This window comes from Streptomyces erythrochromogenes, assembly GCF_040684695.1.
GTDB lineage: Bacteria > Actinomycetota > Actinomycetes > Streptomycetales > Streptomycetaceae > Streptomyces > Streptomyces erythrochromogenes_C.
In genome coordinates this window covers 1-461,373 of sequence record NZ_JBFBGM010000001.1, presented here as the reverse complement: position 1 = coordinate 461,373, position 461,373 = coordinate 1, and the positions used below count along the sequence as shown (strand labels likewise).

Genomic DNA, 461,373 nt, shown 5'->3' with positions numbered 1-461,373 from the left:
CGGCGCGCACGTGCTCCTCGCCGTGGCGGACGATGCCCTCGTCGAGGTAGTGCAACAGGGCGAAGATCATCGGATGGTGCAGGTTCTGCGGGTCGACGAGGGCCGGATCCACGCTGGCGGCCGAGCCGTCGCCGAAGCTGCCGAGCTGGACGGGGCAGAGCATCGCTGTGACGCCTTCGGAGTCGATGACCTTGACCAGTTTGGACAGGTTGCGCGCCGTCTTCTCCAGGGCCTCGTGGGTGGGCAGCCCGGAGATCTTCCCCAGCAGGTCGGCCTTGGTCACCAGCACCACGATCGAGGGTGAGGGCTCGCCCCGCTGCCTGCGCCGGTCGCAGAGGTTGGAGATGGCCCGGGAGAAGCGGGCGATCTTCATGGGGTCGGCTGCGGGGTTGAGGTGGGCGGGGGTGTCGTCGGCGACCCAGCGGCCCACGTGCTGCCCGTCCAGGACGAGGAAGATGCTGTCGGAGCGGTCCAGGCGTTCGGCCAGGGCGGCGACATCGGCGGGTGAGCCCTCGCCGCCGCGCTGGGTGGCCGCGCCGCCGCGGAAGTCCTGGCAGTCGAAGTCGACCAGCGAGGTCACGCCGTGCCGCAGGACGAACTCGTAGTCGATCGGAACCTCGCTGGTGGGCACCGGCAGGCTGCCGTCGGCGCACAGGCCCTCCCAGGCCTCGGCGAGGTCGAGGTCGGTGTCGGGGTCGGTGGCGTACATGAAGTAGCCGCGCAGGCCCATCGAGAGGGTGGCGTACATGCCGAGCAGGTAGGTGGTCTTGCCGGAGCCCGTGGCGCCCAGCATGGTCATGGTGATCCGGTGGTCGCTCATGCGTGCTGTTCTCCCGTTTCGGTGGCGCGGTGCGGACACGGATGTGAAGGGGGCGACGGGCCCGGAGGCAGGGGGCTCAGAAGTCGGGGACGTGTTCCAGCAGGCCCGCGAGGCGTTCGGCCGGCTCGAAGAGGGGTTTCAGCCGTTCGTACTCGGCTTGCGCGGCACGCTCGTGGCGGGCGCTGATCTCGGCCCAGGAGCTCTCCTCCTTCCACCAGCTGGAGATCCGGTCCCAGGCGGTGTCGTTGGCCGCGGCGCGCCGGGCGGAGGCGAGGGACTCCTCGATGGAGGCCTCCAGGGCCAGGCCCCGGCCGACGATCCCGTAGTGCAGGCTCCACAGCACCGGGACGGCGACGTTGACCGGATCGGGGCCGCAGGCCACCAGCGCCACGGCGCCGCGCAGGTGCTGGGTGCGGGCCACTCCGGCGATCAGGCCGTCGAAGGGCTCGACGAGCCGGTCCAGCAGTCCCGGGCGGTCCAGGTCGAGCAGGTCGCTCTTGGTGAACGCGAGTACGAGCGGGGTGAGTTGGTCGCCGCGGGCCTCCAGTGCCCGCTGCACCAGGACGGTCATGCGGCGCGTGTAGCGGTCGGACCCGCCGTCGGTCAGGAGCCGGTGGGCGTCGACGAACACCACGATGCCCTGTGCCTCGACGAGGTCCTGCTGGAGCTGCCCGGCCTGCGGGCTGTCGGCCCGGCGTTCGGTCAGGGCGCCGCCGCGGTAGTCGCGCCAGCGGAAGGGCAGCACGTCGCGTCCCTGGTACTGCAGGACGAACTCGAAGACCTGGCGCCTGCTGCTCATGTCGGGGTAGCGGCCGCGCAGCACGGCCTCGGCCGCGGAGGTCAGCGCGCCGTGGACGAGCACGTCGTCGGTGCGCAGGCTGAAGCCCTGGATGCCGTCGCGCATCGCGGCGTACATGAGTGAGACGTAGGTGGTCTTGCCGGCCGCGCTGTGGCCCAGCATCACGATGTCCATCGGGCTCCCTCGGGATCTGGGGAAAGCGGGGTTCGGGGCTGCGGCCGTCAGGGCTGCGGGGTGAAGCGGAAGCCCAGGTCGCCGTCCGGGTTCAGATAGCGCCGGACGTGCCCGCCCGGGGCCGCCTCGCCACCCGGAGCCGCCGCGGCGCCGTCCGGTGCCGCCGCGCCGTCCGCGTAGGCCGGCCGGGCGCCCTGCCCCGCCCCGGACGGCGTCGGCGTCGGCGTCGGCGGCAGCACGGCCAGGGCGCCGAGGACGACGGCGGACTTGGGGTCGGCGGTGAGCAGCGGCAGCCGTCCGGTCCGCTCGGCGATCAGGTCGGACACCCGGGGGGTGCGGCTGGCCCCGCCGGCCAGGACGATCTCGTGCACGTCCGCGGCGGCGAGCCCGGCGTCCGCGACGGTGGCCGCGAGGAGTTCGTAGCTGCGGCTGAGGAGGGGTTCGGCGGCGGCGTGGTACTCGTGGGCGCGGATCAGGAAGGGCTGCGGGTAGCCGGGCACCGCGATGTCCACCGAGCCGGTCTGCGAGAGCGCCTCGCGGGCCGCCGTCAACTCCCGCCCCAGCGCTGCCCGCTGGGCGGCCGCCGGTGGCCCGGGGTCCTCCCAGAGGGCGTACCAGGGGTCGGGGTCGCGGTCGGCGGCCCGCTCGCCGAGGAGGTCGCGCAGGCACTCGTCGAGGTCCTCGCCGCCGAGGTACGGGTCACCGCCGACGGCGACGGTGTCGAAGCCGTCGGCGGTGCGGCGCAGTACCGCGGTGTCGAAGGTGCCGCCGCCGAGGTCGTAGACGGCGACGGCGCCGCCCTCGGGCACCGCGTGGACCCGCCCGTGGTGCAGCGCGGCCGCCACCGGTTCGGGCAGGAAGCCGGGGTCGGTGATGCCCGCGCGGCCGGCGGCGTCGGCGAGCCTGCCGCGTTCGGCGGTTCCCCAGCGGGCCGGGTGGGTGAGGACGGTACGGGTGGGCGGGCGGCCGCCGTGCGCGGCGCGGGCCTCGGCGTACACGCGGCGCAGGACCGCGGCGGCCAGTTCCGCGGCGGGCACGGACCGGCCGCCCAGCAGCACCGCCGACTGGCGGGCGAGGGCCCGCTTGGGGGCGCGTTCGGCCTGGTCGGGGTAGTGCGCTGCGCGCTGCTGCGCGGCCCGGCCGGTGAGGAGGGTTCCGCTGTCGTCCAGGCAGACCAGGGCGGGCAGGCAGCGGCTGTTCTCGATTTCCAGGGAGCGGGGTCCGACGCCACCGCCGGCGGCCTCGTCCCCGAACGTGGCCGCCGTGGTGAAACAGGTGCCGAAGTCGACGGCGAGCGACCACTCCCGCTCCCCTCGCCCCGCACGGGCGGTGCCCCTGCCGTTGGCCACAACTCCCCCTGGGTGACGTCGTCCCGCTCCCTGGCCCGGCACACCCCGCACCGGGAGTGCCATCGTGGTCCGCCGGTGCCGTCGAGAACCGGTCAGGTGAGGTAATGCCGGCTCCTGTCGGCGGCCGCCCGGGCCCGGGTGGGCCGGGGGCCTGCGGCGGCGGCAAAGTGACTGGTGAGTAGGCGAGTTGGGACGGGCTGCGGCCCGTGGTGCGGATGGGGAATGTCCCGCTCCACCCGCCCGGTGCGTTGCCTTATCCGGTCTGTCCATCTCATCCCCGGACAACTTCTGCGTGCGCTAGGTTCCTCGCACTGGCACCGCCCCGTGCACGAGCGGGCGTGAAAGCCGAGGGGGGCTCCCATGCGCATGCACACATCATCCAGTTCCAGGAACCACACGACGGCGGTGAGTCGTTGGCCCCAGGGCACACTCATGGCCAATCTGGCCGCCGACGACCGCGAGAGGCTGATCGGCCTCGGCCGGATCGTCACGTACGGGGTCGGGGAGACCCTCATCAGGGAAGGAGGACCCGAGACGACGGCCCTGCTGATCACCTCGGGCTGCGTGAAGGTCTTCGGCGGCGCCGAGGACGGCGCCACCGTGCTGCTGGCCCTGCGGGTGCACGGCGAGATCGTCGGTGAGATCTCCGCGCTGGACGGGCAGCCGCGGTCCGCCACGGTGGTGGCGGTCCGGTCCACCGCCACCCGGGTCCTGACCGCCGCCGCGTTCCGCTCGTTCTTACGCGAGAGCCCGGCCGCGGCGGAGGTCGTGCAGCGGTCGGTGGCGGGCAAACTCCGCGGCGCCACGCGCCACCGCATCGACTCCAGCAGCGGTACGGCCACGGTCCGTCTCGCCCGCACCCTCGACAACCTCGTACGCAGCTACGCGCGCTCCGTTCCCGAAGGGCTGCGGATCGACGTGCCGCTGAGCCACGCGGACCTCGCCGCCCTCGCCGGGATATCCGACGCCAGCGTGCAGCGCGCCCTGCGCAGCCTGCGCGCCGCCGGAGCCGTGGCCACCAAGTACCGGGGGGTGGTCGTCCGCGAGCCCGGCATCCTGCGGGCCATCGCGGGGCAGAGCGGCTGGCCCGCCACCGACGAGAGCCTGCTCCCGGGGATCCCCACCCCGCGCGGCCCCCGGCCGCCCCGGCCCAAGCGGCCGCCCCTGGAACCGCGCCCGCCGCGCACCGAACCGGCCACCGGCCCCTACGGCGCCGCCCCGGCCGCGCACGGCCCGGCGCCCGCCGCGGCGGCGCCGGATGAGGACGGCGCGCTGCCCGAGACGGGCTGATCCCCAGCCCCCGCGCGCATCGGGCCCGCACCGGTCCGCACCGTGTCCGAAAAGGCGTCACCTGACCAATTCTGTTGGGGCTCCCCCGGCGACAGTGGTCCGCGACGGCCAACGCGTGTGGGGGGTTGGTGTGGTGACACCACGCATATTCGGACTCGGCGCCCGGCGCGCCCGGGAGCGGAAGCCGGTACGACCGTCCGTCGTGCCGGGCCCGACCCACCGCGATCCGCAGGCGCTCGCCGCCGAGCTGCGGGAGCTGGCCGCGCATCCGCGGGCCGGTTCCCACAGCACCGCGCTGCGGGAGCTGTCGGAGGCGGTGGCGCGCGGCTCCGGCCTGGAGGTCTGGGCGGGCGGCGGACTGGTCGCGGCGTACGGCGGACCCGACGCCCTGGCGGCGGGCCCGGACGAGGACGCCGCACGGGGCCGCAGGCTGGGCGCCCTGCCCACGGTCCTGGTGTTCGTACCGCTGCTGATCACCTGGTTCGGGCTGGGCGCCGCGGCCTGGGCGTACCAGCGGATGCGGGACTCGGGCAGTACGGCGCAGGGGTCGTTCCTGACGCTGTGGCAGCAGGGCTTCGACGGGCGGCTGTGGCCGGTGCTGCGCTTCGACATGATGGCGCTGTGGACGGTCCTGGCCCTGTCCGCGCTGGCCACGGCGACCTTGATGCGGCACCGCTGGGAGGAGCGGGACGAGGGCGAACGCCGACTGCTGTCCCAGCGGCTGTCCGGGGCGCTCGCACAGACGCAGGCGCTGGCGGCCGGCGCCGCCGCGGCGTCGCCCGGACGGTTCGCGGCCGAGCTCCAGGGGGCGGCCGAGCAGCTGCGCGCACTGCTGGGTCAGGCCGCGACCGTGCAGCAGTGCGCCCGGGACCTGATCGTCCAGGCGGACGGCGCGGCCGGCCGCAGCGTCGCCGCCACGGCCGCGCTCGACTCCGCGGCGGACGCGCTGCTCTCGGGGACCGCGCAGATGCGCACCTCGGCGCAGGGCGCCTCGGCGGCGGCGGAACAGGTGGCGGCCGGGAGCCGGCTGCTGGCGGAGAGCGTGGACACGGCCGTCGCCTCCCTGCGTACGTCGGTCGCGGAGTCCTTCGTGACCGCCGGTCGGGACGCGGCCGGGCTCATCGGCGCGGCCGGCGAATCCGTCGCGTCCCGCTTCGATACGGTCGCGGCGGCGGCCGAGGCCCGCGGAGCGGACGCCGCGGGACACGCGGCCGCGTCGATGGACCGGGTGGGCCGGGAGGTCCACGACGCGCTGACGGCCGCGCGCGGCTCCTTCGCCGAGTCGACGCAGCTGCTGGGCTCGGCCGTGGACGGCCTGGACCGTTCGCTGGCCGCGCTGCCCTCCGCACTGGAGTCCTCCGCGTCCGAGGGGGCCGAGCGGATCGGCATGGCCTACGAGCTCGCGGTGGCCGCCCTGGCGGCCTCGCTCCGCGGGGAGGTGCGCGCCGTCTCGGCGGAACTGGCGGACCGTATCGAGGAGTTGCGGGACGTCGCGGCGGACCGGCAGGCGGCGGAGCACGACCTGCGGGCGGGGCACCAGCGGTACGAGGCCCGGCTGGGGGCCGCGGTGGCGGAGTTCCACGACAGCCTTCGCACGCTCACCAAGGCACTGCGGGAGGCCGGCCTCGCGGCGGCCCCGGAGGACGGCGTGGGAACCCGCGGCCCGGAGACACACGGCACGGCGACAGCCCACCCGGCGGAAACGGCCCGCAGTACACCCGGCCCGGCCGGACCGGGCCGGGCCACACCTGGCGCGGGCACACCCGGCACAGGAACGCCTCGCACGGCCGGACCGGGCACAGGCACACCCGGCACACCCGACCTGGCCGGACCCGGCACCGGTGCACCTGCCGCGGACGGTCCCGCCCGGGAGCCGGACGGCCGGCCGGGGCGCGGCCGGGAGCACGGCGGTGCGCCGGCCGGGGACGACCGCGAGGAGGTGCGGTGAGCCGGGAATCGCGGCGCCCGGGCGGTACCTACCTCGCCGGGTGGCTGTTCGCGGACCTGCTGCTGGTGATCGTGCTCGTGGTACTCGGCAGCGAGGTGCCGGCGGCCGCCCCGGACCCGCACCCGTCGCCGACGGCCACGGCCACCGCCACGGCAGCCACCCCGGATCCCTCGCACGGCACCTCCGCCTCCCCCACTCCCTCGGACACCGCCCGGCCCGGCGGGCTCGACCCCGTCACCGTCTCGGTCGGCGTCCGCCTCGACCCCGACGCCCTGATCGCGGGCCGCCCCTCCGAGACCGCCGAACTCACCCGGCAGGTCACCGAGGAGATCAAGCGCTACGAGGGCCGTACCGCGGCCTTCGTGATGGTGTTCGGCACCGTCCGCTCCGGCGGCTCCGTCGACACCGGCCGCAGCGACGCCTTCGCCACGGCGGTGGCCCGGCAACTGCCGCAGGCCGCACCGCGGTTCTTCCCCCCGTACTCGGAGAAGATCATCCGCGGCTACCACGACAGCGGCCAGGCCATCCCCTCCGGCACCGCGCGGATCGAGCTCTTCTTCCTGCTGTCCTGACCGGACACCCCTCAGCAGCCCGGCAGCCGGGCGGCCCGACAGTCCCGACGGAGTGTGGATCGCTGTGAACTCCACGACGAACAAGCTCAGCCTCGCCGACCTCCGGCTCTTCGCCCAGCAGACCCTGACCATGCTCAGCGAGCAGGACGTCCCCGACACACCCGAGGCGCACGCGTCACGCGACCGGGTCCAGGCCCTGGCCGGCGAACTCGCCTCCCGCCTCGACGCACCCGTCACCATCGGCGTGGTCGGGGAGTACTCCGTCGGCAAGTCGCTCCTCCTCGGCACCCTGCTGGGCAGGCCCGACCTGCTGCCGGTCGAGGCCGCCCCCAGCACGGGCAACATCACGGTGCTGGAGCTGACGCGCGGCGCCGCGGGCAGCACGACGGCCGTCTCCTCGACCACCGACATCACCTTCCTCGACGAGGAGCGGCTCGCCGCCTGCGTGGGCGCCATCCTCGGCGAGCTCGTCGCCACCGTCGACGCCAAGCACCCGGAGCTCGGCACCCGCGAGATGCTCGGCGGCTACAACCCGGTCACCGACCCGCGCGGCTGGGCCCCCTTCGAGGCCTGGTACCCGCGGCTGTGGCCGTCCGGCACCGGCCAGGTCGCCGCCGAGACGATCTCGGCAGCACACCGCGACACCGTCACCGAGCTCTGCCGGATCCGGGACGCCGCGCTCAGCCAGCAGGACCTGCTGGGCAAACCCATCGGGGTGGCGACGGAGTCGATCCGCGCGGCCCTGGTGCTGGAGGCGGCCCGGCGCACCCCTCCGACGGCTCCCAAGCGCAACGTGCAGCCCTTCGACATGGCGCAGCTGAAGCAGGAGAAGACCGCGCCGGACGCACTGCGCCGGGCGTTCCCGCTGATCGAGCGGGTGACGCAAGCGGTCACGCTGTCCCCGGACCACTGGGACATCGGCGGGCTGACCGCCGAGGAGCACACCGTGCGGCTGCTGGACTTCCCCGGCATCGGGGCGGCGGGCTCCTACGGCCGGGACACCTTCCTCAGCCGTCGCGAACTGGTGAACGTCCACACCATCCTGCTGGTGGTCAACGCCTCGCGGGCGGAGTCCAAGGGCGCCTCCGCGTTCTGGGACATGCTCACCGAGGACGGGCGGCAGCCGCAGGCGCTGGCCAGCGCCGCCCTCGTCGCGGCGAACGCCTTCGACCTGGCGAAGCCGCCGGCCCTCAGCCAGTACCCCGACGGTCCGCTGCCGCTGGAGAAGCTGCTGCCCCACGCCGCCGAGATCAACGGCGTCCACGTCTACGGCAACAAGTTCGTGGCACAGCGCGAGGACGGCATCGTCGTGGTGTCCTCGATCAACGCCATCCGCGCGCACCAGCTGTCCTACACCGGGGCCTCCCCCGAGACCCGGGACCGGATCAGCGCGGCGCTGCGCGCCCTGGATCCGCCGGGCACCCGGCGGTGGGAGCCGATCGCGGGCCGGCTGGCGGCGGCCGACCCGGACAACGCGTGGACGCCGCGGCTGCGCGCATACGACGAGGACGGCGGCATCACGCGGCTGCGCACCCTGGTCGTGCAGCACGTACGGCGCCACGGGGTCGCCCAGAAGCTGGAGCGGGCGCAGCGCTCCCACCAGAAGCTGACGCGCGAACTCGGCGTGCTGCGCGGCCACGTACGGCGCGCGGGCGGCGGCCGGTCGCAGGAGTACCGGGAGCTGGCGCAGCGGCTGACCGAGTTCCGCAGGCTGCTCGACGAGATGCTGCCGGCCCTGCACGCGCTGCGCGACGACGGCCCGCCGGGCGGACCGGACGGCGGGCCCGACGCCCATGAGGCCGGCGGCCGGCCGCCGCGGCGCGGCGAGACCGCCGAGGCGGTCCGCGACGAGGTGTTCGACTGGCGGGAGTGGCAGGAACTGCTGAGCCGGGCCGAACGGGACCGGCACCACCTGGTGCCGCGCAGCGAGCCGCCCTCCAGCGACGGCATCCCCATCAAGGGGCGCCGCCCGGGCCGCGGGGCGGGGGCCGACGGCGGCGCGGCGGGCTCCGGCAGCGGTGGCGGCGGCGCGTCCGCGGACTCCACCGAGGCCTTCCTGGACAAGTTCCGTTCGCTGGTGGACCGCCGTACGGACGACGGCCGCGACCAGCTCAGGGCGTGGTTCGAGAACTGGGCGGCCCACTGGCGCGAGGAGTTCGGGCCGCTGCGCGCCTGGATGGCCGACGGTGGCACCGACGCCGTGCTCACCGAGCTGTTCACACGGCTGCGGGGCAGCGCGCAGAAGGCCGATCAGCAGCTGGACCACCTGTGGACGGCGCTGGATCCGGTCAATGCGACGGAGCGGGTAGCCGAGCTGCTGTCGGCCCCCGGTCCCACGCCCGAGGAGCAGGAGGCCCGGTTCCCGGCCCGTTCCCCGCACGCCCTGCCGTGGCACCACCGGATGCCGCTGCTCGACCAGCAGTCCGAGGAACGCGAGCGGCATCCGCGGTCGGTGGTGCAACTGCGCCAGAACACGGCGGACGCGGCCGCCCGGCTGGTCACGGAGTACTTGGGGCGCACCCTGGCCCGGATCGAGAAGGACCTCGTCGCCCTGTACACGAAGGCGGGCGAGTACCTGCCCACGGAGACGGAGGTGCGGCCGCCGCGGCCGTCCTTCCCGTCCGCCTCCGCCGCCCCCGACGGCGGGGAGGAGCCCGACCAGCCCATCGACGTCCTCATCCGAGCCTGGAGCGCCGACTGACATGAGCGCAGCACTGAACATCTCCTTCCGCACCCCGCACACCGGCGACGCCGCCTCCGGCGTGGTCGCGCTGGGCCGCAAGCACTTCCGTCTCTACGCGGGCCCGGACGGCATCCCGCTGCCCGAGGTGGTCCTGGAGCAGGACCCGGAGGGCGGCGGGCCGGCGGTCGTCACGGTCCACCTGCCCGCCCGGATCGACGTCCGGGCGGAGAGCGGGAGCCTGATCCCCGCCCAGCTGGCCTACGCCCTGCAGGCCTGCTGGGTGCCGCAGGAGTTCGCCCCGATCACCGTGGACGGGCCGCGCACGCTGTCGTGCGAGGCCCTGCTGCCGACGTCGCTGGTGCACGCCGGGACGGGCTCCGCCGCGGCCTCGCCCGACGGCGAGCCACTGCGGCTGGACGTCTACTGGAGCGTCGACTACGCCGGTTCGCAGGGTGCCGAGACGGCGCACGGGGCGGTCATGCTGGAGTTCGCCCCGCCCGGCGAACAGCCCGGTCCGGTCCCGCAGGCGCCGCAGCAGGACGACCTCCTGCGGCTGCGGGACCTGGAGGGCAGCAGCCATCAGAACGAGTTCGTCGTCGTGGACTTCGGTACGACCGCCTCGACGGCGACCCTGCACGACGAGAAGAAGGTCAAGCAGCGGCTGGTCGACCCGGCTCAGGTGGCGTCCCTGTCGGCGATGCTGGCGGACCTGCTCGGGCCGCCCGCCGACGCGCCGCCCGCATGGCGCGAGGAGGTGCGGGCGCTGCTGGCCGACACCGTTGCGCTGCCGCGCGAGGACAGCACCGCGACGACGGGGAGCACGGTCCTGGCGCGGATCGCGGAACCGGGGGCCGCCGACGCTCTGATGCTGCGGGTGGAGAGCATCCGCCAGCAGGCCGAACCGGATCTGCGGCGGTGGCTCAACCGGCGCCTGCACGCCGGCTACGCGGCCGTGATCGGCACGCCGCCGCTGGAGCGGCACGGCGTCCGGCCGGTCGCCTACCCCGACGGCACCGGCCGTCACACCCACACCCCGGCCAGCGCGATGCTGGAGGTGGACTACGCGGGCGGGGCGGTGCCCGAGGACCCGCAGGTGCGGCGTTTCGAGCTGTGCGGGGACAACACCCGTGGTCTGACGGGGATCAAGCGGGCCGCGCTGCAGCTGAAGCCGGAGCCGGTGGCGGGCAGCGACCTGTCCGCGGACCATCTCACGCAGCACATGTACCTGCTGCTGGTGGAGGGCGCCGAGGAGGCCACGCGCACCGACCCGCTGGGCACGGTCAGCCGTGTGCCCACGGTCGTGGTCACGTATCCGACCACGGTCCTTCCGGAGGTCAAGGACCGTCTGAAGGAACTGGTCGGCCGTGCTCTGGGCGACCCGATGACCGTCATGGACTACGACGAGGGCCTCGCCGCCGGGCTGTACTTCCTGATGCGGGACCTGACCGACGACCTCAACGCGGGTCTGGAGGCGCTGCGGGCGCGGTGCCGCCGGGTGGGGGACGATCCGCCGACCTGGCACCGGATCATGCTGGTGCTCGACATCGGGGGCGGCACCACCGACATCGCGCTGCTGCGCCTCACGCTGGTCGACCAGACCCCCGAACTCACCCAGGAGCAGGAGTTCGTCTCCGGGCGCAACTACCGGCTGGAGCCCGAGCTGCTCGGTTCCACCGGCCACGAACGGCTGGGCGGGGACCTGCTGACGCTCCAGGTGCTGTACTGGATCAAGGCCCGGCTGGTGGACGAGCTGCGCTCCCCGAGCCAGGAGCACGACGACGGCCCGCAGGAGGAAGGGGTGGATGCGGCGGCCGGAGCCGGGCCGCGGGTGGAGCGGCGCGCCCTCGCGGAAGCCCTCACCGAGCAGGCCGCGGACCGGCTGGACACCCTCGTGTCCGACGACATCCGGCAGATCCTGTCCGACTGCCTGCCCACGGACTGGGCGGGGGTCGTGGACCCGGCCGAACGCAAGGCCCGCCACCTCCGCTTCCGGCTGCTGTGGCGGCTCGCGGAGCGCAAGAAGCGGGAACTGGGCGCGGCGGGAGCCGTGGACGCCGTGCTCAAGCACGAGGACGTCGACGCGATCCTGCGGGCCGCCCCGCACACCCTGGGCACGGTGCGCGGCCCGATCACCCTCGAAGCGGGCGAGTTCCGCAAGCTGATGCGGCCGGTGCTGCGCCGGGCGGCGAAGCTGGGCGCCGATCTGGTGCGCGGCTCCTTCCGGCGGATCCACGAGGAGAACGAGCGGCGTACGCAGGAGGGACTGGAACCCCTTCCGGAACCGGTGCTCGACCAGGTGGTGCTGTCGGGGCGCACCAGCGCCCTGGAACAGCTCCAGGAGCAGGTCGTCGCCGCGCTGCGCCAGGACGAGGCGGACGGCAGGGCGGGGCTGGGCTGGCACGAGGCCACGGAGCTGTCGGTCGAAAGGGAGTTCGCCAAGCAGGCCACCTCCCTCGGCGCCGCGTGGGCCCACTCGGTCCGCAACCGGGCCGGACAGATCGACCACAACGACACCAGGAGCGGACGCACCGGCGCTTCCGTCCGGATGAGCGACCTGGACATCAGGCTCCAGGGCCTCTTCTCCAGCCTGCCCTGCGACTTCGGGCCGATCGGGCAGATGGGGCGGGTCAATCCGCTGCTGTGGGCGGGCGACCCGTTCGCGGAGCTCGACTCCTCGGGCCGGCTGGGAGTGCGGACGGACTGGAACCCGCTGAGCCGGGTCGTCGAGCTGCACCGCGACCTCGGCTCGGGAGACTCCATCCAGTGGGGCGTGTTCGACCTCGCGCTGACGGCGAAGAAGGAGAACTTCACGCCGCTCGAATCGGTGTGGCGCCCCCCGAACGGCAGCGGCCGCGGGGTCCGGTACCAGGTCGAGATGGACCACCGGCTGGTCGCGTCGATCCTGCTGTGCAACGGACCGGCCCATCTGCTGGTCGGCGGGCTGGGGTTGGAGCTCGACGGGCTCGTGCCGGGCCTGTCCTTCGACCCCGACCTGCCGGAGTGCTCGGTGCCCGGCCGGATCTGCGTCGCGACGGGGGTGGACGAGGAGGGGGTGCGGCAGCTGGCCGAGGTGTTCCCGGCGACGGGTCCGGCCGGGCCGGCCGGAGCCGGGGACCCGCAGGCGGTGGCCGCCGGCTATCTGCCGGAGTCCTTCCACGACACGGCCGACGCCGACGAACTGCCGCTGCCGGGCCGCGTCGCGGCGATCCCGGTCCCGCCGCTGGAGGCCAACCACACCTACACCTACGAGTTCTACCTGGACCGCGGGGACGGCGACCCGGTGTTCCTGGGCCGGCTGAGCGCGGCGCAGCGGGCCCGCCACCACGCCACCCTCGATGCCCGGGGGCGGCTGCGGGTGCACCGGGGCGTGGTGCCGTACGTGCCCGCCGAGACGCTGCGCGAGGTGCAGCGGTATCCGGGGCGGGTGCTCGCGCGGCGGATGGATCCGCCGCTGACGGACTTCAACCACCACTGGGACCCGAACAGCGGGAGGCACTGATGAGCGGCACGACCGCAAGTGACGACGGCGTGCCGGCGGGCGCGCTCACGGCGGCGCTGAACTCCTTCGCGGAGGCGGCGGGTGCGCTGCTCGCCACCCCGTCGCAGTGCCGCGAGGTCCTGCTCGGCGCGTTGGGCCGGTGCTGGGAGGAGCTGCACCCGGTGGGCCGCCACCTCCGGCCGTACGCGCACGACCCGGCGGGGGTCTACGACCGCTTCGAGTCGGCGCGGGCCTCGCTGGAGCGGCTCCTGTGGGCGGCGGACCGGGCGGGCGCGGCCGAGCCAGGTGCCGTCGGTGCCGGTCCGGCGGACCGGGTGGAAGCCCCGTCGGCGGCCCCGGCCGGCACCCTGCGGCCCCACGACGGCGCCGGGACCGGGGCGATGCCCGATCCGGCTCCGGATACGGATACGGATACGGCTGCCGGTGCGGCGGACGGGCCCGAGCGGGAGTCGGGCGGCGCTCCGCCGGGGACTGCGGCCGGTACGGGTCCGCAACACCCGGCCACGGGCGGATACGGCGGTGGGGTCGCGCCGCCTGCGCGGTCGGCGCCCCCCGCGGACCCGTTGGCCGGATTCGAGGCCGCGCTCGCTGCTCTCGAGGGCCGGCTCCGCACGGAACAGAGCGGCTACCTGCCCCGCACCCCGGCGTCCGCGGCGATCCGGCCCCCGGCCGGCAGCGCCGAACGCATCGCGGCCACCTGGCAGCGCCTCCACATGGCACTGCTCCGGCTGCCCGCCCATCTCCGCGAGGAATGGCGCGTGGAGGCCCTGGAGACGGCCGGGGCCGCCGGCCTGGCCGTCACCGCCGAGGACGCCTCGGATCCGGACGTGATCGTGCCCGGGCTGCCGCGGGGCCTGCGCGCGGCCGAGCGGATCCCGCTCGTGGTCGCGGCCCCCAGGTCCGCGGCGACGGGCGTGCGCGAGGAGATCCACCTCAAGCTCGGCACCTCGCCCGGCACCGTCATGGACCTGCCGTCCACCGACCCGCGGCCCATGTGGGCCGTGCGGGCCGAGCAGGCGCTCCGCCTGGTGGACCTGGACCCCGAACTCCACGTCGCCGTGCTGGTCGAGGACCCTCCGTCCAGCCTGGCGACGGAGGAGGCCCGGTTGGGCTACCGCCTGCGCCTGGACAGCCTCCTGGAGAGCGCGGGCTCGTCCCAGGCGGACGACTGGCCCGCCGACAGTCGGCTGGCCGCCGCCCACGAGCTCGACATGGTCCTCGGCGGCCTGGTGCACAAGCGGCCGGCAGCCACGGACAGTTGGTGGTGGCAGTGGCGCACCGGCGTCTCGGAGGTCCTCGCGCCGCTGGCCGAGAGCGCCGGGTACCGGCTCGTGTCCAAGGACGTCTCGCGGTGGACCATGTACGACATCGACGCCTACACGGTGAAGAACTCCGTGCCGGGCCAGAGCGGGGAGCCGTTGGTGCAGTGGGTGCTGTGGACCCCGCTGCAGCGCAAGGGCGGCTCCGCCGGGAACGAACGCAAGGGCCGGATCGTCATGCGTCCGCAGCAGCAGTACGGACCGCAGGCCTCCCCGTGAACGCCGACGGGACGGCGCGTTCCGGCGCCGACCGCCGGGCCCGGCAGGTCGGCGAGCTGCTCGGCGCGTGCGCGGCGGGCCGGTCCAACGGGCTCTCGCCGCAGCTCGTGGCCGACCTCGCGGACGTGTACGACGGCACCGGGCGGACGCCGGTCACGGTGCGGGTGGCCGTGCTGCGCGCGGACACCGGCCCGGCCTCCGGGCACCGGCTGGTACCGCTGCTGACCGGGGTCCGGCCGCCGGGCGAGCCCGGCGCGGGTGACCTCGTACCGCTCACCTACGTCCACGAGCCCGCCGACCTGCCGCTGCTGCGGCTCGGCGACGCACAGGTACGGGGGCTGAACCGGCTGGCGCGGGCGCTGCTGGCGCGGCCGGAGTCGCTGGCCCGCGCGCCGCTGGCCCGGCACGGCACGGCGGCCTGGCTGCGCGTGCGGGCGGCGCAGCGGCAGCGGACCTTCTTCCGGCCGCGGTACGCGGGGCAGGAGGCGGTGGAACGGGCCTGGCGGCGGATCCAGGACGTCACGGCCGCGGGCGCCGGGGCGGCTCCCGGGGCGGCCGGTGCGGTGCTGGACGTGCCGGTGCGCCACCCGTTCCTCTTCCACGGCGATCCGCTGCCGTGGCCGGCCACGGGCTCCGCCGGGTGCTACGGCTCCGGGGGCCCGCGCATCGAGGTGACCGACCTGCCCGTGCCGCCCGGCGGCGGGCCGTCGGCCCATCTGGCCGAGGCGCTGGACGCGGCGCACCTGGTGCTGGCCGCCGCCCCGCACACCGTGCTCGCGGGCAAGGAGCCGTTGCCCGCCCTGTTCCGGAGCCTGCTGGAGCGGGGCCGGCCGGGCGGGGACCGGGCCGAGGTGGTGCTCGTGGCGACGACGAGCGGGCGGCGCGGCCCCGGTGCGACGGCCGCGCTGGGCGGCTGGCTGCGCGGCCGGGTGGCGGCGGCCGCGGGGCCGGCGGCGCGGGACCTGGCCGTGCACGCCGTGGCGGTCGGCGAGGCCGAGCGGGCGCTGCGGATCCTGCGCAGCCCGCGGGGCAGGCCCACGACGGCGGTGGAGCAGGCCCGGGCGGACTGGGCGATGTCCGGGATGCCGGAGCTGTGCGGGTCGGTGCTGGCTCCCGCGCTGGACCGGGTGGCCCGGACCGGGGCGGAGCTGACGCGGCGTCGCTTCCGCGCGGCGCTGCACGGCGTACGGCTCGACTCCCGCCGTCCGGCGGGCGCGCGGCCGGCCAGGGCCCCGGAGGACGACTGCGAGCGGCTGTGGGACGAGGTGGAGGCGTTCGCCGCGGGTCCGCTGGCGGAGCGGGCCGTGCGCCGGTTCGGACCGCCCGGCGCCCCGGCCACCGGCGCCCGTGCCGATGCGGCCACCACCGAACCCGCCACCGCCACCGCCGCCGAAGCCGTCACCGCCGCCGATGCCGATGCCCAGGATCCGTCCGACTCTCGGGGAGCTTCTTCGCCATGACCACCACGACCTGGCTGATCATCCTCCTGGTGCTGTCCGTCCTCGCGAACGTCGCGCTCACGGCGCAGCTGACCGCCCGGCGGCGCACACCGCCGGCCCTGCCCCCGGCCGACCCCGGAACGGGCTCGGCGCAGACCCTGCGCGAACTGGAGAGCGCCCGTCAGGAGCTCGATCGGGCCCGCCGGGCCGCGGAGCACGCAACCGGCCTGCTGCAGGGCCGCGACCTCGAACTCGGCCGGGTCCGCGGGCTGCTCGCACAGGCCCGGGACCACGCCGCCGACGCGGGCGCCGCCGCGGAGGAGACCCGCGCCCTGCGCAAGGAACGCGAGGAGTTCCTCGTGCGGCTGCGGGAGCTGGAGGAGGAGGTGCGCCGGCGTGCGCGGGAACGGGACGACGCCCAGACCCAGGCCCTGGCCCGGATCCACGAGCTGGAGAGCCGGCTGGCGGACGCCGAGGCCCGTGCCGAGGGTCCGCTGGGCCCGGAGCCCGTCTCCCCGGCGATCCCCCGCCAGCTGCCGGTGGGCCGGGACACGACGGCCGACAGCAGCGTGGACGGCGCCGATCTCGGGCCGGTGGTGGTGCGGGCCGCTTCGGCGCGCGGCGACCGCGCGCGGCACGACGGCGAGCACCGGCGCGACGCGGTCCTCCTGCGCTTCGCCGAGGAGATCCCCGCGCCGACGCTGCTCAGCGCGGTGGCGGCGGGCAGTCCGCGCGGCCGCTGGTCGCAGTCGGCGGCCGACCGCGCCTGCCGGAGCCTGGCCACGCAGGTCGGCCGGTACGGAGAGGGCCTGGGCCGCGCGCTGTACGGGCCCGACGGCGACGACGCCGCCCTGGGCGCCCTGCTGCGGACGGCGCTGCAGGGCGTCGCGCACTCGATGCGGCTGGTGACCCGGGGCGAGGGCCCGGGCGGTGAGGCCGACGACGCCGCGATCGAGGTGGCGCTGACCGGGCTGCTGACCCGGCTGGGCGACGGCCGGGAACGCGAGCACCTGGCCTTCGGCGTCGGCGACGGCACGCTGCTGCGGCTGCGGGACGGGCAGTGGAGCGCGGTGTTCACGCCGGGGGATCCGGCTCCCCACCGCAGCCTGCGGTTGCCCGCCGACGCCGCGCGGGTCGGCTGGCAGCGGCTGACGACGCTGCCCGGCGACGTGCTCGCGGTGTGCAGCCCTCCGATGGCCGAGCTGCTGCTGCGCGATGACGCGGGTCCGTGGTTCGCGGCCCGGTGGGCGGGCCGGCAGCCGTACCTGACCTCGTTCCTGTCCGAGGTGAACGTTCCGGTCCGGTCCACCGGCGGCGACCGCTCCGTGGTGTGCCTGTGGGACTTCGGCGACGCCCGGGAGGCCCGGTCGGCGACGCCCTGACGCCCTGACGCCCCGGGGCCCGGCCCCGCCGTACGCCTCTCCCGCCCGCCGGGTTCCGGCGGGCGGACCCGGCGTGTCGGCGGGTGCCGATAGGCTTCACGGATGGCCCTTCCGGACACTTCCCCCGAGACCTCCGACGCTCTGCAAGTACTGCACCGCGTGTTCGGATACAGCTCCTTCCGCGGCGAGCAGCAGGAGATCATCGAGCAGGTGATCAGCGGCGGCGACGCACTCGTGCTGATGCCGACCGGCGGCGGCAAGTCGCTCTGCTACCAGATCCCGGCCCTGGTCAGAGAGGGCACCGGCGTCGTGATCTCGCCGCTGATCGCACTGATGCAGGACCAGGTGAACGCGCTCAACGCGCTCGGGGTCCGGGCCGGATTCCTCAACTCCACGCAGGACCCGTACGAGCGGCAGGCCGTCGAGCAGGCCTTCCTCGCCGACGAGCTGGACCTGCTGTACCTGGCCCCCGAGCGGCTGCGCACCGAGAGCGCCCAGCGGCTCCTCGACCGGGGCAGGGTGTCGGTCTTCGCCATCGACGAGGCGCACTGCGTCGCCCAGTGGGGCCACGACTTCCGGCCCGACTACCTCGCGCTGTCCATGCTGCACGAGCGCTGGCCGAAGGTGCCGCGGATCGCGCTGACGGCGACGGCCACCGAGGCCACCCATGCCGAGATCGTGGCCCGTCTCGGCCTGGAGGACGCACGGCACTTCGTCGCCAGCTTCGACCGGCCGAACATCCAGTACCGCATCGTCGGGAAGAACAATCCGGTCAAGCAGCTGCTGGAGCTGATCCGGACCGAGCACGCGGGGGACGCCGGAGTCGTCTACTGCCTCTCGCGGGCCTCGGTGGAGAAGACCGCGGCCTCCCTGGTGGAGCAGGGCATCGACGCCGTTCCGTACCACGCCGGCATGGACGCCCGGGCGCGCGCGGCCAACCAGGCGCGCTTCCTGCGGGAGGAAGGGGTCGTGGTGGTGGCGACGATCGCCTTCGGCATGGGCATCGACAAGCCGGACGTGCGGTTCGTGGCACACCTCGACCTCCCGAAGTCGGTCGAGGGCTACTACCAGGAGACGGGCCGCGCGGGCCGCGACGGCGAGCCGGCCACGGCGTGGCTGGCGTACGGCCTGCAGGACGTGGTCCAGCAGCGCAAGCTGATCGACGGGTCCGAGGGCGACGAGGCGCACCGCCGCTCGCTGGGCATGCACCTGGACGCCATGCTGGCGCTGTGCGAGACGGTCGAGTGCCGCCGGGTGCGGCTGCTGGCGTACTTCGGGCAGACGGGTACGCCCTGCGGCAACTGCGACACGTGCCTGACGCCGTCGGAGTCCTGGGACGGGACGGTCGCCGCGCAGAAGCTGCTGTCGACCGTGTGGCGGTTGGCGAAGGAACGGCGGCAGAAGTTCGGCGCCGGCCAGATCATCGACATCCTGCAGGGCAAGAAGACGGCCAAGGTCATCCAGTTCGACCACGACGCGCTCTCGGTCTTCGGGGTCGGCGCGGATCTGGGCGCCGCGGAGTGGCGGGGCGTCGTGCGCCAGCTGCTGGCGCAGCGGCTGCTCGCGGTGGAGGGCGACTACGGGACGCTGGTGCTGACGGAGGACAGCGGCGAGGTGCTGGGGGGACGCCGCAGCGTCCCGATGCGGAAGGAGAAGGCGCCGGCCGGTCCGTCCCGCAAGGAGTCCGGCTCGCGCTCGGGCAAGGGCGCCCGCGTGCCGGTCGACCTGCCGGCCGCGGCCGAGCCGGTCTTCCTGGCCCTGCGCGCCTGGCGGGCCGGGACGGCGAAGGAGCAGGGCGTGCCGGCGTACGTCGTCTTCCACGACGCGACGCTGCGGGAGATCGCGACGCGGCTGCCGGCCACGGTGGAGGAGCTGGGCACCATCGGCGGCGTCGGCGAGGCCAAGCTCGCCAAGTACGCCGAGGGCGTCCTGGAGACCCTGGCGGGCTGCGGCGCCGGTGGGCCCGGCCCGGCCGCCGCGCCGGAGGCGGAGCCCGCCGCGGCGGCGGCGCGGTCCGCGGCTCCGGAGGACGACGAGCCGCCCTTCGACCCGGAGGGGATGGAGCCGCCGCCCTGGGACGAGGACTGGCAGTAGTACGCCGCGTCCGAGCACATACGGCGAAGGGCCGGGTCGTCAGCCGACGACCCGGCCCTTCGCCGTATCCGCACCCGGTGTGGTGGCCTCGTCACGCCCCGCGCCCTCCGCAAACCTGCACATCGTGTCCGCGATCTCGCCAGGCAGCCTCCCCCACGCCTCCGTAGGACCGGCAGAACCCCTCCGCTTTGGACCGTTTCGACCCGCTGTGTTCCATGTAAGCAAGGTGCGGCCCGTATCTGTTACTCGATCTCGTGAAGAAGTCGCCACCATTCCGTGAATCAAGCTGCACGTCCGTTGCCACAGGTGCCTTCCGGCCCGTGATGGGCAGTCAACGGGATTGGATGAGCAGCCCGTTCACGTGCTTTCATCGTGCGCATCGCAGCACCGGGAAACCGGCAGCGGCGATGAATTCCTCCCCCCATTGAAAGGTGCGCGCAATGCGTAACGACATCGAGACCCGCGAGATCCACGACACCGAGCTGGACGCCGTCTCCGGTGGCATCATCAGCGTCTCCGGCGGCCTCGCCGGCGCCGTGACCAGCGACGTCAGCGGCCTCGTGGGTGTCGTGGGCTCCCTCGACACCGTCCAGGCGGCGACGGGCCTCGTCTCCCACGTCCCCGGCCTCGCCACGGGCATCACCGGTGTTTCGCTGAACACCGGTCGCGCCGGTCTCTGATCGGGAAAAGCCGATGAACCCCGGAGCATCCCCCACGGCTCCGGGGTTCACGGCTGCCCCTGCGCCCCACCGATACGAATGCAGCGAAGGAATGGTCCGTGCAGTTTCGCCAAAAGGCTCTTTCCAAGCTGCAATCGCCCGAAGAACTCGATCTGCCCGTGCGCTTCGCGCGCCCGCAGGGGCGGCTCGTCCTCATCGTGACGATCGCCGTCATGGCGGCCTCCGCCTACTGGGCCTTCACCGGCACCGTTTCGTCCAAACTCGGCGCACCCGGCATCCTGACCCGGGCGGCGGGCAGCTATGTGTTGCAGACCCCGGTCGCGGGACAGGTGACTGCGGTCCTCGCCGAGGAGGGCCAGTCGTTGGCCGCCGGCGCGCCCCTGCTCAACGTCCGTACGGAGCAGGGGGAACGGCCGGTCCGCGTCGTGGCGGGCGGCCGCCTGACGACCCTGGTGGCCAAGGTGGGCTCGGTCGTCGCCACCGGTGCCGATGTGGCCACCGTGGAACGCGTGAACGATCCGGCGGACCCCCTGGTGGCGGTGTTGTACGTGCCGGGCGGCAGCGGCCCGGCGATCCCCGTCGGCTCCCGCGTCGACCTGAGCGTCCAGTCCGTCCCCAGCCGGCAGTTCGGCATGCTGCGCGGGCGCGTCACGGAGGTCGGCCGCGCACCCCTGACGCAGGCGCAGATCGCCGGCTTCCTCGGCGACGGCGGCCTCGCCGAGCAGTTCTCCCGCCACGGCAGCCCGGTGGCGGTGGTCGTACGGCTCGAACGTTCCTCCTCCACCGCCTCCGGCTACCGGTGGTCCTCCGCGGACGGCCCTCCGTACGCCGTCGATTCCAGGACGCCGGTCAGCGGCGCCGTCCACCTCGCCGCGCAGCGCCCCGTCGACTGGCTCCTGCCGTGAGCGCGCCGCGGACCGGGACACCGCCGCGGCTCCCGCCCTCCGGGGGCCGGCGCCGGCGCCCCGAACCGAAGGGCGGCGCCCGCCGCAGACCTGCGCCCGCACCCACGGGGCGGACGCCGCGGCCCGTACGCACCCCCACCGTGCTGCAGATGGAAGCGGTCGAGTGCGGCGCCGCCGCGCTGGCGATGGTGCTCGGCCACCACGGCCGCTTCGTCCCCCTCGAAGAACTCCGCATCGCCTGCGGCGTCTCCCGCGACGGCTCGCGCGCCAGCAACCTCCTCAAGGCCGCCCGCGGGTACGGGCTGAAGGCCAGGGGCATGCAGATGGACCTGGCCGCGCTGGCCGAGGTACGCGGCCCGGCCGTGCTGTTCTGGGAGTTCAACCACTACGTCGTCTACGAGGGCACGACCCGGCGGTTCGGCCGCAGGGGCGTGTACGTCAACGACCCCGGCAAGGGCCGACGGTTCGTCCCCCTGGAGGAGTTCGACACCAGCTTCACCGGCGTCGTCCTCACCTTCGAACCCGGTGACGGCTTCCGCCGCGGCGGCTGCAGGCCCGGCGTCCTGGGCACCGTGCCGGCCCGGCTGCGGGGCACCTCGGGCACCATGGCCGCCGCCGTGCTCTCCAGCCTGCTCCTGGTCGCCGTCGGCGCGTCAGTGCCGGCGCTGAGCCGCACGTACATCGACATGTTCCTCATCGGGGAGCAGACCTCGCTCCTGGGCGTGCTGTTCGCCTCGATGGCCGTCGCCCTCGTGCTCACCGCCACCCTCACCGCGCTGCAGCAGACCAACCTGCTGCGCGGGCGCGTCATCTCCTCGACCCTGGGCAGCGCCCGCTTCTTCCGCCACCTCCTCAGACTGCCGGTCGCCTTCTACTCGCAGCGCAACCCGGCCGACCTCGTCCAGCGCCTCCAGTCCAACGACACCGTCGCCGAGACCCTCGCCCGCGACCTGTCCGCCGCGGGCGTGGACGCCGTGGTCGTCGTCCTCTACGCGGTGCTGCTGTGGACGTACGATCCGCAGCTCACGCTCGTCGGGGTCGGCGTGGCCCTGCTCAACGTCCTCGCCCTGCGCACCGCGATCAGGCTGAGGGCCACCGGCACACGCAAGCTGCGCGCCGAGAGCGCACGGCTGACCAACACCTCCTACGGCGGGCTCCAGCTCATCGAGACGATGAAGGCCACCGGCGGCGAGAACGGCTTCTTCCGCCGCTGGGCGGGGCAGCACGCGGTCACCCTCGACGTCCAGCAGCGGCTCGGCGTGCCCAGCGCGTGGCTGGCGGTCGTCGCACCCACTCTGGCGGCGCTCAACAGCGCCCTGATCCTGATGATCGGCGGTCTGCGGGCGGTGGACGGCCACCTCACCGTGGGCCTGCTCGTCGCCTTCCAGGCCCTGGTCACCAGCTTCACCGCGCCGATCTCCCGGCTGGGCGGGGTCGCCGGCCGGATCCAGGACTTCGCGGCGGACGTCGCCCGCCTGGGCGACGTCGAGAACTTCCCGGTCGACCCGGTCTACGCCCGGCGCGAGCCCGCCGCCTCCACCCGGCGCCTGAAGGGCCACGTGGAGCTGGACGGCATCACCTTCGGCTACAGCCCGCTGGACCCGCCGCTGCTGGAGGGCTTCTCCCTCGCGGTCGGCCCCGGTCAGCAGGTCGCGCTCGTCGGCGGCTCGGGCAGCGGCAAGTCCACCGTCTCCCGGCTGATCTCGGGCCTGCACACCCCCTGGGCGGGGGCCGTCCGCATCGACGGGATGCGGCTGGAGGACATCCCGCGCGGGGCGCTGGCCGCGTCCGTCTCCTTCGTCGACCAGGACGTCTTCCTCTTCGAGGGCACCGTCCGCGACAACGTCACGCTGTGGGACCCCACCATCGAGGACGAGGCCGTCGTCGCCGCCCTGGAGGACGCCGCCGTATACGAGGCGGTGGCCCGCCGCCCCGGCGGCATCCACAGCCGCGTCGAACAGGACGGCCGCAACTTCTCCGGTGGCCAGCGCCAGCGTCTGGAGATCGCGCGGGCCCTCGTGCGCCGCCCCAGCGTCATGGTCCTCGACGAGGTGACCAGCGCGCTGGACGCCGTGACCGAACAGGTCATCATCGACAACCTGCGCCGCCGCGGCTGTGCCTGCGTGGTCATCGCCCACCGGCTCAGCACGGTGCGCGACAGCGACGAGATCGTCGTGCTCGACCGGGGCACGGTCGTGGAACGCGGCCGGCACGAACACCTGGTCGCCGCACGGGGCGCCTACGCCTCACTGGTCAAGGAGCACTGAGGTGACCCACGCACAGCACACCCGTGCCGCCGTCGACCCGGTCGTGGCGGCCCTGGGCGCCCTGGGCAGGCCCGTCGACTGCGCGGGCCTGCGCAGCCTGTCCCTGGAGGGCCCGCTCGTCCTGTGGCTGGTCGTCGAGGGCGAGCTGGACCTGTTCGCGGTGGACGCCGCGCAGGCCGGGCACTGGCACTTCCTGGGCCGGCTGGAGCCGGGCACGCTGCTGCTCGGTCCGGCCGAGGGCCCCGACCACACCCTGGTCGGGCGGCCGCTGGAGGGCTGCCTGCTGCGCCGCATCGAACTGCGGGAGCTGCAGCACCCGCAGTACCCGCACCCTCCGCAGTACGCGGGCCCGTTCGACGGCGGGGCGTGGCACGCCGACGAAGGGCAGTACGCCACCGCCGGCACCGCGCAGGGGTGGCCGAGCCCGCTGGAGGACGCCTTCGCCCGCGGCATCGGCCGGGGCCTGCGCGTGCTGTACCAGGCGCCGTTGGACGGCGAGGCCACCACCGGGCACGGTGGGGCGGACGAGGACATCCTGTGGATGCGGATCGCCCCGGGCAGCGTCCGGTACGGCGCCGTCCACGAGGCGGAGGCGGTGGGCACCCTCCTCGTCGACCCGGCGATGTGGCAGGGCATGGTGGACCAGCAGTACCGGCTGCTGTACGCCCTGGACGGCTGGATCGAGCAACTGGAACGCGCCCACGAGGACCGTACGGCCGCCGGGATCGAGGCGGGCCGCGCCGCCCGCACCCAGGCGGACCGGACCCTGCTCGCGTCCATCGCCGGTTCCGGCCGGGGTCCCCGGCGGGGCGGCGACGACGTCGACGCGACCTTCGCCGCGTGCCGGGTCGTCGCCGGCGCGGCCGGCATCGCCCTGTCACCGCCGACCCGGGGCACCGGCCCGTCCGAGCAGCTGGATCCCGTCGAGCGCGTCGCACTCGCCTCACGGATCCGCACCCGCCCCGTCCGGCTCGCCGGACGCTGGTGGCGGGAGAACAGCGGGCCGCTGGTGGGCCGCCGCGAGCAGGACGGCACACCGGTCGCCCTGCTGTGGCGGCGCGGCCGCTACGAGGCGGTCGACCCCGCCACCGGCACGCGCGAGCGCATCGGGAAGACCAACGAGGCGGCCTTCGAACCGCGCGCCGTCATGCTGTACCGGCCCCTGCCCGACGGGCCGGTGGGCCTGCCCGCGCTGTTCCGCTTCAGCATGCGCGGCACCCTCCCCGAGCTGCGCAGCCTGCTGCTGGGCGGGCTGGTCTCGGTGGTGCTGGCCGCGCTGGTGCCGATCGGCACCGGCCAGGTCCTCGGCCGGTTCGTCCCGCAGGCGGAGAACGGCCTCATCGTGCAGACCGGGCTGGCCCTGATCACGGCCGGCGTCGTCGCGGCCGTCTTCATGCTGCTGCAGAACACCGCCCTGCTGCGCATGGAGGGCCGTATCGAGGCGACCTTGCAGCCCGCGGTGTGGGACCGGCTGCTGCGGCTGCCGGCGACGTTCTTCGCGGGCCGTTCCACCGGCGAACTGGCCGGCGCCGCCATGGGCATCAGCACCGTACGCCGCGTGCTGTCCGGGATCGGGCCGGTCTGCGTGCAGGCGGGCACGGTCGGCGTGGTCAACCTGGTGCTGCTGCTCCTGCACAGCGTGCCGCTGGCGCTGGCGGCGCTGGGCATGCTGGCCGTCGTCGCGGTCGTCTTCCTGGGCCTGGGGCTGTGGCAGCTGCGCTACGAACGCCGGCTGAACCGGCTCGGCCTCCGGCTGGCCAACCAGGCCTTCCAGACCCTGCGCGGCCTGCCCAAGCTCCGCGTCGCCGCTGCCGAGAGCTTCGCGTACGCGGCCTGGGCGCGGGAGTTCGCCCGTACCCGCGACCTGCAGCAGCGCATCGGCCGGATCCAGAACGTCGTCACGGTCCTGGGGGCCGTCCACCTCCCGCTGTGCACCCTGGTGATGTTCGTGCTGCTGGCCGGACCGGCCCGCGGTGCCATGTCCGCCAGTGAGTTCCTCACCTTCAGCACCGCGCTGACGATGCTGCTCTCGTCGGTCACCCAGCTGACGGGGGCGTTCATCTCGGCCGCGGCGGTGCTGCCGATGTTCGAGCAGATCGAGCCGGTGCTGCGGGCAACCCCCGAGGTGGCCCGCTCCAGCACCCCGCCGGGGGAACTGACCGGCGCCCTGGAAGCCAGGAACCTCTCCTACCGGTACGCCGACGACGGCCCGCTCGTGCTCGACGACGTCAGCCTGAGCGTCGCGCCGGGCGAGTTCGTCGCGATCGTCGGGGCCAGCGGCTGCGGGAAGTCGACGCTGCTGCGGCTGCTCATCGGCTTCGACAAGCCGCTGTCGGGCAGCGTCCTCTACGACGGCCAGGACCTGGCGGCGCTCGACCGGGCGGCCGTGCGCCGCCAGTGCGGTGTCGTCCTGCAGAACGCCCAGCCCCTCACCGGATCGATCCTCGACTGCATCCGCGGAGCCGGCACTTTCTCGCTCGACGAGGCGTGGGAGGCCGCCGCGATGGCGGGCCTGGCACAGGACATCGAGGCCATGCCGATGGGCATGCACACCATCCTGTCGGACGGCGGCGGCACCGTCTCGGGCGGCCAGCGCCAGCGCCTGATGATCGCCCAGGCCCTCGTCCGCAAGCCGCGCGTCCTCTTCCTCGACGAGGCCACGAGCGCGCTGGACAACGAGGCGCAGCGCGTGGTCATCGAATCCACCCGTGCCCTGCGGACCACCCGCCTCGTGATCGCCCACCGCCTGTCCACGGTGATGGACGCCGACCGCGTGATCGCCCTGTCGGACGGCCGCATCGTCCAACAGGGCCCCCCGGCCGAACTCCTCGCCGACCCGGAGGGCCTCTTCCACACCCTGGTCCGCCGCCAACTGCACTGACGGACGCGTTCAACGTGCGGCCGCGGACTCCTTGCCGGCCGGGTCGCGCGGGGCGGCGGGCGCGGCGCCGGGGTCGGGGGCGTTGCGGCGCAGCCAGAGGCTCAGGGCGCCGCAGCCGACGGCCAGCAGGAACAGCAGCAGGGGCACCGTCCTCACCTCCATCGTCTCGATGACGGCACCGAGCAGGGGCGGGAAGGCCACCCCGCCGATCATCGAGGCGGCGATCACGTAGGCACCTGCGGCGGCCACCCCGGGCACGGCCCGGTTCAGCCAGGGCAGACAGGTCGGGAAGATCGGCGCGATCATCAGGCCGACGCCGAGGTACGCGTACGGGGCGAGGGCCGGGACCGTCGCCAGCAGGAGGAAGCCGGCCATTCCGGAGCAGCAGACGAGGAGGATCGTCGGCGCTGGCAGGCGCAGGCTGATCGGTGCGGCGACGAACCGGCCGACGGTCATGGCGGCCCAGTAGGCGGAGGTCGCGGTCGCGGCGGTGGCGGCGCCGTATCCGACGGCTTCGAGGTGGGTGGGCTCCCAGCCGCCGACGCCGGTCTCGATGGCGACGTGCAGGACGTAGATCCCGATGAACCCCGCGATGATCGGGAGCACCCGGGCTCCGCCGGGCGCCGCGGCTTCCGCGGGGGCGGGGTCGGGCTCCCGCGCGGCCACTCCGCCGAGGGTGGCCAGGATGAGCAGGCTGATCACTCCGGCGCTCAGGAAGATCTCCGGGTAGCTGTCCGCCCCGAGCCGGCCGATCAGCGCGGGGCCGGCGATCGCGCCGATGCCGAAGTGGCCGTTGAGGAGGTTCAGCATGGCGGTGCTGCGGTGGCCGAAACCGATGGCGAAGAGCCGGTTGAGGCCGTAGTCGATACCGCCGAAGCCCAGGCCGATGACGAACGTGCCGGTGAGGGCGAGGGCCCAGCCCGGCGCGGAGACGAAGACGGCCGTGCCGATCGCCATGAGCACGTAGGAGCCGCCGAGCAGCACCCGGTTGTTCAGCCGGCCCCGCAGGAGGTGGTGGAGCAGCACGCCGAGGAGGGCGCCGACGAAGTGGGCGCTGAGGCTGAGCCCGGCGACGGCCGGGCTGATGCCGTACTCGGCGCGCAGGGCCGGGATGGCCGGGCCGTAGAGCGCCTGGAGGGCGCCGATCACCACGAACGCCAGACAGGAGGCGCCGATCGCGGCGGTGGTGAGGAGGGGCTTGCCTCCTCCTGACGGATCGGCCCCACGGCTGGCGGCGGTCACGGCACTGCTCCTCATCATCCATGGCCGGATGAACGTCATCACTGTTCACCGCAGCCGGAAGTTCACATCCCTTCGATCAAATTACACACCACGAGTGTTCGTTTCAACATTTTCGATGTGCGAAAAGCTCATCCACGCAGCCCGCCGCTGCCATCTGTGCTAAAAGCAGACACATGAACGTGATGGAGAGGCACAAGTTCGTCGTGGGACTGCTGGTGCAGCAGAACCGCGCGACGGTGGCCGAGTTGGCCGAGGCCACGGGCGCGTCCGAGATGACCATCCGCCGTGACCTCGAGGTACTGGAGTCCCGCGGAGCGCTGCGCCGGGTGCGCGGCGGAGCCGTGAGCAGCCTGCCCGGCGGCGTCGAGCCTCCCTACGCGATCCGCGCCCTGTCCGGGGTGGAGGCCAAGGAACGCCTCGCGCGCACCGTGGTCGCGCTGCTCACCGACGGCGAGACCGTCGCGCTGGACACGGGGACGACCGCCGTCGCCGTGGCGAACGCCATGGCGGACCGCCGGTTCACCGTCGCGCCCCTCTCGCTGCACGCGGCCTTCGCCCTGTCCGCGCAGCCGGGGATCCAACTGGTGATGCCCGGCGGGCAGGTGCGCCCCGAGGAGCTGTCCTTCCGCGGCCACACGCCGCTGCAGACCTTCAAGGACCTGTGCTTCGACACGTTCGTCCTGGCCTGCTGCGGGGTCGACCCCGTCCAGGGGGCCACCGCCTACGACCTCGACGACGTACAGGTGAAGCGGGCCGCGGTGGCCGCGGCGCAGCGGGTGGTCCTCGTCGCGACCGCCGACAAGATCGGCCGTGCGGCGCTTGGCCGGATCTGCTCCCTGGAGGAGGTCGCCCTGTTGGTCACGGACGCTCCCGCGGACTCGCCCGCCGTCGAAGCGCTGCGCGAGCGGGGCGTCGAGGTGGTGCATCCGGCCGCCGACTGAGTACGGAGGCCGACGACCGGGGCCGGCGGCCGGAGAAGAGCGGCCGCAGGACTACCGCGGGGCCACCCGGCAGGCGCTGACCGCGGTCCCGTTCGTGACACCGCTCGCCGTCAGACCGGTCACGCACTGCTCGTGCTCGCCGGTCAGGCCGACGTAGCAGGCCATGCGGATGGAGTCCGGGGCCTCTCCGCCCTGGAGTTCGCGCTCGACCTGGTTGATGCAGGCCGTGACGTCCGCGTGGGCGGCGGGAGCGGCCAGGGCCGCGCCGCCGAGGGCGAGGGCCAGTGAGGCGAGGACACCGGCGATACGGGTCGACGTGCGAGTTGACGTACGCAAGGGGATGCACCTGCTCTCGGAGTGCGGTCACCCGACCGGACGGCGAAGAGCGCAACGGCCACCTGGCCGTGCTCGCCGGTTCCGGTCGCCTTGACCACCGTACGACCGTCGGCACCCGCTCACGAGCCGGCGGCCGGTGGAGGCGCGGGCGGGCATGTATTTTCGACATGTGGGAACAGCTGATCATCATCACGGTGTCGCGCATGCGTGCCAGCAGGGGGCGTCATGAAGTACGACCTGTCCGACCGTCTGGTGATCGGGATCGCCTCCAGCGCCCTGTTCGACCTGGCCGACTGCGACGCGGTCTTCCGGGAGCAGGGCGAGGACGCCTACCGCGCCCACCAGGAGGCCCATGTGGACGACGTCCTGGCCAAGGGCGTGGCCTTTCCCTTCGTCCGCCGCCTGCTGTCGCTGAACGACCTCGCGGCCCCCTCGGACCCCCTGGTCGAGGTCATCATCCTCTCGCGCAACGACCCGGACAGCGGCCTGCGCGTCATGCGCTCGATCGCCGCGCACGGCCTGCCCATCAGCCGGGCCGTCTTCCGACAGGGCCGGTCGGCGCACCGGTTCATGCGCGCCCTGAACATGTCGCTGTTCCTGTCGGCCGACGGCGACGACGTCCGTGCGGCGGTTGCCGAAGGGCTGCCGGCGGGGCACGTCCTGCAGACGGGACGGGTCGACGACGAGGACGACCGCGAACTGCGCATCGCCTTCGACTTCGACGGCGTGCTGGCGGGCGACTCCTCCGAGCGGATCTTCCAGGATTCGGGCATCGACGGCTTCCGCGCGCACGAGGTCCTGAACGCGACCACCCCGCACGACCCTGGCCCCTTGAGCGAGTTCCTCGCGGGCATCAACCGGATCCAGCGCCGCGAGGAGGACGAGCGCCGTAGGGACCCCGCGTACCGGCTGCGGCTGCGGGTGTCCCTGGTCACCGCCCGGGACGCGCCCGCGCACGAACGCGCCGTGCTGAGCCTCAAGCGGTGGGGGCTGCGGGTCAACGACGCGTTCTTCCTCGGCGGCATCGACAAGGCCGCCGTGATGAGCACCCTCGATCCGCACATCTTCTTCGACGACCAGGTCGCCCACCTGAACGGCACTGCGCCGGCCACTCCCAGCGTTCACGTGCCGTTCGGCATCGTCAACGCGCCCCCTCGCGACGGCACTTCCGGCGCCTGACCGGACAGCGGGCGGCGGGCGGCGGGCGGTGGGCGGTGGGGTCAGGCGACCCGCGCCGCCGGCCGGGCGAGCGGGTTCAGCGAGGCGTACTCCAGGGGGGCGGACGGGTCGATCGACACGTCCAGGGGCGCCGGCTCCGTTCCGGCACGGACCAGGAGGTCGCCCACCGCGGCGATCATCGCGCCGTTGTCGGTGCACAGCGTCATCGGCGGCACGCGCAGTTCGATGCCGGCCGAGGCGCACCGCTTCTCCGCCAGGGCCCGGACGCGGGAGTTCGCGGCCACTCCCCCGACCACGATCAGCGTCGTCACGTCGTACGCGCGGCAGGCCGCGAGGGCCTTGCGGGTGAGCACGTCGGCGACGGCCTCCTGGAGGGCGGCCGCGCCGTCGGCCACGGGGACGTCCTCGCCGCGCTGGACGTGCTGTTCGACCCAGCGGGCGGCCGCGGTCTTCAGGCCCGAGAAGGAGAACGCGTACGGGTCGTCTCCCGGCCGGGTCAGCGGGCGCGGGAACGCCACGGCCTTCGGGTCGCCGCTGCGGGCGGCCCTGTCGATGGCGGGGCCGCCCGGGTACGGCAGGCCCAGGATCCGGGCGACCTTGTCGAAGCACTCCCCCGCCGCGTCGTCGAGGGTGTCGCCGAGATGGAGGATCGGCTCGCGTACGAGGTCCCGTACGAGCAGCAGCGAGGTGTGACCGCCGGAGACGATGAGTACCACGCACGGGTCGGGCAGCGGGCCGTGCTCCAGGGTGTCGGCGGCGACGTGCCCGGCCAGGTGGTGGACGCCGTACAGGGGCACCCCGGCCGCGTAGGCCACGGACTTCGCCCCGGCCAGCCCCACCTGCAGGGCACCGGACAGCCCGGGGCCGGTGGTGACCGCGACGGCGTCGATCTGGCCGATCCGCAGCCCGGCCCGGTCCAGGGCCTCCCGCACCACCGGGTTGAAGGAATGCAGGTGGGCGCGGGCGGCGATCTCCGGCACCACCCCGCCGAAGCGGGCGTGCTCGTCCATGCTCGTCGCCACCACGTGGGCGAGCAGTCTGCCGTCCTGCACGATGCCCGCCCCGGTCTCGTCGCACGACGACTCGATCCCCAGTACCACCGGTCCGCCCACGGCGCCCACTCCTTTTGCACGTTTTCGACACCTGCAATATAGGTGCAAGAAGGGCCCCGCTGTGCCCGTCAGGAGATCGCTGAACCCGTCAGGAGATCAGGGAGCGGCCCGTGGGCGCCAGGCGCAGTGTCCGGGGGGCCGACGTCTGCTCCCGCTCGATGCCCGGCAGGACCTCCTCCCGCGCGACGGGGTGCGCGCGCAGGGCGGTCAGGTGCCGGCGGTGGGACTCCTCGTCGGGGTGGGAGGTGAGCACCACGGCCGCGTTCTCCCCCGTGCGGACCGGCAGTCGGGGGAACGTGTTGGGCGCGGCCTCGGTGGCGTACGCGGCGAGCGGCGCGGCTCCCGTGCCGCGGAGCAGCGGGAGGAGACCGTCCCTGACCAGTGCGATCCCGTCGGGTCGTCCGGGCGGGAAGGACCACACGGTGGCGGACACGAAGCGCGCGGGGGCCGGTGCGCCGGGCCGCGGCCGCGTGGACGGGGCGGCGTGGAAGCCGCTGCCGTCCGTCAGCGGGCGCAGGAGGAGGACGTCGTCGGAGTCGGTCATGGTGGCGTTGGCCCGGTCGCGGTGCCGGGCCCAGACGGGGCCGCCGTAGAAGGCCGTGAGCGCGTCGTGCCGGGCCGCCATGTCGGGGAAGGCGCGCAGCCAGACGAAGCGGTCCGGGTCGTCGAGGTCGCGGAACTGCCCGAGGACGGCGATTCCCTGCTCCTCCTGCGTCTCGACGAACTCCCGGTCGAAGAGTTCGATGAGCTCGTCCCTCCGGCCGGGCCGCAGCGTGTACTGGCGGAGCTCGATCACGGCGAGGGGGCGGGCAGGGTCGGTGGGTGGCAAGACGGGCTCCTGTTCTGTTGCCGCGCGTCGCAGCCGACGCGTTCGACCGACGGTAGGCCGGGGGCGTGCCAGGTGCTGTCAGGGTTTCCGCGGAGAATGGGCGCATGTCTGCCGGTCGCCTGCTGTCGGTCCTGCTCCTGCTGCAATCCCGTGGCCGCATGTCCGCGCGGGCGATCGCCGAGGAGCTGGGCGTGTCCGTGCGGACGGCCTACCGCGACGTGGAACGGCTGCAGGGCGCCGGGGTGCCGGTCTGTGCGGAGCCGGGCCGCGGCGGCGGATACCGGCTGCTCGACGGCTATCGCACCCGCCTGACCGGGATGACGCAGGGCGAGGCCCGGGCGCTGCTCTTCGCCGGGCTGCCGGACGCGGCCGCCGACCTGGGGCTGGCGGCGGAGGTGTCGGCGGCGCGCCTGAAGCTCCTGGCCGCACTGCCGGCGGGGGCGCGGGAGGAGGCCGCGAGGACCGCGACGGTGTTCCACGTGGACGCGCCGGGCTGGTACCGGGAGCCCGAGCAGACCCCGTACCTGTCGCTGTTCGCCGACGCGACGCTCACGCGGCGGGTCGTGGAGGCGCGCTACCGGCGCTGGCGCGCGCCGCAGGAGGTGTCCCGCCGCCTCCGGCCCTACGGCCTGGTCCTCAAGTCCGGTGTCTGGTACGTCGTGGCCGCCACGGAGGACGGAACGGGCACGGCAACGGCAACGGCAACGGCGACACCGGCGACCTACCGGGTCGCCCAGGTCCTCGACGCGACGCTGAGCGACGAACGGTTCGACCGGCCAGGGGACTTCGAGCTGGGGGCGTACTGGGCCTCCTACCTCGCGGACTTCGCGGCGCGCCGCTACACGGGCACGGCCACCATCCGCCTGTCCCCGCGAGGACGCCGTCGCCTGCCCGACAACGTCGCACCGGAAGTGGTGCGGGCCGTCGACGCCACCGCGACCGCCGCCGGCGCGGACGGATGGGTCGAAGCGGTCGTGCCGACGGAGAGCGCGGCGCACGCGTGCGGTGAACTGCTGCGGCTCGGCACGGACGTGGAGGTCCTCGCTCCCGCCGCACTGCGCCGGGCCATGGCCGACACGGTGGGTGCGCTCGCCCGGGCGTACGGGGTCACCGACGGCGGCTGACCCGTCTGCCGGGAGGCGAGGGCCGACGGCGCTGCCCTCGAACACGGGTCAAGGGCGGGGGCGCCTTCATCCGGACGGGGATTCGCCGTCGGGCCGGCGGCGGGTGCGGCTAGCGTGGAACGCGGGCAGGGGGTCGTACCAGTCGGAGGCACCCTGCCGTTCGGTGGGGTACGGCCCCGAACCGTACCCCGGTCACGTGGCCCCGGCAGCTGGCCGGGGCTGCGGAGCCACAGCCGCGCCGCCCGGTGCCGCCGGCCGGCCGCGTGGCATCCTGTGGGCATGACGTCCGACGTCACGGCCGCCGTGTGGGCGGAACGGCAGGTCACCCGGGTCCGCGACGATCCCGCCGGGCGGACGGCCCTGATGAAGCGCTGCTACTCCGGTCCGTTCGGCAAGGCGCCCCGGCACCTGCCGTTCCGCCGGGCCGCGATGTCGTTCATGGGCTGGCAGCTGCGGCGGGGCGTCCTGCGGCCGACGTCCGGCGACCGGCCCGGCAGCCCGTGGTGGCGTGCGGTGAACGAGCGCATCCTGCGCGACGGGTGCGAGGCGGTCGGCCTCAGCGGCGGGCTGCCCGGGCCGGCCTCCTCCCCCACGGTCGGACTCTGGACGTCCTTCGCCGACCGCCCCACCGCCCGGGCCTGGTACCGGGCGCACAACGGCAGCGTGGTCGCCGCCTACCTCGAAAGCCGCGGCCTCGCCGAGGCGGAGAACGAGAGCGAGCGCTTCTTCATGAACGTCGTCCTCTGCCGCGTGCTCTACGCCCACGCCCTCGTCGCGGCCCCCCGCATCTCGCTCGGCTCGCTGCGTCCGCTCGCTCCGTTCCTCGGTGATCCCCGGCTCGGCATGACCGGCATCTTCCTGCAGCTGTCGCGCGTGCTCCCGGACGAGTACCCGCTCGGCGGCACGGTGCAGTCCCACCTCGACCGGGAGATCGGGTTCGGCCGCCTGCTCGACTTCGGAATGATCGTTCCGCGCCTGCAGCAGCTCTACGAGTGGTCGGCGCGAGAGCTCTCCCAGCCGGACCTGCTCGGCTGCATCCGCGACGGGGCCCCGGTCTACGCCTGGCCCTACGAGGACCGGCGCGTCTGGCAGCCGCCGCACTCCGTCGCCCTCCGGCTGGTCCGCCGGACGCTCCCCCCGACGGCGGCCCGTCCCACCGGGGCCGGACGGGACGGGGCCGGTCGGGGCCCCCGTCCGACGGGTCGGTGATCCTTGGGGCATGCGCGCCGCCCGCCTGATCCGTATGGCCCTCCTCGTCCAGTCGCACCCCGGCCTGACCGCCGCCGCCCTCGCCCGCGCACTGGACGTCTCCGAGCGGACGGTGATCCGCGACGCCCAGGCCCTGCAGGAGGCCGGTGTCCCCGTCAGGTCGGAGCGCGGCCGGACCGGGGGCTACCACCTGGCCCCCGGCTACCGGACCCGGCTGACCACGCTGCATCCGACCGAGGCGGAGACCCTGTTCCTGTCCGGGCTGCCGTCGGCCCTGCGGGACCTGGGGCTCTCGGACGCGGCGGACACCGCCCGGCTGAAGCTGACGGCCACGCTCCTGCCGTCCGTACGCGCGGCCGCCGAGGCCTCGGTGCGCCGTTTCCACCTCGACGCCCCGGCCTGGTTCCGGGAGCCCTCGGCACCCGAGCTGCTGCCGGAGCTGGCCCGCGCGGTGTGGTCGGACCGGATCGTCGCGCTCTCCTACGCCCGCCCGGGCCGGGACGGCGCCGCGGCCTCCGCGGTGTCCCGGGTGGTGGAGCCGTACGGGCTCGTCCTGAAGGCCGGCACCTGGTACGTCGTGGCCCGCCTGCGCGACGGGGACGTTCAAGGGGACGTTCAAAGGGACGGCACCGGGGGCCTTCGCGGGGACGGACCCGGCGACGGCTGGCGCACGTACCGCGTCGACCGCGTGACGGCTCTGGCGCCACCCGCCCCCGGCGGCCCGGAGGCCTTCGTGCGCGATGCGGACTTCGACCTGGCCGCGCACTGGGAGGCGCACGCGCGCGCGTTCGCCCGCGCCCTGCTGCGCACCACCGTGACCGTACGGCTGACCGCCTGGGGGCTGGGCCGGCTGCCGGACGTGGTGGACGGGGCGGCCGTCGAGGACGCGCTCGCGTCGGCGAGCGCCCCGGACGACGACGGCCTGGTCATCCTGACCCTGCGCGCGGAGTCCGAGGACGTCGCCCACGACCAGCTGGCCCGGCTGGGCGCGGACGTCGAAGTGCTCGCCCCGGCCGCCCTGCGCGCCTGCTTCCGGGAGCGCGCAGCAGCCCTGGCCGCCCTCTACCGGACGGCACCGGAGACGGCGTCGGAGACGGCGTCGGGGGCAGCGTCGGGGGCGGAGGGTCAGCGGTAGTCCTCGGGGGATGCCTCCCCGCCGTCCTGGGCCTCGGCCGCCTCGAAGTACGCCCAGGCGTCCGGGCGGCTGCCGTCCACGTCCCGCACCCCGTACACCCTCGCGAGTTCGCCACTGGAGGTGGACCTGCCGTTCCAGCGGGCGGCCCGGTCGGGATCGGCGGCCAGTGCGGCGACCGCGCGGGCCAGGTACCGCGGGGACTCGGCGACGGCGAAGCCCGGTTCCTGGGCGATCGCGTCGCGCCAGTTCTCCTCGCTCACCCCGAAGTGGGCGAGCATCTGCTCCGAGCGCAGGAAGCCGGGCGTGACGGCGACCGCCGTGCCCCCGTACTCCGCCAGCTCCTCGCCCAGCCCGAAGGCGAGCCGGATCGGCGCGTTCTTGGCCAGGTCGTAGTACATGTTCCCGCGGTAGCGGCGGTTGGAGTGCGCCGTGCCGTCGGTGACCTCCACGTGCAGGGGCGCGTCCGAACGGATCAGCAGGGGCAGGAGCAGCGCCGCGGTGATCACGTGCGAGCGCACGCCGAGTTCGAGGATGCGCAGGCCGTCGGCGAGGGGCGTCTCCCAGCTCTTCTTCCCGAAGACGGAGCCGACGAGGAGGTGCTCGCCGCCCCACAGGTCGTTGACGAGGATGTCGAGCCGTCCCTGTTCCCGGTCGATCCGCCCGGCGAGGGCGCGCACCTGGTCCTCGTCGAGGTGGTCGGTGGGCACCGCGATGCCGGTGCCGCCGGCCTCGGCGACCAACTCGGCGGTCTCCTCGATGGTTTCGCTCGTCCGGCCGACCTCGCTGGCGCGGGAGCGGGTCGTGCGGCCGGTGACGTACACGGTCGCCCCGGACCGGCCCAGCTCGACGGCCTGGGCACGGCCGGCGCCGCGGGTGGCTCCCGCCACGAGGGCGATCCGGCCGGCGAGCGGGCGCAGGGGCTGGTCGGGGGCGGCGTTGCGGAGGGTCGTGTTCTCGTTGCTCATCCATCCATCGTGGGAGCCCGACCCGACAGTTCCTGTCACCTTTTTCCGGACCGGCCGGAGAAGACGTAAGAAGTTCGTCATCAGGCCGGACGTGGCACGACGGGCCCGCGCCGCGTTGAATTGCGGTGAACGGGCCGGTGAGCGGACCGGTGGAGAAGTGGGGATGCGGTGGCGGATACGAAGCGGCGCGGTCGGATGTGGCTGGGAGCGCTGATCGCGGCGGTGGTGGTGCTGGGCATCGGCTCGTACTGGTTCCAGCCGTGGAAGCTCTGGCGGGACGAGACCGTCAGCGAAGCGCTGCCGTCCGCGACCGCCCCGCAGCGGCCCTCCGGAACGTCCGGCGCCCCGGCGGCCCCGGCCACCCCGGCCGCCGGCCCGCAGACCCTCGCCCAGGGCGCCCTGATCAGCCACGAGCACACCACCACGGGCACGGTGAAGCTGATCCGCCTCGCCGACGGGTCCCGCACCCTGCGCCTGGAGAACCTCGACACCAGCAACGGCCCCGACCTGCGCGTCTGGTTGACCGATGCCCCGGTGAAGGAGGGCGTCGCGGGCTGGCGCGTCTTCGACGACGGCAAGTACGTGAGCCTCGGCAAGCTCAAGGGCAACAAGGGCGACCAGAACTACGAGATCCCGGCCGACGTGAACCTGGCCGACTACAGCAGCGTCACCATCTGGTGCGACCGCTTCGACGTCTCCTTCGGCGCGGCAACTCTCGCCTGACCTCGCGACGGTGGGCCGGGCATCGGCCCGGCCCGGCCCGGCCCACGGGAAGGCGCCCTTCCGTCTGTCACGAAACGGTCATCATTCGGTCTCGTTCCGACACTAATGGTCGGGAAGCATTCCGCTGGAGAACGTCAGCCCAGCAAAGGACCGCCGATGCTCCGTTCCCGACGAGCCGCAGCCAGGGCGCCGCTCGCGTGACCCACCGCAAACCGAAGCCGAAGCCGCGACCGATGTCGCGCCGCACCGCGATGGTCTGCACGAGCAGCGGGCTCATCGCCACCGCCTTCGGCGTCGTCGGCTTCGACGACAACCCGGGGACCGGCGCCCGGACGGGGGCCCCGCCCGACGAGGTCGGCGCGGCGGAACCACCACCCGCCCGACCCGCCGAACCGGGCCAGGCATGGATGCCGGACGCCACCCGCAAGCCCCTGTCCGTGAACTTCACCCCGGGCGGGATGCGGGAGATGCGGGGTCTGGTCCTGCACGTGCAGGAGGGCGAGAACTCCCTCCACCACCGCTTCAGCGACCCGTCGGTGCAGTCCTCCGCGCACTTCTGGGTCTCGCAGTCCGGCGAGATCGAGCAGTACGTCTCCGCCTACGACCGGGCCTGGGCGCAGGGCACCGGCAACCCGTCGTGGCTGTCGGTGGAGACCTCGGGATTCGCGAGCCGGCCACTCACCGCCCGGCAGGTGGACTCCGTCGCCCGCATCTACGCCTGGGGCATGGCCCAGCACGGCTGGCCCCTCGAACCCGCCGGCACACCACGGGGCCGCGGCCTGGGCATCCACAGCATGGGCGCCCGGGCCTGGGGCGGCCACGCCTGCCCGGGCCCCCTCCGCTCCGCCCAGACCGGGGAGATCCTCACCACGGCCCGCGCGCAACACTCCCGCTAGGCCGCCTCACTGGATCAGGTCGGAGTGCGGGTGTTCCGGGGACTGCGGGCAGGCGTAGAGCTGCAGGTGATTGCCCCCTGAGATTTGCACCCCCGGCGAATTCTCCACGCCTGAGCCGGCGACCGCGGCGACGTCCCGGTCCTCGTACGGGACCCAGCTGAGCCGGCGGGAATGCCATTCCTTCGAGGCGATGGTGAGCAACGGGGTCATTTCCGCATCGCAGACAGCGCAGTTCTGGACGATCGGGTCGGTCAGGCCCCATGGGGTCCAGCCGCCGGCCTTCCAGCCGGGAGCAAGGGACAGTTCGTGCTTGTAGAAAGGGGCGCCGGACTCCTGCCCGTGGTTCCAGTCCTCCAGCTGCCGCCGCAACTCCTGCCCCAACTGCAGGGGATGCGGGAATTCCGTGACTTCTTCCGGCGCGAGTACGCAGCGCTCCGGCACGTACGCGTCGTACTCGACAGCGGCCGTCACGGGCGGCACCGCGAGCAGGTCGGTGACCTCGGCGGCCGATCGCCAGAACAGCTTGGTCGGCGGCTTGTAATCCGGCTCGTGCTCGAACGGGCACCACAGGAGCTGGAGAAGGTCGGCCTGCCCCGGCGGTCGCAGGAGGGGCACGTCACGCACGTACAACTGGGCCACGGGCAGCATGGCGTTCGGGCCCTCCCGCCACTCGTCGAGCTCACTGTCGTACCACTCGTGCAGCTCGTCGCAGTGCGGCCAGGGCTCGTCGGCGGGCCACAGCAGTGGCCCGCCGACCGAGCTGTCCAGCGGTGTCGGCGAACCGGGGCGGGGATGCAACCGGATCGCCGGGCGTGCCAGCGGGGCCAGTTGAGGAAGGACCGCGGTCACGTCGATGGGTCGCGGCGGAGTGGTACGTCTCATTCTGGCTCCCGTTGGCGCATGCTGGACGGAACTAGTTTCCGAGATTCAGCAGTCCGGTCTTGCCCTGGGTGTTGTCGATGTAGACATCGGGGAACAGCGGCTGCGACTTTCCGTCGGAACGCTCCACCCTGGCGCTCATCAGAACACGGTGGGGAATCGTGCTGGTGCTGTCGTGGTACTCGGGCGTCACCTGGTAGAAGACAGCGTCGTTCGGCCCCAGGATGCCTCCGTCCTTCACCGCCTTCACCGCATTTTGCGCCAAGGCCTCATAGGTCCGCATGCTGGGGGTTCCGGTGTTCATTCCCACCTGCCAGCAGGGGACGAGATTGGCCGGCCCGCCGTCGTTCTTCTCGCCGGTTCCTCCGAGGATGTGGGCGATCAGGTGGCATCGTGCGAGGCCGGCAGTCTGACCGTTGGCCGTGCGGAACTCCGCGGCGTCCCCCCAGCCGGTGATGTCCCCCTCGGCGTGGGTGCCTTCGACCGTGTTCGTGCCCAGACAGGCCTGTGCGGCGGACGCCCGGAGACCGGGCGGACCCTGGGGTGTGGTGTTCTTGTTGGTGTGCGGGACCGGTTCGGTGGTGTTCCTGACCCACCCGTTGCCGGACGTGAACCCTCCGGTCGGAAGGGTCTGCCGGCAGACAGCCTTCGGCTCGACGATCGAACCGGACACCTCCAGCTCGAACCGCTCGCCGTCCACCACGCGCTGGTTGGCGAACTCCTCGGAGAGCCGGCCCTGAGCGGCCTGCCGGTCCGCGAGCGGGACGTGGGCTCGGGCACAGGGTCGGCCCGCACCACCGTCCAGCACGTCCACGACCCACCCGCCACTGGTGCTCTGGCGGGGCAGGAGTTCGGTGCACTGAGCGCCGTCGACTCCGCCTTCGCCGCTCTCCCCGAAGGGGAACTCCCCGCAGCTGTCGCCCGGGACGATGTCCGTCCGGGCCCGGAAGGTCCCACAGGTCCTGGCCGACCGGTCGGCAACGCCGTCCTTCGCCCGCGTCAGCGGCTTGGCAGTCCCCCAGCCGGCGAGGTTGTTCTGGGCCCACAAGTAGCCGGCCGCAGCGGCCCCCGCGCCCGCAGGGCTGGGCTGGTCGCTCATCTTGACGACCGGCATCTTGCCGGGCACGACACAGCCGGGCTCGGGCGTGCCGGCGGCGTGGTCGCAGCGGATCTTCTCCGGGTTGTCCCAGGAGGCGTTCGGGTCCGTGATCTGGGCGCCCGGCATCGTCACGTACATCTGGTACGACGTGGTGAAGTCGACCGCGGTGCCGGCCGCCGGAGTGGACGCGTAGGACACGTCGCCGCTGATGAGCTGGTCCTTGACCACCTTCTTGCCCGTCCACGGGGCAGCCTTGGTGACCGTGCAGCCGGCCGAGCAGGCGGCCCTGAACTTCACGTTCAGGGCAGTGACCGCGCCGGTCGCACCGGTCATGGTCACCGCGACCTTCTCCTTCCACGTGGTGCCCTGGGCGGGCAGGACGGAGCTGCTCGAGACGTTGAGCGTGCCGGTGCCGACCACGCCGCCGTTGGTGTCCTTGAGCGTGTAGAGCACGGTCAGGCTGTGCACGCAGTAGGCGAAGCGGCTGTACCACCAGGTCCCGCCGGCCACGGCGCAGCTGCCCGTGTCGGCTGCCGCAGCGGGCGCGGCGGCCGGCGGCGCGGCGGCGCGGGGCTTGCGCACGGCCGTCGCCAACGGCGTGGCGATCGTGGAGACGCACCCCTGCACGGCGCCCGCCTCGCGCTCGGGGGAGCCGGCGGGCGTGGGCTCGCACTCCGCCTTGGTGCTCACCGTGGCCGGACGGGTGCTGCCGGGAGCGGCCGTGTCCGGGGACGACCCCGGCGTCGCGCCGACGCCGGTGCTCGCGGACACGGTGGTCGGCGCAGGAGCCTGTGCCGCTCGGCCGTCGGCGGCGGCGGTGCCCGTGGTGGTGGCGGTGAGACTCAGTACGAGGAGGAGACCGGGAAGTATCCGTCTCCTGCGTGATGTTGACATGGCTGCTTTCGGTGAGAAGTGGGGCATCGAGCGGAAAGGCGCACGCCGAAACGATTCAGCTGTGGGGCGTGCGTGCCCCGCCCCGTGGCCGTGGGCCGGGGGCGGAGCGGGCTGCGGGACGGGGAGGGCCGGACCTGACGCGCCGCCAGGTCGGTCGGGCGGCTGCTCCGTCAGGCAACGAGGTCGTAGAGCAGCTTGGAAGCCGCACCGGCCGCCTTCTCCACCGTGCGCACGACGGGCTTGGCCACCTTGGTGGCGACCCGTCCGCCGCCGCGGGTGACCAGCCCCAGCGCCGCGCGGCCGGCGGACGAGGCGAATTCGCCGCTGCTGAAGCCGTACTCGATTCCGCTGGCGATGGCGCTGACTCCGGCCGCGACGACGGAGACGCCGAAGCAGACCGCGGCGATGCTGCCGAGAACGGGAGCCGCCGGGAAGAACACGCAGGAGACGGCGAAGCCCGCCGCGAGGAGCCCTGCGGCCACGCTCACCTTGTCAGCGGTGTCGGCCCACCACTTGGCGTCGTTCCACCATTCGTCCTTGCCGGGCTGGCTCCCCTTGGGGTTGACCGTGTCGTTCTGCGACGTGTCGGAGGGGTTGCGCTGGGCGTCCCGGTCCTTCTGCGCCTGCTCGGCGGCCAGGCGCGCGGCTTCCTGCACCTCCGCCGTCCGCTTGTCGGCGGCGATCTGGCGCGCCTGGGCGGCGGCCGCGGCGGCGGTCCTGGCGTCCTGGCCCGCGGTGAGCGCGGACTGGTGGGCATTGGCGGCGGAGGCCTGGGCGCTGTACGACGAGGCCAGTGCGCTGCGGGCCGCATCGACGGCGCGGTTGGCGGAGTGGTTGGCCGCGCGGGAGGCACTCTGAGCGGTGGCGGCGGCGTCCTTGGCCCTGTTCGCCGAATTCTGGGCGTCGGTGGCGGACTTGTCCGCCGCGTCCGCGTGCTGACGGGCCTTGAGGGCGAAGTCGTCTGCCAGTTGCGCCGATGCCACTGCTTTGTCGGCCCATTCCTGCGCCTTCTGGCCCGCGTTCCGGGCGTCCGCCGCGACCCTGGAAGCGAGTGCCGCGTCCTTCTGTGCCTCATGGGCGGTCTTGGATGCCGCGGCGATGGTCGCCTGCATGGCGGCGGCGTGGCTGAGGGAGTCGTGGTCGAGCTGGGCGGCCTTGTGCTGGACGGACTCGATGAAGCGTCGGCGCAGCCATGCCGGTCCCTGCATGGCCACCTCCCCGTACGCCTTGGAGTATTCGCCGCCACTGGTGATGATCTTGATGGTCCGGACGGCGTCGTCCTCTTCGACGGCCTTGGGCAGGTCCTCGTCGAAGAACTTCTGCAGGGCCTCCGGCGTGTTCTTGTTGAGCGCGTCGTTGGCGGCCTTGGTGACGGCTGCGCCGGGCTTCTCGTGCAGGATCTTGAGGATGTTGATCCTGTTGTCCTCGGCGCGCGACCTGATGACACCACTGGTGTTGAAGTCCCCTTGTGCGGGGATGCCGCCGGTGAGGGCCTGCATCGCCGCCTTCGCGACGGCCGGCTCGGAGACCTGGGCGATGAAGAGGATGGTCTCGCGGTCGTCCTGGGACTCGGCGAGCTGCCGGTCGAGGTCGATCCAGGAGTGCACGTCGTAGTCGGAGCCGGCGAGTGCGAAGCGGGCGGCCTGGCGGCTCCAGCTCCCCTTCGAGTCCAGCATCGCGATGGCCGCCTGGCGTCCGAGGGCGGCGGCGGCGGTGAGGTCGTCGTTGCCGAGGGCCTGCTCCGCCTTGGCTATCAGGTCCTTGGTGCCCTGGGCGGTCTGCTGTGCCTGAGTGCGCTTGTTCAGCGCGGCCGCACGTTCGCTCTTGTCCAGGAGGGCGAGCTGCGCGGCTTCCTTCATGCCTTGCAGCTTGTCGGCCGTCAGCATGGCCGCCTCGGCGGCGCGGGCGTTCTTCTCCACCTCGATCGCGTCGGCGACGGCCTGCGTCGCGAGGTTGGCCGCCTTGACCGCCTCGTCGGCGTGGGCGGTGGACTTGTTCGCGAAGTCGATGGCCTGACCGGCGTACTTGACGGCCTCTTCCGCGGCGTCGGCTGCCTTCTCGGCGTGTCGGGCGGCCGACTTGGCCGCCGTGTTCGCCTTGCGTGCGGCCTGCGCGGCGGTCGAGGCCAGAGCCTGGGCCGTGGAGGCGGCGTTGGTCGCCTGGTTGGCGGCGCTGGAAGCGATCTCGGCCTGGCGCTTCGCCTCGGCCGCCTCGCCCTGGGCGACGCCGGAGGCGGCGGCAGCCTGGGCGGAGGCCTTGGCGGCGGCCGCGGCGTTGCGTGCCGCACCCGCGGCGGCCACGCCGGCGTTCGCGGACTGCTCGGACGCGACGGCCGCGTCGTCGGCCGCCTTGGCCGCGGAGTTCGCCTTGGCGGCGGCGTCCCGGGCGGCGACGGCCGCGTTCTTCGCCTCGTTGGTCTTCGACGCGTCCTTCGACGCGGCGATCGCGGCGTGGTAGGCGCGAGTGGCCGCGGAACCGGCGGCGGCAGCGGCCTGCGAGGCGGCCGTGGCCGCCCAGGACGCCCGCTGGGAAGCCTCGACCGCTGCGGAGGAGGCACGGATGGCCGTCCGGGCGGCGGTCGCGGCTCCGCTCGCGGCGGTGGCGGCCTCACGGGCCGCTTCGGCGGACCGCCGGACGTCGTCCCTCGCCTTCTCGGCCTCGGCCGCGGCCGTCTCGGCCTTCTCCTTGGCCTTGCTCGCGGCCGTCGTCGCGCGCTCGGAGGCCTCGACCGCGAGGTCGGTCTGTTCGCGGGCGCGCGCGCTCTCACGCTCGACGATGGCGACCAACTGCCCAATGGTGGCGGCCTCCTGGTCGCGGGCGCGTGCGATGTGCTGGCCGGTGTCGAGGTACCACTGAACGTCGTCCGCGGTCCCGCTGAGGGCCCGGTTCGCGTACTTCTTCAGCTCCGGGCCGGCCGTGGCGAGGCTGCGCAGGATCTCGACCCGCTTGTCCTCCAGCCTGGCGTCGTACTGGCCGGCGAGCAGGAACTGCTCCAGCGCCTGGTCCGTGCCGGCGCTCAGTGCGGTGTTGCCGTCGCGCTTGACGCTCTTTCCCCCGTTGGCCATGACGCTGAGCGTCGAGACCCGCATGTCCTCCGTGACCGAGGCCCGGAAGCCGTCCTTGACGAACGCGGATATCGCCTCGTCCCCGCCCCCGAGCGCGGCGCTCGCGTCCCTGCGGACGCCCTGGCCTCCGAAGCCCAGGTACGTGAACGCCGTGACCCGGTTGTCGATGCGCGTGGCCTTCGGCAACTGCTCGGCGAGGAAGGCCGTGATCTCCTGGTCGGTGCCGCCTAGGGCGTAGGAGGCCGCCTCCTTGACCGAACGACCGCCCAGAATCCACGCCTTGACGACCTTGGCCCGGTCCGTGTCCGGAAGTGCCAGCGCGTCGCCGGGCGCGTCGGCAGCGGCGGCGCCCGCGCCCGCCCGGGGGGCTGCCCGCACCGGTGTGACGGACAGCCAGGGCGTCGAGACAGCGGCCGCACCCGCCGCGACGGCGGTGGTGAAGCGCCGTCGACTCCAGAATGTTTCCTGCACAGAAGAACCTCTCTGACTTTGTTTTCCCCGAAAAAGCCGAGGCGACAGCCCGCCCGAGATTCTTCATCGGGCGGCGATGTCCCGACCATATGCAGCACACCCGCCCGGAACACACCCGGCTCGAACCCGAACGGCACCGGCGATGAAAGATGGCCGGATCTCGACCACGAATTTTCGAGAAATCGTCACAACCATTCCACGGAGTGGCGCAAGTCACGCCACCAGGGGAAGCAATGTCCCGATATGGGGCCTATATCCCATTGGCTGGACGCTGAATGTCTTGGTTTCATTCAGAAGATCGTCAGCCACTGACGCGTCCTCGAATCGCTCCCTTTTCGAGTGCGCCGATCAGTCATGCCCGGGGATAGTCGCCATCGCAAGCACATCCACACTCGGGCTCCGCGATTTCCCTGGCGGCGTACCCGAATACGCTCGCGAACCACGTTGGACCGACATTAAGGACGGCAATGAAGGCACGTAGCACCATCCTGCGGATCGCCGGTGCGGCTCTGGCAACCGGGGCTCTGACCTGGGCCACCGTGGGAGGAGTGACCGGCGGGGCCGGCACGGAGAGCCTCGCGACCCAGTCGATCGCCGATGAGGGTCCGGGTTACGCCGTCGAGGACTTCTCCTATCCGAACGCCGACAAAATCCTTGCCGAGCAGAAGATCAAGCTCAAGAGCGGGAACGGTCACATCCTCCTTGCCGAATGCACCGGCGCACCCGAACTGATGGAGGTATTCCCCCGCCAGAACGAGAAGGTGTGCTTCCGCGTCACCGGGGACGTCGGCTACCTCAGCCTGGAGATCCCGTCCGTCTTCGGAGTCAAGGGGAACGACTACGCGGCGCAGGTCGAGATGTCCACCGGCGCCGAGCAGAAGACGTTCACCATCGACAAGAATGCTTGGACGGCCGTCGGCCATACCGCGGACGAGCAGGGCCGCGATTTCATGCTTCTGGAGATCAGGACTTCCAAGTAACCGCCGACGGGGAAATATCTCTCGCGCGTCGGGCACCACTCCCGACGACATCGGCAATCTTTCCTACTCCGAAAGAAGACCATGCCTGAAACTCGTCCCCTCCCCACGCGGACGACCGGTCTGCTCATGACGGCCACCGCCGTCGCGGCGAGCCTCGTGTCTGCCGCCCCTGCCCAGGCCGTCACGGGTCCCGAAGCACCCGCCGGCCGGTACGCCTTCACCGCAGCCCTCGTCGTCGGCAACGAAACCAACGGCCGCGGCTGCAGTGCGGTCCTGGTCGACCCCCGGTGGGTCCTGACGGCCGCCAGCTGCCTGGCGTCCACCCCCGGCAAGCCTGTCGCCGCCGGGAAGCCCGCGCAGAAGACCACCGCCACCTTCGCCGGGCAGGCCCGCGACGTCGTGGAGGTCTCCGCGAGCGCCGCCGATCGCGACCTGGTCCTGGGCCGGCTGGCCTCTCCCGTCACCGACGTCGTCCCGGTCAGGCAAGCCGCCGCCACTCCCGCGGCCGGTACCGAGCTGACCGCGGCGGGCTTCGGGCGCACGACGACGGAGTGGGTGCCGGGCAAGCTGCACACCGGCACGTTCACCGCGAACTCTTCCGACGCGACCAGCCTCTCGATCACCGGCAAGGGTGCGGACGCCCTCTGCAAGGGCGACACCGGAGGCCCCCTCCTCAACGCCGCCGGTGAGCTCGTGGGCATCAACAGCCGCTCCTGGCAGGGCGGCTGCCTCGGTAGCCCCGCTGCCGAGACCCGTACCGGCGCCACAGCCGCCCGTACCGACGACCTCGCGGCGTGGATCGGATCGGTCACCGCCCCGCGCACCGGCGACCAGGTGTCCCTGCTGGCCGGTGGCGGCGGAGCGATGTGGTCCCAGTTCGGGGACCTCGGCCACGGGGAGTACGGCCGGTCCTGGGCGAAGGTCGACGGCAAGGACGTGTCCCGCGTGGCGACCGTCCGCGACGGCGACACGGTGCGTGCCTACGCGATCGTCGACGGCCGGGTCTACAGCCAGGATCTCGACCTGGCGGCGAACGGACGGTGGTCCGGCTGGGGCGAGGTGCCCGGTGGGGCTGCCGGCGCAAAGGACATCGCCGCCTCCCTGGTGGGCCCCCGAGTCCACGTCCAGATCGTCGGCGCCGACGGCAACCTCCACGCGCAGGTCGCCGACTACCGGGCCGGCCGCTGGAACGACCGGTGGGACGCGGTCGGAGCATCCGGGCTGACCCGTGTCACCAGCGCGCCCGCCGGTCCCTTCGTCCGTGTCCAGGCCGTCGCCGACGGGCGCGTCTACGGTCGCGACTTCGACACCCGCACCAACAGTTGGACGTCCTGGGGTGAAATACCCGGTGGCGCAGCCGGCGTCAAGGACATCGCTTCCAGCATGGTCGGCAACAACGTGCAGGTGCAGATCATCGGCGGTGACGGCGCCCTGTGGACCCAGTTCGGCAACTACGACGCCGGCCGCTGGAACGACGCATGGAGCAGGGTCGGCGGCACCGGCCTGACGAACATCACCAGCGCCCCTTCGGGCAACGCCGTCGAGCTCTACGCGACCGACGCCGCGGGCAGGGTCGACAACGCCCGGCTCGACACGGGCACCGGTACCTGGAGCGCGTTCCGGGAAGTCAGGGGCGGCATCTCCGGCGTCGGCGACGTGTCCGCCGCGATCCTGGCCGCACCCTCCAAGGTGACGCTGGCCGCTACCGCGGACAACGCACTGGCCGTCCAGACCGGCACCCTGGCCACCGGCGCCTTCGGGGCGCGATGGAACAACGTCGACGGTCTCCCGATCACCAAGCTCACCAGCGTCGACACCGGAAGCACAATCCGCTACGTCGGCGTCGCCGGCGGCCGGGTCTACGACCGCGAGTACAACCCGACCACCAACGTCTGGGGCGGCTGGACCGAGGTGCCGGGCGGCGCCGCAGGCGTCAAGGACATCTCCGCCACCATGATCGACAACGTGCTGTACGTGCAGATCGTGGGGGCCAACGGCGACCTCCACACGCAGGTCGGCAACTACAACTCCGGCTGGTGGAACACCAACTGGGCCGCCGTGCCGGGATTCACCGGTCTGACCAACCTCACCTCCGTCAAGGCCGGCCCCTACGTCCGCCTCTACGGCATCGCCGGCGGCAAGGTCTACGGGCGTGACCTCGACACCCGCAACAACACCTGGAACAACTGGGGCGACATCCCCGGCGGGATCACCGGCGCCAAGGACATCACGGTCTCCCGCGTCGGAGCCACGGTGCAGATCCAGGTCATCGGCTCCGACGGCGCCCTCTACAGCCAGGCGGGCGACTACCTCGCCGGCGCCTTCAAGCCGTCCTGGACCAAGGTCGGCGGCACGGGACTGACCCGCCTCTCCAGCGCCTCCGCCGCCGGCAACGTCAACGTCTACGCGATCGGCGCCGCCGGCAAGGTCCAGAGCACGACCCTCGACACCACCCTGGGCACGTGGACCGCCTGGCGCCAGGTCCCCGGCACTGTCGCCACGCCGGCCGACCTCACCGCCACCACCACCCGGTAACACCCCCGTCGCCGACCCGTCCGCGCCGCGGCCTTCTCCCTCCGGCGCGGACGGGACAGCCCCTCATAAGGATCAACATGCCCGCAAACGGTTCACGCGTCGCGTGGGCTGCCACGCTGATCGCCTCCTCGGTGGGAACCGGCCTTCTCGCCGTGAGTCCCGCCCTCGCCCTCAACGGGAGCGACGCCCCCGGCACCGACCACGCCTTCGCGGCGAAGCTCACCATCGGTGACAGAGCGGCCTGTTCAGGCGCCCTGGTCGACGCCCAGTGGGTGATCACCGCAGCGTCCTGCTTCCGCAGCGGCTCCGCACCGGTACCGGCCGGCAGGCCCGCCGTGAAAACGACGGTGACCGTGGGCCGCACCGATCTCACCCGGTCCACGGGCACCGTGGTCGATGCCGTGGAACTGGTACCTCACACGGACCGGGACCTGGTGATGGTCAGACTCGGCTGGCGGGTCGTCGGGGTGGAACCGGTCAAGGTCGCCACCGCAGCCCCGGCGATCGGTGAGACGCTCACCTCACTCGGGTTCGGGCGCACGAAGTCGGAATGGGTCCCGAACAAGGCGCACACGGGCTCCTTCACCGTGGCCTCGGCCGAAGGCGGCGCGCTCGGACTGGACGCGTCGGGCGATGCGGTGGTCTGCAAGGGCGACAGCGGTGGCCCGGCCCTTCGCAAGAAGGACGGCGGCCTGGAGCTGGCCGCGGTCAACTCGCGATCCTGGCAGGGCGGATGCCTGGGAACCGATCCGGCCGAGAAGCGCACCGGGTCGCTCGCCGTCCGTGTCGACGACATCGCGGCCTGGGTGGAGCAGGTACGCAGGACCACACCTGCGGTACGCCTGGCGGCCCTCGTGCCCAACGTCACCGACGTGATCGCCTCGGGTGACTTCAACCACGACGGCCGCAGTGACGTCGCGGCCGTCACCACCGACGGAAACCTCCACACGTTCGCCGGCCGCCCCGACGGCACTTTCGAGTACGGCCGCCCGCTGTGGCGGGCCGACGGCACCTGGGCCCCCGCCAAGAAGATCATCGGGGGTGACTTCAACGGAGACGGGTACACCGACATCGCCTCCGTCTGGAGCGACGGCGCTCTGCGCCTGTACGCGGGACGCCCCGACGGCAGCCTGGCCGCGGGCAGGGTGATGTGGACGGGCGGGACCGCCAACTGGGACGCCATGCGCCAGCTGGAGCGGTACCGGGCAACGGGCTCCGACCGCGACGGGCTGCTCGCCGTCTGGGGTACGGGGGACGCCAAGGGGTCGCTCCACGCCTACTCCACCGGTCCCGACGGCGTACTGACCGGCGAGCGCCGGAAGATGTGGCCGGACAACACCTGGCTGGGCATTCAGAAGATCGCCTCCGGTGACCTCGACAACGACGGTCGGGACGACGTCGTCGCCATCGCCCCCGACGGCGCCCTGCGCCGCTACAGCGGCAACACCGCGGGCGGACTCGACGCCGGCGCCGCGATGTGGCCCGACAAGACGTGGAACAACATGCCCGTCATGCTGGCCGGTGACTTCGACGGCGACGGCAGGACCGACCTCGGCGGCCTGTGGAGCAACCAGCAGCGCTTCAACCTCTACAAGGGCAACGGCCAGGGTGCCGTGGCCCTCGGCACCAACGCCTGGCCCTCGCCCTTCCCCCTGCCCGCCGGCGGTCAGATCCGCAACGCGAACAGCGGCAAGTGCCTGGAGATCATCAACTCCAGCAAGGACAACAGCGCCATCGCCCAGCAGTGGACCTGCGGCGCGCAGCCCGGCGCGAAGTGGGAGTTCCGCCCGACGGCCACCGCCGGCGTCCACCAGATCGTGAACGTCAACAGCGGCAAGTGCCTGGAGATCATCAACTCCAGCAAGGACAACGGGGCCCGCGCGCAGCAGTACACCTGCCGCGACATCCCCACCATGCTCTGGACGATCAAGCAGGCCGGCAACACCGTCAGCCTGAACATCAGCAACGTCAACAGCGGCAAGACCCTGGAGATCAGCGACTCCGGCAAGGACAACGGCGCACCCGCCCAGCAGTGGGCGCACCATGCCGACCCGTCCTTCGCGACCCAGAGCTGGCACCTGTAATCCGCGCCGACCACCCCGGCCGGTCCGTCTCGCCGTGACGGCGGGACGGGCCGGCCCATCGCTCCAAGGAACCCTCATGTCTGCTTCCCGTCCGCGGACCGCGCGGATGACCGGCCTGCTCGCGGCCGCCACAGCCGTCGCAGCCGGTCTCACATCGGCCGGACCGGCCCAGGCCCTTACCGGCCCCGAGGCCCCGAACGGCCGGTTCGCCTCCGCCGTCAGGCTGAACGTCGGAGACGAGGCCACCGGCCGGGCCTGCACCGCAGCGCTCGTCAACGAGTGGTGGATCGCCACCGCCGCCAGCTGCTTCGCCGCCACCGCGGGCCGGCCGGTGCCGGCCGGAGAGCCCGCGGCGAAGTCGACCGTCACCCTCGCGGACGGCCGCGCCCTCGAGGTGTCCGAACTCGTTCCGCGCACTGATCGTGACGTGGTTCTGGCCCGTCTGCGCGTGCCCGCCCGGGGTGCGGCCACGGTCAAGACCGCCGCCGCCGTCCCCACGGCCGGAGGCGACCTCACTGCCGCCGGTTTCGGCCGTACGAAGACCGAGTGGGTGCCCGGCAAGCTCCACACCGGCACGTTCGCGGTCGCCTCGACCGACGCCACCACCCTGACGATCACCGGCAAGGGCGGCGACGCGATCTGCAAGGGCGACACCGGCGGCCCGCTGCTGAATGCGGCCGGCGAGCTCGTTGGAGTCAACAGCCGCTCCTGGCAGGGCGGTTGCCTCGGCACCGCCCCCGCCGAGACCCGCACCGGTGCCGTCTCCGCCCGCACCGACGACCTCGGCCAGTGGATCGCCACCGTGACCGATCCGATGCTGATCCGTCCCGGCCAGATCATCGAGTCGGGCACGACCCTGGTCGGCAAGAACCTCAAGCTCTCCATGCAGGCCGACGGCAACATGGTCATCTACCACAACAGCGGTGGTGAGGGTAAGGGCGCCGCGCTGTGGTCATCCAGCACCTACGGCAACCCGGGCGCCTACGCGATCATGCAGGCCGACGGCAACTTCGTCGTCTACAAGAAGGACGGCGGGGACGGCAGGGGCGGCCACCTCTGGTCCACCGCCACCTTCGGCAACGCGGGCGCCTACCTGCGCTTCCAGAACGACGGCAACCTCGTCGTCCACAGGAAGGACGGAGGCGAGGGCGCCGGCGGCGGGCTGTGGTCGTCGGAGACCGGAATGCGTCCGAACACCCTGCCCGGCGACGGCCGCCTCCCGGCCGGCTTCTGGGCCGACAGCCCCCACAGGATCCTGGTCATGGCGGGCGACGGGCGTCTGTACATCTGGGACAAGGACCAGGCCAAGCAGGTGTGGAGTTCCGACGCCGCCGGCGGCGTCGGCTCCTACCTCTCCATGCAGCGTGACGGCAACCTCGTCGCCTACCGCAAGGGCGGCGGCGAGGCGACCGGCAACTCCTACTGGTCGACGGCCACCTTCGGCAACCCCGGTGCGTACCTGACCTTCCAGAGCGACGGCAACCTCGTCGTGTACAGGAAGGAAGGCGGCGAGGGCAAGGGGGGCGCCCTCTGGGCCAGCGGAACCCTGCCCGCCGACCCGCGTCCCTCCGCGGCGGTGAACGAGGCCGGCGGCAGCGACCGCGTGCGCTGGGCGGACTTCGACGGGGACCGCAAGCCCGACTACATCACCATCGCCGACAACGGGGCCGTGTCCGTGTGGCTGAACCGCGGCGGCGACCCTGCCGGCGCGAACGGCTGGCAGGGCATGGGCCAGGTCGCGGCCGGTACGACCACCGACCGCTCCCGGGTCCGTCTGGCCGACTTCGACGGGGACGGCAAGGCCGACTATCTCGTCGTCAATCCCAACGGCTCCGTGAACGTCTGGCTCAACCGCGGAGGCGACAAGGTCGCGCCCTGGAAGCCCCTCGGCCAGGTCGCCACCGGCCTCACCACGGACCCCGGCAAGGTCCGCTTCGCCGACTGGGACGGCGACGGCCGCACCGACTACCTCGTCTTCAACGACAAGGGAGCCGTCGACGTCTTCCTCAACCGGGGCGGCGACCAGGTCGCCCCCTGGCAGGGCATCGGCCGTGTGACGACGGGCGCCACCACCGACCCCGGCCGGGTGCGGTTCGCCGACGGCGACGGCGACGGCAAGGCCGACTACTACGCCGTCGCCGCCGACGGCAAGGTCGACCTCTACCTCAACCGGGGCGGCGACGTCGTCCCGGACAACGGCTGGAACGTCGTGGGCCGGATCACGGGTGGACGGACCACCGACCACACGAAGGTCCAGTTCGTCGACTTCAACGCCGACACGCACGCCGACTACGTACTCGCCGGCACCGGCAGCAGCGCCTCCGTCCTCGCCTGGAACGGCGGCGACCCCGCCGGCGGCAACGGCTGGATCGACCTCGGCAGGGTCGCCAGCGGCGCCTGATCACCATCCCGGGTCCGGGAGTACGGCCCGCCGCCCGCTGCCCACCCCGGGAGCGGACGGCGGGCTTCTTTGCGGTCGCGCCTCCTTTCGCCGTCGGCGGCACCCGTACGGCGTAACCGGCCGGGCGGCCGGGCCCGGTGGACGCCTGTTGCTACCGGGGCGGGTGTACGCGCCGTGATACGGGATACAAGAGGCAAATCGGTCCATGCTCGTGAAAGGTGCCGCCCGTGTCCCAGGAGGAGCGCAAACGGAGGCAACGGCTGCGGCTGCCCGTGAAGGCGGCCCTGCCCGGTGCCCATCCGCACGAGGACGCCGCACCCGTCACCGACCGGGTCGTCTTCGGCGTGACCGCCGTACTGACCCTCGGCTTCGTCCTCTGGGGCGTCACGGCCACCAGCACGCTGGAGAGCGTCTCCGACACCCTGCTCAACGGCCTGATGCACAACGCCGGCTGGGCCTTCGTCCTGGCCGCCTCGGGGTTCGTCGTCTTCGCCCTGTGGCTCGCCGTCAGCCGGTACGGGCGGATCGAGCTGGGTCAGGAGCACGAGAAACCGGAGTTCAGCACGGTCTCCTGGGTCGCCATGATGTTCAGCGCCGGCATGGGCATCGGCCTGATGTTCTACGGCGTCAGCGAACCCCTCGCGCACTACACCGACCCGCCGCCGGGCACCGCCCCCGCCGACTCGGCGGACGCCATGCAGACGGCGCTGGCCACCACGCTCTTCCACTGGACCCTGCACCCGTGGGCCATCTACGCGGTGGTCGGCCTGGCCATCGCGTACAGCACCTTCCGGCGCCGGCGGCGGCAGACGATCAGCGCCGTCTTCGTCCCGCTCCTGGGGAAGAAACGGGCCGAGGGCGCACCCGGCCGGGTGATCGACATCCTGGCGATCTTCGCCACGCTGTTCGGCTCGGCCACCTCCCTGGGGCTCGGCGCGCTCCAGATCGGCAGCGGCATGCACGAGGTGGGCTGGCTGGACAAGGCCGGCACGGGGCTGCTCGTCGCCATCATCGCGGTGCTGACGGTCTGCTTCGTCTTCTCCGCCGTCTCCGGTGTGGAGAAGGGGATCCAGTGGCTGTCCAACATCAACATGGTGCTGGCCGTGACCCTCGCGGTCTTCGTCTTCGTCGTCGGCCCCACGATCCTGGTCCTCGACCTGATCCCCACCTCCCTCGCCGCGTACTTCGAGGAGCTGCCCCAGCTGGTCGGCCGCACCGAGGCGTCGACGGGCGGCGGTGACGTCGCCGACTGGCTGAGCAGCTGGACGGTCTTCTACTGGGCCTGGTGGATCTCGTGGACGCCGTTCGTCGGCATGTTCATCGCCCGCATCAGCCGGGGCCGTACGATCCGCCAGTTCATCGGCGGTGTCATCCTGGTGCCGAGCGCCGTGAGCCTGGTCTGGTTCGCCATCTTCGGCGGTACGGCCATGCGGCTGCAGGAGCAGGGCGACCTCGGCGACGCGACCACCCCCGAGGCGCAGCTCTTCGGCGTGCTGCAGGAGTTCCCGATCGCCGGCGTGATGAGCCTGCTCGTGATGGTCCTGGTCGGGATCTTCTTCGTCTCCGGCGCCGACGCGGCGTCGATCGTCATGGGCACCCTCTCCCAGAAGGGGTCCTTCGAACCCGCCCGGCTCGTCGTCGTCTTCTGGGGCGTGGTGACCGGCGGTGTGGCGGCCGTGATGCTGCTGGTCGGGGAGGGCAAGGGCGACGCCCTCGCGGGTCTGCAGCACTTGACGATCCTCGTCGCCGCGCCCTTCGTCGTCGTCATGATCGGCATGTGCTGGGCCCTCCTGCGGGACCTCCGCAAGGACCCGCTCATCGTCCGGGGCGAGCTCGCGGAGGAGGCCATGGAGGAAGCCGTGATCGCGGGCCACGAGAAGTACGCGGGCGAGTTCGAGATCCGCATCGGCCCGGCGCAGGACGAACCGCCCGGGCGGACGCAGGACGTGCCGCCCGGGCCGGCGCAGGACGACCGCGACCGCGGGGGCGACGCGGGAGCCCCACCGGCCGGCACCTGACCGGCCGGCACCTGACCGGCTCGACGGCGTGCCAAGAGGCCGGCCGGCGCCCCTGGGGCCCCGGCCGGCCGGTGGCGCGTGCGGTCAGGCCTCCTGGCCGGTGGCGGCCAGGACGATCTCGCGGACCGTGACGTTGCGGGGCCGGCCGTAGGCGTACGCGATGGCCGCGGCCACCTCGTCCGGGTCCAGCGCGCCGCCCGCCGACTCCTTCCACGCCTGGTAGTCGCTCTTGATCCGCTCGTCGCTGGTGTGCGACAGCAGTTCCGTCTCCACGGCCCCCGGCGCCACCGTCACCACCCGGACCCCGGTGGCGGCCACCTCCTCACGGAGGTTCTCCGACATCGAATGGACGGCGAACTTGGTGCCCACGTAGGCCGCGTGGTTCGGGAACGTCTTGCGGCCGGCCACCGAGCCGATGTTCACGATGGTGCCCGCGCCCCTCCCGACCATCGCGGGCAGCACCGCGCGGGTCGCGTAGAGCAGCCCCTTGACGTTGATGTCGAGCATCCGCTCCCACTCGTCCACGGGCTGGTCGGCGATCCTGCCCAGCAGCATCGCGCCCGCGTTGTTGACCAGCAGGTCCGTCGGCCCGTACCGCTCCTCGGCCTCCCGCACGGCGGCCTCCACGGCCGCCCGGTCGGTGACGTCGACCTTCCGGCACAGGGCGTCGGGCAGTCCGAGTGCCTCCAGCCGCTCCAGCCGGCGGGCCAGCAGGAGCAGGGGATGGCCCTGGGCGGAGAACAGCCGGGCGGTGGCCGCACCGATACCGGAACTGGCACCGGTGATCACGATCAAGGGCTTGGGCATACCGGTCGGGGACCTTTCCCTGGGGCTCGGCGACGAAGGGAGCCTGCGGCACGCACCGCCGGCTCCCGTCCCAGGAGACCACCGCGGACCGGACCCCGCCCCCCGGCCACGGGGCGTGGTCCCGCGCGACCGTCCCGGATCCCCCCGCACGGCGCAACGCCGCACACCGGCAGGCTGCATTCCTCCGCGGCGAACATCGCCGAAGGAGAGCGTTTTGGTTGAGAGTCGGCCGGGAGGCCACTTGAATGCCGTCGTGACCACGAGACCGCTGGACAGCTCACAGACCATCGCCGGACGAGCCTCACTCCATGAGGTCATGGAACGTCTGCGACGCCGCAGACCGGTGTTCCACTCCGAGGCCGACCTCCAGCACGGTTTCGCGAGGGTGCTGTGGGAGCTGGTGCCGGAGGTGGAGTCCCGGCTCGAGGTCCCCCAACGGCGATCGGACAGGACCGAGTACCTGGACTTGCTCTGCACGGGCCCGGAGGCCGGTACCTGCGTCGAGTTCAAATACTTCACCCGCCGCTGGGAAGGCGTGGCCGGCGACCCGTCCGAGCCCTACGCCCTGCGCGCGCACGCGGCCACGGACCTCGCCCGCCTGCACTTCGTCCGGGACATAGCCAGGCTGGAGCGCTTCTGCGTTCGGACCGACCGGAACGGCCTCGCCCTGATGCTGACCAACGAACCGGCGTTGTGGACGCCACCGGCTCCCGGTGACCGGACCACTCGTGATCACGAATTCAGGATCCACGCAGGGAACGAACTCACCGGAACGCGGCTGTGGGCGAAGGGCGCGTACGAACCGAACACGTGCGTTCTGGGCGGCACCTACCCCCTGGTGTGGGATGCCTACTCCAAGCAGGACGGACCCGGCGGCGAGTTCCGCTATCTGGCCGTCTTCGTCAGCCCGTCGCCCGGCGCGACCGCATCCGGCCGACAGGCGCCCGTGTGACCCGCCGGGGCGGCGGAGGGTGTGGCGCGCGGGGGCGGCGGGACCGGGTAACGTCTCGTTGTCATGTTCTTCCAAAGGGCGATCATGAATTCGCAGATCACTCCACACCACCACCGGGAGAACCGATGACCGACAGCAAGAACATCAACAACCCCGTCGGCCAGGGTGGCGGCCAGCGCAAGAAGCTGTCTCGGACCGAACGGCAGAACAACGGTCCGCACCGCAACCTCGACCGCCAGGGTGCCGCCGACAAGAAGGCGGAGCTGGTGCGCAAGATGCGCGAGAAGGCCCGCGCCGCCGAAGCCACCGAGGCCGCCGCGCAGGCGGGCGACGACACCGCCCGCAGCTGACGCTCCGCGGCACGCGCGGGGCCGGGCCCGCTGCCGTCAGGCCCGGCCGGCCGGACGCAGTTCGCGTTCGAGGGCGGACAGCGCGAACGCGTGCGCGGAGGTGTTCTGCCAGCGGGACCGCCCGAACATCACGTCCTCGGAGATCCCGCTCAGCATGGCCACGGCCCGGATGGTGAACCCGGGGAGGTCCACCTCGGCGAAGTGTCCGAGGTCCCGCCCCTCCCGGACGATGGCCTCCAGGCGCTCGTCCCAGCCGTCCAGCAGCTGGGTCAGGACGCGCCGCCCCGCTTCGTCGTGGCGCTGGGCCAGTACCTGCGTCCACAGCGCGTACCGCTCGTCGCCCTGGTGGCGGGGCAGGTAGGCCCGCACGAACAGGTCGAGCCGCTCCGCGGGCGACGCGGCCCGGTCCGCGGCCTCCTGGAAGCGGGCCCAGAGGTCGGCCTGGCTCCACGCGAGGACTTCGAGCAGGAGCCGGTCCTTCTTGCCGAAGTGGTACAGGATGTGGCCGGTGCTCATCCCCGCCCGCGCCGCGATGTCGGACATCCGCAGGGCCGCCGTGCCCTTCTCCGCGATCACGCTGATGGCGGCGCGCATCGCCCGCTCCCGCGCCTCGTCCCCGCTGGGCTGACGCTTCCTGTCGACCGGAACCCGGGCCGCGGACCGGGAGGCGGCCGCAGCGCCCCTCGGAAGGCGGTCGGGCAATGCGGGGCCGGGGCCGGTCTCTGACGTCGGCATGGGCTCACTTTCGGTTCCGGAAATCCAGGTCCCAAGTCTAGGTTCCAAAAATCTAGACCATTAGTCTAGACTGAAAATCAAGTCAGATCGATGGAGCGATGGGGAGTGTGACGGCCGCCTGTGCACGGCCGCCCCGACGGCCAGCGGCCCGCCTGTTCCCTCACCACCCTGGAGACACCCACATGACGCGCGGATTCGATGTCGTGGAGACCTGTATCGCCGACCTGCGCGCGGCGCTGGAGAAGGGCGAGACGACCTCGGTCGGCCTGCTCGACGCCTACCTCGCCCGGATCGAGGCCTACGACCGGCCCGGGAGCGCCACCGCCCTGAACGCGATGGTCGTGATGAACCCGGCCGCCCGTGCGGAGGCGGAGGCCTCCGACGCGCGCCGCGCGCGGGGCGAGACGCTCGGACCGCTGGACGGCATCCCCTACACCGCGAAGGACAGCTACCTCGCCGAGGGGCTCACGGCCGCGTCCGGCTCCCCCGCCTTCGAGCACCTCGTCGCCCAGCGCGACGCCTTCGCCATCGAGCGGCTGCGCGCGGGCGGAGCCGTGCTCATCGGCCTGACCAACATGCCGCCCATGGCGAACGGCGGCATGCAGCGCGGCGTGTACGGCCGCGCGGAGAGCCCGTACAGCGCCGACTGGCTCACCAGCGCCTACGGCTCCGGCTCCTCCAACGGCTCCGGCACGGCGACGGCGGCGTCCTTCGGCGCGTTCGGCCTCGGCGAGGAGACCTGGTCCTCGGGCCGGGCGCCCGCCTCGAACAACGCGCTGTGCGCCTACACGCCCAGCCGCGGCGTGATCTCGGTCCGCGGCAACTGGCCGCTCGTGCCGACCATGGACGTCGTCGTCCCGCACACCCGCACCATGGCCGACCTGCTGGAACTGCTCGACGTGATCGTCGCCGACGACCCGCACACGCGCGGGGACCTGTGGCGCGCCCAGCCGTGGGTGGAGCTGCCCCCGGCGTCGCGGGTACGGCCCGCCTCCTACCCGGCGCTCGCACCCGCCGACGGCGAGGCCGCGCACGGCGCGCTCGCCGGCAAGCGCGTCGGCGTCCCCCGGATGTACATCAACGCCGACCCCGGCGCCGGAACCAACCCCGAGGGGGGCATCGGCGGCCAGACCGGGCAGCGGATCGACACCCGTCCCTCGGTGATCACCCTGTGGGAGGCCGCCCGCCGGGACCTGGAGGCCGCCGGCGCCGAGGTGGTCGAGGTCGACTTCCCCGTGGTGACCAACTACGAGTCCGACCGCCCCGGAGCGCCCTCGCTGCTCACCCGCGGGCTGGTCGGCCGCGAGTACCTCACCTTCGAGATCGAGGACCTGTCCGCCTGGGCGTGGGACGACTTCCTGCGCGCCAACGGCGACCCGGCGCTCTCCACCCTGGCCGAGGTCGACGGCGCCCGCATCTGGCCCAAGCAGGAGGGCGAGCTGCCCGACCGCTACGAGGGCTTCGACGACACGATCGGCGACTACCCGCGCTTCGTGCGCGAGCGCCCGTACGCGTCCCTCACCGACATGCCGCACCTGGAGCAGGGGCTGCGCGGTCTGGAGGAGACGCGCCGCGTCGACCTGGAGGAGTGGATGGACGGGCTGGGCCTGGACGCCGTGGTCTTCCCCGCGGTCGCCGACGTCGGTCCCGCCGACATGGACGTCGACGAGGCGTCCGCGGACCTGGGCTGGCGCAACGGCGTCTGGGTCGCCAACGGCAACCTGGTCCCCCGCCACCTCGGCATCCCGACCGTCACCGTGCCGATGGGCACCATGGGCGACACCGGCATGCCCGTCGGGCTGACCTTCGCGGGCCGCGCCTACGACGACAACGCCCTGCTGACGCTGGCCGCCGCCTTCGAGCGCACCGGCAGCCGCCGCACGGTGCCGCCGCGTACGCCGCGCCTCGCGGCGCAGTGACTCGCGGCGCAGTGAGGCGCGGCCCAGCGACCTGACGGAGCCCTCCGTGCCGATCCGACCGCTTCCGCCGACGCCCGCGGCGGAAGCGGTCGGACGGGCCGGGGAGGCGGCGTATATGAAACGTAGATGGCCTGCTGCGAGTCTCCTCGGCAGAACCGCCCGCTAGCCAGCCAGGGGCCGCACACGGCACCTGGACCGATAGACAGGATCCACCGTGCCGCACATCCGCACGTCCGTCACGCGCCGTCCGGCCCTCCTCGTCCCCGCCGCGTTCCTCGCGTTCCTCGCGCTGCTCGCCGTCGGCGCGACCGCCGGGGCCCCCGTCCTCACCGCGGACCGCGGCACGAGCGTCTCGGCCGACGGCGGCGGCACCGTGCCCCGCCCGCGGCTGGACCACAACGAGTTCAACAGCCGAGCCTGACCGGCACGCCCGTGTCCAGCAGGGCGCGGGCCTCCTCGGCTTCCGGGAGGCCCGCCCGCTCGAACACCTCCAGCGCCTCGCCCGCGTGCCCGAGCCCCTCCTCGCGCCGGCCCGCCGCCAGGCAGACCCCGGCGTGGATCAGCAGGGCGTAGCCGCGGTCCCGGCCCCGGCCCGGCGCCGCGCGCAGGTGGGCCAGGGCCCGGGCGGAGGCCTCCAGCGCCTCCCGGGGCCGGCCGAGGTCGCTCAGCGTCCGGGCGCGGCGGTAGTCGGCCTGCGCCCGCTGGCCCGGGATCCGGACCGCGTCGCACAGGGCGAGGCACTCCTCGTACGCGGCGAGCGCCTCCTCCAGCCGGCCCAGCTCGTGCAGGGCCTGCCCGCGCACGCACAGCGCGTGGGCGACTCCGTGGTGGTCGGCCATGTCCCGCAGGGCCTCCAGGGCCTCCGCGCACGCGGGCAGCGCCTCGGCCGCCCGGCCGCCGCGGACCCGGGCCAGGGCGGCGTTGAGGGTGATCGTCAGGGCGCCCGAGCGGTGTCCCTGCTCCCGCGCCAGGACGAGCGCCTCGTCGAAGCACTCGGCGGCCTCGCCGAAGCGGTGCTCGAACTGGGCGATCACCCCGAGGTCGTTGTACGCCTGCTGCAGGATCGCCCGGTCGCCCGCCCGGCGGCAGGCCCGCACGGCCAGCTCGGAGGCGGCGCGGGCCCGGCCCAGATCGGTGGCCTGGAGCGCCGCGTTCCCGGTGAGGAAGTGGGCGCGTCCTGCCGCGCGGTCGTTGCCGCGCAGCGCGGCGGCCCGGGCCAGTTCGGCGGCGGTCGCGGTGATCCGCGCGTAGGGGATGTCCTGCCCGAACGAACTGAGCGCGACCAGCAGGTCGGCGGCCGTCGTCAGCTGCTCCGGGTCCGCGGCGTCCGGCCGCCGCACCACGAACTGGACGGCGTGCAGTGCGCAGTCGAACTCGGCGACGACCCACGCGCGGGCCTCGGTCAGGTCCGCGAGGCGTCCCTCCCCCGGTTCGGCGGCCGCCGCGACGATCGACCGGTGCACCGGGTCCCCGGGGATCATCCACTGGAAGGCCTCGGCCGCCATGCCCAGCAGGTGGTGCAGGAGGCGTTGCTGCACCGGCGGGCCGGGCTCGCCGACCGGGGCGGGCAGGTTGAGCGCGAAGTCCCGGCCCAGCTCGTGGTGGCGGTAGCGGCCCGGCTCCGGTGACTCCAGCAGGGCCGCGTCCACCAGGGCTTCGAGCAGTTCCTCGGCCTCCGGCTCGGCCAGGTCCAGGGCGGCCGCCGCGGCGGCGAGCCCGATGCCCGGCCGGGAGACGGGGGCGAGGCGGCGGAACACGTTCGCCTGCGGCCCGGTCAGCTGGCGGTGGCCCAGCTCGAAGACGGCGGCCACGGCCAGGTCGTCGGCGCGCAGTTCGCTCAGCCGGCGCCGCTCGTCGGCGAGGCGGGCCACCAGGTGCGCGACGGTCCATCCGGGCCGGGCGGCGAGGCGGGCGGCGACGATGCGGACCGCCAGCGGCAGCCGGGCGCAGGCCTCGACCAGCGCGGCCGCGGCCTCCTCCTCGCAGTCCACCCGGTCGGCGCCGACGATCTGGCGCAGCAGCCCGAGCGCCTCCGCCGGGGTGAACTCCTGGAGCTGGACGTGGCGTCCCGACAGCAGCCCGCCCAGGCGGGCCCGGCTGGTGACGATCACGGCGCAGCCCGCGGCGCCCGGGAGCAGCGGCTTGACCTGGGCGATGTCCCGGGCGTCGTCGAGCAGCAGGAGCAGCCGGCGGCCGTCCAGGACGGTGCGGAAGAGGCGGGCGCGGTCCTCCGTCGAGGGCGGCACCTCACGGCGGGGCACGCCGAGGGCGCCGAGCAGGCTGGCCAGGACGGTGCCGGGGTCGGCGGGGTCGCTGCCGGTGCCGCGGAGGTCGGCGTAGAGCTGGCCGTCGGGGTAGGCGTCCTTGACGTGGTGTGCGACCCGCAGGGCCAGGGCGCTCTTGCCGATGCCGCCCATCCCGCTCACGGCCGCGACGGCCAGGGCGGTGCGGGCCGGGTCGCTCAGGACACCGGTGAGGGCGGCGCGTTCGGCGGCGCGGCCGCCGAAGTCGGCGATGTCGGCCGGGAGCTGGGCGGGCCGGACGTACCCGGCCGCGACCGGACCCGGCACCTGCCCCCGCGCGGGGTCGGGCGCTGCGGCAGCCCCGGACACCGGGGTACGGGACCCGTCCTGCCTGCCCGCACGGTCGGCTCGCGGGTCGTCGGCCCGCGCGGCCCCGCGGGCCCCGGGCACGCGGGGGTCCCCGGTGGCCGCCGCTCCCCCGGCCCCGGGCGCCTCCGCCGCACGGGTTCCGGGCTCCCCGGCCGGACCGGTGCCGTACGCCTCCGCCCGCCCTGCGGCGGGCGCCTCCGCGTACCCGGGCGGAGCACCGGCTCCCGGGGCCGGCGCCGGGAACTGCTCCGGCCCCGCGGGCGCGCCGCCGGAAGCCGGCGCTCCGCCCGGGGCGAGGCCGTGGCCTCCCCCGGATGCCGTCGGCGCGGCGCCCGCGGGCGCGGCCGGGAGCCGTGGGGGCGGCCCGTCCCCGCGGCCGGGGGCCGGGGACGGGGTGGCGGGGAGCAGGGCCGGGTCGCCCGACAGGATGCGGGCGTGCAGGGTGCGCAGGTCCGGGCCCGGGTCCAGGCCGAGTTCGTCGGCCAGCACCTCGCGGGCCCGGCCGAAGACGGCGAGGGCGTCGCCCTGCCGGCCCGCCGCGTACAGCGCGCGCATGAGAAGCCCGTACGGGCGCTCCCGCAGCGGCTCCTCGCGGATGAGGGCGGTGAGTTCGGGGACGGCCCGCTCGTGCCGCCCGAGCAGCAGGTCCACCCCGAGGCGCTCCTCCAGCAGGTGCAGCCGCAGCTCCGCCAGGCGCGAGCGCTGGCTCTCGGCGAACGGCCCCGGCACCCCGGCCAGCGGCTCGCCCCACCACAGGGACCCGGCCTCGGCCAGGGCTTCGGCGCAGGCCTCCAGCTCCCCGACCGCGTAGGCGCGGGTGGCCTTCGCTGCCAGCTCCTCCGCGCGTACGGCGTCGACCGAGCCGGGCGGCACCGCGAGCCGGTAGCCGTCGTTCGCGGACTCCAGGATCTGGGCCCCGGTCTTCCCGGACTCCCCGCCCTCCAGCAGCTTGCGCAGTCGCCAGACGTAGGTCCGCAGGATCATCACCGCGGAGCCCGGGGCGGACTCGCCCCAGAGCGCGGCGGTCAGTTCGTGCAGCGGCACGACATGGCCCGCGCGGAGCACCAGCACGGCGAGGGTCGCCTGCTGCTGCGGCGGTCCAGCGGTCAGCACCGGTCCTCCGTGGGACACGCCCACGGATCCGAGCACGAAGAATTTCACGAGTTCCCCCTGTGCGCGCGCACAGCTCCACCCGGCGGTTGGTCCCCAGTTGTCCTGGCCCGCCGATGTACGGAGCGTCATCCTAAGCGGTTCATACGACCATTCCGTCGGAACGGGTCGGGGCGGCCCGGCCGGGCCCGCGCGGTGGAGCGGAGGGGCCGGGTCCGGATCACACCCATCCGAGGCGGGCCGCGCGCAGCCCCGCCTCGAACCGGCTGCGGGCGCCCAGCCGTTCGATCAGCGAGGCCATGATCCGCCGGGCGGTGCGGGCGGAGATGTGCAGCTGTCCGGCGGCGGACTCGTCGGTGTGGCCCTCGGCCAGCAGGCCCAGCAGGGAACGTTCCTGCTCGGTGGGGACGTACACGGCCTCCGACGGATCCGCGCCCAGCGGTACGGCCGCGCCCCACTCCCGCTCGAAGAGCGCGACCAGCGGGGCGATCATGCCGGGTGCGGTGAGGAACAGCGCCCCCTGCCGGCTGTCCGCCGGGTCGATGGGAACGAGGGCCTGGTTCCGGTCGACCACCACCATCCGGGTCGGCAGCGCGGCGACCGTGCGGAAGGCCCCGCCGCCCTCGACCAGCGCCCGGCTGTAACCCAGGGTGCCCGGATCCTCCCGTACGAGGTCCAGCCCGATGGTGCGGATGGCGACGCCGCGGCCCAGCACGAGGGCGTCGTTGCGGGCGGCGGCCTCCAGCGCGGCCGCGGACTGGGGACCGCCCGGCATGAAGGTCAGCACCTCCCTCCCGGCCTCCAGCGCAAGGCGCTCCAACCGCCTTTGCACGGCGTCGAGTCCGGCCAGCCGCTCGACGCCCTCGGCCGGGCGGCCGCCGGAGCCGGCGCCCGCGAGGATCCGGACCAGGGCCTGCTGGTGGCCGGCGGCCCGACGGTGCCGGCGCACCAGTTCCTCGTACTGCTGGTCCAGGAGCCGCTGCATCCCGAGAACCGGGTCGACGACGGTGAAGCCGCCGGGCGTCTCGAAGGACGCCTGGACCAGGCGCAGCTCGAAGAGCCGGTCGAGGCAGTCGCGGACCCGGTCGGGCTCCACGCCGAGCCTGGCGGCGAGTTCGGCCAGGCCCAGTTCGGGCCGGGCCAGCACCTCCTCGTACACCGTCTGGTCGAGCTCCTCCAGGTCGAGCGTCACGGACATCGGTCCCCTTCTTCGCTTGCGGTCGTCCCCGTCGATCTGCGAGCAGCCTGCCCGCCGGAGATCTACGTGCGATAGACGCGCCCTCTACGCGCGTCGACGCGGTTCGGACGGGAGCCCGGCCGGGGCCCGCTGTCCCAAAGCGTCCTGGCCGCTTCCGCCACCCCTGAAAGCGTTCCCCCAGGTCAACACCGTGGCCAGGATGGAGTCGTGCCGCTCGGCACCCCTTCCCCACTCCCGATGAGGGCACCTCCATGACTTCTCGCGTCCGCACCACCGTCCGTCCGGTCCGCACCGCTGTCACGACGGTCGCCACGGCCGTCGCGGCCGTCGCGGCCGTCGCGGGGGCCGTCGCCGCGGCCGTCGCCTGCGCCGCGCTCGCGCTGACCGCCGGCGGGCCGTCCGGTGCGGGCACGGCCGGGGCCGCCACCGCCCTGGCGGCTCCGGCGCCGTCCCCGGCCGCCCCGGGCGCGGTGGCGTACGGCCTCATCTGGGACTGACCCGGGCTCGTGGAGCTGACCCTCGTCTCTCTCGTTCCGCCCGGGCCGGGCCCCGGTCCCGGCCCCGCGGACGAACGCCGCCTGCTCCGCCTGCTGTGGGGCGCGGCCCGCCCAGGGGAGCGGCTGGAGCACATCAGCGTGCGGAGCGGTCCGCGCGGCGTGGACCTCGGACTCTTCACCGTGGCCACGCCCGGGACGACCGCCGCGGAGGCCGCCCTGGCCATCTGCCGCCGCGCCCTCGCGCCCCCCTCCCCCTTCCACGGCTGGCACCTCGCCACCGGATCCACCAGCCTCGCGCGACCCTGCGCGATCCCCACCACCACGACGTGACAGGAGCACCCGTGACCAACCCCTTCGAGGACGACGAAGCCACCTACTTCGTCCTCGTCAACCAGGAGAACCAGCACTCCCTGTGGCCCGCCTCGATCGAGGCGCCCCCCGGCTGGACGGCCACCCACGGCCCGGCCGGTCGCCAGGACTGCCTGGAGCACATCGAGAAGACCTGGACCGACATGCGTCCGGCCGGTCTGGTCGCCGCCCTCGGTGAGGTCTGAGCCGATGACCGTCCAGCGCACCGCCCGTCCCCGGCACTACCTGATGTGCCGCCCCTCCCACTTCACCGTCGACTACCGCATCAACCCCTGGATGGACCCGGCCAAGCCGACCGACACCGGTCTGGCCGTCCTGCAGTGGGAGCGGCTGTACTCCCTCTACCGGGAGCTCGGGCACACCGTCGACCTGATCGACCCGGTTCCGGGGCTGCCCGACATGGTCTACTCGGCCAACGGGGCCACCGTGCTCGGCGACCGCGTCCTGATGGCCCGTTTCCGCCACCCCGAGCGCGCCGCCGAAGCCCCCGCCTACCAGGCCTGGTTCGAGGCCAACGGCTACACCGGGGTGGTCGCCCCGGAGCACGTCAACGAGGGCGAGGGCGACTACCTGGTCGCCGGGTCCCGGATCCTGGCGGGCACCGGCTTCCGCACCGACCCGGCCTCGCACGCCGAGGCCGAACGGGTCCTCGGCGCACCGGTGGTGGGCCTGACCCTGGTCGACCCGCGCTTCTACCACCTGGACACCGCACTCGCCGTGCTCGACGACGACGAGATCATGTACTTCCCCGGTGCCTTCTCGGCCGAGTCGCAGGCGGTGCTGCGCGAGCTGTACCCCGACGCGCTGCTGGCGACGGAGGAGGACGCCGAGGTCTTCGGGCTGAACGCGCTGTCCGACGGGCGCAACGTGCTGCTCGCCGAGGCCGCCCGCGGGCTCGCGGACCGGCTGGCCGAGCGCGGTTTCACGCCGATCGGCGTCGACCTGTCCGAACTGTTCAAGGGCGGCGGCAGCGTCAAGTGCTGCACCCTGGAACTGCGTCACGCCGCCGTACCGGCGCCGGTCGCGGGCGGTGCCGCATGAGCACCCGTCCGGACACCACCCCCACCGCCCCCACCACCGCGTTCGCGGGCGTCCTCGACTGGCTCTTCGAACCCGGCGCCCCGGCCACCGTCCGCGCCTCCGGGCCGGCCGACGCGGCCGCCGCGCGGGACTGGCTCGCCGAGCACGCCGCCGAACTGCGCGCCGGGCTCGACCGGTTCGGCGCCGTATACGTGAGCGGGCTGCCGGTCCGCAGCGTCGACGACTTCGCCGTCGTGCGCGACGAGCTGGTCCGCCGGGCCACCCCCTACCGCGAGAAGGCCACCCCCCGCAGCGACTTCGGCTCCGGCGTCTTCTCCTCCACCGACCTGCCCGCCGCGCAGGCGATCCGCCCGCACAACGAGAACAGCTACACGCTGACCTTCCCCGGCCTGCTGCTCTTCGGCTGCCTGACCGCCCCCGAGGAGGGCGGCGCGACACCCGTCACCGACTGCCGCGAGGTGCTGCGCTCGCTCCCCGCCGCTCTGGTCGAGCGGATGCGCGCCTCCGGCTGGGTCCTGACCCGCACCTACTCGGAGACCCTCTCGGTCGCCTGGCAGTCCGCCTTCGGGGCCACCACCCGCGAGGAGGTCGAGGCGTACTGCGCCGAGAACGCCATCGCCTGCGCCTGGGACGAAGAGGGCACCCTGCGCACCAGCCAGGTACGGCCGGGCATCGTCCGCCACCCGCGGACGGGCGACGAAGTCTGGTTCAACCACATGGCGTTCTGGAACCGCTTCTCGCTGGACGAGGAGCTGCGCGAGGTCCTGCTGGACGAGCTCGGTCCCGGGGGGCTGCCCTTCGACACGGGTCTCGGTGACGGGGTCCCGCTGACGGAGGCGGACCTGGCGGAGGTCAACGCCGCCTACGAGCGGGCCACCGTACGCCGCGCCTGGCAGCCGGGGGACCTGCTGATCGTCGACAACGTCCTGACCGCGCACGGCCGCGACCCCTTCCGCGGCGACCGGCGGATCGTCGTGGCCATGGGCGACCCGGTCGCGGTGGCGGACTGCTCCCCGACCGTCGCCCCGCGCGCCGGGACCGTGGCGGAGGTGTCCCGTGGCTGAGCCGACGAACCCGGTGCACCCGGCGAACCCGGTGAACCCGGTGAACCTGGTGGAGCGGTTCCTGGAGACCGCCCGCACCTTCCCCGGCCGGGCCGCGGTGCACGCCTCGGACGGTGCCCTGACCTTCGGGGAACTGGCCGGGCGCACGGCCCGGCTGGCGGCGGCGCTGCGCGCGCTCGGCGTCCGCCCGGGCGACCGGGTCGGCGTGAGCCTGCCCCGCGGCACGGGCTGGGTCGTGGCTCCGCTGGCGGTGTGGCGGGCCGGTGCGGCCTACGTGCCGCTGGACCCGGCGTACCCCGGGGAGCGGCTCGCGCACATCGCGGCCGACGCCGGGCTGCGTGCGGTGGTCGCGCCGGCGGGGGCCGCGGCCGAGTGGGCCGAGGGCCTGCCGGTCGTGGCCCCGGACACGGCCGCCCCGGACACGGCGGCCGATGACACGGCGCACCCGGACACCGAGCTCTCCGGCCGGGCCGGGCACCCGGCCACCTCGGCGTACGTCATCCACACCTCGGGCTCCAGCGGACCGCCCAAGGGCGTGGAGGTCACGCACGCCGGCGTCGCCGCCCTCGTCGCGGGCCTGGAGGAGCGGGGCGTCTACCCGTCCGGGCACCGCGTGGTCGCCTGGAACGCCAGCCTGTCCTTCGACGCGTCCGTGCAGCAGTGGGTCCGCGTGTGCCGCGGCGACACCCTGGTCGTCCTGGACGACGAGGACCGCACGGACCCGGCCCGGCTGGACGCGCTGCTCGACGCGTACGGCGTGACCGACCTCGACTGCACCCCCTCGCACTGGCGGCTGACCGGTCCCGGGCTGCGGCCCGGGCGTCCGCTGCGGCTGCTGCTGGGCGGCGAGCCGGTGCCGGCGGCGATGTGGCGGGCGCTGGCCGAGGACCCGGCCGTGGAGGCCTGGAACCTGTACGGACCGACCGAGTGCACCGTCGACGCCACCGCGACGCGGATCACCGGGGCCGCCCCGCGCCTGGGCGAGCCGCTGGCCGGGGTCCGCGCCCAGGTCCTCGACGAGGGGCTGCGGCCGGCCACCACGGGCGAGCTGTACCTGTCCGGTCCGGGCGTGGCCGTCGGCTACGTCGGCCGGCCGGGGCTGACCGCCTCGCGGTTCGTCGCGGACCCGTTCGCCACCGACGGCAGCCGGATGTACCGCACGGGCGACCTGGTGCGCTGGCGGGCCGACTCCGGTCTGGAGTTCCTGCGCCGCACCGACCGCCAGCTCAAGGTACGCGGCTTCCGGGTGGAGCCGGGCGAGCTGGAGGACCGGCTGCGCAGCCACGCGGCGGTGGAGGCGGCCGTCGCCGTGACCCGGACCGGGCCGGACGGCGACACCCTCCTCGCGGCGTACTGCGTCCTGGCCCCCGGGGCCGGCGTGACCGACGCGGAACTGACCCGGCACTGCGGGGCGGCGTTGCCCGCGTACTTCGTGCCGTCCGTCTTCGTCACGGTCGACGCGCTCCCGCTGACGCCGAACGGCAAGGTGGACACCGAGGCGCTGCCGCCGCTGCCGACGGCCCCCGCGGCCGGGGCGGAGCCCTCCGGGCGGGCCCCCGAGGGCCCGCTGGAGGAGCTGATCGCGGCCGTGTGGGCCGAGGTCCTGGGCCGCGACGGCGTCGACGCGGAAGCCAACTTCTTCGCGCTCGGCGGCCATTCGCTGCTGGCGCTGCGCGTGGTGTCCCGCCTGAAGAAGAACGCCGGGATCGCGCTGCGGACCAAGGACGTCTACCGCTTCCCCGTCCTCGCGGACCTGGCCCGGCACGCGCAGTCGGTGCACGCCCTGGCCGCCGGGGAGGCATCGTGAGCGTCCTCGACACCACCGCGGTGCGCCTGAAGGAGACCCGGGAGGGCGCACCCACCCTGGTCTGCCTGGCCTTCTGCGGCGGGGGCACCGCCACCTTCCACGACTGGATCCCGGCCCTGCCGGACGGCGCCGGCCTGGTGGCCGTCTGCTATCCGGGGCGCGAGGGCCGCTTCGCCGAGGAGTTCGCCCGTACCTGGGACGAGCTCGCGGCGGACGCCGCCGCCGGGGTCGCGGCGGTGGCCGGGCAGGGCCCGTACGTCCTGTTCGGGCACAGCATGGGCGGCTGGATGGCCTTCGACGTCACCGTACGGCTCGCCGCCGCGGGCGCGCCCGCGCCGCGCGCCCTGGTCGTCTCCGCCTGCAACGCCCCGGACCGCGGGGTCACCGACCGGGACCGGTTCCTGGCGCAGGGACAGCGCGACGACGAGCTCCTCGGCTGGATGAGCACCCACGGCCTGCTGCCCGAGCACGTCCTCGAAGAGCCCGAGCTGACCGATATGGCCGTGGAGCTGATGCGGGCGGACCTGGCCGCCCGGGACACCTTCACCCACACCCCCGGTGCCCGGACCGGTGTCCCGGTCCAGGTGTTCTCGGGGGATGCGGACCCCGTCATCGGCGAGGACGCGGGTCCGCGCTGGGCGGCGCTGACCGACGGCCCGTTCCGCCACGACGTCCTGCCCGGCGGGCACTTCTACACCCCGCAGGTGTGGCGGGGCCTGCCCGCCCGGATCACCTCCCTGACGACGGGGGCGGCCCCGGCCCCCGCCACCTCCGTGTCCGCCACCTCCGAATCCGCCCCCTCCGTGTCCGCCCCCTCCGAATCCGCCGCCCCGCGAGGGACGGCGGCCCCATGACGAACGGCAGCTCCATGACCTTCTCCCCCGCCTTCGGCATCAGCCACGTCGAGTCCTACGTCGCCGACCTCGCGTCGGCGGCGGCCGAGATGACCGGCCGCTTCGGTTTCCGTGCGGTCGCGCGCGCCGCGTCCGCCGACGCGGAGTCCCTGCTCCTGCGCCAGGGCCGGATCTCCCTGGTCCTCACCCAGGCCCGCAGCCCCCACCACCCGGGCGCCGCCTATGTCCTGGCCCACGGCGACGGCGTCGCCGACATCGCGCTGAGCGTGCCCGACGTGGCCGCCGTCTTCGACGAGGCGGTCTCCCGCGGGGCGGTCCCCCTGGCCGTGCCGCGCCGGGACGCCGACGGCCGTACCCGGGCCGTGGTCGCCGGGTTCGGCGACGTCGTGCACACCCTGGTCGAGCCGGGCCCGGCCGGCCTGCCGGCGGGCTTCACCGCGCTGCCCGACGCCGCCGCACCGGACGCGGACGGCGAACTCCTGGAGGAGCTGGACCACTTCGCGGTCTGCCTGCCCGCCGGGGAACTCGCCCGGACCGTGGAGTTCTACACCCGTGTCCTCGGCTTCCGCATGATCTTCCAGGAGCTCATCCGGGTCGGCGCGCAGGCCATGGACTCCAAGGTGGTGCAGAGCGCCTCCGGCGAGGTCACCCTGACCCTGATCGAGCCCGACACCTCCGGGGAGCCGGGGCAGATCGACCGGTTCCTCGCCGAGCACGGCGGCCCGGGCGTCCAGCACATCGCCTTCGCCTCCCGCGACGTCGTCCGGGCGGTCGGGGCGCTGCGCGAGCGCGGCGTGGAGTTCCTGAGCGTCCCCGACGCCTACTACACGATGCTGGAGGAGCGGCTCGACCTGGCCCGGCACTCCACGGCGGAACTCCGGCGCATCAGCGTCCTGGTCGACGAGGACCACGACGGGCAGCTCTTCCAGATCTTCACCCGCTCCACCCACCCGCGCCGCACCCTCTTCCACGAGGTGATCGAGCGGTTCGGCGCCCGTACCTTCGGCAACGGCAACATCAAGGCCCTGTACGAGGCCGTCGAGGCCGAGCGGCTGGGCGCCGGAGAGGTCCTGCGGTGAGCGCCGGTCACGACGTGGCACCCGTCCCGGTCCGGCTGGAGGACTTCGCCGGTCCCGCCCGCAGGTCCCTGCCCCCGGAGGTGTGGGACTTCATCGCGGGCGGCAGCGGCGAGGAGCTGACCCTGGCGGCCAACCGGGCCGCCCTGGACCGGATCCGCCTCGTCCCCCGCGTCCTTTCGGGCCCCGCGGCCCTCGACACCTCGGCCGAACTCCCGGGCGGGCGGGCGGCCCTGCCCGTGGCGGTGGCACCCATGGCCTACCAGCGGCTGATCCACCCCGAGGGCGAGCTGGCCACGGCTCGCGCGGCGGCGGCCGCCGGGGTGCCGTTCACCCTCAGCACGCTGAGCAGCGTGCCGGTGGAGGAGGTCACGGCGCTGGGCGGGGTCACCTGGTTCCAGCTGTACTGCCAGCGGGACCCGGGGGTCACCGACGAGCTGGTGCGGCGGGCCGAGGACGCCGGCTGCGCCGCGGTGATGGTCACGGTCGACGTTCCCTCGATGGGCCGGCGCCTGCGCGACCTGCGCAACGGCTTCGCCCTGCCCGCGGGCGTGGCGGCCGCCCACCTCGACCCGGCCGCGGGCCGCCGGGCGGCCGAGCGCCGGGCCGGGACGTGCGCGGTGGCGGAGCACACCGCCGAGTCCTTCGCCCGCGGGCTGGGCTGGGGCGACCTGGCCCGGCTGCGCGAGCGCACGGAGCTGCCGCTGATCGTCAAGGGGATCCTCGATCCGGGTGACGCCGCGACCGCGGCCGCGGTCGGTGCGGACGCCGTCGTCGTCTCCAACCACGGCGGCCGCCAGCTCGACGGCGCGGTGGCCAGCGCGGACATGCTGCCCGCGGTCCGGGAGGCGGTCCCGCCGTCCTGCCGGCTGCTGCTGGACAGCGGGATCCGCGGCGGGACCGACGTCCTGAAGGCGCTGGCGCTCGGCGCGGACGGGGTGCTGCTGGGCCGGCCCGTCCTGTGGGGCCTGGCCTCGGACGGCGCGGACGGCGTGTCGCGGGTGCTGGAGCTGCTCGCGGCCGAAGTGCGCTCCGCCCTGGAGCTGTCGGGCTGCGGCACTCCCGCCGACGCGCCCTGGCTGACGACGCTGGGGGCGGGCCGGTGACCCGCACGGCCGTGGCCCTGGACCGGGCCGACCTGCACGCGTCCCTCGCGGACCCCGCGCTGCTGTCCATGACCTTCCTCAACGAGATCGCGGGACGCTTCCCCGAGGCGGTCTCCTTCGCCCCCGGGCGGCCCACGGAGGATTTCTTCGACCCGTCCGACCTGCACCGCTACCTCGACGCGTACATCCGCCACCTCATCGCGGAGAAGGGCTACGACGGGGCCGGGGTGCGGCGGGAGCTATTCCAGTACGGCCGCACGAAGGGCGTCGTGCACGAGCTGATCGCCCGTCACCTCGAACACGACGAGGGCATCGTCTGCGACCCGGAGGCCGTCGTGGTCACCGTGGGCGCGCAGGAGGCGCTGTGGCTCGTGCTGCGCGCCCTGAAGGCAGGCCCCCGCGACGTGGTGCTGGCCCTGGACCCGACGTACGTCGGTCTGACGGGCGCCGCCCGGCTGCTGGACCTCCCGGTGCGCTCGGTGCCCGAGGGCCCCCGCGGGGTGCGTCCGGAGCAGGTGCGCGAGCGGATCCGCGCGGTCCGAGCGGCCGGGGAGCGGCCCCGGGCGCTGTACCTGGTGCCGGACTTCTCCAACCCGAGCGGCCACTCCCTGGACACGGGGACCCGCCGGGAGCTGCTGGAGGTCGCGGAGCAGGAGGACGTGCTGCTGCTGGAGGACAACCCGTACGGGTACTTCCGGGCGGCGGACGGCTCCCGGCCGCCGACGCTGAAGGCCCTCGACACCGGGCAGCGGGTCGTCTACCTGGGCTCGCTGTCCAAGACCTGCTTCCCCGGCGCCCGGGTGGGCTTCGCCGTCGCGGACCAGCGGGTCACGGGGGCGGGCGGCCCGGCGCTGCTGGCCGACGAGCTGGCCCGGGCCAAGAGCATGCTGACGGTCAACACCCCGCCGGTGACCCAGGCGCTGGTCGGCGGGATGCTGCTGGAGCACGGCGGCAGCCTGCTGGAGGCCAACCGCCGCCAGATCGAGGTCTACCGGCGCAACCTGCGCGCTCTGCTGCAGGGCCTGCACCGGCGCTTCGCCGGGACCCCCGGGGTCCGGTGGATCTCCCCCGCGGGCGGCTTCTTCGTCGTGCTCGACGTGCCGTTCCCGGTGACCGACGCCCTGGTCGAGGAGGCCGCGGTCCGGCACGGGGTGCTGTTCACGCCGATGCGCCACTTCAGCGGCCAGGAGCGGGCCGGGCGCCAACTGCGGCTCTCGTGCTCCTCCTTGGACCCCGACCGGATCGAGGACGGGCTCGACCGGCTGGCGGCGCTGATCGACGAGCACGGCGCGGCGCCGGATGCCTGAGCCCGTCACCCCGCCCGCACCCCTGCCCCCTCACCCCGTCCCCTCCCCCGAAGGAACGTCCATGCACACCGACGACGCGCCCGGACCGCAGCATTCGCTCGTCCGGCCCCTGATCCGCGCCGTCCGGCGCGACCCCGCGGCCGTCGCCGTCGTCGACGGCGGCGTCGCCCGCACGTACGGCGAACTCGACCGGCTGTCCGCCGAGATCGCGGGCGGCCTCGCCGCCCGCGGCCTGGGACCGGACGACGTGCTCGCCGTCCACGGCGAACGGTCCTGGGAGCGCTGCGCCGCGGTGCTCGGCGCCTGGCGGGCCGGCCTCGGCGTGGTCTGCGTCGACCCGGGCATGCCCGCGCCGCGGGCCGCGCGGATCGCCCGGCCGTGCGCCCTGCTGGTCCGTCCCGACCACGCGTCGCCGACGGGGCTCGGCCCCGCCGAGGTCTCCTACGGCGAGCTGCGCGGCGCCCCGCTGGAGGAGCTGCGCGAGGGGACCGTCGGGTACGTCATCCCCACGTCCGGATCGACCGGTGAGCCCAAGTCGGTGGCCGTCCCCCCGTCGGTGCTGGCCGCGCTCGGCGACTGGCACGTGCGGCACTGGGCCCACGACCGCCCGCCGCACACCCTCCAGGCGGCCTCGATCGGCTTCGACGTGGGCTACGAGGAGATCGTCACCACCTGGCTGGCCGGCGCCGCGCTGGTCGTGGTCTCCGACGCGCAGCGCCAGGACCCCTTCGCCCTGATCGACCTGATCCGCGAACAGCGCGTCGCCCGGCTGTTCCTTCCGGTGGTGGGGCTGCACGCGCTGGCCACGGCCGCCGTGTTCGAACCGGACGCGATGCCCGACCTGCGGGAGATCGCGGTCGCGGGCGAGCGCCTCGTCGTCAACGCCGAGGTGCGGGAGTTCTGCGCGGCGGCCGGGGTCGCCCTGGTCAACGAGTACGGGCCCAGCGAGACCCACGTGGTCACGCAGTACCGGCTGGACCCGCGGGAGGCCGCGTCCTGGCCCGAGCACCCGCCGGTCGGCGGCGCCGTCGCCGGGGCGGAACTCCTGCGCGAGGCGGACGGGGTGCTGCGGCCGTTCGCGGCGGGCGAGGAGGCGGAGCTGGTCGTCGGCGGGGGCAGTGTCGGCCTCGGCTACCTGGGCGACCCGGACCTGACCGCGCGCCGCTTCCGGACCCTGCCCCACCGCGACGGGACCCCGCGCCGTACGTACGCGACGGGGGACGTCGTCCGGTTCGACGGGGCGGACTTCCACTTCGTGGCCCGCGCCGACGACCAGCTCAAGGTGAGCGGGTACCGGGTCGAGCCCGGCGAGGTCGAGGCGGTCCTGGGCGCGGTCCCGGGGGTCCGCAGGGCCGTGGTGGTGGCGGTGGAGGTGGCGGGCTCGCGCCGGCTCGCGGCCGTGTGGACCCCGACGGGGCGGGCGGACGGCCCCGGGCCGCAGGAGCTGGCCGCGGCGTGCGCGGAGCGGCTGCCCGCCTACATGGTGCCCCGGCACTTCCGTCCCGTGGAGGACCTGCCGGTGACCGCCAACGGCAAGGTCGACCGGGCCGCCCTGCGGGCGCTGTTCGCACCGGCCCGCACCGCCGTCTGACCAGCACGCCGGGGCCCGTGGAGGCCCGCGGCGAACGAGAACGAGGAAGACCATGAGGGGAATTGACGTGACCGAGGCGGAGCGGATCCTGTGCGGTGTCCTGGCGGACCTGTTCGCGGTCCCGGAGGTCGGCCCGCAGGACGGCTTCGTCCGGCTCGGCGGTGACAGCATCATCGCCGTGCAGGTGGTCGGCGCGGCCCGCCGCGCCGGGCTGCGCATCACCGTCCGGGACGTGCTGACCCTGCCGGACGTGGCCGCCTTGGCCGCCGCCGCCCTGCCGTCGGCCCGGTCCGTCCGGCCGGGCGCAGACGACGGGGTCGGGCCGGTCCTGCCGACCCCGGTGATGCGGTGGCTCGACGAGCGCGGCGGCCCCGCCGACCGCTACTACCAGTACCTGGTGGTGCGGACCCCGGCCGGACTGACCGGGCAGAGCGCGGCCGAGGTCCTCCAGGCGGTCCTGGACCGGCACGACATGCTGCGCGTGGTCCGGGACGGCTCCGGCTGGCGGACCCGCCCGGCCGGGTCGGTGAGCGCCGGGCAGTGCCTGCGCCGGGTGGCGACGGAGGGCCGTGAGGCCACCGTCGAGGAGGTCGCGCGGGAGGTGCACGCGGCCCGCGACCGGCTCTCGGTGGAGGGCGGGGTGATCGTGCAGGCCGTCTGGTTCGACGCCGGGGCCGGGCTGCCCGGGGCACTGGCCCTGGTCGTCAACCACGTGGTCGTGGACGGGATCTCCTGGCGGGTGCTGACCGGCGACCTCGGCCGGGCCTGGGAGGCGGTGGCCGCCGGACGGGCCCCCGCCGGCGCCCTCGACCCGGTCGGCACCTCGTTCCGCCGCTGGTCCGAGCTGCTCGCCGCGGAGGCCGCCGGCGGGCGGACCGCGGCCGAAGCCCCGTACTGGAGCGGTGTGGTGCGGCCGGGCGCGGGCATCGCGGGCCGCCGCCCGCTGGATGCGGCCCGCGACCACGAGGACCGCGCCGCGCACCTCGCCCTGAGCCTGCCCGCGGCGACGGCCGGGCCGCTGCTGACGTCGGTGGCCGACCGGCTGGGCGCCGACGCCAACGAGGTGCTGCTGACCGGGCTCTCCCTGGCCCTGGCCCGGTGGCGGCCCTGCGGCCCGGAGGTCCTGGTGGAGCTGGAGGGCCACGGCCGGGAGGACATCGGCGCCGAGGCCGACCTCTCCCGTACCGTCGGCTGGTTCACCACCCTCTTCCCCACCCGCTTCGCCCTGGACGGCCTCGGCGCGGCGGACGCCGAGGAGGGCGGCCCCACCGCCGCCGAGGCGCTGCGGCGGGTCCGGGAGCAGCTGCGGGCGGTCCCGCGCAAGGGCATCGGGTACGGCCTGCTGCGCCACCTCGACCCGGCGGCCGGCGAGGGGCTCGCCGCGGCGGAGCCCGCGGGCCTCGGTTTCAACTACCTGGGCCGGCTGGGCGGTCCGGGCGGCGGGGGCGACTGGCAGCTGCTGCCCGCCCACGGGGCCCGGCTCGACGCCCCCGGGCCGGGCATGCCGATGGCGCACGCCGTCGAGGTGAGCGCCTTCGTCCTGGAGTCGGCGGACGGGCCCGTCCTGCACGCCGACTGGGCCTGGGCCGACGGCGTCCACGACGAGGCGGAGGTCCGGGCGCTGGCCGAGGGCTGGTTCCGGATGCTCGGCGCCCTCGTGGCGCTCGCCGACCGCACCGGCCCCGCGGTCCCGTCCACGGTCCCGACCGCCGTCCCGCCCGCCTCCGGCCTGGCGCTCGACGCGATCGGCCAGGACGAACTGGACGACCTCGCGGCCTCCCTCGGCCTCCTCTGACCCCGACCGGCCCGCACCCCACCCCCGCACCCCGCCCCGCCGCCCCGCCCCGCCAAGCCGCTCCTCTCCGACGGCCTCCCAGAAAGCGACACATCAGCCATGAACACCAGCCGGCCGGCCATCGAGGACGTCCTGCCCCTCTCCCCGCTCCAGGAGGGCATGCTCTTCCACTCCGGGTACGACGAGGACTCCAAGCACCTCTACATCGCCCAGTTCACCGTCGACCTGGACGGGACGCTCGACGCGGGACGGCTGCGCCGGGCCGCCGGGGAGCTGCTGCGCCGCCACGCCAACCTGCGGGTGGTCCTCACCCACCGCAAGAACGGCGATCCCGTCCAGGTGGTCCGCCGGGACATGGAGCCGGCCTGGCAGGAGCACGACCTCGGCGCCCTGCCCGCCGGGACGGCCGCGGAACGGGCCGCGGAGCTGACGGAGGAGGACTGGGCGCGGGGCGTCGACAGCCGCCGCCCGCCGCTGCTGCGGTTCACGCTGCTGCGCCTGTCGGACGACCGGCACCGCCTCCTGGTGACGGCTCATCACATCCTGTTGGACGGATGGTCGTTCGGGCTGCTCTTCCGCGAGCTGTTCACCCTGTACGCGGGTGGCGAGCCGGAGCCGGTGCGGCCCTACCGGGAGTACCTGGCGCACCTGGCGGGCTGCGACCGGCCCGCCGCCGAGGAGGCCTGGCGCACCGCCCTGGCCGGTCTCGGCGCACCCGGCCGGATCGCGGACGGCGCCGGCCGGGTGGCCCCCGGGGCCACCCCCGAGGACGTGGTGGTGCGGCTGGACGAGGAGCGGACCGCGGCGCTGACCGCGCGGGCCCGGGACTGCGGGCTGCTGCTGACCAGCGTGGTCCAGGGTGCCTGGGCGGCGCTCATGGCCCGTGCCACCGGGCAGGACGACGTGGTCTTCGGTCTCACGGTCAGCGGCCGGCCCGCCGAACTGCCGGGCTCGGACCGGATGATCGGCATGCTGATCAACACCGTGCCCGTGCGGGCCCGGATCGACGCGACCGCCCCGCTGCGCCGGGTCTGCGCGGAGCTCCAGCGCGAGCGGGCCGAGCTGGTGGACCACGACCACCTGGGGCTGACGGAGATCCAGAAGCTGGCCGGTTCCCCGTCCGCCCTCTTCGACACCAACCTGGTCTTCGAGAACTTCCCGATGAGCGACTACGCGCTCGACCTGCCCGGCTTCGGCCTTGAGGCACGGATCCGGTTCCGGGACACCACGCACTTCCCGCTGACCCTGGTGGTCGAGCCGGGCACGTCCCTCGGGCTGCGGCTGAGCCACCACCCCGGGCTCATCGGCACCGGGCGGGTACGGGAGCTGGGCGAGCGGCTGGTGCGGCTGCTGGAGCGGTGGACGGCCGACCCGGACGCGCCGGTGGAGGTCCTGGACGCGCTGACCGCGACCGAGCAGCACCGGGTGCTGGCCGAGTGGAACGACACCGCCGCCGCCCTCCCGGAGACGACGCTGACCGCGCTGCTCGCGGAGCAGGCGGCCCGGACCCCGGACGCCACCGCCGTCGTCTTCGAGCGGGAGGCGCTGACCTACCGGGAGCTGGACGCGCGGGCGGGCCGCCTCGCGGACGTGCTCGCGGCCCGCGGCATCGGACCGGAGAGCCTGGTCGCGGTCGCGGTGCCGCGCTCCCTCGACCTGATGGTCGCCCTGTGCGGGGTGCTGAAGGCGGGGGCCGCCTACCTGCCCGTGGACCCCGATCAGCCCGCGGAGCGCAACCTCCAGATCATGGCCGACGCCGCCCCGGCGCTGGTGCTGAGCACCGGCTGGCAGGCGCCGGGGACACCGGTGCTGCGGCTGGACGCCCCGCTCCCCGCCGCGGATCCCGCACCGCGGCCGGCGGTGCTGCCCGACCACCCGGCGTACGCGATCTTCACCTCCGGTTCCACCGGCCGCCCCAAGGGGGCCCTGGTCCCGCACCGGGCCATCGTCAACCGGCTGGAGTGGATGCAGCGGGAGTACGGCCTGGGGGCCGGCGACCGGGTGCTGCAGAAGACTCCGAGCGGCTTCGACGTCTCGGTGTGGGAGTTCTTCTGGCCGCTGCTGACCGGGGCGGCCCTGGTGGTCGCGAAGCCCGGCGGCCACCAGGACCCCGCCTACCTGGCCGACCTGATCGCCCGGGAGTCCGTCACCACCGCGCACTTCGTGCCGTCCATGCTGGAGGTGTTCCTGCGCGAGCCCGCCGCGGCGGACGCACGCTCCCTGCGCCGGGTGATCGCCAGTGGCGAGGCGCTGCCCGCGCACACCCAGGACGCCTTCTTCCGGGTCCTGCCCGGCGCGGAACTGCACAACCTGTACGGCCCGACCGAGGCCGCGGTCGACGTCACCCTGTGGCCCTGCCGGGCCGGGGACGCCACCGTGCCGATCGGCCGGCCCGCCGCCAACACCCGTACGTACGTCCTCGACGGCCGGCTCGCCCCGGTGGCGCCCGGTACCGCGGGCGAGCTGTACCTGGCCGGGGTGCAGCTGGCCCGCGGCTACCTCGGCCGGCCCGCTCTGACCGCCGACCGGTTCGTGGCCTGCCCCTTCGAGCCGGGGGCCCGCATGTACCGCACGGGCGACCTGGTGCGCTGGCGGGCCGACGGGGTCCTGGAGTACCTGGGCCGCACCGACGACCAGGTCAAGATCCGCGGCTTCCGCATCGAGCCCGGCGAGGTCCAGAGCGCGGCCGCCGGCTGCGCGGGCGTCTCGCACGCGGCGGTCGTCGTCCGCGAGGACCGCCCGGGCGATCCCCGGCTCGTGGCGTACGTGGTGCCCCGCCCGGGCGCCGCGCCGACCGCCGCCGGGGTGCGCGGCGAGCTGGCCGCCGCGCTGCCGGAGCACATGGTCCCGGCCGTGGTCGTGCTGGACGGGCTGCCGGTGACGGCGAACGGCAAGCTCGACCGGCGGGCCCTGCCCGCCCCCGCCCTGCGCGTCGGCGGCCGCGCCGGCCGCACCGAGCGGGAGCGGATCCTGACGGGCCTGTTCGCGTCGGTACTGGGCCTGCCCGAGGTGGGCGCCGACGACGACTTCTTCGAGCTGGGCGGCCATTCCCTGCTGGCGATGCGTCTGGTGGCGCAGATGCGCGGGGCGTTCGGTGCGGAGCTGGGCATCCGCGAGGTGTTCACCGCCCGCACACCGGCCGCGCTGGCCGCGCTGGTCGACGGCGCGGGCCGGGCCCGCCCCGCGCTGCGGCCGCAGGCCCGCCCGGCGCGTCTGCCGCTCTCCCCGGGGCAGCGCCGGCTCTGGTTCCTGGACCGGATGGAAGGGTCCGACCCGGCCTACCACAGCGTGGTCGCGGTCCGGCTGGACGGTCCGCTCGACGTGGCCGCGCTGCGCGGCGCCCTGGCCGACCTGGCCGAACGCCACGAGGTCCTGCGTACGGTCCACCCGGCCGCCGACGGCGAGCCCCGGCAGGTCGTCCTGCCCCCGGCCGCGCCCGTCCTGGAACTCCTCGACGCGGCCGGCGCGGACATCGACGAGATCGCCGCGCGCCCCTTCGACCTTGCCACCGACACGCCCTTGCGGGCCGCACTGCTGACGGCCGGGCCCGAGCGGCACACCCTCGTGCTGGCCCTGCACCACATCGCCACCGACGGCGAGTCCTGGGGACCGCTGCTGGGCGACCTGTCGTACGCCTACGCGGCCCGCACGGGCGGCGGCGCCGAGCCGCGCCCGCCGCTGGCCGTGCAGTACGCCGACTACACGCTCTGGCAGCGCGCCCTGCTGGACGGCGTGGCCGAGGAGCAGCTGTCGTACTGGCGCACCGCGCTGGCGGGGCTGCCGGAGGAGCCGGTGCTGCCCACCGACCGGCCCCGGCCGGAGGTGGCCGATCCGGCGGGCGCGGCCGTCGCCTTCGGCCTGGACGCCGCCCTGACCGCGCGGGTGGAGGGGCTGGCCCGGGCGCACGGCTGCACCGTCTTCATGGTGCTCCAGGCCGCGCTGGCGGTGGTGCTGTCCCGGCTCGGCGCGGGGACCGACGTGCCCCTCGGCACGGTCGTCGCGGGCCGCTCCGACGAAGCCCTGGACGATCTGGTGGGCTTCTTCGTCAACACCCTGGTCCTGCGCACCGACGTCTCCGGCGACCCGACCTTCGCGGAACTGCTGGAGCGGGTGCGTGAGGGCGACCTCGCGGCCTTCGCCCATCAGGACGTGCCCTTCGAGCAGGTCGTCGAGGCGGTCAACCCGCGGCGCTCGCTCTCCCACCACCCGCTGTTCCAGGTGGCGCTGACGATGCGCCGGGCGGCCGCCGCCGGCCCGGAGCTGCCCGGGCTGACGGCGGTGGCCGAGGAGGTGGACGCAGCGCGGGCCGAGTTCGAGCTGGCCCTGCAGTTCACGGAGGCGGCCCGGGCCGGCGAGGGGCTGAGCGCGGTCGCCAAGTACCGTACGGAGCTCTTCGACGAGGCCACCGTGCGCGCCCTCGTGGAGCGGCTGCGCGAGGTCCTGGCGGCGGCGGTACGGGCGCCGCGCGGCCGGCTCTCGGCCCTGGAGGTCCTGCTGCCGCGGGAGCGGCAGCGGCTGCTGGCCGACTGGCAGCCGCCGGCCGCCCCCCGGGCGGGTACGGCGGTGCACCTGGAATTCGCCCGGCGGGCCGCGCTGCACCCGGCCACCGTGGCCCTGGTCTCCGGCCCCGACGCCATCACCTACGGCGAGCTGGACCGGCGCGCCGACCGGTTGGCGCGGCGGCTGGCCGGCCTCGGCGTCACCGCCGAGACCCCGGTGGGCGTGCTGATGGGGCGCTCCCCCGAGGTGGTCGTGGCGATGCTGGCCGTCCTCAAGGCGGGCGGCGCCTACCTGCCGCTGCACTCCGGGCAGCCCGCCGCGCGCACCCGGCGGATCCTGGACGCCGCGGGCTGCTCCGTGCTGCTGGTCGACGAGGCACACGCCGGGCTCGCCCCGGAGGGCGTGCGGACCGTCCCGGCCGGCGCGGCGCAGGCCCCCGGCGCCCTCGCGGACGCCGGCGGGTTCACCCCCGCGCCGTGCCCGCCCGGGCAGCTGGCCTACCTGATGCACACCTCGGGCTCGACCGGCGAGCCCAAGGGCGTCGCCGTCACCCACGGGGACGTCCTGGACCTGGTGGCCGACCGGGGCTGGCACACCCGCGGCGCGGAGCGCGTCCTCTTCCACGCGCCGCACGCCTTCGACATCGCCGACTACGAGCTGTGGGTGGCGCTGCTGTCGGGCTGGCGGGTCGTCGTCGCCCCCGAGGGCGAGCCGACGGTCGCCGGGCTGGGCGCCCTGGTCCGCGGGGCGGGCATCACCGCCGTGCACCTGACGGCCGGTCTGTTCCGCGTGGTCGCCGAGGAGGACCCCGGCCTGCTGGCCGGCGTCCGCGAGGTGCTGACCGGCGGCGACGTCGTGAGCCCCGCCGCGGTCCGCGCCGTGCTGGCCGCCTGCCCGGACACTGTGGTCCGCCACCTGTACGGGCCCACCGAGGCGACCCTGTGCGCGACGTCCCACCTGATCACCGCCGCCGCGGACGCCGAGGGCCCGGTGCCGATCGGGCGCCCCCTGGACGGCACCCGTGCGTACGTGCTGGACGGGCGGATGCGGCTGGTGCCGCCGGGCACCCCGGGCGAGCTGTACCTCGCCGGTGCCGGTGTGGCGCGCGGCTACCACCGGCGTCCCGCGGCCACCGCGGAGCGGTTCGTCGCCGACCCGTTCGGTGCGCCCGGGACGCGCATGTACCGCACCGGCGACCTCGCCCGGTGGCGGGCCGACGGGCTGCTGGAGTTCCTCGGCCGGGCCGACGAGCAGGTGAAGGTCCGCGGCTTCCGCGTGGAGCCCGGCGAGGTCGAGGCCGCGCTGGCCGCGTGCCCGGGCGTCCGCCAGGCCGTGGTCGCCGTACGGACGGCCGCCGACGGCGAGAAGCGCCTCGCCGGGTACGTCGTCGGGAAGGTGTCCGGGCCGGGGGTGCGACGCCGGCTGGAACGGCTGCTGCCGGACTACATGCTGCCCTCCCGGGTGACGGTCCTGGAGGCGCTGCCGCTCACCCCGAACGGCAAGGTGGACTACCGGGCCCTGCCCGAGCCCGCGCGGGACGTCTCCGGCGGGCGGGCTCCCCGTACACCCCGGGAGGAGATCCTGGCGGGGCTGTTCGCGGAACTGCTGGGGCTGGACGCCGTCGCCGTCGACGCGGGCTTCTTCGAGCTGGGCGGGCACTCGCTGCTGGCGACCCGGCTGGTCAGCCGGATCCGGACGGCGCTCGGGGTGGAGCTGTCGGTGCGGGAGGTGTTCCGCGCGCAGAACGTGGCCGCCCTCGCGGAACTGGCGGGGCGCGCCGAGCGGGCGCGGCCGCCGCTGCGCCGGGCCGAGCCGGGGCAGCCGGTGCCGCTGTCGTCGGCGCAGCACCGCCTGTGGTTCGCACACCAGGCGGAGGGCCCCTCGGCCCACCACAACGTGCCCTTCGCGTACCGGCTGTCGGGCCCGTTGGACCCGGCCGCGCTCGGTGCGGCGCTCGGTGACCTGGTGGCCCGGCACGAGGTGCTGCGGACCGTCTTCGACGAGCACGGGGGCGAGCCGGTGATCCGGGTGCTGGCGGACGCCGCGGCCGAGGTGCCGCTGGAGGTGCGCCGGGCCGCCGACCCCGTCGAACTGGCGGACGCGGTACGGGAGGTGTCGGGGCACCGCTTCGACATCGCCGCCGAACTCCCGCTGCGGGCCCGCCTCGTGGAGGTGGGCGAGCGGGAGTGGGTGCTCGTGCTGGTGGTGCACCACATCGCCACCGACGGCTGGTCCTGGGGCCCGCTCCTGACCGATCTGGGCACCGCCTACGCCGCCCGGTGCGCGGGCACGGCGCCCGCCTTCGAGCCGCTGCCGGTGCAGTACGGGGACCACACCGTCTGGCAGCGCTCCGTGCTCGGGGAGGAGGGCGATCCCGATTCCCTGCTGGGCCGTCAGCTGGACTTCTGGGCCGAGGAACTGGCCGGGTCCCCGGCCGAGCTGGTCCTTCCGTACGACCGCCCGCGCCCGTCCGTCGCGAGCTTCGCCGGGGGCTCCGTCCCCCTGGAGCTGGACGCCGAGCTGCACGGACGGCTGCTGGAGGTGGCCCGCGCGCACGGCTGCACCCTCTTCATGGTCCTCCAGGCCGGCCTGTCGGTGCTCCTGTCCCGCCTCGGCGCCGGCACCGACATCCCCATCGGGACCGTCGTCGCCGGCCGCACGGACGAAGCCCTCGACGACCTCGTCGGCTTCTTCGTCAACACCCTCGTCCTGCGCACGGACGTCTCGGGGGATCCCACCTTCGCCGAACTCCTCGGCCGGGTGAGGGAGACCGACCTCGCGGCCTACGAGCACCAGGACGTGCCCTTCGAGCGGGTGGTGCTGGCCGTCAACCCGGAGCGGTCCCTCGCCCGGCACCCGCTGTTCCAGGTGCTGCTCCAGGTCCAGAGCGAGCCCCCGGCCCTGCCCCGCCTGACGGGCCTCGCGGCCCGGCCGCACCCCGTCGAGTGGGCGGTGTCCAAGTTCGACCTCGGGGTGGACCTCGGGGAGCAGCGGGCCGCCGACGGCGGCCCGCTGGGACTCACCGGTGAAGTCACCTACGCCACCGAGCTGTTCGACCGTGCGAGCGCCGAGCGGCTGGCGGCGGACCTGGCCCTGGTGCTGCGCGGTCTCGCGGCCGCCCCGGAGCGGACGGTCGGCTCGGTCGACGGCCCGGCCCCGCGCGCGGCCGCGGCCGGACCCGCCGTGCCCGGGCCGGCCGCCGTCCCGGGCGGCAGCACCGAGGACCGCGTCCGCGCCCTGTACGCCGAGGTCCTCGACCGGGACGAGGTCGGCCCGGACGACAACTTCTTCGCCCTGGGCGGCCACTCCCTGCTCGTCACCCGGCTCATCAGCCGGATCCGGGCCGAACTCGGCCGGGAGCTGAAGATCCGCCAGCTCTTCCAGCACCCGACCCCGGCCGGTACCGCCGCCCTGCTCCCCGACGCGCCGAAGGCCCGTCCGACGCTCCGCCGCGCCTCCGATGCCTGAGCCGTCCCCCGCTCCCGCCCCCGCCCCCCGTACCGCCCCGCACGTCCCCGGAGGTCCTGTGTTCCCCCTTTCGTTCGCCCAGCGGCGGCTCTGGTTCCTGGGCCGGCTCGGCGAGACCGGCGCCGCGTACAACTGCCCGCTCACCACGCGGCTGCGCGGTCCGCTGGACCCGCGGGCGCTGGCCGCGGCCCTCGGCGATCTGACCGGGCGGCACGAGGTGCTGCGGACGGTCTTCCCCGAGGTGGACGGCGAGCCCGTGCAGCAGGTCACCGACCGGGCGCCGGAGCTGCCCGTGGTCCGCCTCGGCGAAGCGGAGCTCGCCGACGCGCTCGCCGCCGAGGCCGGGCACGTCTTCGACCTCACCGCCGAACTCCCGCTGCGGGCACGGCTCTTCGCCCTGGACGACGAGGAGTGGGTGCTGGCGCTGGTGATCCACCACATCGCCACCGACGGCTGGTCCTGGGGCCCGCTCCTGACCGACCTGGCCACCGCCTACGCCGCCCGGTGCGCGGGCACGGCACCCGCCTTCGAGCCGCTGCCGGTGCAGTACCGCGACTACACGCTGTGGCAACGCGAGCTGCTGGGCGCGCAGGACGACCCGGAGAGCCTGCTCGCCGGACAACTGGCCTTCTGGACACGGGAGCTGGCCGGGCTCCCGGCCGAACTGGCCCTGCCCGCCGACCGGCCGCGCCCCGCGGTGGCGAGCTTCGCGGGCGGCTCCGTCCCCCTGGAGCTGGACGCCGAACTGCACGGACGGCTGCTGGACCTGGCCCGCCGGCACGGCTGCACCCTCTTCATGGTCATCCAGGCCGGCCTGTCGGTGCTCCTGTCCCGCCTCGGCGCCGGCACCGACATCCCCATCGGGACCGTCGTCGCCGGCCGCACGGACGAAGCCCTCGACGACCTCGTCGGCTTCTTCGTCAACACCCTCGTCCTGCGCACCGACCTCTCCGGAGACCCGGCCTTCACCGAGCTGCTGGACCGGGTCCGCGAGAGCGACCTCGCCGCTTTCGAGCACCAGGAGGTGCCCTTCGAGCAGGTCGTCGAGGCGGTCAACCCGGAGCGGTCCCTCGCCCGCCACCCCCTCTTCCAGGTGATGATGACCCTGGACAGCGGTGAGGGCCCCGCCTTCGCGCTGCCCGGCCTGGAGTGCGCGGAGCAGTCGGCCGCCTGGGACGTCGCCAAGTTCGACCTCACCGCCGACTTCCAGGAGCGGTGGGACGGGGCGGGCGCCCCGGCCGGGATCGGCGGAGCCCTGGAGTACGCGACGGACCTGTTCGACCGGGCCACCGCCGAGGACCTCGCGGCCGCCCTCGCCCGGGTGCTGGAGCACCTCGCCGCCGACCCCGCCGCCCCGGTCGGGCAGGCCGACCCGCTCTCCGCCGAGCAGCGCGCGCTGGTCGTGTCCGGCTGGAACGACACGGCCGCGCCGGTGCCCGCGGGGACCCTGCCCGAGCTGTTCGAGGAGCAGGCCGCCCGCACCCCCGGTGCGACCGCCCTGGTCTTCCGGGACACCGTGCTGACCTTCGCCGAACTCGACGCCCGCGCCGACGCGCTGGCACACCGGCTCGCCGGGCACGGGGTCGGCCCGGAGCACCTGGTGGCCCTGGCCCTGCCCCGGTCCGCCGACTCCGTCGTGGCGCTGCTCGCGGTACTCAAGGCGGGCGCCGCCTTCGTGCCCGTCGACACGGACTACCCGGCCGAGCGGATCGCCCGGCTGCTGGGCACCGCGACCACCGTCGTCACCGATTCCGCGACCGCCCCGGCGCTCCCCGACACCGGCGCCGTCCGCGTCCTGACCGACGCGCCGGGCCCGGTCCCGGCAGGCCCCGCCGGCCCCGTCCCGGGCCGCCGGATCCTGCCCGGCAGCGCCGCGTACGTGATCCACACCTCGGGCTCGACCGGCGAGCCGAAGGGCGTCGTCATCGACCACGCGGGACTGCGCAACCTGTACGCCTTCCACCGCGCCGGGGTCATCGCCCGCGCGGAGGAGCTGCACGGCGGGCGCCGGATGCGGATGGCGCTGACGGCCGCGCTGTCCTTCGACACGTCGTGGGAGGGGCTGCTGTGGATGGTGGCCGGCCACGAGCTGCACCTCGTCGACGACGACACCCGCCGCGACGCGGCCGCGCTGGTCCGGCACATCGCCCGGGCCGGCATCGACGCCCTGGACGTCACCCCCACCTACGCCGAACAGCTCGTCGAGGAGGGCCTGCTGGACGATCCCGCGCACCGGCCGAAGGTGCTGCTGCTGGGCGGCGAGGCGGCGGGCGCGGCCCTGTGGACGCGGGTCCGCGCCACCGGGGGAATGCTCTGCCACAACCTGTACGGACCCACCGAGTGCAGCGTCGACACCCTGTGGTGGGACGCCGCCCTCAGCGAGGAGCCGCTCGTGGGCCGCCCGCTCGCCAACACCCGGGCGTACGTCCTGGACGCCGGGCTGCGGCCCGTCGCCCCGGGCGTCCCGGGCGAGCTGTACCTGGCCGGACCGAGCCTGGCCCGGGGCTACCTGAACCGTCCCTCGCTCACCGCGGGCCGATTCGTGGCCTGCCCCTTCGAGGACGGCGCCCGCATGTACCGCACGGGCGACCTCGTCCGATGGGACCGCCAGGGCCGCATCGACTACCTCGGCCGCGCCGACGACCAGGTCAAGATCCGCGGCTTCCGCATCGAACCCGGCGAGATCGAGGCGTCCTTGCGGGCCTGCCCGGAGGTGGCGCAGGCCGCGGTGCTCGCCCGGGACGGCGGGCCCGCCGGGAAGCGCCTCGTGGCGTACGTGGTGGCGGCCGCGGGCCGCACCGCCGAACCGGGCGCGCTGCGCGGGCGGCTCGCCGCGCGGCTGCCGGACCACATGGTGCCCTCGGCCTTCGTGGTCGTGGAGGCCTTCCCGATGAACCGGAACGGCAAGCTGGACCGGGCGGCGCTGCCCGCCCCGGACTTCGGCGCGCTGCCGGCTTCCCGCGCCCCGCGCGGGCCCCGCGAGGAGCTCCTGGCGGAGCTGTTCGCGCAGGTGCTGGGGCTGGAGTCGGTGGGGGCCGAGGACAGCTTCTTCGAGCTGGGCGGTCATTCGCTGCTCGCGACCCGGCTGCTCTCGCGGATCCGGGCCGTCCTGGGCGGCGACCTGGGCATCCGCTCGCTGTTCCAGCACCCGACGGTGGCCGGGCTGGCCGCCTGCCTGGCCCGGGGCTCCGCGGCCGGGGCCGCCTCCCGTCCGGCCCTGGCCGCGGCGGCGGAGCGGCCCGCGGCCCCGCCGCTGTCGGCCGCCCAGCGCCGGCTGTGGTTCCTGAGCCGGGCGGGCCAGTCCGCCGGCTACCACTGCCCGTTCGCGCTGCGCGTGCGCGGCCCGCTGGACACCTCGGCGCTGGCCGCCGCCCTGGGGGACGTCGCCGACCGGCACGAGGCCCTGCGGACGGTGTTCCCGGAGGCGGCCGGCGAGCCGTACCAGCGGGTGCTGCCCTCGGGGGGTGGTGTGCCCCTGGACCTGGTGGAGTGCGGTCCGGAAGGGACCTCCGGAGCCCTCGACGCGCTGCTGGCCCGCCCGTTCGACCTGGCCGCGCGGCCCCCCGTACGGGCGGCGCTGCTCGCCGCCGGGCCCGAGGAGCGGGTGCTGGCCCTGGTGGTGCACCACATCGCGCTCGACGGGTGGTCCTGGGGGCCGCTGTTCCGGGACCTGTCCGAGGCGTACGCCGCGCGGTGCGCGGGCGCCGCGCCCGCCTTCGAACCGCTGCCGGTGCAGTACGCCGACTACACGCTGTGGCAGCGGGAGCTGCTCGGCCGGGAGGACGACCCCGAGAGCCCGCTCTCCCGCCAACTCGCCTTCTGGGAAGGTGCGCTGGCCGGCGCGCCCGCCGAGCTGGCGCTGCCGTACGACCGGCCGCGACCGGCGGTGGCCGGTTTCGCGGGCGGCTCCGTGCCCGTCGGCCTGGACGCCGAGCTGCACGGCCGGCTGCTGGAGGTGGCCCGCGCGCACGGCTGCACCCTCTTCATGGTGGTGCAGGCGGCGCTGGCCGTGACCCTGTCCCGGCTCGGCGCGGGCACCGACGTACCGATCGGGACGCCCGTCGCGGGCCGTACGGACGAGGCCCTCGACGACCTCGTCGGCTTCTTCGTCAACACCCTCGTCCTGCGCACCGACGTCTCCGGCGATCCGACCTTCGCCGAACTCCTGGGCCGGGTCCGGGAGACCGGCCTCGCGGCGTACGAACACCAGGACGTGCCCTTCGAGCGGGTCGTGGAGGCGGTCAACCCGGAGCGCTCCCTCGCCCGCCACCCCCTCTTCCAGGTGCTGCTCCAGGTGCAGGACGGCGGGGACGCGGAGCTCGCGCTGGCCGGCCTCGACGTCCGCCCCGAGCCGTTCCGCTTCGAGGTCGCCCAGTTCGACCTGACGCTGGACGTCCAGGAGCACCGGGACGCCGCGGGCCGGCCCGCCGGGATCTCGGGCTTCCTGGAGTACGCGGCCGAGCTGTTCGACCACGCCACCGCCGAGGACCTCGCCGCGGCACTGGTACGGGTGGTCAGGCTGCTCGCGGCGGCGCCGGAACAGCCCGTCGGAGCCGCCGACCCGCTGGGCCCCGAGGCCCGCCGGCGGGTGCTGGTGGAGTGGAACGACACCGCGCTGCCGGTGCCGGACGCCACCGTGCCCGAGCTGTTCTCGGCGCGTGCCGCCCGCACCCCGGACGCGACCGCGCTGGTGCACGGAGCGGAGCGGATCGGCTTCGGCGCCCTCGACGCGTGGTCCGACCGGCTCGCCCGGCGCCTCGTCCGGGCCGGGGCGGGTCCGGAGCGGGTGGTGGCCATCGCCCTGCCCCGCTCCCCGGCGGCGGTCGCCGCGATCCTGGCCGTCCTCAAGGCGGGTGCGGCGTTCGTCCTGGTGGACACCGGATACCCGGCCGAGCGGATCGCGCACATGCTGGCCGACTCCGCCCCGGCGCTCGTGGTCACGGACGCCGCGACCGCCCCGCTGCTGCCGCTGGCGGGGCCGGGGCCGGTCCCGCTCGTCCTCACCGGCGGGGCGGCCGAGGAGGACACGGCCGACGAGGACACGGCCGCCGCCTCGACCGGCGCCGGCGCGGAGCCGCTGCGACGGCCCCGGCCGGGCGACGCCGCGTACATCGTGTACACCTCGGGGTCCACGGGCCGCCCCAAGGGCGTCGTCGTCGACCACGCCGCACTGCGCAACCTGTACGCCCACCACCGCGCCCACACCATGGCCGAGGCGGAACGCGGCTCTGCCGGGCGGCAGTTGCGGGTGGCGCTGGTGGCCTCGCTGTCCTTCGACGCCTCCTGGGACGCCCTGATGTGGATGGTGGCCGGACACGAACTGCACCTGATCGGCGACGCCGTGCGCCGCGACGCGGCCGCCTTCGCCCGGCACGTCGCCGACGCCGCCCTCGACGTCGTCGACACCACCCCGACGCACGCCGAGCACCTGATCGAGGAGGGCCTGCTCGACGCCCCGCCGAAGCTGCTGCTGATCGGCGGGGAGGCCGCGGGCGAGGGCCTGTGGAACCGGCTGCGCGCCACGGAGGGGATGCTCGCGTACAACCTGTACGGACCCACCGAGTGCACGGTCGACGCCCTGTGGTGGGACACCGCGGCGAGCGGGCGCCCGCTCATCGGCGGCCCCGTCGCCAACACCCGCGCGTACGTGCTCGACGCGGCGCTGCGCCCGGTGGCGCCGGGTGTGCCCGGCGAGCTGTACCTGGCGGGTGCCGGGCTGGCCCGGGGCTACCTGCGTCGCCCGGGGACGACGGCGGAGCGCTTCGTGGCCTGCCCCTTCGAGGACGGCGCCCGCATGTACCGCACGGGCGACCTCGTCCGGTGGGACCGCCAGGGCCGCATCGACTACCTCGGCCGCGCCGACGACCAGGTCAAGATCCGCGGCTTCCGCATCGAACCCGGCGAGATCGAGGCCGCGCTCGCGGCGGCGCCCGGGGTGGACCGGGCCGCGGTGACCGTACGGGAGGACGGCCCCGGCGGCGCGAAGCGGCTGGTCGGGTACGTGGTCCCGGCCCCCGGCGGCGACGGCGGCACGGGCTCGGTGGACGCGGCGGATCTGCGCGCCCGTCTGGCGGCCACGCTCCCGGGCCACATGGTGCCGTCGGCGTTCGTCGTGCTCGACGCCTTCCCGCGGACCCCGAACGACAAGCTCGACCGGGCCGCGCTGCCCGCACCCGAGCCCGGTGGGGACGGCCGGGTGCGCCGCGCGCCGGACGGCCGGCGGGAGGAGGTTCTGGCGGGCCTGTTCGCCGAGGTGCTCGGGCTGCCGGCCGACGCCGTCGGCGCCGACGACGGCTTCTTCGACCTCGGCGGCCACTCCCTGCTCGCGGCCCGGCTGATGGCCCGGGTGCGCGAGGCGCTGGGCGAGGACCTCGGGGTCCAGGACCTGTTCGCCGCGCCCACGGTCGCCGCTCTCGCGGCCCGCTCCGGCGGCCCGCTCCCAGGCGGGGAGGCGGACCCCCGCGCGGACGCGGACCCGCTGGCGCCGCTGGTCACACTGTGTACGGGCGCGCCCGGCGGGCCGGCCCTGTTCTGCGTCCACCCGGGCGCGGGCACGGGCTGGGTGTACCGGGGGCTGGTGGAGCACCTGGACCCGCGGCAGTCCGTGCACGCCCTGCAGTCGCGGGCGCTGAGCGAGCCGGGGGCACGGCCCGGGAGCGTGGCGGAGATGGCCGCAGAGTACGCGGCACGGATCCGCGCCGTGCAGCCGCACGGCCCGTACCACCTGCTGGGCTGGTCCTTCGGGGCGGTGGTCGCGCACGAGCTGGCCGTGGCGCTCCAGGAGGACGGCGAGGACGTGGCCGCGCTCACCCTGCTGGACGGCTATCCGGCGGCCCCCGGCGAGACGGCGGCCCCGGCCGCCGACCCGCTGCGGGACCTGCTGGAATCGCTCGGCCATCCGCCGCGTGAGGAGGACGGCGCGGCCGCAGGAGAGCCGATGACCCTCGCCGAGCTGGTGGCCGTGGCCGCCGAGGAGGGCCCGCTGTCGGTCTTCGACGGGGAGAGCGTCGCCGCCCTGGGCGAGGCCTACGTCCACCACGACCGGCTGGCCGCGGCCCACCGTCCACGGCTGTTCCGGGGCGGGGTGACGCTGGCCGCCGCCGGCCACGAGCCGGACGCGCCCGGGCCGCAGGTGTGGGAGCCGTACGCCACCGGCCCGGTCGCCCATCACGAAATACCCTGTGCGCACGGCGAGATGATGGCGTCCAAGCCCGCCGCCGAGATCGCCGCGCTGCTGGGCGAGGGCACGGTGGGCCGGTGAGCCCCCGTCGCGGCGCGCTGCGCCGCCGGGACTTCCGGCTGCTGTGGGCGGGCGAGTCCGTGAGCCAGTTCGGGAGCGCGGCCACCCGGGTGCTGATGCCGCTCATCGCGGTGGACACGCTGGACGCGGGGCCCTTCACCATGGGGGTGCTGAACGCCGCGGCCTGGGTGCCGTGGCTGCTGTTCGGGCTGCCCGTGGGGGCGTGGACCGACCGGATGCGCCGCCGGCCGGTGATGATCGTGTGCAACGTGGTGTCGGCGCTGCTGATGCTGTCGCTGACCGCGACGGCCTGGCTGGGCCTGCTGACGACCTCCCAGCTGATGGTGGTGGCGGTCCTGTCGGGCACCGCCGACGTGTTCTTCCGGGCCGCCTACAGCGCGTACCTGCCGACGCTGCTCCCCCACGAGGAGCTCGCCGACGGCAACGCCCGGCTCCAGACCAGCGAATCGGTCGCGGAGGTGGTCGCACCGGGTGGGGGCGGGGCGCTGGCCCAGGCCGGCGGCGCGGCGGCCGGCTTCCTCGCCGACGGGCTGAGCTTCCTGGTCTCTGCGGCGCTGCTGCTGCGGATCCGGACCCCGGAGGGCCCGCCGGGCGGCGAGGAACGGGCTCCCGCGGAGCGGTCGTTGGCCAAGGAGATCCGCGCGGGAGTGGCCTTCCTCGCCCGGGACCCGTTCCTGCGGACGATCCTGCTGTGCGACGCCGCGATGAACCTGTTCCTGGCGGGGGCGCAGTCCCTGTCGATCCTGTTCCTGAGCCGGACGGTGGGCGCGCCGGGCGCGCTGATCGGTGTCCTGATCGCCCTGGCCGGGCTGGGCGGGGTCCTGGGCGCGGTGGTCTCGCCTCGGCTGACCCGCCGGTTCGGGACGGCCCGGGCGGTCCTGCTGTGCGCCTTCTGCGGGGGCCCGTTCGGGCTGCTGATCCCGCTCACCACGGACGGGGTGGGGCTGCTGGCCTTCCTGGTCGGGGAGTTCTGCCTGATGACGGGGGTGGTCGCCGGGAACGTCATCATCGTGAGCTTCCGGCAGGCGTACTGCCCGCCGGACATGCTGGGCCGGGTCGGCTCCACGATCCGCTTCGTGATGTACGGGACGATCCCCGTCGGCAGCCTCCTCGGCGGCGCCCTGGGCACCCTCCTCGGCGAACGCGACGCCCTGTGGCTCCTCTACGGCGGCAACGCACTGTGCGCGCTGCTCCTCCTGACGGGCCCGCTCCGCGGCGGGCAGGACCTGCCGACGGCCCCGGAGCCGGCCGGGAAGGAGGACGGAGCCTCCCCCGCCGGGACGACGGCGGCCGATCCGCTCCACGGCTGAATCCGCGGCGGACGCGGCCGGGGCGCGGGCGTGGCGCCGGGATTTGTGCGGGTCGCCGGGTGAGGATGCCGGAGTGCGACTTGATCATGTGTCCTATGCGGTGGCCCGCGACAGCTTCGTCTCGACCGTCCAGTGGATCGGATCGGCCCTCGGCGCCGGGTTCGTCGACGGGGGCGTGCACCCGCGGTTCGGCACCCGTAATTTCATCCTCCCGCTGAGCGGCGGCACCTACGTCGAGGTCGTCACCACGCTCGACCACCCCGCCGCCGACCGCGCGCCCTTCGGCCGGGCGGTCGCGCGCCGCGCCGCCGAGGGCGGCGGCTGGCTCGGCTGGGTGGTCTCCGTCGACGACATCGCCCCGGTGGAGGCCCGCCTCGGCCGCACCTCGGCCGAGGGCCACCGCGTCCGCCCCGACGGGTTCGACCTGCGGTGGAAGCAGATCGGCCTGCTGGAGTTGCTGGAGGACCCGCAGCTGCCCTACTTCCTGCAGTGGCTGGTACCGGACGAGGAGCGCCCCAGCGCCGGTCCGCGCACCTCCACCACCATCCAGGGCGTCTCCATCGCCGGTGACGCGCCCTCGATCGCCGAATTCCTCGGCGAGCCGGCCGACCATCCCCTCGACCAGATCGACGTCACCTGGGTCGAGGACGAGGAACCGGGCCTGGTCTCGGTCGAATTCGCCACCGCCAAGGGCCCGGTCACCATCTGACCGGGGCCCGGCCGACCCGCGGGACGTTGCACATGCCGTAGCGGCATGTGGTGTCGTCGAGGCACCACAGCACGAAAGGCATGTCTGCGATGTACCCCTCCCCCACACCTCCCCGCGAGGTCAGGATCGGCGATGCCGCCGCCTTCGCGGGGACCACCCCGCGCGCCGTCCGCCACTACCACCAGATCGGTCTGCTGCCGGAACCCGCGCGGGGCGGAGACGGACGCCGCCGCTACGGCTACGCCGACATGGTCCGCCTGTTGTGGATCCGCAAGATGTCCGAGACCGGCATCGGCCTGGACGACATGCGGGCCGCCTTCGACGAAGCCCGGGACGTGGAGGACGTCCTGGGCCGGCTGGAGGAGACCCTGGCGGCCCAGGAGGCCGAGATCAAGCGCCGGCGCGCGGCGGTCCGGCGGCTGCGGGCCGTGGGCAGCCCACTGGGCCTGCTCTCCCCCTTGGTCACGGACCGGCTCGGCCACCTGCCTCCCGGCGCACTGCGCCCCTCCGACCTGGACGCCCTGCTGATCACGGAACGGATCTTCGGGCCGCTGGGAGCCGCGATCCAGGCCGGCGTGTTCATCACCCTGGCGACCCATCCCGGGCTGCGGGCCGAGGCGGACCGCCTCGACGCGGCCGACGCCGCCCTCGACGACACCGTCGACCCCCTCGACCCGCGGGTCGAGGAACTCGCCGCACAACACTTCGCCCACCACGAGGCCCTGCTCCTGGCCATGGAAGCGGCCGGACTGGACGAGGCCGAGGAGGAGCTCTTCGAGATCCACGACGCCGGGGCGGGCGGCGAGGAGGACACCGTGATGAGCGCCGGCCAAGCGGTGGCCAAGATGCCCTACGGCTTCTCCGCGGCCCGGACGCGGTGCATGGAACTCACGGCACGGCTCCTCGCCGGGGACCCCTCCGCAGACCCCTCCGCGGACCCCTCCGCGGACAGCTGACCGCTGCTGCGGCCGTCCGCGCGGGCGCCACAAAACCAGTGGAGCCGCCCCGCCGTGCGCCGCTACCGTGCTGGCGAACATGTCGTCTGGGCAAGGACGTTCCGTTGTACACCCTGTGAGAACCCCCGAGTGCTGATTCGTCGCGCGTCGCAACTGTGCGCCGCGCTCCTTTCTGCTGCGGTCTTCTCACTGGAACCGGTGTACACCTGTGCTCAATACCTGGGTGGTCGCTCCCACCTGCCTGCCGCTCGTCCTCCGCCGATGCCACACGTGCGCGTCGGAACGCTTCCGGGCGAACGGCAAATTCCGCGTCAACGCCCACCACAAGCTCCTCGACGCCTGGCTCCTCGTCCTCTGCACCGTGTGCGGGGACACGGCGAAAATCACGGTCCTGGAACGGGTGCACGTGCGCTCCGTACGACCCGAGCTGCTGGACCGGCTGCACGACAACGACCCGGGCCTGGCAGCCGTACTGCTCCAGGATCCGGTCGTGCAGCGCCGCAATCACATCGCCCTCGACTGGGACGGCGCCTGGCGCCTCGACACCGGCGGACCGGGCCACCTGGAACGCGAGGTGATCGACGTCTCGGTGCGCTTCGCGGCGCGGATACCGGTCCGGCCGGTGCGGTTGATCTCCGAGGGGTGCGGTCTTTCACGGGCCGCGGTCGAGAGGCTGATCACGGACGGCAGGCTCGTCTCTGCGGTCCGGCTGACCGGCAGGCTCTCCGGGGACTTCACGTTCACGCTCAAACGCTGAACCTCCCCGGGCCGAGGGCCTGTCCGGCGGGATCCGCCGGACAGGCCCTGCCCCCGCTGCGCGACGGTTGCTCACGGGGACCGCGGTGGCCCGGGCTGCGCGGGCGTGGTCTAGGAGGAGGTCCCCCGGCGGCGGCCGGCCGGGGTGCGGGCCAGGCGGAGCAGCAGCCCTCCCCCGAGGAGGGCGAGTACGGCCGCGGCGCGCAGCACCGTCTCGATGGCCGCGCCGTCGGAGGCGGCGCGCGACGCCGAACCGCTGAGTACTTCCAGGACCGTCGAGGCGACGGCGACCGCCAGCGCACCGAGCAGGACCAGGGACGTCAGGACGAAGCCGGACGCGGCGGCGAGCCGGGCCGGGGGGACGTACGACTGCGTGGCGACGTTGGTCAGCGCCCAGCCGAGGCCCAGCCCGGTGCCGACCACCGCGAAGACCACCACGTACAGGGCGAGCGGCGTCGACCAGGTCAGCACGAGCACCGAGGTGCCGCTGAGGAGCATCGCGCCGGCCATGAGCAGCTCGGGCCGCCATCGGCGGGCGAGGTGGCCCGAGAAGTAGCTGGCGGTGCCCGCACCCACCGAGAGCGCGAGGAAGATCAGCCCGGCGGTGAAGGGGGACAGGCCCCGCGCCTGCTGGAGGTAGAGCGCCGAGAACACGGCGACGAGGCAGTAGACGACGTTGGACAGGGACCCGGCGAGGGTGATGGTGAGGAAGGGGCCGTTGCGCAGCAGCGCCAGATCGAGCAGGGGCTCGGCACTGCGTCGCTCGATCCTGACGAAGAGCGCCAGCAGAGCGGCTCCCGCGACGAGACAGCCCCATGTGGCCGGGGAGGTCCAGCCCCAGCCGGCCCCCTGGTCCACGCCGAGCATGATCAGCGTCAGACCGCCCGCGACCGCGGCGGCGCCGGGCAGGTCGAGCCGCCCCGAGGCATGGCTGTCGCGGGTTTCGGGGACGTGGCGGAGCATCAGGACGACGGCGGCGGCGCAGATCGGCACGTTGAGGAAGAAGACGGCCCGCCAGCTGACGTGTTCGGCGAGCGTTCCGCCCACGAACGGCCCCAGGGCGGTGCCCACGGCGCTGAAGGCCAGCACCGTCCCGACGGCCCGGCCCTGCCGGTCGTCCCGGAAGTAGCCCGTGACGACGGCCACGGCCACGGGGAAGATGAACGCGGCGGTCACGCCCTGCACCACCCTCCCCGCGACGAGCCAGGCCGTGGACGGCGCCAGGCCGCAGAGGACCGAGACGGCTCCGAACCCGATCAGTCCGCAGACGAGCGTGCGCCGTCTGCCGTGGACATCGGCGACCCGTCCCCCGGTGATCATGAAGGCACCCAGGGTGAGCATGTAGCCGCTGACCAGCCACTGGAGGTCGGTGGTCGGTACGCCGAAGTCACGGGCGATCACGGGAAGCGTGAGGTTGAGTGCGAACCAGTCCATCTGCACGAGGAGCATCGACAGCGCCGCAGCCGCGATGACCGCCCGGTCGCGGCCGCTGAACAGGCTCCCGCCGCCACGCCCGGCCCGGTTGTCGGACGGAGACTTCATCGCCACCTCGATCCGCGCCCCCGTTCATCGTTGCACCGCCGGGCCCCGACGGCGACACGGCTGCGGTGCCGCCGGTACGGGACTGCTGCATCCGGTGCTCCCCCGTACCGGGAAGCATCAGTGTCCGGGACGCCGTCGGAGGGCCGGCGGCACGGGAGAGGGAGGCCGTGCGGTGATCAGTGTGGAGCGGATTCTCGTCGTGGGCCTGCCGCTGCCCGAGCTGGTGGCGTACCTGGAGGACTTCGCCCACACCGAGGAATGGGATCCCGGGACGGTGTCGTGCGTACGCCTCGACGACGGCCCGGTGCGCGAGGGTGCCCGCTGGCGCAACACGTCGGTCTTCCGTGGCCGCACGACGGACCTGGAGTACCGGCTCGACGTGCGCGAGCGGGCACGGCTGGTGTTCGTCGGGGAGAACAGGACGGTCACCGCGGTCGACGATCTCCGCTTCGGCGTCGAGGGCACCGGCACGCGGCTGACGTACCGGGCCTCGCTGACGTTCAAGGGCCTGGCGAAGGTGGCGGCGCCGTTCCTGCGGTCGGAGTTCGAGCGGCTGGCCGACGGCGTGTCCACCCGTCTGCCGGCCGCCGCGGCGAGGCGCTCCTGACCGGCGCTCGTCCGCAATCGCGGGGCCGGGCGGTGGCAGCCGGGAGCCCGGCTGCCGAGGCTGCGTCAGCCCGCCCGCCCCCAGGGGGCGATCGGGTCGGCTCTCGGCCAATCCGTGTCCGCCGGTACGCCGCGCGCCGGACGGCGAAGGGGGCAATGTCCCTTTGTCCCCTGCGGCCGGCGGGGAGTTTTCCTCGCTTTCAGGGAGCAACCGAAACGAGACGCGGCCCCGCGCACCGCGGAACGGGGCTGGCATTTGAACCGATATGGTCTGGCCCGCCACATCCGGAAGGAAGGCACGGGCCGCGGCGAGGGTGTTGTCACCCCCCGTAATGCCGGCCTCCGGACCACGGACCGACGACCAAGGAATGAGCGCACGGATGAAGACGACGATCCAGTCGGCACTGGGCACCACACTGCTGCTCCTGGCCGCCATGACGGCCACCACCGGCTCCGCTGCCGCCCAGGGGGCGCAGGCCGGCACCCCGGCCGCGGAGCGGACTCGGGTGGCAGGGCAGTGGACGGAGTCCGTCGACAGGGACCGCCCCGGAATCACCTTCTACACCGAGAAGCTGACCTTCACCGCGGACGGCCGTTTCGAGCAGATCAGCAACGTGATCTGCAACCAGGACGACTGCCCCGCGTTCAAGATCGGCGTCAACACGGGCACCTACCGCACGGCGGGGAGGACCATCCACCTCGACGGCAACCTCTCGGACCTCGACGGAACCGTCCGGAGCAACAACACCCTCGTCCTCGACGGCCACGTTCTCCACCGCACTGCCCCCGACAGCCAGTAGGGGGTTGCCACACCTGTGCCCCTCGAACCGAGCCGGACCGGTCCCGTGTCGCGAGGGCCGGGTCCTGGAGCATGTCGGCCAGGCGCAGACGCGGCGGCACCTACTCCTCCGCCCGGTCGGCACACACCGACCGGATCTCCTCCAGCAGCTTCGGGTAGTGCTCGCCGCACGTGCTCACCGCTTGGAACACCGCCTCCAGTGCCGCCTCCAGCGGATCGGCGGCGGCAGCGGCGAGCACCGCGGGAAGGGCGAAGTGCGGCTGTGAGATCCGCAGGAGGCCGTGTGAAGGTCGTGGAGTGGCTGGAGTGCGTGGAGTGCGTGGAGTGCCGTACGTATGCACCGTCGCCGCGCCGCGCCCCACGCCCTCGGTCGGCGTCGGCCCGTCACCGGCGGGCGCGGGCGGCAGGAGCGCGCCCAGCCCTCGGCCGAGGACGCTCCGCCTCCGCCCGTCGTCTCCCGGTTCCGCGGCCGGGAGCGAGGTCCGCCCGACCGCCGGCGAGGGTGTCAGTGGACGGTAGGGCGGCCGCTCGGGAGGGACCGCCTCGACCACCGACCGACTCGGGACCCGTGGATCGGAGCGCAAGGCGTCCCACATACGGCCCGGGACATCGAACGGTGGCGGCAGCGGACGTGCTTCCGTCAGCGCCGTGAGCGCCTCGGTGACCCACGGGACGCCCATGAGACCTGCCGCCTCGCAGGCCCTACGGGCGGCCAGCGATGCCACCGCGCGCTGGACCTCGGCACCTCGGGTGTCGAGCGCGTGCACCAGGTCGCTGTCGAAGGCGAGCAGACCGTTGACGCAGCCGCCGACACCGCGCAGTCGCCCGCTCGGCAGCCGACCGCCCCACTCCCATCGCTCGCGGTGCAGTCGCTCCTCCTCCGCGGCCCGCTGCTGTGCCTGCCGGTCCAGGCGCTCGCTCTCGGCTCGCTGCTCGGCGGTGGGCGGTGCCGGAAGCTCGCGCGCGTACCGGTGCCAGTAGGCGGCCTTCCGCGAGGTCTGGCGGAGCACTCGGTCCGCACGGGGCGGTTCGGGCCAGAACTGCAGGAGGTACCGGTCCGCCGGCGGCTCCCCGGACAACCGGGTGTCGAGCCTCTGCCCTTCGTCCATCCCTTGAGCGCAGTACCGCACCCGGTGGTCGGTCCGGGTGAGATGCAGGTCGTGGACCTCCACGGTGAAGGCGACATCCCCCGTGTGGAGTCCGGTGACCAGCCAGAGTGCACCCGAGACCGCCGCCCCGCACAGCCCTCCGCTCTGGCCCGCGAACGCCTCCCGAAGGCCCGCCCCCGGAAGGCCGCGACGACCGGCAGGGCAATGGCTGCTGTGCGATGTGCTCCCCTCACGGGGTCAACTCCCGCAGGTCGAGCCGCACCCTCCAGACGTTGCGACGGTGTACGGATTCCAGGTCGGCTTGGAGCGGGGAGGGAGGAACCGCGAGGACAGGGCAGTCGGCGTGGGCGAAGCAGTACCGGGCCACCGAGGGGCGGACGAGACGGCGCAGCGCAGTACGGGATCCAGCGCCGACCACGAGGAGGTCCTCCGCCTCCCGGGCGACGTCGACGAGCGCTGCGCCCGGAGTCCCCCGTACCGTGAGGCCCGTCAGGGCGACACCGGGATGCACGGCCCCGAAGGCCGTGTCGAGGACTTCGCGCAGTCTCTCGACGGCTGCGGCCCGGCATTCCGCAAGGGCCGAGGGTCCGAGGCCGTGACGGCTTCCGAGCCCGCCGCCGGGTGGCTGCCAGGCCAGAACGGCCAGCATCACCGCACCGCGCACGCGGGCTTCCGCGGCGGCCCGGTGCAAGGCGGACAGGTTCCCTGGCGTTCCGGTGGCACCGACCACGACGCGTCGCATGACCTCTTCCCTCTCGTCTCGTCGGACGTCCCACAGCGCTTCGAGGCGCATGCCGCGCCGGCATCAGCCGAGGCCGGGGATGGTGGACACCAGCAGATCGATGAGCTTGATGCCGACGAAGGGCAGGATCAGGCCGCCGAGGCCGTAGACGCCGAGGTTGCGGCGCAGCAGGTCGTGCGCGGAGGCCGGCCTGTAGCGGACGCCGCGCAGGGCGAGTGGGATGAGGGCGACGATGATCAGCGCGTTGAAGATGATCGCCGACGTGATGGCGGAGGTCGGGCTGCTCAGGCCCATGACGTTGAGGGCTTCGAGTCCCGGGTAGGCGGCCGTGAACATGGCGGGGATGATCGCGAAGTACTTCGCGACGTCGTTCGTGATCGAGAAGGTGGTCAGGGCTCCGCGGGTGATGAGGAGTTGCTTCCCGATCTCGACGATCTCGATGAGCTTGGTCGGGTTGGAGTCGAGGTCCACCATGTTCCCGGCCTCCTTGGCGGCCGAGGTGCCGGTGTTCATCGCCACGCCGACGTCCGCCTGGGCCAGCGCCGGGGCGTCGTTCGTACCGTCGCCGGTCATCGCGACCAGCTTGCCGCCCGCCTGCTCCCGCTTGATCAACGCCATCTTGTCCTCCGGCGTCGCCTCCGCGAGGTACTCGTCGACACCCGCTTCGGCGGCGATGGCGCGGGCCGTCAGTTCGTTGTCGCCGGTCACCATGACCGTGCGGATGCCCATGCTGCGCAGTTCCGCGAAGCGCTCCCGGATGCCGTCCTTGACGACGTCCTTGAGATGGACGATGCCGAGGACCCTCGGCCCGTCCCAGTCGTGGACCGCCACCAGCAGCGGCGTGCCACCGGACTCCGAGACGGTGGCCGACCACGCCTCGGCTTCCGGCGGTACGGTTCCGCCGCGCATCGTGACCCAGTCGCACACCTGGGCAGTCGCACCCTTGCGGATGGCGCAGCCGGCCCCGTTGTCCCAGCTCAGGTTCACGCCGCTCATCCGGGTCCGGGCGCTGAACTCGGTGAACCGCGGATTGCTGAGATCCCCTGCGGCCACGGGTCGAAGACCGTACCGCCGGGCGAGAGCGAGGACGGACCGGCCCTCGGGCGTCTCGTCGGCGAGCGAGGACAGCTGGGCGGCCTCCGCGAGCTTGACGTGGTCGACGCCGGGAAGCGGGATGAAGGCGGCGGCCTCGCGGTTGCCGAGGGTGATGGTGCCGGTCTTGTCGAGGAGCAGGGTGTTCACGTCACCGGCCGCCTCGACCGCGCGTCCGCTCATCGCGATGACGTTGCGCTGGACGAGCCGGTCCATGCCGGCGATGCCGATCGCCGACAGGAGCGCGCCGATCGTGGTGGGGATGAGGGTGACGAGGAGAGCCACCAGGACGGTCGTGGACTGTGCGGCGTGCGCGTAGGCGGCCATCGGCTGGATGGCGACGACCACCAGGACGAAGATGACGGTGAGTGCGGCCAGCAGGATGTTCAGCGCGATCTCGTTCGGGGTCTTCCGCCGGGTGGCGCCCTCGACCAGGGCGATCATCCGGTCGATGAAGCTGTTGCCCGGGCGCGAGGTGACCCGTACGACGATCGCGTCGGACAGGACGGTCGTGCCGCCGGTGACGCCGGACCGGTCGCCTCCCGCTTCCCGCAGGACGGGAGCCGACTCGCCGGTGACGGCCGACTCGTCCACCATCGCGGCCCCGTCGACCACGTCGCCGTCGGCCGGGACCGGCTCGCCGGCCTCGACGAGGACGAAGTCGAAGGGCTGGAGCTCGGCGGGCGCCACCACTTCGGTCTCCGCGTACCGCAGATTCGCCCCGTAGGTCCAGTGGTTCAGACGGACCGCGACCGTGTCCGTGCGCGCCTTGCGCAGCGACTCCGCCTGAGCCCTGCCCCGGCCTTCGGCAACGGCCTCGGCCAGATTGGCGAACAGGACCGTCAGCCAGAGCCAGACGCTGATCACCCAGGTGAAGACGGACGGGTGGATGAGTGCCGAGAGCGTGGTCAGCACGGATCCGACGGCAACGACGAACAGCACCGGCTTCTGGACCAGTTCGCGCGGATGGAGCTTGCGGACCGCCTCCCGCGCGGAGGCGGCCAGGAGCTCGGGGTCCACCAGGTTCGCCCGGCCCGGGCGTTTCCGGGCCGGCCGGTCGGTCGGAGTCCGCGGAGGGGTCCCGAGACCCGGAGGAACGTGCTGCGCGGCGGCGGGAGGCATGCATACCTTCTGGGATGTGGTCGAGGCGTGGCGACCCCGGGGGCTCGCGGCCAGGACGCGGAAGAGGGATGTCGCCGCCGGGGACCGCCTCCATGGACCCCCTCGGCCGTCATGTGAGTATGTGAGGTCCCCGGCGACGCAACAGACAGGAAGCTACTGCCCGTTACGGAGAAAGAGCGGCTGTGGGCGCCGGATTTGGCACCCTCTTGACGGCGGCGCACGTGGCACGTCAAGCCGCCGTCAGAGGTGCGTCAACACCCGTCAGCGCGCGTCGGCCGTGATGCGGAAACGCAGCCGGCAGATCACGGCGTCCGTGTCGCGACGGACGGCGTGGGCGACGACGGAGCCGCGCTGGTTCTGGAGCATCCGCTGCCACAGCCGGGCGGGTTCGGTCTCCGGGATCAGCACCGTCACCTGGGCGTCCGGGTGGACCTGCGCGAGTTTGCGTACGTACGCCGACACCGGGCGGCCGAGCGAGCGCGTCTGCGAGGAGAGCTCGACCAACTCGACGCCGGGCTTCCACAACTCCCAGTCCCGCCTGAGGGCTTCGGCCACCTCGCGGTCCTCGGGAGCCGGGTGGGTGACGGTCACGGCGAGCACTTCATCGCCGAGGGAGCGGGCGGCGGTCAGGGCCTGGCACGTCAGCCGGGACAGCCCGGAGACCGGGACGACGACCACGGAGCGGGTGCGCCGCGGGGCCTGCGGGATCCGGCCGAGCTCCAGGCGTGCGCCGATCTCGGTGTACGCGCGGTGGACCTGCTGGAAGCCGAGTACGAGCAGAGGCAGCGCGACGACGATCAGCCAGGCGCCCTCGGTGAACTTGGTGGCGGTGACGACGACCGCCGAGACCCCGGTCAGCAGCGCGCCGAAGCCGTTCAGGCCCGCCTTCGCCCGCCAGCCGCGCGGGCGCTCCCCGTACCAGTGCCGGACCATGCCGACCTGGCAGATGGTGAAGCCGATGAAGACGCCGATGGCGAAGAGCGGGACGAGGGTGTTGGTGTCGCCGCCGGAGAAGACGAGCAGGAGGCCGGAGACGAGCGCCAGCCACACCACTCCGTGGCGGTGGACCTGGCGGTCGGCCTTGAGGGCGAAGACGTGCGGCAGGTGGTTGTCGCGGGCCAGCAGGCTCATCAGGACGGGCAGCCCTCCGAAGGAGGTGTTCGCGGCCAGCGCGAGCAGCACCATCGTGGCGAACTGGACGACGTAGAAGGCGGCGTTGTGCCCGAAGGAGGCGTCCGCGAGCTGAGCGAGGACGGTCACGCCCTCGACCGGCTGGAGGTGGAAACGCCCGATGAGGATCGACAGGCCGATCAGCATCACGCCGAGCAGCGCGCCGAGGGCGACTTCGGTGCGCTGCGCACGGCGGGCGGCCGGGGCCCGGAAGGAGGGCACGGCGTTGGCGACAGCCTCGACGCCGGTCAGGGCGGAACAGCCGGCGGCGAAGGCCTTCAGCAGCAGGAGGGCTCCCACCGTGGTCGCGCCCTCGCCGAGGGCCGAGGCGTGTCCGGCAGCGGACGCGGTACTGACGGGACCGTCGCGGAGGAGACCGACGACGACCATCGCGAGGATCGTCCCGACGAAGACGGCGGTGGGCACGAGGAACGCCTTGGCGGACTCCACGACCCCGCGCAGGTTCACCGCGGTGACCAGGAGCAGGATGCCCAGACAGATCCACACCCGTTCCGCGTACAGCTCGGGGAAGGCCGAGGTCAGGGCGGCCACGCCGGCCGTGACGGAGACGGCCACGTTCAGGACGTAGTCGAGGATGAGTGAGGCGGCGGCGACCAGGCTCGTACGCCGGCCGAGGTGGCGCTTGGCGACGGCGTACGAGCCGCCGCCGTCCGGGAACGCGGCGATGACCTGCCGGTACGAGGCCACCAGCACCGCCAGCAGCGCGGCGATCGCGAGCGTGACGGGGAGGGTGAAGCCCATGCCGTACGCGCCGGCCGCGGCCAGGACGAGCACGATCGCCTCCGGCCCGTACGCCACGGACGCCATCGCGTCCAGCGACAGCGCGGCCAGGCCCTGGAGGGCGGTCAGCCGGTGGCGGTCCCCCGGCGGCGGTGTGCGGACCCCGGTATCAGGAGGTTCCTCCGTGCCCGGAACCCGTCCCGCAGTACCCGTCTTTCCCATGTCTATCGACATCTCGCTGTTCCTCCGTTGGACAAAGTGAGGACAGCGTCCGAATTCGATGGCCGGATCGCCAGGGTCCTTGACGTTGTCCATACGCCCGCCCCTCCGGTCCTCACGCCTCCTTGATGCCGGGACGGAAAGTCTTTCGGCGACGAACGCGGCGCTGATCCTCTCCGCCCCCCCGTTTCTCCGTCTCTTTCGTATGGGTGGCGTTAAGAGATCCGCTGCGCCCGTATGGACACCGTCAAGGCGTCTTAACGCCGGGATGAAGACACGGTTATCTCGTCATCGGCCATATGGCTGATTCATTTCTTTCCACTCACTTCACTCAGGAGCTCGCGATGGCCGATCTGGCCTTCGTCGTCACCACGATCGCGGTGTTCGCGCTGGTGGCTCTCATCGCCAAGGGGGTGACCAAGCTGTGAACGCCGAAAACATCGTCGGCCTCCTCGTGGCCGTCTCCCTGCTCGGTTACCTCGTCCTCGCCCTCGTCAAGCCGGAGAGGTTCTAGCCACCGATGAGTCCCGTTCTCGCTGGTGTGCTCCAGCTCCTCGCACTGATCGCCGCACTCGCGCTGGCCTACCGCCCCCTCGGCGACCACATGGCCCGCGTCTACTCCTCCGAGAAGCACTGCACGCCGGAGAAGTGGATCTACAAGGCCATCGGCGCCAACCCGTCGGCCGAGATGCGCTGGCCCGCCTACCTGCGCGCCGTCCTCGCCTTCTCGGCGGTCAGCGTCCTCTTCCTCTACCTGCTGCAGCGGCTGCAGGGCATCCTGCCCGGCTCGCTCGGCTTCGTCGCGATCGACCCGGACCAGGCCTTCAACACGGCCGCCTCGTTCGTCGCCAACACCAACTGGCAGTCGTACTACGGCGAGCAGGCCATGGGCCACGTCGTGCAGACCGGCGGCCTCGCGGTGCAGAACTTCGTCTCCGCGGCCGTCGGCATGGCCGTCGCCGTGGCCCTCGTACGGGGCTTCGCGCGTTCCCGCACCGGTGAGCTCGGCAACTTCTGGGCGGACCTGGTCCGCGGCACCGTCCGCATCCTGCTCCCGATCGCTGTGATCGGCGCGATCGTCCTCGTCGCGTGCGGCGCGATCCAGAACTTCGCCGGCATCCACGAGGTCGGGCAGTTCACGGGCGGCACCCAGCAGTGGAACGGCGGGGCGGTGGCCTCCCAGGAGGTCATCAAGGAGCTGGGAACCAACGGTGGCGGCTACTTCAACGCCAACTCCGCCCACCCCTTCGAGAACCCCACCCCCTTCTCGAACCTTTTCGAGATCTTCCTGATCCTCCTCATCCCCTTCGCCCTCACGCGCACGTTCGGCCGGATGGTCGGGAACCTGCGGCAGGGCTACGCGATCCTCGCGACGATGGCCACCATCTGGATCGGCTTCACCGCGCTGATGATGTGGACCGAGTTCGCCCACCACGGTCCGGCCCTCGACGTCGCCGGCGGCGCGATGGAGGGCAAGGAGACCCGCTTCGGCGTCGGCGCCTCGGCGATCTTCTCGGTCGCCACCACGCTGACCTCGACCGGCGCGGTCAACTCCTTCCACTCCTCCTACAGCGGTCTCGGCGGCGGCATCCAGCTGCTGGGCATGCAGCTCGGCGAGATCGCGCCCGGCGGTGTCGGTTCCGGCCTCTACGGCATGCTGATCATGGCGATCATCGCGGTGTTCATCGCCGGTCTGATGGTCGGCCGCACCCCCGAGTACCTGGGCAAGAAGATCGGCACCCGCGAGATCAAGTTCGCGGCCTGCTACATCCTCATCACCCCCGCCCTCGTCCTCGGCTTCACCGCGGCCGCCATGGCCCTGCCCACCCCGGGCAACTCGATGCTGAACTCCGGTGCGCACGGCTTCTCCGAGGTCCTGTACGCCTACACCTCGGGCGCCAACAACAACGGCTCCGCCTTCGCGGGCCTGAACGCCGACACGCAGTGGTTCAACAGCACCATCGGCATCGCCATGCTGCTGGGCCGCTTCCTGCCGATGGTCTTCGTACTCGCTCTCGCCGGCTCGCTCGCCGAACAGAAGCCCGTCCCCGAGACCGCGGGCACCCTGCGCACCGACAAGCCCCTCTACACCGGGCTCCTCGTCGGCACGATCCTCATCGTCACCGGTCTGACCTACTTCCCGGCCCTCGCGCTGGGACCGCTCGCCGAAGGGCTCGCAGCATGAGCACCGCCACACCCACCCGTGCTCCGCACGACGACCTGCCCACCGGCCACAAGCCGGCCGCCGGCCGCGTCGGCGGGGGCCTGTTCGACCCCAAGCAGCTGCTGAAGTCCTTCCCGGACGCGGTGCGCAAGCTCGACCCCCGCATCATGATCAAGTCCCCGGTCATGTTCGTGGTCCTGATCGGCTCGGTCGTCACGACCGTGCTGGCGATCAAGGACCCGACGGACTGGTTCGGCTGGGCCATCACCGCATGGCTGTGGCTGACCACGATCTTCGCGAACCTGGCCGAAGCCGTCGCCGAGGGCCGCGGCAAGGCCCAGGCCGACACCCTGCGCAAGGCGAAGACCGACTCCGTCGCCCGCCGACTGACCGCGGGCGGCGGCGAGGAATCCGTTCCGGGCACCGAGCTGAAGATCGGTGACCTCGTCGTCTGCGAGGCCGGCGACGTGATTCCCGGCGACGGTGACGTCGTCGAGGGCGTCGCGTCCGTGGACGAGTCCGCCATCACCGGCGAGTCCGCTCCCGTGATCCGCGAGTCCGGCGGCGACCGGTCGGCCGTGACCGGCGGTACGAAGGTCCTCTCCGACCGGATCGTCATCAAGATCACGACCAAGCCCGGCGAGACCTTCATCGACCGCATGATCGCCCTCGTCGAGGGCGCGGCCCGGCAGAAGACGCCCAACGAGATCGCGCTGAACATCCTCCTCGCGTCCCTCACGATCGTCTTCCTGCTCGCGGTCGTCACCCTCCAGCCGTTCGCGATCTACGCGGGCGCCGAGCAGTCGATGATCGTGCTCACCGCGCTCCTGGTCTGCCTCATCCCCACCACCATCGGCGCGCTCCTGTCGGCCATCGGCATCGCCGGCATGGACCGCCTCGTCCAGCGCAACGTCCTCGCCATGTCGGGACGTGCGGTGGAAGCCGCGGGCGACGTCTCGACCCTGCTGCTCGACAAGACCGGCACCATCACCCTCGGCAACCGTCAGGCCTCCGAGTTCGTCCCGGTCAAGGGCACCACCGAGGCGGAGCTGGCGGACGCCGCCCAGCTTTCGTCCCTCGCGGACGAGACGCCCGAGGGTCGATCCATCGTGGTGCTGGCGAAGGAGAAGTACGGGCTGCGCGAACGCCACCAGGGCGAACTCGCCCAGGCCGAGTGGATCGCCTTCACCGCCCAGACCCGCATGTCCGGCGTCGACGTGGACGGCAAGAAGACCCGCAAGGGCGCGGCCGGCTCCGTCATCACCTGGGTCGAGGAGCGGGGCGGCCGGGTCTCCGACGACGCCGACCTCCTCGCGAACAAGATCTCCGAGGCCGGCGGCACCCCGCTCCTGGTCGCCGTCGAGGACGAGAAGGGTGCCCGCGTCCTCGGTGTCATCCACCTCAAGGACGTGGTGAAGGAGGGCATGCGCGAACGGTTCGACGAGCTGCGCCGCATGGGCATCAAGACCGTCATGATCACGGGCGACAACCCGCTCACCGCGAAGGCCATCGCCGAGGAGGCGGGCGTCGACGACTTCCTCGCCGAGGCCACCCCCGAGGACAAGATGGCCCTCATCAAGCGGGAGCAGGCGGGCGGCAAGCTGGTCGCGATGACCGGCGACGGTACGAACGACGCCCCGGCGCTCGCCCAGGCCGACGTCGGCGTGGCGATGAACACCGGCACCTCGGCCGCCAAGGAGGCCGGGAACATGGTGGACCTCGACTCCAACCCGACCAAGCTCATCGAGATCGTCGAGATCGGCAAGCAACTCCTCATCACCCGCGGAGCCCTGACCACCTTCTCCATCGCCAACGACGTCGCGAAGTACTTCGCGATCATCCCGGCCATGTTCGCCGTGGTCTACCCGGGCCTGGACAAGCTCAACATCATGGGCCTGGCCTCGCCCGAGTCCGCGATCCTCTCGGCCGTCATCTTCAACGCCCTGATCATCATCGCCCTGGTCCCGCTCGCCCTCAAGGGCGTCCAGTACCGGCCGACCAGCGCCGACAAGATGCTCCGCCGCAACATCGGGGTCTACGGACTCGGAGGTCTCATCGCCCCGTTCATCGGCATCAAGATCATCGACATGCTCATCACCCTCATCCCCGGAATCGGCTGATCTGCGATGAACAACTCTGTAAGCAACACGGCACGCCTGATCGGCGCGGGCCTGCGGGCCCTCCTCGTCCTCACCGTGATCTGCGGGGTCATCTACCCGCTCGCCGTCACCGGGATCGCCCAGGCCCTGTTCAACGACAAGGCCAACGGCTCCGAGATCAAGGACGGGAGCGGCACCGTCGTCGGCTCCTCCCTCATCGGGCAGACCTACAACCTGCCCAAGCAGAACCCCGACGACCCCGAGGAGGCCGCGAAGCCGGACCTGAAGTGGTTCCAGCCGCGCCCCTCCAACGGCCTCGGCTCCAACAGCGTCAATACCCAGTACTCGCTGATCCTCTCCGGCGCCACCAACCGCTCCGCCGACAACGGAGCCGTGAACGGCCAGTGCACCAAGGACGCCGAGGAAGGCACCCTCTGCGCCCAGGTCGTCGCCGCCAAGGAAGCCGTCATCGCCGACAACTCCACGGCCGGCTACACGGTCAAGCCCGAGGACGTCCCGGCAGACGCCGTCACCTCCTCCGGCTCCGGCCTCGACCCGAACATCTCCCCCGCCTACGCCGAGCTCCAGGTCCACCGCGTCGCCGAGCAGAACAGGCTCGACGTCCAGCAGGTCGAGAAGCTCGTCGCCGACCACACCATCGGCCGCACCCTCGGGTTCATGGGCGAACCCCGGGTCAACGTCCTCGAACTCAACACCGCCCTCAAGGCCCTGGCCAAGAACTGACGGTCCCCATCGCGTGGACCGGGATCCGGCGGGGCGGGCCTCCCCCGGCCGACGCCGGGAGGATGCCCGAGCGCCCCGCCGGCTCCCGGTCCGTGCCCGTGACGAAGGAAGGCTGCACACCGATGACCCGGGTGCTGGTGGTGGAGGACGATCCCCAGCTCGTCCGCGCACTGAAGATCAACCTCCAGGCGCGCAGGTTCGAGGTCGAGGAGGCCTCCGACGGCGGCTCGGCCCTGCGCATCGCGGCCGCGCACAAGCCGGACGTCATAGTGCTGGACCTGGGGCTGCCCGACATGGACGGCGTCGACGTGATCAGGAACGTCCGCGGCTGGTCCCGCGTGCCCATCCTGGTCCTCTCCGCCCGGCACACCTCGGAGGACAAGATCCGGGCGCTGGACGCCGGCGCGGACGACTACGTGACGAAACCGTTCAGCATGGACGAGCTCCTGGCCCGGCTGCGAGCAGCCGCCCGCAGGAACGAGGCCCCGGCGGCGTCTCAGGCGGACGAGGTCGCCGTGGTGACGACCGACGAGTTCAGCGTCGACCTGGTCGCGCGAAAGGTACGGCGGGGCGACCGCACCGTGCGTCTGACTCCGACGGAGTGGCATCTGCTGGAAATCCTCATCACCCACCCGGGCCGGCTGATCACGCAGGCTCGGCTGCTGCTGGACGTCTGGGGGCCGACGTACTCCGAGAACACCAACTACCTGCGCGTCTACATGGCCCAGCTTCGGCGCAAGCTGGAAGCGGACCCTTCGCATCCGCGATATCTGATCACCGAACCCGGCATGGGATACCGCTTCGAACCCTGATCACCCACCCGAGAGCCCCCAGACGTCGACAGACGTCAACAGAGAAGAAGAGTCTGGAACATGGGACGCGGCAAGCTCCGCATCTACCTCGGTGCGGCACCGGGCGTCGGCAAGACGTACGCGATGCTCTCCGAGGCGCACCGCCGGGTGGAGCGGGGCACCGACTGCGTCGTCGGCTTCGTCGAGCACCACAGCCGGCCGCGGACCGAGGTGATGCTGCACGGTCTGGAACTCGTCGCCCGCCACGAGCTGGAGTACCGCGGTTCCACCTTCACCGAGATGGACGTCGACGCGATCCTGGCCCGCCGGCCGGCCGTGGCACTGGTGGACGAGCTCGCGCACACCAACGTGCCCGGCTCGCGGAACGCCAAGCGCTGGCAGGACGTGGAGGAACTGCTCCAGGCAGGCATCGACGTCATCTCCACCGTCAACATCCAGCACCTCGAATCGCTGGGCGACGTGGTGGAGACGATCACCGGGGTCCGGCAGCGGGAGACCGTCCCCGACGAGGTGGCCCGGCGTGCGGACCAGATCGAGCTGGTCGACATGTCCCCGCAGGCTCTGCGCCGCCGCATGGCGCACGGCAACGTCTACAAGCCGGACAAGGTCGACGCGGCCCTGTCGAACTACTTCCGCCCGGGCAACCTGACCGCGCTGCGCGAACTCGCGCTGCTCTGGGTCGCCGACCGGGTCGACGAGTACCTCCAGGAGTACCGGGGCGAGCACAACATCCGCTCCACCTGGCAGGCCCGCGAACGCATCGTCGTCGGCCTCACCGGCGGTCCGGAGGGACGTACGCTCGTCCGCCGGGCGGCCCGGCTCGCCGAGAAGGGAGCGGGTGGCGAGGTCCTCGCGGTCTACATCGCCCGCAGCGACGGACTCACCTCGGCCTCGCCGAAGGAGCTGGCGGTCCAGCGCACCCTCGTCGAGGATCTCGGCGGCACCTTCCACCACGTCATAGGCGACGACATCCCCGACGCCCTGCTGGAGTTCGCCCGCGGCTGCAACGCCACCCAGATCGTCCTCGGTGTCAGCCGCCGCCGCTCGTGGCAGTCCGTCTTCAGCCCCGGCGTGAGCGCCACCGTCGCCCGCGAATCCGGACCCGACCTCGACGTCCACATCGTCACCCACGACGAGGCCGCCAGAGGCCGCCGAGGTCTGCCCGTCGCGCGCGGCGCGCGTCTCGGACGTTCCCGCCGCATCTGGGGCTGGCTGGCCGGCATCGTCGGCCCCGCCCTGCTCACAGTGCTGCTGAACCAGCTCGTACCCGACCTGGGCCTCGCCAACGACATGCTGCTCTTCCTCACCTGCACGGTGGCGGCGGCACTCCTCGGCGGACTCCTCCCCGCCCTCGCCTCGGCGGCCTTCGGCTCCCTCCTGCTGAACTACTACTTCACGCCCCCACTGCACCAGTTCACGATCTCCGACCCGAAGAACATCGTCGCCATCGCGATCTTCATCGGTGTGGCCGTGTCCGTGGCGTCCGTGGTCGACCTGGCCGCCCGCCGCACCCACCAGGCCGCCAGGCTGCGCGCAGAGTCCGAGATCCTCTCCTTCCTGGCGGGCAGCGTCCTGCGCGGCGAGGACTCCCTCGACGCCCTCCTCGAACGCCTCCGCGAGACCTTCACCATGCAATCGGTCGCCCTCCTCGAACGCGCGAGCGAGGTCGACGCGTGGACCACGGCCGCGGCCGTCGGCGCCGGTCCCGTCAGCCGGCCCGAGGACGCGGACGTCGACCTCCCCATGGGCGACAACATGGCGCTCTCCCTGACCGGCCGGGTCCTGGCCGCCGAGGACCGGCGCGTCCTGGGTGCCTTCGCGGCCCAGGCCGCCGTCGTACTCGACCGCCAGCGCCTGGTCGACGCGGCCGAGAAGTCCCGCGAGCTCGCCGAGGCCAACCGCATCCGCACCGCGCTGCTCGCCGCCGTCAGCCACGACCTGCGCACCCCGCTCGCCGGCATCAAGGCGTCCGTCAGTTCGCTCCGCTCCGACGACGTCGAGTGGTCCGAGGACGACAGGGCCGAGCTGCTCGAAGGCATCGAGGACGGCGCCGACCGCCTCGCGGCGCTCATCGGGAACCTCCTCGACATGTCCCGCCTCAACACCGGTACGGTCGTGCCGCTGATCCGGGTGACCGACCTCGACGAGGTCGTCCCGATGGCCTTGGGCGGCGTACCGGAGGACAGCGTGGTGCTGGACATCCCCGAGACCCTGCCGATGGTCGCCGTCGACCGCGGCCTCCTGGAACGCGCCGTCGCCAACATCGTCGAGAACGCCGTCAAGTACAGCCCGGACGGCCAACCCGTCAACGTCTCCGCCAGTGCCCTCGCCAGCCGCGTCGAACTGCGCATCGTCGACCGCGGCCCCGGCGTCCCCGAGGGAGCCAAGGCGCGCATCTTCGAACCCTTCCAGCGCCACGGCGACGCCCCGCGCGGTGCCGGAGTCGGCCTCGGGCTCGCCGTGGCCCGCGGGTTCACCGAGGCCATCGGCGGGACCCTCACGGCCGAGGACACCCCCGGCGGCGGACTCACCATGGTCATCACCCTCCCGACAGCGGCGGACGGCCTCGCCGTCCCGCCGGAACTCCCTTCGTCCGCGGTCACCTGACATCGGGCGAAGTGCGGGGCCGCTCGGGTGGGCCGCGAGGGCGAACTCGATGCGGCCGTCAACGCACCGTCAAAGTCCCGGCCGACGTGCGTCAGGAAGCCGTCAGGGCCGTTTCGTCCGGTGTCTCGTTGATGTTCGCTGGTCGGGTTGAGGACGTACGGAGGAGTCGGTGTACGCGTGAACACGGAGAATGTCGTAGGCATCGTCGTCGCGGTCAGCTTGGTCGGATATCTGGTCCTGGCGTTGTTCTTCCCCGAGAAGTTCTGAACGTGACGACCCTGCCCGCGGCCGGCCCGGCGGACGGGGTGCCGGGCTTCGGGGAGTGCCACCGGGCAGGCACACGGCGGCCACGCTCACGGGCCTTGAGCTGCTCCCCCGGGCAGCGGCCCGCACCCGAAGCGCCGGCAGGACGCGGGTGCCGCGACCGGCGCACACGTGGGTTCAGCGGCTGCTGCCGTACGGCAGGAGCGCCATCTCGCGGGCGTTCTTGATGGCGGCGGCGAGCTTGCGCTGCTGCTGGGCGGTGACCCTGGTGACCCGGCGGCTGCGGATCTTGCCGCGGTCGGAGATGAACTTCCGCAGCAGGTCGGTGTCCTTGTAGTCGATGTACGTGATCCCCGCCGCGTCGAGCGGGTTGGGTCGGGACTTCACGGGCGTGCGGGCTTCCTGGCGGCGTGCCATGGGGATTCTCCTTGATCTGGGGTGGGCGGGTGGGTGTGTCCCGCCGTCAGACGGGGTCGAGGAGGGAGTCGAAGGCGGCGGGAAGGTGCTTCCAGCCGTCCCGTCCGGACGCGTACTCCGCGTCGGTGAGCAGGCACGACTCCAGGAGGCGTTCGAGGCCGTCGCGGTCGAGGCCGGGTGAGGTGAAGACGAGGTGCTGGCAGCAGTCCCCGTGCTCGGGGTGCCAGTCCAGGGCCGCGGCGGCCCGGCGCATCGGCGGGACCATCTCCCAGGCGGCGTCGGGCAGTGACGCCAGCCAGGGGCCGGCGTTCTCGACGCACAGCGCGCCGCCGGCGGCATCCCACGCGAGGAGGGTGTCGGGGCGGTCGGCGAGCCAGAACCTGCCGCGGCTGCGCGCGGCGGCGCAGCACAGGTCTTCCAGCGCCTGGTAGAGGCGCTCGGGGTGGAAGGGGCGATGGCGGTGCCAGACCAGGGTGGTGACACCGGCGTCGTCGGCTTCCTGCGGCAACAGCGCACACGCGGGGTGCTGCGCCGCCGCGGCGGCTTCGACGTCGAAAGCCGCGACGCCCGCGAGCCCCGCGAGGGCCGCTTCGGCGAGGTCGCCGGAGTCCGCCGCCACGCAGCGGGCGGTGGGGTGGAGCTGCGTCAGGAGCGCGCGGTCCCCGTCGTCGGCCTCCTCGTTGTCGACGAGCGCGAGGACCGGTGCGTACTCCAGCTGGCGGGCCCAGGTGTCCCCGACGGTGCGCCGGTCGGTCGGCGCCGCGGCCAGTCCGGCTTCGGCGAGGTCGTCGCCGTTGGAGAGACAGGGAAGGACGAGTGCGGGGTCCACGGCAGTGATCACGTTGGTGAGGACCATCCCGTCCCCGCCGTGTGCGGCGACGACTTCGGCCATGGCCTTCGGTTCGACCGAGTCCCACAGTTCGACGACGGCGAGCCGGGTCAGCCGGCCGTCGGCGAGCCGCTCCAGTTCCGGGACCAGGTCCTCGCGCAGGGCGCAGCAGGCGCAGTCGTTGACCAGGGGCGCACTGTCTTCGGACAGGAGCCCGGTGGCGTCGCGGATCAGCCTGCGCACCTCACCCCGGGCCGCGCCGGCCAGGTCGTGGTGGAGTGCCACGCTGCCGGGCACGGCCCGCAGGAGCCGGTCCACGACCTCCTTGCGGGCGTCGGCATGGAGCCCGCCGACGATGACGACGGGCAGTCGCGTGTCCCGTTCCATCAGCGGACCCCGTAGCGGCGCTCGACGCGGCCGTCGGTGTCCATGACGCGGGCGGTGCCGCTCGCGCTGTCGCGGAAGACGACGGGGCCGTGGGCGGGTTGGATGCCTGGCTTCACAGGAATGTCCTTCGGGGTCGGTACGGGTGTGGGGTCGGCGTTCGTCGCGGAAGTCGACGCGTCGGCGGGCAGCGGGGTCGTAGGTGCGCAGGACCGTCCGGTCCGGGGCGTGCGGCCATGGCGCTACTATATGGGAATGATTTCCATTACCAATACGTGATGGCCGCAGAGAGAGGCAGGTAACACCCCATGTCCGCCCACTGTCAGCTGACCGGCGCCCAGCCGGGATTCGGCAACAACATCTCCCACTCCCACCGGCGCACCCCGCGCCGCTTCGACCCGAACATCCAGCACAAGCGCTACTGGCTGCCCGGCGAGGGCCGCCACGTCCGCCTCACCCTGAGCGCCAAGGCGATCAAGACCGTGGACGCGATCGGCATCGAGGCCGCCGTGGCCCGGATCCGGGCGCGCGGAGGGAAGGTCTGATGGCGAAGAAGAGCAAGATCGCCCAGAACGAGAAGCGCAGGGCGACGGTCGAGCGCCACGCGGCACGGCGGGCCGAACTGAAGGAGATCGTCCGCCGCCCCTCGTCCACTGCGGAGGACCGCCTGGCCGCCGCGGCGGCACTGCGCCGCCAGCCGCGCGACGCGAGCGCCACCCGCGTCCGCAACCGCGACGCCGTCGACGGCCGCCCCCGCGGATACCTGCGCAGGTTCGGCCTCTCCCGCGTGCGGGTCAGGCAGCAGGCACACGCCGGCTTCCTCCCCGGCGTGACGAAATCCTCCTGGTGACCCCGGCCGGCTGACGCTCACGCGCCCCGGCCGGACGACCTCAGCGCCCCGACATCCGTCCGTTCCCTGTCGGGATGCTGCCCGGGCGACCATGCGGCAGCGGAGGCCGCCTGACACTCCGGGCGTGGCGGGGAGGGACCACCGCCCCCTGGAACCTTCCACACGGAAACGGCCACCGACCGAGTCGGTGGCCGTTTGCGCGTCCGTGTCACTGACAGAGGTCGGACGGCGGCTTTCTCGTGTCAGTCTCACGCGTGGCGGTGGAGGCCAGGTATGTGATGCGCAGGGTGCCGGTGGCGGGCTCGCGGTCCACGAGGACCTTCACGCCGTAGACCGCCTGGACCAGCTCCGGAGTCAGTACGGTCTCCGGTGCGCCGGCGGCGGCCACCTCTCCGTGGTGGAGGAGGACGATGTGGTCGCAGTACCGGGCGGCGAGGTTGAGGTCGTGCAGGGCGACGACGCAGGTGACGTCCAGGGTGGCCAGCAGGTCGAGGAGTTCGAGCTGGTGGCGGATGTCGAGGTGGTTGGTGGGTTCGTCGAGGAGGATCTCCCGGGGTTCCTGGGCGAGGGCGCGGGCGAGTTGGGTGCGCTGCCTCTCTCCTCCGGAGAGGGTGTGCCAGCTGCGGTGCTGTTTGCGGGTGAGGTCGGTCCGCTCCAGTGCCGCGTCCACGGCCTGCCGGTCGTGCCCGGTCAGCGCGTCGAACCGGCCGCGGAAGGGGGTGCGTCCGAGTTCCACGACCTGGCGGACGGTGACGTGGTGGTGGGCGGTGACGTCCTGCTCGACGACGGCGAGCCGGCGCGCGAGCACCCGGCGGCCCAGGTCCGCCGGCGCGGTGTCGTCGTAGTGGACGGTCCCCGTGTCGGGGCGGCGCAGTCCGGCGAGGAGACGCAGCAGGGTCGACTTGCCGGAGCCGTTGGGGCCGAGGAGTCCGACGGTCTTTCCGTCGGGGGCTCGCATGTCGATGGTGTCGAGCAGTTGCCGGCCCTTGACCGACCAGGAGAGCCGGGTGGCGGTGATGCTTCCCATCAGGACTCCAGACGCTTCAGGACCAGCGCGAAAGCGGGTGCGCCGAGAAGGGCGGTGATGACGCCGGCGGGCAGTTCGTGGGGCGCGAACGCCGTACGAGCGAACACGTCGACCCAGATGAGGAAGACGGCACCGGTGATCGCGGACAGCGGAAGCAGGGAGCGGTGCATGGGCCCGGTCAGGATGCGGACCGCGTGCGGGACGAGCAGCCCGATGAAGCCGATCGCGCCGGAGGCGGCGACGGCGGCCGCGGTGATGACCGAGGTGAGCACCATCAGCCAGATGCGGGCCGCGGTGACGTTGATCCCCAGGGCGGCGGCGGAGTCCCACCCGAAGGTGAAGGCGTCGAGGGCGGGAGCGAAGAAGTGCACGGCGACCACCCCGGTCAGGATGATCACGACGGTGAGGGTCACGCCCTCCCAGCGCGCTCCCGCGAGGGTGCCGAGCAGCCAGTAGGTGAAACCGCGGGTGGAGTTGGCGTCGCCGCCGACCATCAGGATGACCGAGGTGACGGCGGCGAAGAACTGGGACACGAGGACTCCGGTGAGCACCACGCGGGACGGGCTGGCGATGCGTCCTCCGCCGAGGAGGAGCAGCAGCACGGCGAAGGAGGCCAGGCCGCCGGCGAAGGCACCGGTCGAGAGGGAGATGCTTCCGCCGATGCCCAGCAGGAGCACGGCGACCGCACCGGTGGAGGCGCCGGAGGAGACCCCCAGCAGGTAGGGGTCGGCGAGGGGGTTCCGGGTGACGGCTTGGAGGACCGTGCCGGAGACCGCGAGGGCCGCGCCGACGGCGGCGGCCAGCAGTACCCGGGGGAAGCGGGATTCCCAGATCAGTGCGTCCAGCAGCCCGGGCAGGGGTTCGGTGGGGGCGATGGCGCCCAGGCCGGTGTGGCGCAGGATCGTGGAGACGACGTCCAGGGGCCGGATGTCCGCGCTGCCGAAGAGCGATGCGGCGATGACCGACACCAGGAGCGCGGACACGGCGAGGCAGATGAGCGCCACTGTCGAGGCGCGCCGCCGGCGCACCGGGATCGTCTCACGGTCGGTGAGCGGATCTCCGGTGCGCGCGGCGGCCTTGTGTGAAGTCGTGGTCATGGCTTTGAGGGGGTCACCCGAGCTTGTTCAGGCCGTCGACGAGCGCGGGAACGGCGGACGCGCTGCCGTAGGAGGGGTCCATGTGGCTGCCGGGGATGGTGATGAACCTGTCGCCCTGCACGGCGGCGAGCTTGCTGGTGAGCGGGTCCTTCTTGAGCAGGTCGGTCTTCTCCTTGGCGGTGTCGTTGGGTTCGCCGCGGTTGAGGTCGGCCAGGATGATGACGTCGGGGTTGCGGGCGGCGACCTCGTCCCAGCTGACTTCGGCCCACTTGGTCTTGGCGTCGGCGAAGATGTTCTCGACGCCGGCGAGCTGGGACATGTGCTGCGGCAGGCCGCCGGGGCCCGCTGCCCACGGGGTGCCCTCGTAGGTGGAGTAGAACCACATGACCTTCAGCGGGGTGTCCCGCTTCTTGACGCCGGCCACGGCCTTGTCGATCACGGCTTTCTGATCGGTCGCCAGCTTCTCTCCGGCTTCGGGCACTCCCATGATCTTGCCGAGTCGGCGGTACTCCTCGAACAGCATCGTGAAGTCAGCGCCCGCCACGCTCTGGTGGTACGCGCAGTCGAATTCGGTCAGGTAGGTCGGCACGCCCAGGTCGTGGAGCTGCTTGCGGTCTCCGGACTGCTCCTTGGTGAACATGCTCGCGAAGGAGCTGTAGACGAAGTCCGGTTGGGCTTCCAGAAGCTTCTCGTGCTTGATCTCCGCCCCGGGCGCGGACAGGACCGGGATCTTCTGGTACTGCTCGGCGATCGCTGCCGGCGGCTTCTCGATCTCGTATCCCGTTCCGGCGATCCGGTCCCCCACCCCCAGGTGGATGAGGATCTCGGCGGCCGTCTGGTTCAGGGTGACGGCCTTCTTCGGCGCGGCCTTGTAGGTCACGTCGGTGCCGCAGTTCTCGAGGGTGAACGGGTAGGAGGTCGCACTCGTCGCCTTCGCCGTCGCCCCGGCCTTCGCGTCGGCGCCGCCGGCCGATCCACTGCCCGCGCACCCGGTGGCCGCGAGCACCGCCAGCGCCACAACGACTTTGGTCATCATTTTCGTTTTCATTGCCTGGAAGGTTTCGCTTTCTTTCGATCGAGAGGACTGAAAGGGGGTCTGACGGGTGGGGGTTACCGCAGCATCGCGGCGAGCCGGCGGGCGACCTGCTCGTCGAAGAGGCCGTGGGCGGCCATCCAGTCGTCGTTGAAAACGGTGTCCAGGTACTTGTCGCCGCCGTCGCAGACGAGCACCACGATGGTGCTGCCCGGCCCCGCGCCCCGCGCCTTCTCCAGGGCCTTGTAGACCACGCCGCCGGCCGAACCGCCGATCAGGATCCCGAAGTTCCTGGCCAGGTAGCGGCAGGTCTCGAAGGCCTCCGCGTCGCTCGCCTTCACCCCCTGGTCGAAGACGCCGTAGTCGACGACGGCGCCGATCTCGGAGCCCGCGGGCGTACCCGTGCCGGACTGGTGGTAGGGCGCGCCCTCGCCGCCGAAGACGACGGAGCCCACCGGCTCGACGCCGATGATCTTCAGGTCCGGGATTCGCTCGCGGAGGAAGCGGCCGGTGCCGCAGAGCGAGCCCCCGGTGCCGACGGCCCCGTACAGGTAGTCGATGCCGTCGCCCAGGTCGTCGTGGAGTTCGCGGGCGAGGGCCCGGTAGCCGTTGGGGTTGCCCTGGTTGCGGTGCTGCGCGGTCCAGTACGCCCCGTGCTCGACGGCCAGGCGCTCGGCCGTGGTGTCGCGTTCGGCGGTGGCCAGTCCGTCGGCCTCACCCGCGACGTTGAGGATCTCGGCCCCGAAGGCGCGCATGCCGCGGAGCTTGTCGGCACTGGAGTGGTTGTCCACCACGGCCGTGAACTTGTAACCGCGTTCGGCAGCGATGAGGGCGAGGCCGAGCCCGGTATTGCCGGAGGTGGACTCGACCAGCCAGCCGCCCGGGGCGAGCAGACCCGCGGCCTCGGCCTCGTCCACCATGTTCCGGGCCATCCGGATCTTGGCGGTTCCGGTGGGGTTGAACTGCTCCATCTTCAGCAGGACGGTGGCCGAACCGTCCGCGACCGACAGTTCCAGCAGGGGCGTTCGCCCGATCAGCTCGGACATCTTGCTCTTGATCACAGCTCGTCCTTCGCACAGGTCTCCGTCAGGCACCGCACGAAGACGTCGTTGTCCTCGGGGGTCGAGAGAGAGGCTCGGATGTAGGTCTCGTATCCCGGTTCGCGCCACGCCTTGACGATGATTCCGGCGCGGTGCAGCTCCCGGGCGATCCGGTCGGAGGGGCGGCCGGTGTCGATGAAGAGGAAGTTCGTCGAGGACGGCGCCGCCCGCAGTCCCGCGGCGCGCAGCCGGCCGGCGACCCTGGCCAGCTCCAGACGGGTACGGCTGACCGTGTCCGCCAGGTGCGCGTGGTCGCCCAGCGCGGCCGTGGCGGCGTCCTGGGCCGGCCGGTTGACGTTGTACGGGGTGCGGACCCGGTCCAGCGCCTTGACCAGGGCGTTGTCGGAGGCGATCCCGTACCCCACCCGCAGGCCGGCCAGGCCGTAGGCCTTGGAGAAGGTGCGGAGCACGATCCAGGGCCGGTCCAGTCCGCGCAGGGCCTCCAGCCCGTCGGGGTAGGACGGGTCGGGGCGGGCGAACTCGCCGTACGCCTCGTCGAGGACCAGCAGGGCCGACTCCGGGGTGTCGGCCACGACGCGGGCCAGTTCGGCGGGGGTGAGGATCGCGCCGGTGGGGTTGCAGGGGTTGGCGAGGAAGACGAGTTTCGGGCCGGCGGCCAGTGCGCAGCGCCAGGCGTCCGCGTCGAAGCCGAACTCGGAGGTGACCGGGACCTTCTCCACCCGGGCGCCCATGACGCGGGGAAAGATCTCGTGCAGGCTGAAACCGGGCGCCTGGGTGACGACCAGGTCGCCGGGGTCGAGCACGGCCTGGCACAGCAGCTCCAGGATGTTCTCCGAGCCGTTGCCGAGCACGACGCGGTCGGCAGGCACGTCCAGATGGTTCCCGATGGCCCCGGTCAGGCGCCTGCCGGCGGGATCGGGGTAGCGGGCGAAGCCGGCGGCCGTCCCGAGGCGTACGGCCTCGGCGACCGCGGGAGAGGGACCGTACGGGATCTCGCTGTTGGAGAGCTTGATGACGCGGCCGGCGCCGCTGAGGGCGGCCACCTGGTCCGTGTCGGCGCCGGGGTCGTAGCCGGGCAGACCCGCCACTTCCCGGCGGATCAAGGAGGCCGAAGCGGCCGGTGCGAGGGTGGGGTTCATCACGGCTCCGGTTCGGGGTCGGGTGCGCCGGACGTCTCGCGGTGGAGCCGGCCGACGCGGCGCAGGAACGCGGCCAGCAGGAGGGCGGCGGTGGCCGCGAGGCCGATGGTCTGGCCGATCCAGACGCCCTCGACTCCCCCGTCGGCGGTCACCCCGAGCAGGTAGCCCGCGGGCAGCCCGATCAGCCAGTAGCCGATGAGGGAGATCCGGAAGGGGCCCGCGGTGTCGCCGACGCCGCGCAGGATGCCGTTGCCGATGTTCTGCGTGGCGTCGAAGACCTGCATGAGGGCGGCGATCATCAGCCCGGTCACGGTGAGCGCGACGATGTCCGCGTTGCCTGCGTGCTCGGCCGAGATGAACAGGGACACGATCGGCTCGGGGATCGCCAGGTACAGGGCGGCGACCCCGAGGGTCGCGATCACGCCCCAGGCCGCGGCGAGGAGCCCCGTCCTGCGGGCCGTCGCGTAGTCGTTGCGGCCGTCGGCTTCGCTGAGGTGGATGGACGCCGCGTGCGACAGGCCGGCGGAGATCATGAAGACGATGTAGACGATCTGGTTCAGCACCGTCTGCGCGGCCAGGGCGTCCGCGCCCAGGGAGCCGATGACCAGGGTCAGCACGCTGAAGAACCCGGCCTCCGAGGCATAGGTGCCCGAGATCGGCAGGCCGAGGCGCCAGACCGACCGGACCGCGTCACCGTCCCAGCGCCGCGCCGCGGGCGAGAGGAGGTACGAGCGCAGGACGACGTCCCGCAGGATCACCACGACGAAGGCCAGGAAGGACAGCAGGAACACCGTGACGGTGGCGATGGCGACGCCGACGAATCCGAAGGCGGGGAGGCCCAACTCGCCATGCATCAGGGCGTGGTTGAGGGCGATGGTGACGCCCACCGAGACGAGGGTGATGGCCAGCAGGGGGCCGGGCCGCTTCAGGCCGGTGGTGAAGTGCCGCAGGGTCTGGAACCACAGGCAGGGCAGCATGCCCGGCGCCAGGACCATCAGGAACTCGCCCGCCTTGCGCACCACGGCCGGGTCCTGGCCCAGCAGGACGAGCAGCGGGCCGATCAGCAGGAGCGCAGCGCAGAACAGCACGCCGCAGACGGTGGCCCAGAAGAAGCCGGCGAACAGCAGCGCGCCGATCCGCTCGCGGTCGCCCCGCACCCGCGCCTCGGCCACCAGGTTGCTCACCCCGGTGACCAGGCCCGTGCCCGTGGTGCGCAGCTGGTTGAACAGGGCGAGGGCGAGGCCGGCGGCGGCGATCTCCAGCGCGCCGAGCCTGCCCAGCATCACGATGTCGACCGTGGTGAGGGCGACGTAGGCGAAGTTGGTCAGGATCAGCGGCAAGGCGAGCTTCAGGAGGGCGCGCGAGTTCTTGACCCACCAGCCGGCGCCGGTCTCGCCGGTCTCGCCGGTCTCCTCCGCACGGTTCGGGGCAGGCGCACCGGTCGTGCCGGTCGTGTCGGTCGTGTCGGTGCTCACCAGAAGTTGACCTTGTCCCCGCGTCCGGCGGTCAGCGCGAGATCGGCCATGTAGCGGCCCAGCGCGGCATCCGTGACCGCCATGCCGCTGTTGTAGGCGAAGACCACGTCGTCCGGACGGCGTCGGGCGGGTGCCCGGCCGAGGAGGATGTCCGGCAACTGAGCGTCCACCAGCGGCAGTTCTCCGTCCGGGCCCCGCAGGTCGTCGCAGGTGGCGTGCATCTGGGCGGTGTCGGTGGCGATCCGGTGGTCCGCGCCGTGGCACACGTCGGCGTGCACGCCGTACCCGAGGAGCACGGCGACCGAGCCCGGCTTCATCCAGTCGCGCCGGACCTCCTGCGTCACGGACAGGCCGGCGGCGCCGATCACGATGTCCGCCCGACCGGCGGCCTCCCTCAGGTCCGTGACGATCTCGACCTCGCGGCCTTCGACGCTGTCCTGGACGGCGCGCAGGCCCTCGGGATAGGTGCCGAACACCTGGAGCCGCTCCAGCTCCGGCATGGCCGCGACCAGCATCGGCAGCGCCATCTGCCCCTGGACGCCGGTTCCGACGACCAGCGCGGTCCGGGCGTCGGGGCGGGCCGCGCGGGCGAAGAGGGCAGTGGTGGCCGAGGACCGCAGGGGCCCGAGCTTCACCACGTCCATCAGGGCTATGGGCGCCCCGGTGGTGTCGTCCACGAGGAAGACGAACGACTGGAACCGGTAGGCGTCCCGGGTGCGGCGCGGATCGAACTCGTAGACGGCCTTGAAGCAGACGGTGTCGCTGCCGGCGTCACGGGCCACCATCGAATAGCTCAGGGAGCGGTGGGCGGGGCCGTCGACGATCGTCTTGACCGGGTTCTGCGAGCCGCCTTCGCGCAGCGCGCGGTAGGCCTGCTCGACCACCTCGATCACCTTCGCGTGGTCGACGTCCAGCCCTTCCTGCTGCGATTGCGGCAGGAGCCACAACTGCCCGGGCGGGGCGTAGGTGGGTGACATGCGGGGGTTCTCCTTCATGCGGGATGCGTGCGGGGATGTGCACGGGGCTGTGTTCGGGGATGTGCGCAGGGGTGTGTCAGATGCCGTCCAGCCGCCAGCGCGGCGGGCCGCTGCCGTCGCCGAGCCGGAGCACGACCTTCCGCGGCAGCGGGGCGTCATGGAAGGGCGACTCGTTGGAGTCCATCTGGTAGCCCGCGGTGTTGAGGTAGGCCAGGTGGTCACCACGGCGTACGGGGCGCGGGAAGCCGACCTTCCGCCAGGTCAGCAGGTCGCTCTCCAGGCAGGTCGAGCCCGCGACGCAGGCCGGGAACGGCGCTTCGGGCGCGGGGGCGCCGGGCCCGGCGGACAGCAGCAGCGGATCGGGCAGATAGTCGCTGTTGAACCACTGCTCGGAGAGGCTGAAGCTGCTCCCGGCAACGGTGACGATCGCGTACCCGTCGGCGTCGCGCCGGTCGTCGACCTGCTGGACGCGGAAGAGGGTGAATCCGGCCTGGTCGAGCAGGGCCCGGCCCGGTTCGACGACGAAGCGAATGCCGGTACGGGCCGCTTTCGCCGACAGGCTCTCGGCGCCGTCGACCCGGTGCTCCATGATCGCGGCCACGGCCTCGTCCGCGGTCCGACCACCGTAGGGGTAGAAGTCCTGGAAGCTCTTGGCCGCGTGGTACTGGACCGGGCGGTTCTGCGCGAGGAACGCGTCCCAGAGCCGCGGCTCGACGTAGCGGACCGGCAACCCGCCGCCGATGTCGACCAGTTCGGCGGAGGGCGAGCCGCGCCGCCGGGCGTCGAGACAGTGCTCGATCATCTCGTTCGCCGCCGTCGCGCGCTCCGATGCGGAGTATCCGCCGAGGTGGAAGGAGAAGCCGCGCAGGCGGATGCCGTCGGCGAGTTCCGCGCAGAGTCCGACGGCGGCCGCCCGCTCGGCGGCCGAGAGACCGAAGCGGCTACCCGGCTGGCCCGCCGCACGGGTCCGCAGGAGTACCTGCGCCTGTCGGCGCGCCGTCCGCGCGGTGGCCGCGAGCCGGCGGAGTTCGCTGACCGAGTCGACGGCGACCAGACAGCCGTGCTGGACGGCGAGGGCGTGCAGCGCGTCGCCCTTCTCCGGACCGGAGATCCCGATCCGGTGCCCGGGCACTCCCCCGGCCAGGGCCCCGACCAGCTCCGGGGCGCTCGCGACGTCGATCCCGATACCGAGAGCGGCGGCGGACCTGACGTAACAGTCGGCCTTGTTCGCCTTCTTGGCGAACAGGATGTCGGCGGTCGCTCCCGCCCCGGCGAACGCGCGGCGGAGCCGGGCGACGTTCTCCTCGAAGACCTCGGGCAGCACGACGTGCAGCGGTGACCCCAGGCCGTCGAGGAGATCGGCCAGCAGTCCGCGGTGGTCCGCCAGGATCGCGGAGACGGAGGGATGTCGGAGTGCGGGGAGCGCGAAGGGCAGCACTGATGCAGCCGGGCGCTCGACCACGTGTGGAGAGATGAGCACCCTGTACTTCTATATGAAGATGGCAGTCATTTTCAATAGTGCTGCTCAGGGAACCCTTTCAATGAGGCATAAACATGGACAAACATTCCACTCGATGGGCGCCCACCGGGGCAGCCCACGCGTTCACCCCGTCAGCGACCGTGAACGTCGCCCGCCGGCCGCGCGCTGCCGCAACGGCTCTCGTGCCGAATCCGTCCGGGCGACCCCGATGCGTCACGTCCGAGTCCGGCGGGCTCCGCGTCAGTCCAGGTGGAACACCTCCGTCAGTGGCGCCATCGCCTGGTCGGCCGGCGTGCCGTCCAGGTGCTGGAAGTAGCGGGACATCTCGGCCTGCCAGCGGGCGTTGACCTCGGTGGCGGACATCGCCGCGCGGGCGCGGTCGAAGTCCTCGGTCTCCAGGTAGCCGACGAGCAGGCCGTCCGGGCGCAGGAACAGGGAGTAGTTGGTCCAGCCTGCGGCCCGGAGGGCATCGAGCATCTCCGGCCACACCTGGGCGTGGCGCTCGCGGTACTCGTCGGCGAGTTCGGCCCTCACCTGGAGAAGGAAGCAGATCCGGTGCTTCGTCATGAGACACCGATCCCCGCCAGCTGCATGTAGTACACGCCGAACTGGTCGGCCGTGAGCGCGGTGCCGTTGACCTTCACGTACCGGGCGGTGGTGGGGGTGAAGGCGAAGGAGAGGCCGCCGGCTCCGGGACGCGGGTACGAGGTCTTCGACACCACGGTGGTCCAGTTCGTGCCGTCGGCCGAGAGCTGGATGGTGAAGGCCGACGGGAAGCCGCGCCCGGTGTTCGGGATGTCGTCGCGGGGGTACAGCGTGACCTGGCTGATCCGTGACGGGCCGCCGAGGTCCACCCGCGCCCACTGCGAGGTGTTCGGGGAGGCGGCCCCGGCGCTGCTCCAGCCCGAGGAGTTCCACAGGGCGGTGTGACGGGTCCCGTTGGTGAGGTTGGCGGTCAGCCAGCCCTCGCTGGGGTACTCGACCGAGCTGGAGGTGGTCGCCGTGCGGCCCAGTGCCAGGTCCCCGCCGACAGCCTCGATCTCCGCGAACTGCATCCGGTAGGCGCCGAACTGATCCGTGCTCAGGTTGGTTCCGGTCACCTTCACGTAGCGCGCGGCGACCGTCGCGAACGGGAAGGTCTGCGCCGTGGCGTCGGGCCTCGCGTACCCGGTCCGGGTGCTGACCGTGGTCCAGTTCGTGCCGTCGGTGGAGGTCTGGACGGTGAAGTCGACGGGGAAGCCCTGACCGGCGTTGGCGCCGTCGCTGCGCGGGTGGAGGTCCACCCGGCTCACCTGCCGGGTCGAGCCCAGGTCCAGCCGCACCCACTCGGTGTGGTTGGTCGCGGTACTGCCGGAGCTGCTCCACCCCGCGGCGTTCGGCGCCGACGGCCGCTGCCCGTCGACCGCCGAGCGGACACCCCAGCCGTCGGCCTCGTACGAGCTGGAGGCGGTGACGGCGGCACTCTCGGCCGGGGCGAGGGAGGTCGGCATGACCCGGGCGTTCCAGAAGTTCGCGCTGGCGCCGCCGGTGACCAGACCCACGTCGCCCGCGGTGAACGCCGCGTCGGTGACGGTCAGCACCGGGGCCTGCCCGGTTCCGGAGTACACCGTCAGTGTGTTCCCGCGCGCCACCACGCGCAGCCGGGTGCGCTGCCCCGGCGCGTAGCCGGGTACGGACGCCGAGCCGACCGTCGTGCCGCTGCGGTAGACGAACACCTGGCCGTTGTTGCGCTGGGCGATCAGGTAGCCGGAGTCCATGTCCGTACCGTTGGCCGAACGCAGCATCAGACCGGCCCAGTTGGTGCTTCCGCCGGACGAGCTCACTCCGGTGATCTGCAGGTCCACGCCGACCGAGACGTCGCTGTAGCCCCGGCCGCGCAGGTAGGAGACGTCCCCCCACCTCGCCGACGCGTCGGACTGCGTGTACCGGGCGCCGCTGGTCGACCAGGTTCCCCGGGTGTGGGTCCAGAAGTGGTCGCCGCCGCTGAAGTCGTCCGTGAACGGCAGCGCCAGGTCACCGCTCGCCGCGGCCAGTTCGTCGAGGAGCTGCTTGTGCCGGCCCTCGACGTTCCACCCGGAGGTGTCGTACGCCGTCGGGTTGGTGATCAGCGTCTCGGCCAGGGTGCGGGCCGCCTGCGGCTTGACCGCGGCCAGCTGCCGCAGCAGTTCGAAGTCCTGCAGCCCCGCGGTCTGAGCCTCGCTGCGGAGGCTGTCGTAGATGCCGTAGGCGGCCTTGTTCGGGTAGACCAGCCAGTGGTCGCCCGTCTGCCACGTGTTGAAGGTGTCGGCGGCCGGGTACGGCTCATTGAAGTTGTCGTGCCAGTAGTTCCAGCCCCAGTGCAGGTAGCCCTCGCCGCCGATCTTCCAGGTCAGCCAGGGAAGGAGCCGGGTCGCGCTGAGGTGGTTGCTGGTGAAGCGGTTCATGTACGAGCCCTGCGGGAGGATGCAGCTGTACAGCCACAGGTCCTTCCCGCTGATCCGGTAGTTCTGGTAGAGCGCGACGTTCGCGTCGTAGTTCGACGTGAGGGGGGTCTGCGTCGACAGGTGTGCGGCGTTCCCGGTGAAGCTGGTCAGCTGCGCCTCGTTGGTCCGCGGGTTCGGGAAGTACTTCTCGTACTGCGTGTAGAGCCAGTTGGCGGCCGTCGCCTGCTGCGTGCTGGTGGGCTCGTCCAGGGCACTCATGTAGAAGTTGTCCGTCCAGCCCTTGGCGTCCAGGTGCGCCTTCAGGGCCGGGAACAACTGGTTCAGCCAGTTGTTGGTGTCCGGGCAGCCGTTGGCCGCGGCGGAGTTGGGTCGGCACAGCACGTGCTTGACCGCGCCGCTGACGCCGTTGACCGGCACCAGGGTGTCGAGCCGCGGATCGGCGGCGGGCGGCTCCAGCAGGGTCGGGGTGTAGAGGTACTGCATGGCCCCGGCGTTGACGAAGAGGTTGACGAACCGGTCGAAGGTGGACCAGCCGAAGGTGAAGCGGCCCGCGGCGTCGACGGTGGTGTCGGGGATCAGCAGGGCCACCGCGTCGGCGTAGATCACGTTGTTCCGGTGCCGCGCCATGTTCGCCGCGATGTCGGCCTCGACCTTCCACCAGTTGTCGTCGTACATCTTCACGCCGTACACGTTCGGGATCGACGCCTCGGTGCCGGCGTAGTCCCAGCCCGCCGAGGAGAACCAGTTGTTCATCTTGAACGTGGACTGCGAGGTCGGCGGGATCGTGGCGCCGTACACGGACACCGAGACCGGCACGGTGACGGTGCCCAGGCTGCTGTTCACCGTGGCGCTGCCGCTGTAGACGCCGGGCGCCTGACCGGCCGGCACGTAGACCTGGTAGTACGAGGCGTACGTGGTGTTGGACGGCACCGACCGCGGACTGTTGTCCATCAGCGCGTCGTAGTAGGCGTTCCCGCCGTCGGGCGGGTTCTGGACGTTGCCGATCTTCTGGATGTTCGGGTGGTTGTACTCGTAGCGCGTGGTGATGTTCGCGGCGGGAATGGTCGCGCCGCCGGGGCCGGTCAGCGCCCCGGGGGTGACGGACACCCCGGTCTGCGCCGAGCCGGACCGCACCAGGATCTGCGCCCCCTCGTAGGCGTTGCGGGCCGCGTACAGCTCGATCCTGGTCGGTGCCCAGCCCTGCGGGGTGGTCGAGGTGAAGGGCCGGTCGGTGGCGTTCAGGATCCAGACGGTCGGCGCGTCGGCGGCGCCGGCCTGGGGCGCGGCGAGGACCGACAGCAGCACTGCGGACAGTGACAGTGCCAGGCTCACCAGGGGGCGCAGGAATCTGCGGCGGCGCGTGGGCATGGAAACCCTCCGAACTCTGAGAAATGGCTTCGCCAGCCGAACAGGCTTTTTCCTCAAACCTGTCGGGGCCGTCCGCAATTGCTTTGCGGCACGGATTTCGATCGACGCGGGGCCTCGCTGTTCGGAGTCCTGGTGACGGCGTGCGGGCAGCTCACAGCGGTGACAGCGAGATCGGGGATGACACGAAGGGCAGCCGCTGGTCGCGCGATCGCATAGGGAAAATGCACACCCGGCCACCTGGCGGCCCAGCACGTTCCCTTCGGTAGTGGGAGTATTTCCAGAAATTACGATCGACAACCATGCGAATTTTAGCGGTATTTGACTGACCATCATGGCTGGGGGGGCGGGCAGCGACACCACGTCCATGCCGTACGGCTCAGGTCAGGCGAGCCCCACGCGGGCGGCGGCGGCGTCCCACGCGCGGATGTCTCCGGCCGGCTCGTAGCGTCGCAGGCGCTGGGTGCGGGCGATCAGACGACGCATGGCGCCGAGGTCCTCGACCAGGCCGTGGGCGCGGGCCTGGACGAGAATGTTGCCGATGGCGGTGGCCTCGGCGGGGCCCGCGATGACGGGCAGGCCGGTGGCATCGGCGGTGAGCCGGCACAGCAGGGCGTTGCGGCTGCCGCCGCCGACGAGATGGACGGCGCGGATCGTGCGTCCGGTCAACTGAGCCGCTTTGAACAGTGTGTGACGGTGGGCCAGTGCCAGGCTCTCCAGGATGCAGCGGACGACGGCGCCCTGGTCCTCGGGCGGTTGCTGGCCGATGCGGGCGCAGTGCTCGGCGAGGCGGGCCGGCAGGTCGCCGGGGGCGAGGAACTCGGGGGCTCCGGGGTCGACGAGGGCTGCGAACGGGCGGGCGGCGGCGGCGCGTTCGAGCAGCTCGGGCAGGTGGTGGCCCTCGCCCCGGGCGCGCCAGGTGCGCAGGCTCTCGCTGAGCAGCCACAGGCCCATGACGTTGCGCAGGTAGCGGACGGTGCCGTCGATACCGAGTTCGTTGGTGAAGTTGGCGGCGCGGGAGGCTTCGGTGAGGACGGGCGCGTCGAGTTCGAGGCCGGCGAGCGACCAGGTGCCGCAGGAGATGTAGGCGAAGTCCTCGGTGGCCGCGGGGACGGCGGCGACCGCGGAGGCCGTGTCGTGGGAGGCGACCGCGACCACGGGGGTGTCGGGGCGCAGGCCGGTGGCGGCGGCGACGTGCGACAGGACGGTGCCGGCGTGGTCTCCGGGGCGGCGCAGTGCGGGCAGGAGGGCCGGGTCCAGGTGGAGTGCGGCGAGGACCGGGGCGGACCAGGCGCCGGTGCGGGCGTCGTACAGGCCCGTGGTGGAGGCGTTGGTCACCTCCGCGCCGACGGTGCCGGTGAGCCAGTGGGTGATCAGGTCGGGTATCAGGAGCAGGGTGCGGGCGCGGTCGAGGTGCTTCTCGGCGGCGAGCTGGAAGATCGTGTTGAACGGCAGGTGCTGAAGGCCGGTGGTCCGGTACAGCTCGCGGGCCGGGAGGCGGCGCCGGACGGCCCGGACGGCGGCGGCGCCGCGCGGGTCCCGGTAGTGGAACGGGTTGCCGAGGAGCGCGCCGTTGGCGTCGAGGAGCCCGTAGTCGACGGCCCAGCTGTCGATGCCGACGGAGGCGAGGTCCCAGCGGCCGGCGGCCTCGCGGAAGCCGTCCAGGACGCCTTGGTACAGGCCGAGGGCGTTCCAGTGCAACCCGTCCGGGAGTTGGACGGGAGTGTTGTCGAAACGGTGGGTCTCGGTGAGGTCGAGGCGGTCGTGGCCGACCCGGCCGACGAGCACCCGTCCGCTGGTGGCGCCGAGGTCCGCCGCGGCGAAGGCGGCCGGGGTGTGTGGGGTACGGGGGGTCATGGCCGCCTCAGCGCAGGAAGGCCGCGGCGACGCCGGCGTCGACGGGAATGAGGAGGCCGGTGGTGTGGGTGAGGTCGCCGCCGGTCAGGGCGAAGACGGCGGCGGCGACGTGCTCGGGCAGCACCTCGCGCTTGAGGAGGGTGCGCTGGGCGTAGAACGCGCCGAGCTGCTCCTCCGCGATCCCGTAGGTGGCCGCGCGCCGGGCGCCCCAGCCGCCGGCGAAGATGCCCGAGCCGCGGACCACGCCGTCCGGGTTGACGCCGTTGACGCGGATTCCGTGTTCGCCCAACTCTGCTGCCAGCAGTCGCACTTGATGGGCCTGGTCGGCCTTGGCGGCGGAGTACGCGACGTTGTCGGGGCCGGCGAAGACCGCGTTCTTCGAGGCGATGTAGACGAGGTCGCCGCCCAGGCCCTGCCGGATCATGGTGCGGGCGGCCTCCCGGGAGACGAGGAAGGAGCCGCGGGCCATGATGGCGTGCTGCCGGTCCCAGTCATCGGCGGTGGTCTCCAGCAGCGGCTTGGAGATGGAGATGCCCGCGTTGTTGACCACCAGGTCGACACCGCCGAAGGCGAGGACCGCGGTGTGGAAGGCCTCGGCGATCTGCTTCTCGGAGGTGACGTCGGCGGTGACGGCCACGGCCCGGTCCGGGCTGCCGAGTTCGTCGGCGACGGCCCGGGCGGTGGCGGTGTTGACGTCGGCGACGACGACGCAGGCGCCCTCGGCGGCCAGGCGGTGCGCGATGGCCCTGCCGATGCCGGAGCCGGCGCCGGTGACCAGGGCGACGCGGGTGGCCAGCGGTTTGGGCGCGGCCATCCGCCGCAGCTTCGCCTCTTCCAGTGCCCAGTACTCGATGGCGAACTTCTCGCGCTCCTCGATCGGGGCGTAGGCGGAGACCGCCTCCGCGCCGCGCATCACGTTGATCGCGTTGAGGTAGAACTCGCCGGCCACGCGGGCGGTCTGCTTGTCCCTGCCGAAGGAGAACATCCCGACGCCCGGGACCAGGACGATCGCCGGGTCGGCGCCGCGCATGGGGGGCGAGTCCGCGGTGGCGTACCGCTCGTAGTAGGCCCGGTAGCCGGCCCGGTAGTCGGTGTGCAGCTCCCGCAGGCGGGCGATCGTCTCGTCCAGGGGGGCGGTGGCCGGCAGGTCGAGGACCAGGGGGGCGACCTTGGTGCGCAGGAAGTGGTCGGGGCAGGAGGTGCCGAGGGCGGCCAGGCGGGGATGCTCGGCGCGGGCGAGGAAGTCCAGCACGGGCGCGGCGTCGGTGAAGTGGCCGATCTGGGGGAAGTCGGTGGAGGCCATGCCGCGGATGAGGGGGGCGAGCGAGGCGGCGCGCCGGCGGCGTTCGGCCTCCGGCAGGGCTTGGTGGCCGTCGAGCTGCGGGCCTAACGGCTCGGCCTTGCCGTGGCGGGCCAGGAAGGCCTCGGCGGTGCGGATGATGTGCAGGGCGTTGGCCTCGCACTCCTCGCTGGTGGCGCCCCAGGCGGTGATGCCGTGACCACCGAGGACGCAGCCGATGGCGTGCGGGTGGGTCCGCTTGGTCTCGGCGATGTCCAGGCCGAGCTGGAAGCCGGGGCGGCGCCAGGGCAGCCACGGCACGGTGTCGCCGAAGCAGGCGGCGGTGAGCCTTTCGCCGTCGGCGGCGGTGGCGAGCGCGATGCCGGAGTCGGGGTGCAGGTGGTCGACGTGCGCGGCGTCGACCAGAGCGTGCATGGCCGTGTCGATGGACGGAGCCGCGCCGCCCTTGCCGTGCAGGCAGTACTCGAACGCGGCGACCATCTCGTCCTCCTGTTCCACGCCCGGGTAGGAGTCGGCGAGGGCGCGCAGGCGGTCCAGCCGCAGCACGGCCAGGCCCGCCTCGGAGAGGGTGCCGAGGTCGCCGCCGGAGCCCTTCACCCACAACAGGTCGACGGGCTGCCCGGTGACGGGGTCGGTGGCTGCGCCCTTGGCAGAGGTGTTGCCGCCGGCGTAGTTGGTGTTGCGCGGATCCGATCCGAGCCGGTGGGAGCGGGCGAGGAGGGCGGCGACGACGGGGTGCTGGGCCATGGCGGGCGCAACTTCCTTGTCTGGTGGCGGTGTCGCTCTCGAAGGGTGCGCGAGGAGGGTCCGGGCCGGTGGGTACGAGGCGGTGTGGGCCGGCCCGTGCGGCGATCGGGTCAGGCCCCCCATCCGGCCTGGGCGCCGCCGACCCGCTCGGCGACGATCTTCTCGGCCCAACCGCCGGCCCGGTAGGCCGCGACCGGGTTCGGGTCCAGCCCGGCCTCGGCGCGGACCTCGGCCAGCAGCGGACGGACGTCGGTGGCGTAGGCGTCCATCAGCACCTCGTTGGCGCCGAGTACGTCGCCCGCGTTCTGAGCGGCCGCCAGGGCCGGTCGGTCGACCAACAGGGCCTTGGCCGTGGCCTCCTGGACGTTCATCACCGAGCGGATGATCGCGGGGATCTTCGCCTCGATGTTGTGGCACTGGTCGAGCATGAACGCGACACCGGCCTCGGGGGCGAAGCCGCCGTTCCCGGCGACCTCGTGCAGGATCCGGAACAGCTGGAACGGATCGGCGGCGCCGACCATCAGGTCGTCGTCCGCGTAGAAGCGGGAGTTGAAGTCGAAGCCGCCGAGCTTCCGCTCGCGCAGCAGGAACGCGACGATGAATTCGATGTTGGTGCCGGGGGCGTGGTGACCGGTGTCGACGACGACCGCGGCCCTGGGCCCGAGCCGCAGGCAGTGCGCGTACGCGGTGCCCCAGTCCGGGACGTCCGTGGTGTAGAAGGCGGGCTCGAACAGCTTGTACTCCAGCAGGAGCCGCTGGTCGTCGCCGAGCCGCCCGTACACCTCCGACAGAGCGTCGGAGAGGCGTTGCTGGCGGGCCGAAATGTCGTCCTGGCCGGGGTAGTTGGTGCCGTCGGAGAACCACAGCTTGAGGTCGCGCGAGCCGGTGGCGTCCATGATGTCGACGCACTCCAGCAGGTGGTCGAGGGCCTTGCGGCGCACCCGTGGGTCCGGATGGGTGACGGAGCCGAGCTTGTAGTCCTCGTCCTGGAAGACGTTGGCGTTGATCGCGCCGATCTCCAGACCGAGTTCACGGGCGTGGGCGGTCAGCGCTCCGTAGTCCTCGACCCGGTCCCAGGGAATGTGCAGCGAGACCTTCTGGGTGACGCCGGTGGCGGCGTGCACCTGGGCCGCGTCGGCGAGCTTCTCGAACGGGTCGCGCGGCACGCCTGGTTGGGCGAAGACCTTGAATCGGGTTCCCGAGTTCCCGTAGCCCCACGAGGGCGTCTCGATGCGCTGGGCCCGAAGGGCGTCCTTCACGGCGGATCGGTCGGCCACCGGAGCACCTCCCACGATATGAATCGTTTCAGCCTGACGGTAGGTGGGGCCGTGGGAGGCGTCAAGGCATGGATGAAGGGGTGTTGGTGGCGTGTCGTAGCCTGATCTCCGGGTCGGCCGTCGGAGCCGGTGAAACCTTTCAGTGGTGGGACATGGGCGGCGCGGCGAGGATCAAGGACGTGGCCCGGGTGGCCGGCGTGTCGGTCGGCACGGTCTCCAACGTGATCAACCGGCCGGAGACGGTCGGCGAGGGGACCAGGGCCAGGGTCCGGGCCGCGATCGAACAGCTCGGCTACGTACGCGACGAGTCCGCGCGCCAGCTCCGCTCCGGCAGCAGCCGGATCATCGGTCTGCTGGTCCTCGACCTGGGCAACCCGTTCTTCGTCTCCGTGGCGCGCGGGGCCGAACAGGCGGCGCGCGCGGCGGGCCTGGGCGTGATGGTCTGCAACAGCGCTCAGCGGCTCGCCGACGAGGCCGACTACCTCGCCCTCTTCGCGGAACAGCGGGTGCGCGGGGTGCTGTTGACCCCGGCCGACCCGGAGGGCTCGGGAGCGGCGGTGCTCCGTCGCGGCGGCGTGCCCTTCGTGCTGGTGGACCGGCTCGGCCCGGGGCTGGAAGCCTGCTCGGTGTCGGTGGACGACGTCGGGGGCGGCGCCCTGGCGGCCGGGCACCTGCTGGAGAGCGGTCACCGGCGGATCGCGTTCGCGGGCGGCCGCCATCGGCTGCAGCAGGTCGCCGACCGTCGCCGCGGCGCGCTGCGGGCGCTGGCCGGCCGTGACGCCGTCCTGCTGGACCTGGAGGTGGACGGGCTGGACGTGGCGGCGGGCCGCGACGCCGGCGCCCGTCTGCTGGGGATGCTGCCGAGACCGACCGCGGTGTTCTGCGCGAACGATCTGCTGGCCCTCGGGATGCTGCAGGCCGTGTTCGCCGCGGGCCTGCGAGTACCCGAGGACCTCGCGATCGTCGGCTACGACGACATCGAGTTCGCAGCGGCGGCCGCGGTACCGCTGACCTCGGTGCGCCGGCCCGCGGAGGCGATGGGGCGGACGGCGGCCGAGATGCTCGCCGAGGAGACCGGGCCCGGCGGCACGGCCCACCGGCACCGGCAGGTCGTCTTCGAGCCGGAGCTGGTGGTACGGCGTTCGACGCTGGTCGTGCCGGTGCCCGGCTGAGCGCGGCTCGTACGCCGCGCAATTCAAGCAGGTCCTCGCCGGAGCGGGTGCCGTTCGTCCAGTCCTCGCGGAACCGGGCTCATCCTGCGGCTGCCGAGGGCCGGTTCGCCGAGTGGATGGGGCACAACACATGATGCGTGTTCACCATCGAAGCCGATCAAACCTGCCCGAAGCCCACTGGGGTGGGCTCCGCCTTGCCCACTACCCCCACCGCGTGCCCGCAGACCCGCACCAGCCGCAAGCAGCCACGTCTGACCTCCAGCCCACCGGATGCCAAATACGCTGCGCGGAGTGACGATCAGAAGGGGCAACCGAACCGGGTATCCCCATGGACGAGAATCGCGATGGTCGCTCGATAGCGAACCGTGTGCGGGAGCACATCGGCTGGTGGCTGGCCGCTGGGGCAGCAATAGCCGGCATAGCGGCCCTACTGATCAGCGTGACCTGGCCAGGCGAATGGCGAGATAGCGCCAACTCAAAATGCGACAAGTGGTACCTCAAATACAGTCTGGCCCTCACCGACGTCGACATCACCCTGACTGAACTTGGAGACAAGATAAAAGCTTGGGAAAAGGACGGCACCCCCTATTCCGACGCCGACTATCAGAAAGTCGGGAGAGCGCAGCTGGTGGCAGCAGACCGGTTAAGTGAAATGCTGGGCGACATCCGCGACCTGGACAGGCCATGGTGGGGCAGCCTCGATGGCCAAGTAGAGACTGCCGTGGACCGCGGAAGCGCACTTTCCCGTGCCTACGCTCAGGCTGGCCAGTCCTACGCGAAGCAAAAAGCAAACGAAGCGTGGTCGCAAGAAACCGAAGACGAAATAGGCGAGCGCCTAGGGAAAGTTGAAGAACGCCTGGAGGCCTGGTTCGAGAGCCTGGACGCACTCAAGCTGGAACAGTGTTCATCCTCGCCGCCTGGCTAGAATCCCGGCCAACGCTTGATGAACCAGCGCACCTGGCTGGCTCACCCCGCGAAAATCCCTGCGCGACGCATCTGCAGTTCGGAGCGGACGAGTTCGAGGAGACGCCCCGACCAGTTGCGGCCCTGGCCGGTGTTGTCGCCCCAGAAGTTCGAGTTCATGTCGTCGTAGATCACGGTGGCGTCGTCCGTCGCCAGCAGGACCGCGGCCAGCTCGGGGTGCTGCTCGTACTTGGCGCGCAGCAGTTGTGTCATGACGGCGGTCCGGACCTGCCCCCAGTCCTCGCGGCGGGGTACCCCGGCCGCGAGCGTGCGTGCCGCGGAGGCGCTCTCCGACTTCGCAATCGTGTGCCGCGTCCCGGGCTCGGCGGCCGACAGGGCCCAGTAGGCGTGGGCGACGGAAGGGTAGGAGGTGCCCGACACCGTGATCGGGGCGGGGTAGTCGTGCCGCAGGCCTGGCTTTCCGGGATCGGATACCGGCTTGGTCGGATACGAGTGGTACAGCTGGACCGCCGGTGCGTGCGGTGTCGCCGGCCCGTCCGCAGGAACATGGGTGGCCCTCTCGGCCTTCCAACGGGCCCGCTCCTCGAAGTACGCGAGCGCGCCGTTGTAGTTCTCCTGTGAGACCGTTCCGTCGAACGAGAGGTAGGTCCGGCCACCGGGGCCTGCCGCCAGGACACGCAGCGGCCAGTCCTTGCGGTCCATGTCACCCAGCGCGAATCGGCGCTGCGACTCCGGGACGGCCAGGAACGCGGCACCGGCTGCGGCCCGGTTCTCCTCGGTCCGGTCGGCGAGGAAGACGTCGACGGCGGCCAGGCAGCGCTCGGTCGAGTCGGGCCGCCCGTTCAGCTGGTCAATCGTGTCGCGGACTTCAGCGACCAGCAGCTCGGGCGTGAGCCAGCTCTCCGGCTCGCTGAACTTCCAGTCCGCCAGCTCATGGGCGGATGCCTCGCCGCCCTCCGGAAAGCTGGTGGCGACCCAGCCGGTGCGCAGCTTCTCCTCGAACTCCGCGAGCGTGACCAGGCCCCAGCAGTCGATGAGCCCGTCCGCGTAGATGAAGAGGTCGGTGAGGAAGTACTGGCCGCCGTTGCGGATGAAGGCGTGCCGCCAGGTTCCGGGTATGCGGATGCCGTCTGCTGTGCGATGAGTGATCCGATTGCCGATCATCCTCGGATTGTGCCGCAGCGATCGCCGCGCAGACCGCGATTTTCCTCCGGGGCGGCTCCCGGCGCCTCAAGGCCCCCGGCGTCGTCCGACACTGAACCTGGGAGATGGCTCCGACTACACCTCTTTCTCCTCGGCTGCCTGGCTTCCTTCGCGGGCCGTGTAGGAGCGGGCTGGCCACGGTATTCAGCCTCAGCACCGGGGCCCGGGGACCACGCCGCTGCCGCAGGAGCGTTCCGCCTGAAGGGGCTGGCTTCCGACGGCTTCGTTCCCTCCGAGTCCGTCCATGACCAGTGCGTGAGCGACTCCGATTCACCGAGTGGAGCCGAGCCAGGGTGTGGGACAAGCTCCACCGCGTGGCCCTGAACGACCTCGGCGTACGCGGGGATCTGGACTGGTCGCGGTGCGCGGTTGACTCGGTGAGCATGCGGGCTTTCAAAGGGGGGACCTGACAGGTCCGAATCCCGTAGCTCGCGGTAAGAAAGGCTCAAAGATCCACTTGATCACCGAGCAGTCCGGTCTGGCGCTCTCGAACGGGATCTCCGGCGCGAACACCCACGACAGCCAGGGCATCGAACCCCTTGTCCGCGGCATCCCGCCGATCCGCTCCCGTCTCGGACCGCCTCGACGACGGCCGGCCAAACTCCCTGGCGACGAGGGCTACGACCACGACCACCTACGCAGGTGGCTGCGCTCCCGCACCATCACCCCGCGCATCGCCCGGTCTGCACCGTCGCTACGAGCGCAAGGCCGAACACTTCCTCGCGTTCGCCGGCATCGCGGCCGCCCTCATCTGCTATCGATGTCTGGACGGGTGAGCCGGTTCATGCGACGCCGAGGAAGCCCGGGTCGGCGCCGTCGAACTGAAGGCACGAGTCGCGGCTCATGCCAAGGAGCTCCGCCATGGGCACCGCGCGACGGCTGGTCGCCGACAGATCCTGACGGGCCTCGGCCGACCACAACGGAGGGAAGAACGACAGTCCCTGTCTGCCGTCCAGCACTGAGACCTCACCGCGCCAGCCGTCCCACCGCAGGCCTTCATAGAATCCCTGGAGTCCTCCGGAGAAGATCCAGGACAACCACGCCGAGTGGCCGGCACCCAAGGCCTCCCAGCCGAGCGCATCAGGGGCGAAGTAGAGGATCTCGCCCGGCTCGCCGGGCCGACCGGCCTCACGGGGGTCACCCCCGTTGAGCGCGAAGACCCCGCCCAGTACATCGTGCGCAACCACAAGACCAGCGCCAGGCCGCCATGAGGGATCGAATGCCGGGGGCATGGCGTTGACCTCGGCCAGGCCAGGCAGCCCGGCGTCACTTGGGCTTCCGAAGATCCGCAACCATCCACCGTCCACGAGCAGACCGCCGCAGTTCAGTACGATGCCGCCCAGATTCGACCCGGCGGAGACCTGTAGCTGCAGCAGGGAGGCTCGGCCTGCCGCGGTATCGCCGGGCAGGACCTCAACCGGTACGTCGGTGCCGGACAGCTCCTGGAGAAGGAGCGGCCATGCAGGGGCCTCGACGTTGATCAGTTCATTGTGGTCGCGCATCTCCGCATCGTCGCACCAACGCCGAGAGCCGTAGTCCTCCGGGGCACCCGCACGGCCATCTACCAATCGAGACGACCTCTTAGACGTCGTTTCCTTTGGTGGCTGTTGAATGGCGCCGCCGAGAGACACCAGGCCGGAGAGGGGTCTCTGTGGCTGATCTGGCATGATCACCCCAAGCCGTGAAGGGGCGACATGACCATTGACGACAGAGCCGACCCGGCGCAGATCATCGCCCGAGTAGGCAACTTCGCACCTCGCGAGCGCGCTCTCGAGGTGTGGATGTATCTCGCCACCAAGGCAGGGTGGACGGTGAGTGCCGTCCCGGACGCAGTACCGGACGCCGATGCGGGTGACTGCGGAGTCGTCGAGGTGGAGGGTCTGCGTTATCGGATCCGTCTCACTCCCCGAGTGAGGACGACGCTGGTCGATGACGCGGACGGCCGGATGTCGCAGCGTCCCGTATTTACACATGCTGCCTGGGCCGACCCCTTGTTGGAGCCGGACAACTCTGTGCCCTACCTCGGTCGCTGAGGCACTGACGCCTTGCTGAGTCGGCGGTGGCAGATCAGGGCTGCGGCTATGCCGACGAAAGCGAGGAAGTGTTCCGCCTTGTGTTCGTATCGGCGGTGCAGCCGGCGGCAGCCGGCGAGCCAGGACACGGTTCTTTCGACGACCCATCGATGACGGCCGAGACGTTGCGAGGACTCGATGCCGCGGCGGGCGATGCGGTGGCGGACGCCGCGTTTGCGGAGCCATCGGCGCAGGTGGTCGTAGTCGGAGCCTTTGTCGGCGTGGAGCTTGTCGGGGCGCCGTCGGCGAGGTCCACGCCGGGACCGGATCGGCGGTGTGCCCCGCACGAGTGGTTCAAGAACGAGACTGTCGTGCATGTTCGCGCCCGAGATGCCGAGCGAGAGCGGGAGTCCGTTCCGGTCGGTGATCAGGTGGATTTTCGATCCGCGCTTGCCACGGTCGGTCGGATTCGGTCCCGTCAGAAGCCCCCCTTTGCGGCCCGCATGCTGACGGAGTCGATCGCACCCCGCGACCAGTCCAGAGCACCACGAGCCCCGAGTTCATCAAGGATGACGCGGTGGAGTCGGGACCAGACCCGAGCCCGGCTCCACTGGGCGAAACGTCGGTAGACCGTCTGCCAGCTTGGGCCGAACACTGCCGGGAGCTGCCGCCAGGTGCAGCCCGAGGTCGCCACGAAGATGATCGCGGCCAAGGCTTCGCGGTCACCCGCTCGACGCCGGCCGCCGCCCTGCGGACGTATGACTTCCGTCGGCGGCACAACCCTCCGGAACAGTAGCCACAACTCGTCCGGCACCAGCCGCTCAACCAGGTCCGCCATGCACGGTTCAACGAACGATCGCACCAAAAGAAACGACGTCTTAAGCCGCGCTCACGCGGCACCGAAAGCTCCCGCCCACGAAGCGATCGCCGGCCAGACTTGGAGTACGCTGCCACGCCGGTCTGCAGTGAGCTGGTCGCCAATGCCGTCACGCACGCCACTCCGGGCCCTTCGACGAGCGACGACTACGGCGGGCCGATGAGCCTGTTGGCCTTGGAGCGGCCGAGTCCGAGGTCCACGCGCCCGGGAGACAGGTGGGCGAGGGTCCCGAACTCCTCCGCGATGACCGCCGGTCGGCGGGGGCCGGTCTGCACCGCGCCCGAGCCCACGCGGATCCGGCGCGTGCCGGCGGCCACCGCACCCATCAGTACGACGGGAGCGGCGGCGACGCTCGGGGGGAGGTGGTGCTCGGCGATCCAGTAGCGGGCGTAGCCCAGCCGTTCGGCATGCCGGACCAGGTCGACCGTGCGGTGCAGCGCCAGCGGGGGGCGAGGTCCAACACCGGCAGCCGGACGGTTCTTCGCGACGGCACTGCGGCCCACACCTCTCACAGTTCGCTGCCGGTCGGTGGCGTGCCCGGGGGCCGGATGCCGGACGGCAGGGCAGGGTGCGGATGCGGGTGTCGGCCCGGGACCGCGGGATCCGGCACCCGGCCCCGGGCGAAAGCCAGTGAACCAACCGTGCGGGGACGGCCACGACTGGTTGCGTCTCCGAAAACCGGCCGAGGGGCGCGACCTCGCCCTATGGGATCGACCTAAAGGGAGGCGACTGCCCCGGCGTCGAGGTAGGCCCACGCCGTCGTACCGGACCGCAGCACCACTTCGGACCGGGCGTAGTCGTCGACCTCATAGTCGTCCGCCGCGGCCAGTTCGGTGTCCGTGATACGGAACAGCGTGCCCTCGACAGCGTCGTCCTTCCGCGCCGAGGGGAGCACGCACGGATGCCGGTCGGTGCCGCTCGCCGCGATGACGTCCGGATCGGTGATCGTGACATAGCTGGTCGCATACCCGGGCAGCGCATCGGGCGTACCCGTGAGGAGCCGTCCGAAGCGGGCCAGTTGGACCTGCTCGGACTGCAGCGTGCCGTAGGAGAACAGCAACTGGTTGGCATCGGCGGTCATGGGGTGATGCTCCTTGCTTCTGCTGCCGGTTGACCCCCACGAACCTAGTAGATGCGACCACGGCGCGTGTGGGCGCCTACGGCGGCCCGCGGCGCCCTCACACCAGGTCCCGCCGCCGAGGCGCGGCCGCAAGAGAGTCGGCTCCTGAGCAGCCGTTCCGAGTGGCCGCACCCACGGCGACACAGGAAAAGCCATCGTCGATACCTCCAAGAAGGTGGCTGCACCCGCCATGCCCTTTGGCAGATGGAACAGGCATTTGCGAGGACATTGCTGGATATGTGCCGCAGATGCACAATGGAGAGAGGAGTCGGGTCGGCACATCACGTGCAGCCCGGTTGCCCGATGCACCGGGGTCGCTCGCGGTTTCGCGAACGTTCCACGACAGGAGGAAGGGAGGGCCGCCATGACCGTGGCACCCGAGCGGACGGACGAGTCCTTGCGGGCATGGGGGCCGGCGGAGGCCGCGCGGACGGCAGATGTCGTTTTCGCCGAGGTCGCTGCGCGGGACCTGATCAGCCCGGGCCGCACCGAATGCGAGGTGGAGGCCCGCATCGCGGAGGTGGCGACGGAGGTCTTCGGGCACGCACCACAGCCTGCGCGGCGGATCGTGCGTTCCGGCCCGCACACCGTTCTCCCGGGCGGCCAGGAGCCTCCGGACAGGGTGATCCGCCAGGACGACATCGTCGTCGTCGATCTCGGCCCGTTCCTCGCCCCGCACGGGATCGACGCCGCCCGGACCTTCGCGTTCGGCCGGGATACGGGCCGGAACCGGCTCGTCGAGGACCTGTGGACGCTGTCCGACGCCGCCCGTGGCGCCTTCCTCGCCGACGAGCGCGTCACGGGCCGACAGCTGCACGCCGCGGTCCGGACCCTCGCGGCCAGGGCGGGCTGGACGCTGGGCACCTGGCACGTCGGCCGCCTGACGGGGGAGGCACCGGGGACGGACGTTCCCGGGCTTCACCTCGCCCCCTTCGTCTGCCCTGCGAACGACGAACCACTGCGACGCAGCGTCCGCGGTGGCGGCGAGGCTCACTGGATCCTGGAGATCCACCTGGTCGACGCCTACCGCGGTTTCGGCGGGTCCCTCAAGCAGCTCCTCGGCACACCCTGACGCCCAGCCCGAGGCGTCGCTTTCCCGGGCACGGGGCGGGCCCCGCACCGGAAGGGGTCGGTGCGGGGCCCGAGGAACCTCGACGGCCGCACGGGCCGGAGGGTGCGTGGATCAGGCGGCGGAGAGGGAGATCTCGGTCGCCTTGATCAGCGCGACGACGGAGCTGCCGGAGACCAGGCCGAGGTCCTTGGCGGCGTCCGCGGTGATCGCAGCGGTCAGGCCTCCGCCGGCCACGTCGACCTTCACCGAGGCCATCGCCGGACCGGAGGCGACGTCGACGACGGTGCCGGGGATCTGGTTGCGGATCGAGACGCCGGAGACCGCGGCGGTGGCGAGGGAGACCTCGGTGGCCTTCACCAGCGCCGTGACCGCGGAGCCCTCGGCGAGACCCAGCTCCTTGGCCGCATCCGCGGTGATCGCGGCGGTGATGTCCTGACCGCCCTCCAAACGCACCTTCACCGAGGCCATGGCCTCACCGGCCGTGACGGAGGTGACGGTGCCGGCGATCTGGTTACGGATGGACAGGGTCATGAAAAACGCCTCACAAATTCAGAAACGAAACAACAGCCACGGGTGTGACCTGCGTCATGGTCGACAGTACCGGACGAGAAAACCCATTCGAGGTGCCCCCGTCGCATTCGCCAACCGAATGGCCGCAACCGCCTGGCGGATTCCAGCCGGGTCCAAGGACCCCACTTCCCCAGGACTAAAACCCACTCCGACCTGGCCTTTCGACCCTGATCATGCCACGCAAGCACCTGCTGGTCCCGGGCGTCTCATGTTGTGCAGATGCGGCACCTCCGATGGTTCAGTGGCAGCAAATCATCAATCGCCGCGCGGTTCCGAACTGCATTTGCGCCGACCGCCGATATCCCGACGGGGAGAAAACTTTTCGCCATGGCCTTCCTTCTCAGCACAACGCCGCGACGCCGCCGGAGCCTCACGGGTCTGATCGGCGTCGCGCTGCTCGCCCCGGTCCTGGCCGCGTGCGGAAACGACGACGGCTCGACGTCCGCGCCCCCGTCGGCATCCGGGTCGGGGGTGCCGCCGGCGAACCTGACCGTGCTCGCCGCCGCCTCCCTCACCGACGTCTTCAAGACCGCGGGCGCCGCCTACGAGAAGGCCAACCCCGGCACCAAGGTCACCTTCTCCTTCGCCGGCTCCCAGGAACTGGCCTCCCAGGTCCGTCAGGGAGCCCCCGCCGACGTCCTGGTCACGGCCGACACCAGGACCATGGACGGCCTGGGGGCGGAGACGAACGATCCGGTGGTGATCGCGAAGAACCGGCTCGTGATCGCCACCACCCCCGGAAACCCCCACAAGATCGGATCCCTGAAGGACCTGGCCGACCCCAAGCTGAAAGTCGTCCTCGCCGCACCCGAAGTACCGGTCGGGCGCTACAGCCAGGAAGCCCTCGACAAGGCCGGCGTCACCGTCAAGCCGGTCTCGCAGGAACCCAACGTCCGAGCCGTGCTGTCCAAGGTCGAACTCGGCGAGGCCGACGCCGGCATCGTCTACCAGACCGACACCACCGCCGCCGGGGACAAGGTGACGGCCGTCGGCATCCCCGACGACCAGAACGCCATCGCCTCCTACCCCGCCGCCCCCCTCAAGGACAGCCAGAACCAGACCGCGGCCAACGCCTTCGTCACCTGGCTCTCCGCCCCCGAGGCCCAGCAGATCCTCCGGCAGGCCGGCTTCCAGCAACCATGAGGGCCCACCGCGGCGCCGGGCCCCGCCCGCCCCTCGCGCTGGCCGCGCCCGCCCTGCTGGCGGTCGCGTTCCTGATGATCCCGCTCGTGGGGATCCTCGCCCGGACGCAGTGGAGCGAGCTCGGCGCGCACCTGACCACCCCCGGCTCCATCGAGGCCCTCAAACTCTCCGTCGTCGTCTCCTTCTGGGCGCTCGGGATCTCGCTGGTGCTGGGAGTGCCGCTGGCGTGGCTGCTGGCCCGGGTCGAGTTCCCCGGCAAGACCCTCGTACGGTCGCTGGTCCTGCTGCCGATGGTGCTGCCGCCCACCGTCGGCGGTGTCGCGCTGCTGCTCGGCTTCGGCCGACGCGGCCTGCTGGGACCCTTCCTGTACTCGGCGTTCGGAGTCACCCTGCCGTTCCACACCTCCGGCGCCGTGGTCGCGGCCACGTTCGTCGCGATGCCGTTCCTCGTCATCAGCCTCGAAGGCGCGCTCGGTGGGCTGCCGCCGGGCTATGAGGAGACCGCCGCCTCGCTCGGAGCGTCCCCGCTGCGGGTGTTCTTCACCGTCACCGTGCCGATGGTGGCACCCGGTCTGATCGCCGGGGCCGCGCTGACGTGGGCACGGGCGCTGGGCGAGTTCGGCGCGACGATCACCTTCGCCGGGAACCTTCCCGGCGTCACCCAGACCCTTCCCCTGCAGGTCTACCTGCTGCTCCAGGACTCCCCCGAGGCGGCGACCTCCCTGTCCCTGCTCCTCCTCGCGATCGCCATGGTCGTCCTCATCGCACTGCGGGGGCGCTGGACGTCCGGGCACGCGGTGCGCGAAGCCCACTACAGCGCGCCGACCGAGGACCCCGTCGCCGACACCCCCGAACCGGCCGCGGGAGTCCTGCCCGCGCCGGACGGCCGCTGGGCCCTGCACGCCAAGGTCACCGGCTTCAACCAGCTGACCCTGGCCGCCGAACCCGGCACCACCATCGCCGTCGTGGGTGAGAACGGCGCCGGGAAGACCACCCTGCTGCGCGCCCTGCTCGGCCTCACCCCGCGCGCCCACGCCGAACTCCGGCTCGGCGGGACGGAGGTGACCACCCTGCCCGTGCACCGACGCCAGGTCGCCTGGGTCCCGCAGAACGGAGCCCTGTTCCCCCACCTGACCGCCCTGGCCAACACCGCCTACGGACTACGCGCCCAGGGCGTCAAACGGGCCGATGCGCAGACCCAGGCGCGGGTGTGGCTGGACCGGCTCGGTGTCGGCCACCTCGCAGAACGCAAACCCGCCCAGCTCTCCGGCGGCCAAGCCCAACGCGTCGCCCTCGCCCGCGCCCTCGCCGCCCGACCGCGGCTGCTCCTCCTCGACGAACCCCTGGCCGCCCTCGACCAGACCACCCGCGCCCGCGTGCGCCACGCCCTGCGCACCCACCTCGCGTCCTTCGGCGGGGTGTGCCTGATCGTCACCCACGACCCCGTCGAAGCCGTCTCCCTCGCCGACCGCGTCCTCGTCCTCGCCCACGGGCACGCCCTCCAGGACGCGCCGCCCACCGAAGTCACCCGCAATCCGCGCTCGCCCTGGGTGGCCCGCATGCTGGGCCGCAACGCCTGGCCCGGCACCACCACCACCGACGGCGTCAAACTCGCCGCCGGCGGCGCCGTGGTCGTCGCCGATCCGGTCGCCGAAGGCACCGAGGCACTCGCCATCGTCGCCCCGGAAGCCGTCGCCCTGCACCGGCAGAAGCCGGCGGGCAGTCCGCGCAACGTGTGGCCCGGCACCGTCCGCGAGATCACAGCCTCCGGCAGCCGGCTGCGGATACTGGTCACCTCCCCCGAGATCGCCGACGTCGTCGCCGAAATCACCCCCCACGCCGCCGCCGAACTCGGCCTCGCCGACGGAACCCACGTGTGGTGCAGCGTGAAGGCCACCGAGATCACCCTGGTCACCCTCTGAACCAACAACCCGACCCCGGGTCCGGCGTCACGACAGCAGCCCTGCCGTGCGTTGACCGGCTCAACGCAACCGGCCGGTGATCGGCCAAGACACTTGCGCAGGCCGCCGACCTGTCCACGAAACGGAAGTTCCCGCGCTGCAGTCGCCGCGACCAGCGACCCGGGGCTCAACGAGAGGGACGGTGCCCGCTCCCAGTGGCAGGCGGAGGCGGTCGTCGCGGCCCAGGGCGCATTCCTCGACGCCTGCCGGGAGGACCTGTCGTACGCCGCGAAGCGGTGGCAGGTGGTGCGCCGCCACAAGGAGCGGCGCTTCCTCCGTGACCAGGCAGTCAGCCGCTGACAGAGGCCCACCTGTGGATCACCCCGTCCGGATGGAAGGCCGTCCGAGCGCCACGCCGGTTCCCCGGCCTCGGTACGGCCGTGGGGTCTCCTGTCATCGATCTTTCAGAGGACTTGCACAGCCTTGGCGCGGGCCGGCCGGGCTGCCGGCCCTGTCCAGGAGAATCTCAAGGCCGGCGGAGAAAGAAGCGGTCCGCCGCAGCCGTCCGTCAGGCGCGGGCCCGTTCGTGGCAGTCGGCTGCCGGGCGTCCTTCTCCGACGTGAACCTGGGTACCCGCATGGAAAGAAGCGGCTCGCCGCTGGGTCCTGTTTGACGGGCCGGAACCTCCGATTCGACGTTGCGAACGGCGTTCGCCTGTACGTACGGTGTGCGCTCCGTGATCACGGGGCAGCGGGCCGGTCCAGGGTTCGCTTCACAGTGGGGGCCTTGGCGGAGCGAGTCTGCAGCTGCCGCCGGGTCGGCACGGTGGATCACACAGCGTGTTTCAGCACGGCGGCAGCGGACGGAGTACGTGGACGGTACTGACCATTCGTTCTCGGCTACAGACCTCTCTCCGCCCGCACCATCACAGCTCCACCGCATAAAAATGGGGGTACACCTTGCACGTCCAGCTCCTGGGGCCGGTTCGGGTCTCGGCGGGGAAGCCGGGAATACTGCGCCTGCTCCCCTCCACCAAGATGCGCCACCTGCTGGCTCTTCTCGCCTGGCAGCCCAACTCCTTCATCCCGGACGAGGACGCGGCCACACAGATCTGGGGTGAGGAGCTCCCGAAGGACCCTCGCGCAGCCCTCTACACGTCGGCGTGCCGCCTGCGCCGCCTGATGGGGACCAGCGTGCGGGAACGGCAGTCCCCGGCCTGTGAGGTTGTGCGCCGAAACGGCGGATACATGCTCGTCACCGAGCCCGGGCACGTGGACCTGCACGGCATGCGGCAGCTTGTACGTGCCGGCCGGTCGGCACAGTACGCGGGTCGGCAGGAGGAGGCCTATCGACTGTTCGAACGGGCGCTCGCATTCGCCGACGGTGTACCGCTGGCCGACCTGAACTCCTCGTGGGCCGACCGTGTCCGCTGGTCCTTGGAGCTGGAACTCCTGGCGACTCGTCTCCAGCACGCGAGGCTGGCCATTGCGTCGGGCAGAGCCGCCGAGGTCCTGCCCGCTCTGCTGGAACTCGCCGACCGGCACCCGCTGGACGAGGCCGTGGCCGATGCCCTGGTCCGGGCGCTCTACCTGTCGGGCAGACAGGGCGACGCGCTCGACCGGTACCGCCTCGTCCGCGCGACGCTCATCGATCAGCTCGGGCAGGAACCCGGAGTCGGCCTGCGCGATCTCCACGATCTGGTGCTGCGCCGCGATCCCGCCCTCAGCGCGGTGATCCACAGCGTCCTGCCTTGACCCGGGTCATAGCTTGCGCAAGACGCTGCCGAGCACTCGTTCGTAGGGGAAGAACCCGCACTGCCGGGAGTCGAAGCTGACTCGAGCGTGGTCACCGAGCAGGTAGAGGGAGTCCTTCGGTACGCGTGACGTCGTGCCGGCGTCGGGTGTCCCGCCGGGTGACGGCACGACGTCACCCGGCACGGCCGCCACTCGTTTGATCAGCCAGGTCCGGCCGTCGGCTCCTTCGGCCGGACTGCCCAACCCGGCGGCCGTGCGGGCCCAGTGCGGCTCGCCGGCGGCCGGGCGTTCCACGACGACGATGCCTCCGCGCCCGGGCACCCGGCCGCGCCGCACCAGTACCCGTTCACCGGGCTGGTAGGCGGGCTGCATGCTCAGCCCGTGGACGGTCACCACGACGAGTGTCCGCCGCAGCCGGCGCAGGCCGGCCACGGCGCCGGCGGCGGCACATGCCGTCACCGCGCATGCGAGGGTGGTGCCGAGGGCCGTCATACGGGCAGTTCCTCCTGACGGTATCCGGATGCCTGAAGGGTGAAGAGGCGTGCGTAGACACCGTCTTTGGCCATGAGATCGAGGTGACGGCCCTGCTCGGCAACGCTTCCGTCGGCCATGACCACGATGTGGTCGGCTTCCCTGACGGACCCCAGGCGGTGTGATATCAGTACGCTGGTCCGGCCGCCGCGCAGCCGGGTGAGAGCGGTGTGGATCTCGTACTCGGCTTCGGCGTCGAGTCCTGCCGACGGCTCGTCCAGTATGAGGAGGTCGCGGTCGGCACGCAGGAAGGCCCGTGCGAGCGCCAGGCGTTGGCTCTGGCCGCCCGAGAGCATGACCCCTGCTTCGGTATCCGCCTCGCCGAGGTCCTGGCCTGCGAAAAAGGTGCGGGAAAGCAGCGTTTCATAGCCGTGGGGGAGTTCACTGAGCGTTCGGTGCACGCCGGCCCTGCGGGCGGCCTCCTCGATTCTTGGAAGGTCGTCCACGGCGGACAGGTCGCCGAGCGCGATCGCTTCACGGGCGGGCAGGTCGTAGTGCATGAAGTCTTGGAAGACTGCTCCCAGTCGGTCCCGTAGGGCCGCGGGGTCCACCTCCCGGATATCGACTCCGTCCCAGAGGATCTGTCCTTCGGTCGGGTCGTAGAACCGGCAGAGCAGCTTCACCAGCGTCGACTTCCCCGCGCCGTTGAGCCCCACGAGGGCCACGGCCTGACCGAAGGGGATGGTGAAGCTGACATGCCGCAGCACCCACGGATGCTCGGGCCCGTACCGGAAGGAGACATCACTGAACTCGATGCCCCGCGAAAGACCGGGCAGCATCCGGGGAGTGGCAGGCGCAGGCAGATCCGGTTCGGCCGCGGTGACTGCCCGGTAGTGCTCGAAGAGCTCCAGTGCCTGGTGAGTCCGGCCCGTTTCGGCCGCCAGGAGCGCGGAGGCACTCTGGACGCCTGCCACAGCCGCTACGAAGATCGCTACGTCTCCGGCGGAGAGCGTTCCGGCGACCGCGGAGCTCACAGCCCACAGCAGGCCGGCAGCTGCGACGCACGCGGCGAGGACGGCAAGAGCGGACTGGGCGAACACCTCCCGCCGGTCCTCCCGCCGGATGACGGTGTCGGCGGCCCTCCGCTCACACTGCATCCGGCCGAGGAAGTGGCCGGCGATGCCCAGGAGGCGGATCTCCTTGGCTGCGGCCACGCTGGTCAGTAGTTGGTCGTAGAACAGTTCCCGCCGTTCGGCCGGGCCGATGGTCCACAGGGCGCGGGCACGGCGGCGTGCAAGCAGTACCTCCGCCACCAATACGGGAACACTGAAGAGGGCAACGAACGCCGTCATGGCGGGGGCGACGACGGTCAGCGAGGCCATGAAGCCCACCAGGGTGACCAGCGCGCCGACCGCACCGAGGAGTCCGTCAGTGGCGGCGCCTGGAGCGTGGCGCCCTGATTGCTTGGCCAGCCGGAGGCGGTCGAGGAAGGCCGGGTTCTCGAAGGGGCCGAGGCCGACGATGGTGCCCACGGCGCGGAACAGGCGGTTCTGGGCGAGCATGCCGATGGACCGGTCGAGCTCGGCGCGGAGGTAGGCGAGGGCGTGCGGGGCAGCCGCCTGTGCGATGCCTGCCACAGCCAGGCACGCGACGGGCACCGCGGCGGCAGCAAAGCCATCGCCCTCCGTGACCGCGTCCAGGGTCAACTTCGTCGCCCAGCCGACAGCCACGGGAAAGGTACTGACCAGGAGCACGAGGACGACGTGCAGGGCAACGAGCACAGGCGCGGCCGCGAAGGCGAGCCCGAACGCCGCCATGAGGGCACGGCCGGATCCCGGGGCGTGGCCGGTCGGCGTGCCGGCGCTGTGCTCCGCTTCGGAGTGCGGACGGAACATGTGGACTCAGCCGCCGACGGGGGCGGGCGCCGTGCGGGAGGCCTGAAGCGAGCCCGCCTGACGCAGGCGGGCGGAGCTGACCTCTGAACGCACCACCGTTCCCTCCGCAGAAACGACCAGATACGTGGGGAAGATGCTCACACCGAGCTCCGCGACGAGGTCGGCGCCGGGCCCAGGCCCGTCTGCCGACACGAGGGTGGCCAGGTCACCCAGTTCCCGGCGGTACAGGTCGGCCTCGGCCATGTCACCGTGGATCACCGCGAGCACCCGGTCCCGCGGCAGGCCCAGGTCCTGCAGGTAGCGGCGGTAGTCGGGCAGCTGTTCCTTGCAGCCGGCACACCCGACCGCCTGGAAACTGACCAGCCAGGAACCGTCAGTGCCGGCCGGCAGTTCCACGCGCTCACCATCCAGGTCGCTCAGCGACCGCCGCATTCCGATCACGGCGCCGACGGGCACCGTGTCCGGCCGCCTCCGGCTCAACAATCCCTCCTGGACCATCGGGTCCAGGAGCTTCTTCACCCTCAGAGCCACCGCCAGGGACAACGCGCAGCTCGCCGAGGCGAGTAGCAGCGCAAGCACGGACAAAGAGGTCAGCACAGGACGCACCTTTCAGGAACGCGGACTCAGAGGAGACCGGAAGAACAGCAGGACTTCAGGGAGGTACAGCAGAACGGCACCCGTGGCCGCGGCGGGGGCGGCGAGCACCACGTACTGGATGACCTGTGGCGCCCCGCTGCCGCCGGCCGCCAGGACGATGAGGAGAACGGCCGCCAGAACGAGCAGGATGGCGTTGCGCAGCAGGTGCCTCCACGAGGCGGCCTGTCCGCCGCTCCCGGCGCAACCACAGGCCGCCGAGCTGCCGCCGGCGATCAGCCGCGCGAGGTACGCGGTGAAAGTGATGAGCATGACGAGGGCCATGGCGGAACCCCACCCGGCGGAACCCGGATACAAGAGGGCCGCCGCCGTGAGCAGTTCGGCTGCCACGGCGCCGATGGCCACCACCCCCGGTTTGCCGGTCAGCACAGGTACGGTGGCACGCACGTGAGACCTGAAGGCGGCGAACCGGCGCACCTTTGGCAGTGCCGAGATGAGGAAGACCGCCGCGAGCGCTGTCTGGCCGAATACGAGTGCACTGGTCATGGTTCCGCCCGGGTCCGGGCTCCGGCTGCCGCACCGCTGTCGGACACGGCAGCCGGAGACTCAATGGTGGGAACGGTCTGAGGGCTTGTCGGCCCCGACCGTTCTAGGCGCAGCGCGCCCGGCAGTCCTCCCAGATGCAGCAGGTGATGCCGTAGACCTGGCCACCGCTCTTCTTGTAGTCCTTCCAGCACTCCTTGGCGCAGCCGGCCGCAGCGGTGGTCTGCGGCAGCACGGCGCCGACGGCCTTGGAGGCGAAACGGCGGACGATGCTCTTCATGTTGTGCTCCTCGTTGATCCGCGGCGAGGGGGTCCCCCGCCTCGACTTCTGAAGGCTTTCAAACGGCCATGTCAGGGATCTGTCGTCCACATGTCACCGGTCCGCCCCCGGCCCGCTCGTACCGGGCGGCGCAGAGCGCGGCGGAGAGCGCGAGGACGCCTCGCAAAGGATCGGCATCCCCTCTGCCGTGCAGGACGGGGGCTTCCGCCCGCCGTTCAGGGGGCGCCGGACGGGGTTCCCGTGCAGTGCGGGGGGACACTGTGCACATCAGGGAGCGCTGTACTCTCTCGGTGAACGTCGTGCGCATCCAGGAGGATTTCGTGACCGAAAAGGCGAACGCAGCCTTCGTGCCGTCCGTGTGGGTGCGCCCCACGCCCGCTCATCGGCTCCGGCCCGCACTCAGCCGGGACGTGATCGTCCGCGAGGCGATCGCGGTGCTGGACGAGGCTGGTTCGGAGGCCCTGACCATGCGCAAGCTCGGCGCCCGGCTGAACGCCGGCGCCACCTCGTTCTACCGGCATGTGACGAACAGGGACGAGCTGCTGGAGCTGGCCGTGGACGAGGTCCTCGGGGAAGTCCTGGTACCGCAGGGCGGCTCCCCCGACGACTGGCGGTCGGACGTCACCGCGTTCGCCGACGCATTCCGCGCCACCGCTCTGCGCCACCCGTGGCTGTGCGCAGAACTGGGGCGTGCGGGCATGGCGTACCTGGGGCCGAACCTGTCGGCCCTCACCGCGCAACTGACCGCCCTGCTTGCCGCTGCCGGATACCCCGACCCGCCCAGCGCGATCAACGCCCTGTACTCGTACGCCATTGGCATGAGTACCACCGAGTCCGCCTGGCTGAGCACGGTGGCGCGTTCCGGTCAGTCCGAGGCGGAGTTCCTTGCGCAAACCCTTCGGCCCGAGCCTGGTGTCGGCAGCGAGGACCTGCGCTTCGTCCAGGACCCTGCGGCCGTCCGCGACGAACACTTCGCCTCCGGGCTCGGTATCGTCCTCGACGGACTCTCCACCCGCCTCAGGCCTCAGGCTTGACGGTCCGAATCGATGCGCACTCCTACGGATTGACCCCGGAGAACGCTGAGGCAAGCTTGATGGGCCGAGGTCGGGTTCCGCGATGCGACCGGGTGTGTGGCCACTGTCCGATCAGGTGACGTGCATCGGCGGCGCGGGCGACGTGTAATCAGTTGCGCACGATGTTCCCCTCTGAGTACAGTGTGCGCGAAATGGGGTTCTGACAGTACCGAGCCGCAAAGACTCAAGCCTGGCCCGGAAGCGGTGAAACGGTACGGCGGCCGTACCGCCGAGAGACGCACCGAGGCGGGACGGGCCGTGGCCGGGCAACCGCAGTCGGCAGGTGACCGACACGATCACGTCCAAGTCCACGTCCACGTCTCCACGTTGACCCCAGTAGAACCCAGTAGACCCACGTCATTCTCTGTTCGAAGGATGCCCTCTGTTGCGCCCCACTCGTGCGACCGTCCTGCTCACCGCAGGTCTCGTCACCCTTCTCGGGACACCGGCCGCCACCGCCGCCGAGACCCCGTCCGCCCTCTACGTGAGCAGCCGGGAAGGGTCGAACTGCGCTGACTCCGGCCCGGGTTCGCAGGCGGTTCCGTACTGCACGATCTCGGCGGCGGCCAAGGTCGCCGGGCCGGGACAGACGGTCAAGATCGGGATGGGTGTCTACCCCGAGGCCCTGAATCTCGACCGCTCCGGCACTCCGGGCAAGCCGATCGTCTTCGACGCCGAGCTCGCCGACCGCATGCCCGCGATCTCCGTCACGTCGCTCACCATCACCGGTGCCTCGCACCTGGTGGTCCGCGGTCTCCAGCCCGCCACCGTCAGGGTCTCCGGGTCCGCCGACATCGAGCTGGACCGGCTGCGAACTACCGACGGCAGCGTGCCCGGCGTCATCATCGGCGGGGCGAGCACGGACGTACGCCTCACCCGCAGCCGCGCGAGCGACGTCCGGATCGAGGGCGGCTCCCAGCGCACGCTGCTCGGCCGCAACGAGCTCGTGGGATATGACGCACCACCGGTCACCGCGCAGGACGCGCCCGGCACCGTCATCACCAACAACAGGCTGGTCAACGACTGCTTCGCAGCCGCCTCGGTCATCGGGACCTCGACCGGATCCGCCCTGTTCAACAATGTGGTCTACGCGTACAGGACCGCAGCCGGGTGCCCGGACGGCGCGCCGGCCGCCGGCATCGAGGTGGCACCGACCGCGGCATCCGGAACCCGCGCCGACTACAACCTGCTGGTCGATGGCGAGACCAGCTGGCTGACGGCCTACAAGTGGGCCGGCGCCGTCTACGAGACCGCCGCCGCGCTCAAGGCGGCGACCGGCCAGGGTGAGCACGACCTTCTGGTCCCGTCCCCGATGCTGGTGGTCGACGGGAACGACGGCTCGCCCATCATCGACTCAGGGGACCCGACGGCTCCGGGTGTCCTGCCCACCGACGAGCGCGGCTTCCCGACCGCCGACGACCCGCGCCAGCCCAACACCGGCAAGGACGGCGGGTACATCGACCGCGGCAACCGCGAGACCCAGGACTGGCTGTCCCGTGCCTCCGTCGAGATCGAGGAGAACTGGGCCCCGGTCGGCACCACGGTCACGGCCAAGGTCGGCACCGACAGCAGATGGGGCGGGCTGACCTACACCTACGACTTCGGTGACGGATCGGACCCGGTCATCACCAAGGACCGCACCGCCACGCACGTCTACGCGAAGCCCTGCGAGTGCACCGTCAAGGTCACCGCGGCCACCGGCGTCGGCGTGACGGCCACCGCGGAGGCCACCACCAAGGTGACGGCGACCGGCCCGCTGACCGCGGGCTTCACCACCCGCGCGGTCCTGCCGGACTCCGACAACCCGATCGGCTACACGCGCCCGCTGACCTACGAGTTCGACCCCCGGCCCGCCACCGCGGCACCCTGGCCCGTACAGCGCGTCGACGTGGACTTCGGCGACGGCACGTACGCCCACGGCGACCACATGGATAGCGCCTACACCCACACCTACGCCCGGCCCGGCGACTACAAGGTGACGTTCACTCTCAGGGACAAGAAGGGCGCCGTGAGCACGGTGACCCGCGACGTCCGCGCCGAGTACGCCCCCTCCGGCTACACGGCGGTCGAGCCGTTCCGCGTGCTCGACACCCGCCAGGGCGGCTCCCTCCAAGCCGGCAACCCGACTTCGGTCATCCTGCCCGTGGGCACCACGGACCCCAAGCACCCGCTGTCGGGCAGCATGGCCGCGGCCGTCCTCAACGTGACCGTCACCGACGCCACCCAGGACGCCCACCTCAGCGTCTGGCCCTCCGGCCAGCCCCGCCCGATCACGTCCAACGTCAACATCAAGGCCGGCGGCACCGCCTCCAACACCATCACCGTGCCCGTCGGCGCCGACGGGAAGCTCCTCGCCCAGCTCAACTCGGGCAAAGCGGCCCTCATCGTCGACTTCGTCGCCTACTACCAGCCCAACATCGGCCTTCGGTTCACGCCGCAGACCCCGGCCCGCGTCCTGGACACCCGTACCGCCGGCGGGAAGCTCGGTGGCGGCCAGACCCGTACGGTGAAGGTCGCGGGCGTGGCCGGCATCCCGGCGGACGCCACAGCCGTCGCGTTCAACCTCACCAGCACCGGCACCACCCAGAACACCCACGTCATCGCCTACCCGGACCCCTCCAAGCGCACCGCGACGTCGAACCTCAACCCCGAGCCCGGCGTCGACAAGTCGAACCAGGCCATCGTCCCCGTCGGCCCGAACGGGACCATCACCCTCTACAACAACGCCGGTGACACCGACCTGATCCTCGACGCCGTCGGCTACTACGCGAAGGACGCCAAGGGCCTCTTCACCCCGGTCGTGCCGACCCGCCTCGCCGACACCCGCACCACCGGCAAGATCGCCCCCGGCGCCGCCACCACCGTCGCCGGCATCCCCGCGAACGCCCTCGGCGCCGCCGTGAACATCACCGCCACCGACACCACCGGCCCCGGCTTCCTCACCGCGTACGCCGACGGCACGGCACGCCCCGGAGCCAGCAGCCTCAGCACCCGGCCGGGCGTCACCATCGCCAACCACGTCACCACGCCCGTCGCGGGCGGCCGCATCGCGATCTGGAACAGCTGGGGCGGCAGCAACCACGTCATCACCGACCTCCTCGGCTACTTCACCCAGAACTGACGGTCCGACAGCACTACCACCCGGAGCCCCGGCCACCGCGCGAAGCGACACAGGCCGGGGCTCCCCCATGGCCGGGACAACCTTCCGCACCCTCGAACTCCTGCCGGCCGACCGCCCACGGTGCGCATCTGGATTCCCGCCCCGACCAGCAGCCGCAGTACTGGCACGGCCCGGCTGTCCTGCCGTCCGGCAATCGAACGACGGGGTGAGGGAGGCGGCCTGCGGAGCCGGTGAAGCCGACGGCATCGGCATCGACGGTCTCAGAGTGCCGGACCTTCTCCCACAGCCGCTGGCCGCCGCGGTATGTGGACCTCCCCCTCTTGGCGACGATCCCCTCGATTCCTTGATCCTGAAGTACCTGGTACCAGGTCATGGCGATCTCAGGGTCGTCCGTCGCGGGCACTGCCTGGATGGGCGGACCAATGTGTTCGAAGAGTTCCAGCATGAGGCTGCGAGCTCCACGTACGGACGCCCCCGGACGTCGCCGATGCCCGGGTCGGGGTGTGCAAGGAGGTCGAAGGCCGCGAAGGTGGCGGGCAGCGCAGCAGCGAGTCATGGCACCCCATCAGAAATGGGAACAGAATCGTCCCGCCTCACCAACAAACGCTTCCAGTGCCTCTCGGGCCACTTCAGCAGTCCGGTTCAACTCGTCCACATCGCCAGCTTCCTCGATAGTGATACTCACATCGAACACAGCCTTCCCCTGCTGCACCAAGCCGTCAGGAAGGCCAGCAAGCTGTAACCGAAGCAGACACGCCCTACTGACCGTACGAGCCTGGAAGCAGGCATCTTTCGACTCACGGTACTCATCACTGTCACGCCCTCGGTCGCGCCTGGTGCTCCACCTCCAGATCTGCCGCCGCCGTAGTTCAGCAATCGACTCCACAAAGCTGCAGACGACATCCAGCTGCCTCTGCTGCCTTTGATGCTCTCTGTCCCTCACCAACGCCCGTTCAGCGTGGAAACGCTGTATCACACCAGTCGCAACAGAACCTGCCAAAGTACCCATAACAGCAATGAGTGCTACCCATACGGCCTGCATACCCCCAGTCCACCATCCACACGAATGGGCCGGTAGAGGGCCTCACCCCCGCCGAACACGCCCGGGCCGTCGACGAGCGTCAGACCTCGCGCCACGACCCTTACCGGCCGCGCCCAAAGCACTTCCGCGGCGGCCCCGCCGAGGCACGCCACACATGTCGATTGGGTCGGCGGCCCGCACCCCGACAGGCACCATCCTCTGGCCGACCGTCCCGAACACCCCTCCGCCCGCTTAGAGCTGATCTCCTTTGGCGGATTGGGTAGGCCGCCGGTCGTGGTGGGGATTGTTGAGCGGCTGGTGCCGGATGAGTTGTGGGAGCCTGTTCCAGCAGGTGCTGCCAGAGGCTCCATCCCGGCCTCAAGGCGGTGGCCAACCTCGGCATGGTGACCGGGAGGTGCTGGCGGCGATTCTGTTCGTCGGTACGTCGGGCTTGTACTTGGCAGCAGCTGCCCACGGCGTCGTTCAGGCCGTCGGGGGCGACAGCCCACCGGCGGTTCTCCGAGTGGACGAAGGCCCGGGTGGCCCGGGTGTGGGCCAAGCTTCACCGCCTGGTCCTCGACGAACTCGGCGCTCGGGGCGAGCTGAACTGGTCCCGCTGCGCGATCGACTCCGTCAACATGCGGGCCCTGAAAGGGGCACCTCGCGGGTCCAAGTCCTGTCGACAGGGGCAAGTTCGGATCAAAGATCCACTTGATCACCGAGCGGACAGGTCTGCCCCTGTCCGTCGGAATCTCCGGGGCGAACCTCCACGATGGCCAGGCCCTCCAGCCTCTGATCCGGGGTATCCCGCCGATCAGGTCTCGCCGCGGACCCCGTCGCCGCCGCCCCGCGCAGTCGCGAAATCCGTCACCGCATCGCTCGCAAAGGAATCAAGCCGTCGAACCGGCTCGGCCGGCACCGATGGGTCGTAGAGCGAACGATGTCGTGGCTTTCGGGCCGCCATCGCTTACACAGACGCTATGAACGCAAGGCCGAACACTTCCTGGCGTTCGCAGGCATCGCTGCAGCCCTCATCTGGTACCGCCGCTTGGAGACGAACACCAAACCGACTCAAGAGCTACGGCAGAATGGCTCAAGTGAGCGAATCGACCGAGCAGGTGCAAACCACAGACCGTCTCTGGCGGGAATTCCACCAAAGACCGTTCCCCGACAGCCTGCGACGTCTCACCTTCGGGGGAACAGACGTATGGCTTATCAAGTTGGACATCGCTGGCTGCGTTCTTCGCTGGATCGACAACAGCGGCCCTCTCGACTCGAAGAACAGCATCCTCCTGCAGAGCCGCATCGAGGACCTGGACCGAGTCATCCCCGAGTTCAACGACCCTGTGGGAACACAGTACTGCCAACAGCTACACCAGCTTGCTGTGCTCACGTCAAGAGACCTATCCAGCACCAAATGAGATGACCTCTAAAGCGCGGCGGCGAGTGCGTCCCGCATCTGTGCCGCACTTTGATACCGGGCATCAGGGTGCGGCGCGAGAGCCGTCTCCAGCACGATTTCGACGGCGAGCGGCACGTCGGGAACGAGATCGCGGGTCTTGACGGCCGGCGGGAGGGTCGCGATCTGGTGCAAGGTTCGGTCTGCAGGGTGGGGTGGCTGCCTAGTGATCATTTCATACAGGACGGCGCCTGCACCGTAGATGTCTCGCGGCACCTCCAGCCGATGGCCCTCACGGAATGCATCAGGCGGCATGTAGGTGGGAGTTCCGACCACGCTTTGATTCTTATGGATCTCAGAATTGAAGCTGGAGACACCGAAGTCCAGAATCTTCACTCGCCCGCTTTTCGATAAGACGAGGTTGCCGGGCTTGATATCACAGTGGATAATTCCAGCGCTATGGGAACAGTCAAGCCCGTCAAGGACATCCAGCATTACAGCTATAGACTCAAAAACGGTGAGGTGTGTCGTAGAAATCACTTCCGCAACATTCCACCCCTGCACATATTCCATGACGATGAAACGCCCCGTCATGTCGTCAATGAAGTCGTAGACAGCCCCAATGGACGGATGATTCAGGGAGGCCCCGGCCCGCGCCTCCACAAAAAGATGGCCGTCGATTTCTCGATCCCCTTCGATTGAGTGGACACTTTTCAGAACAACAGGCCGGCCTAATTTCGAGTCCTCGGCAAGGAAGATCGACCCCATCCCCCCACTGGACAACTTGATCACATTTATATAGCGCCGACTTCCCATCACAGTCGAGCCACCAACCGCCGGTTGAAACTTCCCCCCGAATTCTGCGAGGCCAAACGTCTTGGCGGTATTCCGGGCCATGCTAAACAGCCTGAGGCTCTCGGCCACGGATCCAGACTGCTGAAGGCGCGCGACGAGTTGCCTGAGGTACTCCCGCGGCGCCAGAGGGGCTGTTGGCGGCACGAGATCAGGGGTGTATGCCGGGTTGATCGCTAGGCCCATCCGGCCGGAGGTGTCATTGCCGGTACGGTCCGGTCGGGGTCGGCCCTTCGCGGCGAGGGCGTCTCTGACGCTCTCGTAGACCTGGTCAATCGTGAGAACCGATGGCCCGCCTTCGACCCCACCCCGGAGCACCTCTAGAAGCTCGCCGGTGAATGCGGTGTATAACTCGCCTTCAGGCGCAAGAGCAACACGGTCATCTCTGGCCGAGGTGATGACAACCGCACCTGCCGCCGCTGCCTGAGCTTTGACAGACTCGGACGTCCCACCCATGGCAACGTGCGCCTTGCCGCTGAAGCAGCTGTCGATTATCGTGATCTTACTTTTGGCGCGAGCCCGTCCGGTGAATTTCTTGAACCATGAATACGACACGCCAGTCCACGGCTCATCCAACCTTGAATTCGACAACGACAGGGAGAATTCCGAGTCTTCGTCAAGAATCCCGTGACCAGCATAATATATCAAGAGAGTGTCGCGTGCTGCTGACGCAGCCTCTCGCAGCGGCGCAATGATTTCCGAAGCGGTCTGGGCCGCTTCGATAACTTTGCAGTGTTCTGCGGGAAGATTCCAACCGTTAGGCGATGTGAAGAAGTCTCGCAGGCCGTCGAGGTTATTGGCGACAGCTGGTAGGTGGTCGGCAGCGCTGTACTGGGAGAATCCGATGAGGACAACACGTGACCGGAGTGGATCCGGCAGGTTGGTCAGGCCTGCAGCCGTCACGACGGGTCTTCGAGAGCCTGCGCAATCTGCCGGATCTTGTCCGGATCATCGGTGTCGAGAGTAACGCGTACCCGGCTTCCCTCGATGACGACCTTGGCTTCCGCCGGCTGTGTGCGACGCCATGCAGCGACCGCCACGATCAGGCTCGCCATCTGGAATCCGCTGTCAACGACAATCTGGACCGCCTCGAAAGCCACTCCCATGTCACCCTTGCGCAGTGGGGACCGGCTCAGCTCGACCTCGGCCTGGTCCCCGACGACTTCGTCCCCTCGAAGCCAGTCGGCCAGCCGGTGCAGGCTCGCCTGGCCTGCGGACTCAGGCCCCTCCACCGTCAACTGGTACACCGTCATCAGCTGCCCCCCTGTAATGCGTCTTGTGCCTGAAGGATACGCAAGACACTCCGCGGTCGAAGGTCGCTTACATGGATTGAGGGCGAAGGCCGCCCGTTCACAGAGGCCTCGGTGTTCATAGGTGCGTGGTTCCACAGGAAGATCCGCCGCTCCCATGACGTACCGTCCGAGTGGGAGCCAGTGGGTACCGCCGTCTCCTCACCGGGTCGGACTGCTGGCCCAACAGCTGATCGAGACCAGCAGCGCCGTATCGGCAGGAGCCGCTATCTGCCCACACATACGTGAAAGAAGGAGTGGGTGCCCCAGCCGTAGCCGAGGTGCCGGTTGCCGCGGCGGTCCAGGAGCAGCCCGTTGGGGTCGGGGAAGCGGGCGGAGTCGCGGTTGGCGGCGGCGAAGAGCAGCACCACCGGGAACTCATACGGTGCGCGCCCGCTCCCGGGCGACGGCGTTTCGGGCCTCTTCAAGGTGATCAACCAGCGGTATCTGGAGGCGAGCACGATCCTCACGACCAATGTCGGTATTGCAGATTGGGCAGGCGGCTTCGCCGAGCCGCCGTCGGCATCGACGGACCGTCTTACCGTCTCCGCTCGCCCCAGTCCCACTCCGACAACCTCCGCACAGGGGTGACCGGACGTGCTGGTTGAACTCCGGGCGTGCCCCATCTGCTGGACCCGGTTCCAGGTCAATCCCCAGGCAACCCGCCACACCTACTGCACCCCCGCTGCAAGGCCGAAGCAGCCAGGCGACGACGCCGTGAACGCGATGAAGCCGTCAACACAGCGGAGACCGACGTGGTCACGCGGCAGTCACCGGCACCCACACCCCTGACACCCACAGCTATCCGCAACTGCCCGCACTGCGATCAGCCCGTCACCATCGTGGCGCTTCTCGCCACCCCCGAAGCCGCGCGTCCCACCATCCCAGCAGCAAGTCCCGACGTCATCCCCATGCGTCGCAGTTGAGCAACCGCACGTCACTGATGTTGTCGCCCTCAGGCGGCGACAGGGTCAGCCGGCGTTCTCGAACCAGGCGCCGATGTTGTTCCACATGAAAGCGTCCTTCCAATCCGGGCGCCCCTTGGCCCAGCCGCTCAGGGCGACGATCACCTTTTCCTGGGAGATCGTCCGGGTCTGGTAGTGCTCTGCCGCCGTCCCGTCGCGGAACTCCAGTTGATAGGTGTTGTCATCCCTCAGCCACACCTGCACATACCAATCAGCGGCGGCCGCATCGTCGACTCGCTCGACGATCAAGAAGGCGTTGCCCCGGCCGAGGTTCGCCACCATCCGGCTCAAGGCCGTGGGCCCCGGATTCCTCACCTGACGACCGTGCTCGTCTCTCGCTTGCAGCATGGCCCGATCATCCCCCACAGCTCTGACACCCGAAGAGCAACCACGTCACGCCGGCTCTCGCTCCCCACGTTCCCCAGGGTAAGTTCACGCAATTCCCCGGGTGCCCGTCTGGCCGGGGCTCGTGATTCGTCTCGTCAGAGGTCGAGGCGAAGCTCGGCAGCCAATGGGGCATCGACGGAGCCGTAGCGCAAAACGACGTGTGCCGGGCGGAACGGCAGGTCGTTCAGGATGGGTGCCATGACGGCGAAGAGTGCGTCGGCGTCCGGTCCGTAGGCGTAGAGGACGACCTCGCCGCCACCATACTCGTCTCCGTCGAACTCGCCGACGTCGGCTTGCTCGATCGCCTCGGTCAGGAGGGACTGGGACTGGCGGACAACCTCTCGTTGGTCTGGCTCGCCAAGGCCATCATCAGCCAGTCGATAGTGAGCGATGACGGCGTGCTCGATGTCGGCTTCTGCTTCGTCTGTGTCGGCCATGCGGGAACGATCTCATCCCGGACGGACAGCCTCTCGACGGCGAGCGCACCAGCCGCGAGACCGAACCTCGCCCCCACCGGGGGCCGGGGCGAGGTCGGGCGGGCATCGGTGTCAGTCGAGCAGCGCCACGCACTCCCGAAGCAGGGGCTCCAGGCGCAGCAGGTGGTTCTCCTGCCGGTCAAGGACTTGGAGGGCGTCGAGGCAGGTGACGACCCAGCGGGCCTCGTCCTCGTCCTCGATCCGGAGCGCTATGGCGGCCACCGCGCTCTCCAGGTCGAACAGGGTCTCTTTGAACTCCTCGTCGAGAGCCCGGTAGCCGGTCGCGAGCAAAGGGCCCGCGTACACCCCCGTCGCTTCGACGAAGGACCGGGCGGCGACCCGGTCCCGACGCAGGCCGGCCAGGCGATGCAGGGCCGCGTCCGGGTCGCTGAGTTCGCCGTGGAGGCGGTGCGCCCTGTCGACCAGGACCGGCCAGCCTCCCGTGAGCTCGTGGAGTCGGTCCAAGCGGTCCTCCGTGTGGAACTTCTCCACGCGCTGGGCCCAGCCTCGCAGGCTGCCGCGGTCGTGCCGGCGCAACACGACGGGAGCGGCCGATGTGGGTTCGGTGCCCGTCAGCAGGGGGCGCCACAGTCCGAGCTGGCTGGGGTCGGTCACAACAACCACGGCGCGTGTCACGCCGGGTGTGGTGGGCAGCATCGTCTCGGCCTGGTCGACGGCCTGCCGGGGTGCTTCGGGGCGGGCGTCCGGGTAGCGGGCGAAGTCGCTGATGACGACCCGCCGCTCCCGGGGGCGGCCGCCAGTTAGCTCCTGCTTGTAGACGCTGGGCTTGCCGATGGCCGGCAGGGTCCAGTCTGCGATGCGTCCCGCGATCGCCCGAAGGGTGTCGCCCACGTCCCCGACTCCGGTCGCGGCGGTGCCGAGCACGATTCTCGTCTGATTCGACCGCTCTCCCAGGAGGTCGTCGAGCTGGGTGATGGTGAGCGGCGCCGGTCGGCCGTCGGGCAGCTCGGGGCGACCCTCTTGAACGATGCTCTCCTGGAGCTCGCAATCCTGCTCGGCCCTGAGCAGACGGGCGTCCACCTCGTGGGAGGTGCCGATCATGCGCAGTGCGTTCGGGCCGCGCAGGTGCCAGCCCTGGCCGTCGTGGTTGGGTGCGAGAACGCCGAGGCCCACCATCTCGGATAGGTAGGCGCGGAAGCCCTCGGTGTCGAGTTGCTCGAAGCCCCTGCGCCAGAACGTCTCGCACTCCTCGCGCAGCTCGGCGTCGCTCAGCCGGACCTCCAGGCCTCGGTGACGTGCGTGGTAGGCCAGAACGTTGGCGATCACGTCGTAGCGGTGGTCGAGGCTGAGGGTGTCCTTGAAAGCAGCCGAAATGCTGTCCCGCAGCCCAGTGTCTGACTCCACGCCCTCGATGTCGGCGATCTCCACCGCGTACGGGGGTCCTTCGGTCCCGCGTCGCATCCGCTTGCGGTGCATGAGCTCCACCAGCCGGTGGCCGAACATCTGGAGCAGGAACGGCTGGTAGGAGCAGTAGCCGAGCACGCGGTTGACCAGGTCCATGTCCTGGAACTCGAAGCCCAGCGCACGCATCGGATCAACCAGCAGTTCGGCGGCGGACTGGGGCGCGAGCGGGCCGATCACCTTCGGCGTCTGGGCGAGATGACTGAACGGCCCGTTGCTGGCGAGCTTTGTGAAGCGCTGCACGGAGTGCAGACCGGCGAAAACGACCTTGGCGCGGTCCTTGGTGTCGGTTCCTAGGCCTTTGAGCTTCTTGGTCTGGTCGAAGCGGGGAGCGTCGGCTTCGAAGAACTGGTCGCACTCGTCGAGCAGAATCAGCAGACGGCGGCGGGAGTCCCCGTCGAGCCAGACGCCGATGCCTGCGCGCACCCGTTCGGACATGTCCTTGACGGACTTGCGGCCCTGCTGCCCGACCAGGACCTCGGCCTTCCTGAGCTCCCGGTCAAGGACACTCCACAGCGCTTCAAGCCCCAGGGAGCTGCCCTTGCCGATGTTCTCCTGGTCCAGGTTCACGTACACCGCCAGCTGGTAGCCGGGGCGCTGCCCTTCGAACCGCTCCCCCGCATCGCTGAGGAGGGCGGACTTCCCGAGCCCGCGGCCGCCAAAGATGACCTGCGTGCCAAGCGGGTCCAGAACGCTCTTGCGTTCGGCGTCGCGGCCGTAGAACATCTCGCCGCCGATCCGGCCGCGCTTCTCCCTGATGTAGGGGTTGACGCCGGAGAACGGCAGCAGGGTCTGCGTGGCGGTGCTGACCTGGCGGTTGCCGCGCGCCGCGAGGTAGGCCAGGGCGGCGTCGTCCACGACCAGCATCGGCTGCAGCTGGCTGGAGCCGGCGGCGAGTTCGATGCGCGCCCCGCGGCTCAGCGTGCCGAAGTAGGCGACGAGGAGGCTCGTACCGCTTGTGTCGCTTTCGGCAAGGCTCATGACGACCTTGGCGGGAGGGCGGCCCCAGACCAGCAGCACGCGAAGGGTGCCCCCCTGTTCGCGAATCTGCGAGCCGAACGCGGGCGCCTTAGCCCTGCCGTTGATCTCCACCTCCGTCGCTTCGAACAGGCGGTACTCACGTCGGCGGTGAGACCTCTCGTCCAGCGGCTTGGCGCTCTTGGCGTCGTAGCCGAGGAGCTTCAGGGCAGGGAGCAGCTGCCTCCGGGCGGATACCTCCAGCCGGTCCTTCGGCTCGGTGGCGCCCAGTGCCCGCCACTCCTGAAGGGCATCTGCCGCCAACGCCGCCTCGTCGGTGGAGAGGGCGCTGTAGTCCAGGACGGGAATCTCCGGGTGCGTACCGCCGGACCGGACGAGGTCGACGAGAGCCTGGTCGATGCCCTTGGGTAGACCGTCGGGCACGGTCGGGAAGAAGTCGGTCAGGTGGGACTCGCCGGCATCGATCTCCGGGACTTCCTCGCCGATCTCCAGGAAGTAGACGAGGTCCGCTGCCGTGGCCAGGCCCCCGGTGTCCAGGTGCCTGAGGACCTGTGCGCGCAGCTCCTCGCCGGGGTCCAGGGCGTCGAGGCGGGCGCGGATCCGGTCGGCGGCCTGCTTCCGGAACTCGGGCAGGGCGTCCCGTACGGTGTCGAGGGCGCGCCGTACGTCCACGAGGTCGTACGTGTCGGAGTCGTCGAGCCGCCGGACGGCGTCGGCGAGGAGCTCCTGCAGGCTCAGGTCCTGGTCATCGGTGACGGCGCCGTCGGCCTGGGCGCGGTGTAGTTCAGCCACGAGGTCCCGGTGCTTTTCACGCAGCTCCGCGCGTCGGGAGGCCGCCCGGGCATCGATCTCGGCCACCGCGGTTAGCGTGAGCGCCCCGGGCTGCGGCCCAGGCAGCAGCCCCCGTCCCGCCAGTTCGACGAGCGTCCTCGCCGCGGCGAACGCGTCGAGGGCCAGCCGCTCGGCAAGGGCGTCCTGCCAGCTCCGTTCGACCGCCGTGAGCAGCCGGGCGAGCGGCGGGCGTTCGTCAACGCGGTCGCATACTTTGAGCAGTTCCACATCCAATACGAGTTCCGGGTCCACCGGGTTTTCGGCAAGTGGGGCCGCTGTCTTGCCGGCCAGCAGGTTGAACAGCTCATCCATCGACGCGTGGGCCGCCCAGGCGGTCGCGCCGTTGACGGCACCGGAGCTTTGGGCCAGTTGCAGCAGTTCGCCCAGTGCCGCCTCCCGGCCGTCCAGCAGGGATCGCCGCAGGGAGGAGATTTCCTTGACCGCCCTGTTGCTGTCGGAGCGGTCACCTCGACGGATGGTGTCGACCACCAGGCACCACTCCTTCGCCAGTGCGGCGACCCGCTCTACGAGGTGCACCAGGTCCTTCCGTCCGGAACCCTGGAGGGGCTTGCCGCTGGGCGAGCGGTGTTTGCGGTCCATGCGGTCGATCTCGTTGTTGATGTCTGGCAGCTTCGACAGACGCTCGGCCTGCTCGCGGACCCGGGCCGCTCCGTCGCGGTCGTCGGCGGCGACCGTACGCAACATGGATCCGAGAAGCCCGTCGTCCGCCAGCCACTGCTTGGCGATATCCGTCGCCCTGGCGAAGCGGAGCCGCGGCGGCAGAAGGTGGATACGGCACTGCTCGAGCAGCTCCCGCAGCCGGGCCTCCGCCCCGGAGATGTCGGCGCTGACCGCAAGCGGCGAGGCTGTTAGAAGGGCCCCGCTGAGTGCGCGGTCGGCGACGGCGGTCGCTGCCTCCCCAAGCCTTTCCGGCAGCCGGGGCGCCAGGGCCTTCAGCTGGGCGCCTGCCATGTGGTCCCCGGTGATCAGCGCCGTGCGCAGTAGGGCGGGCAGGAGGATGAGTTCGCTGCCTTCCGCGTCCCGGCCGGCGTGCCCGCCGTACTGCTGGAGCAGATCGGCGGTCAGCCGGGCGCCCTGGCTGTCACCGGGCGTCAGCAGCCCGGCCGCGCCGGCAAGGCGGAGCGCCACGACCTGCGGCTCGGGGTGGCCGGCAGCGAACGCCACTTGGTGGGCCAGTCCGAAACGTCGTTCCACGACCAGGTGCGTCAGAACGCGGTCCGTGGCCGCGGCGTCGGCGTCCACCTCGGTGGCGTTGGCGGTGGCGGTGCCCGTGCCGGTTGCGGCGGGGGCCTGCCGGGCCGGCTCGACCGGCAGGGCCTCCCCGTCGTACAGCGCGGGTGCGGCAGGCAGGGTCGTTGCCTCCGGGGCCGCGGCGAGTGCCGTCGGCTCATGGGCGGCGGCCTGCGCAGTCGGCGTGTCGTCGGTGGTGGCCGGGTCAGCCTCCGGCTTCGCGACGGGCGCTTGGGGTGCGTGGTCGGCGCGGGGCCGGCGTCCTTCGGAGGCGCGGTCTACCGGCGCCTTGACCGGGCGCTCGTCCGTCTGCTCGGCGAGCAGCTGGACTGGGTCGGCCGTCGTGTCGGCAACGGGGGGCTCGTCGGCCGCCCCGGCGGCGCCTTCGGTGGTGTCCGCCGTCGGCTGTCCCTTGGTCTCCGGCGGCTTTGCGGCTGCCTCCGGTCGGGCCAGGACAAGGTGGTCGGCGACGAGCACCGCCATGGCACAGCCGGGCAGAACCTGTACCACGCGGTCTTGCAAGGCCAGGATCTCCGCCGCCTCATACGCTTGTCGCCCCTTGCGGAGCAGGCGTCCCAGGTCGGTGAGGGCGGCGGCTTCCTGCCGTTGCGGCTGCTCCCATGTCGCTGCGTCGAGCAGACGGGCGGTCTCGGCACGCACGGTCTGGGCGGCGAGGGCGGCGGGGGAGCTGTCCGGCAGGGATGCCACGCCGTGCAACTCCCGCAGAGCCTTCCGTGCTTCGCGGTCGCGCTCGCGTGTCGTCCGGTGCTCGCGTGCGGCCCGCGTCATGTCCTCCAGACGACGGGGGACCCTGGTGATCCCCGCTGCCCGGAACACCGCGTCGGCGCTGTCGAAGGCGGCGCCGAGCGTGCCCAGCGCGGTCAGGTCGTCCTCGTGCGGAGGGCACCCGTCCGCCACCGCACTGGTCGCGTTCTCCGCAGCCTGCCGGGCTGCCGCGAGGGCCGACTGCACCTCTCGGCAGGCCGCCTCCGGGTCCAGCCCCTCCGTGCCGCCGGCCTCGTCCCAGGCTTCGTCGCCTGTGGCCGCGGGCAGCTCGCTGGGGACGCCGGACTCCGGCACGGCCAACACAGCGCTTTCGGAGTCACCTGCGGACGACTGCTCAAGGCCCTTCCGGAGGAACTCCAGGTCCGGGTACGCCGCGCGGGCGGACCGCGCCGCGTCGGCCACAGCGGCCAGGCGTACCGCCTGGTCCTCGTCGGCCAGCTCCGTGAACCAGTCCCGGTCGGCCGTCCAGGCGAGGACGTGTGCATGGAAGACGGATGCGTTGCACCAGGCGAATACCGTGGTTCGAATCAGCGTTGCGCCCCATCGCGAGACGGGATCGGAGACGGTCTCGCCGTTGTCGTCCTGTGCGAAGACGGCCTCGCCGATCTGGTTCATCACCGTGGTCGTGAGGTCGCTGATGCCGCAGCGGCATTTGTGCTGCCGGGCGTCGCGACGCAGCCGGGAGAGGACGTCTTGGCACAGCGCCCTGCCCGCGCGCCGTGGGGCCGCTATGCGGATGCCCAGGTTGCCTAGCAGTTTCTGCCGGTGTGTCGGCGGAAGGGAGTTGAAGGCCAGTTCCACCATGTCGGCCGTGAGTTCGTTCACGGCGGCCCCGACCGGATCTTCAAGGGCGTTGAGCGCGGAGGCCAGTCCCTGCAGGGCCTCGGCTGAGACGGTGGGCGGGGACAGCGGCGGCCCCGTTATGACGTGGTAGCGGTCGTGCATATACGCCTGCTCCATTTCTGCGGCTGGTGGTGCGGGTGCGGGATCGGCTCACGCGGGCTCCGAGCCGAAGGAGAGGGGCGGGATGGGTGAGGGCACGGATGCGCGACTCAGCGGCCGCGTGTGTGCTCGGTGACGAAGGTGTAGCCGTAGGGCAGTTCCCAGCCGTCCGCCTTGCCGAGCCTGCGGCAGTGGTCGCGGAAGGCTGCCCGCTGCGCCGCGCTGGGTGAGCAGCCCGGACGCAGGCGTCGCAGGTGGCCAGCGACGAGCTGGAGGGGGAGCTGCCCGGCGCCGTCCGGTTCCGTGTCGCCCCAAGGGCGTTTCTCCCGGTGCCGGAGCGGGCGGTAGGCGACGAGCGGGATGGCGGGCTGCCCCTCGCGGGCCGGGTAGTGCGGCTGGCCCCAGGCGTCCCGGCTACCGAGGGCGGACTCCAGGCGGCGCTCCGACAGGAGCTCGGCGAGCGCCGCCTCCAGCGCGAGTGCCTGCGGCCGTGCCGGCGGGCGCCCGTAGGCTGCGCTCGGCAGCACAGAGCGGTCCAGCAGGGCATGGCCGTCCAGGGTCAGCAGCCCGCACCGGCGCACGGCGCGCAGCACCAGCTGGCGCGGGCCGAGGCCGACCGCGCTGTCGCCGTGGCGGTCGCTGCCCGGGGGGTCCTCTCTGGTGAGGACACGGGGGTCGTAGCGGTGACCGATCACACGATCGTCGACCTCCAGAGTCTCCTTGAGCGGCGTCGTGGTCGCGCGGATCACCCTTCCGCCGCGGGGCCAGCACAGTTCGAGGAACAGGCCGGGGAAGAAGTCGAGGGGCCAGGCGATGCCCGTCAGCCGGCTCGATACGTCACCGAGTTCAGCGGTGACGTCTTGTCCCGCCTCGTGTGCGTTCGCGGTCCGGCCGGAGTGGTCGAGTTCGAGACGTGTCCTGACCCGCGGGCCGTGCGACCGGCGGAGTTCGCGCTGGACATGAGGGTGCAGGGGGAACCAGCCGTCCATCAGGTGGGCAAGCCGCAGGGGCGATCGCCACACGACCCCATCGGCATCGTTCCGCAGGAGTTCGCAGGCGCCGAGGTCGGCGTCGGTGAGGGGTTGATCGACCGGATCGGCGTCCGCTTCCGACTCCGCCTCCTGCTCTGGCGGAGCGGGAGCCGTAGACGCCCAGCCGCGCCCTGACGGGATCAGCGGGTCGCCCGACGGCTCGGTACCGCCAGGGTAGTGCGACCTCCAGACACCCCCGCTCTCGAAGGCGTCGTCAAGCGTAACCAGGCAGCCGCTCTCGAAGAGGCCCTGCTCGCTGTCCCGCCGAACGACATCGGCGAGCGTCAGGTTCGCCCTGCACACCGCCGTGGCGTACCCCACTCCCTTCAGCAGTTCCGCAGCACCGGGCACCTGGCGCAGCCGCGGTCCGACCGCCGTGTACACGTTGACGGGCGCAGTGAGACCGTGGCGCCGCTTCGCCGGCGTGGCCGCGTGTTCCACGGCGGCCGCGAGGGACTTGAGGTCGTTGCCGCCGAGCGGGCCGGCATCGCCCCAGCACTCCGCAAGAGAGGTCCGGGGCACGGCGTAGTGGCCCCATGTGCGCAGCAAGTCGCTGGACAGCAGAGCGGTCTGCACCGTGTCCAGCAAGTCGAGCAGCCCCGCCCGCAGCAGCTCCTCGCCCGCGCCGCCCACGAGTTCGGCGAGGGACACGGGTACGAAGGGGCTGAGCAGCTGCTCGCGCCCCGTGGTCAGGAGGTAGTCCGCGTAGGCGGTCAAGTCATCCCGCCGGGCGGCCTCCGGGGACGGATAGCTGACGTCGACGACGACGTGCCCTTCCCCGCTGAGCCAGCGCCGGCGCGTGCGCAAGCGGTGGAGCTGGGCTTGCGAGAGACGCAGGGCTGGGCCGAAGGCATCGAGATCCGGGACAATGCGCTCCCGGCGGCGAAGAGTGGGGCCGCTCGCCGGCCTTCCCGGGCCCTCTGCGCCGGCGGGTGCCCCCGACACCCAGGCCGGGACATCCCCGAGCGGCCCGATCTCTGGGTGTGCGCCCTCGCGGTAGACGATCTCCGCGTAGAGCGGATCCGATCCTGTGGCCACGCACACCATGGCACCGACCGGAAGTACGGGAGCGCGCTCCCCGAGGGTAATGACCGGGAAGTCATCCAGGCGCAGCGGACTGCCACCGTAGCCGTCGCCGTTGAGGTCGTACCCGAAGTACACGGCATTGAAGGCGACCGCGGTGTGCACTGGTGCACGGCGGCTTGCGACCACGGCTTCGAGGTATCGCACCAGCCGCTGCAGCTCACGGTCTGGTACAGCTGCGCGGCCCTGCGCCATGGAGGTGGTCAGCAGAGGCTCGTCACCGTACGGATCGAGCAAGCTCGTCCGCCCGCTGTCGCTGACCGTTGCCGACACGTAAGGGTCCCCACCCATGACACCTCCACCGCACTGCGCACGACCCGATCCACCTGCGGCAATTCCCGCAGCCTACGCGGAGGCATGATTTCCTGTGGCACTTTCCTCACTTTGCGAACGCTGACGGGCGTACACCTGCCTATGGCCGTGCCCGGAGACGGTGGCCGGATCCTGGGCAGGGCCGCGCGCTTGTCGCACCCGGCCGTGCGCCGGGAGTTGGTCCTGCGGATCACCCCGCCGCACCTGCTGGCCCTCACAGCAGTGCTCGGCGCCGGCGACGTCGGTGCGCTCCTGACCGAGGGCGCTGTCCCCGTGTGGCCGCTCTGGTTCTCGCGCTCGGGACGATGGCGGACGACGGCGCGCTCCGCGCGGTGCTTCGCCGACGGCGGCTGACGGGCGTCCTACCCAACAACACGAGCTGGTACCTCGTCGCGGTCTCCGACACAGCGGACGGCGCACGCCGGCCCGCCGACTGCGAGGGACACTCGATCGTGGCAACCGCCGCCGGTGCGGCGCCCGGAGGGTCCGCACCGGCGCAACGGATGACGTCGTCGGTCAGGGGAGGGCAATGGCGGTGGTGCCGTCAGCTGGCCATGTACGCAACGTCGGCGTAGCGAGCGGGCATGGGACCAGGCCGAGGCTGGCCTGGTGGATGCTGCCGACCGGGGCGGTGCCGGCGACGTGTGACGGCAGCCGGGCCTGCCCGCGGCGACAGCGCCACGGGGCCGGGAGCAACCCGTCCGAAGGCCGTGCAGCACGGTGCGAACGCCCGGGAGGCCTTCTCCCGGCCACCTGTTTCACAAGAGCGCAGGTCAGCACACTCGTCCGCGCGCCTTCAGCGGCCCCGACGGGAGCTGCGGTGCAGGGATCGGGGGGCCGTCGTAGCCCTTGACCTCGCCGTAGCGGGTGCCGTTCGTCCAGTCCTCGCGGAACTGGGCGATCTCCTCGTGGGACCGGCCGATCCAGTTCCAGAACCCTTGGATTGCTCGACGTTTCCGCAGTTCAGAGGCGTACGGGTCCGTCGAAGTCAGCAAAAGTCAGCATCGGGGCGCCTCGCCGGCCGCGCGACCTGAGCGATTCGCTTCGAGCGTCAGTCGTCGATCGCCTGGTAGAAGGTGGTCCAGAAGTCCTGCATGGCACGCGCCGAGTCCGGGTTGGACATCCCGGTCTGGGTGAGCAGGATGCCGACGAGCTGGTTGCGGGGGTCGGCGTAGGTGGTGGTGCCGGCTCCGCTGTCCCAGCCGAACTGGCCGATGGGCGCGCAGTCGCCCCGGTATGTGCGCACCGTCATCCCGAAGCTCCAGCCGCCGGTCTGTCCCTGACCATGAGACAGGTGGACGACACTTCGGGCCCAGGCCTGGAGGGCGGCCTGCTGCTCGGGGGTGAGGCGGTTGGTGGTCATCATCTCGACGGCGGGTCGGAACAGGATCCGCTCGGTGCCGTGCATCCCGTGGTTGAGTAGCATCCGGAAGTAGGCGTGGTAGTCGTCGACGGTCGAGTCGAGCCCGCCGCCGGACTGGAACGCCGGGGGCCTGCTGTGGTGTCCACCCTCGGCAGGGTCCTCCACGGTGAACTGGCCGGTCTGCGGGTCGGGGGCGTACAGGGGCGGCGGCCGGTCGAGCTTGTCGGCGGGCATGTGGAAGCCGGTGTCCGTCATGCCCAGCGGGTCGAAGATGCGCTCGCGCAGGAACGCCTCGAACGACTGGCCGGTAACCCTGGCCACCAGCACGCCGAGCACGTCGTCGCTGACGTTGTACAGCCACCGCTCCCCCGGCTGGTACGTCAGCGGGAGCGCGCCCAGGCGCCGGATCCACTCGTCCGGCTCCACCGCCGGCAGCATCCATCCGTTCTCGCCGTAGACCTTCCGCTCGAAGTACGCGCTCATCATCGGGGAGCCCATCGCGGTCATGTCCAGCCCGAGCCCGCAGGTGGAGGTGAGCAGGTCCCGTACGGTGATCGGGAGGCGTGCCGGGACGGTGTCGTCCAAGAGGCCGTCGGGGCGTTTGAGCACTCGCCGGTCGGCCAGTTCAGGCAGCCAGTGGTCTATCGGGTCGTCGAGCCGCAGCCGGCACTCGTCCAGGAGGACCATGGTCGCGGCGACCGCGACCGGCCTGGTCGTCGAGGCCATCCGGAAGATGGTGTCGCGGCGCATCGGAGGGCCACCGTCATGGCGCATCGTCCCGATCGCCTCGACATGGGTCTCGTCGCCCCGGCCGATCAGGGCGACGAGTCCGGGGATCTCCTTGGACTCGACGTGCGCTTCCAGTACCTCGCGCAGTCGGCGCAGTCCTGCTGCGGATAAGGCCTTGCTGCTGTTTCCCGTCATGGATCTCCTTGCACGCAGTGGTCGGTTGCGACGGCGCCGCGGGCATGCGGCGCGGGGCGGCCACCGGGCATGACCCAGTGGCCGCGTGATGCGGTGAGGCGGTGAGGCCGATGCCCGGGCCCCTGGGGCGATGTGCCGAGGCGCGGTCAGAGCGTCTTGTCTTGCTTTCCGGTCTCGTTGGCGGCGGCACGCTCGATGTCGTCCGTCAGCTGCTTGCGCGTGCGGGCGGGCACGTAACCGCCGTCGGTGTAGTTCTGGACGAACGCCTCGGCGAACTCAACCGGGCCCTCACCGACGATCTCGCGGATCGGTGTACCACTCACCGCCGCCTGCTCGAACAGGTCGGCTAGGTCTTCGAAACATCGACGCGTTGCTCTCGCCGTCGGTCGGCACGAAGTGCATCAGGTACCGCTCGATCGCCTCGACCGCCGCGCGCTGGTGCTCGGGAAGCTCCTTGACGCGCGCCTTGTACGCCCTCCAGCGCTGACCGCACTTCACCGCTCCGGGTGAAACCGGGAGTACGCCCGCAGGGTGCCGGCATCCTCTCAGGAGACCGTCCGCGGGGCTTCACGGAACGTCGGCTGCCCCGTACCGCGACGGCCGGAGCTCGTTGCAGCCCTGTCAGATCCAGCCGTTGCGCGCCGCGTGAAGAGCCATCTGGAAGCGCGTCACCGATCCTGCACGGGCGTTGATCGCCTCCACGTGCCGGGACAGCGTCCGGCGGCTGATGCCGAGGAGCTCGGCGATGGTGTCGTCGGTGACCCCCGTGGCCAGCAGTTCCAGGATGCGCCGGTGGACCGGCTGCAGGCCGCAAGGCGCGCGGTCGTTCAGGTGCATCGGCAGCGCCGCCCGCCACGAGGTCTCGAACAGTCCTGCGAGCGCGGACAGCAGGCTGGAGGGATGGACCACCAGCAGGTAGTCCTTGACCTCGGACTCGACGAACGACATCGACACGATGGCCAGGCGCTGGTCGTAGATGGTGAGTTTCACCGGAACCGTCGGCAGGACCCGGGCCTGTTCCCCCGCCGCGATGCACGGCTGGATGTTGATGCTGTAGTAGTTCGTGTTCTGCACGGCAGATCTGGAGTAGACCACCCGGTACTCCACACCACAGCCCAGCTTCTCGATCTCGACCGGGTTCGCGGTGGCGTGCGTGTGGTACGGCGGGGAGTCGAAGCGCAGGACCTCGGATTCCACGGCCTTCTCGAAGTTCCAGATCCGTTCGGCGACATGCGGCCCTCTGACGACCTCGATGAGGTCGTCCGTTCCCTGCGGGGCCATCGATCGCCGATACCGCCGGTACGCCTGCTGTGCCGCGAGGTGCGCTTGGTGGACCTCGGCCGTCCGGGTGTGGGACAGGCTCTCCAGGGCGATCGTCGGCTCGACCGGCACGTGTTCGCCCGCGTCCGATTCCGAGTCGCCGCCCGTGACGGTGATCAGGCCCAGCCTGCGCAGATGCGCCAGGTGCCGGTCCAGCACGTGCTTCTCGAACGGCATGCCGTTCCTGTGGCCACGGCGGTGGCTGCCGATCCTCGCCGCCAAGCGTTCCGTGGTGCAGGACCCGGTACCGAGCAGGGTCACGTAGATGTCTGCCTGCAGCCGGCTCAGGCCGAGACGGCACAAGTGCGCGCGTACGTCTTCTTCGGGCATCGGACCACCCCCGTGAGAACGGCACGACCACGTTCCGCCAGAAGGCGGCGCCGCCCATCGAGGCGGCCCAGCCATGGCCGTACGTGCGAACTGGCCTGACATCGTTGCACGTTGGGCTAAGCGGAGCAAAGAATTCTCCTGGTCGCCCGGCCTGACGACGTGGGGTCCGCGCCCCCGTCGCCGGTCATCCATGCGCCATCCTCACCGCTTGCCCTCCGCGCGGCACACCGGTTCCGCAGAGCGGCCCCGTCTCGCTCCCCGCGCCCCCACGACAGCGCCGGCGTCCCCGGTCACACCCGCATGCCCATCGGCGCCACCGGCCACCACCGGCCACCACACCGGGGCGAGGGGGAGTACACCGGTGGTGCCCCGGGACCACCGGGGCCGATCCGCTTCCCCCGGAGGCCCCTTTGCCGCTCCGCCATCCCCGCCCGTCCTACCGGTCGTTCAGCATCGCCGTGGCCATGGCGACGGCCGTCATCGCCGTCACCATCACCGTCGATCCCGCCGAGGCGGGCCCCGCCCACGGCCGTGTGCGCAGCGCCGCCGATCCCATACCCGGCCGCTACCTCGTGGTCTTCAAGGAGGCACCCGCCACCCCCGACCCCGCCCCCGCCACGGTTTCCGGCGGGCCGGCCCCCGACAGCGACCATCAGGCCGCCGCCTCTGCGGCCGAGCGCACCGCACGCGCCCACGGTGGCACCGTCCGCACCGTCTTCAGCACGGCCCTGCGCGGCTACGCCGCCGACATGACCGAGGCCCAGGCAGCCCGCGTGGCCGCCGACCCCGCCGTCTCCTACGTCCAGCAGGACGGTCTGCACGCCGTGTCGGCGACGGGCCAGAGCGACCCGCCGTGGGGCCTGGACCGCGTAGACCAGCGCGACCTCCCGCTGGACCGCACATACACGGCTGCCCGGCCCGCCGCCGACGTCACCGTCTACCTCGTCGACAGCGGTCTGCGCACCACCCACGCCCAGTTCCAGGGACGCGCCTCGATCGGCGTGGACGAGGTCGGCGACGGCCGCAACGGGGCCGACTGCACCGGCCACGGCACCCACGTCGCCGGCACCGTCGGTGGCAAGGACTTCGGCGTGGCCAAGGGCGTCAAGCTGGTGGCCGTCCGCGTCACCGACTGCCGCGACCGGGCCGCCACCTCGGCGATCATCGCCGCGGCCGACTGGATCACCGCCCACGCCGTCAAGCCCGCCGTGGTGAACATGAGCATCAACGGCGGCGGAAACTCCGCCGAGGACCAGGCCATCAAGAGGTCCATAGCATCAGGCGTCACCTGGGTGGTCTCCTCCGGCAACGGCAACACCGATGCCTGCGACAACTCACCCGCCCGCATCGGAGCCGCCCTGGTCGTCAACAACTCCACGGCCGACGACGTCCGCCGCTCGGACTCCAACTTCGGCCCCTGCACGGACCTGTTCGCCCCCGGCACCTCGATCACCTCCGCCGGCCACCAGAGCGACACCGCCGACCGTAGGCTGTCCGGCACCTCGATGGCCGCCCCTCACGTCACGGGCGCCGCTGCCCTGTACCTGTCGGCGCACCCCACTGCCACGCCGGCCGAAGTCCACAGCGCACTGGTCGGCGCCGCTACCACGGGCAGGGTGCGCAGCGCGGGCAAGGGCACCCCCAACCGGCTGCTCTTCACCGGCGGCCTCTAGAAGCCCTACATCCCGGGCCCTCCGCTCCGCGCCCAAGCCCCACCCACCCACCCACCCACCAGGCTCCTGCCCCGCACGTGCATCGTCCTCCGCCCCGCCCGGCCGCCGCAGCACCAGCCGCGGCCGCCGCGCACGGGGCCCGGACCGGCAGGCCCCCCAGAGCAGTCTCGGCAGCCTCGCCCACCTGCGCCAGTGGCAACCACGAGCCACCGCCGTCCACCACCTGAAGGTAGAACCGACTGCGGACAGCGGGACCACCACCCGTCCGCACGATCCCTGTCACCCACCTCCCGGCCGGTCCGCCCCGCCCCCCACCGGCGCCGCCGGCGGCCCGTACGGATCCCCGCGACGGGCACCACGCCCCTCCGGCGGACCCGCACCCCCACGGCGGCCCAACCCGGCCCAGCCCCTCAACCCCTCATGGAGAGAACATGCACGAACGAGAACCGGCGCAGCACCACCACGGCAGGAACCTGCTGATCGCGACCTCCATCGCCGCCCTCATAGCCGGCGGCTTCATGGTCAACGCATCCGCCGGCCAGCCCCCTGCCGAGGACCCCGCACCAGGCACCGCCGTGGCCCAGCTCGCCGAGCCCGGCGCCACCATCACCACCGCCAGGATCAGCGGCGACACCTCGAAAGCCGCCACGACCGCCGAACGCAAGGTGTGCTCCGAAGGCGCGAGCTGGCTACGACTGCGCTTCACCGACCTGACACTCCGCGGCAACGACACCATCACCCTCACCGGCTCCTCCGGCGGCACCTACACCCTCACCTCCAGCAACGGAACGGCCAAAGACTTCTTCACCCGCGCCTTCGACGGCAACTGCGTCACCATCACCCCCAAGCTGACCCAGGCCGGCAGCAGCTACGCCATCGACGCCCACCAGTCCGGCCGACAGGCCCTGGCAGCCGCCTCCGTCCGCGTGGCCGCAGCAGGCGACATCTGCGGCGAAGCCTGCAACCAGACCGCCCCCGTGGTGACCGCCATGGCACCCGCAGCCGTGATCACCGCCGGCGACAACGCCTACGAATCCGGAAAGCTCTCCGAGTTCAACGGCGCCTACGACAAGAACTGGGGCAAATTCAACTCCATCGTCCACCCCTCGCCCGGCAACCACGAGTACAAGACCACCGGTGCGGCCGGCTACTTCGACTACTACCAGGGCAAGGGAGTCAAGACCGGCGACCGGGACAAGGGCTACTACAGCGTCGACGTAGGCGACTGGCACATGGTCGCCCTCAACTCCAACATCAGCACCAGCGCCGGCAGCGCCCAGGAGAAGTGGCTGCGCGCCGACCTGGCGGCCAGCACCAAACCGTGCACGCTGGCCTACTGGCACCACGCCCGCTTCTCCTCCGGCGACCACGGCGACAGCAGCGGCACGGCCCCCCTGATGAAGGCACTCACCGACTACAAAGCCGATGTCGCCGTATGGGGCCACGACCACCACTACGAGCGGTTCGCCCCCGCCCTGTCCAACGGCACCAAGGACACCGCCAACGGCATACGGTCCTTCGTGATCGGCACCGGCGGCCGCGCCCTCTACAGCGCCCGCAACACCTCCTCCGGACCCTCCGAGGTGTTCAACAACAACACCTACGGCGTAGGACAGTTCGACCTCACCTCCACCGGATACTCCTTCGCCTTCAAGCCGGTCGCCGGCCGCACCTTCACCGACTCCGTCAGCGGCACCTGCCACACCAAGGGCAACGGCCCCGGCCCCGGCCCCACCCCGACACCCACCCCGACACCCACGCCGACACCCACGCCGACACCCACGCCGACCCCGACGTCCACCGGCCCCACCCCCACCCCTGGCCCGGGCGGACCCACATCGGGAACGACGTACCAGCTGGTCAACGCGAACTCCGGCAAGGCACTCGACAGCCCCGCCGGCAACGGTGACGGCGGCCACCTGGTGCAGTGGACCGGCGGCAACTTCAACAACCAGAAGTTCACCGCCACCAAGAACTCCGACGGCACCTACCAGCTCAAGGTCAAGAGCAGCGGCCTCTGCGTCGCCGGCGCCCCCGGCTCCACCAGCGACGGAACAGCCGTTCAGCAACGCACCTGCAGTACGGCAGCGGACCAGAAGTGGAAGATGACCGCCTCCGGCAGCGGATTCACGGCGACCGCGCAGCACAGCGGCAAGTGCATGGACGTCACGGGCAGCTCCAAGTCCGACGGAGCCCGCATCGTCCAGAACTCCTGCGACGGGCGCGCCAGCCAGCAGTGGAAGTTCAACACCGCCACCTGACGCCCTGACACCACCCGCAGGCCCACCCCGCCCCGACCACCTCCTCCGCCGGAGCGTCACGATGTATCTGTCACAGGCCAGAGCCACCGACCCCAGCCGCGACACCATCCCCGGGCCGCACGCAACCCCCGCGACCCGCGGCGACACCACGAAATCGAAGGTGCCCGCCACCGTCGTGACCCTGGGCCTGGTCAGTCTCCTCACCGACGCTTCGGCGGAGATGGTCACCGCGATCCTGCCCATGTACCTGATGTACGGACTGGGCATCGGCTACCTGCAACTCGGCGCACTGGACAGCCTCCACACCGGTGCCACCGCCCTGTTCCGGATCGGCGGCGGATACGCCGCCGACCGGTTCGGGCACTCCAAAGCCGTCGCCACCTGCGGATACGCCCTCTCCGCACTGACCAAACTCGCCTTCCCCGCCGTCGGATCGGCACCCGCCGTCGGCGCCCTGGTGGCAGCCGACCGCATCGGCAAAGGCATCCGCACCGCACCCCGCGACGCGCTCATCACCTCCGCCGTCCCCGCGGCCGACCTCGGCCGTGCCTTCGGAGTCCACCGAGCCCTGGACACCTGCGGCGCCCTCCTGGGCCCTCTGATCGCCTTCGCCGTGCTCCTCGCCGTCCCGGGCGACTACGACACCGCCTTCCAGGTCAGTTTCTGCCTCGCCGCCGCAGGCGTCGTCGCCATCGTGGCCTTCGTCCGCCGCGGCCCGCTCCTCACCCCCCGCGAACGCGGCCTCGGCCTGCGCGAACGCCTCGCCTCCCTGCGCACCCCCGCCATCCGGCGCTGCACCCTGGCAGCCGCACTGCTGGGACTGCTCACCGTGGGCGACATGTCCTTCTACATCGGCCTGCAACGCCGCCTGGACCTGCCGGCCGAAACCCTCCCGCTCCTGCCCATCGGCACCGCACTCGTCTTCATGACGGCGGCCGTACCGGTCGGCGTCCTCGCCGACCGCATCGGCCGCTGGCCCCTGTTCCTCTGCGGCCACCTCGCCGCCCTGGCCGCCTACCTCTTCCTCTGGCTGGCCCCCTTCACCGGATGGCCCGCCACCGCCCTCACCCTCCTGCTGTACGGCCTCTTCTACGCCGCCACCGACGGCGTCCTCATGGCACACATCGCGCCCCTCCTCCCCCAGGAGACACGCACCACCGGCCTGGCCGTCGTCCAGACCGCGCAGTCCCTCGCCCGGGCTGCCGGAGCGCTCGCCTTCGGCACCGCCGCTGCCCTAGGCGGACTCACCACCGCCTTCGCCGTCTTCGGCTGCGCCTTCATGGCCGCTGTCGCCGCCGCCCGCCTGATCCACCGACCCGGGAAGGACACATGAACCTCACCCGCACCGTGAGCGCCACCGCCCTCATCGTCGCCCTGCTCGGCACGGCCGCGGCCACCGTCGCCTGGCGGGGAGCCACAGCCGCACCGGACACCGCCACCCTGCAGCTGACCCGGCCGGGGACCCTCGTCGTCGTCGACGCCCACGGCACCCGGGTCCACCAGAAGACCCGCGAAGGCACGGACATCGGCACCGGACCGGCCTGCCGCCGCGCCGCCGTCGCCGCCGGAACCCTGGTCTGCCTGCAGGGCCTGCCCGGCCCGTTCTCCTCAGAAGTGCGCATCTACCGGCCCGGCCGGACCGCACCCGCGGTCACCCTGCCCGTCTGGGGCAACCCCAGCAGGGCCCGCGTCTCCCCGACCGGGCACCTGGTCGCCTGGACCGTCTTCCGCTCCGGCGACTCCTACGCCGCCTCCGGCCAGTTCTCCACCACCGCCGGGATCTACGACCTCCGCAACGGTGACCACTACGGCTCCCTGGAAGACTTCACCGTCCTCCTCGACGGCAAGCCCACCCCACCCGAGGACCGCAACTTCTGGGGCATCACCTTCGCCGCCGACGACCGGACCTTCTACGCCACCATGTCCGCGAACGGCTCCACCCACCTCATGCGCGGAGACCTCACCACGCGCGAACTCACCGCCTTGCGCACGAACGTGGAGTGCCCCTCCCTGTCACCCGACGAAACCCGCATCGCCTACAAGAAGCGCGTCGGGGCCGACTGGCAACTCCACGTCCTGCACCTGGGCACGGGTCAAGACACGCCGCTTGCCGCACCCGCCGGCATCGACGACCAGGCCGCCTGGCTCGACGACACCACCGTCGCCTACGGCAGGACGGAACAGGGCAAGTCCTTCGTCTACGCGGTCCCCGCCGACGGTTCCGGAAAGCCGGTGCAACTGGCAGAGGGCAGTTCCCCGTCCATGACGACAAGCGCACGTTGACGGCGGGCCCCGCGACGACCCCAGCGGCCCCGCCGAACCGCCCGTGAGGAACAGACCGAGCATGCACCAGCACTCCCTCCCGCACTCCGACCAGGCCCAGGCCGTCCACCACCCGCACCTCCCCGACCCCCGACGCCGGGAGCTTCTTCTGGCCTCGCCGCTCACCAGTCCGCCCCGTTCACGGCCACGGAAACAGCGGGGCGCGGTCCTGCGGATCACGCACACCTACGAGTACCGCGTCACCGACGAGGACGCGCTCCTGCACGCCGCGGCCGAACGCGGATGGCGGCCGCTGCCGGCATCCGAACGCGACCAGGACGACCCACGCGACCTGATCGGGGCCATGACCGCCCTCACCGCGCACCCCGACGTCGCCGGTACCCGGCCCCTGGAACACCGGAGCACCGCAGAACTCCACACCCTCAATCCCGTTCCCGCCCCGCTGCTCCTACCTGTACGCGCACCCGGTCCCGGTTCCGGTTCCGGCCCCGGCGGTGCGGGCGGACCGGCTCACCGCGGTGCCGCGCGTCCGCCGGACGAGCGGACCGGATCCGTCCCCGCCGGCCGGACACCGGACTTCGCGTCCCTCTTCGCCCCCCGCAACCGCCCGTGCACGGTCGCGGACCGGCAAGCAGGGAAACACCGGTGGCAGCTCACTCCCCGTACCGCCGACCTCCTCCACACAGCGCTGGCCGTTCTCGCCGACCAGGCCTATGACGACGCGCAGTACCTCGCGGACCGTCTCCTGTCCGACGCCGGCCCCGCGTCACCCGAGGTCTTCGACCGGCTGCCCCCGGTCACTTGGAGCGCCGACCACCGCTGGCGGCGGCGGATGGCGCGCGCCTTCGACGACTTGGCCGGCGACCTCGTGGACGGGCATGTGCCCGAGCCCACCTGCACCGCCGAGGAGGTGGCCCTCCACCTTGCCGTCCAGGACGTTCCCGCCCACCTGGAGGATCTCTGCGAGGACGACGAGCACAACAGGCTCCCGCAGCACCGGGACGACTACGACCTCTCCCATCCGCCCTTCCGCAACGAAGACGTCCTCATGCTCTTCCACACCGGCAGCACGGGCCCGGCCGGCCTCGGCCGGACCGCCTGGTTCACCCCCTTCGACCCCCGTTCAACCAGGAACCCCCGCAGGGGCTTCCGCCGCTAGCGCTGTGGCCGGGCGAGCCGTTCGAGACAGCCGCAGAGGTGGGAGAGCATAGGAGCCCATAAGCGGAATGCCCTTTCCCGGTCCTTCTGGTCGGGGACTGCGCCGTCATCCTTGCCCCGGAGCGGTCGCCGGTGCTGGGACGGCGCCCTCCGGTGCAGGTGCCGGGCCTTGGACATGCTCCTGCCGATCATTTTGCGAATGCATCACTGAGCATGACAAAATGATCATGGCTTTATTTCTCACACGGGGCGGTTCGATGGGGGACGAAGACATACGGGGTCAGCTGTGCCGTCTGGGGCTGACCCGCATGCAGGCGGAGATCTACGCCTGCCTCCTCGCAGAGGGGCCCGGTGGGACGGAGGACCTGACAGTGCGGATGGGCCGCCACCGGGGCGGCCGCGAGACCGGGCACCTCCTCTTCGCGGCTCGGGTGCTGGACCGCGACGTGGCGCACCTGCGCAGGCTGGGGCTGATCACCACCACGGGAACGGACGGGGGCGAGCACACACCCGTAGAGCCGTCGATTGCGCTGGAAGCCATGGCCCACACCCGCGCGGCCGAGGTGCAGCAGGCGCACCTGGCGGCCAAGCAGGCCTATCGCGACTACCGGCGCTCCGTGACCCCGCAGGGAACGGAGGACCTGATCGAAGTGATCAGAGGCCCGCACGTCGCCGAACGCATCTGGAACATCGAGGAGGCCGCCGAGTCACAGGTCCTCCGCTTCGACTCCCCGCCGTACCACACACACTGCACGGCCAACCCAGTAGAGATCGAGAAACTCGGCAACGGCGTGGAATACCGCGTCGTCTACTCCAGGTCCGCCGTCCAGAACGCGGACTACTACAACATCAACATCAAGCCCTGCATCGCGGCGGGTGAGCAGGCCAGGGTCCTGCCGACGGTCCCGGTGAAACTGACCGTCTACGACCAGCGCCTGGCGATCGTCTCGATGTCGTACGTCGAGTCCGAGGTAAAGGACTACCTGCTGATGGTCCATCCCTCCAGCCTGCTGTCGGCACTGACGGGCCTCTTCGAGACCTCGTGGCGTTCCGCGCTGCCGATGCACCTCAACGAACGCGTCCCGTGCAGCCTGCAACCGGTACACCGACGCATCCTGGAGCTCCTGGCCACCGGCGTCAGCGACGACACCATCGCCGAACTCCTCGGCGTGAGCCGCCGCACGCTGTCCCGCCACCTCGAGGTGATGAACTCCCGCGCCGGCTCGACGACTCGCTTCCAGATGGCCCTCCACGCGGCACGCAACGGCTGGATCTGACCAACCCCGGCTCTGCTGGGGGCACTACACAACTTTGCTTCTGAGAATTCTGTGGTCCGGGTGGGTTCGGCTGCGGCAGCCCCCGCAGGTGAAGTCCGCAGCGTACGGGAGGAGGGCGGGAAGAACTGCCGCTGCCGGCGCCTTCGCACCGCCGGCGCCACGGCAAACGGAATCCTCTCGGAGCGGTGCTGCGATCCCCGACGCCCGGGGTACGAGGCCCACCGGCCGAACCGCATCGGGACCAGTGACACGCACCTACGGGCCGGGCAGGGCGGTGACGGGGACGACGATCCGTTCGACGGCGTCGACGAGCAGTTCGGCCATCCGCGGCTCGACGCCGGTGAACTCGCGGGCGGCCTCGATGTCCTGAGCCTGGACGGCACGGAGGTAGCTGAACGCGCTGATCGCCGTGTTCGGGGTCATCGGGGTGGGTGAGCGGCAGGGCGGTGGGATCGGGCATGGCGGCTCCTCCGGTACGGGCGGCCGTGCGGTTCACGGCGGCCACGAACCGACGCTCGAACGGAGCCCTGTGGACCGAGTCCGGCGCCGAGGGGGGGAAACTCTCCCCCCTCCGGGTTCGTGACTGGACACGCTTGGTGGCGGCTGGCCACGTACTTGGCGGGCCCGGTATCGACGAACACGTGAGTGAGATTGAGCCCATCACCTGACCCGTGAGCAGAGTTGGCGGGGGTGGACTGCCAGATTTGCAAGCCAGGCGCTGAACAGGGCCCGACGGGTGCCCCCGCTCTCCGTGGCGGCCGGTGGGCCGCGATCAAACTGTCAGTGGCTGTCTCTAGGGTCAGCCCATGAGAAATGACCTGGTCCAGGAATCATGGGACCGCATCGATGCTTGGCTGCGTGAGCACGCGCCTCGCACCTTCGCCACGTTGAGGCCGCCCGCCGGGCATGAGGAGATCGCCGCAGCGGAGGAGGTTCTGGGCGTCGCCTTTCCTCCCGACCTGGTCGCGTCGTTGCTTCGGCACAACGGGGCTCTGGACGGGGCGGACGCGTTCTGTTTCAGCACGCACGACCGGCTGCTAGGAGTCGGCGAGATCGTCGAGGACACGCAGTGGATGCGCGACATCGCCGCGGACCTGGACGAGGAGAACGCCGAGTCCTACTGGATCGACGGCTACCTGAAGTTCGGTTCCTACGGGGTGACATCTGACGGTCTGACGGTCGATTGCCGCCGTGGGCAGGGCTCCTACGGTGCCATCGGGCGGTTCTTCGACGAGACCGGCACCGACTTCGGACGGGCCGACTCGCTGGGTATGTATCTGGAAGAGCTGGCCGACCAGCTGGAGAGCGGCCAGGTCGGGGGTGCCGTCACGTTCAACGGCCGACTGTTCTGGGAGTGGGCCGTGCTTCCAGGCCCGGACTGGGGCAGTGCCGACGACCCCCTTCCGGGGCCGGATGAGCAGTTGCCGGAGCTGGACCTGTCCTGCAGCCCCACCGATGTCCTCCACGTCGGAGCCCTGGATGGGCTGGAGGAGCTTGGGGCGCTCCTCGCGGTCCTGCCACGTGAGCAGGTGGCCGAAGCCGCACGCAAGCAGCTGCGTAGAGTGGCCGTCGAAACGGGCCTGGACAAGTACCCGGAGATCAAGACGGTCCTGGACGCGCTGGAACGGGGCGAAGCCCCGCCACCTCCAGAACAAACCGGCCCGCTCGCACTGCGCCTGCGCACGGTGATCGTTCAGGCGGATACTCGCCGGGACTCTCCTCGCCGGTGGGCCGCGGAGAAGATGGTGTACGGGATCTGGGGCTCGCCCTACAGGTCCGTGTGCGAGAGCGCGAGCATCCGCGGCCGCCTCGCTGTCGACTGGCGTATGGATCTGCACGCGGACCTGGGCAACCCGCCACTGCCACCGATACCTGACGATCGCTTCTGGGGGACCCTGCGCAACCCCGCCATCGACTCCAGCTGGCACGCAGCTCAATACGCCCAAGACCAGGGCTGACCCCAGAGAGTTGGGGTTACCCATGAGCGCGTGGCTCTGTCGCTCCACAGCAGGAATACGACTAGTGCGGCAACGGGAAGCCCCAGACATGCATAGAAGACGCTCAAGCCGTCACGCCCCCGAGGTAGATCAACAAGTGTGATGAGTCCGCTGTGGCCCGAGGTACGCGCCAAGGATGCCCCGCTGGGGCGTCCGGATGCTGCCGGGGCCGGTGATGGAAAATCCCGATGGGAAGAGCCACAGGGCACGGCGGTGGACGGCAGCACGGTGTTCAGGAGGCCTCCACGAAGGCTCGGAACCGTCTCCCTGGGCTGGAGTACGGGCGTGTACAGCTGGCTGATCGGCTCAATGCGGGTCGGTCGTGGTGGACTCGATGCGGGCCGTGTCGACGTCGTGTCGCCAGGAGCGACAACCAGCGTCCAGGCGGACCTCAGGGCGGGGTTGGGGGTCCAGACGCGGGATCCGATTGTGCTCCGTCCACGGCGCCGACCTCACCCCCCGCCGCGTCGGCCACCGCTTCCCCCTCCGCGACCGGCTCGACGGCAGCCGCCCCGGCCACCGGATCCACCGACGACATCCCGATGGACACCGGCGCCGACCTGGACACCGACAACGAACCCCTGGCCCAAACCGGCACGCCCGACCGCACCCCGATCATCCTCGCCCTCGGCAGCGCCCTGATCGCCGGCGGCATCGTCCTCGGCCGCAAGAAGGCGACGAAGCGCCGCGCGACCGACCGGAGGGGCTGATCACTCCATGACGGTTTCCGCTGCCGGGCGGTGAGACTGCTCGGCAGCGGGAGACTGCAAATCGTTCGATCGACCGGCCACGGCATCTCCGATCACGAGTTCCAGTGAACCTCCCCTCATCGCGCCGACAAGAGAAAGCCCCTGGTCACTGTCCGCCAGACCATGGCGGTCGGGTGCAGTCGCAGGCTGAGGGTGCCACCGTACCTCCATGCGATGGAGGTACGGCGGCGCGCACATCGCCAACTGCGAAGGCGCAAGAGTTCGTGAATCGAAAGAGGCGGCCGTGCGGCGCCGACCCGCTACTCCCCGCACCCGCGGCGATGGTCCCTCGCCAAGCTGGTCGGGTCTCCACGAGCACCGGCTTCCAGGTCCGCCTCCCGGTCGAGACCTGACCAGCGAGGCTGTTGTCACCTGTCCACAAGGGACTGGAACGCGCCCACGCACGCACCCCAGTGACGGATGGCAGCCCTTGGCTGCTCCGCCGACAAGGTCTCAGGCCCCGACGCCGCAATGACAGATCCCGCCGACCGCTACGGACACTGGGACTGGGTGCGGCCCGCGAGCAAATCTAACTACTCGTCAGTAAAGTCAGCAAAAGGTCAACATTCGTCTGAGCAGAGCTGATTACAGCCTGCTACAGATGAGACTCGACCACCGGTACCAGCGGCTGTCTGACCATGCCCGGACGCTTCTCTTCCATCAGGAGAAGCGGAGGGCTGGGGTGCGATTCCCGCCCCAGCCCCCATCCACATAAAGCAGCAGGTCAACGCACCCTACCCCTGGCCTTCAGGTGCGTCGACGGGAGTTCGGGAGCCGGAATCGGAGGGCCGTCGTAGCCCTTGACCTCGCCGTAGCGGGTGCCGTTCGTCCAGTCCTCGCGGAACTGGGCGATCTCCTCGTGGGACCGGCCGATCCAGTTCCAGAACATCACGATCTCCTCCTCGAACGGTTCGCCGCCCAGGAGCATCAGGCCCGCGTCCGAGGCCGCGCGCAGGGGGAGTTCCGTGCGGCCGCAGCCGAGGTAGAGCATCGAGCCCGGGAGGACCGGGACGCCGTCGACGTGGGCTTCGCCGGACATCGACAGGACCGCGTACTCGAAGTCCGGGTCGAGGGGGAGCCGGGTCTCGGTGCCGGCCGCCAGGGTCAGGTCCGCGCCCACGATCGGGGTGTACGCCGTGCCGGGCGAGGTCGCCGTGTCCAGGGTGCCGAGGATGACCGTCGCCGTCAGCCCCGGGGCCGTGACCGTCGGCAGGTCCGCGTGGTGCTGGAAGTGCGGTTCGACGTTGCGGTGGGCGTCCGGCAGGGCCACCCACAGCTGGGCGCCGTGCAGGAGGCGCGCGTGCGGCCGCGGGCTCTCCTCGGAGTGGCTGATGCCGCGGCCCGAGGTCATCAGGCCCAGCTCGCGCGGGCGGATCGTCTCCAGGCTGCCGACGCTGTCGCGGTGCAGCACCTCTCCCTCGTGGAGCCAGCTGACCGTCTGGAGCCCGGAGTGCGGATGCGGCGCGACCTGCATGCCGGGCTCGTCGGCGATGTCGTCCGGACCGTAGTGGTCGACGAAGCACCAGGCGCCCACCATGCGGCGCCCCAGGTTCGGCAGGAGTCGGCGGACCTCGGTGGACTCCCCGAGCTTGACCGTGCGCGGGCTGAGGAGCTCGCGCACCGGTTCGGCCACGACGAAGCCGCGGCCGCCGCAGGCGGAGAGAGCGGGCTGGCGATCGAGATTGCTCATGGGCACAACCTAGCCCCGAGGGGGCGGCGGTGTTGAGTGGAATGTTCCGGCTGCCAGGCGTGTTGGAGGCAGCGGACGAACCACCTGAACGGCGGAAGGGACGCGATGAACGCGCCGACGGAGTACTACGGGCACGGGACGGCAGCCGAGCGCTGGGCGCGCGCCCAGCTCTTCTTCGAGGCGCGGGAGTACGCGACGGCCGCCCGCATCCTGGAGCCGCTGACCGGCGAGGCCCCCGAGCAGCTCGCTCCGCGGCTGCTGCTAGCCCGCGCCTACTACCACTCCGCCCAGCTCACCCGCGCCGAGCGCGAGCTGCGCGCGGTGCTGGAGCGCTGGCCCGTGGAGGACTACGCCCAGCTCATGCTCGGTCGCACCCTGGAGCGCCTGGGCCGGCCGGCCGAGGCGCGCCCCTACCTGCGGATGGCCGCCGCGATGGCGGGCGAGTTCCCCGAGTAGCGGCCCGTACGAAGGACGGCCCGGCCCGTGCGTGCGGGGCCGGGCGGCCTCCTCGGTTAGCCTGGGGGCACGATGAACCGTCTGACCACGCCTTTCGGCTCCTACGAGCTCACCCGCTTCCCCGAGGACCCGCGCGACCGGCTCCGCGCCTGGGACGCCGCCGACGAGTACCTGCTGCGCCACCTCGACTCCGGTACGGGGGAACGCGGTCCGGTGGACCTGGCCGGCGCCGGGCAGATCACCATCCTCGGTGACCGCTGGGGAGCGCTGACGACGGCACTGGCCGCGTTCCGTCCGACGCAGATCACCGACTCCTACCTCTCCCGGGCCGGTACCGCGGCGAACCTGGACCGGGCCGGCATCGGCACCGCCAAGTCCACGGTGCGGCTCCTGACCACGCAGGACCCGCCGCCCGAGCGGATCGACGTACTCCTCGTACGGGTGCCCAAGAGCCTGGCGCTGCTGGAGGACCAGCTGTACCGGCTGGCGCCGCACGTGCACGCGGGCACCGTCGTCGTGGGCACGGGCATGGTCAAGGAGATCCACACCTCCACGCTGAACCTCTTCGAGAAGATCCTCGGCCCGACCAGGACCTCGCTCGCCGAGAAGAAGGCCCGGCTGATCTTCTGCACGCCCGGTGCGACCGCGACGCGGGGCGACGACCCGTGGCCGGTGACGTACAAGCTGGACCAGGAGGCGGGCTCGGGCGCCGGGCTGACGGCCGTCAACCACGCCGGGATCTTCTGCGCGGACCGGCTCGACATCGGCACGCGCTTCTTCCTGCAGAGCATCCCGACCAACACCGACGGCGCCCGGGTCGTGGACCTGGGCTGCGGCAACGGCATCGTCGGTACCGCCGTCGCCGTCGCGGACCCGCGCGCGGAGGTCGTCTTCACCGACGAGTCGTACCAGGCCGTCGCCTCGGCGAAGGCCACGTTCCGCGCCAACGTGCACCGCGAGCGCGAGCGGGCCGACTTCCTCGTGGGCGACGGCGTCGCCATGCTGGACCCCGGTTCGGTCGACCTGATCCTGTGCAACCCGCCCTTCCACTCCCACCAGGCCACGACGGACGCGACGGCGCTGCGCATGTTCGCCCAGTCGCGCAAGGCGCTGCGGACGCGCGGCGAGCTGTGGGTCGTCGCCAACCGGCACATGGGCTACCACACCCACCTGCGCCGGCTCTTCGGCAACAGCGAAGTCGTCGCGAGCGAGCCGAAGTTCGTGGTCCTGCGAGCGGTCAAGGAGGACCGCCCGCGCAGCACGCGCCCCATGTGACCTGCCGGTACGTCCGGTACGTCCTACACTCTGGCGCGTGAGCAGCCAGGTGGGGGACGGAAGCGGTGACGGGGCGGCCATCGGCGGGCGCTACCGCCGGGAGGACGTGGCCCGGGCGGCCGGGGTCAAGGTGCGCAACCTGCGCTACTACCAGGAGCGCGGGCTGCTCCCGCCGCCGCGCCGGGAGGGCCGGATCGCCTGGTACTCCGACGACCACCTGACCCGGCTGCGCCTGATCAGCGACCTGCTGGGGCGCGGCTACACGGTCAACGGCATCGCGGAGCTGCTGAACGCCTGGGAAGAGGGCGGCGGCCTGTCGCAACTGCTGGGCCTGGAGCGGGAGATGACCCGCGACTGGGTGCAGGAGGAGCCGGTGGTGATGACCCGGGCCGAGCTGCGCGAGCTGTTCGGACCGACGGCCACCGCCGAGGACACCCGGCGGGCCGCGGAGCTCGGCTACGTCACGGTCGACGGGGACCTGGTCACCTACCCGAGCCGGCGGCTGCTGGAGGCGACGCTGGCGCTGGTGCGGCAGGGGGTGCCGCTGGCGGAGATCCTGGACGCCGGGGAGTTCGTCCAGGCACAGGCGGCCGCGCTCGCGGACCGGTTCGTCGGACTGTTCCGGCGGCATGTGATCGGCAAGGAGGGGCTGGAGCTGCTTTCGGCCACCCAGCTCCAGCACATCACGGCGGCGGTGACGGCCCTGCGTCCGGTGGCGGGCGAGGTCGTGGCCACCGAGTTCGCCCGGGCGATGGCCCGCCGGGTGGACGCGGAGGTCGCCGAACTGCTGCGTACGGAGCAGTAGGAGTCGGCTCAAAGGGTGCGCTCGCACAACCTTGCCAACCACCATTGGCACTCTTACATTCAACTCGTCGGTAACAACGGTGCACAGCCGAAATAAGGGACGCTCCCATGACCGGTTCCCCCCATTTATCCGACGATCACAGCGACTCCGGCCGCGTCCGCTGGCGCCGGTTCGCCGTCCTGACCGTCCCCGCCGTCGCGGTGACCGCCGGCCTCGGCATCGCCCTCGCCCAGGGCGCGCTGGCCGCCTCGTTCGCCGTGTCGGGACAGCAGTTCAAGGTGTCGGCGAGCAGCCTGGAGGGCGAGGGCTTCGCCCAGTACGGCGGCGTCGACGTCAACGCCCGCGAGGAGCTCATCCCGGTGGCCGTCACCGCCATCCGGGAGGCCAGGCTCAGCAACCTCTGCCAGTCCGTGGTCACCACGCTCCCGGTGATCGGGGACATCTCGCTCAACCTCACCGCGGGCAAGAAGACCCCGGTGGAGGCGAGCAACCTGTTCGTCGACGCGACCCAGCTCTCCGGCGACGCCGTCTTCAGCAACATCGAGATCGGGCGCGACGCCTCCACCCTCGACAAGGGGCCGGCCGACGCGCAGGGCATGCAGGACCTCTTCGCCCAGCAGGCCGACACCGTCCGCATCACCGGTCTCCAGCAGACGGCGTGGGCGACGAACGCCGGCACCTTCAAGCTCTCCGGCCTCAGTATGAACGTCAGCAAGGGCAAGAAGGAATGCTTCTGAGCCGCCGTCAGCGGTGGCGCCGGTGGCGGCGCAGCAGGCCCTTCTGGGGCGGGCTGTTCGCGATCCTGGCCGGGGCGTGGATCTGCGTCCTCCCGCTGGCGCCGTTGAAGGTGATGCTCCAGCAGGGCGTGGCGGGGATCCCGTCCGTCCTGATGGGCATCGTGATGGTCGCGCTCGGCCTCACCGCCTGGTTCTCACCGTCCCAGCGCGCTCTCGCGGGTGTCCTCACCACCCTGATCGCCACTGCCGCGCTGGTCCTGTCGAACCTGGGCGGGTTCCTGATCGGCACCCTCCTCGGCATCGTCGGCGGCGGCCTGATGTTCGCATGGCAGCCGTACGCCGCCCAGCGCGCCGGGGGCGCGGCGCCGGGCCCGGATCCGGCCCCGCCCCGGGACGCGTCCCCTCCCCCCACCCCGCACTCCGATCCCCAAGGAGCACAGCCATGAGCCGCACGCGCACCGCGCTCGCCCTCGGGACGGCCGCCGCCGGAGCCATAGCGCTCGCCTCGGTCACCGCCTCCGCCGCTCCCGCGCCCGTGGCCGGGTCGACCACCGTCACCCCGGCAGGCCACGACTTCAAGGCCGTCCTCAGCGGGAAGGCCACCCTCAAGGCCGGTTCGGTGACGGTGACCTGCACGGTCTCCGTCTCCACCGGAACGGTGCCGGCCGCCCCCGGCAACAGCAACCCGGCCGGGCCGGTGTCCTCGCCGATCTCGCCGCCGACGTACAGCTCCTGCACCTCCAGCATGCCGGGGGTGACCCCGACGGTCACCACCAGCGGTGCGTGGGCGGTGTCCATGCAGGACGGCGCCCCGATCACCGCCACCATGACCGTCCCGACCGGCGGGCTCGTCCTCAAGACGACCGGGCTCGCCTCCTGTACGGTCACGGCCGCGCCCACGGCCCCGGCGAACGTCGCTGGCACCTGGGCCAACGGCAGTCCGTCCAGCCTGACCTTCACCAACGCCTCCGTACCGGTCAAGGTCACCGGCGGGTTCGGCTGCCCGACGAGCGCGACCGCGTCCATTTTCAACGCGGTCTACAAGGTCTCCGACGTCACCGACCCGGCGCAGAACATCACCGTCGGCCCCTGATCGGCCCCTGATCGGCCGCGGTACGAGGGCGGGCCCGTCCGGCTCCGGTTCCGTCCGGAGGCGGGCGGGCCCGACCGCCGTCCGGCGGGCCGCCCGCCCGGGCCCGCCCGGCGGCCGACCGGACGGGCCTCCCGGGCGGGCCTCCCGGGCGGGAAATTGCGTTGCCGCGCCGTGCGGGCCGCGAGAGGGTCGACGGCATGTCACAGAGCACCCAACCCCCGCAGCAGTCCGCCGCGCGCCCGGCCCACCGGGACGTGTCCGACCTGTTCTCGGGCGGCCGCCTCATCGCGATCCCGCGCAGGGCCGCCCGCCGGGAGCAACTGCTCGTCCACCTGGCCGAGACCCTCTTCTCGGTGGAACGCACCTACACGGAGCCCGAGGTGAACGACGCGCTGCGCACCGTGCACGAGGACTGCTCGGCGCTGCGGCGCTACCTGATCACCGCGGGTCTGCTGACGCGGACCCGCGACGGCCGCAGCTACCGGCGGTCCACGACCACCCTGTAGTGGGTCGTCAGCCGCCCGTCGTCACCCAGTACGTGGAAAGCGACGGCCGGGGGCTCGTCGAGGTGCACGTGCTCGGAGGATCCCGTGCGCCCCTCCCACGGCAGCCGGAGGGTGGACACGACCCCGGGCGCCACCAGGAGCGGCCGGCCGGCGAAGGTGGTGGCGGCCGCGGTGTGGGCGTGCCCGCACAGGAAGGCCGTCAGGTGCGGGTGCCGCCCGGCGAGCGCGGCGAGCCGCTCCTCGCCGAACTGGCGGATCTCGTCGACGTACGGGGTGTGCAGTTCGAGCGGCGGGTGGTGGAAGGCCACCAGGACCGGAGTGTCCCGAGGGGTGTCGGCCAGTACGCCCTCCAGCCAGGCGAGCGTCGACTCCTCCAGGAAGCCGTGGTGCGCGCCGGGGACGGAGGAGTCGCACACGGCGAGCACGAAGCCTTCGCCGCGCAGCACCTGGTCGACGGGCAGCGCGGACCCCGTCTCCTCCCCCAGCAGCCCGCGGCGGAAAGCGCCGCGCTCGTCGTGGTTGCCGGGACAGACGACCAGGGGGTGGCGCGAGCGGAGCAGCTTGGCGGCTTCCTCGTACTCCGCGTCCTCCCCGCGGTCGGCTATGTCCCCGCTCACGAGTACGGCGTCCAGGTCGTGGGGCAGGCCGTCGAGGTACTCCATGACGGCGCGGGTGCGGTCGGCGGCGCGCCGGTCACCGTCGAGGTGGACGTCGCTGAGGTGGGCGATCACGATCACGTGCGGTGTCTCCTGAATCCCTGGTCGGGAGATGCGGTCGACACGTCCAACGGGGCGCACGGGCCGCTCCGTTCCCCGCGCGGCCGACCGCCCCGCCCGGCTCGTCCGCCCCGTCCGCCCTGTCCACCCCGTCGCGCGGCCTCAGCCGGTGGTGCGGCGCGGCCGGGTGCGACGCACCAGCACCCAGCCGGCCGCCGTGAGCACGAGCGCGCCGCCGGCGAGGGAGGCCACGGCCGTCCCGGTGGAGGCGAGGGCGCCGCCGGCGGGGGTGGCACCCGTACCGCCGCCGACCGTGGCGCCGGACGCTCCTCCGGCCGAGCCTCCGGCCGAACCGCCTGACGAAGCGCCTGACGAACCGGTCCCGCCGGCGGTGGCCGCCGTACCGTCCGTGCCGGTCGAGGCCGCCGGGCCGCCGGAGCCGCCCGTCGTGCCGCCGGCCGTACCGCCGGTGGTGGGCGCGGTACCGCCGCCGCCCGTCGTGGTGTCCGCGGCGGTCACGGTGAGCGTGGCCGGGGCCGTCCGGCTCACGCCCGCGTCGTTTGCGAACTCGGCCCGGTAGCGGCGGCCGTTGTCGGCGGCCGCGGCCGTGAAGGAGTACGTGGCGGAGGTGGCGCCCGGCACGGCCCGCCAGGTCCGGCCCGCGTCCGTGCTGACCTGCCAGACGACGGTGGGCGCCGGGGTCCCCTCGGCCTGCGCGGTCAGGGAGACCTCGGCCCCGGCGGCGACGGTCCGGTCCTCGGGGCCGCGGGTGATCCTGGGGGACGTGGATCGCTCCAGCCGGGTGATCCGGCCGGCGGCCGGGTCCGACACGAAGAGGGTGGCGCCGCCGGGCTGGACGGCGACGGCCGCGCTGCCCGACTGGGCGTGGTTGCCCGGGAGTACGACGGGCCCGGCGGCCTCCCCCAGGTCCCGGGTGCGGTGGACCGTGAGCGCGCCGTCGCCGTCGCTGCCCGGCTGGGAGGTGTCCCCCGTGTCCTGCCACACCACGAAGGCCTCGTGGGTGGCGGCGTCGAACCCGGCCGCGCGGGGCATGTCCGTCCCGGCGCCACCCTTGACGGTGCCGCCCTTGACGGTGCCGATCGGCTTGCCGGCCGCGTCGTGGACCACGACGGAGGTGTCCAGTCCGACCCAGACGGCGCCGGTCTCGGGGTCGACCTCGGTGAAGCCCGCCGAGCTTTCTCCCGCCGGGAGTTCGACGGTCGCGGCGACGGTGAAGGAGGCGAGGTCCACGCGGTACATCCGGCGGTTGCCGAAGTCGGTGAACCACACCGTGCCGCGCGCCCGGTCGTGGGCGAACCGCTCGCCGCCCTCCAGGGTGAGGGTGCGCCTGACGGCCGCGGTGGCGATGTCGACCTCCGACAGCACGGAGCCCTGCGCCACCAGCACCGTCGAGGAGGTGGGTCCGGGGGCGGCGTCGGTGACGGTTCCGCCGGCCACCCATGCCCCCGCCGCGGCGGCGTCCCCGTCCTTGGCCGTGCCGATGCCGCGCAGCGGATAGACGAAGACGGCCCCGTCACCGGGCAGGGGCGCGACGAGCTGCCGCACGGCCCGCCGGCCGAGCGTGCCCGTCGGCCCCGGGGCCTGGCCGACCGTACTGCGGACCTTGCCGTCGGCGGGTTCCAGGACGTGCAGACCGCTCTCGTTGGCCTCCGCGGTCTCGGGCAGGTCGTCCGAACCGACGTACAGCTTCTTCGAGTCGGGGTGCAGGAGCAGGTCGCGGGCCCGGCCGGCGGTCGTGAACTGCGCGGTCGCCCGGTACACGACGGTGCCCGGCGGCACGTCGCCCCCCTCACCCCCGGCCGCCGAGACGGGGCTGCCGGCGGCGGCCGAGGCGAGGATCAGCGCGAGCGCCGCGGAGGCGGTGCAGGCGCGGCCGGGGGTGAGGGGGTGTCGGGGTGTCATGGCTTCCTCGTCGACAGGCGGACCGGGTACGGCGGAACGGGGCTCTGAATCCCGTTAGTTGAAGGTCACCGGGACGTGGACGTCGTACTTGCGGTTCGAGGAGTTGAAGTGGTCGGCACGCGTGACGATGGCGCACTCGACCGTCTCGCCGCAGATCTGGCCGCCGCCCAGGTCGGCCTTGACGTGGATGGTGACGCTGAAGGTGCCGCCCGGACCGTACTTGGAGGTGTTGGCGAGGGTGCCGCCGAAAATGTTGTTGATCCAGTGCGAGGCCCCGGTGGTGCCGGACTGGTCCGAACCGCCGAGACAGGGGGTGGGCTTGGCCGCGCCCTGCGCGCCGTTCACGGCGCAGAGGCCCACGTATATGCCCTTGCCGGTGTTGAAACCGCTGCCGGTGACGGTGACGTTCTGCCCGGCCGCGGCGGCCGAAGAGGGCGCCGTGACACTGAGGTTGTAGGTGGCCGAGCCGTCGGTGACCGTACGCGTCGAGGTGGCGGCCGAGGCGGAGCCAGCCGCGCCGACGGCGAGCGCGACGGCGGCGGAGGCGGCGACGGCCGCGCGGGCGGCGATTCGGGGCAGGGAGGCGGCGGAGGCAGCACGCATCACGGGAACACCTTTCGGGTGCGAGAATCAGCGGAATTGAGGTAAGGCTAACCTAATCTCGATCAAGCGTGTACGGCTGATTCACGCCACGTGACGGCCCGTCGGAACGGGTCACGCGCAGCCCGAACGGCCTTTTCCCGAGCGGCCCTTCCCGGAACGGCCCTTTCCTGAGCGGCCCTCTCGGCGGCGGCCCACCCGATGCGGACGGGCGCCCCTCCGGCAGCGCCGGGTCATCCCGAACGGGCCCGCGATCGCCCCACGAGACCGAAAACCGCGCCCCGGAGAACCCGGGGCGCGGTACGGACTTCACCAGGGCGCGGTACACCGACCCGAAAGAGACGACCTAGGTGTGTTGTCCGGGCAGGTTGGTGACGCGGCTGGTGGGTGTTTGGCCTGCGATGCCGGTGTGGGGTCGGTGGTAGTTGTACCAGTGCAGCCAGTCGGTGAAGCCATCGGTGTCGCCCAGGATCTCTCCGCCCACCTGGGATCGTCACTGCCCCAGGGATAGACGAACATGTCGGGCCGGATGCTCCATGCGTTGAGCACGGTGGCCAGCTCAGACTCGTCCAAGGCGTCAGCACACCTGATGACGGCTGCGCCGATGTCGTAGTCAAAGCCCTCAATGCGCTCGCGGTCGCACTCCCCATGCTCAAGCCGGAAGCTACGGCCAAGGAGGAGTTCCTCACCGAAGGGTGGCGGCAAGTCCGTGAGAACGTCGGACCGCACTGGTGGTCCACCATGCGCCTGGCCGGCCGCGTCGCGCTCCACCGCAGCGCGACGCACCGGGCCCGCGGCACCGAACCGGCAGTCCGCGACGTACTGAGGGCCCTGCCGATCCCGCGCACCTGCCTGCTGCCTGCCGCCGACGGGCCACTCGCCGGTGCGGGGGAACTCGTCGAGGCGGGCGTCGAGCTGGTGCCGGTCCCGGACTGCGGGCACAACATCATGCTGGACAACCTGGACGCGTTCGCCGAGGCGACCGCCCATGCCCTGCGCCCGGCCGCGCCGACGGGCGCCGGCCCGAACGGCGCCACCGGCGGTGCGTAACACGACTCAGTACCCTTGCCGGGGCCGGCAGGTGCGGGCACGGTGTTCGTATGGCTTCTGCGCGACGAGCCGGGTTGCCAGCGTCGCGAGCCCCCGGAGGAGCTCGGCCGCGACGGCCAGGACGGTGGTGGCCACATCCGACACCGCGAGCCGTAGCCGCCGTCACAGGGCAAGGGGAAGAGCACGGCAGCGATGAGCACGAGCATCACCCACGCCTAACGCACGCACTATCCACGACCATCCGAACGTTTTCGCCTGCACCGTCGCTCCAGAGACTCGATGCAGCATGGGCGAAAGATCATTCTCCCGGAAAGGGCATCCCGACTCACCGAACTCCGCGCCTGCGGCCGCAGGCAGTCCTTCAGCGTCTGCTCGGTATCAACCCCACAGCTGCCGAACGCTGGGCCGCCAGGGTCGCATACGCAGCCGAGGTGGCCCGCCGGTCAGACGGCTGAGAGCGATTACGCAGGAAGGAGTTGGACGATCCCCACTCACGGAAAGTCGCCCGTCTCGTGAAATGCGCGCACGCTCCAGCGTCCTGTCGGCACGGAAACTTGGGCCTGTTCCGGCAAGCCTCCCTGATCCGGGTACTCCACGGCCAGGTCCGCTCCGGCTACAGCGGAGTCCAGGAGAACCACTGCCCGACCGGTCTCCCAGACACCGCAGTCTTCCCACGGTTGGTCCCCATGACGGCCTTGGCAGCTTCAAGCAGCTCGGCGAACGTGCCGTCGCCCAGCTGTCCGCCCGGCGGTCCTGTCCGTCGACGTGTCAGTGGGCTCTGACAGCATCACGGTCGTGACCGATATTGATGACCTCGTGCAACGCGTTGCCACCCGAGCCGCATCGGACAGCAAGGACCTTCCCGCGCCTGTCGACGATGCCCAGATCGCGAAGGCCGAGGCACAACTGGGCTTCACGCTGCATCCCCTACTTGCGCGCCTGTATCGCGATGTTGCTGACGGCGGCTTCGGCCCTGACTACCGGCTGCTGCCACTGTTTGGTCCGAGCTCCAGCGTCACTGGCGAATACCTGACGAGACGTGAGGCGTCCGTTGGAGTGGAGCATCCAGAGTGGCCCGAAGGCGTCGTACCAATCCTGACCTGGGGCTGTGCCATGTATGCAGGCGTTGATTGTCTTAGTGAAGACGGGCAGGTCCTGCTCTTCGAGCCGAACCCGTATAGCGGCGGATCATGGGATGTGTGTTGGTTCCTCGACTCCGCCAGCCTCGAAGCGTGGCTGGAGACATGGCTCGCGGGCACGGGCTGGTTCGAGGAGGACGCCTTTGACAGGGACGACCTGGTCGAGCCTCAGCCATGGGAGCAGGCCGCGGGCCGGCTGTCGTCTGGCACATAGCGAAACGGCACCGCTGTCTTCCGGGCCGTCGTACTTTTCGGCCTGCGAGTACCGGCCCCGGATGATGGCGTTGTACTCGTGTGCAGCCTCGACCTTGTTGAAGGAAGCGCTACAGAACAGGCACTCGACGTTGTACGTCACTTCGATGTGGTCCCTGTCCGGGACGATCACGTGCTTGTCAGCGGACGCGGAACGCACACCCGTCGGAGTCGTTCCTGAGCGGCTGCCGTAGGTTCCCGGCCATGGACACGAGCACACTGCCCGCCGCGATTGAACTGATCCGGCTGGCCGACCCCAGTCAGAGCGTCACCGTTCGTTTGCGTTCACCCGAGCCCACCCTCGAAAGCCTGGGCGTCCGGTACTACGACGCGGAAGCCGTCGTCACAAGCGGCTTCGTGAACGGAACCGTCTATCTCGGGTTTGACTCCGAGGATCTCTCAGACTGGGGCCGGCTTCTGGACGCCATCGAGGAGAACGAGCAGGAGGCCGACTTCGACGACCCGTTCACGGCGGACTGGCCCCGATCCGGCCGCACGGCCTACCTCCGAATCATTGCCGACGACCCCTACACGGTCGAAGTCCATGACGGGCCCAGCACCCAGATCGTTGTGTCAGTGCCGCTCGATATGAGCGAAGAGTGGATAGCCGAGTCCAGGAAACGTCTGGCTGATGCCCGAGCAGCTCTCGGCGTCGACACAGAGGACCACTACGACACACGTCTCTGAACACGATCTCGCCCTCCCGCACCACACCCCGACTGCTTGACAGCGACGATTGAGAACCAGTCACAGGTGTGCACGTCCTCACCGGCGTCGCCGCGGTTCTGCGCCGCGCGCACGAGGTGTACGACGCCGCGCTCGCCGCACACTCGGCCGGACTCGAGATCCCCGACAGGCAGCCGGAGCAGCGGGGAGTGGCCGGGCTCCTGCCCTGTTGGCAACTGGAGTTGCCCGCCGCGACGACCTGGCCGTGGTCATAGTTGAAGCCGACCACTTCAGGGCCGTGAACGACGACTTCGGGCACCCGCCCGCGGGCGCCTTCCTCGCCGCCATCGTCCAGGTGCCCGCCGGCCTCCTGGAGCAGCGCCTCGCGGAGCTGGTCCGGATGCCGCACTCCCCCGTCGTCCTGGACGACGGCCGCACCGTCGACGTCACCGCCTTTCTCAACGTCGCCGCCTCCGTCGGGGTGGCTATCCCGCACGTGGTCGGCTCCCGCGACCTGGGCCTGTTGCAGCGGGCCGAGGGCGCCGCCCTGTACGACGGCAAGCAGTCGGGCCGCGCCCACTTGGCCACAGCCGCACCCACCACACTGCCCTCCGTCAACGTTCGTCCGGCCGGGCGGTTGGGTACAGCAGTCTGGGGCGAGCGGCTTGAGCATCCACACTGGAACCGTTCCGCCGGAGGCGACAGGATCCTTGGTATCAGCGTCAAGCGACCGTGGGCCACTGTCGTCGTCGCCGGGGCCCAGACGATCGAGAACGCCCGCAGTCGTGGTTCTGGCGCGGCCTGGTGCTGCTGCACGCGGGCCTGCAGAGCGGCCGGCCTGCCCCGCGCCTGCCTCTGTTCGCCCGCACGATCCGCGGCTGCGACCTGCCGACCGGCGCGGTCATCGGCATCGTCCGGCTGACCGCCGTCACCACCTGAGCGAAGTCCTTCGGGACCTGCTCGCGACGGCGATCCCGGCCGCTCGAGGCGAGCGTCGAGCGCAGGTCGATGCGGTCCGCATACGAATGCGGTGCGCGGTCCGCAGTCCGTGCTTGGCGGCGGTTGCCACGAGGCCGCCGAGGGTGGTTCTGGCGAGGTCGTGGGCGGCGAGGCGTTCCAGTGTCGGCAGGGCCCGTTCGTCGGCGGTGGAGCCGAGAGCGCGGCAGGCCAGTGCTCGGAGGTCCGGGTCGGGATCGGTGGTGAGGGTGATCAGGTCGTCCACCACCGGCGGACCGAAGGCAGCGATCGCTGAGGCGAGGTGATTGGCCTTCGGGTTCCGGCGTTCGATCATGGCCTTCCAGAGCACGGCGAGTGCCCGGTCGCCGCCGATTTGGCCGAGCGCCTGGGCGGCTCTGCTGCGTACCCAGTCGGTCTCGTCGTTCAGCCGGGCTGTCAGGGCGGGCACGGCGGCCGGTTCCTCGAAGAGGCCGAGCGCCTCGCAGGCTCCCTCGCGGACCATCGGATCGGGATGCTCCAGCAGGGCGGTGATCAGCGGCACGGCCCGGCGGAAGCCGAGTTCGGCGCAGGCGAGCGCCGACCACCGCACCCCACGGTGCCCGGTGTCGGCGAGCGCGCGCAGGAGACCCGGTTCGACGCTCGCGTCGCCGAAGAGAGCTATCCGGTTGAGTGCCTTGGACCAGACGGTGACATCATGCGCCCGGTGGTCGGAGGCGACCTCGGACAGGGCCGCTTGGGCCTGCGGATGGCCGAGCTCGGCCCACTCCAGCAGGGCGTCGATCGCCCGCAGCCGGATCGTGCGGTTGCTGGTCAGCTCGGCGGCGTGGACGGTGACGAGGGATGTCGGCCCGTCCGGTGGGTGGCCGAGTGCGTCCCCGAGGGGGCCGGCGAGTGGTGGTTCGAGTTCGCCCAACCGCAGGGCCAGTGGGCCGATTCGGGTACCGACGTCTGCGTCGTAGCGGCCGTCGCCCCGTAGGTTCGCGGCCAGCTTGGCAACCGTACGGAACAGCAGCCGTGCGCGGTCCGATGGAGAATCAGGGAAGGCGTCGAGTCGGCCGGACATCGCCGCGGTGACGGCGGTCGGCTGGCGGCCGGTGGCCTTCAGGACCGCCTCCGCCCAGGCGAGTGGCTCATCCTGACGCTCGTAGAGCTGGCGACCCCACAGGCGGAGGACAGCGTCGCGGTGGTCGGTCATCCCAGGATCGTTCCAGCAGAAAACACCGACAGCCAACGGGTTTTCCTCGTGGCCAGTCGGGTGCCAGATCGCCTCGGCGGCACTCCGGCAGTTGTCGCGTGCACCGCCAGAGGCCGGCGGCCCCTGGGGGGAATCGTGATAGTCAGGGTGGCGAGGAGCCTGACGTTGACCACTACTTCGGTCTCGAAATCCTGCCGTTGGGGCGCTGGCGTGACGGTTCGCATCCCTCCGTAGGAGACCGAGTTACGGAGGTCGGCCTGGGAACCGACCGCATCGTCCTCGCGCGGCGCAACGACGTCGACGGGGCGGGCGATGCCGGTTTCGACTCCCTGGTCGGCCCGGGACTCCGGCGCTGATCAGCGGGTGCGGGGCGTGGGGACCCTGCTCCCCCAGTGGTGACCGCAGGCGGACCACTTGCCGCGGCCGCAAGGGCAGGCACGGCTGCCGCGTGTGGGGTGGAAGTCGCGCCAGTACCCACGGCGGGTGAGCGTAGCTGCCGAGGTGGTCAGGCCGAAGTCGTCCACGAGGGCCAGGCCGTCGTCGAGGAGGTCCAGCATGTGCGTGCCGGCGGCGATCAGGGAGTCGGCGACCGCGAACGCGACGGTCGGCTCCAGAGCCCGGACGGACCGTGCGTCGCTGAGCGACATCGGGGATCGGGCGTAGCTGCGTACTGTGACGGCGCGTGAATCGTGTTGGAGCGGAGGAGTGGCGAAGGCAATCCTGGCTCCGAAGGCGGGGTGTGCGGCGTCGGAGAGCAGGTCGTACCACTGCGTGAACCTGTCCTCGCCCGTGGCCTTGGTCAGTTTCTTCACGAGCGTCAGGACGTTGGTGGCCTGAAGCTTCTCGTGGCTGCCCTTCATCCTGGAGCCGAACTCGGCCTTGAGGAGGAGGGGACTGAGTACCTCGCGAACCAGGGCGGGACGTTTCACTGGGTGTGCGGTGGTGGCTTTGCCGGTTCGCCATGCCTCGGTGATGGCGTTCTGTTCCTCAACCAGTGATCCCGCTTCTTCGATGACGGCCCGCGCGGTGACGGCGCCCGAGGTGATGCGCCACCGGGCCAGGTTTTCCAGGGTGTCGGTGAGGAGGTCGGCGCCGCGCCAGGCGTGGACGAGCCACCAGCTGACCAGGCGTGTGTGGAGCTCGGGGTAGATCACGGCTGCCGCCGGGTCGCGGGTACCGGCCTCGGTCACCTCGTCCATGGCGAGGACGGTCGCACCGTCGCCGGTGCGGACGAACGCCCAGTCTCCGGGATGTCGCTGAGCGAGTCGTTCCCACTTTTCCGCGGCGCTGCCGCTCAGGGGGGTCAGGAGCACTTCGGTGGTTCCCGCGTCCTCGCTTGTGCGGTGCAGTTCGGCGACACGGTCGGCGAGTTCCGTTAGGGCGGCGATACGACTTGTGCCGAGCGCGTGGGTGACGGCCGAGGTCAGTCCGGGTTCATGGTTGTTCACCGCACGGGACCTTAGCGTCATGGCCCTAGGGTGGGCGAGGTGTTCCCGCCGTTCCGGTCGGGGCCCGGAATTCGAGGAGATGTTGGTGACGGTGCCCAGGTTGGTGCGGGAGAGGTGACAGCGGAGGAGCGGGCGGAGAGCGCTGTGCAGGGCCCGCCCATGGTGACGGTCGGCATCGACCTGGCTGGATACTCCGGAACGACCGGGGTCTGCCGCGTCACCTGGGCGCACCAGCCGCTTGTCGAGTTCCTCGATGCCGGGAACGACGAGGACCTGTTGGCGGCTGTGCGGACTGCCGACAAGACCGGTCTGGATTCGCCCATCGGCTGGCCGGTGGAGTTTGTCGCGCTGCTCACCGCCCATCAGGCTGGCGCGGAGCTGCCCGGACGGTCGCGATACCTGCCGCACTCCGACGGCCGCGACGGGCTGCGAAGAGTCACTCATCGCCTGACCGACGACTTGGCGTGGAAGCGTACGGGCGCGGGGAAACAGCGTCCCCTCTCGGTTGCCGCCGACAAGCTGGGCGTCGTTGCCATGCGCGCGGTGGACCTCCTGGAACGTCTTGCCGACGAGGGCCGTGCCCTGCCCCGTGACGGCTCCGGTTCGGTCGCCGAGGTCTACCCGGCGTTCGCGCTGATCCAGTGGGGGCTTGCGCGCAGAGAGAGCTACAAGGGCTCCAAGCCGGCCGTGCTCCATGCGAGGGCCGAGATCCTCGCCGGCCTCGCGGATGGCTTGGGCCTCGGGATCGATGCACGCGCGCGCGAGCGGTGCACGCGCAGCGACCACGACCTGGACGCCCTGATATCGGCGGTCGTCGCACGGGCTGTCGCGTGTGGGCTGACCTATCTGCCGACAACGGATGAGGAGCGCGCCATGGCTGCGGTCGAAGGCTGGATACACCTCCCCCGGCACGATCTTCCACTTTCGGCCGTGCGGTATGGAGCAGGTTCCGACTCGGAGCGGACGTGTTCGGGGCAGGAGCCGGTGTCTCGCAAGCCCTTTTGACAGGATTGGGTGGGGTGTCGAGGTGCCAGGCGGATTACGCCCCCTTTAGGGTCCCTGGAGCAGTGAGCTCCTGGGCGGTTTACGGCCGTAAGACTCGCCGGGTGGGTGACCCCACGCAACGGGTCTCGGCAGGCTCCGATGCTGGTTAACGGGCACTGCCTTCGTGGGGGGTTCGTGGAGACGTTCGTGAAGACGCGATGGCCTGCCTCTACTTGAGCCTGGCGAGGCGGTTTGGGTATCCCCGCTACCGCCTTGGGCCCCGAGCGCGGCGGAGGGCAATGGCGGTGGTGATCAGCCAGCACCACGAAATCGATCCGAGGTCTTGTTGCTGGGTGCGAGTCTCGCCTTGTCGGGAGTCGATGCGGTAGCCAATTCCCAGGGCGGGCGAGTTTTACGGCCGTAAAACTCGCCCCGGCGGCAGGTGCCGATGGGACCGGTGCCTCGCTCGCGCTGGTGCTTTGTCGCGTTGGGCCTTGGCGGTCTCACCGCGCCTTGAACCGGCCGCAGCTGGCAGACGTGTCACCGTTCTGTGTCTGCGCCCAGGTCGGCCCGCATCACCGTGTGCGCGAGGGCTAGCGCGTCGAGGTACTCCTGCATGCGCTCCCGACCATGGGAGGTGACGCTCGTACCGTCGATGATGAGGTCTCGAAGGTCACGAGCGCACCGGTCGAAGTCCCGGGCCAGCGTCAGCACTGCTTGCGGTGCCAGGACCGCGAGTTCGTACCGCGGGGCGTAGCAGAGCGCGTATGCGGTGAATGCCTGATGCCCGCGTTCTTCGTCGGTGAGCCCTGGGGCTACAGAGAGGACACGGAGCTTGGTGCGGGTCTCCGCGTGGGCAGCGAGGTAGCGCGCATACACCTCCTGATTCATCTTGCGCCGCTCTCTGAGATCTTCCCTGCGGGCTCGGCGTTGCTCGACAAGGAGTGCCGAGCTGAGCGCGATGACCGCGCCCAGGAGTGTTCCGACGAGGGGTAACCATGTCATCTCACGACCATAGGCAGCACGATGCTTCGCGCGGCCTGCTCGGGCGGTCAATGTTCGATGCGATCGGGCAACCTGCGATGGGACGGGACACTCCCCCGGTGCTGCAGAGTCTCTGAGGTCGCACACCTGGCGTTGCGGACTCGCTTGTTTGACGCGGCCTGAACGAACGAGGCGATACCCCGACTAGGCAAGGCCCTCTGCACCCAGCATGGCTTCCATCCATTCCACCGGCATTCGGGGTGAGGTGCCGGCCTCCTCGGCCACGTTGCGTTGTTCGTCGGCGAGGAGAGACGGAAGGCAGTGCAAGGGCAGGGAAGGGTTGCTGGCCGCCGCAGCACGAACCACGGGGGCATCGTCGACGGCGAGCCTCCCCAGAATGTCCGCCGGCAGGGTGGCGGCCGCGGCCGCCGCTCGCAGCTGTGGGTTCTCCGACGTCGCGAACCTCACGTACGCCTGCGTTGGGAAGTCGGGCCGTCCCAGGATTCCGGGGTGGATTTTGCGATGGTCTCCGTGCTCCCAGACGATCCGCTCGAGGTCTGCCGCCGACGGGGAGTTCGCGTACAGGGCAGCGATCTTCTGTACGTACGGGTCCGGATCGTTGAGCAGACGCTCGGCGGCGTCCTCAGGCAGGCTCCCGGCGCAGGACGCCACGCCGTACCGCAGGAAGGCCAAGGGGGAGTCGACCAGAGTCAGCTTCTCCTCGACAGCTGCCTGCGCCAGCCAGCGGAGCTGATGGCTCATACATGCCGTGGAGAGGAGGCTGTCAGCTATGAACCATTCATCGTCCTCCTCCGCCGCGGCGAGGACTTCCTCGTAAAGACGTGTTCGGGTCTCGGCCGGGGTGTGCGGCGAGACCAGGAGCGAGAACCGGACCAGGGCGCTGTGTTCGGTGGCGAGCTCGTCGCGCAGTGCCTGGGGCAGATGAGGATTGCCTGCCACGGCAGCCCGAACATCCTCGTCCGGATCCCGGGCCAGCTCCACCGCAAGCTCGGCGGTGAGCCTGACGTGGGCAGCCACGAGCGACCGCGTCGCCGGGTCGGCCAGCAATGCCATGTGAAGGTCCGCCGGCGGGACGGGATGCAAGGGGGATGCGGCGGCCTTGCGCACTGAGGACTCCGGGTCCGACAGAAGAGCCCGATGAGCGTCTGCTGTCGGCCTCGTCCACCAGGCCGCCACGGCGCTCCGTACCTCAACGACGGGATCAGAGGCCAACCGTGTGCGCACGTCGTCCGGTGTCTCACCGTGGGCGGCAACCTCAGACCGCACGTGAGGGTCGGGGTCGGCGGCGAGATGGGTGAGCAGCGCGAGGGGTACCTCGCAGCCTGGTGTGGTCGGAGGCCACGCGAACCGTCGGACTGCCGACTTGCGGACCTCGGTTTCGGTGTGGTCGGCGAGTTGCCACCGGGTGGAGGCCGGGAGGTGCCTGTTTCTACCGAGCGCGGCCGCCACTTCGCTGGTGCCTGTTTCCATGAGAGCGGTGGCGAGCTGCACGGTCATCTGTTCACGGCGGCCTGCGATTTCCATCGCTGTCCAAGGGGTTCGCATGAGGCGGTGCAGGAGGTGCTCCGGGGTGGCCTCATTGCGTGCCACTCCCCTGAGGATGTTTCGGCGGGTCCTGGCTGTAACGATCGGTAGCTCCATGTCGCCAGACACTATCGGCGGCCGATGCTGCTGTAGGTGGGGGAGTTTGGTGGTCCACCGTCGGTTTTACGGCCGTGCAACTCTCTGGGCGGAGCCGTCCGACGGGACAGCCAGTTCATCCCTGTCCGACCCTCCCATCAGCGGGGTCTCACCGAAGTTCGATGACGACCCTGTTCGACCTCTTGAGGCTTGGTCACCGCTGCGTGTCTCGCGGATCAGGCCACGTACCCTCGGCTGCGTGCCTCGCCATCCGAAGAAGCCTCGCCGCCTGGTCGCCGACGGACGTGTACATGTGGACGCTGCGCCACAGCCACCGAAGGCATGACGGCGGCCGGTCTGCGGACTGCCGCGAGGTGCTCACTTTGTCCCCACAGCCGGCTGGCACCGGCGGTCCTCTGCGCGTTGTCTTTGCCGACGGCCTCGGCCGATACGTTCCGGGCGGGGCCTACTCCGGTTCCGGAGGCGTGGGCCTAGGCCGTTTCCTTCGGATCACGGAGAATTGGCCTGCGTGTTGTGAGGCGCGAGCAAGTGAGGGGGCAGGGATGGCGCTCGTCATGGAACTTCGTCAAGGGGTCTCTGCATCCCGGACGGGCCGAAAGCCTGGGACCCGGCCACCAGCAGGGCTGCTGGAGCGTTCGGTCGATGACAACGATTGAGTTCTCGATGGCCGTTGAACGGCTCGGCCGACACCGACTTCCGAGTCTGGCCCGCGTTGATCCCTACGGGGACACCACGCTGCGCGGTGAGGCGGTAGATCAGATGGTGCGAGAACTGGAAGGCTCGGATCTCGCTCGTCTGCGGGGTGGGCGGTCGCGTCATCACCGACAGGTGATCGACGCGATCGCGTTCAAGTACCGCACGGTCACGCCCTGGATGGACTTGCCTGAGCACTTCGGGTCGTGGAAGGGCGCCCACAACCGGCTGCGGAAGTGGGCGACCGACGGAACCTGGGAGAAGGTCCTCACCGCGCTGCTCGCCCAGGCCGACGCCGACGGCGACCTCGACTGGGTCGCCGCCGTCGACTCCACGATCGTCCGCGCTCACCAGCACGCCGCCGGGGCCCGTCAAAAGGGGCCCCGGCCGACGAGCCGGCCGATCATGCGCTCGGGCGTTCCCGCGGCGGACTGACCACGAAGGTCCACCTCGCCGCAGACAGTCGCTGCCGCCCGCTGGCGTTCGTGCTCACGCCAGGGCAGGCCGGAGACGCACCCGCCTTCGAGCAGGTCATGGCCCAGATCCGGGTGCCGCGCCCGATCGGCAGGCCCCGGACGACACCCGCGACGGTGCTGGCCGACAAGGCGTACTCGTCCCGGACGATCCGCAGCCATCTGCGGCGACGGGGGATCCGGTCAGTGATCCCGCAGCCCGCGGATCAGGCCGCGAACCGAAAGCGGCTCGGCCGCCCGCCGGCCTTCGACCGAGAGATCTACAGGCAGCGGAACACAGTCGAACGCTGCATCAACAAGCTCAAGCAATGGCGCGGCCAGGCCACCAGATACGACAAAACCGCCACCATCTACCTCGCCGGACTCCACCTCGCCGCCATCTTCATCTGGTCCGCACTGTGATCCGAAGGAGACGGCCTAGCCGCGATAGGTCTCCAGCAGCCGCAGCCAGATCTCGCTGAGGGTCGGGAAGGCCGGTACCGCGTGCCACAGGCGCGCGATCGGGACCTCCCCGGCCACGGCGATGGTCGCCGCGTGCACCAGCTCGGCGGCGCCCGGGCCGACGAAGGTGGCCCCCAGCAGGACCTCCCGGTCGAGGTCGACGACCATCCGGGCCCGGCCGCGGTAGCCGTCTGCGTACAGCCCGGCACCGGAGACCCTGCCCAGGTCGTAGTCGACGGCGCGCACCCGGTGGCCCGCCTGTTCGGCCTCGGCCAGGGTCAGGCCCACCGCGGCGGCCTCCGGGTCGGTGAAGACGGCCTGCGGGAGGGCGCGGGTGTCGGCGGTGGCCGTGTGGGCGCCCCAGGGTGCGGTGTCCAGCGGGCTGCCCGCCGCGCGGGCGACGATGGCGGCTCCCGCGATCCGGGCCTGGTACTTGCCCTGGTGGGTCAGGAGCGCCCGGTGGTTGACGTCTCCGACGGCGTACAGCCAGTCGGAGCCGGGCACCTGACAGCTCTCGTCGACCGCGATCCAGCCGCCGGGGGTCAGCCCGACCGTGTCCAGCCCGATGTCCTCGGTCCGCGGCGCGCGGCCCGTCGCCATGAGCAGTTCGTCGCCCTCCACGACCTCCCCGCCCGCCAGCACCACGCGCACGGGCCCGGTGGAGCCCTCCCGTTCGACGGACTCGACGGCCACGCCCGTACGGACCTCCGCCCCGGCCTCGCGCAGGGCGTCGGCGACGAGCTCCCCCGCGAAGGGCTCCATCCGCGGCAGCAGACCGGAACCGCGGACGAGGACCGTCACCTGCGATCCGAGCCCCTGCCAGGCGGTGGCCATCTCCGACGCCACCACGGAGCCGCCGACGATGACCAGCCGGCCGGGCACCTGGCGCGCGGACGTCGCCTCCCGGCTGGTCCAGGGGCGGGCCGCGGCCATGCCCGGGAGGTCGGGCACCAGCGCCCGGGTCCCGGTCGCGACGACCACCGCGTGCCGGGCCGACAGCACGCGCTGCTCCCCGTCCGGGCCGGTGACGGACACCTGGCGGACCCCGACGAGGCGGCCGTGGCCGCGGTGGAGGACGACGCCGATCGATTCGAGCCAGTCGACCTGGCCCTGGTCCTTCCAGTCGCCGGTCCAGTAGTCGCGGTGCGCGAACACCGCCGCGGTGTCCAGGGGCCCGGCGACGGCCGCCGCCAGGCCCGGTACCCGGCGGGCGTCGGCCCGCGCCAGCACCGGGCGCAGCAGCGCCTTGCTCGGCACGCAGGCCCAGTAGGAGCATTCCCCGCCGACCAGTTCGCTCTCCACCAGGGCCGTGCTCAGCCCGGCGGCGCGGGTCCGGTCGACGATGTTCTCGCCCACCGGACCCGCGCCGATCACCACGACGTCGTACTCCACCGCTTCAGTCATGCGGGCCAGTCTCACCGGTGATCGGTGGCCGCGTCACGCACTCAGGCCTCCGGCGTGCCGGACCCCTGGCCGCCGGAGTCCTGCGCGTCCGGCTGGGAGGCGGCGATCTTGGCGCGCACCTCGTCCATGTCGAGGGCGCGGGCCTGCCCGATGAGGTCGGTCAGCGCCGCCTCGGGCAGGGCGCCGGGCTGCGCGAAGATGGCCACCTGGTCCCGGACGATCATCAGGGTCGGGATCGAGGTGATCTGGAAGGCACCGGCCAGCTCCTGCTGGGCCTCGGTGTCCACCTTGGCGAAGACCAGGTCGGGGTGGGCCTCCGAAGCCCTCTCGTAGACCGGTGCGAACTGCAGGCACGGCCGGCACCAGCCCGCCCAGAAGTCGATCAGCACGAACGGGTTCTCGCTGACCGTCTGGTCGAAGTTTTCCTTGGTGAGCTCGACTGTAGCCACGGTGTCCAGACCTCCTGATAGAGCCGTCTGCACGTGGAACGAACGAGCCGCCCCAGGCATTCCTCGCATCGGACGGGCCGGCGCGTCCGCCACCCGCCGGACCCGCCGAATGGCCCGCCGCCCGCCGGGGGCGTTCCATCGAAGGGTGCCCCGTTTGCGCATCGACGTGCACGCCCACCTGTGGACCGCGGAGTACCTCGACCGCCTCGAACGGCTGGGGAAGAGCGATACGGGAACCCAGCGCGGGATCGGCGCCGAGGCGACCGCGGCCGACCTGGACCGGCGGTTCGCGCTGATGGACCGGGCGGGCGTGGACCTCCAGGTGCTCTCCGTCGCCCCGCAGTCCCCGCACCTGGCCGCGGAACCCGACGCGGTGGCGGTGGCACGGGCGGCGAACGACGCGTACGCGGAGCTGGTGGCCCGTTTCCCCGGTCGGTTCCGGTTCTTCGCCGCGCTGCCCCTCCCCCACGCGGACGCCGCGCTGCGCGAGACGGAGCGTGCCTTCGACGAACTCGGAGCGGTCGGCGTCGGCGTGACCACGACCGTCCTCGGGCACACCCTGGCCGATCCGCTGTTCCGTCCGGTCCTCCAGGAGCTCGACCGGCGCGGCGCCGTCCTGTGCATCCACCCGGCCGGCGAGGGCGCCCGCAGCCCGCTGATCAACGAGCACGGCATGACGTGGATGGTCGGGGCACCGGTCGAGGACACGGTGGCGATCATGCACCTGGTCTTCGCGGGCATCCCGGCACGCCACCCGCGCCTGCGCATCCTGGCCTCGCACCTGGGCGGGGCCCTCCCGCTGCTGCCGCGCCGGCTCGACGACCACGTGGCGTTCGAGGCCCCCGGGACGCCCGAACTCCCCTCCGTGGCCGTCGGCCGGCTCTGGTACGACACGGTCAGCCATGTGCACGGCCCGGCCCTGGTCGCCGCGGCGGCGACGTTCGGCGCGGACCGCCTCGTGCTCGGCACGGACTTCCCCTACGAGGACGGGGAGGTCTTCGTGAAGGCCGTGGAGTACGTCTCCGAGTCGGGGCTGACCCCGCAGGAGGCCACGATGATCCTCGACACGAACGCGGCGGACCTCCTCGGCCTCACCGGGGCGGCGCCCACCCCCGCTGCGGACACGGCCTAGGAGGGGGCCCACGGCCTAGAAGGGGTGGCCCGCGGGGGTGGTGCGGGCCGTGGTCCAGCGCAGTTCCGTGAAGGCGTCCAGGTTCGCCTCGCCGCCGAAGCGGGCGCCGGTGCCGGAGGCGCCGACACCGCCGAACGGTGCGACGGCCTCGTCGTTCACGGTCTGGTCGTTGACGTGGGCGATCCCGGTCGGGATGCGCTCGGCCAGGTCGAGGCCGCGCCCCGCGTCGCGGGTCACGATCCCCAGGGACAGGCCGTACGGTCCGGCCGAGGCCAGTTCCACCGCCTCGTCCTCCGTCGCGAAGGACCGTACGGGCGCGACCGGGCCGAAGACCTCCTCGGCGTAGGCGGGGGTGTCGTCGGCGACGCCCGCCAGGACGGTCGGGCGGTAGAAGAGGTCGCGGTGGGTGCCGCCGGCGACGAGCTTGGCCCCCGCCGCGGTGCTGGCCTCCACCAGCGCGTGCACGCGGTCCAGCTGGGCGCGGTCGATCAGCGGGCCCAGGTGGACCTGCTCGCGGTACGGGTCCCCCACGGCCAGTTCTTCGGCGCGCGCGGCGAGCCGCTCGACGTACTCGTCGTAGAGCGAGGCGTGCACGAGGTGGCGGCCGGCCGTCATGCAGATCTGGCCCTGGTGGAAGAAGGACCCCCAGGAGGCCTGGGCGACAGCCGCTTCGACGTCCGCGTCGCGGAGCACGACGAGGGCGGAGTTCCCGCCCAGCTCCAGGTGGGTGCGCTTGAGGTGACGGCCCGCCAGCTCGCCGACGGTGCGGCCGGCGGCGGTGGATCCGGTGAAGGACACCACCCGCACCCGCGGGTCGGCGACCACCGCGGCGCCCGTCTCCGCGCCGCCGGGCAGGACGTGCAGCAGCCCGTCCGGCAGTCCCGCGGCGGCGAGGACCGCGGCGAGCGCGAGCCCGCCGCAGACGGCCGTGCGCCGGTCGGGCTTGAGCAGCACCGCGTTGCCCAGGGCCAGGGCCGGTGCGACCGACCGGATCGCGAGGATCAGCGGGGCGTTGAAGGGGGCCACGACCCCGACCACACCGGCCGGGACCCGGCGGGTGAAGGACAGCCGGGGGGCCTCGCTGGGCAGTACCTGCCCGGTCGGCCGCGAGGCCAGCGCCGCGGCCTCGTAGCACTCCTGCGCGGCGACGTGCAGCTCGAAGTCGGCCTTGCCGGGTATCGACCCGGACTCGCGCACCAGCCACTGCCGCAGCTCGTCGGCGTGGGCGGTGAAGAGGTCCCCGGCGCGGCGGAGCACGGCCGCCCGCTGCGGGTGGGTGGTGCGCGCCCAGTCGCGCTGCGCCGCCCGGGCGCGTACGGCGGCCTCCGCCACGTCGGCGGGGGCGGCGAGGTCGAGGGTGGCGAGGGTGCGGCCGGTCGCGGGTTCGACGACCGGGGCGGCGCCGCCGGTGAGTGTGGGTCCGTCCTGCCAGAGCGTCGGGTCGAGGAGCGGCATGGCGCGGGGCCTCCGGGTGGGGATGGGCGGGATGCCGGACGAGGGGGGCGGCAGCACGCGCCATCGTGCCAGACCGGAGGCGCCACTTCTGTTCAGTTATTGGGCAGTTGACGATGCGGGCTGACCGGAAACGATCGACGCCGTGGTCGCGGGGGTCAGCGCTCCAGGACGAGCGCGATGCCCTGGCCCACGCCGATGCACAGCGCCGCCATGCCGGTGCCGGAGCCCGCCGCGGCCAGCTGGTGCGCGACCGAGCCGGCCAGCCGGGCGCCCGAGGCACCCAGCGGGTGACCGATCGCGATGGCACCGCCGCGCGGGTTGACCACGGCCGGATCCAGCTCGGGCCAGGCCGCCAGGCAGCCCAGGGCCTGCGCCGCGAAGGCCTCGTTGAGTTCGAGGACGGAGAGGTCGCCGAATCCGCGGCCGGCCTTGCCGAGCGCGCGCTGCACGGCGTCCACCGGACCGAGGCCGAACAGCTGGGGCTCGATCCCGGTGACGGCGGAGGCGCTGATCCGCGCGAGGGGTTCCCGGCCGGTGGCGGCCAGGCCGGCCTCGTCGGTCAGCAGCAGGGCGGCCGCGCCGTCGTTGAGCGGGGAGGCGTTGCCGGCCGTGACCGTGCCCCGGCCGTCGGTCCGGAACGCGGGCTTGAGCTTGGCCAGCGCCTCGGGGGTCGAGCCTTCGCGGATGCACTCGTCCCGCGCGAGGTCCACGCCCTCGTAGGGCACGACCTCGCCGTCGTACAGGCCGGCGGCCCAGGCGGCCGCGGCCTTGCGGTGGCTCTCCAGCGCGAAGGCGTCCTGTGCCTCGCGGGTGACGGCGTACTTGTCGGCGATCAGTTCGGCGCCCTCGCCGAGGGAGCCTGTCCACTCGGCGGGCATCCGCGGGTTCGTCATCCGCCAGCCCAGCGTGGTGGACCACATCTGCTGGTGTCCGGCCGGGAAGGCCCGTTCGGGCTTCTGGACCACCCAGGGGGCGCGGCTCATCGACTCGACGCCGCCCGCGATCGCCACGGAGGCGTCGCCGACCGCGATGGCCCGGGCGGCCTGGATCACGGCCTCCAGACCGGATCCGCAGAGCCGGTTGACGGTGACACCGGGGACGGTGACGGGCAGGCCGGCCAGCAGCACCGCCATGCGGGCCACGTCGCGGTTGTCCTCGCCCGCGCCGTTGGCGTCGCCGAAGACGACGTCGTCGATGCGGGCCGGATCGAGGTCGGGCGTACGGTCCACCAGCGCGCGCACCACGTGCGCGGCCAGGTCGTCCGGGCGGACCCCGGCGAGGGCGCCGCCGAACTTGCCGATCGGGGTGCGGACGGCGTCGACGACGTAGACGTCGCGGACGGTGCGGATGCTCATGGGGGCTCTCCTGGGCGGATCCGTACGGTCGCCGGCGCATCGGTGCCGGTGTGGGCACCGGGGCACGCCGCCGGGCACGCCCGGTGGGGCGCGCCCGCAGTCTCCGTCCGCAGGTCACCGCCTGTCAACGCCCCCTCCGGGACGGGCGGCGGCGGCGCCGTCAGGTCGACTCGCGGTGGACGGCCTCCGCGGCCATGAGGTCGTGGCGCTGCGTGACCTCCGACGGCTCGCGCACCGCGTGGTCCACGAGCGACGCCAGGTGGTCCCCGGTCGGCATCTCGATCCGCACCGTGCTCAGCCGGGGCCGCAGGAGCCGTCCGATGAGCAGGTCGTCGGCGCCGATCACGGCCACGTCCCCGGGGACGCGCAGCCCCTCGTCCTGCAGGGCCCGCATCAGCAGCATCGCGTACTCGTCGTTGTACGCGAACGCCGCGTCCAGCCGCAGCCCGCGCCACCGGGCGGCGAGTTCCGCGGCGGACTCCTCCGAGTACGCCATCGGCAGGGCCTCGACCTCCGCGCCCGCCACGCCGCGGGCTCCCGCCAGCCGGGGCGCCGAGAACAGCTCCAGCCCCTCCTCCCGCGGGACCACCACGCCGATACGCCGGCGGCCCCGCTCGACCAGGTGCGCGGCGGCCCGGGCGCCGACCTCCTGCTGGTCCATGACCAGGGCGTGCGCCCCGGGCACGCCGACCGGGCCCATCGTGATCACCGCGCGGGCACCGGCCCGTTTGAGGGTGGCGACGTTGTGGGCGGAGAGCGTGATCTCGCCGAGGGATATGACCGCCACCGGACGCAGCTCCGCCCACGCCCGGACGGCCTCGTCCCCGCCGAGGCCGAGGCTCCCGTACTGCACGACGGTGTAGTCGAGCCTGCGCAGCGCCCACTGCAGTTCGTTGAGGAAGGTGCTGTAGAGCGGACCGATCGGCACGTGCGGGGTGGGCAGCAGCACGATCCGGGTGCGTCCGGCGCGCAGGCTGCGGGCGGCGGCGTGCGGGACGTAGCCGAGTTCCTCGGCCGCCTCGCGGACCCTGCGCCGGGTGGGCTCGCTGATCCGGACGGCCTCGGCGTTGTTCAGCACGTACGAGACCGTCGCGCGCGACACGCCCGCGCGTCGGGCCACGTCGGCGCTGGTGGGAACGGGGGCCGGCGGCTCCGGCGACTTCGATGACTGAGACATTGCCGTGGCATCTTTCCAGAACGGACGGGCCCCGGGTCTGGCGGATGGCCGGAAACGAGTGCTACACAGTGATTACACGAGTCATTGACACGTGTAACCAACGCATTGCATCCTCGTCGCACCCCTCGCCCCATGCGTCACCGCACGTGGCGCGTGCCCCGTCGTGCCGCCGTCCTGTCGCGCTCCGTCGCACCCCCGCCGTCGCGACAGGGCGGCGCGCACCCCTCACCCCCGCCCGCGCCGGCCCGCCCCGGCGTCGGCGCGCCCCTCCCCTCGGCTCCGGCCTTCTCAATCCCCTTCCTCCCCCTGTCCGTTCGCACCTGCCCAGGAGGGCACCGTGGCCCTTTCCTCCCCCGGCACCGGCTCCGACGCCGCCGCCGGCCGCACCGCCGAAACCCCCGTGACCCGCGCCGGCGCCGATCCCGCCGGTCCCGCCGGTCCCGCCCCGCGGGGCCTGCTCCCCCTGCTGCTCGTCGGAAACAGCGCCATGTACGCGTTGTACGTCGGGGTGGCCGGGGTCCTGCTCGCGCTTCAGGTGGAGGACGTCGACCCGGCGGACAAGGTGGCGAACTTCGGCCTGATAGCGGGCATCTCGGCGGTCTTCGCCACGGTCTTCAACCCCCTCGCCGGCGCCCTGTCCGACCGCAGCGGACGACGCAACCCCTGGATCCTCGGCGGCGGGCTGGCCGCCGTACCGGCGATGCTCCTGCTCGGCTTCGCCGACACGATCCTGCTGATCACCATCGCCTGGTGCCTCGGACAGGCCGTCATGAACGTCTACCAGGCGGCCATCACCTCCGTGGTGCCCGACCGGGTCCCCGTGAACGCCCGCGGCAAGGCCTCCGCGGCGGTCGGCCTCGGCCTGCCCTTCGGCTCGACCCTCGGCGCGCTGATCGGGGCGGCCTTCTCGGAGGACTACCGGACCGGGTACCTCGTCCTCGGCGCGCTCGTGGCGGGCGCCGCCGTCCTGTTCACCGCCTGCGGCCGGGAGGAACGGCTCCCGGCCCGTGCCCCGCTGCCCGTCCGGGAGCAGCTCGCCGCCTTCGCGAGCGCGCTGCGGGACCACGACTTCCGGTGGGCCTTCATCGGCCGGGCCCTGCTGGTCCTCGGCTACTTCGCGGTGAGCGGCTACCAGCTCTACATCCTGCAGGACCACACCGTGCTCCCCGGTGATATGAAGCCCGAGGCGGCAGTGGCGCTGCTGATGCCGCTGACCAGCGTGGCGATGGTGGTCTCCACGGTCCTCGGCGGGTACCTCTCGGACCGTTTCGACCGCCGCAAGCTGTTCGTCGGCGCCTCCGCCCTGCTGTCGGCGGTCGCGCTCGTCATCCCCGCCGTCTCCACGAGCTGGGCCGCGATGCTGGCCTTCGCCGCGGTCAACGGGCTGGCGTTCGGCTGTTACATGGCGGTGGACACCGCGCTCGTGACGATGGTGCTCCCGAGCGCCGAGGACGCCGCCCGCGACATGGGCGTGCTCAACATCGCCAACGCCGGCCCGCAGATCATCGCGCCCTTCGTCGCCTCGGTCGTCGTCTCCGTCAGCGGCGGCTACACCGCGCTGTTCGTCGTCGCGGCCGTCCTCGCCGTGGCCGGGGCCCTGGCCGTCAAGCCGATCCGCGGCGTGCGCTGAGCCCCTCTCCACCCCTCTTCGACCGATACTCACCTGCTCACCGTTCACCGAACGCCGCCGAGAAAGGCACCACCGTGCAGCTGCACACGCAGACCTGGGGCGAGGGCGACCGTTTCGCCCTCCTGATCCACGGCATCATGGCCGACCACCGGACCTGGCGCCGGGTCGGACCGGCCCTCGCCGACCTCGGCTACCACGTCATCGCCGTGGACCTGCGCGGTCACGGGGCCAGCGGCCGCGGCGAGTACAGCCCGCGGCACTACGCCGACGACGTGGTCGAGACCCTGCCGGCCGGCGCCGAACTCGCCATCGGCCACTCCCTCGGCGGCCTGACGCTGTCGCTGGCGGTGGACCGGCTGAAGCCGCGGCGGGCGGTGTTCTCCGACCCGGCCTGGCACCTGGCGGCCCCCGTGGAGGGCTTCGGCCCGGAGCTGCTGGCGCAGTTCAAGACGGCGACCAGGGAGGAGATCCGGGCGATGAACCCGCGCTGGGAGGAGGTGGACGTCGACATCGAGCTGGAGACCCTGGCGTCGTGGGACGAGGGCACGGCGCTGAGCCTCGCCCCGCTGCTCGGCGCCGACCTGATGCCGGCGGCGCCCGTGGTCCCCTCCCTGGTGCAGCTGGCCGACCCCAGCACCCTGATCACGCCGGAGCGGGCGAGGACGCTGAAGTCCCGCGGCTTCGAGGTCCGTTCGGTCGCGGGCGCCGGCCACACCATCCACCGTGACGACTTCGACGGGTTCATGGCCTCCCTGGAGGGATGGGTCCGGCAGGCACCGTCGCGGTAGGAGGCGCCGGCCGGCGGGGACACCGGGGCGCGTGATGTCCGAGGCCCGTGCGACCATCGAGCCTGCCTTCACGGGGCGGCCGACCTCCGCCGCCCCGTCGGCCGCGTCCACCCTCTGAGCAAGGAGCTCCCCGCGCATGTCCATACCTCCGGGTCCCCCGCCGTCCCCCGAGCCGTACCCGCAGCAGGGACCGTACGGGCAGCCGGGCCACCCCGCGCCCGCACCGTACGGCGGCCAGCAGGGCTGGTATGCGCCGCAGGCTCCGCAGAAGACCAACGCGCTGGCCATCGTCGCGTTCGTCATGTCGCTCGTGTGCGCCATCCCGCTGGTCCCCCTGATCCTCGGCATCGTGGCCCTGTCCCAGATCCGGGGGCGCGGCGAGAAGGGCAAGGGCTTCGCCGTGGCGGCCATCGTCATCCACGGGGTGACCATCGCCTTCTACGGGATCCTGCTCGTGCTCGGCCTCTCCGGAGCTCTGGAGAGCGGCGCCTCGCCGAAGCGCGACACCACCGGCCAGGTCACCGGCTCGGGTTCGGTCAAGGTGAGCGACATCCGCAAGGGGGACTGCTTCAACACGAACGGCGATCTGGCGGAGTACCAGGACGAGGACGGCGGCGAGGCCTCCTTCTCGGTGCGCGTGGTCCCCTGCGACCAGCCGCACGAGGGTGAGGCGTACGCCGTCTTCAACCTGGACAACGGCACGTACCCGGGTACGGAGAAGGTCACCGCGCTCGCCAAGGAGAAGTGCGGCGGCACGCTGCTGACCGACTACGTGGGCAAGGATCCGGGGCTCGCGGAGAAGCTGGAGGTCTACTACTACTTCCCGCAGTCCACCACCTGGGCCCTCGGCGACCGCGAGGTCACCTGCTTCCTGGGCGACAGCAGCGGGGCGAGCACCGGCTCGGCCCGCGCCGCCGGCGCCTGACCCGCCGCCACCTCGCGCAACCGCAGGCCGGCGGGGCCGCCACCGATCCCGGTGGCGGCCCCGCGCCCCGTGCGGGCACGGCTCAGCTGCCCACTCGGACGAGACCCGTCTCGTAGGCGAGGATCACCAGTTGGGCGCGGTCCCCCTTCGTCGTTGCCATCCCGTCCTCCTGTGTGTCGTTCCGGTGATCCAGAACCTACGGAGGGATCAGGAGCGCCCACGACCTCCGGATGCGGTCATCCGGTCCTGCACCCGACGGTGCGGTCATCGGGCGGCCTGCACCATTCGGTGTACGCGGGCGAGTTCCGGGGGCTGTTCGGGGGCTGCCGGACCACGAGCCGCCTTCTCCGGGCTGCGGCACGGCAGGCCCGGTGTCAGAGGCGGTTGCGAGACTGGTCCGATGAACGACGACGGTGAGTACGAAGGTCGTGTCGACCCGCGGGACCTCCTCCTGCGGACCGACTGGAACGCGGTGGAGCACTGCTGCCCCGACGTGGCGCCGGCCACGCCGGTGCTGCTGCTGGAGCTCCTGGACGACGATCCCGGTGTCCAGGGCTGGGCCTTCCGGGCCCTCGTCGAGGCCCACACCCGCCAGCAGGTCTTCTACACGGCCACGGCCCCCGCGGCCCGGTTCGTGGCCGCCGTCCTGGGAGATCCCCGGACCCTGCGGCCGGTCACCGACCGCGTCGCGCAGGAGGAGGTGGAACACGGCCCGCGGGCCCCGTTCCTCCTGCGGGCCGGTCTGCTCGACTGGCTGGGGGACTCCGTCGTGGAGGCGATCGCCCAGCGGGAGCGGCCCTGCGGCGACGAGGAGGACCTGGAGGCGTTCCTCGATCTCGCCCCGGAGTTCCACGCGGCCGCGCGGCCCTTCCTCGAAGGCGGCGCCGCCGCGCCGCCGGAGGTCCGCGAGGCGGCCCTGGGACTCCTGCTGGCCGTGCTCCGGCTGCCCTCCCTCGCCGACCGGATACCGGACCACCGCGACCTCGTCCGCGCCACGGCCCTCCGCGACGGGCCGCACCGGCTGCGGGCCGTCGACGCCCTCTCGTCCTGGGGTGAGGAAGTAACGCACCTGCTCTGACGGGTGACGCGGCCGCGCCCCGCCGTTACCGTCTACCTACCGGTCGGTAATGGGGGGAGTGGTTCACGATGTCGGAGTCCTCGGGTGCTGCCACGGCAGCGGCCTCGGAGCGGTCGGCGGCGCCGTCGGCGGCTGCTGCCGCGGCGGACCGCGGGCTGGTCGCGATGGCCGCCGCGCTCGCCGAAGGGAGCGTCTCGGCACGGCAGTTGACCGAGCAGGCCCTGCGCCGGATCGCGGCGGCGCAGCCGGAGCTCAACGCCTTCCGGACCGTGCGCGCCGAAGCCGCCCTCGCCGAGGCGGACGCGGCCGACCGCAGGCTCGCCGCGGGCGAACGGCTGCCGTTGCTGGGCGTGCCGCTCGCGGTGAAGGACGACATGGACGTGGCGGGCGAGGCGACAGCCTTCGGCTGCGCCGGGTCCTTCGCCCCGAAGACCGCCGACAGCGAGGCGGTACGCCGGCTGCGGGCGGCCGGTGCGGTCATCGTCGGCAAGACCCAGACGCCGGAGCTGGGCCAGTGGCCCTTCACCGAGGGCGGGGCCTTCGGCGCGACCCGCAATCCGTGGAACCGGTCCTACACGCCGGGCGGTTCCTCGGGCGGTTCGGCGGCCGCCGTGGCGGCGGGCCTGGTTCCGGCCGCGCTCGGTTCGGACGGGGCCGGGTCGGTGCGCATCCCCGCCGCCTGGACCCACCTGGTCGGCGTGAAACCCCAGCGCGGGCGCATCTCCACCTGGCCGGAGCCGGAGTCCTTCAACGGACTCACGGTCAACGGGGTACTGGCCCGCACGGTCGCGGACGCGGCCCTGCTGCTGGACGCCGCGAGCGGACCGCACCCCGAGGACCTGCACCGCCCGGCGCGCATCCGCGCGGTCGAGGCGGCCCGGCGCACCCCGCGTCGGCTGCGGATCGCCCTGTCCTTCGGGATGGCCTTCACGGCGACGCCCAAGTCGCTGGACCCGGAGGTGCGCTCGGCAGTGGAGCGGCTGGCCGCGCGGCTGGAGTCGCTGGGCCATGAGGTGGTCCCCGAGGACCCCCGCTACGGCCCGATCGGCCTGACCTTCGTACCCCGCGCGACCAGCGGCGTACGGGACTGGGCGGCGCGGATGCCGGATCCGGCGCTGCTGGACCCGCGTACGCACGAGGCCGTACGGACCGGCCGGCTGCTGGGGGGCCTGCCGCTGCGGGTCTCCCGCCGGGCGGAGGCCCTGCTGCGCAGGCGGGTCGGTGAGATCTTCGGGCGCTTCGACGTGGTCCTGACGCCGACGACGGCCACTCCCCCGCTGCGGATCGGGGCGCTGGCCGGGATGGGCGCCATGGCCACGGACCGGGCGATGATCGCCGCCTGCCCGTACGCCTGGACGTGGAACGTCCTGGGCTGGCCCGGGGTGAACATCCCGGCCGGGCTGACGGACGACGGCCTGCCGGTCGGTGCCCAGTTGCTGGGCCCGGCCGATTCGGAACCGCTGCTGCTGGGGCTGGCGGCGCAGGTGGAGGCGGCGGAGGACTGGGCGGCGCGGCGTCCGGGCTGAGAGGCCGGCCGCGACAGGGTGCCGGGCGGTCCGGAATGCCGAGGGGGAGCCCCCGTGACACGCTGAAGGGGGGATCTCGCCGGCCTCGGCCCCGCCCGGTCGGCCCTGCCACCCGAGGAGTTCGACATGGCCACTGACGCCGGCAGGCCGCAGGCGGCCCGCACGCATCCGGACCCGTGGAACGCGGCCACGTCGGGCAGAACCGTCCTGGCGGCCGTCCTGATGATCTTCGGCGGGGCGATGGCGTTCTTCGAGGGGCTCGCCGCCGTCGCCAGCGACGACCTGTTCGTCGTGACCCGCCACTACCTGTTCGAGTTCAGCCTGACCGGCTGGGGCTGGGTGCACCTCATCCTGGGCATCGCCCTCGTCGCGGCCGGCTGCGCCGTCCTGTTCAGCGGGGCCCTGTGGGCGCGCTACTTCGGCATCACGGTCGCCGGCCTGGGGGCGTTCGCCAACTTCCTGTGGCTGCCGTACTACCCGTTGTGGGCGCTGGTGCTCATCGCCGTCAACATCCTCGTCGTCTGGGCGCTGTGCACGGGCGCGCACCACGAGGCGGACCTGACCTGACCCGACCTGACCGGACCTGACCGGACCTGAGCCACGAACGCGCCCCCGGTTGGTGTAAGTTCCCTTTGGGAACCTACATGAGGGGGATGCCGTGAGCCAGCAGACCTGGACGGCGGTCGACGCGTACTTCGACGGATTGCTGGTCGGGGAGGACGAGGCACTGACCGCCGCGGCCGCGGACAGCGAGGCAGCGGGACTTCCCGCCCATCAGGTCGCCCCGAACCAGGGCAAGTTGCTGAACCTCCTGGCCAGGATCCGCGGCGCCCGCACCATCCTGGAGATCGGCACCCTGGGCGGGTACAGCACCATCTGGCTGGCCAGGGCGCTCCCCGAGGGCGGTCGGCTGGTCACGCTGGAGGTGGACGAGCGGTGCGCCGACACCGCCGCCGCCAACATCGCCCGCGCCGGGCTGGCGGACCGGGTCGAGATCCGCCGGGGCCGGGCCGTCGACCTCCTGCCGGGACTCACCGGCCTGGCCCCCTTCGACCTCGTGTTCATCGACGCGGACAAGCCGTCCAATCCCGAGTACCTGGAGTGGGCCCTCCGGCTCACCCGGCCCGGCAGCATCATCATCGGCGACAACGTCGTGCGCGACGGCGCCGTGGTCGACCCGGCCAGCACCGACCCCCGGGTACGGGGCGTGCGCCGCTTCACCGAACTCATCGCCGAGCACCCCCGGCTCAGCGCCACCGCCCTGCAGACCGTCGGCGGCAAGGGGTACGACGGTTTCGTCATGGCCCTGGTCACGGACTGACGCCGCCCCCGATCACCGGGCACCACGCCCGCACGGCGGGCAGGCAGTACTCTCGCCCGGATGACGGCACTTTCACACCACAGCAACGGCCGCGCCGACCAGCCGGGCCGCGACGGCGCCACGGCCACCACGGAGGCCGACCCGCACGCCATCGGGCCGGTGCGGACCGAGTACGCCCCGGATCCCGACGGCGACCCCGATCCCGGTGAGATCGTGTGGACCTGGGTCCCCTTCGAGGAGAACGGCCCTCAACCGATTCGCGAACCTTCGCCTCCACGGCTGCTGACCAGCACATACACGCAGAAGGGGCCTCCCGAAACGATCTCCGGGAGGCCCCTTTTTCACATCCGGGGGACAAACGGGGGACGCAAGGCTAGGCAGCCGTCCTGGCCTTGTCACCATCCCCCGTTCCCTTGATGAGCGTGATCTCCACTTTCACATCGGTTGGGGATGCGGGCACCAGCTCTGGATGTGTCTGCACCTGCGCACGCGGCACCAAGGCCACGGGAGCGTCAGCGGCTTCCTTCTCGAACTGCGGCATCAGACTCGAATAGGTGTCCGCCGTCAGCGTGAAGGTTGCGTGCCCGAGGAGGGCTTGGATCGCCTTCATGGACAAGCCGGCAGCGAGGCTCAGGGATGCCGCGCAGTGACGGAGGTCGTGGAGCCGAATCGGGGGCATGTCCAGGCGCTTCAGGAGCCGGTCGAAGACCTTCGAGACGTTGTCAGGGTGCCATGGCGTCCCGTTGTCCTGGGTGAACACGTAGCCGCTGTCCACGTACGGGCCGTACTTCTCGGGGTTCTCCCTATGCTTCGTCTCCCACTCGACTCGCTTGGCCTCCTGCACCTTGCGCCAAGCTCGCAGCAGCTCGTGGGTTGCAGAGTCCAGGGCGATGGTACGTCGACCGCTTCGGCTCTTAGGGGTCTCCTCGAAGAGCCTGTGTGATGTGTCAGAGACGAGCTGCTGAACGATGTTGACTGCTCCCTTCGCCATGTCGACCTCGGCCCACATAAGGCCCGCCGCCTCGCCTCGGCGAGGGCCTCGGAATACCTGCAGGTGCCACATCACGTACATGCGGTGGCCGGCGGCCGCGTCCAGGAACCGTCCGGTGAGTTCTGGGGTCCACACCATGACGGAGCTGGGCCTTTCTCCGGTCTCGCGCCAGCGCGCTATCCGTTCCTCCGTCCACACAAGGGCTCGCGGCTTTTCGTACTTGGGGATCACGACCTCATCGGCCCAGTTCTCGGCGATGAGCTTTTCCATTACGGCGGCCTTGAGGGCGGATGAGAGTGCGTCGAGGATGCGCTTCTGCGTCCCCGGCCCAGTGTCCTGGCGGGGCTGAGCCCTGGTTTCCTTGAGGGTCGCCTTGGCCTCGTCCCATCGTCGGCGCAGGTCAGGCGGCCTCGGAGCTGGGGCCGCCCGCCATGCCTGACGGGCGGCTTCGCAGGCGTTCCGAGCCTGCTCTGCACGCTTACGGTTGGCCTCCTTGACCTTGTTGTAGGCCCAGATGTCCTCGAACATCGCCTGGATGTGCCGGGTCCTGAGCTCGCGCATCGTCAGCCGCCCCAGAGCTGGGACATAGAGCCGCTCGATGAAGTCGGCGTAGTCGCAGCGAGTCTTTCGCTTGAGATCGACTCGGTTTTTCAGCCAACGCCGCAGGAACTGTTCGACAGTCTCGCGGGATTCGACTTTGATGCCATGGTTGGCCTCGCTCCAGAGCTTTAGGGCTGCTTGCTGAGCTGCCGCCCGAGTGAGGAACCCTCCCTTGCGGGGTCGGCGGCGTTCGCCGCGGGGGCCGTCCGGAAGGTTGACGTAGTAGTACCAGCTTCCGTGCTCGCGCCTTTTCAGTTCGGGGCAGCGGGTCCCCAGCTCACGAGTCTTGGCGATTCCGTTCGGATCCAGGACAGGCTGGCCGACGTCGTCGAGTTTGGGTTCGGTGCACTTGCACCGCTTGTAGATGCTGCCGCTGAACATGGCGGTCCCCCACGAGGCCTTGGTTGTCCTTGTCTTTCCTCATCCTTCTGTAGCGAGCGGGACGCCTCTCCGGGCACCGTAGGCTTCTGGTCAGGTGGCGCGGGGGCGAAGGATTTGATCACCTATGCCCTCTTCTGTCCGTGAGCACGCGGAGCGACCGACGGCTGGGGCGCGTTCGGCCCCGATGACGATGGCGGAGCTAGTGGCGCTGCCGCCGGCGGTGAGCGTGACGACTGCAGCCAGGGCCTTGGGGATCGGCAAGGACAAGGCGTACGAGCTGATCAAGGCAGAGCTGTTTCCGGCTCGGGTCATCACACTCGGGGCGACATGCCGCGTCGCAACGGCTTCCCTGTGGGAGGTCCTCGGAGTCCGATCCTGAGATACACGCTGGCCTATATCTGATGGCTCGGCCCTGCACGGGTCGGGCCATCAGGCATTTCCCCGGACGGCAGACCGGAAGGCGCCACTCCACACTCCGCACGCTTGTGACCTCCGTCACTGTCATGCAACCCTTGTGGCGCGCTCACCTGGCTATATGCCGTAGCGGGAAAGTTGCAGACGTGCTGCGAGTTATGCATCACAAGCGTTGGCCTATTAGATAGAGATCAGGCCCTCATCGACAGTCGATCAGGGCGGCACCGATCGGAGATCAGCGGGACATGGCAAGGCTGTGCGGATACGCCAACGGTGGGGGTGGGCTCGTCCACGCAGAAGCGGCGTTCCTGCGTCGAGCGGCGTCCCGGTTCCTCATCGCCGACCCGCCGGAGTCGCGGAACGGGATCGCGAACTGGCTGAACGATCAAGGGCACCGCACTGCGCTGGGCGGACTCTGGCGCGGCGAAACCCTCGCTCGAACCCTGTCGAACCCGAGGATGGCCGGCCTGGACTCCGACGGTGAGCCGATTGAAGGGTTCGGGGAAACCGTCCTGACGCCGGACGAGTTCCTCAGGTTGCTGCGGATCTTCACCGACGGCGCAACGGCAGCGGCGGCGCCGCGCGTCGCCTACGAGTACCTGGCTACACAGGGGATCGCGGACTGCGGGTCTTGCGGCTACGACATGTCCGGAGCCCGCGTCAACGCCGATGCCGGCCCGGGCTACCGCTGCCTGCCTCCCACCCAGACGCGGAAGTCGTGCGGCAAGGTCCGCATGAATGCAGACCGCCTGGAATCCGCCCTGGCCGAAGAAGTCCTCGCCGACATCCTGCGCCCAGGGGTTCACGAGAAACTGTTGAGGCTTCAGCTCGACGCTGCCAAGGAAGTCGTGAGACTGCGCGCCCATGTCGAAGGCGCCGAGGAGCGGTTCGCCACACTCAAGTCGATGCGGAAGTCCATGCTGCCCCAGGCGTACAAGGCGGCGGAGGCGGCCACAAGGGACGACCTCAAGGCATGCCAGGCACGCATCCGCTTCCTTGAGCAGATTACAAGCGTCCCGATCGCGGACGTGCACGAGATCGTCGCCTGGTGGATGTCTGCACCCCGCGCTTCACAGCGCGCCCTCGTTCACCTCGCGGTGACCAAGGTCCATGTCCTGCCCTCGGGCGGTGGCCGCGGCCATGATCCGCACGGCCGCATCCGGATCGAGTGGCGCACGGGTCTGAGCTGAGGAACGCCGACCCGGTGCTCCGCGGCCTCGCTCCGCGCCCGTGTGCGCACACCCGTCGGTGAACACACAGTCAGCACGACTGCACCCATTGGGAGCAATCCGGCGATGTCTGGATCTTGCCTTGCCCCCGCAACTCCTGTCAACTGGGGATGCTCTCCGGGGAACTGAAGTTGCTTTCCGCAGGTGGGAGTGCCTAGGGTCCGGTCGGCAACGCATTTCAGCCGATCGATTTCGGAAGACCCTTCCAACGGGGGTGAGCCGCAGGTCACCCTGGGGCAGCAGCAGCTTCAGCAGATGATGGCCCGCGAGAAGGATCAGGGTTCCCGAGCTGGCCGCCGCGACCTGGTCGAGAAGCTGGGGTTCACCTCCGCGGCCGAGCTGGAGCAGTGGGTCACGCAGCAGCGTGACGCAGAGCAGGAGCAGCTCACCGACGCGCAGCGCCGTGAGCAGGACCTTTCGGCACGGGAGACGGCCGCAGCACAGCGTGAGGCTGCTGCTGCCGCGAGGGAGCGCAGCGCCGTCCGCCGGTCCGCGCTCGCTGGTCGCGGTGCGGTCGGCGACAACCTGGAGGATGCGGTGGCGCTGCTCCGGCTTGCGGACGACGCGGACGCCACGGCTCTCGAGGAGGCTGTCACCGACCTTCAGAGCCGCCGGCCGGAGCTGTTCCGGGTAGCCGCTCCGGGCGCCGGTCACGTTCCGCCTGCTCCAGGTGGCGCCCCGGCTTCCGCGCCTCCGCCGCGCCCCGGAGGTTCGGCTCCCAAGCCGGGTGAGGGCGGTCTCGCGATGGCTCGGCGCCGTGGCCTGCTGCCGCCGAGCTCCTGACCGACCGCGCGCCTTCGGGGACCACGCCCCGCACTCCTCGTGGACCGCTCCACCATCAGGTGAGAGCAGGCCGCTCCTGCACATAGGAGAAGCGGCTTGATCCAGCCGACCACCACCGTCACCCTCGCCGCTGACCGGGACTGGCTCGCCTCCCGGCACGGCACCGATTCCACCGAGACAATCACCCTCGATCTGACCAAGCTCACCAAGAGCACCCACTACGTCGAACCCACGGCCGCCGGCCCGCACGGCTTCGTGCGTTCCGGTGTGCCCGTAGGCCGCATCACCGCCTCCGGCCTGTACGGGGCGTACGACCCGGCCGCGACCGACGGCCGCCAGGTCCTCGCTGGCCTGGTGTTCGCTGAGGCCGCATTCACCAGTGGCCAGACCAAGATCCCGGCCGCGCTGTTCTGGCACGGCACTGTGAAGACCGCGAAGGTCCCAGGTGGCATCGACGTCACGAAGATCGCCGCAAACCCGACGGCTGCGCAGATTCGCTTCCTGGCGGTGAGCTGATGAGCATCGCCGACCTGCTGAAGAACGTGTCCGTCGCGGACCTCACCGTCTACGCCCGCTCCATCCCGAACCCGAAGGACTTCCTGCTCACGCAGACCGTCTTCGCGGAGACGCAGGTGCAGGACGTGAAGTGGCGCATCCGCAACACCAAGCGGCGCGTGAACACGGCCTCCTACCGTGCCTACGACGCGTCCGTGCCGATCGCCCGCCGGCAGGCGGAGCAGACGACCACGGAGGGCACCCTGCCCGCCCTGGGTCAGAAGCTCCTCGTCGGCGAAATGGAGCAGCTGCTCCTCGACGCGACACGCGGCGCGGATGAGGACCGGCTGATCGAACTGCTCTACGACGATGTCGAGCGACACGTAGAAGCGATCCGCTCCCGCCTGGAGCTCTCCGCGGGCGATGTCCTCGTGGACGGCCGCTTCACTCTGGCCGGGGAGAACGGCCTGACCGTCGAAGTGGACTACGGAGTCCCCGCGGCGAACATGCCGACCGCCCCCAAGCCGTGGAGCGCACCGGACGCGGACCCACTCGCGGACGAGCTTCGTTGGATCGACTACCTCGACTCCATCGGCGCCCCGGCCCCCGAGATGGTCGTCACCTCCCGTAGGGCGGCGTCCCACCTGGCCGGCAACGGCGCCTACCGGGCCGCGTACTACGGCACCCCGGCCGGCGGCCAGACCCCGACGTCCGCGCTCACCCCGGAGCAGGTGAACTCCGTACGCGGCACGTACGGACTGCCGCCGATCACCCTGTACAAGGCTCAGGTCTGGCAGGACGACGTGTCCAAGCGTGTCCTGCCCGAGGACAAGTGGATCCTCCTCCCGCCGGACCGCAAGCGGTGGGGCCAGACCCAGTACGGCACCACAGCCGAGTCCCTGGCCCTGTCGCGGGGCACCGACCCGCAGATCGAGCGGCAGGAGGCCCCGGGCATCGTGATCACACGGGACGCTCAGGATGACCCGGTGCAGATTTGGACAAAGGGGGCCGCCGTCGCCATGCCGGTCCTGGCGTCGCCGGACTGCCACATCACGGCCACTGTCCTGTGAGCGCCGCTGTGAAGGCCGTAGGTGTTCTCGCGGCCACGGTGCACGTCCTTGACCCTGAGGAGCGCGTCCCTGTGGTGCTGACGGCCGGCACGGAGGTGACGGACCCGGCCATCGCCGAGCAGATCACCAACCCTGCCTGCTGGGAGGGCGAGCCGCCGCCGAAGGCCAAGGCGCCCCGCAAGACGACGTAGACCGGCTGGGGAGGAGCACCTGCTCCTCCCCAGCTCCGTGTGTGGAAGGGACCATCATGAACAGCGAGGTGCTGCGGTGGCTGATGGCGCAGCTCGGACCGGATTCCGATCCGGCTGACCTGGGACAGAGGTACGAACGGCTCCGCTCGGCGCGGGCCGTGGCGCAGGAGGTGCTTCAGGAGCGGATCGCCTCCCTGCTGGCTGAACCGCTGCGCGTCAGCATCAACGGCATCGCCACGATCGACCAGACCAGCAACGTTGCGGCGCTCGAACGCCGACTCACGCATGTTGCTGATCAGACTGCGCCCGACGACGCTGAGAAGGTCGCGTTCGTGTCCCTCGCCAGCATTCCCCTGGTGGCTCGCCCGCGCCGGTGAAGGACAGCAGGGTCAGATAGGCAGAGAGCGGGGGCACGATCTGCATACCCAGCCTGATCGGCGGACCGCTGATGGTCGGCGCCAGGATTCGTGCCCTGCGGCGCACCTGATGCGGTGCGGGGTATGGACCCCGAACCAGGACACTTCCAGCAGTGTGGCGCCGGCCGCAGCAAGGCGCTCCCGAAAGGCTGCTTCCGCGGCCTCCCGGGACCGTCGGGCGCAGACCCGGCAGATTCCCTGTCCCTGCTGAAGATTGCCGGGGCGCGGAGCAACAACATGTCCGGCAGCGCAGCGGATCGCGTGCGGAGCGGAGTTACCCAACCAGGTCATCTCAAGGAGCTGCGCTCCGGCTTCCGCAAGACGGTCGCGGAACGCCTTCTCCGCGCATAACGAGTACGCGGGGCGAGGATGGTGCACGTGCTCTCCCAGGTCGTAGAACGCCTCACCGTACGCGCGATATCGCGCACTTAGAACTTCTACCCCAGGTGGCCCGAAACGGGCAGAAGAGAAAACGGTCAACGCCGGGGCGCACCGGAGCAGACGCAGCGGTGCCCCGTCCTCGTTGGGGAGGACGGGGCACTTGGGTCCGATAAGCACAGCAGCCAGCTCTGGTTAGTGGACAAGCCTCACGCTACGGCAGCGAGCGGGACGCCCTCCGGTCCGCGGCTCATCGGCCCGGCTGACGGTTCAGGGCGGGTCAGCCCGGGGGCTTGGATGCCGAGATGGGTGCCGGCGACGCACCGGTGCTCAACGAGGGCGCCTCACACGGTGGGTTGCCGGTGGGCCAGGTGTGGGCCTGTGGGTCCGAGGGCGCTTGCTCCGGTTACGTCGCTCAACCGCGTTGATCGGACAATCTGTGTGGGTCAGACGTCACGCCTCCAGCAGCACTTGACCCAGTCGCCAGTACACAGGCGGAACACGGGTTCGGCGGGCGCCCCGACCGAGTTCCCGGGCGAAGGAGCTCGAATGACCGATCTCCTGTGGAAGCGGAGAATCCACAAGATTCCGGTCTCTTCGTGAAGCCCTGGCAATCCCAGCAACACGCTGAGCCGAAACGTCCCTCTTGACATCTCACACACCGAATTCATCGCACACATGTCCGCATCGTCGGGCTATTGTCGCCCCTTCCGACCCACAGAAGGGACACCGCTGTGCGCCAAACCTCCGCCCGCAAAACTGTGTTACGAGTTGCGACCGCCCTGGCTGCCACGCTCACCGCCGTCGTGGGATCGACGGCCGCAGCCCCTGCCCAGACCACCGCTGCAACCCAGGCAGGCTCGACCATCAGGCCGCTGACACCCGACAGGGACACGGCCCGAAAGCCGGAGCCGAAGCCCGAAAGCGGTCCCGCGTCGCTGGCGGCCACCAACAACGCATGCTCGACACCCACGTCCGACGGCCGCCACAGCTGCGTCGAGGTCACAACCAAGGACACGCCCTCCAACGACGCGTTGAGGCGTTCACCCAGTCTCGCCGCGAGCGTCACACCGCCGCAGTGGTGCGACCAGGCCAACAACCAGGTGTGGGCCACCCGTACCCAGGCCTGCATCTGGCAGACGGTCACCTACACCACGTACCGCGTCACCAACGGGCAGCGGACGACGACCGGTCAGGCCAACCTCATCGTGATGCAGTACAACTACACCGACACCGGTCAGGGCCGCTACGCGCACCAGATCGACACGTCGATGTACGGCGGCTGGGGAGACGCCACCAAGGCGACGATCGACGGGCAGGCAACGCTGTCGGGGCCCTGCACTCGAAACAGCGCCACGTTCCCGGCCAAGCCCCTCTCGCCCGTCAACAGCTGGAACACCGGCGAGTCCTTCTTCGACAGCTCGCTCGTGGGTCCCGCGACGAAGGGCAAGTGCAAGACGCAGTGGTATCTCACCTTCAACAACGCCGGCTATGACCCCGCCGTCGTCGACTACTCGATGAACGAGGTCCGCTGCGACAACGCCACCGCCGGCCGGCCGGGCATCGGATGCGTCATCCCGTGGGCTGCCTCCAACCTCGTCTACACCCGCACCGCGGCTCCCGAGCTCGCCGACCACGTGTCCAAGGCTCAGGCCAGCGGGCTGCCGTCGCGGCTGACCCGGACCGAGGACCAGACCGTCATCGACTCCAACCGCACGAAGGCATGCGGGTCCGCGCCGAGCGTTCCCGGCAAGTCCTGCGACGAGTACCCGATTGCGTCGTCGCAGCAGGGGCTGAACGCCGGAGGGACACGGCGAACCCACCCGGGCTGCGGGTTCAACGGCGTTCCGGCGGGGACAGGCCCTGTCGGCGTCAGCGTGTGCATGATCGCCGTAGCGGACAACAACTCACAGGGAGGCACCAACACACAGTTCTTCCGCCGCGAACGCGTCCTGCAGGACGACCCCTTCAACGTGGTCGTCCAGTAGATGGCTACGCTGTCGCCAGCGCACCCGGGGCCTGGCCGTTGCATGGCGGCCACGCCGGTGATTACCTCGCCTGGCGGCAGCTGCGCCGTACGACATGAGGAGCCGTGATGACATACCACCAGGCCCCAGTCTTCATCAACGAAGGCATCTTCGGGATCTTCGACGACGGACAGGTACCCATCGAGAGCACGGACTGGTCCGGGAGCTTGATCGCCCCCATGTCCGCAGGGGCCATCGTGCGCACCGGTATCAATACCGGCAACGTACAGGTGGAGGTGCGCACAGGTGACTCGTCAGACTCGCCGGGGGAATGGGAGGAGGAGGCGACGGTGCTGGTTTGGTCCCCTACCGGCAACCTGCGGATCGAGTCGGTCGTCAGCGGGCCGCAGCTAGATCTTCCGATTCTGTCGACGTCTGGCCCAGGGTGGTACGAGCTGGGAGTCGAAGCCCGCGGCCGTCGGCAGGACCCAGATGCTTCTGTCCTCGAATCTGCTGAGGCGTACCGGGTGTCCCTTCGGCTTTCTGAGCGGACGGCTCCGGCTTCTGCCAGCACGGCGGCTCTGCCTGACTCCGATGAAGAGGCCAGACGGCGGCGGCTGCTTCAAGGATGACGGGACCGGAAACAGCGGTGTCCCGACCCTCCGCTCGGAGCGAAGCGACACCGCCGTCCCTCATCAAAGCCATTGAGCGTAACTGTGCGGCGGGGCCGGCCGGTCTTGGTTGGGCCACGGCCGGCCCCTCTGCTGTCGGCCAGAGCGTCCGCGAACTCGTCGACCAGATCGTCCGGGCCGTATGCCTAGGCGACGATCCGCGGATCCGGGACCTGCTCGTCGAACTGGCGGCGGTGGCCGACGCCCAAGCTCTCCTGCACCTTCGTCAGCAGCTGTACGAAGCGCATCTGTGTGCTGCTCACACCACTGAGGCGACCCCTTCGCCGCTCCCGTAAGAACTCGGCACCTGCGGGGGCCGTTCGGACCAGCCGTAATGGCACGGCAAGGCCCTCGGGGTGACGGTGGCAGGAGTGTCGGCGGCCTGTCGGCACTCCCGCGCGCGAGGAGTCGTCCCCCATGTCGGAACGCAACACCGTCCTGCGCAGCCTGCACGACGTGGGACTGGCCGCCTGGTTTGGCGGCTCCCTTATGGGCGCGGTCGCCCTGAACGGCGCCGCGAAAGCCCAAGGGAAGACCTGGGAGGAAGGTGCCAGGATCGCGAGTTCGGGTTGGGCTATGTGGGCTCCTGTGGGCGCCGCTGCGATCGGGGTGCACCTCGTTGGCTCAACCGGTCTGCTCGCAGTCAACGCGACCCGCGTGGTCACCCAGCAGGGTGTGGCGGCCTCTGCCCTGGCCAAGACGCTGCTGACCGGCGCCGCCCTGGTCGCCACCGCCTACACCCGCGTGCTGGGCAAGAAGATCGAGCTGGCCTCCTCCGGCGATCCCCAGGACGCTGAGGAGGCGGACCGTCTCGCCGTCGACGCTGGGCAGGCCGAACGCCTGCTGTCCTACGCCCAGTGGTCCGTGCCGGCTCTGACTTGCGGGCTGATCGTTCTCAACGCACTGCAGGGCGAGCAACAGCGCCCGGCTGAGCAACTCTCCAGCATGTGGCGGCGGGCCCGCACCCTGGCACCGTACGTGGTGCGCGCCCAGCACTGGCACCTCCTCCCACACTGAACACCGTCAGGCAGCCAGCCCCAGGCATCCGAGGCGGAGCGATGAGCGGTGCGCCCGGGTCGTCGATTCGAGCGGCCGTCCGAGGGGTTCGCAGGTCCGGCGGTCAGGTAGCCGCGGCCCAGTGGGCAAAGATCCACCCGTCCCAGATGAGCGGGCCACTGTGTGGCCCCCCGCCCGAAGGAACCGCCTGTCGTGTCGGAAGTCAAGGAATCCATCGAGGTCGACGTCCCCGTCCGCACCGCCTACAACCAGTGGACCCAGTTCGAGACGTTCCCACTGTTCATGGACGGGGTGCGCCGCGTCGAGCAGGTCGACGAGACCCTCACGCACTGGGTGACCAAGATCGGCGGGGTGGACCGGGAGTTCGATGCCGAGATCACCGAGCAGGTCCCCAACGAGCGGATCGCCTGGGTCACTGTGGGCGGGGAGGCTGAGCAGTCGGGCGTCGTCACCTTCCACCCTGTCGACCCGAACCGCACCGAGGTGACCTTGCGGCTGGCATTCGACCCCGACGGGCTGGCGGAGACCATCGCGGACAAGTTCGGCTTCATCGACCGCCAGGTCACCGGGGACCTTCAGCGGTTCAAGAAGTTCGTTGAGGAGCGTGGTAGCGAGAGCGGCGCCTGGCGGGGCGAGGTCTGGCCCCGCCCCTCTCCTCGATCCTCAGGCGGCGTGCCATTCGTGCGCCCCGGCTCCACTCCACTGAACCAGCTGCGGATCGTCGAGGACGTTGGCCGGCGAGACCACCCCGGCGGCCTCGAGGAAGACCACCAGGTCGTGATCGGAGAAGGCCGTGCCAAGGACCCTTTCGCGGTCCTGGTGGCGCAGCGTCACCAGGCGCCCGCCGGTCGGAGACGGCTCGTGCACGAGGATGGGCGCGCTCTCCATGTGTCCAGGGTGCCGCTCGCCCCGGTATTCCGGCCAGTCCGGCGGAGGGGGTCGCGACCTTGGCGCGCGGGGACGCCGTTCCTGCCCGTCTGCGGGCTGGCGGAGAAGCTGCCCGTATGGGGCCTGGTGTTGCGCGGGGAGGGGACGACGGTCCTGCGGCCGGGCGGGGTAGCAGGACCGTCACACGGGTCCGGCTCCAGATGGTGGGGCCGCGGGCACGTGTCGCTACCTCCAACGCTTCGCTGGGTCCCCCGGTCACGTGGGTTCGGCCGTTCAGGTAAGCAGGCGATTGTTGATGCCGTCGTGGCCGTCGGCGCTCTCCTCGTTGGCTTTGCCGGGCAGCGCCACGGTCACCGCACGGGTGCTGTCCTTGCGGGCCGTCAGTCTGTGGATGCCGGGCTGCCAGCCTTGAAGTCGCCGACCACGCTCACCGGCCCGGGTGGGATGTCGGCGAGCAGGACGAAGGTGACCTCGGTGCGGTCCTTGCGCGGCTTGCGCTCCAGCCTGGAAGGGCAATATTGACTACCGAAAGGATGCAGAGGATCACGAGGCGTGCCAGCGTGAAGGGAACGGACATCACGCATCGTCCGCGCACCGGAGGAGACACCCGTCACGGGCGGTGTGCAGAACAAGCGCCAGGAACCCGGCAAGGGCCGCGAGGAGCAGATGCGCTCGCAGCGCCCGGGCCAGGCCCCGGTCCACCCCGACACGGCCCAGCCTTCTCGTGGCCGGGGCGGCGAGGAGACGGAGCGCGAGCGCCGCCGCGAGGAGGACCTGCTTCGAGACGAGCGGGACCTGCGCGAAGACGACTTCTGAGCAGCGGTACCCACGCACGCAGAGTCCGGCCGAGCCCGTAGTCACCTCGGTCGGACTCTGTCACGTCCGGCTGCTGTTCTAGCAGGAGAACGGTGTGGGAACCCGGGCTAGGACTTGCCCGGGGCTCACCTTGAGCCGGCCCGCGCCTCGGGAACGCGAGCGTCCCCGGCAAGCCGCTTCAGGGCGCCGCGGGAGCGGTTCGGCGAAGGCGGGCACGGGTGGCGCTGAGCATTCGCCCAGGCAGTGATGCAGCCGATCGACAAACCCGGCGCCAGCGCGGGATGGGCGTGGTCGCCGCGTTCCGTACCGCCTCCCGAAAGGCACGAAGCCGCCGGTCGAGCTCCGCTTGGCTCCTGTGCTGAAGCAGAGCGTCAAGCACGGCGCCGGTGGCGGACTCGACAGCAGAGTCAGCGTGCCGGGCCAGGGGCATGGCGACGCGGAGGGCGTGCTTGAGGGAATCGCTGACGTCCGCCGCTGCCCGGTTGCGCGCCCGGTCCAGGTAGGCCAGGAGAGCCGATGCGCGAGCTGCGGCCTCCCATGTGGCTGATGCGCCGGATCTCCGTGGGTCCAGCATGCCGGCGGCGAACTGCGCTCCGGCCATCATCGCGGCCTTCAGGACGGGCGTCCTGCCGTTCCAGAGGTAGTCGTTCGTGTAGCCGGTGACCCGTACGGCCAGAGCCGCGCTGGCGAACTCGTCCGCCAGCGTTTCCAGTTCCTCGCGGGCCTTCTGGTCATCTCGAAGCCGGGTGGCTCGGGCGTTGAGGCGCGCACCGAGAGCGGTCGCTGCGAGCGTGGTCATGAGGGCTACGGGCCAGCCCCACAGGGCGATGAGGTGTTCCGGTTTCACGCGGCCAGGATGTCGACCGCCGGGGTGGAGTACGGGGAGAAGCCTCGGGTTGGCGTGCGCTTCGCACACCTACTGTCCAGAGCATGAGCAAGTTTGATCAGCCCCGTCGCATTCGGATCACCGCGCCCCACAATGAGCCTCCGGTAATCGAGCTCGACGGCCAGGACGTTTCCGCCGCCGTGGAGGTCTACCGGGTCATGCAGGCCCCGGGCGAAGCCCCGGAGATCACCCTGTACGTCAACACCGAGTGGCAGGGCTTCGGCTTCGACGGGCTCGCGGAGGTGATGGCGGAGCCGGCGGACCTGCGGCACGTGGTGATCGGATTCCTCGACGCGGTGGAGTGGCAGAAACTCGACCAGGCCGTACTGAACCGCGATGACCTGGACGGCCAGCCTGGGGAGCTGACCCGCGGGCTGTTGGCCCAGCTACGGGAGTGGGCGGCCAGTGCTTAACGTTCGCGGCATCGCCCGCTTCGCTGATCGGCACATGATGCCGGACAAGGTCCGTGTGACTCGGGCCGGCGGGGAAGAGGTCTTGGACCCGGAGACGGGGGAGCTGGTCCCTGCCGTCCCGCTCGTTGTGTTCGAGGGGAAGGCCGGGCTGTATCCGCAGCAGGAGAAGATCCGCTCCCGGGGCCGGGACGGGGCGTGGACGGAAGAAGTCCGGGCCGGGTATCGGCTGTTGCTGCCGGTCGATGCGGCCGAGTTGGAGGAACACGACGAGGTGCTGGTGGTCGAGGCCCGCGACGCGCAGGCCGTGGGCCGGACGTACGAGGTGACCACTCTGGGCGAGGTGTCGTCCTTCCCCATGCTGCGGACGGTGTGGCTGGAGCAGCACGACCGGAGCGCATCGTGAGCAGGAAGAAGGGCTCCTTCAATCACCCCGCGGCCTTGGCGGTTGCTCTCGATCAGGGGGCGTTGGTGCTGCGCGGGGAGTCGGAGGCGGCGGTGCGGTTCAGCGCGGCGGCGATCGTCGCTGCGGTCCGGGCCCGCGCGTCCGGGCGCCCGGGCCCGCGGGTGATCACGGGCCAGTACCGGGCATCGTGGCGCTCCGAGGTCCACGGTGGTGGCCCGGTGTGGGTCGCGGAGGTCGGTACCAGCGCCCCGCAGGCCCGGAGACTGGAGTACGGCTTCGTCGGCACGGACTCGCTCGGCCGCCGGTACGCGCAGCCGCCGTTCCCGCACGCCGGGCCCGCATTGGAGGCGACCGCGCCGACGGTCGTGCGCCTCCTCGGTGCAGCTGTGGGGCGTGCATTGTGAGCGAGCTGTCCGCTGACGTCGAGCTGGCGCTGACCGAGGTCTTGGGCGGGCACGAGCGGGGCATCCTGTCCCGTGCCGTGATCGTCGCCGAGCTGCTGGACAGCGACGGCGATCGGGCCCTTTCCATCATCACTACGCCGGGCGTCACCGAATGGGACGCTCTCGGCCTGTGCCGGTACGGCGTCCTCTCGATCGAGGGCCCGGCCGCCTCCCACTTCTCCGGAGGTCCGGAGTGATCGACCGCGGCCCGATCACGACTGCGGTCCGGGCCATGCTGGTCACGGCAACCGGGAGGCCGTGCGGGCTCGGTTCCCTGCCCCTGGTGGACGGGCGGCCTGCGTCGCTGCCGTACACCGTGCTCTACCCGCTGGGCGGGTCTGTGAGCGGGGCGCCCTTCGCAGACACTGCTGAGGACGCACACCTCACCTATCAGGTGACCGTCGTCGCCGCCCGCGTCGACCAAGCCGAGTGGCTGGCCGATCGCGTGCGGCGCGCCTTCCTTCGTCGTACTCCTTCGGGCGCGTGGGAGTGCGAGCTAGCGATCCCGGGGGTCGATGTGTGGAGGAGGTACCTTGCGGCAGACCAGGCTGAGGTTGCTCCGGGTAGCGAAGTCATCACCTTTGCCCAGCAGTACGAGTTCGATGTCTCTGAGCTGGTGACCAAGCCGGGAGTGCCGTCGTGAATACGCCGGTGTCCTGCCAGGACTGTGTTCCTGGCAGGACACTCGAGCTCGGCCGGGCTTTAGCTGACGTGATCGGTCAGCCGATGGTGAGGAAGGTGTTCCATTTGTCTTCGTCGACGCCGGACGCGGGGCCGATTGCTCCTGCCCGGCCTTGGTAGAGCCATTGCTTGCCGGCGGCGTCTACGGCCCAGATGTCGGGGATTCCGTCGCCGGTGGCGTCGGCGGTGCCCAGGATCTTGGGGATGGCGGTGCGTCCCCAGCCGGTGGTGGCGTAGGTGTAGTCCTGGCCTCCGTCGGAGTCGACGGAGGCGGCGATGGACTGGAGGTCGACTCCGCCGTTGGCGCCGGGCTTGCCCTTGCGCAGGAGCAGGCCGCGGCCGGCGTTGGCGTTGTCCCGGAAGAGGAGGTCGGGGACCTTGTCTCCGGTGACGTCGCGGACACCGATGAGGTCACGCGGACCCCAGACGACGCCGGCCAGCTTCTTGTATGAGGTGAAGCTGCCGCCGGTGTAGCCGGAGAAGATCCAGAATCCGCCTTCGGTGTCGATGGCGAACAGGTCTGCGAACTTGTCGCCGTCGACGTCTTCGCTGACGACGATCTGCCGGAAGGTGGCCGGGCTGGGCGCGCTTGCCGGAAGCAGGATCTCGATGCGGCGGTCGACGTCGAACTGGCCGGCGCTGTTGCCGAGGCCGGGGTAGATGTACAGCTTGCCGTCGGGCATGCGGGCGATGAGGTCGGTGAGTCCGTCGCCGGGGAACCAGTCGGTGGAGTGGCCGATGAGTGCGGGCACCCCGTTCTGGGTCTTCCAGTACCCGGTGGCCGGCAGCCCGTTCTGAACGGCGCTCAGCATGTAGTGGTCGGTGTCGCCCATCTGGTCGCCGCCGTAGGTGAGCAGGTTCCCGTCTCCGTCGATGGCGAGGATGTCGGGGTGCCCGTCACCGGTGACGTCACCGGGCTTGTCCTGGCCCGGCTGCGGCTTGACAAGGAATTTGTAGAGGGTCGGGTTGGAGATGTTGCCGAACTTGCTGACGGTGCGGACGTAGAGGACGTTCGGGCCGGCCGTGTCGACCCGGAGGGAGGCTTCGGCCTCACCCGCCGCGTTGGGGGTGGCCTTCTGGTCGAAGAGCGGTCGGTTCAGGCTCCACTGGTACTCGCGGATGTCCTCGGGCTTGGCTCCGTTGCCCTTGAACGTGACCTTCTGTCCGGGCGTGCTGGCCTCATTGACGCTCCACTCGGTGTAGTTGTCACCGTGCGGAGGGAACGCGGCGGAGCTGACGGCGGGGTTCGGGGGGATCGTGTGGCTGACGGTGAGGGTGCACCAGCCGCCGCCTCCGGAGTCGAGCGGGCCGCTGCCGGGCGAGTACTGCTGGTCCTTGTCCCTGGCGCGGGCGAGCCAGTAGTACTTCTGGCCGTCGGTGAAGTCGCCCAGGGGCACGGTCGCGGTGACAACGCCTTCGCTGTTGACAGGCAGCCACTTGTTGTAGACCTGCGCGCCGGTACCGGCGTTCCACACCTCGATCTGGACATCGGCGAGGTTCTGCTGCTGGGGCAGGTCGTCACGGTCGACACCCTTGACCTGGAACGTCACGTCCGTCTTGCCGATGCCGGTGCCGGCACCGCTGGTCAAGCACGGGCCGCCTGGGTAGGTCTGCATGTTCATCGCGAGGGGGACGTCCGGCGGCGTGTGGTAGACGACCTCGATGTACGGGGCGGTCTCGCCGTTGGCGATGAACTTCTTCCAGTAGTACGAGTCCGACTCGTTGGGGGCAGCGAAGCCGAGGGACAGTGCCCCCCAGCCGCTGTTGGCGGCGTGGGCGACCAGGCCCTTGATGTCGGGCGCGATCCAGTTGTCGGGGCAGGAGCTGTTGTAGCCGTACCCCGCCATCTCGGTGGCGACCTTCCAGGTCCACCATCCGGTGGTGTTGTTCCACGTGCTGGAGGAGGTGACGTACGGGGTGGAGTAGATGTCCGTCGGCTTCTGGGTGCAGGACCACGAGTAGGTCTGCAGGGCGCGGACGACGGCCGAGTCGATCCCGACGCCGTGCAACTGGCCGCCGAAGTCGAAGTTGAAGATGGAGCGGGAAGTGCCGCCGGTGGTGGACTCGTAGCCGACGCGGGCCTCGTTGGTGCCGCTCGCGTTGTAGTTCTGCCCGTTGTAGAAGCTCGAGTTGCCCTCGGTCTTGTAGAGCAGGCTCCAGGCGTGCTTGCGCCCCTTGAACGAGGGGTCGACGAACACCGGGTACACCGTCTCCGCGGCATTCAGAAAGGACGCGTCGGGGGTGACGGAGAGGGTGTTGTCGGCGAGGGCCGCTGTGGCGGGCTTCAGCCGTGCGCCTTCGGCGCCGGCGAGGCCGGGCAGCGCGAGGGTCGGGTGCTGCTGCGCGGTGTCGGTCGGCTTCCAGGCCGGCTCGTTGTCGGTGGTGGCGACCTTGCCGCTGGAGTCCCACATCATCGGGGTCGGCGAGCCGACGACCTCCTCACCCTCACCGTCGCGGGCGCTGACCGCACTGGACTGGCCATCCAGGTGGAAGGTGAGGTCGGGCGAGGCGAGACGGTACTTCAGCTGCCCGAGAAGCGGATCGGTCGCCGCCTGCTTGTCCTTGACGACGAGGAGGTGCGAATAGCCGCCGTCCTGTGCGGTCATCAGCAGGTCGATACCCGGGCGGACGTTCTCGTAGAGGGCACGAGGGCCGTCGATGACGGGCTGAGGGAGCAGGCCCGGCCAGCTGACGACCACGTCATGGCCGGCGGTGTTCAGCCGGACCAGCTCGGTCCACACCTCGGTAGGCGTGTCCTGCCGCAAGGAGACCCGGGTCACGGAGCGCGAAGCACGTTCGCCCTTGCCTGCCTGCTGGGAACCCGCACTGAAGACGACGCGACCGTTGACCGCCTTCGCCGCGTACCCGTCCTTCACGCGCTGCAGGCTGGTGTCGACGGGCTTCCACCCGCCGTCGACCTTGGCACGGACGGCCGAGCTGAAAATCTGCTTGCGGAACTTGCCATCAGGCCGGGCGAAGGTCGTGGTGTTCGCACTGCGCTCCGCAGTGGCCTCGACCTCCTTACCCGTCTCCTGCGCCATGCGCCGCGCTTCGTTCGCGGCGATGGGCAGATCCTTGTCCGGCCGGGGATCCGTCCCGCTGCCGGTGACGTGGACGCCGACGGGTATCGCGACCGCTCCGGCCAGGAGGGCGGCGAGGCCGCCCAGGGCTCGACGGCGTCTGAACCACGGACGGCCTGGCGCACCGGCGGCTGGTCCGATGGCCGCTGTTGGCGGTCTTTCGTCCACGGATTCACTGACAGACACAGCTGTACCTCTCCCCCCTCGGGCAGGCTTAAGCGGCCCTCGGTACTCACACTGACTCCGGTCACCGAGCCGGCAGCGAGAGGTTCCTATCGGCCGCTCGACTGCCCTTCAGGCAGATGACTCGCGTGCCGAGCATGAACCATCCGTCCGACATCGTCACCACCCCGCCAAGGTCGCTGGCCAGGGCTTCAGGGCGATTTATATCGATTGCCCCAAGGTATACAGGCGGCAAAGTGATAATCAGCACACCGAATATTGGAACCATGGCTTTTCCGTGCAGTGCAGCTGAGAATCAGCTGGCTAATTGTCAGTTCCCTGCCGGCCGTGTGCCATCGCCGCGGCGGCAGAGCGTGGGGGGTCTACATGTCGCCGTTCTCGGCGCACAATTTCCGCCTGCCCGGAAACAGAAAGGCGCGCGCAGCACGCGCGCGCCTGGCCGGGCGCGCCGGCATCACACTCTCCGTGGTGCTGGTGGCGACACTCTTGCCATCTCAGGCCTGGGCGGCGCCACCGGGCGACCGCAGTGGCGTCAAGTTGCCGACACTTCAGGATGATCGACCCGCCAAGGCCGACCAGATCGCCATGGCGCAGCTCGACGGTTGGACCGGTGATCCTCCGGCTGAGCCCGAGGGATACAAGCCGACCGCGGTGAGCGTGCCGGACGGCAGCCCCGACATTCCAGTGACCCTCCCGCCGCCAACGGGCACCGATTTCCTCCAGGTCGGAGAGCTGCCCGTCAGCCTCGGCAAAGCCGCAGGCACAGGAGCCGCACCTACGGGTACCTGGACGGCAGGCGTACAGGCTCCGGCCACAGTGGAGGCTGCGGGTGTTGACGGTGCCGTCATCAAGATCACCCCGCCTGTCGACGCGGTGAATCCGGTCGATATTGCCCTGGACTACTCGAAGTTCGAAGATCTCTACGGCACCGACTGGTCCGCACGCCTGAAGCTGAGGCAGTATCCCGCTTGCTTCATCGACCATCCCGAAGACCCCGACTGCGCCGTCTCCACCGAGGTACCCACCACCAACGTTGCAGGGGACAAGAAGGTCATCGCGACGGTCGACCCCACGGCCACCCCTGCGTCCGGTATGACGGCGATGACCGGCGGTTCCGCCAGCGCTATGGCAGTGGTGGCCTCGGACAGCGGGGCGGGAGCGGGCGGCACCTACAGAGCAACCTCCTTGTCTCCCTCCGGCTCGTGGACTGCGGGTGCCAGCGGCGGCGGCTTCTCGTGGACCTACCCACTGGCGGTGCCGCCGGCACCCGCCGGACCGACTCCCTCCATCGCGTTCTCGTACTCCTCGCAGGCAGTGGACGGCAAAACGTCCGTAACCAACAGCCAGGCCTCGTGGATCGGTGACGGCTGGGACTACCACCCGGGTTTCATCGAGCGCCGCTACCGCACGTGCTCGGAGGACCGGAAGCCCTCGCCTACCGGTGGCAAGGCCAACAACGACAACACCACGGACAAGAAGAAGGGCGACCTCTGCTGGGCCGGGGACAGTGTGATTCTGTCCCTCGGCGGGTCAACGACCGAACTCGTCCACGACGAGGCGACCGGTAAGTGGGTGCCGGCGACCGATGACGGTTCCGTCGTCGAGCTCAAGACCGGTGGCGACAGCCGGGTGAGGAACGGCGAGTATTGGGTCGTCACCACTCGCGACGGTACCCGCTACCACTACGGCCGCCACAATGTCGGCACTCACGGCGACGGCACTGACCCCAAGAACGTCACGGAGTCCGTCTTCACGGTCCCGGTCTTCGGCAACCATCCCGGCGAGCCGTGCCATGCAACGGCATACAAGGACTCCTCCTGCCGCCAGGCCTGGCGCTGGAACCTCGACTACGTCGAGGACATCCACGGCAACGCCATGATCATTGACTGGGCGAAGGAAGAGAACCGCTACGCGAAGAACGAGAAGGCGAACGAGAAGAACCCTGACGCTGTCGGGTACACCCGGGGTGGCTATCCCGTACGCATCCTCTACGGCCTTCGTGCCGAGAACCTCGCCGGCGCCCCTGCAGCCAAGGTCGAGTTCGAGGTGAAGCAGCGCTGCTTCGCCGAGAGGGATGTCTCGTGTGACGACGCGCTCTTCGGGACCCAGAAGACGGTCGGGTGGTGGGACACCCCCGCCTCCCTGAACTGCAAGATGAACGCCGCGACGTGCGTGAACTTCTCGCCGACCTTCTGGTCCCGGATGCGCCTGGACCGCGTTATCACCTCGGCGCAGCGCACCGAGGGCTCCACACAGCTGACCAAGGTCGACCAGTGGGCGCTCAAGCAGTCCCTGCCGGGTTCGCGTACGGACACCAGCCCGCCCCTGTGGCTGGAGTCGATCACACGTACCGGCTACGGCTCGAAGAACAGCACTATCGGTGTGCCGTTGCCGGCGGTCTCGTTCAAGGCCAACAAGGTGGACATGCCCAATCGTGTCCTCAAAGCCCCCGGCGCCGATGGCAAGCCGGACCGGGCTCCGGACTTCGACAGGCTGCGTCTGCAGACGATCCTCACCGAGACCGGCGGCGAGATCGAAGTCAACTACTCTGGCCCGTGTGCGACCGGCACCACCGTCGCCGATCAGGCGAAGAACACCACCCGTTGCTTCCCGGCCCACTGGTCCGCGGACACAGGACTCGACCCGGACAAGACCCCACCACTGGAGCTGTTCAACAAGTACGTCGTCGAAAGCGTGGTCGAGAGAGACCGCGTCGCCAAGCGGCCCCCCGTCACCACCTCCTACGAGTACAAGGGCGGGGCTGCCTGGGCCAAGGAGGACGACGAGTTCACCAAGCCCGAACGACGCACCTACAGCCAATGGCGTGGCTACGCCGAAGTCGTCACCACCACCGGCGCGACCGAGAACACCGGGACTGCCACCGCGACCGTGCAGTCCCAGACCAGCACCCGGTACTTCCGCGGCCTGTCCACGGGAACATCGCCGATCATCATCAAGGACTCCACCGGCACGACAGAACTCGGCGAGGACAAGCCCCAGTACCAGGGGATGCCCGCCGAGACCATCACGTACACCAAGGCTGGCACCCACGCGCCCGGCGAAGACGTAGAGTCCCGCGAACTCACGCGGCCGCAAAGCACCGAAACCGCTCGGCGTAAGCGACCCGACACCAGCGATCTGATCGCCTACCGCATGGGCCTGGACTTCACCGAGAACATTCAGTCCATCAGCGGCGGAAAGGCCCGCAAGGAGCGCAGCACCCACACCTACGAGGGCCCCTACGGCCTCCTCAAGGCGACCCAGACCGATGCCATGGAAAGCAGCGGCACCGGCTGGACCACCGTCAAGCAGTCCTGCACCGTACCCACCTACGTCCACAATCCCGCCAGCAACCTGATCGGCCTGCCGGCAGAAGTCCGCGAAACCACAGGCGACTGCTCCGGCGGCGGCATCGAGCCAGGCACCACCCTCTCCGCGACTCGCACCTCCTACGACGCCCTGAACGCGTTCGGCGCGGCCCCCACCAAGGGCATGCCGTTCCAGGTAGAGACCCTCGACGGGGCCGGCACGGGTTGGGCGCCCTCCGGCCGTACCGAATACGACAAGCTCGGCCGCGTCATCAAGGTCTACGACGCTGTCGGCAACCCGGCGGCCGTTACGTTCAACCCTCCGACCGGACCTGCGTTCGCCGTCACCACGACCAACGCCCTCGGGCACACGGTGACCACCAAGGTCGACCCGGCACGCGGCAGTGTGCTGGAAGCGACCGATGCCAACGGCCGGACGACCACCACCACCTACGACGAACTCGGACGCACCACAGAGGTCCGGACCCCCTCGCAGAAGCCCACCGATAAGCCCGCCTACAGCTTCGAGTACCAGATCGAGGCGCTCAAAGAGCCGGCTGTCACCACCCGCCGCCTGAAGGACAACGGCACCTACAGCACCTCCATCGCGATCTACGACGGGCTGCTGCGACCGCGCCAGACGAAGACCGAGGGCCCGGGCGGCGCCGTTCTGGTCACCGACACCCTCCACAGCGCGAACGGAACCGTCAGCCGGGCGAACAACGGCTATCTCGCCGAAACCAAGCTCGACACAGAACTCTTCGTTCCGGTGTCGGACACCCTCATCCCCAACGCCACCCAGACCGCCTACGACGGCCTTGGCCGCCCCGTACGGAGCACCACCCTGGACAAGGGCGACCCCAAGCACGCCACCACCACCCAGTACGGCGGCGACTGGACCCTCACCCGCACCGCAATGTCCCCGACGGGAAATGAGGCACTCCCGGGCAGCCGTGCCGTCAAGACCAGCACCGACGCACTCGGCCGCACCAGCCTGATCGAGCACTACACCGCAACGACCGCCACGGCCGTCAACCCGACCCTGGTGGACAACCCCCACACCAACAAGACCAGGTACACCTACGACATACGCGGCAAGCTCGCCAAGGTCACCGACGCTGCCCTCAACAACTGGACCTACACCTACGACGCCCGCGGGCGCATGACCGCCTCCGACGACCCCGACATGGGCAAGTCGACCTTCACCTACAACAATCTCGACCAGCAGATATCAGCAACCAGCGCCCACAACGTCACGCAGTACACCACGTACGACGCACTCGGCCGCAAAACCGCCCTGCGCGACGGAACCGAACCAGATCCCACCGCCACCTGGACCTACGACACCCTGCCCGGTGGCAAGGGCCAGCCCGTTGCCGTCACCCGTAAATGGGCTGACGGGAAGCACTACAAGACCGAAGTAACCGGCTACGACAGCGAGTACCGGCCCACCGGTTCGAGGATCACCATCCCCGACCTGCCCTCCACCACAGGCCTCGCCGGCACCTACGCCTACAGCACCACCTACACCCCCACGGGAAAGGTCCAATCCACGACCCTCCCGGCAACCGTCGGCGGCCTGGCAGCCGAAAAGCTCGTCACCCGCTACAACGCCGACGGCATGGTCCAAACCATGTCCGGCCTGTCCTGGTACACCGCCGACACCATCTACAGCCCCTACGGCGAAGTCCTGCGCACCGCATCCGGCAACGCCCCACACCGCGTGTGGACCAGCAACAACTACGACCCCCACACAGGCCGGCTCGCCAGAGCGGCCAGCCACCGCGAAACGGCTGACACCTACTCCAAGTCCAACCTCCTGTCCGCCCTCGAATACGCCTACGACACGGCCGGCAACCCGACCTCCATCACCGACACCTACCCCGACCCCCGTCCCACCGCCACCGAAGCCTCATCCCCGCTCGTCGACCGGCAATGCTTCACCTACGACGCCATCGGCCAGCTCACACAGGCGTGGACCGGCAGCAGCAGCGGCTGCCCCACCGGTGCCACGGGGCCGTCCCTCAGCGAGGTTGCCTCAAGCACTCCGGACGACGCCTACTGGCAGGAATACTCGTTCGACGCGATCGGCAATCGCACCAAGCTGACCGACCACGACCCGACCGACAGTGCCCTCGACGACGTAACCACCTACCAGTACGGCGTGGAAATCACGGGAGGCGCCCAGCCCGCCCCGAAAAAGCAGCCCCACGCCCTCACTAAGATCAACAAGACGGTCAAGACCGCCGGGTCCACCGTCCAGTCCGCCTCCACCTATACCTACGACGCGGCCGGAAACACCAAAAGCCGCACCATCGACGGTGACACGCAGGACCTGACCTGGGACCACCGCAACAAGCTCCAGAGCGCCACCAGCCCAGGAATCGGCTCCGTGGCCGTGACCGGCCTCTCGGGCAAATGCATCGACGTCGAGAACGGCAAGACCGCCGACGGCACCGCCGTCCAACTGCTGTCCTGCAACGAGACCAAGCCCCAGCAGTGGCGCTTCACCGCAGGAACCGTCCAGGCACTCGGCAAATGCCTCACTGCGCAAGGCGGCGACGCAGTTCTGAAAACCTGCAACGGAGACTCCAACCAGAAGTTCACCTACCGAGCCTCGGACAAGGCCCTGTTCACCGGCACCAACCAGTGCCTCACCGTCCCCAACGACAACGCCGCCGAAGGCAACGACCTCGACCTCTACACCTGCGCCAGCCCCGTCACGCCCGCACAGCAGTGGAGCTTCGGCAACCTCACCAGCTACCTCTATGACGCCTCCGGAAACCGCGTCATCCAGGAAACCGGCAGCTCCCGCACCCTCTACCTCGGCGAAACCGAGATCACCGTCGACAAGGCCGGCAAAGCCATCGACGCCGTCCGCTACTACAACAGCCCCGGAGCCCCCATCACGGTCCGCCGCACCAACGGCAAGACCACAGGCCACACCCTCTCGCAGCTCCTCACCGATCACCACGGCACCGCAACCACCAGCGTCGACCAGAAGGACGGCCAACCGGTCACCCGCCGCCGATCCGACCCCTACGGCAACCCCCGCGGCAGCCAGCCCTCCAACTGGCCCGGCGACCGCACCTTCCTCGGTACCGGAAACGACGACAACACCACCGGCCTGACACACATAGGCGCCCGCGAATACGAACCCAGCACCGGCCGCTTCATCACGGTCGACCCCATCATCGATATCACTGACCCGCTCCAGATGAACGGGTACACCTACGCCAACGGCAACCCCATCACCAACCTGGACCCCGACGGCCTCAAGTACTTTGAAGGCGACAGCGACCCCGGCTTCCAGGCCGAGGCTTCCAAGGTGGTGACCGTCGCCAAAAAGCGCATCACGCAACGCGCGGCACGTGCCTCCTGGCGAAAGTCCTGCTCCTGGGACCCGGACTGCCGACAAGGCGGTCACGACAACCGTTGGAAAAAGCCGTGGACCTTCAGCATGACCAAAGTCTTCACGGGCGTAATCCGGGGTGTGGTCAGCACTGGAGATGCAGTAAACCCCTTCGGTCGCTTGCAAGAAGCGCTTGGGTGGAAACTAACCACCAACCGCGGTCAGGTGAACTGGCTTTTCCAGAAGATGGGAATTAGCAGCGAGGAAGATTCTGCGGAATCTATGGTCGGCGAAGCCTTTGCGCCAGTTCCAGGAGGAAAGGCAGCCGTAGCAGCCAAGGTGGCAGGAAAGTCAGGTTTGGCTGAGAAGGTTGGCGGATTCCTCAAGCGCATATTCGGCAAATGTGACAGCTTTGTGCCGGGAACAAAAGTCCAGCTGGCAGACGGAACCAGCAAACCGATCGAGAAACTTGCCGTCGGCGATGAAGTGCATGCCACCGACCCCGAAACGGGTGAAAGTGGCACCAAGGCGGTCACTGCCACCATCTACACCGAGGATGACAAGGAATACGCCGATGTAACCATTCAGACAGCAGACGGCGTGAAGACCATCACGACGACTGATCATCATCCCTTCTGGTCCAAGACTGAGGAGGCCTGGAAGGAGGCTGGAGACCTCCAGCCGGGTGATGCCCTCCAGACCGACGACGGAGCGGCGGTGGCAGTCGCGGCGGTCCGTGTGTACCAGGCGCTTCATACGACCTACAACCTCACCGTCGCCGACCTGCACACGTACTATGTGCTCGCTGGTCAGACGCCGGTTCTCGTTCACAACAGCAACTGTGATCTTCCTGAGGGGTACACGTCTTCCCCGGCGCTCAAGGGTGATCCGTATCATCCGGACTCGGTAGCCGCGCGAAGTGCGCAGAACCGGGAGTTGTACGCCGGAACCGTAGGGGACAGGGCGGGGGCCCTTGGGTACAGGACGAGAATCCCTGCGCAGAAGGCTCCGTTCAATTCGCACGGACAGGTGGTCTTCTCGAACGGGAAGAACTACATCACGCCAGATGTTGACGGGCATAATGTGTCGGACGGCTGGAAGATGTTCAACCGCAAGGGCCAACGGATCGGTACTTATGACCCAGACCTCAACTATCTCAAGGAATGACCGATTCGCGATCGAAGTGATCGGTGATCCCGCCTCGGAGGGTGGCGTCTCGTCGCCTTCCGAGGCCGCCGGTAGGGTCACGGTCGGGGATTTCTCAGAATCATTCCCGATGGACCTGAGCTTCTGGACGGTGGCTGACTACTCTCGAAGTTGGGAGAGAGCCCTGAGGGAGCTTGAGGCGAGCGACAGTTCGACCTCGTGCCTCATCTCTTCGATCACGGACCCGGAGACCGCTAACTTCATCTTCTGCTGGCCCATTTACCGGGAAGGGGAATCTGTCCACGTGCAAAATTCGATCATCTTCCTGGATGGCCTCGAAGAAGAGTTCAATCCGCAAGAGCCTTGGCGATATGTGGAGGCTCGAAGTTTGGTTGACGAGGACGGGAACCAAATTTCTGAGTGGTCGACGACCATCTCTGAGGTGCGGCGGTTCCGCGAGTCCATCGGGGGCCAGTAGCTCAGGTACACACGCAAATCTGAAGCCCCGCCAGGCAGTGCCTGGTGGGGCTTCAGCGTGCCGTGACGGCAGTAGTTGACGGCAACGTCAGCGGACGAGGGCCGCGCAGAGCGGTGGTTCGTCGCCGTCGTCGGGCTTGCCGGTGATCTCGGCGGGGTTGCGGAGGGCGTGGCCGAGGAGGTCGATGGCGTCGCGTTGGAGGCGGAGTCGGACGTGGGCGTAGACGGTGGCGGTGACGCCGATGTGGGCGTGCCCCAACAGCTCCTTGATCACGATGAGTTCCACTCCTTGCTCCAGGAGGAGGGTGGCCGCCGAGTGTCGGAGGTCGTGGAACCGGATGCGGCGGAGTCTGGCCTGGCGGAGCAGGGTGGTGAAGTGCCGGGTGAGGGTGGATCCTTCGATCGGGGCGCCGTCGGGGCGGGTGAAGACGTAACCGCTGTCCTTCCAGTCCGTCCCCGCCGCCTCGCGTTCCTTGCGCTGTCGGTCGCGGTGCTGTTCGAGGGAGCGCAGGCACGGCGTCGGCAGGGCGATGCGTCGTTCGGAGCTCTTGGTTTTGGTCGGGAGGGGGGTCAGGCCGCCGGAGTTGGTGCGCTGGAGGGTGCGTCGGATGTTGGCAGTTCCGCCGGCCAGGTCGAGGTCTTCCCAGCGCAGGCCGAGGAGTTCGCCCTTGCGGAGCCCGGTGTGCAGGGCGAGTTCGAACAGCGCCTGCAACCGGTGACCGTTGGCGGCGGCCAGAAACTTGCGGGCTTCGTCGGCGGTGAGGGGTTCGAAGCGGCAGGGGCGGGGTGTGCCGGTGCGGACGTTGCGGGCGACGTTACGTGGGATCTCCTCCTCGCGCACGGCGTGCTCCAGGGCGGACTTGAGGACGGAGTGCACGTAGGCCAGGGTCAGGGGCGAGAGCCGCTTGGAGCAGCACTTTCCGGCGGCACAGCAGAGGGTCTGGTCGCGGGCCGCGTCGAGGCCGCGTGTGCAGCACTGGCAGGTGGTGCGGAGCTGGTTGAGCCAGGTGCGTACGTCCTTGGCGGTGAGCTTGGCGAGCTTCTTCCGACCGAGGCCGGGGATGAGGTAGAGCCGGGCGACGGCGGTGTAGCGGGTGTGGGTGTTTTCGCGGAGCTGGTGGACGGCGACAGCGTCGAGCCAGTACGTCAGGTACGCGGCCACGCTGCCCTGCGCAGACGGGACGGGGACGCCACGGTTGCTAGCGGCGATCTTCTCCGTGAGCTTCGCCAGGGCCTCCTTCCTGGTGGTGCCGTAGACGCGGACGCGCTTGCGGGTGTTGCCGGGGGCCAGTACGTATCCGGCGGCTTCCCAGCGGCTGTCCTTGCGCTGGTAGACGGTTCCGTCGCCGTTGGCGCGGACGCGGCGGGAGGAGGCAGGGCGAGGTGTGGTCATCAGGCGGCGTCCTGTTCGAGGCGGGTGCGGATGAAGTCGGTGAGGGCGTGGGCAGGGATACGGCGGGCGCGGCCGAGGGTGATCGAGGCGAGCTGGCCGGTGCGGAGCAGGTCGTAGACGGCGGAGCGGCCGAGCTGGAGGCGGGCCATCACCTGGGGCACCGTCAGCAGATCCAGCACCGGGACCGCTTCTGCGCGGAGGGCGGTCGGCGGGGGCGAGGTCATCAACTGCCGCCTTCCGCGATGAACCGTCGTTCCAGTTCCCTGCGGTGCCAGACGTCGGCGGCGAGGAGGTTCGCGCCGGGGCTGTAGCCCGAGCCGAGGTAGTCCCAGTGGCCGACGACGAGCGTGGTCGTCGGTTCGGACTCGGGCAGGCCGGAGTGGGCGTGGGCCTGTTCGGTGCGCCAGGCGCGGCGGGCGTCGCGCAGCGCGCCGAGCGTGACGGAGTAGGAGCGGGATTTGGTGGAGAAGTGGCCCCGGAAACCGAGCATGTGCGCCCACTTCCAGAGCTTGAGGTCGGCGAACTCCGGCAGGCGGCCGAGCTCCCAGCAGGTGCGGATCATCTGCCGGACGTGGCGGGCGACGGCGAGCCGGGGCAGCGGCCGGGACTGCCCGGTGCCGTCACAGGCGGTGCAGGGGAGCGGGGTCCCGTGAGGTAGGACGGTTGCGCCGCGGCCCTGGCAGGGGCGGCAGAACAGGGAGCGGTCGAGGGTGCCGGAGGCGTCGGCGGACTTGGTGGCGTACTTCGCCACGTAGGCGGCGACGGCCTGGTCGGTGAATTCGGCGTCGGTGCCGAAGGCGGCGATCTCGCGCACGTCGAGCTGCTGGCCCCAGCCGAGTTCGCGTTCCCCTATGGCGTCCGAGGAGATGGAGATGCGGGCGCGTGGTGCGGCGGCGCGGATGGCGTCGGTGAGCACGGCGACCGTGGCGTACGGGAGCGGGGGCTGTGTGCTGCCGTCGGGGCCGTCGAGTCGGATCACGGCGTGGAAGTGGACCAGGCCGCGCTTCTGGTACTCGGCGACCTTGGCGAAGGAGACCCGCAGGACGGCGCGGGCGGCCTTCTGGGTCAGGCCGAGCCGGGTGGCGAGTTCGCGGCGCAGGTAGATGGTGAAGCGGGCCCACAGGGCTCCGGCGTGGGCGTTGAAGAGGACGGTGCCCGCGTAGTCGTACGTCGTCGGGTTGAGCGGAGTGCCGAGTAGTGGGTCTGTGGGGTCGTGGCGGGTGCCGCAGCGGCAGGGCCGGGTGTCGGGGCGGTTGTGGACGGGGCCGAAGGAGGGTGCGGTGAGGGTGGCGAAGACGCGGGGGTGGGTGCAGACGGTGTCGGGGACGGTCTTGCCGCCGGAGAGGCCGGCGCGGATGAGGTGGTAGGTGTCGGTGGCGTAGAGGCGGGAGCAGGCCGGGCAGCGGGAGGCGCGGCGGTTGCCGCAGGTGGTGAGCAGGCTGCCGGTGGGCTCGGTGTCGGTGGAGTAGCGATGCAGGACTTCACCGGTCGTGGCGTCGAGGGTGGTGGTGTGGCCGGTGAGGCGGACGGGTTCGGTGCAGCCGCCGAGGTGTTCGATCTGCTGCTGTGCGCGGTCGAAGTCGGGGTGGTTGACGAGGTGGAGCAGGTCCCGTACGGCGGGGCTTGCCACGTGGCGCAGGTCCAGGGTGACCATTCGGGGCGTGTCCCTTCTGTCGGGTGGGTGGCCCCGAGCAGCAACCAGCCCGTCAGGGAAGCGTGTTGGTGCTGCTCGGGGCATGGGAACCAGGCCCAGGGGCGGGCGTGGGGTTCAGCGAGGGGATGCGGCCGGTGGGGGCCGGGCTCAGAGCTGAGCGAGTGCGGCGGTGGCCACCGGCAGGGCAACGCCCATGCGAGTTCCCAACTGGACCGCTGTGATCGGCGCTTCGTGCTCGGTGCGGTGGGTGTCCGCGATGCGCCGGGCCGCGTCCAGCAGGGCAGCCGGCAGAGCCGGGCCGGAGGCGGGTCGAGCCGTCTTGGCGACGGTGGCGGGAAGAACGGCGGCCGGAGCCGGGGCGGGCTGCGGTTCCTCGGCCGAGGCGGCAACGACGTCCGGGATGAGGGTCGGGGGTGCTGATTCGGGTGCGGGTGCTTCGTCGTGCACCGGCTCAGAGAGAGCAGCGGCGGTTTCCTCCAAGTGCGGAGTGGGGTGGGTGAGGGTGTGGAACTGGGCGAGGAAGGCGGGGCCGACGTGGCCCCAGCCGAGGAGTAGGAGCGGGGCGACGGTGTCCAGGCAGGCCCGGCCGTAGCGTCCGGCCAGCAGGGGTTCGGCGGTGTTCAGAGCGAGGGTGAGCAGCCCGCACAGGTGCAGCAGCCGGGTACCGGACCGCAACTCCGCCTTGGACACGCCGCGCAGGGCCAGGAACCGCAGTGCGACCAGGAGCCCGACGACGGACAGGTCGACCATGGGGGCGATCAGCGGCGCGATCGGGTGGGGGACGCCGAGGCGCAGGGCGAGTGCCCAGACGTTACCGAAGGAGAAGACGAACGCCAGGGCCGCAATGACCGCCATGACCACGGTCACGGTGCGCCGGGTGAACCGTTCCTCCGCCATGATCTCAACCTCCTTGCTGGCATGGTGAGTTCGGGATCACTTGGTGAGCGAGGGTGCGGGTGTTGCCGTCCGGCCGGTCGTACGGAGCAGGGCGTCCAGGCACAGGTCCGGGTCGGCGGTCAGGTGCGAGGTGTCCTCGGCGACGCGGGCGGCGTCGGTGTCGGAGACGTAGGGGGTGCGGATGCGGGTGTAGCCGGGGCGGCCCTGCATCGCCATCACAGCGACGCCGACGTAGGCGGGGTCCTGCAAGGTGACCGGGCTGGCGTCGGGCCAGTTGCGGATGTCCTCACCCAGAGCGGCCACCGCGGCTTCTACGGTCTTCTGCGCGAAGGAGAGCCCGATGGGGCACACGTCACGGATGAAGGTCGGGATGGCGTCGCCGGTGGTCTTCTGGCTGATCAGGATCACCAGGATGCCGACGCTGCGGCCCTTCTTGACCAGGTCCTCCACCAGCCGGGCGTTCTCCGCCGTCAGCGCGGCAAGGCGCTTGGTGGTGGCGTCGCTGCCCTTGTACTCGCGGAAGTACGTGTGCGCCTCATCGATGATCAGGACCGTGAGCGGCCACTCAGGGGAGGGGCCGACGTGCCACATGTTCTTCACGCCCAGCACGTCCCGGATGGTCGCCGAGCGCCGCTTGCGCAGCTCGACAAGGCGTTTGAACAGCGCGTTCGCCTCATCGAGGTCGTCCCCGCAGAACGCGAACATCCGCTTGACCAGGTCGGCGTAGTCGCCTTCCGAGGCCCGTGACACCTTCCCGTCCGCGCCCGCGATCTGCACGGCGGCGGAGGGTGCGAAGTCGCAGACGAACTTGTTGACCCCTGAGGTCTTGCCCGCGCCCGGGAAGCCGGCCACGGTCACCCCGGGCACGTTGGCCAGGGACACCCACACCTTCGCGGCGTACTCGTCCACGCCCAGCTCCCAGCGTGTCAGGTCCGTGAGTGGTCGGCCGGTGGGCCGGTGGGTGGTCGGAGTGGTCAGCGGGTCGGAGCGCACGCCCCGGATGACCACCTTGCCGGGGCCGTCCGGGAGTACGGACACGCGCGTGCACCGCCAGGCGTCGGCCAGGAACCGGGCCGACTTCTGGTATTCCTCCAGTCCGACCTGCGGCAGCGTCCTGGCCTGCACGATGACTCCGAACTGGTCCGGCTTCACCTTGATCTTCGGCGTCAGGATCCGGGGAGCGGGGGTGGCACCGTCCTTCTGCGCGGTGATCTGCGCGAGCAGGCCCGGGGTCTTGTCGGTGACCGTCAGTCCGGCCATCCGGGCGAGCCGTACCCAACCCCAGCGGACCCGGACGGCCTGCCGCATGCTGGCCCGCGTGCCCCGGTCGGCCCGCACGTAGCAAACCACCGTCACCAGCAGCCACACACCGACCAACGCCGTAGCGATCGGCAGCGCGTACGACGCGTATCCCGTGACGGCTTCCATGTCAGGCCCCCTCTTCGCGTATCAGGCGGAACATGTCGCCCAGGTCGAGGCGGGCCGCCTGTTCCGGGCTCAGGCCGAGCAGATCGAGCACGGCAGCCGAGGCGGCGAAGGTGGCCTTGCCTTCCGTGTTCGGCAGGGGGCGGAGCGGGGACAACGCCCGCTCCGACGCGGGGTGTTCGAAGCAGGTCACTGGGCGGCCTCCGCCGTCACCAGCTCCAGGCGGGAAGCCCGGTAGGCGACGCCGTCGGAGAGCTGCCCGTTGAAGATCCGCGCCCACGGGGTGGCGAACAGCTCCACCGGCCGCACCATCGCCCCGGGCTTGAGCCCGGCCGCAAGGCCGGTCTCCGGCACGGTGATCTTCAGGACCTCGGCGCGGCCGTCCTCCATGAGCATCACGGTCACCGTGTACAGCGACGCGCCAGTCTCCCGGTCGGTGGCGACCTCCCCGGTCTGCTGGTCCTTGATCTTCAGCACCGGATCGGTGCCCGCGATGCAGACCGCCGACGGCAGCAGGGCAACACGGATTCGAGTCATGGCCATGCCATCACATCCTCGTTCGATGGAGTCGCTTGATCGACTCACCATGACCATAGCGGCACACTCGCTACACCCGCAACACTCGATTCGTATCGCTACACCGATACGACTGGAACGCCGAGGACGCCCGGGTGTGCCGCGAGTGCCGACGCCGCTACCCTCGTGCCATGAAGCTGCCCCTGGGAGAGGACCCCCGGCCGCCGTACGTCCAGGCCGCCGACGTCCTGCGCACCGCCATCCATGACGGCGAGCTGCGCCCCGGCGAGCGCCTCCCCGCCGCGCGCGAGCTGCAACGACGCTTCGGCATCGCCAGCTCCACGGTCCAAAACGCCCTGCGGGTCCTCAAGGAGGAGGGGCTGATCTACTCCGTCCTCGGCCGGGGCAGCTACGTACGCGCGCCAAAGCCGGTGGTGACCACCGAAGCGGAGGTGGCCGCAGCAGAAGACGAAGTCGATCTCGGCGAGTCCGATCCTGAGTACACCGGTCTCGGTGACCTCCGGCGCGGTTGGCAGACCGCCGACAGCCCCGCTGACGATCCCCGCCCCCCGTACGTGCGGACCGCGGACGAACTCCGCAAGCAGATCCAGGACGGCCAGCTAGCACCCGGGGCCAAGCTCCCCTCCGCCCGCGACCTGCAAGCCCAGTACGGCATCGCCAACTCCACCGCGCAGAACGCCCTGCGCGTCCTCAAGGAGGAGGGGCTGATCTACTCCGTGCAGGGCCGGGGCGTCTTCGTCCGACAGCTCAGCCCGCGCGATCAGTTCCTCAAGCGCTACAACGAGGGGCTGGAGGAAATGGCGGCGCAGCGTCGAGCGGACGAGGAAGCGGCACGGCTCAGCGGAAAGAGCGATGACGAGGTGGCCGCCGAACTCGCCGCCGCCGAGGAGCGGTTCACCAAGGCCAGCACCGAGTTCGAAGCCGCTACCGCCCACCGCGACGCCATGCGCGCCGTCATGGAGCAACGCAAGCGCCTCAGCGGCAACTACACGCCCGAAGAACAGGCCGCCAGCGTCCAGCGCCTGCACGACCGGCTGAACGAAGGCAGACGCCGACGCTGAACCGGCCGCACCAGACGGAGCAGCAGGAGACGCAGCACGGGGTTGTCGGGTCCCAGCTGATGCACGACGTTCTGGTCCCACCTGAGGCTTGACGGTAGGCCTAGGAAACATGAGAAGCCCCGTGGGGCTTGTTCGCTTTCACGTTACGGACGGGGACGTCGGTCGTGCGGCGGATCACGCGGATCTGGCCGTCCAGCTCGACGGTGATCGTCGTGTCCGACACGTGCACGGTCACGGTCTGGCCGGCATAGGGACGGCCGAGCGGGACGGTCTGTCGGCAGACCATGATCGTGCCGACCGTGCTGATCCGCCGCTGCACGCTGACCGGCTCCACGCGGGCCCGTGGCGGCGGGCCGGCCGGACGCAGACCACGCAGCCGGCTGACTTCCTCGCTGGTCAGCGGGTTGGGCCGCACCCGCAGCAGCTCCCGCGAGGCCGGATCGAAGAACGACAGCGTCTCGTCGTCGATCCGGATGCCCACCTGTCGGCCGCCCAGGATCTCTGCCGCCAGCACCTGATGCCCGGCCAGGCCCACCAGGCCGCTGTCGTTCACCGCCCGGTCCACCTCGAACGCGGCCCCGTCCCCGGCAGGCAGCGGCGGCGGCCCGGCCGCACGTCCACCCCGGGCGGCCAGCTGCGCGAGGTCCGCCACCGACAGGTGCGAACGCACGCTCTTGATCCGCGTCCCGGCGACCAGCAGATGGATCACCGAAGTGTCCGCCCAGAGCGTCACCGTCAGGCCTGAGCGGGCCGGACCGAGCCAGAACTGCTTGCCCGCGACCTGCAGATTCCCACTCGCAGGCACCACCCGCTCGAACTCCACCGGCCCACCCTCGTCCACCTGCACCACCTCAGGAAGAGGGACACGAGCAGGTACCGCCCCGACCGGATCCGGCACCGCAACGGGAGCCGCCCGCTGCTGCGGGACCAGGGCGAGCACGGCGGGCAACCGCAGGCCCAGTACGTCCCGCTCCTGCTCGGGAACCGGGGTGAACCGGTCGCCCGGAGACTGCATGTCCAGGGCCTGATGCGGGCGATCGGAGTTGTACTCCTGCACCCAACGATCCAGCGCCGCCTGAGCCTCCCCGATGCTCTCGAACACGCCGCAGTCGTCGAGGAGTTCACGCCGCAGGGTCTGATGGAACCGCTCGACCTTGCCCGTCGTGGTCGGCGACGTCGGCTGCGTGAGCCGGTGCTTGATGCCGTTCTCCCGGCAGATCCGGTCGAACAGCACCTCACCACCACGGCCGAACCGGGCGGTGAACTGCTTGCCGTTGTCGGTGAGCACCTCTTCCGGCACCCCGAACGTCTGCAGGGCCCGGGCGAAGGCCGCGCAGACCGCCCGACCCGTCGCCCGCTCGACCACCGACGCGATCACGCAGTACCGGGAATGGTCATCCACCCCGGTCACGATCTTCGCCTCGGTCAGCTCGCCGGTCACCGGGTCGACCAGCATCACGCCGCCGACGATGTCCATCTGCCACAGCTGCATCGCACGCTCGCGCTGCCAGCGCTTGTAATCCGACCGCTTCCGCCGCCGAACCCCCGGCTCGACCAGCCCATGGCGCACGAGGATCCGATACACGGTCATCCGCGACGGCACCGGGCTCACCGTCCCGGACCGCTCCAGCACATGAGCGATCCGCCGCGGACCCCACCTCGGATGCTTGCGCCGCAGCTCACACACGGCCGCTTCCACCTCGGCAGAAGCCTGATGAGGACACGACGCAGGCCTACGCGACCGGTCCACCAGCCCCGCCAGGCCCGCAGCCGCATACCTCGACTTCCACCCGCTCACCGTCTGCCGCGACACCCCCAGCGACGCGGCGATCTCCGTCACCGTCGCACCCGCCAGCACCGCGAGCACAGCCCGGTATCTCTGCTCGACAACCGACAACTCCACCAGAGCCAATCCCGGCCTCCCGCCACACGCCGCAACGACGTGCACAGAAAAGCCGATCACGGCCACCGTCAACCATCAGCTGGGATCGAAGTGTCAAGCATCTCCCGGGACCGGACAGACGCAGCACGGGGTGAGCTGTTCAGAGTTTCTTTACTTGATCAAGGCGGCCCGCTGGCGCGGCCCGCGCGTGCCCGGCCCCTCGGGGCCGCCGCCCGCTCCTGTCTCCGCCCCGCTCGCCGACGACCCCGCCGGACCGGGCACGCAACAACCCACACAGCAAAGCCTTTCCAGGGGCTCCGCCCCAGACCCCGGCCCTCCCTCCGAGGGGGCGAGTATGGCGGGTGCGGCTTGGTCGTGGTGTGGGGTTCGGGGGTCGCGGGAGGGGGTCCCTCGCCGCCCGGTCACCGGAGGCGTACCAGGAACCCTCGGGGGCCGCCAAGGCCGAGCGCACGCGTCACGAAGTGAGCCTTGGCGGCCCCCGAGGAACCCTGGCACGGCGAAGCTGCCCGACCGACGAGGGACCCCCTCCCGCTCAGGCCCCGATCCTGCCGGAGTTCCGGCCCGTCACGTGGTGGGGCACCCCTGTGGGCGGGTGTCTGCCGGATCGCCCCCGGTTGATGTGGCGGCCGGGCGTACCGTGGAGTGGGAGGTGGTGAGTTGATGACTACGGAGCTGGCCGACAACGTCCGCAAGTACCGGCGCCGCGCGGGGATGAGCCAGGAGGAACTGGCCCACGCCGCAGGCGTATCGCCGGGCACGGTACGCAAGGCCGAGCAGGGCGGCACTCTCCGCATGGAGACCCTGCACATGCTCGCCCGAGCGCTGGGGGTGACCACCGCCGCCTTGATGGCGTCCGATGCCCCGGAGCCCGTCGGGCGGAGCGAGGAGCCGAACCGCGTCAACCTGATTCAGCTCCGCGCCGCCCTCACCCCAGCCGTCGGGCTCGTGGACCAGGACGCCGAAGCCGTGGGCGAGGAACCGAACCTGCGTACCTTCCGGCGGACGCTGCAAGACGCACGGGTGCTGTACTTCTCCGACAGCTACAAGAGTGTCGCGGCTCAACTGCCGGGCCTGCTGCGTGATGCCGCGAGGGCTGTCGCCTACTACGACAGCGGGGACGAGCACCGGCAGGCCCTGCTGGCCCGCGCCGAGGCGCTGCGTCTGGCCGGCACCTACCTCACCCAGGTGCGGCAGTACGACATCGCGTACGCCGCTGTGCGCGGCGCCGTCATGGACGCCCGTCAGGCCAAGGACATGCTTGCGGCGGGCTCCGGGGTCGGCTGCATGTGCTGGCTGCTGGTGCGTCAGGGCCGGTTGGACGAGGCGGAACAGGTCGCCGCCCGGAGCATGGACGCGGTGGAGCCGAAGATCACCGGTGCCGAGCCGGACCACTACGCGGTGTGGGGCGGCCTGGCGATGGAGGCCGCCGCCGCAGCCGCGAGGAACAACCGTCCCGACGAGGCGAAGGAGTACCGTCAAGCCGCCCGGGTCGCGGCAACCGCGGTTGGGACGGCGCATCGCAACGTCTCCCGCCACTGGTCCGTCTTTGGGCCGGTCACCGCCGCGGTCAAGGCACTCGAAGACTCCCTGGTCATCGGCGACGCCCGCGCGGTGGTGCGCAAGGCAGGCGAGCAGGAGGAGTTGTCGCCCAAGGCGTGGAAGCGTCTGGGCAGGCCCAGCACCAACGACGGGAACCGCTTCACCCTCGACGTGGCGCGCGCCCACACCCGAACCGGCGACCTGTCCGCCGCCATGGACGAGTTGACCCGTGCCAGGGAAGCCGCCCCGCAGTGGCTGCGGCACCAGAACGGGGCCGCCGAGACCATGCAGGAGATCCTGGGCAAGCGTAAGCGCACCCTCACAACGGAGATGCGCGAAATGGCCGACTACCTGGGCGTTGTCGGGTAGCTGCCACGCAGCGTGGGAGTTCGTGAACCAAGGGTCGCGAACTGCCATGGCTACAGCCTGGGGTGACGATCAGTCAGTGCCTACGGTCGGTGTGTCCACGATCAGTGACCCAGGCCGGGGGTGCCCAGTGAGCCAGCCCAGGAGCGATGCCGACTGCATGCGCCGCAGAGAGTTGTACGACGCCGCGTCGGGTGGGGGAGGCCCCCGCTTACTGCCGTGGACCAGCCCGGAGGGGAAGGCCTGTTACCTGAGCACCGATGGCCGGGGCTACCTCTCCGCCCTCGCCGACAGCATCGAGACGGTACAGCTCAGCATGGGCGAGGAACTGTTGGAGTACGCCCGAGACGCCACAGCACCCGGCGCGAAAACCCTGTCGGCGACCGAATACCGCTGGCTGGCCCGCCGGTTGACAGAAGCCCTGGCGGACGTGCTCCGGGTCGCGGACTCACGCGGGCAGCGCATCCCGGATCACGAAGAGGCGACCGAGGATGCCTGACTCTCCGAACGCCGGCGCACCAGTGCGCGATGCCTCTCGGGGGCGCTACCGCTTCCGCGAGTACCACGTGACCACCGTCCCCGACCCCATGGCCCTGCCAGCGTTCGAGGCGGTCTGCGTCACCGGCGAAGAGCGCAACTGCGGCGCCACCTCAGGCACGCTGCACACCTCGGACGAGCTGACCCGTTGGATCGCCGGACACTGCGCCCAGAGCGGCCACGAGCTGTACGAGCAGACCGTCCGCGCCCTCGTCCGCGCCGAGCCCGGCGCGTGGCAGTAGAGCCCCGCTGCACCGACACCAGGCAGCGGCAGCGGCAGCGGCAGCGAAATCGTGCGCCCTGAGCTGTTGACGGCAGTAGCGACGGCAACACCCACGGATTTCCCCGCACAACCACGGACACCAGCGGAACGCAAATCACGTGCTGACCTGCGAAGAAGCAGGTAGAGGGGTGCCGCGTAGCACACGTATTATGTGCTGGCAGGCGCCATGCCAGTCCTGGTTCACAACTGCAGCACTGGCGATCCGTTGGTTGAGCACGCCGATCAAATTCGCAATCAAACGGGTGTGAAGTTCGTATCGGAGTACACGTCTCCTTCGGGTCAGATTTACTACGGACGCAACAAGCATGGCCAGCAGGCGAGCGGCCCCCTGCAGACGGCTCTGGACGAGGTTGGCCATCATGGAGGTTGCGCCGAGGTTCATTGCCTCATTCAGGCTCAGGCAGCTGAGGGTCCTGCTGCAATCAGGGGAGGCACAATGCGTACGGTGCAATCGAGAAACAACTCCATGCCGACGTCAAATACAACGGGACACGGTGAACCAGCCAGCCCTTGTGGTCGCTGCGCCCGACTGCTGGATTACCTTGGTATTGGATAGCCGTCATGATCAGATTTGATTCTTTGCGCCCCGATCTACTGCGAGCTCTTCGTGACGCTGGCTGGCACCCTCAAAGGAGGGTTAGCGTCAGCCCTTGGCTCGACACCTTGCAGCAGGAAGGCTATCCGCCCAATCCGCAGGCCGAGGAAATCCTTGCCGCGCTGGGTGGGCTGGCCGTTGAGCCAGTAAATCAGTCTGGCCCAAACTTCAGCAACGATGAACCATTCAATTTCGACCCCATCTCGGCTGGGTCGGGCCAGCGGGGCCTGGCGTCGGAGATTGAGGGAGTCCTGGGCGGGCACTACTTTCCGATCGGCGAATGGCTCAGTTATTCGAGCGTTTTCATAGAAGCCGATGGGAAGGTGGTAGCCGCTGGGCTCGGATGGATCTGGGAGATGGGCTCCACCTTAGAAGATGCTTTGGGGTTGGCGATTTGCGCAGATCGCCCCCTAGTATGTCTGTACTCCGACCCAGGGCTAGAACCATGGCCTCACTGAATTCACGGCAGTAAATCGAAGCCTCGCCAGGCGCGTCCTGGCGGGGCTTCTGCGTGGAGCGAGGCAGCAATTGACGCAACGTCAGCGGATGAAGGAGGGACAGGGGGACGGGTCGTGGAAGCGAAGTGACTGGGGAAGAACGATGCCACTTCTGAGTCATCTCCATACCATCCGAGTAACTACTTCGACGAGTCGAAGGTTGTCGATCAAGCGCGTCGTCTGCCGATGCTAGATAACACCCTCGGCGGGTCAGGCGTTCGATATGCGATATTCAATCCGGCGGGAGTGAATTTCTTCCGGAGGCATTCCGGGAATGGCTCCCCGATCAGATTGGGAGTGGAAAATTGAAGGCGTTCCATGTTCCCGGAGATGGGGGTGCGAATGCGACCGAGTGCATTCCGGGCATTCTTGCTCGCTTCTCCCAAGTTTCTTCTCCTGCGTCACCCGGGACCTGCATTTTGCGGATAGGCTGGAGTCTGACGGGTGGGCGCTGGAGAAGCTGGGGCTGCGTAGAATTTGGGTGAGTGGAGATACTTCTGCGCGTCAGTATGGGTCAAATTCGACGCTAGAGGTTGAGATTAGCGTCTCGTTTCCCAACGATGATGATCTTTCCAGTGAGGAGGTGATGCTGACCGAGTTCTCTCGAAAATTCGAAGAGGTGACTGCGGAAGTTCGGTCGACCCGCGGGGATCCTGCATTCATTGGAAAGTATGACGACGGAGGATTTCCGGTTGATTGTGACGCAGTGATGCTCGCCTCCTGGAGCCTTTCTGATCTCCATGTAATGGTTGCGCTCAAGCATGAAGATCAGGGGCTTCCGTTCCGGATTGTTCTGAAACTTCTGCAGTAGCGGAAGTTTGCAACAAATGGACACGTAAGGCTGATCCCTCCTCGGCGCCATCGAGGAGGGATCTATTGTGTACGGCGTTGCAAGACGTCATCTCGACCCCGCGAGCGGGTGGGATCCAAGGGCTTGGCGGAGTGGCTAGGGGTCGGCCACGACTCATTCCACGCCGCCGCCCTCGGGGCCCAGGAACACCGCTTCGGAGATGACGCGGCTGGTGTGAGTGTCTTCCCAACTCACCGACGAACTGCACGACCGCTTCGCACCCCCTGGCCGGGTCGTAGATTCGGGCTCCCCCCAAAGCCAGGAAGGGCAGCTGCTCACGATGGCCCGCCCCGGTCTGCGCCCCACAGGAATCGCTCCACGCCTCGCTCGGCACGTGCCCGCAGGAAGGGGCTGGGATCAGGGCCGCCGGGGGTGTCGTCCCCCGGCGCGTATTCGGGCTCCTGCTGCAGCGCGCCGCCCCGGTTTGGATGGGGAGGCGGGGCGGGTGCGTCATCAACGGGCATGAGGGTGTCGAGCGTGGCGTTCCAGCCGTCTTCGCCTCCACCCTCGGGGCACAGACGATAGACCGTGGTGCCGGTGTCTGCCGGATGTCTATGACGACAACAGTACGGGAGGTGGCGGTGTCGTAGGCAAGATCGCCGTGCAAAGGCCAGCGCGGGTCAGGATCATCCGCTTCATGTCGTACGCGGTCATGGTCGGTGCGACGCACAGAGGTCATGTAGCGGAACGTATGCAGTCGGCCACCGCCGAATATGAACTCGTGGAGTACCCGCAGATTAGTCCAGCGACAAGCGTCCGGTCATGCCGCGCAGACGCTGGCGGGTCGCGACCCACTCTGGATAGATGATCTTCCGCAAAGTCGCCCGCGCGACAGGGTGGTTGCGGACCAGCTGCGGAGCGATGCGTTCGGCGGTCTCCAGCTCGTCAGGGCCTGGTCGCGGTTCCCGTCCCACAGCCACGCGCGGGCAGGGTCCATGTGGTGGTGCCCGAGGCGGGAATTCGGCAGGACCGCGATGTGCGCGGGGTCCGCCTCCCGGTTGAGGCGGAGCGCCTTCGTCGGTCGCTCAAGGCGGCGCTGACGCTGTGGAGGATGACGTTGCCGAGGCTGAAGGTGACCGAGTGCCGGTCGTGGATCTCGGGCCCGACGTAGGCATTGACCCGCTCGCTGGCCGCACGGGCCAGGGCCGGGCGCTCGTCCGATCCGGCCGCGTTCGCGCCCCGCACGTACGAGATCGCGGCCTGCAGGTGCAGGGCGCCCCACATGCACAGGGCCAGCGGATCCCCGGCCTCGTACTCCGCCTCGATGCCGGCGAGTGCCTTGTCGCCGAGGGCGAGAGCGTCGTTCCAGTCGGCGGAGGCCCACGTGTCCCACATCCGCATCCACAACGCCATCGCGGGCATCACCGGGTCACCGGGTCACCGGGTCACCGGGTCACCGGGTCACCGGGTCACCGGGTCACCGGACAACTGTGCCGACCAGGTGGCCCGTTCGCAGGCCATCGCGACAAGCTCGGGGTGCCCGAGGGCGTGGGCGGCGGTGTGGGCCAACTGCAGGCCACCGCGTAGATCGCGAACGCCTCTTCACGCTCGTGGCCGTCGGACACCTCGGCAAGAGCGCGGGCCTCCCGTAGCATGTCCGGCAGCTCGCTCAGCACGGCCCCGTTCGCCGCCGCGTCACGCAGCCGCAGAAGACGCTTCTTGTCATGCCACACAGCGCGGACGAGCGCGGAGTGCCGTCGAAGACCGGGGCCGGGTCGTAGCGGCGCAGCTCCCGCAGGATGGAGGCCGCGGACACCTGCCATTTGGTCTCGCCGCCGCCCCTTGTGTACGGACGCTCGATCAGGGTGTTCGGGTGGCAGTGGAGGGCGGCGGCCACCGCGTTGATCAGCCCGGCCCGGTCCGGCTCGATCCGGCCCTTCTCCAGCTTCGACACCCAGCCCTGGGTCCGGCCCAGTGCGGCTGCGAGGTCGGCCTGCGTCATCCCGAGAGAGAGCCGCTGCCGTCGGACCCGCTGCCCGAACCGCTCTTGTTCCTCGATGTACCCGCTCACACCCGCCGCCCGATCCGCAACCTCACGTCTGACGCGACGCTACCGCCGCGACGGGGCCAGAGGCGGCCTTTGGCCCACGGATCCCACACGGCGAGAACGAGCGACGCGCGGCGGGGGCCTGACCAGCCGCAGGGCAGGGGGCCCTCGGGGGCGGAAGCACGCACGTGGTGGTCTCCCGCCCCCAAAACTAGGCCGTGTGTCGAAAGTTGCCGAGAGGCAACGTTGTGGCGGGCTGGAGCGTCTATGGGATTGCCGGACTCGGCTTGGCCAGGGTGTGTTGAGGGGGGCTTGTGGAGCGGGGTAAGGGGAAGCAGGACGGTCCGGGGCGAGGGCTGAACGCTTACGAGAGGGTTCTTGCAGAGGACCGTCGCGTCGTGCGCGATATGTTCCGCGTGAGCATCGGCGGTGCCCATGCCGGGCTCGCCATAACGGTCTTCATCGTGGCCTTGTTCGCCATCATTGGCGGCACCGTATGGGCTCTGATCGTCGGCGGAGCGGTTGCATTCTGGTTCGCCGTCGCCCTTATCGCAGTTGCCAGTGGCGGTCGCCGCGGGTGGGCCGCAGTCAAGCGCGCTTACCTCTTGACTTTCGGCTGGGCCGGCTGGCTGTGATCACCGCGAGGGTATGGCGGACGCGAGCAGGCAGTACCGGCAGCTCCGTCCGTCACAGCCATTCCCCGATCGCGGCGACAAGGACGGTGGCTTCAAAGCGGACGGCGAGTTTGTCGAATCGGGTGGCGACCGCCCGGTGTCTCTTGAGCCGGTTGATCCCGCACTCGACCGCATGGCGCTCGCGGTAGTCGGCCGGGTCGAAGCGTGGCGGCCGTCCGCCGCGGGAGCCGAGCTTCTGGCGGTTGCGTGCCTGGTCGGCCTTGTCCGGGATGGTGCAGCGGATCCCCCGGCGGCGCAGGTAGGCGCGGTTCCTACGGGAGGCATACGCTTTGTCCGCCCGCACCCGGTCGGGGCGGACGCGTGGCCGGCCCGGCCCGATGCGGGGCACGCGGACCTTCTCCAGCACGGGCTCGAACTGTGGTGAGTCCCCGCGCTGACCGGCCGTGATCACAATCGACATGGGCTTTTGGCCCTGCTCGACAGCCAGGTGCAGCTTGGTGGTGAACCCGCCGCGTGAACGTCCGAGCCCGTGATCTCCGGGCTCGGTGAACACGCCACCCGGCGGTTCCTTTTGCAGGTCACCCTGCTTGCGGGCCCCGGCCGCATGCTGATGGGCGCGGCACACTGTGGAGTCAACACTCAGGTCCCACACGATCGCACCCTTGGCGTCAGCCTGGGACTGCAGTCGGGTGAGGAACCGGTGCCAGGTGCCGTCCCGCTGCCACCGGCGGAACAGGTCATAGACCCGGCTCCACGGCCCGTACTCGACGGGCATGTCCCGCCATGGCACACCGGTACGGACCCGGAACCGTATGCCGTCGATCAGCTGCCGCCGAGGCCAGACCGGCGGTCGCCCCGCCTTCGTGCCCTTCGGCAGCAGCGGCTCCAGCACCGCCCACTGCTCGTCCGTGAGATCTCCCCGACCCATGAACCTTGATCATTCACAGCCCAAGATCCACTTTCGATACACGGCCTAGTCCACCCAGACCGCCGGGGTGCGGGCGAACCCACCGCCCGCACCCCACCTTGCAGAGGAGCCGAACATGACCGCAACCGCCATCGAGCCCACCACTGTCCACGACGGTGCGGAGGAGACCACCACCTCCTTCGCCGGGCAGTTCATCTGGATCGACCCGCGCGAACTCCTCATCGACCCGTACAACCACCGCCGCAAGCGTGGGGACGACGACAACGGCACCGAACCCGACCCGGCGCTCGTTGAGTCCGTCTTCGAGTTCGGCGTCCACGCACCGCTACTGCTGCGCCCGCAGACCGGCGCGCAGGACGGGCTGCTCGGCGTCGTCTTCGGGCAGCGCCGAATGAAGGCCGCTCTGATCGCAGCACAGAGGTCGCTCGCGGCCGGCGAGCCCGTGCGGATGGTGCCCGCGATCGTCCGCGAGGACCTGCGCGACGCTGACGACGAGGCGCTGGCCTTGTCCGTGATCGAGAACGTTCACCGGCGAGAGGTCACGACCCTCGACGTGCTCGACGCTGCCGAACAGCTGGCCCTGATGCCGGTGGGCAAGCTCAGGCGCGAGCGGGCCGCCCGCGCCCTGGGCATCTCGCCCGAGGAGATCACCGCCGCCCCGCAGGCCGCCAAGCTCAGCGACAAGGCCCTTCGGGAGGCGACCACCGCTGACTTCGACCTGGTGGAGATGGCTGACTTCCAGACCGTCGAAGGGGTCCCCGGCGCGCTGTCCAAGCTCCAGCGCGCCAAGACCCGCGACACCAAGGAGGGCGACGACAAGCGGGGCAGCTGGGCCCACGCCCTGGCCGAGCTGCGGCAGACCCAGCAGGAGCAGCAGGAACGGGAGCGCATCGTCAAGGAGCTGGCCGAGCAGGGTATCCAGATCGTGGTCTGGCGGGCGCACCGGGAGAACGACCAGTCCCGCCTCTTGGCCGACCTGGTGACCGACATCGGCAACCCCATGACGGCGGAGCACCACGCCAAGTGCCGTGGGCACGCCGCAGCCCTGGTCCCCGGCGAGGTCGAGGTGGAATGGGTCTGCACCGACTGGAAGCGGTACGGGCACGAGCTGACCGACGAAGCCGCTGCGGCGAGCAAGAAGAACAAGTCCACCCCCGAAGAGCTGGACGCACGACGCAAGGTCATCCGCTACAACAAGGCATGGCGTACGGCCAGGGGGGTACGCCAGGAGTTCATCGCCAAGATGTGCGCGGCGAACGGTGAGGCGGACGACGCCACCTGGACGCTGATCTTGAGCGTGATCACCGGCACGTCCACCGGCTACGGGCGCCACGCCAGCCATCCGAAGACCGAGCTCATCTCGGCCTTCCTCGGCGTCCCGGATCCCAACAAGGACCGCAGCCAGTGGAACCGGGTGAAGAACCCCTACGCCAACCTCATCGCAACCACGCCGAAGTCCCGACGGTGGCGGCTGCTGCTGGCACAGGTGGCGGCCATGTTCGAGAGCGAGGACATGCACGACGGCGCCTGGCGGAACGTCGATGAGGACTGCGTCACCTGGCTGAGCTTCCTGCAGGGCCAGGGGTACACCCTCAGCGAGGTCGAAGCTGAAATTCTCGCCGCCGGTCTGAAGCGGTACCGACCCGCTCGACAGAAGAAGTAGGACGCCCCAAGGGGTGGGTGCGCACCCAGCACCCACCCCCCATGGATAGCAGAATTGAGATACGGGGTGCCGGTCGCACCGCCACCCCGGCAACCAGAAAGACCACCAGCCATGACCAACAAGGCCACCCGCACCGCCAGCCACGGCGGCGTCACCATCAAGATCAAGACCAGCGACCGCACCACCACAGACCTCAGCGTCACCCCCCACGAGGGCATCACCGTGCACGGCCCGCACACCCTCACCGACGACGACGCCCGCGAGCTCGTCACCCGCCGCAAGTACTGGGTCTACCGGGAGCTGACCAAGCTCTGCGAACAGGCCCCGGCCAACCCCACCAGGACCCTCCGAGACGGTGAGCAGTTCACGATCCTCGGCATACCCGCACAGCCTCCGCCTCACCGACCACCGGCGCCCCACCGAAGCCGCAGCAGCCCACAACGACCCCGAACACGGCCACGTCCTCGACCTCGACCTCGATCCGGCAACGGCAGCAGACTTGGACAAAGCACGCCGAACCCTCATCAACCTGCACGCAGACGCAGCCAACAAATGGCTGAAAGAGAACGGTGATCGAATCACCCGACTCACCACGAACCCCCACATGCGGCTCACTGTCACAACCCGCATCCGCACCCAAGCGCGCTGGATCATCCGCCGCCCCACCGGCGACCTTGCCCTCCACTGGGCCCTCGCCCAGCTCCCCACCCTCCACCTCCGCGAACTCCTCCACCGCACCCTGAACCTCCACTCCATCGCCGACGGCCACGAACTCGACCAGCAGCTCAGGACGCTCTGGCTCGGAGAACTCGCCGCCCCACAGAGCGACCCGGACCCCGCCGGGTGCCCCGTGTGTCACGCCCAGCCCGGCACTCTGCACTCCAACCTCTGCGACGTCGCCCGCTGCGCCCTCACCGGCTTCCAGCGCGGCTACTGCCACCCCGGCACCACCTGCCTCACCATCTGGACCGGCCGCTGGCCCGGCAGCGACGAGTGCGAGGAGTACGGCTTCTTCTACCGAGCCGTGGCCGGCCGCGCCGAACCCTGCAACGCCACCGACGACGGGGCCGAGCACGACTACAACCGCCTGTACGCCGAGTGCGTGTGGCACGTCGGCCAGCAGCGCATGATCCTCCTCGGATAAGACGCCGATCGTCACCCCATCACCCGGGGATCGCGAACCAAGTGCGGCGGCCGGTCGAATGCGGGCCGCGGCCCAAGGGCACCCGAGGCACTCCTCCATCCGACGCTCCCCCGCGTAGAGGCTGGCGGGGGACACCAGGGGGACAGAATCCCGGGGAAGGATCAGTAAGACCAAGGACAGGTGAGCCCGCCCTGTTCAATCTGGCGTCTCGACGGGGCGGATGCGGGAGCAATGCCGATGCCGTCCCAGGCTCCACAGGTGTACGCCTTGCTCTCGGCGCGGAACTGTCTGCCAATGCGGAGCGTGACCCATGATCTATGTACTGGAAGCCGGAACCCAGTAACCTCCCCGGAATGACGGCACTTTCGCACCACAGCAGCGGCTACTCTGAGCAACCCGGCCGCGACGGCGCCACGGCCACCACCGAGGCCGACCCGCACGCCATCGGGCCGGTGCGGACCGAGTACGCCCCGGATCCCGACGGCGACCCCGACCCCGGTGAGATCGTGTGGACCTGGGTCCCCTTCGAGGAGAACGACGGCCGCGGCAAGGACCGGCCCGTGCTGGTCGTGGCCCGCGAGCCGGGCGGCCCGACGCTGCTCGCCGTACAGCTGTCCAGCAAGCGGCACGACCACGACCGCGAGTGGGTGCCGATCGGGACGGGCCCGTGGGACAGCGCCGGGCGGGAGTCGTGGGTGGACGTCGACCGGGTGCTGCGGGTGCACGAGTCGGGGATGCGGCGGGAGGCCTGCGCACTGGACCGGGGACGCTTCGCACTGGTGGTCGACCGGCTCCGCGAGCGCTACGGCTGGCGCTAGCCGGCGGAGGCCGAGCCGCCGGGCCGTACCTCCGGCCCGGCGGCCCGGTGCTTGCGGCTCGGCCACGGCAGATCCGGCTCGGCCGGGCGGGCAGCCCCCGGCTCAGGCCGTGACGTCCGCAAACGCCCGCTCGAAGGCCTCCCGGGTGTCCGGTTTGCGGTCCAGCACCGCGAACACCACCCGTTCGAAGGTCCCCGCGAACCGGCCCGCCAGCAGCCCGCGGAAGGCCTCGGCCACGTCCGCCGGGTCGTTGCGGAACACTCCGCAGCCCCAGGCCCCCAGCACCAGGTGCCGGTACCCGTGCGACGCCGCCACCTCCAGGACGAGCTCCGCCCGCCGGACCAGCGCCCCCGGGATCTCGGCGGCGCGCTCCGGCTCCTGCCGCAGGATCGTGCCCGCGTTGGGCGCGGGTGAGGTCAGGAAGCCGGCCAGGAACGGCGACTCCATCAGCTCGCCCCGGTCGTCACGGAAGACCGGCACCCCCGGCGAGTGAATCACCCGGTCGGTGTAGAAGGTGCTGACTTCCGCGCGGTGCACCGCGTAGTACTCCGGGGCCTCCAGCAGCGTCTCGTAGAGCGCGGACGCACGGCACAGCGCCTCCTCCTGGGCCTTGGCCCCGCGGACGTAGCCGCCCCCGGGATTGCGGGCCGAGGCGAAGTTCAGGACCGCCACCGACGCCCCCGCCGGCCCGGCCCCCGCACCCGCCGCGGCGTCCTGCGCGAGCCTACGGGCAGCGACCGTGCTGCTCTCCCCCGTGACCTCGACGGCTGTCGCCCGGCCCCCACCGACGGGCGACTCGCCTGGAATGACCTGTTCTGGTCCATATATCCTGGTTCCTGCCTTGGCGTCCGCCAGGGCGGCGGCGAGCGGAACCTGCCGCCCCGACCGCGCCCGGTAGCCGCCGGCCGCAAGGATTTCCGCGTTCTCCCGCGCGATCTCGCGCAATCTGCTGCTCACGCCGCCATCCTGTGCACTCCCTTTCCCCGGCGGCAAAGGATTTTGTTCCCGAGGGAGGGGTAGGCACGGGTGATGTCACGGCCGACGACAGGAGAAGAGGACCCGGTCATGCCCCTTGACCCACCCGTTCCCCCACCCGCGCCAGACGCTCCCCCGCCCCCCGCGATCAGCGAGACGGACGCGGAGCACCTGATCCACGGGATCTGTTTCAAGACCGGCCCGCCCCGCCTGATCGGCGCCGAGCTCGAATGGCTGGTCCTGGACGCCGAGCGGCCCGGACTGCGCGTGACCCCCGAGCGGCTCCGGGCGGCGCACGCCGCGGCCCGCGCACTGCCCCTGAACTCCCGGGTGACCGTCGAACCGGGCGGCCAGCTCGAACTCAGCTCGGCCCCCGCCACCTCGCTCACCGGCTGCGTGGACCGGCTCCAGGACGACCTCACCGCCGTCCGCGCCGCCCTGCGGGAGCAGGGACTCGTGCTGCACGGCCTCGGCCGCGATCCCCGCCTCCCGTACCACCGGCTGCTGAACAGCCCGCGCTACGACGCGATGGAGGCCTACTTCGACCGCACCGGCCCGGCCGGCCGCGCCATGATGTGCGCCTCCGCCTCCGTGCAGGTCTGTGTGGACGCCGGGTACGAGGAGCCGGGCGTACTCGGACACGGCCGGCGCTGGCGCCTCGCGCACCTCCTGGGCGCGGTCCTGGTCGCCGCCTTCGCCAACTCCCCCGCGGACGAGGGCCCGTACGCGGGCTGGCGCTGCTCCCGCCAGGGGATCTGGAACGACCTGGACAGCAGGCGCACCCTCGCCCCGCCGCTGGAGGCGGGGCCACGGGACGGCTGGGTGCGCCAGGCGCTGGACACCGAGGTGATGTGCGTGCGGTCGTACGAGGGCGGTGCGTGGGACGTCCCGCGCGGCACGACCTTCCGCGACTGGCTGCGCGCGGGCGACGAGGGGCACGCCCTGCGGGCGCCCACCGCCGAGGACCTGGACTACCACCTCACCACGCTGTTCCCGCCGGTACGGCCGCGCGGCCACATGGAGTTGCGCATGATCGACGCGCAGCCCGGTGACGACGGCTGGCTGGTCCCCGTGGCCGTCGTGCATGCGCTGTTCGACGACCCGGAGGCCGCCGAGACCGCCTACCGGGTGACCAAGGCGCTGGCCGACTCCTACGGCTCGCAGCCCGCGCCGCGCAATCCGCTCTGGCGGTCCGCCGCCCGCCACGGGCTGGCCGATCCCGAACTGCGGGCGGCCGCCAAGACCTGTTTCCGCGCGGCCGCGGAAGCGCTCCCCCGGCTGGGTGCGAACGCCCGCGTCCGGGACACCGTCGGCGCGTTCAACGAGCGCTTCGTCCTGCGGGGCCGATGTCCGGGCGACGAACCGTCACGGCTGCGGCCCGAAGGGAAGGAGGCCCTGCGATGACCACGGAATCCCACCCCGGGCTGCGGGAACGGGCGGCCGCCTCGCTGACGGCCGCACGGGCCCGTACGGCGGCGCTCACCGACGCGGTGACCGACGCCGACCTCACCGCCCAGCATTCCCCCCTGATGTCGCCGCTGGTCTGGGACCTGGCGCACATCGGGAACCAGGAGGAACTCTGGCTGCTGCGCAGGGTCGCCGGACGCGAGTCGATGCGCCCTGAGATCGACCCCCTCTACGACGCCTTCGAGCATCCCCGCGCCGACCGTCCGAAACTGCCGCTGCTGGGGCCCGAGGAGGCCCGCCGGTACGCGGCCGAGATCCGCGGCCGGGTCTTCGACCTGTTGGAGAGCACCCCGCTGGAGGGCAGCGCGCTCCTCGACGACGGCTTCGCCTTCGGGATGATCGCCCAGCACGAGCAGCAGCACGACGAGACCATGCTGATCACCCACCAGCTGCGGCAGGGCGCGCCCGTGCTGACCGCCCCGGACCCGGACGGCCCCTACGACCCTCCGGCCGCCGCCGAGGTCCTCATACCCGCCGGCCCGTTCACGATGGGCACCTCCGCCGAGCCGTGGTCGCTGGACAACGAACGTCCGGCGCACGAGCGGGAGACCGCGGCGTTCTGGATGGACACGCTGCCGGTGACGAACGCCGCGTACCGCGCCTTCATCGCGGACGGCGGATACGACGAACCCCGCTGGTGGGCTGCGGCCGGCTGGGACCAGATCCGCCGGCACTCCATCGGGGCGCCGCTGTTCTGGCACCGGGAGGGCGGGCAGTGGCTGCGCCGCCGCTTCGGGGTGACCGAGCCCGTCCCCGATGAAGAACCGGTTCTGCACGTGAGCTGGTACGAGGCGGACGCCTACGCGCGCTGGGCGGGGCGGCGGCTGCCCACGGAGACGGAGTGGGAGAAGGCGGCCCGCTTCGACCCCGCGACCGGCCGCTCGGCCCGCTACCCGTGGGGCGACGCGGACCCGACCCCCGCCCACGCCAATCTGGGGCAGCGCCACCTTCGCCCGTCCCGCGCGGGCAGCTATCCGGCCGGGGCGTCCCCGCTCGGGGTGCGCCAGCTGATCGGCGACGTGTGGGAGTGGACGGCGTCCGACTTCCTGCCGTACCCGGGCTTCCGGGCCTTCCCCTACCGGGAGTACTCGGAGGTGTTCTTCGGCCCGGAGCACAAGGTGCTGCGGGGCGGCTCCTTCGCCGTGGACCCGGTGGCCTGCCGGGGCACCTTCCGCAACTGGGACCTCCCGGTTCGGCGGCAGATCTTCTCCGGATTCCGCACCGCGAGGGACGTCTGATGTGCCGCCACATCGCTTACGTGGGGCCGGTGATCACGCTCGGGAGGCTGCTGAGCGAGCCCGGGCACTCGCTGGTGCGCCAGTCCTGGGAGCCGCGCCGCCAGAAGAACGGCACGGTCAACGCCGACGGCTTCGGCGTCGGCTGGTACGCGGAGGGCGACCCGGTCCCCGCCCGCTACCGCCGCGCCGGGCCGATCTGGGGCGACCTGGCCTTCACGGACCTGGCCCGGGTGGTGCGCAGCGGGGCCGTGCTGGCCGCCGTACGGGACGCCACCCTGGCCGGGGCGGACGGGGAGGCCGCGGCCGCGCCGTTCACCGACGGGCCGTGGCTGTTCAGCCACAACGGCGCGGTGCGCGACTGGCCCGCGGCGGCGGCCCCGCTCGCGGCGGCGCTGCCGCCCGAGGAACTGCTGCAGCTGGCAGCCCGTACCGATTCGGCACTGGTCTGGGCCCTGGTGCGGCGCCGGCTGCGGGCCGGGGACGACCTGGGCACCGCGCTCGCCGAGCCGGTGCGCGAGCTGTCCTCGGCCGCGCCCGGCTCCCGGCTGAACCTGCTGCTCACGGACGGCGCGGCGATCGCCGCGACGGCCTGGGGCGATTCGCTCTGGTACCTGGCCGATCCGGCGGGCGGGCGCACCGTGGTGGCGTCCGAGCCGTACGACGACGACACCCGGTGGTGCGAAGTGCCCGACCGGACCCTGCTGACCGCCACCCGTTCGCGGGTCCGCCTGACCCCGCTCAAGGAGAACCGCACGTGAACAGCTTCCAGTTGACCCGGACCCTCGACGAGGACGCGGCGGAGACCGCACTGCGTGCGGACGTGCTGCACGGGCTGACGCACACACCGAAGGTGCTGCCGCCCAAGTGGTTCTACGACGCGCGGGGCAGTGAGCTCTTCGAGGAGATCACCCGGCTGCCCGAGTACTACCCGACCCGCGCGGAGCGGGAGATCCTGCTGGAGCGGGCGCGGGAGATCGCCGCGGAGAGCGGCGCCCGCACCCTGGTGGAGCTGGGGTCCGGTTCCTCCGAGAAGACCCGGCACCTGATCGAGGCGATGCCCGCGCTGGACACCTACGTACCGGTGGACGTGAGCGAGAGCGCCCTGCGGGGAGCGGCCACCGCGCTGCTCGCCGACCATCCGGGGCTGCGGGTGCACGCCCTGCTGGCCGATTTCACCAGCGCGCTGCAGCTGCCGGACTCCCCCGGTCCGCGGCTGGTGGTGTTCCTGGGCGGCACCATCGGGAACCTGCTGCCGCCGGAGCGGGCGGTGTTCCTGGCGGCCGTACGGGCGATGCTGTCGCCCGGTGACGCACTGCTGATGGGCACGGACCTGGTGAAGGACGAGGCCGTGCTGGTGACGGCGTACGACGACGCCCGGGGGGTGACGGCCGAGTTCAACAAGAACGTGCTGGCCGTCATCAACCGGGAGCTGGACGCCGACTTCCACACCGCCGACTTCGAGCACGTGGCGGTGTGGAACAGCGAGCAGGAGTGGATCGAGATGCGGCTGCGCGCCCGGTCCGAGCTGACGGTGAAGGTCCGGGCGCTGGACCTGGTGGTGCCGTTCGCGGAGGGTGAGGAGATCCTGACGGAGGTCTCCGCGAAGTTCCGTCAGGAGGGCGTGCGCAAGGAGCTGGCCGCGGCCGGGCTGGAGCTCACCCAGTGGTGGACGGACGCGGCGGGCCGCTTCGCGCTGTCGCTGTCGGTGGCCGAGGACCCGGTGGGCCGGTCCTGATCGGACAGGGCCGGCCGCGGACGCTGCGGCGCGCGGCCGGCCACGGCCCGCTGGGCCGCGGCCGCGAGGTCCCGCCGGTCCGGGTACCGGCCCGGCGGGATCCGCGGCAGCAGCGTGACCTCGGCGCGGATCCCGCGGGCCCGGGCGATCCGCCACAGCGAGGCGGTGAGCGGGTCGTCCCCGACGAAGGCGGGAGCCCCGGCCGGGCTCCCGTCGGCGTGCAGGTACGCGAGGTGCACGGGCTGTACGGGGACGCCCGCGTCCAGGGCGGACTGGAAGGCGGCCCGGCGGAAGGCGCCCTGGGCGCGCCCGCACCAGGTGGAGCCCTCGGGGAAGACGGTGACGCGGTCGCCGGCGAGCAGGGCGCGGGTCATCGTGGTGACGGTGGCGGGCAGGGCGCGGATCCGGTCGCGTTCGATGAACAGGGTCCCGGCCTGCGCGGCGAGGCGGCCGAGGACGGGCCAGGCCCGGATGTCGCTCTTGGCCAGCATCCGGCTGGGCAGGACGGCGGCGACGAGCGGGATGTCGAGCCAGGAGACGTGGTTGGCGACGAGCAGGCGGCCGCCGCGCCGGCCCGGGCTGCCGTGCACGGTGATCCGCAGGCCGAAGGCCCGCACGAGTGCGGCCGACCAGGCCCGTACCAGCGCGTGCCGGGGGCCGGCCGGCAGCAGCCGGACCGGCGGGGCGCCCAGGATCCCCAGCAGGATCAGGGCCACGGCGCCGGTGAGCCGCAGCACCGCGTGCGGGACGCTCGCGGTGCGCCCCTCGTGGCCGGCGCAGGCCTCGGGGGTGCAGGGCGAGGCGGGCAGCCAGACGCTCATGCGCCCGGGATGAGCGAACGGAAGTGCTTGAGGTAGCGCGGGTTGGTCCGGCGCAGGGAGAGCAGCACGTACAGGTCCGCGCAGCCGAACTCGGCGTCGAGGGCGGGCTCGCCGCAGACCCAGGCGCCCAGGCGCAGGTAGCCGCGCAGCAGCGGGGGCAGTTCCATGCGGTCGGGGAAGGCGATGCCCTCCGGGTTCCAGGGGATGTGGGGGGTGACCCGGTACTCCTCGGGTGCGGGGCTGCGGGTCAGGGCGCTCTCGCGGGTGGCGGCGGCCAGGACGCCTCCGTCGGCGAGCGGTATCGAGCAGCAGCCGGCGAGGAAGTTGTGGCCGGTGCGGTCCATATAGTGGGCGAGGCCGGCCCAGATCAGGGCGATGACGGCGCCGTTGCGGTGGTCGGGGTGGACGCAGGAGCGGCCGACCTCGACGAGGTCGGGGCGGATGGGCGCGAGCGCGGAGAGGTCGAACTCGCCCTCGGAGTAGAGGCGGCCCGCGACGGCGGCGCGCTCCGGGGGCAGCAGCCGGTAGGTGCCGACGACCTGCTCGGCCTCCTCGTCGACCACGAGGAGGTGGTCGCAGTAGGCGTCGAAGGCGTCGGCGTCGAGACCCGGCTCGGGCCCGTCGAGGCGGGCGCCGAGCTCGCCGGCGAAGACCTGGTGGCGCAGGCGCTGGGCGGCCCGTACCTCGTCCTCGTCGCGGGCCAGGCGCACCGTGTAGTGGGGGCCGGCGGTGGCGGCCCTGGCCGGGGCGGGCGCGGGGGCGAGCAGGGGGGAGGTGGCGGCGGGGGCGGGGGCCGTGGAGAGGGACGGGGACAGGGGTGCGATGGTCATGGCGGCTCCTGAACCGGACACGGAGGGCCAGGCCGGCAGGTGGTGGCCTGGCTCCTTTACTTCTTCCGTGACCGGCTGGATTCGACATGACCGCTCTGCGGCCCGCGGGTGTGCGGACGGCGAACTCGCCGGTACCGCGTCCCGGCGGCGCCGGGGTCAGCGGTCGGAGCTGAGGATCCTGCCGATCTCCGCGGAGGCCGTCCGGGCGGCCTGCTTGGGGTCCCCGCCCGTGAGCACGGCCGTCATGTAGGGCTTGATCGGGTTCTTCGCCTCGACCTCGGCCCAGCGGGCGGAGGTGGGGGTGGCCCGGCCCTGGGCTGCGCCGGGGGCCATGTTGGTGGCGCCCTCGTTGCCCTCGACCACGTGCGCGAGGGTGGTCTTGTTGGGCACGTAGCTCATCGTGCGGGCGAGTTCGGTCTGCCACTTCTCGCTGACCAGGGCCGTGATCACGTCGACGGCACCCTTCCGGTGCCCGGTCCGCTCGGGGATGATCAGGTCGGAGCCGCCGGTGAAGACGGAGCCCGCCTTGTCGGAGGTCTTGCCGGGGATCGGGAAGAAGCCGAGCTTGCCCTTGAGCGCCGGGTTGGCCGCCTCGATCTCGGCGGCCTGGCCGGGCGGGGCGATGATCTGGGCGACCTGGCCGCGCGCGAAGACCTGCGACTGCGGGGGCGTCTCCTCGTCGGCGGTCTTGGGGCCGTCCCCGAGGGCCTGGAGCTGCTTGTAGAACTCCATGCCGGCCAGGGCCTTCTCGTCGTCGAGGGTGCCGACCCACTTGCCGCCCGTCTCGACGGCCAGCTCGCCGCCCTCGTCCCAGACGAAGCCGGCGAGGACGTACCAGTTCTGGCCCGCGAGGTAGATGCCCTGCTGGTCGCCCTTGTCGAGCTTCTGGGTGGCCTGGATCCACTCCTGGCGGTTCTTGGGCGGGGTCTTGATGCCGGCGTTCGCGAAGAGGTCCTTGTGGTAGACGACCACGCGGTTGGCGGCGTACCAGGGGACGCCGTACTGCGCGCCGTTGATGCTTCCCGGTTCGGCGAGGCCCTTGAGCCAGTCCTTGCTGCCCCACTCGCGCAGCCCCTCAAGGGTGAGTTCGGAGAGTCCCCCGGTCTCGATGTACTGCGCGACCTGGGTGTTGCCGACCTCGATGACGTCGGCGGGCTCCTTGCTCGTGCCGTCCAGGACGGCGTTGACCTTGTCGCCTATGCCCGTCCACTCCTGGATCCTGACGTCCAGGTCGAGGTCGGGGTGCTCCAGCTCGAAGGAGGCGGTGAACTTGTCGATGAAATCCTCGGAGGCGCTGCCCTTCATCAGCCAGAGCGTCACCTTCTGCCGGCCGGAGGCCTGATCGGCCGACTGCCCACAGCCCGTCAGGGCGGTCGCGGCCACGAGGGCCGTACACACGGCGAGGAAGCGCATCTTCAAGAGGGTCACCTTCTGGGGCTCGATCTCAGATGGCTCGAAATTGGCATAGACCAATAGGCCGGTCAAGGGTCTTTCGCTCGGGATTCTTGGCGCAAAGTTCGCGGAGCCGGACTTACTGGGGCACCGTAGAACCAGGCAAAAGCGACCCACTGTCGGGAGACCCCATGTCCAACCACACGTACCGGGTGACCGAGATCGTCGGCACCTCTCAAGAGGGCATCGATCAGGCCATTCGCAACGGGATCGCCCGGGCGGGCCAGACCGTGCGGAACCTGGACTGGTTCGAGGTGGTCCAGGTCCGCGGCCACATCGAGAACGGGGAGATCGCCCACTACCAGGTGGGGCTGAAGGTGGGCTTCCGGCTCGAGGGCGAGGACTGAGGGCCCGCCCCACGCCCGCCCCACCCCTCCCCTGCGGCGCGCCCCGTACCGATCAGGTCCGGCCCTCGACCTCCTGGCCGGAGGTGAGTTCGGGCGCGTCCTGCGCCCAGTCGGCGACGACGACCCGGAATCCGGCCGCCCGCGCGGCCTGGCAGACCAGTTCGTCGTCGTCGACGAGCATGCGCACCTGGCGGCCCCGCGCGATCCTGCCCAGCACCTCCAGCTTGGTCGTCCGGGCCGGCCGCCGGTCCTGGTTGCCGCGCATCCACAGCCGCCCCTCCGGCAGGCCGTGCCGGGTGAGCCACTCCTGCGTGTCGGCGCGGCACCGCTCGGGCCGTCCGGTCAGGTACACCACCTCGCAGTCGGCCGCACTCTCCACCGCCAGCGCGATCCCGCGGGCGAGCGGCGGATCGGCCGGCGCCGCGCCGAAGAAGCCGGCCCAGTCCCTGGGGCGGCGCTCCAGGAAGTGCTGGCGGTGGGCGGTGTCGGCCAGGGTGTTGTCGATGTCGAAGACGGCCAGGGGCGGCCGCGAGGCGCTCTTGTCACTCATCCGGCCAGCCTAGGGCCGGACACCGACAGGGCCACCGGCACGGCCACCGGCACCGGTCCGGGCCCGGTCGGGAATCCTCCCGCCCTCGGGGCGTTGACTCCTGTGTGATCCGAAAACTCTCGATACTCGACCGGTCGCGCACCCGCCGGGACCACCCGGCCCCGCAGGCCCTGCGCGACACCGTGGCGCTCGCCCGGACGGCCGAGGAGCTCGGCTACCACCGCTTCTGGGTGTCGGAGCACCACAGCGTGCCCGGCGTCGCGGGCTCGGCGCCCACCGTGCTGGCGGCGGCCGTCGCCGGGGCGACGGACCGGATCCGGGTCGGCACGGGCGGGGTCATGCTGCCCAACCACCAGCCCCTCGTGGTCGCGGAGCAGTTCGGGGTGCTGGAATCGCTCTTCCCCGGCCGGATCGACATGGGGCTCGGCCGCTCGGTCGGCTTCACCAACGGCATCCGGCGCGCCCTGGGGCGCGACACCGGGGACGCCGACCGCTTCGAGGAGCAGCTCACCGAACTCCTCGGCTGGCTCGACGGCACCCAGCGGGCGCACCCCGAGGTACACGCCCGCCCCGCCGAGGGCCTGCCGATCCCGGCGTACGTGCTGGCCACCGGCGAGGGCGCCGGGATCGCGGCCCGGGCGGGCCTGCCGCTGGTGGTGGGCGACCTGCGCAACCGGGGCCGGGTCGCCGAAATCGTGGAGAGGTACCGGGGGGAGTTCCGGCCCTCCGCACGGGGTGCGCAGCCGTACGTCGTGGTCTCGGGCACGGTGGCCGTCGCGGCGACCGCCGAGGAGGCCCGGCGCATCCTGCTCCCGGAGGCCTGGTCCGTCGCGTACTCGCGCACCCGCGGCAGCTTCCCGCCGCTGCTCCCAGCCGAGGAGGTCGAGGCCCTGGAGATGACCGCCAAGGAGCGCGAACTGTACGAAGGCGCCCTCACCGGGCACATCCACGGCACGCAGGAGCAGGTGGCGGCGCGGCTGTCGGAGGTCGCGGAGGAGACGGGCGCGGACGAACTGCTGGTCACCACCTCGACGCACGACCGCACCGCCCTGCTGGACTCCTACGCGCGGCTGGCCCGGATCGCGGGCCTGCGGCCGTGAGGGGTGCCCGGACGGAACCGTGAACACCGATCCGTAAACTGGGACGAATGCACCAGTCCAGCGAAGCCCCGACCGACCTCGGCCCCGGCCCCGGCCCCGGCCCCGAACACGGTCACGACCGCTACGTACGGGTGCGGGGCGCCCGGGAGCACAACCTGCGCGGCGTCGACGTGGACATCCCGCGCGACGCGCTGACCGTGTTCACCGGGGTGTCCGGTTCCGGGAAGAGCTCGCTCGCCTTCGGCACGCTGTACGCCGAGGCACAGCGCCGGTACTTCGAATCCGTGGCCCCGTACGCCCGGCGCCTCATCCACCAGGTCGGCGCGCCCACGGTGGACTCGGTCACGGGCCTGCCGCCCGCGGTGTCGCTGGAGCAGCGCCGCTCCTCCCCCGGCTCGCGCTCCTCGGTCGGCACGGTGACCCTGCTGTCCAACTCCCTGCGCATGCTCTTCTCTCGGGCGGGCACGTATCCGCCGGGCGCGGGGCGGCTGGACTCCGATGCGTTCTCGCCCAACACCGCCGCCGGAGCCTGCCCTTCCTGTCACGGACTCGGCCGGATCCACCGCACCAGCGAGGAACTCCTGGTCCCCGACCCCGGTCTGTCGATCCGCGAGGGCGCCGTCGCCGCCTGGCCGGGCGCCTGGCAGGGCAAGAACCTGCGGGACATCCTGGAGACCCTCGGCCACGACGTGGACCGGCCGTGGCGGGAGCTGCCCGCGAAGGACCGCGAGTGGATCCTGTTCACCGAGGAGCAGCCGGTGGTGACCGTGCACCCGGTGCGGGACGCGGACCGGATCCAACGGCCCTACCAGGGCACGTACATGAGTGCGCACCGGTACGTCATGCGGACCTTCTCCGACAGCAAGAGCGCCACGCTGCGGGCCCGCGCCGAGAAGTTCCTCGCCGATTCGCCGTGTCCGGTGTGCGAGGGGCGCCGGCTGCGCCCGGAGGCCCTCGCCGTCACCTTCGCCGGACGGACGATCGCGGAGCTCGCGGCGCTGGCGCTGACGGAGCTGGACGCCGTGCTCGCCTCCGCGCCCCTCGACGGTCAGGCGGCGCGGGTCCTCGCCGACGACCTGCGTGCGCGGATCGGGCCCGTCACGGAGCTGGGGCTCGGCTACCTGAGCCTGGACCGGACCGCACCGACGCTGTCCGCGGGCGAGCTGCAGCGGCTTCGGCTGGCGACGCAGCTGCGGTCGGGGCTGTTCGGGGTGGTGTACGTGCTCGACGAGCCGTCGGCGGGGCTGCATCCGGCCGACACCGAGGCGCTGCTCGGCGTACTGGACCGGCTGAAGGAGGCCGGGAACACCGTCTTCGTCGTCGAGCACCATCTGGACGTGGTGCGGCACGCGGACTGGCTGGTGGACGTGGGGCCGCTCGCCGGGGAGCGGGGCGGGCGGGTGCTGCACAGCGGGCCGCCCGCCGACCTGGCCGGTGTGGCGGAGTCGGCGACGGCCCGGCACCTGTTCGCGCCGCGGGAGCCGGCGGGGCCCGTCCGGGAGGTGCGCCGACCGACCGGGGAGGTGCTGCTGAGCGGGGTGGACCGGCACAACCTGAGGGACCTCGAAGCGCGGTTCCCGCTCGGGGTGTTCACCGCCGTGACCGGAGTGTCCGGTTCGGGCAAGTCCACGCTGGTCGGCCAGGCGCTGGCCCGGGAGGTGGGCGAGCGGATCGCCGCCGGGCCCGGCTTCCCCGTACGGCGGCTGGTGGAGGTGGACCAGAAGCCGATCGGCCGGACCCCGCGGTCCAACCTGGCCACGTACACGGGGCTGTTCGACGTGGTGCGCAGGCTGTTCACGCAGTCCCCGCAGGCACGGGCGCGCGGCTGGAAGGCGGGCCGGTTCTCCTTCAACGTGGCGGGCGGCCGGTGCGAGACGTGCCAGGGCGAGGGCTTCGTCTCGGTGGAGCTGCTGTTCCTGCCGAGTACGTACGCACCGTGCCCGGACTGCGGCGGCGCACGGTACAACGCCGAGACGCTGGAGGTCCGGTACGAGGGCCTGGACATCGCGCAGGTGCTGGCGCTGACGGTGGAGTCCGCGGCCCGGTTCTTCGCGGACGTCCCGGCGGCGGCGCGCAGCCTGCGGGCGCTGGAGGAGATCGGGCTGGGCTACCTGCGGCTGGGGCAGCCGGCGACCGAGCTGTCGGGCGGCGAGGCGCAGCGGATCAAGCTGGCCACGGAGCTCCAGCGGCTGCGCCGGGAGCACACGCTGTACCTGCTGGACGAGCCGACGACGGGGCTGCACCCGGCCGATGTGCGGGTGCTGCTGCGGCAGTTGCACGGGCTGGTGGACGCCGGGCACTCGGTGGTGGTCGTGGAGCACGACATGGACGTGGTGGCGGGCGCGGACTGGGTGATCGACCTGGGCCCGGGCGGTGGTGCGCAGGGCGGCCGGGTCGTCGCGGCGGGCACCCCGCGCGAGGTGGCTTCAGCGGGCCGGGGCCGGACGGCGGCCTATCTGGCGCGGGCGCTGGACGGGCGCGCGGTCGCGGAGGGGGCGGGGTCCGCCTAGCGTGGTCGCAGGGGGTGTTCCCGAGCGAAACGGCACGCCGTCATGTCAGAAAAGCCCGCTGTCGTCCTGGTCCACGGCTTCTGGGGCGGAGCCGCCCACTGGTCGAAGGTCGTCGTCGAGCTCCACCGGCGCGGTTTCACCGACCTGCACGCCGTGGAGAACCCGCTGACCTCGCTGGCGGACGACGCCGAGCGCACCCGGAAGATGGTGCGGCAGGTGGACGGCCCGGTCCTGCTGGTCGGTCACTCGTACGGCGGAGCGGTGATCACCGAGGCGGGCGACCTGCCCAACGTCGCGGGTCTGGTGTACATCGCGGCCTTCGCCCCGGACGCGGGCGAGAGCCCGGGACAGATCAGCCAGGAAATGCCGCCGGCGGCGTTCGAGAACATCGCCCCCGACTCCGACGGCTACCTGTGGATCAGGCAGGAGAAGTTCCACGAGAGCTTCTGCCAGGACCTGGACGCCGACGAGGCCCTGGTCATGGCGGTGACCCAGAAGGCGCCGCTGGGCTCGACCTTCGGTGACGCCGTGACCTCGCCGGCGTGGAAGAAGAAGCCGGTCTGGTACCAGGTCTCCGGCCAGGACCGCATGATCCACCCCGACAACGAACGCCGGATGGCCCAGCGGATGAACCCCCGCAAGACCGTCGAACTGGACGCGGGCCACGCCTCCCTGGCCTCCCGCCCCGGCGAGGTCACCGACCTCATCGAGACGGCGGCGAACGAACTCGGCACCGGGTGATCACGATTCGAGATGCCCCTGGGTGACGCGCGCGTCGCTGCAGTCCGTGACGTCGGTGCCGTCGGTGCCGACCGGGCCTCGGGGGAGGATCCCGTCGAGCCACTTCGGCAGCCACCAGTTGGTCCGGCCGAGGAGCGTCATGGTGGCCGGTACCAGCACCATGCGTACGACCGTGGCGTCGATGAAGATCGCGGTGGCCAGGCCGAGCCCGAACATCTTGGTGGAGGGGTCCTCGGCGACGGCGAAGGACAGGAAGACCGCCACCATGATGAGTGCGGCCGAGGTGATGATCCGGGCGGTGCGCGAAACGCCCTCGACGATCGCCGTGCCGTTGTCGCCGGTGCGCAGGTACTCCTCGCGTACCCGGGACAGGAGGAACACCTCGTAGTCCATTGACAGGCCGAACAGGATGGCGAAGAGGAACATCGGGATGAACGACACGATCGGAACCGTCGCCTCCAGCCCGATGAGCGCGCCTCCCCAGCCCCACTGGAAGACCGCGACCATGACGCCGTAGGCCGCGCCGATGCTCAGCAGGTTCAGCAGGACCGCCTTGAGCGGGACGAGTATCGAGCGGAAGACCAGGACCAGCAGCAGGAACGACATCGCCAGCACGGTGGCGACGAGCACGGGCAGGCGCCGGCTGGTGCGTTCGCCCACGTCGGACAGGCTCGCGGCGGCGCCGCCGACGTGGGCCCTGGCCGGGCCGGGCCCGATCGCCGTGGGCAGCACGTCGGTGCGCAGCCGGGCGATGGTGTCGGCCGTGGCCTTGTCCTGGGGGCTGGTGGTCGGGAACACCACGAGGGTCGCGATGCCGGTGGCACGGTCGATGTGGGCCGGCGCGACGGATGCGATGCCCGGATCCGCCGCGACCGCCCCGACGAGTCGGTCCAGGACTCCCGGATCACCGGTGGGGTCCGCGGCGATGACCAGGGGGCCGTTGGTGCCGGGGCCGAACCCCTCGGCGACGAGGTCGTAGGCCCGGCGCTCGGTACGGCTGTCGGGCAGTGATCCGTCGTCGGGCAGGCCCACGCGCAGGCCGAGCACGGGCAGCGTCGCGGTCAGCAGCAGCCCCGCCGCGCCGACCGCGTACGGCACCGGGTGCCGGCTGACGTGTGCGATCCAGCGACGCCACCCGGCGGCGTGGGCGGCGCCCGCCGCCGCCGGGTCCCGCCGCCGTGCGGGTCGGGCCGTCCTCCCGGTCCGCAGGGCCCGGCCGATCCGGCCGGCTCGGCCCAGGCGTGGGCCGGCGGCGCCGAGGAAGGCCGGCAGCAGGGTCACCGACGCGACCACCATGATGAGAACGACGATCGAGACGGCGAGCCCGCCCACCGTCATGAACGGCACGTTCGCGACGGCCAGGCCGAGGATCGACACGACGACGGTGCCGCCCGCGAAGATCACGGGCCTCCCCGCCGTGGCCACCGCACGCCCCGCCGCCTCGTGGGGGGCGAGCCCGCGCGCGAGGTACTCCCGGTGCCTGGCGAGCACGAACAGCGCGTAGTCGATGCCCACTCCGAGCCCGACCATGCTGCCCAGGACGGGGGCGAAGGTCGGGACGTCCGTCACCCCCGCCAGTACGGTCATCGTGGCGACCCCGACGGTCAGCCCGAAGACCGCCATGCCGATCGGCAGCGCGGCGGCGACGAGCGAACCGAAGGCCAGGAACAGGATCGCGGTCGCGGCGAGGAGGCCGATCAGCTCGCTCGCGCCGCCGTCGGCGTCGGAGAAGGCGTAGAAGAGGTTCCCGCCCATCTCGATGCGCAGGGGCAGCTCGGCGCGCAGCCGGTCGCCGAGATCGACGAGGGCGTCGAGGTCTTCGGCCGACAGCCGGCTCTGATCGGGGTACTGCACCCGGACGACCGCGATCCGCCCGTCGGCCGAGACGAGGCCGCCGCGCACGGCGGTGTCCCCGCCCGCGTCGAGTGCCCCCGCCGGGTCGCTCGTGCCGAGCACGTGCGGCAGCCGCGCCACCTCGGTCTGCAGCCGTGTGAGAGCGGTGCGCGCGCTGCCGTGGCCGAGGAACGTCGCACCGTCGTCGAGCGGGGTGACGACCACTTGGGCGGTCATCCCCTCCTGGCCGGTGCCGGCCCGCTCGATCAGTTCCGCGGCCCGCCCGGAATCCAGTCCCGGAGCGGTCATCGAGTCCGCGGTCCGCCCGCCGACGGCGATCGCGGCGAGGACGGCGAGCGTGGCGGCGATCAGCCATGCCGCGATCACCCGCCAGGGATGGCGGGCGGCGCCGCCGCCCAGGCGCAACAGGGCTTTCGAGAGCATCGGGGTCCTCCAACCACCTCGTCGGCCGTCCTTGTACGGCCGCCGATGCCGAGGTTCGTCGCCACGGCGTTCCGCGGCATCGGCCCGCGGGCCGCGGCTGCGTGGGCCCCGGGGTGGAGTGACGACCCGTCCTTTCGGCCGATGCGCGCCGCGGCACGGTCTCTAGGCTGATGACCGTGCTGCGAGACGACCTGCGAACCCTGTGGACCGAACCCCGGCCGCCCGACGCGCCCGCCCGGATGTGGCGGGACTGGGTGCTGCTCGCCGCGGGGCTTGCCGGTGTGGTGCTGGAGGCCGCCCTGCGCGAGAACGTCGCGTGGCGGCCGGTGGCGGTGGTGTTCGCCGTATGGCTGTGTCTGCTGCCCCTGTGGCGCCGCACCCGCCCGCTGGCGACGGTGGCGCTGGCGTTCGGCTCGGTGATCCTGCTTCAGGCGGCCTCGCTCGTGGCCGCTGCCCGCGAGCCCGTCGGCCTGTACACCGGTGCGGTCGTGCTCGTGCTCGTGTACGCGCTGCTCCGATGGGGATCGGGACGCGAGATCGTGCTGGGCGGCGTGGTGGTCCTCGCGACCTGCACGCTGTGTTCGGCCACGGACGAGACCCCGGTCGTCGAGAACCTCGTGGGCCTCGTCTTCCTGCTGCTGCCCGGTGTGGTCGGGGCTGCCGTGCGGTTCCGGGTGACCGCTCGCGAGAGGCTGTTGGAGCAGGTGCGCTCCCGGGAGCGCGAGCAGCTCGCCCGGGAACTGCACGACACGGTGGCCCACCACGTGTCCGCCATGGTGATCATCGCCCAGGCGGGCCGGGTGCTCGCGGACACCGACCCGTCCGCGGCCGTCGAGGCGCTGGAGGGGGTCGAGGAGGAAGGGGCGCGGACGCTGGAGGAGATGCGCGCCATGGTCGCCGCACTCCGCGACCGAGGGGTCGGCGCCGAGCTGGCGCCCCCTGCCGGAGTCGCGGATCTGGAGCGCCTGGTGCGCACCCCGGGCGGGCGCCTCAGGGTCGATCTGGGGCTCGACGGCGAACTGGACGCGCTGCCCCCGGCCGTGGACGCGGCCGTCTACCGGATCGTGCAGGAGTCGGTGACCAACGCGCTGCGTCATGCGGTCGACGCGACCGAGCTCGTCGTCCGGGTCGCCGCGGAGCGGCACTCGGTACGGGTGAGCGTGCGCGACGACGGCCGGCGCACCGGCCGGGGCCGCGACGGATACGGACTTGCCGGACTGCGCGAGCGTGCGACCCTGCTCGGAGGCACACTACGAGCCGGACCGGGTGTCGACCGGGGCTGGAACGTCGAGGCCGAACTGCCGAGAGCGAGGAGCGGGAGTGTCCATTCGCGTCCTCGTCGCTGACGACCAGACGATCGTCCGCACCGGGCTGCGGATCATGCTGGACGCCCAGAGTGGCATCGAGGTGGTCGGCGAGGCGGCCGACGGGCGGGAAGCGGTGCGCCTGGCACGTGAACTGCGCCCCGATGTCTGCCTGTTCGACATCCGCATGCCCGTACTCGACGGGCTCGAGGCCACCCGGCTGGTCGCCGGCCCGGGCGTCGCCGACCCGCTGGCCGTGGTCGTCATCACCACCTTCGACCTCGACGAGTACGTCTACGGCGCGCTGCGTGCCGGCGCCCGCGGATTCCTCCTCAAGGACACGGGGCCGGACCTTCTGGCGCAGGCCGTACGGTCGGCGTCCGGCGGTGAGGCGCTCATCGCGCCCAGCGTCACCGTACGTCTGCTCCAGGCATTCGCGGACCTGCCCGCCGGCCGGCCCGTGGCCCAGCCGGTCTCCCCCGTCACCGCCCGCGAGGAGCAGGTGCTCCTCGCCGTCGCCCGCGGGCTGACCAACACAGAGATCGCCGATGCACTGCACATCAGCCTCAGCACGGTGAAGACGCATCTGGCGAGCCTCATGGGCAAACTCGGTGCCCGCAACCGGGTCGAGATCGCGATGTGGGCCTACGAAACGCGCCGTGTCCTCCCCGGTGCCTGAGGCGGGTGCCTCCTCGGCTCCGGCCGCCAGGACGCCCCGCGCAGGGGGGCGGGCCGGGCGGTCAGGCGTCGCCGGCCAGGAGCTGCTGGGGCAGTTCGCGGAAGCTCCACTGCCCGCTGCGGCGGGTGAACTGCCAGACCAGGTCGTAGCGGTCGGGCCAGGACGCGGGGAGTCCGAGGACCTGGTGGGCGCCGAGGGCGCGCACCAGGCGGGGGATCCCGGTGTGCTCCCAGCAGACGAGTGCGGGCATGGGCCCGGCCAGCACGGCGTGTGCCAGGGCGGGTTCGGCGCCGACCGCGAACTCGGCGCGTACCGGGGTGCGCAGGGCGGTGGCCAGGGCGGTCACGGTCTGCCGGCACCGGGCGGGGGCGCCCTTGCCGCCGGCGGCGAAGACCGCGGCGGGGCGGGGCAGCGGGGCGCCCTTGGCCGGCGGGAAGAGCCGCGGCAGTTCCTCGGCCCGGCGCCAGCCGCGCCCGGCCAGCGAGCCGGTGTCGTCCTCGCCGTCCTCGTCCCAGCCGGAGTCCCCGGCGTACGGCTTCTCCCCGTGCCGGATCACCATGATCACGGCGTCCTTGGGGGCGGGCTGCTGCCCGGACGCCGGGGTGCGGGGGGCTTCCTCACCGGAGCAGCCGGCCGTGGCCAGCGGCACGAGGGCGGCGGCCAGTACGGCTCTGCGGCGTGGTCCGGTCCCGGCGGGGGCTTCTGGCATGGGCCCACTGTCTCCCATGCCCCGTACGCCGCCGGGGCACGGCACGGCGGCCGCCCGCCCGGTCAGCCGATCGGCGCAGGGCCCCGGGACGGCGGGGTCCTGCGCCGGGCTGCGGGGATCAGCGAGGGCCCTTGCGGACCGCCCTCAGCCATTCCTTGTTCATGGCGGCGATCGACGGGAGCGGGATGCCCTTCGGGCAGGCCGTGGCGCACTCGCCGGTCAGGGTGCAGCCGCCGAAGCCCTCCTCGTCCATGCGGGCCACCATGTCCAGCACGCGGGTCTCGCGCTCCGGCGAGCCCTGCGGGAGGACGTTCAGGTGGTTGACCTTGGCGGAGGTGAACAGCATCGCCGAGCCGTTGGGGCAGGCGGCGACGCACGCCCCGCAGCCGATGCACTCGGCGTGCTCGAAGGCGAAGTCGGCGTCGACCTTGGGCACGGCGGTGGCGTGCGCCTCGGGGGCCGCGCCGGTGGGCGCGGTGATGTAGCCGCCGGCCTGGATGATCCGGTCGAAGGCGCCCCGGTCGACGACCAGGTCCTTGACCACGGGGAAGGCGGCGGCCCGCCAGGGTTCGACGTCGATGGTGTCGCCGTCGGTGAAGGACCGCATGTGGAGCTGGCAGGTGGTGGTCCGCTCGGGACCGTGGGCGTCGCCGTTGATGACGAGGCTGCAGGCGCCGCAGATGCCCTCGCGGCAGTCGTGGTCGAAGGCGACCGGGTCCTCGCCGCGCAGGATGAGGTCCTCGTTGAGGGTGTCGAGCATTTCCAGGAAGGACATGTCCTCGGAGATGCCGTCGACCTCGTACGAGGCCATGTGGCCGGGGGCGTCGGCGCCGCGCTGGCGCCAGACGCGCAGGGTGAGCTTCATGCGTAGCTCCGCTGGGTGGGGTGGACGTACTCGAAGACGAGGTCTTCCTTGTGCAGGACGGGGGCGGCGCCGGTGCCCTGGTACTCCCAGGCGGCGGCGTAGGCGAACTCCTCGTCGCGGCGGGCGGCCTCGCCGTCCGGGGTCTGGGACTCCTCGCGGAAGTGGCCGCCGCAGGACTCGGCGCGGTCGAGGGCGTCGAGGCACATCAGCTCGGCGAGTTCGAGGTAGTCGACGATGCGGTTGGCCTTCTCCAGCGACTGGTTGAACTCCTCGCCGCTGCCGGGGACCTTGATGCGCCGCCAGAACTCCTCGCGGATCTCCGGGATCCGCGCCAGGGCCTTGCGCAGCCCCTCCGCGGTGCGGGACATGCCGCAGTACTCCCACATGAGCTCGCCGATCTCGCGGTGGAAGGAGTCCGGGGTGCGGTCGCCGTCGACGGCCAGCAGCTGGGCGAGGCAGTCGCGGACCTCCCGTACGGCGGCTGCGGCCTCGGGGTGGGTGTCGTCGACGGTGTCCTGGTGGGGGTGGCGGGCGAGGTAGTCGTTGATGGTGGAGGGGAGCACGAAGTAGCCGTCGGCGAGGCCCTGCATCAGGGCGGAGGCCCCGAGGCGGTTGGCGCCGTGGTCGGAGAAGTTGGCCTCGCCGATCGCGAACAGGCCGGGGACGGTGGTCTGGAGGTCGTAGTCGACCCACAGGCCGCCCATCGTGTAGTGCACGGCGGGGTAGATCCGCATGGGGACCTCGTACGGGTTCTCGGCGGTGATCCGCTCGTACATCTCGAAGAGGTTGCCGTACTTCTCGGCGACCTTGTCGCGGCCCATGCGGCGGATGGCGTCGGCGAAGTCGAGGTAGACGCCCTGCCCGACGGGGCCCACGCCGCGTCCCTCGTCGCAGACGTTCTTGGCGGCCCGGGAGGCGATGTCGCGGGGCACGAGGTTGCCGAAGGAGGGGTAGATCCGCTCCAGGTAGTAGTCGCGCTCGTCCTCGGGGATGTCGGCGGCGGGGCGGTTGTCGCCCTTGGCCCTGGGGACCCAGATCCGGCCGTCGTTGCGCAGGGACTCGCTCATGAGGGTGAGCTTGGACTGGTGGTCGCCGGTGCGCGGGATGCAGGTGGGGTGGATCTGGGTGAAGCAGGGGTTGGCGAAGTACGCGCCGCGCCGGTGCGCCCGCCAGACGGCGGTCGCGTTGGAGTTCATGGCGTTGGTGGAGAGGTAGAAGACGTTGCCGTAGCCGCCGCTCGCCAGGACCACGGCGTCGGCGTAGTGGGTGGAGATCTCGCCGGTGACCAGGTCGCGGGCGACGATGCCGCGGGCCACGCCGTCGACGACGATCAGGTCGAGCATCTCGGTGCGGGCGTGCATCTCGACGTTGCCGGCGGCGATCTGCCGGGAGAGGGCCTGGTAGGCGCCGAGGAGGAGCTGCTGTCCGGTCTGGCCGCGGGCGTAGAAGGTGCGGGAGACCTGGACGCCGCCGAAGGAGCGGGTGTCGAGGAGGCCGCCGTACTCGCGGGCGAAGGGGACGCCCTGGGCCACGCACTGGTCGATGATCTCCACCGAGATCTGGGCGAGGCGGTGCACGTTCGATTCGCGGGCGCGGAAGTCGCCGCCCTTGACGGTGTCGTAGAAGAGGCGGTGCACCGAGTCGCCGTCGTTGCGGTAGTTCTTGGCGGCGTTGATGCCGCCCTGCGCGGCGATGGAGTGGGCCCGGCGCGGGGAGTCGGAGAAGCAGAACTGGACGACGTGGTAGCCCTGCTCGGCGAGGGTCGCGCCGGCCGATCCGCCCGCCAGGCCGGTGCCGACGACGATGACGGTGTGCTTGCGGCGGTTGGCGGGGTTGACGAGCCTGGCCTCGAAGCGGCGCCGGTCCCAGCGGTCCGCGATGGGGCCTTCGGGGGCCTTGGTGTCGGCGATGGGCTCGCCCGTGGTGTGGTCTGCGTAGCTGCTCACGGTCAGTTCACCATTCCGGTCATGACGGCGACGGGGACGGACACGAAGCCCGCGAAGAGGACGACGGCCAGGCTGTTGGCGAGGGCCTTCAGCGTCCGCTCGCGCCGGGCCCGGCCCGCGCCGAGGGTCTGGGCCGCGCTCCAGAAGCCGTGCCGGACGTGGAGGCCGAGCGCGGCCATCGCCACGATGTAGATCGTGTTCCCGTACCAGGTGGAGAAGGTGGCGAGGACGTTCTCGTACGGGTGGCCCGCCCATGCGCGCTCGTTGACGGTGAGCGTGGTCAGGTCGAGCAGGTGCCAGACGATGAACAGGCCGAGGATGATGCCGCCCCAGCGCATCGTGCGGGTGGCGTAGCTCGCGCGGCGGCGCTTGTGGACGTACTTGACCGGACGGGCTTTGATGTCGAGCCGGCTGAGCTGGTAGGCGGACACGGCGTGCGCGAGGACGGCGGCGAGGAGCACCACGCGGACGATCCACAGGGCCCACTCGTGGTGGAGGAAGGGCGAGCCGAGGGTGCGCAGCCAGTGGGCGTAGCCGTTGAACTCGTCCGCCCCGAAGAAGATCTTGAGGTTGCCGAGCATGTGCACGACGAGGTAGCCGAGCATGATCAGCCCGGAGACCGCCATGACGGTCTTCTTTCCGATGGTGGAGCCCCAGAGCGAGGGGGCGCTCGTCCGGGTCCGCGTTGCCAGAGCCATGCCTTCGACGGTAGGGACGGAGGACCCGAAAGGTCCAAGACATGATGTCGGTCATCTTGATAGACATGTCCTATGCAGTTCCAGCAGCTCCTCTACTTCGTCGCCGTCGCCGAGACCCGGCACTTCACCCGGGCCGCGGAACGGGTGCACGTGGCCCAGCCGTCGCTCTCCCAGCAGATCAAGGCGCTGGAGCGGGAGCTGGGGGCGGAGCTCTTCAGCCGCGCCCGGGGCAACATCACGCTCACGGACGCGGGCGAGGCGCTGCTGCCGCTGGCGCGCCGGATCCTGGCGGACGCGGACACGGCGCGGTTGGAGGTGCAGGAACTGGCGCAGCTGCGGCGCGGGCGCATCCGGCTGGGGGCGACCCCGAGCGTGTGCACGGGCCTGCTGCCGGGTGTGCTGCGCGCCTTCCACACGGCGCATCCGGGGATCGAGCTGCTGATCGAGGAGAGCGGTTCGCTCGACCTCGTACGGGAGCTGGCGCGCGGGGCGCTGGACCTGGCGCTGATCGCCCTGCCGCTGCCGCCGTCGGCGCCGGCCCTGACGACGGTGGAGCTGCTGACGGAGGACCTGGTGGTGGTGTCCTCGACGAAGCTTCCGGCGCCCGGCGGGGGCAGGGAGCTGACCATCGCGGCGTTGCGCGACGAGCCGATGGTGATGTTCCGGCACGGCTACGACCTGCGGGAGCTGACCGTGGCGGCCTGCCGGGCGGAGGGCTTCGAGCCGGTCTTCACCGTGGAGGGCGGCGAGATGGACGCGGTACTGGGCTTCGCGCGGGCGGGGCTGGGCGTGGCGGTGGTCCCGGCGATGGTGGTGGCGGGCGCGGGCACGGGGCTGCGGACGACGCCGCTGGCCGGCTCGCCCCTGCGGCGGACGATCGCGCTGGCCCACCGCACCGACGTGGCTCCCCCGCGGGCGGCTCGCGAGCTGAAGCGCATGCTGATGGCCTGACCCCGGCGGGGAGCCCGTGGCCGGGGCCCTCGGGCGGGGGCGGGCGTGGCCGCGGGCAGGGCCCGGTCCCTCAGGCGGGGGTGGGCGCAGCCGCGGGCAGGACCCGGTCCAGACCGCCGGCGAGCATGCCGAAGGCCAGTTCGGCGTCGGCCACGGCGGCCGGGTGGGCCTCATCGGCACTCTGCCCGGCATCGAGCCGCCGCCAGTTCCCCCGCCCCAGCTCGTGGCGGACCGCCACCAGGTGGACCGCCGCCAGCCGGGCGGCGAGCGGCGGCACCGGCTCCGCCTCCAGGGCTGCGGCGAGCAGTTCGACCTCGCGGTCGGCGTAGTGGGACAGGCGGGATTCCAGGCTGGCGGTGGAGTAGAGCAGCCGCTGGAAGGCGAGGATCTCCGGGTGGTCGCAGAGTCCGGTGATCGGGTCCCGCTCCTGGAGGGCCGTCAGGAAGTGGGCGTGCACGGCCCCCACCGGCGAGCGGCCCGCGGGCCGCTCGCGGACGATGCGCGCCAGCTCGTCCTGGTGGTCGGCGAACCGGTCGAGGAGCAGGTCCTCCTTCGTCGGGAAGTACCGGAAGAGGGTGGGCTTGGAGACCTCGGCTGCCGCGGCGACATCCGCCACCGACACGGCGTCGAAGCCCCGCTCCAGGAAGAGTTCCAGCGCCGTGGCCGCCAGCTGGCGGCGCGTACGCAGCTTTTTGCTCTCGCGCAGACCCGTCGTGTTCTCCATGCGCACAGCGTAGCACGAATGAGAGACCGAGTAATTTTTGTAACCGGGTTGCTTTTTCTGTCGGGAGCCGCTTTCCTTGAGTCATCGACGAGGAGAGGGACTTCCGATGAAGCACACCGATGTACTGATCGCCGGCTCCGGGCCCACCGGGCTGACGCTCGCCTGTGACCTCGCCCTGCGCGGATTCGCCGTCCGCGTCATCGAGCGGCGCACGGGACCGCACCGCGAGTCCCGGGCCAAGGGGCTCCGGGCCAGCAGTCTCGCGATCTTCCAGGAGCTCGGCATGGCCGAACCGCTGATCGCCACCGGGGCCGCGGGGGTGGTCCTGCGCAAGTACTTCGACGGTGAGCACATCAATGACACCCCCACCCCGGCGGACGCCGGCCTGCTGATCGGGCAGTGGCAGACCGAGGAGGCGCTGCGCGACCGGCTCGCAGGACTGGGCGTGCACGTCGAGTACGGGGCGGAGCTCGCCGGCATCACGCAGGACGGGGCCGGGGTGCGCGCCGAGCTGGCGGACGGCAGCGTGATCGCGGCCCGCTATCTCGCCGGGTGCGACGGCGGGCGCAGCACCACCCGCAAGCTGCTCGGCATCCCCTTCGAGGGGAACGGCGAGACGGATCCCGCGATGGTCATCGGCGATGTCAGGGCTCCCGGGCTCGGCCGGGACGCCTGGCACCAGTGGTTCACCTCGGAAGGCGGCGGGATGATGCTCTGCCCGATACCGGGAACGGACTCCTTCCAGCTGCAGGCCTCGCCCGAGCAGGACGAGCACGGCGAACCGCTGCCGCCCTCCCTGGAGAGCTTCCAGCGGATCTTCGACCGGTGCGCCGGGATCCCGGGGATCCGGCTGGAGGATCCCACATGGCTCTCCTCCTGGCGGGTCAATGTCCGCATGGCCACCCGGATCCGGGAGGGCCGGGTCCTGCTCGCCGGGGACGCCGCGCACGTGCACCCGATAGCAGGGGGGCTCGGCATGAACACCGGCATCGCGGACGCGGCGGCGCTCGGCCGGGCGCTGTCCGCCGCTCTCGCCGGGCCGGATCGGGACGCGGCGCTCGACGCGTACGAGACGGAGCGGCTGGCAGTGGCCGCGGGGGTCCTGGCCGACACCGCCGAGCGGTACGAGCGGGTCGTGGAAGCCGTCCGGACCCCCGGCCGCGGGACGGAGGTCGGAATGGACTGACGGGGCGCCGCGCACCGGGCCCACCGGGGCCGCCCGCCCGGGCCGCCACGGGCCCGGGCGGCGGTCAGGAGAGCGTGGGCACCGCGTCCGAGAGGGACAGGGTGTGGATCCGGTCGGGGGCCCCGGGGCGGGCGTAGTACCAGCCCTGGGCGGTGTCGCAGCCGAGCGCGCGCAGCTGGGCGGCCTGGGCACCGGTCTCCACGCCCTCGACGGTGACGGCGAGTTCGAGGCTGTGGGCCAGGGCGACGATCCCCTCCACGATCTTGACGTCGACCGGGTCGGCGGGCTGCTGCTGCATCCCGCGGGTGAAGGAGCGGTCCAGCTTGAGCACGCTGACCGGCAGACGCCGCAGATTGGCCAGGTTGGAGTAGCCCGTGCCGAAGTCGTCGAGGGCGATGTCCACGCCGAGTTCGGCCAGGCGGCGCAGCGGCTCCAGGAGTTCGTCGTCCGCGCCTATCAGGGCCGATTCGGTGACTTCCAGGCACAGCGCGCCCGGAGCGAGCCCGGACTTCTCCAGCACCGCCACGGTGTCGGCGACCAGGCCGGGATGGTGCAGCTGGGTCGGCGAGAGGTTGACGTTGATCCGCAGGGCGGAGCCCCCGTGCTCGCGCTGCCAGACGCGGGCCTGGCGGACGGCCTCCTCCAGGACCCACCGGCCGAGGGGGACGATCAGCCCGGTCCGTTCGGCGAGCGGGATGAAGCGGTCGGGGCCGAGGACCCCGTACTGCGGGTGGGACCAGCGCACCAGCGCCTCGGCACCGTGCACGGTGCCGTCGCGCATGTGGACCAGCGGCTGGTACTCGATGAAGAACTCGCCGCGTTCCAGGGCCGCCGGCAGGGCGTTGGTCAGTCCGTGCCGGGTGATCGCGCGGGCGTCGGCCTCGGCGTCGGCGAACTCGAAGCGGTTGCCGCCGGCCGCCTTGGCCCGGTACATGGTGATGTCGGCGCTGCGCAGCACCTCGGCCGGGGTGCGCTCCTTGGCCCGTCCCTCGACGATGCCGATGCTGCCCCGGACCGTCAGCTCCCGGCCCTCCAGCCGGATCGGCGTCGACAGGGCCGTCAGGATGCGGACGGCGAGCTCGGTCACCTGCTCCTGGGTGTCCGGGCCGGTGGTCAGCGCGACGAACTCGTCGCCGCCGAGCCGGGCGACGACCTCGCCGGGACCCGTCGCGCAGCTCTGCAGCCGGTCGGCGACCTCCACCAGCAGCCGGTCCCCCGCCGAGTGCCCGAGGCTGTCGTTGACCGCCTTGAAGCCGTCGAGGTCCAGGTAGCACAGGCCGTAGCGGTCGCCGCCGGACCCGCTGAGGGCCTTCTCCAGGCGTTCGAAGAACAGCGTCCGGTTGGGCAGACCGGTGAGGGCGTCGTGGGTGGCCTCGTAGCGCAGGCGCAGGTTCAGCAGCCGGCGCTCGGTGGTGTCCTCCATCAGGGCCAGCTGGTACTGCGGCTTACCTTCGGCGTCGCGCAGCAGCGACACCGTCAGGTTGGTCCAGAGCACGGTCCCGTCGTGGCGGTAGTACGGCTTCTCCACGCGGTAGCTCTCGCGCTCGCCGCGCACCAGCTCGCCGTACATCCGCCAGACGTGCGGGGTGTCGTCGGGGTGGCCCCACTCGCTGACGTTGCGGCTGCGGACGTGCCCCTCCAGGCCGCCGAACATCTGCAGCAGCGTGTCGTTGACCTCCAGGACGTTGCCGTCGAGATCGGCGATGCCGATGCCGACGGCCGCGCCCTCGAAGACGGCCCGGAAGCGTTCCTCGCTCGCGTGCAGGGCCTGCTGGGCGTCGGTGCGGGCGGTGAGCGCGGAGCGGGCGATGGCCTCCTGCTCGCTGAGGGTGCGCTCGCGCAGCGCCCGGGCGTACCCGGCCGCGATGGCGTGCTGGAGCCGGGCGCAGCGCGCGTGGTACTCGGCCGTGGCCTCCACGCCGGAGCCTTCGAGTCCGTCCGGTCCGCAGTAGAGGACGAGGTAGGACTCGATCACGCCGAGGGTGCCGGCCAGGGCCTCGGGGTCGGTGCAGTGCACGGCGACGAGGTCCGCCCCCACCCGCTGGGCGACGGTTGCGTCGAAGGGCCTCGCGTGCAGGGCCTCGGTGAGGGTGCGGGTGAGCGGCACGAGGTGCCGTTCGAACTCGGGCCGGGTCAGCGAGGTCGCGGTGACGGGGAAGATGGCCCGCCCCCAGATCGTCGCGAACCGGGAGATCCGGTCCTCGATGCCGCCGTCGGGCGCGGCCGCCGTGCCCGCGCCCGGTGCGGGTGCGGGTGCGGGTGCGGCTGAGGGCCCCGCGACGGTGTTCGGCCCGCCCGCCGTCTGTGCCGGAAGTCTCACGCCTTGCGTCCCACGCCTGCGTAGCCCGAGAAGGCGTAGGGGTCCTCCGGGGTCTCGCCGTCCTCGCCGCCCTCGCCGCGTTCGGCGCGGTCCGGACGCCAGTCGGGCATGGAGACCAGGCCGGGCTGCACCATCTCGAACCCTTCGAAGAAACCGCTGATCTGCTCACCGGTGCGCATGACGAGGGGATTGCGGATGTCCCGGTAGACGCCGACGGCGCCGCCCGCGACCTCCTCCGTGAGCGGGATGCCCTCGTAGGAGGCGTGCGTGAGGATCAGCAGGCTGCCGGGGGCCAGCGCGTCGCGCAGTTCGGCCACGGCCTCGTACGGGCGGTCGGTGTCCTCGAGGAAGTGCAGGACGGCCACGAGGAGCAGGGCGACCGGCCGGTCGAAGTCCAGGAGCCGTCCGACCTCGGGTGCGGCCAGGATCTCCTTGGGCCTGCGCAGGTCCGCGGCGACGACGCCGGTCTGCTCGTCGTCCAGCAGGACGGCATGGCTGTGCGCCACGGCCACCGGGTCGTGGTCGACGTAGACCACGCGGGCCCCGGGGCTGGCGGCCCGGGCGATCTCGTGCACGTTGCCGAAGGTCGGGATACCGGAGCCGATGTCGAGGAACTGCGTGACGCCCTCGGCGACGGCGTGCCGGACGGCGCGGCGCATGAACGCCCGGTTCGCCTGCATGATCTTGGGCAGTCCCGGCATGAATTCCATGGCCCGTCGGGCCGCCTGGCGGTCGACCTCGAAATTGTGGGACCCGCCAAGGTAGTAATCGTAGATGCGGGACACGCTCGGCACCGATATGTCGATGCCTGGCGGGGCCCAGGCGGGTCGCTCCATCGGGATCTCCAAGCGTTGTTCCTGCGGCGGTCCGCGCGGGGTCGGACTCCTGTCCGAGCCGAATGTACTGATCATTGACCAACAGGGCGAGCAAAAGCGGAAATTGGTGATCCGTTCTTCGTCACACACCAAAGGCGCCCGGCGGCGCCCCCGGGGCAAATGACCGGTACCGACAAATCCCTTTTGAGAATTGACCGGAGAGTGATCGGACTCGGTTGCGACCGCTCCGGGGCTGGCTCAAACCTTTCCGGTCCCCACTCCACCCGTTCAGGCGAACCGAGGCCGAGCCTCGCGTGCGCGGGGGCGCGCGGGCCCATGCTCCCCGGGTGAACAGAGCCTGTGCCAGGCGCCTGCTGGCGGTCCCGGTCCTGCTGTGGGCGGCCCTGTCCGTCACGCCGGCCGTGGCTGATAGCAGCGCCTACCCGACGACCGACTCCGGCGACGGCGCGAGCGCCGCCGCGGTGGTCGCGGTGGCCTCCGGCGACGGCCGCGGACGCGGACCGGGTGGTGGACATCACGGTGACGACCACCCCTCCGACCACGCAAGACACCGTGGTGACGGCCGGGGCGGAGGGCATCACGGCCGCCCCCACTGCCCGCCGCCGCCACCCCCGCCGTGTCCTCCGAAGCCGCCGCCGAAACCCACGCCGCCGCCTCCGCCGCCACCTCCGCCACCGCCGAAGCCCACGCCGAGCCCGGTGCCGACCCCACCGCCTCCGCCCGCGCCCCCACCCCCGAAGCCCGCGCCACCCAAGGCGGCGCCCAGGCCCGTACCGAAACCCGTCCTGCCCCCACCGGCGCCGCCGAAGCCGGCCCCCGCACCGCCCCGTGCGGCGAAGGCGCCCCCGCCACCGCCGCCGGCCCCCGTCACGGCCGCGCCCACCCCGAAACCGGTGGCCCGCCCGGCGTACCGCGCGGCGACCCGTAAACCGGACGAGCACCACATCTCGCCGGTGACCTTCACCCTGCTGACCGCGGCTCCCGCGGTGCTCGCGATCGTCGCGCTGCGCCCCCGGTAATCCGCCCGACGTCGAACGATCTGGAGTCATCTTGTCGGAATGGCTCGTCCTGTCCCTCGCGATGGCCGCGGCCTGTGCCGTGGTGCTGTCCATCGCCTTCTTCAATCACCGCAGGATCGGCGAGGACGACGATCCGAACGAGACCCCGGACGTCATCGAGTACATGACGATGATGATCGGGGTGATCTACGCGATCGTGCTGGGCCTGGCGATCGCGGGCGTCTGGGAGGGCCGTGGAGCCGCTCAGGAATACGTGCGCCAGGAAGCACAGGCCCTGCACGAGATCAGCGTCCGCTCGCAGGTCTACCCGGCCGAGGTCCGGGCGAGGATCCGCTCCGACGTGGACGCGTACGTGACCTACGTGGTCGACACCGAGTGGAAGGCCATGGCCGACGAGGGCGAACTCACGGACCGCGGCGGGGAGCTGCTGGAACGTATCCGCCGCGACGTCACCGACTACGAGCCGCAGACCGACCACGAGGGCCAGGCCTACCAGCCCCTCGTCGACCAGGTGGCGGTGGCCGACGACGCCCGCAGCGCACGCGGCGCGAGCGCCGGGGCCACCATGCCGGGCGTGGTCTGGTTCGGGCTGATCACGGGAGCCCTGGTCACGGTCGGCCTGATCTTCACCCTGCAGATCAGGCGTTCGTTCCGGGAGATGCTGCTGGCCGGGCTGTTCAGCGCGCTGATCGCGTTCCTGCTGTTCCTGATCTGGGACTTCGACGCGCCGTTCGGTCGGGGCATCTCGGCAACCGCCGAGCCGTTCCTCACCCAGTTCTCCCATCTCGACCTCGGCGGCTGAGCCCGCCCGGCAAACCGGGGACGGGCCTCCCGTCCCCGGTTCGGCCCACGGCCGTGCCCCATTCGCCCGTTCCTGATCGCGGGCCCCGGCACCCGGACCTAGCGTGGCGGACATCGAGGCGCACGAACCCCACCGTGCGGAAACCGTTCCGCGGATGCTCCTCGGGGATCCGGAGAATCAACCATGGGTGCGATACGTACCTCCGCCACCGCCCTGCTGAGTGCCGGCGCCACGTTCGCCGTACTCGCACTCGCAGCCCTCGGCACCCCCGCCACGGCCGGGACCCGGGCCGAGGCCCAGGCAGGGCCCCCGGCCGGGACACGGGCCGAACCGCGGGCCCCGCACGTCACTTCGTTCGGTTTCACCCTCACCCCCTCGACCGTCGCCGCCGGCGGCCAGGTGGTGCTCGCGGTCAGCGGCTGCAACGCCGCCTACTCCACCGCCTCCTCCGGTGTCTTCGACACCGTGAGCATCGCGCGCGGCCAGAGCGTCCGCGCCACCGTCGACCGGGACGCCCGGCCCGGAGCCGTGTACTCCGTCTCCTTCACGTGCAACGGGGAGACCGGATCGGCCGATCTGACGATCGCCGGCGGCACTGCCAGGCCCACGACGAGTTCCACGTCCACGCGGACCGCCACGGCCACCGCCGCCGCGACGAACCCGGCCACGGCCCCCACCACCACCTCCGCCCGCGGTGTCCGCGGCGGCCTGGGCGGCAGCATCGCCGGGATGGACCCGGTGGAACTCGGTGCGGGCGCCGGTCTCTTCCTCGCCGCCGCCGGCGCCACCGCCTACGCCCTGCGCCGCAGGGCGTCCGGCCGCGGTCATTGAACTCGGCGCGACCGCACCTCCACCGCCGGTCGCCCCGGGTCCTCGGGGAGGACGCGGGGCGACCGGCGGGAGCGGGCGGTACCTGACCGAAGGGGCCGAACGGTCAGCTCCGGCTCCGCAGCGGACGGCGACGACGCATCACGTGGGCACCCGCGCCCAGGGCGGAAGCGCCGACCAGGCCCGCGCCGATGGCGGTCTCGGCGGTGGACGGGCCGAAGGATCCGCCGATGCCGCCCTGAGAGGGGTTGCCCTCGAGGATCCGGAAGCGGGCCGTGGCGATGAGGTTGCTGTCGTTGCACTTGACCGACAGCGTGTGGGTGCCGGGAGAGGCGTGGTTGAAGACCCGCACGGTCGCGAAGCCGATGGATCCGGCGGACAGGTTGGCCGGCGGAAAGTTCCCGTGCGAGGTGACGGTACCGCCGTGACCGCAGCCCGCTGCGCTCACCTGCATCGTCGAGCCCTGGTGCACGGCGTACGGGTTCACCGAGATGTTGCTGGGGCCGTTGCCGCCCCCATTCCCGCCCCGGCCACCGGGGTCCTGGTTCGCGGAGGCGAGCGGGGCACTGAGGCCGAGGGCGGCACAGGCTGCCGCCGTCACGGTAAGAGCGCGCAAGACACGCATGGTGGAACCTCCAGCGGGAAGCGCCCCGGAGCGTCGGCCCCGGATGATCGACGAGAACGCCTCCCACGTCGAACCCTCCGGTCGACCCGCAACCTCCGCATTTCCGGCTTTGGGCCGCCCGGTTGAGCGACACGCCGGAGCGCGGACGCTCGGGCTGACGGATCCGCAGGTCACGACCCGTCAGGCATTTATGTGACGATTACCTGGATGGGCGCATCCCTTCCGGCCCCTTCCGGCCCAGGACGGCCCCCTCCGCGGCCCCGGCCACCCGTTCGCCCCTCCCCTGTCGCCGTCCTGCGGCGCCGCCCTTAGCGTGCGTGAAGTAGGGCGTACAGGGGTGGGACAGGAACGCGGGTCGGGACCCCCGCGTCGGGAAGGGAGAACGATGGGCGAGGACGAGACAGGGCACTCGCGCAGGCGCTCACCGTGGGGCGCGATCGCCCTGGTCATGCTCACCGGGCTCGCCATGGTGCGGAACGGCGTGAACATCGACGACGGACCGCCCCAGCCCACCGCGGCCTCGGCCGTCGCGGTGACGGCCGACCAGTTGCCGGCGAATCCGCCGAAGCCGCCGCCGGACATGGAGTTGCTGGAGCACTCGTCCGTGCAGCGCATCCGGATCCCCACGATCGGCGTGGACGCGCCGGTGATGACGGTCGGGCTGGACGCGGAGGGCTGGATCGACGCCCCGCCGCCGCAGGACCGCAACCTCGCGGGCTGGTACCTCAACGGCATCTCGCCCGGCCAGCGGGGCTCCGCGGTGATCGTGGGCCACGTGGACAACGCGCAGGGCCCCGCGGTCTTCTACGGCCTGGGCTCGGTCAAGCCGGGCAACCAGATCGAGGTGGAGCGCTACGACGGGCGCACGGCGGTGTTCGAGGTGTACGGGGTGGAGGTCTTCTCCAAGGAGGCCTTCCCCGGGGCGCGTGTGTACGGGGACACCGGGCACGCGGAACTCCGGGTGATCACCTGCGGCGGCGGCTACTCCAAGGCGCGCGGGTACGACGGCAACGTGGTCGTCTTCGCACGGATGGTGGAGTCCCGCTGAGCGGGGGCGGGGCCGGGGCCGGGGGAACCCCGGCCCCGCCTCAGCTCGACGCCACCGAGGACAGCGTCGGCAGCGTCATCCGGTAGCCCCGCGCGAGCAGTTGGGGCAGGTAGGAGGCGATGGCCTGGACGCTCTGCGTCCGGTTGCCGCCCGCGTCGTGCGACAGGACGATCGCCCGGGGTCCGGCGCCGCGCAGGACCCGGGAGACGATCGTGGTGGTGCCGGGCTCCTCCCAGTCCAGGCTGTCCACGGTCCAGGCGAGCGGCTCCATCCCCAGCTCGGCCCCGATCTCGAAGGCGGCCCGGTTCCACGCTCCGTAGGGCGCCCGGAACCACTGCGGCGGCTCCCCGACGGCCTTCTGCACGACCTCGCTCGTGCGGCCGATCTCGGCGGCGAGGGCGGGTCGGCTCAGCTTGGGGATGAGCGGGTGGGTCCAGGTGTGGTTGCCGATGACGTGCCCCTCGGCGACCATCCGGCGCAGCAGGTCCCGGTTCTCCACGGCCATTTCACCGCAGACGAAGAACATCGCGCGCACGCCGTGGCGGCCGAGGGTGTCGAGGATGGCCGGGGTGTAGCGGGGGTCCGGACCGTCGTCGAAGGTGAGCACCATGGAGCTGTCCGTGCCCGCGTCGGCCGGGAGTTCCAGGATGGGCCGGGCCCGCACGGCGGGTTTCACGGCGCGCGCCCGGGCTGGGGCCTCCGCCGTCATGGGGCGCAGCCGGTAGGCCTTCTCGGGCAGCGCCCCGGGGAGTCCCCCGGGGCCCGCGGCGAGGTTGGGGCCGGGCCCGGCGGCGGGCCCCGGTGCACCGCCCGCGCCCGGAGCACCGGGCGTCACGGGCGTACCGCCCTCGATGCCGTTGCCCGTGGTGATCATTCCGGCGGCCGCGACTCCGAGGAGGACGGCGGTGCGCAGGAGCACGCGCCGCCCTACTGTCGGCTCGTCATTTTTCATTATTACTACGTATCAACGACATCCCCGCGGATGTCGAGAGGCACGGACGCGCCCCGTTTCGCTCACCCGTGCGGACCAGTCGCACCAGCCGCGGACCGGTCGTGCGGGCCGGTCGTGCGACGCGTCAGCCGCGCCGCACCAGGGGGAAGGGGAGGGTCTCTCGGATCGTCAGGCCCGTGAGGAACATGACGAGCCGGTCCACTCCGATGCCGAGGCCGCCCGTCGGCGGCATCGCGTATTCGAGGGCGTCCAGGAAGTCGTTGTCGAGTTCCATGGCCTCCGGGTCGCCGCCGGCCGCGAGCAGGGACTGGGCGGTCAGCCTGCGCCGCTGTTCCACCGGGTCGGTCAGCTCCGAGTAGGCGGTGCCGAGCTCGGTGCCGAAGGCGACCAGGTCCCAGCGCTCGGCGAGCCGGGGGTCCCTGCGGTGCTGGCGGGTGAGCGGGGAGACGTCGGTGGGGAAGTCCTTGTAGAAGGTGGGCAGTTTCGTCCGCTCCTCCACCAGCCGCTCGTACATCTCCAGGACCACGTCACCGCGGGTGTCCTCCGGTCCGTGCGGCACCTTGGCGCGGTCGCACAGCCTGCGCAGCACGTTCTCCTCGGTGTCGGCGTCGACCTCCTCGCCGAGGGCCTCGCTGATCGCCCCGTACATGGTCTTCACCGGCCAGGTCCCGGAGATGTCGTGGACGACGAGCTTCCCGTCGGCGCCCGCCTTGTGGGCGACGGGCGAGCCGAAGGCGGCGGTCGCGGCCCCCTGGATCAGCTCGCGGGTGAGGTCGAGCATGACGTCGTAGTCGGCGAAGGCCTGGTAGGCCTCCAGCATCGTGAACTCGGGGTTGTGCTTGTAGGAGACCCCCTCGTTGCGGAAGGTGCGGCCCATCTCGAAGACCTTCTCCATGCCGCCGACGCAGAGCCGCTTGAGGTACAGCTCGGGAGCGATGCGCAGGTACAGGTCGAGGTCGTAGGCGTTGATGTGGGTGCGGAAGGGCCGGGCGTTGGCGCCTCCGTGGATCTGCTGGAGCATCGGGGTCTCGACCTCCAGGTATCCGCGGTCGAGCAGCCCCTGGCGCAGGGCCTGGACCGCGCTGGAGCGGGCCCGTACGACGTCGCGCGCCTCGGGGCTGGCGACGAGGTCGAGGTAGCGGCGCCGGACGCGGGCCTCGGGGTCGGCGAGACCCTTGCGCTTGTCGGGGAGGGGGCGCAGGCACTTGCCCGTGAGCTGCCAGGACCGGACCACGAGGGAGAGCTCGCCGGTCCGGCTGGCGCCGGGTTCGCCGGTCACGAGGACGTGGTCGCCGAAGTCGACCTGGGAGGTGAAGGAGTCGAGCACCTCGGCACCGGTCTCGTCGCGGGTGAGCATCAGCTGTATGTCCCCGGACCAGTCGCGCAGCACGGCGAAGACCACTCCGCCGAGGTCGCGTACGACCATCACGCGTCCGGCGAGGGTGGCCTGTTCGGCGGTGCGGGCGCCGGGCGGGTGGCTCGGGTGGGCCGCCCTGAGCTGGGCGGCGGTGTGGGTGCGCAGGCGGATCCCCACCGGGTAGGGGTCGGTGCCGGAGGCCCGGATGCGGTCCAGTTTGGCGTGGCGGACCCGTACTTGTTCGGGCAGCCGCTCCTCGGGCACGCCGGGGAGCTCCTCCCCCACGGCGTCCAGGCCCAGGGAGTCGATCGGGGGCAGGCCCTCGGTGGTGGCGGGCGCGGTGACGCCCTTGGGGTGGGCGTTGCCCCACAGGGTGCGCAGGCTGGGTACGGAGACGAAGCCCTCGGCGATGCCGGAGGCGAGGCTGACCCGGGCGAGCGAGCCGGCGTCCTGGTAGCAGAGGAACCGCGGGTACCACTCGGGGCCGTACTTGACGTTCGAGCGGTACAGCGCCTCCAGCTGCCACCAGCGGGAGAAGAAGAGCAGCAGCCGGCGCCAGACCTTCAGGACGGGACCGGCGCCGATGCGGCCGCCCTCCTCGAAGGCGGAGCGGAAGACGGCGAAGTTGAGGGAGATCCGGCGCACCCCGAGGCCGGGGGCCGCGGCGCACAGTTCGGCGACCATGAACTCCATGACCCCGTTGGGCGCGGTGCGGTCGCGGCGCATCAGGTCGAGGGAGATGCCGTCCCGGCCCCAGGGCACGAAGGAGAGCAGGGCGATCAGCTCGCCGTCGGCGTCGAAGGCCTCGACCAGCAGGCAGTCCCCGTCGGCCGGATCGCCGAGGCGGTCCAGGGCCATGGAGAAGCCGCGTTCGGTCTCGGTGTCCCGCCAGCGGTCCGCCCGGTCGACGATGGTCCGCATCTCGTCCTCGGAGAGGGCCGAGTGGCGGCGGATCACGGTGCTCGCACCGGCGCGCCTGACGCGGTTGACGGCCTGGCGGGTGACGCGCATGTCGCGGCCGTCGAGGTCGAAGTGGGCGACGTGCAGGATGGCCTCGTCGCCCAGCTGGAGGGCGCTCAGTCCGGAGCGGGCGAAGGCGGTGGCGCCGTCCTCGGAGGCGCCCATCACGGCGGGCTGCCAGCCGTGGCGGCCGGCGACGGCCAGCCAGGCGTCGATGGCAGCGGACCAGGCGGCCGGGTCGCCCACCGGGTCGCCGCTGGCGAGGCAGACGCCGGCTTCGACGCGGTAGGTGACGCCGGCCCGGCCGTTGGGGGCGAAGACGACGGCCTTGTCGCGCCGGGTGGCGAAGTAGCCGAGGGAGTCGGCCCGCCCGTACGCGCCCAGCAGGGCCCGGATCCGGGGCTCCTCGTCGCCGTGCAGGGCGGCGGTGAGCCGCTGGGAGCGGAAGAGGGTCGCGGCCGCGTTGAGCAGGGCGACCGCGCCGAAGAGGCCGAGGAGGAAGTACAGCGGCCGGGGCGGGCGGCCGTCGAACTCCCGGGCCGAGAAGAGGCCGCCGAAGACCTGCTTGGCGGCCCAGTCCAGCCACTGGCCGCGGGGCAGGGTGCCGGGGAAGAGGGCGACGAGGGCCCAGCCGAGGAGGACGGCGGCGAGCATGCCGAGGCCGAGCACGATCAGGGCGTGCCACAGCGCCCCGGGACGGGACGCGGCGTAGAACTCCTTGCGGGCGGCGATCAGTACGGCCATGGCGGCGACGGCCAGGGCCATGGACGAGATGCCGATCCAGTAGTCGCCGACGGCGATGTCCAGCAGGTCGTCGACGATCAGCAGGGCCAGATAGGTGATGACCATCCACCAGGCGACCTTCTTGCGGGTGCCGAGGGCGGCCGCGAAGAGGAAGAGGAAGACGGCGTAGGCGAGGTTGGCGCTGACCGGTACGACGATCAGGTCGAGGAAGCGCACGACGTGCCGCAGGAGGCGCCGGAGCGTCGGGGAGAGCGAGAGCAGCGCGCACAGCAGGCCGATCGCCCCGAAGAACGCGCCGAACCCGTCCGGCACCCGGTTCAGGAAGCGGCTGCGGGTGCGTTGCGTCTCCTGCGCGGTGGCACTCATGGTTCGCACTGTAGGGAGGGGTGCGCCGGTGCGCGCGCCGAGCGGGTGGGAGGGTCCCGCACGCCACCGCCTATCCTCGCAGGGTGACGGAGCACGTGAACACGGGATTCGAACGCGGTACCGACGGCCCGAAGGTGATCCTGGCCGGGGTGGACGGTTCGGAGTCCTCCCTGCGGGCGGCGGCCTATGCCGCCGGACTGGCCCGGCGGCAGAACGCGCTGCTGGCGCTGGTGTACGTCCAGCCGGTGGTGGCGGCCGGAGCCGCGCTGGGCGCGCCCGTGGCCGACACCACGGGGGAGATCGCGGAGGGCCTGGTGGCCGAGATCCGCGCGTCGGCGGAGCGGCTGAAGGGCATCTACGCGGTGCGCTGGGAGTTCCACACCTTCCGCGGCGACCCCTACGCCGGCCTGGTGAGCGCGGCGCAGGAGCTGATGGCGGACGCGGTGGTGGTCGGTGCCTCGGAGCAGGCGGGCCACCGCATCGTCGGCTCGGTGGCGGTCCGCCTGGTCAAGGCGGGCCGCTGGCCGGTGACGGTGGTCCCCTGACCGGGCCGGCCGCCCGGGCACGGGCGGCTGCGGCCGCCCCGGGAGCGGACTCGGATCCCCGCGGGGCGGGCTCGGATCCCCGCGGGGCCGGCTCGGACCCCTATGAAGCGGACGTGAGGCCGTCCTTGGCCGCGCCGCGGCTGAGGACCGCCTCGGTGATCTCGTCGCGGGCGGCCTCGTAGTCCTCCCGGCCGGGGTTCTTCGCGAGGGCGTCGGGCAGGTGGACGACCCGGCCGGCGGACAGGTCCATCATCTGCGGCACGAACTCGGCCTTGGTGACCTGCCAGCGCTGTCCGGCCGCGGCCGGCGGGGCGAAGGTGAAGCGGCCGATCGAGCCGTAGTTGCCGCGCATGTCGCGGGCGCCCGAGTGGTTGAACATCTCGCCCGCCACCTGGTCGCCCATGCCGTAGACGATCCAGGTCCCGTTGACCTTCTCGTAGGGCTGCGGGATGTGTGCGTGGGTGCCGAGGATCATGTCGATGTCGGGCCGCCCGGCGGTCTGCGAGGCGGTCAGTGCCCGGCCCAGGGACAGCTGGGTCTCGTCCGGCTCGGTCTGCCACTCCGTTCCCCAGTGGACGCTCACCAGCACCACGTCCGCGCCCGTCTTCCGGGCGGCCCGGGCATCGGCGATGATCTTGTCCTGCTTCATCAGGTTGACCGCCCACGGCCGGCCGTCCGGCATGGGGTAGCCGTTGGTGTCGTAGGTGTACGCGAGGTGCGCCACCTTGGCCGAGCCCGCCGTGTACGTGGTCACCGTGGCCGCCTCGGCCGCCGTGCGGGCCGAGCCTGCGTGTTTCAGGCCGACCTTGTCGAAACGGTCCAGCGTGCGGCGCAGCCCGGCCTCGCCGTCGTCGAGGGTGTGGTTCGAGGCGGTCGAGCAGCCGTCGTAGCCGGCGTCCTTCAGGCCGTCGGCGACTTCCGGCGGGGACTTGAAGGCCGGGTAGCCGGAGAAGGGCCCGCCCTCCTCGCCGTAGATCGTCTCCATGTGGCAGAGGGCCAGGTCGGCCCCCGAGACCAGGGCCTTGACCCCGGCGAACATGGGCCTGAAGTCGTAACCGTCGTCCTGCGCGTCGTCCGCCGCCCGATGGATGACCGAGTTGTGCGGCAGTACGTCGCCGCTCGCGACCAGGGTGAAGCCCTTGGCGGCGGGCGCCCCCGCCGCGCTGGAGGGGGCCGGCGGGCCGGATTCCCCGAGGCGGGCGGGGGCGGTGTCCCCGGCGGCCGAACAGCCCGCCGCCGCCGCGGACAGCAGGAGGGCGGACAGGAGGGCGGCCGCCCTCGGCCGGGTGCGCGTGGTCATCAATCGGCTCCCATTTGTATGACTATCTGACATGTCATCATCTGCAATCCATATAACAACACGCAGTAAGTCAAGGACCGGCTCCGCAGCGGGCCGGCGAGCCCACTCCGACGGCGGACACGGCCGTGCCGTCTGCCGTTCGCCGCGCCGTTCGACCGTTCACCGACCGGCGCGGCCGCCCGTCGGACCACCCGGGTGCTTGGGCGCAACGCCGGGGTCTGACGGTTCCGGGTCGGCCCGTCGCAGGTCAGGGTGGACGGGACAGCGCCCCAAGGACCCCCACGCACCCCGGAAGGAGCCACTCGTGCCGCTCTCCCCCACCCTCCCGCGTACGGATCCCGAGGCGCTGGCCGAACTCCAGCGCGACCACGGGCGGGCCCTGTTCGGATTCCTGGTCGGCCTCACCGCCGGCGACGCCCAGCGCGCGGAGGACCTCGTGCAGGAGACCCTCGTACGGGTCTGGCAGCACCCGGAGGCCCTGGCCAGCGGGCACGACTCCATGCGTCCCTGGCTGTTCACGGTGGCCCGCCGGCTCGCGATCGACGCCCGGCGGGCCCGGCTGTCACGGCCGCTGGAAGTGGACCCCGAGGGGCTGGAGCACGCCCCCGCGCCCGTGGACGCCGTGGCCGGGTCGGTCACCGCGATCGACGTCCGGCGGGCCGTGGGGTCGCTCGGTCCGGAGCACCGCGAGGTGCTGCTGCAGGTCTACTTCCGGGACCGGTCGGTGGCGGAGGCGGCCGCCGAACTCGGCATCCCGGCCGGAACCGTCAAGTCCCGCACCTACTACGCCCTGCGCGCCCTGAAGAAGGGCCTCCAGGGCTACGGCTACGGTCTCGGCGCCTGAGGAACGCGTCCCGGAACGCCGCGAACGGATGCGGACCGGACAAAAACCGCCGCGAATTCGACATAAGACCGTCCAAGTTGAGTAAACATCCCCCGCTCCGACAGCCGCTCGGTGAAGGCTCGGTGCTGACGACGGGACGCTCGACGCGCGGGAGAAGGTGGAACGGTGCAGCCCGAGAGTACGAACGGCACCAGTGACGGTGGGCTCGCGGTGCCCATGGCCTGGCTCTACGCCGAGTACATCGCCGACGAACTGCTGCGCACGGGCAGGCTGATCCCGGTCAGCACCCTGGAGTTCCGCGCCGGACGGGACACGCTGGCCCTGACCATCTACCTCTCCGACGCGGCCGGCGAGCTGTCCGGGATCCGCGTGGTCTCACAGCTCGACGAGTGGCTCTCGCTGACGGCGTACGGGCACCCCTGGCGCGACTGGGTCCACACCCGCTTCCTCGACCTGGGCGAGGCGGCCCGGGAACGCGGCCGCGGCGAGGACCCCGACCTGGAACTGGCCCGGGCGGCGTGGCGCTGGCTGGACGGCACCGAACTGTTCGCGACCAATCTCGACCCCGGGCGGCACGGGCACGAGGACTCCCCGCCGGGACTCGACGAGAACGCGCGCGTGTGGACCCCGGCCTGGCAGCTCGGCCTGCCCCTGGGCCACCTGGCGATGCACCTCTTCTGACCGGCGGGAGACCCGCCGCTAGGAGGACCTGTCGGCCGGATCCATCACCAGGCCCGTGAAAGCGGCCTCGTTGCGCTCCGCCCGGCGGACGTACCACCGGGCGATCAGCCACATCACCGGGTACACGAGCAGGCCGAGCACCAGCCAGACGAGCGGGCCCGACCGGGCCCGCGGCACCACGAACACCAGCGGCAGCGAACCGACCAGGGCCGCCAGAGCCGCCAGCGCCCCGAGGCCCGCGCGCAGCTGACTGCGCATGAGGGCCCGTACGTAGGTGGCCCCGAGGGTGGTCTGCTCGGAGATCTCCGAGCGGGCGGGGGTGTGGGCGGGCGCCCGGCGGCGGGCCCCCCGGGGCACCCCGGTGACGATCTCGCGCCGTGGCGGCGGCGTCGGCTGCTGGGCCATGGTGCCGGAGTCTACGCAGGGCCCCGCTATTTGAGGAGGCGTGAGAGCCGCCGGTCGGCGAGCGGCTTCCCGCCGGTCTGGCAGGTGGGGCAGTACTCCAGTGAGGAGTCCGCGAAGGACACCGAGCGGATGGTGTCCCCGCACACCGGGCACGGCTCGCCCGCCCGGCCGTGCACGCGCAGCCCGCTCTTCTTCTCGGCCTTGAGCTTCCCGGCGGCGACCCCGTGCGCCCGGCCGACCGCCTCGCGCAGGGTGTCCCGGACCGCGGTGTGGAGCTGCGTGATCTGCTCCTCCCCGAAGGAGGAGGCGAGCTTGAACGGCGACACCCGGGCGGCGTGCAGGATCTCGTCGCTGTAGGCGTTGCCGATGCCCGCGATCACGCTCTGGTCGCGCAGGACGCCCTTGATCTGGCGCCGCTCCCCCGCGAGGAGCGCGGCGAAGGCGTCCCGGTCGAAGTCCTCGGCGAGCGGATCGGGGCCGAGGCGGGCGATGCCGGGCACCTCCCGGGGGTCGTGGACCACGTACACGGCGAGCCGCTTCTGGGTGCCGGCCTCGGTCAGGTCGAAGCCGCCCCCGCCCTCGAGTGCGACGCGCAGGGCCAGCGGCCCCTTGCCGGGCCGCGGCGGCTGCTCCGGCAGGGTGTCCTGCCAGCGCAGCCAGCCGGCCCGGGCCAGGTGGGTGACGAGGTGGAGCTCACCGATCCGCAGGTCGAGGAACTTCCCGTGGCGGGCGACGGCGCCGGCGGGCTGCCCTTCGAGGGCGGTGGGCGGCGGGTCGTAGGTCTTGAGCACGCTCACCGCGAGCGGGAGGACGCGCGCGACCACCCGCCCGGCGAGGTGTTCGTCGAGGTACTCGCGCAGGGCCTCGACCTCGGGCAGCTCCGGCATGGTCCCAGCCTGCCGCCGCCTCAGGCGAAGCGCGAGCTGGACACGGGGCCGGGCGAGGCGACGCGGTCCCGGGGTCCGGTGAGCCAGCCGGGGGCGACGCCTGCGGCGAAGGTGCGGAAGGCCCCGTCCGGATCGGGCGGGGTCGCCCCGTCGCCGCCGTCCGGAGCCGGGTCCGCCGCGGCGACGTCCCGGGCGATCTCCTCCTCGGGCCGCTCGTCCTCCCGCCAGGGCGGAACCGCGTACTGGCACAGCAGCGTGCTGAAGTCGGCGCTCACCGCGGGCGGATCGGTCCAGCAGGTGGCGTGCTCGGCCAGGATCTGGCCGGGCGTGCGCGTGTGCAGCGTGCGGACGAGGTCCGGGTCGGCCTGGTTCAGGTCGTAGGCGACGACGAGGGTGTCGGTGCGGTCCGGGTCGTACGGGACGGCGGGCAGCCCGAGCACCGCGGCGGCGGCGAGGCCGAGGATCCGGTCGGACCGGCCGGGCAGCAGCGAGACGGTGGCGGGGCTGGTCCCCGCGGCCTCCAGGGCGAGCCCGAGGCGGGCCAGGCCGTGGCGGCACTGTTCGTGGGTGTCGCCGAGGTAGGCGTACCGGCCGGTCATCCCGGCGTCCCAGCCGTACGGGGACAGGGTGGCGAGCAGTCCGCCCGTGAGGCCGTAGTGCCAGCCGCGCAGGTCGGCGGGGCCGAACGGGTCGGGGTGGCCGGCGCCGCGCTGGACGCGGCGGGACTGCCCGCTGCGCAGGACCTGGCGGGCCTGGCGGTCCCGTGCGGGCGCCCACTGCGGGTCCTCGGGCTCGGGCAGGCCGGTCACCAGCCGCTCGGCGGTGTCCAGGTCCCCGGCGAACAGGGTGTTGTGCACGAGGAGGTAGGTCTCGGGCCAGGCGGGCAGCCGGTCCCCCCGGCCGGCGAGCAGTGCGGCGGCCTCCGCGTGCCGGCGCTCGTCCTCCAGGGCGGACACCAGTTCGGCGAGGAGCGTGCGCGAGTCGGGGAGCAGACCGAGGGCCTCGCGCAGCGGTGCGACGGCGAGGAAGGAGATGCCGCGCTCGACGCAGGCGTACCCGAAGTCGTAGAGGGCCTGGGGTTCGCGGGGCCGCTTGGCGGCCTTGCGGGCGGCGTCGGCCAGGTCCTTGAACCCGGCCTTGTCGGCCAGGGCCCTGACGGCCTTGGCGAGTTCGGCGATCGGTGCCGTCTCGGCGTGCGGCCGCAGGGACCGGACCGCTCCGGGCAGATCGTCCTGCTTCAGCAGACGGCGTACTTCGTCCATGGTGTGGGTCATCGCCGCTGATCCTCGACGACCCCCCGCCGCCCCGCAACGGACTTTCTCCCGGAGCCCGGCCGCGGGACCGCCCTCAGCCCACGACGAACTCGCACCACACGCACTTGCCGCTGCCGCGCGGCTCCACGCCCCATACGTCCGCCAGCCGGTCCACCAGCATCAGCCCTCGGCCGGAGACCCCCGATTCACCGGCCTCCCGTCGCCGCGGGAGCGCGCTGGAGCGGTCGGCGACCTCCACGCGCAGCCGGTGTTCGTGGCCCGCCAGGATGCGCAGGGTGACGATCGCGGGGCCGTCGGTGTGCATGAGGGCGTTCACGATCAGCTCGTCCGCGACCAGTTCGATCTCGTCGGCCCGCTCCCGCGCGCCCCAGGCGCGGACCGCCGCCCCGATCATGTGGCGGGCGGCGACGAGGGCCTCCGGGTCTCCCGGTGCCACGTGCTGCTGGAGCCGGCCGCCGCCGGGCGGGGCGGGGGCGGGCCGGCGGCGCAGCAGCAGGAGGGCCATGTCGTCGTTGCCGCCGCGGTCGGTGACGATCTCGCACAGCCGGTCGGCGAGGAGCTGCAGGTCGGCGGGGCCGCTGCGGATGTGGGAGGTCAGGACGTGGATCCCGTCGTCGAGGTCGGCCCCGGGGTGTTCGACGAGGCCGTCGGTGCACAGCAGGAGCGTTTCTCCCGGGTCGAGTTCCACAGTGGTCACCGGGTACTCCAGCCGGCCGAACTCCGCGGAGAGGCCGAGCGGCATGCCGCCGCCCACCGGGAGCCGGTGGCAGTCGCCGTCGCGGGTGCGCAGCAGCGGGTCGATGTGGCCCGCCCGGACCATCTGGAGCACCCCCGTGGAGAGGTCGGCCTCCACGTACGTGCACGTGGCGAAGCGCTCGGTGTCCAGCTCGTGCAGGAAGACGGACGCCCTGGCCATGACGGTGCCGGGCGAGTGTCCCTCGGCGGCGTACGCGCGCAGGACGATCCGCAGCTGGCCCATGACGGCGGCCGCGTGGGTGTCGTGGCCCTGGACGTCGCCGATGACGGCGCCGACGCGGCCGCCGGGCAGCGGGATGACGTCGTACCAGTCTCCGCCGATGTCCTGGCCCATCCGGGCGGAGCGGTACCGTACGGCGATCTCCCCGCCGGGCACCGCGGGGATCCGCCGGGGCAGCATGGCCTGCTGGAGGCCCTCGGCCAGGTCGTGCTCCTGCTCCAGGAGCATGGCCCGCTGGAGGCTCTGGGCGATGCTGCTGCCGAGGGCGACGAGCAGGTTGCGCTCCTCCTGGGTGAAGCCGTCCTTGTCCTGGTAGAGCAGGCCGATGGCGCCGATCGGGCGGGCCTGGGCGATCAGCGGCAGGTAGGCGGCGGCCGAGATCTGCATGTACGAGATCTTCGTCCAGAGCGCGGGGTAGTCCCGGGCGAACTCCTCCGCGGTGTCGAGGAAGCGGGGCTGGAGGGAGCGGACGACCTCGCTCATCGGGTACTGCTCGTCGATGCGGGTGTAGCGGGTCCCGGGGACGAAGCTGCCCTCCGGGCCTTCGGCGACGAGGTGGATCCGCCCGGCCTCGACGAGGCCCATCACCATGCCCATCGAGCCCAGCCGTTCCAGGCCGTGGGCGTCGCCGAGCGCGTCGATGACGTCCTGCACGGTCCGGGCGTGCGCGAGGGCCGCGGTCGTGCTCTCCACCACCGAGGTCTGCCGGCGCCGCTCCTCGTCGAGTCCGAGCCGTTCGGCCGAGTGGCTCAGCTCCTCGGTCGCGTCCCGGACGATGCCGATGATCCGGTGCGGCCGCCCTTCGGGGCCGCGCATGACGCGGCCCTGGGTGTGCGTCCAGCGCAGGCGCCCGTCGCGGCAGCGGATGCGGAAGTAGGCGCCGTAGCTGTCGACCTCGCTCTTGAGCGCGGCGGAGACCATGGCGTCGAGCCGGGCCGATTCGGCCGGCGGGACGCGCGGGGAGAGCGAATCGGGCCGGCCGTCGTACTCGTCGGAGGTCAGGTCGAAGACGTCGAGGGCGGCTTCGTCCATGTGCATGAGACCGGTGACCAGGTCCCAGTCGAAACTTCCCATGCGGTTGAGCGAGAGCGACCGGTCCGGGTGTGCGGGCCAGTCGTCCGGCAGCGATACGGTGGTCGGCACCGGTCCACCATGACACACGGGCCGGTCAGGCGCTCTCCAGCGACTGGCTCCCGTCGGACGGCGCCGGCTGGAGGTCGGGGTCGGCGTAGGGATCCGTGGAGGGGTTCGCGTACGGGTCGGAGTAGGGGTCCGCGTACGGATCCGTATAGGGGTCCGCGTAGGGGTCGGCGTAGGGATCGGCGTACGGGTCCTGGGGATCGCCGGGCTGCGTGGTCGACCCGTCGGGGTACGGCGGGAGCGCGGGATCGGCGGGGTCCTGCGTGAGCGGGTCGGTCGGGACCTCGGACGGCGGCCGCTTCTGGGGCTGCTGCGGCTGTCGCGGCCGGGTGGAGGGGTTCAGCGGGACGGCGGGGCTCTGCTGGGCGTTCGTGCCCGGTGAGCTCTGCGGGGCCGAGGGGTCCGCCGGGCAGTCCGCCGCCCCGGATCCCGGGGTGCTCGGGCAGGGGGCGGCCGAGGCGGCGCCGGAGGCGGCGGGGCCGCTGGGAATGCCGTCGGCCGGGTCGTAGGGGGGCAGGGCCTGCGGGGTCCGGTCCTGGGCGCCGTCGTCGCCGCGCTTGCGCTCGATCCAGGTGTTGTTCGCGATGTTGACGATCACCAGGTTGTTGATCACGTGGGTGGTGGGTTCGATCACGACGACCTGGTTGGCGTGGTAGCCGTTCCACGGGTCGCCCTTGTGCACCGGGCTGCCCTTGGCCGCGCGCGGGGAGCCGAGCGGGTTTCCGCAGCCGCACCGGACGCGGGGCATGCCGTGCTCGTCGACCAGGACGGCGGTGCCGGCCTGGAGGACGGACTGGTAGCCCTCGGCGCGGCCCCCGCGGAAGCCGTGGTTGGTGACGCGGGTGTCGGCGCGCAGCACGACGGGGGTCAGGCCGCGCAGGAAGTCGGGGATCTTGGCCTCTGCGATTCCGGACGCCTCGGCGAAGGCGCGGGCCTTGTCGCTGTCCTCGGTCAGGTATCCGACCTGTTGCTCCACGTCGCAGCTGCCGAGCCGCTGGGTGCCGCCGTAGAGGCCGGGGGTGGCCGCGTTGACCGTCCGGATGCCCTGCCCGGTGGGGTTGGGCAGCGGGGGCTGGACGGGGGCCGACTCGCCGGTGGCCGAGGAGGCGGTGAAGGGGTCGGGGCCGGCGCTGGCCACCGGCTGGAGGTGGACCTCCTGGCTCTCGGGTCCGGCCGCGCTCGTCGGCTGCTGGTGCCCGCCGCAGGCGGCGGCGAACAGGCCGAGCAGGGCGAAGAGGGCGGCGCCGGCCGGTGCCTGACGACGCGACGCCTGACGAGGTGTCGGAAGTGACGGTCCGTTCACAGATTTCTCCCTTTTCGCCCCGATTACTTCCTCTTGTCTGCCGCATCCGCACGGGAGCCGCAACCGGAGCGCGTCTTGAACATGTTCAAGGAACCTCGTAGGCTCACTCCTGCGCCTTGAACGTGTTCAAGGCGTTGGTCGGCCGGCCCGACACCGACCGGCATCTCCCCGACAGGAGGACCCGCCGTGACCCGCCTCATCAGCGTCGGCCGTGACACCCTCACCTACCCCGACAGGGGCGCGACGGCCCACCGCCCCCTGCCCGCCGGATACCGCCACCTGCGCCACCGCACCCGCCTGGGGTACGGCCGGGCCGTCTTCGAGTCCGCCGGGGCCGCCGTGACCACCTTCCACGCGCACCGGGCCGCCGGCCTGCGAGTGCGGGCCGGCGTCGGCGCGGCCTCGCCGGGCATCCGCGTCGTCGTCGGCATCGGCCGCGGCCCCCTGCGGGTGGACGCGCCCTGCGAGGTGGTCTGGACGGCGTACGAGCCCGCCCGGATCGGTTTCGCCTACGGGACGCTGCCGGGACACCCCGAGTGCGGCGAGGAGTCCTTCGTCGTCGACATGGACCCCGACGGCACGGTGTGGTTCACGGTGACGGCCTTCAGCCGCCCGGACCGCTGGTACACCCGCCTCGCCGGACCGGTGGTCCCCTTCTTCCAGGAGCACTGCGCCCGCCGGATCGGCAGCCGGCTGCGCAGACTGGCCGGGGCCGGGCGGCCGGCCGGATACTGGAGGCGATGGACTGGTTCACGGCGCCCGGGTACTGGCTCGCCCGGCTGGTCTTCCAGCGGGCCCTGGCCGGCGTCTACCTCGTCGCCTTCGTAGGGGCCGCACTGCAGTTCCGCGCCCTGATCGGGGCGCACGGCATGCTGCCCGTGCCGCACTACGTACGGTACGTGCCCTTCCGGCGCGCCCCGAGCCTGTTCCAACTGCACTATTCCGACCGGCTCTTCGCGGGGTGCGCCTGGACCGGTGCCGCGCTGGCCGCGGCCCTGGCCGCCGGGGCCGGGGACGAACTGCCGCTGGCCGCCGCCATGGCCCTGTGGGCCGCGCTGTGGCTGCTCTACCTCTCCATCGTGAACGTCGGCCAGACCTGGTACTCCTTCGGCTGGGAGTCGCTGCTGCTGGAGGTCGGCTTCCTGGCCGTCTTCCTCGGCAACGCCCGGACCGGGCCGCCCGTGCTCGTGCTGTGGCTGCTGCGCTGGGTGCTCTTCCGCGTGGAGTTCGGGGCCGGGCTGATCAAGATGCGCGGGGACCCGTGCTGGCGGCAGCTCACCTGCCTCTACCACCACCACGAGACGCAGCCGATGGCGGGGCCGCTGAGCTGGTTCTTCCACCACCTGCCCAAACCCCTGCACCGGGTGGAGTGCGCCGCCAACCACGTGACGCAATTGGTCGTCCCGGTCCTGCTGTTCACTCCTCAGCCGGTCGCCTCCTACGCCGCGGGGGCGGTCATCGCGACCCAGCTGTGGCTCGTACTGTCCGGCAACTTCGCCTGGCTGAACTGGCTGACGATCACCCTCGCCGTGTCGGCCGTGGACTTCACCGGGCTCGCCGGGCCGCCCCCGGCCGCCGCCTCACGGCCGGCTCCGGTGTGGTTCGCCGTCCTGGTCTGCGCCGTGACCGCGCTGGTCCTGTTCCTCAGCCGCCACCCGGTGCTCAACATGATCTCGCGCCGCCAGGTGATGAACCGCTCCTTCGACGCGCTGCACCTCGTCAACACCTACGGGGCCTTCGGCTCGGTCGGCCGGGTCCGGATGGAGGTGGCGGTGGAGGGGACCGCGGACCGGGTGCCGCGCGAGGACGGTGCGTGGAAGGAGTACGGCTTCAAGGGCAAACCCGGTGAACCGGGCCGGCTGCCGCGCCAGTTCGCCCCCTACCACCTGCGCCTGGACTGGCTGATGTGGTTCGCGGCGATCTCCCCCGGCTACGCGCGCGACTGGTTCGGGCCGTTCACGGAGCGGCTGCTGGCGGGCGACCGGGACACCCTGCGACTGCTGCGCCACAACCCCTTCCCGGACGCCCCACCCGTGTACGTGCGGGCCCTGCTCTACCGCTACCGCTTCACCACCTGGCGGGAGCTGCGCGAGACCGGCCACTGGTGGCACCGCACGCTGGTGCGCGAGTACCTCCCGCCGACCCGGCTCGCGCGGGCCCGGCCGTCAGAGCCCGAGTAGCGCCGCCTCCCGTTCGGCGTCGATGCCGGGGGCCGGCCGGTCGCTCCGCTGCGGGGGCCGGCCGCCGAGGGTGCGCAGCCAGGCCCAGGTGTCGGCCACGGTCTCCTCGACGGGGCGGCACTTCAGGCCCGTCTCCAGCGCCCTGGTCACATCGCCGCCGAACATGTGGTCGTAGGACTCGCCCTCGGGGAGCCAGACCGGGAGCTCGGTCCAGGGCTCGACCCCGGCCGCGACGATCGGCGCCGGGTCGGTCCAGCGCAGTTCGGCGCCGCCGCCCGTCACGGCGGCGCAGGCGTCGAGGAGCGCGCCCATGGTGGCGTGCCCGAGCGGCGAGACCAGGTTGTAGGGGCCGCCGAGCCCCGCCTCGGCGGCGTCCAGGGTCCAGCGCGCGAGGTCGCGGACGTCGATGTACTGGATCGGGAGTCCGCGCGGGCCGGGGGCGAGCACCGGGCCGCCGCGCGCCATGCGGCCGAGCCACCACGGCAGCCGGCCGACGTTCTCGTACGGGCCGAGGATCAGCCCGGCCCGGACCAGCAGGGCCCGGTCCGCGAAGGCGTCCAGCGCGGCGAGCTCGCCGCCCCTCTTGTCCTCGGCGTAGGCGGTCGCCCCGGCGTCCGGCGAGCCCTCGACGAGGAGGCCGTCCTCGCCCTGCCCGGCAGGGGCGGGGTAGGCGTACACCGAGCGGCTGGAGACGTACGCGTACCTCCCGGCCCGGCCGCTCAGCAGGCGGGCGCTGTCGCGCACCGCCGTGGGGGCGCCGCCCCAGGTGTCGACGACGAGGTCCCACCCCCCCTCGGCGAGGGCGGCCAGGCCCCCGGGGGCGGTGCGGTCCCCGTGCAGGGCACGGGTGCCCGGCGGGGGTGCGTGGTGCCCCCGGTGGAAGACGGTCACCTCCCAGCCCCGGGCGAGGGCGTCCTCGGTGATCGCGCGTCCGACGAATTCGGTACCACCCAGCATCAGCAGCTTCATGCGCCCACCCTGGCCCGGCGGGACCGGGCCGCGGAAGCGGTGATCGCTCTCGGCGATGACGCTCAGGGCGTAGAGATCACCGGCCGGACGGGGCAGCGCCCCCGGTGCCGGTGGGCACGAGGGGGCGCTTGCACCGCTCTGCGGGTCGGTGCGGAGGCTACGCGGACACCACCTAGTCGATGCCGGGCAGGATGTGGGCTTCCGCCAGGTCGTCCTCGTACCCGGCCAGCCGGATCGGGGCGGAGCGCGCCCAGACCTCCAGGCTTCCGAGTTCGTCGGAGCGCTTCTTGGCACGCGATCCGGTCCGCTCCAGCAACTTCGGTTCGGGCTTTGTCTTTTCAGTCACCGCGCACTCCTCTGTGTCGCGCAACCCGGCATGCTGACCGCGAGCCGGGCAAGGGATCAAGGGTTCCGGACGCGGTGGCGTCTTGGTGGAGCGCGGCCCGGATGGGGGCCGTCTTGATGCCCCAGGGTACACATATGAGCGGACCTCCGCTCGATAGGAAGGCAAAATCCGCTGCGCCCTCTCAGTTTCGTCCCGAGTTCAGCAAGTCGTCGGCCGGCGGGTGGGTCACGGATGGTGTGCTCGGACCCGAATGCGCGGGGCGCGACGGAGGAGGTCGACGGTGGCGGGTTCCGGAGCGGCGGAGACCGAAGTCCCGTATTTCACAAGCGTGGTTGAGCTGATGGAGCTGCTGCGGGCCGGTCGCGGCGATCACGCCCTGCGGACCGCGGCGCTGCTCCGGCGCTCCCACCCCGCCGACAAGGAACTGCAGCTCGCGGGCTTGCTCCAGGACATCGGCCGGATGCTCCGTCCGGGTGACGGAGCGCGACACGCCGTACTCGCAGCGCAGGCGCTGCGCCCCCTGCTGGGCGAGCGGGTGGCCCGGCTCGTACGGCTCCAGGCGCCGGCCCCGGCGGCCGGCGGGGCCGGCCTGCCGGGCGAGGACGCGGAGGCGGTGGCCGCCCTGCGCCAGGCCCGCGAGGCGGCGGGGGCGTCGGGCCCGGACGCGGGCGTACTGGAGGACTGGCGCGGGCTCCTGGAACTGGTCGCGGCCGGATCCTGCCGGGCGGGGAACGCGACCGGCCCCCTCGGTTCACCGAGGGGGCCGGTCAGCGGCACGCGGTAGGGCGGGGGCCGCCGGTTACCAGTTCGCCGGGGCGTAGTCCTTGAGGAAGACGCCGAACAGGTCCTCGCCGGCCTCGCCGCGCACGATCGGGTCGTAGACCCGGGCGGCGCCGTCGACCAGGTCGAGAGGGGCGTGGAAGCCCTCCTCGGCGAGGCGCAGCTTGTCGAAGTGGGGACGCTCGTCGGTGATCCAGCCGGTGTCCACCGAGGTCATCAGGATCCGGTCGGCCTGGAACATCTCCTGGCCGCTGGTCCGCGTCACCATGTTCATCGCGGCCTTGGCGGCATTGGTGTTCGGGTGTCCCGCACCCTTGTAGCCGCGGCTGAAGACGCCTTCCATCGCCGAGACGTTCACGACGTACGCCCGGCCGACGGCGGACTTCCGGGCGGCATCGGCCATGGCCGGCCGGAGTGCGCTGATCAGGATGAACGGCGACGTGTAGTTGCACAGCTGGGTCTCGAGCAGCTCCACCGGGGAGATCTGGTCGATGGTCTGGACCCAGGTGTTGCTGTCGACGACGTCGGGCAGCAGGCCGCCGGCGTCGATGGCGGTGCCGGCGAGGTGCCGCTCCAGGCTGGCGTTGCCGGCGACCAGCGCGAGGTCGGCGACCTTCTGGGCCTCCAGTCCGCTCACCCCGACGGGCAGCGCCGCCAGGCCGTCGACCGCGCCGGAGTTGAAGGCGCCGATGACGTGGTGGGCGGGGAGCTCACCGGCGGGCAGCGGGGCGGACTCCCCCTCGACCAGCGCCGCGTAGGCGGTGGGCAGGCGGCGCACGGTCTGCGTCGCGTTGTTGATCAGGATGTCGAGCGGGCCGGCCGCCGCCACCTGGTCGGCGAGGGCCACGGCCTGGGCCGGGTCGCGCAGGTCGATGCCGACGACCTCCAGGCGGTGCATCCAGTCCGCCGAGTCCTCCATCGCCTTGAAGCGGCGGATGGCGTCCTTGGGGAAGCGCGTGGTGATCGTGGTGTGGGCGCCGTCGCGCAGCAGCCGCAGGGCGATGTACATGCCGATCTTGGCGCGGCCGCCGGTCAGCAGCGCGCGCTTGCCGGTGAGGTCGGCGCGGGCCTCGCGCTTGGTCCGGTTCACGACGGCGCAGTCCGGGCAGAGCTGGTGGTAGAAGTAGTCGACCTCGACGTACCGCGTCTTGCAGACGTAGCAGGAGCGCGGGCGCTGGAGTATCCCGGCGATCCGGCCGGCCTCCGTGACCGAGGAGGGCAGGATGCCCTCGGTCTCGTCGTCGATGCGTTCGGCGGAGCCGGTCGCGGTCGCCTCGGTGACGGCCTTGTCGTTGGCGGTCTTGGCGGCGCGGCGTTCCTGGCGGCGGCGCTGCTTGACCGTGCGGTAGACGCCCGCGGTGGCGCGGCGCACGGCGATGGCGTCCGGGTGGTCCACGTCGATCGTGTCGAGTTCGGCGAGCACGTCGAGGCAGAGCGCCAGCCGCTCGGGGTCGATGCCCGGTCCGTGGGCCTGTGCCTGGTCGTGGCTGTCTTCGGTCACCGTCATGGCCGCTGCCGTTCCTTGGTCACTCGTCCGCATCCGCCTGCTGCGGAGGTCCTCAAAAGGGGAACTGTACGGATCGGACACGCCCCGAGCCAAACCCGCGGCCCGCGACCTCACGCACCGCGAACACCCCGTCACCGTACGGGATCGCGTGGTCGCCGTGGGGCGCGGTAGGGGTGGCGCTGCGCTGGTGGGAGGGCCACGCTGCGTACTCCCGTACTACGTCGGGAGTATGACTCGTGACCACCTGTGGGCGGAGGAATAGCGCAGATGGGTCGGGCATTGTGGAGCTTATGAGTGCACTGGCGCTGTCGGTCCTGCTCTGCCTCGTGTCCGCCGTGGCGTACGCGGGCGGCGCGATCGTCCAGGAGAGGGTCGCGGCGAGTACGCCGGACCGGCGGTACGCGCCGTTGCGCCGCGGCGGCTGGTGGGTGGCGGTGGGGCTGAACGGCCTCGGCGCCCTGCTGCACGTGGTGGCGCTCGCCTACGGTCCGCTGAGCCTGGTGCAGCCGCTGGGGGCGCTCACCATCGTGTTCGCGCTGCCGATGGCGGCGGTCTTCGTACGGCGCCGCGCGGGTGCGGCGGCCTGGCGCGGGGCGGTACTGGCCACGGTGGGACTGGCGGGCCTGCTGGCGCTGACCGGCGGTGCCGGGCGGGCGGAGCAGTCCCTGGCGGGGGACGAGCGGAGCCTGCTGCTCGTGGTGACCGGGACCGCCGTGGCCGTGCTGTTCCTGGCGGCGCACCGGATGCACCGGGCGGTGCTGCACAGCGTGCTGCTGGCCGCGGCCGCCGGTACGGCCTTCGGCATGGCCTCGGTGTTCACCAAGTCGGTCGCCGAGAACGTCGGACCGGGTGCGCCCGCCGGCCTGTGGCCGGACCTGGTGGCGATCGCGGTGCTGGCCTCGGGCGGGCTGCTGCTGTCCCAGGCGGCCTACCGGGGCGCCGGCCTGACCGCGCCGCTGGCCACGGTGACGGTGGTCAATCCGGTGGTCGCGGCGACGGTCGGGATCATGCTCTTCGACGAGGGCTTCCGCCACGGGGCCGCGGGCACGGCGGCGGCGCTGGCCTGCGCCGTGCTGGCGGCGGCCGGCCTGGTCCTGCTCACGGCCGTGCCGCCGCACACGCGCGGGTCAGATACGGACGCCGTGGCCGCGCAGGTACTTCAGGGGGTCGACGTCGGAGCCGTAGCCGGGGCCGGTGCGGATCTCGAAGTGCAGGTGCGGGCCGGTGCTGTTGCCGGTCGAGCCGGAGCGGCCGATCCGCTGGCCGCCGGAGACCTGCTGGCCGGACTTCACGCCGAGCGCCGAGAGGTGGGCGTACTGGGAGTACCGGCCGTCGGTGTGCCGGATGACGACCTGGTAGCCGTAGGCGCCGGCCCAGCCGGCGGAGACGACCTCGCCGGGCCCGACGGACTTGACGGTGGTGCCGGTGGCCACGGGGAAGTCGACGCCCGTGTGGTAGCCGCTGGACCAGGAGGATCCCGAGACGCGGTACGCGGTGCCGAGGGCGGCGTCGACGGGGGCGGAGAACCCGCCCGTGGCCGGCTTCTGCTGCGCTGAGGCGGGCTGGGGTTCGGCCTTCTCCGCCGGCTTTTCGGCGGGCTTCTCGGCCGGTTTCGGGGCCTGCTTCTCCGCCGGCTTCGGCGCCGGCTGCTCGGCGGGCTTCTCCGCGGCCGGCTCCACGGGCTTGACCGGATCGGCGGTCCGCGGCGGCTTCTCCGGGTTCTGCGCGGGCGGGGCCGGCGGGGCGGTGGTGACCCGCATCGTGAGGCGCTGGCCGGGGAAGATCAGGTTCGGGTTGTCGCCCACGACGGCCCGGTTGGTCTCGTAGAGCGCCTGCCAGCCGCCCTCGACGCGCTGCTCGGTGGCGATCGCGGACAGCGAGTCGCCCGGCGCGACGACGTACGGGTTGGGCAGGACCTGGGTACCGGTCGGGCGCGGCGCGGTGCCCGCGACCGGGGTCGCCTTGACCTCCTGGGTCCGGGGCTGCGAACCGGCCTGGGGCTGCGCGGGGACCTTCGCCGTGACCTGCGCGGCGAGGGCGGGTGACGGGCCACCGCGGGTGAGGCCGGCCCCCTTGCCGCAGTGCGGCCAGGCCTGCGGCCCCTGCCCCTTGAGGACCTTCTCGGCGACCGCGATCTGCTGTTCCTTGGTGGCCAGGTCGGCGCGCGGGGCGTACGTGGTGCCGCCGAAGGCCCGCCAGGTGCTCTGGCTGAACTGGAGTCCGCCGTAGTAGCCGTTGCCCGTGTTGATGCGCCAGTTGTTGGTCGACTCGCAGGCGGCGACCTTGTTCCAGGTGTCCACGGAGGCCGCTTCGGCCACTCCCGCACCCATCAGCGGGAGCGCGATCCCCGCGCCTCCCGCGGTGACGGCCAGCGAGGCCCGGTTGATGCTGCTCGGCTGATACCGGCGGTGCCGGCCCCGTACGCCCATGGGAGCCCCCCATTCGAGACATCAGGAATCGCACAACGTAACGTCGGGATCATTGCATGACAAGGGAGCAACGGGGCACTGTTCAGCGGAACTTGACAATGACACGGCGGGCGTCGGCGCCGTACGGGCCCCGGCGGGGTAGCGTCGGGCACAGCCCGCACACCGAAGCACGCAGGAGCGCACAGATGAGCACCAGCACGGCCCAGATCGGCGTCACCGGCCTCGCAGTCATGGGCAGCAACCTCGCCCGCAACTTCGCCCGCAACGGATTCACCGTGGCCGTCCACAACCGCACCGTCGCCAGGACCACGGCGCTGGTGGAGGAGTTCGGTCACGAGGGCGCGTTCGTGGCCGCCGAGTCGGCCAAGGAGTTCGTCGATGCGCTGGAGCGCCCCCGGCGCATCGTCATCATGGTGAAGGCCGGGGATCCCACCGATGCCGTGATCCGCGAGTTCGCCCCGCTGCTGGAGGAGGGCGACGTCATCATCGACGGCGGCAACGCGCACTTCGAGGACACCCGGCGACGGGAGCGGGAACTGCGCGAGCAGGGGATCCACTTCGTGGGAGTGGGCATCTCCGGCGGTGAGGAGGGCGCGCTGCTCGGCCCGAGCATCATGCCCGGCGGCTCCGCGGAGTCGTACGCGTCGCTGGGCCCGCTGCTGGAGAAGATCGCGGCCAAGGCCGCCGACGGCACGCCGTGCACCTCCCACATCGGCCCCGACGGCGCCGGACACTTCGTCAAGATGGTCCACAACGGCATCGAGTACGCCGACATGCAGCTCATCGCCGAGGCCTACCACCTGCTGCGCGAGGTCGCCGGCTACTCCCCCGCGAAGATCGCGGAGACGTTCCGGGACTGGAACCGGGGCCGCCTGGACTCGTACCTGATCGAGATCACGGCGGAGGTCCTCGCCCACACGGACGCGGCGACGGGGAAGGCGTTCGTGGACGTCGTGGCCGACGCCGCCGAGCAGAAGGGCACCGGGCGCTGGACCGTGCAGATCGCCCTGGACCTGGGGGTTCCGGTGTCCGGGATCGCGGAGGCGGTGTTCGCCCGCGCCGTCTCCGGCCACGCGGACCTGCGGACGGCCGCGCGCGGGCTCGCGGGCCCGGCGCCCGCCGCGCTGTCGCCGGAGGCGGCGGACGCGTTCGCCGCGCAGGTGGAGGAGGCCCTGTACGCGTCGAAGATCGTCTCGTACACGCAGGGGTTCCACCAGATCCGGGCGGGCAGCGAGGAGTACGGCTGGAACGTGGACCTGGGCGCGGTGGCCTCCCTGTGGCGCGGCGGCTGCATCATCCGGGCGGCGTTCCTCGACCGGATCCGCGCGGCCTACGACGCCAGGCCCGACCTGCCGAGCCTGCTGGCGGACGAGCGCTTCGCCGAGGAGATCGGGGCGGCGCAGGAGGGCTGGCGGTCGGTGATCACGGCGGCGGTGGGCGCGGGCATTCCGGTGCCGGCCTTCGCCGCTTCACTGTCGTACTACGACGCGCTGCGCGCGGAGCGGCTCCCGGCGGCCCTCACCCAGGGCCAGCGGGACTTCTTCGGGGCCCACACCTACCGGCGGACCGACCGCGAGGGCTCGTTCCACACCCTCTGGAGCGGCGACCGCTCCGAGGTCCGTACCGACTGACGCCGCCGCTCAGCTCCAGGGCCCGGGCTGCGGGATGGGCGCGGGGCCCGGGGGCGGGGGCACCGGGTCCGGCTCCGGTACGGGCCCGGGGACGGGCGGCACGGGACGCGGGATCGGCTCGGGGTCCGGGAACGGAGTGGGGGCCGGCGTCGGATCGGGCCCGGGGGCCGGCGGCTGCGTGGCTTCCAGTTTTCGCACCATGTACGGCGCTTTCCCGCGTTTGCGTCCCGTACGCCCCTATGGCGCCGCCGAGAGGGCGAGCGCGGCGGCCAGGCCCGGCCGGGGACTGGCCAGGACGGGGGTTCCGGTCGTGGCCAGTCCGGCGGCGCCGGCCATGGATGCCTGGGCCAGGACGATGACGTCCGCACCGGTGACGGTATCGGCGGCCTCGGCCACCCGGGTGAGGTAGCCGGCGGTGTCCCCCGCCTCGAAGCTGTCCCAGGCGCCGGCGACGAGGTGGGTGGCGACCGACACGGGCCGCCCTCCGGCCTCCTCGGCGAGCAGTTCCGCGGTCGGGGCGAGGGTGGACGCGAGGGCGGCGAGGACGGCGATGCACGGGCCCGTGCGCACGGCCGCGGCCGCCATCGGCCGGTCCACCCGCAGCACCGGGGCGCCGAGGGCCGGGGCCTGCGCCTCGGCGGTCGCCCCGATGGTGGAGCAGGTGACCAGCACGGGGCGCGGCCCGGCTCCGGCGAGCAGGTCCCGCAGGGCCGGGGCCACGGACGCCGGCCCGTGCGCGCGGGCTCGGTCCAGCAGCTCCGGCACCACCAGGTGCCGCAGTACGGCCCCCGGGTGGTGCCGGTCGCGCAGCGCGTCGAAGACGGGGACGTGCACCGGCGAGGTGTGCAGCAGGGTCAGGTCGGCGGCCGTCACCACCGGGTGGAGTCGGCCGCCAGTTGTGCCTTGGCGGCCGCGACCACCTCGGCCGGCGCGACGGGAGCCTCGTCGGGGTGTTTGGCGGCCCAGCTCGCCGCATACGGGCAGAGCGGCACCACGGGAACGCCCTCGGCTCCGGCGAGTCCGTAGAAGGTCCGCACGAGGCCTCCGGCGATGCCCCGGCCCTCGTGGCCCGGCTCGACAACCGTGTGCACCGCCACCAGGGCGTGGGGCGGCTCGGCGAGCACGAAGTAGGCGATGTACCCGACCGCCGTCCCGTCCTCGACGGCGAGCAGCCGCCCGGCCTTGCGCTCGTCCTGGAACTCGATCGGCGCGTTCGGGCCGTTCGGGCTGTTCGGGCTGTTCGGGCTCTCGGGCATGGTCCCCGGCTCCTTCTCTGACTTTTCGGAGGCTTATCGGGCGGCGACGGCGTGGGGGCTGCGCTCCTGGTCCGTACCCGGTACCGGTGCGGAGGGGTCGGCGCCCAGTTCGACGATCCGGTTGTCCGCGTCGACGTGCACGACGCGGGGCTTCAGCGTCCGGGCCTCGGCGTCCTCGACCTGGGCGTAGCTGATGAGGATGACGAGGTCTCCGGGGTGCACCAGGTGCGCGGCGGCGCCGTTGATCCCGATCACGCCGGATCCGCGCTCGCCCTCGATGACGTAGGTCTCCAGCCGCGCGCCGTTGGTGATGTCCACGATGTGGACGAGCTCCCCGGGGAGCAGATCGGCAGCGTCCAGCAGGTCGGCGTCCACGGTCACGGACCCGACGTAGTGCAGGTCGGCCTGGGTGACGGTGGCCCGATGGATCTTGGACTTGAACATCGTACGCAGCATGGAGAAACTCCCGGATTGTCGGCTCCCTGCCCGCTTTATGCAGGTCAAGGGCGTTCTCCGCAGCCTACAGCGCTTCGCCCGCCGGGTCAGCAGTCCGCCGGATTCCGGCCGGGTTCATGCGGGGACGCGCAGTCCCGCCAGGAGCCGGTCGAGCGCCCGCTCCGCGTCCTGCGGGTCACCGCCCCGCGCGATCCAGAGCGCGGCCTCGTTCATCGCCCCCGAGAGCAGCCGGGCCAGGGGTTCCACCGGCTGATCGGCGATGACCCCGGCCGCGGCGAGCGCCGCCAGGGCCTCGGTGAGGTGCCGGGCGGAGGACTCCTCGTCCAGGCTCCGCCACTCGTCCCAGCCCAGCACCGTCGGGGCGTCGACCAGCAGGATCTGCCGCACGGCGGGGTCGGTCCCCGCGGCCAGGAAGGCCCGGCAGCCGGCCCCGAGCTGTTCCCAGAGGTCGTCGTGCCGCTCGGCGGCGGCCGCGACCCGGTCGCCCAGATCCTGTTGGACCTGGGCGACGACGGCCCGGAAGAGCCCCGCCTTGCTGTCGAAGTGGTGGTAGGCGGCCCCCTTGGTGACCCCGACGGCCTGCGCCACCTCGGCCAGCACCACGTGGTGGTAGCCGTCGGCGGAGAACCGCCGCCGCCCTTCGGCCAGCAGTGCCCGCCGCGTGGCCGCCCGCTGCTCGGCCCGGTTGACCGCCATCACACGTACCGCCTTCCCATTTCACATACCGGGGGTATGCTAACCCTATGGTTCACATACCCAAGGTATGCGAAATGGACGGAAGGCCCCTGCCATGACGAACGAATCCGCGATCGCGAACCGACTCGGCTCCTTCTACCCGGTGCTCGCCACGGGGGACGTCGCGGCGTCCCGCGACTTCTACACCCGCCACTTCGGCTTCGAGGTGACCTTCGAGGCGGACTGGTACGTCAGCCTGCGCCGCGCGGACGCGCCGCAGTACGAGCTGGCGCTCCTCGACCCCTCCCACCCGACCGTCCCCGAGGGCCACCGGGCCGCTCTTTCGGGCGGCCTGCTGCTGAACTTCGAGGTGGACGACGTGGACGCCGAGTACCGGCGCCTCGTGGTGGCGGGCGGCCTGTCCGCGCTCTCGCCGCTGCGGACCGAGGAGTTCGGCCAGCGCCACTTCATCGTCGGCGCCCCCGACGGCGTGCTGATCGACGTCATCACCGTCGTCCCGCCGAATGAGGAGTACGCAGCCCAGTACACCGCCGCCTGACCCCGCCCCCGCATCAGGCATCGGCACATCCATGGACATGTAGGGCCGGAACATGACGAACTCCTCGCACCGTGCGCGCCGTTACAGTGGGCGACGGCGTCAGTCGGTTCGACCGCAAGGGAGCGGGAACCGCGCGAAGGAGGCTTTGCATGCTCGAATGGAAGCGGGTCCGCTCCGGCATCCGTCCCGTGCCCGATCCGACCGCGACGTCGATGGTCTGGGCCGTCGCGGCCGCCACCGCCTTCGCCCTGGTCGCCGTCTTCAACTTCCTCGACGGAGAGGGCGACCCCACCCTCGACCTGGTCGCGATCTCCATCACCGCTGCCCTGGTCAGCACGGGAGCACGCCTCACCGCCGCACCGGGGACCGCCCTGCTGTGCTGGCTCGTGCTCAACGTCTACGCCACCGCCCCCATCGGCGCCCTCACCTGGGAGGCCCCGTACGACCTCGGCCGGATCGTGTGCCTCCTCGCGGCCGCCGGCACGGGGACCGTCCTGGCCCGGCTCGCTCACGCCCGGTCCGCCTACCACCGACTGACGCCGTAGGCCCCGGACCGGACGAACGGCGAACGGCGAACGGACGCCCCGCCGTCAGAGCAGGCTGCCGAAGAACCCGCGCACGTCGTCCACGAGGGCCTGCGGTTCCTCCATCGCGAGGAAATGGCCCCCGCGCTCGAGTTCGGTCCACCGCACGACGTCGTGGTCGCGTTCGGCCCAGCGGCGGACGGTCACGTCGTGGGTGGAGAGCAGGACGGCAGTCGGGACGGTCCCGCGCCCACCGGCCGCCGCCGCTCCCGGTGCGTCGTCCGCGTTCTCCTCCTCGCCCCACGTGCCGGCGGAGATCTCCTCGTAGTAGATCTGGGCGGCCGAGGCGGCGGTACCGGTCAGCCAGTACAGCGCGACCGCCGTCAGCATGCGGTCCCGGTCGATGCTGTCCTCGGGCAGCCCGTCCGCCGGGGCGGTCAGCTCCTTGAACTTCTCCACCATCCAGGCGAGTTGGCCGACCGGGGAGTCCGTGAGCGCGTAGCCGACCGTCTGCGGCCGCTTGGAGTTGCACTGCAGGTAGCCGTCGTTGAAGTCCTGCATGGCCTGCCGGCGCCGCTCATCGGCCTCGGTGAGGCCGTCCGTCTCGCCCTCCGCCCCGACCGGGAACGTGAGCAGGGCGTTGACGTGGACACCGATCACCCGCTCCGGGGCCTGCGCACCCATCCGGGGGGCGACCCAGGAACCGGTGTCGTAGCCGTGCACGCCGTAGCGCGCGTAGCCGAGGCGGGACATCAGCCGGGTGAGGACCGCGGCCATGCGGGCCGCGCCCATTCCGGGCCCCGCGAGAGGGGTGGAGAAGCCGAATCCCGGCAGTGAGGGAATGACCAGGTGGAAGGCCTCGGCCGGTTCGCCGCCGTGTGCCCGGGGGTCGGACAGCGGGCCGATGACGTCGAGGAAGTCGGCCACCGAGCCCGGCCAGCCGTGCAGCAGCACCAGCGGCGTGGCACCGGGCTCGGGCGACCGTACATGCAGGAAGTGGACGTTTTGCCCCTCGATGTCGGTCAGGTACTGGGGATGGGCGTTCAACTCGGCCTCGTGCGTCCGCCAGTCGTAGGCGGTGAGCCAGTGTTCGGCCAGGCCCTTGAGATAGGCCACCGGAACGCCGCGGCTCCAGCCGACACCGGGCAGTTCGTCCGGCCAGCGGGTGGCGGCGAGGCGGGAGCGGAGGTCGTCGAGCCGGCTCTGGGGGACATCGATGCGGAACGGCGCCATGCCGGGGATCGTGTTCGTCATGGCCGGGACGCTAGGGTGCGCTTAGGACAGTTCCGTTCCCAAGCGTGCGGCACCCTGGCACCATGCTGGAAACCTCCGCGCGGCTGCTGAGACTGCTGTCCCTGCTGCAGACCCCCGGCGCATGGTCCGGGACCGAGCTCGCCGAACGCCTCGACGTCAGCCGCCGCACGCTGCGCCGCGACGTGCAGCGGCTGCGCGACCTCGGCTATCCGGTCCACGCGACCCAGGGCACCGCCGGCTACCGGCTCGGGCCCGGGGGCCGGCTGCCGCCGCTGCTGCTCGACGACGAGGAGGCCGTGGCCGTCGCGATCAGCCTGCGCACCGGGGCCGACGGCTCGGTCCTCGGGGTCGAGCAGGCCGGTCTGCGCGCCCTCACCAAGCTGGAACAGGTCCTGCCCGCGCGGTTGCGGCACCGCGTCACCACCCTGCACGGCGCCACCGTCCGGGCCGGCGCCGTCCCGGCCCCCGCGGTGTCCGCGGACACCCTCATGACCATCGCCGAGGCGTGCCGCCGGCACGAGCGGCTGCGCTTCGAGTACACCGGCCCCCGCCTGGGCACCTGCATCCGCTCGGCCGAGCCGCACAGCCTGGTCAGCTTCGGCCGCCACTGGTACCTGGTCGCCTGGGACACCGACCGGGACGACTGGCGCACCTTCCGCGTCGACCGGCTCGTCCCCCGCACTCCGGCAGGTCCGCGGTTCACGCCCCGTGAACTCCCCGGGAACGACGCGGCCGGCTACGTGGCCCGCCGCCTGTCGGCGCAGGCCTGGCCGGTCCGGGCGACCGTCACCCTGCATGCATCCGCCACCGCGGTCGCCGGCCGCGTCTGGCCGGGGATGGGAGTCGTCGAGCCCGTGGACGAGCACAGCTGTCTGCTGTACCTGGGAGCCGACACCTGCCGTGATCTCGCCTGGATGATCACCTCGGTCGACACCGACTTCACCCTCGTCGACGCCCCACCCGGACTCGCCGAGGCCCTCCACGCCCAGGCCACCCGCTGCCTCGCCGCCATGGATCCGGCCCGGACGCCTCCCCCGGAGGGTGAAAAACACCGCGGGATCACCCCCGCGCACCGGGGGCGGGCGCCGCTCCCCGCTGCCGACGGGCCGGAGAGGTTAGAAGATGGATTATGAGCGTCTTCCTGGGACACCTCCGGCGTGTGCTGCCCGGCTCGGCCAAGCGCGCCTCCGCCGCCTCCGGAGCCCCCCGTTCCGAAGATCGCCAGGAACCCCGGGAACCCCAGGAGCACCCCCAGGCCTGGGCGAGCAGGGTCCGCAAGCCGCAGCGGCTGTCCTCCCTCCTGAGCGCGCGCAGCGTGGCCGGCGAGGTGTTCCTCCTCCAGCTCGTCGTCGTGGTGCTCCTGGTCGCCGCGGCGGTGGTGGCGCTCGTGGTGCAGGCCCGCAGTGACGCCATGCTGGACGCCCGGCACCGTACGCTCGCGGCCGCCGGCACCTTCGCGGAGTCCCCCGGCATCGTCCCCGCCCTGCGCAGTCCCGATCCGAGCGCCGTACTGCAGCCGAGCGCACAGGCGGCGCGGAAGATCGCCGGGGTGGACGGCATCAACGTGTACACGCTCGACGGGGTCACCATCACCCACAGCGACCCGCGGCAGATCGGCAAGCGCGTGGTCGGCCCGTTCTCCAGGGCGGCGGCCGGCAAGTCCTTCACCGAGACGTTCAAGGGCTCCCTGGGGCAGTCGGTGGTCTCGGCGGTCCCCGTCAAGGACCCCCAGGGCCGGGTCATCGCCGTGGTGGCGTCCCCGGTCACCGTCTCGAACGTGCAGAGCATGGTGAACCGGCAGCTGCCGGTGGTCATCGGCACCGCCGCCCTCGTGCTCGCCCTGTCCGCCGGCGGGACGGCCCTGGTGAGCCGTCGGCTGCTGCGCCGGACCCACGGCCTGGGGCCGGCGGAGATGACGAGGATGTACGAGCACCACGACGCGGTGCTGCACGCGGTGCGGGAGGGCGTGCTGATCGTCGGCGTCGGCGGGCGCCTGTTGCTGGCCAACGACGAGGCGCGGCGGCTCCTGGAGCTCCCGGCCGACGCGGAGGGGCGCCCCGTCACGGAGCTGGGCCTGGAGGAGGGGATCGCCACGTCGATCGCCTCGGGCCGCTCGGCCACCGACGAACTGCACACGGCGGCCGACCGGCTGCTGGCCGTCAACATCCGGCCCACCGCACCCTTCGGGCAGGCGGGCACCGTGGTCACCCTCCGGGACACCACCGAGCTGCGGGCGCTCTCCGGCCGGGCCGAGGTGGCCCACGAGCGGCTGAAGCTGCTCTACGACGCGGGGGTGCGCATCGGGACGACCCTGGACGTGGAGCGCACCGCGGGGGAACTGGCCGAGGTGGCGGTCCCGAGGTTCGCCGACATCGCCTCGGTCGACCTGCTGGACCCGGTGCTGCACGGCGACGAGCCGCCCGAGCCGGGTACGGAGATGCGCCGCACCGCCGTGGTCGCGGCGCAGAACCCGCATCCCCTCTATCCCGTCGGCGAGCTGATCCGGTTCGTCCCGACCAGCCCGATGGCGATCGGGGTGGCGGGAGAGCACGCGGTGCGGGTGGCGGACCTGCGGGGCACCCGCGACTGGATGGCCCAGGACCCCGCCCGGTCCCAGCGCATGCTGGACCAGGGCGTCCACTCCGTCATCGCCGTCCCGCTGCGGGCCCGCGGGGTGCTGCTGGGGATGGCCGGCTTCTGGCGGGTGGGGCCCTCCCCGGCGTTCGAGGAGGAGGACGTGTCCTTCGCCGAGGAGCTGACGGCCCGGGCGGCGCTGTCCATCGACAACGCCCGCCGCTTCACGCGCGAGCACACCATGGCCGTCACGCTGCAGCGCAGCCTGCTGCCGCGGGGCGTGCCGGACCAGTCCGCGGTCGAGGTCGCCCACCGCTACCTGCCCGCCCAGGCCGGGGTGGGCGGGGACTGGTTCGACGTCATCCCGCTGCCCGGCGCCCGGGTGGCCCTGGTGGTCGGCGACGTCGTCGGGCACGGTCTGCACGCCGCCGCCACCATGGGCCGGCTGCGCACCGCCATGCACAACTTCTCGACGCTCGACCTGCCGGCGGACGAGCTCCTGAGCCACCTGGACGAACTGGTCGCGCACATCGACACCGACGAGGGGGCCGGCGAGCAGGAATGGCAGGGCCTGACGGGTGCCACCTGCCTGTGCGCCGTCTACGACTCCGTCTCCGGGCAGGTGACCGCCGCGACGGCCGGGCATCCGGGGCTCGCCGTCGTCCACCCCGACGGAACGGTGTCCTTCCCCGAGCTTGCGGTCTCGCCGCCGCTGGGGCTGGGCGCCGGGATGCCCATGGAGACCGCGACGGTGACCGTGCCCGAGGGGGCCCAGCTGGTGCTCTTCACCGACGGGCTGCTGGAGAACAGCGACCGGGACGTCGACGCCGCCCTGGCCGTGCTGGGCGCGGCCCTGGCCGGGCCCGCCCGGACCCCGGAGGAGACCTGCGCCGCGGTGATCGGCGCGATGCTGCCCAGCGGGCAGAGCGACGACATCGCGCTGCTGGTCGCCCGCACCCGCCGGCTGGATCCGGACCGGATCGCCGAGTGGGAGGTGCGGTCCGATCCGGCGGCCGTGTCCCCGGTGCGCAACGCCTGCGCCCGCCGGCTGGCGGAGTGGGGCCTGGAGGACATCGCCTTCACCACCGAACTCATCCTCAGCGAGCTGATCACCAACGCCGTCCGCTACGGATCGCAGCCCATCCGGGTGAGGCTGCTGTACGACCGCAGCCTGGTCTGCGAGGTGTCCGACGGGTCCAGTACCTCCCCGCACCTGCGCCGGGCCGAGGACACCGACGAGGGCGGGCGGGGTCTGTTCCTGGTCGCCCAGTTCGCCGAGCGGTGGGGCACCCGCTACACCGACCGCGGCAAGATCATCTGGAGTGAGCAGGCCCTCCAGGCGGAATCGTCCGCGGACGGGGAGGACCTCGGGGCGGCTCTGCTCGCGGCGTGGGACGACGAGCCCTTCTGACCCCGTCGCGGGCCGTTCCCGGGAGTTCGGCGGGAGTTCCGCGGAGTTCCCGGGGAGTTCCCGGGGGCACTGCGGTACGTCGGGCGCAGGACGGGCTGCGGCGCGACCCGCCGGGACTGCGCTGTCGCGGCTGACGCACGTACGCTGGCCTGGATCAGTACGTGCCGCCCGTTATGGAGCCTTTGTGCCCGCACCTCGTCTCCGGACAGCCGCCGTCGCCGCCGGCCTCGCCCTCGCCGCGGGGCCCCTCGGCGCCTGCGGGGACAGGCCCCCCGAACCGCCCCGGGCGCCCGCGGTGGCCACCTCCGCCGCGGACGCGGGCGGTATGGCGGCGCTGACCGCGGCGGCGAAGAAGGAGGGGGCGCTCAACACCATCGCCCTCCCGCGGGACTGGGCGAACTACGGGGCGCTGATCGACGGCTTCGAGAAGAAGTACGGGATCGAGGTCGCCGTCGAGAACCCGGAGGGCTCCAGCCAGGACGAGATCGACGTCCTCAAGGAGCACAGGCGCGACGGGACCGCTCCCGACACGATCGACGTGGGCGGCACCTTCGCGCCGTCCGCGGCCCGCCAGGGTCTGCTCACCCCGTACGAGGTCGCCCCGTGGGACGACATCCCCGACGAGCAGAAGGACCCGCGGGCCCGCTGGTACAACAACTACGGCGGCTACGTCTCCATCGGCTGCGACGCCAAGCGCGTCACGACCTGCCCCGCGACCTTCGCCGACCTGCGCAAACCCGAGTACAAGGGCCAGGTCTCCCTCAACGGCAACCCGACGAAGTCGGGCTCCGCCTTCGCGGGCGTGTACGCGGCGGCCCTGGCGAACGGGGGCTCCTTCGACAACATCCGGCCGGGCATCGACTTCTTCGCCGAACTCAGCAGGAACGGCAACTTCATCCCGGTCGAATCGACCCCTGCCACCATCGAGAAGGGGCAGACCCCGATCAGCATCGACTGGGACTTCCTCAACCTCGCCTACGCCGACGAGTTCCGCAGGAAGGGCGCGGACGTGGACTGGCGGACCTCCATCCCCTTCGACGGCAGCTTCGCGCAGTACTACGCGCAAGGCATCAACAAGGACGCCCCGCACCCCGCGGCGGCACGGCTGTGGCAGGAGTACCTGTTCAGTCCGGAGGGCCAGAACCTCCGGCTCGGGGCGTACGCGCGCCCCGTCCTGATGGAGTCCATGAGGGAGAACGGCACCCTCGACAAGAGCCTGGCGGACAAGCTGCCCACGGTGGAGGGCACACCGGCGTTCCCGACGGAGGAGCAGCAGGCGAAGGCGGGGCGGACCGTCGACCGGAACTGGGCCGACGCCGTCGCGGGCTGACGGCCGCGTGAGGAGCGCACATCGATGACCGAACAGCGGAGCGTGGACTTCTGGTTCGACCCCGTCTGCCCGTACACGTGGATCACCTCCAGGTGGCTGGTGGAGGTCACCAAGGTGCGGCCGGTGACCGTCCACTGGCGGGTGATGAGCCTGTCGGTGCTCAACGAGCACCGGGACGACAACCCGGAGGGCGAGTGGGAGGACTACATGTGGGCGCCCGTGCGGGTCTGCGCCGCGGTCGAGGAGCGGTTCGGCCGGCGGGCGCTCGGTGACCTCCTCACGGCGATGGGCACCCGCTTCCACCTCCAGGGCGACTGGGGGAACCTGACGGGGGCCCTGGCCGATGCCGGACTGCCGGAGGAGATCGCCGAGGCCGCCGGTTCCACGCAGTACGACGCGGCCGTCCGGTCCTCGCACGCGCAGGCCGTCGCGGTGGCCGGCGGCAGCATCGGAACCCCGGTGGTGTCGGTCGTCCTGCCGGGCGGCGAACGGGTCGGCTTCTTCGGTCCGGTCCTCTCCCCCGCGCCCACGGGGGAGGCGGCCGGCCGGTTGTGGGACGGTCTGCTGCTGATGGCCGGGGTTCCGGGCTTCTACGAGGTCAAGCGCACCCGTACCGGGGAGCCCCGGTTCGAGCCCACCGACTGAGGCGGGCGCCCGGGCTGCGGGGTCGGCGGCACCGCCCTACGCTGATCCGGTGACCGGCCGCACCGGAGGCAGGGCGTCACCCGGCGCCACCCGGTGGCGGTCCGAGGGAGGTGACGCCCGATGTCCGCACCCCGGGCAGCAGCCGCGCTCCGCCGCGGGGCTGCGGGAACCGTCTGTCTGATCGTGTTCGCGGGCGCCGGCACGGGCACCGCACTGGCCGACGACAACGGCATGGCCGACAAGAGCGCGCAGGCCATCGCCGACGCCTCGCGCAAGGCCATGTCGGAGGTCACCTCCATGCGCATGGTGGCCAAGGTGACCGAGGGCTCGGGCACCACCGGGCTGGACATCCGCTTCGACGAGGCGGGCAACTGCGTCGGCAGCGTCACGCCGCCCGGCGGGTCCGGCAGGGCCGACGTGATCAAACGCGGCAACGACGTGTGGATGAAGCTCGACGACGCTCTGCTGCGGGCGCAGGTCCCGCCCGCCGCGGCCGAGGACGCGATCGCGCTGATCGACGGCCGCTACCTGCACGGCACCACGGACAACATCATGCTGCGCGACTTCGCCCAGTTCTGCGATCTCGACTACTTCAAGTCCGAGTTCTCCTCGAAGCCGGCGAGCGAGCAGCTGACGAAGGGCGCGCGCACCAGCGTCGACGGCCGTCCGGCCATCACCGTCACCGGCAAGCGCGGCGGGGACACCGGCACCTACCAGGTGTCCACTCAGGACGAGCCGTACCTCCTGCGCATCCAGGGCGCCAAGGCCTCCGGCGAGCGCGTGGCCGCCACCTTCTCCGCCTTCGACGAGCCGGTCCGGCCCAAGCCGCCCGCGCCCGCCGACACCGTCGACCTGTCCGAGCTCCAGTAGCGCACCGCGCGAAAGGGACCACCATGATCACCACTGACTTCGCCGCGGGCGCCCCCTGCTGGATCGACCTCGGCGTTCCCGACGTGCCCGCCGCGGCCGCGTTCTACGGGGCCGTGCTCGGCTGGGACTACGAGTCCATGGGCGGGGGCGAGGACGGCGAGGACGGCGAGGACATGGAGGGCGGGATGTTCCGGAAGGACGGGAAGGTCGTCGCCGGACTCGGCAGGCTCACCGAGGAAGGGGCCCGCCCGGCCTGGATGATCTACTACAGCGTGCCCGACGCCGACGCCGCCACCGCGGCCGTCGAGCGCGCCGGGGGCACGGTGCGGGTCGCGCCGAGGGACCTCGACGAGTGGGGGCGGATGGCCCAGTACAGCGACCCGCTGGGCGGCCAGTTCGCCGTCTGGCAGCCGGGGATCAGCAAGGGCGTCGAGCTGGTCGACGAGCCGGGCTCGCTGTCGTGGACGGAGTTGTACACGAGCGACGCGGCGGCGGCCAAGGACTTCTACGGCGGGGTCTTCGGCTGGTGGTTCAGCGACATGGAGCTGCCGGGCGGCGGAGGTACGTACGCCCTGGTCACGCCGGCCGGACAGCCCGCGGAACGCATGCACGGCGGGGTGATGGAGCTGCCCGCCGAACACCTGGCCACGGCGGGCGGGCGGCCGTACTGGCACCCCGTCTTCGCCGTCACCGACTGCGACGCGGCGGTCGCCGCGGTCACCGGGAACGGCGGCAGCGTGCAGATGGGGCCGGAGGACGCCGAGGGTGTCGGGCGGCTGGCCGTCTGCCTCGACCCGGCGGGCGCGGACTTCGTGGTGCTGGCCCCGTCGTCGGGCTGACCCGGAGCCCGGAGGCCGTGCGCAGCCGGAGCCGGGAGGGGTCAGACCCGGGAGCGGTACGCCCGCATCGCGAGCGGGGCGAAGACGATCGCGATGCCCGCCGCCCAGATCAGGGACCACATGATCGGCTCGCCGGCGGGGGTGCCGAGGAGCAGTCCGCGGAAGGCGTCCGACAGCTGGGTGACGGGATTGACGTTCACCCAGGCCTGGAGCCAGCCGGGCATGGTGTCGACCATCACGAACGCGCTGCTCGTGAAGGTGATCGGGAAGATCAGCGTGAAGGCGAAGACCTGTACCTTCTCCGCGTCGCCGGCCAGCATCCCGATCAGCACCGCCGTCCACGACATGGCCGCGGCGAAGACCAGCAGGAGCAGCAGTCCGCCGACGAACCCGGCGGCGCCGCCGGTGATCTCGAAGCCCAGGAGGGTGCCGAGAGCGATCATCAGGAGCATCGCCCAGAGCTGTTTGGCCAGGTCGGCCGTGATGCGCCCGAGGAGCGGCGCCGAGCGGGCGATGGGCAGGCTGCGGAGGCGGTCGAAGACGCCCTTGGTGAGGTCGGTGTTCAGCGCCATGGCCGTGTACATGCTCATGAAGAGCGTGTTCTGGACGATGATCCCGGCGAGCGCGTACTGGAGGTACGCCTGCGGGGATCCGGCCATCTGCCCGCCGAAGACGAAGGTGAACAGGAAGACGAACATGATCGGCGAGATGCTGTAGTCGACGAGCTCCAGCGGGTTGTGCTTGACGGAGACCAGGCTGCGCCAGGCGAGCGTCGCGGTCTGCCGCAGGGCCGCCAGGGGGCGCACGCGGCCGCTGCCGCCGAGAGTTCCGGTCGCGGGGGCGGAGGCGGTGGTCATGACAGGCTCCCTGCGGTCGCGTACTGCTCGTCGTCACCGTCTTCGTCGCCGTCGCCCGCGGTGGTCCGCTGCTGCGCCCGGTGGCCGGTCAGGACCATGAACACCTCGTCGAGCGACGAGCGCCGCAGGGTCAGCTCGGCCACCGCGATGCCCGCCCGGTCCAGCCGGCGCACCACGCTCGGCATCAGCTCCGGGTCCTTGACGGGCACGGTGATCGCGTCGCCGTCGATCTCGGCCAGGGGGCCCGCGGTCTCGGCGAGCAGGGCGTGCGCCGGGGCGAGGTCCGCGGCCCGGGCCGGCCGCAGCTGCAGCACCTGGCCGCCGACCTGCGCCTTCAGCTCGTCGGGAGTGCCGTCGGCGATCACCGTGCCCTTGTCGATCACGACGATGCTGTCGGCCAGCCGATCCGCCTCCTCCAGGTACTGCGTGGTCAGCAGCACCGTGACCCCCTCGGCGACGAGGCCGCGCAGCATGTCCCACACCTCGCCGCGGCTGTGCGGGTCGAGCCCGGTGGTCGGCTCGTCGAGGAAGAGGATCCGCGGCCGCCCCACCAGGCTCGCCGCGAGGTCCAGGCGCCGCCGCATGCCGCCCGAGTACGTCTTGGTGGCCCGGCCGGCCGCCTCGACCAGCCGGAAGCGGTCGAGCAGCTCGGCGGCCCGGGACCGGGCCGCACCGCGCGGCATGCCGAGCAGCCGCCCGATCATCAGCAGGTTCTCCGTGCCGGTCAGGTTCTCGTCGACGGCGGCGTACTGGCCGGTGAGCCCGATCGACGAACGCACCCGGCCGGCCTGGCGGACGACGTCGTACCCGGCGACCTCCGCGCGGCCCTCGTCGGGCTGGAGGAGGGTGGCGAAGATGCGGACGGCGGTGGTCTTGCCCGCGCCGTTGGGTCCGAGCAGGCCGAGGACGCTGCCGGCGGGCACCTGGAGGTCCACGCCGGCCAGTGCGCGGGTCTGCTTGAAGCGCTTCGCCAGGCCTTCGGCCCGGATCGCGTACTGCATGGAGATCACCCCGGACGGGAGGTACGTGCTGCTGTCACTTCCCTCAACTGTGACGCACGCCACTGACATTGTCCGGCCGGGCGGACCGCCCGGCCGGCGCGGGCCGGTGCCGCCGGCCGGACAACGGAGAGGCCAGATCCCTCCAACCCCCTTGCCTGGGTGGCGGCCCGGCGGCGGAACGGCGGGCGCGCGGGTCGCGGACGGCCGATTCTTCGGTGTCAGGTACACCTGACCGATCGGGGAAGACCGTGTACGAGCACATGGCCGGGCCGAGCACGCCGGCCGGGATGAGAGGGTCCGCCGAGCGGGCCGAGAGCGCGGCGCGGGTCGTCGCCTGGCTGGCCGCCCGCGACGAGGCCGAGCAGGCGCTGCGGGAGGCCCTGGGGCGGCCCCCGAGCCAGCGCGACGACACCGTGGCACGGATGGCCGAGGCTCTGCGGGCAGCCGCCCAGGGACTGGAGGAGCCGGCGATCGCCGTGGCGGCCGGGGTGCCGGAGCGGATGCTGCGCGGGTGGCTGGAGCAGGACGAGGCGTTCGCGGTGGCACTGCGGGCGGCGCGCGCACTGGCCGCGGGACACGGCCTGACGGCGGACGGCGGTGCCACGCCGGCGATGCTGCGGGTCGTCCTGGACGCCGTGGGGCGGGGCGCGGCCTGGCCGGTGGCCGGCCGGCTGGCCGGCTTCTCCGTCCGCCGCTTCAACCGGCTGCGGCGGACCACTCCCGGAGTGGAGGCGCTGCTGGAGGCGGCCCAGCGGATGCGCTCCCGGACGGCGCGGGAGGCCCGTACGGGCCGCGGCGGGCGCGTCGCGCACCCCGCCGAGGGCAAGGCCCCGGCGGGCGACCGCCGTTACCGCCTCGTGCAACTGGACGATCCGCTGCTCTCCCCCACCGGGAACCGCTCGCATTAGGTTAGGCTTACCTAAGTCAATTGGGGGTGGCGACGACCGGCCGCCCCGTGCGAGGGGGACCCCGGTCATGGACCTGTCCAACGTCACGCCCTATCCGATGCCCGACGAGGCCGCGCTCCCGCCCTCGTCACACGCCTGGACCGTCGAACCCGGCCGGGCGGCCCTGCTGATCCTCGGCATGCAGCCGCAGTTCCTGCGGTCGTTCCCGGCGACCGCGGCGCCCGGCGGCGAGCTGCTCGCCAACGCCGCCGCGCTGCGCCGGGAGGCCCGGGCCCGCCGGGTACCCGTCGTCTTCGGCCACGCGCCGGGGGCGGGCCCCGACCCCGACGACCCGCTGGTCCCCGAACGCGGCGACCACGTGATCACCTACGTCCGCGAGAACGCCTTCCTGCGCAGCCACCTGCGCCGCGTCCTCGCCCTCACCGGCCGCGACCAGTTGCTGCTGTGCGGCCTGTTCGCCGCGGGCGGCGTGCTGCTCACGGCGGCCGACGCGCGGATGCACGGCATCCAGCCCTTCGTGGCGGCGGACGCCGTCGCCGACGTCGGCCCCGAGGACCACGCCCTCGCCATCCGCTGGACCGCCGCCCGGTGGGGCGTGGTCCGCACCACCCGAACCCTCATCCAGGAAATGGCAGGCCCATGACGACCCCTCCCCCCGCACCGGCCCGCCCTCCCTCGGCCACGGCCGCCCACGACCGGCGCGGGCAGGGGCGGGCGCGCACGGTGATCGAGGCGCTGCCGTGGCTGGAGCACTACCGGGACCGCACGGTGGTGGTGAAGTTCGGCGGCAACGCGATGGTCGACGAGGAGCTCAAACGGGCGTTCGCGGCGGACGTGGTGTCGCTGCGGTACGCCGGGCTGCGGCCGGTCGTGGTGCACGGCGGGGGACCCCAGATCAGCTCGCTGCTGCGGCGGCTGGATCTGGAGGTGTCCTTTGCGGCGGGGCTGCGGGTCACCACCCCCGAGGTGATGGAGGTGGTGCGGATGGTGCTGGCCGGCCAGGTCCAGCGGGACCTGGTGGGGCTGGTCAACGAGCACGGCCCGTTCGCCGTCGGCATGACCGGCGAGGACGCCCGCACGCTCACGGCGGTGCGGCGCCCGGCCCTCGTCGACGGGCGCGAGGTGGACATCGGCCTGGTCGGGGAGGTGGTCTCGGTGGACCCGGACACGGTGCGGGCCCTGCTGGACCGGGGCCGCATCCCGGTGATCTCGCCGGTGGCCCGCGGCACGGACGGGCAGGTCTACAACGTCAACGCCGATCTGGCCGCGGCGGCCCTGGCGGCCGCCCTGGGCGCGGAGAAGCTCGTGATGCTGACGGACGTGGCGGGGCTGATCCCCGACTGGCCGCGCGGCACCTCCGTGGTGGACCGGCTGACCGCGGCGGAACTGGCCGCCCTGCTGCCGTCGTTGGACGGCGGCATGGCCCCGAAGATGGAGGGCTGCCTGCGGGCGGTCCGCGGCGGGGTGGCCATGGCGCACGTGCTCGACGGGCGGGTGCCGCACTCGCTGCTGCTGGAGGTCTTCAGCGACACCCCGGTCGGCACCTGCGTGGTGCCCGACCCCTGATCGGGCGCCGAAGGAGGGCCCGGACGGCTACCCGCGGGTAGCCGTCCGGGCTCCAAGTCGTCCGGGCCGGGCACGCGTTGGGCGGGCGGTCGCCGGGCGCCCCCGCGCCGGGAAGCCGTCCAAACGAAAGGCCGACCGCATCCAACGGGACGCCCTGAAAGCGGGATTCCCCAGGGCGCGTACGAGCCACCGCCGGCCGCGGCCCGCACCGCGCCGCGAGACCCGCGACGCCGGCCCCGATGCCCGGATTTCCCGGCCTTCCGGGATCTCCGGCGGCCGATTCGCGCCGCTCGGGACGGCCGGGGCGGCGCCCGCCGGGGCGCGCACCCGGCCCGCGGCCCGATCTTGCCCCTGAACCAACCTCCGGGAAAGCTACGGCGGTTGGCGGTTCGCCATGCCTTCGGCCGGGTGACCTGGGGTGACTTGACACACCCCGAACGATCAGTGACGTTAGGTCAGCCTTACCTAAGTAGCCAGGTAAGTCCGAGGAAGGATGGGCATGTCCGCACCACATACGCACACCGGGTCCGGGGACCGGTTCCCCGTCGTCCGGGACCTGGTGGGCATCGGCTTCGGCCCCGCCAACCTGGCCCTGGCGATCGCCGTGGCCGAGCACAACGCCCGGCGGTCCGCCGACGAGGCGGTCCTGGCGGCGTTCGTCGAGCGCCAGGAGGCCTTCTGCTGGCACCCGGGCATGCTGCTGGACGGCGCCACCATGCAGGTGTCCTTCCTCAAGGACCTGGTGACCCTCCGGAACCCGGCCAGCCCGTACAGCTTCCTGCAGTACCTCCAGGAGCACGGGCGACTGCCGGACTTCATCAACCAGAAGACCTTCTTCCCCACCCGGGTCGAGTTCCACGACTACTTCCGGTGGTGCGCCGAGGACTTCGCCGCGCAGGTCTCCTACGGCACCGACGCCACCCGGGTGGCCGCGGCCCGCGACCTGCCCGGGACGGACCCGGACGCCCTGGAGGTCCTGGAGGTCCACCACCGGCCGGCCGGCACGGACACCGCGGGCACGGACACCGCGGGCCCGGACACCGCGGGCCCGGACACCGCCGGCGGGGCGCCCCTGTACGCGCACAACCTCGTGCTCGGCACCGGACTGCTGCCCCGGGTCCCCGAGGGCGTGAGCCGCGGCGAGCACATCTGGCACACCAGCGAACTGCTGCACCGCACCCGCTCCCTGACCTCGCTCACGCACCGCCGGTTCGTGGTGGTCGGCGCGGGCCAGTCGGCCGCCGAGGCCGCCGAGCACCTGCACCGGACCTTCCCCGAGGCCGAGGTGTGCGCCGTCTTCGCCCGTTACGGCTACAGCCCCGCCGACGACAGCCCCTTCGCCAACCGGATCTTCGACCCGGCCGCCGTGGACGACTTCTACGCCGCGCCGGAGGAGGTCAAGGACAAGCTCCTCGGCTACCACGCCAACACCAACTACTCGGTGGTGGACGGGGACCTGATCACCCAGCTGTACCGGACCGTGTACCAGGAGAAGGTCTCGGGCACCGAACGGCTGCGGATCCTGAACACCAGCGAGGTCGCCGACGTCCGCGAGGAGGCGGGCGGGGTCCGCGCCACCGTCCGCTCGCTGATCGACGGAACCGCCGCCGAACTGCACTGCGACGCCGTGGTGTACGCCACCGGCTACGGCGCCCCGGACCCGCGCGACCTCCTCGGCGACCTGGTCGAGGAGTGCCTGACCGACGGCCGCGGGCGGCTGCGGATAGGCCGCGACCACCGGGTCCTCACGACCCCGCGGCTGCGCGCCGGGATCTACCTCCAGGGCGCGGGCACGGAGCACACCCACGGCCTCACCTCCTCCCTGCTCTCCACCCTGGCCGTCAGGTCCGGCGAGATCTGCGACTCCCTGCTGCTGAGCGGCGCGGAGCGCGCGGTGCGGACCGGCCGCGACCGGCTGGCGGCGGCCGCCGCCGGAGCCGCCCCCCGTCCCTCGGGAATCCGGAGCTGACACGTGTCCGCCACCTCTTCCCCCACCCCGGCCGCACCGGCCGCCCCCTCCGCGCCCGCGGTGCCCGCCGCCGGCGCACCGGACGCCGTACCGCTGACCGCGGCGCAGACCGAGTTCCTGGCGGCGCAGTCCGCCGCTCCCGGGTACGCCGGGCACAACGTCGGCCAGTACGTCGAACTCGCCGGGCCCGTCGACACCGAGGCCCTGCGGGACGCGGTGGCCGCCGCCCTCGACGAGGCCCCCTGGCTGCGGTTCCGGCTGACCCGGGGCGACGACGGCCCCCGGCAGTCCCCCGTGCGCTCCCCGGGACGCCCCCGGCGGCCCGCCCTGCTCGACACCTCCGGCGCCGCCGACCCGGTGGCCGCCGCGCTGGGCCTGGTCCGCGGCCAGCTCGCCTGCCCGCCCCGGCTCGACCTGCTCACCGATCCGCCGGCCCCCGGGGACGTTCCCGACCTGGCCGGGAGCGTGCTCGTCACGGTCGGCCCCGGGCACCACCTGCTGGTGCAGTTCTTCCACCAGCTCGCCGTGGACGGACACGGGCTCGCCCTGCTCAACCACCGCATCGCCGAGCTGTACACGGCGGCCGTGCGCGGACGTCCCGCCGGGCCGTCGCCGTTCGCCCCGGTGACCGCGCTCGTCGAGGCGGAGAGCGCGTACGCCGCCTCCGCCGAACGCCGCTCCGACCTGGCCGCCTGGACCCGCCACCTGGCCGGGGCCGCGCTGCCCGCGCCGCTGCGCGGGCGCAGCGCGCCGCCCGCCGACACGGCACTGCGCCGTACCGTGCTCCTCGACGCGGCCGACACCGCCGCCGTCGAGACCGCCGCCCGGAGCGCGGGCGTCACCTGGGGCGAGGCCGTGCTCGCGGCCACGGCCGCGCACACCACCGCGCGGACGGGGGCGGCGGAGGCGCTGCTCGCCGTGTACGCGGCGGCCCGTACGGCCCCCGGCACGCTCCGGGTCCCGGCCGCGGCCGTGAACATCCTGCCCGTACGGATCGCGGCCGGACCGGCCGACACCTTCCGGGACCTGCTGGCGCGGGCGGCCGCGGAGACCGCGTTCCTGCGGCGGCACCAGCGGGTGCGCGGCACCGAGGTGGCGCGGGCCGTCTGGCCCGCCCACGCCGGTGCCCGGGTGCCCGGGCCGCTGGTCAACCTGCGGCCGTTCGAGACCGAGCTCGACTTCGCCGGGGTGCCCGGCCGGGTCGTCAGCCTGGCCTCGGGGCCGGTGGACGACCTCGCCGTCTCGGCCTCCCGCTCCCCCGAGGGCCTGCTCCGCCTCGATCTGGACGCCAACCCCGCACTGTACGAACCTGCCGAACTGGAGTCCGAGGCGGCCGGGTTCGCCGCACTGCTCGCCGGACTGGCCCGGCGGCCGCGCACGCCCGTCGGGCGGATCACCGCCGTCCGGCCGGGCGGCGACGCCCCCGCGCCGTCCGGTGCGGCGGCGGACGCCGTGCGACCGGTGCCCGTGCCGGCCGGGGACCACGAGGCGGGTCCGCTGACCCTGCTGCCCGCCGCCCACCGGCTGCGGGAGGCACCGGGGCCCGCCGAAGGCGCCCACGAACACGTCCTGCTGGAGGTGCCGGCGGGGCTGCGGACGGCTCCGCTGCGCCGCGCCCTGACCACGCTGGCGCGCCGCCACCCGGCGCTGCGCCTGGCCCTGCACCGGGCGCACGGCGTCTGGAGCCAGGAGGTCCGGACGGCCGCTGAGGCGCCCGCCGTCACCGACGCGACGGCCCTGCGCCGCTACCCGGTGGCGGGCCTGGCGCCCGACGCCCGGGACCTGCTGGTCACCGCGGCGGCGCGGGCGGCCGGGGACGCGCTGGATCCGGCGGCGGCCTCGGTGTTCCGGGCCTCCTGGTTCGACGCCGGTCCGGCGGAGCCGGGCAGGCTGCTGCTGACCGCGCACGCCCTGTGCGTCGACGACGTCTCGTGGCAGCTGCTGCTGGCGGAACTCCCCGTGCTGTACGGCTGGTTCGCCGGCTCCGGCGGCGCACCGGAGGTCCTCGGGCGGCCCGGCGGGCTGACCGCCTGGGCCTCCGGACTGGCCACCGCGGCCCAGTCCCCTGCCCGGGTGCGGGAGTTGCCGTACTGGACCGAGCTGGCGGACGGACCCGCGGCCCGGGCCTGGCCCGCGGCCGAGGGCGGTCACCGGATCGTCACCCGGTTCGAGGTGCCCGCCGGACCGCCGGGGCCGCACCCGGTCGACGTGGTGCTGCTGGCCGCCCTGGCCCGCACCGCCGCCGGACGGCCGCGGCTGCACGACGGTGCGCGGCTGCCCGTCGAGCTGGAGCTTCCCCGTCCGGGGGCGGCCCCCCGCACCGCCGGGCGGCTGTCGACCGTGCACGGGGTGCGGCTGCCGCTGGACCCCGACGGCCCGGAGCCCGTACGGCGGCTGCTGGCGGCTGTCCCCGACGGGGGCCGCGGCCAGGAGCAGTTGCGCCACCTGAACCCCCAGACGTCGGCGCTGCCGGCCGGCACCCCCGGCCGCGGCGTCGCCTACCGCAGGCGCGCGGCCCTGCACGCACCGGACTCCGCCCCCGGCTGGGGCCCGGCCCCGGACGGGGAGTGGGCCGCACTCGGGGCGCTGCGCGGCGATCCGCCGCTGACCGGGCCCGTGGAACTGACGGCGACGGTCGCTCCGGGTCCCGGCGGCGGCCACCGCGTGAGCGTGCACTGGCGCTGGTCCACCGCCCTGTTCGACGCCTCCGAGGCGGCCGGACTCTCCGAGGCGGCGACCACGCTGGCGGCCCGCTTCGCCGCACCCGCCGGCTGAGCGGGCCCCGTCCCGCCGTCCGGCACCGATCCATCCACCCACCGACACACCGCCCCAGCGGCGCAGCGACCCGCTGCCCCCTGCGAACGAGGAGACACCCCCATGGCCACGAACCCCTTCGAGGACGACGACGCCCGCTACTTCGTGCTCGTCAACGACGAGAACCAGCACTCGCTCTGGCCCGCCTTCGCCGCGGTGCCGGACGGGTGGCGCGTCGTGCACGGCGAGGACAGCCGGGAGGGCTGCGCCGCCTACACCGAGGAGCACTGGACCGACATGCGGCCCGCGAGCCTCGTGGCGGCCGAATCCGCCCGCTGAGCCCCTGCTGCCGCTCGGGGGCGGTGCGGGCGGGATCTCCGCCCGCACCGCCCCCGAGCGGGCGTCACAGCGTCCGTACGTAGACCCGTGATCCCCGGGCCGGGTCCAGGGCCGCCGCCCATGCGGCGGGCGCCTGTTCCGGCTCCGCGGGGACGAAGCCGTGCCGCACGAACAGCACGGCGGGTCCCGTCGTCGCCGTGAACACCCGGGTCGCGCGGTGTCCGCGGGCGCGCCCGAGGGCGTCCCGCAGCAGCGCCGACCCGATCCCCCTGCCCTGACTGCCGCGGGCCACACAGAAGTTGTGGAGCACGGCGTCGCCGTACCCCTCGTCCCGTACGCCGACACAGCCGGCCAGAGCGCTGCCGGGGGCGGTTCCCTCCATCAGGAGGAACTCCCCCGTGCGGGCGCGGTAGTGGCCGAGGGGACGGGGCCTCAGCTCCCCGGACGCGACGAAGGTCCGGGAGAGGGCGAAGAGAGCGTGTGCGTCTCCCGGGCGGGCCGGACGGACCGGTGCCGCGGGGAGTTCGACTGCAACTGGAATCACAGAAGTTAGGTTAGCCTTACCTAAGCACTCCGATGGTGAGGCACCCCGATCCGTCCCTCACAGAGGAAGTCACCTGCCATGACCGTCTCCCCGACCGCCGCGCCGAACGACGCCCTGACGCCCGCCCCCGAAGGCCCGTTCGGCCTCGACCGGCTCCTCCAGGACGTCGCGGACGTGCTGTGCGCCGAACCCGAGGAGATCGACCCCGACGAGAACCTGCTCGACCAGGGGCTCGACTCCATCCGGCTGATGTCCCTGGTGTCCCGCTGGCGGACCGAGGGCGCGCAGATCGCCTTCGTCGACCTGGCCGAGCGGCCCACGCTGCGGGAATGGGCCGAACTCCTGGCGCCCGCCGCCTGACCGGAGTCCGCGCCTTCCGGCAACGTCCCGCCCCGCCCCCGCCCCCTCGTCCCCGCCGTTCCCGTATCTCCCCCGGAGTCCCCCGTGTCCCTGCGCGACCTCGTCATCGACATAGAACCGCTGCGCGCCTCACGCGACTTCCGCGCGGTCTTCATCGCCCGCGTGGTGTCGCTGTTCGGCCTGGGCATGGCCACCGTCGCCCTGTCCGCGCAGGTGTGGGGCATGAGCCGGTCCACCTTCCAGGTGGCCGTGGTCAGCATGATCATGAGCATCAGCGTGCTGGTCGGGTCGCTGTGGGGCGGCGTGATGGCGGACCGCACGGACCGGCGCACGCTGATCCTGTGGGCGCGGGGCGCGGCCGCGCTCGCCTTCGCGGGCCTCGCCGTCAACGCCTACCTCCCCGAACCGTCCCTGTGGGCGATCCAGCTGTGCGTCGCCTGGGACGGGCTGGCGACCGGCGTCAGCGTCACCGCGCTGATGGCCGCCGCTCCCGGCCTGGTCCGCGACGACCAGCTGCCGGCCGCCGGCGCGCTCATGTCCCTCACCGGCGAGATCGGCTCCATCAGCGCGCCGTTCCTGGGCGGCGTACTGCTGGCCGCGTGGGGTCCCGCGCCGGTGTTCACCTTCACCGCCGTCACCACCGCCCTCACCACCCTGCTGATCACCCGCGTCCGCCCGCTTCCCCCCGGCGTCGCCGAGGACGAGGAGGACGGCGACGGCAAGCGCTTCCGGTCCCCGCTGGCGGCCTTCCGCTTCGCCCTGCGCGACCGCGTGGTGGGCGGCCTGGTCCTGCTCGGCGGCGTGACCGCGGTCTTCAACGTGCCCGTGGTGCTGTTCCCGGAGATGGTGGACCGCCGGTTCGACGGCGGCGAGGTCATGCTCGGCCTGCTCTACACCGCCCCGGCCGTCGGCGCCGTCCTGGTCTCGGCCACCAGCGGCTGGCTGGGCCGCGCCGCCCGCCCCGGACGGCTGCTGCTGGCCGCCGCGTTCACCGGCGGCCTGGCCACCCTCGGCTTCGGGCTGAGCGGCGACCCCGTGCTCGCCTTCGCCCTGCTGGCCGTCGGCGGCGCCGCCGGAACCGTGTACGAGATCCTCGAATACGCCCTGGTGCAGCACCACACCCCGGACCACATGCGCGGCCGCATCGTCAGCGTGATCACCGCCCAGGGCACCAGCGGCGACATCGTCGGCGACGCCGAAGTCGCCGCCATCGCCCGCTGGTTCAGCCCGGCCGGGGCAGCGATCTTCAACGGCGCGGTCTGCGCCGCGGCCGCCGTCGCGGTCGCGGTCGCCGTACCCGGACTGCGCAAGGCCACGCTCCCCGCCCCCGGCGCCGACGACGACGCGCCGCCCGGCGCCGAGGACACCGCCGCCGCGGCCGCCCCGCGCGTCTGATCCCCTCCGCCGCCCCCTACACCCCCGGACACCCCCGGCCGGCCGCCGTCCCGGTCCCGCCGACGACCACTGGAGCACCACCCATGAGCGACCGCACCCCCCAGCGTCTCCCCCTCACCGGGGCCCAGACCGGCGTCTGGTACGGCCAGCGGCTCGACCCGGAGTCCCCGGTCTTCAACGTCGGCCAGTACGTCGAGATCCAGGGCCCCCTGGATCCCGACCTGTTCACCACCGCGCTGCGCCGCACCGTCTCCGAGTGCGAGGCGCTGACCGTCGTCTTCGCCGAGGACGCCGACGGGGAGCCGTACCAGCTGACCCGCCCCGGTCCGGACTTCGGGCCGGTGGTCGTCCCGGTCCTCGACCACACCGGCCAGGAGGACCCGTACGGCACCGCGCTGTCCCTGATGCGCCGTGACATGGCCACCCCGGCGGACCCGGCGAAGGACCCGCTCCACTGCTTCAGCCTCCACCGGGTCGCCCCGGACCGGACCCTCTGGTACCAGCGGGTCCACCACATCGCCCTCGACGCCTACGGGTTCTCCCTGGTCTCCCGGCGCGCCGCCGAGGTCTACACGGCGCTCGCCGAGGGCCGCGAGCCCGGTCCCTCCCCCTTCCCCGGCCTGTCGGCGATCCTCGACGAGGAGGCCGCCTACCTCGGCTCCGACCGCCACGCGGCGGACCGGGCGTACTGGCGGGAGCGCCTCGCGGAGCTGCCCGAGCCGGCCCCGCTGAGCGGCGCCGCGCACCCGGCGGCGCACTCGTTCCTGCGCGTGCACGCCGAGCTCGGTCCCGGCCCGACCGGCGCACTGCTGGCCGCCGCCCGGTCCGTGCGGGCCAGCTGGGCCGACGCGGTGACCGCCGCGTTCGCCGCCTGGCTGCACCGGGCCGGCGGGGCCCGCGACGTGGTGCTGTCCCTGCCGGCCATGGCCCGCCTGGGCTCCGCGGCGCTGCGCGTCCCGGCCATGGTGGTCAACGTGCTGCCGCTGCGGGTCGCCGTGCGGCCGGGGACCCCGTTCGGCGAACTGGTCGCCGACGTGGCCGCCGGGGTGCGTGCACTGCGCCGCCACCAGCACCACCGCGCCGAGGACATCCGCCGCGACCTGGGCTCCGGCCGCCCCGAGGGCGCCGCCGCGTTCGGCCCCATGCTCAACGTCAAGGCCTTCGACTACGGCCTGGACTTCGCCGGGTCGCCCGCCACCGTGCACAACGTCGCCGCCGGCCCCGTGGACGACCTGACCCTCGGCGTCCACCACGACGAGGCGGAGGGCCGGATCCGGCTGGAGCTGGACGCCAACCCCGACGCCTACGACCAGGAGGCGGCGGCCGCGCTCCTCGCCGAGTTCGCCCACTTCCTGGCGGCCTGCGCCGAGGCCGGCGCCCAGGCCCCGGTCGGCCGGCCCGACCTGCTCGCCCCCGCCGCGCTGGCGGCGGCCGTCACCGCCGCCGGCGACACCACCCGCCCCGTGCCGGCCGGCCCGGTCGTCGCCGCCTTCGAGGAGGCCGCGCGCCGCCACCCCGCCCAGCCCGCCGTGATCGCCGGGGACACCGTCCTCGACCACGCCGAGCTGCACGCGCGGGCCGACCGGCTGGCCCGCCTGCTGATCGCGCGGGGCGTCGGCCCCGAGTCGTTCGTGGGCCTGGCCCTGCCCCGCAGCGCCGACCTCGTGGTGGCGCTCCTCGCCGTCCTCAAGGCGGGCGGCGCGTACCTGCCGCTGGACCTCGAATACCCCGCGGACCGGCTCCGCTTCATGGTGGACGACGCCCGCCCGGTCTGCGTGCTCACCACCCTGGACAGCGCCGCCCTGGCCCCCGACGCCCCCGGCACCGAGCGGATCGTGCTGGACTCCCCGGACACCCTCGCGGCGCTGGCCGCGCTCCCGGCCGCCCCCGTCGGCGACGCCGAGCGGACCGCCCCGCTGACCGGCGCCCACCCGGCGTACGTGATCCACACCTCCGGCTCCACCGGCCGGCCCAAGGGCGTCGTCGTCCCGCACGAGGCCCTCGCCAACTTCCTGCACATGCAGGCCGAGGTGCTCGCCCTCGCCCCCGGGGACCGCCTCGTCGCGGTCACCACCGTCTCCTTCGACATCCACGTCCTGGAGATCCACACCCCGCTGCTGTGCGGGGCGACGATCGTCCTCGCCGACCGCGACACGGTCCGCGAACCGTCCGCGCTGGCCGCGCTGGTGGACGCGCACCGGCCCGCCGTCATGCAGGCCACCCCCTCGCTGTGGCACGCGCTGCTGGAGGACGGCCGGCCCACCGCGCTGTCCGGCACCCGGGTGCTGGTCGGCGGCGAGGCGCTGCCCGCCGCGCTCGCCGAGCGCCTCGCCCGTACGGCCCGCTCGGTCACCAACGTCTACGGGCCCACCGAGGCCACCGTGTGGGCCACCTCCGCCGACCTGGCCGCGGACCACACCGGCGTCCCCGGCATCGGCCTGCCGTTCTGGAACACCCGCGCCCACGTCCTGGACGCCGCGCTCCGCCCGGTCCCGGCCGGCCGCGCCGGCGAGCTGTACCTGGCCGGCACCCAGCTGGCCCGCGGCTACCTGGGGCGTCCGGCCCTGACCTCGGAGCGGTTCGCCGCCGACCCGTTCGGCCCGGCCGGCTCCCGCATGTACCGCACCGGCGACCTGGTGCGGCGCGGCCCCGACGGCCGCCTGGAGTTCCTGGGCCGGGCCGACGACCAGGTCAAGCTGCGCGGGCACCGCATCGAGCCGGGCGAGGTGGAGGCGGCGCTCGCCGCGGCCGCCGGCACCGGCCGGGCCGTGGCCCTGGTACGGGAGGACGAGCCGGGCCGGCAGATGCTGGTCGGCTACGTCACCCGCGCGGCCGACGGCTCCTCCCCCGACCCGGTCGCGGTCCGGCGGGCCGCCGCCGAGGTGCTGCCCGCCTACATGGTGCCGGCCGCGGTCGTCGTGCTGGACGCGTTCCCGCTGACCGCCAACGGCAAGGTGGACCGCAAGGCGCTGCCCGCTCCCGCGGCGGGTGCGGCCGGTACGGCCGGCGGCGCACGCGCGCCGCGCGGGGCCCGCGAGGAGATCGTCACCGGCGTTCTCGCCGACGTCCTGGACACCCCCGGACTCGCCCCGGACGACGACTTCTTCGCGTTCGGCGGCCACTCCCTCCTGGCCTCCCGCGCCGCCGCCCGGCTGCGCACCGTGCTGGGTACCGACTGTGCGATCCGCGACGTGTTCGAGGCCCGTACCGCCCGGGCGCTCGCCGACCGGCTGGGCGGCCGGACCGCGGCCGCGGCCCGCCGCTCCCCCGCCCCGGCCGACCGGCCGGCCGTGCTGCCCCTGTCGTACGCGCAGCAGCGGCTGTGGTTCATCGACCAGCTGGAAGGGCCGTCGACCACCTACAACATCCCCTTCTCCGTACGGTTCGAGGGCCGCCTGGACGCGGACGCCCTGGCCGCGGCCCTCACCGACACCGTGGCCCGGCACGAGGCGCTGCGCACCGTGTTCGAGGAGCGCGACGGCGTCCCCGCGCAGCGGGTGCTGCCGGCGGACGGCGCCGGAGTGCGGCTGCACCTGGTGGAGGCCGACGGCGCCGACGCCACCGAGGCCGCGGTGGCGGCCGCCCTCGGGCACCGCTTCGACCTGGCGGCGGGCGCCCCGGTCCGGGTGGCCCTGGTCCGCCCGCGCTCCGGCGCCGGGGACGTGCTGGTGGTGCTGCTGCACCACATCGCCTCCGACGAGTGGTCGATGGGGCCCTTCCTGGCCGACCTGACCCGCGCCTACGAGGCCCGCCTCGCGGGCCGCGCACCGCAGTTCGCCCCGCTGCCCGTCCAGTACGCCGACTACGCGCTGTGGCAGCGCGAGCTGCTCGGCGACACCGCCGATGCGGGCTCGACCGCCGCCGTGCAGGCCGCGTTCTGGCGCCGGGCCCTCGCCGGCGCGCCGCCGGAGCTCGAACTCCCCGCGGACCGGCCCCGCCCGGCCACCGCCGCCGAGGCGGCCGCGGGCGCCATGGTGCACCGGCCGGTCCCGGACGACGTGGCCGCCGGTATCCGGCACCTGGCCCGGGAGACCGGCACCAGCGTCTTCATGGTGGTCCACGCGGCCCTCGCCGGTCTGCTGCACCGGCTCGGCGCGGGCGAGGACCTCGTCCTCGGCACGCCCGTCGCGGGCCGTTCCGACAGCGCCCTGGACGACCTGGTCGGATTCTTCGTCAACACCCTGGTGCTGCGCACCGACCTGAGCGGCGACCCGACCTTCACGGAGCTGCTGTCCCGGGTACGGGCCGCCGACCTGGCCGCCCTGGACCACGCCGACCTGCCGTTCGACGCGGTGGTGGAGGCGGTGGCCCCCGAGCGGTCGCCGGTGCGCCACCCGCTGTTCCAGACGATGGTCTCGCACAGCACCGTCAGCCAGGACCTGCGCACGCTCTTCGGGCTGCCCGCGCGGGTGGACCGCACCGACCCGGGCGCCGCCAAGTTCGACCTCGACGTCACCTTCTCCGACTCCGCGCACGGCACCGGCCTGGAGCTGGAGGTGTTCTACGCGACGGCCCGCTTCGACGCCGCCACCGCGGAGGCCTTCACCGACCGGCTGCTGCGGATCCTCGCCGAAGCCGTCACGGAGCCCTCCCGTCCGGTCTCCGGCTGGGAGCTGCTGGACCTGCCCGAGCGCACCGCGCTGGAGCGGTGGAACGCCACCGGCAGGCCGGTCGACCCGGAGCCGGTGACGGCCGTGTTCGCCGCGAGCGCGGCCGCCGCCCCGGACGCCACCGCCGTGGTGGCGGGCGCCGAGCGGCTGTCCTTCGCCGAACTGGACGAGCGGGCGGGCCGGCTGGCCTCGCTGCTCGCCGCCGCCGGGGCCGGCCCGGACACCGTGGTCGCCCTCGCCGTGCCCCGGTCCGCGGACACCGTGGTCGCGCTGCTCGCCGCCCTGAAGGCGGGTGCCGCGTACCTGCCGCTGGACCTGGACCACCCGGCCGACCGGCTCGCCTTCATGCTCGGCGACGCCGCGCCGGTGTGCGTGGTGACCACGCGGGCGGCCGCCGGGCGCGTGCCGGGCGTACCGGCGCTGGTGCTCGACGACCCGCAGACCGCGGACCGGCTCGCCGCGGCGGCGCCGCTGCCGCAGGTGCCGGTGCACCCGGAGCACGCCGCGTACGTCATCTACACCTCGGGGTCCACGGGCGTGCCGAAGGGCGTGGTGCTGCGGCACGCGGGCCTGACCCGGCTCTTCCGCGACCACGAGCGCGACCTGTACGGGCCGGTCGCGGCCCGGCTGGGCCGCCGGGTGCGGGCCCTGCACACGGCGTCGTTCTCCTTCGACTCCTCCTGGGAGCAGCTCCTGTGGCTGGTCGCCGGGCACGAGCTGCACGTCCTGGACGAGTTCGGGCGCCGCGACGCCGAGGCCGTCGTCGCGTACGTGCGCGAGCACCGGATCGACGCCCTGGACGTGACGCCCTCGTACGGGCGCCAGCTGCTCGACGCCGGCCTGCTGGCCGGCGCGTGGCGGCCGCCGCTGTTCCTGCTCGGCGGCGAGGCCGTGCCGCCCGCCATGTGGGCGGAGCTGCGCGAGGTCGGGGACGTCGAGACCGTCAACTACTACGGGCCGACCGAGTTCACGGTGGACGCGCTGGTGGCACGGGTGAGCGACGGCCCGTCCCCGGTGGTGGGCCGGCCGCTGGACAACACCCGGGCGTACGTGCTGGACGCGCGGCTGCGTCCGGTGCCGGCGGGCGTGCCCGGCGAGCTGTACCTGGCGGGCGAGCAGAATGCACGCGGCTACCTGGGCCGGTTCGCGCTGACCGCGGAGCGGTTCACCGCCGACCCGCACGGGGCGCCGGGCACCCGCATGTACCGCACGGGCGACCTGGCGCGGTGGCGGGCGGACGGCCTGCTGGAGTTCCTGGGCCGGGCCGACGACCAGGTGAAGATCCGCGGGTTCCGCGTGGAGCCGGGCGAGGTGGAGGCGGCGCTGGCCGCGCTGGAGGGGGTGTCGGCGGCCGCGGTGCTGGTGCGCGAGGACCTCCCGGGCTCCGCCGGACTGCCGGAACTGGTCGGGTACGCGGTGGCCGACCGGGCCGAACCGGAGGAACTGCGGCGGCAGTTGGCGGCGGTCCTGCCGGAGCACCTGGTACCGGCCGCGGTGGTGGTGCTTCCCGTACTGCCCGTGAACGTGAACGGCAAGCTGGACCGGGCGGCGCTGCCGGTGCCGGGCCCTCGGGCGGCCGGGGGGTCCCGGGCGCCGCGCGGCGCCGCCGAGGAGCGGATCGCGGCGGTGTTCGCCGAGGTGCTGGGGCTGGCGTCGGTGGGCGCGGAGGACGACTTCTTCCGGCTGGGCGGGCATTCGCTCCTCGCGACGCGCCTGGTCGCCCGGATCCGGGCCGCCGGTACGGCGTGCTCGGTACGCGACGTGTTCGAGGCGCGCACGGTGGCCGGGCTCGCGGAGCGGCTGGCGGGCCGGGGCGGCGCGAGCCGCCCGGAGCCGGTGGCGGCGGTGCGGCCGGAGCGGCTGCCGATGGCCTTCGCCCAGGCGCGGCTGTGGTTCCTGGACCGCCTCGACGGCGCGTCGGCGACGTACAACGTGCCGCTGGCGCTGCGGCTGGACGGGCCGCTGGACGCGGCCGCCCTGCGGTCGGCGGTCGCCGACGTGGTGGCCCGCCACGAGGCGCTGCGCACGGTGTACGGCGAGGACGCGGCGGGCCCGTTCCAGCGGGTGCTGGAGCCGGGCGGTACGGAGGTGCCGTTCGCGGTGGCGGCCGTGCCGGCCGGCGGGGCCGACGCGGCGCTGGACGAGGCCGCCGGGTACGCCTTCGACCTGGAGCGCGAACTCCCGGTCCGGGTGACCCTGCTGGAGGAGGGGCCCGAGGCGCACACGCTGCTGGTCCTCTTCCACCACATCGCCTCCGACGAGTGGTCGACGGGGCCGTTCCTGGTCGATCTGGCGCACGCGTACGCGGCGCGCTCGGCGGGCCTGGCACCGGAGTTCGCGCCGCTGCCCGTCCAGTACGCCGACTACGCGCTGTGGCAGCGCGAGCTGCTGGGCGAGGCCTCGCAGCCGGGTTCGGTGGCCGCCGAGCAGTCCGCGTACTGGCGCGGGGCGCTGGCCGGGATCCCGGCCGAACTCACTCTGCCCGCGGACCGCGGCCGCCCGGCGGTGCCCTCGCACGAGGGCCGGACCGTGACGGTGGGCCTGCCGGAGCCGCTGGTGGCCGGGCTGGAGGCACTGGCCTCCTCCTCGGGGACCACCATGTTCGCGGTGGTGTCCTCGGCGGTGGCCGCGCTGCTGCACCGGCTGGGCGCGGGCGAGGACCTGCCGCTGGGCTTCCCGGCGTCGGGACGCTCGGCGGAGTCCCTGGACCCGCTGGTCGGGTTCTTCGTCAACACCCTGGTGCTGCGGGCCGACGTGTCCGGGGACCCGGACTTCGCGGAGCTGCTGGCGCGTACCGCCCGGGCGGCGACCGGGGCCCTGGACCACGCCGACCTGCCGTTCGACGCGGTGGTCGAGGCGGTGGCGCCGGAGCGCTCGCTCTCCCGGCACCCGCTGTTCCAGACGATGGTCGCGTACGAGGGCGGGGCGGCCGTACCGGCCGGCCTGTTCGGCGGGGCGGTGACGGCGCGGGAGAAGACGGTCGGCGCGGGCGCCGCCAAGTTCGACCTGGAGGTGCTGTTCCGGCGGACGCCGATCGGGATGACCTGCGGGATCCGTTACGCCGTCGACCTGTTCGACGAGCCGACGGTGATGGTGCTCGCCGGGCGTCTGGTCCGGCTGCTCGACTCCGTGATCGCGGATCCCTCCGTACGGCTGTCGCAGATCACGCTGCTGCACGAGGCCGAGCGGGAGCAGATCCTGTCCGGGTTCAACGACACGGCCGTCGCACTGGACGGCCCGGCGAACCTGGCCGACCTGGTCGCGGCGGGCACGGACCGCGCCCACGGCCCGGCCCTCGTCTTCGAGGGCACGGAGACCTCCCGCCCCGACTTCGAGGCGGCCGTGAACCGGCTCGCCCGCCTGCTCATCGGCCGCGGCGTCGGACCCGAGTCCATCGTCGCCGTCGCCCTGCCCCGCTCCGCCGACCTCCTCGTCGCCCTCCACGCGGTCGTCCGGGCCGGCGGCGCCTACCTCCCGCTGGATCCCTCGCTGCCCGCCGACCGCCTGGCGTACATGACGGCGACCGCGGCTCCGGTGTGCCTGCTGACCGACGCGGCGTCAGCGGCCGCCGTTCCGGAGGCCGACGGTATGGATGTGGTGCTGCTGGACGCCCCGGAAACGGCCGAGGAGCTGGCCGGGCTGCCGGCCGGTCCGGTCGCGGACGCGGAGCGTACGGCTCCGCTGCGGCCGCACCACCCGGCGTACCTGATCTTCACCAGTGGCTCGACGGGCCGGCCGAAGGGCGTGCTCGTCGAGCACGAGGCCATCGTCAACCGCCTGGAGTGGATGCAGCACGCCTACGCGCTGACGGCGCGGGACCGGGTGCTGCAGAAGACCCCGACCGGCTTCGACGTCTCCGTGTGGGAGCTGTTCTGGCCCCTCGCCCAGGGCGTCCCCCTGGTCATCGCACGCCCCGAGGGCCACAAGGAGCCGGCGTACCTGGCCGCTCTGATCGGCGAACAGCGGGTGACGGTCTGCCACTTCGTGCCGTCGATGCTGGGCGCCTACCTGGCCGAGCACACCATCGGGGAGACGCAGTCGCTGCGCCTGGTCGTGTGCAGTGGTGAGGCGCTGACCACGGATCTGACGGACCGGTTCCACGCCGGCAACGCGCACGACGCGGAGCTGGCGAACCTCTACGGTCCCACCGAAGCCGCCGTCGACGTCACCGCCCACACCACCACCCCCCACAACCCCCACCCCACCGCACCCATCGGCACCCCCGTCTGGAACACCCAGACCTACGTCCTCGACCACCACCTCAACCCCGTACCCCCCGGCACCCCAGGCGAGCTCTACCTCGCCGGAACCCAACTCGCCCGCGGATACCTCACCCGACCCGACCTCACCGCCGAACGCTTCACCGCCAACCCCCACAGCACCACCCCCGGCGCACGCATGTACCGCACCGGAGACCTCGTACGCCAAACCCCCGACGGCACCCTCCACTACCTCGGCCGCACCGACCACCAGATCAAACTCCGCGGCCTCCGCATCGAACCCGCAGAAATCGAAACCACCCTCACCACCCACCCCCACCTCACCCACACCACCGTCCAACTCCGCGAAGACACCCCGGGAGTCCAGCACCTGGTGGCCTACGTGGTCCCGGCGGCCGGAACGCCCGGGCCGGACGAGGCGGAGCTGCGGGCGTGGGCGGGCGACCGGCTGCCCGAGTACATGGTGCCGAGCTTCTTCGTGGCGCTGCCCGAGCTGCCGCTCTCGCCGAACGGCAAGCTCGACCGCAAGGCGCTGCCGGCGCCCGAGCTGCCCGAGGCCGGTGCCTCGCGGGCCCCGCGCGACGCCCGTGAGGAGATCGCCGCGGGTGTGCTGGCGGACGTCCTGGGCCGGCCGTCGGTCGGCGCGGACGACGACTTCTTCGCGCTCGGCGGGCACTCCCTGCTGGCGGCCCGGGTGGCCGCCCGGCTGCGGGAGGCCCTCGGCGGGGAGTGCGCCGTGCGCGACGTGTTCGAGCTGCGGACCGCGGCACGGCTGGCCGCGCGCCTCGCCGAGCGGGGCGACGGGTCCGGCGACGGCCGTCGGCTGCCCGTCCTGGCCGGGGCGCCCGCCCGGCGCACCGAGCGCCCCGAACTGTCGTACGCGCAGCACCGGCTGTGGCTGCTGGACGCGCTCCGCGGGACCGGCACCGTCTACAACGTGCCCGTCGCGGTGCGGCTGCGCGGCCCGGTCGACACGGAGGCGCTGCGCGCCGCCGTGCAGGACCTGGCCGCCCGGCACGAGGTGCTGCGCACGGTGATCGCGGAGGAGGACGGCCGGCCGTACCAGCGGGTGCTGCCCGCGGACCGGGCCGTGGTGCCGGTGGAGGTCCGGGAGGTGTCCGCCGACCGGCTGCGCGCCGAGGCGGAGGCCGCCGGATCGTACGCCTTCGACCTGGAGCGGGACCTGCCCCTGCGGGTGACCCTGCTGCGGGCGGCCCCGGACGACGCCGTGCTGCTGGTGCTGCTGCACCACATCGCCACCGACGAGGCCTCGACCGGCCCGCTGCTCGCGGACCTGTCGGCGGCGTACGCGGCGCGCTCGGCGGGCCTGGCACCGGAGTTCGCCCCGCTGCCCGTCCAGTACGCCGACTACGCGCTGTGGCAGCGCGAGCTGCTGGGCGACGCCGCCGACCCCGCATCGGTGGCCGCCGCCCAGGCCGCGTACTGGCGCGGGGCGCTGGCCGGGATCCCGGCCGAGCTGGAGCTGCCGGCCGACCGCGGCCGTCCGGCGGAGCCGACCTTCCGCGGCGACGTGGTGCCGTTCACCGTCCCGGCCGGGGCGGCGGACGGTCTGCTGCGGCTCGCCCGTACGACCGGGGCGACCCCCTTCATGGTGGTGCACGCGGCGGTCGCGGCGCTGCTGCACCGGCTGGGCGCGGGCGAGGACATCCCGCTCGGCAGCCCGGTGTCGGGGCGCGGCGGGCCGGAGCTGGACGGGCTGGTCGGGTTCTTCCTGAACACCCTGGTGCTGCGGACGGACGTGTCCGGCGACCCGCGGTTCACCGAGCTGGTGGCCCGGGTGCGGGACACGGCGCTGGCCGCCTTCGCCCACGCGGACCTGCCGCTGGAGGCGGTCGTGGAGGCGGTCGGGCCGGAGCGGTCCCGCGCCCGCAATCCGCTCTTCCAGACGATGGTGACCTACCACTCGGCGCCGGAGTCCGCGCGGGAGCTGTTCGGGGCTCCCGCGGAGGAGTTCTGGGTGGAGACCGGCGGGGCGAAGGTGGACCTGGAGCTCGCCTTCGGCACCATCCGGCCGGGCAGCGGGTTCGAAGGCGGGATCCGCTACGCCGCGGACCTGTTCGACGCCTCGACGGTCGAGGCCCTCGCCGGGCGGCTGGTGCGGCTGCTGGAGGCGGTGGCGGCGGATCCGTCGGTGCCGCTGTCGGCGATCGCCCTGATGGACGGGGCGGAGCGGGAGCGGATCCTGTCCGGGTTCAACGACACGGCCGTGGCCCTGGACGGCCCGGCGAACCTGGCCGACCTGGTCGCGGCGGGCGCGGACCGCGCCCACGGCCCGGCCCTGGTCTTCGAGGGCGCCGAGACCTCCCGCGCCGACTTCGAGGCGGCCGTGAACCGGCTCGCCCGCCTGCTCATCGGCCGCGGCGTCGGACCCGAGTCCATCGTCGCCGTCGCCCTGCCCCGCTCCGCCGACCTGCTGATCGCCCTGCACGCGGTCGTCCGGGCCGGCGGCGCCTACCTCCCGCTCGACCTGTCGCTGCCCGCCGACCGGCTCACGTACCTGCTGGACAGCGGCGGCCCGGTGCTCGCGCTGGCGGACGCCGCCTCGGCGGCGCTGCTGCCGCCGGGTCCGGACGTGCCGCTGGTCGTGCTCGGTTCGCCGGTGGTGGAGGCGGAGCTCGCCCTGCAGGCCGACGGCCCGCTGGCGGACGCGGAGCGGGTCGCGCCGCTCCTGCCCCGGCACCCCGCCTACGTCATCTTCACCAGTGGCTCGACGGGCCGGCCGAAGGGCGTGCTCGTCGAGCACGAGGCCATCGTCAACCGCCTGGAGTGGATGCAGCACGCCTACGGACTCACCCTGGCCGACCGGGTGCTGCAGAAGACCCCGACGGGCTTCGACGTCTCCGTGTGGGAGCTGTTCTGGCCCCTCGCCCAGGGCGTCCCCCTGGTGATCGCACGCCCCGAGGGCCACAAGGAGCCCGACTACCTCAACACCCTCATCGAGGAACAGCAGGTCACCGTCTGCCACTTCGTTCCGTCGATGCTGGGCGCCTACCTGGCCGAGCACACCATCGACAGCACCCCGTCGCTGCGGCTCGTGGTGTGCAGCGGCGAGGCCCTGACCGCCGACCACACCGGGCAGTTCCACGCCCACAACACCCATCACGCGGAGCTGGCGAACCTCTACGGCCCCACCGAAGCCGCAGTCGACGTCACCGCCCACACCACCACCCCCCACAACCCCCACCCCACAGCCCCCATCGGCACCCCCGTCTGGAACACCCAGACCTACGTCCTCGACCACCACCTCAACCCCGTACCCCCCGGCACCCCAGGCGAGCTCTACCTCGCCGGAACCCAACTCGCCCGCGGATACCTCACCCGACCCGACCTCACCGCCGAACGCTTCACCGCCAACCCCCACGGAGCCCCCGGCTCCCGCATGTACCGCACCGGAGACCTCGTACGCCAAACCCCCGACGGCACCCTCCACTACCTCGGCCGCACCGACCACCAGATCAAACTCCGCGGCCTCCGCATCGAACCCGCAGAAATCGAAACCACCCTCACCACCCACCCCCACCTCACCCACACCACCGTCCAACTCCGCGAAGACACCCCGGGGGTACGCCGGCTGGTCGCCTACGTGGTGCCCGCCGAGGGGCGCACGGTCGAGGTGGAGGAGCTGCGGGCCCTGGCGGCCTCCCGGCTGCCGGAGTACATGGTTCCGTCGGTGTTCGTGACGCTGGAGCGGCTCCCGCTGTCGGCCAACGGCAAGCTGGACCGCAAGGCGCTGCCCGCGCCCGCCCTCCCGGCGGCGGCGGTCGCCGCCGCCGCGGCCGCCGCGAGCGCCGCACCCGCGGTGGCCGCCCCGGCCGGGGAGCCGGTGGACGTGCTGCGGGCCCTGGTCGCCGAGGTGCTGGGCCTGCCCGCCGTCGGCCCGGACGACAACTACTTCGAGCTGGGCGGCGACAGCATCGTCTCCATCCGGCTGGTGGGCCTGGCCCGCAAGGCGGGGCTGACCATCTCGGCCCGGCAGGTCTTCCAGCACCCGACCCCGGCCGCCCTGGCTTCGGTCGCCGTCCGGCGCGCGGACGCCCCGGCCGCGCCGGCCCGGCCCGCGGACGGCGGGCCCGGCCCGCTGCCGCTGCCGCCGGTGGCGCAGTGGCTCGCCGAACGCGGCGGTCCCTTCGCCTCGTTCGCGCAGGCCCGGCTGGTGCGGCTGCCGGCCGGCACGGACCGGGCGGCCCTCGTGGCCGCGCTGCAGGCCGTACTGGACCACCACGACGGGCTGCGGCAGACGCTGACGGTGGCCCGGCCCGGGGTGTGGAGCGCCGAGGTGCGGCCCGTGGGCGCGGTCGCGGCCGGGTCGGTCCTGGACGCGGTGGACGCGGTCGGCTGCGACGACGCCGAACTGCGGGAGCTGCTGGCCCGGGAGTCGGGTCGGGTCTCGCGGCTGCTCGACCCGGAGTCCGGCGTGATGCTGAAGGCGGTGCACTTCGACCGCGGTCCGGACGCCTCCGGGCGGCTGCTGCTGGCCGCCCACCACCTGGTGGTGGACGAGGTGTCCTGGCAGATCCTGCTGCCGGACCTGCGCGCCGCCCACGAGGCGGTGGCGGCGGGCCGGACCCCCGCGCTGGAGCCGGTGCCGACCTCGCTGCGGACCTGGACCGGGCACCTGCTCGCCGAGGCGCAGGCGCCGCGGCGGACCGCCGAGCTGGAGCACTGGCTCGCCGCCTCCGCGGCGGCGGCGCCGCTGCTGGCACACCGCCCGCTGGACCCGCGTACCGACACCGTCGCGACGGCCCGGAAGCTGACCGTGCGGGCGTCGGCGGAGCGCACCGCGCCGCTCCTGCGGGAGGTGCCGACGGCCTTCCACGGCACGGTCGGCGACACGCTGCTGACGGCGCTCGCCCTGGCCGTCGGCGATCTGGCGGCCCGTCGCGGGCTGCCGTTCGGGGACGGGTTCACGGTGGACCTGGAGGGTCACGGCCGGGAGCAGGAGCTGCTGCCGGGTGCGGACCTGACCCGGACGGTGGGCTGGTTCACGGCCATCCACCCGCTGCGGGTGACGGCGCGGTCCTACGACGCGGCCGGCGTGCTGGCCGGGCGGGACGACGCGGGCGCCGCCCTGAAGGAGGTCAAGGAGCTGCTGCGGCAGGTCCCGGACGGCGGTGTCGGCGCGGGCCTGCTGCGGTACGCGAACCCGGCCACGGCGCGGCTGTTCGACGGCTCGGCCCGGCCCGAGGTGCTGTGGAACTACCTGGGCCGGCAGACCGGCGTGGCGGATCCCGACTGGGGTCCGGCGGCGGAGGCCGACGCCCTGGCGGCCCGGCCGGATCCGCTGCTGCCGCTGTCGCACCCGCTGGAGATCACCACCGAGATCGGCGACGGCCCCGAGGGGCCCGAACTGACCGCGACGTTCACGTGGGCGGGCGAGGCCGTCCCGCAGACGGACGTCGGAGAGCTCGCGGACGGCTTCTTGGCCGCCGTCGACTCCCTCGCCGCCTGGGCGGCACACGGCACCACCGGGGGGTACACCCCCTCGGACCTCGACCTGGTCGACCTCGACCAGGACCAGATCACGATGCTCGAAGACATGTGGAGGGCACAGCAGTGACCCAGGCCAAGATCGAGGACATGCTTCCGCTGTCCCCCTTGCAGCAGGGCATGCTGTTCCACTCGCTGTACGACGGCGCCGCGCCGGACGTCTACACCGTGCAGGTGTCGGTGTCGCTGGCCGGGCCGGTGGACGCGGAGCGGCTGGAGCGGGCGGGCGCCGCCCTGCTGCGGCGCCACCCCAACCTGCGGGCCGGGTTCTGGCACGAGGGGGTGCCGCAGCCGGTGCAGTTCGTGCCGTCCGAGGTGCCGTTCGCCCTGGACCGGGTGGACCTCTCCGACGACCCGTCGCCGTCCGCGGTGCGCCGCGTGGAACGCGCCGAGCTGGCGAAGCGGTTCGCTCTCCACCGGCCGCCGCTGCTGCGCCTGGTGCTGGCCCGCCGCGGCCCCGAGGACCACCTGCTGGTGGTGACGGTGCACCACATCCTGGTGGACGGCTGGTCGATGCCGCTGCTGGTCGGGGATCTGCTCGCGCTGTACGAGGCGGACGGCGGGCCCGGCGGGCCGGGCGCGGTCCGCCCGTACAAGGACTACCTGCGGTGGCTGAAGGCGCAGGACGCGCCGGCGGCGGAGGCGGCGTGGCGGCAGTCGCTGGCGTCGCTGGACGGGCCGACGCTGGTCGCGGCGGCCGACGCCGGCCGGCTGCCGGTGCGGCCGGGCGTGCACCGGCTGGAACTGACGGCGGAGGCCACGGCCCGGCTGACCGGGGCGGCCCGCCGCCTGGGTACGACGCCGAGCACGCTGGTGCAGGCGGCCTGGGGGCTGCTGCTGGGCTCGCTGACGGGCCGGGACGACGTGGTCTTCGGGCTGACCGTCTCCGGACGGCCCGAGGAGATAGCCGGCGTCGAGGCGATGGTGGGCCTGTTCATCACCACCGTGCCGGTCCGGCTGGCCGCCCGCCCGTGGGACACCGTGGGCGGGCTCGTACGCCGCTTCCGGGACGAGCAGAACGGCCTGCTGGCCCACCACCACCTGGGGCTGCGGCTGATCCAGAAGCAGGCGGGCGGCGGGGAGCTGTTCGACACGCTGGTCGTGGTGGAGAACTATCCGGTGGACCCGTCCGCCCGTCCGGCCCTGTCCGACGGGGTCCGGGTGGCCGGGGTCGAGGCCCGCGACGGCACGCACTACCCGCTGACGCTGGCGGTGAACCTGGACGAGCGGGCCGAACTGGCCGTCGAGTACCGGCCGGACCTGTTCGACGCGCGGGCCGCGGCCCGGATCGCGGACCGGCTGGCGGGCCTGCTGGAGCAGCTGGCCGGGGACCCGGACACCACGGTCGGCTCGCTGCGGATGCTCGCGGCCGACGAGCCGGGCGCCCTGCGGGCGGGGCTGCGCGGCGAGGTCCGCGCGGTGCCCTCGGGTACGGTCGCGGACCGGTTCGCGGAGCAGGCGGCGGCGACCCCGGACGCGTGCGCGGTGGTGGCGGGCGACGGGCGGCTGACGTTCGCCGCGCTGGACGCCCGGGCGAACGCCCTGGCCGGGCTGCTGGCCGGGCGGGGCGTGGGCCCCGAGGACGTCGTGGCCCTGGCCGTGCCGAGATCCACCGACGCGGTCGCGGCGATCCTCGCGGTGCTCAAGACCGGCGCCGCCTACCTGCCGCTGGACCTGGACCACCCGGCGGACCGGCTGGCGCTGATGCTGGACGACGCCCGGCCGGCCTGTGTGCTGACCACCTCGGCGGCGCTCGCGCTGCTGCCGGCCGACGACGGCACCGGCGCGCGGCGGATCGTGCTGGACGCTGCGGACACCGCGGCCGGACTGGCCACCGCCCCGGCCTCCTTCACCGCGCCCCGCCGGCCGCTGGCCGGGCACCCGGCGTACGTGATCCACACCTCCGGCTCGACGGGCGTGCCCAAGGGCGTCGTGGTGACCCACGGCGGCCTGTCGGCGCTGTACGCCAACCACGTGGCGGCGGTGTTCGGGCCCGCGGTGGCGGCGGCCGGCGGGCGCCGGCTGCGCGCCCTGCACACCGCGTCGTTCTCCTTCGACACCTCCTGGGAGCAGCTGTTCTGGCTGGTCCTGGGGCACGAGCTGCACGTCCTGGACGAGACGGACCGGCGGGACGCCGAGTTCACGGTGGCCTACGTCCGCGAGCAGCGGATCGACGCCCTGGACGTGACGCCCACGCACGCGCAGGCGCTGCTGGAGTGCGGGCTGCTGGACCGGGACGCCCACCGGCCGGGGCTGGTGCTGCTCGGCGGCGAGGGCGTGCCGGACACCCTGTGGAAGCAGGTCCGGGACACCCCGGGGGTGATGTCGGTCAACCTGTACGGGCCGACCGAGTACACGGTGGACGCCCTGGCGGCCGACCTGGCGGCGTCGGGCACCCCGGTCGTGGGCCGGCCGATCGGCAACACGGCGGCGTACGTGCTGGACGGTGCGCTGCGGCCGGTGCCGGAGGGCACTCCGGGTGAGCTGTACCTGGCGGGCGCGGGCGAGGCCCGCGGCTACCTGCGGCGGCCCGCCGCGACGGCGGAACGTTTCATCGCGGACCCGTTCGGGACTCCGGGCGGGCGGATGTACCGCACCGGCGACCTGGTGCGGCTGCGTCCTGACGGGGAGCTGGAGTTCCTCGGCCGGGCCGACGACCAGGTGAAGATCCGCGGGCACCGGGTGGAGCCGGCCGAGGCGGAGGCCGCGCTGGCGGCCCTCGACGGTGTGGCGTCGGCAGCCGTGGTGGTCCGCGAGGACACCCCGGGCGTACGCCGGCTGGTGGGCTACGTGACCGGCACCGCCGACCCCGAGCAGGCCCGCAAGCAGCTCGGGGAGCGCCTGCCGGAGTACCTGGTGCCGTCCGCCGTGGTGGTGCTGCCGGCCCTGCCGATGACGGTGAACGGGAAGCTGGACCGGGCGGCTCTGCCGGCCCCGGTGCTGACCGGCGCGGCGTCCTCGCGGGCCCCGCGCGGCCCCCGCGAGGAGGCCCTGTGCGCGGTGTTCGCCGAGGTGCTGGGCGTGGAACGGGTCGGCGCCGACGACGACTTCTTCGCCCTGGGCGGCGACAGCATCGTCTCGATCCGGCTGGTGGCGCGGGCCCGCAAGGAAGGCCTGCTGCTCTCCCCGCGGGACGTGTTCGAGCACCGTACGCCGGCCCGGATGGCCGAATCGGCCGCCGCCGCGGACTCCTCGGGCGCGACCGGGGCCGACACCGGTTTCCTGTCCCGTACGGGTCCGCTGGTGGAGCTGTCCGAGCCGGAACGGGCCGTGCTGGACGCCGCGTTCCCGACGGCGGGCGAGGTGCTGCCGCTCTCCCCGCTCCAGGAGGGCCTGTACTTCCACGCCCAGTACGACGACCGCGGGCTGGACGTCTACCTGATGCAGAACTTCGTGGAGCTGCTCCACGAGGTCGACGCGTCCGCGCTGCGGGAGGCCTTCGACGGCCTGCTGCGCCGCCACCCGAACCTGCGCTCCGGCTTCCGCCACGAGGGGCTGCCGCAGCCCGTCCAGGTGGTCCCGTCCACGTGGGACCTGCCGTGGCGGGAGATCGACTGGTCCGGCCTGGACCGGGCCGGACAGGACGCCGCACTGCAGGAGTTCTCGCTGGCCGACGCGGGCGAGCGGTTCGACCTCGGCGCTCCCCCGCTGGTGCGGGTGACGCTGATCCGGATGGCGGCCGACCGGTGGGTGCTGTGCGTGACGCAGCACCACATCCTGACCGACGGCTGGTCGGAGTCGCTGTTCTTCGAGGAGCTGTTCGCCCTGTACGGGGCGCGGGGCGACGAGTCGGTGCTGGCGCCGGTGACCCCGTACCGCGACTACCTGCGGTGGCTGGCCGCGGTGGACACCGAGGAGGCGGTGCGCGCCTGGCGCGGCCACCTCGCGGGGCTGGACCAGGGCACGCTGGTGGCGGAGGCCGACCCGGCCCGGCCGCCGGTGACGGCCGAGGTGGTGGACCTGTCGCTGGACGAGGAGTCCAGCGACCGGCTGCGGGAGTTCGCGCGGGGCGCCGGGATCACCCTCAACACCGTGCTGTCCACGGCGTGGGCGATGGCGCTGGCCGGGATGACCGGCCGCGACGACGTGGTCTTCGGCGCGACGGTGTCGGGCCGCCCGGCGGGCCTGCCGGGCGTGGACCGGATGATCGGCATGTTCATGAACACCCTGCCGTTCCGGGTGTCGCTGAGACCGGCGGAGCCGGTGCGGGACCTGCTGGTGCGGGTCCAGGCCGAGCACGCCGACCTGTTGCCGCACCACTACACGGGCCTGGGCCGGATCCAGCGCGAGACCGGCATCGGGGCGCTCTTCGACACGCTGTACGTGTTCCGCAACACCCCGCTCGACGACTCCGCCCGCGAGGACGCGGTCGCCGAGCACCACATCGGGTGGACGCACAGCGTCGACGGCACCCACTACCCGCTGACCCTCGCGGTCACTCCGGGGCGGGCGCTGGAGCTGACGCTCGCCTACCGGCCCGACCTGTACGACGCGGCGACGGCCGAGCGGCTGGCCGGCCGGCTGGCGCTGCTGGTCCGCGCGATCGTCGAGGACGGCGCGGTCCCGGTGGGCCGGCTGCACACCCTGCCGGAGCCGGAGCGGGCCGGGCTGCTGGAGCTGGGCGACGACACCGGGCACGAGTTCCCGGACGTGTCGGTGGCGGACCTGTTCGCCGCGCAGGCCGCCCGCACGCCGCAGGACACCGCCCTGGTCTTCGAGGACGAGCGGCTGACCTACGCCGAGCTGGACGCGCGGGCCAACCGGCTCGCCCGGGCCCTGCGGGCCCGCGGGGCCGGTCCGGAGCAGGTCGTGGCCCTGGGCCTGCCGCGCTCCGCGGACTTCGTGGTCGCGCTGTTCGCCGTACTGAAGACGGGCGCCGCCTATCTGCCGCTGGACCTGGACCACCCGGTGGACCGGCTGGCGGCCATGGTCGAGGACGCGGGCCCGCTGTGCCTGGTGACGGTGGATCCGGTGGCCGCGCGCGTGCCGCGGGTGGCCGGGGTGCCGCTGCTGGAGCTGGACGCGCCGGACACCGTCGGCGAGCTGGCCGCCCTGTCCGACGGGGCGCTGGCCGAGGCGGAGCTGACCGGCCCGCGGGACGGCAGGCACCCGGCGTACGTGATCTACACCTCGGGCTCCACCGGCCGCCCCAAGGGCGTCGTGGTGCCGTACGCGGGCCTGACGAACATGCTGGCCAACCACCGCGAGCGGATCTTCGCCCCGGCGGTGGAGCTGGCCGGCGGGCGCCGGATGAAGGTGGCCCACACCGTCTCCTTCGCCTTCGACATGTCGTGGGAGGAGTTCTTCTGGCTGGTCGACGGGCACGAGGTGCACGTCATCGGCGAGGAGCTGCGGCTGGACCCGGCGGCGCTCACCGCGCACTACGACCGGGTCGGCATCGACGTGGTCAACGTGACCCCGTCCTACGGGCAGCAGCTGGTGGACGCCGGACTGCTGGACGCCGGACGGCACCGGCCGGCGCTGTTCCTGCTCGGCGGCGAGGCCGTCCCGGACTCGCTGTGGACGCTGCTGGCCGAGACGGACGGCACGATGGCCTACAACCTGTACGGGCCGACCGAGTACACCATCAACGCGCTCGGCGCCGACGTGGCCGAGAGCGCGGGATCCTGCGTGGGCCGCCCCATCCACAACACCCGCGCCTACGTGCTGGACGGGGCCCTGCGGCCGGCTCCGCACGGGGTTCCGGGCGAGCTGTACCTGGCGGGCGCGGGTCTGGCCCGCGGCTACCTGGGCCGGCCGGCGCTGACAGCGGAGCGGTTCGTCGCCGATCCGTTCGGGGAGCCGGGCACGCTGATGTACCGCACCGGTGACCTGGTGCGCTGGCGGGCCGACGGCGGCCTGGACTACCTGGGCCGCGCCGACGACCAGGTGAAGATCCGAGGTTTCCGCATCGAGCTGGGCGAGATCGAGTCCGTGCTCGCCGGGCTCCCGGAGGTGGCCGCCGCCGCGGTGGTGGTGCACACCGGCGCGACCGGCGTGAAGCGGCTCGTCGCCTACACCGTCCCGGCCGCCGGGGCGGCGGGCGGGCGGGGCGCCGAACCGGCCGCGCTGCGGGCCCGGCTGGCGGCCGCGCTGCCCGAGTACATGGTGCCGGCGGCGTTCGTGGAACTGGCCGCGCTGCCCCTGACGGTGAACGGCAAGACGGACCGCGCGGCGCTGCCCGCGCCGGACTTCGGCGACGGCTCCGGCCGGCCGCCGAAGGACGCCCGCGAGGAGGTCCTGGCCCGGGTGTTCGCCGAGGTGCTCGGCCTGGAGCGGGTCGGCGTGGAGGACAACTTCTTCGCGCTGGGCGGGCATTCGCTGCTCGCGATGCGGCTGGTCGGCCGGATCCGCGACGAGCTCGGGGTCGGCATCCAGGTGGGTGCGGTGATGTCCGCGCCGACGGTCGCCGACATCGCCGCGCGGATCGCCGGCGACGCCCGCGACGACGCGCTGCGGGTGCTGATGCCGCTGCGCGAACGGGGCACCGCGCAGCCGCTGTTCTGCTTCCACCCGGCGTCCGGCTTCGCCTGGCAGTACACCGGGCTGCTGCGCCACCTGGACCCGGACCGGCCGGTGTACGGGCTCCAGTCGCCGGGCCTCGCCGGACAGCTGCCCGACGTCGCGGACGTCGCCGAGCTGGCGGAGCTGTACCTCGCGCAGATCCGTACCGTCCAGCCGCAGGGCCCGTACCACTTCCTCGGCTACTCCTTCGGCGGGACCGTCGCCCACACCCTGGCGGCCCTTCTCCAGGAGCGCGGCGAGGAGGTGGCCTTCCTCGGCCTGCTCGACGCCTACCCGCCGGAGATCGAGGACTGGTCGTACGCGGACGCGCCCGACTGGCGCGAGCGCCTGGAGCGGGAGGAGTCCGGGTTCCTGCTGTCGGTGGCCGGGCTGGACGCCGAGGCGGGGGCCGGGGCCGACCGGGACGAGCGGATCGCCGCGATCCGTGACAGCCGCGGCCTGCTGGCCGGGTTCGACGAGCACCTGCTCGACGCGATCGTGTCGGTGAACGTGGACTGCGTACGCCTGCTGTCCCGCAGCCGGAGCCGCCGCTACCGCGGTGACGTGCTGTTCTTCACGGCCGCCCGGACCACTCCGGCGGAGGAGACCCCGGCCCTGGTCTGGCCGCCGTACCTGGACGGCCGGCTGGAGGAGCACGTCCTGGACCTCGGCCACGACGAGCTGATGTCCCCCGCCGCACTGGGCGAGATCGGGCCGCTGGTGGCCCGCGCCCTGGCCGCGGCCCGCACCACCGGCGCCTAGGCCGTCCGGTCCGGGCCGCCCGCCGAGGGCGGCCCGGACCGGCCCCACCCGCACCACACCACCTGAAGCACCCCTGTTTGGAGGACGAGATGCCTGAAGCCGCAGCCTCCGGGCCCGCGCGGTTCGCGGGCCGGGTCGCGTTCGTGACCGGCGCCGGCCGGGGCATCGGGGAGGCGGTCGTCCGCACCCTGTACGCCCACGGCGCGTCGGTGTTCGCCACCGACATCGACGGCGGGGCCGTCACGGCACTGGCCGAACGCCTCGCCGAGGAGGCGCGCGCCGCCCGCCCGGACCACACCCCGCCGCCGGGCCGGTTCCTGCCCCGCCGCCTGGACGTGGCCGATCCGGACGCGGTCCGCGCCGCGGTCGCCGACGCGGTCGCCGCACTCGGGCCGGTCGACATCCTGGTGAACGTCGCCGGGGTGCTGCACACCGGCCCGGCCACCGCGGTCGACGACGCGGCCTGGGACCGGCTGTTCGCGGTGAACGCGGGCGGCGTGTTCCACACCGCCCGGGAACTCGCCCCGGCGATGGCCGAACGGGGCCGCGGCAGCATCGTCACCGTCGCCTCCGACGCGGCGGGCGTACCCCGCGTCGGCATGGCCGCCTACGCCGCCTCCAAGGCGGCCGCCACGATGTTCACCAAGTGCCTGGGCCTGGAGTACGCCCGCAGCGGCGTCCGCTGCAACGTGGTCGCGCCGGGCTCCACCGACACCGCGATGCAGCGCTCCCTGTGGGAGGACGACAGCGTCCCGCACCGGGTGCTGGAGGGCGACCCGGGCCGCTACCGCAACGCGATCCCGCTCGGCCGGATCGCCGACCCGGCGGACGTCGCCGACGCCGTCGCCTTCCTCGCCTCCGACGAGGCCCGCCACATCACGATGCAGCAGCTGTACGTCGACGGCGGGGCCTCCCTGCGCTGACGGCCGCGCCCCCGGCCGCGTCACGCGCCCCCGCCCTCGTACCACCGCAGCACCCGCAGCACCCGCATCCGCATCACCCGCACCCACCTGCCAAGACCCGTGCGCACGCCGCGCACAGCAGCCATGAGGAGTCACCGTGCCGACGGTCCGCCCAGTCGCCGCACCCCCCGTGCCCCCCGCGCCCGCCGCGGCGGACGCCACGGCCCACCCTGCCGTGGGCGCCGCCACCGGTCTGCTCGACGCCTACCGGCCGGGCGACCGCTTCCTGGCCACCCCGACCCGCACCCTGCTGGCGCGGGGGCCCGTCACCGACGTCCCCGACGACGGCACCCCGCTGCCCGAGCGGGTCCGCACCGCCCTCCAGGCCGCCCGCCGCGACGGCAACGACCGGCCCGTGGTCCTGGGCGCGGTGCCCTTCGACACCGCCGCGCCCGCCGCGCTGGCGATCCCCCAGCAGGTCCGCACCGGTCCGCCGCTGCAGGCCGACCCGCTGGTGACGCTGCCCGCGAACCCGCCCGAGGCACAGGACTGGAAGGTCATCGAGGTGCCCGCGCCGGAGGAGTACGCCCGGGCCACCGCCGAGGCCGTGGCCCGGATGACCGCCGGCGAGGCCGAGAAGGTCGTCCTGGCCCGCACCCTGGAGGTCTCGGCCCCCGGCCGCGAGCCCGACCTGGCCGCGCTGCTCGGACGACTGGCCCGCTTCGATCCGTCCGGCCACACCTTCGCCCTGCCCGTGGGCCCCGGCCGCACCCTGCTGGGGGCCAGCCCCGAGCTGCTGGTGGCCCGGCGCGGCGGGCGGCTGGTCGCCAACCCCCTGGCCGGATCGGCCGCGCGCAGCGCGGACCTGGCCGAGGACGTGCGGCGCGCCGCAGCCCTGCTGGACTCGGCGAAGGACCTGCACGAGCACGCCGTCGTCGTCGAGCAGGTGCGCCGGGCCATGGCCCCGTACTGCTCGTCCCTGGACGTGCCGGCCCGCCCCGCGCTGGTGCGCACCGCCACCATGTGGCACCTGTCCACCACCGTGACCGGAACCCTCGCCGACCCGGACACCACCGCCCTGGACGTGGCCGTCGCGCTGCACCCGACGCCGGCCGTGTGCGGGACGCCCACGGCGGCCGCGCGCCGCATGATCGCCGACGTCGAGCCCTTCGACCGCGGTTTCTACACGGGGATGCTCGGCTGGCAGGACGCCTCCGGGGACGGCGAGTGGGTGGTCACCCTGCGCTGCGCCGAGGCCGTCGACGGGCTGCTGCGCCTGTACGCCGGCGCCGGTGTGGTGCCCGCCTCCGACCCGCTCGCCGAAACCGCGGAGACCGCCGCGAAGTTCCGTACCTTCCTCAGCGCCGTGGGAGCCTCCCTGTGACCTCGACCGGAACGCACCAGCAGGCCGTCCCGGAGCCCGACGCCCCGCTGTGGCCGGCGGAGTTCGCCGAGCGGTACCGGGCCGCCGGCCACTGGCGCGGCGAGACCTTCGGCGAGGTCCTGCGCGAGCGGGCCGCCGCCCACCCGGACCGGGTGGCCGTGGTGGACCCGGCGGGCGGCCCGGACGGCGGGCGCCGGGAGTGGACGTACGCCGAACTGGACCTGCGCGCCGACCGGATGGCGGCCGGGTTCACCGCCCGCGGGATCTCGGCCGGCGACAAGGTGGTGGTGCAGCTGCCGAACACGGCCGAGTTCTTCGAGGTGGTGTTCGCCCTGTTCCGGGTCGGGGCGCTGCCGGTGTTCGCGCTGCCCGCCCACCGGCAGGCGGAGATCGGCTACTTCTGCTCCTTCACGCAGGCCGTGGCCTACATCGGCCCCGGCCGGCTCGCCGGCTTTGACCACCGTGCGCTCGCGGCCGCGGTCCGCCGGGAAGTGCCCACGCTGGAGCACGTGTTCGTGGCGGACGCGGACCCGGGCGACTTCACGGCGCTGGCCGACGTGCCCGTGGAGCCCGGGGCGGAGCCCGTCCACCGGCCGCGGCCGCAGGACATCGCCTTCCTCCAGCTGTCGGGCGGCAGCACCGGCGTCCCCAAGCTGATCCCCCGCACGCACGACGACTACCTGTACTCGGTGCGCGGCTCCAACGAGATCTGCGACGTGGATGCCGGCTCCGTGTACCTGGTGGCGCTGCCGGCGGCCCACAACTTCCCGGTGTCCTCGCCGGGCTGGCTGGGCGCGCTGTACGCGGGCGGGCGCGTGGTGCTGTGCCCGCAGCCGGCGCCGGAGGCGGCGTTCCCGCTGATCGAGCGGGAAGGGGTGACGATCACCGGGCTGGTGCCGCCGCTCGCCCTGCTGTGGACCGAGGCCGCGGCCGCCACGGAGTGCGACCTGAGCAGTCTGGACGTGCTGCTGGTCGGCGGCGCCAAGTTCCCCGAGGAGGCGGCCCGCCGTACCGGGCCGGCCCTCGGCTGCCGGCTCCAGCAGGTCTTCGGGATGGCCGAGGGGCTGGTGAACTACACCCGGCTGGACGATCCCGAGGAGCTGGTGAACGGCACCCAGGGCCGCCCGATCTCCCCGGACGACGAGATCCGGATCGTGGACGACGAGGACCGCGAGGTGGAGCCGGGGGCCACCGGCCACCTGCTGACCCGCGGCCCATACACCATCCGCGGGTACTGGCGCGCCCCCGAGCACAACGCGCGCTCGTTCACCGCCGACGGCTTCTACCGCACCGGGGACATCGTCCGGGCCCTGCCCAGCGGCCACCTGGTCGTCGAGGGTCGGGCCAAGGACCAGATCAACCGGGGCGGCGAGAAGATCGCCGCCGAGGAGGTCGAGAACCACATCCTCGCCCACCCCTCCGTGCACGACGCGAACGTGGTCGCCGAACCGGACCCGTACCTGGGCGAACGCACATGCGCCTACGTGATCCTGCGGGCCGGCGCCGAACCGCTGCGCCCCGCCGCCGTGAAGTCCTTCCTGCGCGGCCGCGGCCTGGCCGGGTACAAGGTGCCGGACCGGGTCGAGTTCGTGGCCGCCTTCCCCACCACCGGGGTCGGCAAGGTCTCCAAGAAGGACCTGCGCGCCGCGGCGGCCGCCGCGGGCGCGGGCGGCGACCCGGTCTGACGCCCCGGCCCTTCACCCCGACGCATCGCAACGCCTCGCAACGCATCGCAAAGAATCGCAACGGAACGAACGGAACACCATGGCTCTCCCCCGCATCGACGCCTACTCCCTGCCGACCGAGGCCGACCTGCCGGCCAACCGGGTCGAGTGGAAGCCCGACCCCGCACGCTCCGTGCTGCTCGTGCACGACCTGCAGAACCACTTCCTGTCGGCGTACGGCGAGGGTTCGCCCACCGTCGCCGCCCTGCTGCGGCAGGTCGCGCGCCTGATCGCGGAGGCGGAGCGGGCCGGGGTGCCCGTGCTGTGGACCGCCCAGCGCGGCGGCCAGAGCGCCGAGGAGCGCGGCCTCCAGCAGGACTTCTGGGGTCCGGGGCTGCCCGCCGATCCGACCGCCGAGGCGATCCCCGAGGCCGTGGCACCCCCGTCCGCGGACAGCGTGCTGACCAAGTGGAAGTACAGCGCCTTCGTCCGTACCGACCTGGCCGAGCGGATGGCGGCGCTGGGCCGCGACCAGCTGGTCATCACCGGCGTGTACGCGCACATCGGCGTCCTGCTGACGGCCGCCGACGCGTGGATGCGCGACATCCAGGCCTTCCTGGTGGCCGACGCCGTCGCCGACTTCTCCGCCGAGGAGCACCGGATGGCCCTGCGCTACGCGGCCGGCCGGTGCGCCCACGTCACCACCGCCGACCGGGTCGCGACCGCCTGGTGACCACCGGCCGCCGCGCCCGGGCTCCCCCGGGCGCACCGGAGCCGCTCGTCCCCCGAGACCCCTCACCCGCCCCGGTACCGCCACCTCCCGCACCCCACCGATCGCTCGTCTCCACGTCCCCCTTTGAGGAGTTCCCCATGTCCGAGCGTCTCTCGTCCGCCCAGCCCCATGCCCTGGGCCTGTTCCGGATCGTCATCGGTCTGCTGTTCGCCTGCCACGGCGCCGCCTCGCTGTTCGGCGTGCTGGGCGGGGCGCACGGCGGCGGCACCGTGCCCGTCGGGGCCTGGCCCGGCTGGTACGCGGCGGTGATCCAGCTGGTGTGCGGCGGCCTGGTGCTGCTCGGCGCCGGCACCCGGAGCGCCGCGTTCCTCGCCTCCGGGTCGATGGCGTACGCCTACTTCGTCCACCACCAGGCCGACGCGCTGTGGCCCATCCAGAACAACGGGGAGTCCTCCGCGATGTTCTGCTGGGCCTTCCTGCTGCTGGTGTTCACCGGTCCGGGCTCGTTCGCCCTGGACCGGGTGGTGGGCGGACGCCGGGCCGGGGTGGAGGCCACCCCGGCCGCGTCCGCGGGTCGCGCATGACGCAGCGTCAGGTAGTGCCGCCCGTCTGCTGCTGGGCGTAGGAGCCTGGCGTCCGGCCGAAGTACCGGCGGAAGGCGAGGATGAATCCGTTGGTGCTCACGAAGCCGACCTGGGCGGCGACCAGGCCCACCAACTGGCCCTGGTCCAGCAGGTACAGGGCGTGGTTCAGCCGCAGCCGGGTGCGCCATTCGGAGAAGGCCATGCCGGTCTCCGCGCGGAACGCCCGGCGCAGGCTGGTGGAGCTGGTGTAGAGCCCGGCCGCCCACTGGGTGGCCGTCCGGCCGTCGCTCGGATCGCGGGCGAGGCCGCGGGCCACCGCGAGGGCGGCCGGGCTGACCGGCTGCGGCAGCGGCAGGCTGTCCGGGTGTGCGGCGGACAGCGCGGCGAAGGCCTTGGGGTCGTCCGGTTCCGCCGTGCTGCTGCGCATCCGGCCGAGCAGCAGGGCGCGTTGGGCGTCCGTGACGTTGACCGGCGTGGGCTCGGCGTAGGGCAGGTCGAACAGCGCCGCGTCGAAGGACTCCGACACCACCAGGGCGTCCGGGCCGAACCGGGCGCTGTGCACGACGCCCGCGGGGATCCACAGGGCGACCGATGCGGTCAGTTCGTGGTCCTGGCCGAGCGCGGACACGGTGATCGCACCGAGCGGCACGTACAGGAACTGGTGGAAGTCGTGGACGTGCGGCGGGTGTCCGCCCGTGGTGATGAGGCTGTCGTCGGCGAGTACCGCCGGCGTCGCCGCGGCGGGCTCCGGCCGCCGGTTCGCGAGTGCGCGGGGCCGCGGACGCCGGTGCGGCGTGGTCTGGCGCCGCGTGCCGTCCGCCGCGGTGTGCGCGGTCATGGTGGTCATGCAATCCCTCCCGTTCGTGGCGGGGTCCGAATCTGACCCCTCACTGCGATCGGTCTGCCTCCGGCATTGGACCGACTGCCACTGCGGTAAGGCTAACCTAAGTTCCGTCCAGTGGAACCCGGTGAGGAGCACCCGAACCACCATGAACCCATCCGCCCCGCCGGTGGTGGCGCCGCCGGCGCCGACCGTGGCGCGCACCCGTGCCGCACGCGGCGCTCCGGTCGTGCTGCTCGCCTGCCTGATCCTGCTGGCGGTGGTCGTCGCCGGCATAGGCATCGGCGCCCGTGACATCGCGCCGGCGTCCGTCGTCCGGATCCTGTTCGATCCGTTCGGCACCGGCTACGACCACGACGTGCTGTGGACCGAACGGATCCCGCGCACCCTGCTCGGACTTACCGTCGGCGCCGCCCTCGGCGCTTCCGGCCTGGTCATGCAGGCCCTGACGGTCAATCCGCTGTCCGATCCGGGGATCCTCGGGGTGGAACAGGGCGCCGCCCTGTGCGTGGTGCTGGGCATCCTGCTCCTCGACGTGAACGACGCGAGCGGGTTCTTCTGGCTGGCGCTGACCGGTTCGGCGCTCACCGCCGCGGCCGTCTACCTCATCGGCACCCGCACCAGGGCCGGCAGCAGCACGCTCGGCCTGGTCCTGGCCGGGGTGGCGGTGGCCGCGCTCCTCGCCTCGATCGTGACGCTGCTGGTCGTCCGCGACGAAGTGGTGTACTCCAGCCTGCGGTTCTGGTCGGTGGGACAGCTCGCCGGCCGGGCGCAGGTACTGGACGAGATCGCGCCCTTCGCCCTCGCCGGGCTGCTCCTCGCCCTGCCCCTGGGCCGCACCCTGAACGTGCTGGCCCTCGGCGACGACACCGCCCGCGGGCTGGGCGTACGGGTGGAGCGGGCCCAACTGGCGGGCGCCGCGGTGGCGGTGCTGCTCTGCGCCGCCGCCACGGCCGCCGTCGGACCCGTCGCCTTCGTCGGACTGGTCGCCGCGCACGTGGCGCGCATGCTCGTCGGCTCCGACCACCGCTGGTCGCTGCCGCTGTCGATGGTCTGCGGTGCCGTGCTGCTGATCGGCGCCGACACCGTGGGCCGCGTGGTCCTGGACCATGGCGAGGTGCAGGTGTCGGTGATGACCGGCATCGTCGGAACCCCCTTCTTCGTGTGGCTGGCCCGCCGCCGCGACCTGGTGCGGATGTGAGGGACGTGTCGAACAACCCCGTGATCACGGACGGCTCCGCGCCGTCCCCCGCCCCGGTGGAGGAGCGGCCCGGCACCGCGGCGGCCGTGCGCCGCGACGGGCCGGCGGCGACGGCCGCGCTGCTGGCCGCCGCCCGGCGCGCCGCGAACCGCCGGTTCGCCGCCGCCTGGGTCCTGACCGTCGTCCTGCTCCTGGCCCTGCTGGTGGCGTCCGTCCTGCTGGGCGGGCTGCGCAACATCCCCGCCGGGGACGTACTGCCCGCCGCGTTCGGCCTGCGCACCGGGCTCGCCGACTACGTCATCCACCGCATCCGGCTGCCGCGGGCACTGGCGGCCCTGCTGGGCGGCGCGCTCTTCGGCCTGGCCGGCGCGCTCTACCAGCGCCTGGTCCGCAACCCGCTGGCCACCCCGGACGTCGTCGGCATCTCGGCCGGGGCCGGGGCGGGCGCGGTGACCGTGCTGCTGCTGATGCCGGCGATCCCGTACGGTGTCGAAGGCGCCGCCCTGGCAGGGGCGTTCGTCATGGTCGGGGCGGTACTGGCGCTGAGCCGGCAGAGCGGCAAGGTGGACACCTACCGGCTGGTCGTGATCGGCATCGGTCTGGCGGCCGTGGCCACCGCCTACACCAACTACCTCTTCACCATGGCCGGGAAGCAGGGCCTGTCCCAGGTCATGCGCTGGCTGGTGGGCAGCGTCAGCGGCGCCACCTGGGACGGCGTCACCACGCTCACCGTCGCCCTCGCCGTGTGCGGGATCTGCGCGGCCGTGCTCCAGCGGCCCCTCGCCTCGATGTCGCTGGGCGACGAGCTGGCCTCCGGCCTCGGCACCCGGGTGGGTGCGGCACGTACGGCGGCCCTGCTGCTCGGCGCGGGGGCGGCCGCCCTGGCGACCAGCGTCACCGGCCCGATCGGCTTCGTGTCCCTGGTCAGCGGCCCCATCGCGGCGCGGCTCGTCGGCACCGAACGCGCCCTCGCCCTGGCCCCCGCGGTCGGCGCGGCGGTCGTCCTCGGCGCCGACGTCCTGGCCCAGCACGGCCCGCTGATCTCCCCGGTGCCCACCGGGGCCGTCACGGCGCTGATCGGCGCCCCCTACTTCGTCCTGCTGATCCTGCGCCGCGGGCAAGGAGCCCCTTCATGAACCACCCGGTCAAGGACCACCCCGTCACGGACCGTTCCGCCCAGCCGGCCCTCGCGGCCCGCTCGGTGACCGCGGGCTACGACGGACGGACCGTCGTCGACGACCTGTCGCTGGAGATCGAACCGGGCCGGATCACCGCCCTGGTGGGCCCCAACGCATGCGGCAAGTCCACGCTGCTGAAGTCGATGGCCCGGCTGCTGCCGGTGGCCTCCGGCTCGGTGCTGCTCGACGGCCGGGACATCCACGCCCTGCCCACCCGGGAAGTGGCCCGCCGCCTCGGCATCCTGCCGCAGACCCCGATCGCCCCCGAGGGCATCACCGTCGGGGACCTGGTGCGGCGCGGCCGCCACCCGCACCAGCGGTTCGGGCAGCGCAGCACCCCGGCGGAAGACCTGATCGTCGCCGAGGCGCTGGAGGCCACCGGCACCGCCGAACTCATCGGCCGGCCCGTGGACCAGCTCTCCGGAGGACAGCGCCAGCGCGTGTGGATCGCCCTGGCCCTGGCCCAGGAGACCCCCACCCTGCTGCTCGACGAACCCACGACCTACCTCGACATCGCGCACCAGATCGAGGTCATGGACCTGCTCGCCGAACTGAACGAGCAGACCGGCCGGACCATCGTCCTGGTCTCCCACGACCTCAACCAGGCCGCCCTGTACGCCTCGACCATCGTCGCCATGCGCGACGGCCGGATCGTGCGCCGCGGCAGCCCGCACGAGGTCCTCACCGAGCAGACCGTCGCCGAGGTGTTCGGCCTGGACTGCCTCGTCGTCCCCCACCCCCGATCCGACCGGCCGCAGATCTTCCCCCTCGGCCGCCGGCACCGCAACCCCGCATAGGAGAAACCCTCTTGTCCAGCTACGCCAGAACCCGCTCCACCTCCGCCCGTCGTCTGCGACGCGCCGCCACCGCCACGGCCGCCGCGCTGTCCCTGACCCTGCTCGCCGCGTGCGGCGGGGGCTCCGACGACAAGGCCACGGACAAGCCGGCCGCCTCCGCCGGGGCCGAGGGCTCCTTCAAGGCCGTCAGCCAGAAGAACGCCTGGGGCACGGCCGAGGTGAAGAAGAAGCCGGTCAAGGTCGCCACCGTCTCCGACGGCGACACCTCGATCGCCCTCGCGCTGGGCATCGTCCCGGTCATCACCCCGGACGTCGAGGACGGCTCGCCCGTCCCCCAGTTCAAGCAGCGCGCCATCGACGGGCTGAAGGCCGGCAAGCTCAAGACCTACGACGACACCGACGGCACCGCCTACGAGGCCATCGCCGCCGAGGCCCCCGACATCATCCTGGGCATGAACACCTGGGAGATGGACAAGGACTACGAGAAGCTCGCGCCGATCGCCCCCGTCGTGACCTACACCGACAAGGCCCAGGCCGACACCCTCACCTGGCAGGAGCGGCTGCGCCGGGCGGCCCAGGCCCTCGGCCTGGAGGCCAAGGCCGAGGAGGTCATCAAGGCCAGCGAGAAGACCACGGCCGACGCGGCCGCGGCCCACCCGGAGTTCAAGGGCAAGACGTACACCTACGCCGTCGTCCACCCGGAGCAGATCAGCTTCATGTCCTACGGGGCCCAGGACCCGGGCGTCTTCGAGAAGCTGGGCTTCGTCAAGACCGACAAGGCCAAGAACTACGGGCCGGACAAGAACGGCATCAGCCTGGAGAACCTCGACCAGCTCGACGCCGACGTCCTGCTCGTCACCTACCCGTTCGGCGACCGCGGCGTGATCAGCCCGGCGGAGCTGGAGGGCAACAAGCTCTTCCAGTCGCTGAACGCCGTCAAGGGCAAGCACTTCCAGGTGGTGCCCTCGGACAACAACCTGGCCTCCGCGATCGCCTACCCCGACGCGCTCAACGCGTCGTGGGCGACCGAGCAGCTCGTGCCGCTGCTGCAGAAGGCCGTCGCCGGCCAGTAGCCGCCGCCCGCGGCCGCCGAGCCGTGACGGCCGGACCGCACGGCCCGGCCGGTCCCCGCTGCCGCGGGACCGGCCGGGCCGGCGGTGCGCCGGCCGAACCCCATCGAAGTCCCGCCACGTGAGGAGCCCGTCATGTCCACCCGCAACCCCCGTTCCGTCGTCACCTTCCCCATCGTGCTGCGGGAGCTGACGGTGCTGCGCGTCGCCGACGTGACGCCGGGCATGCGGCGGGTCACCCTGGGCGGCCCGCAGCTGGGCGCGTTCCGCAAGGACGGGCTGGACCTGCCGGAGCTCAGCAGCGAGGGCTTCGACGACCACGTCAAGTTCTTCTTCGCCGAGGACGGCGCGGACGCCCCGGTGCTGCCGGGCCAGAACGTGTCCAGCCTGGACTGGCCCGCCGACGCCCGGCCGCTGACCAAGGACTACACCCCGGTGCGGTACGACCCGCAGGCCGGGGAGATCGACTTCGACTTCGTCAACCACGCGGGCGGGGTGGCCTCGGCCTGGGCGCAGACCGCCGCACCCGGCGACGTCACCTGGATCGCCGGGCCGAAGATGTCCCACCGGCACCCCGAGGGCGCCGACTGGCTGCTGGTCATCGGCGACGAGACCGCGCTCCCCGCGATCGGCCGGTGGCTGGCGGAGATGCCGGAGGGCACCCGGGCCCGGGTCTTCGTCGAGGTCGGCGAGGACAGCCACCGCCAGGACCTGCCGACCCGCGCGGACGCGGAGATCACCTGGCTGGTGCGCGACGGCGCCCCGGCCGGCACCACGGACCTGCTGGAGCAGGCCGTGCGCGGCATGGAGTGGCTGCCCGGCACCGTCTTCGCGTGGGCGGCCGGCGAGGCCGTGACCCTCAAGGGCATCCGCCGACACCTCGCCGTGGACCGCAAGGTGCCGCGCGAGCAGACCCACATCACCGGCTACTGGCGGCGCACCGAGCCGCCGGCCGCCGCACCCGCGGCGGTCGCGGCCGCCGGTGCGGAGGCGGCCGAGGGAGCCGAGGAGGTCGACCCGCACGACCGGCTGCACGAACTGACCGACCTGGCACCGGGCCTGGCCATCCGTGCGGCGGTGACCGTCGGCCTGGTCGACCTGGTCTGGCAGGGCGTGCGTACGGCGGCCGAGCTGGCCGACCGCTCCGGCACCGACCCGCGGACGCTGGCCGCGCTCCTGGCCTACCTCGTCGAGCTGGAGGTCTTCTCGGCCGGCCCGGACGGCTACCGGCTGACCCCGGTCGGCGAGGAACTCGTCGAGGACGACCACTCGTTGGAGGAGTACGACCTGCGCGGGGCGCATGCGGCGCTGGACCTCTCGCTGTCCGGCCTGCACGAGACCCTGCGGACCGGCCGGGCCGGCTTCCGTACCGCGTCCGGGGCCCCGCTCGCCGTGGCCCTGGCGGCGGACGAGCGTCTGGGCGCGTCCGCGCGGGAGGCCGTGGAGGACGAGGCCCTGTGGATCGCCCCGGGGGTTCGCACCGGTTACGACTGGGCGGCCGCGGAGTCGGTCACGCTGGCCGGCGCCGGCGCCGGCGCCGTGGCGGGCACCCTCGCCGGGGCCTTCCCCGGCCTGCGGGTCCGGGTGGCCGCGCTGCCGTCGGCCCTGCGCACGGTCGCCGACCGGGTGCTGGACTCCGCGGTGCGCGACCGGGTGGAGCTGCTGCCCACCAGCGGGCCGGTCCCGGCGGGCGACCGCACCGTCCTGCTGGTGCGGCTGCTGGAGCAGCTGGCCGACGAGGACGCGGTGCTCGCGCTGCGCGAGAACGCCGCCGCGGTGCCCGAGGGCGGCGCGCTGCTCCTGGTCGAGCAGGTCGAGGGGGCGGACGGCATCGAGCTGGACACCGAGGCCGCCCTGCACCACCTGCGGCTGAAGGCGGCGTTCGGCTCGGGCGTGCGCGCGGAGCGGGACTTCGAGCGCCTGGCGGCCCTGGCCGGGCTGCGCGTCGCCTCGCGCCGCGACATCGGCTGGGACCACCGCCTGTGGGAGCTGGCCCCCGCCCGCTGACGCCCCCGCCCGCCGGGCCGCACGTCCCGGGGCGTGGCCGCGAAGGTTCCGCGACCGCGCCCCGCGGCCGCTCAGGCCGTGCCCTCGCTGACGGTGAACAGGGCCCCGCTCCGGTCGCGCAGGGTGACCCGGCGGTCCGCCGGGGAGGACCGTACGGGTGACACGGCGGCGCCCCCGTACCGGACCGCACGGTCGATCGTGCCGTCCAGGTCGGCCACGGCGAAGTGGACGTGCCAGCGGGGCCGGACCTGCGGGTCGGGGGCGTTCTCCACGGCTCCGGCGTCGATCCGCGCGACGGTCTGGTTGCCGCGGCGCACCACCACGTGGTCGTGCTCGTAGGCGACGTCGCAGCAGCCGGGCCGTTCGCAGGCCCAGTCCAGGACCTCCCCGTAGAACACCGCGGCGGCGAACGCGTCGCGGGTGCGCAGCTCGACCCAGGCCGCGGCGTCCGCCTCGCCGGCGTGCCACTCCTGGACGACCTCGCCCTCCCAGAAGCCGAAGACCGCTCCGGAGGGGTCGGCGGCCAGCGCGGCCCGCCCGGTGGCGAAGGCGAGCGGTCCGACCGCCATCGTCGCGCCCCGCTCACGGATGCGTGCGGCGGTCACCTCCGCGTCGTCGACGGCGAAGTACGGCGTCCACGCGGACGGCAGGCCGAGCGTCCGGGCGAGTGCGCCGACCGAGGCGACGGGCCGGCCGTCCAGCAGGGCCACGCGGAAGTCCTCACCGAGCCTGGTGGTCCGGAAGGTCCAGCCCAGCACGCCGGCGTAGAACTCCTCGGCCTCGGCGAGGCCGGGAGCCGTGAGGTTGACCCAGCAGGGCACCCCGAACACGTCCCGGCTGTTCGTGGTCATGAAACCGCCTCCGATCACCGCCCGCACCACGTCTAACACAAGCGGACGAAACGGGCCATCCGTGCCGCGCCGGTCCGGCGCAGGCGCTGTGCGCCGGCCCGCGGGTGCGCACACTGGACCCGGTGGGCCGCCGCCACGGCGGTGGCGGACCGAGGAGAGGTGTCCGGCCTTGAGCGCTCCCGTTCCTGCTCTTCCTGCTCCCGTTCCGATCGTCATCGACTGCGATCCGGGGCACGACGACGCCCTCGCGATCCTCCTCGCGGCGGGCGACCCGGGGGTCGACCTGCTGGCCGTCACCACGGTGGCGGGCAACCAGACCGTGGAGAAGACCACCCTGAACGCCCTGCGGGTGTGCACCGTCGCCGGCATCACCGGCGTCCCTGTCGCCGCCGGGTGCGCGGCGCCGCTGGTGGAGCCGCTGCGGGTCGCCGAGGACGTGCACGGGGAGTCGGGACTGGACGGCCCGCGCTTCCCCGAGCCGGCCGTGGCGGCCGAGCCCGAGCACGCGGTGGAGCTGCTGCGGCGGATCCTGGCCGGGCATCCGGAGCCGGTCACCCTGGTGCCGACGGCGCCGCTGACGAACATCGCCCTGCTGCTGACCCGGTACCCCGAGCTGGCGGGCCGGATCCGGGAGATCGTGCTGATGGGCGGCTCCACCGACCGGGGGAACCGGACCCCGGCCGCCGAGTTCAACATCCACACCGACCCGGAGGCCGCGGACATCGTCTTCCGCAGCGGCGTACCGGTGACCATGTGCGGGCTCAACGTCACCCACCAGGCCCTCGCGACGCCCGAGGTCGTCGCCCGCTTCGAGGCCCTGGACACCGACCTCGGCCGGATCTGCGCCGAGCTGCTGGGCTTCTTCGCGGGCACCTACCGGCGGCTGTGGGGCTTCCCCGCGCCCCCGGTGCACGACCCGGTCGCGGTGGCCCGGGTCATCGACCCGGGCATGGTCGCCTGCGTGGACGCGCACGTGGCCGTGGAACTCCACGGCCGGCACACGCGTGGGGCGACCGTGGTGGACCTGCACGGCACCCTGGGGCGGCCGGCGAACGCCCGGGTCGCCGTGGGGCTGCGGGCCGACCTGTTCTGGGACCGGCTGCTGGCGGCCGTGGCCGTGCTGGGCGGCTCCGGCACGGGTCAGCCGGCGCCTCCCGCCGGGGACCGCAGCAGGGCGGGCCCCTCGGACGGCAGGAGCCGGTGAGCGGCCACCAGTTCCTCGGCCGCGAGCAACGCGCTGTGGGCGTTGCGCCGGCCCATCAGGACGCACAGCGTGTACGCGGCGTCCTCCATCGCGGCGCGCAGCGCCGGGTCGTCGGGCGCAGCCAGCGTGCGGCGGCGCACGGCCCGCAGGTGGTTCAGGTGCCGGCGCAGCACGTGCGGGGACGGCAGGAGGTTCCCGGAGACGGGTGGCGCCGGGGGGTGGGGGGTCCGGGCGTGCCCGATCTCCGCGCGCAGCGCCCGTTCGCAGTCCGGGTCGACGTCGCCGGGGGCGGTGCGGGTGGCGATGGCCGTGCGTGCCATGAGCGCGAGCGTGACGCCCGCCACCTGGGCCGCGTTGCCCAGGACGCGCCGGGCACTCTCGGCGGTGCAGGGCACGAGGGCCATCACCATCCCGGTCGCGGCGGCGAGCGCGGCCCGGTCCGTGGGGCCCTCCGCGTCCGCGTCCCCGTCGGTCACGGCGGTGCCGCCTTCCGTACGGCGGTGGGCCGCCGGGCTCTGAATCATCCGTCCGCTCCTCGGGTCTGTCCGGGTGGATGCCGCTGTGTAGCACCTGCGGACGGGCGGCCCGGGCGCACACGCGGGCACCGGGCAGCGGATCGCCCGATGTGGGGACCCGAGGAACCGTGTATTGACGCTTCGCGGCGTTCCGCACGCTTCTCGCAGTTCCGCACGCTTCGCGGCGCTCCGTACGGCCCGCGGCGCGCGAACGCTCCGCAGCGGCGGGTGCCGGTGCGGAGCGTTCGGCCCGGCGGAGCGGGCGGCTCAGCGGATCAGCCGGCGGACGTCACGTGTCCAGACGGCTGTTGGGGCCGTCGTGCCCGTCGGCGCCCGCGTCGTTGAACCAGTAGTCCCCGGCGGCGAGGTAGCGGAAGGCGTGCGTGGACTTGGCGGGCAGCGCGACCGTCACCGCCCGCATGCCGTCGGGACGGGGTTCGAGTACGTGGGCGCCCGGCTGCCAGCCGTTGAACGTCCCCACGACGCTGACGGGGCCGGGCGGGTCGCCCCCGGGCAGCACGAAGGTGACGGCGGTGGTGTTCTTGCGACGCTGTCTTTCCAGCATGAAGTGCTCCTTCTGCGTCATGGACGGCCCCACTGTTTCCGGAGTCATCCTGACGGCCCCCCGCGGCGCCCGTCCGCGACCCGCCGCAGCGCGGTCAGGGTCACCCGTCGGGGCTACAGGCTCAGGGCGTCCTCGGCGTTGTCCACCCACGGGGTCACGGAGTTCTTGGTGGCGGAGACGTACAGGCCGGGGGTCGGTGCCTTGAGCGGTGTCTGCACCAGGTCGGACTCGGTGTTCATGGTCATGGCGATGGAGTCGACGGTCTTGCCGGTGCCGTCGGCGGCGCCGCCCATGAGGCCGGCATAGGCGGACTTGCCCGGGGCGAGCCGGATCGCGTCCTCGATGCCGGGGGCCGTTCCCCGCTCCGTGGCCTGCCCGTCCAGGGCGCCGAAGGTCACGACCGGGTGCCCGAGCACCCTGCACGCCTTCGTCCCCTTGTTGGTGATCTTCAGCAGGTAGCTGCCGGTCGTGGGCTCCGCCAGGCTCGCGGTGAAGGTCACGTCGCTCGTGCTGCACGGGAAGACGTCGAAGTCGGGGTCGGCCGGCGCCTTGGAGCCGGTGGACCCGGCGGACTTCGCCGGCTTCGCCGTCGGCGTCGCGGGCCCCGAGGGCGCGGCGGATCCGGACGGGGACGATCCGGCGGTCGGCGTGCCCGCGGACGGCGTGCCGGTCCCGCCCGCCGTGTCGTCCCCGGTGGGCCCGCAGGCGGTCAGCGCCAGGGCGGACAGGGCGGCGAGGGCGACGGCGGTTCTGCGTACGGTGCTGCTCATGGTGTTCCCCCAGATGAGGCGCGACACGCGCGGGGCAGGGCCGGTCCGGTTCCGGCGGCCTGGCACCAGGATCCCGCCGAAGCTTCACAGCTTGGTGACGGGCCGTTGCCGAGTCCACCACGGTTCCCGGCGCGCCGCCCGCGGCTCCCCTAACCTGACATCACAGCAGACTGCCACGAAGGGAACGTTCCATGCCTTCTCGCCTCAACCCGTACATCAACTTCGACGGCGACGCCCGGCAGGCCATGGAGTTCTACAAGGAGGTCTTCGGCGGCACCCTGGCGCTGAACACGTACGGCGACTTCGGCGGGGAGAAGGCCGGCGACGCCGCCGACCGGATCATGCACGGCATGCTGGAGACCGCGGGCGGCTTCACGCTCATGGGCGCCGACAACCCGCCGGGCACGCGGCACAGCCCCGGCAACAACATCTCGGTGAGCGTCAGCGGGGAGGACGCCGCCGAGCTGCGCGGCTACTGGGACGCGCTCTCCGGCAGCGGCACGGTCGCGGTGCCGCTGGAGAAGCAGATGTGGGGTGACGTCTTCGGCATGTGCACGGACCGCTTCGGGATCACCTGGCTCGTCAACATCAGCACGCCCGAGGGCTGACCCGGCCCGCCGCCGAGCAGGGCGGGGGCTCCCGCGCCACCCTCCACGGCGGCGCTGCGGCCGTCCCCGTTTCGACACCGCGGCACCTGCCTCGCCGGCCGGACTCCAGCATGATCGATTCTCTGCACCGTGCGCGGGCACGGCAGGCCGGCCCGCCGCGCCCTTCGATCCGAGGAGTCCAGCCCCATGTCCGACATCACCGTGCGCGCCGTACGGCCCGGGGACTTCGCGCAGTGGCGCGCCCTGTACCGCGGCTACGCCGACTTCTACAAGGTGGAGCAGACCGAGGAGGCGGCCGCCACGGTGTGGGGGTGGGTGAGCGACCCGGCACACGAGGTCGCCGCCCTGGTGGCCGAGGACGCCTCGGGCCGGCTCCTCGGGCTGGCCCACTACCGGCCCTTCGCCCGGCCCCTGTCCGCGACGGTCGGCTGTTTCCTCGACGACCTGTTCGTGGCGCCGGAGCACCGCGGTTCGGGCGCCGCCGACCTGCTGCTCGGCACACTGCGCGAGCTGGCGGCCGAACGGGGCTGGAGCGTGGTCCGGTGGATCACCGCGGACGACAACCACCGCGCGCGGGCGAAGTACGACCAGGTGGCCGCGCGCACCATGTGGGTCACCTACGACATGCCTCCGGCCCGCCCCTGACCGTCCGCCTCCGGACGGCGAGGCTCCGGGGTCGGCCGGGGCAACGGCCTTGCCCGCCGGGCCACTTGCCCCCGCACCACGCCCGCCAGGAGACCGGGGCGCAGTAGTCTTCGATCATGGCCCTGCGACCTGACGAGTTCTACGACCACGCACGTACCGCCGCGGACGGCGAGCGGCGGCTCCCGCTGGCCCGGATGACGGGGTGGGAGATCAGTCCGTTCGAGCCGGACGGGCTGCGCGTCGCGCCGTTGCGCCCGCCGGTCCTGCCCGAGCCCGCGCGGCACGGCGAGGACCCGTCGGACTGCGACGCGTGCCGCGCCCGGGACGAGGGCATCTGGCTCGACGACCGCTGGCGGCTCACCCGGATCACGGGGGTCGGCGTGCCGCTGGTGCTGATGCTCCTGCCGCGCGACCACTTCGACCTGGAGGACCTGACCGACGAGATGGCGGCCGAACTGGGCGTGCTCAGCACGCACATAGCCCGCCACGTGCAGGCGCTGCCGCACATCGCCCGGGCCCACGTCCAGCGCATCGGGGACGGCGGCGCACACCTGCACATCTGGGTCTTCGCCCGGCCCGAGGGGCAGGCCCAGCTGTACGGCTCGTGGATGGTCGTCTGGGACGACCTGCTGCCGGAGTACCCGGCGGACGTGGCCGAGGCGGACGCGGCGGCCGTGGCGGACGCGCTGGTGGCCTCGTACGGAGGCCGCCGGACGTGAGGGTCGACCTGCTCGTGATCTACACGGCCCGGCTGCAGGCGTGCCGCGGCTTCTACGCCGGCCTCGGGTTCGACCTGACCGTCCCGGAGCCGGGCGGCACCACGACCGGTTGACGACCGGCGCGGCGCAGGCGCCCGCCGCGGGGGCCCTGTCCCGCCACACCGTCGGCCACACGGTCAACCGCAGCGCAGCGCCGCGTACAGGTCCAGTTTGTGGTCGAGGCGGGACAGGTCCCGGCCGGTCAGGGTCTCCACGCGTTCGATCCGGTAGTGCACGGTGTTCACGTGCAGGTGGAGCGCCTCGGCCGTGCGGGCCCAGGAGCAGTTGTTCGCCAGGAAGACCTCCAGGGTCTCGCGCAGCATCCCGTCGCCGAGGGCACCCAGGATCCGTGCCGCGAAGACGGTCCGCACCTCCGGCGGTACGCCCGCCATCAGCTCGGCGAGGGTGTCGAGCTGCTCGACCCCGCGCACCGCGGCCGCCCCGTCCGCCGCCGTCAGCGCGAACCGGGCCTGGTTGAGCGAGGCCCGCAGCCCCTCCGCGCCGGCCGTGCGGGCCCCCACGCCCAGGCGCAGCTCCGCCTGCGGGTCGCCGCACTGCTGCAGCAGCGGCCACACGGCCCGCAGCCGCTCCACCGCGTCGTCCCCGGCGTGCGGGTCGTCGTGCAGCACCGCCACCGAACGCCCCACCGCGTACGCGGCGTTCTCCAGGTGCCGCAGTCCCTCGGCCAGGGCGTCGCCGGAGGTCGCCACCAGGACCCGGTACGGTCCGCCCGCGGGCAGGCCGGCCACCGCCAGCGCCTCTTCGAGGGCTCCGGTGTCGGCGGCGGCCGCGGCCGGGCCGGGCACCGCCGGGATCCCCTCCAGCAGGCCGACCAGCTCCTGGCCGGTCAGCCGGTCCGCGGCGAGCCGGCGGGCCTGCCCCTCGCGGCACCGGGCGAGGACGTCGGCGATCTCGTGGAGTACGCGCGGCGGTGCCGCGTCCGGTTCGGGGACGTGCAGCTGCCAGGCGTCGTACGGGGAGCTCTCCGCCTCGATCCGCAGCCAGACGCCGCCCCGGGCCGCGGCGGCCGAGGCCTGCCGGGCCGGGAGCTCGGGGGCGGACGGCGTACGGGCCACCGTGCGGCCGCTCGCGGTCAGCAGGTAACAGGACACCCGGCCCAGGTGTGCGCACGCGCGGTCGAGCAGTTCGGCCGGGCCGGCCCCGTCCTCCACGAGGCGGCTCAGCTCGGCGCGCACGTTCTCGGGCAGGGCGAAGAGCCGGGTCGGGCGGCGGCTGAGATCGCCCCACTGGCGCAGGTAGACCGCCTCGGTGACCGCGCGGAAGCTGGTGCGGGCGGGGACGGCGACGAGCGGCACCCGGTGGGTGCGGCAGGCCGCGACCAAGGCGTCGGGAACCCGCCCGTGGGTCTCCTCCCCGGCCAGCAGGGCGGTGGCCCCGGCCTCCGCGAGGGCCGAGACGAAACGGTCCGCCTTCGCCGCGTCGCCCTCCGCCCACCACACCAGCCCGCTCAGGACGAGCTCCCCGGGCCCCAGGAAGCGACCCGGCTCCTCCAGGTCGGTGGCGGTGACGCCCACGACCTCCTGGCCGAGAAGGGCCTCCTCGCCCCAGAGCAGGCTGAGACCGAGACTGTCGAGCTGGAGCAGGTCGTGGACGTGCATGGCGGGAACTCCTAGCGGTGGGCTGTGGCCCACATTCGCGAGGCGAACAGAGGCTTGGACATAGTAAATGCTAGGCGAATCGACCCAAGAGGCTCTTGGTTAATCCTCCAGACACTGGCTCGCCCGGCTCGTTCGATTCCGTGTCCGGGACCAGTCGTCCCGCCCCCTCTCCCGTTGCTTCACTGGCTGAAACCCCGTGTGGGGCCGGAAAGGCTGGTGGCGCGAATTGGATCTCAACACGGTGCTCGACGTGCGCGACGCGCGGCATCGCGAACCCTGGCGCCCGGGCGACGCCTGGCTCGGCGGGGGCACGTACCTCTTCTCCGAGCCGCAGCCCCACATCCGCCGTCTGGTCGACCTGTCCCGGATGGGCTGGCCGCCCCTGTCCTGGCAGCCCGACGGATCCCTCGACATCGCCGCCACCTGCACCATCACGGAGCTCTCCCGGTTCGCCCGGACCCTGCCGACCGCCGCGGCCCCGCTCTTCGAGCAGTGCTGCCGGGCCTTCCTCGCCAGCTTCAAGATCTGGAACATGGCCACGGTCGGCGGGAACCTCTGCAACGGCCTGCCGGCCGGCCCGATGATCTCCCTCACCGCCGCCCTCGACGGCTCCGTCCTGCTCCAGGGCCAGGACGGTGCCACGCGCCGGCTGCCTGTCACCGAGTTCATCACCGGCGCCGGCCTCAAGGTGCTGCGGGACGGGGAGCTGCTGCGTTCCGTCCGCCTGCCCGCGCGCGCCCTGGAGTGCCGTACGGCGTTCCGGCAGGCCTCGCTCTACGGGCTCGGGCGCTCCGGCTCGCTCGTCATCGGCGCCGGCGACCCCGCGGACGGCTCCCTCGCCATCACCGTCAGCGCCGCCACCACCCGCCCCTTCCGCTTCTGGTTCTCGCTGCCGCCCACCGCCGCCGAACTGCGCGCGGCGATCGACGGCACCGTCCGGCCCGACGAGTGGTTCGACGACATCCACGGACTGCCCGCATGGCGGCGTCACATGGCACTGCTCCAGGCCGAGGAGATCCGCCGCGAGCTCACCCCCGAGGAACACCGATGACGTACGAGATCGAGATCAACAAGCAGCACTTCGACACCGAGCCGCGCGCCGGCCAGTGTCTGCGCACCTATCTGCGCGAGCGCGGCTGGTTCGGCGTGAAGAAGGGCTGCGACCAGGGCGACTGCGGCGCCTGCACCGTCCACGTGGACGGGCAGCCGGTGCACAGCTGCCTGTACCCGGCCGTCCGCGCCGAGGGCCGCTCCGTCACCACCGTCGAGGGCCTCGCCAAGGAGGGCGGCGAACTCCACCCCGCCCAGCAGCAGTTCCTCGACGCCCAGGGCTTCCAGTGCGGCTTCTGCACCGCCGGCTTCCTGATGACCACCTCCGCCCTCCAGGCCGAGCAGGGCACCGCCCACGACGACGGCAAGCTGGAGGACCTGCCGCGCGCCTTCAAGGGCAACATCTGCCGCTGCACGGGCTACCGCGCCATCGAGGACGCCGTACGCGGGGTCAAGCACACCGAGAGCCCCTGCGCGGGCGAGGCGGTGGGCAGGAGCCTGGGCGCGCCCGCCGGCCCGCAGGTGGTCACCGGCACCGCCCGCTACACCTTCGACGTCGAGGTGCCGGGGCTGCTGCACATGAAGCTGCTGCGCTCCCCGCACCCGCACGCCCGCATCGTCTCCATCGACACCACCGAGGCCCTCCAGGTCCCGGGGGTGCACGCCGTGTTCACCCACCACGACGCACCCGACCACCTGTACTCCTCGGCCCGGCACGAGCACCCCACCGAGGACCCGATGGACACCCGCGTCCTGGACGACGTGGTCCGCTTCGTGGGCCAGCGGGTGGCCGCCGTGGTCGCCGACAGCGAGCAGGCCGCCGAGGAGGGCTGCCGCCGCGTGGTCGTCACCTACGAGGAACTCCCGTACGTGATCGACCCGGAGGAGGCCATGCAGCCGGGCGCCCCCGTCCTCCACCCCAAGGGCCCCGAGTCGGGGATCTTCCGCGCCGAGAACAACGTGTGCGGCGAGGTCCACAACACGATCGGCGACATGGAGCAGGGGTACGCGCAGGCCGACGTCGTCTACGAGGAGACCTTCCACACGCAGCGCGTGCAGCACGCGAGCCTGGAGACCCACGGCAGCGTCGCCTGGTTCGAGCCGAAGGAGGAGGGGGACGGCGAGCGCATCACCGTCCGCTCCTCCACCCAGGCGCCGTTCCTGACCCGGCGGGCGCTGTGCGCCCTCTACGGCCTGGGCGAGGACGAGGTCCGGGTCGTCGCGGGCCGTGTCGGCGGCGGGTTCGGCGGCAAGCAGGAGATGCTCACGGAGGACATCGTGGTCCTCGCCGCGCTGAAGCTGCGTCGCCCGGTGAAGCTGGAGTTCACCCGGGCCGAGCAGTTCTACGGCGCCACCACCCGCCACCCGTTCAAGATCACCATCAAGATCGGCGCCAAGGCCGACGGCACCCTGACCGCGCTGCGCATCCGCGTGCTCGCCAACACCGGCGCCTACGGCAACCACGGCCCGGCGGTCATGTTCCACAGCGTGGGCGAGTCCTTCGCCGTCTACAAGGCGCCGAACAAGGAGGTGGAGGCGTACTCCGTCTACACCAACGGGGTGCCGGCCGGCGCCTTCCGCGGCTACGGGCTGGGCCAGGTGCTCTTCGCGCTGGAGTCGGTGATGGACGAACTGGCCCTCAAGCTCGGCATGGACCCGCTCGAACTGCGCGAGAAGAACGTCATCGGGGCCGGCGACCACATGGTCACCCCCATCGGCCACGAGCCCGACCTCTTCATCGCCTCGTACGGGATGAAGCAGTGCATGGACGTCGTCCGCAGGGCCATCGCCGAGGACACCAGCCACGAGGACGTGCCGGAGGGCTGGCTCACCGGTACGGGCACGGCCGTCGCGATGATCGCGACCGGTCCCCCGGGCGGCCACTTCGCCGACGCGCGCGTCAGCCTGCTGCGCGACGGCACGTACGACATCGCGGTGGGCACGGCGGAGTTCGGCAACGGCACCACCACCGTCCACAAGCAGATCACCGCCGGCGCCCTGAACACCACGGTCGACCGGATCACCGTCCGCCAGTCCGACACCGACGTGGTCCGCCACGACACCGGCGCCTTCGGCTCGGCCGGCACGGTGGTGGCGGGCAAGGCCGTGATGCTGGCGGCCGACTCGCTCGCGGAGCGCCTGAAGACCTTCGCCGCCCGCCACACCGGCGTGGCCCGCCACCTGTGCACGCTGGGCGCCGAGGCCTTCGACTGCGCGGGCCGCGTCGTCACCCTCAAGGAGCTGTACGAGGCCGCGTACGACAAGGGCAAGCTGGACGAGATCGCGGCGGACGGCCACTGGAGCGGCTCCCCGCGCTCGGTCGCCTTCAACGCGCAGTGGTTCCGTCTGGCCGTCGACCCGGACACCGGCGAGATGAAGATCCTGCGCAGCGTGCACGCGGCGGACGCGGGCAAGGTCATGAACCCGATGCAGTGCCGCGGGCAGGTGGAGGGCGGCGTGGCCCAGGCACTGGGCGCGACCCTCTTCGAGACGGTACGGGTGGACGAGCGCGGGGAGGTGACCACGGCGGCGTTCCGCCGCTACCGCCTCCCGCAGTACGCGGACGTCCCGCGCACCGAGGTGCACTTCATGGAGACCTCCGACGCGATCGGCCCGCTCGGCGCCAAGTCGATGAGCGAGAGCCCCTTCAACCCGGTGGCACCGGCCTTCGCCAACGCCCTGCGCAACGCCACCGGGGTGCGGTTCACCCGGATGCCGGTGACCCGGGACGTGGTCTGGCAGAGGATGCAAGCCGAGTCCGAGTAAAGGACACACACATGCCAGCCACATAGTGAGATTCGGGTAGCAGATACGTTTTCGGAGGGAAGGGTTCTGGGCATCGCACTGCCATGGCCAAACTCATGCTGCACGGAGACCTGGACCACCCGGCGACGCTGAGCGTCGCGGATCTGCGGGCATGGGAACAGCACCGCGCGGAGGTGGTGTTCGACTGCGCCACCAACGGCCCCCAGCACCACGTCTTCGAGGGCGCGCTGTTGCGCGACGTGGTCGCGGGGGCGGGCCCGGCCTTCGCCGCGGACCGCCGCAAGGACCGGTCCCGCTTCCTGCTGGCGGTCAGCGGCGGCGACGGCCACCACAGCGTCCTGGCCTGGGCCGAGCTGGACGCGGACTTCGGCGACAGCCCGGTGCTGCTGGCGACCCGCCTCGACGGGGAGGACCTCGACGAGGCGGGGGCGCAGCTGGTGGTCCCCTCGGACCGGTGCGGGGCGCGCTACGTCAGCGCGGTCACCCACGTGTGGTTCGGCGCCCTGGCGGCGCCGGACATCTGAGGGCGGGTCAGCCGGTCGCGAGGGAGATCCCGGTCGACGTGGCCGGGGCCACGACGGGCGAGCCCGCGGCCGGGCCGCCCGCGCGCCGGACGCGCGCCGCCGGGGCCGCCTTCGCGGGATTGTCGGTGCCGTGTTCTAGCCTCGGCCCGGAAGCTCCCGCCCCGTCACCCGGAGGACCGCCCCGATGGCCTCGGCACCGCAGAAGATCACCACGTTCCTGATGTTCGAGGGCCGGGCGGAGGAGGCGCTGACCTTCTACACCTCCCTGTTCGACGACTCCGAGGTCGTCGACATCACCCGCTACGGCGCCGACGGCCCCGGCGAGGAGGGCACGGTGCTCCGCGCCACGTTCTCTCTCGCCGGACAGCGGTTCATGTGCATCGACAGCTACGTGCGGCACGAGTTCGGCTTCACCCCGGCGGTCTCCCTCTTCGTGGAGTGCGAGAGCGCCGCCGAGCTGGACCGCCTCCACGCGGCCCTCGCCGAGGGGGGCAAGGAGCTGATGCCCGTGGGCTCGTACGGCTTCAGCGCCCGCTTCGGCTGGGTGAACGACCGCTTCGGGGTGTCCTGGCAGCTGAACCTCCAGGACCTGCCGGACTGAAGAGCGCAGGGACGGCGCGTGCGAGGCCGGGGTCAGCTCACGCTCATCCCGCGCTCCGGCCACACCCCGCGCTCCGCGTGCAGGGCGTTGAGCCTGCGCGAGGCCCTCAGGAACGTGTGGTCGACCCGCGCGTCCCGGACCGTCGAGGTGCAGGACTCCTTGTCCATGGTCAGGCGTCGGACGAAGTCGTCGGGATCGGCTCCGAAGGCGTACTCCACGCGCTCCTCGGTCTCCGAGATCTTCCGGAAGTACACGATCGCGGCCATGCACCGTTCCCCTTCGCAGTCCTCGCTCCGGTCCCGCCCCGTGGCGGTGCCGCCCGGGCCGGCCATTGTCCCGCGGGTGCGGTGCCGAGCGGGCGGGCGGGTCGGGTCGCGGCGGGCAGCGTCACGGCGGCTCGGCCCGCCCGCCCGGAGCGTCAGGTGTAGCTGAGGCTGATCCGCCCGATCTCGACCGGAGGGTCCTCCTCGGCCCCGCCCGGCGCCCCCTGCGCCGCGGCCACCGCTCCGAGCGGACGGAACGTGACGCTCAGCCGGTCCTCGTCCCAGGCGCCCTCCGCCCGGAGCCTGCGCACGAGCGGGGTGATCTCGACGCTCGTCCGCAGGCCGTGCGGGTGCTCGTCGCCCCGCGGGTCCTGGGCCCGCTCGATGCCGAAGAACGACAGGTTGCCGACCCGGTGGCCCTCCGCCCGTTCGCCGGAGGCCCCTTCGGGCAGGTTCACGTAGATGCCGTAGACCCGGTCGGGGTGGGTGTCGCCCTCGATGTCCTCGACGTTGAGGTAGACGTGGCGGTCCGCCCCCTGCCCGTCGACGCCGAACGCCTCGCCCAGCGGCCCGGTGGTGCGCCGGTCGATCGGCACGGCGGCGCTCTCGGCGCGGCCGACGAGGAGCAGCGGGTGCTGCGAGGAGCCGGCCATCTCGCGGCGCCGGGGCGGGGCCGGCGGCTCCGCCGCGTTCCGGCCGCCCGCCGTCGCGGAGGGCGGCAGCGGAACCGGAGGGGAGATCGGCACGGGCGACTCGTAGGTGTAGCCCAGCCGGCCGGCCGTGTCGAGGACGTCGGAGACCGCCAGGCTCCGCCGGCTCCCGTCCGCGTCGAAGAACTCGTACTCCTGGGTGATCCAGCGCGGGTCGTCGGGGTTGCCGTGCCCGGCACGGCCCGACCACAGGAACCAGAGGCGGTCGATGTTGGCGAGGTGGAGCCAGAAGACCGGATCCAGCGCGGCCGTGGCGGTCCTGCCCATCCAGCGGCCGATGTGGCTGTGCACGGCGTTGTGCGGGGTGTCCTCCAGAGCGCCCTTGCGGTTCCAGAAGGTGCTTCCGTCCGGGGTGATGCCCCCGCCGAACTCGGCTTCGCCGACGAAGCGGGTGCGCCCCATCGCGTAGGCCGGGGAGGTGATCTCGAAGGGCAGGGGTTCACCCTCGTTGACCAGGTTGGCCCGCTCGGCGAACAGCGGGTTGGCGCCGCCCTCCGCGTCGCGGAAGGCCTGCGGGATCCGGGCCTGCCCGCGGTCGGCGCCGTAGTCCCAGAACGGCAGCGCCCAGTCGGCCGGGCCGCCCAGCCGTACGACGGTCGCGCGGACGATCCGCTCGAAGTACCAGAGGTACATGCGGTGCCAGGCGAGAAAGTACCAGGAGCCGTGCTCGCAGGCGTTCCACAGGGGCCTCGGGGGCGTGGTGTCCGTCCCGTGGACGGCCGCCTGGTAGCTCCAGCCGGTGGGGTCGTCGGGGTCACGCGCCTTCATCTCGGCCACGGCCGCCGCGTAGTGGGCGAGTGTCGGGTCGCCGGCCGGGAGGGTCCACACGTTCCTGCGCACGTGCGCCACCTGCTGAGGGCTGCCCATCACGTCCGCCTTCCATCAGGAACCGGGTGGAAACTACCGAAAAGGCATGTACCGATCGAACCGGCGCGCGGACACCGGCGCAATCCGTCGCGGTGCGCCGGGAACTGCGGACGCCCCGCGTCCGACTCCTGGCACGTGGGAGGCGGAACCGCGCCGTCCCGCACGGCCGAGGACGATCGAGAGGCGTGTGATGGGCGGACTGGACGTGCGCATGCGGGGGGTCGTCTGCCGGCACGGCCGGGTGGAGGCCGTCGCCGACGTGGACCTGGAGATCGCCGCCGGTGAGCGCGTGGCGCTGACCGGCACCAACGGCTCGGGCAAATCCACCCTCCTGCGCGCCGTCCTCGGTCTGCACCGCCAGACGGCGGGCTCGATCCTGGTCGGCGGCCGGGAGGGCCGCTCCCCAGCCGAGTGGGCGTGGCGGCGCCGGGCCTGCGCCTGGATCCCGCAGAAGCCGGCCGCCGGGCGCTTCCCGCTGCTCGGCACCGAGCTGCTGGCCGGCAGCAACGCCCCTGCGGAAGCGGCCGAGGCCGCGGACCGGCTCGGGGTGGGGTCGCTGACCGGGCGGCCCCTGCACACCCTGTCCGGGGGCCAGTTGCAGCGCATGTACCTGGCCCGGGCGATCGGATGCGTGGCCGCGGGCGCCGAACTGCTCCTGGCGGACGAGCCGACGGCCGCCCTCGACTTCGACGGGCAGGCGGAGGCCGCCGACGTCCTCACCTCGCTGCCGGTGACCCTGATCGTGGTGACGCACGACCGGACCCTGGCGGAGCGCTGCGACCGGGTACTGGAGATGGCCGCGGGCCGGCTGCGGGAGGTCCGGTGACCGCGGCCGCGCACCTGGCCACCGCCGACCTCGGCGAACTCCTGCGGCTCCTGCCCGTGCAACGGGCGGGCGTGGCACTGCTGCTGGCGGCGGTCGGGCTGCCGGTCATCGGCGTCGTCATCGTCGGGCTCGACATCATGCCGGTCCGGTTCGCGATGATGCACGTGGCCCTGCTGGGCATCGCCGTGGGCCTGCTCACCGGGCTCGACCCCATGCTGTGCGCGCTGGTGGCGTGTGCGCTCGCCGGCGCGGGCGTGGCACCGCTCGCCCGTACCCCCGACGGCCTGTCGGGGGCGATGGGGCTGCTGATGAGCCTGGCCATCGCGGCGGCGCTGCTGCTGCTGGCCGTGTCGGGGGTCAACGCCTCCGGCGCCTTCGCCCTGCTGTGGGGGTCGATCCTGTCCGTCGGCACGCCCGACCTCGTCGTCCTCGGGGTCCTCGCCGTCGCCGTCCCCGGCCTGTTCTGGTGGCGGCGGCGCGAGATCGGCCTGCTGCTGTACGACCGCGAGCTCGCCCTGTGCTCCGGCGTCCCGGTGCGGGCGCTGACGGCCGTACTCCTGGTCCTGGTCGCCGTCGCGGTCGCCGGGGCCATCAAGCTCACCGGCGCGCTGCTCGTCGACGCGCTGACGCTGCTGCCCGCGCTCGCCGCACGCCGCCTGGGCAGCTCGCTGAAGTCGATCACCCTGTGGGCGGTCGGCATCGGCGTCGCGGTGAACCTGACGGGGTTCCTGCTGGCCCTGTGGCTGGACTGGCCGCCCGGCCCGGTCCTCGTCCTGACCGCGGGGGCAGTGGTCCTCGCGGTGCATTTCATACCCGAACGGAGAATCAGCTCATGGCGCGCACCCGCGTCCGTATCCCTGCCGTCCTCGCACTGAGCGCGGCCCTCTTCCTGACCGCCGGCTGCGGGAACGACACCTCGTCCACCTCCGGCGAGGGCCAGGAGCAGCCGCGCGCCGGCAAGCCGTCCGTCGTGGTCACGACCACCTGGGAGGGTGCCTTCGCCAAGGCGGCCGGCGCCGAGGACATCAAGGTCATCGTGCCGCAGTCCGTCCACCACGCGCCCGACTACGACCCCAAGCCCTCGGACCTCGCAGCCGTGTCCAAGGCCGACTTCGTGCTGTACGCGCCCTTCGAGCCGTACGCCGCGAAGATCAAGGAGGCCGCGGGGTCCAAGGCGAAGCTCGTCGAGGTGGAGCTCGACAACGACCCCGCCAAGGTGTCCGCCGAAGTCGGCCGTCTGGCGGGGCTGTTCGGCACGGCGGAGTCCGCCGCGCAGTGGAAGACCGGCTTCGACGCCGAGTACGCGAAGCTGAACCAGGACCTGCAGGCCGCCTGGCCCGGCGGCCGCAGCCCGTCCGTCGTGACCCAGGTCTTCACCGCGTGGTCGGCGAAGCTCGCGGGCGCCACCACGGTGGGCACCTACGGTCCGGAGGCCGTGACCCCGGCGCAGCTCGCCGAACTCTCCGCGAAGAAGCCCGCGCTGGTGCTGGACAACGCGCACATGTCGACGGGAACGGTCCTGCCGGACTCCGGCGCCAAGCAGGTGAAGATCGTCAACTACCCGGGGGACGACCTCGATCTGCTGCCGGTCTACCGCAACGCGGCGGCGGAGCTGAAGAAGGCCATGGCCACCCCCTGACGCCCGGGGGTACGGGAGGGGCCCGGCGGGACGTCCGCCGGGCCCCTCCCCCGTACCGGGGCGCGGCGCGGCGGTCCGCGACAATGACCTCCGGTCCCGTGCGCCCCCTGGAGAAGTCCGTGACACCCCACCGCCCCGTGCCCGCCGCGCCGTACGCCGTGCCCGTGACGGGCGCCGACCCGTTCGGGACGCGGGTGGCGCTCGTCGACGCGGCGGGCTCGCTCGTGCGCGCGCCCGACCTCACCGCCGTCGGCCCGTTCCACCCGGACGGCGGGGGCGGCCTGGTCGCGCCCGCGGCGGACCGGGCCGGGCTGTGGGGCTACCTGGACGGCCGGGGCCGCTGGATCACAGCGCCCGGGCTGGAGTGGGCCGGGGCGTTCGACGCGGCCGGGCTCTCCCGGTTCCGCCGGGCGGGCCTGTTCGGCTACGCGGACCCGTCCGGCGCTGCGGTCGTGGCGGCCCGTTTCCTGGGGGCGGAGGAGTTCCACCACGGGCTGGCCGTGGTCCGTACCGAGGACGGCGCCGGCTACGCGGATCCCACGGGCCGGGTGGTGGCCGGCGGCTTCGACGCGGCCGGACGCTTCGGGCCGGCCGGTCTGGCACCCGTACGGCCGGTGGCCGGCGGGCCCTGCGGGTACGTGGACCGCGAAGGGCGCTCCGTGATCGCGCCCCGGTTCGACGGGGCGCGCCCGTTCGGCGCGGGCGGGGCGGCGCCGGTGCGCATCGGCGAGCTGTGGGGGCTGGTGGACACCGCGGGGGAATGGATCACCGAGCCGTGCTTCCGGCTGCTGGAGTCCTTCGACGAGAACGGGCTGGCGTACGCCGTCGGCGGCGGGCCGGGGGACTCCTTCGCCGGGTTCGTCGACCGCCGGGGCGAGCGGGTGCTCCGGCGCGAGAGCGAGATGGACGACGCGCTGTGGTGCGGCCTGCTGAAGGTCGGCAACGGCTTCGCCCGGGGGTTCGTCGATCCGGCCGGACGGCAGGTGATCGAGCCGCACTACGCCTGGGTGGAACGTTTCTCCCCTTGCGGGGCGGCCGTCGCCTGTGTGGACGACGGGACACCCCGGTGGGGGGTGCTGCGCACGGACGGCTCGTTCGCCCCGTCCGCGCACCGCGAGCCGCTGACCGACCGCGAGGGGTGGGTCGTCGGCTTCGACGACGTCACCGGGCTCGCGGCGTTCGTCTCCGGTGACGGCGCGGTCGTCCACGTCGACGCCGGCGGCCGGGACGTGTGCCGCGTCGAGGCCTCCGGCGACGGGGCGTCCGTCACCCTGCGGGACGCGGCCGGCCGGATCCTGTGGGAGGGGACGGAGCGGCCGGGGACCTTCGAGCGGGCGTGGCCGGAGCTGCTCTGCGACCCCGGCCGGTACACGGCCGGCTCCCCCGTGTGGGACGGGGACGCGGCGGCCGTCGCCGCCGGGCTCCTGGAGCGCGCGCCGCGGCCCTTCCACCCCGGCTCCACGGACCCCTACGACCTCGACGGGCTGGACGAGGACGACGAGGAGGACCTGTGCCACGGCGCGGTGCACGTGGTCGCGAGCGTCTTCCTGGAGGCGGAGGCGCTGGCCGAGTACCCCTTCCTCCAGGACTGGACGGACGCGCGCTTCGCGGAGATCCACGACACCGTCGCCGAGCGCCTGCGCGCCGCGTACGGCCCGCCGCTGCCGGCCGAGCGGTCCGTGTTCCTGCGTCTGGGCGACGGCGAACGGTCCGTCACCTGGCAGGTGGGCGGCCGCCTGCTGGTCCTCCAGGAGTGGGCGGTCCTCGGCGACGGCGACCTGGAGATCGAGATCTGGCTGGCCGCCGTCGACGCCTGACCCGCCCCGGCAGGCGCCCGGGTCACCACCGGGGCACGAGCACGGCGGCGCCGAAGTCGCCCCGGGCCAGGTCCTCCTCGCGGATCAGCCACACGAGGGCCCCGCGGCGGCGGCCGGCCGGGGCGCCGTCGCCGGGGCGGCCCGGCATGCCCGCGGCGCTCTCCTGGTGGAACTGCGCCAGCAGGACCCACTCCCGTGCCCGGAGGATGTCGCGCGCGGTCGCCGCCGACGGGTCCGTCACCGCCGCGTCCGCCCCCAGGACCTGGTACTCGGCCGTGCCCGGGGCCACCGCGTAGCCGCCCACGCGGTGCTCGAAGCGGTGCCCGTACTCGGCGAGTTCGTCGAGGAAGGACTGGTCGTTGACCGGGTGGTCGTAGAAGTCCTGCGGCGTGTGGAGGCCGAACGCCTCGCGCACCCGGGGGTGGTCGGGGAACGGGGCGGTGAACTCGGGCCGTGCGACCAGCCGCACGGCAGGGAACACCTCCGCTCCGGGCGGCGCCGGGCGCACGCCGCAGGCGGCCCCCGCGGGCACCCGCAGGACCCGGCCCCGGGCCCGGTGGACGGACGCGAAGAACGCGAGCGAGTCCTCGGCGGGAAGGCCGAGGTCGAGCGCGTCGGCCGGGAGCGCCGCACAGTCCACCGCCGCCACGAAGGAGAGCGGGGCGCCGTCGGGGCCGCTCGGCCAGTCGGTCCCCTCCGGGAGCCGGGGCAGCCCGCCCAGGCGGGCCGCCGTCGGCAGCTCGGCGGCGTCCCACTCCTCGTCCGCGACGGCGAGCCGTACGCCGGGCCGCAGCAGCGCGGCCCAGCGTTCGGCGTCCCCGGCGCCGAGGTGGCGGCGGCCGATGTCGCGCAGTGCCCGCTCCTGCGCCCGTACGTGTGCCCGGTCCTCGTGGTCCATGCGGCGATCATGCCGTCCGGGTCGGACAGCGGACCCCCTACACCAGGGCGCTGCTCTCGGTCAGGCGCCGGCGCAGGGCCGCGCGGTCCGGTTTCCCGGCCGCGGTCAGCGGCAGTTCCGCGACGACGAGGAGCTGCTCGGGGTGCTTGCGCCGCTCCAGGCCGCGCCCCGTCAGGTGTTCGCCCAGGGAGGCGAGGGTGGGGGCCTGTGCCCCCCGGGCCACGACGCAGGCGGCGAGCCGCTCCCCCATCAGCGGGTCGGGGACTCCGACGCAGGCCACGTCGCGGACCTGGGGGTGGGCGGTGAGTTCCCGCTCCACCTCGGCCGGGCTGATGTTGGCTCCGCCGCGGATGACGATGTCCTTGAGGCGTCCGACGACGTGCAGGACGCTCTCGGCGTCGAGGTAGCCGAGGTCGCCCGTGCGGACCCAGCCGTCGGGCGTGCGGTAGCGGGCGTCCAGCTCGGGGGCGCCGACGTAGCACAGCGGGGTCATCGGGCCGCGCGAGATGATCTCGCCGACGGCGCCGTCGGGGAGCGGCTGGTGCGTGTCGGGGTCGGCGATGCGGATCTCGGCGACCCGCGGGTCGGGGTGGCCCACGACGACTCCGGAGCCGTCGGTGGGCGGCACCGTACTGCCCAGGCCCGTATGGCAGTTGACCCCGTCGGCGGAGCCGTAGAGGTTGACGACGGAGCAGCCGAAGGCCTGCGCCGCAGCGGCCGCCGTGGTCTCGTCGAGCGGCGCCCCGCCGAGGACGACGGCGGTGGGCGACGGCAGCTCCTCGCCCGTCTCGTCGAGGCGTTCGAGCATCATGCGGACCATGGTGGGCACGCCGAGGACGTGCGTCGGCCGGTGTTCGCGCACCGCCGCCAGCGCGGCGTCCGCGGTGAAGTGGTCGAGCAGTACGAGGGTGCCGCCGTGCCGGGCGAGGGTGACCGCGGTGCCGTTGGACCCGAAGGCGGAGGCCAGCGGGACGAGGAAGAGGCAGCGCGGCGGGGTTCCGTCGGGGATGAGGGAGGCCAGGAAGTTGCCGCGGCCGCCGGCCAGCGCGTTGTGCGAGTACGCGATCATCTTGGGCTCCGCCTCGGAGCCGGAGGAGACGAGGATGCGCGCGGCGCTGTCGGGGTCGGGGCGGGCGGGCACGAACCCGGCGGGGTCGCGGCGCAGCAGCTCCGCCAGCGGAATCGTTCCGCCGGGGACGGTGTCCGGCCGACCGGCGGCGATGACGTGCCGCAGCCGCGGCAGCGCCCCGGCCAGGGTGCGCAGATCGGCCGCGTGCCGGAACGCGCGGTGCTCGGTCGCGGCGATGACGGCGACGGCCTCGGACCGGCGCAGCAGGCACTCGGCCTCCAGGACGCCCCGGCCGACGGGGAAGGGCAGCGAGACCGCGCCGAGGGCGGCCAGCGCCAGGTCGGCGATGACGGCGTTCCGGCCGTCGGGCAGCTGGACGCCGACCACGTCGCCCGGGCCGATCCCGAGTTCCCGCAGGCCGGTGGCCAGACATCGGACCTTGCGGTCGAGGGCGGTGTAGCAGAGCTTGCCCTTGGCGTCGATGACGGCGGTGCGGTGCAGGTCGGCGATCTGGCGGGCGCGGAAGAGGCTGTAGAGGTCGAGGTCGGGGCAGGTGCCGTCGACCACCCAGGAGCGGCGGAGTTCGGCGGGCAGCAGGTCACGCAGTACGAGCCTGTCGGCGGTCATACGAAGCTCCAGGGGTCGGGGACTGCGGGGGCGCCGTGCGCGTCGCGGCCGATCGAGCCGGCGAAGCGCGGGTCGTGGTGCAGGTCGGACAGTTCGGTGGTGACGGCGGCGGCGGCCAGGCCGTGCGCGCGCAGCCGGGACAGGGCCTCGCCCGTGGGCAGGCCGCGCAGGTCGTGGCCGGCCGCGGCGCGGGCATCGGCGTCGGCGGGGGCGATCCAGCCGTCGGCCGTGGCCAGCGGGTGGCGGAATCCGGCCGGGCGGCGGGGGTTCGCCCCGCGGGCCGCCCGGCGCAGGGCGGGGCCGGTGAGGGTGTCGGCCGCCCCGAGCAGGGAGGAGTCGACCCGTACGCCGCGGCCGGTGCGTTCGCGCAGCAGCAGCCCGGCGAGGACGGCCTCGGCGCCGAGCAGTCCGCCGAGGACGTCGAGGAGGGTCATCAGCGAGGGCGCGGGGATCTCGCCCTCGGGCCGGGCGGCCTCGCCGACCCCCGTACGGGCCTGGACCATGAAGTCCGTTCCCATGGGGGCGCCGTCGAGCCGGCCGGCCCAGCCGCTGGTGTACGCGTGGACGAGCGCGGGGTTGACCCGTGCGAGGTCGTCGGCGTCGAGGCCGAGGGCGGCGGCCTTGCCCGGCGCCCAGTTGTGCAGGAAGACGTCGGCGTGCGCCGCCATCTCCCGCAGCCGGTCTCGGTCCGCCTCCGCCTTGATGTCGACCTCGACGGCCCGCTTGCCGCGGTTGAGGGCGAGCCAGCGGGCGGAGATCCCCGAACAGGCGGGGGGCATGCCGCGCAGCGGGTCGCCGCCGGGCGGTTCGATGCGGATCACGTCGGCGCCGAGCAGCCCGAGCAGGTGTGCGGCGAGCGGCGCCTGGATGCGGCGGCCGGCTTCCAGCACGGTCAGCCCGGCGAGCGGCCGGGCGGCCGTCGGGAGGGGCGTGCGCCCCGGTCCCGGTGCCCCGGGCGCCGCCCGGCCCGGCGCCGGGGTGAGGAACCAGGGTGCGGCGCCGTCGTGTTCCGCGGCCCGGTCCGCGAGGGAGCGCAGCGCGCACACCTCGGCGCCGGAGACGGCCGCGGCCCGGCGGATCCGGTCCCAGTCGTGGGACCGCGCGGTGGCGTGGAGGGCTGCCGGGAGGGGCGCGCAGGCGGTGGCGTAGCGGAACTGGAAGGGCCGCCAGCCGGTCCGGAGGGCTTCCCCGGGTGCCTCCAGCGCCTTCCAGAAGGCCGCCCAGGCGCCCGGGTCGAGCGTCTCCAGTTCGAAGAGGATGCCGTCGGCGGAGGTGAACGGCGGTCCGCCGGGGGCGATGTCGGCCGCCTCGCCCTCGTCGGCACCGGCCGCCGCCAGGTACTGGGAGACGGCGAGCAGTCCGGCCCGGTCCGCGCCGGTGGTGACCCGGGCGGCGGCGCCGCCGCGGGCCTGGCCCACCAGGTTCGCGAGCAGGCCCTGCACCGTCAGGACGGCGGTGGCCGTGGCCGCGTAGTCGACGGCCAGGCCGCGCGGGGTGCCGTCGCGCCGCCCGTGCACGGCCATCATGCCGGTGGCGGCCTGCACGGTGGCCTCGTCGACGAGCCCGCTCGCGGGGTCCGCCCAGCCGGCGGTGGCGTGCGCCGGTTCGAAGCCGCCGCCGGTGAGCGTGGTGCCGGCGGCGGGCGCCTGCCCGTGACCGGCCGGGCCGCCGCGGTCCGTCCGCGCGCCGAGCAGCCGCAGGTGATCGGCGACGACGCCGGTGATCTGCGGCGGCCCCGAGGTGTCGAAGCGCAGTGTGTCGAGCGGCCGGACCGTCCGCGTGGTTGCCGGTGACGCCATGCCTCTCCTCTCCTGGCCGCGGCGGTGGCCGCGGCCCGGGTCTTGCGGGATGCGGGAACCCGGGAGCGTCCGCGCCCGACCAGTTCCACGAACAGACAGTCGGTCGGTCGTTCGTGCGAGTTCCCGCGAGTTCGCGCCGGTCCGCCGAAACCTTCCGGCAGTTCGCACGCGTCCCGGAAGTTCCCGGGCAGGAGGAGGCACACAGTGGAAGATCCCCGTACGGACGGATCCGCCGGACCGGCTCGACGGGAGGAGCCGGAAGCGGCCGCAGCGGCGCAACGGGTCGCCCGGGTCTCCCGGTTCGTCCGCAAGCGGGTCTTCCCCCGGGAGTCCGTGCTGGACGGGGGTGGCCCCGGGGCCGCCGAGGCGCTGGCCGACCTGCGCGCCGAGGCCCGGGCCGAGGGATTGTGGGCACTGCCGCTCCCTGCCGAACTGGGCGGCGGCGGACTGTCCTTCGGTGCCTACGCCGAGCTCGCCGAGGCCGAGGGGGCCAGTGACCACGGTCCCGCCGCGCTGGGGTCCGCCCCGCTGCTCGACGTGACGATGCTGGCGCGGTACGGGCGGCCCGAGGTGCGCGAGGCGTACCTGGAGCGGCTGGTCGCCGGGGAGGTGCGCACCTGCTACGCGATGACCGAGCCGGGGGTGCCCGGCACCGATCCGTCGCGGACCGCCACCCGCGCCGAACGGCAGCCGGACGGGGGCTGGCTGGTCACCGGCCGCAAGTGGTTCACCTCGGGCGCCGCCGGCGCCGACCTGGTGACCGTCCTGGCCCGGACCTCCGGGGCCGCCGGGGACCGCGAGGGGCTGTCGCTGCTGCTCGTCCCCACCGGCTCCGCCGGCTTCCGCGTGGTGCGCGAACTCCCCGTGCTGGGCGCCCCGGGCCAGTACGAGATCGCCCTCGACGGGGTGCGGGTGCCGGCCTGCCACCTTGTCGGGGAGCCCGGCGAGGCACTGGCGATCGCCGGCGAGCGGCTCCGGCTCGGCCGTACGCTGCGCTGCCTGCGCTGGCTCGGCCAGGCACAGCGGGCCTTCGACCTGATGTGCGAGCGGGCCGCCACGCACGACGGGTCCCGCGGGCCGCTCGCCGACCAGCAGCTGGTGCAGGCCCATGTCTTCGACGCCCTGCTGGCGCTGCGCACCACCCGCCCCCTGGTCCGGGAGGCGGCGGCGCTCATCGCCGCGGGACGGGACGCGCGCACGGAGGTGGGGCTGGCCAAGGTCGCCGCCGCCCGGATGCTCCAGCAGGTCACCGACTCCGCCATCCAGCTCCACGGCGCCGCCGGCCTCGGCCCGGACAGCCCGCTCCCGGCCCTCTTCCGCACCGGCCGGGCCGCCCGGATCCTCGACGGCCCGGACGAGCTCCACATCACCTCGGTCGCCCGGCGGGTGCTGCGCGCCCACGGCCGCACCGGCCGGGCCGTCGCCTGCGGATCCGGGGACCCGGCGGGGTGAGCGGTCAGCAGCGGGGGATGCCGGGCGCCGGATCGGCGCCAACGTTCACGTTGCCTCCCCACACCCATGCGTTGCTGTAGGGGTAGCCGGTGACGGTGCCGCGGTACCAGATGCGGGTGGTGTACCCGCCCGCGGTGGTCTCGTCGCCCTCCAGCCAGCAGTCCATGTTCGCGGGCGTCACCTTCGTCGTGGTCCCGTAGAGGCGGGCCACCAGGAAGGGGCCGCTGCGCACGTTGCTGCCCGCCTGCACCGTCGTCGCGTGGCCGCTGATGGCGGACGGCGCGGCCCCGGCCGGGCCGGCGGCAGCGAGCAGGGAGACGGCCGTGCCGAGCACGAGCCCGGCGGCCGCGGTGGACATGCTTCGCCTCGTCATGAGGTGCTCCTCGGTTCGGTCGGGTGCGGCATCAGCAGACGGGTATGCCCGGGGCCGGGTCGGCGCCGACGTTCACGTTGCCGCCCCACATCCACACGTTGCTGTAGATGTGGCCGATGTCGTAGTCGATGACGGTGCCGAAGTACCAGACGTCCGTGGTGTATCCGCCCGCGGTGACGCGCTGGCCCCGGGTGTGGCACGCGATGCCGGCCTCGGTCACCTTCGTCGTGGTGCCCCAGATCCGGCTGTTGGTCCTGGGGGCGTCGCGCAGATTGCTGTGGGCCTGCACGGTCGTCGCGTGACCGTCGGTGCGGGACGGTGCGGCCTGCGCGGTCCCTGCGGCGGTGCCGAGCAGGGCGAGGGCCGCGCCGAGCGCCAGCCCCGCCGCCGCCGGCCCGGTGGATCGATTCGCCATGGTGGTCCCCTGTGTCGTGAGCGTTCGCGTTCGGTACGGGGACGGCCGGGACGGTGCGTCCGTATGACCGTGCCGCGGCCGTCTTTCGCGGGTGCTTCCCGTCAGAACGTGCAGTCGTCGACGTGGGCCAGGTGCTCGTCCCCGGTGATGTAGACGTTGTTCACCCAGCCCCAATATCCGCTCGGCGCCTTCAGGTACGTCCACCACCGGCTGCTGTAGCCCGAGTCGCTGATGACCTCGCCCTGCTTCTGGCAGTAGGCGGTCACGGTGGTGCGGGACAGCGTTGCCACGACGTGGCAGTTCTGCCGGGAGGGGTAGGTCTTGCACGTCTCGAAGGGGACTCCCGAGTCGGCGTTGCGGACGTTGACTCCGGTCGCCCACACGTGGACCTCCGTGAAGCCCATCGCCGAGGCCCCTGCCGCGGCGGGCCGCACGGCCGCCGCCGACTGCCCGGTCGCCGACGCGGTCGCGGGACCGGCCAGCGCCGCGGCGGTGACGAGGACGGCCGTGGCCAGTGCCCGGCGTATGCGTGGTGACGTGTGCGCCATGGTGGAAGCCTCTTCCGACAGTGGTACGGGGCGGCGGGCGCCGCGCCGTTCACACCGGCGACGGGGGACGGCCCCCTCCCGTATGAGTGCCGGTGCCCGCCGGGCCGGCCGGCCCGTCCCGCGGCGGCTGCCCCGGCGCCCCGGGAGCGTCCCCCGGCTGCGGGACCTCCAGCGCTTCGCGGGCGCCGAGCCGGCGGAAGACCTCGTACGCCTCCTGTTCGCACGCGCGCGCCGTCGCGGTCCGGCCCTCGGCCCGTGCGGCGCGGGCCAGGTCCCGCAGGGTGCGGGCCCGCCACAGCGGCAGCTGCAGCTTGTCCCACAGTCCGAGGGACTGGCCCAGGATCTCGGTCGCCGTCTCCCCGTCGGACGCGGCGAGATGCCACTCGCCCATGGTGCGCAGGACGAGGGCCTCGCCGAACATGTCCTGACGCCCCCGGGTGATCTCCAGACACCGGTCGAGCCGCCGCCGGGGCTCGGCCAGCCGGCCCTGCCGGAACTCGACCTTGGCCAGCGACAGGCTCGCGTACATGACGCCGAAGGCGTCGTCCGTCTCCTCGAAGAGGGCGAGGGAGCGCAGCAGCAGGGCCTCCGCAGCCGGAAGGTCGCCCCGCGCCCGGTGGCACAGGCCCAGGGAGCGCAGGGCGAGCGCCTCGCCGTGCCGGTCCCGGGCGGTGACGTACAGGCGGTGGGCGCGGGAGATCGCCTCCCACGCCTCCTCGTCGCGGCCCTGCTCCCGGTGGACGAACCCGATGCCGTACAGCACGTGGGCCATGGACGGGCCGTCCTCCGGCTCCCGGTACTGTTCGAGCGCCGAGGTCAGCAGGTGCAGCGCCTCGTCGAAGCGGGCCTGTTCGCGGCGGGCCGCGCCCATGCCGGCCCGCGCGTCCGCGCATCCGGTGCGCACCGAGCGTTCCTCGAACAGATCCAGTGCCAGGGCGAAGAAGGCGTACGCCTCGTCGAAGCGGTCCTGTTCCAGCCGGAGTTGGCCCAGGCCGTTCAGCAGCCAGGCCTCGCCCTCGACGTCCCCGCCCCGGCGGACCGCCGCCAGGGCCACGTCGTGGGAACGGGACCAGGCGTCGAACCGGTTGTAGAGCGCCGCGGAGGCGGCCATGAGGGTGGCGGCGAGTTCGCGGGCGGCGTCGAACATTCCGTGGTCCGCGCAGTGGATGACGGCGGCCAGCAGGCACGGCTGCTCGGCGGCGAACCACGCGGCCGGCTCGTCCGCCGGGCGGGCCGGCCCGCCCGGGTCCCCTGCCGGCCCGTCCCCGACCCGCCGCGCCCCGCCCGCGGCGGTGCCGGGCAGCAGCCGTGACGCGCCGCCCGGGCCGTGGGCCGCCGCGGTCCGGGCCATGTCGAGCCAGCGGTCGACCAGTCTGCGGACGGCCGTCTCCCGTTCCTCCCGGGCCTCGTCGGCCAGGCAGCGCTCCCGGGCGTACTCGCGCGCCAGGTCGTGGATCCGGTAGCGCGTCCGGCCCGTCTCGTCGGTGCCCACGACCTCCACGAAGTGGCAGTCCACGAGTTGTTCCACCGCGTCCTCGGCGTCGTCCTCGCCCACGTCCAGGAGCGGTCCGGCCACCCACGCGGCGAAGTCGGGCAGATCCATCAGGGCCAGGCGGCGCAGGGCCCGCTGCTCCTGCCGGTCCAGGTCCGCGTAGCCCATTCCGAGGCTCGCGCGCACTTCCAGGTCGCCCGCCTGCAGTTCGTCCAGCCGACGGCGCTCGTCCCGCAGGCGCGACACGAGCCGGGCCGGTGTCCAGTGGGGGCGGGCGGCCAGGCGGGCTCCGGCGATGCGGACGGCGAGCGGGAGCCGGCCGCACAGCGCGACGATCTCGGCGGCCCGCTCGGGTTCCAGCGCGGGCCGGGCCGGACCGGCGACGCGAGCCAGCAGGTCCAGCGCCTCCGTCTCGGCCGGCACCCCCAGGTCGAGGTGGGCGGCGCCCTCCAGCGCGACGAGCCGGCGGCGGGCGGTGATCAGCACGGCCGAGCCGCCGCCCGGCGGGAGCAGCGGGCGCAGCAGCGCCTCGCTGACAGCGTTGTCGAGGACGAGCAGGACCCGGCGGCGCGCAATGTGCGTGCGGTACAACCCGAGGAGGTCCTCCTCGTCGCGCGCCGGGGTCTCGGGGTCCACCCCGAGGGCGCGCAGCAGTCTGGCCAGGGCGTCGGCGGTCCGTACCGGCTCGGAGTCCGAGGCCCGCAGGTCCACGAAGAGCTGTCCGTCGGGGAAGAGTGCGGCGGTGCGGTGGCCGACGTGGACGGCCAGTGCGGTCTTGCCGGTGCCCGACCGTCCGGAGATCACTCCGATGGGCGGCGCGGTGCGCAGCGGGTTGCGCACCTCCTCCAGCAGGGCGGTGGCCCAGGCCGTCTGTTCGACCCGACCCATGAAGTCGGCGGCGTCCGGCGGGAGTTGAGTGGGCACCGGATGGCCGGCGAGCTCGTGGGACCGTTCGGCGGGGCGCGCCGCCGGCAGGCCCGCACCGGTGGCCGGCCCGTCCTCGCCCGGGCGCTGCGCCGCCACCTCCGGTGCGGGTACGGGCCGCTCGCCGGCGAGGGCGGCTCTTCGGGCGGCCGGTGGCCCCAGCACCGTCGTGTCCGACCGCAGCAGGGCCTGGTGCAGCGCGCGCAGTTCCGGGCCGGGGTCCGCGCCCAGTTCACTGCGGAGCAGCCGGCGGCCCTCGTCGTAGCAGCGCAGCGCGTCGGGCATCCGGCCGGTGCGGAACAGGGCGGTCATCAGCTGGCCGCGCGGACGCTCCCTGAGCGGGTGGGCGGCGACGTGGGCGACGAGTTCGGAGACGAGATCCGTACGACGGTCCAGGTCCAGTTCGGCGGAGAAGCGGAACTCCTGTGCCTCCAGGCGGAGTTCCGTCAGGCGCATGGCCTCGACACGGGCGAAGGACTGGCCGAGCCCCTCCAGGGCGTCCCGGCCGCGCCACAGGCGCGACGCCGCCTGCAGGATCTCGACGGCCTCCTCGGCCCGGCCCTCGACGGCAGCCCTCCGGCCGGCCGCGAACGCCTTCTCGAAGCAGCGGACGTCCACGGCGGCGGGCGGGAACTCGGCGACGTAGCCCGGGGAGCGGGTGCGGATGGCCTCCGCACCCTCCGTACCGGCCAGGGCCCGGCGCAGTGCGGAGACGTGCGACGCGACGAGCGCCCGCGCCGTGGCGGGCGGCTCCTCCTCCCAGACCAGATCGACCAGCCGCTCGGCGGACAGCACCTCACCCAGGTGCACGACGAGAGCCGCGAGGATCGCGGTCGGTTTGGCACCCTTCAGCGCGATCCGGTGACCGCCGCTCAGCACCTCGACCGGACCCAGAAGGCAAACGTCCACCGTGTCACCCGATTTCACGTTCCGCAGTCGGGGACAACGTGTCGGCCCCCCAATGAGCTGCACGCCCCACAGCGGACCCCCGGTTTCACGGATCACCGATGCGGGGCGCAGGCTGGCCGAAACCATCGGCTCGGCCGGTGCGGATGGCCCGTTCCCGTTCCCCTTCCCGGCGTTGCAGGGATTGCAGGCGCTCTGCAGAGGATCTGCATCGATCCTGCAGCGCCCGCCCCGACGCTGTGAGCGTGACGGACATCATCCTCCTCTCGGACCCCCGGGTCGCCGCCACGCGTGTCACCGACAACGGTGAACCCCTGGTCGACGCCAGGGAGTTCGGCGCACTGCGCGTCGACCCGCGGCAGACCGACCACGACGGCTCGTACGCCCATCTCCGGGCCGACGTGCTGCGCCGGCTCCTGCTCGCCCAGGAGGCACTCCCCCCGGGCATCCGCCTGCTGATGGTGGAGGGCTTCCGGCCGCCCGCCCTGCAGCGCCGCTACTTCGACGCGTACGCGTCGACCCTGCGCACGGCGCATCCGGACGCCGGACCGGACCGGATCCGCGAGCTGGCCAGCGCGTACATCTCGCCCCCGGAGGTCGCCCCGCACGTCAGCGGCGGTGCGGTCGATCTGACGCTGTGCACCGACGACGGCGGCGAGCTGCCGCTCGGTACGGAGGTCAACGCGACCCCCGAGGAGAGCGCGGGCGCGTGCCGGACGGGTGCGCTCAACGTCGGTGCCGACGCCCGCGCCAACCGGGCGGCGATGGGCCGGGCCATGACGGCCGCGGGGTTCGTCAACTACCCGACCGAGTGGTGGCACTGGTCGTACGGGGACCGGTACTGGGCACTCCTGACCCGGGCGTCGGCGGCCAAGTACGGACCCGCCTCCCTGAGCCCCACCACAGCCTGAGACAGCCGGACCCCGGGGGAACACCATGGACAACACCCGCACCGCGGCGGCGACCACGCCGCCCGAGGCCTGCGAAGCCACGACGCCGAGCACCAGCACGAGCACCGGCGCGAGCGCCGGCGCGACGGCCTTCGCCGACCACATGACCGCCGCCGAGTTCGACGAGGCGTTCACCGCCGTGATGCCGAGGCTGCGGCGCCGGCTGCTGGCCCTGACCGGCAATCCCCACGACGCCGACGACCTCCTGCAGGAGACGTACCTGAGGCTCTCCCGCCGGGCACGCGCCAGCACCCTGACGCGCCAGCAGCAGCCGTACGCCTACACCTGCGCGGCGGCGCTGAACCTCCAGCGCGACCTGTGGCGGCACCCCTCGCGCCAGGAACGCTGCACCGACCGGCTGCCCGAACGCGGCTGGGACGGCGGCTTCGCCGGCAGGGAGGCCGAGGCGGTGACGGCCGCGCTGCTGCGCGGGCTGTCCCCCAAGGAGGCGGCGGCCGTGATCCTGGTCGACATCGAGGGCCTGACCCACGACATGGCGGGGGAACGCCTCGGCGCACACCGCGGCACGGTGCAGCGCAACCGCATGCGCGGGCTCGCCAAGATCCGTGCCGCGCTGGCCGCATAGCGGCCGGGCGCCGCCGACCCGTACAGCACCACAGCACCACAGCAGTCCAGCACCCGCGCACAGCGCACCGACCACCCGAGGGGGACCCATGCACCGCGCCCACCGCACGCTCGCGACGGCAGGAGCACTGCTGCTCGCCACCGCCCTGGCCTGTACCGGTACGGCGACGGCGGCCACCTCGCCGGTCTCCGCGGCCGCCGCGACCGCCGCCGACTGCCGTCCCCTGGCGGACGCACCCGCCCAGGCGCAGGCGATCGTCAACGCCGCGTGCTCACAGATCGGGGTGCCGTACTCGTGGGGCGGCGGCTCGATCCACGGGCCGACCTACGGCCAGGACTATCCCGGCGGCGGCCCCGGCGCCCACGACAGCCGGGTGAGGGGCTTCGACTGCTCGCACCTGGTGCAGTACGCGGCCTGGCAGGGCGCGGGCATCGCCCTGCCCGAGGGAACGTGGAACCAGGCCCGGTGGAGCGGCGCCACCGCCCGCTTCGACCGCGCGCAGGGGACCGCTCCGCTGCAACCGGGCGACCTGCTGCTGTGGGGGTCGGACCCGGCCAACCTCGGCAGCGTCCACCACATCGCCGTCTACCTCGGCAACGGCAGGATGGTCGAGGCCCGGGAGTCCGGGACGCTCGTGAAGGTCAGCGACGTACGGCTGGACTCCCAGTACGCGGGCGCCCTGCGCATCGCCGGCGGCGAGCAACCGCCCGCGCAGACCAAGCGGTTCATGACCTGGGGCACCCAGGTGGGCTTGCGTCCCGAGCCCGGAACCCGGAAGCCGGCCGTTTCCCGGCTGCCCGGCCCCACGGCCGTGGACGTGCAGTGCCAGGCACGCGGGGAGACGGTCACCGCCGAGGGCTACACCAACGACGCCTGGTCGTACCTGCCCAAGTACAAGGCATGGATCTCGAACATCTACATCAACGACCCGGCGGCCTGGCTGCCCGGGGTTCCCACCTGCTGACCCACCCCCTCCCTCCGCTTCTCACGCCACTCAGTTCGCTCACATCGCTCACAGAGGAGACTCCGCCATGCGCGCACTCCAGCGCACCAAGTCCATCGGCCTGCTCGTCGCCGCGGTCACCGCGGCCGGGCTGGTCCCGCTCGCGGCCGGCCAGGCCGCCGCCGCGCCCGCCAAGGCCGCCGGCTACGCCGGTTCCTGCCCGACGGCCGGCACGGTGACCCAGGGCTGGCACTCCGGCCACGACGGCGTCGACATCGCCAACAACCGCGGTACGCCGATCCACTCCACCGGGCCCGGCACCGTCATCGTCTCCGGCACGGCCAGCGGCTACGGCCAGTGGATCCGCATCAAGCACGACGACGGCACCGTCACCGAGTACGGCCACATGTACGAGCGCCTCGTCTCCGTGAACCAGCGGGTGAGCAGCGGGCAGCTGATCGCGCGCATGGGCTCCGAGGGCCAGTCCACCGGACCGCACCTGCACTTCGAGGCGCACTCCTCCACGGCCAGCACCCGGGGCATGGACCCGGTCGCCTACCTGGCCGAGCGCGGCGTGAGCCTGCCGTGCACCCCGGGCAGCGGCACCCCCGGTACGAACTTCAGCACCTGGGGCACCTCGGTGCGGGTGCGCGCCGACGCCCGGCTGAACGCGGCGGTCGTGCGCACCCTGACCGGGCCGACGCCGGTCTACGTGCAGTGCCAGAAGAAGGGCGACTCGGTCACCGCCGAGGGCTACACCAACGACGCCTGGTCCTACATCCCGGCGCTCGGCGGCTACATCTCCAACATCTACATCGACCACCCGGCCGCCTGGCTGCCGGGCGTGGCCACATGCTGACCGGCGCGTCCGCCGGCAGGAAGGGCGCCGCGGCGGTGGCCCTCGCCACGGCGCTGCTCCTCTCCCCCGGCCTCACCTCGTCGGCGCAGGCCGCCGACTCGGCGCCCTGCACGCCCGACCGGAACTACCCGGGCACGTTCCTGTGCCCGATCTGGGGCTCGGGCGTCAACCTGCGCACCGCCCCCGATCCGCAGGCCCCGGTCAGCTCGACATCGCCCGACGGCGGCGTCCTCAGGGTGCAGTGCCAGGTCAGGGGCGGCCGTGCGACCTACGGCGACTACTGGCACACCTGGTGGGTCAAGACCCCGGCGGTGGGCATGGCCAAGTCCGCCTACATGAGCGAGATCTTCCTCGTCGGCGGCGGCAACGACGAGCCCGACTCGGGCCTGCCGACCTGCTGACCGGCGGTCCGCACCCGCACCCGCACCCGCACCCGCACCGACCGGATGCCCCCGGGACCACGACCGGTCCCGGGGGCATCCGCCTCCACTTCCCTCTCGCCTTCTCTCCCCACCGATTTCGAGGACGCCCATGATGACCTTGAGCACCACACGGAGCGCCGTACGGGCGGGCGTGCTGACCACCGCCCTCGCCGCACTCCTGTGCACCACCGCGACCGCCGTCTCCGCGGCCTCCGCCGACGAGTCCGGCTCGGCGCGCCCGGCGTCGGTCCAGGCCGAGGTGCCCGCCGGGGTGACGGCGGGCGTTGCCGTCTTCGACCGCCAGACCGGCGCCTTCACCGAACAGCTCAACACCGCGGCCCCGTTCAGGTCCGCGTCGGTGGTGAAGCTGCTGATCGCCCTGGACGTACTGTGGAACCGCAGCCCCGAAGCCCTGTCGGCCGCCGACCGGGCCCGGATCGACACCATGCTGCGCGGCAGCGACGACACGGCCGCGAGCACGTTCTGGTCCGCCAACGGCTCGGGGGCGATCGTCGACCGGATGGTCACCCGGCTCGGCCTGACGGACACCGCCCGGCCTCCGGCCACCCACCCCGGCTACTGGGGCTACACGGCCCTCTCGGCCCGTGACACCGTGAAGATCTACCGCCACCTGCTGGACTCCGCCCCGGCGGCGACGCGCGACTACCTCCTCGGCAACCTGCGGCAGTCCACCCGCTGCGCCACCGATGGCTACGACCAGCACTTCGGCATCGCAGGCTCCTTCAACCGCCCCTGGGCCGTCAAGCAGGGCTGGTCGGGCTTCAGTTCGGGCGGCTGCACGGCACCGACCGCGAAGGCGGCGGCCGCCGCGGGCGAACCGGAGGGAGCGGCTGCCCCGGCGCCGGCGGGCGCCGACGCCGTGGACCTCTCCCGTCCGGCGCTGCACTCGACGGGTGTGGTGGGTGCGGGCGACCGTTCGATCGTGGCGGTCTTCACCCTGCACCCCGGCGGAACGTCCTACGGCAAGGCCTACACGGACATCGGCCGGCTGACCCGGTCGCTGAACGTCCCCGGAGCCTCCCGCCCCGCCGGCACCTGGGTCGGCACCTGGGGCAGTGGTGTCCGGGTCCGCACCCAGACGACGACCGCCTCGGGCGCGATGACCACGCTGCCCGCCGGAGTCGAGGTCCTGGTCGACTGCCAGAAGCGCGGCCAGCAGGTCAGCCAGCCGCCCTACCTCAACGACTGGTGGGCCCACCTGCCGCAGTACGGCGGCTACATGACCAACATCTATCTCAGCTCGCCCGAGAACCAGGTGCCCGGAGTGCCGGTCTGCTGACATCACCCGCGCGCCCTACACGCGGGTGATGTCGACGAGGCCGTGGAGGGCGGACAGGGCCAGGGCCAGGAAGAAGTCGCCCCAGACGAGCTCGTGGCGGACCGCCAGTCCCTTCCCCGCGTCGTAGCAGCCGTCCAGCAGCATTCCGGGCGGGCGGGCTCCGTCGCCGCCGGTCAGGTACGACCGGATCAGGTGGCCGAGGATCTCCTCGGCCCGGAGCGCGTACTGCTCCGCGCGGGGGCCGGGTGTCCGGGCCAGTTTCAGCAGGGCCACCGCCGTGATCGCCGCGGCCGAGGTGTCGGCGGGACCGTCCGGGTGGGCGGTGTCGGCCGGCGGGACCGGCGGGCCGGTCAGTACCCCGCCGCGCGTGACCAGCAGGGCGGCCGCCTCGGTGAGGCGGGTGGGGTCACCTGTGGGGATCGCCGGCCGGAGCAGGGCGTCGGCGACCGCGAGGAGCAGCCATGCCTGTCCCCGGCTCCAGCCGGGCGGCGGGTCCTCGCGGGGCCGCCATCGCCCGGTGGCCGTCTCGAAGTCCAGCGCCGGCCGGAACCAGGGGCCGTCCGCCCCGTCACCGGGCCGGCCGAGGCAGAGGTCCAGGTGCCGGTGGAGGTGGGCGGCCGCCGCGGCCGCCCCCTCCGGTCCGGCGCCCGCGAGGAGCGGCACGGTGCCGGGTACGGCGTCCACGCGGGCGAGCAGCCGGGGCCCGCCCAGGGCGTCGCCCCAGGGCAGGATCCCGAGTACCGGGTCGCAGGCCGACAGGCAGGCCCCCGCCGCCCGGGCGCGGAGCGCGGCGGCTTCGGCGTCGTCTCCGGCCGCGGCGGTCCCGTACCAGAAGATGAGGCCGCGGGTGGCGGTGTCGGCCGCGGCCCAGGGCTCGAGACGGGCCGTGCACGCGGCGGCGGCCCGCCGGTCGGGCCCGGCTCCGGTGTACCGCGCCCGCAGCCACAGCAGCCCGGCCCAGAAGCCCCCGGTCCACGAACCGCGGCCGGTCGTGGTCCACCGTCCGTCGGCAGGGTCGGCGTACAGCGGGAAGCGCGCGCCCACCTCGGCCGCGGTCACCGCCACCCGCTCCATGACCGCCGCCAGCGCCCGGCCGGTGTCGGCGCTCATGCCGCGCCTTCGCGCCGGTCCCGTACCGCCCAGAGGAAGGCGACGACGGCCGCCGCCGCGAACTCGGCCGCCACCAGGAGCCAGCCCGGTCCGTACCGCCCGCTCTGCGCGAGCAGTCCGAACAGTGGCGGGCCCAGCGCGAATCCGGCGAAGAACCCGGCCGCGACCAGCGCGGAGTCCTGGCCGGCCCGGCCGGGGGCGGCCCGCTGGAGGACCAGCACCATCGAGACGGCGTTGCCGGAGACGGCGAACACCCCGACGGCGACGGCGCCGACCCACACCAGCGGGCCCGCCACGAGGGCGGCCGCCAGCAGGCCCGCCGCGCCCAGCGCCCCGCAGGCGAGCCGGCCCGGAAGCCATTCGGCGCGCCCGGGGCGGGCCGCCTTGGCCCAGCCCACCCGGCCGGCGATCCCGGCCACTCCCAGGACGGCGACCAGGGCGGCCGCCGCCGTGGGTCCCATGCCCAGGCGCTGCGCCCCGAAGAGGGCGAGATAGGTGTTCACGGAGGCGATGCCGGCACCGAGGAACAGCGAGAACGCGGCGAGCCAGGCCACCATCCCGCGCGGGACGAGTTCCGTACGGGCGCCGCCCGCCGGCGGCGGCGGGTCCGCGGGCAGGACCCGCAGGGCCCACAGACCGGTGAGCAGGGCGGCCGCGGCGCCCGTCCAGACCGCGCCCCGCCAGCCGATCCCGCCCGCGAGGGCGGCGAGCGGCGCTCCGGCCGCGAAGGCGCCCAGCTGCACGCCGGACTGCTTGAGTCCGGTGACGGCGCCCCGCCGGGCGGGCGGCACGGCGCGCAGCACGGCCTTGTTGGTGGCCGGGTTGGCGAGCGCCTGGGGTACGCCGCCCAGCGCGACGGCGCCCAGCAGCAGTCCGGCACCGGGGGCGGAGCCGATCAGGGCGAGCGCCGCCGCGGAGAGGAGGAGCAGGAGGACGAGCGAGCGACGGGGGCCGATCCGGTCCACGATCCGCCCGCCCGCCGGGGACAGGGCGGCGGCGGTTCCGAAGCCGATCGTGGTGGTCAGTCCCAACAGGGCCGGTGAGACGCCCAGTTCCGTCACGAGCCGCGGACCGAGCGCGCCGAGCAGGAACAGTTGCAGCATCGAGAACGCCATGGCACAGGTGAGGAGCGCCGTCAGCCGACGCCCCGCACCGCCGTCCTTCTCCGCCGGCGATGCCGTCGCCGTTCCCTCCGACGCCACAAAGTCTCCCTTCCCGGGACGTTGAACCGCTCGATCGACCGGGTAGTCAGTCGGATGGAACGGCGGGTCGGTTCCCGCCGTTGCGCTGTGCCCTGCACCACACGAGGCAGGCGGCCCGGCTGTGACATGGTGGGGCTGCGGAATCTTGTCCGGAAGTGCGCACCCTGATGTGCGGCTCGGGAGGCCGGTGCGAGGATGAGCCCCGCCATGGAGCCGGTCCGCTGTTTACGCGCCCTTCGGGCTGCGGTGTTCGCAGCCCTCTGCGTGCTGCTCGCGGCGATCGGACACGTGCTCATGTCGGGTGCCTCGGTGCCCTGGTGGGCGTTGTCCGCCGGGTTCGCGGCGGCCGCGGGGGCGGCCTGGTCCCTCGCGGGGCGGGAACGCGGGATCCTCGGCGTCACGGGGGCCGCCGTCTGCGTGCAGGCGGTGCTCCACTCGGCCTTCTCCCTGGCCCAGTCCCTGGCCGAACCGGCCCTGCCGGCCCTGTCCGCCGCGACCGCGGGTACGGGTGGGGGCGCACCCGGGGCGGCTGTTCACGCCCATCACGCCGCCACGCACGCGATGGCGGACGCCGCGTCCGTGCCGGCCGCCGCGCACATGGCGGGTGGCGGACACGGGGCCTCGGCCGTGCCCATGGCGTTCATGTCACCGGCCGGGATGCTGATCGCCCACCTGCTGGCCGCCGTACTGTGCGGTCTGTGGCTCGCGCACGGCGAGCGTGCCCTCTTCCGTGTGCTGCGCGCCGTGGCCGCCCGGCTGCGGGCCCCGCTGCGCCTGCTGCTGCGCCCGGTCCCGGTCGCGCACCGGCCGCGCCCGAGGGTGCGCCGGCCGCGCCGGACGCGCGCGCCGCGGCAGCTGTTCCTCGTCCACGCCATCACCTCGCGGGGTCCGCCGACGGCGGCCGCTGTCCTGTGACGACAGCCGGTCGACCGAGCCGCATCGGCATCCGCGTCCGTGTCCGCGCCCGCGTCCGCTCTCGCGCACGCCTCGCACGGACCTGACGCACCCGACGCACCCGACGCACCTCGTGCACCGCGGGTGTCTCGTGGGTGCCGCGCCTCGGGCCCTCGGCGCTGCCCTCCGGCAGGCCGTGCCCTCACCGGTCCCGCCCTCGCGCGGTGCCGGACTCCCCTTGTACATAAGGACCTTTGGCGATGACTCCTGCCCTGACGACCCCCCAGTCCTGTACCGCCGGCGAGCGCTCCGGCCGGCACACCGAGGCCTCCGACGCGGCGGTGACCCGGCTGGCGCTCGACGCCCGTGACGGCGACCGGGCGAAGACGGACCGCTTCGTGCGGGCCCTCCACCGCGACGTGTGGCGCTACGTGGCCTACCTGAGCGCCGACCCGCAGGCGGCCGACGACCTCACCCAGGACGTGTTCCTGCGGGCGCTCGCGAGCCTCCCCCGGTTCGAGGGCCGCTCCTCCGCGCGTACCTGGCTGCTGTCCATAGCCCGGCGCACGGTCGTGGACAGCCTGCGCCACGCCGCCGCCCGGCCGAGACTGTCCGACCGCTGCGACTGGCAGACGGCCGCCGAGCAGGCCCAGCCGTACGGCGTACCGGGCTTCGAGGACGGCATCGCCCTGGCGGAACTGCTGGCCGCGATCCCGTCCGAACGCCGGGAGGCCTTCGTCCTCACGCAGTTGCTGGGACTGCCCTACGCGGAGGCGGCCGAGGCAGTCGGCTGCCCGATCGGCACGGTCCGCTCCCGCGTGGCCCGGGCGCGCACCTCCCTGATCGCGCTCCTGACGGACACCCACGCGCCCGCGCCGGAGCCGCAGGCCCCGGCCGCCGCGCCGGCCGAGCGGGCCCAGCGGGGGACGCGCGAGGAGGTGCTCGCGGCGTCGCCCGCCTGATCCGGGGCAACGCCCCGCCCAGGGGCGGCGGCGCGCCCGGCCCGTGGCCCGCCGCCCCGTGGAGCGGCGGGCCACGGCGTCAGGGGCGGGCCGCGAGGGCCTCGACCTCGAACAGCACGTCCGGCGTGGCCAGGCACGCGACGCCGATGAGCGTCTGCGTGGGCGGCTTCGCGCCCCACCGTTCCCGCACGGCGGCGGCGATCGGCCCGAGCTTGGAGACGTCGTGCCCGACCACGTACGTCCTGAGCCCGACGACGTGGCCGAGGTCGAGCCCGTGCGCGGCGAGGGCGACGCCGACGTTGCGGAACGCCTGCTCCACCTGCTCGGAGAAGCCGGCCGAGACGACCGCGCCGTCCGGACCGGATCCGTACTGGCCGGAGACGAGGACGAGTTCCGACCCCGCGGGGACGGTGACGGTGTGGCTGTAACCGAACGGGGTCGGATCGTGCAGACCGTCGGGGTTGACGATGGTGCGGGCCATGGCGGCCACCTCTCCTGTGCCGGGGACTGTGTCGCGTCGAAGCCTCGCAACCCATCACGACACCGTGTGTCGTGTATTCGGTAGCGTTGTGCGGTGCGCGCCGATCGTCTGGTCTCCCTGGTCCTGCTGCTGCGGCAGCACGGCCGGCTGTCCGCGCCCACGCTGGCGCGCGAGCTGGAGGTGTCCACCCGGACCGTGCTGCGCGACATCGACGCCCTGTCCGCGGCCGGTGTCCCGGTCTACGCCGAGCGCGGCCGGCACGGCGGTTTCACCCTGCTGCCGGGCTTTCGCACGGAGCTCACGGGGCTGAACCACGACGAGGCGCTCGCCCTGCTCGTCGCCGGATCGCGGCGCGGCGCGCAGGCGTTCGGCCTCGGTTCGGCGCTCGCTTCGGCCATGCGCAAGGTGGTCGACGCACTGCCCGAGGGCCAGCGGGCCACCGCGGCCGGCGCGGCGCGGCGCCTGCTGATCGACCCGGAGACCGACCTGCTCGCGCGCCGGCGGGTCACCGAGGAACTGCCGGACGCCGTGGTGGCCGAGGTCCGGCGGGCGGTGTTCGCCGGACACCGGCTGCGCATCCGCTACGCGGCCGCCGGCCGGGACCCCGAGTGGCGCACGGTGGACCCGATCGGCCTGGTCACCGTGGGCGGGCAGGGCTACTTGCTGGCCGTGCGCGACGGCGCCGACCGCACCTACCGGCTGTCCCGGGTCGTGGCCGCCGAGGAGCTCGCCGAGCCGGCGCGGCGGCCGGAGGGCGTCGATCTGGACGTGGCGTGGCAGGAGCGCAGCAGGCGGTTCCGGGCCGGCGGCGACCAGGTGGCCGTGGCGGTGCGGGTGGACCCGGCGCGGCGGGCGGACCTGCTGGGCAGTGCGGTGGCCGTCCTGGCCGAGGAGGCCGAGGAGCCCGACGCGGAGGGCCGGCTGCTGCTGGAGGTCACCTTCCAGGATCCCCGGCACGCCGAGTGGGCGCTGTGGCAGCTCGCCGCGAGCGCGGAGGTGCTGGCCCCGCAGTGGCTGCGCGACTCCCTGCACGACCGCGCGGCGGCCGTCGCCGCCCGCTACGCCGTACGGCCCGCGCAGCAGAGGCCGTCCGCGTAGAACACCCCTGGGGAGGGGGGCGGAACGCGGCAAGATATCAGCCTTTCCAGGAATCGCCGGAGTGTTTATCCGATGGTGATGTCCTCCGGCGGGGGCGTCACGCCTGGCACTACCGTCCCGTGACACCCCCGGGAATGCGGGTGTTGCACCGCACGACGCTTGCGGGACCTCCCTGCCCCGCCACCTCCCGGCCCCACGGAGCAAGGAGGCACATTGCTGTCATTGCGGCGGAGAAACACGCGAGGCTGGTCGACGGCGACCCGGTACTCGATCGCGAGCGCCGTCGTCATCACCGCGCTCGCGCTGACCCTGATCGCCCTGCTGGTCCCCGTGGACAAGTTCGGCAGCCGGGCCAATGCCGCCACTGCGGCGGCCCCGGCGCCGGCCGACGACGACGGTCTGGGAACGGTGAGTACGGCGTTCGGGCCGCTGACCGCCGCGGACCGCGACTTCGTCCGCAAGGTCCGACTCGCCGGGCTGTGGGAGCTGCCCGCCGGGCGGCAGGCCCAGCAGCGCGGTTCGCGGCCTGCCATCCGTACGGCCGGGGACCACCTCGTCGACGGCCACACCGAGCTGGACCGACAGGTCATCCAGGTCGGCCAGGCCCTCGGCATCGACCTGCCCAACCAGCCGTCAGCGCAGCAGCAGGACTGGCTGGGCCAGATGAGCCGCGCCAAGGGAGAAGAGTACGAACGGCTGTTCGCCCAGCTGTTGCGCCGAGCGCACGGAAAGGTCTTCTCCCTGGTGGCCGCCATCCGGAACCAGACCCGCAATTCCATGGTGCGAGCCCTCGCCACGTCCGCCAACGCCACGGTCCTGGACCACATCACGGTCCTGGAGGACACCGGGCTGGTCGACTTCGACGGGCTCTCCGACAATGTCCCACCGACGAAGTGAAGTGATCGCATGAGTCCAAAGGGCCACAAGCGCGCCCGATTGTCGACCAAGCTCATAGGGGCGGTCTCCGCGCTCGTGCTGGGCGGCGGCGGCGTCGCCGTCATCGCCGGCAACGCTTCCGCGGGTCAGGACGACAATCGCAAGTCGCAGTTGACGACCACCATCGACTGCCCCGACGTGGGCGAGAAGCTCACGGCCGTGCCCGAGCAGGCCAAGGCCGAGGTCGACGAGAACCTGGCCAAGCTGGACGACCAGGTGGCCGACGCCTACCGGCGGCTCGCCTCCGGCCAGGCGCAGGGCGACGCACTCCTCGGTGAGCTCAAGCAGAAGCGCGAACAGACCATCAAGGGCGTGTCCGACGCGATCGACCGGGCGGGCGACCCCCCGAAGGAGATCGCCGCGCTGAGCTCCTGCCAGATGAAGAAGGCCTCCGCCGAGGAGGACGGCGGCGGCGGAGCGGCGGCGCTGGCCTCCGACGCCAAGTCCTCCGCGGCCGGCAAGAAGGGTGCTCCGGCGAAGAACGACTTCGTGAACATCACCAAGGTCCGCCCGAACGTCCGCGCGCCCAGGGCGCAGAACAACGCCTCCAAGGGCTCCTTCAGCGTGAACTGCGGCCGCAACGAGAACGGCCACTTCAACCCCGACAACGTCATCGTCGCGCCCGGCGTGTCCAACGGCGCGCACCACATGCACGACTACGTGGGCAACGTGTCCACGGACGCCTTCTCCACCAACGACAGCCTTGCCAGGGCCGGCACCACCTGCGGCAACGGGGACCAGTCCACGTACTACTGGCCCGTGCTGCGCCTGCGGGACGGCAAGGCGGAGCGGGACGCGCAGGCCCCCGGCGGCGGTCAGGACGGCAACGTCGGCACGATCCTGAAGCCCAAGCAGGTCACGATCACCTTCAAGGGCAGCCCCGAGGGCAAGGTCAAGGCCATGCCCCGCTTCCTGCGGATCATCACGGGTGACGCCAAGGCGCTCACCAACGGCACGGCCAACGCCAACGCCTCCTGGAGCTGCACCGGGTTCGAGGACCGCCAGCTGAAGGACAAGTACCCGATCTGCCCCAAGGGCAGTGACGTGGTGCGCACCTTCTCGTTCCAGAGCTGCTGGGACGGCCGCAACACCGACAGCGCCAACCACCGCACGCACGTGGCGTTCGCGGACCGCAACGGGCGCTGCCAGAAGGGCTTCACCGCCATCCCGCAGCTGGTGCAGCGCATCGTGTACGGGGTGCAGCCGGGTTCCCGCATCGCGGTGGACAGCTTCCCCGAGCAGCTGCACAAGCCGGTGACCGACCACGGAGACTTCATCAACGTGATGTCGAACGGCCTGATGAACAAGGCCGTGAGCTGCATCAACGAGGGGCGCAACTGCCGCTGACGCGCGCGGCGGTTCTCTCCCCCCTTCCGCCCCCGGGGCGGGCGCTCCCCCTTCCTCACCCTGCGCCCGCCCCGGGAAAGGTGTTGGTCCGAAGCCCCTTCGGACCAACACCGCTTTCGTGTTTCCGCCCGCGGGCGGCGCACACCGGTCCGCCTGCTCCCGGGGCCGGCCCGTGCGTCCGCCTTCGGGCGTCGTCGTGCGTCCGGCCCCGGGCGCGGCCCTCCCCGCCGCCACCGGGGCCCGTCCCGTCGCCCGTCCGGCCACCTGGGCCCCGTCGGCCGGACGTACCCGGCGCGCCGCGGTCCCTCGGGGCCGCGGCGCCGGTACGTCCGGCCCGACCACCGGGCCCGGGGCGGGCGGCACCCGGTGGTCGGGCCGGCGGCGGTCCCCCGGGCGGTGTGCGCGGGCACGGCACACGAAGGCCCGGCCCGGCCCCGTGGGGACGGGGCCGGGCCGGGCCGGTGTGGTTCGGGGTGTCGTTCGGGGGTGTGTTCAGAAGGGGGTCAGTGGGTCACGGGGGTTCAGAGGCTCTGAGGGGGTCGGGGGTCAGGGGTCGTTCAGGGGCTTCGAGGGGGGTCAGAGTCCGTTGACGCGGGCCATGCGGCCGACGACGACGGGGGTGAAGTCCGCCTGGATCACGCGGGCCGTCCTGCGGGTCACGCGCGAGTGCTGGCGCCGCACCTGGGCCATCAGACGGCGGCTGCGCAGGGCCATCTCCAGCTCGAACCGGGTCCGCGGGTCACGCAGGCCGGTTCCGAAGAGCTTCTCCAGCTGGCGCATGCGGTACCGCACGGTCTGCGGGTGCACGCTGAGGGCCTTGGCGGCCTCGGGGGCGCCGCCTCCCTCGAGCCAGGCGAGCAGGGTCACTTCCAGCCGCTCGCTCTGGCGCGGGGTCAGGTCCGCCAGGGGGCGCAGCCATCGGGCGGCCAGGGCGTGGGCCAGGGGTTCGTCCTGGAGCAGGAGCAGGGTCGAGAGGTGGTCGTCGACGAAGACGGGCCTGGGTTCGATGCCCGGCCGGCTGGGGGTCAGACCGGCCAGGCGCAGTGCCCAGCGCAGGGAGGACGCCGTGTCCCGGATCGGGACGGCGTGTCCCACGGCCGCGAAGCGGCCGCGCAGCAGGTGCTCCAGTGGTCCGCGGACCTCCGGGTCAGGGCTCGGGACCAGCAGGCACGGCCGGCCCGCGAACTTCCCGACGAGGGCGTCCTCCAGGGCGCCCGCCAGCTGCTGCGCCTCGCCGGGCGTGGCCGGCACAATGGCCCGTACGGCCAGCGGGAGGGGCCATCCGGCCGCCTCGGCGAGCTCGGTGAGGGAGCTGTCCGACGCGACGCGGTCGTCGGTGAGGGTCCTGAACAGCTCCTGGCGGGCGCGTTCGCCCGGGCGGACGCCTTCACCCGTCTCCTCCTCGGTCTCCTCCCGGGTGGCCACCCTGACACGTTTGAGGGCCGGTTCGCGGATCCCGTCGCGGGACCCGGGGCGGACCTCCTCGCGGACGTCCTCGCGCAGGCCCTCGTGCGTGATCTCGCACTCGTTCGTGTATGTCGCCTCCTTGCTGCGGGTCTTGCCGCGGCCCACGGCCGCGAGCTCGGGCGCGGCGCCTGTTCCGGCCTCGGTTTCGACCTGGTTCTCCGCCTGGTCCTGGTACTCGTCCGGTGCTTGTTCCCGGGTTCGCTCCTGGTAGCCGAGTGTGGTGAGGAGTGCCTCTTCCACCTTCTGCCGGAGCAACTCTGCATCAATGGCATCGTTGTCATCGATAAGTGCGGAAAATTCCGGAATTCCATGCAGAAGCTCCTCCACTATCTCGGCGGCCAGTGCGGGAAGTTCCCTGCGCAGGACGCGCGTCCACTCGCCTCGGGGGCGGGACCAGATGCGGTTCAGAAGTTCGCACATCGTTTTCCTCGTTCGTGCCGGGGTGAGGCTTGCCCGGGGAAGAGCGGCAAGCCGGCCGAGGTTGCCCCCCGCGTCAACATCGTTGCTCGACGCGGGAGTTGCGGCCCTCGTACTCCCTCCTGGAGAGGTCCGACCACCTACAGTCCCGGGACTTTGCGTTCTTTTTACTGTCCGGGACGCGTAGGCGGCGGGCGGCGCGGTGGCCTGTCGCAACCTCCGCTGGAGGGGAATCTTCCGGTGTTGTTCGATGCGCCGGAGACGCGCTGCGAGAAATTATCACGTTTCGATAAATCCTGTGGAGCTGATGTGACGCTCCACGATGCTGCTGCACTCCGGCCCCAAGTTCCCTCGGCCGGCGCGGAGTTTTACAGCGCGGCCGGGCAGAGACGACAACGAACCCCGGGTTCCGAGCGCCAGGTGGAGTGCTCGGAGCCCAGGCGCACAGGAGACCTGGATGCCCTTGCCCCAGCCGCACATGCCTCGCCCGCACAGGGCCCGCCGTAAAAGCCGACACGCGGCATCGGCTCCGGCAGCAGGACGGAGGGCCGTCCGGCGGCCCTCCCTCCTGCCGACGCCCGGACGGATGAGTCCGGGCGCCATCAGCGCCGTCGGCGCGGCCATCGTCTCCGTCACCGTGGCCGCCCGCGCGGGCGCCTTCTCCCAGCTCTGGGACTTCCTCGACTTCGGGGCGGGCGTGCTCTCGCTCGTCTCGCTCACCTCCACCGTCCTGTGGGGGCTGATCTCCACCGACCGGCTGGTGCTGAAATCGGGTCACCGGCTGCTCGCCCAGGGCGTGCACCGCGGCCTGGCCGTGTCCGGGCTCGGTTTCCTGGCCCTGCACATATGGGTCAAGATCGCGAAGCAGCGGACGAGCGCGTCCGCGGCGCTGGTGCCGTTCACGGACGTCTCCCAGCCCGTGCTGATCGGGCTCGGCAGCCTCGCCGGGTACCTCTTTGTCGCGGTCGCCGTCTCCGGCGCGGTGCGCAGCGTGTTCGCCGCCAAGGGCCGCTCCCTGTGGTGGCGGGCCTTGCACTTCGCCGCCTATCCGGCCTGGGGCGCCTCCCTGGTGCACGGGCTGAAGGCGGGCCGGGCCGCCGACCTCTACGTCACGGTGGCGTACGCGCTGTGCCTGCTCGGCGTCGCCGGCATGCTCGCCTTCCGGCTCAGGGCCAGGATGAGCGAGTCGCCGACGAGGCCCCCCGGCACGGCGAGCACGCAGCAGCTGCCCGTCGTGGCCGCCGTCCCCCGCCAGCGGCGGGAACCCCGCGCGCGGGCGGCCGGATCACGGGCCTCGGGCTCGCGGGCGGCCGGCTCGCGGGCAGCGGGCTCACGGGAGAAGTTCACCGGACCCGCCGCTCCACCCACGGACGACCAACCCGCACTCACGGCCGTGTACGCGACCGACCCGACCGGCGCCTACCTGGACGCCGGCCTCGGCATGGGCGGCGCCACCGCCGTGGACGGGGACCAGTTCGCCACCCGTGAGTGGCGGCTGTGAGCGGCTACCCGCGCCCCAGCCTCGGCTGCGTGGGCGCTCCCAGACTGCTGGCCGGGCTCGACCAGGCCCCCCGGCTCGACCGCGTCGCGCATCTGACGACGCACGGCCAACTGCCGCGCTACCGCCCGGACGAGCTCGTCGACCTCGCCGAGAACATCGACCTGCGGGGGCGGGGCGGGGCCGGCTTCCCCTTCGCCCGCAAGCTGCGCGCCGTGATGCGGGCGGCCGAGGGTCGCGACACCGGGACCGCGGTCGTCGTCAACGCCAGTGAGGGCGAACCCAGTTGCCTCAAGGACAAGGCCCTGCTGCTGCACGTCCCGCACCTGGTGCTCGACGGGGCCCTGCTGGCGGCCGCCGCGGTCGGCGCCGATGACGTCGTCATCGGCGTCACCCGGCCCGATGTGGAGCAGTCGCTGCGGGCCGCCGTCGCCGAGCGCGGCCCCGCCGGCCGCCAGGTACGGGTGCAGGCCCTGCCCGAACGCTTCGTGACCGGAGAGAGCACCTCCATGGTCAACGGTCTCAACGGTGGGCCGACCCTGCCGTCGGGACAGAAGGTGCGCACCAGTGAGCGGGGGCTGGGCGGCATGCCCACCCTGTTCTCGAACACCGAGACCTACGCCCAGCTCGCCGTGGCGGCACGCCTCGGCGCACTGGACTACCGCTCCGTCGGCCTGCCGTCGGAGCCCGGCACCGTGATGCTGACCATCGCCGGCTCCACGGTCGTCGAGGCGCCCCTGGGGACCTCGCTGGCCTACGTACTGGAGCTGTGCGGACTGGATCCGGGTCAGGGCGTACTGGTGGGCGGCTACCACGGCAAGTGGCTGGATCCGGGGTCCGCGCGCATCGCGGACCTGTCCCGCGGGTCCCTCGCGGCCTTCGACGCGGTGCTGGGGGCGGGGGCGGTGCTGCCCCTGCCGGAGGACACCTGCCCGGCCGGCGAGGTGGCTCGGGTGACCCGGTGGATGGCGGACGAGACGGCCGGCCAGTGCGGCCCCTGCTTCCGGGGACTGCCCGCACTGGCCGACGTGGTGGAGGACGCGGTCCGGGGCGGCGGCAGAACCGCTCTGGAAACCATCGAGGCCCGGATGAAGGTGGTGCGCCGCCGCGGTGCGTGCAGCCATCCCGACGGCACCGCGGCCTTCGTGGACTCGGCGCTCGCCGCGTTCCCGGACGAGTTCCGCGACCACGCCCTGGGCAGCGGCTGCGGCCGGCGCGTGGTGGGGGCGCTGCCCCTGCCGGCGGACGAGACCCCGGAGGAGAGGCTGGTGGTGGACTGGACCCTGTGCAGGGGGCACGGGCTCTGCGTGGACATCCTCCCCGACGTCGTACGGCTCGACGCGGACGGCTACCCGTCCCAGGCGTCCATGCCCGTGCCCGCGCAGTTCCGGCAGAAGGCGCAGCGCGCGGTACGGCGCTGCCCGGCGCTCGCGCTGCGCATCCAGGACTGAACCAACTCCCCCGGGTTCAATGTTGGCGCGATCTGACAAATTCCCAGGGAGATTGACATTCTCCGTCAGCGGCCCCGTAGAAATTACCCAGGGCACGAGAACGCGAATCCTGACCTGAAGGAGAGATCGTGAAGAAAATGCGTCGTGGAGTATTCGCCGGGTCGGCCGTCGCGGTTTTGATGCTGACCGCCGCCTGTGGCAGCGGCGATAATTCCGCGGGAAAGGGAGATTCGGTCCAGCCGGTGGGCGACAGCAAACAGGCGGGGTCCGGTTACGACGGTTACGGGGGCGGCTCGGGCGCCGTCCCGGCGGCCGACGCCATCAAGAACGGGCCGGCCGGCGAGCTCAAGGTGAAGGCCACCACGGAGCTGGGAGCGACGGTCACCGACAGCGCGGGCTTCACGCTCTACCGCTTCGACAAGGACACCCCCAAGCCCCCGAAGTCCAACTGTGAGGGAGACTGCGCGACGGCCTGGCCCGCGGTCTCCGCGGACGACGCCTCGGCGGGCGAGGGCATCGACAAGAGCCTGCTCGGATCGGTCGAGCGCGCCGACGGCACCAAGCAACTGACCCTGGCGGGCTGGCCGGTGTACCGCTACGCGAAGGACACCAAGGCCGGTGACACCCTCGGCGAGGGCGTCGGCGGGACCTGGCACGTGCTGGCCCCCGACGGCAAGCCGGCCAAGGCCGGCGGCGGCGCGGGCTCCGGGTCGGGCGCCGACCCGAGCGCGGGCGGCGAAGCCGGTGCGGGCGAGGCGGCCGGCTCCGGCGAGGCCGCCGGCGGTCAGGAGAAGGCGCAGGCCGATCCGGTCGGCGTCAACCGGAACACGAAGCTGGGCGCCATCCTCACGGACGCCGAGGGACGCACCCTCTACCGGTTCGACAAGGACAGCGCCTGGCCGATGAAGACCAATTGCCTGGGTGCCTGCCTGAACACGTGGAAGCCCGCCAAGGCCGTCGACAAGGAACTGGTGAAGGGAATTCCCGCGGAATTGGTGGGAACCTTCAAGCGGCCCGACGGCACCGAGCAGCTGACGATCGACTGCTGGCCCATGTACACCTTCTCCGGCGACAAGGAAGCGGGTGACATCAACGGACAGGGCAAGCAGGGAACCTGGTTCGCGGTCTCCGACAAGGGCAAGAAGGTGACGGCCACCGGCTGAGGCCGCACAGGCCCACCCCCCAGGGCCTTTCCGCACCACCCAGCACCGAATAGCACAACACCCCCTCAACGCGTGGTGCCCGGGCCCCTCCCCTCCCGGGCACCACGACCCCTTTTCCCGATCAGCCCGTGAGGTCCGCATGCCGACCACCGACCGCCCCGCCCCCCGGATCCGCCCGTCCCTCGCGGCCTTCGCCGCGGCGTGCGTCACCGTCCTGCTGAGCGCGGGGTGCGCCGGGCACGCGGCCACACCCGTCGCCGCGGAGGCGGCGGCCCCACCCGGCACCTCGATCGAGCAGATCGCGACGACCATCGGCTGCACCCCCGAAGTGAGCGTGGAGGCGGACGAGTTGCGCCAGGGCGGCTGCGAGACCGGCCAGGGCTCCTACCGCATGGCCACCTTCGCCGCCCAGAAGGGGCTGCGCGCCTGGCTGGACGAGGCCCGTGCGTACGGCGGGGTCTACCTGGTGGGTGACCGGTGGGTCGTCACCACCCAGTCGGCGGACGCGTTGAACGCGCTCCGCGAACGGCTCGGCGGATCCGTCGAGACCGGCACCTCGCACGGGGCCCCCTCCTCCGGACACACCGCCCCCTCCGAGCACACCGACCCCTCCGCCCACGCCGCCCCCTCCGGAGAAGCCACACCCTCCGCGGGCGCGCCTTCGGCCCCCGCGGAGCCCTCCGAGCACTCCGGCCACTCGGCTCCCGCCACGGGCGGTTGAGCCGGGGCCGAACCGACGGCGGCGTGTCGGCCAGTGTCCTGATTTCGGCTCATTCGTGAGGAGCACACGGCACTGCCCTCCGGGATGATTCGGGCGGGGCGCCACGTGCAACAAGGTGGACTCGTAAGCGACTTCACCGAAAGGAACGGCTCCGTGCGCCTGAAACACCTCGCACCGCTGCTCGCCACCGCCGGCCTCATCGCGACCACCGTGCCCCTGCTGACCGCGACGCAGGCCGCCGCGGCCCCCGCGTCCGACCACCTCCGGCAGAAGCCCGCCTGGCAGCGGTGCAGTCCCGAGCAGCCCGCCTCGTACGAGTGCGCCACGCTGAAGGTCCCGCTCGACTACAGGCGCCCCGACGGACGCACGATCGACATCGCGATATCCAGGATGAAGAGCGAGAACCCCGCCAAGCGCCACGGCGTCCTGCTGCTGAACCCCGGCGGCCCCGGCGGCCCGGGGCTCGACCTGCCGCTGATGATGGACGGGATGATGCCCAAGGAGGTGCGGGACGGCTACGACCTGATCGGCTTCGACCCGCGCGGGGTCGGCGCCAGCAGCCCCGTCACCTGCGGTCTGAACGACACCGAGCAGGCCTTCGACCGCGCCTACCGTCCGGAGACCTTCCCCTCCGACGTGGCGTGGGCCCGCACGGTCGCCGACAAGTGCCGCGAGAAGGCCGGCGCGGTGCTGCCGTACATCACCACCCGCAACACGGCCCGCGACATGGACACCATCCGCGCGGTGCTGGGCGAGAAGAAGATCTCGTACGTGGGCTACTCGTACGGGACCTACCTCGGCGCGGTGTACTCGCAGATGTACCCCGAGCGCACCGACCGCTTCGTGCTCGACAGCGGTGTGGACCCGCAGCGGATCTGGCGCGGGATGATCCAGGTGTGGGCCACCGAGGCCGAGCCCGCCTTCGCGCGGTGGACGCAGTGGGCGGCGGAGCGGTCGGCGGAGTTCGGGCTCGGCGAGGACCCGAAGGCGGTCTCCGCCACGTTCTGGGGACTGGTGGAGCGCGCCGACCGCGAGCCCATCGACTTCGAGGGCCTGAAGGTCACCGGCGACATGATCCGGTCCGCGCGCGGGACGTTCTTCTACCCGGCGCAGGCCTCGCCGCTGATCGCGGCCCTGAAGGCCGCCGCCGAGGGCGGGCCCCAGGCGTCGGGTGCGGACGTGAAGGCGCTGAAGCTGCAGCTCCTCGGCCGCACGGCCGAGGAGCCCGCCGCCGACAACGGCACGGCCGCCTTCTGGGCCGTGGTCTGCGGGGACACCGGCAGCTGGCCCAAGTACACGGAGCAGTACGAGCGGGACGCGGCGAAGGACAAGGTGAAGTACCCGCTGTACGGGGACTTCGCGTCCAACATCAAGCCGTGCGCCTTCTGGGACCGGCCGGTGGAGTCGGCGACGCCGATGAACAAGAAGGCGAACGTGCTGACGGTGCAGAACGAGTGGGACTCGCAGACCCCGCTCACCAGCGGCCAGGGCCTGCACCGCGCGCTCAAGGGCTCCCGGATGGTGCTGGCGGCCGGCGGTGAGGGCCACGGCGTGTACCTCGTCGACCCCGCCTCCTGCGCCAACGCCCCGGTCAACACGTACCTGGCCACGGGCAGGCTGCCCGCCCAGGACGTGACCTGCCAGAACCCGCCGGCGGCGGCCGCCGGGGAGCGGAGCGCCGCGCCGGCGAAGCCGCTGCCGTTCCCCGGGACTCCCGGGCGGTTCTGACGGTCGGTTCGGACGGACGGTCCTGACGGTCGGTTCCGACCCTGCTCCGACGTTCAGCTCGTGAGGGACGCCTCCGCGGCCGCCTTGATCCGGCGGCCGAAGTCGGGGGCGTCCTTGCGTGCGGCGCTCGCGGCGATGCCGACGAGGAGCTTGCCGAGGCCGTGGCCCTGGAGCTCGTTGAAGATCCGGACCCGGGTGCGCCCGCCGGGGAGGGGCGTGAGGTCGTAGCCGCCCTCCGCGGTGACCAGGTTGCGGCTCTGCTCGCTCCAGCGGATCACGTGCGGCGGGTCGAAGCCGACGATCCGGAACTCGCGGGCCGTCTTCATCCCGGCGTCCTTGACCGTGCTGCGGAAGACGGTGCCGAGCGCGGTGGGGCCGTCGGGGGTCTTGGTGATCTGCTGGACCCGCGGACTGAAGTCGGGGTCGTTGCGTCCGTCCGCGAGGTACGCGAAGACCTGCTCGACCGGCCGGTCGATCTCGATGCTCGCCTCGAACTGTCCGGACATGTCCGCTCCTCGGTGCGACTACCCGTGCCATGATCCCAGACCACCGGCCGACGCGCGCGCCGGGAATCCGTCCCGCCGGGCCCGCGGCGCCCCCTGCGATGCGTCTCGTCAGGTACATGCCTGGCCACAACAGAATGCCCGCGCGACCGGGGGAAGCCGGCCCGAAGCCCTGAACCCCCGGCGGCGACGGAGGTCAGCCGAGGAGGGCGTAGACCGTGGAGGCGGTGGCGGCCGGTTCGTCGGCGCCCTCGGGGGTCAGGGTGATGTCGGCGAAGGCCATGCGCTTGCCGAGCTTGGTGACCCGGACATGGACCAGTAGGTCGGCGTCGATCACCGGCCGCTGGAAGCTCGTCGACTGCTGGACGGTGGTCATCGGGCCGTACCCGCCGCGCGCGGCGGAGATCGCGATGACGGTGGCGGTGTCGGCGGCGGCCATCATCGCCTGGCCCGAGAGGCCGCCGCCGTCCCGCGCGAGGTCGGCGGACCACGGCAGCCGCAGGACGGCGTGCCGCTCGCCGGTCTCCTGGACGGTCAGTCCGAGGGCGAGCACCCAGGGGGCGAAGTTGTCGGTGAGGATCTTGTCTGCTTCTGCGGGAGAGAACGTCACCGGGAGATTGTGGCGGCCCGCCCGGACCGCCACAATCCCCTTTCGGTCAGAGCTTCGCGGCCAGTTCGGTGCCCTGGCGGATGGCCCGCTTGGCGTCGAGCTCGGCCGCCACGTCGGCCCCGCCGATCAGGTGCGCCTCGACGCCGGCCGCGCGCAGCGCCTCGTACAGGTCGCGGCGCGGCTCCTGGCCGGTGCACAGGACGACCGTGTCGGCGGGTACGAGGCGCTGCTCGCCGCCGACCGTGATGTGCAGGCCCTCGTCGTCGATGCAGTCGTACGAGGCCCCGGCGACGGAGACGACCCCGCGGTGCTTGAGCTCGGCGCGGTGGATCCAGCCGGTGGTGGTGCCGAGGCCGGCGCCGACCTTGGTGGCCTTGCGCTGCAGGAGGTGGACCTGGCGCGGCGCCGCGGGCCGCTCGGGGGCGGTGAGCCCGCCGGGTCCGGCGTACGCGGTGTCCACGCCCCAGTGGCGGAAGTAGACGTCCGGGTCCTGGGAGGCGCCCTCGCCGCTGTCGGTGAGGTACTCGGCGACGTCGAAGCCGATGCCGCCGGCGCCGACGACCGCGACGCGCTCACCGACGGGGGCGCCGTCGCGCAGCACGTCGAGGTAGCTGACGACGCTCGCGTGGTCCACGCCCTCGATGTCGGGGGTGCGGGGGGTGACGCCGGTGGCGACGACGACCTCGTCGTAGCCCTGGAGGGTCTCCACGTCGGCGCGGGTGTCCAGCCGGACGTCGATGGCGTGGGCGGCGAGCTGGGTGCCGAAGTACCGGATGGTCTCCTCGAACTCCTCCTTGCCCGGGATGCGGCGGGCGACGTCGAGCTGGCCGCCGATGTGGCCGGAGGCCTCGAAGAGGGTGACGGCGTGGCCGCGTTCGGCGGCGGAGACCGCGCAGGCGAGGCCGGCCGGGCCGGCGCCGACGACCGCGACGCGCTTCTTCAGCTGGGTGGGCGAGAGCACGAGCTCGGTCTCGTGGCAGGCGCGCGGGTTGACCAGGCAGGTGGTGATCTTGCCGCTGAAGGTGTGGTCGAGGCAGGCCTGGTTGCAGCCGATGCAGGTGTTGATGGTCTCGGGGCGCCCGGCCGCGGCCTTGGCGACGAAGTCGGCGTCGGCGAGGAAGGGGCGGGCGAGGGAGACGAGGTCGGCGCGGCCGTCGGCGAGGATCTCCTCGGCGATCTCGGGGGTGTTGATGCGGTTGCTGGTGACGAGCGGGACGGAGACCGCGCCCATCAGCCGCTTGGTGACCCAGGTGTAGGCGCCGCGGGGGACGGAGGTGGCGATGGTGGGGATGCGGGCCTCGTGCCAGCCGATGCCCGTGTTGATGATGGTGGCGCCGGCCGCCTCGATCTCCTTGGCCAGGTGGACGACCTCGTCCAGGGTGGAGCCGCCGGGGATCAGGTCGAGCATGGAGAGGCGGTAGACGAGGATGAAGTCCTCGCCGACGGCCTCGCGGGTGCGGCGGACGATCTCCAGCGGGAAGCGGACGCGGTTCTCGTAGGCGCCGCCCCAGCGGTCGGTGCGCCGGTTGGTCGCGGCGGCGATGAACTCGTTGATCAGGTAGCCCTCGGAGCCCATGATCTCGACGCCGTCGTAGCCGGCGAGCTTCGCGAGGCGCGCGGCGCGGACGAAGTCCTCCACGGTCTGCTCGACCTCGGCGTCGGTGAGCTCGTTGGGGACGAAGGGGCTGATGGGGGCCTGGAGGGCGCTGGGCGCGACCAGGTCCTTGTGGTAGGCGTAGCGGCCGAAGTGGAGGATCTGCATCGCGATCTTCCCGCCCTCGGCGTGCACGGCGTCGGTGATCACGCGGTGCTCGGCGGCCTCCTCCTCGGTGGTGAGGCGGGAGCCGCCCTCGAAGGGGCGGCCGGCGTCGTTGGGGGCTATGCCGCCGGTGACGATGAGGCCGGCGCCGCCGCGGGCGCGCTCGGCGTAGAAGGCGGCGAGGCGCTCGAAGCCGCCCTCGTGCTCTTCGAGGCCGGTGTGCATCGACCCCATGATCACGCGGTTCGGCAGCGTGGTGAAGCCGAGGTCCAGGGGGCTCAGCAGGTGCGGGTACCGGCTCTGGGAACTCTGCGGACTCATCGGGGTGTGCCTCCTCGCACGGGGGTGATGAACCTGTTCTAGCGAGGGCGGGCCCTTTTTGCAACTAGGTGCAAAACCGGGGCGGGGGTGACCGGCCCGCGTTTCCCGGCCCCTCGGGCCCGGCTGCCGCCCGGCTGTGGCGGAGTTCACGCCGTAGGCTCGGCCGGACGGCGGACCACCTCACCCCGACTCCGCACGGCTCCGGGCCGGCGTACCGATCGGCCGGCCCCGACGACGGGGACCCGCTGGTCCTGCTCACCGCGCCGCAGGACACGGCCGAGGCCTGGGCCCCGGTACGGGATGCCCTGGCGCGCGCGCCGGGTCTACCACGGGCCGCACCGCACCGCGTGGTCCGGCTCGTCCTGGCGGACCCGCCGCCGACCCTCCCCCACGAACTTCCCGCCGCACCCGGGCGGATCACCGCCCCGACCCTGGTGGTGAACGGCGCCGCGGACCCGGCCGGCCCGGTCCCGGACGCACGGATGCGGACTCGCTGTGGGCGGTCCTGCGCAGGTACCACGACCTCTACGGCGGCCTGGATCCCGTCGAGGGGCTCGACCTGCTGCGCGGGCTGGACCTCCCGCCGGACACCGAGCACCTGGCTCCGCTGCGCCGGGTGCTCGCGGACGGCCACCGTCACCACTACGCCTCACCGCAGGCATGGGGCGCGGCCCTGGACCGGTGACGGCGTGACGGCGGCCGGTCCGGGGCGGCGCGGCCCCACGGGCTCCCGTCAGGCGCGGCGCAGGCGCAGGGTGAGGATCTGGAAGGGGCGCAGGGTCAGCGCGACCGTGCCGTCCGCCGCCGGGGGTGCGGCGGCCGTACCCGCGAGGGGGCGTTCCAGCAGGTCGCTCTCGACCGCCTCCGCGATCGGGAAGCCGGCCGTGAGGGTGGCCGTGGCGCGGCCGCCGCGGGATTCGTAGAGGCGGACGATCACGTCGCCGCCGCGGTCCTCGGCGAGTTTGACCGCCTCGACCACCACCGCGTCCTCGTCCACCGCCAGCAGCGGGGCGACCGGTCCGGCGCCGTGCACGGTGCGCTCGGGCAGGTTCAGCGCGTGGCCCTCGCGGACCGCGTCGCCGATCTGCGCGCCGGGCGCGAGGGAGAACCGCAGCGTGTGGGCGCCCTGGTCGGTCTCCGGGTCCGGGTAGCGCGGGGCCCGCAGGAGGGAGAGCCGTACGGTGGTGGTCTGGCCGCCGTCCGCCCGTACGTCGCGGGTCACGTCGTGCCCGTACGTGGAGTCGTTGAGCAGGGCGACCCCCCAGCCGGGCTCCTCGGCGTGGATCCAGCGGTGGGCGCAGATCTCGAACTTGGCCGCCTCCCAGGAGGTGTTGGCGTGGGTGGCCCGGTGGACGTGCCCGAACTGCGTCTCCGAGGCGGTCCGTTCGGCCTTCACGTCCAGCGGGAAGGCCGCCTTCAGGAACTTCTCCGTCTCGTGCCAGTCGACGTCCGTGACGATGTCGACCGTCTTGGCCCCGGCCCGCAGGGTGATCCGCTGGACCGCCCGGGACCGCCCGAAGGAGCGGGTCACCCGTACGGTCGCGGCCCGCGGCCCGCTCTCGGCGACCTCCAGGCCGTCCAGCCCGACGAGGTCGGTGACGTTGTTGCGGTAGAACGCGTCGACGTCCCAGGCGTCCCACATGTTGGGGAAGTCGGGGTGGATCTGGAGCAGGTTCGCGGCGGCTCCCGGAGCGACGGACTCGCGGCGCGCCTCCAGGTCGTAGACGGAGACGATCAGGCCGCGGCCGTCGATCTCCACCAGCAGCCGGCCGTTGGCCAGGACGTGCCCGCCGCCGTGCCGCTCCTCCACGGTGACGGGCTCCGGCGGCCGTGCCGGGCGGCCCGCCCCGCCCGCCGGGACACCGCGGCGGGCGTGCGGGGCGCAGTTGAAGACCAGTTCCTCGGCGCCCTCCCCCGCCAGCGCCCGCTGCGCGGCGAGGGTGATCTCCCGGAGCTCCTCGGCGACCTGTCCGTACGTCTCGCGGGCCTCGCGGTGCACCCAGGCGATGGAGGAGCCCGGCAGGATGTCGTGGAACTGGTGGAGCAGCACCGTCTTCCAGATCCGCTCCAGGTCCTCGTACGGGTAGGCGTACCCGGCCACCCGTACGGCGGCGGTCGCCGCCCACAGCTCGGCCTCGCGCAGCAGCGATTCGCTGCGCCGGTTGCCCTGCTTGGTCTTGGCCTGGGAGGTGTAGGTGCCGCGGTGCAGCTCCAGGTAGAGCTCGCCGGCCCAGACCGGCGCGTCCTCGTACTCGGCGCGGGCCTTCTCGAAGAAGGCGTCGGGCCGTTCGATCTCGATGCGCGGGGAGCCTTCGAGGTCGCGCTGGCGCCGGGCGCGGGCGAGGTGCTCGCGGGTGGGTCCGCCGCCGCCGTCTCCCCAGCCGAAGGGGACCAGGGAGCGTGAACCCCGCCCCTTCTCACGGTAGTTGCGGGCGGCGTGGGCCATCTGGGCGCCACCGAGGTCGGAGTTGTAGGTGTCGACGGGCGGGAAGTGGGTGAAGACGCGGGTGCCGTCGATGCCCTCCCACCAGAAGGTGTGGTGGGGGAACTTGTTCACCTGCGACCAGCAGATCTTCTGGGTCAGGAACCACCGGGAGCCGGAGAGCCTGACGATCTGCGGCATGGCGGCGGTGTAGCCGAAGGAGTCGGGCAGCCAGACGTTGTGCGTGTCGATGCCGAACTCGTCGAGGAAGAACTTCTTCCCGTAGAGGAACTGGCGGGCCATCGCCTCGCCGCCGACCATGTTGGTGTCGGACTCCACCCACATGCCTCCGACGGGAACGAACTGCCCGTCGGCGACCTTCTTCTTGATCCGCTCGAACAGCTCGGGCCGGTGGGCCTTGATCCAGTCGAGCTGCTGCGCCTGCGACATCGCGAAGACGAACTCGGGGTGTTCGTCCATCAGGCTGACCATGTTGGACGTGGTGCGGGCGACCTTGCGGACCGTCTCGCGCAGCGGCCACAGCCACGCGGAGTCGATGTGCGCGTGGCCGACGGCGCTGATGCGGTGCGCGGAGGCGTTGGCGGGGGCGGCGAGGACCCCGGCGAGGCAGGCGCGGGCTGCGGCCGCGGTGCCGGGCACGTCGGTGAGGTCGACCGCGTCGAGGGCCGCGCCGAGGGCGTGCAGGATCGCGTGGCGGCGGGCGTCCTCGACGGGGAGCTGCATCATCAGCTCGTAGAGCACGTCGAGGTCCTGGACCAGTTCCCAGACCTCGGTCTCGAAGAGGGTGAGGTCCATCCGGGCGAGGCGGTAGAGGGGCTGGTCGCCGCTGGTGCGCGCGTCGCCCTCGTAGGAGGGGCGGTGGTCGACGAGGACGGGGTTGGAGGCGGCCTCGACGTACCATTCGATCCGCTCGCCGCCCTCGGCGCGGTCGGCCACGCGCACCCAGTCGTTGTACGGGTTCAGGGCCTTGATCTCGCCGCCGTCGGCCCGGTGGACCAGGCCCTCGCACTGGAAGCCGGGCATCATCCGGTCGAAGCCGAGGTCGAGGACGGCCTCCACGGTCCGGCCGGCCCACCCGGCGGGGACGGTTCCGGTGACCTTGAACCAGGTGGTCCCCCAGGCCGGGCCCCACGCGTCGCCGGGCGCGCAGGGCCCGTAGGGCGCCGCCAGGCCCTCGGCGACGGGGACGGGCTCGCCCGGGGCGTCCCAGCGCTCGACGGTCAGCGGGAGCGGACTGGAGTGGACGGCGGGCCTGATGCGCTCGTGGAGCACCCGGCGGAGGCGGTGTTCGGTGATGCTGCGGTCGTCATGCATGACAGCTGCTCCCGGAGGTGGTGGTCGGTCGGTCGGTGCGGAGGGGCCTGCGGGTTCGTCGGACGGTTCGGTTCAGAGCTTGACGGCTCCCTCGCCCACTCCCTTGAAGAAGAAACGCTGGAGGGCGAAGAAGAGGAGCATCATCGGCAGGAGCGCGGCCATCGCGCCGGCGGCGATGAGCCGCTGGTCGTTGACGGTGGTGGCGCCGGCCAGGGTCTTCAGGCCGAGCTGGAGGGTGTAGTGGTCGCTGTCGGTGAGGACCAGGAGCGGCCACAGGAAGTCGTCCCAGGCGCCCATGAAGCTGGTGATGCAGACGACGGCCAGGGCTCCCCTGGCGGAGGGCACGAAGACCCGGGTGAAGCGGGTCCACTCGCCCGCCCCGTCCAGGACGGCGGCCTCCTCGACCTCCCTGGGCACGGCGAGGAAGGCCGCCCGCATGATCATGACGTTGAGCACGGAGACCGCGCCGGGCAGCCAGACGCCGATGAGGGTGTCGACCAGGCCCATCTCGCGGACCGTGAGGAACATCGAGATCATCACGGACTCGAAGGGGAACATCAGGGTCGCGACGAGGACGGTGAAGACGACCTCGCGGCCCTTCCAGCCGGCGCGGGAGAGGGCGTACCCGCCCATCGCGGCGAAGAGCATGTTCGAGGTGATCGCGAGGACCGCGACGACGAGGGTGTTGCCCACGTACTGCAGCAGCGGGAAGGACTCGGCGACGCGGACGTAGTTGTCGAGGGTGGGCCGCGTGGGCAGCACGCCGTCGTAGACGTTCTCGGTGCGGCCGCGGATCGAGGTCAGGAACTGCCAGACGATCGGGCCCAGCATGACCACGAGCATGAGCAGCAGGGTGCCGTACCGGGCGGCGAGGCCGAACCGGCGGCGCGCGCGGCCGGGGGACGGGCGGGCGCGGCCGGAGGACGGGCGGGCCGACGGGCGGGCGCGGCCGGGGGATGCCGGGCTCATGCCTCGTCCCCCTTCGTCAGGCGGCGGCCCAGCAGGCTGAAGGCCAGCGTGAGGAGGAACAGCAGGATCGAGATCGCGCTGGCGTAGCCGGTCTCGCCGGAGAAGCCGAGGCCCACCTGGCGGATGAGGAAGGGCAGGGTGCGGGCGCCGCCGCCGGGCCCGCCGCTCTCGCCGCCGAGGATGTAGATCTCGGTGAAGACGCGCAGGGCCGAGATGGCGGAGAGGGTTCCGACCAGCAGCATCATCGGCTTCACCTGGGGGACGGTGATGCTGAAGAAGCGGCGGACGGGGCCGGCGCCGTCGATCGCGGCGGCCTCGTGGAGGGAGGCGGGGACGTTCCCCAGGGCGGCCAGGTAGAAGACCATGTAGTAGCCGAGGCCCTTCCACACGGTCACGAGCATCGCGGAGACCAGCAGCATCGTGCTGTCCGTCAGGAACGGGACGGGCTCGCAGACCAGGCGGATCCGCTGGAAGACGGTGTTGACGAGGCCGTCACTGCGCAGGACCCACTGCCAGATCAGCCCGACCACCACTGCGGAGGCGATCACCGGCGTGTAGAAGGCCGAGCGGAAGAAGCCGATGCCGGGGATCTCGGCCTGCACGAGGACGGCGAGGGCCAGCGGCAGGAGCACCAGGCAGGGGACGACGACCAGGAGGTAGAGGACGCTGTTGCCGGTCGCGACCCAGAAGTCGGGGTCGGCGAGGGCCCGCCGGTAGTTGTCGAGGCCGACGAAGCCGCCGCCGCGCAGGATCCGGGCGTCGGTGAAGGAGAGGATGACGGTGTTGACGAAGGGCCAGAGGCTGAACACCAGCACCATCGCCAGGCCGGGTGCGAGGAACAGGTACGGGGTCCACCAGGTGCGGTGGGGCAGCCCGGTGCCGGCCTCCATGGACCGCAGCGCCGCCCTGCGACGGCGCCGGTCCGCCGCGGGCGGTCGGATGCCGAGGGCCGTCACCTGCGGGCCGCGTCGGCCAGCAGCCTGTTCGCCGCTTCCTCGGCCTTCTTCACCGCCGTCCGGGCGTCCTGCTCGCCCGTGATGGCCTTCTGCACCTCGCGCACGACGGCGTCCCCGACCTGGTTGGTCCACTGGACCGGGGTGTTGGCGTCGAGGGCGGCGGTCTTGAGCTGGTCGGCGCCGACCGCGCGGGCGAGGGTCTCGGCGTCCTTGCCGTCGCCCCGGTCGGAGAAGAACGGGTCGGTCAGGCCCCGGGCGTTGGAGGGGTAGATGGTGGCCTTCCGGGAGAACTCCACCTGGTTGGGGCCGTTGGTGACCCATTTCGCGAACGCGGCGGCCGCGTCGGGATGCTCGGTGTCCTTGCGGATGCCGAGGGACTGGGCGTAGATGCCGATGTGGCCGAGCCGGCCGGTGACGGCTCCCGCGACCTGCGTCTTGCCGTAGATCTGCGGGGCGTTCTGCTTGATGTCCTTGACGAATCCCGGGGAGCCGGGGCCGAAGACGAGTTTGCCGCCGCCGTAGAGCTGGTTGATGTCGTCGGACTTGAGCAGGGACTCCTTGGGCATGGCGCCCTTGGCGTACAGGTCCTTCATCCGCTCCACCCATGCGACGGCCTGGTCGGTGTCGAAGGTGAACCGGTCCTTCTGCGGGCTGAGGAGGGGGACTCCCATCTTCTGCCAGTCCCCCGGCAGCCGCCCCTTGGGGTCGGCCATGAAGGCCGCGTACCGGCCGCCGGACCGGGCGGCGATCTGTTCGGCGTAGTCGAAGAACTGCTCCACGGTGGTGGGCGGGGCGGCCGGGTCCAGGCCGGACCGCTCGAAGAGCTCCCTGTTGTAGGTGAGGATCTCGGGGGTCACGTACCAGGGGTAGGCGTAGACGCTGTCGCCCTTGCCGGGCAGCTTGAACTGCTCCCAGGCGCCGGGGACGTACTCCGCGGCCGCGTCCCCGTCGAGCTTCGCGACGTCGGCGAGCATGCCGCGGTCGCCGAGGAGCTGGAAGGAGTCGGTGGAGAGGTTGACCACGTCGGGGAGGGCTCCGGCCTGGGCGTCCGCGACGAGCTTCTCGTTGTAGCCGTCGCCCGGCACGTCCTCCCACGTGACCCGCACGTCGGGGTGTTCCTTCTCGAAGGCGTCGATGACGGCCTGTACGTAACCGGTGAAGGCGGGTTTCAGCTGGAGGGTCCGGAAGGTGATCTCCCCGGCCACCCGGCCCGTTCTCTCCGCCTCCTTGGCGTCCCCGGCGCCGGTGCCGCCGAGACCGCACGCGGTGGCCGACAGGAGGGCGCCTGCCGCCAGTGCGGCAACGGCCGTACGGGTCGGTTTCGAACGGGTCATCGTCGCCGCCTTCACAGAAGTCCGGCCTCGTCGCCGGAGGCGGTGCCCACGGTCGCGGCAAAGCAACACCTCGTCAATGAGGCCGAGTTGGCACTGGCCGAGGACGACGCGTACCGCATCCCGCGGCAGGCCGGACCAGGCACGGAAGGGGCGCGGGCCCACACGCCGGAACTGGACTAATGCGCTTTAGTACAAACCCCGCCGACCCTGGTATCGATTCGATAACGAAGGAGCGCGCACGGCAATGTTGACTCTTTGTCGCCCCTTTTCCGCCGGCCCCGCACTAATGCGCTTTACCTCCACCCGACGACAGGGTGTGGCTCAGCAGCCGGAGCACCGACAGGGGGGCCGCCGGTCCGGCGTGAGGGATGCCTGGGAGGATCGGTTCCTTGTGTGTCGAAGGGGAGGGCCGACATGAGCGGGCACATCACGGCAGGGGACGAGGCGGCCGGGGGCGGCCCGCCGAGGCGATGGGAGCCGGTGGCGGTGCCCCCTCCGGAACTGGACTGGTGCCCCGCGCCCGGATACCAGGGGAATCCGAATCCCGCGGTGCAGTACGGGATATGGGATTCGATCGCCCTCTCCCACCGGCCGATCGGTGTGCTCCCACCGCCCATGAAGGCGTACGCGGACAGGCTGATGCTGGTGGTGGAGCGGAGCTGGGAGGATCTGGGCGATGTGGAGGTCGCCTCGTTCCGGCTGGTCCGGCGCTTTTTCGTGCTGAGCCAGTTCACCGACGTGGAGGACACGGGCGTCACCGTGTGGCTCGACCGCCGGCACACCGACGACGAGGCCTCCCTGGCACTCCTCGTGGAGACGCTGGGCATCCCGGGCGACTGTGTACGGGACATCAGCTGGTGCCCGCACCCGGTGGTCCGATCGATGGCGCCGCCCCAGCCGGAGGACCGCCCGGGCTCATCAGGCTGGACCCGCTTCCTCCGCAGGCGCCGGAGGCCTTCGGGTGAGCTGACGCAGTCACCCGCCGGTGGCGGCTAGGCGGCGGTGCTCCTGGGGGCGCAGCGCATGCCGATGTAGCAGCAGGGGGTGCCGTCGACGAGGGCGGCGAAGACGACGGGCGTCCAGTCCTGGCCCAGGGAGGGGCCGGTCGCGGCGAAGACCGTCGCGCTGAGCGGGACGAGGTCCAGCTCCAGGGGTGGCGAGAAGTCCCGCATGCCGTCGGCGAATTCGTGGCGCAGCCGCGGGGTGCCGTCGGCGGCGACGCCGACCGTGATGACGACGCCCTCGCGCCGGTAGGTGCCGAGCAGCGGGGTCATGTCGACGGCCGGCGGGTGCGCGGACGGCGCGAAGGGCGGCGGCATGCGGACTTCGGCGAGGTCCGCGAGCAGTTCGCGGAACAGGTCCGCGTAGAGGCGGCGGGCGCCGCCGCCGTTGGTGAGCAGGACGACGATGACGTCGGCGCCGGGGATGACGCGGAGGTAGGTGTACTGGCCGGTGGCGGCGCCGTCGTGCCCGTATCCGGGTACTCCGTTCCAGTCGTAGAGCGCCCAGCCCAGCCCCCAGCCGTCCGCGCTGACGGTCCACCGGTCGGGGACGTCGACCTCCCAGCGCTGCATGGCCGCGACGGCGCGGGCGCCCAGGACCTGGGTGCCGTCGGCGGTGGCGCCGCCGTCGAGGTGCATCTTGGCCAGGCGCAGCACGTCGGCGGCGCTCGCCAGGACCCGGCCGTGGGGTCCGGCGGAACGGGGCGTCATGTCCCAGGCCGGCGCCGGTTCGGGCTCCGGACCCTCCCCCGGGAGGTGGCCCATCGCCGTACGGAAGGCCAGCGCCTCCTCGGGCAGGGTCATGGTGTGGGTCAGGCCCAGCGGGGCGACGATCCGCTCCTTCAGGGCCTGGTCCCAGGTGCGTCCGGTGACGACCTCGACGATGCGGCCGAGGACGGTGTAGCCGACGTTGCTGTAGGAGACCGCGGTGCCCGGCGGGCAGTCGAGCGCCACGTTCCGGGCGGCCCGCACGTACCCGGCCAGGCAGTCGTCGCCGCGCCCGCTGTCGTAGGTGAAGTCGCAGGTGAGGCCGGCGGTGTGGCTGAGCAGCCGGCGTACGGTGATCTCCTTGTCCGCCCCGGGGGCGGCGGCCGGGGCGAACTCCGGGAGGATGTCCGCGACGGGCGTGTCCAGGTCCAGGCGGCCGGCGTCGACGAGCTGCATGACCAGCGTCGCGGTGTAGATCTTGGCTGTCGAGCCGAGCTGGAACACCGAGTCGGTGGTGGCCTCCACCCCTGTTCCGCGGTGCAGCAGTCCGCTCGCGAGTTCGTGGATCCGGCCGTCGGCGAACACCGCGAGGGCGGCGCCCGGAACGCGGTGGGCGGCGCGCAACGCGTCGAGGCGGCTCTGCCAGTAGGCAGGTGAGAACGTCACGTCGGATCCTTCGACTCGGTGGTCTGGTACGGATCACGGCACGCGTGCGGGCGGTCGGCGATCCGCGTCCCCCGTGATCGCCGCCACCGTAGGCAGGTGTCCCGGGCGGCCATAAGGACCCGCACGCGTCAGCGAGGGAACCCCCGGCGCCACCGGGACCCGCGGCACCGCCGGAAGCGGCCGACCGGAAGCGCGCCTTCGCGCCGCGCGGGGACGTCCGGGCGCCAAGCCGCGTGTTGCACGGTGGAGTTCGCACGAGCGGCTGGTAGCGTCACCCGCCCTATGCAGCCTCACCACGCCCACGGCACCATATCCGTGCACCTCGCGCGGTTCATCGTCGACGCCCTGCGCCGCTCGGGCGGGGACGTGGGCAGGTTCGCCCGGTTCCACGACCTCGGGCCCGAAGTGCTGGGCAACGAACTGGCCCGGGTCTCGACCCCGTCGGCGCTGGCCGTGTGGGAGGAGCTGACGCTGACCGAGCCGGGCACGGCGGTCGGCGCCCTGCTCACCGACGAGGCGCCGATCGGCACGTTCGGGCTGTGGGACTACCTGGTCACCAGCGGGCCCACCCTTCGGGAGTCGCTGCGGCTGGTGGTGGAGTACAACGCCGTCATCGGCGACGCGGCGCACGAGAAGCTCCTCGTCGAGGAGGACGGGCGCAGCTTCACCATCCGCCATGCGACGGGGAGTTGGGGACCGGACGTGGTGGAGGCGATCGACTGGTTCGCGCTGGCCATGTTCCTGACCCGGGCGCGGGCGGCCACCGGGCGGGCCCTCGCCCCGCTGCGCGTCGGCGTCACGCACGGCGCGCCCGGCGGGTACCGCCGGCTGGCGGAGTTCTTCGGCACCACCCGCATCGACTTCGGGGCGCCGTACAACTCGATCACCTTCCACGACGACGACGTGCGGGCGCCGTTGCCCAAGGCGCAGCCGGGGCTGGACCGCCTCCTGGCGCAGCAGGCCCGGCTGACCCTGGCCGCCGCCCAGCCGGTCGTGCTGTGGCAGGACAGCTTCCGGATGGTGCTGGCCGGCGCCTTCCGGGAGGACGCCGTGAGCCTGGAGCACGTGGCGGGACGGCTGGCGATGAGCCCGCGCACGCTGCAGCGGCGCCTTCGGGAGCTCGGTACGACCTGGCGCGAGGAGGTCGAGTCCGTACGCCAGGAACGGACGATGGAACTGCTGCGCGGCACCGATCTGCCGTTGCAGGTGATCGCGGCCCGGGTCGGTTACAGCGACATGCGCGCACTGCGCCGGGCGGTGCGTCGCTGGGACGGGCGGGCGCCCCGCGACATCCGCAACGCGGCCGTGCCCGAGGCACCCGCCGTCCCGACCGCGGGCTGACCCCCGACGCCCGTCCCGACCACCGGCCGGCGCCCCGGGCGGCGACCGACGCGCCTACTTCATCGGGTACTTGGTCTTCTCCGCGAGCCTGCCGTCCTTGAAGCAGAAGCGGAACACCGTCTCCTTGCCCATCTCGGCGTCGCCGGTGGATATGTACCAGGCGCAGGTGCTGCCGTCCGGCTCGACCGGTCCGCCCTCCTTGAGGGCGCTCTTGACGAAGCTCTCGCCCGACGGGAGCTTCGCGCGGACGTCGCTCTCGGCGTCGCCGGTCTTCACGCCCTCGTAGACCGTGGGGTCGACCATGCTCTTGTCGGCGACGTCGACGAGCTTCCCCATGCCGAAGACCACCGCGGCCACGACACCGATGCCCAGCACCAGCGCCACGCCGCAGCCGATCAGACAACCCTTGCGCTGAGCCACGCCCGTTCCTCCAAGTCGCTTCGCGTCCGGCGGTGATCGCCTGGACGCTCACACCCTCGCAAGGGACGCGGGCCACGGGCTGTCCTCGAAAGTCGCCACCCTCCGCAACGATCGTCGTTCGAGGTCGGCCCGGCGTTGCGTGTATACAGGGAGAAGATCGACTTTCCGGGCGGAACGAGAGGAACCCATCGTGAGTGAGCGGACCATCGAGCCTCTGATCGTCGTCGGCGTGGACGGTTCCCGCCATTCCAGGGCGGCCGTGCGCTGGGCCGTGGAGCAGGCCCGGCTGGTGGGCGGCCGGGTGCACGCGGTCATGGCCTGGGAGTGGAACCGCAACCCCTTCGCCATCGGCATGGCGGAGGCCCAGTTCGCCGAGCAGGAGGCGGTGACGGCCGAGGAGGCGGCCCGCCGGAAGCTCGCGGACACGGTCACCGCGGCCGTCGGGGCCTCCCCCGGCGTACCGGTCTTCCGGCGCGTCGAACAGGGCTCGCCGGCGCAGGTCCTGGTGGACGCCTCGCAGGAGGCGGACCTGACGGTGGTCGGGACCCGCGGGTACGGCGGCTTCAAGGGCGCGCTGCTGGGATCGGTGAGCCAGCAGGTCGTGCAGTACTCCGCCGGCACGGTGGTGGTCGTCCGCGAGGACGGGGACAAGGACGAGGACAAAGACGGGGACGGGGACGGCGGCGGGGCCTGACCGCCGACGGACGGCCCCTCAGGCGGCGGGTTCCGTCAGGTCCCGCGGGTCGGTGTTGGCCCCGCACAGGATGACCGCGACCCGCTCCCCCAGCGGCTCCGGCGCTGCGCGCAGGGCGGCCAGGGCGGTCGCCGCACCGGCCTCGACCACGATCCGGTGCTCCTCCCAGAGGCCGCGCCGGGCCGCCGTGATCGCCGCGTCGGGGACCAGGACCGAGGTCACGTTCTTCTGCTGCGCCGCCGCCAGCGCGTCGGCCGAGACGCGGGTGGCGCCCAGGGAGTCGGCCGCCACCGAGTCCACGGCGACGTCGACGGGCCGGCCGGCCTCCAGGGCGGCGTTCAGGGCCCGGCAGTTCTCCGGTTCGGCCGCGACGACGTGTACGCCGTGTTCGCGCGCGGCGGTGGCCACGCCCGCGAACAGTCCGCCGCCGCCCACCGCGACGACCACGGTGTCCAGCCCGGGCAGGGCGGCGCGGATCTCGTCGAGCAGGGTCCCGGCGCCGGCCGCGATCAGCGGATGGTCGTACGCGTGGCTGCTCAGCGCCCCGCTCCCGACGGCGAACTCCCGGCAGGCGGCGAGCGCTTCGGCGTACCGGTCGCCGACGAGCCGGACGTCGGCCCCGTAGCCGCGCAGCCGTTCCACCTTCACGCGCGGGGCGTTGGCGGGCAGGAAGACCGTCGCGGGCACGGCCAGCGCGCGGGCGGCCCAGGCGCAGGCCAGCCCGGCGTTGCCGCCCGAGGCGATCGTGACGCCGGCGGCCGGGAGGGTGCCGGCGTCGTGGTGGGCGGCGAGGAAGTTGCGGGCGCCGCGCGCCTTGAAGCTGCCGGTGTGCTGGAGGTACTCCAGTGCGTACCAGACGCCGTCGGCCGCGGGTGCCACCGTGACGGGGCGTACCCCGCCGTCGATCCGCGCGGCGGCGGCGCGCACGGCGGCGTAGTCGAGTTGCTGCGGACGGTCCATGGTCGTCTCTCCCCATCGGGTGGCGGGCCGGAAATCAGGTGGTGGGCCGGGCGGCCCCGATCAGGCGGCGGGCCGGGCGGCCTCGATCAGCTGGCGCAGGGCGCCGTAGTACACCTCGTGGTCCGTCAGGGCGGGCAGTACGTCGGACAGTCCGCCGGAGAGCACGGGGAACTCCTCGGGGTCGAGCGCGGCCAGGGCGGCGCGCGAGGCGGAGGTGGCCGTGGCCGGATCCCGGTGGTCCACGAAGGCCGCGCTGCCCAGGGTGAGCAGGTACATGCGGCGGTACGCGGTGATCGCCTCGGTGACGGTCATGCCCGCGGCCACGCTGTCGGCGAGGGCCGGCTCGACCAGCCGGGCCAGCAGCTGCCGGCCGAGCCAGGGCCGGCCGCCGCGCAGGACGAGCAGTCCGGGGTGGGCGGTGAGCAGCCGGTACAGCGCGCGGAACCGCTGCTCGGTGGCCTGCGCCCAGTCGGTGCCGGCGGGGATCTCGGGGAGCTGCGCGGCCAAGTGCTCGGTGCACAGGTCGAGCAGTCCGGCGAGGTCCGCGCAGCGGCGCTGGACGGTGGCGTGGGAGACGTCGAGGCGGTCGGCGAGGGTACGGAAGCTGAGGCGCTGCGGCCCCTCCTCGTCGAGGATCCGCAGGGCGGCCACGGCGATGGCTTCGGGTGTCGCACGGTCCAGGGCGTCGGATCTCCTCGGCATAGATACAACGTATCATACGCCGTATCTCATCTTTCGTGTGACACCAATTGCAGCCATATTGCTGGTCATCAGCCGACAATCAGCGACTTGCGTTGACACTGCGTAGTCGCCTCGGTGCACTGGGCCCACGACTGCCCCCACGTCAAGGAGACCCAGTGCCGCCTCGCCTGCGCGCAACGCTCCCCTGTCTGACCGCGGCCGCCCTGTTCGCCCTCGCGCTCTCCCCCGCCCCGGTGGCGGCGGAGCCCCGGGCGACCTCGGACACCCCGCTCGCGCTCACCCCTCCCATGGGCTGGAACAACTGGGCGCACTACATGTGCGACATCGACGAGGCCAAGGTGGTCGCCAACGCCGACGCACTCGTCTCGACGGGGCTCGCGGCCAAGGGCTACGACACGGTGACCGTCGACGACTGCTGGATGACCAAGAGCCGCGACGCGCGGGGGAACCTGGTGGTCGACACCGCCAGGTTCCCGCACGGCATGGCCTGGCTCGGCGAGTACCTGCACGCCAAGGGCCTGAAGTTCGGCATCTACCAGGACGCCGGATCCCTCACCTGCGAGAAGTACCCGGGCAGCGGAGCGCCCCAGGGCGGCGGGCCCGACCACTACGCCCGGGACGCACGGCAGTTCGCCTCCTGGAAGGTGGACTACGTCAAGATGGACGGCTGCAACCTGTGGGTACCGGAGGGCCGGACGAAGGAGCAGGCCTACCGGGACGCCTACAACGCCGTCGCCGAGGCCCTGCGCGAGAGCGGCCGCGACATGGTCCTGTCCGCGTCCGCGCCCGCCTACTTCCAGCAGGGCGAGTGGGGCGGCTCCGACTGGCACCGGGTGCTCGGCTGGGTCGGCGAGACCGGGCAGCTGTGGCGCGAGGGCAAGGACATCAAGGTCTACAACCCGGCCGCGCCCGCCACCTCCCGGTGGAGCTCGGTCCTGGGCAACTACGGCTACAACCGCTGGCTCGGCCGCTACGCGGGCCCCGGCAACTGGAACGACCCCGACTTCCTCCTCACGGGCGCCCCCGGCCTCACGGCCGCCGAGGGCCGCAGCCAGGTCGCCCTCTGGGCCATGATGGCCTCCCCCTTCATCCTGTCCTCCGACGTCTCGAAGCTGACCCCGGAGGGGCTCGCCGCCCTCGGCAACACCCGGATGATCGCGCTCGACCAGGACCCGATGGGCCGTCAGGGCTCCGTGGTCTCCTCCAACGCCACCTTCGAGATCCTGGTGCGCCCCCTCGCGAACGGCGACCGGGCGGTGGCCGTGCTCAACCGCTCGGCGAACACCCGCGACATCCGGGTCCCGCTCGACGAGATCGGGCTGACCGCGTGCACGGCCGACGCCCAGGACCTGTGGAGCGGTGCGCGCACCCGGGTCTCCGAGGCGCTGACCGGCAGGCTGGCCGGCCACGACACCGCCGTGTGGCGGCTCAGCCCGCGCGGCTGCGCCGAGGCCGTACCGACCGGGCAGATCGTCGGTGACGGCGCCCGCTGCGCGGACGGGGCGAACACCAGCGGTGTCGGCGCGGTCGTGATGGCGGCCTGCACCGGAGCCCCCGACCAGCGGTGGTTCGTCGGCGACGACGCCCGCCTGCGGCTCGCCGGCGAATGCCTGTCGGCGGGCGAGAACGGCTCGGTGGAGCTGGCCGACTGCGCGCCGCGGCAGAACGGGCAGCCCGGCCAGAGCTGGTCCCACCGCCGGGACGGAGCCCTGGTGGAGGAGGTCAGCGGGCTGTGCCTGACCGCGCCCGCCGCGGTCGCCACCCCCGACGCGCCCGCCGAGCGGCTCCGGCTGACCGCCTGCGGCGACCACCGGGTCGACCAGGCCTGGTCCCTCCCGGTCTGAGGCCCGGTCGCACCCATGACCAACGAGAAGCCGAACCCGCAGCGGACGTCGGAGCAGGAAGCGGTGTCCCGACGCGGACGCCGACTGCCCTCCACCCGCCCGCTCTCCCTCGCCGCGCTCCCCGCGGCGCTGCTGGCCGTCGTCTGCGCCGCTCCCGCGCCCGGGGCCACCGCCCCGGGCGCGGGGGCTCCCCCGCCCGCCGCCGTCACGACGGAAGCCCGCACCGACGCACGGGCCGGCGTGCGGACGGACGCGCGACGGGCCGCGACCTTCGACACCGCGCCCGCCCGGGCCGCCCTGCAGCGGCTGCTCCCGCGGCACGCACGGCAGTTCACCCTGGTGCCCGACCCGGCCGCCGGGCCCGACGCCTTCACCGTGTCCGGGACCGCCGGGGCGATCACCGTGCGCGGCAGCACCGGAGCCACCCTGCTCACGGGCGTCGGCTGGTACCTCCAGCACGTCGCCGGGGCCGACATCGGCTGGCCCGGCGAGAGCATCGGGATGCTGCCCGCCCGGCTGCCGGCCGTCCCGGCACCGGTCACCCGGGCCGCGCAGGTCCCGCACCGCTACGCCCTCAACGACACCGACGACGGGTACGCGGGCCCGTACCGCACCTTCGAGGAGCACCAGCGGCAGATCGACCTGCTCGCGCTGCACGGCATCAACGAGGTGTTCGTGCAGGTCGGGGCGGAGTACCCGTACTACCGGGCGCTGCAGCGGTTCGGGTACTCCGCCGAGGAGCTGCGGCAGTGGATCCCCGGCCCCGGCCACCAGAGCTGGTGGCTGCTGCAGAACCTGAGCGGCTTCGGCGGCCCGGTCTCCGAGCGGCTGATGCGCGAACGCGCGGAGCTCGGCGGGCGGATCGCCGACCAGTTGCGCGGGCTCGGGATGACGCCGGTGCTGCCCGGCTACTTCGGCACCGTGCCGCCCGGCTTCGCCGCCCGCAACACCGGGGCGGCCACCGTCGCGCAGGGCGACTGGGCGGGCTTCGACCGCCCGGACTGGCTGGATCCCGCCTCGCCCGTCTTCGCGAAGCTGGCCGCCGCCTACTACGGGGAACAGCGCGCGGTGTTCGGGGACAGCACGATGTACCGGATGAGCCCGCTGCACGAGGGCGGGCAGACCGGCTCCGTCGACGTCGGGGCGGCGGCGGGCGCCATCCAGGACGCCCTGCACGCCGCCCACCCCGGCGCGCTGTGGGCGGTACTGGGCTGGCAGGACGATCCGACCGCGGAGCTGCTGGCCGGGGTGGACACCTCGAAACTGCTGATCCTGGACGGGCTGTCCGACCGGTACAACCGGCTCGACCGCGAGCAGCGCTGGGGCGGCGCCCCGTACGCGATGGGCACCATCTACAACTTCGGCGGGCACACCACGATCGGCGCCAACACCTCCGTGTGGCTGGAGCGGTTCGGCCCCTGGCGCGCCAAGAGCAACAGCGCGCTGACGGGCATCGCCTACCTCCCGGAGGCCACCGGGACCAACCCGGCGGCCTTCGACCTCTTCACCGACCTCGCCTGGGAGCCCGGGCCGGTCGACCAGCGCGCCTGGTTCGCCGCTTTCGCGGCCCGCCGCTACGGCCGGGCCGACGCCGGGGCCGACGCCGCGTGGGAGGAGCTCCGCAAGGGCCCGTACAGCACCTCCTCGGGGCTGTGGTCGGAGTCGCAGGACAGCCTCTTCAGCGCCCGGCCGAGCCTGACCGCGGCGGGGGCGGCGTACTGGAGCCCCAAGTCGATGCGCTATCCGGCCGGTTCGGTGCGCCGGGCACTGGACCACCTCCTGACGGTGGATCCGGCGCTGCGCGGATCCAGCGCCTACCGCTTCGACCTCGTGGACACCGCCCGCCAGGCCCTCGCCAACCACTCGCGGGTGCTGCTGCCGAGGATCAGGGCGGCGTACGAGGCGAAGGACCTGGCCCGCTTCCGCGCGCTGACGGCCGAATGGCAGGACGGGATGCGGCTGTTGGACCAGGTGACCGGATCCGACCCGAACCTCCTCCTCGGGACGTGGCTCTCCCGGGCCCGCTCCCGGGGCGCCGACCGGGCCGAGCAGGACCGGTACGAGTACGACGCCCGCTCCCTGCTGAGCGTGTGGGGCCGGCGCAGCACCAGCGAGGGCGGGTTCCTGCACGACTACGCGAACCGCGAGTGGAGCGGCCTGGTGTCGGAGTTGTACGCCCCGCGCTGGGCGGCCTACTTCGCGACGCTGGACGAGGCCCTGGTCTCCGGGGCCGCTCCGCGGGAGATCGACTGGCACGCCTTCGAGGAGGAGTGGGCCGGGCGGACCACCCGGCATCCGGACCGGCCGAGCGGGGACCCGTACCGGCTGGCCGCGGCGGTCGCGGCGGCCCTCCCGGCGGCGCCGCCCGCCGGCTGACCGGGGCACGGCCTACACCACCCGCGGTGCCGGTGATCGCCCGATCTCGGGATGATCACCCGCCAGGAGGAAAGTCGGTTCCCGTGCGGGGGAGTTCGCGGGCTGCGGTTGGCCCGGCGGGGACGGTACTCGGTTGACTGGCGCGGAGAAGACCAGGGGCGGCCGCCGGAGCGATCCGGTGGCCGCCCCTTCCGATGCCGCGAGGCGCGACGCGACCAGGGGTGCACCCGAGCATGTCCCACACCGAACACGACCAGTCCGCGTACCGGCGGGAACAGGAGCAGCAGCAGGAGCGGCCCGCGGGCGCCGGCTCCGCCGCCGCGTCCCTGGAACTGCTGACGCTGCTCGCCGCCGGGGTGGCCGACCTGGCCCTCGACCAGCTGCGGCAGACCGCCGACCGCGCACAGGACGCGCTGCGCCGGGCCGACCTGCGCGAACTGCTCACCGACGGGGTGGTGGAGCTGCGCAAGCGCGGCGAACTGGCCACCCGCCGGGCGGGCACGGGCCACGAGAACTACCTGGAGACCATGGCCCGGCGCGCCGCCGGGCAGCGCACCCCCGAGGGCCGCCCCTGTGCATGACCACACCGGCTTCAAGGAGCGCATCGACGAGGTGCTGGTCCGGCTGGCCGACGACGAGGAGCGGGCCCTGCTCGGGCTGCACGCGGAACTCACCCCGCTCTCGGAGCAGTTGCGCCGGTCCCTGGCGCAGGGCAAGCGCATCCGGGCCGCGTTCCTGTACTGGGGGTGGCGGGCGGCGGGCCAGCCGGACTGCGAGGGGGTGATCCGGGCCGCGGCCGCCATGGAGCTCGTCCACGCGGCGGCCTGCACCCACGACGACATCATCGACGACAGCCGGATGCGGCACGGACAGCTCACCGCGCACGCCGCCTTCGCCGCCAACGGGCAGCGCTCCACCGCCCTCGCGATGATCCTCGGCGACCTGCTGATGGGGTACGCCGGGCACGTCTTCACCTCCTGCGGGCTGCCCGGCGCGTACCTGGCCCGGACCGTCCCCCTCTGGTCCACGCTGCTGCGCGAGACGATGGCGGGCGAGTTCCTGGAGGTGCTGCGCACGGAGGCGCGGGCGGACCGGGAACCGCTGGTGGCGGAGTCGCTGGAGGTAGCCCGCTTCAAGACGGCCAAGTACACGGTGGAGCGGCCCCTGCACCTCGGTGCCACCCTCGGCGGCGGCTCCGGCGCCCTGCTGGAGTCCTTCTCCGGCTACGGCATCCCGCTCGGCGAGGCCTTCCAGCTGCGCGACGACCTGCTGGGGACGTTCGGCGACCCGGCACGGACCGGCAAGTCGAACCTGGACGACCTGCGGGACGCCAAACCCACGGCCCTGCTCGCCCTGACCGTGGCCGCGGCCGGCCCCGACGACCGCCGGCTCCTCGCGAAGCTGGTCGGCAACCCGGAGCTGTGCGAGGAAGAGGCCGCCTCCGTACGCGAGCTGATGGAGCGGTGCGGGGCCCGGCAGCGGGTGGAGGACATGATCCGCGAGCGCATCGGCCGGGCCGGGGCCGCGCTGGACCTCGCCCCGATGCCCGCGGAGGCCCGGTCCGCGCTGAACGGTCTGGCCGCCACCGCCGCCGACCGCTCCCTGTAGCCGACCGGCCCGGCCGCCCGCTCCCTGCCGCCCCGCACCCGAAGAAGACGACAAGGACGACCGACGTGAACGCCAACGCCACCAAGACCGCCCCGGCGCGCCCCCGTTACGACCACGCCGCCCTCGACGCCCTGAGCACGCAGGGCGACCCGCTCGCCGACGAGACCGTCGCCGAGATGTTCCGCCGCAAGGAGGTCGGCGACCTCAACACCCTCATGCGGTTCTTCACCACCGCCGGCGACAAGCTCCCCGAGCAGCTCCCGCGGTCCGCACGCACCTACTTCGAGGCGACCGCCATGCCCCCGAGCTGGGTGGACTGGGACGTGATGGAGCAGGCCAGGCTGTTCTTCATGGACAACGCGGCCCACATCAACACCGGCCTGTCCTTCGCGGCCATGCCCGCGACCTACGCCGTCCCGCGGCTCTCCCGGCTGCTGGCCTCGACGCACTCGATGGCGTACCCCTCGCGCCGGATGGCCAACACCGGGCAGTTCGTCACCTACCTCATGCAGACCAACTCCTTCGCGGAGGGGAGCAAGTTCATCCCGGCCGCGCAGAAGGTGCGGCTGCTGCACGCGGCGGTCCGCCACCACCTGCGCCACGGCGGCCACTGGGACGTCGAGAAGGACGGGGTGCCCATCTGCCAGGAGGACATGATCGGCGGGCAGATCTGCTTCTCGCTGCTGGTCCTCGACGCCATGCACCGGCTCGGCATCCACATGAGCGAGGAAGGCGCCGAGGCCTACTTCTACGCCTGGCGCGTCGTGGGCGCGATGCTCGGCTGCGACATGTCGGCCGTGCCGGAGAACCTGACCGAGGCCCGCGACTACTGCGACCTCTACCTCCTGCGCAACCTCGGCCCCTCCCCCGAGGGGGTCCGCCTCAACGCCCAGCTGATGCGCATGTACGAGGACGTGGTCCCGGGGACCTTCTTCGACCCGATGGTCCCCGCCACCGTCCGGTTCCTCGTCGGCGACACCATCGGCGACTGGCTGGAGATCCCGCGCACCGCCTGGGACACGGCGGCCAAGGCGGTGCCGGTGTTCCTCGGGCTGCTGGAGACCATCGAGGACAGCAGCCCGTACGCGGAGTGGGCGCTCGACAAGGCCGGCTCGCTGCTCTCCGGCTTCGAGCTGGCCTCCCTGACCCGTGGCAGGGTCATGCACCACGCCATCCCCGCGGAGCTGAAGGACGACTACGGGGTGAAGGCGCCGCGCACCGGGCGCTGGGTGCCGCCGGCACCCGTGCACTGACGGGCCCCGCGCCCTCGCGCCCCCTTTCCCCTGCGCCCGCGCTCCCCGTGGCGACGACGCGCCGCGCCCGGGACCGGGGCAGACTGGCGGTGTGAGGGCAGAGCGGGGCGGCTCCCGAAGGCCGCGGCGCGCGGTGGGCGCCGTCTGCGGCGTCGTCGCCGCGTTCGCCGGCCTCGCGGTGGCGGAGCTGGTGTCGGCGGCGGTCCGGCCCGAGGCCTCCCCGGTGACCGCCGTCGGCGCGGCCGCCGTCGATCTGACGCCCACGGCCGTCCGCGAATGGGCCATCGCCCTGTTCGGCACCGCCGACAAGGCGGTGCTGACGCTCGGCATCGTCGCCGTCCTCGCCGCGGTCGCGGCCGGGGCCGGACTGCTCGCCGTGCGCAGCCTCCCCGCGGGGATCGCGGTCGCGGGCGGTTTCGGACTGCTGGGGGCGGCGGCCGCGCTCAGCCGGCCGGAGGCCGCGTGGCAGGACGCGCTGCCCTCGCTCGCCGGCGGGCTGACGGCCGCCGGCGTGCTGTGGCTGCTGGTCGCCGCGGCCACGCGGCCCCGCCCGTCCGGGGCGCCGGCCGGCAGCGGCCCCGCGATGGACCGGCGCGGCTTCGGCCGGCTGGTCGTCGGCGTCCTGGCGGCGTCGTCCGTGGCCGGTCTCGCCGGACGGCGCCTGGGCGCCCACGGCTCCGCCGGGGCGACCGCGTCCCGGGCCGGCCTCGTCCTGCCGCCACCCGCCGTGCCCGCACCGCCGGTGCCGGCCGGCGCGGACCTGCGGGTACCGGGGCTCGGCCCCTTCCTCACCCCCGCCCCCGACTTCTACCGGGTGGACACCGCGCTGGTCGTCCCCCGCGTGGACGCCGACACCTGGCGGCTGCGCATCCACGGCGAAGGCGTCACCCGCCCCCTCACCCTCGACCTGCGGGAGCTGCTCGCCCGCCCCCTGGTCGAGCACGACATCACCCTCACCTGCGTGTCCAACGAGGTCGGGGGCCCGTACGCGGGCAACGCCCGCTGGCTCGGCGTACGCCTCGCCGACCTGCTCCGCGAGGCCGGGGTGCGGCCCCCGTCCCAGGGCGGGACGGCCGACCAGCTCGTGGCCCGCTCCGTCGACGGCATGACGCTGGGCACGCCCGTCGAGACGGTCATGGACGGCCGGGCGGCACTGCTGGCCGTGGGGATGAACGGCGAGCCGCTGCCCTTCGCGCACGGCTTCCCCGTGCGGATGGTCGTACCGGGCCTGTACGGGTACGTCTCGGCCTGCAAATGGCTGACCGAGCTGCGCCTGACCACCTTCGCCGCGTACGACGCGTACTGGGTGCGCAGGTCCTGGGCGCAGCAGGCCCCCGTGAAGACCCAGTCGAGGATCGACACCCCGCGCCCGTACGCGGCCCTGCGACCGGGCCGCGTGGCGGTGGCGGGGGTGGCGTGGGCGCAGCACCGGGGGATCCGGCGGGTCGAGGTACGGGTGGACGGCGGCCCCTGGCAGGAGGCGCGGCTCGGGGCGGCGGACGGCGTGGACACGTGGCGGCAGTGGGTGTGGCCGTGGGAGGCGACGGCGGGGCCGCACACGCTGGAGGTCCGGGCGACGGACGGGACGGGCGCCGTCCAGACCGGGGTCCGCGGCGGGACCGTGCCGGACGGGGCGACCGGCTGGCACGCGGTGGAGGTCCGCGTCCGGGCCCCGGGCTGAACGGCCGCTCCTCAAGCGCTGGCGGGGCTGCGTCCGCCGGGCGGCGAGGAGGTGCCCCGGTCGGCCGTGTCACCCGGGGAACGGCTCCCGCGTGCGGCGGGTGGGACCGCCGGTTAGCCTGCCGGGACGAGGCCTGTGATCACTCGGGGGGACCTTCGCCTTCGACCCGCAAGGGAGGGCCGCCGTGCGGCGCTACCGGACCTTCACCGCCGCCTGTCTGGGCAGTCTGCTGCTGGGCGCTTCACTGGCGGGCGGCTGGACCGCGGGCGGTGCCGAGAGCCCCGGGCGCGCCGCTCAGCAGTGTCCGGCGGGCCAGGTCTCCCGGGCCGGCACCTGCCTGCCCGACGACACCGAGGAGTTCGTCGCGCGGCAGGTCGCGGACGCGCTGAAGACGTACAAGCTCACGGCGGCGATGGCCGGGGTGTGGGTGGACGGCGAGCGGGTCTCGACCGCCGCGGCCGGGGAGACGATGACGGGCTTCCCCGCGACGACGGACATGCGCTTCCGCATCGGGTCGGTCGCGATCCCCCTGATGACGACCGAGCTGCTCAAGCTGGTCGACCAGGGCAGCGTCACGCTCGACGACAAGCTCTCCCGCTGGCGCCCGGACCTCCCGCACGCGGACGAGATCACGCTGAGGATGCTGGCGTCCGCCTCCTCCGGGTACGCGGACTACGTCACGGACAAGGCGTTCATCGCCGCCCTGTACAAGAACCCCTTCCGGCACTGGACCGGCGAGGAGCTGGTGGGGATCGCGATGTCCCGGCCCATGGCCCGGCCGCCCGGTTCGGGCTTCGCCTACTCGCACGCGAACTGGGTGCTGCTGGGCGACGTCATCGCCCGGGTGGAGCAGCGGCCCCTGGGGGACGTGATGCGCGAGAACGTCCTCGAACCGATGGGCCTGACGCAGACGGCCGTCTCGTCGAGGGCCGAAATCCCGGCGCCCGTGCTGCACGGCTTCGACAACGAGCGCGGGGTGTTCGAGGACTCCACCTACTGGAACCCCTCGTGGACGCTGGCGGAGGGGGCGGTGATGACCTCGACGCTGGAGGACATGGCGAAGTCCTTCGCGGCCATCGGTGAAGGGACGCTGCTGACCCCCGAGTCGCACAAACTCCAGCTCACGCCGGTGGTCCAGGTCGAGGGGAACGCCTGGTTCGCCCTGGGGCTCCCCGTGGAGAACACCTGGATCCTCCAGAACCCGTCCTTCGCGGGGTACGCCGGTACGGTCGCCTACCTCCCGTCCCGCAAGCTCGCCATCGCGACGGTGGCGACCCAGGGCCTCGGCAGCACCGTCCAGAACGCCAGCTCGAACGTGCTGCAGGCGATCGCCGCCCACCTGGCCCCGGAGCGGCCGGCCCGGTTCCGGTCCTGGCCACGCTCCTGCTCGAAGACGGTCCAGCGCAGGTCGAGTGCGGCCCGGTCCCGGCGCAGCCGCGCATGGCG

The 461,373-nt window shown here is 72.5% G+C and carries 360 protein-coding genes and 12 pseudogenes (1 of these 372 only partly in view); 221 read left to right on the top strand and 151 right to left on the bottom strand.

Annotated elements, in window-relative coordinates; translation table 11 throughout:
* The 3 genes from AB0O53_RS01855 to AB0O53_RS01845 all read right to left on the bottom strand — a co-directional run.
* A protein-coding gene (locus AB0O53_RS01855) for a hypothetical protein (RefSeq protein WP_350988881.1) crosses the window boundary here: on the bottom strand, positions 1-820 show its 5' portion. Its footprint begins 239 nt before the window's first position; the window shows 820 of its 1,059 coding nt (coding positions 1-820); the start codon lies at positions 818-820; the stop codon falls past the left edge of the window.
* Positions 821-896: 76 nt separating this feature from the next.
* The gene (locus tag AB0O53_RS01850) at positions 897-1,793 is read right to left on the bottom strand and encodes a TRAFAC clade GTPase domain-containing protein (RefSeq protein ID WP_350988879.1); all 897 of its coding nucleotides are present in this window, start codon (positions 1,791-1,793) and stop codon (positions 897-899) included.
* 47 nt (positions 1,794-1,840) lie between these two features.
* A complete protein-coding gene (locus tag AB0O53_RS01845) occupies positions 1,841-3,142 on the bottom strand; it encodes an Hsp70 family protein (protein WP_365192713.1) in 1,302 nt (433 codons plus the stop codon).
* Between the two features lie 432 nt (positions 3,143-3,574).
* On the opposite strand from AB0O53_RS01845, the gene AB0O53_RS01840 reads away from it, so the two are divergent.
* From AB0O53_RS01840 to AB0O53_RS01780, 13 genes are all read left to right on the top strand, one after another.
* Entirely contained in the window at positions 3,575-4,432 is an 858-nt protein-coding gene (locus AB0O53_RS01840) for a Crp/Fnr family transcriptional regulator (RefSeq protein WP_350988876.1), read from the top strand.
* Between the two features lie 133 nt (positions 4,433-4,565).
* On the top strand, positions 4,566-6,380 hold the full coding sequence (locus tag AB0O53_RS01835; RefSeq protein WP_365192711.1) for a hypothetical protein: 1,815 nt from the start codon (positions 4,566-4,568) through the stop codon (positions 6,378-6,380).
* On the top strand, positions 6,377-6,952 hold the full coding sequence (locus AB0O53_RS01830) for a hypothetical protein (RefSeq protein WP_350988873.1): 576 nt from the start codon (positions 6,377-6,379) through the stop codon (positions 6,950-6,952). Before AB0O53_RS01835 ends, AB0O53_RS01830 begins: the two co-directional genes overlap by 4 nt.
* Positions 6,953-7,016: 64 nt before the next feature.
* A complete protein-coding gene (locus AB0O53_RS01825; protein ID WP_350988871.1) occupies positions 7,017-9,653 on the top strand; it encodes a hypothetical protein in 2,637 nt (878 codons plus the stop codon).
* 1 nt (position 9,654) lies between these two features.
* Positions 9,655-13,134: a hypothetical protein gene (locus AB0O53_RS01820; protein WP_365192708.1), complete on the top strand. Its 3,480-nt coding sequence runs from the start codon at positions 9,655-9,657 to the stop codon at positions 13,132-13,134.
* Positions 13,134-14,672 (top strand): serine/threonine-protein kinase, encoded by a 1,539-nt coding sequence (locus AB0O53_RS01815; protein ID WP_365192706.1) that lies wholly within the window; start codon positions 13,134-13,136, stop codon positions 14,670-14,672. The genes AB0O53_RS01820 and AB0O53_RS01815 overlap by 1 nt, the downstream gene beginning before the upstream one ends.
* Positions 14,669-16,132: a hypothetical protein gene (locus tag AB0O53_RS01810; protein WP_365192704.1), complete on the top strand. Its 1,464-nt coding sequence runs from the start codon at positions 14,669-14,671 to the stop codon at positions 16,130-16,132. Before AB0O53_RS01815 ends, AB0O53_RS01810 begins: the two co-directional genes overlap by 4 nt.
* Positions 16,129-17,493 (top strand): hypothetical protein, encoded by a 1,365-nt coding sequence (locus AB0O53_RS01805; protein ID WP_350988865.1) that lies wholly within the window; start codon positions 16,129-16,131, stop codon positions 17,491-17,493. The genes AB0O53_RS01810 and AB0O53_RS01805 overlap by 4 nt, the downstream gene beginning before the upstream one ends.
* 102 nt (positions 17,494-17,595) lie before the next feature.
* Positions 17,596-19,587: a DNA helicase RecQ gene (recQ, locus tag AB0O53_RS01800; protein WP_350988863.1), complete on the top strand. Its 1,992-nt coding sequence runs from the start codon at positions 17,596-17,598 to the stop codon at positions 19,585-19,587.
* Between the two features lie 440 nt (positions 19,588-20,027).
* The gene (locus AB0O53_RS01795) at positions 20,028-20,267 is read left to right on the top strand and encodes a hypothetical protein (protein ID WP_365192702.1); all 240 of its coding nucleotides are present in this window, start codon (positions 20,028-20,030) and stop codon (positions 20,265-20,267) included.
* Positions 20,268-20,365: 98 nt separating this feature from the next.
* On the top strand, positions 20,366-21,172 hold the full coding sequence (locus tag AB0O53_RS01790; RefSeq protein WP_350988859.1) for an HlyD family efflux transporter periplasmic adaptor subunit: 807 nt from the start codon (positions 20,366-20,368) through the stop codon (positions 21,170-21,172).
* 149 nt (positions 21,173-21,321) lie between these two features.
* Complete coding sequence (locus AB0O53_RS01785) at positions 21,322-23,439, top strand: NHLP family bacteriocin export ABC transporter peptidase/permease/ATPase subunit (RefSeq protein WP_365192698.1); 2,118 nt, start codon at positions 21,322-21,324, stop codon at positions 23,437-23,439.
* A gap of 1 nt (position 23,440) precedes the next feature.
* A complete protein-coding gene (locus AB0O53_RS01780) occupies positions 23,441-26,320 on the top strand; it encodes an NHLP bacteriocin export ABC transporter permease/ATPase subunit (RefSeq protein WP_365192696.1) in 2,880 nt (959 codons plus the stop codon).
* A gap of 9 nt (positions 26,321-26,329) precedes the next feature.
* Here AB0O53_RS01780 and AB0O53_RS01775 read toward each other — a convergent pair whose 3' ends face one another.
* Entirely contained in the window at positions 26,330-27,562 is a 1,233-nt protein-coding gene (locus AB0O53_RS01775) for an MFS transporter (protein WP_365192694.1), read from the bottom strand.
* Between the two features lie 173 nt (positions 27,563-27,735).
* Between AB0O53_RS01775 and AB0O53_RS01770 the strand changes: the two genes are divergently transcribed.
* Entirely contained in the window at positions 27,736-28,503 is a 768-nt protein-coding gene (locus AB0O53_RS01770; RefSeq protein WP_350988851.1) for a DeoR/GlpR family DNA-binding transcription regulator, read from the top strand.
* Between the two features lie 51 nt (positions 28,504-28,554).
* Here the strand turns inward: AB0O53_RS01770 and AB0O53_RS01765 are convergent, their stop codons facing one another.
* Complete coding sequence (locus AB0O53_RS01765; RefSeq protein WP_350988849.1) at positions 28,555-28,839, bottom strand: hypothetical protein; 285 nt, start codon at positions 28,837-28,839, stop codon at positions 28,555-28,557.
* Positions 28,840-29,064: 225 nt separating this feature from the next.
* Between AB0O53_RS01765 and AB0O53_RS01760 the strand changes: the two genes are divergently transcribed.
* The gene (locus AB0O53_RS01760; RefSeq protein ID WP_350988847.1) at positions 29,065-30,018 is read left to right on the top strand and encodes a 5'-nucleotidase; all 954 of its coding nucleotides are present in this window, start codon (positions 29,065-29,067) and stop codon (positions 30,016-30,018) included.
* A 41-nt stretch (positions 30,019-30,059) separates the two neighbouring features.
* Here the strand turns inward: AB0O53_RS01760 and tsaD are convergent, their stop codons facing one another.
* Together tsaD and AB0O53_RS01750 are read right to left on the bottom strand one after the other, a co-directional pair.
* The gene (gene tsaD, locus AB0O53_RS01755) at positions 30,060-31,130 is read right to left on the bottom strand and encodes a tRNA (adenosine(37)-N6)-threonylcarbamoyltransferase complex transferase subunit TsaD (protein WP_365192691.1); all 1,071 of its coding nucleotides are present in this window, start codon (positions 31,128-31,130) and stop codon (positions 30,060-30,062) included.
* A gap of 88 nt (positions 31,131-31,218) precedes the next feature.
* Complete coding sequence (locus AB0O53_RS01750) at positions 31,219-31,959, bottom strand: NIPSNAP family protein (RefSeq protein WP_350988843.1); 741 nt, start codon at positions 31,957-31,959, stop codon at positions 31,219-31,221.
* Between the two features lie 104 nt (positions 31,960-32,063).
* Here AB0O53_RS01750 and AB0O53_RS01745 point away from each other — a divergent pair, with 104 nt between their 5' ends.
* The 3 genes from AB0O53_RS01745 to AB0O53_RS01735 all read left to right on the top strand — a co-directional run bounded on the left by AB0O53_RS01745 (position 32,064) and on the right by AB0O53_RS01735 (position 35,427).
* A complete protein-coding gene (locus AB0O53_RS01745) occupies positions 32,064-33,083 on the top strand; it encodes a helix-turn-helix transcriptional regulator (RefSeq protein WP_365192689.1) in 1,020 nt (339 codons plus the stop codon).
* A gap of 279 nt (positions 33,084-33,362) precedes the next feature.
* Positions 33,363-34,292 carry a hypothetical protein gene (locus AB0O53_RS01740; RefSeq protein ID WP_365192688.1) on the top strand — a complete coding sequence of 310 codons (930 nt, stop codon included), beginning with the start codon at positions 33,363-33,365 and terminating at the stop codon, positions 34,290-34,292.
* 10 nt (positions 34,293-34,302) lie between these two features.
* A complete protein-coding gene (locus AB0O53_RS01735; protein WP_365192686.1) occupies positions 34,303-35,427 on the top strand; it encodes a helix-turn-helix transcriptional regulator in 1,125 nt (374 codons plus the stop codon).
* Here AB0O53_RS01735 and AB0O53_RS01730 read toward each other — a convergent pair.
* Positions 35,418-36,392 (bottom strand): SDR family oxidoreductase, encoded by a 975-nt coding sequence (locus AB0O53_RS01730; protein WP_365192684.1) that lies wholly within the window; start codon positions 36,390-36,392, stop codon positions 35,418-35,420. The two genes, AB0O53_RS01735 and AB0O53_RS01730, sit on opposite strands and share 10 nt — an antisense overlap.
* 195 nt (positions 36,393-36,587) lie before the next feature.
* Here AB0O53_RS01730 and AB0O53_RS01725 point away from each other — a divergent pair, with 195 nt between their 5' ends.
* Both AB0O53_RS01725 and AB0O53_RS01720 read left to right on the top strand, forming a co-directional pair.
* On the top strand, positions 36,588-37,115 hold the full coding sequence (locus AB0O53_RS01725; protein WP_350989671.1) for a DM13 domain-containing protein: 528 nt from the start codon (positions 36,588-36,590) through the stop codon (positions 37,113-37,115).
* 233 nt (positions 37,116-37,348) lie between these two features.
* Positions 37,349-38,011 carry a peptidoglycan recognition protein family protein gene (locus tag AB0O53_RS01720; RefSeq protein ID WP_365192682.1) on the top strand — a complete coding sequence of 221 codons (663 nt, stop codon included), beginning with the start codon at positions 37,349-37,351 and terminating at the stop codon, positions 38,009-38,011.
* 6 nt (positions 38,012-38,017) lie between these two features.
* Here the strand turns inward: AB0O53_RS01720 and AB0O53_RS01715 are convergent, their stop codons facing one another.
* The 3 genes from AB0O53_RS01715 to AB0O53_RS01705 form a co-directional block, all read right to left on the bottom strand.
* The gene (locus tag AB0O53_RS01715; protein WP_350988833.1) at positions 38,018-38,893 is read right to left on the bottom strand and encodes a hypothetical protein; all 876 of its coding nucleotides are present in this window, start codon (positions 38,891-38,893) and stop codon (positions 38,018-38,020) included.
* A gap of 31 nt (positions 38,894-38,924) precedes the next feature.
* Positions 38,925-40,760 (bottom strand): DNA/RNA non-specific endonuclease, encoded by a 1,836-nt coding sequence (locus AB0O53_RS01710; protein ID WP_365192680.1) that lies wholly within the window; start codon positions 40,758-40,760, stop codon positions 38,925-38,927.
* Positions 40,761-41,053: 293 nt separating this feature from the next.
* On the bottom strand, positions 41,054-44,419 hold the full coding sequence (locus tag AB0O53_RS01705; RefSeq protein ID WP_365192678.1) for a hypothetical protein: 3,366 nt from the start codon (positions 44,417-44,419) through the stop codon (positions 41,054-41,056).
* Positions 44,420-44,886: 467 nt separating this feature from the next.
* On the opposite strand from AB0O53_RS01705, the gene AB0O53_RS01700 reads away from it, so the two are divergent.
* The 5 genes from AB0O53_RS01700 to AB0O53_RS01680 all read left to right on the top strand — a co-directional run bounded on the left by AB0O53_RS01700 (position 44,887) and on the right by AB0O53_RS01680 (position 54,437).
* Positions 44,887-45,399: a hypothetical protein gene (locus AB0O53_RS01700; protein ID WP_350988827.1), complete on the top strand. Its 513-nt coding sequence runs from the start codon at positions 44,887-44,889 to the stop codon at positions 45,397-45,399.
* A gap of 81 nt (positions 45,400-45,480) precedes the next feature.
* Entirely contained in the window at positions 45,481-47,934 is a 2,454-nt protein-coding gene (locus tag AB0O53_RS01695; protein WP_365192676.1) for a trypsin-like serine protease, read from the top strand.
* Positions 47,935-48,011: 77 nt separating this feature from the next.
* A complete protein-coding gene (locus tag AB0O53_RS01690) occupies positions 48,012-50,018 on the top strand; it encodes an RICIN domain-containing protein (protein WP_365192674.1) in 2,007 nt (668 codons plus the stop codon).
* Positions 50,019-50,094: 76 nt separating this feature from the next.
* Positions 50,095-52,419 carry an FG-GAP-like repeat-containing protein gene (locus AB0O53_RS01685; protein WP_350988821.1) on the top strand — a complete coding sequence of 775 codons (2,325 nt, stop codon included), beginning with the start codon at positions 50,095-50,097 and terminating at the stop codon, positions 52,417-52,419.
* A 266-nt stretch (positions 52,420-52,685) separates the two neighbouring features.
* A complete protein-coding gene (locus AB0O53_RS01680; RefSeq protein ID WP_350989669.1) occupies positions 52,686-54,437 on the top strand; it encodes a BCCT family transporter in 1,752 nt (583 codons plus the stop codon).
* Between the two features lie 84 nt (positions 54,438-54,521).
* Here the strand turns inward: AB0O53_RS01680 and AB0O53_RS01675 are convergent, their stop codons facing one another.
* Positions 54,522-55,244, bottom strand: coding sequence for an SDR family oxidoreductase (locus AB0O53_RS01675; protein ID WP_350988819.1), 723 nt, complete (start codon positions 55,242-55,244; stop codon positions 54,522-54,524).
* A 316-nt stretch (positions 55,245-55,560) separates the two neighbouring features.
* Here AB0O53_RS01675 and AB0O53_RS01670 point away from each other — a divergent pair, with 316 nt between their 5' ends.
* A complete protein-coding gene (locus AB0O53_RS01670; protein WP_365192671.1) occupies positions 55,561-56,196 on the top strand; it encodes a hypothetical protein in 636 nt (211 codons plus the stop codon).
* Between the two features lie 125 nt (positions 56,197-56,321).
* Complete coding sequence (locus AB0O53_RS01665; protein WP_350988815.1) at positions 56,322-56,546, top strand: DUF6243 family protein; 225 nt, start codon at positions 56,322-56,324, stop codon at positions 56,544-56,546.
* A 36-nt stretch (positions 56,547-56,582) separates the two neighbouring features.
* On the opposite strand, the gene AB0O53_RS01660 is transcribed toward AB0O53_RS01665, so the two are convergent.
* Positions 56,583-57,140: a TetR/AcrR family transcriptional regulator gene (locus tag AB0O53_RS01660; RefSeq protein ID WP_365192669.1), complete on the bottom strand. Its 558-nt coding sequence runs from the start codon at positions 57,138-57,140 to the stop codon at positions 56,583-56,585.
* A 323-nt stretch (positions 57,141-57,463) separates the two neighbouring features.
* Between AB0O53_RS01660 and AB0O53_RS01655 the strand changes: the two genes are divergently transcribed.
* Positions 57,464-59,200, top strand: coding sequence for an amidase (locus AB0O53_RS01655; protein ID WP_350988811.1), 1,737 nt, complete (start codon positions 57,464-57,466; stop codon positions 59,198-59,200).
* A gap of 214 nt (positions 59,201-59,414) precedes the next feature.
* A complete protein-coding gene (locus AB0O53_RS01650; RefSeq protein WP_350988809.1) occupies positions 59,415-59,621 on the top strand; it encodes a hypothetical protein in 207 nt (68 codons plus the stop codon).
* Here AB0O53_RS01650 and AB0O53_RS01645 read toward each other — a convergent pair.
* A complete protein-coding gene (locus tag AB0O53_RS01645) occupies positions 59,605-62,925 on the bottom strand; it encodes an AfsR/SARP family transcriptional regulator (RefSeq protein WP_365192667.1) in 3,321 nt (1,106 codons plus the stop codon). The genes AB0O53_RS01650 and AB0O53_RS01645 overlap by 17 nt on opposite strands.
* A gap of 217 nt (positions 62,926-63,142) precedes the next feature.
* Positions 63,143-64,120, bottom strand: coding sequence for a LuxR C-terminal-related transcriptional regulator (locus AB0O53_RS01640; protein ID WP_350988806.1), 978 nt, complete (start codon positions 64,118-64,120; stop codon positions 63,143-63,145).
* Positions 64,121-64,371: 251 nt separating this feature from the next.
* Here AB0O53_RS01640 and AB0O53_RS01635 point away from each other — a divergent pair, with 251 nt between their 5' ends.
* The 18 genes from AB0O53_RS01635 (at position 64,372) to AB0O53_RS01550 (ending at position 95,588) form a co-directional block, all read left to right on the top strand.
* Positions 64,372-64,617, top strand: coding sequence for a hypothetical protein (locus tag AB0O53_RS01635; RefSeq protein ID WP_365192665.1), 246 nt, complete (start codon positions 64,372-64,374; stop codon positions 64,615-64,617).
* 9 nt (positions 64,618-64,626) lie between these two features.
* Positions 64,627-64,947 carry a hypothetical protein gene (locus AB0O53_RS01630; RefSeq protein ID WP_365192663.1) on the top strand — a complete coding sequence of 107 codons (321 nt, stop codon included), beginning with the start codon at positions 64,627-64,629 and terminating at the stop codon, positions 64,945-64,947.
* Between the two features lie 11 nt (positions 64,948-64,958).
* Complete coding sequence (locus AB0O53_RS01625) at positions 64,959-65,171, top strand: MbtH family protein (RefSeq protein ID WP_359123028.1); 213 nt, start codon at positions 64,959-64,961, stop codon at positions 65,169-65,171.
* 4 nt (positions 65,172-65,175) lie between these two features.
* Positions 65,176-66,027 carry a dimethylargininase gene (ddaH, locus tag AB0O53_RS01620; protein WP_365192661.1) on the top strand — a complete coding sequence of 284 codons (852 nt, stop codon included), beginning with the start codon at positions 65,176-65,178 and terminating at the stop codon, positions 66,025-66,027.
* Positions 66,024-67,091 (top strand): TauD/TfdA family dioxygenase, encoded by a 1,068-nt coding sequence (locus tag AB0O53_RS01615; protein WP_365192659.1) that lies wholly within the window; start codon positions 66,024-66,026, stop codon positions 67,089-67,091. The genes ddaH and AB0O53_RS01615 overlap by 4 nt, the downstream gene beginning before the upstream one ends.
* Entirely contained in the window at positions 67,084-68,898 is a 1,815-nt protein-coding gene (locus tag AB0O53_RS01610) for a non-ribosomal peptide synthetase (protein WP_365192657.1), read from the top strand. The genes AB0O53_RS01615 and AB0O53_RS01610 overlap by 8 nt, the downstream gene beginning before the upstream one ends.
* A complete protein-coding gene (locus AB0O53_RS01605; protein ID WP_350988791.1) occupies positions 68,895-69,752 on the top strand; it encodes a thioesterase II family protein in 858 nt (285 codons plus the stop codon). Before AB0O53_RS01610 ends, AB0O53_RS01605 begins: the two co-directional genes overlap by 4 nt.
* The gene (gene hppD / locus AB0O53_RS01600; protein WP_350988789.1) at positions 69,749-70,831 is read left to right on the top strand and encodes a 4-hydroxyphenylpyruvate dioxygenase; all 1,083 of its coding nucleotides are present in this window, start codon (positions 69,749-69,751) and stop codon (positions 70,829-70,831) included. Before AB0O53_RS01605 ends, hppD begins: the two co-directional genes overlap by 4 nt.
* Positions 70,828-71,934, top strand: a complete 1,107-nt coding sequence (locus AB0O53_RS01595; RefSeq protein ID WP_435886571.1) for an alpha-hydroxy acid oxidase — start codon at positions 70,828-70,830, stop codon at positions 71,932-71,934. Before hppD ends, AB0O53_RS01595 begins: the two co-directional genes overlap by 4 nt.
* Positions 71,931-73,241 (top strand): aminotransferase-like domain-containing protein, encoded by a 1,311-nt coding sequence (locus tag AB0O53_RS01590; RefSeq protein WP_365192655.1) that lies wholly within the window; start codon positions 71,931-71,933, stop codon positions 73,239-73,241. Before AB0O53_RS01595 ends, AB0O53_RS01590 begins: the two co-directional genes overlap by 4 nt.
* 61 nt (positions 73,242-73,302) lie before the next feature.
* Positions 73,303-74,832, top strand: coding sequence for an AMP-binding protein (locus AB0O53_RS01585; RefSeq protein WP_350988783.1), 1,530 nt, complete (start codon positions 73,303-73,305; stop codon positions 74,830-74,832).
* Positions 74,833-74,884: 52 nt separating this feature from the next.
* Positions 74,885-76,627 (top strand): condensation domain-containing protein, encoded by a 1,743-nt coding sequence (locus AB0O53_RS01580; RefSeq protein ID WP_365192653.1) that lies wholly within the window; start codon positions 74,885-74,887, stop codon positions 76,625-76,627.
* 99 nt (positions 76,628-76,726) lie between these two features.
* Positions 76,727-84,595 (top strand): non-ribosomal peptide synthetase, encoded by a 7,869-nt coding sequence (locus AB0O53_RS01575; RefSeq protein ID WP_365192651.1) that lies wholly within the window; start codon positions 76,727-76,729, stop codon positions 84,593-84,595.
* A 58-nt stretch (positions 84,596-84,653) separates the two neighbouring features.
* A complete protein-coding gene (locus AB0O53_RS01570) occupies positions 84,654-91,856 on the top strand; it encodes a non-ribosomal peptide synthetase (protein WP_365192649.1) in 7,203 nt (2,400 codons plus the stop codon).
* Positions 91,853-93,166 (top strand): MFS transporter, encoded by a 1,314-nt coding sequence (locus AB0O53_RS01565; protein ID WP_365192647.1) that lies wholly within the window; start codon positions 91,853-91,855, stop codon positions 93,164-93,166. Before AB0O53_RS01570 ends, AB0O53_RS01565 begins: the two co-directional genes overlap by 4 nt.
* 73 nt (positions 93,167-93,239) lie before the next feature.
* On the top strand, positions 93,240-93,875 hold the full coding sequence (locus AB0O53_RS01560) for a VOC family protein (RefSeq protein WP_350988773.1): 636 nt from the start codon (positions 93,240-93,242) through the stop codon (positions 93,873-93,875).
* Between the two features lie 89 nt (positions 93,876-93,964).
* Positions 93,965-94,831, top strand: coding sequence for a MerR family transcriptional regulator (locus tag AB0O53_RS01555; RefSeq protein WP_365193124.1), 867 nt, complete (start codon positions 93,965-93,967; stop codon positions 94,829-94,831).
* 208 nt (positions 94,832-95,039) lie between these two features.
* Positions 95,040-95,588, top strand: a complete 549-nt coding sequence (locus AB0O53_RS01550) for a DUF1062 domain-containing protein (RefSeq protein ID WP_365192644.1) — start codon at positions 95,040-95,042, stop codon at positions 95,586-95,588.
* 110 nt (positions 95,589-95,698) lie between these two features.
* On the opposite strand, the gene AB0O53_RS01545 is transcribed toward AB0O53_RS01550, so the two are convergent.
* Positions 95,699-97,129: an MFS transporter gene (locus tag AB0O53_RS01545; protein WP_365192642.1), complete on the bottom strand. Its 1,431-nt coding sequence runs from the start codon at positions 97,127-97,129 to the stop codon at positions 95,699-95,701.
* Between the two features lie 172 nt (positions 97,130-97,301).
* Between AB0O53_RS01545 and AB0O53_RS01540 the strand changes: the two genes are divergently transcribed.
* Together AB0O53_RS01540 and AB0O53_RS01535 are read left to right on the top strand one after the other, a co-directional pair.
* Positions 97,302-97,736, top strand: a complete 435-nt coding sequence (locus AB0O53_RS01540; protein WP_350988767.1) for an SRPBCC family protein — start codon at positions 97,302-97,304, stop codon at positions 97,734-97,736.
* Positions 97,737-98,115: 379 nt separating this feature from the next.
* Positions 98,116-98,535 carry a hypothetical protein gene (locus AB0O53_RS01535; protein ID WP_365192640.1) on the top strand — a complete coding sequence of 140 codons (420 nt, stop codon included), beginning with the start codon at positions 98,116-98,118 and terminating at the stop codon, positions 98,533-98,535.
* Between the two features lie 100 nt (positions 98,536-98,635).
* Here AB0O53_RS01535 and AB0O53_RS01530 read toward each other — a convergent pair whose 3' ends face one another.
* The 4 genes from AB0O53_RS01530 to AB0O53_RS01515 all read right to left on the bottom strand — a co-directional run bounded on the left by AB0O53_RS01530 (position 98,636) and on the right by AB0O53_RS01515 (position 104,744).
* A complete protein-coding gene (locus AB0O53_RS01530; protein WP_365192638.1) occupies positions 98,636-99,643 on the bottom strand; it encodes a hypothetical protein in 1,008 nt (335 codons plus the stop codon).
* A 229-nt stretch (positions 99,644-99,872) separates the two neighbouring features.
* Complete coding sequence (locus AB0O53_RS01525) at positions 99,873-100,385, bottom strand: universal stress protein (RefSeq protein ID WP_365192636.1); 513 nt, start codon at positions 100,383-100,385, stop codon at positions 99,873-99,875.
* Between the two features lie 63 nt (positions 100,386-100,448).
* Positions 100,449-102,599: a potassium-transporting ATPase subunit KdpB gene (gene kdpB / locus AB0O53_RS01520; RefSeq protein WP_365192634.1), complete on the bottom strand. Its 2,151-nt coding sequence runs from the start codon at positions 102,597-102,599 to the stop codon at positions 100,449-100,451.
* Between the two features lie 261 nt (positions 102,600-102,860).
* A complete protein-coding gene (locus AB0O53_RS01515) occupies positions 102,861-104,744 on the bottom strand; it encodes an APC family permease (protein WP_365192632.1) in 1,884 nt (627 codons plus the stop codon).
* A 284-nt stretch (positions 104,745-105,028) separates the two neighbouring features.
* On the opposite strand from AB0O53_RS01515, the gene AB0O53_RS01510 reads away from it, so the two are divergent.
* The 8 genes from AB0O53_RS01510 (at position 105,029) to kdpF (AB0O53_RS01475) (ending at position 113,422) form a co-directional block, all read left to right on the top strand.
* Entirely contained in the window at positions 105,029-105,157 is a 129-nt protein-coding gene (locus AB0O53_RS01510) for a hypothetical protein (RefSeq protein WP_350988757.1), read from the top strand.
* Positions 105,154-105,243 carry a K(+)-transporting ATPase subunit F gene (kdpF, locus tag AB0O53_RS01505; protein WP_350988755.1) on the top strand — a complete coding sequence of 30 codons (90 nt, stop codon included), beginning with the start codon at positions 105,154-105,156 and terminating at the stop codon, positions 105,241-105,243. The genes AB0O53_RS01510 and kdpF (AB0O53_RS01505) overlap by 4 nt, the downstream gene beginning before the upstream one ends.
* 6 nt (positions 105,244-105,249) lie before the next feature.
* A complete protein-coding gene (kdpA, locus tag AB0O53_RS01500) occupies positions 105,250-106,914 on the top strand; it encodes a potassium-transporting ATPase subunit KdpA (protein ID WP_350988753.1) in 1,665 nt (554 codons plus the stop codon).
* On the top strand, positions 106,911-109,013 hold the full coding sequence (kdpB, locus tag AB0O53_RS01495) for a potassium-transporting ATPase subunit KdpB (RefSeq protein ID WP_350988751.1): 2,103 nt from the start codon (positions 106,911-106,913) through the stop codon (positions 109,011-109,013). The genes kdpA and kdpB (AB0O53_RS01495) overlap by 4 nt, the downstream gene beginning before the upstream one ends.
* Before the next feature lie 6 nt (positions 109,014-109,019).
* The gene (locus AB0O53_RS01490; protein WP_365192629.1) at positions 109,020-109,736 is read left to right on the top strand and encodes a potassium-transporting ATPase subunit C; all 717 of its coding nucleotides are present in this window, start codon (positions 109,020-109,022) and stop codon (positions 109,734-109,736) included.
* A gap of 122 nt (positions 109,737-109,858) precedes the next feature.
* Positions 109,859-110,548, top strand: coding sequence for a response regulator (locus AB0O53_RS01485; RefSeq protein WP_350988749.1), 690 nt, complete (start codon positions 109,859-109,861; stop codon positions 110,546-110,548).
* A gap of 60 nt (positions 110,549-110,608) precedes the next feature.
* Complete coding sequence (locus tag AB0O53_RS01480) at positions 110,609-113,155, top strand: DUF4118 domain-containing protein (protein WP_350988748.1); 2,547 nt, start codon at positions 110,609-110,611, stop codon at positions 113,153-113,155.
* Between the two features lie 177 nt (positions 113,156-113,332).
* Complete coding sequence (kdpF, locus tag AB0O53_RS01475; protein WP_363063254.1) at positions 113,333-113,422, top strand: K(+)-transporting ATPase subunit F; 90 nt, start codon at positions 113,333-113,335, stop codon at positions 113,420-113,422.
* A gap of 174 nt (positions 113,423-113,596) precedes the next feature.
* Here kdpF (AB0O53_RS01475) and rpsR read toward each other — a convergent pair whose 3' ends face one another.
* Positions 113,597-113,836 (bottom strand): 30S ribosomal protein S18, encoded by a 240-nt coding sequence (rpsR, locus tag AB0O53_RS01470; RefSeq protein ID WP_350988744.1) that lies wholly within the window; start codon positions 113,834-113,836, stop codon positions 113,597-113,599.
* 46 nt (positions 113,837-113,882) lie between these two features.
* Positions 113,883-115,052, bottom strand: a complete 1,170-nt coding sequence (locus tag AB0O53_RS01465; RefSeq protein ID WP_350988742.1) for a CobW family GTP-binding protein — start codon at positions 115,050-115,052, stop codon at positions 113,883-113,885.
* A 305-nt stretch (positions 115,053-115,357) separates the two neighbouring features.
* On the opposite strand from AB0O53_RS01465, the gene rpmB reads away from it, so the two are divergent.
* Together rpmB and rpsN are read left to right on the top strand one after the other, a co-directional pair.
* The gene (gene rpmB, locus AB0O53_RS01460; protein WP_350988741.1) at positions 115,358-115,594 is read left to right on the top strand and encodes a 50S ribosomal protein L28; all 237 of its coding nucleotides are present in this window, start codon (positions 115,358-115,360) and stop codon (positions 115,592-115,594) included.
* Positions 115,594-115,899 carry a 30S ribosomal protein S14 gene (gene rpsN / locus AB0O53_RS01455; RefSeq protein ID WP_365192625.1) on the top strand — a complete coding sequence of 102 codons (306 nt, stop codon included), beginning with the start codon at positions 115,594-115,596 and terminating at the stop codon, positions 115,897-115,899. The genes rpmB and rpsN overlap by 1 nt, the downstream gene beginning before the upstream one ends.
* A gap of 208 nt (positions 115,900-116,107) precedes the next feature.
* Here rpsN and AB0O53_RS01450 read toward each other — a convergent pair whose 3' ends face one another.
* The 13 genes from AB0O53_RS01450 to rhaI form a co-directional block, all read right to left on the bottom strand.
* Positions 116,108-116,926, bottom strand: coding sequence for an ABC transporter ATP-binding protein (locus AB0O53_RS01450; protein ID WP_365192623.1), 819 nt, complete (start codon positions 116,924-116,926; stop codon positions 116,108-116,110).
* Positions 116,926-117,954 (bottom strand): FecCD family ABC transporter permease, encoded by a 1,029-nt coding sequence (locus AB0O53_RS01445; RefSeq protein WP_435886584.1) that lies wholly within the window; start codon positions 117,952-117,954, stop codon positions 116,926-116,928. Before AB0O53_RS01445 ends, AB0O53_RS01450 begins: the two co-directional genes overlap by 1 nt.
* Before the next feature lie 82 nt (positions 117,955-118,036).
* The gene (locus tag AB0O53_RS01440) at positions 118,037-119,059 is read right to left on the bottom strand and encodes an ABC transporter substrate-binding protein (RefSeq protein ID WP_365192619.1); all 1,023 of its coding nucleotides are present in this window, start codon (positions 119,057-119,059) and stop codon (positions 118,037-118,039) included.
* Between the two features lie 74 nt (positions 119,060-119,133).
* Positions 119,134-120,117, bottom strand: coding sequence for a PLP-dependent cysteine synthase family protein (locus AB0O53_RS01435; RefSeq protein WP_365192617.1), 984 nt, complete (start codon positions 120,115-120,117; stop codon positions 119,134-119,136).
* Positions 120,114-121,256, bottom strand: a complete 1,143-nt coding sequence (gene hisC / locus AB0O53_RS01430) for a histidinol-phosphate transaminase (RefSeq protein WP_365192615.1) — start codon at positions 121,254-121,256, stop codon at positions 120,114-120,116. The genes AB0O53_RS01435 and hisC overlap by 4 nt, the downstream gene beginning before the upstream one ends.
* A complete protein-coding gene (locus AB0O53_RS01425) occupies positions 121,256-122,731 on the bottom strand; it encodes an MATE family efflux transporter (RefSeq protein WP_365192613.1) in 1,476 nt (491 codons plus the stop codon). The genes hisC and AB0O53_RS01425 overlap by 1 nt, the downstream gene beginning before the upstream one ends.
* Positions 122,728-123,708, bottom strand: coding sequence for an ornithine cyclodeaminase (locus tag AB0O53_RS01420; RefSeq protein WP_350988726.1), 981 nt, complete (start codon positions 123,706-123,708; stop codon positions 122,728-122,730). Before AB0O53_RS01420 ends, AB0O53_RS01425 begins: the two co-directional genes overlap by 4 nt.
* Before the next feature lie 76 nt (positions 123,709-123,784).
* Positions 123,785-125,188, bottom strand: a complete 1,404-nt coding sequence (locus AB0O53_RS01415; protein WP_350988724.1) for an alanine racemase — start codon at positions 125,186-125,188, stop codon at positions 123,785-123,787.
* A 240-nt stretch (positions 125,189-125,428) separates the two neighbouring features.
* Positions 125,429-125,755, bottom strand: coding sequence for an L-rhamnose mutarotase (locus AB0O53_RS01410; RefSeq protein ID WP_350988722.1), 327 nt, complete (start codon positions 125,753-125,755; stop codon positions 125,429-125,431).
* On the bottom strand, positions 125,752-128,979 hold the full coding sequence (locus tag AB0O53_RS01405) for a discoidin domain-containing protein (protein WP_365192610.1): 3,228 nt from the start codon (positions 128,977-128,979) through the stop codon (positions 125,752-125,754). Before AB0O53_RS01405 ends, AB0O53_RS01410 begins: the two co-directional genes overlap by 4 nt.
* Before the next feature lie 381 nt (positions 128,980-129,360).
* Positions 129,361-130,833, bottom strand: coding sequence for a rhamnulokinase (locus AB0O53_RS01400; RefSeq protein WP_365192608.1), 1,473 nt, complete (start codon positions 130,831-130,833; stop codon positions 129,361-129,363).
* 7 nt (positions 130,834-130,840) lie between these two features.
* Positions 130,841-132,880, bottom strand: coding sequence for a bifunctional aldolase/short-chain dehydrogenase (locus AB0O53_RS01395; protein ID WP_365192606.1), 2,040 nt, complete (start codon positions 132,878-132,880; stop codon positions 130,841-130,843).
* Between the two features lie 110 nt (positions 132,881-132,990).
* Complete coding sequence (gene rhaI, locus AB0O53_RS01390; protein ID WP_350988714.1) at positions 132,991-134,157, bottom strand: L-rhamnose isomerase; 1,167 nt, start codon at positions 134,155-134,157, stop codon at positions 132,991-132,993.
* Between the two features lie 152 nt (positions 134,158-134,309).
* Here rhaI and AB0O53_RS01385 point away from each other — a divergent pair, with 152 nt between their 5' ends.
* Complete coding sequence (locus AB0O53_RS01385; protein ID WP_365193122.1) at positions 134,310-135,329, top strand: LacI family DNA-binding transcriptional regulator; 1,020 nt, start codon at positions 134,310-134,312, stop codon at positions 135,327-135,329.
* Between the two features lie 328 nt (positions 135,330-135,657).
* Positions 135,658-136,254 carry a hypothetical protein gene (locus AB0O53_RS01380; protein WP_365192604.1) on the top strand — a complete coding sequence of 199 codons (597 nt, stop codon included), beginning with the start codon at positions 135,658-135,660 and terminating at the stop codon, positions 136,252-136,254.
* Between the two features lie 41 nt (positions 136,255-136,295).
* On the opposite strand, the gene AB0O53_RS01375 is transcribed toward AB0O53_RS01380, so the two are convergent.
* Positions 136,296-137,417, bottom strand: coding sequence for an NADAR family protein (locus AB0O53_RS01375; protein WP_365192602.1), 1,122 nt, complete (start codon positions 137,415-137,417; stop codon positions 136,296-136,298).
* Between the two features lie 496 nt (positions 137,418-137,913).
* On the opposite strand from AB0O53_RS01375, the pseudogene AB0O53_RS01370 reads away from it, so the two are divergent.
* Positions 137,914-138,156: pseudogene (locus AB0O53_RS01370) on the top strand (transposase); the annotation flags it as partial.
* 82 nt (positions 138,157-138,238) lie between these two features.
* Here AB0O53_RS01370 and AB0O53_RS01365 read toward each other — a convergent pair.
* Positions 138,239-138,958: a DUF2625 family protein gene (locus tag AB0O53_RS01365; RefSeq protein WP_365192600.1), complete on the bottom strand. Its 720-nt coding sequence runs from the start codon at positions 138,956-138,958 to the stop codon at positions 138,239-138,241.
* A 192-nt stretch (positions 138,959-139,150) separates the two neighbouring features.
* Between AB0O53_RS01365 and AB0O53_RS01360 the strand changes: the two genes are divergently transcribed.
* Positions 139,151-139,489 (top strand): hypothetical protein, encoded by a 339-nt coding sequence (locus tag AB0O53_RS01360; protein ID WP_365192598.1) that lies wholly within the window; start codon positions 139,151-139,153, stop codon positions 139,487-139,489.
* Here the strand turns inward: AB0O53_RS01360 and AB0O53_RS01355 are convergent.
* The 3 genes from AB0O53_RS01355 to AB0O53_RS01345 form a co-directional block, all read right to left on the bottom strand.
* Positions 139,474-140,306 (bottom strand): IS5 family transposase gene (locus tag AB0O53_RS01355; protein WP_435886569.1). Its coding sequence is split into 2 segments (ribosomal slippage): positions 139,474-139,956 and positions 139,959-140,306, totalling 831 coding nucleotides; the frame shifts between segments, so codons are not numbered across the junction. The two genes, AB0O53_RS01360 and AB0O53_RS01355, sit on opposite strands and share 16 nt — an antisense overlap.
* 185 nt (positions 140,307-140,491) lie before the next feature.
* Entirely contained in the window at positions 140,492-140,848 is a 357-nt protein-coding gene (locus AB0O53_RS01350) for an LLM class flavin-dependent oxidoreductase (protein ID WP_365192594.1), read from the bottom strand.
* 212 nt (positions 140,849-141,060) lie between these two features.
* Positions 141,061-141,426, bottom strand: a complete 366-nt coding sequence (locus AB0O53_RS01345) for a gamma-glutamylcyclotransferase family protein (protein WP_365192592.1) — start codon at positions 141,424-141,426, stop codon at positions 141,061-141,063.
* Between the two features lie 403 nt (positions 141,427-141,829).
* On the opposite strand from AB0O53_RS01345, the gene AB0O53_RS01340 reads away from it, so the two are divergent.
* Positions 141,830-142,537, top strand: coding sequence for a M24 family metallopeptidase (locus tag AB0O53_RS01340; RefSeq protein ID WP_365192590.1), 708 nt, complete (start codon positions 141,830-141,832; stop codon positions 142,535-142,537).
* 111 nt (positions 142,538-142,648) lie between these two features.
* Here the strand turns inward: AB0O53_RS01340 and AB0O53_RS01335 are convergent, their stop codons facing one another.
* The gene (locus AB0O53_RS01335; protein WP_350988705.1) at positions 142,649-143,068 is read right to left on the bottom strand and encodes a TOBE domain-containing protein; all 420 of its coding nucleotides are present in this window, start codon (positions 143,066-143,068) and stop codon (positions 142,649-142,651) included.
* 366 nt (positions 143,069-143,434) lie between these two features.
* On the opposite strand from AB0O53_RS01335, the gene modA reads away from it, so the two are divergent.
* From modA to AB0O53_RS01320, 3 genes are all read left to right on the top strand, one after another.
* Positions 143,435-144,250, top strand: a complete 816-nt coding sequence (gene modA / locus AB0O53_RS01330; RefSeq protein WP_365192588.1) for a molybdate ABC transporter substrate-binding protein — start codon at positions 143,435-143,437, stop codon at positions 144,248-144,250.
* Positions 144,247-146,172: an ABC transporter permease gene (locus AB0O53_RS01325; protein ID WP_365192586.1), complete on the top strand. Its 1,926-nt coding sequence runs from the start codon at positions 144,247-144,249 to the stop codon at positions 146,170-146,172. The genes modA and AB0O53_RS01325 overlap by 4 nt, the downstream gene beginning before the upstream one ends.
* A gap of 938 nt (positions 146,173-147,110) precedes the next feature.
* On the top strand, positions 147,111-147,905 hold the full coding sequence (locus AB0O53_RS01320; protein ID WP_350988699.1) for an AfsR/SARP family transcriptional regulator: 795 nt from the start codon (positions 147,111-147,113) through the stop codon (positions 147,903-147,905).
* A gap of 6 nt (positions 147,906-147,911) precedes the next feature.
* Here the strand turns inward: AB0O53_RS01320 and AB0O53_RS01315 are convergent, their stop codons facing one another.
* The 5 genes from AB0O53_RS01315 to AB0O53_RS01295 form a co-directional block, all read right to left on the bottom strand.
* Positions 147,912-148,397 (bottom strand): S26 family signal peptidase, encoded by a 486-nt coding sequence (locus AB0O53_RS01315; protein WP_350988697.1) that lies wholly within the window; start codon positions 148,395-148,397, stop codon positions 147,912-147,914.
* On the bottom strand, positions 148,394-150,271 hold the full coding sequence (locus tag AB0O53_RS01310; protein ID WP_365192584.1) for an ABC transporter ATP-binding protein: 1,878 nt from the start codon (positions 150,269-150,271) through the stop codon (positions 148,394-148,396). Before AB0O53_RS01310 ends, AB0O53_RS01315 begins: the two co-directional genes overlap by 4 nt.
* A gap of 6 nt (positions 150,272-150,277) precedes the next feature.
* Positions 150,278-150,868, bottom strand: coding sequence for a TlpA family protein disulfide reductase (locus AB0O53_RS01305; protein WP_365192582.1), 591 nt, complete (start codon positions 150,866-150,868; stop codon positions 150,278-150,280).
* A gap of 12 nt (positions 150,869-150,880) precedes the next feature.
* Positions 150,881-151,411, bottom strand: coding sequence for a MauE/DoxX family redox-associated membrane protein (locus AB0O53_RS01300; protein WP_350988691.1), 531 nt, complete (start codon positions 151,409-151,411; stop codon positions 150,881-150,883).
* A gap of 103 nt (positions 151,412-151,514) precedes the next feature.
* Positions 151,515-151,688, bottom strand: coding sequence for a hypothetical protein (locus tag AB0O53_RS01295; protein ID WP_350988689.1), 174 nt, complete (start codon positions 151,686-151,688; stop codon positions 151,515-151,517).
* A gap of 320 nt (positions 151,689-152,008) precedes the next feature.
* On the opposite strand from AB0O53_RS01295, the gene AB0O53_RS01290 reads away from it, so the two are divergent.
* Both AB0O53_RS01290 and AB0O53_RS01285 read left to right on the top strand, forming a co-directional pair.
* Positions 152,009-152,722, top strand: coding sequence for a TetR/AcrR family transcriptional regulator (locus tag AB0O53_RS01290; protein ID WP_365192579.1), 714 nt, complete (start codon positions 152,009-152,011; stop codon positions 152,720-152,722).
* Positions 152,723-153,146: 424 nt separating this feature from the next.
* The gene (locus AB0O53_RS01285) at positions 153,147-155,882 is read left to right on the top strand and encodes a PKD domain-containing protein (RefSeq protein ID WP_365192577.1); all 2,736 of its coding nucleotides are present in this window, start codon (positions 153,147-153,149) and stop codon (positions 155,880-155,882) included.
* 565 nt (positions 155,883-156,447) lie between these two features.
* Here the strand turns inward: AB0O53_RS01285 and kilB are convergent.
* Positions 156,448-156,891, bottom strand: a complete 444-nt coding sequence (gene kilB, locus AB0O53_RS38375) for a plasmid transfer protein KilB (RefSeq protein ID WP_494517986.1) — start codon at positions 156,889-156,891, stop codon at positions 156,448-156,450.
* A gap of 288 nt (positions 156,892-157,179) precedes the next feature.
* On the opposite strand from kilB, the pseudogene AB0O53_RS01280 reads away from it, so the two are divergent.
* Both AB0O53_RS01280 and AB0O53_RS01275 read left to right on the top strand, forming a co-directional pair.
* Positions 157,180-157,954 (top strand): annotated as a pseudogene (locus AB0O53_RS01280) (IS5 family transposase); the annotation flags it as partial.
* Positions 157,955-158,000: 46 nt separating this feature from the next.
* On the top strand, positions 158,001-158,324 hold the full coding sequence (locus AB0O53_RS01275) for a hypothetical protein (RefSeq protein ID WP_365193140.1): 324 nt from the start codon (positions 158,001-158,003) through the stop codon (positions 158,322-158,324).
* An 8-nt stretch (positions 158,325-158,332) separates the two neighbouring features.
* Here AB0O53_RS01275 and AB0O53_RS01270 read toward each other — a convergent pair whose 3' ends face one another.
* From AB0O53_RS01270 to AB0O53_RS01240, 7 genes are all read right to left on the bottom strand, one after another.
* A complete protein-coding gene (locus AB0O53_RS01270; RefSeq protein ID WP_365192575.1) occupies positions 158,333-160,057 on the bottom strand; it encodes a caspase, EACC1-associated type in 1,725 nt (574 codons plus the stop codon).
* Positions 160,054-160,407, bottom strand: coding sequence for an effector-associated constant component EACC1 (locus tag AB0O53_RS01265; protein ID WP_350988678.1), 354 nt, complete (start codon positions 160,405-160,407; stop codon positions 160,054-160,056). The genes AB0O53_RS01270 and AB0O53_RS01265 overlap by 4 nt, the downstream gene beginning before the upstream one ends.
* Before the next feature lie 263 nt (positions 160,408-160,670).
* Positions 160,671-160,814: a hypothetical protein gene (locus AB0O53_RS01260; protein WP_350988676.1), complete on the bottom strand. Its 144-nt coding sequence runs from the start codon at positions 160,812-160,814 to the stop codon at positions 160,671-160,673.
* Positions 160,815-161,414: 600 nt separating this feature from the next.
* Positions 161,415-161,756, bottom strand: coding sequence for a hypothetical protein (locus AB0O53_RS01255; protein WP_350988674.1), 342 nt, complete (start codon positions 161,754-161,756; stop codon positions 161,415-161,417).
* 134 nt (positions 161,757-161,890) lie between these two features.
* Positions 161,891-162,232, bottom strand: coding sequence for a hypothetical protein (locus tag AB0O53_RS01250; RefSeq protein WP_350988672.1), 342 nt, complete (start codon positions 162,230-162,232; stop codon positions 161,891-161,893).
* A 111-nt stretch (positions 162,233-162,343) separates the two neighbouring features.
* Entirely contained in the window at positions 162,344-168,484 is a 6,141-nt protein-coding gene (locus AB0O53_RS01245; RefSeq protein ID WP_365192571.1) for a hypothetical protein, read from the bottom strand.
* Positions 168,485-168,591: 107 nt separating this feature from the next.
* Entirely contained in the window at positions 168,592-170,319 is a 1,728-nt protein-coding gene (locus AB0O53_RS01240) for a hypothetical protein (protein ID WP_350988668.1), read from the bottom strand.
* A 696-nt stretch (positions 170,320-171,015) separates the two neighbouring features.
* On the opposite strand from AB0O53_RS01240, the gene AB0O53_RS01235 reads away from it, so the two are divergent.
* Positions 171,016-171,261, top strand: a complete 246-nt coding sequence (locus tag AB0O53_RS01235; RefSeq protein ID WP_350988666.1) for a hypothetical protein — start codon at positions 171,016-171,018, stop codon at positions 171,259-171,261.
* 419 nt (positions 171,262-171,680) lie between these two features.
* On the opposite strand, the gene AB0O53_RS01230 is transcribed toward AB0O53_RS01235, so the two are convergent.
* From AB0O53_RS01230 to AB0O53_RS01215, 4 genes are all read right to left on the bottom strand, one after another.
* Positions 171,681-171,902 carry a pirin gene (locus tag AB0O53_RS01230; protein ID WP_350989695.1) on the bottom strand — a complete coding sequence of 74 codons (222 nt, stop codon included), beginning with the start codon at positions 171,900-171,902 and terminating at the stop codon, positions 171,681-171,683.
* Positions 171,903-171,958: 56 nt separating this feature from the next.
* Complete coding sequence (locus AB0O53_RS01225) at positions 171,959-173,194, bottom strand: serine hydrolase domain-containing protein (RefSeq protein ID WP_350988664.1); 1,236 nt, start codon at positions 173,192-173,194, stop codon at positions 171,959-171,961.
* Positions 173,195-173,340: 146 nt separating this feature from the next.
* The gene (locus AB0O53_RS01220; protein WP_365192569.1) at positions 173,341-173,517 is read right to left on the bottom strand and encodes a hypothetical protein; all 177 of its coding nucleotides are present in this window, start codon (positions 173,515-173,517) and stop codon (positions 173,341-173,343) included.
* Between the two features lie 298 nt (positions 173,518-173,815).
* Positions 173,816-174,844 carry a helix-turn-helix transcriptional regulator gene (locus AB0O53_RS01215; RefSeq protein WP_365192567.1) on the bottom strand — a complete coding sequence of 343 codons (1,029 nt, stop codon included), beginning with the start codon at positions 174,842-174,844 and terminating at the stop codon, positions 173,816-173,818.
* A 410-nt stretch (positions 174,845-175,254) separates the two neighbouring features.
* Between AB0O53_RS01215 and AB0O53_RS01210 the strand changes: the two genes are divergently transcribed.
* From AB0O53_RS01210 to AB0O53_RS01185, 6 genes are all read left to right on the top strand, one after another.
* Positions 175,255-176,517, top strand: a complete 1,263-nt coding sequence (locus AB0O53_RS01210; RefSeq protein WP_365192565.1) for a S8 family peptidase — start codon at positions 175,255-175,257, stop codon at positions 176,515-176,517.
* A 431-nt stretch (positions 176,518-176,948) separates the two neighbouring features.
* The gene (locus AB0O53_RS01205) at positions 176,949-178,778 is read left to right on the top strand and encodes an RICIN domain-containing protein (RefSeq protein ID WP_365192564.1); all 1,830 of its coding nucleotides are present in this window, start codon (positions 176,949-176,951) and stop codon (positions 178,776-178,778) included.
* Between the two features lie 61 nt (positions 178,779-178,839).
* On the top strand, positions 178,840-180,111 hold the full coding sequence (locus AB0O53_RS01200; protein ID WP_365192562.1) for an MFS transporter: 1,272 nt from the start codon (positions 178,840-178,842) through the stop codon (positions 180,109-180,111).
* Positions 180,108-181,061 (top strand): TolB family protein, encoded by a 954-nt coding sequence (locus AB0O53_RS01195; protein WP_365192561.1) that lies wholly within the window; start codon positions 180,108-180,110, stop codon positions 181,059-181,061. Before AB0O53_RS01200 ends, AB0O53_RS01195 begins: the two co-directional genes overlap by 4 nt.
* Positions 181,062-181,122: 61 nt before the next feature.
* Entirely contained in the window at positions 181,123-182,220 is a 1,098-nt protein-coding gene (locus tag AB0O53_RS01190) for a hypothetical protein (protein ID WP_365192559.1), read from the top strand.
* Positions 182,221-182,476: 256 nt separating this feature from the next.
* Positions 182,477-183,496 (top strand): helix-turn-helix domain-containing protein, encoded by a 1,020-nt coding sequence (locus AB0O53_RS01185; RefSeq protein ID WP_365192557.1) that lies wholly within the window; start codon positions 182,477-182,479, stop codon positions 183,494-183,496.
* Positions 183,497-183,751: 255 nt separating this feature from the next.
* Here AB0O53_RS01185 and AB0O53_RS01180 read toward each other — a convergent pair whose 3' ends face one another.
* The gene (locus AB0O53_RS01180; RefSeq protein WP_365192555.1) at positions 183,752-183,919 is read right to left on the bottom strand and encodes a hypothetical protein; all 168 of its coding nucleotides are present in this window, start codon (positions 183,917-183,919) and stop codon (positions 183,752-183,754) included.
* A 383-nt stretch (positions 183,920-184,302) separates the two neighbouring features.
* Here AB0O53_RS01180 and AB0O53_RS01175 point away from each other — a divergent pair, with 383 nt between their 5' ends.
* Together AB0O53_RS01175 and AB0O53_RS01170 are read left to right on the top strand one after the other, a co-directional pair.
* Positions 184,303-185,454, top strand: a complete 1,152-nt coding sequence (locus AB0O53_RS01175; protein WP_365192553.1) for an SMI1/KNR4 family protein — start codon at positions 184,303-184,305, stop codon at positions 185,452-185,454.
* Between the two features lie 581 nt (positions 185,455-186,035).
* Entirely contained in the window at positions 186,036-186,203 is a 168-nt protein-coding gene (locus AB0O53_RS01170; RefSeq protein ID WP_365192551.1) for an LPXTG cell wall anchor domain-containing protein, read from the top strand.
* A gap of 763 nt (positions 186,204-186,966) precedes the next feature.
* On the opposite strand, the gene AB0O53_RS01165 is transcribed toward AB0O53_RS01170, so the two are convergent.
* Positions 186,967-187,932, bottom strand: a complete 966-nt coding sequence (locus AB0O53_RS01165; protein ID WP_365192549.1) for a pirin family protein — start codon at positions 187,930-187,932, stop codon at positions 186,967-186,969.
* A gap of 105 nt (positions 187,933-188,037) precedes the next feature.
* Between AB0O53_RS01165 and AB0O53_RS01160 the strand changes: the two genes are divergently transcribed.
* The 7 genes from AB0O53_RS01160 to AB0O53_RS01130 all read left to right on the top strand — a co-directional run bounded on the left by AB0O53_RS01160 (position 188,038) and on the right by AB0O53_RS01130 (position 192,804).
* Positions 188,038-188,388 carry a tetratricopeptide repeat protein gene (locus AB0O53_RS01160; RefSeq protein WP_350988484.1) on the top strand — a complete coding sequence of 117 codons (351 nt, stop codon included), beginning with the start codon at positions 188,038-188,040 and terminating at the stop codon, positions 188,386-188,388.
* Between the two features lie 72 nt (positions 188,389-188,460).
* On the top strand, positions 188,461-189,663 hold the full coding sequence (locus tag AB0O53_RS01155; RefSeq protein ID WP_350988482.1) for a methyltransferase: 1,203 nt from the start codon (positions 188,461-188,463) through the stop codon (positions 189,661-189,663).
* A gap of 37 nt (positions 189,664-189,700) precedes the next feature.
* Complete coding sequence (locus AB0O53_RS01150; RefSeq protein ID WP_350988481.1) at positions 189,701-190,468, top strand: MerR family transcriptional regulator; 768 nt, start codon at positions 189,701-189,703, stop codon at positions 190,466-190,468.
* A 107-nt stretch (positions 190,469-190,575) separates the two neighbouring features.
* Entirely contained in the window at positions 190,576-191,205 is a 630-nt protein-coding gene (locus tag AB0O53_RS01145) for a DUF6230 family protein (protein WP_350988479.1), read from the top strand.
* Positions 191,196-191,651: a DUF6114 domain-containing protein gene (locus AB0O53_RS01140; RefSeq protein WP_365192546.1), complete on the top strand. Its 456-nt coding sequence runs from the start codon at positions 191,196-191,198 to the stop codon at positions 191,649-191,651. Before AB0O53_RS01145 ends, AB0O53_RS01140 begins: the two co-directional genes overlap by 10 nt.
* Positions 191,648-192,298 (top strand): hypothetical protein, encoded by a 651-nt coding sequence (locus AB0O53_RS01135; protein ID WP_350988477.1) that lies wholly within the window; start codon positions 191,648-191,650, stop codon positions 192,296-192,298. Before AB0O53_RS01140 ends, AB0O53_RS01135 begins: the two co-directional genes overlap by 4 nt.
* Positions 192,299-192,495: 197 nt before the next feature.
* On the top strand, positions 192,496-192,804 hold the full coding sequence (locus AB0O53_RS01130) for a DUF2087 domain-containing protein (protein ID WP_350988475.1): 309 nt from the start codon (positions 192,496-192,498) through the stop codon (positions 192,802-192,804).
* Here the strand turns inward: AB0O53_RS01130 and AB0O53_RS01125 are convergent.
* The 4 genes and pseudogenes from AB0O53_RS01125 to AB0O53_RS01110 form a co-directional block, all read right to left on the bottom strand.
* A complete protein-coding gene (locus tag AB0O53_RS01125) occupies positions 192,777-193,541 on the bottom strand; it encodes a metallophosphoesterase (RefSeq protein ID WP_365192544.1) in 765 nt (254 codons plus the stop codon). The genes AB0O53_RS01130 and AB0O53_RS01125 overlap by 28 nt on opposite strands.
* A 141-nt stretch (positions 193,542-193,682) precedes the next feature.
* Positions 193,683-195,443 (bottom strand): immunoglobulin domain-containing protein, encoded by a 1,761-nt coding sequence (locus AB0O53_RS01120; protein ID WP_350988471.1) that lies wholly within the window; start codon positions 195,441-195,443, stop codon positions 193,683-193,685.
* Between the two features lie 54 nt (positions 195,444-195,497).
* A complete protein-coding gene (locus AB0O53_RS01115; protein WP_365192542.1) occupies positions 195,498-196,046 on the bottom strand; it encodes a hypothetical protein in 549 nt (182 codons plus the stop codon).
* A 343-nt stretch (positions 196,047-196,389) separates the two neighbouring features.
* Positions 196,390-196,500 (bottom strand): annotated as a pseudogene (locus AB0O53_RS01110) (IS481 family transposase); the annotation flags it as partial.
* A gap of 206 nt (positions 196,501-196,706) precedes the next feature.
* On the opposite strand from AB0O53_RS01110, the pseudogene AB0O53_RS01105 reads away from it, so the two are divergent.
* A pseudogene (locus tag AB0O53_RS01105) lies at positions 196,707-197,093 on the top strand (alpha/beta fold hydrolase); the annotation flags it as partial.
* Positions 197,094-197,584: 491 nt separating this feature from the next.
* Here AB0O53_RS01105 and AB0O53_RS01100 read toward each other — a convergent pair.
* Positions 197,585-197,761: pseudogene (locus AB0O53_RS01100) on the bottom strand (Imm21 family immunity protein); the annotation flags it as partial.
* Positions 197,762-197,888: 127 nt separating this feature from the next.
* On the opposite strand from AB0O53_RS01100, the gene AB0O53_RS01095 reads away from it, so the two are divergent.
* The 3 genes from AB0O53_RS01095 (at position 197,889) to AB0O53_RS01085 (ending at position 200,072) form a co-directional block, all read left to right on the top strand.
* Positions 197,889-198,446 (top strand): SMI1/KNR4 family protein, encoded by a 558-nt coding sequence (locus tag AB0O53_RS01095; protein WP_365192540.1) that lies wholly within the window; start codon positions 197,889-197,891, stop codon positions 198,444-198,446.
* Between the two features lie 242 nt (positions 198,447-198,688).
* Complete coding sequence (locus AB0O53_RS01090) at positions 198,689-199,171, top strand: DUF5959 family protein (protein WP_365192538.1); 483 nt, start codon at positions 198,689-198,691, stop codon at positions 199,169-199,171.
* 244 nt (positions 199,172-199,415) lie between these two features.
* Complete coding sequence (locus AB0O53_RS01085; protein WP_365192536.1) at positions 199,416-200,072, top strand: hypothetical protein; 657 nt, start codon at positions 199,416-199,418, stop codon at positions 200,070-200,072.
* Between the two features lie 6 nt (positions 200,073-200,078).
* Here the strand turns inward: AB0O53_RS01085 and AB0O53_RS01080 are convergent, their stop codons facing one another.
* Positions 200,079-201,302 (bottom strand): HEAT repeat domain-containing protein, encoded by a 1,224-nt coding sequence (locus AB0O53_RS01080; RefSeq protein ID WP_365192534.1) that lies wholly within the window; start codon positions 201,300-201,302, stop codon positions 200,079-200,081.
* 356 nt (positions 201,303-201,658) lie between these two features.
* Positions 201,659-202,750: a hypothetical protein gene (locus tag AB0O53_RS01075; protein ID WP_350992039.1), complete on the bottom strand. Its 1,092-nt coding sequence runs from the start codon at positions 202,748-202,750 to the stop codon at positions 201,659-201,661.
* A gap of 159 nt (positions 202,751-202,909) precedes the next feature.
* Between AB0O53_RS01075 and AB0O53_RS01070 the strand changes: the two genes are divergently transcribed.
* On the top strand, positions 202,910-203,755 hold the full coding sequence (locus AB0O53_RS01070; RefSeq protein ID WP_350992037.1) for a DUF429 domain-containing protein: 846 nt from the start codon (positions 202,910-202,912) through the stop codon (positions 203,753-203,755).
* A 519-nt stretch (positions 203,756-204,274) separates the two neighbouring features.
* Here AB0O53_RS01070 and AB0O53_RS01065 read toward each other — a convergent pair.
* On the bottom strand, positions 204,275-204,739 hold the full coding sequence (locus AB0O53_RS01065; protein ID WP_365192531.1) for a hypothetical protein: 465 nt from the start codon (positions 204,737-204,739) through the stop codon (positions 204,275-204,277).
* Positions 204,740-204,922: 183 nt separating this feature from the next.
* Entirely contained in the window at positions 204,923-206,329 is a 1,407-nt protein-coding gene (locus AB0O53_RS01060) for a hypothetical protein (protein ID WP_365192530.1), read from the bottom strand.
* Positions 206,330-207,139: 810 nt separating this feature from the next.
* Here AB0O53_RS01060 and AB0O53_RS01055 point away from each other — a divergent pair.
* Positions 207,140-207,948 (top strand): annotated as a pseudogene (locus tag AB0O53_RS01055) (IS5 family transposase).
* 15 nt (positions 207,949-207,963) lie between these two features.
* Here the strand turns inward: AB0O53_RS01055 and AB0O53_RS01050 are convergent.
* Entirely contained in the window at positions 207,964-209,391 is a 1,428-nt protein-coding gene (locus AB0O53_RS01050) for a dihydrolipoyl dehydrogenase family protein (protein ID WP_350992031.1), read from the bottom strand.
* A gap of 41 nt (positions 209,392-209,432) precedes the next feature.
* A complete protein-coding gene (locus AB0O53_RS01045; protein WP_350992029.1) occupies positions 209,433-209,840 on the bottom strand; it encodes a thioredoxin family protein in 408 nt (135 codons plus the stop codon).
* Between the two features lie 145 nt (positions 209,841-209,985).
* On the opposite strand from AB0O53_RS01045, the gene AB0O53_RS01040 reads away from it, so the two are divergent.
* Entirely contained in the window at positions 209,986-210,972 is a 987-nt protein-coding gene (locus AB0O53_RS01040) for an amidohydrolase family protein (RefSeq protein ID WP_365192528.1), read from the top strand.
* 15 nt (positions 210,973-210,987) lie between these two features.
* On the opposite strand, the gene AB0O53_RS01035 is transcribed toward AB0O53_RS01040, so the two are convergent.
* The 3 genes from AB0O53_RS01035 to AB0O53_RS01025 form a co-directional block, all read right to left on the bottom strand.
* The gene (locus AB0O53_RS01035) at positions 210,988-212,427 is read right to left on the bottom strand and encodes an aldehyde dehydrogenase family protein (RefSeq protein WP_350992025.1); all 1,440 of its coding nucleotides are present in this window, start codon (positions 212,425-212,427) and stop codon (positions 210,988-210,990) included.
* A 155-nt stretch (positions 212,428-212,582) separates the two neighbouring features.
* Entirely contained in the window at positions 212,583-213,782 is a 1,200-nt protein-coding gene (locus AB0O53_RS01030; protein WP_365192526.1) for a thiolase family protein, read from the bottom strand.
* Positions 213,783-213,942: 160 nt separating this feature from the next.
* The gene (locus AB0O53_RS01025; RefSeq protein ID WP_350992021.1) at positions 213,943-214,959 is read right to left on the bottom strand and encodes a LacI family DNA-binding transcriptional regulator; all 1,017 of its coding nucleotides are present in this window, start codon (positions 214,957-214,959) and stop codon (positions 213,943-213,945) included.
* A gap of 337 nt (positions 214,960-215,296) precedes the next feature.
* Between AB0O53_RS01025 and AB0O53_RS01020 the strand changes: the two genes are divergently transcribed.
* The 8 genes and pseudogenes from AB0O53_RS01020 to AB0O53_RS00985 all read left to right on the top strand — a co-directional run.
* A complete protein-coding gene (locus AB0O53_RS01020; RefSeq protein WP_365192523.1) occupies positions 215,297-216,589 on the top strand; it encodes an MFS transporter in 1,293 nt (430 codons plus the stop codon).
* 74 nt (positions 216,590-216,663) lie between these two features.
* Positions 216,664-217,377 (top strand): alpha/beta fold hydrolase, encoded by a 714-nt coding sequence (locus AB0O53_RS01015; protein ID WP_350992017.1) that lies wholly within the window; start codon positions 216,664-216,666, stop codon positions 217,375-217,377.
* A gap of 136 nt (positions 217,378-217,513) precedes the next feature.
* Complete coding sequence (locus AB0O53_RS01010; RefSeq protein ID WP_365192521.1) at positions 217,514-218,302, top strand: DUF4190 domain-containing protein; 789 nt, start codon at positions 217,514-217,516, stop codon at positions 218,300-218,302.
* Positions 218,303-218,702: 400 nt separating this feature from the next.
* The gene (locus AB0O53_RS01005) at positions 218,703-219,380 is read left to right on the top strand and encodes a hypothetical protein (protein WP_350992007.1); all 678 of its coding nucleotides are present in this window, start codon (positions 218,703-218,705) and stop codon (positions 219,378-219,380) included.
* A 68-nt stretch (positions 219,381-219,448) separates the two neighbouring features.
* Complete coding sequence (locus AB0O53_RS01000; protein ID WP_350992006.1) at positions 219,449-220,906, top strand: amidase; 1,458 nt, start codon at positions 219,449-219,451, stop codon at positions 220,904-220,906.
* A 126-nt stretch (positions 220,907-221,032) separates the two neighbouring features.
* Positions 221,033-221,473: a DUF7144 family membrane protein gene (locus AB0O53_RS00995; RefSeq protein WP_350992005.1), complete on the top strand. Its 441-nt coding sequence runs from the start codon at positions 221,033-221,035 to the stop codon at positions 221,471-221,473.
* Between the two features lie 91 nt (positions 221,474-221,564).
* Positions 221,565-222,227: an O-methyltransferase gene (locus AB0O53_RS00990; RefSeq protein WP_350992004.1), complete on the top strand. Its 663-nt coding sequence runs from the start codon at positions 221,565-221,567 to the stop codon at positions 222,225-222,227.
* 60 nt (positions 222,228-222,287) lie between these two features.
* Positions 222,288-222,470 (top strand): annotated as a pseudogene (locus tag AB0O53_RS00985) (type II toxin-antitoxin system PemK/MazF family toxin); the annotation flags it as partial.
* A 130-nt stretch (positions 222,471-222,600) separates the two neighbouring features.
* Here AB0O53_RS00985 and AB0O53_RS00980 read toward each other — a convergent pair.
* On the bottom strand, positions 222,601-224,199 hold the full coding sequence (locus tag AB0O53_RS00980; protein WP_365192518.1) for a tyrosine-type recombinase/integrase: 1,599 nt from the start codon (positions 224,197-224,199) through the stop codon (positions 222,601-222,603).
* A 659-nt stretch (positions 224,200-224,858) separates the two neighbouring features.
* On the opposite strand from AB0O53_RS00980, the gene AB0O53_RS00975 reads away from it, so the two are divergent.
* The 10 genes and pseudogenes from AB0O53_RS00975 to AB0O53_RS00930 all read left to right on the top strand — a co-directional run bounded on the left by AB0O53_RS00975 (position 224,859) and on the right by AB0O53_RS00930 (position 234,534).
* Positions 224,859-225,803, top strand: coding sequence for a recombinase zinc beta ribbon domain-containing protein (locus tag AB0O53_RS00975; RefSeq protein ID WP_365192516.1), 945 nt, complete (start codon positions 224,859-224,861; stop codon positions 225,801-225,803).
* A 294-nt stretch (positions 225,804-226,097) separates the two neighbouring features.
* On the top strand, positions 226,098-226,625 hold the full coding sequence (locus AB0O53_RS00970; RefSeq protein ID WP_365192514.1) for a hypothetical protein: 528 nt from the start codon (positions 226,098-226,100) through the stop codon (positions 226,623-226,625).
* A 96-nt stretch (positions 226,626-226,721) separates the two neighbouring features.
* Entirely contained in the window at positions 226,722-227,141 is a 420-nt protein-coding gene (locus AB0O53_RS00965; RefSeq protein ID WP_365192512.1) for a head decoration protein, read from the top strand.
* Entirely contained in the window at positions 227,141-228,190 is a 1,050-nt protein-coding gene (locus tag AB0O53_RS00960) for a major capsid protein (RefSeq protein ID WP_365192510.1), read from the top strand. The genes AB0O53_RS00965 and AB0O53_RS00960 overlap by 1 nt, the downstream gene beginning before the upstream one ends.
* 247 nt (positions 228,191-228,437) lie before the next feature.
* The gene (locus AB0O53_RS00955; RefSeq protein WP_365192509.1) at positions 228,438-228,758 is read left to right on the top strand and encodes a hypothetical protein; all 321 of its coding nucleotides are present in this window, start codon (positions 228,438-228,440) and stop codon (positions 228,756-228,758) included.
* Between the two features lie 1,451 nt (positions 228,759-230,209).
* Positions 230,210-231,163, top strand: a complete 954-nt coding sequence (locus AB0O53_RS00950) for a NucA/NucB deoxyribonuclease domain-containing protein (protein WP_365192507.1) — start codon at positions 230,210-230,212, stop codon at positions 231,161-231,163.
* 107 nt (positions 231,164-231,270) lie between these two features.
* Complete coding sequence (locus tag AB0O53_RS00945) at positions 231,271-231,774, top strand: hypothetical protein (protein WP_365192505.1); 504 nt, start codon at positions 231,271-231,273, stop codon at positions 231,772-231,774.
* Positions 231,775-232,230: 456 nt separating this feature from the next.
* Positions 232,231-232,830 carry a hypothetical protein gene (locus AB0O53_RS00940; RefSeq protein WP_365192503.1) on the top strand — a complete coding sequence of 200 codons (600 nt, stop codon included), beginning with the start codon at positions 232,231-232,233 and terminating at the stop codon, positions 232,828-232,830.
* A gap of 192 nt (positions 232,831-233,022) precedes the next feature.
* Positions 233,023-233,469: pseudogene (locus tag AB0O53_RS00935) on the top strand (SRPBCC family protein); the annotation flags it as partial.
* A gap of 870 nt (positions 233,470-234,339) precedes the next feature.
* Positions 234,340-234,534, top strand: coding sequence for a hypothetical protein (locus AB0O53_RS00930; protein WP_365192501.1), 195 nt, complete (start codon positions 234,340-234,342; stop codon positions 234,532-234,534).
* Between the two features lie 178 nt (positions 234,535-234,712).
* Here the strand turns inward: AB0O53_RS00930 and AB0O53_RS00925 are convergent, their stop codons facing one another.
* A complete protein-coding gene (locus tag AB0O53_RS00925) occupies positions 234,713-235,381 on the bottom strand; it encodes a hypothetical protein (RefSeq protein WP_365192499.1) in 669 nt (222 codons plus the stop codon).
* Positions 235,382-235,464: 83 nt separating this feature from the next.
* Between AB0O53_RS00925 and AB0O53_RS00920 the strand changes: the two genes are divergently transcribed.
* The 5 genes from AB0O53_RS00920 to AB0O53_RS00900 are packed head-to-tail and all read left to right on the top strand — an operon-like array spanning position 235,465 to position 237,322.
* Positions 235,465-235,833 carry a hypothetical protein gene (locus AB0O53_RS00920; RefSeq protein WP_365192497.1) on the top strand — a complete coding sequence of 123 codons (369 nt, stop codon included), beginning with the start codon at positions 235,465-235,467 and terminating at the stop codon, positions 235,831-235,833.
* Entirely contained in the window at positions 235,826-236,236 is a 411-nt protein-coding gene (locus AB0O53_RS00915) for a DUF6093 family protein (protein WP_365192496.1), read from the top strand. The genes AB0O53_RS00920 and AB0O53_RS00915 overlap by 8 nt, the downstream gene beginning before the upstream one ends.
* Positions 236,233-236,640, top strand: a complete 408-nt coding sequence (locus AB0O53_RS00910; protein WP_365192494.1) for a hypothetical protein — start codon at positions 236,233-236,235, stop codon at positions 236,638-236,640. Before AB0O53_RS00915 ends, AB0O53_RS00910 begins: the two co-directional genes overlap by 4 nt.
* The gene (locus tag AB0O53_RS00905) at positions 236,637-236,876 is read left to right on the top strand and encodes a hypothetical protein (RefSeq protein WP_365192492.1); all 240 of its coding nucleotides are present in this window, start codon (positions 236,637-236,639) and stop codon (positions 236,874-236,876) included. Before AB0O53_RS00910 ends, AB0O53_RS00905 begins: the two co-directional genes overlap by 4 nt.
* Positions 236,873-237,322 carry a hypothetical protein gene (locus AB0O53_RS00900; RefSeq protein ID WP_365192491.1) on the top strand — a complete coding sequence of 150 codons (450 nt, stop codon included), beginning with the start codon at positions 236,873-236,875 and terminating at the stop codon, positions 237,320-237,322. The genes AB0O53_RS00905 and AB0O53_RS00900 overlap by 4 nt, the downstream gene beginning before the upstream one ends.
* A gap of 76 nt (positions 237,323-237,398) precedes the next feature.
* On the opposite strand, the gene AB0O53_RS00895 is transcribed toward AB0O53_RS00900, so the two are convergent.
* The gene (locus tag AB0O53_RS00895; RefSeq protein ID WP_365192489.1) at positions 237,399-240,608 is read right to left on the bottom strand and encodes a DNRLRE domain-containing protein; all 3,210 of its coding nucleotides are present in this window, start codon (positions 240,606-240,608) and stop codon (positions 237,399-237,401) included.
* Positions 240,609-240,989: 381 nt separating this feature from the next.
* On the opposite strand from AB0O53_RS00895, the gene AB0O53_RS00890 reads away from it, so the two are divergent.
* Complete coding sequence (locus tag AB0O53_RS00890) at positions 240,990-248,450, top strand: ricin-type beta-trefoil lectin domain protein (RefSeq protein ID WP_365192487.1); 7,461 nt, start codon at positions 240,990-240,992, stop codon at positions 248,448-248,450.
* Positions 248,419-248,907, top strand: coding sequence for a hypothetical protein (locus AB0O53_RS00885; RefSeq protein ID WP_365192485.1), 489 nt, complete (start codon positions 248,419-248,421; stop codon positions 248,905-248,907). The genes AB0O53_RS00890 and AB0O53_RS00885 overlap by 32 nt, the downstream gene beginning before the upstream one ends.
* Before the next feature lie 87 nt (positions 248,908-248,994).
* On the opposite strand, the gene AB0O53_RS00880 is transcribed toward AB0O53_RS00885, so the two are convergent.
* The 7 genes from AB0O53_RS00880 to AB0O53_RS00850 form a co-directional block, all read right to left on the bottom strand.
* Positions 248,995-250,299: a tyrosine-type recombinase/integrase gene (locus AB0O53_RS00880; protein ID WP_365192483.1), complete on the bottom strand. Its 1,305-nt coding sequence runs from the start codon at positions 250,297-250,299 to the stop codon at positions 248,995-248,997.
* Positions 250,299-250,523, bottom strand: a complete 225-nt coding sequence (locus AB0O53_RS00875) for a helix-turn-helix domain-containing protein (RefSeq protein ID WP_362588919.1) — start codon at positions 250,521-250,523, stop codon at positions 250,299-250,301. Before AB0O53_RS00875 ends, AB0O53_RS00880 begins: the two co-directional genes overlap by 1 nt.
* Positions 250,523-251,953: a replication initiator gene (locus AB0O53_RS00870; protein ID WP_365192481.1), complete on the bottom strand. Its 1,431-nt coding sequence runs from the start codon at positions 251,951-251,953 to the stop codon at positions 250,523-250,525. The genes AB0O53_RS00875 and AB0O53_RS00870 overlap by 1 nt, the downstream gene beginning before the upstream one ends.
* 147 nt (positions 251,954-252,100) lie before the next feature.
* A complete protein-coding gene (locus tag AB0O53_RS00865; protein WP_365192479.1) occupies positions 252,101-252,850 on the bottom strand; it encodes a DUF2637 domain-containing protein in 750 nt (249 codons plus the stop codon).
* A 36-nt stretch (positions 252,851-252,886) separates the two neighbouring features.
* Complete coding sequence (locus AB0O53_RS00860) at positions 252,887-254,278, bottom strand: cell division protein FtsK (RefSeq protein WP_365192478.1); 1,392 nt, start codon at positions 254,276-254,278, stop codon at positions 252,887-252,889.
* Position 254,279: 1 nt separating this feature from the next.
* Positions 254,280-254,468, bottom strand: coding sequence for a hypothetical protein (locus AB0O53_RS00855; RefSeq protein WP_365192476.1), 189 nt, complete (start codon positions 254,466-254,468; stop codon positions 254,280-254,282).
* The gene (locus AB0O53_RS00850) at positions 254,465-254,818 is read right to left on the bottom strand and encodes an SCO3933 family regulatory protein (RefSeq protein ID WP_365192474.1); all 354 of its coding nucleotides are present in this window, start codon (positions 254,816-254,818) and stop codon (positions 254,465-254,467) included. The genes AB0O53_RS00855 and AB0O53_RS00850 overlap by 4 nt, the downstream gene beginning before the upstream one ends.
* 164 nt (positions 254,819-254,982) lie before the next feature.
* On the opposite strand from AB0O53_RS00850, the gene AB0O53_RS00845 reads away from it, so the two are divergent.
* On the top strand, positions 254,983-255,873 hold the full coding sequence (locus tag AB0O53_RS00845) for a GntR family transcriptional regulator (RefSeq protein ID WP_365192472.1): 891 nt from the start codon (positions 254,983-254,985) through the stop codon (positions 255,871-255,873).
* Between the two features lie 100 nt (positions 255,874-255,973).
* On the opposite strand, the gene AB0O53_RS00840 is transcribed toward AB0O53_RS00845, so the two are convergent.
* A complete protein-coding gene (locus tag AB0O53_RS00840; RefSeq protein WP_365192470.1) occupies positions 255,974-257,785 on the bottom strand; it encodes an IS481 family transposase in 1,812 nt (603 codons plus the stop codon).
* A gap of 651 nt (positions 257,786-258,436) precedes the next feature.
* Between AB0O53_RS00840 and AB0O53_RS00835 the strand changes: the two genes are divergently transcribed.
* From AB0O53_RS00835 to AB0O53_RS00815, 5 genes are all read left to right on the top strand, one after another.
* A complete protein-coding gene (locus AB0O53_RS00835) occupies positions 258,437-259,684 on the top strand; it encodes a helix-turn-helix domain-containing protein (protein WP_365192468.1) in 1,248 nt (415 codons plus the stop codon).
* 157 nt (positions 259,685-259,841) lie between these two features.
* Positions 259,842-260,180 carry a hypothetical protein gene (locus tag AB0O53_RS00830; RefSeq protein WP_365192466.1) on the top strand — a complete coding sequence of 113 codons (339 nt, stop codon included), beginning with the start codon at positions 259,842-259,844 and terminating at the stop codon, positions 260,178-260,180.
* Positions 260,173-260,460, top strand: coding sequence for a DUF7848 domain-containing protein (locus AB0O53_RS00825; RefSeq protein ID WP_365192464.1), 288 nt, complete (start codon positions 260,173-260,175; stop codon positions 260,458-260,460). The genes AB0O53_RS00830 and AB0O53_RS00825 overlap by 8 nt, the downstream gene beginning before the upstream one ends.
* Before the next feature lie 602 nt (positions 260,461-261,062).
* Positions 261,063-261,554 carry an SUKH-3 domain-containing protein gene (locus tag AB0O53_RS00820; RefSeq protein ID WP_365192462.1) on the top strand — a complete coding sequence of 164 codons (492 nt, stop codon included), beginning with the start codon at positions 261,063-261,065 and terminating at the stop codon, positions 261,552-261,554.
* 625 nt (positions 261,555-262,179) lie between these two features.
* Complete coding sequence (locus AB0O53_RS00815) at positions 262,180-262,404, top strand: hypothetical protein (protein WP_365192460.1); 225 nt, start codon at positions 262,180-262,182, stop codon at positions 262,402-262,404.
* Between the two features lie 776 nt (positions 262,405-263,180).
* On the opposite strand, the pseudogene AB0O53_RS00810 reads toward AB0O53_RS00815, so the two are convergent.
* Positions 263,181-264,385: pseudogene (locus AB0O53_RS00810) on the bottom strand (helix-turn-helix domain-containing protein).
* A gap of 443 nt (positions 264,386-264,828) precedes the next feature.
* Here AB0O53_RS00810 and AB0O53_RS00805 point away from each other — a divergent pair.
* On the top strand, positions 264,829-265,065 hold the full coding sequence (locus AB0O53_RS00805; protein ID WP_365192458.1) for a hypothetical protein: 237 nt from the start codon (positions 264,829-264,831) through the stop codon (positions 265,063-265,065).
* A 52-nt stretch (positions 265,066-265,117) separates the two neighbouring features.
* Here AB0O53_RS00805 and AB0O53_RS00800 read toward each other — a convergent pair whose 3' ends face one another.
* Entirely contained in the window at positions 265,118-265,993 is an 876-nt protein-coding gene (locus AB0O53_RS00800) for an IS5 family transposase (RefSeq protein WP_365192456.1), read from the bottom strand.
* Between the two features lie 115 nt (positions 265,994-266,108).
* On the opposite strand from AB0O53_RS00800, the gene AB0O53_RS00795 reads away from it, so the two are divergent.
* The 4 genes from AB0O53_RS00795 (at position 266,109) to AB0O53_RS00780 (ending at position 269,618) form a co-directional block, all read left to right on the top strand.
* Positions 266,109-267,656, top strand: coding sequence for a ParB/RepB/Spo0J family partition protein (locus tag AB0O53_RS00795; RefSeq protein ID WP_365192454.1), 1,548 nt, complete (start codon positions 266,109-266,111; stop codon positions 267,654-267,656).
* 111 nt (positions 267,657-267,767) lie between these two features.
* Positions 267,768-268,229, top strand: a complete 462-nt coding sequence (locus tag AB0O53_RS00790) for a YgjP-like metallopeptidase domain-containing protein (RefSeq protein ID WP_365192452.1) — start codon at positions 267,768-267,770, stop codon at positions 268,227-268,229.
* A 31-nt stretch (positions 268,230-268,260) separates the two neighbouring features.
* Complete coding sequence (locus AB0O53_RS00785) at positions 268,261-268,800, top strand: hypothetical protein (protein ID WP_365192450.1); 540 nt, start codon at positions 268,261-268,263, stop codon at positions 268,798-268,800.
* Between the two features lie 353 nt (positions 268,801-269,153).
* On the top strand, positions 269,154-269,618 hold the full coding sequence (locus AB0O53_RS00780) for a type II toxin-antitoxin system PemK/MazF family toxin (protein ID WP_365192449.1): 465 nt from the start codon (positions 269,154-269,156) through the stop codon (positions 269,616-269,618).
* A 102-nt stretch (positions 269,619-269,720) separates the two neighbouring features.
* Here AB0O53_RS00780 and AB0O53_RS00775 read toward each other — a convergent pair whose 3' ends face one another.
* A complete protein-coding gene (locus AB0O53_RS00775; RefSeq protein ID WP_365192448.1) occupies positions 269,721-270,575 on the bottom strand; it encodes a TIGR02452 family protein in 855 nt (284 codons plus the stop codon).
* Positions 270,576-270,683: 108 nt separating this feature from the next.
* Between AB0O53_RS00775 and egtA the strand changes: the two genes are divergently transcribed.
* From egtA to egtD, 4 genes are read left to right on the top strand one after another with little or no spacing between them, the layout of a single operon-like run.
* Positions 270,684-271,997: an ergothioneine biosynthesis glutamate--cysteine ligase EgtA gene (gene egtA / locus AB0O53_RS00770; RefSeq protein WP_350991967.1), complete on the top strand. Its 1,314-nt coding sequence runs from the start codon at positions 270,684-270,686 to the stop codon at positions 271,995-271,997.
* Complete coding sequence (gene egtB / locus AB0O53_RS00765; RefSeq protein ID WP_365192445.1) at positions 271,994-273,298, top strand: ergothioneine biosynthesis protein EgtB; 1,305 nt, start codon at positions 271,994-271,996, stop codon at positions 273,296-273,298. Before egtA ends, egtB begins: the two co-directional genes overlap by 4 nt.
* Positions 273,298-274,056 (top strand): ergothioneine biosynthesis protein EgtC, encoded by a 759-nt coding sequence (egtC, locus tag AB0O53_RS00760; RefSeq protein ID WP_365192444.1) that lies wholly within the window; start codon positions 273,298-273,300, stop codon positions 274,054-274,056. The genes egtB and egtC overlap by 1 nt, the downstream gene beginning before the upstream one ends.
* The gene (gene egtD / locus AB0O53_RS00755) at positions 274,053-275,033 is read left to right on the top strand and encodes an L-histidine N(alpha)-methyltransferase (protein ID WP_350991961.1); all 981 of its coding nucleotides are present in this window, start codon (positions 274,053-274,055) and stop codon (positions 275,031-275,033) included. The genes egtC and egtD overlap by 4 nt, the downstream gene beginning before the upstream one ends.
* A 245-nt stretch (positions 275,034-275,278) precedes the next feature.
* Here the strand turns inward: egtD and AB0O53_RS00750 are convergent.
* The 3 genes and pseudogenes from AB0O53_RS00750 to AB0O53_RS00740 form a co-directional block, all read right to left on the bottom strand.
* A pseudogene (locus AB0O53_RS00750) lies at positions 275,279-275,854 on the bottom strand (lysophospholipid acyltransferase family protein); the annotation flags it as partial.
* Positions 275,851-276,684 carry a GNAT family N-acetyltransferase gene (locus AB0O53_RS00745; RefSeq protein ID WP_350991959.1) on the bottom strand — a complete coding sequence of 278 codons (834 nt, stop codon included), beginning with the start codon at positions 276,682-276,684 and terminating at the stop codon, positions 275,851-275,853. The gene AB0O53_RS00745 and the pseudogene AB0O53_RS00750, both read right to left, overlap by 4 nt.
* A 156-nt stretch (positions 276,685-276,840) precedes the next feature.
* Positions 276,841-278,103, bottom strand: a complete 1,263-nt coding sequence (locus AB0O53_RS00740) for an extracellular solute-binding protein (protein ID WP_435886566.1) — start codon at positions 278,101-278,103, stop codon at positions 276,841-276,843.
* Between the two features lie 164 nt (positions 278,104-278,267).
* On the opposite strand from AB0O53_RS00740, the gene AB0O53_RS00735 reads away from it, so the two are divergent.
* A complete protein-coding gene (locus AB0O53_RS00735) occupies positions 278,268-278,483 on the top strand; it encodes a dodecin (RefSeq protein WP_031147222.1) in 216 nt (71 codons plus the stop codon).
* Positions 278,484-278,535: 52 nt separating this feature from the next.
* Here the strand turns inward: AB0O53_RS00735 and AB0O53_RS00730 are convergent, their stop codons facing one another.
* Entirely contained in the window at positions 278,536-279,033 is a 498-nt protein-coding gene (locus AB0O53_RS00730) for a phosphatase domain-containing protein (RefSeq protein WP_350991957.1), read from the bottom strand.
* Positions 279,034-279,137: 104 nt separating this feature from the next.
* Between AB0O53_RS00730 and AB0O53_RS00725 the strand changes: the two genes are divergently transcribed.
* The 3 genes from AB0O53_RS00725 to AB0O53_RS00715 are packed head-to-tail and all read left to right on the top strand — an operon-like array spanning position 279,138 to position 283,384.
* A complete protein-coding gene (locus AB0O53_RS00725) occupies positions 279,138-280,133 on the top strand; it encodes an LLM class flavin-dependent oxidoreductase (protein ID WP_365192441.1) in 996 nt (331 codons plus the stop codon).
* A gap of 47 nt (positions 280,134-280,180) precedes the next feature.
* Positions 280,181-282,643, top strand: coding sequence for an excinuclease ABC subunit UvrA (locus AB0O53_RS00720; protein ID WP_365192439.1), 2,463 nt, complete (start codon positions 280,181-280,183; stop codon positions 282,641-282,643).
* A 42-nt stretch (positions 282,644-282,685) separates the two neighbouring features.
* Positions 282,686-283,384 (top strand): alpha/beta hydrolase, encoded by a 699-nt coding sequence (locus AB0O53_RS00715; RefSeq protein ID WP_350991951.1) that lies wholly within the window; start codon positions 282,686-282,688, stop codon positions 283,382-283,384.
* Here AB0O53_RS00715 and AB0O53_RS00710 read toward each other — a convergent pair whose 3' ends face one another.
* Positions 283,385-285,661, bottom strand: a complete 2,277-nt coding sequence (locus AB0O53_RS00710) for an MMPL family transporter (protein WP_350991949.1) — start codon at positions 285,659-285,661, stop codon at positions 283,385-283,387.
* A gap of 170 nt (positions 285,662-285,831) precedes the next feature.
* Between AB0O53_RS00710 and AB0O53_RS00705 the strand changes: the two genes are divergently transcribed.
* On the top strand, positions 285,832-287,007 hold the full coding sequence (locus AB0O53_RS00705; protein WP_365192436.1) for a sensor histidine kinase: 1,176 nt from the start codon (positions 285,832-285,834) through the stop codon (positions 287,005-287,007).
* The gene (locus tag AB0O53_RS00700) at positions 286,982-287,644 is read left to right on the top strand and encodes a response regulator (RefSeq protein ID WP_365192434.1); all 663 of its coding nucleotides are present in this window, start codon (positions 286,982-286,984) and stop codon (positions 287,642-287,644) included. Before AB0O53_RS00705 ends, AB0O53_RS00700 begins: the two co-directional genes overlap by 26 nt.
* A 61-nt stretch (positions 287,645-287,705) precedes the next feature.
* Here AB0O53_RS00700 and AB0O53_RS00695 read toward each other — a convergent pair whose 3' ends face one another.
* From AB0O53_RS00695 to AB0O53_RS00680, 4 genes are all read right to left on the bottom strand, one after another.
* Positions 287,706-288,353, bottom strand: a complete 648-nt coding sequence (locus AB0O53_RS00695; protein ID WP_365192432.1) for a hypothetical protein — start codon at positions 288,351-288,353, stop codon at positions 287,706-287,708.
* Between the two features lie 118 nt (positions 288,354-288,471).
* Positions 288,472-289,218 (bottom strand): succinate dehydrogenase/fumarate reductase iron-sulfur subunit, encoded by a 747-nt coding sequence (locus tag AB0O53_RS00690; protein ID WP_365192430.1) that lies wholly within the window; start codon positions 289,216-289,218, stop codon positions 288,472-288,474.
* Positions 289,215-291,164: a fumarate reductase/succinate dehydrogenase flavoprotein subunit gene (locus AB0O53_RS00685; RefSeq protein WP_365192428.1), complete on the bottom strand. Its 1,950-nt coding sequence runs from the start codon at positions 291,162-291,164 to the stop codon at positions 289,215-289,217. Before AB0O53_RS00685 ends, AB0O53_RS00690 begins: the two co-directional genes overlap by 4 nt.
* A 2-nt stretch (positions 291,165-291,166) precedes the next feature.
* Positions 291,167-291,862: a succinate dehydrogenase gene (locus tag AB0O53_RS00680; protein ID WP_365192427.1), complete on the bottom strand. Its 696-nt coding sequence runs from the start codon at positions 291,860-291,862 to the stop codon at positions 291,167-291,169.
* Between the two features lie 72 nt (positions 291,863-291,934).
* Here AB0O53_RS00680 and AB0O53_RS00675 point away from each other — a divergent pair, with 72 nt between their 5' ends.
* The gene (locus AB0O53_RS00675) at positions 291,935-292,813 is read left to right on the top strand and encodes a LysR family transcriptional regulator (RefSeq protein ID WP_350991937.1); all 879 of its coding nucleotides are present in this window, start codon (positions 291,935-291,937) and stop codon (positions 292,811-292,813) included.
* 70 nt (positions 292,814-292,883) lie between these two features.
* On the opposite strand, the gene AB0O53_RS00670 is transcribed toward AB0O53_RS00675, so the two are convergent.
* On the bottom strand, positions 292,884-293,537 hold the full coding sequence (locus AB0O53_RS00670; RefSeq protein ID WP_365192425.1) for a TetR/AcrR family transcriptional regulator: 654 nt from the start codon (positions 293,535-293,537) through the stop codon (positions 292,884-292,886).
* Between the two features lie 106 nt (positions 293,538-293,643).
* On the opposite strand from AB0O53_RS00670, the gene AB0O53_RS00665 reads away from it, so the two are divergent.
* Positions 293,644-294,723 (top strand): FAD-dependent monooxygenase, encoded by a 1,080-nt coding sequence (locus AB0O53_RS00665; protein ID WP_365192423.1) that lies wholly within the window; start codon positions 293,644-293,646, stop codon positions 294,721-294,723.
* A 64-nt stretch (positions 294,724-294,787) separates the two neighbouring features.
* Here the strand turns inward: AB0O53_RS00665 and AB0O53_RS00660 are convergent, their stop codons facing one another.
* On the bottom strand, positions 294,788-296,929 hold the full coding sequence (locus AB0O53_RS00660; protein ID WP_350992078.1) for a putative bifunctional diguanylate cyclase/phosphodiesterase: 2,142 nt from the start codon (positions 296,927-296,929) through the stop codon (positions 294,788-294,790).
* Positions 296,930-297,039: 110 nt separating this feature from the next.
* The gene (locus AB0O53_RS00655) at positions 297,040-297,879 is read right to left on the bottom strand and encodes an SAM-dependent methyltransferase (protein WP_350991931.1); all 840 of its coding nucleotides are present in this window, start codon (positions 297,877-297,879) and stop codon (positions 297,040-297,042) included.
* A gap of 616 nt (positions 297,880-298,495) precedes the next feature.
* Here AB0O53_RS00655 and AB0O53_RS00650 point away from each other — a divergent pair.
* From AB0O53_RS00650 to AB0O53_RS00640, 3 genes are all read left to right on the top strand, one after another.
* A complete protein-coding gene (locus AB0O53_RS00650; protein WP_365192420.1) occupies positions 298,496-298,807 on the top strand; it encodes a hypothetical protein in 312 nt (103 codons plus the stop codon).
* Positions 298,808-298,929: 122 nt separating this feature from the next.
* Entirely contained in the window at positions 298,930-299,700 is a 771-nt protein-coding gene (locus tag AB0O53_RS00645; protein ID WP_136231104.1) for a bestrophin-like domain, read from the top strand.
* 183 nt (positions 299,701-299,883) lie between these two features.
* Complete coding sequence (locus tag AB0O53_RS00640) at positions 299,884-300,531, top strand: hypothetical protein (RefSeq protein WP_365192418.1); 648 nt, start codon at positions 299,884-299,886, stop codon at positions 300,529-300,531.
* Positions 300,532-300,634: 103 nt separating this feature from the next.
* Here AB0O53_RS00640 and AB0O53_RS00635 read toward each other — a convergent pair whose 3' ends face one another.
* Positions 300,635-301,153, bottom strand: a complete 519-nt coding sequence (locus AB0O53_RS00635) for a hypothetical protein (RefSeq protein ID WP_136231102.1) — start codon at positions 301,151-301,153, stop codon at positions 300,635-300,637.
* A gap of 385 nt (positions 301,154-301,538) precedes the next feature.
* Here AB0O53_RS00635 and AB0O53_RS00630 point away from each other — a divergent pair, with 385 nt between their 5' ends.
* Positions 301,539-302,201, top strand: a complete 663-nt coding sequence (locus tag AB0O53_RS00630) for a class F sortase (protein ID WP_350991927.1) — start codon at positions 301,539-301,541, stop codon at positions 302,199-302,201.
* Between the two features lie 40 nt (positions 302,202-302,241).
* On the opposite strand, the gene AB0O53_RS00625 is transcribed toward AB0O53_RS00630, so the two are convergent.
* On the bottom strand, positions 302,242-303,153 hold the full coding sequence (locus tag AB0O53_RS00625; protein WP_365192415.1) for a polysaccharide deacetylase family protein: 912 nt from the start codon (positions 303,151-303,153) through the stop codon (positions 302,242-302,244).
* Positions 303,154-303,277: 124 nt separating this feature from the next.
* Positions 303,278-306,580: a bifunctional lysylphosphatidylglycerol synthetase/lysine--tRNA ligase LysX gene (gene lysX, locus AB0O53_RS00620; RefSeq protein WP_365192413.1), complete on the bottom strand. Its 3,303-nt coding sequence runs from the start codon at positions 306,578-306,580 to the stop codon at positions 303,278-303,280.
* An 83-nt stretch (positions 306,581-306,663) separates the two neighbouring features.
* Between lysX and AB0O53_RS00615 the strand changes: the two genes are divergently transcribed.
* Positions 306,664-307,125 (top strand): universal stress protein, encoded by a 462-nt coding sequence (locus tag AB0O53_RS00615; RefSeq protein WP_350991921.1) that lies wholly within the window; start codon positions 306,664-306,666, stop codon positions 307,123-307,125.
* A 100-nt stretch (positions 307,126-307,225) separates the two neighbouring features.
* Here the strand turns inward: AB0O53_RS00615 and AB0O53_RS00610 are convergent, their stop codons facing one another.
* On the bottom strand, positions 307,226-308,425 hold the full coding sequence (locus tag AB0O53_RS00610) for a CapA family protein (protein WP_365192410.1): 1,200 nt from the start codon (positions 308,423-308,425) through the stop codon (positions 307,226-307,228).
* 304 nt (positions 308,426-308,729) lie between these two features.
* On the opposite strand from AB0O53_RS00610, the gene AB0O53_RS00605 reads away from it, so the two are divergent.
* Both AB0O53_RS00605 and AB0O53_RS00600 read left to right on the top strand, forming a co-directional pair.
* Positions 308,730-309,269, top strand: a complete 540-nt coding sequence (locus tag AB0O53_RS00605) for a sigma-70 family RNA polymerase sigma factor (RefSeq protein ID WP_350991917.1) — start codon at positions 308,730-308,732, stop codon at positions 309,267-309,269.
* Positions 309,270-309,485: 216 nt separating this feature from the next.
* Positions 309,486-309,950: a hypothetical protein gene (locus AB0O53_RS00600; RefSeq protein WP_350992076.1), complete on the top strand. Its 465-nt coding sequence runs from the start codon at positions 309,486-309,488 to the stop codon at positions 309,948-309,950.
* An 18-nt stretch (positions 309,951-309,968) separates the two neighbouring features.
* Here AB0O53_RS00600 and AB0O53_RS00595 read toward each other — a convergent pair whose 3' ends face one another.
* The 5 genes from AB0O53_RS00595 to AB0O53_RS00575 form a co-directional block, all read right to left on the bottom strand.
* Positions 309,969-310,355 carry a hypothetical protein gene (locus AB0O53_RS00595; protein ID WP_350991915.1) on the bottom strand — a complete coding sequence of 129 codons (387 nt, stop codon included), beginning with the start codon at positions 310,353-310,355 and terminating at the stop codon, positions 309,969-309,971.
* A 26-nt stretch (positions 310,356-310,381) separates the two neighbouring features.
* Positions 310,382-311,242: an Fpg/Nei family DNA glycosylase gene (locus AB0O53_RS00590; RefSeq protein WP_365192408.1), complete on the bottom strand. Its 861-nt coding sequence runs from the start codon at positions 311,240-311,242 to the stop codon at positions 310,382-310,384.
* A gap of 20 nt (positions 311,243-311,262) precedes the next feature.
* A complete protein-coding gene (locus tag AB0O53_RS00585; protein ID WP_365192406.1) occupies positions 311,263-312,516 on the bottom strand; it encodes a hypothetical protein in 1,254 nt (417 codons plus the stop codon).
* A gap of 73 nt (positions 312,517-312,589) precedes the next feature.
* Positions 312,590-314,653 carry a SpoIIE family protein phosphatase gene (locus AB0O53_RS00580; RefSeq protein WP_350991909.1) on the bottom strand — a complete coding sequence of 688 codons (2,064 nt, stop codon included), beginning with the start codon at positions 314,651-314,653 and terminating at the stop codon, positions 312,590-312,592.
* A gap of 7 nt (positions 314,654-314,660) precedes the next feature.
* Positions 314,661-315,935, bottom strand: coding sequence for a DUF6777 domain-containing protein (locus tag AB0O53_RS00575; RefSeq protein ID WP_350991907.1), 1,275 nt, complete (start codon positions 315,933-315,935; stop codon positions 314,661-314,663).
* 186 nt (positions 315,936-316,121) lie between these two features.
* Between AB0O53_RS00575 and AB0O53_RS00570 the strand changes: the two are divergent.
* Positions 316,122-316,652: pseudogene (locus tag AB0O53_RS00570) on the top strand (DUF1990 domain-containing protein); the annotation flags it as partial.
* A gap of 23 nt (positions 316,653-316,675) precedes the next feature.
* A complete protein-coding gene (locus AB0O53_RS00565; RefSeq protein WP_350991905.1) occupies positions 316,676-318,115 on the top strand; it encodes a lipase maturation factor family protein in 1,440 nt (479 codons plus the stop codon).
* Here the strand turns inward: AB0O53_RS00565 and AB0O53_RS00560 are convergent.
* Together AB0O53_RS00560 and AB0O53_RS00555 are read right to left on the bottom strand one after the other, a co-directional pair.
* Positions 318,101-319,084: an NAD-dependent epimerase/dehydratase family protein gene (locus tag AB0O53_RS00560; protein ID WP_365192403.1), complete on the bottom strand. Its 984-nt coding sequence runs from the start codon at positions 319,082-319,084 to the stop codon at positions 318,101-318,103. The genes AB0O53_RS00565 and AB0O53_RS00560 overlap by 15 nt on opposite strands.
* A gap of 172 nt (positions 319,085-319,256) precedes the next feature.
* Complete coding sequence (locus tag AB0O53_RS00555) at positions 319,257-319,430, bottom strand: hypothetical protein (protein ID WP_350991901.1); 174 nt, start codon at positions 319,428-319,430, stop codon at positions 319,257-319,259.
* Between the two features lie 340 nt (positions 319,431-319,770).
* Between AB0O53_RS00555 and AB0O53_RS00550 the strand changes: the two genes are divergently transcribed.
* The gene (locus AB0O53_RS00550) at positions 319,771-320,214 is read left to right on the top strand and encodes a hypothetical protein (protein WP_365193117.1); all 444 of its coding nucleotides are present in this window, start codon (positions 319,771-319,773) and stop codon (positions 320,212-320,214) included.
* Positions 320,215-320,229: 15 nt separating this feature from the next.
* Here AB0O53_RS00550 and AB0O53_RS00545 read toward each other — a convergent pair whose 3' ends face one another.
* Positions 320,230-321,717 carry an SDR family NAD(P)-dependent oxidoreductase gene (locus tag AB0O53_RS00545; protein ID WP_365192400.1) on the bottom strand — a complete coding sequence of 496 codons (1,488 nt, stop codon included), beginning with the start codon at positions 321,715-321,717 and terminating at the stop codon, positions 320,230-320,232.
* A 290-nt stretch (positions 321,718-322,007) separates the two neighbouring features.
* On the opposite strand from AB0O53_RS00545, the pseudogene AB0O53_RS00540 reads away from it, so the two are divergent.
* Positions 322,008-322,820 (top strand): annotated as a pseudogene (locus AB0O53_RS00540) (DMT family transporter); the annotation flags it as partial.
* A gap of 24 nt (positions 322,821-322,844) precedes the next feature.
* Here AB0O53_RS00540 and AB0O53_RS00535 read toward each other — a convergent pair.
* Positions 322,845-324,146: a transglycosylase family protein gene (locus AB0O53_RS00535; RefSeq protein ID WP_350991897.1), complete on the bottom strand. Its 1,302-nt coding sequence runs from the start codon at positions 324,144-324,146 to the stop codon at positions 322,845-322,847.
* 185 nt (positions 324,147-324,331) lie between these two features.
* Between AB0O53_RS00535 and gnd the strand changes: the two genes are divergently transcribed.
* A complete protein-coding gene (gene gnd, locus AB0O53_RS00530) occupies positions 324,332-325,777 on the top strand; it encodes an NADP-dependent phosphogluconate dehydrogenase (protein ID WP_350991895.1) in 1,446 nt (481 codons plus the stop codon).
* Positions 325,778-326,014: 237 nt separating this feature from the next.
* Here the strand turns inward: gnd and AB0O53_RS00525 are convergent, their stop codons facing one another.
* The 4 genes from AB0O53_RS00525 to AB0O53_RS00510 all read right to left on the bottom strand — a co-directional run bounded on the left by AB0O53_RS00525 (position 326,015) and on the right by AB0O53_RS00510 (position 328,185).
* Positions 326,015-326,653: an arylsulfatase gene (locus tag AB0O53_RS00525; protein WP_365192398.1), complete on the bottom strand. Its 639-nt coding sequence runs from the start codon at positions 326,651-326,653 to the stop codon at positions 326,015-326,017.
* Complete coding sequence (locus tag AB0O53_RS00520; protein ID WP_365192396.1) at positions 326,647-327,033, bottom strand: GNAT family N-acetyltransferase; 387 nt, start codon at positions 327,031-327,033, stop codon at positions 326,647-326,649. The genes AB0O53_RS00525 and AB0O53_RS00520 overlap by 7 nt, the downstream gene beginning before the upstream one ends.
* 33 nt (positions 327,034-327,066) lie before the next feature.
* Positions 327,067-327,489: an aspartate 1-decarboxylase gene (gene panD, locus AB0O53_RS00515; RefSeq protein WP_350991891.1), complete on the bottom strand. Its 423-nt coding sequence runs from the start codon at positions 327,487-327,489 to the stop codon at positions 327,067-327,069.
* 114 nt (positions 327,490-327,603) lie between these two features.
* A complete protein-coding gene (locus AB0O53_RS00510; RefSeq protein ID WP_350991890.1) occupies positions 327,604-328,185 on the bottom strand; it encodes a TetR/AcrR family transcriptional regulator in 582 nt (193 codons plus the stop codon).
* Positions 328,186-328,279: 94 nt separating this feature from the next.
* Here AB0O53_RS00510 and AB0O53_RS00505 point away from each other — a divergent pair, with 94 nt between their 5' ends.
* Complete coding sequence (locus tag AB0O53_RS00505) at positions 328,280-328,723, top strand: VOC family protein (RefSeq protein ID WP_350991889.1); 444 nt, start codon at positions 328,280-328,282, stop codon at positions 328,721-328,723.
* 149 nt (positions 328,724-328,872) lie between these two features.
* Entirely contained in the window at positions 328,873-329,268 is a 396-nt protein-coding gene (locus tag AB0O53_RS00500) for a hypothetical protein (RefSeq protein WP_350991887.1), read from the top strand.
* A gap of 45 nt (positions 329,269-329,313) precedes the next feature.
* Here AB0O53_RS00500 and AB0O53_RS00495 read toward each other — a convergent pair whose 3' ends face one another.
* A complete protein-coding gene (locus tag AB0O53_RS00495) occupies positions 329,314-330,501 on the bottom strand; it encodes an epoxide hydrolase family protein (protein WP_350991885.1) in 1,188 nt (395 codons plus the stop codon).
* Positions 330,502-330,563: 62 nt separating this feature from the next.
* Here AB0O53_RS00495 and AB0O53_RS00490 point away from each other — a divergent pair, with 62 nt between their 5' ends.
* From AB0O53_RS00490 to AB0O53_RS00465, 6 genes are all read left to right on the top strand, one after another.
* Positions 330,564-331,634 carry a helix-turn-helix transcriptional regulator gene (locus tag AB0O53_RS00490; RefSeq protein WP_350991883.1) on the top strand — a complete coding sequence of 357 codons (1,071 nt, stop codon included), beginning with the start codon at positions 330,564-330,566 and terminating at the stop codon, positions 331,632-331,634.
* Positions 331,631-334,486, top strand: coding sequence for a SpoIIE family protein phosphatase (locus AB0O53_RS00485; RefSeq protein WP_365192393.1), 2,856 nt, complete (start codon positions 331,631-331,633; stop codon positions 334,484-334,486). Before AB0O53_RS00490 ends, AB0O53_RS00485 begins: the two co-directional genes overlap by 4 nt.
* Before the next feature lie 184 nt (positions 334,487-334,670).
* The gene (locus AB0O53_RS00480) at positions 334,671-335,816 is read left to right on the top strand and encodes an ABC transporter substrate-binding protein (protein WP_350991879.1); all 1,146 of its coding nucleotides are present in this window, start codon (positions 334,671-334,673) and stop codon (positions 335,814-335,816) included.
* Between the two features lie 24 nt (positions 335,817-335,840).
* Positions 335,841-336,461: a mycothiol-dependent nitroreductase Rv2466c family protein gene (locus AB0O53_RS00475; RefSeq protein ID WP_365192390.1), complete on the top strand. Its 621-nt coding sequence runs from the start codon at positions 335,841-335,843 to the stop codon at positions 336,459-336,461.
* A gap of 120 nt (positions 336,462-336,581) precedes the next feature.
* Positions 336,582-337,331, top strand: a complete 750-nt coding sequence (locus tag AB0O53_RS00470; protein WP_350991875.1) for a hypothetical protein — start codon at positions 336,582-336,584, stop codon at positions 337,329-337,331.
* Positions 337,332-337,354: 23 nt separating this feature from the next.
* The gene (locus AB0O53_RS00465) at positions 337,355-338,170 is read left to right on the top strand and encodes a VOC family protein (RefSeq protein WP_365192388.1); all 816 of its coding nucleotides are present in this window, start codon (positions 337,355-337,357) and stop codon (positions 338,168-338,170) included.
* A 41-nt stretch (positions 338,171-338,211) separates the two neighbouring features.
* Here AB0O53_RS00465 and AB0O53_RS00460 read toward each other — a convergent pair whose 3' ends face one another.
* Both AB0O53_RS00460 and AB0O53_RS00455 read right to left on the bottom strand, forming a co-directional pair.
* Positions 338,212-339,027 carry an ABC transporter permease gene (locus AB0O53_RS00460; protein ID WP_350991871.1) on the bottom strand — a complete coding sequence of 272 codons (816 nt, stop codon included), beginning with the start codon at positions 339,025-339,027 and terminating at the stop codon, positions 338,212-338,214.
* Positions 339,024-340,028: an ATP-binding cassette domain-containing protein gene (locus tag AB0O53_RS00455; protein WP_365192386.1), complete on the bottom strand. Its 1,005-nt coding sequence runs from the start codon at positions 340,026-340,028 to the stop codon at positions 339,024-339,026. The genes AB0O53_RS00460 and AB0O53_RS00455 overlap by 4 nt, the downstream gene beginning before the upstream one ends.
* A gap of 287 nt (positions 340,029-340,315) precedes the next feature.
* Between AB0O53_RS00455 and AB0O53_RS00450 the strand changes: the two genes are divergently transcribed.
* The 6 genes from AB0O53_RS00450 (at position 340,316) to AB0O53_RS00425 (ending at position 347,564) form a co-directional block, all read left to right on the top strand.
* Positions 340,316-340,936 (top strand): hypothetical protein, encoded by a 621-nt coding sequence (locus tag AB0O53_RS00450; protein ID WP_365192384.1) that lies wholly within the window; start codon positions 340,316-340,318, stop codon positions 340,934-340,936.
* A gap of 67 nt (positions 340,937-341,003) precedes the next feature.
* Entirely contained in the window at positions 341,004-341,579 is a 576-nt protein-coding gene (locus AB0O53_RS00445) for an isochorismatase family protein (RefSeq protein WP_350991865.1), read from the top strand.
* Complete coding sequence (argB, locus tag AB0O53_RS00440; protein WP_350991863.1) at positions 341,576-342,502, top strand: acetylglutamate kinase; 927 nt, start codon at positions 341,576-341,578, stop codon at positions 342,500-342,502. Before AB0O53_RS00445 ends, argB begins: the two co-directional genes overlap by 4 nt.
* A 499-nt stretch (positions 342,503-343,001) precedes the next feature.
* Positions 343,002-344,471, top strand: coding sequence for a lysine N(6)-hydroxylase/L-ornithine N(5)-oxygenase family protein (locus AB0O53_RS00435; protein WP_365192382.1), 1,470 nt, complete (start codon positions 343,002-343,004; stop codon positions 344,469-344,471).
* Positions 344,472-344,474: 3 nt separating this feature from the next.
* A complete protein-coding gene (locus tag AB0O53_RS00430; RefSeq protein ID WP_365192380.1) occupies positions 344,475-347,246 on the top strand; it encodes a condensation domain-containing protein in 2,772 nt (923 codons plus the stop codon).
* A 102-nt stretch (positions 347,247-347,348) separates the two neighbouring features.
* Positions 347,349-347,564 carry an MbtH family protein gene (locus AB0O53_RS00425; protein WP_136231034.1) on the top strand — a complete coding sequence of 72 codons (216 nt, stop codon included), beginning with the start codon at positions 347,349-347,351 and terminating at the stop codon, positions 347,562-347,564.
* Between the two features lie 64 nt (positions 347,565-347,628).
* Here the strand turns inward: AB0O53_RS00425 and AB0O53_RS00420 are convergent, their stop codons facing one another.
* Positions 347,629-348,108, bottom strand: coding sequence for a GNAT family N-acetyltransferase (locus AB0O53_RS00420; protein ID WP_365192378.1), 480 nt, complete (start codon positions 348,106-348,108; stop codon positions 347,629-347,631).
* A 78-nt stretch (positions 348,109-348,186) separates the two neighbouring features.
* On the opposite strand from AB0O53_RS00420, the gene AB0O53_RS00415 reads away from it, so the two are divergent.
* From AB0O53_RS00415 to AB0O53_RS00375, 9 genes are all read left to right on the top strand, one after another.
* Positions 348,187-348,468, top strand: coding sequence for a phosphopantetheine-binding protein (locus AB0O53_RS00415; RefSeq protein ID WP_350991856.1), 282 nt, complete (start codon positions 348,187-348,189; stop codon positions 348,466-348,468).
* An 84-nt stretch (positions 348,469-348,552) separates the two neighbouring features.
* Positions 348,553-349,863 (top strand): enterobactin transporter EntS, encoded by a 1,311-nt coding sequence (gene entS, locus AB0O53_RS00410; protein WP_365192376.1) that lies wholly within the window; start codon positions 348,553-348,555, stop codon positions 349,861-349,863.
* Positions 349,864-349,946: 83 nt separating this feature from the next.
* Positions 349,947-364,271, top strand: coding sequence for a non-ribosomal peptide synthetase (locus tag AB0O53_RS00405; protein ID WP_365192374.1), 14,325 nt, complete (start codon positions 349,947-349,949; stop codon positions 364,269-364,271).
* 20 nt (positions 364,272-364,291) lie between these two features.
* On the top strand, positions 364,292-371,467 hold the full coding sequence (locus tag AB0O53_RS00400) for a non-ribosomal peptide synthetase (protein ID WP_403140900.1): 7,176 nt from the start codon (positions 364,292-364,294) through the stop codon (positions 371,465-371,467).
* Between the two features lie 89 nt (positions 371,468-371,556).
* On the top strand, positions 371,557-372,390 hold the full coding sequence (locus tag AB0O53_RS00395) for a 2,3-dihydro-2,3-dihydroxybenzoate dehydrogenase (protein WP_350991848.1): 834 nt from the start codon (positions 371,557-371,559) through the stop codon (positions 372,388-372,390).
* A gap of 136 nt (positions 372,391-372,526) precedes the next feature.
* Positions 372,527-373,753: an isochorismate synthase gene (locus tag AB0O53_RS00390; protein ID WP_434094364.1), complete on the top strand. Its 1,227-nt coding sequence runs from the start codon at positions 372,527-372,529 to the stop codon at positions 373,751-373,753.
* Entirely contained in the window at positions 373,750-375,438 is a 1,689-nt protein-coding gene (locus AB0O53_RS00385) for a (2,3-dihydroxybenzoyl)adenylate synthase (RefSeq protein ID WP_365192370.1), read from the top strand. Before AB0O53_RS00390 ends, AB0O53_RS00385 begins: the two co-directional genes overlap by 4 nt.
* A gap of 79 nt (positions 375,439-375,517) precedes the next feature.
* Entirely contained in the window at positions 375,518-376,150 is a 633-nt protein-coding gene (locus AB0O53_RS00380; protein WP_365192368.1) for an isochorismatase family protein, read from the top strand.
* Between the two features lie 137 nt (positions 376,151-376,287).
* Positions 376,288-376,734 (top strand): DoxX family protein, encoded by a 447-nt coding sequence (locus tag AB0O53_RS00375; protein WP_350991842.1) that lies wholly within the window; start codon positions 376,288-376,290, stop codon positions 376,732-376,734.
* A gap of 7 nt (positions 376,735-376,741) precedes the next feature.
* On the opposite strand, the gene AB0O53_RS00370 is transcribed toward AB0O53_RS00375, so the two are convergent.
* A complete protein-coding gene (locus AB0O53_RS00370) occupies positions 376,742-377,581 on the bottom strand; it encodes a helix-turn-helix transcriptional regulator (protein ID WP_350991840.1) in 840 nt (279 codons plus the stop codon).
* A 142-nt stretch (positions 377,582-377,723) separates the two neighbouring features.
* On the opposite strand from AB0O53_RS00370, the gene AB0O53_RS00365 reads away from it, so the two are divergent.
* The 5 genes from AB0O53_RS00365 (at position 377,724) to AB0O53_RS00345 (ending at position 383,828) form a co-directional block, all read left to right on the top strand.
* Positions 377,724-378,776: a FecCD family ABC transporter permease gene (locus AB0O53_RS00365; RefSeq protein ID WP_365192366.1), complete on the top strand. Its 1,053-nt coding sequence runs from the start codon at positions 377,724-377,726 to the stop codon at positions 378,774-378,776.
* 5 nt (positions 378,777-378,781) lie between these two features.
* Positions 378,782-379,912, top strand: coding sequence for a FecCD family ABC transporter permease (locus tag AB0O53_RS00360; protein ID WP_365192364.1), 1,131 nt, complete (start codon positions 378,782-378,784; stop codon positions 379,910-379,912).
* Positions 379,909-380,751 (top strand): ABC transporter ATP-binding protein, encoded by an 843-nt coding sequence (locus AB0O53_RS00355; protein ID WP_365192362.1) that lies wholly within the window; start codon positions 379,909-379,911, stop codon positions 380,749-380,751. Before AB0O53_RS00360 ends, AB0O53_RS00355 begins: the two co-directional genes overlap by 4 nt.
* An 11-nt stretch (positions 380,752-380,762) precedes the next feature.
* Entirely contained in the window at positions 380,763-381,824 is a 1,062-nt protein-coding gene (locus AB0O53_RS00350) for an ABC transporter substrate-binding protein (protein ID WP_350991832.1), read from the top strand.
* A 132-nt stretch (positions 381,825-381,956) separates the two neighbouring features.
* Positions 381,957-383,828: an SIP domain-containing protein gene (locus AB0O53_RS00345; RefSeq protein ID WP_350991830.1), complete on the top strand. Its 1,872-nt coding sequence runs from the start codon at positions 381,957-381,959 to the stop codon at positions 383,826-383,828.
* Between the two features lie 71 nt (positions 383,829-383,899).
* On the opposite strand, the gene AB0O53_RS00340 is transcribed toward AB0O53_RS00345, so the two are convergent.
* A complete protein-coding gene (locus AB0O53_RS00340) occupies positions 383,900-384,679 on the bottom strand; it encodes a VOC family protein (protein ID WP_350991828.1) in 780 nt (259 codons plus the stop codon).
* Positions 384,680-384,848: 169 nt separating this feature from the next.
* Between AB0O53_RS00340 and AB0O53_RS00335 the strand changes: the two genes are divergently transcribed.
* The gene (locus tag AB0O53_RS00335) at positions 384,849-385,883 is read left to right on the top strand and encodes a nucleoside hydrolase (protein ID WP_365192359.1); all 1,035 of its coding nucleotides are present in this window, start codon (positions 384,849-384,851) and stop codon (positions 385,881-385,883) included.
* Here AB0O53_RS00335 and AB0O53_RS00330 read toward each other — a convergent pair.
* The 3 genes from AB0O53_RS00330 to AB0O53_RS00320 form a co-directional block, all read right to left on the bottom strand.
* On the bottom strand, positions 385,820-386,407 hold the full coding sequence (locus tag AB0O53_RS00330) for a DUF5133 domain-containing protein (protein ID WP_365192357.1): 588 nt from the start codon (positions 386,405-386,407) through the stop codon (positions 385,820-385,822). The two genes, AB0O53_RS00335 and AB0O53_RS00330, sit on opposite strands and share 64 nt — an antisense overlap.
* A gap of 280 nt (positions 386,408-386,687) precedes the next feature.
* Positions 386,688-386,963, bottom strand: coding sequence for an isoamylase early set domain-containing protein (locus AB0O53_RS00325; protein ID WP_031146961.1), 276 nt, complete (start codon positions 386,961-386,963; stop codon positions 386,688-386,690).
* 113 nt (positions 386,964-387,076) lie between these two features.
* Positions 387,077-387,733, bottom strand: a complete 657-nt coding sequence (locus AB0O53_RS00320; RefSeq protein ID WP_350991822.1) for a DUF4232 domain-containing protein — start codon at positions 387,731-387,733, stop codon at positions 387,077-387,079.
* Positions 387,734-387,924: 191 nt separating this feature from the next.
* On the opposite strand from AB0O53_RS00320, the gene AB0O53_RS00315 reads away from it, so the two are divergent.
* The 3 genes from AB0O53_RS00315 (at position 387,925) to AB0O53_RS00305 (ending at position 389,705) form a co-directional block, all read left to right on the top strand.
* Positions 387,925-388,341: a VOC family protein gene (locus AB0O53_RS00315; RefSeq protein WP_350991820.1), complete on the top strand. Its 417-nt coding sequence runs from the start codon at positions 387,925-387,927 to the stop codon at positions 388,339-388,341.
* Positions 388,342-388,527: 186 nt separating this feature from the next.
* Positions 388,528-388,986: a GNAT family N-acetyltransferase gene (locus tag AB0O53_RS00310; RefSeq protein WP_350991818.1), complete on the top strand. Its 459-nt coding sequence runs from the start codon at positions 388,528-388,530 to the stop codon at positions 388,984-388,986.
* Between the two features lie 116 nt (positions 388,987-389,102).
* A complete protein-coding gene (locus tag AB0O53_RS00305) occupies positions 389,103-389,705 on the top strand; it encodes an HIT family protein (protein ID WP_350991817.1) in 603 nt (200 codons plus the stop codon).
* Positions 389,706-389,881: 176 nt separating this feature from the next.
* On the opposite strand, the gene AB0O53_RS00300 is transcribed toward AB0O53_RS00305, so the two are convergent.
* Positions 389,882-391,363 (bottom strand): PucR family transcriptional regulator, encoded by a 1,482-nt coding sequence (locus tag AB0O53_RS00300; RefSeq protein WP_350991815.1) that lies wholly within the window; start codon positions 391,361-391,363, stop codon positions 389,882-389,884.
* A gap of 226 nt (positions 391,364-391,589) precedes the next feature.
* Between AB0O53_RS00300 and AB0O53_RS00295 the strand changes: the two genes are divergently transcribed.
* The 4 genes from AB0O53_RS00295 to AB0O53_RS00280 all read left to right on the top strand — a co-directional run bounded on the left by AB0O53_RS00295 (position 391,590) and on the right by AB0O53_RS00280 (position 396,304).
* Positions 391,590-392,414 (top strand): FAD binding domain-containing protein, encoded by an 825-nt coding sequence (locus AB0O53_RS00295; RefSeq protein WP_350991814.1) that lies wholly within the window; start codon positions 391,590-391,592, stop codon positions 392,412-392,414.
* Complete coding sequence (locus tag AB0O53_RS00290) at positions 392,411-395,179, top strand: molybdopterin-dependent oxidoreductase (protein WP_350991813.1); 2,769 nt, start codon at positions 392,411-392,413, stop codon at positions 395,177-395,179. The genes AB0O53_RS00295 and AB0O53_RS00290 overlap by 4 nt, the downstream gene beginning before the upstream one ends.
* 83 nt (positions 395,180-395,262) lie before the next feature.
* Positions 395,263-395,703 (top strand): molybdopterin-dependent oxidoreductase, encoded by a 441-nt coding sequence (locus AB0O53_RS00285; protein ID WP_350991812.1) that lies wholly within the window; start codon positions 395,263-395,265, stop codon positions 395,701-395,703.
* 184 nt (positions 395,704-395,887) lie between these two features.
* Positions 395,888-396,304 carry a VOC family protein gene (locus tag AB0O53_RS00280; protein WP_350991810.1) on the top strand — a complete coding sequence of 139 codons (417 nt, stop codon included), beginning with the start codon at positions 395,888-395,890 and terminating at the stop codon, positions 396,302-396,304.
* Positions 396,305-396,336: 32 nt separating this feature from the next.
* Here AB0O53_RS00280 and AB0O53_RS00275 read toward each other — a convergent pair whose 3' ends face one another.
* Positions 396,337-396,570, bottom strand: coding sequence for a hypothetical protein (locus tag AB0O53_RS00275; protein WP_365192352.1), 234 nt, complete (start codon positions 396,568-396,570; stop codon positions 396,337-396,339).
* Between the two features lie 152 nt (positions 396,571-396,722).
* Positions 396,723-398,144, bottom strand: a complete 1,422-nt coding sequence (locus tag AB0O53_RS00270) for a tyrosinase family protein (RefSeq protein ID WP_350991806.1) — start codon at positions 398,142-398,144, stop codon at positions 396,723-396,725.
* 190 nt (positions 398,145-398,334) lie between these two features.
* Between AB0O53_RS00270 and AB0O53_RS00265 the strand changes: the two genes are divergently transcribed.
* The 4 genes from AB0O53_RS00265 (at position 398,335) to AB0O53_RS00250 (ending at position 402,426) form a co-directional block, all read left to right on the top strand.
* On the top strand, positions 398,335-398,970 hold the full coding sequence (locus tag AB0O53_RS00265) for a metal ABC transporter ATP-binding protein (RefSeq protein ID WP_350991804.1): 636 nt from the start codon (positions 398,335-398,337) through the stop codon (positions 398,968-398,970).
* Positions 398,967-399,845 (top strand): metal ABC transporter permease, encoded by an 879-nt coding sequence (locus AB0O53_RS00260; protein ID WP_365192350.1) that lies wholly within the window; start codon positions 398,967-398,969, stop codon positions 399,843-399,845. The genes AB0O53_RS00265 and AB0O53_RS00260 overlap by 4 nt, the downstream gene beginning before the upstream one ends.
* The gene (locus tag AB0O53_RS00255) at positions 399,803-400,609 is read left to right on the top strand and encodes a metal ABC transporter solute-binding protein, Zn/Mn family (protein WP_365192348.1); all 807 of its coding nucleotides are present in this window, start codon (positions 399,803-399,805) and stop codon (positions 400,607-400,609) included. The genes AB0O53_RS00260 and AB0O53_RS00255 overlap by 43 nt, the downstream gene beginning before the upstream one ends.
* A gap of 119 nt (positions 400,610-400,728) precedes the next feature.
* Complete coding sequence (locus AB0O53_RS00250) at positions 400,729-402,426, top strand: WG repeat-containing protein (protein ID WP_350991798.1); 1,698 nt, start codon at positions 400,729-400,731, stop codon at positions 402,424-402,426.
* 22 nt (positions 402,427-402,448) lie between these two features.
* Here AB0O53_RS00250 and AB0O53_RS00245 read toward each other — a convergent pair whose 3' ends face one another.
* From AB0O53_RS00245 to AB0O53_RS00235, 3 genes are read right to left on the bottom strand one after another with little or no spacing between them, the layout of a single operon-like run.
* Complete coding sequence (locus AB0O53_RS00245; protein WP_365192345.1) at positions 402,449-403,324, bottom strand: DUF1963 domain-containing protein; 876 nt, start codon at positions 403,322-403,324, stop codon at positions 402,449-402,451.
* A gap of 37 nt (positions 403,325-403,361) precedes the next feature.
* Complete coding sequence (locus AB0O53_RS00240; protein ID WP_365192343.1) at positions 403,362-405,020, bottom strand: AMP-binding protein; 1,659 nt, start codon at positions 405,018-405,020, stop codon at positions 403,362-403,364.
* Positions 405,017-406,819: a CoA transferase gene (locus AB0O53_RS00235; protein WP_350991792.1), complete on the bottom strand. Its 1,803-nt coding sequence runs from the start codon at positions 406,817-406,819 to the stop codon at positions 405,017-405,019. The genes AB0O53_RS00240 and AB0O53_RS00235 overlap by 4 nt, the downstream gene beginning before the upstream one ends.
* A 204-nt stretch (positions 406,820-407,023) precedes the next feature.
* Here AB0O53_RS00235 and AB0O53_RS00230 point away from each other — a divergent pair, with 204 nt between their 5' ends.
* Positions 407,024-408,271, top strand: a complete 1,248-nt coding sequence (locus AB0O53_RS00230) for an acyl-CoA dehydrogenase family protein (protein WP_365192341.1) — start codon at positions 407,024-407,026, stop codon at positions 408,269-408,271.
* 4 nt (positions 408,272-408,275) lie between these two features.
* Here AB0O53_RS00230 and AB0O53_RS00225 read toward each other — a convergent pair whose 3' ends face one another.
* From AB0O53_RS00225 to AB0O53_RS00210, 4 genes are all read right to left on the bottom strand, one after another.
* Positions 408,276-408,644, bottom strand: a complete 369-nt coding sequence (locus AB0O53_RS00225; protein ID WP_350991790.1) for a hypothetical protein — start codon at positions 408,642-408,644, stop codon at positions 408,276-408,278.
* A gap of 31 nt (positions 408,645-408,675) precedes the next feature.
* The gene (locus AB0O53_RS00220) at positions 408,676-409,059 is read right to left on the bottom strand and encodes a hypothetical protein (protein WP_350991789.1); all 384 of its coding nucleotides are present in this window, start codon (positions 409,057-409,059) and stop codon (positions 408,676-408,678) included.
* 101 nt (positions 409,060-409,160) lie between these two features.
* Positions 409,161-409,607, bottom strand: coding sequence for a hypothetical protein (locus AB0O53_RS00215; RefSeq protein WP_350991787.1), 447 nt, complete (start codon positions 409,605-409,607; stop codon positions 409,161-409,163).
* A 49-nt stretch (positions 409,608-409,656) separates the two neighbouring features.
* Positions 409,657-412,932, bottom strand: coding sequence for an AfsR/SARP family transcriptional regulator (locus tag AB0O53_RS00210; protein ID WP_350991785.1), 3,276 nt, complete (start codon positions 412,930-412,932; stop codon positions 409,657-409,659).
* A gap of 242 nt (positions 412,933-413,174) precedes the next feature.
* On the opposite strand from AB0O53_RS00210, the gene AB0O53_RS00205 reads away from it, so the two are divergent.
* From AB0O53_RS00205 to AB0O53_RS00180, 6 genes are all read left to right on the top strand, one after another.
* The gene (locus tag AB0O53_RS00205; protein WP_350991783.1) at positions 413,175-413,840 is read left to right on the top strand and encodes a M15 family metallopeptidase; all 666 of its coding nucleotides are present in this window, start codon (positions 413,175-413,177) and stop codon (positions 413,838-413,840) included.
* Positions 413,841-413,982: 142 nt separating this feature from the next.
* Positions 413,983-414,465 (top strand): RNA polymerase sigma factor, encoded by a 483-nt coding sequence (locus AB0O53_RS00200; protein WP_359120240.1) that lies wholly within the window; start codon positions 413,983-413,985, stop codon positions 414,463-414,465.
* 88 nt (positions 414,466-414,553) lie between these two features.
* The gene (locus AB0O53_RS00195) at positions 414,554-415,429 is read left to right on the top strand and encodes an NlpC/P60 family protein (protein WP_365192337.1); all 876 of its coding nucleotides are present in this window, start codon (positions 414,554-414,556) and stop codon (positions 415,427-415,429) included.
* A 67-nt stretch (positions 415,430-415,496) separates the two neighbouring features.
* The gene (locus AB0O53_RS00190; protein ID WP_350991777.1) at positions 415,497-416,267 is read left to right on the top strand and encodes a M23 family metallopeptidase; all 771 of its coding nucleotides are present in this window, start codon (positions 415,497-415,499) and stop codon (positions 416,265-416,267) included.
* Positions 416,261-416,668, top strand: coding sequence for a hypothetical protein (locus tag AB0O53_RS00185; protein WP_350991775.1), 408 nt, complete (start codon positions 416,261-416,263; stop codon positions 416,666-416,668). Before AB0O53_RS00190 ends, AB0O53_RS00185 begins: the two co-directional genes overlap by 7 nt.
* Positions 416,669-416,801: 133 nt before the next feature.
* Positions 416,802-417,989 carry a serine hydrolase gene (locus AB0O53_RS00180; protein ID WP_365193114.1) on the top strand — a complete coding sequence of 396 codons (1,188 nt, stop codon included), beginning with the start codon at positions 416,802-416,804 and terminating at the stop codon, positions 417,987-417,989.
* Between the two features lie 15 nt (positions 417,990-418,004).
* Here the strand turns inward: AB0O53_RS00180 and AB0O53_RS00175 are convergent, their stop codons facing one another.
* Positions 418,005-419,099, bottom strand: coding sequence for a sugar ABC transporter permease (locus tag AB0O53_RS00175; RefSeq protein WP_365192335.1), 1,095 nt, complete (start codon positions 419,097-419,099; stop codon positions 418,005-418,007).
* Positions 419,096-420,301, bottom strand: a complete 1,206-nt coding sequence (locus AB0O53_RS00170; RefSeq protein WP_350991772.1) for an MFS transporter — start codon at positions 420,299-420,301, stop codon at positions 419,096-419,098. The genes AB0O53_RS00175 and AB0O53_RS00170 overlap by 4 nt, the downstream gene beginning before the upstream one ends.
* A 195-nt stretch (positions 420,302-420,496) precedes the next feature.
* Here AB0O53_RS00170 and AB0O53_RS00165 point away from each other — a divergent pair, with 195 nt between their 5' ends.
* Positions 420,497-421,216 (top strand): hypothetical protein, encoded by a 720-nt coding sequence (locus tag AB0O53_RS00165; protein ID WP_365192333.1) that lies wholly within the window; start codon positions 420,497-420,499, stop codon positions 421,214-421,216.
* Positions 421,217-421,455: 239 nt separating this feature from the next.
* The gene (locus AB0O53_RS00160; RefSeq protein ID WP_350991768.1) at positions 421,456-422,157 is read left to right on the top strand and encodes a sigma-70 family RNA polymerase sigma factor; all 702 of its coding nucleotides are present in this window, start codon (positions 421,456-421,458) and stop codon (positions 422,155-422,157) included.
* Between the two features lie 79 nt (positions 422,158-422,236).
* Here AB0O53_RS00160 and AB0O53_RS00155 read toward each other — a convergent pair whose 3' ends face one another.
* Complete coding sequence (locus AB0O53_RS00155; RefSeq protein WP_350991766.1) at positions 422,237-422,638, bottom strand: RidA family protein; 402 nt, start codon at positions 422,636-422,638, stop codon at positions 422,237-422,239.
* 93 nt (positions 422,639-422,731) lie between these two features.
* Between AB0O53_RS00155 and AB0O53_RS00150 the strand changes: the two genes are divergently transcribed.
* From AB0O53_RS00150 to AB0O53_RS00140, 3 genes are all read left to right on the top strand, one after another.
* On the top strand, positions 422,732-423,736 hold the full coding sequence (locus tag AB0O53_RS00150; protein WP_350991765.1) for a helix-turn-helix transcriptional regulator: 1,005 nt from the start codon (positions 422,732-422,734) through the stop codon (positions 423,734-423,736).
* A gap of 222 nt (positions 423,737-423,958) precedes the next feature.
* Positions 423,959-424,633: a DUF4142 domain-containing protein gene (locus AB0O53_RS00145; protein ID WP_350991764.1), complete on the top strand. Its 675-nt coding sequence runs from the start codon at positions 423,959-423,961 to the stop codon at positions 424,631-424,633.
* A gap of 9 nt (positions 424,634-424,642) precedes the next feature.
* The gene (locus AB0O53_RS00140) at positions 424,643-426,019 is read left to right on the top strand and encodes a DUF1996 domain-containing protein (RefSeq protein WP_350991763.1); all 1,377 of its coding nucleotides are present in this window, start codon (positions 424,643-424,645) and stop codon (positions 426,017-426,019) included.
* Between the two features lie 576 nt (positions 426,020-426,595).
* On the opposite strand, the gene AB0O53_RS00135 is transcribed toward AB0O53_RS00140, so the two are convergent.
* Entirely contained in the window at positions 426,596-427,741 is a 1,146-nt protein-coding gene (locus AB0O53_RS00135) for a PucR family transcriptional regulator (protein WP_350991761.1), read from the bottom strand.
* A gap of 748 nt (positions 427,742-428,489) precedes the next feature.
* On the opposite strand from AB0O53_RS00135, the gene AB0O53_RS00130 reads away from it, so the two are divergent.
* The 5 genes from AB0O53_RS00130 (at position 428,490) to AB0O53_RS00110 (ending at position 434,464) form a co-directional block, all read left to right on the top strand.
* Positions 428,490-429,404, top strand: a complete 915-nt coding sequence (locus AB0O53_RS00130; RefSeq protein ID WP_350991759.1) for a hypothetical protein — start codon at positions 428,490-428,492, stop codon at positions 429,402-429,404.
* 29 nt (positions 429,405-429,433) lie between these two features.
* The gene (locus tag AB0O53_RS00125; protein ID WP_365192329.1) at positions 429,434-430,852 is read left to right on the top strand and encodes an NADH-ubiquinone oxidoreductase-F iron-sulfur binding region domain-containing protein; all 1,419 of its coding nucleotides are present in this window, start codon (positions 429,434-429,436) and stop codon (positions 430,850-430,852) included.
* A gap of 137 nt (positions 430,853-430,989) precedes the next feature.
* Positions 430,990-432,015: an SCO0930 family lipoprotein gene (locus AB0O53_RS00120; protein WP_350992071.1), complete on the top strand. Its 1,026-nt coding sequence runs from the start codon at positions 430,990-430,992 to the stop codon at positions 432,013-432,015.
* 139 nt (positions 432,016-432,154) lie between these two features.
* Positions 432,155-432,736, top strand: coding sequence for a hypothetical protein (locus tag AB0O53_RS00115; RefSeq protein WP_365192327.1), 582 nt, complete (start codon positions 432,155-432,157; stop codon positions 432,734-432,736).
* Positions 432,737-432,889: 153 nt separating this feature from the next.
* Positions 432,890-434,464 carry an alpha/beta hydrolase gene (locus AB0O53_RS00110; protein WP_365192325.1) on the top strand — a complete coding sequence of 525 codons (1,575 nt, stop codon included), beginning with the start codon at positions 432,890-432,892 and terminating at the stop codon, positions 434,462-434,464.
* Positions 434,465-434,517: 53 nt separating this feature from the next.
* On the opposite strand, the gene AB0O53_RS00105 is transcribed toward AB0O53_RS00110, so the two are convergent.
* From AB0O53_RS00105 to AB0O53_RS00075, 7 genes are all read right to left on the bottom strand, one after another.
* Positions 434,518-434,970 (bottom strand): SRPBCC family protein, encoded by a 453-nt coding sequence (locus AB0O53_RS00105; RefSeq protein WP_350991752.1) that lies wholly within the window; start codon positions 434,968-434,970, stop codon positions 434,518-434,520.
* Positions 434,971-435,163: 193 nt separating this feature from the next.
* A complete protein-coding gene (locus AB0O53_RS00100; protein WP_350991750.1) occupies positions 435,164-435,577 on the bottom strand; it encodes a PaaI family thioesterase in 414 nt (137 codons plus the stop codon).
* A 46-nt stretch (positions 435,578-435,623) separates the two neighbouring features.
* Positions 435,624-437,657, bottom strand: coding sequence for an oxidoreductase (locus AB0O53_RS00095; protein ID WP_350991748.1), 2,034 nt, complete (start codon positions 437,655-437,657; stop codon positions 435,624-435,626).
* 733 nt (positions 437,658-438,390) lie between these two features.
* Positions 438,391-441,414: an alpha-mannosidase gene (locus AB0O53_RS00090; protein ID WP_365192322.1), complete on the bottom strand. Its 3,024-nt coding sequence runs from the start codon at positions 441,412-441,414 to the stop codon at positions 438,391-438,393.
* Positions 441,415-441,486: 72 nt separating this feature from the next.
* Positions 441,487-442,383 (bottom strand): carbohydrate ABC transporter permease, encoded by an 897-nt coding sequence (locus tag AB0O53_RS00085; RefSeq protein ID WP_365192320.1) that lies wholly within the window; start codon positions 442,381-442,383, stop codon positions 441,487-441,489.
* Positions 442,380-443,273 carry a carbohydrate ABC transporter permease gene (locus tag AB0O53_RS00080; RefSeq protein ID WP_350991742.1) on the bottom strand — a complete coding sequence of 298 codons (894 nt, stop codon included), beginning with the start codon at positions 443,271-443,273 and terminating at the stop codon, positions 442,380-442,382. The genes AB0O53_RS00085 and AB0O53_RS00080 overlap by 4 nt, the downstream gene beginning before the upstream one ends.
* Before the next feature lie 62 nt (positions 443,274-443,335).
* Positions 443,336-444,673 (bottom strand): ABC transporter substrate-binding protein, encoded by a 1,338-nt coding sequence (locus AB0O53_RS00075; RefSeq protein ID WP_350991740.1) that lies wholly within the window; start codon positions 444,671-444,673, stop codon positions 443,336-443,338.
* Between the two features lie 414 nt (positions 444,674-445,087).
* Between AB0O53_RS00075 and AB0O53_RS00070 the strand changes: the two genes are divergently transcribed.
* Entirely contained in the window at positions 445,088-445,669 is a 582-nt protein-coding gene (locus AB0O53_RS00070) for a hypothetical protein (RefSeq protein ID WP_365192317.1), read from the top strand.
* Here AB0O53_RS00070 and AB0O53_RS00065 read toward each other — a convergent pair.
* Complete coding sequence (locus tag AB0O53_RS00065; RefSeq protein ID WP_365192315.1) at positions 445,666-447,048, bottom strand: serine hydrolase domain-containing protein; 1,383 nt, start codon at positions 447,046-447,048, stop codon at positions 445,666-445,668. The genes AB0O53_RS00070 and AB0O53_RS00065 overlap by 4 nt on opposite strands.
* Before the next feature lie 282 nt (positions 447,049-447,330).
* Here AB0O53_RS00065 and AB0O53_RS00060 point away from each other — a divergent pair, with 282 nt between their 5' ends.
* Complete coding sequence (locus tag AB0O53_RS00060) at positions 447,331-448,389, top strand: AraC family transcriptional regulator (RefSeq protein WP_365192313.1); 1,059 nt, start codon at positions 447,331-447,333, stop codon at positions 448,387-448,389.
* 54 nt (positions 448,390-448,443) lie between these two features.
* Here the strand turns inward: AB0O53_RS00060 and AB0O53_RS00055 are convergent, their stop codons facing one another.
* Positions 448,444-448,809 (bottom strand): hypothetical protein, encoded by a 366-nt coding sequence (locus AB0O53_RS00055; RefSeq protein ID WP_350991732.1) that lies wholly within the window; start codon positions 448,807-448,809, stop codon positions 448,444-448,446.
* A gap of 190 nt (positions 448,810-448,999) precedes the next feature.
* Between AB0O53_RS00055 and AB0O53_RS00050 the strand changes: the two genes are divergently transcribed.
* Entirely contained in the window at positions 449,000-449,503 is a 504-nt protein-coding gene (locus AB0O53_RS00050) for a universal stress protein (RefSeq protein WP_365192311.1), read from the top strand.
* Between the two features lie 18 nt (positions 449,504-449,521).
* Here the strand turns inward: AB0O53_RS00050 and AB0O53_RS00045 are convergent, their stop codons facing one another.
* Together AB0O53_RS00045 and AB0O53_RS00040 are read right to left on the bottom strand one after the other, a co-directional pair.
* Complete coding sequence (locus AB0O53_RS00045) at positions 449,522-450,463, bottom strand: serine/threonine dehydratase (protein WP_365192309.1); 942 nt, start codon at positions 450,461-450,463, stop codon at positions 449,522-449,524.
* 60 nt (positions 450,464-450,523) lie between these two features.
* Positions 450,524-451,165 carry a TetR/AcrR family transcriptional regulator gene (locus tag AB0O53_RS00040; protein WP_365192307.1) on the bottom strand — a complete coding sequence of 214 codons (642 nt, stop codon included), beginning with the start codon at positions 451,163-451,165 and terminating at the stop codon, positions 450,524-450,526.
* A gap of 155 nt (positions 451,166-451,320) precedes the next feature.
* Here AB0O53_RS00040 and AB0O53_RS00035 point away from each other — a divergent pair, with 155 nt between their 5' ends.
* The 7 genes from AB0O53_RS00035 to AB0O53_RS00005 all read left to right on the top strand — a co-directional run.
* Complete coding sequence (locus AB0O53_RS00035; protein ID WP_365192306.1) at positions 451,321-453,009, top strand: ricin-type beta-trefoil lectin domain protein; 1,689 nt, start codon at positions 451,321-451,323, stop codon at positions 453,007-453,009.
* Between the two features lie 15 nt (positions 453,010-453,024).
* The gene (locus AB0O53_RS00030; RefSeq protein ID WP_365192304.1) at positions 453,025-455,385 is read left to right on the top strand and encodes an alpha-N-acetylglucosaminidase; all 2,361 of its coding nucleotides are present in this window, start codon (positions 453,025-453,027) and stop codon (positions 455,383-455,385) included.
* A gap of 233 nt (positions 455,386-455,618) precedes the next feature.
* Positions 455,619-455,966: a hypothetical protein gene (locus AB0O53_RS00025; protein WP_350991720.1), complete on the top strand. Its 348-nt coding sequence runs from the start codon at positions 455,619-455,621 to the stop codon at positions 455,964-455,966.
* Entirely contained in the window at positions 455,959-456,993 is a 1,035-nt protein-coding gene (locus AB0O53_RS00020) for a polyprenyl synthetase family protein (protein ID WP_350991718.1), read from the top strand. Before AB0O53_RS00025 ends, AB0O53_RS00020 begins: the two co-directional genes overlap by 8 nt.
* A 65-nt stretch (positions 456,994-457,058) precedes the next feature.
* Entirely contained in the window at positions 457,059-458,246 is a 1,188-nt protein-coding gene (locus AB0O53_RS00015) for an oxygenase MpaB family protein (protein WP_365192301.1), read from the top strand.
* 91 nt (positions 458,247-458,337) lie between these two features.
* Positions 458,338-459,927 (top strand): molybdopterin-dependent oxidoreductase, encoded by a 1,590-nt coding sequence (locus tag AB0O53_RS00010; protein WP_350991714.1) that lies wholly within the window; start codon positions 458,338-458,340, stop codon positions 459,925-459,927.
* Between the two features lie 184 nt (positions 459,928-460,111).
* Positions 460,112-461,373: serine hydrolase domain-containing protein (locus AB0O53_RS00005; protein ID WP_365192299.1), on the top strand; the 1,262-nt coding region annotated here is incomplete at its 3' end.

Coding starts and splice junctions, on each gene's coding strand:
- AB0O53_RS01850 (WP_350988879.1), bottom strand. CDS start 1,793: ATGGACATCGTGATGCTGGGCCACAGCGCGGCCGGCAAGACCACCTAC.
- AB0O53_RS01840 (WP_350988876.1), top strand. CDS start 3,575: ATGGCCAATCTGGCCGCCGACGACCGCGAGAGGCTGATCGGCCTCGGC.
- AB0O53_RS01820 (WP_365192708.1), top strand. CDS start 9,655: ATGAGCGCAGCACTGAACATCTCCTTCCGCACCCCGCACACCGGCGAC.
- AB0O53_RS01815 (WP_365192706.1), top strand. CDS start 13,134: ATGAGCGGCACGACCGCAAGTGACGACGGCGTGCCGGCGGGCGCGCTC.
- AB0O53_RS01805 (WP_350988865.1), top strand. CDS start 16,129: ATGACCACCACGACCTGGCTGATCATCCTCCTGGTGCTGTCCGTCCTC.
- recQ (WP_350988863.1), top strand. CDS start 17,596: ATGGCCCTTCCGGACACTTCCCCCGAGACCTCCGACGCTCTGCAAGTA.
- AB0O53_RS01795 (WP_365192702.1), top strand. CDS start 20,028: ATGCGTAACGACATCGAGACCCGCGAGATCCACGACACCGAGCTGGAC.
- AB0O53_RS01785 (WP_365192698.1), top strand. CDS start 21,322: ATGGAAGCGGTCGAGTGCGGCGCCGCCGCGCTGGCGATGGTGCTCGGC.
- AB0O53_RS01770 (WP_350988851.1), top strand. CDS start 27,736: ATGAACGTGATGGAGAGGCACAAGTTCGTCGTGGGACTGCTGGTGCAG.
- AB0O53_RS01760 (WP_350988847.1), top strand. CDS start 29,065: ATGAAGTACGACCTGTCCGACCGTCTGGTGATCGGGATCGCCTCCAGC.
- AB0O53_RS01745 (WP_365192689.1), top strand. CDS start 32,064: ATGTCTGCCGGTCGCCTGCTGTCGGTCCTGCTCCTGCTGCAATCCCGT.
- AB0O53_RS01740 (WP_365192688.1), top strand. CDS start 33,363: ATGACGTCCGACGTCACGGCCGCCGTGTGGGCGGAACGGCAGGTCACC.
- AB0O53_RS01735 (WP_365192686.1), top strand. CDS start 34,303: ATGCGCGCCGCCCGCCTGATCCGTATGGCCCTCCTCGTCCAGTCGCAC.
- AB0O53_RS01730 (WP_365192684.1), bottom strand. CDS start 36,392: ATGAGCAACGAGAACACGACCCTCCGCAACGCCGCCCCCGACCAGCCC.
- AB0O53_RS01725 (WP_350989671.1), top strand. CDS start 36,588: ATGTGGCTGGGAGCGCTGATCGCGGCGGTGGTGGTGCTGGGCATCGGC.
- AB0O53_RS01720 (WP_365192682.1), top strand. CDS start 37,349: ATGTCGCGCCGCACCGCGATGGTCTGCACGAGCAGCGGGCTCATCGCC.
- AB0O53_RS01715 (WP_350988833.1), bottom strand. CDS start 38,893: ATGAGACGTACCACTCCGCCGCGACCCATCGACGTGACCGCGGTCCTT.
- AB0O53_RS01700 (WP_350988827.1), top strand. CDS start 44,887: ATGAAGGCACGTAGCACCATCCTGCGGATCGCCGGTGCGGCTCTGGCA.
- AB0O53_RS01695 (WP_365192676.1), top strand. CDS start 45,481: ATGCCTGAAACTCGTCCCCTCCCCACGCGGACGACCGGTCTGCTCATG.
- AB0O53_RS01690 (WP_365192674.1), top strand. CDS start 48,012: ATGCCCGCAAACGGTTCACGCGTCGCGTGGGCTGCCACGCTGATCGCC.
- AB0O53_RS01685 (WP_350988821.1), top strand. CDS start 50,095: ATGTCTGCTTCCCGTCCGCGGACCGCGCGGATGACCGGCCTGCTCGCG.
- AB0O53_RS01675 (WP_350988819.1), bottom strand. CDS start 55,244: ATGCCCAAGCCCTTGATCGTGATCACCGGTGCCAGTTCCGGTATCGGT.
- AB0O53_RS01670 (WP_365192671.1), top strand. CDS start 55,561: ATGGAACGTCTGCGACGCCGCAGACCGGTGTTCCACTCCGAGGCCGAC.
- AB0O53_RS01665 (WP_350988815.1), top strand. CDS start 56,322: ATGACCGACAGCAAGAACATCAACAACCCCGTCGGCCAGGGTGGCGGC.
- AB0O53_RS01660 (WP_365192669.1), bottom strand. CDS start 57,140: ATGCGCGCCGCCATCAGCGTGATCGCGGAGAAGGGCACGGCGGCCCTG.
- AB0O53_RS01655 (WP_350988811.1), top strand. CDS start 57,464: ATGACGCGCGGATTCGATGTCGTGGAGACCTGTATCGCCGACCTGCGC.
- AB0O53_RS01640 (WP_350988806.1), bottom strand. CDS start 64,120: ATGTCCGTGACGCTCGACCTGGAGGAGCTCGACCAGACGGTGTACGAG.
- AB0O53_RS01635 (WP_365192665.1), top strand. CDS start 64,372: ATGACTTCTCGCGTCCGCACCACCGTCCGTCCGGTCCGCACCGCTGTC.
- ddaH (WP_365192661.1), top strand. CDS start 65,176: ATGACCGTCCAGCGCACCGCCCGTCCCCGGCACTACCTGATGTGCCGC.
- AB0O53_RS01615 (WP_365192659.1), top strand. CDS start 66,024: ATGAGCACCCGTCCGGACACCACCCCCACCGCCCCCACCACCGCGTTC.
- hppD (WP_350988789.1), top strand. CDS start 69,749: ATGACGAACGGCAGCTCCATGACCTTCTCCCCCGCCTTCGGCATCAGC.
- AB0O53_RS01585 (WP_350988783.1), top strand. CDS start 73,303: ATGCACACCGACGACGCGCCCGGACCGCAGCATTCGCTCGTCCGGCCC.
- AB0O53_RS01580 (WP_365192653.1), top strand. CDS start 74,885: ATGAGGGGAATTGACGTGACCGAGGCGGAGCGGATCCTGTGCGGTGTC.
- AB0O53_RS01575 (WP_365192651.1), top strand. CDS start 76,727: ATGAACACCAGCCGGCCGGCCATCGAGGACGTCCTGCCCCTCTCCCCG.
- AB0O53_RS01555 (WP_365193124.1), top strand. CDS start 93,965: ATGTACCCCTCCCCCACACCTCCCCGCGAGGTCAGGATCGGCGATGCC.
- AB0O53_RS01545 (WP_365192642.1), bottom strand. CDS start 97,129: ATGAAGTCTCCGTCCGACAACCGGGCCGGGCGTGGCGGCGGGAGCCTG.
- AB0O53_RS01535 (WP_365192640.1), top strand. CDS start 98,116: ATGAAGACGACGATCCAGTCGGCACTGGGCACCACACTGCTGCTCCTG.
- AB0O53_RS01530 (WP_365192638.1), bottom strand. CDS start 99,643: ATGGACGAAGGGCAGAGGCTCGACACCCGGTTGTCCGGGGAGCCGCCG.
- AB0O53_RS01525 (WP_365192636.1), bottom strand. CDS start 100,385: ATGCGACGCGTCGTGGTCGGTGCCACCGGAACGCCAGGGAACCTGTCC.
- kdpB (WP_365192634.1), bottom strand. CDS start 102,599: ATGCCTCCCGCCGCCGCGCAGCACGTTCCTCCGGGTCTCGGGACCCCT.
- AB0O53_RS01515 (WP_365192632.1), bottom strand. CDS start 104,744: ATGTCGATAGACATGGGAAAGACGGGTACTGCGGGACGGGTTCCGGGC.
- AB0O53_RS01510 (WP_350988757.1), top strand. CDS start 105,029: ATGGCTGATTCATTTCTTTCCACTCACTTCACTCAGGAGCTCGCGATG.
- kdpA (WP_350988753.1), top strand. CDS start 105,250: ATGAGTCCCGTTCTCGCTGGTGTGCTCCAGCTCCTCGCACTGATCGCC.
- kdpB (WP_350988751.1), top strand. CDS start 106,911: ATGAGCACCGCCACACCCACCCGTGCTCCGCACGACGACCTGCCCACC.
- AB0O53_RS01490 (WP_365192629.1), top strand. CDS start 109,020: ATGAACAACTCTGTAAGCAACACGGCACGCCTGATCGGCGCGGGCCTG.
- AB0O53_RS01485 (WP_350988749.1), top strand. CDS start 109,859: ATGACCCGGGTGCTGGTGGTGGAGGACGATCCCCAGCTCGTCCGCGCA.
- AB0O53_RS01480 (WP_350988748.1), top strand. CDS start 110,609: ATGGGACGCGGCAAGCTCCGCATCTACCTCGGTGCGGCACCGGGCGTC.
- rpsR (WP_350988744.1), bottom strand. CDS start 113,836: ATGGCACGCCGCCAGGAAGCCCGCACGCCCGTGAAGTCCCGACCCAAC.
- AB0O53_RS01465 (WP_350988742.1), bottom strand. CDS start 115,052: ATGGAACGGGACACGCGACTGCCCGTCGTCATCGTCGGCGGGCTCCAT.
- rpmB (WP_350988741.1), top strand. CDS start 115,358: ATGTCCGCCCACTGTCAGCTGACCGGCGCCCAGCCGGGATTCGGCAAC.
- rpsN (WP_365192625.1), top strand. CDS start 115,594: ATGGCGAAGAAGAGCAAGATCGCCCAGAACGAGAAGCGCAGGGCGACG.
- AB0O53_RS01450 (WP_365192623.1), bottom strand. CDS start 116,926: ATGGGAAGCATCACCGCCACCCGGCTCTCCTGGTCGGTCAAGGGCCGG.
- AB0O53_RS01440 (WP_365192619.1), bottom strand. CDS start 119,059: ATGATGACCAAAGTCGTTGTGGCGCTGGCGGTGCTCGCGGCCACCGGG.
- hisC (WP_365192615.1), bottom strand. CDS start 121,256: ATGAACCCCACCCTCGCACCGGCCGCTTCGGCCTCCTTGATCCGCCGG.
- AB0O53_RS01420 (WP_350988726.1), bottom strand. CDS start 123,708: ATGTCACCCACCTACGCCCCGCCCGGGCAGTTGTGGCTCCTGCCGCAA.
- AB0O53_RS01410 (WP_350988722.1), bottom strand. CDS start 125,755: ATGACGAAGCACCGGATCTGCTTCCTTCTCCAGGTGAGGGCCGAACTC.
- AB0O53_RS01405 (WP_365192610.1), bottom strand. CDS start 128,979: ATGCCCACGCGCCGCCGCAGATTCCTGCGCCCCCTGGTGAGCCTGGCA.
- AB0O53_RS01400 (WP_365192608.1), bottom strand. CDS start 130,833: ATGACCCCCCGTACCCCACACACCCCGGCCGCCTTCGCCGCGGCGGAC.
- AB0O53_RS01395 (WP_365192606.1), bottom strand. CDS start 132,880: ATGGCCCAGCACCCCGTCGTCGCCGCCCTCCTCGCCCGCTCCCACCGG.
- AB0O53_RS01385 (WP_365193122.1), top strand. CDS start 134,310: ATGGGCGGCGCGGCGAGGATCAAGGACGTGGCCCGGGTGGCCGGCGTG.
- AB0O53_RS01380 (WP_365192604.1), top strand. CDS start 135,658: ATGGACGAGAATCGCGATGGTCGCTCGATAGCGAACCGTGTGCGGGAG.
- AB0O53_RS01375 (WP_365192602.1), bottom strand. CDS start 137,417: ATGATCGGCAATCGGATCACTCATCGCACAGCAGACGGCATCCGCATA.
- AB0O53_RS01365 (WP_365192600.1), bottom strand. CDS start 138,958: ATGCGCGACCACAATGAACTGATCAACGTCGAGGCCCCTGCATGGCCG.
- AB0O53_RS01360 (WP_365192598.1), top strand. CDS start 139,151: ATGACCATTGACGACAGAGCCGACCCGGCGCAGATCATCGCCCGAGTA.
- AB0O53_RS01345 (WP_365192592.1), bottom strand. CDS start 141,426: ATGACCGCCGATGCCAACCAGTTGCTGTTCTCCTACGGCACGCTGCAG.
- AB0O53_RS01340 (WP_365192590.1), top strand. CDS start 141,830: ATGACCGTGGCACCCGAGCGGACGGACGAGTCCTTGCGGGCATGGGGG.
- AB0O53_RS01335 (WP_350988705.1), bottom strand. CDS start 143,068: ATGACCCTGTCCATCCGTAACCAGATCGCCGGCACCGTCACCTCCGTC.
- modA (WP_365192588.1), top strand. CDS start 143,435: ATGGCCTTCCTTCTCAGCACAACGCCGCGACGCCGCCGGAGCCTCACG.
- AB0O53_RS01325 (WP_365192586.1), top strand. CDS start 144,247: ATGAGGGCCCACCGCGGCGCCGGGCCCCGCCCGCCCCTCGCGCTGGCC.
- AB0O53_RS01315 (WP_350988697.1), bottom strand. CDS start 148,397: ATGACGGCCCTCGGCACCACCCTCGCATGCGCGGTGACGGCATGTGCC.
- AB0O53_RS01310 (WP_365192584.1), bottom strand. CDS start 150,271: ATGTTCCGTCCGCACTCCGAAGCGGAGCACAGCGCCGGCACGCCGACC.
- AB0O53_RS01300 (WP_350988691.1), bottom strand. CDS start 151,411: ATGACCAGTGCACTCGTATTCGGCCAGACAGCGCTCGCGGCGGTCTTC.
- AB0O53_RS01295 (WP_350988689.1), bottom strand. CDS start 151,688: ATGAAGAGCATCGTCCGCCGTTTCGCCTCCAAGGCCGTCGGCGCCGTG.
- kilB (WP_494517986.1), bottom strand. CDS start 156,891: ATGGGTACTTTGGCAGGTTCTGTTGCGACTGGTGTGATACAGCGTTTC.
- AB0O53_RS01265 (WP_350988678.1), bottom strand. CDS start 160,407: ATGACGGTGTACCAGTTGACGGTGGAGGGGCCTGAGTCCGCAGGCCAG.
- AB0O53_RS01255 (WP_350988674.1), bottom strand. CDS start 161,756: ATGCTGCAAGCGAGAGACGAGCACGGTCGTCAGGTGAGGAATCCGGGG.
- AB0O53_RS01250 (WP_350988672.1), bottom strand. CDS start 162,232: ATGGCCGACACAGACGAAGCAGAAGCCGACATCGAGCACGCCGTCATC.
- AB0O53_RS01245 (WP_365192571.1), bottom strand. CDS start 168,484: ATGCACGACCGCTACCACGTCATAACGGGGCCGCCGCTGTCCCCGCCC.
- AB0O53_RS01225 (WP_350988664.1), bottom strand. CDS start 173,194: ATGACGGGAAACAGCAGCAAGGCCTTATCCGCAGCAGGACTGCGCCGA.
- AB0O53_RS01215 (WP_365192567.1), bottom strand. CDS start 174,844: ATGCCCGAAGAAGACGTACGCGCGCACTTGTGCCGTCTCGGCCTGAGC.
- AB0O53_RS01205 (WP_365192564.1), top strand. CDS start 176,949: ATGCACGAACGAGAACCGGCGCAGCACCACCACGGCAGGAACCTGCTG.
- AB0O53_RS01200 (WP_365192562.1), top strand. CDS start 178,840: ATGTATCTGTCACAGGCCAGAGCCACCGACCCCAGCCGCGACACCATC.
- AB0O53_RS01195 (WP_365192561.1), top strand. CDS start 180,108: ATGAACCTCACCCGCACCGTGAGCGCCACCGCCCTCATCGTCGCCCTG.
- AB0O53_RS01190 (WP_365192559.1), top strand. CDS start 181,123: ATGCACCAGCACTCCCTCCCGCACTCCGACCAGGCCCAGGCCGTCCAC.
- AB0O53_RS01185 (WP_365192557.1), top strand. CDS start 182,477: ATGGGGGACGAAGACATACGGGGTCAGCTGTGCCGTCTGGGGCTGACC.
- AB0O53_RS01180 (WP_365192555.1), bottom strand. CDS start 183,919: ATGACCCCGAACACGGCGATCAGCGCGTTCAGCTACCTCCGTGCCGTC.
- AB0O53_RS01175 (WP_365192553.1), top strand. CDS start 184,303: ATGAGAAATGACCTGGTCCAGGAATCATGGGACCGCATCGATGCTTGG.
- AB0O53_RS01170 (WP_365192551.1), top strand. CDS start 186,036: ATGGACACCGGCGCCGACCTGGACACCGACAACGAACCCCTGGCCCAA.
- AB0O53_RS01165 (WP_365192549.1), bottom strand. CDS start 187,932: ATGAGCAATCTCGATCGCCAGCCCGCTCTCTCCGCCTGCGGCGGCCGC.
- AB0O53_RS01160 (WP_350988484.1), top strand. CDS start 188,038: ATGAACGCGCCGACGGAGTACTACGGGCACGGGACGGCAGCCGAGCGC.
- AB0O53_RS01155 (WP_350988482.1), top strand. CDS start 188,461: ATGAACCGTCTGACCACGCCTTTCGGCTCCTACGAGCTCACCCGCTTC.
- AB0O53_RS01145 (WP_350988479.1), top strand. CDS start 190,576: ATGACCGGTTCCCCCCATTTATCCGACGATCACAGCGACTCCGGCCGC.
- AB0O53_RS01140 (WP_365192546.1), top strand. CDS start 191,196: ATGCTTCTGAGCCGCCGTCAGCGGTGGCGCCGGTGGCGGCGCAGCAGG.
- AB0O53_RS01135 (WP_350988477.1), top strand. CDS start 191,648: ATGAGCCGCACGCGCACCGCGCTCGCCCTCGGGACGGCCGCCGCCGGA.
- AB0O53_RS01130 (WP_350988475.1), top strand. CDS start 192,496: ATGTCACAGAGCACCCAACCCCCGCAGCAGTCCGCCGCGCGCCCGGCC.
- AB0O53_RS01120 (WP_350988471.1), bottom strand. CDS start 195,443: ATGACACCCCGACACCCCCTCACCCCCGGCCGCGCCTGCACCGCCTCC.
- AB0O53_RS01115 (WP_365192542.1), bottom strand. CDS start 196,046: ATGCGTGCTGCCTCCGCCGCCTCCCTGCCCCGAATCGCCGCCCGCGCG.
- AB0O53_RS01090 (WP_365192538.1), top strand. CDS start 198,689: ATGGACACGAGCACACTGCCCGCCGCGATTGAACTGATCCGGCTGGCC.
- AB0O53_RS01080 (WP_365192534.1), bottom strand. CDS start 201,302: ATGACCGACCACCGCGACGCTGTCCTCCGCCTGTGGGGTCGCCAGCTC.
- AB0O53_RS01070 (WP_350992037.1), top strand. CDS start 202,910: ATGGTGACGGTCGGCATCGACCTGGCTGGATACTCCGGAACGACCGGG.
- AB0O53_RS01065 (WP_365192531.1), bottom strand. CDS start 204,739: ATGACATGGTTACCCCTCGTCGGAACACTCCTGGGCGCGGTCATCGCG.
- AB0O53_RS01050 (WP_350992031.1), bottom strand. CDS start 209,391: ATGACTGAAGCGGTGGAGTACGACGTCGTGGTGATCGGCGCGGGTCCG.
- AB0O53_RS01035 (WP_350992025.1), bottom strand. CDS start 212,427: ATGCCGCTCCTCGACCCGACGCTCTGGCAGGACGGACCCACACTCACC.
- AB0O53_RS01030 (WP_365192526.1), bottom strand. CDS start 213,782: ATGAGCATCCGCACCGTCCGCGACGTCTACGTCGTCGACGCCGTCCGC.
- AB0O53_RS01025 (WP_350992021.1), bottom strand. CDS start 214,959: ATGTCTCAGTCATCGAAGTCGCCGGAGCCGCCGGCCCCCGTTCCCACC.
- AB0O53_RS01010 (WP_365192521.1), top strand. CDS start 217,514: ATGTCCATACCTCCGGGTCCCCCGCCGTCCCCCGAGCCGTACCCGCAG.
- AB0O53_RS01005 (WP_350992007.1), top strand. CDS start 218,703: ATGAACGACGACGGTGAGTACGAAGGTCGTGTCGACCCGCGGGACCTC.
- AB0O53_RS01000 (WP_350992006.1), top strand. CDS start 219,449: ATGTCGGAGTCCTCGGGTGCTGCCACGGCAGCGGCCTCGGAGCGGTCG.
- AB0O53_RS00995 (WP_350992005.1), top strand. CDS start 221,033: ATGGCCACTGACGCCGGCAGGCCGCAGGCGGCCCGCACGCATCCGGAC.
- AB0O53_RS00980 (WP_365192518.1), bottom strand. CDS start 224,199: ATGTTCAGCGGCAGCATCTACAAGCGGTGCAAGTGCACCGAACCCAAA.
- AB0O53_RS00975 (WP_365192516.1), top strand. CDS start 224,859: ATGGCAAGGCTGTGCGGATACGCCAACGGTGGGGGTGGGCTCGTCCAC.
- AB0O53_RS00970 (WP_365192514.1), top strand. CDS start 226,098: ATGATGGCCCGCGAGAAGGATCAGGGTTCCCGAGCTGGCCGCCGCGAC.
- AB0O53_RS00960 (WP_365192510.1), top strand. CDS start 227,141: ATGAGCATCGCCGACCTGCTGAAGAACGTGTCCGTCGCGGACCTCACC.
- AB0O53_RS00955 (WP_365192509.1), top strand. CDS start 228,438: ATGAACAGCGAGGTGCTGCGGTGGCTGATGGCGCAGCTCGGACCGGAT.
- AB0O53_RS00945 (WP_365192505.1), top strand. CDS start 231,271: ATGACATACCACCAGGCCCCAGTCTTCATCAACGAAGGCATCTTCGGG.
- AB0O53_RS00940 (WP_365192503.1), top strand. CDS start 232,231: ATGTCGGAACGCAACACCGTCCTGCGCAGCCTGCACGACGTGGGACTG.
- AB0O53_RS00920 (WP_365192497.1), top strand. CDS start 235,465: ATGAGCAAGTTTGATCAGCCCCGTCGCATTCGGATCACCGCGCCCCAC.
- AB0O53_RS00890 (WP_365192487.1), top strand. CDS start 240,990: ATGTCGCCGTTCTCGGCGCACAATTTCCGCCTGCCCGGAAACAGAAAG.
- AB0O53_RS00885 (WP_365192485.1), top strand. CDS start 248,419: ATGACCCAGACCTCAACTATCTCAAGGAATGACCGATTCGCGATCGAA.
- AB0O53_RS00880 (WP_365192483.1), bottom strand. CDS start 250,299: ATGACCACACCTCGCCCTGCCTCCTCCCGCCGCGTCCGCGCCAACGGC.
- AB0O53_RS00875 (WP_362588919.1), bottom strand. CDS start 250,523: ATGACCTCGCCCCCGCCGACCGCCCTCCGCGCAGAAGCGGTCCCGGTG.
- AB0O53_RS00870 (WP_365192481.1), bottom strand. CDS start 251,953: ATGGTCACCCTGGACCTGCGCCACGTGGCAAGCCCCGCCGTACGGGAC.
- AB0O53_RS00865 (WP_365192479.1), bottom strand. CDS start 252,850: ATGGCGGAGGAACGGTTCACCCGGCGCACCGTGACCGTGGTCATGGCG.
- AB0O53_RS00860 (WP_365192478.1), bottom strand. CDS start 254,278: ATGGAAGCCGTCACGGGATACGCGTCGTACGCGCTGCCGATCGCTACG.
- AB0O53_RS00850 (WP_365192474.1), bottom strand. CDS start 254,818: ATGGCCATGACTCGAATCCGTGTTGCCCTGCTGCCGTCGGCGGTCTGC.
- AB0O53_RS00845 (WP_365192472.1), top strand. CDS start 254,983: ATGAAGCTGCCCCTGGGAGAGGACCCCCGGCCGCCGTACGTCCAGGCC.
- AB0O53_RS00835 (WP_365192468.1), top strand. CDS start 258,437: ATGACTACGGAGCTGGCCGACAACGTCCGCAAGTACCGGCGCCGCGCG.
- AB0O53_RS00830 (WP_365192466.1), top strand. CDS start 259,842: ATGCGCCGCAGAGAGTTGTACGACGCCGCGTCGGGTGGGGGAGGCCCC.
- AB0O53_RS00825 (WP_365192464.1), top strand. CDS start 260,173: ATGCCTGACTCTCCGAACGCCGGCGCACCAGTGCGCGATGCCTCTCGG.
- AB0O53_RS00820 (WP_365192462.1), top strand. CDS start 261,063: ATGATCAGATTTGATTCTTTGCGCCCCGATCTACTGCGAGCTCTTCGT.
- AB0O53_RS00815 (WP_365192460.1), top strand. CDS start 262,180: ATGCTGACCGAGTTCTCTCGAAAATTCGAAGAGGTGACTGCGGAAGTT.
- AB0O53_RS00800 (WP_365192456.1), bottom strand. CDS start 265,993: ATGGGTCGGGGAGATCTCACGGACGAGCAGTGGGCGGTGCTGGAGCCG.
- AB0O53_RS00795 (WP_365192454.1), top strand. CDS start 266,109: ATGACCGCAACCGCCATCGAGCCCACCACTGTCCACGACGGTGCGGAG.
- AB0O53_RS00790 (WP_365192452.1), top strand. CDS start 267,768: ATGACCAACAAGGCCACCCGCACCGCCAGCCACGGCGGCGTCACCATC.
- AB0O53_RS00785 (WP_365192450.1), top strand. CDS start 268,261: ATGCGGCTCACTGTCACAACCCGCATCCGCACCCAAGCGCGCTGGATC.
- AB0O53_RS00780 (WP_365192449.1), top strand. CDS start 269,154: ATGACGGCACTTTCGCACCACAGCAGCGGCTACTCTGAGCAACCCGGC.
- egtA (WP_350991967.1), top strand. CDS start 270,684: ATGCCCCTTGACCCACCCGTTCCCCCACCCGCGCCAGACGCTCCCCCG.
- egtB (WP_365192445.1), top strand. CDS start 271,994: ATGACCACGGAATCCCACCCCGGGCTGCGGGAACGGGCGGCCGCCTCG.
- egtC (WP_365192444.1), top strand. CDS start 273,298: ATGTGCCGCCACATCGCTTACGTGGGGCCGGTGATCACGCTCGGGAGG.
- AB0O53_RS00745 (WP_350991959.1), bottom strand. CDS start 276,684: ATGACCATCGCACCCCTGTCCCCGTCCCTCTCCACGGCCCCCGCCCCC.
- AB0O53_RS00735 (WP_031147222.1), top strand. CDS start 278,268: ATGTCCAACCACACGTACCGGGTGACCGAGATCGTCGGCACCTCTCAA.
- AB0O53_RS00730 (WP_350991957.1), bottom strand. CDS start 279,033: ATGAGTGACAAGAGCGCCTCGCGGCCGCCCCTGGCCGTCTTCGACATC.
- AB0O53_RS00720 (WP_365192439.1), top strand. CDS start 280,181: ATGCACCAGTCCAGCGAAGCCCCGACCGACCTCGGCCCCGGCCCCGGC.
- AB0O53_RS00715 (WP_350991951.1), top strand. CDS start 282,686: ATGTCAGAAAAGCCCGCTGTCGTCCTGGTCCACGGCTTCTGGGGCGGA.
- AB0O53_RS00710 (WP_350991949.1), bottom strand. CDS start 285,661: ATGCTCTCGAAAGCCCTGTTGCGCCTGGGCGGCGGCGCCGCCCGCCAT.
- AB0O53_RS00705 (WP_365192436.1), top strand. CDS start 285,832: ATGACCGTGCTGCGAGACGACCTGCGAACCCTGTGGACCGAACCCCGG.
- AB0O53_RS00695 (WP_365192432.1), bottom strand. CDS start 288,353: ATGCCAGAAGCCCCCGCCGGGACCGGACCACGCCGCAGAGCCGTACTG.
- AB0O53_RS00690 (WP_365192430.1), bottom strand. CDS start 289,218: ATGAAGCTCACCCTGCGCGTCTGGCGCCAGCGCGGCGCCGACGCCCCC.
- AB0O53_RS00680 (WP_365192427.1), bottom strand. CDS start 291,862: ATGGCTCTGGCAACGCGGACCCGGACGAGCGCCCCCTCGCTCTGGGGC.
- AB0O53_RS00675 (WP_350991937.1), top strand. CDS start 291,935: ATGCAGTTCCAGCAGCTCCTCTACTTCGTCGCCGTCGCCGAGACCCGG.
- AB0O53_RS00670 (WP_365192425.1), bottom strand. CDS start 293,537: ATGGAGAACACGACGGGTCTGCGCGAGAGCAAAAAGCTGCGTACGCGC.
- AB0O53_RS00665 (WP_365192423.1), top strand. CDS start 293,644: ATGAAGCACACCGATGTACTGATCGCCGGCTCCGGGCCCACCGGGCTG.
- AB0O53_RS00655 (WP_350991931.1), bottom strand. CDS start 297,879: ATGGAGCGACCCGCCTGGGCCCCGCCAGGCATCGACATATCGGTGCCG.
- AB0O53_RS00640 (WP_365192418.1), top strand. CDS start 299,884: ATGGGTGCGATACGTACCTCCGCCACCGCCCTGCTGAGTGCCGGCGCC.
- AB0O53_RS00635 (WP_136231102.1), bottom strand. CDS start 301,153: ATGCGTGTCTTGCGCGCTCTTACCGTGACGGCGGCAGCCTGTGCCGCC.
- AB0O53_RS00630 (WP_350991927.1), top strand. CDS start 301,539: ATGGGCGAGGACGAGACAGGGCACTCGCGCAGGCGCTCACCGTGGGGC.
- AB0O53_RS00625 (WP_365192415.1), bottom strand. CDS start 303,153: ATGAAAAATGACGAGCCGACAGTAGGGCGGCGCGTGCTCCTGCGCACC.
- lysX (WP_365192413.1), bottom strand. CDS start 306,580: ATGAGTGCCACCGCGCAGGAGACGCAACGCACCCGCAGCCGCTTCCTG.
- AB0O53_RS00610 (WP_365192410.1), bottom strand. CDS start 308,425: ATGACCACGCGCACCCGGCCGAGGGCGGCCGCCCTCCTGTCCGCCCTC.
- AB0O53_RS00600 (WP_350992076.1), top strand. CDS start 309,486: ATGGCCTGGCTCTACGCCGAGTACATCGCCGACGAACTGCTGCGCACG.
- AB0O53_RS00595 (WP_350991915.1), bottom strand. CDS start 310,355: ATGGCCCAGCAGCCGACGCCGCCGCCACGGCGCGAGATCGTCACCGGG.
- AB0O53_RS00590 (WP_365192408.1), bottom strand. CDS start 311,242: ATGCCGGAGCTGCCCGAGGTCGAGGCCCTGCGCGAGTACCTCGACGAA.
- AB0O53_RS00585 (WP_365192406.1), bottom strand. CDS start 312,516: ATGACCCACACCATGGACGAAGTACGCCGTCTGCTGAAGCAGGACGAT.
- AB0O53_RS00565 (WP_350991905.1), top strand. CDS start 316,676: ATGGACTGGTTCACGGCGCCCGGGTACTGGCTCGCCCGGCTGGTCTTC.
- AB0O53_RS00560 (WP_365192403.1), bottom strand. CDS start 319,084: ATGAAGCTGCTGATGCTGGGTGGTACCGAATTCGTCGGACGCGCGATC.
- AB0O53_RS00550 (WP_365193117.1), top strand. CDS start 319,771: ATGGAGCTGCTGCGGGCCGGTCGCGGCGATCACGCCCTGCGGACCGCG.
- AB0O53_RS00545 (WP_365192400.1), bottom strand. CDS start 321,717: ATGACGGTGACCGAAGACAGCCACGACCAGGCACAGGCCCACGGACCG.
- AB0O53_RS00535 (WP_350991897.1), bottom strand. CDS start 324,146: ATGGGCGTACGGGGCCGGCACCGCCGGTATCAGCCGAGCAGCATCAAC.
- gnd (WP_350991895.1), top strand. CDS start 324,332: ATGAGCACCAGCACGGCCCAGATCGGCGTCACCGGCCTCGCAGTCATG.
- AB0O53_RS00520 (WP_365192396.1), bottom strand. CDS start 327,033: ATGCCCGAGAGCCCGAACAGCCCGAACAGCCCGAACGGCCCGAACGCG.
- panD (WP_350991891.1), bottom strand. CDS start 327,489: ATGCTGCGTACGATGTTCAAGTCCAAGATCCATCGGGCCACCGTCACC.
- AB0O53_RS00510 (WP_350991890.1), bottom strand. CDS start 328,185: ATGGCGGTCAACCGGGCCGAGCAGCGGGCGGCCACGCGGCGGGCACTG.
- AB0O53_RS00505 (WP_350991889.1), top strand. CDS start 328,280: ATGACGAACGAATCCGCGATCGCGAACCGACTCGGCTCCTTCTACCCG.
- AB0O53_RS00500 (WP_350991887.1), top strand. CDS start 328,873: ATGCTCGAATGGAAGCGGGTCCGCTCCGGCATCCGTCCCGTGCCCGAT.
- AB0O53_RS00495 (WP_350991885.1), bottom strand. CDS start 330,501: ATGACGAACACGATCCCCGGCATGGCGCCGTTCCGCATCGATGTCCCC.
- AB0O53_RS00490 (WP_350991883.1), top strand. CDS start 330,564: ATGCTGGAAACCTCCGCGCGGCTGCTGAGACTGCTGTCCCTGCTGCAG.
- AB0O53_RS00485 (WP_365192393.1), top strand. CDS start 331,631: ATGAGCGTCTTCCTGGGACACCTCCGGCGTGTGCTGCCCGGCTCGGCC.
- AB0O53_RS00475 (WP_365192390.1), top strand. CDS start 335,841: ATGACCGAACAGCGGAGCGTGGACTTCTGGTTCGACCCCGTCTGCCCG.
- AB0O53_RS00470 (WP_350991875.1), top strand. CDS start 336,582: ATGTCCGCACCCCGGGCAGCAGCCGCGCTCCGCCGCGGGGCTGCGGGA.
- AB0O53_RS00465 (WP_365192388.1), top strand. CDS start 337,355: ATGATCACCACTGACTTCGCCGCGGGCGCCCCCTGCTGGATCGACCTC.
- AB0O53_RS00460 (WP_350991871.1), bottom strand. CDS start 339,027: ATGACCACCGCCTCCGCCCCCGCGACCGGAACTCTCGGCGGCAGCGGC.
- AB0O53_RS00455 (WP_365192386.1), bottom strand. CDS start 340,028: ATGCAGTACGCGATCCGGGCCGAAGGCCTGGCGAAGCGCTTCAAGCAG.
- AB0O53_RS00450 (WP_365192384.1), top strand. CDS start 340,316: ATGAGAGGGTCCGCCGAGCGGGCCGAGAGCGCGGCGCGGGTCGTCGCC.
- AB0O53_RS00445 (WP_350991865.1), top strand. CDS start 341,004: ATGGACCTGTCCAACGTCACGCCCTATCCGATGCCCGACGAGGCCGCG.
- argB (WP_350991863.1), top strand. CDS start 341,576: ATGACGACCCCTCCCCCCGCACCGGCCCGCCCTCCCTCGGCCACGGCC.
- AB0O53_RS00435 (WP_365192382.1), top strand. CDS start 343,002: ATGTCCGCACCACATACGCACACCGGGTCCGGGGACCGGTTCCCCGTC.
- AB0O53_RS00425 (WP_136231034.1), top strand. CDS start 347,349: ATGGCCACGAACCCCTTCGAGGACGACGACGCCCGCTACTTCGTGCTC.
- AB0O53_RS00415 (WP_350991856.1), top strand. CDS start 348,187: ATGACCGTCTCCCCGACCGCCGCGCCGAACGACGCCCTGACGCCCGCC.
- AB0O53_RS00405 (WP_365192374.1), top strand. CDS start 349,947: ATGAGCGACCGCACCCCCCAGCGTCTCCCCCTCACCGGGGCCCAGACC.
- AB0O53_RS00400 (WP_403140900.1), top strand. CDS start 364,292: ATGCTTCCGCTGTCCCCCTTGCAGCAGGGCATGCTGTTCCACTCGCTG.
- AB0O53_RS00395 (WP_350991848.1), top strand. CDS start 371,557: ATGCCTGAAGCCGCAGCCTCCGGGCCCGCGCGGTTCGCGGGCCGGGTC.
- AB0O53_RS00380 (WP_365192368.1), top strand. CDS start 375,518: ATGGCTCTCCCCCGCATCGACGCCTACTCCCTGCCGACCGAGGCCGAC.
- AB0O53_RS00375 (WP_350991842.1), top strand. CDS start 376,288: ATGTCCGAGCGTCTCTCGTCCGCCCAGCCCCATGCCCTGGGCCTGTTC.
- AB0O53_RS00370 (WP_350991840.1), bottom strand. CDS start 377,581: ATGACCACCATGACCGCGCACACCGCGGCGGACGGCACGCGGCGCCAG.
- AB0O53_RS00365 (WP_365192366.1), top strand. CDS start 377,724: ATGAACCCATCCGCCCCGCCGGTGGTGGCGCCGCCGGCGCCGACCGTG.
- AB0O53_RS00355 (WP_365192362.1), top strand. CDS start 379,909: ATGAACCACCCGGTCAAGGACCACCCCGTCACGGACCGTTCCGCCCAG.
- AB0O53_RS00345 (WP_350991830.1), top strand. CDS start 381,957: ATGTCCACCCGCAACCCCCGTTCCGTCGTCACCTTCCCCATCGTGCTG.
- AB0O53_RS00340 (WP_350991828.1), bottom strand. CDS start 384,679: ATGACCACGAACAGCCGGGACGTGTTCGGGGTGCCCTGCTGGGTCAAC.
- AB0O53_RS00330 (WP_365192357.1), bottom strand. CDS start 386,407: ATGATTCAGAGCCCGGCGGCCCACCGCCGTACGGAAGGCGGCACCGCC.
- AB0O53_RS00325 (WP_031146961.1), bottom strand. CDS start 386,963: ATGCTGGAAAGACAGCGTCGCAAGAACACCACCGCCGTCACCTTCGTG.
- AB0O53_RS00320 (WP_350991822.1), bottom strand. CDS start 387,733: ATGAGCAGCACCGTACGCAGAACCGCCGTCGCCCTCGCCGCCCTGTCC.
- AB0O53_RS00315 (WP_350991820.1), top strand. CDS start 387,925: ATGCCTTCTCGCCTCAACCCGTACATCAACTTCGACGGCGACGCCCGG.
- AB0O53_RS00310 (WP_350991818.1), top strand. CDS start 388,528: ATGTCCGACATCACCGTGCGCGCCGTACGGCCCGGGGACTTCGCGCAG.
- AB0O53_RS00305 (WP_350991817.1), top strand. CDS start 389,103: ATGGCCCTGCGACCTGACGAGTTCTACGACCACGCACGTACCGCCGCG.
- AB0O53_RS00300 (WP_350991815.1), bottom strand. CDS start 391,363: ATGCACGTCCACGACCTGCTCCAGCTCGACAGTCTCGGTCTCAGCCTG.
- AB0O53_RS00290 (WP_350991813.1), top strand. CDS start 392,411: ATGACGTACGAGATCGAGATCAACAAGCAGCACTTCGACACCGAGCCG.
- AB0O53_RS00285 (WP_350991812.1), top strand. CDS start 395,263: ATGGCCAAACTCATGCTGCACGGAGACCTGGACCACCCGGCGACGCTG.
- AB0O53_RS00280 (WP_350991810.1), top strand. CDS start 395,888: ATGGCCTCGGCACCGCAGAAGATCACCACGTTCCTGATGTTCGAGGGC.
- AB0O53_RS00275 (WP_365192352.1), bottom strand. CDS start 396,570: ATGGCCGCGATCGTGTACTTCCGGAAGATCTCGGAGACCGAGGAGCGC.
- AB0O53_RS00270 (WP_350991806.1), bottom strand. CDS start 398,144: ATGGGCAGCCCTCAGCAGGTGGCGCACGTGCGCAGGAACGTGTGGACC.
- AB0O53_RS00265 (WP_350991804.1), top strand. CDS start 398,335: ATGGGCGGACTGGACGTGCGCATGCGGGGGGTCGTCTGCCGGCACGGC.
- AB0O53_RS00255 (WP_365192348.1), top strand. CDS start 399,803: ATGGCGCGCACCCGCGTCCGTATCCCTGCCGTCCTCGCACTGAGCGCG.
- AB0O53_RS00245 (WP_365192345.1), bottom strand. CDS start 403,324: ATGGACCACGAGGACCGGGCACACGTACGGGCGCAGGAGCGGGCACTG.
- AB0O53_RS00240 (WP_365192343.1), bottom strand. CDS start 405,020: ATGACCGCCGACAGGCTCGTACTGCGTGACCTGCTGCCCGCCGAACTC.
- AB0O53_RS00235 (WP_350991792.1), bottom strand. CDS start 406,819: ATGGCGTCACCGGCAACCACGCGGACGGTCCGGCCGCTCGACACACTG.
- AB0O53_RS00225 (WP_350991790.1), bottom strand. CDS start 408,644: ATGACGAGGCGAAGCATGTCCACCGCGGCCGCCGGGCTCGTGCTCGGC.
- AB0O53_RS00220 (WP_350991789.1), bottom strand. CDS start 409,059: ATGGCGAATCGATCCACCGGGCCGGCGGCGGCGGGGCTGGCGCTCGGC.
- AB0O53_RS00215 (WP_350991787.1), bottom strand. CDS start 409,607: ATGGCGCACACGTCACCACGCATACGCCGGGCACTGGCCACGGCCGTC.
- AB0O53_RS00200 (WP_359120240.1), top strand. CDS start 413,983: ATGACCGCCGCCGAGTTCGACGAGGCGTTCACCGCCGTGATGCCGAGG.
- AB0O53_RS00195 (WP_365192337.1), top strand. CDS start 414,554: ATGCACCGCGCCCACCGCACGCTCGCGACGGCAGGAGCACTGCTGCTC.
- AB0O53_RS00190 (WP_350991777.1), top strand. CDS start 415,497: ATGCGCGCACTCCAGCGCACCAAGTCCATCGGCCTGCTCGTCGCCGCG.
- AB0O53_RS00185 (WP_350991775.1), top strand. CDS start 416,261: ATGCTGACCGGCGCGTCCGCCGGCAGGAAGGGCGCCGCGGCGGTGGCC.
- AB0O53_RS00180 (WP_365193114.1), top strand. CDS start 416,802: ATGACCTTGAGCACCACACGGAGCGCCGTACGGGCGGGCGTGCTGACC.
- AB0O53_RS00175 (WP_365192335.1), bottom strand. CDS start 419,099: ATGAGCGCCGACACCGGCCGGGCGCTGGCGGCGGTCATGGAGCGGGTG.
- AB0O53_RS00165 (WP_365192333.1), top strand. CDS start 420,497: ATGAGCCCCGCCATGGAGCCGGTCCGCTGTTTACGCGCCCTTCGGGCT.
- AB0O53_RS00160 (WP_350991768.1), top strand. CDS start 421,456: ATGACTCCTGCCCTGACGACCCCCCAGTCCTGTACCGCCGGCGAGCGC.
- AB0O53_RS00155 (WP_350991766.1), bottom strand. CDS start 422,638: ATGGCCCGCACCATCGTCAACCCCGACGGTCTGCACGATCCGACCCCG.
- AB0O53_RS00140 (WP_350991763.1), top strand. CDS start 424,643: ATGAGTCCAAAGGGCCACAAGCGCGCCCGATTGTCGACCAAGCTCATA.
- AB0O53_RS00130 (WP_350991759.1), top strand. CDS start 428,490: ATGAGTCCGGGCGCCATCAGCGCCGTCGGCGCGGCCATCGTCTCCGTC.
- AB0O53_RS00120 (WP_350992071.1), top strand. CDS start 430,990: ATGCGTCGTGGAGTATTCGCCGGGTCGGCCGTCGCGGTTTTGATGCTG.
- AB0O53_RS00115 (WP_365192327.1), top strand. CDS start 432,155: ATGCCGACCACCGACCGCCCCGCCCCCCGGATCCGCCCGTCCCTCGCG.
- AB0O53_RS00105 (WP_350991752.1), bottom strand. CDS start 434,970: ATGTCCGGACAGTTCGAGGCGAGCATCGAGATCGACCGGCCGGTCGAG.
- AB0O53_RS00095 (WP_350991748.1), bottom strand. CDS start 437,657: ATGAGTCCGCAGAGTTCCCAGAGCCGGTACCCGCACCTGCTGAGCCCC.
- AB0O53_RS00090 (WP_365192322.1), bottom strand. CDS start 441,414: ATGCATGACGACCGCAGCATCACCGAACACCGCCTCCGCCGGGTGCTC.
- AB0O53_RS00085 (WP_365192320.1), bottom strand. CDS start 442,383: ATGAGCCCGGCATCCCCCGGCCGCGCCCGCCCGTCGGCCCGCCCGTCC.
- AB0O53_RS00080 (WP_350991742.1), bottom strand. CDS start 443,273: ATGGAGGCCGGCACCGGGCTGCCCCACCGCACCTGGTGGACCCCGTAC.
- AB0O53_RS00075 (WP_350991740.1), bottom strand. CDS start 444,673: ATGACCCGTTCGAAACCGACCCGTACGGCCGTTGCCGCACTGGCGGCA.
- AB0O53_RS00070 (WP_365192317.1), top strand. CDS start 445,088: ATGAGCGGGCACATCACGGCAGGGGACGAGGCGGCCGGGGGCGGCCCG.
- AB0O53_RS00060 (WP_365192313.1), top strand. CDS start 447,331: ATGCAGCCTCACCACGCCCACGGCACCATATCCGTGCACCTCGCGCGG.
- AB0O53_RS00045 (WP_365192309.1), bottom strand. CDS start 450,463: ATGGACCGTCCGCAGCAACTCGACTACGCCGCCGTGCGCGCCGCCGCC.
- AB0O53_RS00040 (WP_365192307.1), bottom strand. CDS start 451,165: ATGCCGAGGAGATCCGACGCCCTGGACCGTGCGACACCCGAAGCCATC.
- AB0O53_RS00030 (WP_365192304.1), top strand. CDS start 453,025: ATGACCAACGAGAAGCCGAACCCGCAGCGGACGTCGGAGCAGGAAGCG.
- AB0O53_RS00025 (WP_350991720.1), top strand. CDS start 455,619: ATGTCCCACACCGAACACGACCAGTCCGCGTACCGGCGGGAACAGGAG.